This window comes from Parabacteroides sp. HGS0025 (assembly GCF_000969845.1).
Lineage (GTDB): Bacteria > Bacteroidota > Bacteroidia > Bacteroidales > Tannerellaceae > Parabacteroides > Parabacteroides gordonii.
In genome coordinates this window covers 3,029,438-3,385,736 of the sequence record NZ_KQ033902.1, presented here as the reverse complement: position 1 = coordinate 3,385,736, position 356,299 = coordinate 3,029,438, and the positions used below count along the sequence as shown (strand labels likewise).

The window sequence follows — 356,299 nt, the reverse complement described above, 5'->3', positions numbered from 1 at the left end:
CTTTAAATACCACTAAGGTACAATTAAACCGATTTATATTTAAAGTTCGCCCCGACCGGTTGCCGCCTTTAAATACCACTAAGGTACAATTAAACCGAACAACACAAGATTGTACTTATATCTAAGCTAACTTTAAATACCACTAAGGTACAATTAAACCACATAGAAATGAAAAAAAATGCGTTACCTCCTCCCTTTAAATACCACTAAGGTACAATTAAACCCTTATAGAAACCATAGATTTCCCCTGTTCTAAATACCTCCTAGCTTTGTTTGTTCCTTCTTTTCTGTCAATGATAGTTGTCGACCTTCAATTGTATGAAATACCTTGGGGATCGACAACTATCATCTACCTCTTATACTCTCCAAATCACATGTTTCTACTGTGTTGATGACAGCTATTCTACATTGTAGTCGACTAAAACAGAATAAAGCTTCCAAATATACATTATATTAATATATCCTGTAAGTTTTATTCTCCAATTTGTCCCGGTGTTTTTTATATTTGCATAGTAAATTGTTCCTTAGGGGTATTTCCCAAACCCATCCCCCCATTTTTTCTGTTATATTCCATGTCAATATCAATTTAAACAAGAAAATGAGTATGGAAGAAATGAATCGGATCAGGAAAGGGATGGCGCGTAATGGGTTTGTGATTTATGCGCTGGGAATTATTGACAAGATGGAGAAGGATGGAAGGTATGGGATATCCCAAGCCTATCGGAGCAGTGTGAAATAGTTTGCGCTGTTGGAGGAATGTTTTGTCGGATGGAGTTGACCGTGCATAAAACTACAAACGCTATCGGAGTGCACTGGTCTCATTTAACCGGCATCTGAAGAAAATAACTGTACTGAAAAAATTGAATCATAAAGTGATAAATTTGGAATAGGGTCAACCCTTTATTTGTCAAACTGTCAACCATCCTTCCCCCTGAAGCCTTTCTACAGGCGTCGGGTAGGGGGATGGTTCAAATATTCGCTTCTCCTGAAGTTAAGGGATGACAGAAAGAGGGGGAGGGAGATATAATACGAACTATTTGTAATGACTTTTCCAATAGACTCCCGGCCGGTTTCTGCGGCTGCTACTTATTCTTATCGAATAGCATCAAAATATCTTTTTAGAATTGAACCGTTTTGTTTGGCTTCCGGAAAGCTGAAGGGAGGGATTGTGCCTGATTTCTTACTTCGGGAGGGCAAAAAGCGGAATTACCTGCCAGCTGATTACCACTACCCGGCAGGTAATTCCCATCAGCTGCCGGGTGAATGCCTATTACCTGCCGGCTGGTTGAAAATAGCAGCCGGGTAATTCTCTTTATGACCGTGCTGGTTGGTATGAAACAGGTGCTATTGAGTGCAAAAGACGCCTGAACGACTCCCATAAGGGAATTAGTGAAAAAGGTGTGTTGTAAATTTGCTCGATATCTGATGATTTTGTTATAATATACCCCGCAAATGTATCATTTCGACATTCTCTAAGGACGCTATCAGACGCTCTGAAATGTATAGCTAAACACAATCTCCGTTACTATTCTTAACTTAATGACATTGAGCTGAAATAGCCGGCACTCTTGCTATCTAAGCTTGTGGCTTCGTGGTCAAAGGGAAGTAACCTTTATCTGTCGTTGAATGTTATAACTTTGTCATTTCTTAAAATATGAGAAGTTATGAAAAACAAGGATTTTTACACACAGATGAAGCTGCAGGAACAGGAGAAACGCTCTGCAGGCGATGAAAGTACAGCCGACCTTTACAGGGCGGTTCGCAATCACTTTATATGTTTTACCGGTAACCGGGAGTTTTCGCTGAAGGAGGTGACTCCGCAAATAGTACAAGCCTTTGTGGAGTGGCTGCGCGAAAAAGGCCTGCGGGTGAATAGCGTAAACAGCTACCTGAGCAACCTGCGTGCCATGTATAACCGTGCATGCCAGGGATGGAAAAAACGTCCGCTCGATTCGCCTTTTGCCGGACTGCGGTTGCGGCGGGAAGAGACACGGAAGCGGGCTATGCCTGCCCGGGTGATCAGGCAGATCGCCCTGCTGGATTTGAAAGAGGAACCCTGTAAACAAAAGGCTGCCGATTTGGCTCTTTTTTCTTTTATGGCGTGCGGAATGCCTTTTGTGGATCTGGTGCATCTGACACGGGAGAACCTCAGTGAAAACGGGAAGGTGCTGTCTTACCACCGGCAGAAAACCGGAACGCTGATCCGGATGGAGGTGAGCCCGGGAATGCAATGCCTGATAGACCGGTACAGCCGTCCGGATGCAACGTATCTTTTTCCGCTCTTGCCGGAGGGAGCCACACACGAACAATATAAGTATTGCCTGGCCCGGCAAAACCAATATCTGGAAGAGATCCGTTTACTTTTGGAATGGGACGGGACATTGACTACCTATGTGTTCCGTCATACCTGGGCGTCGGAGGCTTACCATAATCATATGGAGATCGGTCTTATCAGTCAGATGTTGGGACACACTACGGAAAAGATGACGCGCAATTATCTTTCGGACTTCGAACTCGATAAACTGGCAGAAGCAAATAAGCAAGTTATTGGAAAAATAGAGTCGCTGATAAGAGGATGAGTATTACCCTTATTTATGTAATAAGGTAAACGCGGTGCTTTCTAATTTATATTCAACCATTTACAATCTGTATAAATCGCATATAAATTGAGATAACGCTGCAAAGATAGAAATAGAAAATAAGAAAACCAAGGCCCACCTGCTTATTTATTAAAATAAATATACCGACTTCATATAAATTTACACTATAACCTGTTATTCCTGTTAAATCAATGAAAAATGGAACATGCAGAACAATAGTGTGTTAGGATTGCTATTCCTTTAAAGTCCGTTAAGAAATACAGGCAATAGATATACCTTATATTTTCTCGGAAAAGACCTCAAATAATTTCAATCCGACCATTATTTCAGGTAAAAACACATGTTTTTACCTCTTCTTGAAGCTGCTTTTTGCTCTGTTTACCTTATTACATAAATAAGGGTAGAGAAATGGAGAAAAAACTGAATATCAAAAGCTAATAGGGAGATGTATAGGATGAGACAGCAAATACGTAAAAAGACAATGGAGATAGTGAAAGCAGTGTGCCTGTTCGTGTTTTCCGCGCTTTTCTCTGCGGGAGTAAATGCTCAGACTACATCTTATGTGAAAGCGGAATCTTTTTTATTCTCCTTCCGGGAAGCGAATGATATGTTCCTTGCCGATTATGGAGATAATGCCTATTGGCTGCAACGGATGAATGAATCTCTGCAGGCTTCTCGCGTACATTTATTAGAAGGTAATTCCCATCTGCTGATCGTAGCCCATGTGAGTGCATATGATTACGAGGATGAATCAGTGATCAACGAAGCAGCCTTGCGTGCCAGCCGTATACGCGCATATATTAAATCGAAATTAAATATCCCACACGAATGTGTAGCCTTCTATATCGACCGGAGCGGCAGTTATCGCGACCAGGTCCATGTCTACCGGGTTCAGATGCCGCTGCCCTGGTTTGCCAATCAGGAGATCAGTTGCAGCGAGAGCCGTTATCCGAATGCGGTGACGAGTGCGATTGCCCGTTATGGCTCAGTTCCGTATGTCGATTTATACCATCGAAATAGTACCGATAATTACGAACGTGAGGTGTATGTAATAACCGACCCGCTGTTCGACCGCTCGGAACTGGAAGATTACCGCCTGGCCGTTTCTGACGGCAAGCCTGATATACAAACGAAACAAACTATGCCGGTAGCCCATGAGAAACAGTCGGAAGAATATATCGATCCGGAAGAACCGGCAGTCGTTCAAACCACTCGACTTCAATTTGCGGCTTCCACAACACCCCGCTTACTGGCAGTAAAGACAAACCTGCTCCCTTGGGCAACGGTCGCTCCGGCTATCGATCTGGGAAGTGGTGGTACGGAGATACAGACAGGTTCATTCATGCCTAATCTGGAACTGGAATATTATTTCGCCCGGCGGTGGTCGTTGGCATTTTCGGCTTTGTATGCCGACTTCAGTTATGGAGGGGGTAAAGAGAATAAATGGGGACTGTCGGATGTAATACTGGCGTCCCGCTTCTGGCCCCTGGGGGAAGCAGACCGGTATAACTGGCTGAGTGTAGGCTTTTATGGAATGTATGGCGATTTCGATGTGCGTGGCGACAAGATCGGGGGCGAAGGCCTGTACGGTCGTACAGGAAGGTTCTGGTCTGCCGGTCTGTCTGTCGGTTGTCTGGTGCCCTTGGGAGCCGGTTTTGCGGTGGAGACGGTGGCGGAGGGCGGTTACCGTTCGGTGTTTGGCGGTAAAAAATACCGCTACGATGGGATAGACGGGAAAAATTACCTGGAAAGCCGTTTCACGTCGACGGGTGTCAGGTTGGGAGTAAAGTTGAATCTGCTTTATCGTTTCAGAATAAGATAACAGGATAACGGGAGGAAAAAATATGAAAAAGAAGGGAAACAGATCGGTGATAGGATGTCTGGCAGCAGTCTGTATGCTGTTGCCGGTGATGTCGTGCGTGTATCATGATCCGGACGAGGACTGGAACAAGAATGGTAAGGTACGGCTGATGCTGAACTGGAAAGAGAAGAAACGGCCTGTTGCGATGGATTATTATTTCTATCAGGACGGTGCAGCCCGTCCGGTCATCCGCCGTGGTGAAATTGGCGGTTATGAGGGGACGCTTCCGGCGGGCAACTATCGGGTGGCTGTGTGTAACCCCGATGGTGCCAATGTCGAACTACAGATGGAAAGCGGCTACGAATCGGCCTGTGCCGTGGCTCGTCCGGCTTCTGTGTTGAAAGCTGTTTCTTCTGGCGTGGAGCAGCCTCACGGACTGTATGGCACAGGCGGTGAACTGCTTTCGGTGAGTGGCAAAACCGACCGGATAGCGGAACTGTATCCCGTCAGCCTTGTGCGCGAGTTGGAACTGAACATCCGGGTAGTCGGTCTGAGCGAGGTGGAACGCCTGACAGGTAGCTTATCCGGTATAGCCCCGGAGGTGCATATCCCCACTGGAGAACCGCTTTATGAACGGACAGCTTCGGTCGGTTTTACTCCCGAAAAACAGCAGGGAGAAGTTTACAGTACGACATTAGGCCTTTTCGGACTTTGTCCGGATCAGGTGGAAGAGGAAGGCCGCCGTTCGTACCTTTCGCTGACACTGACATTGGCTGGCGGGTTAGGATTTACTTCACGTACGGATATCACCCAACAGGTGAATGAAGCGTATCGCAACAGTCTGTCTACCCGTATTGTCCTTGACCTGGAGGTCAGTCCTTCGTCGGTCGATGGCATTACGATCATTGTAACCGGTTGGCACGAAGGAACCGGCGAAGCAGGGAACGGCAATTAAAAGCAAGGAAGAAATGAAGATAAAATATAACAGATATATTGCTCCGGGGCGTTTGCTGCTGACTGTCTTGCTATTGGATGCAACGGTGGGTTGTTCAGGCGATCACGACGGCCGATCCATCGGTGAGACGGAAATCGTGCTGCAGTCGGTGACGAATACGGAAACAGGTACCATCCACGGGGAGGCAACGGGTTTCTCTGTGGGCGATACGCTGTTCTTTGCCCGGGGAAACACGCCGGGAGTGTATGGCGATACCTGGAAAGCCTGTCTGGCTACCGGCGGACGTACCGAGTTACTGGAGACACATTATTATCCGGCAGACAATAGCCCGGTCTATCTGCGCGGCTATTATCCGGGGGCGCAGCGGTCCACCGACAACCGGCTGTATTATACGCTCGACGGCAGTCAGGATCTGATGCTAAGCAATGAGCAATCGGGGCGTCTGACCGATATGTTCTGGCAGGAGACGAAGAGTTTCCGTTTCGAGCATTTGCTGACACAACTGCGCTTTGAGGTAAAGGCAGACAGTACGGCATGGGAAAAAGGGCTGGTGCTCCGGGCACTTCAGATAGGAGGTAGCCGCCGGCAGGTGGTGCTCGACCTGGAGAAAGAACAGTTGGCATTTGAAGGAGAAACCGGTTTGCTGACAGCTTATTCGGAGAGCGAACCGGATAAAGAAATGCTCCGGTTGGATACCACCTTCACGGTGGTGCCGGGACGCGTAACGGTAGAGCCGGGCGTCCCGCTTCTTCTGACGCTACGTACGCAGGATGCGGAAGGGCGGGAGGTGAGCTACGAACGGATGCCGGTATTTTTCCACACGCCGGACGGAGTGTCCGGGGCGGGCGTATCTTATCTGCTGCGTGTCACGCTCGATAGCGAAGCAGGATTGAAGCTCTGGTCGGAAGTGACGCCCTGGCAGCAGGGCGGTAACGGGAATGGAATCATTTATTCACTTTTTTAATACAAGCAATTATGAAACATGTATGGATGTATGCAGCCGCTTTGGCTGCGGCAATGGTCGGCTGTTCGGATAAGGATACGGACGGTGTAGGCGGCACGCAGGAGATCCGTGTCGGAGCCAAGGTTATTGGTGCGGTAGAAACGAGAGCGCCGGTAACGACGGGTAGTTCTTTTATGGCTGCCATCGCGGCATTTGAAGGAAGCAGCGATCCGGCAGACTGGACGGCAGTACCTGCCTGGACAAACTCGGTAACCCTGACGGCACAGGAACAGGCCACGGGCAATCTGGTGCCGTTGAATGTGATGAAAGTATATCCGCAAACGGGCAATGTGTATATGGCGGCCTGGCACCCGAATATTCTTTCACTCAATGGTGTGGTTACTTTTGGCCGTACCGGTACGGAAGATGTGATGTATGGCGGTATCGTAAGCGGTAGCAGCACGGTACCTGTCGGTGCCTTTAGCTTTACCCATGCGTTGACGCAGCTCAACTTCCAGGTGCAGGCAACTGCGCAGTACCTGACGGATAACCCGGGCAAGCAGATCACGGGTATCGATGTGATCGCTGCCGCTTATCCGCAGTCTATGCAGATCGGTACGGGGGCACTCACTTATACGGCTCCGGCCGACCTGCCGGTTCCCGGGCTGTTGCCGGTTAACCTGACTTCGAGTCTGGTATCGGCCGGTGTACCGTTTATGGTAGAGGCACTCGATGGAGTAAGCATCCGTGTACACTATTCGGATAACACAAACAGCGATGTGATTCCTATCATCAATGCAGCTACGAATACGCCGCTGGATGCCGAAGCCGGCAAATCGCATCTTATCACGCTGACTTTCCAGAAAACAGGAGAAGTCGGCATCCAGGGTTCCGCTACGGTCGCTCCGTGGGAGATCGGTGCGTCAGGCAACGGCAGTATCGTCGATTGATTTTTCTTAGATAACTCATTTAAATAAACAAGTGAAATGAAAACAAACAAGTATTTAGTAGTAAGCCTCCTGGCTGTTATGGCCCTGAGCAGTTGCTCGAATGATGAGAATTATATCGACGAGCCGAAAACAGCAGAGAATCTCGACCTGAGTGCCGGGATCAGTACATCTACCCGCGCAGTGATCGATGCCAATTACGGTAGCAACCTGAATGTAGCGTTTGTGCGTGTCGATAATCCGACATCTCCCGGCAACAACTGGATGTCGTCTGTAAATGCCGTCCGTGCGGGTGGAAATGGAAATACCGCCATTACGTTCGATAATACCGAGACCTATGCGGCTATGAATGTCGCATCTTATCTGCTCGGTTTCTATCCGCGTCCGGCTACTCCGACAACGGCAGGCAACCCGGTGAATGTCGGCTATACGATCACCGGTGATGAGGATATTATGGCAACCGCTATCCAAAGCGGTTCGACAAATGCCCATTTCCAACCTTTCACCTTCAACCACCTGCTGACGCAGTTGCAGTTTCAGTGTGTCGGTTCGTCTGATGCCCTTGAATTGTGGACCGGGATAACCTCCATCACTGTTCAGGATGTGCCTAATACGCTGACACTGGCTATTGATAAAGACCGGGTGAACCTGGTTCCGGAATTAAGCCTTGTCGGTGGTGCGCCTGATACGAATCTACCAATCTTCAACTGTCCGGATACTCTGGCGGCTGCTTCTTCCGACAAGCAAACAGGTTATATCATGTTGTACCCGACAGTAGGTCTGGGAGGTGCGGATGATACACCGATCACGCTGGAAGTCACCGGAATGTATAGGGCGACAACGTCGGTTGCAGCGCAGCAGGTAACCCGCACCGTTACGATCGACAATATTGCCGGTGGTGTACGGGCCAGCCAGTCGCATCTGCTGACCCTGACCTTCACGGTAGACGGCGAGATCAATATCACAGCCGGTATCGCCGAATGGCTACCGGGCAACGGTGGCGGAACGACTGTAACCCCTCGCGACTGATCCTTTTCATACATATAGCAGGAGATGAAGAGAATACTCATACTAGCAACCGTAGCCTTCTTTGCAGGGGCCACATCGTGTACGGACGGTGGAGAGGCAGTATTGCCGCCCCCCGTTCCGGAAACGACGGTGCGACTGGAAGGAGCCATCGGCTCTTCCACCCGTGCGGTGATCGGCTCCGGCTATGAAAAGGACCTGGAAGTGAGTTTTGCACGCAGTGACGAGACAGCTGTTTCAGCGGAGACGTATGGAGCTTGGAGCTTGTGTGATGCCGTGCGCAGCGGAGGGACAGGCAACCGTCCGATCCTGTTTGCTGAATCGCAGCTTTATCCGGAGGACGGAGGTTCGATCCGCCTTTGCGGCTATTATCCCCGCAGTACGGGTGTGACGGATAGTGGAGTTACTTTTGGGGTGGATGGTGATACCGATATTATGGCTACCGGTCTTTTGTCAGGCAGCCACTCTTCCCCGATTGTCTCCTGCTTATTCCGTCATTTGCTGACACAGTTGCAGTTTATCTGCTACAGCGACCGGGCAGCCGACTGGGGGAGTATTGTCCGTATCGAAGCGGAAAGTGTGCATACCGGCCAGCGGTTGGATCCGTCGGAAGCAACTCCGCAACTGACGGATATCTCGACGGAGGAACAAATACGTGATCTTAGGGTGGGCGGCATCGCCGGTCTTTCTATGCCGGAGATAGATGAAGCCGATCCGGTATTGCCGGAGGTGCAGGGGTATATCCTGCTTCCTGTTTCCCCTGAAACCGGTACGGAGACAGCACCGCTCCGGTTACGGATCGTCACTACGCACGACGGTAAGGGGAATGAAACGGAAACCGTCCATCACGCATCGGTCTTTGTCGAAGGTGGTTTTCAGGCAGGCGAGTTGCATTGCATTGAACTGCTGTTCAGCGGCCGTGGACTGGAGGTGGTCTCTGTCTCGGTGGCTGACTGGAACGATCATACGACAGATGGAGGAAATATTGATTTATAAACAAGAAAGAATAAACAAATAAAAGAAAAACAATGAAAAAGTTATTGACACTGGCTGCCGTATCGGCTGCCGCCATGCTGACAGCTACGAGCTGTTCTGAAAAAGAAACAGATGAAATATTGACTCCCGGTAACGGCAACGCTGTTGCCCTGGGTATCGATATGGGGGTGCAGGCTACAGCTACAAAAGCAGTGGTGGAAGGAAAAAAGATCACCTACGTTGATTATGATACTGAAGCCCGAGGATTGGGTATTGTTGTACTGAATGCTGCCGGAACGGCTCTCTATGCACCGGACAATACGGCTGACTATCCGGCCGGAAATACTACGGTTTGGTTTATGGGTGACGCTCTGGGTGCGAACTGGAAAGCGATTTCGGCTCTTGGTGGATCGTTTGCCGCTGCCACGGCTAAACCCTATTTCCTGACGGAAAACGTAGGACGTGTGTATGCTTACTATCCGCGTAGTGCCTCTTTTGATGGAACTACCGAAAGCGCGCTGAAGGTTGATTGCTCTGTCGAGCTAACGGGGAATATCGATGCAAGCATCGTTAATAATGCGGATGTTATCCGTAATGCCAGCGCCTGGACTTCCAATACGAGCGCCAGTGGTACTTCCAAAAGGCTTATAGCCGCTCCGACTGAAACGGACTATTTGTATTTCAGCGGACTGGCTGAAGATGGAACGCTTGCACGTTATGTTAATAACGGCCGTAACGGGGCACCGGCAACGGAAGATAACTGGAATACGAATACCACGAATCCGGGCTATCAGATATCCATGCAGATGGAGCATGCCATGACGATGGTGTCTTTCCGTGTGTATAACGACGGAACCATGACGGGGGAAAATCTGGAATTGACAAGGATCGAACTGAAAAATACGGCAGGTGGAACGGTACTTCAAACGAGCGGTACTCCTAAAATGGCGTTGAGTAACGGTAGTATAGATGGTTTGGCCGGAGTAACAGCAGACAATATAGTCCGTACTATCACTAACTACGTGCTGCCTAAACAGGTGCAGGCCGGTACTGGGGAAGATGCGACGCATTTTATTGAGTCAGCAAGTAATCCACGTGTAAACGGTAAGACTGTATCTAAAAAAGTCGGTATGCTTACCTATCCGATCGCTACTATCGAAGAGGGTGATCTGGAAGCAGAACTGACAATCGACGATCATATATTTACGGCCCGTATACCTGCCGGTACCTGGCCTGCCGGTACAAATACGATCTATACGATTAAAGCTTCACGCCGTGCGCTGGAAATCATATCTGTAGATGTGACGGAATGGGCAACGGAAGATGGCGGTGAAATCGATATTTAAGCCATGAAACGACTGATAAGTATAACATTGTCGGCCATAATACTGGCTGGCTGCACGAACATGGAAACGGATATTCCGGAGCCGGGTCCCGGTGGTGAAGAAGATACCGGTGCCGTGTTGGGTATCAACGGGCTGAATCTGTCGGTAGATACGAAAAGTATTATCGAGGGAGTCGGTAATGACGGAGCAGGTAATCACCTGAGCGGTATCGGTGTGATGGTTACCAAGTTGAATGGAACGAAAGTGTCCTTTTATTCACAGGATATCGAGACTCAGGAATTCCATTATAACGGAACGGACTGGACAGCTGATGTTCCGCTAAATCTGGCCAATTCAGAAGGAACCGTTTATGCATGGGCACCGCTGGGATATGATGCGGCTATAAAATCATCCGTTCCGGTCGTACAGGGGTTGCCGATCCTGGCAGCACAGTCGTTTAACGTGAATGGGGCTGGTAACGAGTGGGATACCGAGCAGGAGGACCTCTTGTATGGGAGTGCCGCCGATACACCGGGCGATGAAACGCACCAGGCGGTGGATAAATGGAATCATACGGTCGACAATATGTATATGCAGCATGCACTGGCTAAGGTCAGTTTCCGTATCCGTAAGGCGAGCGGACAGGTGGTAAACAGTGACGATTATGTGAAGAAGATGGAGCTGACTTCCGTAACAGGCAACACGTTCGCTGTATCTCCGAGAACCTCGAAGGTGACAATGAACCTAACGGACGGTGCTTTCGGAGCGCTGACTACAGCCTCTTCGCTGACTTTTACCGCCGAATATCCTGCGCAACTGGCTGTGTACAGCGCCGATTATTCGAGTGTGACACATGCCCAAGCGTATGGATTGGTCGCACCGGCTACCGTGGGGGCTATGCGGCTGAAAATGACGCTCGGACCGGACGGACTACCGGATGCCACGACCGACCGTACATATGAAACCCGTGCGGACGATACGAGTCTCCAAAACGTAGTCTGGCAGAAAGGCAGGCATTATGTCTATACTTTAACTGCTACCGACCAGGGACTTGAAATAACAAATGTGGAAGTGGTCGGCTGGGATGATGCCGGCACCACCGAAGTACCGGTAGAATAACGCTATCCGGCAACCGACAGGGTGGATGGGGAGCGATACCCCGTCCATTCACAAGAAAAATAACATGAAATGATATGAAACATATCCATCTATATCTGAATAATCTGGCTTGTTGCTGCTACCTGTTGCTGCTGGCCGGATGTACGGCGGGATCGGTCGAAGAGATTGTTCCGGAAGAGGTACAGCCGGTCGAACTCAGTTTTGGAAAACCTGATTTGGGAGAGCCGGTAATCCTTACCCGTGCCGGTACCGCTCCGACACCCTTACCTGCGGGATCGACCGTACGTATTGCCGCTTATTTTACAGGTAGGATTGGAGAAACGTATAATCAGGCTCTTTTTTCGACAACAGCCCCTTTATCTGAAGCGACCTATGTGGTAGGAGCCGATGGCGCTTTGTTGCCTTGCCTTGTGAACGATAGTGGGCAACAAATTGCCGGGGAAGCCAGGGGATTGATCGTAAGGGGAGGTGTTTTTGATTTTTATGCCGTTTCTCCGGCGCGGCGGTTGGCGAAGGCTTCCGATAATAATTATAAGATAACGGATATACCCCATAAGGAAGATGTGATGACCGCTTTTGCCCGGGGTGTAACGGTTTCCAAAAACTCGCATGTGGTGACGCTCGGTACTTTCCGGCGGAAATGTGCGCTGGTGGTGTTTAATGTGGCTCCTTCGCCCGACAACGCGCTGCCTTTCGAAACATTGTACGGCACAAAGCTGGAACTGAAAAAGATTTCTTCTTCGGGAGCTTCCCTGATAGCCGGCGAAGATACGGGGATACCGCTTACCGGAGGGAGTACGGAGGCGGATGCGCAAGTGGTATTTGCCGAGGATGAATTTGAACCGGTGGCGTCGGGGCTCGGTGATATCGGCTTAAACAAGACAATGGGGATCCTTATTCCCAAAAACAACCGGCCTTTCGAGGTGGCGATCGAAGTACGGCGGGATAAAGAGGCGGCTACCCTGAAAGCGACGATCGACAAGAATATCACTTTCGATGAAGGCAAACGGTATGTTTTTACGCTGGAGGTAAAGAACAACGAAAGCAGTCTGCTAATGAGGATACTCCACTGGAACATGGTGAATTTTACCGACACTGGCGTGGGTAGCCCCGACAACCCGTATCCCGATCCGGATATCTACGAAGGAATCGGTACCACTATAACAGTAGCCGTTTGGTCGGAAATCCGCTGGTATGATGCGGATGTGGGAGAAGGAGATAACAGCGGGCCGATTATTAACGATGGCACGGATGGTACGTTACAACCGCCTGTGGAAGACCTTATCAGTTGGAGTGATGCGGATGTCGGCCGCTCATAAAGGCAGGCATGTAGTCTTAGAAATATGGATTAAAAACAAAATAGAATGAAACGAGAAAGTAAAACAAGGCGCAGGCCTTTATTGAACATCAGAAAAGTGCGCATTGGTTTATCGCTGATGTGGGTGCTTGTGTTATCACTTCTGATGTTGGCCGGTTGTACGCAGACTGATGTGGAAGAAGATGTGATCCCTCCTCGTGCCCTGAAGGATGTGGATGCAGGGTTCAGCCTGAATGTGCTGGCAAACCAGCCACCGGTAACGCGTAGTATGACGTTTACAGCGGCCGGTACGATAGATACCGATACGCTGGCAACAGGGATAAACGACACGATACGCACCCGAGCCGCCAGTCCGCTGGGAGATGAAAGCCAGATAGTCGGTCTGTGGGTAGGACAGTATGATGTTGTGACAGGCAACCTGTTGTTCAGTAAGTATATCCCTTTGATAACCGATAATAAGGTGAACGTGAAGTTGAAACAAAGCGGAGCGGAGAGTCAGGTGTGGTTTGTGGCAAATGCCGGCGATCTGGGAGAAGTGGCTACCGAAAAGGCTCTGAAAGAAGAGGTATTGCCATATAGTTCCACCGGAACGGGCTTGCCTAATAATAGTTTATGTATGATGGTAGGAACATGGAAGGGGATTGTGCAGGTTGGCGGTATAGAAGATATAACCGTGTCGTTGACGCGTCTTCTTGCCAAGATTACGTTTACCTATTCGGTGGGTACGGATTTTGCATTTACTCCGACTTCGGTTGTTTTGAAGAATGCACCTACGGCGTCACAGGTGGTTGCTTCTACGGCCCAGTTGACAACGGGAGGTATCCGTTATAAGGACTATGCAGAGGCTTCCGGTGACATAGGTACTGCCTTTTACTGGTATCTGCCGGAGAATATGGCCGGCACAGTAGTAGGTGCAAACGAGGTTGATGCGGAGAAGAAGAAGATCGGTACCGGTGTATCGAATGCTACTTGTATCGAGTTGACCGGGAATGCCGAACAGGGTGGAGTAACATATACTGGCGTTACTTTCCGTTTTTATCCCGGTAGCAATTATAACAATTACGATATCGTACGTAATTCTCATTATATGATGAATGTTACGCTGATCGGTATCGACGTTTCCGACGAACGTATCACCGTGGGCGGGATACCTCCTGTCGATGTCAGTTCTGAGGGAATACCAGCAAAAGGCGGCGAGAAAGAGATACTGGTCACTGCCCGCCCGGGCGATAAATGGGAATTCGATCTGCCTGACTGGATGTCTGCTTTGCTGGATGATATGACAAATGTGGCTACAGGTGCCACCTTAACTCACCAAGGACCGGGCAAAGTGGCATTTATAGTTGAGGAGTCCAATCCGAAAGCGGAAAAGAGATCCGGTTTTTTTGATATCAATCTCAATGGTGAAGTGCAGCAAATAGAGATTGTTCAAACCGGTTCGACTCTGACAAGAGGAAGTAACATTTCGTTGGCGGCAGAAGCTGGCTCCGAGAATTCTTCTTCTTTTACAGCTACCGAGGGTTTGCCGTGGTTGGCCACCTTAAGCGATGACTGGCTGGATTGGTCAGACTCTAACTCCGGAACTTCCGGTAGCGCAACACCGACTGTTTCACAAGCGTTACATGTGAAGTCTACTGTCGCCAACCCATTGGAGCAGTCTCGTAGCGGAAAAATAACCGTGAAGATCGGAGCATCGGTACTCGATGCAAGTTATGACGGTTTGAAAGAAGAGATCACTGTTACACAAGCTGCTTCATCGGTCAAAAGTACCATAAATCCAGCAATACTAGCTGTAGCCAAAGATGCCACAGGTACGTATACACTGAAGGGAACAGAAGGGTTGCCGTATAACTTCACTGCTGGCTTCCCTTCGTGGCTGACAGTTACGGATGGAACAGCCTTTACTGGTGGTGGGACTACTACGGGGGAGGATCAACAGTTAACTTATAAAACGACTTCGGTGAATCCGAATGATTTCGATAGAGTAGCCACTGTAACGGTAAAGGCAGGTGAAATTTTAAAAGATGTGGTAGTAAAACAAGCCGCTTCAACATTTTCTGTATCCGATACAGAGATAGAACTGCCGAAAACTGCGACATCGGATTCTGTAATCGTGACAGGTACACTCGGTTTGCTCTGGACGGTAACTCCGAATATGCAAACGAATGGAATAACTCCCGGTATAATCGAAGGTACGGCAGACGGCACAGCTCAGATATTGAAGTTTTCTTCTACCGTGAATCCTGGTGATGTTCGTGAGCAAACTTTTACAATTGCAGTTACTGGTGGCAATCAATCAAAGAAGGTGAAGGTTAAGCAGCGGTCTAAAGCCATCAAGGTGACAATCGATCAGAGTGTCCTGAAGAGTTATCTAGCGAACTCGAAAGGAGTTGCATCAGCACCATCACCGTTTGATTACAATGGAACGCCCAATTATCATAACTGTACTGTAGATTTAAACGCAGAGACAATGAGCGGCTCATATTTGATAGAGGTGCAATCAGGGCAAACGTCTAGCGCGTTGAGCAATAGTGATGCTATTATTACATGTGAAAAACTAGATCCGAATAATAAATGGACGTGGCGACTGCCAACCGCTATCGAAATGTTTGCAATATTCCAAAGCCAGAACATAACTCCCCCAATTGATGAGGATCTGTATAAGAACATATGGTATAGGACGCTATCCCAGAGAAGTGCAGAACCTGCCGGCCAGATAGTTGTACAGTCGTCTGGACTTGTAGATGTTGCTGGTAGCAATGCCGAGTGGTATATCCGTTGCGTCCGTGATAGTTGGTAATGTTCAGTTGATTCAACGAGAGATGGTGGTCTGTATAGTGAGGTTTGAAGGAAATGGCCAACAGGAGGCGAAACTCCTCCTGTTTACTCTACAAGCATAACAATCAGATGTTCTCCTTACCCCTTACATTGGGATCTATGCAATAAAGTTTTCTAAGTAGAAAATTATACAACAATATAATAACAACAACAATCATGAACAAAACAGACTTAATCAACGAAGTAGCCTTTAAGATGGGCGTACCGCGATATCAATCGCTTAAATTTATCAATACGTTTCAGGTGGTGCTGGCAGATGCAATGAAAGAGGATAATACTATTGCACTGCAAGGGTTCGGCACTTTTTCTCCGTGGAAACAAACAGAGCGGGTAGGCCGTAATCCCCGTAAGGGAACAGCCTGCATTATTCCACCACGTACCAGCGTGAAGTTTAAACCGGGAAAGCTATTGTTGCATACCCTTAATTCGGAGCCGGATAAATGATGCGATACAAAAAACTAAAAGAGACAGCCGGGGTATTGGCGCTGGCTGCCACGCTCTTTTCCTGCGGAACCTTTCGGACGGAAACAGGCAGTAATCCGTCGCCCTCGTTGGTGCGTCATGCTGAAATTCCGCAGATGCAAATCGATGCAGCGGCTGTGTATGCCCGGATGGTGAGTTATGTCACGCCCGAGATCTGCATTGCCGTTCCCCGCACCATAACTCAAAAACTGACTGCTTATATCGCCTATCCCGCTGGTGGCATTACCGTCAATTCCCGCTATGGCAATAACCGGGCGGAGTTGGAGAAGCTATATGAGCAACTGGACGGGCTGTTGCAGGGCAGAAATCCGGTAAAGAACGTCCGTTTGACAGGCTATGCCTCACCCGACGGTAACACATTATCCAATGAACGTTTGGCGGCTAACCGGGTACTGGCATTTAAAAAGTATCTGCAGGACAAACGATATCTGCCTGACGACAGCCGGATCACTATCGACTGGGTGGGCGAGGATTGGGAAGGGCTCGTTCGTTTGATGGAAACAGCTCCGGCAAAAAACTACGCTTCCCGCGTACAGGCATTGCTTGACAGTATACCTGATGCAGACATCCGGCGCAGGCAATTACGCAATCTGGATAAAGGAACTGTATACAAAGATTTGGAAAGATCCATTTTTGCCCGGTTGCGCCGTATTGAACTGGAAATAACCTATGAGGAGGAGAACACTGAAAAGGATACTGTCGATATGGATGTATTGGTTACCCGGGTGTATTCGTCGCCGGAGAAAATGCCGTTGGAGGAGTTGTTGCAGGTCGCTTCTCTTTACCGCCCGGGAACGGAACAGTATCGCGAAATATATGAACTGGCGGCTTACCGTTTTCCCGATTGCCGGGTGGCACAGTTGAATGCATCGGCCGCTTCGCTGGCACTCGGCGATAAAGAGGCTGCCCGCTATTTTCTGCAGCGATGCAGTAACGATCCGAGGTCGTATAACAATCAGGGTGTCCTGTTGCTGATGGAAGGAGAAACGGATAGTGCCTGCGGATATTTCCGTAAGGCAATGCCGGAGAATCCGCGTCTGGCAAGGGAGAACTTATCGGTGGCATTGAAAGCGATGTCATTGTCCGGCATGTAAGCGTAAAATCGTCTCGATTGCGTCGTACATGCTTGTTGGCTGGGAAGAGAATTCACTCTTTCCAGCTAATTTTTTATATTATGTACGATACATTGAAAGTATTGTTCGGCAGAAAGAAGCCGTCGGTAAGAAAGTTTGAAACTTTGTTGAGTGATTTACCCCCTGTCAGGCGTTTGTATTTCCGGCAGCTTGCCTATAAGGTGGCTCTTTGCGAATGGGATTATCTGACGGTGGATTACCAAACATTCCTTACCGATTTCCTTACCCGTGACTGGCAGCGATCGGTCGATTACCTGTTGGAACATACCGTGTTGGGTGAGCTGCGGTTCGAGCTGCAGGAACCGGATATCATCCAGCGTTTTATCGGCCTGATGGAAGGGAGGGCATTTGGCCATGAGGCCTCTTTTGTCCATCTGGCTTTCTCGCTCCGGCTTGCCTTTTCCTACCCTTATGACATCGAGTATTTCGGTGATAAACTCCGCTCGAAAATCCTCACTGCTACCGATCTCAATATGCTGAATAACAAGACCCCTGTCACCAACGAGCCGGGGTATATCGGGCCGCAGGTGAAATAAGTATAAAGAATAGGGGGGGAAGGGTTCGATGATAGAGAGGATAAATGCCTCGTTGCCGTGCTTGATGCCCTCTTACCTCCCCTTATTATCGCAGAGAGGTTCTATTTCTCTTATCCTATATTTGTTTTGTGTTTCGATAACGGGTATTAACTAATACATTATTTATTATGGCAATGAAGTTTAAGTTGGTAACAAGAAAGAACATGGGGCCGGATCAGAAAGAAGTACCGGAGAAAATCTATGCACAGATGGTGTGTGGCGATTATGTTCCTTTCGATGAATTTGTGGAAGAGGTAGCCGACAGTTCCGGCGTGGGTAGTGCGGGAGTGAAAGCGGTAATCGACCGTATGGTCGTTGTACTGGTACGCCACATGCAGCATGGCCGAAGGGTACAGGTTGGTGAGTTGGGGCATTTCCGTTATAACTTCGGATCGGATGGTGTAACGGATGGAAAAGATTTTGCTACCAATATGATCCGCGAGCCGAAGGTTCGTTTCTTTCCGGGGAAGGCGTTGCGTGTGGCTAAAGGACGTACGAGTTTTGAGAAAATCTCTCCTGACGATAAGAAAGAGGATGAAGGAGGGAATGAGGATGACAGACCGGTTATTGAGTAAACTGGCAGTAGACCGGTAACGGTTAACAGTTAAAGTGAATGACTATGAAACGGTTGACGGTTCAGTTGATTATTGCAATCCTGCTCACACTGAGCGGGATTGTTCTTCTCTTCAGCGGATTCTGGATCGATCCGCAGGGATTGATCGATAACAGCGTATTGGTGGCTTTCGGTGAGATCAGTACGTTTGCGGGTGCCCTTTTCGGGGTTGATTATACCTATAAATTTAAAATCAATGACAATGGAAAGTAAAAGTAAAAAGATCGGGTTAAGTGAACATTTCACGCTGGAAGAGCTTACGTATAGCCGTACCGCAGTTGAGAACGCAATAGCCAATGAACCGCCTACCCAGGCAAGGGCATCGTTGCAACATCTGGTAAATTGTCTACTGGAACCGTTGCGGCAATTATATAAGAAGCCGATCGCCATCCTGAGCGGTTACCGGAATAAAGAGGTGAACCGTTTGGTGGGCGGTGTGGCTACGAGCCAGCATGTAAAGGGGGAGGCAGCTGATTGCTATACTCCCGAAGGCCCGGAGAAGTTGCTGGAACTGTTGATGCGGTCGGGCTTACCTTTCGACCAGGCGATTTTATACAAACGCCGCCGTTTCCTGCATCTGTCATTGAAGCAATCCGGCAGGAACCGGATGCAGGTGCTTGTTTATATGGTTTGTGTTATCTGTTTGTTCACAGGGTGCGGGTTAAGGAATATACATCGATCGGAAAGTAATATCCGGTATGACTCCATCCGGTTCGATGGTGCCGATAGCTTGTTGTATCAAAGCCGTTCCATCCTTTGTGACTCGCAATTATGGGAATTGAAACAAACCGTTTATCTTCCACCTGACAGTTCGGGCAGGCAAGCCCTGCAAAGTATCACCGTCGCTCGTCTCCGGCAGGTTAGAAACCAAACAGACAGCTTGTCTGCTATCACCACCACACAGCAATCCTATTCCGTACTAACCACAGAAAATAACCAAAAACAAGAATCCCGCCGCTCCACAAATATCAGTCTCCCGATCTTGGTCATAGTTGGTTTTTGTTTGTTGGCCGGAGGCGTGCTCATAAAAATATATAGGGGTTACTTTACCTCGAAAAGTATCTTGCGCTGATTCCCCCAGTTGTCGATCAAGGTAAGCAGGTGTTTACCGGATTGCACTGAACAGGCGATCTGGTGGTTGTCGGTGGTTTCTCCGAGATAGGTGTCGTCGAGATGCCAGTAAATGGTCGCATCTTGGCGGGCATGGGCGGCTTTAAAGATGAACTTCTCCTGTTTGCCGGAAAATCCTTTCGGTAAGTATAGTATGGCGTTATGCTCCGGATAGATCAGTTCGATCTGCTGGCTTTGTGTCTGTTCGCATCCCGGTTTGATAGGGGGGAGCGGGATGTAGTCGATATGGTAGTTGCGATAATAATATTCCTGCGAGGGGGGCAGGACGAACCAGGGACGGGTGATCATCCGGTCTATCGACTCGCAGGAGCTGTTCACGCGGAAACGTCCGTCGGCCGACAGATGTATCAGTTTATGATAAGGGCATATCGGGGTGTTGATACCCGAGCGGGGAATATATAAGCTATCCACCTGGTCGCATATCTGTGAGGCTTTGTGTCCGCTGCTGCGGCATATGGCGGTTTGTTCCAGTTCATCGTAAGGCATATCGAACCATCCCCCTCCGGGTAGCAGGGAGAAGAGGTCGAACAAGACGGGGGCGGCATTTCCTACACCGGTTAGCCCCGGACGGCCTTCCCCCGAAGCATTTCCTACCCATACGCCGACCACATAGCGGGGAGTTGTTCCGACTGCCCAGGCATCACGCCCGCCGTAACTGGTTCCTGTTTTCCAGGCTATCTGTTTCATCGATTCAAACTGTTGCCAGTCGGCTTCTTCTTCCGGACGGTTCAGGGCGGACATGGCTTCGTAAGTGAACCAGATGGAAGCGGCAGACAAAAGCGGTTTGTCGGTAAGGAGTTTATCCGTAATCGAACGGATCGGGTTCTTTTCCTTATTCGGATAAGGAGTCAGCGGGTGGATATCCTGCGGGTTATACCGTCCGTTATATGGGCGGTAGTGGGTAAGGGTGCGGGATAAGGAAGCATACATTCCCGATATATCCCACAAGGTTCCTTCGGCACCGCCCAGAATAAGCGAAGCTCCGTAATGTTCTTCCGAAAAGCGGAGCGTAGTCATTCCCAAGGCCTTTAGTAAAGCCATGAACCGGCCTGTATTGTATTGCGACAGCATACGAACCAAAGGTACATTCAGCGAACGTTCGATAGCCCGGTGGGCAGGGACGGCTCCGTTGAATGTCTTGTTGTAGTTCTGCGGCATAAAGCCATTGATGTTTAACGGGACATCGGATACGAGGGTAGAGGGTAATATCTGTCCGTCGTGCAACATTCCGGCATAAAGGAAAGGCTTCAGGATACTGCCTGTACTGCGGGGAGAGGTGATGATATCGACTTGATTTCCCCGTTTCTCGTTTGCGCGGAAACTGGCGTTGCCGGCATAGGCCAGCACTTCTCCGGTTTCTACATCGGCAATGATGGCGGCCAGGTTATGGATATGGTTGGAGCTGAATTCGCGGGCGTAACGGTTGACCAGTTCCTGTGTCTGTTGCTGCAGGGAGTAGTGCACAGAGGAAGTGATACGTGTTCCCGGAGCACTGGCGGCAAGCCGTTCGAGCAAATGGGGAGCTTCGTCGGGCAATGGGACTGGGGCTTCGGGCAATGGTTCCATGCAGGATAGCTCGTATTCGGTGTTATCGAGGATTCCTCTGTTTTTTAATGTGAGCAGCAGATTATCCCGTTTTACCTTCAGTTGTTTGCGGTTTCGTCCCGGATGGATCAAGGCGGGGGAGTTCGGCAATACGGCAAGGGTAGCGCTTTCGGCCCACGACAGATCGGCGGCATTGCGTCCGAAGTACCGCCAGGCGGCTGTTTCGATGCCTACAACGTTTCCACCGAACGGGGCGTGGGAGGCATACAGGTTGAGTAATTCTTTCTTGCTGTGGGTCGTTTCCAGAAAGAGCGCCCAACACATTTCGATACTTTTCTCATAAACGTTACGGTCGCGGTTACCTCTTGCCAGGCGGGCGAGTTGCATGGTCAGCGTACTGCCTCCGCTTACTACCCGGTAATACCGGACATTCAGATAGACTGCACGCAGGATAGCAGCCGGATCGACTCCGGGATGGTAAAAGAAATACCGGTCTTCGTACGTTGTCAGGCAGGTAATGAATTTATCCGGCAGTGAGTCTGTTGCCGGAAACCGCCATTGACCGTCCGGAGCAATGCGGGCCCCTAGCAGATTGCCTTCGGATGAATAGAGTAAAGTAGAATAGGGAACGGGAAACAGGGTACGTGGAACCAAGATGTACATGATGCCCCACAGGAATAAGAAAAATAGGATAGGATATAGTATCCGGTTTTTATTTATCGTCATAATGCCCGGGGAGGATGCTATCCCATATATTGTTGATGTCTTTCACTTCTGTTGTTTTCCCGTTACTGATTTCTTTTTCAGCTTCTTTGATTCGCTTTATTAGTTTCGAGTCATTAGTGTGTTTTGTGAGGTGTTCCATTAAGTCATCAATATTTTTTGCCGTGTAAACTCTTCCTTCGGCAATATCATTCAGTGATTGGTCAATGCTATTTATAGTTCCCATATTCTTTTTGTTTTAGTTATCACAAAGGTAATTCTTTTTTTACCATAGACATTCCTCTTCTAAAAATAAATATGTACATTCGTGAATTATCTGATTGGCTAAGAATAAGTAGTAACCGTTAATTGAAAGAAATATGGCAAGGTATCTTTATTTGGTGTGTATATGCTATATGCTATGCCTGTTTAGCAGTTGTAATACAAAGAAAGCTGAGGGAGAGGCGGAAGAACTGCCTTTCAATCCGCATGTGGAAGCATTCACTTCCGGTAAGATATCCCGGTATACGCCGGTCTATCTGATCTTCAATCAGGATATCGCTCAGGATAAACTGAAGAGTGACCAATTGAGTAAACTCGTCCGTATCAAGCCCGAGGTGGCCGGAGAGTTCTCTTTTGAAAATAACCGGACGCTCGTATTCAAGCCGGCGAAAAGATTTGAACGGAATACTTCCTATAAGCTGACCGCCAACCTTTCCGAATGGTTCGACGTGACCGGAAAAGACAAGGAGTTTACATTCGAATACTCAACCTTCCCCCTGGCGCTTCGTGCCAACCTGGAGTCGATGGATATCAATGCAAAGAATGAGAATGGCTACGATATAGTCTGTACCTTGCTTACCCCGGATAAGGAAACACCCGAGACGATCGAACCACTGGTGCGCTTCTCCGAGAAAGCGGATGTAGTATGGCAACACAGTCCCGACGGGAAGAAACATCAGGTTACTTTACAGAACGTACAAGCCGGAAATGACGGTGCGCGTACGCTTACCCTCTCCGTTGCTCCGAACAAGCTGGGAGTGGCAGAAGACAAACTCCTCTCCGTCAGTGTGCCGGATATGAACGACTTCGATGTCTATGACGTGACTTACGTAACAGAGCCGGAGCGTTATGTTGAGGTAACATTCACCAAAGACCTCGATTCCTCACAAGATATGCAGGGGCTCGCTTTTATCGCCGGAAATACTTCCGAGACTGTTAATGTGGAAGGAAACCGCCTGCGTTTATATCCCGACAACCAGCGTAAAGGCGTTATGAATGTGCACTTGACCCGCCAGATCCGTAGCAAGAACGGGTTGACACTGAAGGAAGACGTCACCCGCCAGATCGAGATAAATACCTCTTTGCCCGCTGTTAAGTTTATCGGCCAGGGAGTGGTCATCCCGCAATCGACGGAACTACTCGTTCCTTTCCAGGCCGTTTATCTCCGTGGGGTAGTGGTTCGCGTCATAAAGATACTGGAACAGAATATCGGCCAGTTCCTGCAAGTCAATAACCTGGACGGCACTTCCGACCTGATGCGTGTAGGCCGTCTGGTTGCCCGTAAGACCATCTTCCTGGATGAAGACGGCAGCGACCTTTCTGTATGGAACACTTACGCTATCGACCTGAAGAAACTGATGGAGCCGGAACCCGGAGCCATCTACCGCGTAGAACTATCCTTCAATAAAGACCTGTCGGCTTACCCGTGTGACGACTCCGTGAAGGTATCGCGCGAACAACTTCTGGCCGAAGACGAGATCAAGTTTAAAGAGGAAAGCTCCCGTTTCGACGATGGTGGTTACTACTATTACAACGGCGACTTCAACTGGAACGATTACAACTACAACGACCGGAATGATCCCTGCTCAAACAGCTACTATTATAATAAGGTAGAAGGAAAGAACGTACTGGCTACCAATCTGGGACTGATCGCAAAAGCCGGTGAAGACAATGAAATGACTGTCCTGGTGCATAACCTGATCAGCACGAATCCCGAAAACGGTGTCGAAGTATCTGTCTACAATTACCAGAACCAGGTATTGGCTTCCGGTACGACCGACGGTAAAGGAGAGGTGAAGCTGAAGATCGCTTCCGGCAAACCTTTCTATATCATCGCTTCCCTCGGTTACCAACGTTCGTACCTGCGTGTGGACGGTGGGGCGGCACTGTCGTTGAGCTCGTTCGATGTATCCGGAGAAGTGGTGCAGAAAGGCATCAAAGGCTTCATCTATGGTGACCGTGGCGTATGGCGTCCGGGCGATACGCTTTTCCTCAGCTTTATGCTGAACGACCGGGCGAAGAAACTGCCGGCCAACCATCCGGTAGTGATGGAGTTGTATAATCCGCTGGGCCAGCTTTATCTGCGTAAGACACAGACGCGTGGCGAACTGGGTGTTTATTCCTTCGCTATGCCAACCGAACCGGATGCGCCTACCGGAGCCTGGAACGTAAATGTAAATGTTGGTGGTGTCAGCTTTACCAAACGTCTGCGCGTGGAGTCGATCAAGCCGAACCGCCTGAAGATAGACTTGTCTATGCCGAAAAAGACATTGCTGAGAGGTGAACCTCTTGACGGGCGCCTGCATGTGGAATGGTTGCAGGGAGCTACGGCAAGAAACCTTAAATACGATATCCAGGGAACCTTTATATCGACCCCGACAACTTTTAGCGGCTACAAGGATTTCTATTTTGACGATCCGTCTAAAGTCTTTAACAGTGAAGAAAGCAAACTGATCTCCGGTACAACCGACGAGAAGGGAGACGCAACGGTACAAGCGAAGTTCGAGATCGGTTCGACTGCCCCGGGTATGTTGATGGCTAACTTTGTCACCCGCGTTTACGAAGAATCCGGCGATTTCAGTATCGATGCCAACCGGATGTTGTATTCTCCTTATAAACGATATGCCGGTATCAAGTCGCCGCAACAGACACGCGACCAACTGAATACCGGAAGCAACTATACGTACGAAGTCGCTTCGACCGACTACCTCGGAAAACCGCAGGCAGGCACCGAACTCGATGTCCGGATTTATAAAGTATACTGGTACTGGTGGTGGAGTTCGGATAATAGCAGCCTGGCCAACTATGTATCCGACTCTTATAACAAGCCGGTGAAAGAACTGACTGTGCGTACCGGTGAGAATGGCAGGGGCACTTTCCAACTCTCCTTCAGCAATGAGGAATGGGGTACTTATTTTATCTCCGTAAAAGATAAGGAAAGCAAACACTCGACCGGCGTAATGAGCTATTTCGACTGGCCTTATAACGAAGGACGCCGCAATGCCGACGGTAGCGAGTCGGCCAATATGTTGAGCTTCAAGACCGATAAAGATGATTATAAACCGGGTGAGAAACTGGTTATCACCATTCCGTCCGCTAAGGGAAGCCGTGCCATTGTCAGCATCGAGAACGGTACGAAGGTGCTCTCCGTTGCCGAACATACCTGCGACGACCAGCAGACAACGATCAAGCTCGACGTAACGAAGGAGATGCAACCGAATGCCTATGTCTATGTCACCCTGTTGCAACCTCACGGCATTACGCAGAATGACCTGCCGATCCGTATGTACGGCGTAGTACCTTTCACGGTAACCTCTCCGGAAAGCCATCTGTATCCGCAGATAAAAATACCGGATGAGATTAAGCCGGAAGCCAATTATGAAGTGACCGTCTCGGAAAAGGACGGCCGCGAAATGGCTTATACGCTGGCTATCGTAGACGAAGGGTTGCTCGACCTTACCCGTTTCCGTACGCCCGAGCCCTGGAAGGCATTCAATGCCCGTGAAGCGTTGGGAGTAAGCACCTGGGATATGTATAACTATGTGGTCGGTGCCTACGGCGGACGTATCGAGCAACTGTTCAGTATCGGTGGCGACGATGCGTTGAACAAAGGCCCGAAAGCGATCGTCAATCGTTTCAAACCCGTGGTACAGTTCGATGGGCCGTTCCTGTTGAAGAAAGGGGAGAAGCAGCGTCATACCTATACGATGCCGAACTACAACGGCCGTGTCAAGGTGATGGTAGTAGCCGGAAACGGTGAGGCCTACGGACATGCCGACAAGAGCGTATTCGTCCGTAAGCCGGTCATGCTGTTGGGCACTCTGCCCCGTGTGATCGGTGTAGGCGAGGAAATGGTGGTTCCCGCCACTGTCTTTGCTACTGAGAACGGGGTGGGTGACGTTACTGTCTTGATCAGCTGTTCCGGTAATATGGAGGTGATGGGGGCCGCTACCCAGCAGCTTAACTTCACTAATATAGGTGATAAGCAGGCATCGTTCCGTATCAAGGTGAAAGACCAGCCGGGTGCCGGACGGGTAACCATTACGGCTTCGGGCAAAGGGGATAAGTCTGTTTATACGACGGATATCGAGATACGTTCGGTAAGCCGTCCGCAGGTCAAGGTATTGCCTGTAACGCTCGAAGCGGGTAAATCCTGGAAAGAAACGGTCAAACTACCCGGAACGGAAGGAACTAACTCGCTGACGTTGGAAATGTCGGATGTTCCCCCGTTGAATCTTTCTTCCCGTCTGTCGTACCTGATCGGATATCCGCACGGATGCGTGGAGCAGATCACATCCAAAGGCTTCCCGCAACTGTATGTCGGCGAGTTTGCCGCGCTGACAAAACAACAGCAGAACACGACTGAAAATGCCGTGAAAGAGGTAATCCGCCGCTTGCGTTCTTACCAGACCGTAGACGGAGCCTTTTCTTACTGGCCCGGTGGTACGAGCAGTAACGGATGGGGTACGGTTTATGCAACGCACTTCCTGTTGTCGGCCGAAACGAAAGGGTATCTCGTTCCCGACGGAATGAAGCGCAATGTATTGAACAACCTGCGCCGTGTTGCCCGCGACTGGAAACCGGTGACTACCTATTATTCCCGTTCGGAAGAAATGACACAGGCTTATCGTTTGTACGTGCTGGCTTTAGGACAGGCACCGGAGGTAGGTGCGATGAACCGCCTGAAAGAGAATAAGTCGCTTGCCCCGATGAGCCGTTGGCTGCTGGCTTCCGCTTATGCGCTGGTGGGCCGTACCGATGTGGCAAAAGACCTGATCGGTAAAACAACCGAAGTGAAAACCGATTACTCCGATTACGACCTGACGTTCGGTAGCGACCTGCGCGACCAGGCGATCCGCCTGATGACGTTGACGTTGCTGGGTGACGGTAAAGAAGCAGCTGTTCTGACCCGCGATATCTCGAAAGTCCTCTCGTCGGATGACTGGCTGAGTACGCAGTCGACTGCTTTCGCATTGGTTTCGCTCTCTGAATATATGGGTAAATATAAGGTGTCCGGTACGATGGACTTCTCGTATGCCTGTGCAGGAAAGAGTGACAAAGTAAGTACTACCAAGAATATCTGGACGGAAGTCCTGCTGGATAAGGCCGGAACTTCTGCTTCCGTGGAACTGAAAAATACCGGTAAGTCTACCTTGTTCGCCCGCGTTATTACCGAAGGTATTCCGGCACAGGGCAAGGAAGAAGCCTATGCAAACGGCATCTCACTGGCAGTTAGCTATACCGATCAGGACGGCCGTGCGGTGGATGTGGCTGACTTGCCGCAAGGAACGAACTTCATCGCAGTCGTTACCGTGAAGAACCCTACCGCCCGCGGCATCAACAATGTGGTACTGACGGAAATATTCCCTGCCGGTTGGGAGATACTTAATACCCGCTTCCTTAATGAAGGGGCAACGGATAACAAAACTATCGGGGTAGACTATCAGGATATCCGCGACGACAAAGTGTATAGTTATATCGACTATCTGCCTTCCGGCCGTCAGGTAACGGTAAAGATCAACCTCTGCGCCGTCTATCCGGGTCGTTTCTATCTGCCGCCTGTTTATTGCGAAGCAATGTATGATAACCTGACCCGTGCGAATACGGAAGGGAAGGAAGTCGTTGTTAAGTAGGTATATATTAGTAAATAAGTAGGGGCCTTTTATATCAAAGGCCCCTACTTATTAATTCTACCCTGTACACCGTAGTTGGTTATCCTGTACACCCTGGTTCTCCAGCCTGTAGAGGATAATCGGCCAGGGTGTACAGGGTAATTTTAATGCATAGGGACTTTTGTGCTAAAAGGTAGTAAGGAACGAGTTAGTTCCCTGCCTCTTCGGTATTAGTCGTATAGGTAGCCGAAAGCATTTTGCATATATTTTCCAGATACAGGGCATCCGTCTGGTCGAAACTATTCAGGGTATCGCTGTCAATATCGAGTACAGCAACAACTTTGTCGTTGTGAATAACCGGTACTACGATCTCCGATTTCGAGTCGGAACTGCAGGCTATATGTCCGGGGAACTGATCCACATCCGGTACCACCTGTGTACGTGCCTCTTCCCATGCCGTACCGCAAACGCCTTTCCCCCGGCGGATACGTGTACAGGCCAATGGCCCTTGGAAGGGAGCAAGTACCAGCACATCCTCTTTTACCCTGTAAAAACCTACCCAGAAGAAGTTGAAGGTCTGCTTCAACGCGGCTGCTATGTTTGCCATATTGGCTATCACATCCGTCTCACCGGCCAGCAACGACTCTATCTGCGGGAGCAACGTCTGGTATTGTTGCTCCTTATTTCCATCACTTACGATTAAATTCTCTGCCATCTTTTAAACTATTATAGTAAAACAAAGGTAAAAATTAATCGTAAATATCCGTACCTTTGCACATCAATTGGTTTTTATGGCAAAACAAAACTCTCCTCTGGTACTCGGTACCGAACGTATTGGAAAGCTGCTTACGCAGTACGCAATTCCGGCAATTATAGCCATGACGGCTTCTTCGCTCTATAACATGGCAGACAGTATTTTCATCGGACATGGGGTTGGCCCGCTGGCTATCTCCGGTCTGGCCCTGACCTTCCCGCTGATGAACCTGGCGGCGGCTTTCGGCTCGCTGGTAGGGGTGGGGGCTTCCACGCTTGTGTCTGTCAAGCTCGGTCAGAAGGATTATGACGGGGCGAATAAGGTGCTGGGCAATGTGCTCGTACTGAATGTGCTGCTGGGGCTGGCCTTTACCTTTGCATTTTTATTTATGCTTGATCCGATCCTTTACTTCTTCGGGGCAAGCGAGCATACGATAGCTTATGCCCGTGACTATATGGAGATTATCCTGTATGGTAACGTTATTACCCACATGTATCTGGGATTGAATGCCGTGCTACGTTCGTCCGGTTTCCCGAAACTGGCGATGTATGCAACGTTGGCTTCGGTCGTGATCAACTGTGTGCTGAACCCTATCTTTATCTTCGGCTTTGATTGGGGGATCAAAGGCTCGGCCTGGGCAACGGTCATCTCGCAGGTTATTTCGCTGACGGGACAGTTTATCCATTTCTCCCGTCCGACGCAGTTGCTTCATTTCAAGAAAGGGATTTATAAGTTGAGGAAAGAGATCGTAAAAGGTATTCTTTATATCGGGATGTCTCCTTTTCTGATGAACCTTTGTTCCTGCCTGATCGTGATCCTGATCAACCGCGGGTTGAAGGAGCATGGCGGCGATATGGCGATTGGTGCTTACGGTATCGTGAACCGTATTATCTTCCTGTTCGTCATGATCATAATGGGCTTCAACCAGGGAATGCAGCCGATTGCCGGATATAATTTCGGTGCCCGTTTATATCCCCGTGTGACGGAAGTAACGAAGCTGACTATGAAGTGGGCTATCGGGGTGGCTACGGCCGGTTTCCTGTTGTGCCAGTTGTTCCCGACCCTGATCGTTCATATGTTTACGACGGATGACGAGCTGGTGAAAGCGGCTGTGTTTGGCCTGCACATCGTGTTTGCCGTCTTCCCGATCGTTGGCTTCCAGATGGTGGCGACCAACTTTTTCCTTTCGATCGGTATGTCGAAGAAAGCGATCTTCCTGTCCCTTACCCGGCAAATGTTGTTCCTGATCCCTTGTCTGATCATCCTTCCCCGTTTCTTCGGAACCTTGGGTGTCTGGATCAGTATGCCGGTAGCCGATACGATCGCCACGGTGGTCACGGCTCTTGTACTGGTTAATCAGTTCAGGAAGTTCAAGGAGCATAATTAAGTGGATTATCTGCTTGTAAATAAAAATAAGAAATCCTATCTTTGTCTTGTTACGAAATAGTTCATTATGAAAACAAAGACAGAATATTTGGAACTGCTCCGTTTGTATAAGCAACAAATGGCAGAGCGGTATGGCATTATCCGGCTTGGGATATTCGGTTCTGTGTCTCGTAATGAGCAAAAGGAAGATAGCGATTTGGATGTTTGTGTGGAGATGAAAGAACCGGATGGTTTCATCCTTCTGAATATCAAATACGAACTGGAAGATTTGCTGAAGTGTAAAATAGATATAGTCCGTTTGCGTGATAATATGAATGCTTTACTGAAACGGAATATAGATAGAGACGGAATCTATGTGTAAAGAAGAGATTGCATTATTATTGGAGCAAATAAGAGACTCGCTGGCTGTAGTCATGGAGAGGGCTCTTGTCGTAAAGACTGTGGAAGACTTTACACATTCTGCTGATGGAATGATGCGTCTCGATAGTATTTGTATGCAATTGGTAACTGTAGGTGAAGCGATAAAGAATATAGACAAATATACGAATAAAGAACTTTTCCCCCGATATCCTTCTATTGACTGGAGAAGTGTAATGGGATTACAGGATATAATTGCTCATCAATATTTTAATGTAGATGCAGACATTATCTTCCGTATAGTAAAAGTAAATATACCGGAGTTACTGATTGTAATAGATCATATTATTGCAGATCAAAAGGAAGAATCCTTAAAAGAAAATACTGAATAAGTTTATGGATAACAAAATCATATTGACCATTGGCCGTCAGTTTGGCAGTGGTGGTCGTGAGGTAGGGCAGAAGCTGGCTAAGGCGTTGGGAATCGCTTATTATGATAAGGAACTGATGGCTGTAGCTGCTAAGGAAAGTGGTTTGAGTGAGGAATTTTTCGAAAAGGCGGACGAGCGTGCTTCCAGTGGGTTGTCTTATGCCTTTACGATGGGATATTCGTATATGGGGATGTTCACGCCTTATAATGATATTCTTTCCAACGACGGATTATTCAAGTTCCAGAGTGATGCCATCCGTAAACTGGCTGCCGAGCAATCATGCATACTGGTGGGACGTTGTGCCGATTATATCCTGCGTGATGATCCGGATTGCCTGAGCTTCTTTATCCATAATAATATGGAGAACCGTATCCAGCGTATCCTCGAGTACCAACCCGTAACCGTGGAGCAGGCAAAGGAACTTATGGCGAAAACCGACAAATCACGTGCCGCCTACTATAATTATTATACTAATAAGGAATGGGGAGTAGCCTCGTCCTACAACTTCTCTATCGACGTATCTGTATTGGGTGTAGACGAAACCGTCGAGTTCATGAAAAGTTTTGTTGAACGGAAAATGGAGAAACGGCCGCCGCATTTCGGATAATTTACTATCTTTGCCGCTGACTTATCATAGGGGTGCCTTAATATACAGGCTGAGATTATACCCATAGAACCTGCCCGGGTAATGCCGTGAAGGGAGAATCGGTAGAATTGCTAAATAAAGGAGAGCTTAACCTCTATGTGCTCTCCGATGTTTAAACACTAATTTATTATTGTAATGGAACAAATCGTTTCAACAGGAATTATTGACTCTTATTTTGCGAAACTGAAGAGCAATTTATCAATTGATGTGGCTATTGTAGGCGGTGGCCCTTCTGGTATCGTAGCTGCTTATTACCTGGCAAAAGCCGGTAAGAAAGTTGCTCTTTTCGACCGTAAACTGGCTCCTGGCGGAGGTATGTGGGGCGGAGCCATGATGTTCAATGATATTGTCGTACAGGAAGAAGCGATGCCGATCGTGAAGGAGTTGGGCGTTACTTATCACGATGCAGGTAACGGCACTTATATTATGGACTCGGTTCATACTACTTCGGCTCTGATCTATCAGGCAACAAAGGCCGGTGCAACGATCTTCAACTGCTATTCGGTAGAAGATGTGGTATTCCACAATGATGCCGTTGCAGGTGTTGTTGTAAACTGGGCCCCTGTTATCCGTGAGGGTATGCATGTAGACCCGCTGACTATTATGGCGAAAGCTGTATTGGAAGGTACAGGACACGATTGCGAAGTGGCACGCACAGTTGCCCGTAAGAACGATATCCGTTTGAATACCCCGACAGGCGGTGTGATCGGCGAACGTTCACTGAACGTAGAGCTGGGCGAACAGACCACAGTAGAGAATACAAAGGAAATCTATCCGGGATTATTCGTTTCCGGTATGGCAGCCAACGGCGTAAGCGGTAGTTTCCGTATGGGGCCGATCTTTGGCGGTATGCTGATGAGCGGAAAGAAAGCAGCCGAGCTGATCTGCGAAAAGCTGGATAAATAATACGGAATAACAAGGTATTATAATACAAAAGGACGGTCATCCTGTTTTTGGGATTTCCGTCCTTTTCTGATATAGTAACATAAAAACTTACCTATGTCCTGTTACATGTTCTCTACAATCTCCCGTTGTTTCTTGAAAAACTGTATTCTTTGCATCTCACCGCTTTCGGAGATCATAGTCGAGAACTTCCTGAGCGACTGAACCCATTCCTTCATGCTTTTACACATGTCTTTATCTCTCGATGTGATCGAGTTGATCGAAAATATCCGGATCAGGCTCAGTTGCAGACTGGATGTTTCCACATAGCTGTAAGTCGCTTCGAAGTTGATGTTGGAGATATAGATATGTACATCTTTCCCTGTATCGAACTTTCCTTTGGAGGCTATTGCTTCCAGGTCGTCCAGTAACTGAAGAAGATCTGCCTGCAGGTTGGTCACTTCTTCATCCGTAATAAGGTGGATGCTGGCAAAATATTTAATGTCGTTTACCAGATAGTGAAACATCATACAATCCCAGATATAATTCGTTGTCTGTATGTACTGCGTGGCTTTGACAAAATCTTTTTGTACCTGCTTTAGCTCGTCCGAGAGAGTTTACTCCGAAAAATACTTTACACAGTTCACCTTCTCATTCTGGTACATCCATTTGAATAAGCGGAACTTCGACAAGTTCTCATATTGCAGGTAAAAAGTCTGCGGAATCATATTCGATGCCGTGCTCAGTTCTGAAGTCGGATCGTCGTGCAACGCTTCAAAGACTTCAAGATAGTGGTCAAGAATAGTATAATACGTTTTGATAGGATCTGAATAATGTAAAAGATTCAGGTCGAACATCGCGTTGTTAGTATAACTTATACCCACGATCTGGTCCAGTGAAACTCCCATCTTCTTTGAAATGATAGAAGCTTCGTTGAGTGTGAAAGGAACTTCACCGCGTAATCTGCGATACACGGCTTCTTTTCCTATATAAAGTATATCCATCAGCGTATTCGCCAGGTTTACGCCATCAGGTATTTTATTCTTCATCACCTCAATCAGGTTTGTATTTAATACATCTGTATTCATTACCAAATTCTCCCTTTTAAAAATATATATGTTCATTTATTAAACAATATACGGGACGTAATGTTTCGGAAAACGCAACAAACATGTTTGCGACCACGTGGATGTTGCGAATATCTGACAAGCGGGTGCGGAGATTATACGAATAAGAAATAAGCGGGATGCAAAATACCTTATATCCGAAATAAAACTCCCGTTTTTGCTTAGTAAATTCGCATATCTCAATGAAAGAGAGATAATGATGGTTTGGATGGATAGTTATTATCGCTTAATATTAAACAAAGTGATTGTGAATTGAGATAGCATTAGAATGGATGAACTTTATTTTATTTTAGTCTTAGATTTTTTGTTTATAAATTATTTGACCTAACCAAACATTTGCTTGTATAATCAGAATGAGTAGACCACTAATGCTAATACCATGAACAGCTGCCCAGCTGAGAGGTGACCTCTCGGCCGGGTTTTTTTATGATATATCTTGCATTTGCCATTGAGTTGCAAAATAAACTTCCTATTTTTGCAGCATAAAGTTATGAAAGCGAAAGAAAAGATAGTCCGTTATGTCATGCTGCTGGCAAGTATTGTCATGCTGCTGTCGGTGGTGATACCTCATCATCACCATAGCAACGGGATGCCTTGCTTCAAGTCGCTGACTACCGATACCCACAGTCATAAGAGTGCTTCTTCGCACGATTGCGGGTGCAACGGGCACAATCTGGCACTCTTTACTTCATTGCTTTCCCATGCGAGTGATCTCGATGTCAGTCACTTGCTTTTCCCTTTGCAAGTTTTATTTGATTATATTAACCCTCCTGAACCGGCCTTTTGCGGACATACTTTTGACCGAGGCCGAGCCTTTTATATTGAGTCCCTGCACGATACGTGGATAACGTGTGCAAGTGGCCTGCGAGCCCCCCCTGTGTTGTAATTGCTATGGATCAGAGCGAACCTTATTCGCTTTCCGGTGTTCTATCAAAGCGCCGGACTAATATTTATTTGCATTAATAACACATTATAATACAATGAGAAAGATATATTTATTGTGGGTTTTATGCGCCTACGTACTTGCAGGCTGTAGTGGTGGAGCTACTAAGCAGGAAGAGCATAATCATGATCATGAAGCACACGAACATGAAGAAGGACACGACCACGATCACGAGGGACATGATCATGAACATGAGGGTCACGATCATGGAAAGGAAGCGGCGACTACTGCTGCACATTCCAATGAGATCATTTTCAAAGAAGAACTGGCCAAGGCTGTCGGTTTGCAGACAAAGGTCGTGGAGCCGGCTCCTTTCACGGATGTCATAAAGACAAGCGGAAGCATACTGGCTGCCCAGGGTGACGAAACAACCGTTGTAGCCACTGTGCCCGGTATCGTTACTTTCGGAAACTTATCGTTTGTAGACGGTGCTGCCGTACGTAAAGGGCAGGCCATTCTGAGCCTGGCCTCTAATACGCTTTCGGATGGTAACGTAGCCGCCCGTGCCAAATATGCCTACGAGAATGCGAAGAAGGAGTATGAACGTATGGAGCAGTTGGTAGGCGACAAGATTGTTTCGGCCAAAGACTTCGAGCAGGCTCGTCTGAACTATGAAAATGCAAAGGTGGCCTATGAAGCGGTTGCCGGAAAGCAAACGGCGAACGGTGTATCGGTCGTATCCCCGATGAACGGTTATCTGAAGAACCTGCAGGTGAAGGAAGGGGATTATGTGGCAGTGGGACAGCCATTGGCAACGATCTCGCAGAACAGCCGCCTGGTACTTCGTGCCGAGGTTTCGGAAAAGTATTATCAATATCTTCCGGCTGTTCAGTCCGCCAACTTCCGTACACCTTATGATGATAAGGTCTATAAGCTCTCCGATCTTCACGGGCGCATGCTCTCTTTCGGAAAAGCGTCGGATGCCAATTCATTCTATATCCCTGTGACTTTCGAATTTGATAACAAGGGAGCCGTGATACCCGGTTCGTTTGTGGAGATCTATCTGCTGACTTCTCCGATGGAGGAGGTGCTGAGTGTTCCCGTTTCCGCTTTAATAGAGGAGCAGGGTGTTTACTCCGTGTTTATCCGCCTGGATGAAGAAGGTTACCAAAAGCGGGAGGTGAAACTGGGTGCCAATAACGGTTCGGAAGTACAGATACTCTCCGGATTGAAACCGGGTGAAACGGTGGTTACACAAGGTGCCTATCAGATCAAACTGGCTTCTGCATCCAATGCTATTCCGGCTCATACGCATAATCATTAATGGGAGGAGCCTTATATGCTGAATAAAATTATATATTACTCGCTGCATAACAGGTTGGTAGTCCTGATCTGTGCATTGCTGCTGATGATAGCGGGGACGTATACAGCCTTTCATACGGATGTAGACGTATTCCCGGATTTGAATGCCCCTACCGTAGTTATCATGACAGAAGCTAACGGTATGGCTCCCGAAGAGGTGGAACGCCTGGTTACTTTCCCGGTGGAAACAGCGGTGAACGGTGCGATGGACGTGCGCCGTGTACGTTCTTCCTCTACTACCGGCTTCTCAGTCGTGTGGGTAGAATTCGACTGGGGAACGGATATCTATCGTGCCCGTCAGATCGTATCGGAGAAACTGGCCGTGGTAAGCGAAAGCCTTCCGGAGAATGTAGGGAAGCCGACATTGGGCCCGCAGTCTTCCATCCTCGGTGAAATGATGATTATCGGTCTGACCGCCGACTCTACTTCTTTGCTCGATCTGCGTACGATAGCCGACTGGACGATCCGTCCGCGCCTGCTCTCGACCGGCGGTGTGGCACAGGTAGCCGTGATTGGCGGTGATATTAAAGAATACCAGATCCTGCTCGACCCCGCTCGCATGAAACATTACGGAGTAGGGTTGGATGAAGTTCTGACCGTTTGCCGTAACATGAACCGTAACGCCAATGGTGGCGTACTGTATGAATATGATAACGAATACATTATCCGTGGCGTTCTTTCCACACCCAAAGCGGATGAGCTGGCTAAAGGAGTGATAAAGACAGTAGACGGTTTCCCGGTGCTGTTGGAGAATGTCGCTACGGTCAAGGTTGGAAGCAAAAGCCCGAAACTGGGTACCGCATCCGAACGGGGCAAACACGCCGTCTTGATCACGGTCACCAAGCAGCCGAATACCAGTACGATCGACCTGACGAATAAGCTGGACGGTATTGTGGCCGACCTTCAAAAGAGCTTGCCTTCGGATGTGAAAGTCTCTACCGACATCTTCCGTCAGAGCCGCTTCATCGACAGCTCCATTAATAATGTAAAGAACAGTCTGTTTGAAGGAAGTTTCTTCGTTGTGATCGTATTGTTCCTATTCCTGATGAACATCCGTACCACGGTGATCTCTCTGGTGGCGTTGCCGCTGTCGTTGCTGGTCTCTATCCTGGTGCTGCATTATATGGGGATGACTATTAATACCATGTCGCTGGGAGGTATGGCGATCGCTATCGGTTCGTTGGTGGATGATGCGATTGTGGATGTGGAGAATGTGTACAAGCGGATACGGGAGAACCGGATGTTGCCGCCCGACGACAGGCGTTCGATACTGGAAGTGGTGTATGACGCTTCCCGCGAGGTGCGTATGCCGATCCTCAACTCTACGTTGATCATCGTTGTCAGCTTCGTTCCGTTGTTCTTCCTTCACGGGATGGAAGGACGTATGCTGGTGCCGCTGGGCGTCGCATTTATTGTTGCCCTTTTCGCTTCGACCATCGTGGCGCTTACGCTGACTCCGGTATTGTGTAGCTATCTGCTGAACCGGAAAGCGACCGACCAGAAGATCGATAAAGAAGCATGGGTGGCCCGTAAGTTGAAAGAATGGTATGGCCGTGCGTTACAAGTAGCGTTGACACATAAGAAAGTGGTGCTGGGCTGTACCTTCGGTCTGTTTATCGTGGCACTCGGTATCTTCTTTACATTGGGCCGCAGCTTCCTGCCGCCTTTCAACGAAGGATCGTTTACGATCAACGTAAGTTCGCTGCCGGGTATCTCGCTGGACGAATCGGATAAGATGGGACACCGTGCAGAAGAACTCCTGATGCAGGTACCCGAAATACAGACGGTAGCCCGTAAGACCGGACGTGCCGAACTGGATGAACACGCTTTGGGCGTGAACGTGTCCGAGATCGAAGCCCCTTTCGTCTTGAAAGACCGTAGCCGGGAAACAGTCATGAATGATGTGCGTAAGAAGCTGTCCACTATCAGCGGAGCCAATATCGAGATCGGCCAGCCTATCTCTCACCGTATCGATGCGATGCTTTCGGGTACGGAAGCCAATATCGCCATCAAGCTGTTCGGTACCGACCTGAACCGTCTCTTTACGATCGGTAACGATATCAAGAACTCGATCCAGAGCATTCCCGGTCTGGTAGACCTCAAGGTGGAACAACAGATCGAACGTCCGCAGCTGACCATCACGCCCAAACGCGAACTGATGGCGAAGTACGGAATACCTCTTCCCGAGTTTGAAGAATATATTAATGTAATGCTGGGCGGCGAAGTTGTCAGCCAGGTATATGACGACGGCAAGACCTTCGACCTGACTGTTAAGACTTCGGACGAGAGCCGTGCCACGATGGAAGATATCAGCAACCTGATGATCGACGCGGGCGGAAAGAAGATCCCGTTGAGCTACGTCGCCGAAGTACGTTCCGTGACCGGCCCGAATACGATCAACCGTGAGAATGTACAGCGTAAACTGGTGATCAGTGCCAACGTCTCCGAACGCGACCTGCGCAGCGTGGTAAACGATATCCAGAATAAAGTAGGCACCTCGATCCAACTGCCCGAAGGCTATCATATCGAATACGGCGGACAATTTGAAAGCGAACAGGCTGCCAGCCGTACTTTGCTGCTCACTTCCCTGATGTCGTTGCTGGTGATCTTCCTGTTGCTTTACAACGAGTTCAAGAATGCAAAGGAGAGTGGCGTGATCCTGTTGAACCTGCCGTTGGCCTTGATCGGGGGTGTGTTCATCCTGTGGCTTACTTCGGGCGAGATCAGTATCCCGGCCATTATCGGTTTCATCTCGTTGTTCGGTATCGCTACCCGTAACGGTATGTTGCTGATCAGCCATTACGCACAGTTGCGTAGCGAAGGCTTCTCGGTGTATGATGCCGTGATACACGGTTCGCTTGACCGCCTGAACCCGATCCTGATGACGGCTTTGAGTTCGGCACTGGCACTGATCCCGCTTGCTTTGAACGGCGACCTGCCCGGCAATGAGATACAAAGTCCGATGGCAACCGTTATCCTGGGAGGTTTGCTGACATCTACCTTCCTCAACGGGTTTATCATCCCTATTGTTTATCTTTTAATGAATAAGGAAAAATGAAACAATTCATAATAATAGCCACTTTGGCATCTGCGGTACTTTCGGCGAGCGGGCAAAACTCCATCGACGAAGTGCTGCGCAGTATCGAAGCCAATAACAAAGAGCTGCAGGCAAACGGTCAGTTGACTGTCTCGAAGAAGCTGGAAGCCAAGCTCGACAATAACCTGCCCGACCCTTCCGTCTCCTATGTACATCAGTACGGCAACCGGGAGGGGATGGGAATACAGGGGGAGCTGGTTGCTTCCCAGTCGTTCGACTTCCCTTCAGTCTATGTGCAGAAGAATAAACTGGCCAAGTCGAAAGCAGCCAGTTACGACCGTCAGGGGGCGGAGTTCCGTCAGCAGATCCTTTTACAGGCGAAAGAGCTTTGCCTGGATCTGGTGTTGCTGAACCAGCAGAAGGCTTTGCTCGACCAGCGCCGGCAAAATGCGGAACAGTTGTCCGAACTGTATGCCACGCGTCTGCAATCGGGGGATGCCAATATCCTGGAGACGAATAAGATCAACTTGGAACTGTTGAATGCAAAGACCGAAGCCCGCATGAACGAAGCTACCCGTATCGCCAAGTTGCAGGAACTGGCCACGCTGAACGGCGGCATCGCCATCGAATTCACGGATACGGCCTATACTCCGGTAAAAGAGCTCTTATCCTTTGAAGAGTTGCGTTCGGAAGCGGTCACTTCCAATCCGCAGTTGCTGACATTGAAAAGCGAGCAGATCGCGGCGCAGCGACAGTTGAGCGTGAATAAATCGAAAGGGCTGCCCGGCTTCGAACTGGGCTATCGCCTGAATACGGCGACGGGGGGCGAACGCTTCAACGGTTTTCTGGTAGGTGTCACCATCCCGTTGTTCTCGAACCGCAATAATGTGCGGCAGGCCAAAGCCCAGTCGCTTTATACAGATCTGCAACTGGAAAGCACCACCTCTACGGTTGAAAGCGAATTGCGTCAACTGTATAACCAGTCGTTGGCTCTCCGTACTTCTATGGACGAATACAATGCCGTCCTGAAAAGCCAGAACAACCTCGCCCTGCTGAATAAGGCTATCCAGACCGGACAGATCAGTATGATCGAGTATTTCGTGGATGTGACGACATTGTATCAGAGCATGCAGAATTATATGCAGTTGCAGAACGAGTACCAGAAGGTGATGGCACAATTGTATAAATATAAATTATAGGTAATAGTCGGAAGGCAATCTTGGGAGGGCAGGTTTCGAACCTGCCCTTTTTTTGTTATTTCTTTTATTGTATATAGAACAATATACGTATCTTTATTCCTTGAAATCTGCAAATAACGAATGAAAGATGAGAAACACAACAATCTTATGTTATAGCCTTTGCGCCCTGCTGGCAACCACTACTTACGCCCAGGAGAAGAATACGCTGGGCATGGAACTGGTACACATACCCGAAGGTTCTTTCCACATGGGAAGCCACGGAGTAGGAGAGAACTTTGACGAAGCACCCATCCACCCGGTTACGATCAGCCGTCCCTTCCTGATGGGCGCCACCGAGGTAACGAACGCACAATACGAATGCTTCGATCCCGCCCATAAAGCACTCAGGGGCAAGTATGGCCTTTCCAACGGAGACGACGAAGCCGTTGTCTTCGTCAGCTACCCTGAAGCAAAAGCCTTCTGCGACTGGCTGTCGGAGAAGGAAGGCAAAACCTACCGTCTCCCGACCGAAGCCGAATGGGAATACGCTTGCCGCGCCGGAACGTACTGGCACTTCTGGATGGACGACGGACTGCACGGCATCTTCCATAAGAACCAGCAAAACGTATGGGGCACCGACTCGACCATCAACCTGACGGTAGGGAAGACCCGCCCCAATCCTTTCGGACTCTACGATATGCACGGCAATGTAGAAGAATGGTGCAGCGACTGGTACGGCCCTTACGAAGCGACTGCACAAACCGATCCGGTAGGCCGTGCCGACGGCTTATATAAAGTAACGCGCGGCGGAAGCCATAGCACCCCGGAACGTTTCTTGCGTTCGGCCAACCGCATGGCGATGATCCCCGAAGACAAACACTGGCTGACCGGCTTCCGTGTCGTGCAGGCCGACATGCCGACGACCGGGCCGCTTCCCGCGTTGGAACCGGCCGTGGAAGAGAATATCTCACAAAGCAAATATAATTGGAACGCACCCTCGAAAGAACCGTTCTTTGCCGAGCCGCTTGTCTATGTGAATGCGCCCGATTGTCATTCCGGCGTTCCTTTCTACCGGCATAACCATTGTCCGGCTATCAGTTGGTGCGATAATGGCGACCTGCTGGCTATCTGGTTCACCTGCGATGAAGAGTCGGGGCGGGAAATGACTATCCTGGAAAGCCGCCTGAAAGCCGGCAGTAACGAATGGAGCCAGCCCCGCGAGTTCTTCCGGGTGCCCGACCGGAATGTGACCGGCTCGTCACTCCTGAACAATAACGGCACATTGATCCACATGAATGGCGTAGAAGCTGCCGGAACCTGGGAAACCTTGGCAATGGTGATGCGAACCAGCACCGACAATGGTGCCACCTGGAGTCGTCCCCGTATCGTTGCCCCCGAACATGCCCGCCGCCATCAGGTGATAGCCGGTTCCTTCCGCACGAAAGAAGGCTGGCTGGTGCAGGCTGCCGACGCCACTCCCCGCAGTGATGGAGGAACAGCTCTGCATATGAGCCGCGACGGAGGACAAACATGGGAGGATATGGGACAAGCCTTTCCCGGACGGGTGAACCCCGGCAAGTTCGAAGCAGGACAGTCCGGCGGGACGATTGCCGGTATCCATGCCGGTGTAGTGCAGCTTTCCGACGGCCGCTTTATGGCTTTGGGACGTGGCGACGGTATCGTTAACGAAGCCGGACTGATACGGATGCCGATGAGTATCTCAGAAGATAACGGAAAGACATGGACATATAGTGCTTCCGAGTTCCCCCCGATCGACGGCGGGCAACGCCTGGTGCTGATGCGCCTGCAAGAAGGGCCTATTCTCCTGATCTCTTTCACCCATCATCCTTTCCGCCTGAAGAACGGCCTGGAAGGAATGACCTTCAAAGATAAGGACGGCCAGGAATATACGGGCTACGGAATGTATGCCGCCCTCTCGTTCGACGACGGGAAGACTTGGCCGGTAAAGAAGTTACTGACCGATGGCAAGGAACGCTTTATGGATGGCGGTGCCTGGACAGGCTTCTTCGATATGGATAGCACTCATGCCGAACCCCGTGGCTATCTGGCAGGAACACAATCGCCGGATGGTACGATCCATCTGGTCAGCAGCCGTAATCATTACCGTTTCAACCTGCCGTGGCTGGTGGAATATGCGGAGGTAAGAAAAGTTTCATCCGGGAGAAACTAAAGTTTCACTAGGGAGAAACACTTGTTTCTTCCGCATGAAACACTTGTTTCTCCTAGGTGAAACAGAAGTCATTTCTCGACCGGCTGTCAGCAGGATGCCGAACCGTCTGTCAGGCGGGTAAGCATCTGCCGGTAGCCGGTCATAATATCTTCGATCGCTTCCGCTACCGTCTCTTCTTTCCTGAACAGGGCGGCTACCTGGCCGATCTCCAGTTCGCCTTCTTCCAGGTTGCCTTCGAACATGCCTTTCTTGGCTCTGCCTTTTCCGAGTAACGCGCGCATTTCCTCTACCGATGCACCCCGCGCTTCGGCTTCTTCCACAGCAGAGGTGAAACCGCCTTTTACCAGACGGGTGGGAGCCAGCTTCTTCAGCAGCAATTTCGTATCACCTTCATTCAGATTAAGGCAAAGCTGCTTGAAGTTTTCGTGTGCGGAACTTTCCCGGGTCAGGGCGAAACGGGTACCGATCTGTACACCTTCGGCTCCGAGGGCAAAAGTAGCCAGCATCGCATCGCCCGTACCTATGCCGCCCGCAGCAAGGAGTGGGAGAGAAGTTGCCCGGCGTACGGCAGGGATCAGGCAAAGGGTCGTCGTCTCTTCCCGTCCGTTATGTCCGCCGGCTTCAAAGCCTTCGGCTACGATCGCGTCGACACCGACTTCTTCACATTTGGCTGCAAAGAGGGAACTGCTTACCACATGCACGACCGTCATGCCGTGCTCCTTCAGGAACGGTGTCCATTTCTTCGGGCTTCCGGCCGAGGTAAAGACTATCTTTACCCCTTCTTCCACCAGGATGTTCATCAGGCTTTCTATCTCCGGATACATTAAGGGGACATTGACGCCGAACGGTTTGTCGGTCGCCGCCTGGCATTTCCGGATGTGTTCGCGAAGTACTTCGGGATGCATGGAACCGGCTCCCAGTAAACCCAGTCCGCCTGCATTGCTGACAGCCGAAGCCAGCCGCCAGCCGCTACACCATACCATCCCGCCTTGTATAATGGGGTATTTAATACCGAATAACTCACATATTCTGTTCATGGCTCATCTATTTATAATGTTAAGGAGACAAAGTAAAATAAAACTTCCCTATCTTTGTAGGCCTCGTTATATAAATAATGTGGATATAAATTAATTCTTACAATATAATAGTTATGAACAAAGCGCTTATGGCTGCCGGACTGGCAGTAGTTTTGGGAGCATGCAGCTCTTCAAAGAAAAGCGATGTAGCCGAGACTACACCCAATCCTTTCTTTACGGAGTACACAACCCCGTTCGGTGTCCCTCCCTTCGATAAGATCGAGGTAGCCCATTACGAACCGGCCTTCCTGAAAGGGATGGAAGAGCATAAAAAGGAAATCGACGCCATTGTTAACAACACTGAAGAGCCGACCTTCGAAAACACGATTGTCGCTCTTGACCAATCCGGCGAGTTACTGAATAAAGTACTGTATGCTTTCGGAGGCCAGTCGAGTGTGAACACCACCGACGAGATACAGGAGCTGGAGCAGGAACTCTATCCTCTTTTCTCCGCCCATTCGGATGATATCAGCCTGAACCCGGCTCTCTTTGCCCGTGTGAAAGCTGTTTATGACAACCAGGCTTCGCTCGGTCTGGATAAGGAACAGAAGAAATTGCTGGAAGAAACCTACAAAGGATTCGTACGCGGAGGTGCCAACCTGGATGCCGACAACCAGGCCAAGCTGCGTGAGTTGAACGAGAAGATCTCCGTGCTGGAGCTTACTTTCGGCCAGAATATGCTGAAAGAAACCAATGCATTCAAGTTGGTTATTGATAAGAAGGAAGACCTGGCAGGCCTGCCCGAATCGCTGGTTGCCGCTGCTGCCGAAACAGCCGCTGCCGACTCGATGGAAGGGAAATGGGTTTTCACGCTGCATAACCCGAGTGTGATGCCGTTCTTGCAATATGCCGATAACCGTGCTTTGCGTGAAAAGATCTTCAAGGCTTATATCAACCGTGGCAATAACGGCAACGAGAATGATAACAAGGAAGTCGTGAAACAGCTGGTTGCCGCCCGCCTCGACAAAGCGAAGCTGCTGGGTTACGAAGACTTTGCCGCTTACGTGCTGGAAGAGAATATGGCGAAGAACGAAAAGAACGTATATAACCTGCTCGACCAGGTGTGGACTCCGGCTTTGAAAAAGGCGAAGGAAGAACTGGCCGACATCAACGCCGAGATCAGGAAAGAGGGCGGTAACTTCGATGCCGAAGGCTGGGACTGGCGTTATTATGCCGATAAGGCACGCCAGGCTAAATTCAATATGGATGAAAACGAAGTGCGTCCGTACCTGGAACTCAACCATGTGCGTGACGGTGCTTTCTATGTGGCAAATAAATTGTACGGTATCACCTTCACCGAAATCAAGGATATACCGAAGCCCGATCCCGATGCGTATGCATTCGAATGCAAGGACAAAGACGGCAGCCCGCTGGGTGTCCTCTACATGGACTTCTACACACGTCCCGGCAAGAGCGGCGGTGCCTGGTGCGGTGGTTACCGTTCGCAGACTTATAAGGATGGCAAGCGCGTCGATCCGATTGTGACGACTGTCTTCAACTTCAGCAAACCGGCTGCCGGACAACCTGCCTTGTTGAGTGCCGATGAAGCGGAAACGGTTTTCCACGAATTCGGACATGCCCTGCATAGCTTGTTCGGTGACGTTCACTATTATGGCGTTGCTGATGTTCCGCGCGACTTTGTTGAATTGCCTTCGCAGGTGAACGAACATTGGGTATTTGAACCGGAAGTACTGAAAGTATATGCCAAGCATTACGAAACCGGCGAGGTCATTCCTCAGGAACTGGTCGACAAGATCGTGAAGAGCGGCAAGTACGGACAAGGTTTTGCCACAGTCGAATACCTGGCTGCTTCCCTGCTCGATATGGATTATCATATCCTGAAAGAACAACAGCCCGATATGGATGTCGAAGCATTCGAAGCCAATGCCCTGAACAGCCGCGGCCTGATCCGTCAGATTCCGCCGCGTTACCGCACTACCTATTTCAGCCATACGATGACAGGTGGTTACACCGCCGGCTATTACAGCTACATCTGGGCTGAAGTATTGGATGCCGATGCTTTCGAAGCCTATAAGGAAACCGGCGATATCTTCAATCCCGAAGTGGCAACCAAGTTCCGTACCTATGTCCTGACTCCGGGCGGTATCGACGATGCAATGGTCATGTACAAAAACTTCCGTGGCAAAGAACCGAGCATCGAACCATTACTTAAAAACAGAGGTTTAAAATAAGATTATCTTACATACTGTTGATAGAGAAGCCTTCCTGTATTTTGGAAGGCTTCTCTTTTTTTATATCTTTGCGTTAATAAAATACTTAAACAGAACAACATGAAGAAAATGATTATGGCAGCCGGTATAGCCGTTGCACTTAGTGCTTGTAGTTCGCCGGGGAAAAAGTCTGAAACCACAGCTCCCGGGGATATTTTCCTGACAGAGTTCACGACCCCGTTTGGTGTTCCTCCTTTCGACAAGATCACATTAGAGGATTATATGCCTGCCTTTAAAGCAGGGATAGCCGAGCAACAGAAAGACATTGAAGCTATTGTTAACCAGAAGGCTGCACCCGATTTCGAAAATACGATCGTGGCACTCGACCAGAGCGGAAAGCTGCTGCGCCGGATAAGCCCTGTTTTCTATGGCCAGAACAGTGCCAATACCAACGATGATATGCAGGCATTGAGTCGCGAGCTCTCTCCGCTGCTGTCGAAGAACAGCGACGATATCCGTCTGAACGCGGAACTGTTCAAACGCGTAAAGGCCGTATACGACAACCAGGAGTCGATGAACCTCGACAAGGAACAGAAGAAGTTGCTGGAAGAAACCTACAAGGATTTTGTACGTGGCGGTGCCAACCTCGATGCCGAAAAACAGGCTCGCCTGCGTGAACTGAACAGCGAGATATCCATGCTCCAACTCACCTTCGGACAGAATATGCTGAAGGAAACCAACGCTTTCAAGCTGGTGATCGACAATAAGGCCGACCTGGCAGGTTTGCCCGAAAGCCTGGTGCTGAATGCCGAAGCAGCTGCCCGCGCCGCCGGAATGGAAGGCAAATGGGTCTTCACCCTGCACAATCCGAGCGTAATGCCTTTCCTGCAATATGCCGACAACCGCGCTTTGCGTGAAAAGATATTCAACGGTTATATCAACCGTGGCAATAACGGCAACGATGCCGACAATAAAGAAGTAGTACGCAAACTGATCTCCCTTCGTCTGGAAAAAGCCAAACTGATGGGTTACGACGATTACGCTTCCTTCGTCCTGGAAGACCGTATGGCAAAGACATCCGATAAGGTGTATGCCCTGCTGGATGAAATCTGGACACCCGCTATCGGCAAGGCAAAAGCCGAACTGGCCGACATCAACGCCGAGATCAGGAAAGAAGGCGGCAACTTCCAGGCTGAAGGCTGGGATTGGCGTTACTATTTCGAGAAAGCAAAGAAAACCAAATTCGACCTCGACGAGAACCAGGTGCGCCCGTATCTGAAACTAGAGAACGTGCGCGACGGTGCTTTCTATGTTGCCAACAAGCTGTACGGCATCACTTTTACCCCGATAAAGGATATCCCTCTGCCATATCCCGATGCAGAAGCATTCGAATGTAAAGACAAGGACGGCACACATCTAGGCGTGTTGTATATGGACTACTTCCCGCGTGCCAGCAAAAAAGGTGGTGCCTGGTGCGGTACTTACCGTTCGCAGACTTATCAGGATGGCAAGCGCCAGGCTCCTGTCGTAACGATCGTTTGCAACTTCTCGCAGCCGTCTCCGGGTCAACCTGCCTTGTTGAGTGCCGACGAAGCCGGTACATTGTTCCATGAGTTTGGACATGGCCTGCACAACCTGTTTAAGGATGTACATTATTATGGTGTATCGGGTGTTCCCCGCGACTTCGTTGAGTTGCCTTCACAGATCATGGAACATTGGGTATTTGAACCGGAAGTGTTGAAGGTTTACGCCAAACATTACCAGACAGGCGAAGTGATCCCGGCCGAACTGATCGAGAAACTGGATAAGAGCGGCAAGTACGGTCAGGGCTTTGCTACGACCGAATATCTGGCTGCTTCCCTGCTGGATATGGATTTCCACGTATTGAAGGAAGTTCATGACGGTGCAGACGTGATGAAGTTTGAAGAAACCGTATTGGGTGACCGTGGCCTGTTGAAACAGATCCCGCCGCGTTACCGCACTACGTATTTCAACCATACGATGGGCGGCGGTTACACAGCCGGTTATTACAGTTATATCTGGGCCGAAGTGCTCGACTCCGATGCTTACCAAGCATTCAAGGAAAGCGGCGACATCTTCAACCCCGAAGTGGCTGCCAAGTTCCGTACTTATGTCCTGACTCCGGGCGGTATCGACGATGCAATGGATATGTACAAGAATTTCCGTGGCAAAGAACCTAACACCGAACCGTTGCTGAAGAACAGAGGTTTGAAGTAAGATCATAAACAAGGATAACGCGGAACACGCGGACAATCACAGATTAGGGTGTCTACTATATACTAAGTAGACACCCTAATTCGCGTTAAATAGACATCCTAATAAGCGATAAGCAGGCAGTCTACTTTAATGTACATTAGAATGTCATTGTCTTTAATGAGGCTCTGCCTCATTAAAAACTCACTTCTTCTTATAACCGACTTATCACCTCTTTTATCTCCAAATGTATTTTGGAAAAGGCGAACCATTTCTTACCTAAGTCTTTCAATGAAGCGCCGAGATGATAAATATCTTTCTCATCTATGATCAGGAAACGATCATGTGATTGACTGAACTGGCGGATGTCAATTGGTTCGTATTGTGAGTTATGACGCTGTAAATCCAAAGATAACTGTTTGGATATTTGTGCGGTATAAATCGTAACACTCACTTCGGGAATGCGTTTGGTAAAAAGCGTCAAGACGGTATCGTCTATATAATTATCGATCAGGATAAGAGACTTTGTAGCCGTTCGCACCAGGTCAGCGGCAAATTTGTAGGCATCGAATAGTTGCCCATCATAGAAAATACCTTCTACCGGCGGCAGGGATGTTTTGATGAAGAAGTCGAACTTTTCATCGTATTCAGAGAATTTGGAATTCATTCTCTGTTCAATAACTTCTATTCGCTGATTGATTGTATAGCCTTTCAGCAGATACTCTTTCAGTATCTGGTTAGCCCAGATACGAAATTGTGTTCCACGCTGTGATTTAACCCGATAACCGACAGAGATAATGACGTCAAGATTATAATAATCTACTTGATAAATTTTATTATCCGAACCAGTTGTTGCAATTTTTGCAACAACTGACTCTCTACAGAGTTCTTTCTCCTCAAATACATTTTTAATGTGCCTTGAAATAACAGATTTGTCTCTTTCAAATAATTCGGCTATCTGATTTAAGGAAAGCCAGACAGTTTCACCTTCCATTCTCACTTCCAGTTGCAAGGTGGCATCTGATTGATAAATAATAATTTCTCCTTTGTCTTTCATAATTAATATGTTTTGATTCTTGAGTTATGTAGGCAAAGGTATTCATTTCAATGGATATAGAATACGGATTGGCTAAAATATTTTCATAGGTGAATGTTTTTATATCTTGGCAGATGTGAAACCTTTCTTTGCAAACTTTCCCGGATACCCGAAAGCGATAGCCAGCAAAGCGCCGAGTCCTAACAGGTAAGGATAGTACAGATACTGCATGATCTCGATAGGGGAGACGCCACCCAGTCCGGCAGCCATCAGCAGTTGTGCGCCATAAGGGATAATGCCCTGCACGAAACAGGAGAAGATATCGAGCAGGCTGGCACTGCGGCGCGGGTCTACATGGAAACGGTCGGCGATGTCTTTGGCGATCGGGCCTGCCATGATCAGGGCGATCGTATTGTTTGCCGTGCAGAGGTTGGCAAAGCTCACCAGGGCGGCAATACTCAGTTCGGCCCCTTTTGAGGAACGGATATGTGAAGTCAGCTTCCCGATGATCCAGTCGATACCGCCGTTGTAGCGGATCATTTCCAGCATACCGCCGGCCAGCAGGGTGACGATGATCAGTTCGCCCATGTTCGTGATACCGAGCCCCATCGAAGCTGTCCATCCCCATACGTCGAAACCGCCTGTCAGCAGTCCTACGACACCCGACAGCAGAATGCCGATAAACAATACCAGCATCACGTTCACACCGAAGATAGCCGTTACGAGCACCACGATATAAGGTATCACCTTGACCCATTCGATCGTTCCGGGAGTGTAGTCGCTGTCTATACCGCTACCAACCAATACATATATTATTCCTGTGAGAATCGCTATCGGAAGGGCAATGCGGATGTTCACCTTAAACTTATCGTTCATATTGCATCCCTGTGTACGGGTGGCAACAATGGTTGTATCCGAAATAAACGACAGGTTATCGCCGAACATCGCCCCGCTGACAACTACGCCGAGCATCAGAGCATCGGGCATCCCTGTCTTGGCCGCAATACCCACCGCCACGGGAGCCAGTGCAACGATCGTCCCCACCGAAGTCCCCACCGAAATGGAGATAAAACAAGCCGCCAGGAAGATACCGGCCGCCAGCAGGTTGCCGGGCAGGATCGACATCGCCAGGTTGACGGTTGCATCTACCGCACCCATCGACTTGGCCGTTTGGGCGAAAGCGCCTGCCAGGATGAAGATAAGCACCATCAGCATGATATTGGTGTTGGCTGCTCCACGGCAGAACTGTTCGATGCGGTTGGATAGTTTTCCTCCCTTGGATATGGCGATGGCAACCACCGACGAGATAACGAAAGCAACCGTAATAGGCATCTTGTAGAAATCACCCGCCAATATCGAAACAACCAGGTAGGTGAGGAGGAATACCAATAGCGGTATCAATGCCCACGCATTCGGAGCATGGTTCAAAGGGGAATTTGTATCTTTTATCATATTCAAATCTCAATAGCTTAGAAGGAGAAGCGTAAAGCAATACGTACGCCGCCTTTCTTTATATTCGGTTCGTTCAGGTAAGTCAGACGGCGGTAATAGTCGATGCGCAGGATCTTGAAGATATTCTCCAGGCCGACGCTGGCTTCCATATAAGGCGTGTTACCCAGGGGACGTGTCCCGTCGGGCAAGACGAACAGGCCGGGTGTCATTGTCGGATTGTTCTTGTCTGTCAGTCCGCCATAGATACCGTTGAAAGAGATCACTTCGCGGAGACGCAGCCACTTAATGCCCGGGATACGGTTCAGTATCCATCCTTTCATATAATAGGTGGCATTGAATGAAACGTACTGGTCGGTAACGAATTCCAACGCATTCATCATATGGAATGCCTCCGGCTGAATGGTGATGGACTGGTTGGTGTTCGGCAATATCAGCAGGGGGAAAGGAACCTTGTTCCATACTTTCCCGGCTTTCAGCTGTGTATCGATATGCCCGAAGGAAGATAACCAGATACGTTTCTCGGCACTGACTTCCGTATGGTTGTAGGTGTATTCGCCCCCTAACACTTTCAGGCCTAGCTGGTGCGAGAGCTTGAAGATAGGAGCGTCTTTCGACAGGTTGAATACCGACTCTTTACCGGAACGGCCGTCGTAGGAGCGTTCGCCCGGGGCAAAACGGAATTGTGTACCGATCTCGGATGTGGTGATGCTTTTCTTGTGTATCAGCATACCGTCGGCATCTTTCTCTATGTATTTAAGCGTTCCCGCCGCCTGGTTGTTCTGGTTGTACACCCATGACCGCCAGGTAAGGCCGTTCAGCCATTCTTTTTCATACTGGAACATCGACTTGCGGATATACTGCATCTTGGTAACAGGTTCGCCCACTTTCCAGGCAACGAAGATGTTGTCTTTGCTGGTAAAGAGAAAGTCCTGTCCCGGAGTATATACGTCGTATTCCTGGATGAAGGAGAGGTTGTTGACCGGGCTTTCTCCTTCGTGGTAGAGCTTCTTGTTGAAGCTATGGGTCAGTTTGACGTTGTATTTCAGTTTACGGTCGTTCGTTCCGTAGGCCAGGTAGCCGCTGGCGAACCAGTAAGGGTTCAGGTTGGCTGTCGTCATACCGCCGACACGCAGGCGGACACCTTCCAGGCTGTTACCACTGATAGTCGTATTCATCGGCCCGAAGTCGAACTTGGTCGATTTCTTGTCGCCTGCCGTTGGGATGTAGCCGGATATGAGTATCTCTGCCGTTTTGATGATTACGTTGAAGGCCGGGACTTTCCGGAGCTGTGCCAGCAAGTCGTCCAGTGCATTCTCTTTTTCCTTCAGCGGGACATGGCGGTTGTTTACCCAGAACGTATCGGTTTGCTCGATCGCAACAGGCAGGGTGTGAAGCGAGCCCAACAGGTTGAAAACGGAGTCGGCTTGCGCTTGTTCTATATTGAAATTGTATTTGTCGTAATTCCTTAGCTGGTGTGCATAGAGTTGTTGCGCTCCTTTCACCAGGTAGAAGTTGACGTAAGTGTTTTCGTTCTTGACCACCCAGGTGCTATCGGGCATCCGTTCGAATTCCTGTTCGATACGGAGCTTATCCACCCAGTTGAGGTTGATGTTGACCGGCGTGTTGAGCAGGAATTTCTTTAGGGCATAGTTCCCGTCCAGCGTAATATACAGTCTTCCGGTGAAACCGTAACTCTGACTGTTGACCGGGACGAAAGCCAGGTCGACGCATTTATCGCCGCCGATATCCAGCGTATCCATAATATAATACTTATAATAGCTGGTAGCCAGGGTGGAGGATAGCGGGCTGACGAAACGGTTCAGCAGGATATTGATATTGTTGTCGAAGATATTGATTCCCTGGAATATCTCTTCGAGGTTGGAGGTGATGCCGCCGCCGTCGTCGAGTGTCTGGTCGACGCCCTGCATACGTTTACCTTTGACGATCGTCTTTTCTGTTTTCGGTTGCTTGCGGTAATACTTATCCGCAAGGGTTTCACGAACGGAAAGGGTCAGGATCGGTTTACCGTTGAACTCGGAGGTGTCGAGATAGTTCCGGATGAATTTGAACTTCTTCATGAATTTGTTCTTCTCGAAGTCCGGGTTGAAGTCGTCCAGGGAGAGGGAAAGCTTTTCGTACACTTCCGTCTGGTATTCGTCTTTTGCTTCGATGCGGTTGTCGTTCTTATGCTCGATCACCTTCCGGATCAGTTCGACTGCCGGGTTGTCTTTGCGGGTGTATTTCTCTCTTTTGGGTTTTACAACCACCTCGGAGATCTCGAAAGCCGTAGGACGTATCTTTATGTCGAGGCCGTCGTTCTTCTGGCCTGTTTTCAGGTCGATCACTTTGGTATCGTATCCCAGCGATGCGAAGGCCAGTTTATTGTACCCCTTATCGTTCTGAAGGGTAAACTTCCCGTTATCGTCGGTCATTGCACCGATTGTGGAGCCGTCGAAGTAGACGGATACAAAGGCCAAAGGCTCTCCGGTGATTGAATCTTTCACAATACCGGATGCAGAAGTAATGCTTTGAGCATATAAAACAGAGATACCAGTCACTGCCTGCAATAAAACCAACAGTAATATAAAGCGAATTCTTTTTACCATGAAACTAACGTTATTCCTTCTCGGATAATGCAGTTGGCAAAGGTAGTCTTTTTCTTCGGAGGGAGGATGTATGCCTTATTAATAATATTTAATCATAAGGGATGAAAATGAAGGGTGAATTCTTGGGGAAGTTAATTAATTAGTTAACTTTGCGAGTGATAATACTAAAATCGTAATTATGAAAAGTAGACGAGAGATTCTTTTGTATAAAGATTACTTTAAATTGTTCTATGCCCCTCTATCTGCCGGAGTTAGAAACAAAATAAAGTATGTTTTAAAGGTGTTGCAAGAAGAAGAGAATGTACCTGTCAGGTTTTTTAAACATGTAGAAGGTGTGAAAGGTTTGTATGAAATACGAGTTGAATACGAAAGTAATATATATCGTATTTTCTGTTGTCTGGATGACGGGCGGATTGTAGTTCTTTTTAATGGTTTTCAAAAGAAATCACAGAAAACTCCATTGAAAGAAATAGAATTGGCAACCAGAATTATGAAAGAATATTTTAAAGGAAAGAAAGGTAAATGAATATGAAAGAAGAATATTTGAGCGAAGAGAAACAAGAACAAATAATGCAGTGTCATACATTCGACGAATTATTAGATGTTGAATTGGGCCCTGCCGGAACTCCCGAACGAGATCAGTTTGAAGAAGATGCACAAGCTTTCATTCTTGCCGAGCGCTTGAGAGAAGAGCGCCTTAAAGCTGGTTTGACCCAGGAGCAACTAGCAGCGAGGATCGGTACAAAGAAAAGTTATATCTCCCGTATTGAGAACGGAAAGTGTGATGTACGGTTACCGACTTTATATAAGATATTCCGTGGATTAGGAAAGAGGATAAGCGTGACCGTTTTGTGAGATATCTTCACCAGGTCGTTTATCATGCCAACAAGGGGCTGTTTGTTACGCAAGCAGCCCCTTGTTATTTACCTTACAGTTTCTTTTACAGCGACTTCAAATTCACCGCATTCACCGGGTTCTTGCCTTCCGGCGTATACAGGAGGTCTATGCGGTCGGCATAAGCCTTTTCCACTTTGCCGCGTACGATCTTCATGGTGCTGTTTACCAGGCCATTCTGTTCGGTGAAAGGCTCCGGGAGAACAGCGAATGTTGTTGGTAGCCAGCGGTCGGGGAACATAGCAGCCAGGTCGCCCCCTTTGCGGAAACGGTCGATCTGACCCTGGATAATGCGGATTGCTTCCTCTTTGCCTTTATCGGAATTGAGATCGAGCTGCTGATGCGCCAGATGTTTCTTTAAACGTTCTTTGTTGGGTACGACCAGAGCCACGGTGTAAGGATTCTGGTTATTGTAGAGCAACAGCTGGTCGATGCAGGAAGAATGTTCAACCAAAGCCTCTTCAATCCCTTCCGGACTGTACTTCTCGCCGTCGCTACCGATCAGCAAGCTTTTGAAACGCCCCAGTACATACAGTAATCCGTCTTTACCCATATAACCCATGTCGCCGGTATAAAGCCAACCGTCTTTGACTGTGTCGGCTGTCGAGGTCGGGTTTTTCCAGTAACCGGCCATAACGTTCTCTCCACGGATAACGATTTCACCTTTCTCGCCGACGGGCAATTCTTTTCTATCCAGGTCACATATTTTCAGGTCGAGCGGCTGAACCAGTACGCCGCTACTTCCGAACCGGTGATGGCGCGGGCCATTGGTCGAGATGACGGGAGTCGCTTCACTCAGTCCGTAACCCTGGAACATCGGCAGGCCGATGGCATAATAGAACTTCTGCAAATCTTTGTCCAGCAAGGCACCGCCGCCGATAAAGAACTTCAGTTCTCCCCCGAAGTTCTCGCGTACTTTCGAGAAGATGAGACTGTCGAACAGGGCAACGACCGGCTTTAGGAGGAAACGCCATCCGCGTCCTTTGTCATCGCCGCCGTCACCATTGTAAGTATAGGCCACGTTCAGCCCCATGTGGAACAAGCGGTTTACCAGGTTGCCCTGTGCACGGATTCCTTGCTCGATGTTCTTCTTGAAGTTCTTGGCCAGAGCCGGAACACTCAATATCAGGTAAGGTTTGAACTCCTTGATATTTATCGGTATATTCTTTAGAGTCTCCATACCTGTCTTTCCTACCTGCACCGTAGCGACGGACGCTCCTTTATACATAAATATATAGAAGCCGACCACATGGGCGAAGCAATGGTCGAGGGGAAGGATAACCAATGTGCGCCAGGTATCGTCAATATCCACACAGGTAAGCGATTGTTCGACATTGGCGGTATAATTACGGTGCGTCAGGATAACCCCTTTCGGGTCGGCTGTCGTACCGGATGTATAAGTGATGGTAGCATAATCGTCATTCGTCAGCGACTGTCCGATTGCCAGGAATTCATCCAGCGGATGTGCCTGAAGGTACTCTTTTCCCATTCCGATCACTTTGGAAAGAGGTATTTCTTTCTCCTTATATTCCGGCTGGTCGTCAAAAACAATCACCTGCCGGATAAGAGGCAGTTTATCCATGATCGCCCGTATCTTTTTTAGCTGGTTGCCCGATACCATGATGTATTTCACGTCGGCATGCAGCAGGCGGAACAACAGGTCGTTGGCCTCTTCCAGCTTAATGGAAAGGGGCACATTGGTGGCTCCGGCATAGAACATGGCCAGCTCGCCGATGATCCAGGCGTTGCGGCCTTCGCTTAGTAAAGCCATGTTGTCACCCTTCTTTACCCCGAGGGCAACCAGTCCGGCTCCAAGGGTATAAACCTGTTCTTTCACCTCTGTGTAAGAAGTCGGTTCGAACTTGTCTTTCGTCTTTTCCCATAAGAACGGGTTGTCGGGGAATTGCTTCACCGAGCTTTCAAAAAAGTCAATAAGCGTCTTTTTCATCTGATATCGTTTATAGGGTTTGTTTCTCTATTTCTTCAAGCAGTGCGCAAGCGGCTTCTACCGTGCTGACATTCTTTACCACGATGCTACGCTTGCCGTTCACGTCCCGGATCATGCATTCGCGGGGATGCTTCTGTATGAATGCTAATAACTTATCGAATGCTTCGCTCTGGTAATACGGGCTGTCCTGGTTGGCTACCAGGAAGATACTCATCAAGCCTTTTTTCAGTACCAGTTTCTCCATGCCCAGTTTCCTGGCTATGCGGCGGAGGCGGACGACACGGATCAGTTCTTTTCCCTCTTTCGGGATCTTACCGAAACGGTCTTTCAGACGTTCGGTAAAGGCCAGGATGTCGCGTTCCTCTTCCATCTTATCCAGTTCGCGGTACAAGGTGATACGTTCCGAGTCGTTGGGGATATAAGTAGGAGGGAACATCAGCTCCAGGTCGCTTTCGATATACGTTTCGCGGATATATTCGCTACCGGAATCCCGCTTGCCGTCATCCGCATCGGCGTAGAGGTCGGCAAACTCGTCACTCTTCAGTTCGTCGACGGCCTCTTCCAGGATCTTCTGGTAGGTTTCGTAGCCGAGGTCGGCGATGAAGCCGCTTTGTTCGGCACCCAGCATATTTCCGGCACCACGGATGTCGAGGTCTTGCATGGCGATATGAATGCCGCTTCCCAGCTCGGAGAAGTTTTCGATTGCCTGCAAACGGCGGCGTGCTTCCTGCGTGAGCGAGGAGAGAGGCGGCGAGAGCAGGTAACAGAACGCTTTGCGGTTGCTTCGTCCCACACGTCCGCGCAACTGGTGCAGGTCGGACAGCCCGAACTGCTGTGCGTTGTTGATAATGATGGTGTTGGCATTCGGCACGTCGATACCGCTTTCCACGATACTGGTGGCTATCAATACATCGTATTCGTAGTTAACGAAGTCGAGAATGATTTTCTCCAGCTTGTCCGGTTCCATCTGTCCGTGGCCGACGGCTATGCGGGCGTCGGGCACTTCGCGGCGTACCAGATGTTCTATTTCGTAGATGTTCTGAACACGGTTATTGATGAAAAACACCTGCCCGTTACGGCTCATCTCGAAGTTGATCGCCTCGCGGATAATATCGGGGTTGAAACGCTCCACTTCCGTCTGTACCGGATAGCGGTTAGGTGGCGGTGTCGTGATGCTGCTCAGGTCGCGGGCTCCCATCAGCGAGAACTGCAACGTACGCGGGATCGGTGTCGCCGTCATGGTCAACGTATCCACATTCACCTTCATTTGGCGAAGCTTCTCCTTGACCGATACGCCGAACTTCTGCTCTTCGTCGATGACCAGCAATCCCAGGTCTTTGAACTTCACATCCTTGCTGACGATACGGTGTGTGCCGATCAGGATATTTACTTTCCCGTCCGCCACATCTTTCAGGGTTGCCTTGACCTGTGCCGTTGTCCGTGCCCGGCTGATATAATCGATCCGGCAAGGGAAATTTTTCAGACGCTCGGAGAAAGTCTGGAAATGCTGGAAAGCCAGCACGGTAGTCGGCACCAATACGGCCACCTGCTTATTATCCGATACCGCTTTGAAGGCGGCGCGGATGGCTACTTCGGTCTTTCCGAACCCGACGTCGCCGCAGATCAGTCGATCCATCGGGCGCGGATTTTCCATATCCTCCTTTACATCCGCCGTCGCTTTCATCTGGTCGGGCGTATCTTCGTAGATGAAGCTGGCCTCCAGTTCGTGTTGCATAAAGCTGTCGGGCGAGTAAGAGAAACCCTTTTCCTGTTTGCGCTGCGAATAGAGGAGGATCAGGTCGCGGGCGATGTCCTTGACCTTCTTCTTCGTTTTTTCCTTCATCTTTTCCCAGGCACCGGTTCCCAGCTTGTTCAGTTTGGGAGGCTCGCCGCTGTCTTTCCCTTTGTATTTGGAGAGTTTGTGCAGCGAGTGGATGCTGACGAAGATAATATCGTTGTTCTGATAGATCAGCTTGATCGCTTCCTGTATCTTTCCGTTCACTTCGGTGCGTACCAGGCCGCCGAACTGTCCGACGCCATGATCGATATGCACGATATAATCGCCTGTCGTGAACTGGTTCAGCTCCTTCAGCGACAGCGTGATCTTTCCGCTCCGTGCCTTCTCGCTTTTCAGGTTGAATTTGTGGAAACGGTCGAATAGCTGGTGGTCGGTAAAGAGGCAGATCTGTAATGTCTCGTCCGCGAAGCCTTCATGTATCGTCTTGTTGACCGAGGTAAAAGGGATGTTCTCTCCCCGGTCTTCGAAGATTGCCCGGATGCGGATGGCCTGCTTCTCGACGTCACTCAATATATATAAAGTATAGCCCTTCTCCAGATAATCTCGGAAAGAGCTGCTCACCATTTCGAAGTTCTTATGATAGATGGGCTGTGCCTGCGTGCTGAAAGTCAGGGTCGCATCGGCCACTCCGGTTGGGCGTGTGCCGAAATGCATCCGGCAGAAATTCAGGGCTGTCCGAAGGAATTCGTCCCCTCTGACTAATTTGGCACGCATCGCTTCGGCATCTGCGAACGACTCCTCGTCACCGATCACCGGTTCTTCGTTCCACAGGCTGTCGATCCGTTCCTTCGTCCAGGCCAGGTCTTTGCAGGCCAGGGTCGTTTGCGGGGGCAATGAGTTCAGCAACATTGTGTTACTGCGGTTGCTCTTATTCATTTCCGGTACGATATAGATGCTGTCCATCTTCTCTTTGGAAAGCTGCGTCTCCACATCGAACGTACGGATCGTTTCCACTTCGCTTCCGAAAAAGTCGATGCGGTAGGGGAACTCGTACGAAAAAGAGAAAACGTCGAGGATGCTACCGCGTATGGCATATTGCCCCGGCTCATACACATAATCGACCTGCTCGAAGCCATATTCGTCCAATACGTCGGAAACGAACATATTATCCAGTTTCTCGCCGACGCTGATCTTGAGTGTGTTCTGCTTCAGATCTTCGCGTGATATGACTTTCTCCGCCAATGCGTCGGGATAAGAGACGATAACGAACGGTGTTTCCGGGTCTTGCAGGACGCTGAGCACTTCGGTACGCAGGATCTCGTTGGCCGGATCGATGTGTCCGTATTTGATTGCCCGGCGATAGGCGGAAGGGAAGAAGTAAATATCACTGCTGCCGGTCAACTGAATCAGGTCGTGATAAAAGTAGCCGGCTTCTTCCTGGTCGTTAAGTATGCACACATAGCTTCCCCTTCTTTTTAAAAAAAGAGAAGCGATTGTCATTGCAGCGCCCGATCCGTTCAACCCTTTCAGGAATATATTGTTTGACGTATTACCGTTCAAAAGGGTGTCCAGTGCAGTAATTTGCGGGTGGGCGGCAAATATCTTGAGTAATTCTTGTACCTCCAATGGATTAATATATACTATTGAAAATTATGTAGACGCAAAAATACGGAAAATGTATCATATTGGCATCATACCCTTATCAAAAAACCGTTTCAGACAAATCACCATTCCTATGGGAGAGATGAAGAGGGTCAAATATGGAAGGATTTATCTCCTGCCAGCGTAAATTTCAATAAAATTAGGGCATAATCGACAAATAGTTTGTAGTTTTGTGCTTCATAGTTGATCATAAATAATTCGTATATGTCAGACAGTATTGTAATTATTCCTACTTACAACGAGAAAGAGAATGTTGAGAATATTATCCGTGCGGTGTTTGGGTTGGAAAAAGAGTTTCATATTTTGATTATAGATGATGGTTCTCCCGACGGTACGGCGGATATCGTGAAGCGTTTGCAGAAAGAATTTCCCGAACGTCTTTTTATGGTGGAAAGACAAGGTAAGCTGGGATTGGGTACTGCTTACATCTGTGGCTTTAAATGGGCGATCGAACATAAATACGACTTTGTATTCGAGATGGACGCCGACTTTAGCCATAATCCGAACGACCTTCCTAAATTATATGCCGCCTGCACGGAGCAGGGGGGCGATGTGGCTATCGGTTCGCGTTACAGCAATGGCGTGAATGTGGTGAACTGGCCGCTGGGACGTGTACTGATGTCGTATTACGCATCCGTCTATGTCCGCCTGGTTACCGGTATGAAGATACAGGACACGACGGCCGGTTTTAAATGTTACCGCCGCGAAGTGCTCGAAACGATCGACCTCGACCATATACATTTCAAAGGATATGCTTTCCAGATCGAGATGAAGTTCACTGCTTATAAGTGTGGTTTCAAACTGGTGGAAGTGCCTATCATCTTTATCAACCGTGTGCTGGGGACTTCGAAGATGAACTCTTCTATCTTCGGCGAAGCCCTGTTCGGCGTATTGAAACTGAAGTGGTGGAGTCTCTTCCGTAAGTATCCGCAGAAGAAGTAAAAGGAGGGAAAACTTCCGCATTAAATTTAATACTTATGAAATACCTTATAAATAGACTGCTACTATCAGCCTTATTATTGGTGTCTACCGGCGCGTTTTCGCAAACACCTGTCGATGAGCTGGAACAGATCCGGCAAAACTATATCCAGTCGCTGGTGAGTTCCAACGACGACTCCGATCTGCTGAACCGCATACTGGCCGGTATTCCGCCCGAAACGGAAATGTCGGATCAGATGGTGGTGGAGCTGCATCAGCGGTATCCATTCAATATAGACGGTATCAAAGCCTATATGGAGAATATCGGTGAGGATGGCGCATGGCCGGATATCAATTATGCCGACACGAAACGTTCCGGCTGGGATGCCAAGAAGCATGCCGACCGGGTGTTGGAACTGGCGAAACTCTATCATGCCGAAGGCCCTTCCTGCACGTGGTCGCCCCGTTTCTCGACGGTTATTCATCAGGCTCTCGGCTATTGGTTTCGCACGAAGCCGGTCTGCAAGAACTGGTGGTATAACGAGATCGGCATTCCCAAAACGTTCGGCCCGGCTTTTATCCTGCTTCGTACGCAGATGACACCCGACGAGCTGAAAGAGGCGGTGAAGGTGATGGATAACGCCCGCTTCGGCATGACGGGACAGAATAAGGTATGGCTGGCCGGAAATGTACTGATGAAAGGACTGTTGCTGGACGATTACGCGCTGGTGAAGGCAGCCCGCGACACGATCGTTTCTGAAATAACGACCGGACGGCCGGAAGGGATCAAGAGCGATTGGAGTTTCCACCAGCACGGGCCGCAACAGCAGTTCGGCAACTACGGGCTGGCTTATCTCTCGGAAATGAGTTTCTATTCGGGGCTGTTTGCCGGAACCTCGTTTGCCCTGAGTGCCGAACAACAAGCTATTCTGAATAACCTGCTGACGGAAGGTTACCGCTGGATCATCTGGCGGGGATATATGGATGTGAATGCGCTCGACCGCCAACTGTTCCATAACGCACCTATACATAAGGCGCTTGCCATCGGTAACGCGGCCAACTCGCTCCGCAAAGGAAGTTCCCCAACTGATGCCGCGAAGATACAGGTTTTGCTGGATGATAATTTCCCACCGCAACAGCCGGAAGGTACTGCTTTTGCCGGACAGAAGCATTTCTGGGATTCGGATCAGACGATACATCGTGCCCCGAAATGGATGGCTTCGGTCAAGATGGCTTCCGAACGGGTGATCGGCACAGAGTTGGTCAATGAAGATAATCTGAAAGGGTTTTATATGGGCGACGGGGCTACGTATATCTATCGTAACGGGGATGAATATCTGAATGTGTTCCCGTTCTGGGATTGGCGTAAGATACCGGGTGTCACTTCTTACGAAAGCGATGCCCCGGTGCCTTCTCCGCGTAGTTATGGTGCACATACCCGTAATGAAACGGCCTTTGTCGGCGGTGTGACCGATGGCCATACAGGCATGACGGCAATGATCTTGAACCGCGACGGACTGGATGCCCGCAAGTCGTGGGTTATGACGGATGAGTTTATTTTGTGTCTGGGCGCCGGTATCCGGTCGGACAGCACGTTAAGCATAACGACATCCATCGATCAGCGGAAGAAGCGGGGAGCGTTGTCTTACTTTGACAACGGTCGCTGGAATCCGGTGGACGGCCTGTTTACTTCTACTGGAAAAGCCTTGCGTTTCTTCCACGACAGCACCGGATATATCCTGATGCAGCCGGAAAACAGTGTGGCGATCTCCGAAAAACGTTCCGGGAGCTGGTCTGACTTTATGGGTTCCTATACGCCGCAGACGGTGGAAGGGGAGGTCGTTTCTCTGTATATCCGTCATCCGAAGGATGTTCCGGGCTCTTATCAGTATCTTATTCTTCCGGCTTCGTCAGCCGGGCGCACGGCTTCTTTCCGTACGGAGGATATTCGCATACTTCGTAACGATGAAGCCATGCAGGCCGTTGCAATAAATACCTGTTATTATATTACCGCCTATCAGGAAGGAGCGATCCGCCTGGCCGCTGACCTGGCATTGGAGATAAAGACACCGGGTATTTACAGGGTGGAAGAAAGGGCAGGCAATGTCCGTATCCATGCCGCCGATCCGACCCATACACGGCCCTCTTTATCCGTGAGAATCAATGACTATGATCTGAAGATTATGCAACCGGCCGACCAGGTGGCCGGACAGACCATCTCCGTCTCTGTCAGAATTGAAAGGTAGATTGTCATTTTTATAAGCTTTTAAAAGGAATATAGTTTGTATTTTTGTACGTATAGATACTTATGTGAGTTTTTGCTAACAGCTAAACTGATGTATTATGACGAAAATAACACACTTATTCTTTTTATGCCTTCTTGCCTGCGCCAGCCAGGGGCTTTTCTCTTGTAGTAAGACGGATCGGTCGGCTTCCTTTGCCCGGATTGAGGAGGGTTTTCGCTCTATTCCCGATAGTGTGCAGATCGGTGTTTACTGGTACTGGATTTCCGATAACTTATCGAAAGAAGGGGTCGAGCGTGACCTGGAAGCGATGAAAGTGGCCGGTATCAACCGTGCCTTTATCGGGAACATCGGGATCGATGGTATTCCTTATGGCGATAATAAACTGTTGAGTCCCGAATGGTGGGAGGTGCTGCATGCGGCCTTGAAGAAAGCCACGGAACTGGATATCGAAATCGGTATATTCAATAGTCCGGGATGGAGCCAGTCCGGCGGCCCGTGGGTGAAGAGCACGCAGGCCATGCGTTATCTGACCTCTGCCGACACGGTCGTTTCGGGGCCAAAATATATGCAACTTACTTTGCCTTCCGTTGGCAAAGAGGAGCAGGAAGTCTGTGTAATCGCTTATCCGGCATCCGCCGAGCCCACCGTGGAGAAAAGCTGGCCTGTAAGGAAGAAGTCCGGGCAAGCCTCTTCGACTGTCTTGTTCTTCAATAAGAAAGAAACAATCCGCACCCTGCTTTTCCGGGTGAATACTCCTTTTAAAACGGCTGCCAAGTTATGGGCGAAAAAAGGAGGGCAGGAAGAACTGGTCAGGGAGTTTACGATCGACCGGAGTAATCCGGCTCTCAATGTCGGCTTCGATCCTTATGCACCTGTCGTTATTTCCCTTCCGGAAGTTACCGCTTCGCAGTTCCGCCTGGAAATGTCGGACGAAGGGGGAGCGAATGGCGAGGTGACGCTTTCTTCATCTCCGATGGTGGAGCGCTATCCGGAAAAGTCGTTGGCGAAGATGTTCCAGACTCCGCTGCCTATGTGGGACGATTATCTTTGGAAGGAACAGCCGGCTGTCAGTGATGCTTCTTTGCTGGTTTCTCCGGAGAAGGTCAAAGACGTGACTGTTTTCGCACAGCATGGCGTGTTGAACTGGGAAGTGCCGGCAGGCGACTGGGTGATCCGGCGGATGGTTATGCTTCCGACTGGTGTGACAAACTCGCCGGCGGCACCCGAAGCAACAGGGCCGGAGATCGATAAGATGAGCCGCAAACACGTCGCTTTCCATTTCGACGCCTTTATCGGCGAGATCCTGAAACGCATCCCGGAAGCCGACCGGAAAACATTCAAGGTCGTGGTGCAGGACAGCTATGAAACCGGCGGGCAGAACTGGACGGACGATATGATCGATGTTTTCAAAGAACGTTACGGGTACGATCCTGTTCCGTATCTTCCGGTGTTGAATGGCGTTGTGGTCGGCAGTCCCGATCTCTCGGATCGTTTCCTCTGGGACTTGCGTCGTCTGGTGGCCGACCGTGTTTCCTACGATTATGTGGGTGGCTTGCGGGATGTCTGCCATCAATACGGGCTGACGACCTGGCTGGAGAATTACGGCCATTGGGGTTTCCCGGGTGAGTTCCTGCAATATGGTGGCCAGTCCGACGAGATAGCCGGAGAGTTCTGGAGCGAAGGCTCGCTGGGTGACATCGAGAACCGGGCGGCTTCTTCCTGCGGACATATCTACGGGAAGAAACGCATCTGGGCTGAATCCTTCACCAGCGGAGGGCCTGCGTTCAGCCGCTATCCCAATCTGATGAAGCAGCGCGGGGATCGTTTCTTTACGGAAGGGATAAACAGCACGTTATTGCATGTGTATATCCATCAGCCGTTCGAAGACCGCGAGCCGGGAATGGATGCCTGGTTCGGGAATGAGTTTAACCGGAAGAATACCTGGTTCAGCCAGATGGATGTTTTTACCAACTATCTGAAACGTTGTAACTTCCTGTTGCAACAAGGGGATTATGTGGCGGATGTAGCCTATTTTATTGGTGAGGATGCGCCCAAGATGACAGGCGTCTGTACACCGGCACTTCCTGCGGGCTATTCTTTCGATTATATCAATGCGGAAGTGTTATTGGAACGTGCCACCGTGAAAGACGGCAGGATCGTCTTGCCAGGCGGCATGAAATACCGCCTGCTTGTTTTGCCGCAATTGAAGACGATGCGTCCAGAAGTCTTGCGGAAACTGAAAGACTTGTTGCACGCCGGAGCTTGTATCGTTGGCCCGGCACCGGAATATTCCCCGAGCCTGAGCAATTATCCGGCAGCCGATCAGGAAGTGAAGGCTTTGGCTACCGAGCTTTGGGGAGAAAAGAAGGAACCCATGAAGAAAATAGGGAAAGGACGTTTGTACGCATCGACGGACAATCTGCAGCCGGTGCTGGATGCCCTGAATATAAAGCCTGATATGCGTGTCGACTCCGGTGCTCCGGTGTTGTTTATTCATCGGGCGACGCATGAAGGGGATATTTATTTTATCTCCAACCAAAGTGGCGAACCGGTGGAGATCAATCCGGCATTCCGCGTATCCGGCAAATTACCGGAGTTGTGGAACCCGTTGACGGCGGAGATCCGTTATCTTCCGGAGTTCACTTGTTCCGGTGAGGTGACCACTGTCCCGGTGCGTCTGGAAGGATATGAAAGTTCATTCCTTATATTCCGTAAAAAAGGCTCCCCGAAGAAAACGGCCGCCCGGAATTATCCGCATAAAGAAGTGTTGGCAACGGTCGCTTCTCCCTGGCAGGTCGCTTTTGAGAAAGGGAAAAGAGGGCCGTCGGAAACTGTTACTTTCCCGGAACTGAAGGACTGGACGACTTCTGCGGATGCGTCGATCCGCTATTTCTCCGGAAAAGCAGTCTACACCAATCGGATCACATTGCCCGAATTACCTCAGAAGCCGCTTTATCTGGATTTGGGAAAGGTGATGGTGATGGCCAAAGTAAAGGTGAACGGACAGTATGCAGGTGGCGTATGGACAATGCCTTATCGCTTGCCGGTCGGGGAATACCTGGTGGAAGGGGAGAACCTGATCGAAGTGGAAGTGGTGAACAACTGGATGAACCGTTTGATAGGCGACAGCCTGTTGCCGGAGCCGGAGCGTGGCACATGGACAAATGTGAATCCCTGGAAATCCGATTCGCCGTTGCAATCGTCCGGTTTGATCGGCCCGGTAGAAATTCAGGCCTATTCTTATGAATAACCGCCCGCGCTTGTGTTGTTTTTGAATAGAATCATGTACATTTGTGAAAAATAAACACAAAGCATATGAATAAAATTCTGATAAAAAACGCTTGCATCATTAACGAAGGACGTATGTTTAAGGGATCAGTCCTTATTAATGGTGATAAAATAGCCGAAGTATTTGAAGGTGCTGTTCCGGCAACAACCGATAATGTAAAGGTGATCGACGCCGAAGGTAAATTCTTATTGCCGGGCGCTATCGACGACCAGGTGCATTTCCGTGAACCGGGTCTGACCCATAAAGGAGATATCGCCAGCGAAAGCCGTGCTGCCGTAGCCGGTGGTATAACGACTTTCATGGATATGCCGAACACCAAGCCGCAGACGACCACGATCGCCGACCTGCAATGGAAACTGCAACGGGGGGCGGAAACGTCGGCCGCCAACTATTCTTTCTTCTTCGGAGGAACGAACGATAATATGGATGAGATCCGCAAACTGGATCGCAGCCGTGTGCCGGGGTTGAAGCTCTTTCTCGGCTCTTCTACCGGGAATATGCTGGTTGACAAGAAAGACAGTCTCGAACGTATCTTCGGTGAAGCGGATATGCTGATCGCGATCCATGCGGAAAAGGAGGAAGTGATCAAACGCAACCTGGCTTATTATACGGGATTGTATGGCGAGGATCTCGATATTTCTTATCATAGCAAGATCAGGAGTGAGGAGGCTTGTTATGCCTCTTCTTCGGAAGCAGTGGAATTGGCTACGCGCCTGAACTCGCGCCTGCATATTCTCCATCTGTCCACAGCCAAAGAGCTTTCTTTGCTGAGTAACGCGATCCCTTTGAGCGAAAAGAAAATTACAGGGGAAGTATGCGTGCATCATCTCTGGTTCCACGATGGCGACTATGCCAAATATGGCAACCGTATCAAATGGAACCCTTCTATCAAGACGTTGGAAGACCGTATTGCCTTACGCGAGGCAGTTAAAAACAATACGATCGATATTGTGGCGACCGACCACGCTCCGCATCTCTTGTCGGAGAAGGAGGGAAGTTGCCTGAAAGCAGCTTCGGGCGGCCCGTTGGTACAGCATTCGCTGGTGGCTATGCTCGAACTGGTGGCCGAAGGTTGCTTCACGTATGAAAAGGTGGTGGAAAAGATGGCGCATATGCCGGCCGACCTGTTCCATATCGACCGTCGCGGATACATCCGTCCGGGCTATTATGCCGACCTTGTGCTGGTCGATCCCGATAAGAGCTGGACTGTGGCACCGGAAAACATCCTGTATAAATGCGGTTGGGCTCCTTTTGAAGGAACGACTTTCCATCACAGCGTCTGCCAGACGTTTGTCAACGGAGAACTGGTTTATGACAATGGCACCATCGATGATACCGTTCGGGGAATGGAAGTGCGGTATCTTTGATCTTAGCGCATGAATAATGTATATGAAGAGCGGCTGGGTACGGATCGTATGCTGCCGCTCGTTTTTAAGATGGCGCTTCCGGCAGTCGTTGCCCAGTTGGTCAATCTGCTTTATAATATTGTGGATCGTATTTATATCGGGCATATTCCCGGAATAGGTACGTTGGCGCTGGCGGGTATCGGTGTGGCCGGTTCTATTATTATCCTGATCTCCGCCTTTTCCGCTATTGTGGCCGGAGGAGGTGCGCCGCTTGCCGCCATTGCGTTGGGACAAGGCAACCGTCAGCATGCCGGGAGGATACTTGGAAACGGGTTTGTATTGCTCCTGTTGTTCACTGTCCTGACTTCTGCGTTGGCATATATCTTTATGGAGCCGATACTGTTGTTTACCGGTGCTTCCGAACAGACGCTCGGTTATGCGACGGATTATCTTTCGATCTATCTTATCGGAACGTTGTTCGTGGAGGTTTCGGTCGGTCTGAATACCTTTATCAATACGCAGGGGCGTCCGGGCATAGCGATGTGGTCGGTGGTGATCGGTGCGGTACTCAATATCCTGCTCGATCCGCTTTTCATCTTTGTTTTCGATATGGGTGTGAAAGGGGCTGCACTTGCCACGATTATTTCGCAGGCGGCTACTGCTCTCTGGGTATTGTTGTTTCTTACTTCCTCCCGTGCTTCCTTACGGCTCGAAACCCGGTATATGAAACCGGACAGGAAAGTGATCGGAGCTATACTGGCGTTGGGGGCTTCGCCTTTTATTATGGCCAGTACCGAAAGCTTGGTCGGTTTCGTCCTGAACGGGACGCTGAAGACATTCGGGGATATTTATGTAAGCGCATTGACTGTGATGCAGAGTGCGATGCTCTTTGTCAGTGTTCCGCTCACCGGATTTGCTTTGGGATTTGTTCCTATCGTGAGTTATAATTATGGACATGGCAACCGGGAACGGGTGAAGGAATGTTTCAAGATCGCTATGACTGTTATGTTCCTGTTTAATTTCGCTTTGATGTTGTTTATGATCTTGTTCCCGTCGGTTATTGCTTCGGCTTTTACGGCAGACGAAGAACTTATCGGAACGGTGAAGGAAGTGATGCCTGTCTTTTTAGCGGGAATGACTATTTTCGGTTTGCAGCGTGCCTGTCAGAATATGTTTGTGGCTCTTGGGCAGGCAAAGATCTCCATTTTTATTGCCTTGCTCCGGAAAGTACTTTTACTTATTCCGCTTGCGCTTATCTTGCCGCGTTTTATGGGAATGATCGGTGTCTATTCGGCAGAAGCTATTTCCGATGCAACCGCAGCTATTTGTTGCACGATTATTTTTGCCATCCAGTTCCCGAAGATATTGAATAAGATGACTGTATAGTAAGATACTGTTTTAAATATAGTGTTGTTGGTAGGGGCGGCTCGCGAACCGCCCTTACAGATGCAGCATACAGAACCGGTCAGGGAATATCGATCAGTTTATGTGTCTGCAAGCTGAGTTGCCATTCCGGATGTTGGAGGATGTATTCTACAATCTCGGGAGTATTCCGGCAGGAGCAAGGCTGTATATAATGATGCTTAGCCGGCAGATTGATATAAGAGGACAAATCCTGTCCGAGGTAAACCACTTTCACTTCATCCATCCGGTCGATGCAGATAGGAGCACCTTCCTTCGGCGAACAAGTCACCCAGTCGATATTTGCCGGCAACTTGCGCGTGCCGTTCGTCTCTATACATATATATTTGCCTTCTTTGTGGAGCAGGTCGATAAATTCTTCATCGATCCATAAAGCAGGTTCGCCACCGGTCAGTACGACCAGGTTGGAAGGATAGGCGGAAATCGTCCTGATGATCTCTTCATCCGACATCAATGTTCCTTCCTCATGTTCTGTATCGCAGAAACTACATTTCAGGTTACACCCTGAAAAACGGATAAAGACAGCCGCCTTTCCCGTATGATAGCCTTCCCCCTGAAGGCTATAAAAAATCTGATTAATCTTTCTCATAGATCGCTGTGTTTGATTCTGATTCATTTACTTCTACTTTATAACAGGTGGGTATTTGGTCACAAATCCACCGGGCCATGTTCTCTGCTGTCGGGTTGAAGGGGAGAACTTCGTTTAAGTTCTGATGATCGAGTTTGCTCTTGATTAAGTTCTTGATATGGCTGAAATCGATCACCATACCATCGGCGTTTAGTTCCTTCGAGCGACAATAAACTGTGATAATCCAGTTGTGACCATGCAGGTTCTCACATTTGCTGGGATAGGAGAGCTTCAGGCTATGTGCGGCTGAAACTTCCATTCGCTTAACTACGGTATACATGCAAAAAAAGATAATTTAAACGTTTATACTCTGTACCTGATGTCACCTTGATACGGGTGCAAAAATACACAAAATACACATGCGATTATCAGCTCCCGGCCTATCATATTTATTAAAAAAACATTTGTATATTTGCAAGTATTAGAAGGTTAGCTCCATTTCTCCGGAAGATGGGAAAAAGATATAAAGTAGCAATAAGTAAAATAACCAGCGTTATTTTGCTTGTTATTTCACAGAATATGTGTGCTTTTGCCTTGGTAAACCAATTTTTAAGCTACGGGAGCAAATGTTAAAAAATAGAAGAAGCTGCAAATAAGTTTCGATAATTTTAAAAATGTGTTTTATAATATCTTTTTTTATTTGCGCAGTAACATAAAATCCCGCATCTTTGCATCCAGATAACCTAAACAATCTTTTTGCCTTAAAGACTAATACCTATTAAAAACCTATAAAGAGGGCCTTTGAGAAAAGGCCCTCTTTATGATTTTTAAGCCTTTAGTAACCTGTTTCTTCAATCTTCGACGATATTTTTCCTATTGCTTCATTCAGTTTTTCTTCCGGTGGAATGACATTAAAGTCACCCCAAAACTTCTCATCATAGCTAAATTTTGTTTCAGAAAAGACGGTTCGGGTAGATAATGTTTCTTTTCGTGTAAAACGGTTAACATTAACAGTGTCCGTTTTACATATAACCATTTCGAACCATACATGAAGCGGGGAACTGCCGAATAACTGCCTTTTTTGTTTCACTTTAAAATGCAGGTCGCCCCTTACATGATTGATATAATAAGTGCCGTTCCACGGTTTGTAGGTGACGGTGTAAATTACTTTTTGCGGCGTGATTTTCAAGTTACGGCTCTTCTTCTCGACCAGCATGCCGGCGGCTTCTTTAACGTATTTGGGATGCAGCTCAAACTCCGCGCGAAGCAGGGCGCTGTTCTCGGAGTCGATATATAAGTTTCCCTTATAAAGCGGAGTCGTGATAAAGTTGCGTTGCTCGAAAGAGATCACGTTTGCCATCCGGTTGTCTATGACGGTGATGTCGGAATGGGCAAAGACATAAGGATAGTTTACCTCGCTTTCAGGTATCAGGAAATCCGGCATATTCTTTATGATATCCAATGTAATACTGGCATTGAGCCCCGATTTCATCTTAGCGACAACGGTGTCTTTTTCCTGGTTGCTGGTGATGCGGCGCATTTTTAACAATTTCACCTGGTCGACCGTGTTCTGGTTATTATAGGCCGTTTTATAAATTTTAAAAACGCCTTCCGTCAGGCTGACGAACTTATTTTTCCGTTCGATCCCTTCCCGGTAGAAAGAGGTCATGTAGACCGGTTCCTGCGAGTAATTCTGTTTCTTTTTGTCCTGCATCTCGCGCAATAAACGCAACGGGTTTGCGATGCGGACGACAACTTCCTGCAAGGAGATCACTTTGGGCTCCAGTGTAAGCATACTGTAACGCTCCGCCAGCAACTCGCCGGACATTTCAAGCGGCTGATAACCCAGGTGAGAAAAGCTGATTTGTGACTGACGCAGGGAGTCCGGCAAACGGAGCCTGAATTCTCCCCCCTGGTTTGTGATGCTTCCTATCGCTTCCGCACTGATACCGACGGTAGCAAATGGAATAGGCTCATTGCTGTATTTGTCGCGCAAAATACCTTCGAGCGTGAAGTAACGGATGCTGTCGGGAAGAACCGGTTCGACCTTTACCGGGGGCGCTTCTACGGGCGGTGAGATCAGTATGTGGTTTCCGATCACCCGGAGACCGAGTTGCTTATTCCCTGTGATCAGCTGGATCGCTTCCCTGACGGTATATTTACCGCCCGGAATTTTAACGACCTGCTCATTGTCGATAATTTTACTGTCGTAGATAAAAAGGTAGCCGGAACGTTCGGACACTTCCCCCAACAGGTGATACACCGTTTCCTTGTTTTTGGAAAGATGGATGACACGGTCGAGAATATCGTTATCATCTGCCTGCAAAGGAACTGCTACGGCCAGCAGTAGTCCGATGAGGAAGTAGAGTATGCGATATGTGACGTTCTGTTTCACCTCGGGTTGTTTTTATCCTGTTAGTTCTCATGCAACGTAAGCACATTCTTATCACGTGTATATTTCAGGTTCAGGGCTCCGCAAATCAGTTCGGCAATACTTTCCGGCGAATTGTTGAAGAAAGTAACGGTCAGCTTCCGGTCTTCCAGAGCGGGGACGGTCTGCAAACGTATATCTTCCGTGTTGAGGTTGATGATACGCAGGATGTCGGCCAACCGTTCGTCTTTAAAATGTATCTGCCGGGTATATTCCGAGAATTGTTCCGGATGCCTGGTCTGGTTTACGTGGAGTTTACGGGAAGCGAGAGTCGCTGTCTCTCCGGCTTTGACATAAACGTCCTGTCCATTCTTTTTCAGGGTCACTTTCACCACTCCCCGCTGTACGGACAGTTCGAAAGGCCGGCTTCCGTCGCTTTTCACATTAAAGGCCGTGCCCAGTACTTCGATACGTGTCTCTTCCGTTTCGATCAGGAAAGGCCGCGTGCGGTTTCCGGTGACATCGAAAAGCGCATTGCCCTGCAAGGAAACTTCCCTCTTGTCCGGCTGGAAATGTTCCGGATAATGGATGGCTGCGTTTCCGGCCAGATAGACGATGGAACCGTCTTCAAGCGTGGTGGCCAGCGTCGTTGTTTCCATATTCTGCCGGGTAAGCAGGTTCCGGTCGATTTCCTTTTCTGTTTGATTGAAATAGTTGATGGAGATATATGTACAAAGTAATATGACAGCAGCAGCTGCTGTCCATTTGAATGCAGTCAGACGAAGCGATGGACGAGCTGTCTCCGCTTGGGTGATCAAACCATCCTTCTCCAGGCGGTTGTAAAGTGTTGTCCATGCCTGGTCCGTTTTTCTGTTGTCCTTTTCTTTCCGAGTCATACTGTTTGTGTATAATTCTCAATTTCTTTTCTGAGCGTTTGAAGCGCCTTTGTCATTTCGGCTTCCACTGTTTTGACCGAGAGGGAGAGGATAGAGGCTATCTCTGCATATTTCTTTCCTTCAAAGCGATGCATCCGGAAGATGCGGAGCCGGCGTTCCGGCAGCTTTTTAAGCGTCTTGTCGATCAGTGTTTCCAGTTCCTTGTATTCCAGTTGATCCTGCGGATCGGAAGGTTTGCCATCGGGGTTGCCCGCTAAGACGGTTTCCCTGTACCGGTTGCGCACTTCCAAGTGTTCGCAGTATTGGAGAGCCTGGTTGCGTACCGCCCCGTACAGGTAACTTTTGATGGAGCGGAACACCTGTAGCTTCTCCTTTTCTTTCCAGAATACGTAAAAGAGCTCTTGCACGATCTCTTCGGCCACATCCCTGTTTCCGGTGATCCCTGCGGCATACAGGCAAAGAGGGGAGTAATAGAGCCGGAAGATGCCTTCGAACGCCTTGACGTTCCCCTCTTTAATCTTAGTTAATACGAATAAGTCGTTTATCATGCCGCGGATCTTTCTGTTTAGAGTCCTTCAAATGTACGAAAAGATATTGAGATTTATTTCTGTTGCTTTTTTAATTTGTTTACTGCGCTGTCCAGCGATTCCGTTGGTTCGATGATATTGTAAGCGCCCCAGAAATCTTCATCCATAAAGTTTTCCACCTTGTCGGACAATGATTGTGATTCCTTGAATGCCATCTTGTACGGAATACCGCCAACATTATCCTCTTTGCCATCCGTCACGACCATTTCCGAAATAATGGTGTAATTGGTTGAGAACAGTTTGCGTTTCCAGTCACATTTAAATCGTACCCCGTTGCGTATGTAGTTCAGATAAGTTACGCCGTTCCTTTCCTTGTAAGTCACCAGGTAAGCCACTTCGAGCGGGCGGAAACGTAATCCGAACGGTTTCTTTTTGAGGATGGCCTGGGTCGCTTTGTTGCGGTCGTCCATGCTCAGGTTGAATTCTGCACGGGTAAATGAGAGTCGTTCCTTGTCTATGTACAGTTTTCCGTAATACAGGGCATACGGCATGATCACCTGTGGCTGGAAACTGATCACATATTGCGGACGGTTATCGATATTGGTCGATTCTTCCATCTTGAATGTATAATAAGAAAGGCATTCCAAATCGAGCAATACATCCGGATTCTTTACTATGTCGACATAGACCGACATCGTAGGGCCACCGAGAAGTTTCACGGCAAGCGTATCGCTTTTCTTCTGGCTCAACAGTTTGCGGCCTTTGTATATCTGCACCCGGTCGTGATCTGCCGACTCGTTATACGGAGTCTTGTAAATATCGATCACCGCTTCGGATATATTGATGTATCTTTTTCCTTTTTGTGCTGTTTCGCGATAGAAACCTGTCAGCATATTTGTCTTCTTACTATAATTTGCCGGGATCTTTCTGACCGCTTCTTCTACGATAAGCCGTGGTTCGCGGGCATGGATGATGATCTCGTCGAGCATGTTCTCGTAAGGAGTCATCCAGACGGTCAGGTCTGAAATATCGCCCCCGTTGAGCGTTACTTTGTTATTATAGTATCCGATATGCGATACTTCTACCGCTTTCACATGAGAGGCATCCTTGATCTTGAAAGAGAATTCCCCTTCCTCGTTCGTGATGGTTCCTGAAGTGCTGCCCGGAATGGAGATATTTACATATTCCAGTCGCTTTTTATTTTGCTTGTCTTTAACGACTCCGCTAACGGTGATGTAGTCTGCGTTCTCATCGTCACGCTCTAGTACCTGTGCCTGAAGCGGACTCATTCCTACTACCAATAGCATGACAAGCAAAAATCGGATGGATTGTCTATACTGCGTTTTCATCTCTGTATTGTTTTAAAGGTGAATATTACTCGTTTGTACTAATAAGATCGTTCAGGAAATAAATACCCTATGGAAAAAGTGAACTATTTTGATAAATCTTTCTATATTTGTGAAGGACAGGACGATAAGCACACATATATAATTCTATATCCTATGAAAACCAAACGTATTAATCGAAGAGCTTTTTTCAGGCTTTCGGCCACTGCGGGAGCCGGTGCCCTGCTTATGCCGGGTGTCGCTGCAACCCGTACCGGTCAGCCCGGTAATGAGAATGAAATCCCTGTCCGTACGCTTGGCCGAACGGGGGTAAAACTTCCGATCCTGAGTATGGGAGTGATGCGTGCTGATAATCCGAATGTCGTAAGAGCCGCTTACAACTCCGGACTGTTCCATTTTGATACGGCTCACGGGTATCAGAACGGAAAGAACGAAGAAATGCTGGGGAAGTTCTTCGCCGGGAAAAAACGCGACAGCTTCTTCATCGCCACCAAAGGTAAATTCGATTATCCGCTGAAAGATGATTTCGAACAAACCTATACCGATCTTGTCGACCTGAGCCTGAAACGGTTGGAAATGGATCAGGTAGACCTGTTCTACGCACATGCTTTGAGCAAGGTCGAAGAGGTGAAAGACGAACGTGTGATTGCCGTCCTGAAGAAGTTGAAGGAAGAGGGCAAAACCCGTTTCATCGGATTCTCTGCACATGCCGGTAAACCGGAACTGTTGGATGCAGCCATTGAAGCCGGAATTTACGATGTGATCCTGCTGAGCTATAACTTCAAACTCTCCAATCTGAAAGAAACGGAAGAAGCCATTGCCCGTGCCGCCAAAGCCGGTATCGGTCTGGTTGCCATGAAGACCATGACCGGAGGAACAGAAGATGCGGCCGGTAAGAAGAAGATCAATGCAGAAGCCTGTCTGAAATGGGCCTGGAAGAATGAACATATAACGACCGCTATTCCCGGTTTTTCCAATTACGACGAACTGGAGGAATGTCTGGCTGCCGGCCGCAATCCGGAACTGACTTCCGGCGAACAGGAATATCTGGCTTCCCTCTGCGGACAGGAAATGTTGTATTGCCAGCAATGCGGAAAATGCCAAACGCAGTGTCCCGAACATCTTCCTATTCCTGATATCATGCGTGCCTACATGTATGCTTATGGCTATAAATATTCGAAGATGTCGAAAGAGACGTTGGCGGAGCTGAACCTTTCGCCGGATATCTGTACGAATTGCGATACCTGCCGGGTGACGTGTCCTTCCGGGTTCGACGTATCGGCAAAGATAGCCGCTATCACGCCGGTTATGCAGGTTCCGAATGAATTTCTGACTTAATAAATACCCGTTATGAGATACATCAATTATTTGTTGCTCTTATTCCTTTTGCCCGTTTGTCCGCTGAAGGCACAAACGCCGGACGAACTGAAATCGTGGTTGCCGGCGGTGCCCGGTTGGACAATCTCGGATGAAGTGGAAGTGTTCAATCCCGACAACCTGTTTGACCGGATCAACGGTGCCGCCCCGCTTTTCATCGAGAATAATTTCAGGGAAATGACTTCGATGGAGTACAAGAAAGGAGCCGATTACATCACTATACAGGCCTACCGTCATGCAACCCCTGAGGATGCTTTCGGCATGTATTCCTCGGAACGTTCTTCGGATCTGGCTTTCCTTCCCATCGGGGGAGAAGCGCAGGGGGATAAGACCAACCTTTATTTCTTTGCCGGAAATATGTATCTGAAGATATGGAGCAACGTTTCCGGTGATGTGTCGGCTGAATTGCAGTCCATAGGAAAAGGGTTGGCGGAAAAGATCGATGCCAAAGCCGCTTATCCGTTGGTAGTCCGTTTGTTTCCGGAAGAAGGAAAGATCCCTTATTCCGTCAGTTATATAACATCCAACTTTATCGGCCATGAATTCCTGCGTTCCGTTTACACGGCCAGGTATGAACGCGGCGGACAGAGTTTCCAGTTATTTATATTGGATGGAGGCACTCCCGAAGGTGTAAAAGATGTATTGACCCAGTATATGGCTTTCACCAAGCAACCGCAGGAGGTAAAAGAGGGCGAATTGCTGATTAAAGACCGTTATAACGGAGATATCCCGTCTCTCTGGAAAGGACGTTATCTGATCGGTATTTTTAATGAAAACGGGGATACGATAACCGGCGGGAATGAATTGTTGAACGAACTGGCCGGTAAACTTTAATTGATTTCAGCATGTCGAACTTTGATAAGGCAGACTTTATACAGGCTGTCTACCAAATGGTAAAAACCGTTCCGCGGGGTCGTGCCACCAGTTATGGCGCGATAGCCCGCTCGATCGGTTATCCGAATATGTCGCGGATGGTAGGAACTGTTTTAGGTAACTGCAACAGTGCGGAAACCGGCATCCCTGCCTACCGTGTCGTAAACAGCCAGGGCATCCTGTCCGGCAAAGATGCTTTCGGCACTCCTACGGAAATGCAGGAAAAACTGGCAGAAGAAGGTGTGATGGTGGAGAATAACCGTATCAAAGACTGGAAGCGTGTGTTTTGGGATCCGATGAAGGAGATTGCCACAGACTAGCGTGAAGTATAGGGGAAACAAATTCAAATCTCCCTACTATTTATCGGATAAGTAAGGACTTTCTATTGCCAGGGTGTAGGGGGTAGCACAACAGCCTGTACAGGATAATCCGCCAGGGTGTACAGGATAATCGATTACCCTCTACAGGGTAGAATTATTGGGTGCTGACTTAACATTTAGTTTGTCATATCTATCGTGTTACCAACATAGTATATATGTGTTAGTATCGGAAGTGTTGCTTCCTACGGTGGGCTTATCCTCTGATAAAGAGTTTTTTTATTTTTAGCCTTCATGCCTTCATGGTGAGTCTTATAATGCTTATAATTAGTGTTTTACAAATGAAGCCACCCGGTTGTACTGCCTTCATCGGATGAATGCACTTTACCGGGTGGCTTCATTTGTAAGTGTTTGTATATTAGCTGATAACCTGTCTTTATGAAGGCATGAAGGCAGATTTTACGAAAAACTTATTTCACGGTTACCTGCAACGGTTGTTTAACCTTCTGTGCAAATTCCTGTACATACTTGAACCATTCGGCAGAGTTGCGGAAGCCCCATTTGCTCCATCCGGCTCCGGTGTAATATGTATAATTGCTTCCCGGAGTGTAAGTCGTATAAGCCAACACATGACCATCGGCGCCACGTTGCTTTTTCTCCTGGTCGGAGAAGTTTACCGCTTTGGCTTCACTGATCTTTTCGGGGAATACGGCGGCAACATAGATCTGTCCGTTTTCCGGGTCTTCCGGATCGGCATAAGCGATGTAACCGTTTGAAGCATCAGCCTGGTAATCATTGCTCGGTTCATGCAGAACGATACCTGTTACAAGCGGGGTCGGTTCACTTAGGTTATCGAACGACAGAGTTACTTTGTTCAGTTGCGAACCTGCATCCAATGAAAGCAGGCGTGTTTCAATCACGGAAGCATCTTCTTTTACTTTAAGCGGGTTGTAGACCAGCTTCACTGTGAAACGCAGCGGGCCGTTATCCAGGATTTCATACTCCTTATAGCAGTACGGATAAACAATAGAGTCGTTAGCCAACAGGGCGGAAGTACCGGCACCCAATGTCGGGCCTACCTTGTAGTAATCCAGTCCGTTCCCATGATCGATATGGTAGGAGATGGAGTTAGCCAATTCCTGTGCAGCCTTCTTGTCTGTCTTTCGCAGTTCGGCTATTTGGGCTCTCGACTCCGGATTTAGTTCTGTCTTGTAACGCATGTCGACAACAGGCTCCGATACACACTTCACCCATATATCGTAGCCGAAAGCCTGTTCGCCGGTGGCTTGCAGAGCCGGGCCATAGGTACGGAAAGCGATACGGTCGTTTTCCCAGGCGATATCATCCACCCGTTCCGGATAGAATTTACCACAGGCAACCGTTGCTGGCTCTTCCGGTGTCCCCGGTTCGATCTTATAAGTAACGCTGCTGTTTGCGTTCACATCAACGGGGAAAATAATTTTTTTGTCGTAGGTGATCTGATAAGGGATCTGTGTTCCGTTGTTGTCGGAGATAATGAAAGACTCGCCATTCAGTTTGGCTACTGCATCCATTGAAATCTCTGTAATCTCATTCGAGCGGGCGATGGCGGACGGGTTTGTCACAGTTACATCCACGCTCTTTTCCTGCGTACAGGCAAAGGCGGTGGCGGCCAGAAATAAGGAAATAATCTTTTTCATACATATTATATTGTTAGTTCATAAATATTTCGCCGTGAGTGTTCTCCATTTGAAACCGGCAGTAAAAGTATGAATATTCACTAAGTTTACAAAGCCCATTTGCAGTAAACAAACGTTTTTTTCTATTCGATCTGTGTTCTTGTCATGCAGTATACGATTCTTTTTACCGTTTATATAGCATGATGTTGAAGCAGTGTTTACTTATTCTGATGTTGATGGGAGTCTCGCATATCCGGCTATATGCACAAAGTTGGAGTGAGAAGGACTCGGTATGGTTGTCGGGTGTTCTATCGGGAAAAGATACGATCCGTATCAACCCGGAGTTTCAGAAGGCGATCGATAGCGGTACATTTATCCACCTGGAGGACGAACCCGGACAGCAAATGCTGGAAGCCCCGACGGAGTTGCCTATCCTGAAAGACTTTTCCGAATATTTGCATGCCGATGCGGATACTGTGCGCGATCGTCTGATATATAAATCGATGCCGCCCAGTGTGTACCGTTTGTATGTAATAGAGTTGGATACCTGTTTGCCGATAAACAAAGGGGCCTATACGCCGCCGCCCACACGTTTGATCGATAAAAAAGAAATACAAGTAGGAAAACTTCCGGTGACGGCAGCTGTAGGAGGGAAGAACCTGTATTCGTCGGATGTGGTGAAAGACGGGCAGAAGCGAGGAACCGTAGGCGGATCGGTGAAACTCTATTTCTCCCTGGATGATATGCTGAAATGGGTTTTCTCCAAAAAAGAAAGAAACAAGCGGAAGAACCGTAAGCGGGATGATACGTGGCGTTATTATAATTCGATGCCCTGACAGCTGGTTTACGTTTCTAAAATAAAAAGACTTCCGCCGGTATGTGAACGAACCCGACGGAAGTCTGAACTTAAGTTATAGCTTTTCTTTATATTATATATCTATTCTTTTTTATTAAGTCTGTAACTAAGTGCCCCTGAAGGGCATTTGTTGATCTGCGCGATCAATTCATCAGTGGTTGCATTTTCTATTTTTATCCAAGGTCTTTCCTTTGGATTATATACCTGGGGTAATGTTTTTACACAAATACCTGCATGTTTACATAGTTCGGGTTGCCATATAATGGTCAACTCGCCGTTTGAATATTCAATTTTCTTTCCCATATCTATAATCGCTTTATCTAATTTCTATCCTTTATCCTACGTTGATACCTTTCATGACGATGCGTCGCCAGTCCGGATGCTTTTTAATGTATCCGGCTACAAAGGGACATAGCGGAACCAGTCGTAATTCCTGTCTTTCGATATCTTTCAGTACTTTTTCTACCAGTTGACTGCCTACACCCTTCCCTTCCAGTTGGACAGGAACTTCCGTGTGTGTGAGATAAATTTCCCCATTTTTTGATTTAATATACTCGATCTTCGGAACCAGTTTGCCAATATGAAATTCGTATTGGTGGTTCTCTGTGTTATCAATTAATTCGTAATCGTCCATTATCGTACTCTTTTATTAATGTTCTGTTATATTTCAAACATTTTACACAGAGGCTTTGTTTTGGATATTTCCTGTTTTCTTTTGTTGCTGCTCTGATAATGAAAGAAAACAGTAATTTGTATCTGATTGTAAGTGAGAATTTATTTATTCTTTCAATTTAATTCAAATACCGGCTTTTTTTGTTGAACTTTTATTGCGGAGAAGTGTTTTATAAGTATAAAACAAAGTCATTTTGTTTTCTGAGAAGGAATAATTGATGAATAATGGTATAATTGACTAATAAGGCAGTAAAATAGAACACCTCTGTTTTACTTATTATTATTAGTTTTAAGTCACATATCAAAAATGGAGTGTTATGAATAAGAATGACGTTGGCTCAAATGCCGGTAAGATCTGGCGTTTGCTTGCAGAGAGGGGCAACATGTCCATCAGGAAAATCGGGGAAATGACTCATTGTAAAGAGTCTGTTATTTTCCTTGCGTTGGGTTGGTTAGCTCGGGAAAATAAGGTGCGTTTTTGTAGCGATAGTAGCGGAATGATATCCGTAGAGGTTAATATTCCACTGACAGAGACGTATTATTAATAAGAAGAGGATTAATTTTAGAGGCGCAAACGGTAAAGGGATACAAAAATGATTGTAGCCCTTTTTGTTTGCGCTTCACTCTTCTACGGACGGTATTTACAGCAAGCCGGGAGCTTGTTGTAAACACTGTCGTCTGCTTTATACTTGTCGTTGTCGTGTCCGGCATTGGCAATGGCTTTGGCTACGGCATCGACGGATGTCTTCTTGGGGTCGAACTGCAAATGGATCATCTGGGCATCTTTGTCCCACATGGCCGAAGTGACTCCCTTTATGCCTTTGGCTGTACTTTCGATACGCTGTTTACACATATCGCAGGCTCCTTTCACACCGAACATGGCATGTTCGCTTTGTGCGTTTGTCGTGCCGTGCATCTGATGTCCTTCGTGTCTGGTCATTGGATGGGCGGCGTTTCCGTCGTTATTCATCATAGAAGGTTTTCCTTCCAGCTGGGCACTGGCGTCTATGGAAAAGACGCCGTTCGTTACGATCTCTTCTCCGTCGGATAATCCTTTCAGTATGACATAAGCATTTCCTAAAGACGGCCCCAGTTCTACTTCCCGCATCTGGAAAGTGGGAGTGGAGATATCCGGTTGTTTGACATATACGATAGCCCGTTTGCCTGTCCAAAGCACTGCCGTTTGGGGAATGACAATCTGGTCTTTATACCCTTTTAAAGGAGCGTCGACCAGGGCTGTTGCATACATTTCCGGCTTTAGTTCCATGTTCGGGTTGGCAACTTCCACACGTACACGGGCTGTGCGGCTGGTTGCATTCACGATCGGATCTATAAATGCGATCCTGCCTTTATATGTTTTGCCGGGAAGAGCCTGCAAAGTGAATTCTACCGGATCACCTTTGCCCAGGAAAGGAAGGTCTACTTCGTATGCATCGAACATCGCCCATACTTTGGAAAGATTGGCCACGTCGTATAGTACCGCACCTTGTGATACATAATCTCCCTGGCTGACCTTTTTCGACATAACGATACCGCTGGTATTGGCTTTGATCTCGACGATAGGAGAGGTGGCACCCGATTGTTCGATGGCTGTTATTTGTGCATCGGTCATTTTCCAGAGCAGTAACTTTTCCCTGGCCGCTTTGATCAATGCCGGTTGTTGCATCTTCAATGCTTCCAGCAATTCTTCCTGGGCGGTAAACAGTTCGGGAGAGTACAAGGTGGCAAGTGTCTGTCCGGCGCGGACTGTTTCACCGGTAAAGTCGACTGCCAGATTTTCTATACGTCCCCCCACATGCGCCGTTTGCGATTGCAGGCTTCGTTCGTCCGGGGCTATTTTACCATACAGGCGTACCTGTTTGACCGGATTCTCCTTATTGACGCGTGATGTCTGCACATCGGCCAGAGCCATTGCTTCTTCGGATAGCTGGATGGCTGACGGATCAACGTTTTCGTCACCGTGGTTGCTTTTGCGTACCGGTATCAGATCCATTGCGCATATCGGGCATTTACCCGGTTTGTCCTGCCGGATCTGAGGGTGCATGGAGCATGTCCAGACTCCGTTTTCGTCTTGTTGCAGGTCATGGCTGTGGGAATGTCCTGCTATGCTGTCGTGGTCATGATGTCCGCTGTCTGCCTGCGGAACTGTTGAGGAAGGGCTGAACAGCAGCCATCCGATTAATAAACCTGCCAGTGCAAATAATATATACTGAACTTGCTTTGTCTTGATCCATTCTTTTATCTTTTTCATACGATTAATCATTTAATGAGGTTGCTACTAATTTTTCCATGCCGGCTACCATTGTGTTGTATTCGGCAATAGCTTCACTTTCTTTGAGACTGTAATCCAGCAACTGGCGTTCGAGTTGGATCACATCGGTAAGGCTGCTGACTCCGGCAGAGAATTCTCTTACCATCAGCTGCCAGGTCGATAAAGCCAGATCCCGTTGTTTTTTATAAAGGTTGATTTTACGGGCTGCATCTGCCAACTGCTGTTTGACGGTCTGATATTCTGCCTGTAGTTGGTTCAGCGTATTTTCATATTTCAGTTCGCTTGCCTGGCGATAATGTTTACTTTCCCGTTGCTGTGCATTGTATTTCTTCCGGAAGATCGGAATACTGATCTTAAACATGGGCATGACCATATCCATTCCGTTCATATCAGGCATCACCATAGTATTATCCGATTTACCGACCACGGAATATTGCAGGCCGATACCGAACATCGGATAACTCATCTTTTTATCCATGATCGCCTTGGCCTTATAGGCATTCGCTTCTGCTTCCAGCATCGACAACATCGGGTTTGCCAGAATAATACTGTCGGTCATCGTCTGGTCGTCTACCAGGAAACGGAGTTGTTCCAGTGTGTCCGGTACAGCTACTCTTGCTTGCTGATCCCGATTCAGCAAAGCATTGAAGCGGGCTTCGGCGGCGATCCGGTTGGAGACGATCACTTCCAGGTTGTTTTCCAGTTCGGCTTTCTCTATCTGGATGCGCAACACGTCCGACATGCCTCCGGAAGAACTTCCTGATCCCATAGATCCTGCCGCCATTTCCGACATTGTACTGTTGTTTGAGGCTGGTGAGGATGCAGATGCCTGCGGGCTGCTTCCCATTCCTCCCATATTATTCATACTGTTTCCCGAAGATGCGGGAGCAGCAGGTGTCGTACCTGCAACCGGTGCGGCTACCGGTGATGAGCTCCTGACACCCGGAGCAGAGAAACGTTTGAGTGCCAGCTGTTCCAGCTGTTCCAGCAAAACGAGGTTGGCCTGTGTATTCTTATACTGCTCGTTCAGGTTGCATAACTGATACCACTGGCTTTTAACCTCGTAGAACAGGTTGTTTCGTGCATCGCGGAATTGTTCGTAGGCCATGCGTGACATTTCTGTCGCTTCGTTGCGTGCCGCTTTTTGGGTGCCGAACCAGGGAAACATCTGCATGAGTGTAAAGTCTGCAATCTGTTTACCTCCCAGTGTTTCCATCGGTTTGACGAAAAAGCCGATATCCAGTTCCGGATCGGAATAGGCGCCTGCTTGCGGAATTTTTTCCAGTGAAGCCTTATAAAGGGCGAAATTGGAGTTGACCAGCGGATTATTGCGTGCAGCTGTCTCCAGATAGAAAGCCAGGCTGTCTGCCTGCTGTGCATACCCGGATGATACTCCGAGTAGCAAGGCGATACCGGTCAGGATAAGTTGTATTTTGATATTATTCTTCATCGTTATTCTCCTTTTGAATGTTCTGTTTCTTTTGTTCTTTCCTGATTGCGCTTTCCCGCCACCAGCATTGCAGGACAGGAACTACAAACATGGTCATAGACTGTATCAGCATACCTCCGAACGTAGGGATCGCCATCGGCACCATGATGTCGGCTCCTTTTCCGGTGGAAGTCAGTACAGGGAGCAAGGCTATCAGCGTGGTTGCCGTAGTCATGGCGGCTGGCCGTACACGTTTCAGTCCGGCTGTTACTACCGCTTCCCGTATGGCATCTTTCGTGCGGGGATCTTGTTGCAGGAAGGTTTGGTGGATATAAGTTCCCATCAATACCCCGTCGTCGGTGGCAACACCGAACAAAGCAATAAATCCGACCCAGACGGCAACGCTCAGGTTGATCGTGTGCATCTGGAAAAGATCCCGCATGTTCTCTCCTCCGACGGAGAAGTTCATAAACCAGTCCTGACCATACAGCCAGAGCAGGATAAACCCTCCGGCAAAAGCCACAAAGACGCCGGAGAAGTGGATGAGGGAAGCCGTTACTGATTTAAACTGGAAATATAAAACCAGCAAAACGATCAGCAAAGCCAACGGAACGACAATGGCCAGTCGTTGGGTGGCCCGTTCTTGTTGTTCGTAGTTACCGGCAAATTTATAGGATACGCCTTTTGCCAATGTCAGTTCCCCGTCTTTTATCTTCTGATCCAATACGCGGGTGGCTTCTTTCACGACATCTACTTCTGCCTTCCCGGACGTTTTGTCGAAAATAACGTAGCCTACCAGGAAGGTGTTTTCGCTTTGTATCATCTGGGCGCCGCGGGTATAATCGATGTCGGCCAGTTCTTTCAACGGCACTTGCGCCCCGGTTGCCGTAGGAACAAGCAACATCGACAAGGCTTCCGGATTATCCCGTAATTCGCGGGCGTAACGGAGACGGACAGGGAAACGTTCGCGTCCTTCTACTGTCGTTGTCAATACCATTCCGCCTACAGCGGCACTTAACACTTCCTGCAGGTCTTCTACATTCACTCCGTAGCGGGCCATGTTATCTCTGTTCAGCTTGATTTCCAGATAAGGAGCACCTACAGCCCTGTCGTAGAATACGGAAGAAGGGATTACGGAAGGTACCTCTTTTAATGCCTGTTCGATGGCTTTACCGCTTTGTTCGATCGTCTCCAGGTCGGGGCCGTATATCTTCAATCCCATCGGGGCACGCATACCGGTCGATAACATGACAAGGCGTGCTTCGATCGGTTGAAGTTTAGGGGCAGAGGTAAGACCCGGCAAATGGGTCACGTTTACGATTTGCTGCCAGATATCGTCTGTATTCTTGATTTCCGGACGCCATTGACGGAAGTAATCCCCTTTTCGATCGGGTATCAGGCTGTCTTTGGGCAGTAGCTGGAAGCCGTCGGAAGGATTGTATGTGCCGCCATTCTTTAAAAGGTAGGCTCCCTGTTTGTTTACTTTGAAACGTTCCCGCTGTCCGTCCTCATTCAATATATATTCCGGTCGATAGTTGATCGTATTCTCAAACATCTGTGCCGGAGCCGGGTCGAGGGCTGAGTTTACACGTCCCCATTTCCCGATGGCTGTCTCCACTTCAGGAATGGCAGCCAGCCGTTTATCGAGTGCTTCGATATAATCGAGATTTTGTGCCACTCCGGTGTGAGGCATACTGGTTGGCATCAGCAGGAAGGAGCCTTCATTCAGGCTGGGCATGAACTCCTGGCCTATGCCTGGAAATTCGTTGGATGCCTTTTCCCAGAAAGCTGTCTGCCGGAAGTCTTTCCATCCCAGCAATTCCATGCCGGAAGCTACGAAACCGAACGTTCTGTTAAATCCCATCCAAATGATAAATCCGAACAGGATCGTGGCTATCGGAAGGGTCATGAACTGCCAGCGATGGCTTAGACACCATCGTAATATCTGTTCGTAATATATAACCAGCAACCAAAGCAGGGTTAAAATAACGACGATACAAGCGGCCACAAACAGAATGTTGGAGAATAATCCGGCTTGAGGGCCCATCGGTAACCATTCTTCTGACAGGTAATAAACAGCTACCAACAATGTAATACCTATATTGATATAGTTGCTCATCTTCGGATTTTTCCAATAGAAAGCGAACAGGTTGTTCAACCCGATAGCCGTAAGGCCCAACACCGGGATATTTCCGTAAATAATCGATAACAGGATACCTGCCACAATCAATATATAATTGGCGACCTTGCGTATTAACTTCGAGTTTATCCGGATGGAGAACAGCCAGTAAGAAAGTGTAGGCAGCAGGATCAATCCCAGTACGAAAGCCGAAGCCAGTGCATACGTCTTCGTGTAGGCGAGGGGAGAGAACATCTTTCCTTCCTGTGCTTCCATAGCAAAAACGGGCAGGAAACTGACTATTGTGGTGATCATGGCCGTGGCGATCGCTCCTGATACTTCGCTGACAGCTTTGTAAATCAGGTTGACCAATGCCTTTCCTCCTTTTATCCCTTTATTCTCCGGCATTTCCATATACCGGATGATGCTTTCTACAAAGACCACACCGACATCGACCATCACTCCGATAGCAATCGCGATACCGGATAAGGCTACGATATTGGCTTCTATCCCGGTATACTTCATGATAATGAATGTAGCCAGTACGGCGATAGGCAGCATGCTGGCAATGACAACGGATGCCCGCAGGTTAAGTACCAGTACGATAATAACGATGATACAGATCAGTATCTCATGGGAGAGGGAAGTCTCCAGCGTTCCGATCGTTTCTTTAATCAATCCGGTTCGGTCGTAAAACGGAACGACACTTACTTTCGATACTGTGCCGTCGGCCAGTGTTTTCTGGGGCAGACCGGCTTCTATCTCTTTGATCTTTGTCTTTACGTTATCGATCACCTCCAGCGGGTTTGCTCCATAGCGGGCAATGACGACTCCTCCTACAGCTTCCACTCCTTCTTTATCCAGTCCGCCACGCCGTGTACCGGGGCCGATAGTGACGAAAGCGACATCCGAGATGCGCACCGGCACCCCTTCCCTAACTGTTACGACTGCCTTTTCCAGATCGGATACATCTTTAATATAACCGAGCCCGCGGATCAGGTATTCTACCTTATTTATTTCCATAGTCTCGGCACCGATATCGAGATTACTTTTCTTCACCGCATTCATGATATCCATGACGGATACATTAAATGCACGCATGGCATCCGGATTCAGTTCTATCTGATATTCCTTCACGAAACCTCCGGCTGAAGCGACTTCCGAAACACCTTCAGCAGCGGAAAGGGAGTATTTTACATAGAAATCCTGGATGGTGCGGAGTTCTTCGGCATTCCAGCCTCCGGTCGGTTTGCCTGTTTCGGGGTTCCTGCCTTCCAGGGTGTACCAGTATATTTGTCCTAAAGCGGTGGCATCCGGGCCTAATGCCGGCTGTACACCTTCCGGTAAGGTGCCGGAAGGCAGCGAATTTAGTTTTTCAAGGATACGCGAACGGCTCCAGTAAAATTCAATATTGTCATCGAAAATAATATAGATGAATGACATACCGAACATAGAAGTACTACGGATACTTTTTACGCCCGGAATCCCCAGCAGGGAAGTAGTCAGTGGATAAGTGATCTGATCTTGTATATCTTTGGGTGACCGTCCCATCCATTCGGTAGCGACGATCTGCTGGTTATCTCCTATATCGGGTATTGCATCTACCGGGATCGGATTACGTGGAATAATACCTCCGTGCCAGTTAAATGGAGAGGTCGATATACCCCAGACAATGACCAAGATCAATAATAGCAGGGTTACAACCCTGTTGTCAAGGAAATAACGGATTATTTTATTTAGCATAGAATGATGTTTTTAATCAAAATGATTTAATTAGTGCATAGAATTTTATGGCAACAGGCAAGCTTTGTTTTACAAAGAATACCTATGCGTATATACATTCCTCTTGCTTTACACAAAAGGAACAGATAATTCTTATTTTTTGTTTATGAAATGTAAACAAAAAGAGGTATAGCCGGTTGTTGGAAACCGGTATTAATTAAATCAGGAAAGAGCAGTTACGAATGCATAGTTCTGCACCACTACATTCGGGCGGGGTATTAAAATAGGATTCGGATACAGTTGTTTTTACTGTTTCGGAAAGAACAAGGAGTTCTCTTATATCGAACAGCAAAGATAAAGCCACCGGCGTATAGTCGATGACCGGTATCTGGTCAACATTCTGGTCGACAGTCATTTTAACCAGTTGTGTCTCTGTAGAACAGCAATGATTCGACTGTTTCTTTTCTTTGCATGAAGGGCATGTATCATTTAGCCACAGATCGACTTCCACCAACTTGCCCATGCAATGGTGTATATTCAGGGCGATTCCGCTGGACACCCCGATATATAAGATCGTTAATAGGACTAAAAGATATTTTTTCATAAATGCAAAGATAGAGTTGTTTTTCCAAATAAAAGTATAAAATGTATGGAGAGCTTATTAAAGAATGTTTCTTCCTACTGGCAATCACATTTTCTTATTGTATCTTCACAGCGTAAACAAAGAATATATTTTGTGTATTCAAACTAGAAGTGGTAAAGTTTTATGGTAATAGCTTATTTAAGAGTAACTACAGGCAAGCAGCATCTTGAAAAACAGAGAGATGAAATAGAACGTTTTGCGTTAGATAAGAGAATACAAGTAGATAAATGGTTAACGGATATTGTAGATGATAAGAGGAAGGTAAAAGATCCTTCTTTAAGCCGTGTGTTGGACAGGATGCAACAGGGGGATAAGGTGATTATAACCGATATCGCCCGTTTGGGTCGTACCTTATCTGATGTAATGAGTCTTTTAGGCAAATGTATGGCAAAAGGAGTTCATGTATATAGTATAAACGACCGCTATATCCTGGATGACGATCTGAATACCCAGGTGGTATCCAATACTTGCAGTCTGATATCGGAGATCGAACACAACCTGATGTCGATCCGGACAAAAGAAGCATTGAATCATAAGAAGGATAAAGGATTACAATTGGGACGTCCGAAAGGAACCGATGCCAAGCAATCCCTGTTGGATGCCAATAAGGATGAAGTAATGAATATGCTGGAAAGAGGTGATACGGTTGTGATGATCTGTAAGCATTTCAATGTTTCAAGAAATACCTACTATCAGTTTAAAAGGAATTACGGACTCTAAAACCAGTCTTTTTTCCGCATATATATCCAGGTGAGCAGGCCTGTGAGGAACATAATTCCCCAGGCAATGCCATAACCGTATCTCCAGTCGAGTTCAGGCATCAGCTTAAAGTTCATCCCCCATACACCAACAAGGAATGTCAGTGGAATGAAAAGGGTAGACACCACCGTCAGCCGCTTCATGATCGCATTCATGCGCAGGTCGTTGTTGGAAATATAGAGATCCACTAAGGAAGAGATGATTTCCCTGCAACTTTCGGTCGTTTGTATGACAAACTGCAGCTGGTCGGATAAATCGGTATAGACCGGCAACATATCCGGACCGATTATTCCGTTTTCTGTGCGTAACAATTTGGGGAATTGCTCTTTCAAAGGCTGGCTGTTCTTGCGGATAATCATGTATTCATGGCGGCGCTGTTGTATCAGCGATCCCATATTGCCCTGGTCGCTTTTTATATCGAGCAGGGTTTCTTCTATATCCTCCAGCATTTCCTCTACTTTAGAGGCTGTTTCTACCAGATTGGCGATAATCGTATTCAGCAGGAAAGCCAGTAGCAATCCGCTGCCTTTTTTTCGCAGGTTCAGCATATCCGATTCCAGTGCTTTCATTGTACTGGCAAATACCGGATTGTTCGTCTCGGTAAAAGTGATGACCACATTTCCTGTCACCAGCAGACTGATATGCTCGGAATGAATTTCCATATTCGCATCATAGTAGCTGGAATTAAGAATGATAAGCATGTGGTTGGCATACTCTTCGATCTTCACGACATGTTGAGGGGTCAGGATATCTTTGGCATCCAGGTTATGCAGCCCGAAATCGTTAACGATACGTGTGATCGCTTCCGAATCGGTAAGTCCGCTCACCTGGAACCAGTTTACTTTATTGGGGTCTGTCAGCTTGTTGAACGAGGTAGTTCCTTTCTTGACTTCTGTCGTATGAAGTCCGTCGGAATTGTATTGTGTGAGACGAATGTCGGTTACTGTTTCATGTTCACCTGCATAATAATATTTATCCGACAAATGCCGGTTGGAAATATGTCTGCGCCTGTGTAAACGCGTTCCCTCTTTTCGTCTCATAACTCAATTGTTTAATCCAGTTCTACAACAGTGATACCTGCACCGCCAAACTGGACATGCTCATCGTGGTAATGCCCGACTCCCGGAACCGAATGCAGATAGTCGCGTATCAGTTGCCGGAGAATACCTGTACCTGTGCCGTGCAGGATACGTACCCGTTCCGCTCCGACCTGGATGGCATCGTCAATGAAATAGGTTACAGCTTGCAGTGCTTCATCGCCCCTCATACCTCTAACATCTATCTCCTGCTTAAAGTTCAGTTTCTTTTCATGCATATGGTCTGTCGTGCCCACACTGACAAAGGTACTTTTTTGGATCTCCTTTTTGATCTGGCCTTTGCTGACCTTCTCCAGTTGCTCCAGTTTGACTGTACTTTTTATCATACCGAATGCCACGACAGCCTGTTTTCCCTGTAGCTCCATGACTGTTCCGGCCGATACCTGTCCTTTCAGACGGACATTATCGCCCACTTCGATCACCTCGCGGTTGAACGTCTGTTTGGTAGCCGGCGCATTCTGTTTCTGCTTCTTTCGCTCTTTACGTTCCTGCAGTTTAGCCATTTTGCGAGCTATCTTATCGTCTTCTTCTCCGGTCGACTCGACAGATGCTTTGAATTCCTCCAATGCTTTGCGGGCAAGCTTGGTCTGTTCCTTTTCCGCCTGTGCTTCCTTGATCTCACGAACTGTATTTTCGATTTTTGCATTGGCTTCGGCCAGTATGCGCTGTGCTTCGGCCTTTGCTTCGCGCATGATCTCCTTGCGTTGCTTGTTGACTTCTTCCAGGTCTTTTTCGTAACGCGCCGTGATATCTTCCAGCTTCTTTTCCTGCTGGCGGATATTCTGCCGTTTGCTTTCCCAGTAACGTTTGTCGCGAACAATATCCTGCAGATATTTGTCCATATCGATATAATCGGAACCGACCTTGGCGGAAGCGTCGGTAATCACGTCTTCCGGTAGTCCGATCTTTCGTGCGATCTCTACTGCGAACGAACTACCCGGGTTTCCGATCGATAGTTTGAACAACGGTTGCATCAGATGGCGGTCGTATAACATGGCACCGTTTACGATCCCTTCAGTGTCTTCGGCGAAATGCTTCAGGTTCTGATAGTGGGTCGTGATTACTCCGAAGCTATGGTTGCGGTTGAACCGGTCTAACAACGCTTCAGCAATGGCTCCACCGATCTGTGGCTCCGTACCGCTACCGAATTCGTCGATCAGTATGATCGTTTTTTCGTTACAGTTCCTGACAAAATACTTCATGTTGGTCAGGTGGGAGCTGTATGTACTCAGGTCGTTCTCGATACTCTGTTCATCACCGATATCGATAAAGATACTGGCGAAAATTCCGGTACGCGAACTCTCATGCAAAGGGATTAACAACCCGCATTGCAGCATATACTGTAACAATCCGACTGTCTTCAGGCAAACAGATTTACCTCCGGCATTCGGGCCGGATATGATCAGCAGGCGTTTTTTCTCATCGAGCGTGATGTCGAGCGGTATGACCTGCTTGTTTTGTTTTTGTAAAGACAGATAAAGCAGGGGATGGACGGCACGCGCCCAGTCTACCTGTTGTATGTTTTCAACTACCGGCTTGATCCCTTTCACCTGCTCGGCAAAAAGAGCTTTGGCACGAATGAAATCGATATCGGCCATAAACTCATACGATTGCAGGATATCCGGAACCATCGGACGGACGATATTGGTAAAGTCCGTCAGGATCTTCATGATCTCGCGCCGTTCGTCGCCTTCCAGCTCTTTGACGCGGTTGTTGGCTTCGACAACGACTTCCGGCTCAATGAACACAGTCTTGCCACTGGCAGACTCGTCATGTACGATCCCTTTGATCTTTCTTTTGAAAGCCGGAGCGACGGGGATCATCAGACGTCCGTCGCGCATGGTAGGTGTTACGTCTTTGTCGACAACTCCTTCCGACTGTGCGCTTCGCAAGATCGATTGCAGGCTGCGGGAAATACCGCTCATTGTCGATGTGATCTCCTTCCTGATCTGTGCCAGTGTAGGAGAGGCATTATCTTTTACTTTTCCGAACTTATCCAGGATGGAGTCTATTTTTCCTATCAGTTGCGGGAAGACAAGTATATCTCCGGCCAAAGCCGTAAGTGCCGGATAAGCGATCTCTTCATCCTCTACAGGACGGAAAAAGCGGACGATATCGTTGATGGTTTGTAAAGAACGTTTCAGGTCGAATAGCTCCTTTTCATCCAACCAGGTTCCTTCCGGACGTATCCGCTTCAGCGAATAGCGTACATCGAAGAAGAAAGCGGCAGGAAATTCCTGTTCCCCATGTAAAATACGGACAAACTCATCGGTTTGTTCCAGACGTTCAATAACAGTTGAATAATCTGCCGAAAATTCCATTTCGGCTACCCGCTCTTGTCCCAGCGGGCTTAAACATTTATCGGAAATTAAACGGCGGACTTTATCGAACCCCGTTTTTTGTTCAAAGTTTTGTGGATATATCACGTTAATTAATATGCTTTATTTTATCTCCACCGTAACCTCTCTGCGGATGGTAGGGCGGACGATGTATTCCATTTTGTTTTTGCCCCTTTTGACTTCAAACGTACAGGCATTATTTCCTGCAGGATTGACATACGGAGCATAATAATATAAGTAGGAGAAGGCTCCTACATTGCCGGAGCTTTGCAGTGCATCGGCAACCTGAGAGTATTTGAATGTATCCCAGAACATACAGCGTTTAAATCCGTTGGCATCTGTAAACCGTGTTTTCGGATCGCGGTATTTCATCGTTTTTGATATGAAGTTCTTATAGCCGGCTGTAAATTCTTCGGCGGAATAATTCATTTTGTTGTCATTGATCTTTTCGATCACATCGCGTGGACGAAGGCCGGATGCATAAGCCGGTGAATTGCGGTCGACATCCGTAATCAGTTCCAGACGGTCGATGTCATAGCTGATCCCTGTATAATTGTAGGTTTTCTGACTGACCTTGTATTGTACGTTGCGGCCATATTTCACGTAAGGATACTGCATCAGCATTAACGGAGCATGGATACGGGCATACTCTTCCAGACGGTAGGAATCTTCCAGTAATTCATTCGCCTCACATTCCCAGATGATACGTCCAGGGACAAATGCCTGGTCGATCATGCGGAAACCGAACTGCAACAGATATTCCGCTTCTGCTTCCGCAGCGGAAGTCCCCAGGAAGGGGAAAGAGTCCATCTTGCTCTGCGTAAAGTTATAGCGATAGGTCGGCTCCTTGTCTACCAAGATCACGTTTGTTCCCTTGAAATTCGGATTTTTATCAAAGAAATAGAATGTCTGTATCAAGATATCCGGCTGGGCAATATTAAGAGTTAACCCTTTTTTGGTCAGTTCTTTTTCGATGCATTCATTGATCGCTGTTTCCAGTTTACGGTTGTTTTCGTCGATCGCAGCAAAAGCAAATGTCTTGAATTTAGCGAAACTGACAGAGTCGGGGGTAACTACCGTTTTAAACGGGCAGGTAAAAGTCCGTTCACCGGTCGTTTCCAAGCTATACATCGAGAAAGCGGATGCCAGTTGATCTTCCATGATTGAGTTAACCTTCTTACAATCTTTCTTTACCATCACCTGTTTGGTCGGGACGGCAAGATTACTGATCGTAAGGATCACCTCATTCTTTCCGGCCGGATTAAACAGTTCCGCAATCTCCTGGGGAGATACTTCGGTTGTTGTTACTCCGTCTATCGCCTCTATTATATCTCCTTGTTTTACGCCGGCCAACTCTGCCGAAGAATAAGGGATTATTCCGGTTATTACAGGTTTGTTTTTCCCCCAGTTCTTACTCTGGCTGATATCGTATGTAAATCCTAATCTGCAAATGGATGCATTCCGGTTTTGAGCATAACCGACCATAAATACAAACAACAGTAATATGGATAAAATAATTCTCTTCATAACGTCAGAAATTCTATTATTAGTATTAATAATGCCTGTTTAAATCTAAATATACAGGCAAAGGTAAAGATATTTTTGTTGTGTAGGAATAGTTGGCAGCATATTTGATATTATTCCAGTGCATGACAACAGGGATAACTTTATCTATACACCTCGTGCCATTAGATAGAGATAGTTGTATATCGCTGACAATTAGGTAATAATAAAAATATTAAGATAGTTATGAGCAAGATGAATTTTAATGGAAAGAATGAAACATCTGAAAAAGATGAACACCTGAATCAGGAAGATGCGACAAATTTGCAGCACGAACAGGAAAATGCGGCAGAAGAAACAGCCGCGACTGACAATGTGACCGAAGAACTGGACGCGCTGAAAAAGAAGTACAACGAACTGAACGACTCTCATCTGCGTTTAATGGCAGAATTCGACAATTATCGTAAACGTACCTTACGTGAAAAGACCGATCTGATCAAGAATGGTGGCGAATCTGCTCTGAAAGGATTGCTTCCCGTTGTCGATGATTTCGAACGTGCATTACAGAACATCCGTAAATCGGATGATGTTGAAGCCGTAAAAGAAGGAGTGGAATTGATCTATTCCAAGTTTATGGCTTACCTGGCCCAGCAGGGAGTGAAAGCCATAGAGGCGGTAGGACAACCGTTCGATACCGAATTGTTTGAAGCTGTGGCTACTATTCCTGCTCCGGAACCTGGCTTGAAAGGAAAGATCCTCGATTGTGTCCAGACCGGATATACTTTAAATGACAGAGTGCTGCGTCACGCTAAAGTAGTAGTAGGAGAATAAGCAACGTGCTAACGGGCAAATAACAACAATACAAAGATGGCTAAAAGAGATTATTATGAAGTGCTGGAGGTGGAAAGAACCGCTACAGTAGAAGAAATTAAGAAAGCATATCGGAAAAAAGCAATTCAGTTCCACCCTGACAAGAACCCTGGTGATAAACAGGCAGAAGAAAACTTTAAAGAAGCTGCCGAAGCGTACGACGTATTGGGAGATCCTCAGAAGCGTCAACGTTATGACCAGTTCGGGCATGCCGGAGTAGGAGGTGCTTCTCAGGGAGGAGGCTTTGGTGGAGCCGGAATGTCTATGGAAGATATTTTCTCTCAGTTCGGAGACATCTTTGGCGGACACTTCGGTGGATTTGGTGGTTTCGGTGGTTTTGGCGGAGGCTCTCGTGGCGGCCGCCGGGTGAACCGCGGTTCGGATTTGCGTGTGAAGGTAAAACTGAATCTGAAAGAGATCGCCAACGGAGTAGAAAAGAAAATCAAGGTTAAGAAATATGTCCCTTGCAGCAAATGTCATGGAAGCGGGGCAGAGGACGACCATAGCAGCAAGACTTGTGATACTTGTCACGGTAGTGGTGTGGTGACCCGTGTTGCCAATACCATCTTAGGACAGATGCAGACACAGTCCACATGTCCGACCTGCGGAGGTGAAGGTAAGATCATTACCAAAAAGTGTTCCGAATGTAACGGCGAAGGAATTATGCGTGATGACGACATCATTACCATCAATATTCCGGCCGGTGTTGCAGAAGGAATGCAATTGTCTATGAGCGGCAAAGGAAATGCAGCGCGTCATGGAGGTATCAACGGTGATTTGCTGATCCTGATTGAAGAGGAGCCGCATCCGGAGTTAATCCGTGATGAAAACGACTTGTTATATAACTTGTTGTTGAGCGTACCTCAGGCGGCATTAGGAGGAAATGTAGAAGTTCCGACTATCGATGGCAAGGCGAAAGTGAAGATCGAACCGGGTACACAGCCGGGTAAGGTTCTTCGTCTGAGAAACAAGGGATTGCCTTCTGTAAATAGTTATGGAACAGGTGACTTGCTCGTGAACGTAAGTGTGTATATTCCGGAAACACTGTCAGCGTCAGAAAAAGAAACGTTGACTGGCCTGGATAATTCACCTAACTTCCAGCCTAACCGCACCATGAAGGAAAAGATCTTCAGTAAATTCAGACATATGTTTGATTAGAGAAATTCAAATATTCTCAAGCAAAAGAAAGAGTAAAGTTGACTTTGTAAGTCGGCTTTACTCTTTTTTTGTTAGGTCTACCACCTCAAATAATCCTCGAAAGTGATCTGTTCGAAATTGGGGATTACTTCATATACCTTATCTTTAAGTGTTTCTTCCGGATTGGTGGTGCTTAGTCCGATTACCCGCATACCGGCATCGGTTCCGGCTTGTATTCCGGCGAAAGAGTCTTCAAAGACGATGCAGTCGGCGGGGGAGACATTCAGGTCGTTTGCTGCCAGTAAATAACACATCGGATCGGGTTTGCCTTTTGTGATACGGTCGGCTGTTACGATCGTGTCGAACATGTTTTCCAGATGATGTAATTTGAAAGCACGTTTCACTTTTAAATCATCAGAACTGGTGACCAGTCCTATTTGTACACCTTGTTCTTTCAGCAGATGAAGAAATTCCATAGAACCGGGCATGGCCGGCAGGGGCATTGTGCTTTCATACTCGGTTGATTCTTTTATTACCATCTGACGGAATTCATCCGTACGATCGGAAAAATACTTGTCCATGATGTAAGGGAGTGTTGTCCCTTTAATTACAGCTGCGAAGTTTTCAATACCTGTTTCATAACGTTCACCTGCTTCATTCCAGAAAATATCATAAATGGGTTCTGTGTCAACTATCACACCGTCAAAGTCAAAAAGAGCCGTTTTGAATTTCATAAAAATACCTTTATTGATTACATTTTGCACACAAAGATAAGCCTATTTCTTCGATAAGAGCGCATCTTTATTAAAATTGCTACACTTTTGCTGGTGAATTATGAATAAACTCTTATCTTTGTGTTCGTACACATTAGTGTATTGATATACCGGAAAAACATTTCTTACTTATAATACTAAAAGGAAAACAGAATGAAAGCAAGTTTGAAGTTGGCAGCATTATCTCTTGTGCTGCTTTGTTCCTGTCAACCGAATGATGGCTGGCAGAAGTTATTCAATGGTAAAGATCTTACCGGTTTCAAACAGTTGAATGGAGAGGCTCCTTACCGGGTGGAAGACGGTTGCCTGGTTGGTACTTCGGTGACAGGCCAGCCGAACAGTTTTATGGCTACCGAACAGGAGTATGGTGATTTTATCCTGGAGTTTGAGGCCTTATGTGATCCTTCTTTAAATTCGGGCGTACAGTTCCGAAGCGAGAGTCGTCCGGATTATCAGAACGGACGTGTACATGGCTATCAATGCGAAATGGATCCGTCCGACAGAGCGTGGAGCGGTGGTGTATATGATGAAGCACGTCGCGGCTGGCTTGTGACACTGGTCGATAATAAACCGGGACAGGCTGCTTATAAAAAGACGGACTGGAACAAATACCGTATTGAAGCGATCGGTAATAATATCCGTATCTGGCTGAATGGTGTAAATACGGCCAATCTTTATGATGACGAAACAGCGAAGGGCTTTATTGCTTTTCAGGTACACGGTATCGGAAAGAATACGGAACTGGAAGGAAAAGAAATCAAATGGCGTAATATCCGTATCAAGACAGAGAATCTGGAAGCAGAACGTATGCAGGGGACTTTGGCTCCGGAAGTGAACCGTGTTCCTAATTACCTGACGGAAGCAGAAAAGGCAGACGGTTGGAATCTGATGTTCGACGGTAAGACAACCAATGGATGGCGTGGAGCCCATAAAGAGGCTTTCCCGGATCATGGCTGGAAGGTTGAAGACGGACAATTGATCGTGCTGAAATCGGGTGGTGCCGAATCTACTAATGGTGGTGATATTGTTTCTGACAATGAATATGCTGCATTTGAACTGAGTCTGGAATTCAAAATCACTCCGGGAGCAAACAGCGGTATCAAGTATTTTGTAACGGAAGCGGAAAAACAGAAAGGTTCGGCTTATGGACTGGAATATCAGATATTGGACGATAAACTTCATCCGGATGCAAAACTATATACCACTTTCCCCGGTAGCCGTACACTGGCAAGCCTTTATGATATGATGCCTGCTCAGAACAAACGTTTCAACGGTGTTGGAAGCTGGAATCAGGCAGTCGTTAAAGTATTTCCGAATAACCATGTGGAACATTGGTTGAACGGTTTTAAAACACTTGAATACGAACGTGGATCGGATGCTTTCCGTGAATTAGTGAAAGGTAGTAAATATGCTGCCCCGTCATATAACGAGGCAGGTCGTTTCGGAGAAGCTCCCCAAGGGCATATCCTGTTGCAGGATCATGGCGATGAGGTAGCATTCCGCAGTATAAAAATTAAAGAACTTAAATAGTCTTATTTCTCACGAACAAAGCTGCACAGAATAATCGGTCGGCGTAGTTCCTGAATGATACGTTCAGAGGAGGTCAATATACTAAATGTGTATTGGCCTTCGTAATTTTTAAGGACTACTTCCAGGTCACTTGGAGTTGTAAAGAAAAATCCACCCTCGGGCATCTCCTGTTCGAAATTATGAAAGCGGTTTCCAAGGTAAAAATTAAGCCCGTACAAATTCCTGTATATTCTGAGATTGTTCATCACAAACATATTATTCTCATTCAACGGATATTCTTTCATCACTCTTTCTGCAAAAGGACGGGCAGAACCGTCCTGACGGATACCACGCATAATGACACCGTCAACCAATAAATTGATCGTAAAGCTTAGAGCGATTGTAGCATACAATATCTTGATATTTATCTTTTTGAACATCTGATAAAGCACTGTCAGCAGCGCCAGCAAGACTATAATAACAATGCAAATAGTCAGTCCGTTGCAATAAGAAAACATATTGGATATAGCTTCAACCTGCGATAGCGTAGCGGCACGGCTCGTATATTGTGAAGCGATAGCTACCGGGTCTATAATTCCAGTCATTGTCAATCCAATAGCGATTAATACAACAGCTGTTACAGAGGATAAAAATGCAGCAAATACGCGGGTTACCTTCGTCCTGTATTCAGTGATATAAATGGCATATTGAGCCAGGAATATGGCAATGAACGGATAAGCAGGCATTAGATATACACTTCTTTTACTGGAAGGTATACTATAAAAAAAGATGATACATACCAACGCTACCAGACTGAATAACTTCTCTTTTTCCATAGAAAGAATGCGGTTCCAGCTATCTTTCAGGATTTCTTTCAGGGACTGGTTGCTTTTCTGCCATTTCAATCCGAAAAGAGAAAAGAAGAAAAAGATTGTCCAGGGTATAAATCCGGCAGCCAGTGTCATAAAGTTATACCAGACACCATTTTCATGTCCCAGGTCATAATTGATTTCAGGCGTATCGAGGTGAAAGAAACGTCCGAAGTTTTCTGCGAGTACAACATCCAGAAACTGATCCCCTCTCTGTTTCCAGGCGGCGATATACCACAACAATGGTAAGAACATGGAAGAAACGCCGATATAAAGTAGCGATTTGAATATAGTAAGCAAACTATATCTGCGAAGCATCAATAAATAAGCTCCAAATGCAAATAAGGGAAGAATCAAGCCCACCGGTCCTTTGGTCAGTACGGCACATCCTAATAATACAGGTATAATGATTGGTAAACCTTTTAGTTCCAGCCTGTCTTCCCACCTGAATAGCTGATAAAGTCCGATAACAATAAAAGTAGTCAGCAACATATCGACCCGGGTTGTCATTGCCGCCCTATGTATTTCTATACAGGTCAGTAGCAGGAGAGTGGCTATAAAAGCCTGTTGGAATTTAATCCTTCGTCCGAAAAAGATAAGCGTGCAACCTATCAGGAATATAAATGCGATGGTAGACGGTAACCGTGCAGTAAACTCTGATACATATCCCTGCGGATAAGAGAAAACAGCCATCAGCCAATGTGCCATAGGCGGTTTGTAAGCAAACTCATTTGCATAAACCTGCGGTAATATCCAGTTTCCTGACTCAAGCATGGATATGGCAACTGAAGCCTCGCGTGGTTCTCCTTTCGTGGAGAAATCTCCCAGGCCGATCCAGGGAAGAACGGAGATTATACAGATGATGATAACCATTGTTACCGGCTTTTGCAGGTAAAGATATTGAAGTGTTGGTGTGCGCATATTCTTCTTGTAAAAAGGACTAAACCAGTTAATGTCGTTGTAATAATGTGCAAAAGAACGATTTTTTACGGACTTTTCCCGCATTTTTGATAACTTTTTATGTCCCTAAGGATTCTTTGATAGATGTGCGTATCACTGCTGCATCCTCTTTGTTTTCCTTCAGTATAGAGAGAATGAGGTTCAGATAACTTTCTTTGTTGCTGATACCGCAGATGTTACACAACCGGCTTTGCGGTAACATTCCCTTCTGATTGTACACGCGAAGGATATTTTTGTAGTCGCAGGTTTCAATATATTGAATAAACTTATCTTTTATCCCATTGTATATTTCATCCACATGTACATTGAAACGGATGCTTTCCACATGTTCAGTCAGTTGTTCGACGGTCGTTATTTTGCGGTCGACTGTCGTTTCCAGTTTCTTACGTACACGATGTTTGGCATGCAGAATCACCTGGCTTTCCAGGTCTTTCTCGAATAGTTTGACTACATTCTCTTTTACTTGGTTGAATACCTGTTCGGGATCTCTCATCAGCCGGCTGGCAACAGTTTTGATAACCGGTTCGAGCATTAGCAGATTCTCAACTTCAGCTACATCGGGAACGAAGATATGCTGATCTCGCAGATAGTCGATCTCTCCCTGCGTACGGCGGTCGCGGTCTACGATCCCCATCGATTCCAGCGTATGGAAGTCTTGCAACTGCCGGAAAGCCTTCGTCGTTTCGATCACCTTCTGGCAACCACCCATCGGCTTGACCATATAATCGGGGAAGATCAGCGGGTAGAGACGGTTGTCGATGCTGTTGGAATCGGTTCCTTCAATGAAAAGGATCGGTTTGCGGCTGCCCAGAATGTCGATATATACTTCTTCGGGCAGACTGTCGTTGCTTTCTATCAGTTGGTAATCCCAGACATGGGCGTCGGCATTATAATCCCTGATCCAGATCCGTTTCCCTTCGGGACGTGAAATAGCAAAGTCAATATCATGTGTCAGATAAACGAATGTGCAGTCGGGGCGCATGGCTTCGATCTCATCCCAAAGCAGGTTCTTGATCGAGTTGTGAAGCAGTATTTCCGGCTCTTCGATGATTAACAGTTCATTCGGTCCGGCACAAAGTACGGCTCCGGTCAGGTAGAAAACGATCTTTTCACCATCACTCATTCTACCGGCCGTGTAGGAGTTGCCGTCGCGGCTGGTAGAGGCCAGCTCGATAAAACCGGACTTCCTGACCAGGCGATTGTGAGGGAACATTTTCTCCCAGATGGCCTGTATGCGGTCTATTTTGGTAACGGGCGGTTCCAGGTCCGGAGTTTGTTTACATGCTTCCTTATAATTTACCGCAGCTTCGAACTCTTCACTTTGCAAGCGCAGGATCAGTTTTTCGTATTCTGAGAGGCGGGGCATGAAGATGCGTTCCGCGATCATCGATTGAAGGCGGGAAAGTTCGTTACCTTCGGGCTGTACATTCTCATCGTTACTGCTGATAAACAAAGAGTGCATTCCCGAAATCTTCATGGATCGATCAGGATAACGCTCCAGCAGATCTCTACCGAATGAGCTTTTACCGGCTCCGTTAGCTCCTATTACAACCAATACGTTTGTATCCAGCGTGATTGGCTCCGGGGCATTCATCTTGGGGGGAAGAATCAGTTCCATACAAGTATAGATTAGTTTTTCTTCCAAAGGTAGTAATTTAAATGAGATCCTATAGCTTTCTAATCCTCAAGTAATAATTCTCTAATGTAAAAGTCCCTATCTATTATATTTTTGACCTTGGTCAAAAACGTTTTTTACCTAGGTGCTAAACGTTTATCACCTGGGTCAAAAAGCTTTACTACCCAGGTCAAAAATATAATAGATAAGGACTTTCGGATTAGTAATAAGTAGCTTTTGCTTTATAATATGCCAGTATTTATACTACTAATAAATGGAATGCCGGGAATGAAAAAGGAGTGCGTCAAAAATGATAACTACCCGAACCGATCTCTATTTCCGTATAGGTAGCAGTGTCGCTTACTTTTCTGATTCCCGGCTGGTTGGCGTGTTTGATTCCGAACTCTTTCGGTATCCGTACAATCGCTGATGTATTGCCCGGAATCGTTATATCCCAGTTGAAAGATCCGTTCTCTTTTTTCCAGGCACTTTTGATTTCTCCGTAGACAGACTCATAAGATGCAGAAATAGAATTTAATCCTTCGGGGAATACCGGCGCCATGACCAGTTTCTTATAAGCGATAGCATCCTGGGCACATTTGATGCCTGCCAGGTCTTCGTAGTACCAGATGATCAGATCGCCCAGCAGCATGACATGGTTGGCGGAGTTCATTGCCGGATCAGCAGTGTCGCCATTCCAGAGTTCCCAGATGGTGGTGGCGCCTTTTTTAACCATATAACCCCAGCTGGGATAGGTCTCGTTCGTGGCAATCTTCCAAGCCATATCTACCCGGCCATATTCGGTAAGGCCGCGCATCAAGTGCTGGATTCCCAGTACACCAGTGCTGACATGACCACTGAAATCTTCCTCTGTTTTCTTTACGATATTGGCAAATACCTTTTCTCCGTATCCATTCGGAACGAGTCCCAGACGCAATGACAACATATTGGCTGTAACCGTATTGTTTCCGTATTGGGCTGTTTCGGGATTGAAATATTTCGCATTGTATGCTTCTTTCATCTTTGCAGCCAATTCCTGATAAGCAGCAATATCATTCTCGTGTCCGCTTAACCGGGCAAATTCGCTCATCATATTCAAAAGGCTGTAATACATGGTAGTGGCCAGGATAGCACCATCGGTTTTACGGGCCGGATCTTGCGAATGGATCAGTTCCTGCGATTCCGGAGGCATACACCAGTCGCCGTAGGTGTCTTTGACGATGATGTAATCTTTCATGGCTGTTTGCTGCATGTGTTCCATCCAGCGTTTCATAGACGGGTAGTGTCTGATGATGCCGCTTTTATCTCCAAACTGGCGATAGAGCAGGTTGGCTACATAGAAATAAGCTGCCGGCCAGGTAACATCGTCGTTATATAATGTCCAATAGCGGGGAGATACATCGGAAATACTTCCTTCGGGACTCTGAGAGTCTTCAATATCCTGCAACCATTTATTATACAGAAGGGCATTGTCGAAGATGAAAGCTTCCCCGTACGCTCCGGTTACGCGGTCGCCCAGCCAGCCAAGGCGTTCGTCACGCTGCGGACAGTCGGTCGGCATTCCCCGGTAATTGCCGCGGATACCCCAATAGGCATTCTTATAGATTTGGTTGACCAGTGGATTGGAGGTTTCAAACTTTCCGGTAGTCTTCATCTCATCATAGATCACAGCACCGGTGAAAGCGGCTAATTCCGGTTTATAATCGAGTCCGGTGATTTCAACAAAACGGAAACCATGATAGACGAATGAAGGTTTCCAACTGAAATTACCATCTTTGGCCGGAGTGTAAATATCGGTGACATTGGCTGTCCGCAGGTTATCCAGATAAAGCGAGCCGTCTTCTTTAAGTATTTCTGCGAATGTCATTGTGATAGGCTGATCTTTTTTCCCTTTCAGGTCGATGGCCAGCCAACCGACCATATTTTGCCCCATATCGATGATATATTTTCCGTCCGGTCTTTCGGTGATGTTGACAGGCTTTATTTCTTCCTGAATGCGAAGGTTGGGATTGGCCTGTACGGTTAATTCTCCCGGTGGAGTTTCCATTACATCGGCCGCCAGCCATTTGGAGTCATCGAAACCGTTTTTATTCCATCCCTCCAGTTCCAGTCGTGCATCATATTCTTCTCCGTCGAATTCGTTGTTGGCAATGATCGGGCCTTTGGATGTTACTTTCCATGAAGTATCGCTGAGGATAGTCGTTTGTGAGCCGTCGGTGTATTCGATCTCTAGCTGTGCCAGCAAAGAGGGCAAAGTTGCTTTTTGCATATCTCTCATTCCGAAGTAACGTCCGTTACCCAATGCAATACCGATCGTGTTTTTATCTTTCGACAGCAGGCCGGTTACGTCGTATACATTATAATATACGCGGTTAGGATACCAGGACGGCCCGGGTGCGAAAATATCTTCACTGACACGTTTACCGTTTATGTAAGACTCGGATGAACCGAGACCTGAAATGTAGAGAACGGCCCTTTGAACGGGTTTGTCTGCTGTAAACTCTTTGCGGAGATAGCGGGCGGCCAGGCGGCTCTTACCCTGATATGTTTCTCCCTGATTGGAAAGATTGTTTTCACCGATCCATGTCGCTTTCCATTCGGAAGGATTAAGTAATGCCATCGACCAGGTGTTTACTTCGCTCCAGTTCGTTGTTCCCTGGTTTGTATTAGATTTAACACGCCAGTAATATTGTTTCCTGGATTGTAACGGACTACCTTCATAAGGAATCTGTATGGAAGCATCGCTTTTTATCTCACCGGTATCCCATAATAAATCATCTCCGTTTTTCAGCTTGTCGGGAGAGTCGGCTACCTGTATCTGATACGAGGTTTGAACGAGATCAGGTGATCCGGAGGAGATTTTCCACATAAAACGGGGTTGTGATACACCTATGCCAACCGGGTTCTCTTTCATTTCAACCCGGAGATCTTTTATCTTGACCGTAGAACCGGAAGTACATCCGGCCAGTATAAAGACGAAAGCGGCCAATAACGAGGATAAGGTTATTTTCATCTGTATTTGTATTAAGTTTATATAGAATAAAAAAGTATTATTTCTTTTGTCACAAAATTAGAGCTTTGGGCATTGGTCTTAGTTCTAATTTTGACTTTTTTCCTATATAAAATGATACAATAAGACTTTTACGCTATACGGATATGAAAAAAGCGGTAAACTCCTTCAATAGAAGGATGCTTACCGCTTTTGTCTTTTTATATTTATTTTTAATAAGCTCGTGCAAACAATACGCGTTGTGCGGAAGGTTTACCGGTAACCATACATTTACCCGGAGTTTTGTCGCCTTCCAGAGGGATACAACGGATAGTTGCTTTGGTTTCGTTCTTGATCAGTTCTTCTGTTTCGGGAGTACCGTCCCAGTGAGCCATAATGAACAGGCCTTCTTCGATCTTTTCTTTGAACTCTTCGTAAGTCTCTACTGTTACCGTGCAAGCAGTACGGTGGTCGAGGGCTTTCTGGAAGATGTTCTGCTGGATCTCTTCCAACAGGTTCTGTACGTATTCTTCGATACCGTCGCAAGTGATGGTTTCTTTTTCCAGCGTATCGCGGCGCATTACCTCGATCGTGTTGTTTTCCAGGTCGCGTCCGCCCATAGCCAGACGTACGGGAACACCTTTCAGTTCGTATTCTGCGAACTTCCATCCCGGTTTTTTGTTGTCTGCATCGTCAAACTTAACGGAGATACCCATCTTCTTCAGCTTGGCAACGATACTGCTTACTTTTTCGCTGATCTGAGCCAACTGTTCGTCGTTACGATAGATCGGAACGATCACAACCTGGATAGGAGCCAGGTGCGGAGGCAATACCAGGCCATTGTCGTCAGAGTGAGACATGATAAGCGCACCGATCAGACGGGTTGAAACCCCCCATGAAGTAGCCCATGCATAATCGCTCTTACCTTCCTTGTCGATGAAAGTAACGTCGAATGCTTTACCGAAATTCTGTCCCAGGAAATGGGAAGTACCGGCCTGCAGAGCCTTTCCGTCCTGCATCATCGCTTCGATCGTATAAGTATCCAAAGCACCTGCAAAACGTTCGCTGGCAGACTTGACACCTTTTACAACCGGCATAGCCATATAGTTTTCTGCGAAGTTAGCATATACTTGCTGCATTTTCTTTGCTTCGATCTCTGCTTCTTCCCGTGTTGCGTGAGCTGTATGTCCTTCCTGCCACAAGAATTCTGCGGTACGGAGGAATAAACGGGTACGCATTTCCCAACGCATCACGTTAGCCCATTGGTTAACCAGAATAGGCAGGTCGCGATAAGACTGGATCCAGTTACGATAGGTATTCCATATAATTGTTTCCGATGTCGGGCGGATGATCAGTTCTTCTTCCAGTTTGGCTGCCGGGTCAACAACAACACCTGTTCCGTCATGATTTGTTTTCAGACGATAGTGTGTTACAACGGCGCATTCTTTGGCGAAACCTTCTACGTGTTCAGCTTCCTTGCTCAAGAATGATTTCGGGATCAGTAGAGGGAAATAAGCGTTTACGTGACCTGTTTCCTTGAACATATCGTCAAGAATACGTTGCATCTTTTCCCAAATTGCGTATCCGTAAGGTTTGATAACCATACAGCCACGTACGGCAGAGTTTTCCGCCAAATCCGCTTTAATCACCAAATCCTGGTACCACTGAGAGTAGTTTACACTTCTCTTAGTCAGTTCTTTCAGCTCTTTTGCCATTTTCTTTAATTCTATGTTATTTTCAATGATTTTCGAATAATGTCGGGCAAAGGTACAAAAATATTTATAAAGCGATCATAGGCTTTATTGATTTAGCTGATTGATTTTCTGTAAATATTTGGATACGATTTCTATATGTTCTTTTAATGCCTCTTTTTCATATTGTTCACGTAGTTCGGGGTAGTCATTAAGGATTTCCATCATTTTTTCCGAACCGACTTTATCCAGCTCTTTTTCAGCCGGATCCATTTCGTAATAAACGCGGGAAGAAGCTTCGTTGGCTGCTTGGACGGCGCCTCCTATAACTCCAAAAGCTGCTGCTGCGTTCGGACCAACCGAAATAGCAGAGAAATATACTTTCCCCCGACATACTATGGCAGGTGCAAACCAGCCTCCGATAACACGTTTTTTGAACTTCAGTTTCCGGCAGTTTACATACAGTGAATCGTTTACTTCTATGGCATAGATTTTTGTTTTGATCAGCTTGTCGGTTTCTTTGTCTCCGTTATAGATCTTATAATCACCACCTCCGGACATGAATATCTGGTTTTTAGTCCGTTTTTCAACTAAAACGCTTAAAGTCGTATTATACGTACCGTTTAATAAGTCTGTGATGTTGTTGTATGACTTACTGGGTTGCTGGGCAAAAAGGCCTTGTGCAAACAGGAAAATGCATAAAATCAGATAGGTAGCTTTCATCTTATATTAAAATTGAATGATTAGGGCGGAAATATAGAAATAAAAAAGGCAACCTTTTCATAAGATTGCCTTTTTTATATAGTTAAAAATACTTCTTATTTGTATGATTCGCCTTTTACAGCTGCGATACCCGGAAGAACTTTACCTTCGATAGCTTCCAGCAAAGCACCACCACCTGTAGATACATAAGAAACGGCGTTAGCAATACCGAACTTGTTTACGCAGGCAACAGAGTCGCCACCACCAACAAGAGAGAATGCACCGTTCTTTGTAGCTTCAACGATAGCGTTACCTACTGCACGAGAACCGTCTGTGAAGTTTTCGAATTCGAATACGCCTGTAGGACCGTTCCAAAGGATAGTCTTTGAGTTCTTGATAACCTCTGAATAGATTTCGATTGTCTTAGGGCCGATGTCAAGACCTTCCCATCCGTCAGGAATTTCGTTAACGTCAGCATATTTAGTGTTAGCGTCGTTGCTGAAAGCGTCAGCGATCTTAGCGTCAACAGCCAATACCAGGTTTACACCTTTTTCTTTTGCTTTCTTCATCAGGTCGAGAGCCAGATCCAGTTTATCGTCTTCAACGATAGAGTTACCGATCTTGCCACCCATAGCCTTTGTGAAAGTATAAGTCATACCGCCTGTTACGATCAGGTTGTCTACCTTGTTCAACAGGTTTTCGATAATTTCGATTTTAGAAGAAACTTTAGAACCACCCATGATAGCAGTAAACGGACGAGCGATGTCGTTCATTACTTTTTCTACGGCTTTTACTTCTTTTTCCATCAGGTAACCGAACATCTTGTGGTCAGTATCGAAGTAATCAGCGATCAGTGCAGTAGAAGCATGAGCACGGTGAGCAGTACCGAAAGCATCATTTACGTAGCAATCAGCGTAAGAAGCCAATCTCTTAGTGAATTCTTTCTGGCTTTCTTTTACTGCTTTCTTAGCTGCTTTCTTTTCGTCGTCTGTAGCATCTTCGGCCAAACCTCTTGGTTTGCCTTCTTCTTCAGCATAGAAACGAAGGTTTTCCAGTAATAAAGCTTCGCCCGGTTGTAAAGCAGCTGCTTTAGCACCAGCTTCTTCGCCAATACAGTCGTTAGCAAACTGAACTTCTACGCCCAGTAACTCAGATACGCGACCCAGGATATGCTTCAGTGAAAATTTATCAGTAGCGCCTTTCGGACGGCCCAGGTGAGAACCTATAATTACACTGCCGCCGTCTGCCAGGATCTTCTTAAGGGTAGGAAGAGCGGCACGGATACGAGTGTCGTCTGTGATGTTGAAGTTTTCGTCCAATGGAACGTTGAAGTCAACTCTTACAAATGCCTTTTTGCCGGCAAAATTGAAATTGTCAATTGATTGCATAACTCTTATATTTAAATTTCTGTATAAAATGTCTTTCTTAGCGCTCGCAAACTTACATAAAAATATTTTATTTCGGTATTACATTTACAGAATAATTCGGTCTATTTAGCAATCGACTCTCTTTGTAAAGTCTATTTATTATTAATGTGTATAACAAATGATATGTGTTTGCTTTGTTTATAGGAGAGCCTGAAACGGAGCAGTTGTTAATAACAGAATAATTTTTTTTTTAAACTTTTAATAGTCGATAATAAAGTCTGTTTATATATTTGTGCGCAGCTATTGATAATCATTTTTGAAAGAAAATTTTTATGAACTATGCAAACTAACTGTTTAAATCTACTTATTGTACTGTTATTGGGTCTTATCCCTTGTAAGATGCACGCCACAGATTCAGAAAAAGGCGTGATGTTGTACACTCCCTACACAAAGATATCTGTGCCGCCGGGAGAATCTATCGACTATAGTATTGACGTCATCAACAAGAGTGACGAAGTGAAAAACGCTAAAATTTCCATTGAAGGAATGCCTCGTGGATGGGACTATGAGATTAAGTCCGGAGGTTTTACTATCAGTGAATTATCGGTTCTTCCGGATGAGAAAAAGAATTTCTCTTTGAAAGTGGAAGTCCCGGTAAAAGTAAACAAGGGAACTTATCAATTTACTGTTTCTGCAGATGGAATGGCAAAGCTGCCCCTTACGATCACCGTCTCCAAACAAGGAACCTACCAGACGGATTTTACAACCACCCAACCTAATATGGAAGGGAATTCAAAATCTACGTTTACATTTAATACGACCATAAAGAACCGGACAGCGGAGCAACAACTATATGCCCTGACCGCCGATGTTCAACGCGGATGGAATGTCGTTTTCAAACCGAACTATAAACAGGCTACTTCCGCCCAGGTGGAACCTAATGCCACTCAAAATATTACGATCGACATCAATCCTCCGGCGAATGTGGCTGCCGGAAATTATAAGATACCTGTTCATGCATCGACCGGCTCGACCTCTGCCGACCTCGAACTGGAAGTGGTGATTACAGGTTCGTATGAAATGGAACTGACTACACCGAGAGGATTGCTTAGCTCAGATATTACAGCCGGTGATGTCAAGCGGATAGATCTGGTGGTAAAGAATAACGGCTCTGCCGAACTGAAAGATATTGCGCTCTCGGCCAGTAAACCGGTGGATTGGGAAGTCACTTTCGATCCGGCTAAGATCGTAAAGTTAGGAGCAGGGCAGAGCACGAATGTCGTAGCCACGGTAAAGGCTTCGAAGAAAGCCCTTCCGGGTGACTATGTTACTAAAATGGAAGCAAAGACACCGGAGGTCAATGCTACTGCCGATTTTCGCATCTCTGTAAAAACTCCGATGATCTGGGGATGGGTCGGTGTATTTATTATTGTAGTAGTGTTGGGTGGTGTGTATTATCTGTTCCGCAAATACGGAAGGAGGTAAGCCATGTCGCAGCATGTTATCGAACTTACCGGCCTGACTAAAAAGTACGGTGGTTTTACTGCAGTAAACGACCTGAATCTCACTGTGGAGAAAGGTGATATATTTGGTTTGCTCGGTCCAAACGGCGCCGGTAAATCAACTACTATCCTTATGATGCTGGGACTGACGGAACCTACTGCCGGGTCGGTTATGGTATGTGGCATAAATTCGACTACCCATCCGATAGAAGTGAAACGGAAGGTCGGTTATCTACCCGAAGATGTCGGCTTTTACGATGATATGACCGGCATCGAAAATCTGGTTTACACAGCGCAGCTGAATGGTATTGCGAAGGAAGAGGCTGTGCAGAAAGCGGTTCAATTACTTGACCGGGTAGGGCTGTCTAATGACGGAAAAAAGAAAGCCGGTAAATATTCTCGGGGTATGCGTCAACGTCTAGGACTGGCGGATGTGTTGATAAAGGAACCTGAAGTGATCATCTTGGATGAACCGACTTCGGGTATTGATCCTTCGGGTGTGCGTGAATTTATGGATCTGATCCGTCAGTTAAGCCATAAAGACGGGCAGACAGTGTTATTCTCTTCCCACCATCTGGATCAGGTTCAGCAGGTCTGTAATCGGGTTGGACTATTTAGCAGTGGCAAGTTACTGGCCGATATCAGGTTGGCGGAGTTGCAGAAAGAGGAGCATGCACTCGAACATATTTATAATCGTTATTTCGAAGGAGGTAAAGAGCATGAATAGAATATATCATCCTTTTTGGGTCATTGTAAATAAGGAAGTATCCGACCATGTGAGGAGCTGGCGGTTTATCATCCTGATCGTTATTATTGCCCTGACCTGTATGGGGTCGCTGTATACTGCTCTGACTAATATCGCAGCCTCCATCAAGCCGAATGATCCGGATAATGCTTTCCTTTTCCTGAAGCTGTTTACGGTTTCGGATGGAACGTTGCCTTCCTTTGTTGTCTTTATCAGCTTTTTAGGGCCTTTATTGGGGATTGCTCTCGGATTTGATGCGATAAACTCTGAACAGAACCGGGGTACGCTTAGCCGTATCTTGTCACAGCCGATCCACCGTGATTATCTGATCAATGCGAAATTTGTAGGAGCACTGATCGTGATAGCGATAATGTTGTTCTCGCTGGGATTTCTGGTGATGGGATTCGGATTGATAGCTATTGGGATTCCGCCTACGGCAGAAGAGTTTTTACGGATGGTATTTTTTATTATCGTTAGTATCTTCTATGTCGGCTTTTGGTTGAATTTGTCGATCTTCTTTTCAATCCAGTTCCGTCAGGCGGCTACTTCGGCGTTGGCTTGTGTGGCTATCTGGTTGTTCTTTAGCGTATTTTATAACATGATTATAAACCTGATCGGGAAAGCATTGAGTCCGTCAGGTTATGCCAGCGATTACCAGATAATCAGTTACCAACGCTTTATGCTTAATTTACTGCGTTTTGCCCCCAGCCAGCTGTTCAATGAAGCAACGACAACATTGCTAATGCCTTCGGTGCGTAGCCTGGGGCCCTTGACGATGGAACAGGTTCATGGCGCAATTCCCAGTCCCTTGCCATTAGGACAGAGCCTGCTGGTGGTATGGCCGCAGTTGACAGGGTTGATTGCCGCTACACTTATCTGTTTTGCTTTATCTTATGTCTCTTTTATGCGCCGGGAGGTGCGCTCGAGGTAATTTGATTTTAATATTTAAAGGCTCCTGTGTTACTTAATCAAAGGAAGTAATCAGGAGCCTTCTTAATATATTAATGTATAGAAATTCTTATTTTGCTTCCAGCTTGAAACGAAGTCTCAGTCTATTATCCGTATAGTCGTAATTCAGTAATTTGAAGCGGCCAATTTCGGATGTATTGTTAACATGGACTCCGATACATGCGCAGGCATCATAATCGCCGATACGTACGATACGCAATGTCTCGCTGGCTTCTTCCGGAAGTTTGCTCAGGTCTACTATATCGGCGGCAGCTTCTTTTGTCATAAACTCGATGACAACCGGCAGATTCTGGTCGATCACTTCGTTTACTCTGCGCTCCACTTCTGCCATAGTTTCAGCAGTAGGTTCTTCCGTTAAAATGTAGTCACACTTGCTCTTCTTCCTTTCTATATGAGCATTTTTGGAACGTGGGCATCCGAACATCCGAACCATTGTCTGGTTCAAAATGTGTTCTGCACTATGCATCGGTGGATACTCTGTCTTATTGTGCTCGTTTAATTGAATTTCTTGTTCCATATTAATTATTTTGATTGATTAAATTTACTACTACTTTTACCATGATGTCTTTTTCATTGGCAAACAGTTCACTCTCTCCAAATTTCCCTTTCAGGCTTCGGATGGCTTCCATTGCATTTTGGTAAGTGGCATGGAATCTGTCGCCTTTTGTAGTCTCTTCGATGGTGAGTTGCTGATAATCATATTTATCTAAGGTATCGAGGGCATAGACATAATCGGTTACTACGGCTAATAAACCTTTTGATTGTTCCGATGTAAGCTGTTCCTGTTTTTTAAGCGTGTTACCGAGGATATGAACCATATCCTTTAATTCTTGATACCGTTCTAATTTTATTTTGTTATTGATGGCATATCCTTTAATAAGGTAGTCTTTCAATATTTTGTTTGCCCAGATACGAAATTGGGTGCCACGTAAAGATTTGACACGATAACCCACTGATATGATAACATCGAGATTATAATAAACGATTTCGCGTGTTTGCGATTTCCCTTTAATAGCTCCATGTGGAGTGGTATGTGCAAATTTTGCACATACCACTTTAGGTTCTAATTCTCCTTCTTTAAAAATACTTTTGATGTGTTTGCCTATCACTGTTCTTTCTCTCCCAAATAACTCTGCCATTTGGGGTTGCGTAAGCCATACGGTATCACCATTCATCTTCACTTCTAATGATATTTGGCTATCTTTAGTCGTATAAACAATAATTGAGGATGTGTCAAATCCATTTATCTGTCTTGATGGATATTCCTGTTTATTGTGTTCGTTTAATTGAATTTCTTGTTCCATCTTAATTGTTTTGATTGATGAGGTTTACTGCAACTTGTTCGAACTTGTGTAATTTTTGCACAGGTTGATTAATGTATTATTTCTACTCCAACTCCTTCCTCAATAGACTATACACATGAATATCCGTGTATTCACCGGAAACCAGTAATTCCCCATCGCGTTCTGTCCCTTCCAGCGTGAAGCCTAAACGCTGAGGAATGGCGTTACTTGGTTGATTGCCTACTGCACATCGTATCTGGATGCGGTTGAAATCTTTTTCAAAGAATGCCCATTCGCAGAGATAATGAACGGCCCGCGTAATAACACCTTTTCCCCGATACTCAGGAAGCAGCCAGTAACCTATTTCCGTGCGATGGTTTGTCCGGTCTGAGAAATGGAAGCCGATCAGACCGCAAATCGCAAAACCTTTTTCGATGATATATATGACATCCCGTTCTTTGTAAGGCACTTTTAATGTGGATTCCAGGAATGACTGTTCATCGGCAACACAGTTTAAGCCATCGACAAACGGTAACCAGATCCGTAAATCCTCACGATGTTTATCGATTGCCTCGTATATGATTTCTGCATCCTCATAAATAGCTTCCCGGATCGTATAACCCGGAATTCCGAAAGAAGAGGAGTGGGGGCGAATGCTTTTTTCAAACGCTTTGCGTTTTTCTCCTCTGTAGGGAACTTCTCCTGAATAACTGAATCCTAAAGAATCTATTAAGCGGAGCATATATTGATTGTCGAAGTTGGTGTCAATGCGAAATTCATAGACGCCCTTGCTACGACTTACTTCTTCCGCCTGCAACATAAAACGTTTTGCCAATCCCTGGCGTTTCATCTCTTCGGCTACGGCCAATCGGTGAACTACCATATAAGGAAGGTCGTTTGTCCATTTACCGTCGATTTCTTTGTAGGCGGGTTCTCCGTCGAAAGAAATAACGCCATAAGTGACAGCTATATTATCTTTATTACAAAAGACATATCCGTCTCCCGATTGAATATCTTTGGCAATGTTTTCAAGTGCCGGATAATTCTCATCCCATTGATGGCTGTTCAACCGTCGCATTTGTGCTTTGGCTTGTTTGATAATTTCCCAGATACGTGTTATATCTGCTTCTTCTGCTTTCCGGAATAGTAAATCTGAATGGTCCATATTGTATTCTTATATTTCAGTGGATGCAAATATAATGATATATTCCGGGCAACAGAATATTTTTTGAAGAAGTGGTGTTCGGAAAGAAAAAGAGCCTGTTTATCCAAGTTGGATAAAGACAGGCTCTTCCTGTTTGATTGATAATTAGAATTCGTAATGGAAACCGAAGCTAAGGTCTTCAGAACCCAAACTAACACCGGATGTGCTGTTTGAATATTTATAGTCATCACGGTAACCGGCAAATCCGTATTTAGTAACGAATGTCAGGTTTTTGCAAATTTCAAGTGCGATACCCGGTTTGATACCGATCTCAAAACCATTGTTGCTATCATTACCTTCTACTTTGGAGGTTGAAATGCCGACTCCACCGTCCAGGAACAGACGTACAATGCCTCTTTCAAAGAAGGAGAAACGGGCATAAGGTGCAAAGTTGAAAGCATTGGCTTTTATACCCTTTTCTTTCAAATGAGTATAACCGATCTCAGCAGCTATAGCCCATGTTTTGTTTAAGTTGTAGCCGACTTCTGGTGCGATAGTGAAATTGGTCAGATCGGCATTCTTGTTGTGAGTAAGGTTAAATGAACCACCTACGTAAATCTGTGCATTGGCACTGATGATTGCTATGAATGCAACCATCATAGTTAAAACTAACTTTTTCATTTTTGCTTGTATTATATAAACGTTAAATCTAAACGGGTGCAAAGATAAATAAAAATAAACATATGTTGTACGGCATAAATATTTTATTGTTTGTCTTGCTAATTACAGATAATCCTTAACTTTGCCGCCGTAACAATTAACAAAAAGCATTATGTCAGTTGCAAAGAGGGATTTAGATGATACAAGAAAGGTGACTACACATCGCCTGATGGAAATGAAACAACGCGGAGAAAAAATCTCCATGTTGACAGCTTACGATTATTCAATGGCTAAACTAATCGATCAGGCAGGTATGGATGTTATTCTGGTTGGCGATTCAGCATCGAATGTGATGGCCGGAAATGTGACAACGCTTCCTATAACGCTGGATCAGATGATTTACCACGGTAAGTCGGTTATGAAAGCCGTACAACGTGCATTGGTCGTGGTCGACCTGCCTTTCGGTACTTATCAGGGAAACTCGAAAGAGGCTTTGGCTTCCGCTATCCGTGTGATGAAGGAAACACATGCCGATTGTATTAAACTGGAGGGAGGAAGTGAAATAAAAGAATCCATCGAACGTATTCTTTGTGCAGGTATTCCTATTATGGGGCATCTGGGATTAACTCCGCAGTCTATTAATAAATTCGGAACTTACACTGTACGTGCCCGTGAAGAGGCTGAAGCACAGAAGTTGATCGATGACGCCCATTTGTTGGAGGAGATCGGCTGTTTCGCTATTGTGTTGGAAAAGATTCCGGCAGAACTGGCAGCCCGTGTAGCTTCCGAACTAACTATTCCTATTATCGGTATCGGTGCCGGTGGAGGTGTAGACGGTCAGGTATTGGTTATGCATGATATGCTGGGTATCAATATGGGATTTTCTCCTCGTTTCCTTCGCAGATATGCCAATATCGGTGAAGAGATCACTCGTGCGGTGCAAGCCTACATAGAGGATGTGAAGACACTGGATTTCCCGAATGAGAAAGAGCAGTATTAAGACTACTCTCATATACAGGTTACATAATTGTGCCATGCCTTTGGCACAATTGTGCAGCCCGAATGGCACAACTGTGCCAAGGGCATGGCACAGTCTTACTTTAGCACTCACTTTACCGGAATACTTATGAAATCTCATCTGCTAATAGGCGCAGCCTCTTCAGGAAGCGGTAAAACAACATTTACATTGGGGCTACTTCGGGCATTGAAGAACCGAGGCGGTAATGTCAGACCTTTCAAATGTGGGCCTGACTATATCGATACGCGTCATCACAAGCTGGCGGCCGGTTGCCCCTCTGTCAATCTGGATCGTTTTATGATGTCGGAACAGCATGTCCGTGATCTATACGATCGCTATACGGCGGAGGCTGATTATGCTGTTACTGAAGGGGTGATGGGACTTTTTGACGGATATGACGGCATGAAGGGCAGCAGTGCCGAGATCGCTGCAACGTTGAATATTCCGGTGGTGCTGATTGTCAATGCGAAAAGTACGGCTTATTCTGTTGCTCCTTTGCTATACGGTTTCAGGAATTTCTATAAAGGGATCAAGCTTGTTGGTGCTGTTTTTAATTTTGTTGCATCCGAAAGTCATTACTCTTTCTTGAAACAGGCTTGTCGGGATGCCGGAGTGGAGGCGTTGGGATATCTTCCTAAACAGGCGGATGTTGAAATACCCAGCCGCCACCTGGGATTATCGTTGGACGAGGCCTTTTGCTTTGATGATTTTGCCGACCGTATAGCCGGATTGGTGGAAAAGTATGTCGATATCGATCGGCTTTTGGAATTGACGGCTTATCAGCCGGGTGTTATGAAGTCATCTGTTGATCTATTACCGGATAACGGATCATCTTCCTTTAGAATATCGATAGCCCGTGATGCTGCCTTTAACTTCGCTTATGAAGAGAATATCCGCATGTTGCATCGATCAGGTAAGGTTACTTTTTTCAGTCCGTTGAAGGATACGGAATTACCCGAGTCCGATTTTATCTATTTGCCGGGAGGCTATCCGGAACTATATCTGTCTGAATTATCATCCAACCAGTTCATGCTCCGGGCGATCCGTCGGTATGCGGAAGCAGGAGGGAAGTTGTTGGCCGAATGTGGCGGGATGATGTATTTATGCAACGAGATAAGATCGACAGAAGGAAACGCTTATCCGATGGTTGGCCTGCTCAACCAGTCGGCAACAATGGAACAGATGAAACTGCGTCTGGGATATCGTACCTTGCATTATAAAGATTATGTTTTGAAAGGGCACGAATTTCATTATTCCCGTATCCTGCCAGGTGAAGCACCTCTTATCTCGGTCGCTACGGCACAGACGGCGAAAGGCAGTTCTGTCGATACGCCGCTGTACAGGTATAAGAATGTCTTGGCCGGCTACACCCATCTTTATTGGGGTGACGGTGCACACAACCAGTGGTTTACCGATTACTTGAACGGACTTATCTAGCCATTATTTCGCCATCGCCTGTGCCTTTAACTCTTTAGGCATCTTCTCAATAGCATATCTTAAGGAAGTGCGGGGCATAGTCGCCTTTTTCGACATCACATAATCGAATACTTCTTGTTGATGCGCTTCGCTGGCGGCTTTCAGCATCCAGCCGTATCCTTTTTGTACCAGATCGTCCGGATCATAAAAGAGAATATCTGCTATCTCGAAAATATCCTGTAGAAACAACCCTTTTCTGGCGGGGATAATCAGGGTGACGGCAGCCGCCCGCTTAGTCCATCGGTTATCCGACCGTGCCCATTCTTTCAAGCGGGATATATATTCCGGATACATCTCCAAGAATGTTCCGACGCTGTGGTTGCACAAAGTATCGCATGAGGCCCAATTACTTACATAGTTGTTTACCCATTTCTCAAAGACGGAAAAGTCTTCCGGCTGGTATTGTGGATGGAGGTAGTAAGACCAGTTGCAGGCAATATAAGATTCTTCCGAGTATCCCGACTCCCATAATACTTCGCATAATGAAAATATTTCATTTTTAGGCAGTTCCTTGATCTCTGCATAAGACTCTTTACTGATTTTGTTGACGGTAGGTATCCTTACGCCGTGATACATGATCTTCTCTTTAAAGAAGTTCTGGGCGGTCTGCCGGGTCTTTTCATCTATGTTTTCTGTGAGTGATTGCTGTACTTTTTTTATGATCGTCTGCATAATGGGATATGAATTATTTGTTGCAAACATACATATTTTTATTATATATGCCGATTATATTGAAATAATCCTTATTTTCGTATAAACTAATAATTCATGCCATGGTCAATACTATTTTTCTTGGTATCGCAATCGTTGCTTCAGTAATATTTCTGATACAGTTTATCATGTCTATCTTTTTCGGCGACCTGGATACAGATACGGATATAGATGCCGACCTTAGCAGTGCCGTATCATTTAAGGGATTTACTCATTTTTGTATCGGCTTCGGATGGTATATGTACATTTCTAACAGCACGGCTATATCGACTTTTCTGATCGGTATCCTGATCGGTCTGGCATTCGTTTTCATTCTGTGGTTTCTCTATAAGAAAGCCTATCAGCTTCAGAAAGAAAATAAACCGGAGAAAACAGAAGCGCTGGTAGGAAGGGAATGTACAATTTATGCCCGCGACGGGATCCGGTATATCGTTCAGGTAGCCATGAATGGCGCATTGCGTGAGATGGAAGTCCGCTCGCTGGAAGGAAAAGATTATCAGACAGGCGATCGGACAATTGTTTGCAAAGTAGAATCAGGGACAATTTATATACAATAATAACAAACTCAACAATTAAATTATGACACAGGAAATGCTAATTATGGTGGCCATTCTGGTGGTGGTCATTATCCTATCTTTTATCGGGATACTGTCTCGTTATCGTAAATGTAAGAGTGATGAAGTGTTGGTTGTGTACGGTAAGACAGCCGGAGAGAAATCAGCAAAACTGTATCATGGTGGGGCGGCATTTGTGTGGCCAATCATTCAGGGATATGAATTCCTCTCCATGAAACCTCTTCAGATCGACTGTAAATTGACCGGAGCCTTGTCCGCCCAGAATATCCGTGTGGATGTACCGACCACGATCACGGTGGCGATCAGTACGGATCCTGAAGTTATGCAGAATGCCGCAGAACGTCTGCTGGGGCTTCAACCGGAAGATAAGCAGAACCTGATTACCGACGTCGTATATGGTCAGATGCGTCTGGTTATTGCAGATATGACTATTGAGGAATTGAATTCCGACCGCGATAAGTTCTTATCTAAGGTGCGCGATAATATCGATACGGAATTGCGTAAATTCGGTCTTTACCTGATGAATATCAATATCAGTGACATACGCGATGCGGCCAACTATATTGTCAATCTCGGTAAAGAAGCTGAAAGTAAGGCCTTGAATGAAGCACAGGCCAATATCGAAGAACAGGAAAAGCTCGGTGCTATCAAGATCGCCAACCAGATCCGCGAACGTGAAACGACCGTAGCGGAAACGCGTAAGGATCAGGATATCGCTATTGCTGAAACCAAGAAGCAGCAGGAAATATCCGTGGCCAATGCCGATAAGGAACGTATCGCCCAAGTAGCTGTTGCCAATGCTGAAAAGGAATCGCAGGTAGCTCGTGCGGAAGCCGATAAAAATATCAATATCGAAAAAGCTAATACAGATAAGGAAAGCCGTGTTGCCGAACTGAACTCCGACATGGAAATCAAGAAAGCCGATGCAGGGAAGAAAGCCGCTGTCGGACGAAACGAAGCAAACAAAGAGGTTGCCAAGTCTGATGCCGAGCTAGCCGTAACCCAGGCCGAAGCAAGCAAACAAGCCGGTGAAGCTGCTGCCCGTTCGGAAGCCTCTGTACAGGCAGCTCGCGAAATAGCCCAGCGTGAAGTGGAAGAAGCAAAGGCCAAAAAGGTAGAATCAGCTTTGAAAGCACAGAAGATCGTTCCGGCAGAGATCGCCCGCCAGGAAGCTATTCTACAGGCTGAAGCAGTGGCCGAAAAGATGATCCGTGAAGCCGAAGCGAAGGCAAAAGCTACCTTGGCCCAGGCTGAAGCTGAAGCCCGTGCCATCCAAATGAAACTGGAAGCCGAAGCCGAAGGTAAAAAGAAATCATTGCTGGCTGAAGCCGATGGTTTCAAGGCAATGGTTGAAGCTGCCGAATCGAATCCGGCTATCGCTATCCAGTACAAGATGGTGGATCAGTGGAAAGAAATTGCCGGCGAACAGGTGAAGGCATTTGAACACATACAGTTGGGTGATATTACCGTATTTGACGGTGGGCAGGGTACAACTGGTAACTTCTTGAACCAATTGGTTAAAACGGTTGCCCCAAGCCTTGGCGTTCTGGATAAGTTACCTATCGGAGAAACAGTAAAAGGAATTATCCATCCGGAAGATAAAGAAGATAAGAAAGATACAACGAAAAAGTAATATGAGAATTTACACAAGGGGAGGAGATAAAGGTCGTACCGGTATTCATGGCGGCGAACGGGTGGATAAAGACGATATCCGTATCGAAGCAAACGGCACACTGGATGAAGTGAATGCACAAATCGGTATCGTACGAGCTTTATTGCCTCCCGAACATGAATGGCAAGATGTGCTGGGTAAGATACAACGGGAGTTGATGGTGGTCATGTCGCATGTGGCGACTCCATCGGCTATCCGCGATAAGAATCCTAATGCCTTATCGGACGATCTGGTCGTTTTCTGTGAACAACAGATTGACACGCTGACGGCACAGATGGAGGATAACGGATTTTTTATCCTTCCGGGGGGAACATTGATTTCCGCCCACCTTCAATTGGCTCGTACGGTTGTACGTCGTGCTGAACGCCGTTTGTGGACATTGAACCGGCAAGATCCTGTTGAAGAGAATATCCTTCAATTCACGAACCGTTTATCTGATTTGCTTTTCACAATGGCTCGTTACGAAATGTTCCGTCAGGATCATACCGAGGAACGGTGGCAATCCTTCTTGTATAAGAGAAAAAAATAAAGCGACTTTAAGTCGCTTTATTTTTATATGGCAACGTCCTGCCAGTATCCTTTTATTAATTCGCGGGTTGTTCTGAAACCGATCTCTTTTAGTATTTCGAATGCTTCACTACGCCCGTCATTCACCAGATCAGGATAATGACAGTCGGAATTGACCATTACCGGGATATTCATATCCTTCAGTAAACCGAGATATTCCTTGCGCGGGAATATTTGTTGTTTTTTGATCAGGTTCTTCGTGTTTACTTCCACCATTAATCCTTTTTGAGCGATCAGGTCGAGTACCGCCTTAAATGGCTTCTGGTACCAGTCTGCATCAAAGGAAAAACCTTCGCATTTATGCCCGTTCATATAGATCTTGTCCATGTGTCCGACGATATCGATGCCACCGGCTTCGATCATTTTCAGTGTCGAATCGAAATAACGTGTCACCAGCTTGCTTATCTTTCCTTCAAAATAACGGTCTACCGAGTCTTTGTAGTCGGCAAAAGCCCCATCGATACAAACCATATTGTCTTCACTCAGATGTTCCGACAAGGGTAGGAAATGAATGGAGCCGATCCGGTAATCCAATGGCAGTTCCTGAAAATAAGCAATGGAAGGGTTATAAGTCTCGTCCAGATAATCAATTTCCAGGGAAGTGTATATTTCCAGTTGGCCGGCATATTTTTCTTTCAATCGGTTTATCTCCTCCAGATATTCGGGCATATCATCTTTCGACATATTCCAGAATGTTTCGAAAGGCAGGGGCGAGTGTGAAGAAAATCCGTACGCTCTGAATCCATGCGATATAGCGAACTTTACAAAATCTTCAGGCGTACTACGCCCATCACAGAATGTGCAATGACTGTGATAATTACTGAGTTGCATAAAATTATTGTATTGTCTATTATTTTCGGTAGGCAAAGATATGAAATCTTTCCGTCTTATTGAAGTGGCTTCACGGTAATAAATGAAGAAGTTGCAGAACGCTTAAGATATACGCTGTGCGGATTGTTTTTCGTGAACATATTGACAGGGATAGTTGTTTAATTATCGAGTGATTGTTAAACAAGTGATAAATAAAAATAGATATGAACAGGCGTGAAAGATTGGAACTGGAGATATCCAATATCCAGGCGAAGCTAGATAATCCACCGAAAGAAACACCGTCCCATATCCTGAAGTCATGGAGAAAGGACTTGGTAAGTCTGGAGTTTGAATTGAACAACCTCGTTGATGGCGAGGAAGATAATAATTATTAAAGGTTAATGGTTAGTTTTTCTAAGAAAAGAGCAGCGGAAACAAGAATGTACCGCTGCTCTTTCTATATAATAATGTAATCTACTTCTTATTTGATAACATTCAATTCTTTACCTACCTTGATAAATGCAGCAATCGCTTTATCCAGGTGTTCAGTTTCGTGTCCGGCAGATAACTGAACGCGGATACGAGCCTGATCTTTCGGTACTACCGGATAGTAGAAGCCTGTTACATAGATACCTTCTTCCTGCATACGGGCTGCGAAGTCCTGAGACAGTTTTGCATCGTACAACATAACTGCACAGATTGCAGACTGGGTCGGTTTGATATCGAAACCGGCAGCCAGCATCTTATCACGGAAATAAGATACATTGTTCATCAGTTTAGTATGCAATGCGTCGCTCTCTTTCAAAATCTTGAACATTTCCAGACTGGCTCCTACAATAGCGGGTGCTACCGAGTTAGAGAACAGGTAAGGACGTGAACGCTGACGAAGCATATCGATAATTTCTTTCTTACCGGTTGTGAAACCACCCATAGCACCACCGAATGCTTTGCCTAATGTACCTGTAAAGATATCAATTTTACCATATACATTATATTGCTCTGCCACACCATGACCTGTAGGTCCGGCTACACCGGCTGAGTGAGATTCGTCGACCATAACCAGTGCATCGTATTTTTCTGCCAGTTCGCAGATCTTATCCATCGGTGCTACATTTCCGTCCATAGAGAATACACCGTCTGTTGCAATGATGCGATGACGCTGTGCCTGGGCTTCCTGCAGACAACGTTCCAGGTCGGCCATATCAGCATTGGCATAACGATAACGTTTTGCTTTACACAAACGAACACCGTCAATAATTGAAGCGTGGTTCAATGCGTCGGAGATGATAGCATCTTCTTCAGAGAACAATGGTTCGAACAAACCGCCGTTTGCATCGAAACAAGCAGCATACAAAATAGTATCTTCTGTTTTGAAGTAGTCGGAGATAGCAGCTTCCAACTGTTTGTGCAGATCCTGAGTTCCACAGATGAAACGAACGGATGACATACCGTATCCGTGGGTATCCATAGCATCTTTTGCAGCTTTGATCAGACGCTGGTTGTCTGACAGACCAAGGTAATTGTTGGCACAGAAGTTTAAAACATTACTTCCGGCATTTACTTTAATGTCGGCTCTTTGAGGCGTAGTGATAATACGCTCGTTCTTGTACAATCCGGCAGCTTTAATATTTGCCAGTTCCTGTGTAAGGAAATCTTTTAATTTACCGTACATAACATTGTTTTTTGTTAGTATTTTTGAATCAAGTAGACGAAATTGTTTGTAGTTGAGGCTGACAAGTTACAGTTTGAAACTTTTCGTTTATGTAAGCTGCTAACTGTTAAAAGTCAACTGTCAACTGAACAAGCAAAGGTCATATTTTTTTTTGAATTTTGGTATTAAAAAACACAAGAAAATAATGCAGGAACAATTTAATTCTCTATACCTTTGCCGCGGAAAAAACTTAAAAAGACAATAAAACGCAATGAAGAATGTATTAATTATTGGTTCTACCGGTCAGATCGGCTCAGAGTTAACCATGGAGTTGAGAAAACGTTATGATGGCGACATCGTGGCAGGTTATATTTCCGGTGCAGAGCCTAAAGGTGAACTGTTGGAATCAGGCCCTTCTGCTATTGTTGATATAACAAACGAACAGCAGATTGCTGAAACAGTTTCTAAATACAAGATCGACACGATTTACAATCTGGCGGCTTTACTTTCGGCTGTGGCTGAAGCAAAACCTCAGTTGGCTTGGAAGATCGGTATGGGTGGTTTGTTTAATGTACTGGAGGTGGCACGTGAAATGCATTGCGCTGTATTTACTCCCAGTTCAATCGGTGTTTTCGGTAACAACACTCCGAAAGACAAAACTCCGCAGGATACGATTCGTAACCCACGCACAATGTATGGTGTAACAAAAGTTTCCGGTGAGTTGCTGAGCGATTATTATAATATCCGCTTCGGTGTGGATACCCGCTCGGTTCGTTTCCCCGGTTTGATCTCTTATGTAACTCCTCCGGGAGGTGGTACAACTGACTATGCTGTCGATATTTATTATTCAGCAGTAAAGGGAGAGAAGTTTGTATGTCCGATTGCAGCTGGAACATTTATGGATATGATGTATATGCCGGATGCTTTGCATGCTGCTATCCAGATCATGGAAGCTGATCCTACTCGTTTGCAACATCGCAACTCATTCAACATCGCTTCTATGAGTTTCGATCCGGAAATTATTGCAAGTAACATCCGTAAATATATTCCTGACTTCCAGATGGAATATAACGTGGATCCGTTGCGTCAAGCAATTGCTGAATCATGGCCTAACTCACTGGACGATACTTGTGCTCGTGCAGAATGGGATTGGAAGCCGACTTATGACCTGGATACAATGACCCGTGATATGATCACAAAATTGAAAGAGCGTTTTACTAAATAACAATTATAAGAGGTTTGGTGATGAGAGGGGATGTCCGGTTTCGGATATCCCCTTCTTTTTTGCTGTAAATAAGAAAGTTTCTAATAAAGAATAGTCGCTTTTATATGTTTTTGAGCATGTCTTGCATAAATAATGTTAACGGTATGCATTTTTCTTGCAAATGTTATGCTGTATAACATAAAAGCGCTATATTTGCACTGTGTTTTTCATGGTATTAGATTTAAGGTTAACAATGAAGATTGGCTGTCCGTGATGGATAGCCTTTTTTTGTCCAATAGTTTCGTCTTCTCCGTTTTATTTATGAATCTCTACCAGATAACTTGCATTGAATGTTTCCCCCGGTTGAAGATACTGCATCCAGTCTCTATCTTTATATTCGCCGGAGTAATTTACCCGGTCGCAACGGCCATACCACGGCTCTATACATACGAAAGGTGCGTTTTTAGCGGGTGGCGACCAAAGGCCGACAACGGGGGCGGTGAAATAAACGGTGAGATAGGAGCTGCCGTCCGGATTGAGTAAGTCTACACGTCTTACTTGGCTGTCTTCGATCACTAAAGCATCTTTATCGAAGGTATGTGTATCCAGTGGCAACAATCCTTCTTCGTCGAGAGGGAGAGGATATTCCGTATCGCCTATACAACCTTTTTCCTGGATGAGTTTATATGTCAGTCCTGCTGTGCGGTCGAAAGCAAAGAAACCTCGTTTTTGACTGTTTTCATCATAATCAGGATAATAGAAGGCCGGGTGTGCGCCGATTTGGAAATGCAATTCCTCGTTACCCGTATTTTTTACTACCCATATGATTTCTATCTGATTGCCGGCCAGGCGGTAACCGATTTCGAGATAGAACGGGAAAGGGTATAATTTCAACGTATCTTCACTTTCTTGTAGTTTGAAACGCAGTTCTGTGTCGGTTTCCTTTATCAGTTCAAACTCTTTATCGCGTGCAAAACCGTGTTGTGAGAGGTGATAAGTGATACCGTTGTGGCGGTATTCGTTGTTCCATAAACTGCCGACAATGGGGAATAGAACAGGAGAATGGCGTTTCCAGAAGGCCGGATCGGCTTGCCAAAGATATTCTTTTTGAGTAGCGTTGGCAACGATGCTGCTTAGTTCGGCACCTTGCGGGGAGACCTGAATCGTCAGCGAGTCATTTGATAATGTTTTCATATTCGGATTATTTAATGTCGTTTCTTAGTATAAGCAAAGTTAGTAAACTTCTTTTTTGATTTCCCGGCTGTTTTATAATAAAACAAAACAGAAAGCGTTAAAAGATCATTGAATAGTTGAAAAATATGATACTACACAAAAGAAGATTGTCAGCGAAAAGCTGTTTCGTATTTCTGTTTTGTTTTTGCCTGTCGCTCTCGTTAGGGGCTCAGGAGAGGTATGCTAAAAACTCCGTACTAAGTAACGGTCATTGGGTGAAAATAGCGATCGAAAAGAATGGAATCTACAAACTAACAAATTTCGAATTGAAGAAGATGGGGTTTGATGATCCTTCAAAAGTGGCTGTGTATGGCTATGGTGGCTGGCCGCTCGAAGAAGATTTCTCGAAGCCTTATGTGGATGACCTGCCTGCGGTTCCGGTGTTGAGGAAAGACGATTACCTGCTTTTTTATGGGCGGGGGACTACGAAGTGGGAGTATAAAACGATGAGATATTCCGATGGACGTGAAAGACAAACTTTTGTCCATACAAATAATCCTTATTCTGACTTGGGGTATTATTTCCTAACCTCTTCTCAGAATGTGAAAGAAATGGAGACTGTAAAATCAGAGCCGAAAGATGGAGTGATAGAGTTGAATACTTTTGATGATTATCTTTTGCATGAAAAAGATTTGGTATCTCTTAATAAATCAGGCCGTGAACTTTTTGGAGAGTCGCTTATGTCGACGATATCTGTTCCTTTTGATAATATTGAAGGTATAGTGCAGGAAGATGCTGTGGTGGAATGTCGGTTGATTGCTAAGACGAATATATCTAAAGATTTTGTACTCTCGATAAATGGCGAAGATGTTGTGAAGGGTCGTGTATCCGGCGTATCAACAGGTGCTAATTATTATGAATACATAAAAGCGAGGTCTGCTGAGGCTTTTGGTTATTGGAAAGGAGAGAAAGGTAAGTCTTTCAATATTAAGGTAGACTATTTTGAAAAAAATAATACAACTGCTTATTTAGATTACATTCGTGTGCATTTGAAGAGAACACTTCAAACGTACAATGAGCCAACCTTTTTTCGCAATGTGTCGTCGATCAATCATAAGTCTTGCTTTATAATAAAGAATGCGACTTCAAATACAATTGTTTTGGACGTTACTGATGCACAGAGTCCGAAAGTTGTAGAAGCTGTGTTGAGTGGAACAGAACTCTCGTTTGTAACTCCACAATCTTATCAATTGAGAGAGTTTGCCGTAGTTCAGTTAGACAAGTCTGTTCCGTCTATTGCTGCAAAAGACGCACAGCAGGTTGGTAACCAGAATTTACATAGTACTAAACAGGTTGATATGGTTATAATTTCTCCTTCTGCATTTAAAAGCGAAGCAGAGCGTTTGAAGAAAGCCCATGAGGAGAAGGATGATCTAGTTACTGAGGTGTTTACTCCGGAAGAGATTTATAATGAGTTTTCAAGTGGAACGCCGGATGCTACAGCTTACCGACGATTGATGAAAATGTTTTATGATAGAGGGAAAGAGGATGCTAAAGCTCCTAAATATCTTCTGCTTTTTGGAGACGGTGCATTTGATAACCGGTTTGTAACAAACGATTGGAAAAAAGTAGGAGATAATGAAAAGAACAATATGCTGTTAACTTATCAGACTACTGAATCATTAGATATGTATTCCTATACGGTAGATGATTATTTTGGTTTTCTGAAAGATTCTGGAAAGGATATATCAATGGCTACGTTGGATATTGCCGTTGGACGTTTTCCTGTCCGTACTCGGAAGCAGGCAACGGAGGTTGTTGATAAGGTAATCTCTTATATGAATAACTCGGATTTAGGTATTTGGAAGAATAATCTGTGCTTTATTGCTGATGATGGCAACAATGCGGATAGTTTTAAGGTGGAGCACCAGATAGATGCTGAAAATTTAGCACTTACGAGGGAGATTGAGTCTCCTGAATATATCGCTAATAAAATCTATTTTGATGCTTTCAAAAAGGACTTAGGCGGCGCCGGTAAATATCCGGAAGTGGAGGAGAGAATTGTAGAGAAATTGAAAAACGGTATGTTCCTTCTAAATTATGTAGGACATGGAAACACAGAGAATTTGAGTGATGAGCAGGTGATAAAACACAATGATATTTTGAAATATACTTACAAACACTTACCCTTGTGGATAACTGCAACTTGCGATTTTTGCCGCTTTGATGCTGTTGCTACATCAGCTGGTGAGGATGTGTTTTTAAGGGATAAAAGTGGGGGGATAGCATTGTTTACGACTTCCCGTGTGGCTTTTGTGGATATTAATGAGCGGATGAACCGCCAGTTTATGAATCTATTATTCAAAAAGGAAAATGATTTGTATCTTACATTAGGTGAAGTTATGAAGCAAACTAAATTAGGTGAAAAAACAGATAAACGTAAACTAGGCTTCTGTCTGATCGGTGACCCTGCATTACGATTGTCCTATCCGAAACACCGCGTTCAGGTTACAACTATTAACGGTTCACCGGTAGGAAAAGATACGGTTGTTTTTAATGCAAACGCTTGGATAACGGTGGAAGGAGATATCCTGGATACAAAAGGAAGCCTTGTCTCTGACTTTAATGGAGAATTGCGTACTAAGATATTGGATGGTTACCGAAGAGATTCCACATTGGGTAATAATCCCTATAAAAATAAGATCTATTATCATGATTACTTCAATACCGTTTTTGAAGGCGGTGGTTCTGTGAAAGACGGTAAGTTTAAGTTTACCTTTAAAGTACCGAAGGATATTTCCTATTCTGATAGTACTTGTGGTAAAATGAGCTTGTATGCTTTTGATAAAACAGCAGGCGAGGACGCGCAAGGATATTTCAATAAGTTTTTAGCAAACGGGACAAAGGATGATCCGGATAACGATTCGGAAGGCCCGGAAATACGGTCGTTATTCCTGAATGATTCTACTTTTGTGAGTGGAGATAAAGTGAACAATACGCCTTATTTCTATGCCAGACTTTGGGATAAAAGCGGAATCAATGTGACAGGCAGCAGTATCGGACATGACATCACGTTGAATATCGATAACAATCCGGTAACGAACTATACATTAAATTCTTATTACGAATTTATTCCCGACTCGGAAGGCGAAGGCATTGTGAAGTTCGCTATCCCGGCACTGGAACCGGGTTTGCACGATGCCGAGTTCAAAGTCTGGGATATCATGAATAATCCTACGACCTGCACCTTCCAATTTGAAGTCGTCGAAGGCCTCAAACCCTTCATCTCCCGTCTTATTGCTACGCCGACTCCGGCTAAAGGTAACGTGAAGTTCCGTCTCTGGCATAATCGTCCGGAGACCCAGATGAAAGTCGGTATCCTGGTCTACGACATTACGGGGCGTCTGCATTGGAAGCATGAGGAAACAGGATCGTCCGAACTGTTCAAAGACTATGTGATCGACTGGGACTTGCGGAATAACGCAGGCTCACATGTGCGCCCCGGTGTTTATCTCTACCGTGCCGCTATCAGTACCAATAATTCGAAAGAGGCAACTGAGACGCAGAAAATGATTATTTTATGGTGATTTTATCTACATTTGCAAGAAATACAATAAATCATGGAAAGTATATACAAGGCAAATGAAGAGAGATACGCCAGCATGATGTATCGTCGTTGCGGCCGAAGCGGGATACTGCTGCCGGCTGTTTCGCTGGGGTTATGGCATAATTTCGGAAGTGTGGATGTGTTCAGCAACTTCAGTAAGATTGCTTATACCGCATTCGATAACGGGATCACCCATTTCGATCTCGCCAACAATTATGGCCCGGTCTACGGATCGGCGGAAGAGAACTTCGGAAGGATATTGAAGAAAGGTCTCGGCGTGTATCGCGACGAGCTGCTTATCTCCACCAAGGCCGGTTACGACATGTGGCCCGGCCCTTATGGAAACTGGGGAAGCCGCAAATACCTGATGGCAAGTCTCGACCAGAGCCTGAAACGTATGGGACTCGACTATGTGGATATTTTCTATTCGCACCGTCCCGACCCCGAAACTCCCATAGAAGAAACGATGGGTGCACTGGCTGATATTGTCCGTCAGGGAAAAGCCCTGTATGTCGGCATTTCAAACTATAACGCGGAGCAGACAGCGAAAGCGCTGGCCGTACTGAAAGAGCACCGCGTACCTTGTCTGATCCACCAGGCACGCTATTCCATGTTCGACCGTTGGACGGAACCCGACCTGCTTCCCTTGTTGAAAGAAGAAGGTATCGGAATGATCGCTTTCTCTCCTCTGGCACAGGGAATGCTCACCAATAAATATCTGCACGGTATACCTGAAAATTCAAGAGCCGCCCGGTCGACTGGCCATCTGCAACGGGAACAGGTGACGGAAGATAAGATAAACAAGATCCGTCTGTTGAATGAATTGGCCGCCCAGCGCAACCAGACCCTTGCAGAAATGGCATTGGCCTGGCTATTGAAAGACGACCGCGTAACCAGCGTGTTGATTGGTGCCAGCTCGGTTGAGCAACTGCTTGACAATCTGAAAGCGTTGCGCAATACAAATTTCACGGCAGACGAGCAGGAGAGGATCGAGAGGATATTAAAAATGTGATTACGAATTATCTTAGTTTCTTCCGGACGAAACTAAAGTTTCTCCCTGATGAAACAAAAGTTTCCTAGGCAGGAAACTAAATGGGGTTGCCGACTCCGTTTCACCGTTCCCTGCATCCTCTAATAATAAATCAATAACAGAAACAAAGCAATGAAACCATTCTTATATCAGATAGCCTCTATATTCTATCAGCAATACGGCGCGGAAGTCAGCAAGCTGGCTTTTGTGTTCCCCAACCGTCGAACAGGTCTTTTCTTTCAGAAGTATCTTTCGGAGGTAGCCGAGAAGCCGCTTTTCTCGCCAACTATCCTGACCATCAACGACCTGTTCGTGCAGTTGAGTGGCAAGCAGACGGCCGACCGTATCAACATGCTGTTCACGCTATACGATATATACGTGCAGCACAGCGGATCGACGGAGACATTCGACGAGTTCCTGTACTGGGGCGAAATGCTCCTCAACGATTTCGACGACGTAGATAAGTATATGGCCGATGCCCGCATGCTCTTTACGAATGTGACCGATCTGCGGGAGATAGAGAATGATTTCAGCTTCCTGGATGAAGATCAGATTGCCGCCATCCGCACGTTCTGGTCTTCCTTCTATCCTAAAGGGGATACGCCCAACCAGGAAGAGTTTCTTGCCGTATGGAAAATCCTGTACAACTTGTATAACGACCTGAAAAGTGCACTCGCCGCCGAAGGTAAAGGCTATGAAGGCATGATCTTCCGCGAAGTGGTCGAACGGATGGAACATAACGACTGTTGCGACCTGCCTTATACACAGGTGGTCTTTGTCGGACTGAACGCCCTTTCCGTTGCGGAAGAACGTTTCCTGCTGCAACTGCAAAAGCGTGAGATCGCCGACTTCTACTGGGATTATGCATCCGCGAAGGTGACCGATCCCAATAACAAAGCCTCTTATTTCGTAGAGCGCAACCTGAAGAACTTCCCTTCGAAATACCTGCTTCCCAAAGAAGAGGAGGTGAATACGAATATCGAAGTGATCGGCATCCCTTCCGGCATCGGACAGGCCAAACAAGTCTATACCTTATTAAACGAACTCTGCAAGGAAGATGAAATGAGCCCGGAAGAGGCCTTGCGCACGGCGGTGATCCTGCCCGATGAACATCTGCTTATCCCTGTGCTCAACGCTATTCCCGAACAGATCCGCCGTATCAATGTGACGATGGGTTATCCGCTGGCCGGTACGCCTGTGGCTTCCCTGATGGAATATATTCTGGCGCTGCAAAAGAACGTACGTTATGTAGACCGCCAACCGGTATTCTATTTCCGTGATGTGTTGCCTATACTTAATCACCGGTATATCAGCACGACCAATCCGGAGATCGTTACTTCCCTTATAAGGGATATTGCCGAAAATAACAAGATATATATCACTACCGCCGATCTGGGAAAGACACCGCTTCTGTCCGTCCTCTTTACCCCGGTGACGGATGTGGATACTTTCTCCGATTACCTGATTAACGTATTGCAGGAACTCAACAAGGTCATGTATTCTTTATCCTCGGAAGAGGAAGAAGACGCCACCCAGCGCACCAACGATCTCGAACAGGAATTCATCTTCCATTATTTCACCACCGTAAACCGTATGAAAGAGATCATGCAGGACAGCGGGATTGACATGAAGATCGATACTTATTTCCGCCTGCTGAAGCGTGTGACGGATACCATCACGATCCCTTTCCGTGGAGAGCCTCTTTCCGGCCTGCAGATCATGGGAGTATTGGAAACCCGTGCGCTCGACTTCGACCGCCTGATCATTCTTTCCATGAATGAAGGAATCTTCCCATTGCGGAAAGCGGCTAATTCCTTTATCCCTTATAATCTGCGCCGTGGTTTCGGGTTGCCCACTTACGAGCATCAGGATAGCGTATGGGCTTACCACTTCTACCGCCTGGTCTACCGGGCAAGCCATGTGAGCCTGCTGTATGATACCCGTAGCAACGGATTGCAGACAGGCGAAGTAAGCCGTTTCGTCCATCAGCTGCATTATCATTATGAACAGCCGATGCATAACAAACTGGTCGTTTACAACGTATCGTCCGCTAAGACTCCCGCCTTGCAGGTTCAGAAAACAGATGAGGTGATGGAACGTCTGGCGGCTTTCCGGAAAGGCGGTGTGCGAGCTATCTCGGCCAGTGCCGTTAATACGTATCTGGACTGTCCGCTTAAATTCTACTTCTCGGTAGTGGAAGGCATCCGCGAAGAAGAGGAGGTAAGCGAAACGATCGAGAGCAACGTTTTCGGTAGCATCCTTCACAAAGTAATGGAGGAACTCTACAAGCCTCTTTGCGGAAAAATGGTGACAGCCGATTTACTGAAAGCGATCAAAAAAGATACTCCGGTGCTGACCGGTGCCATTGCACGTGCCTTTGCCGAAGTCTTTTTCAAGACAGACGTGGTACGTCCGCTGACCGGACAGAACTTCCTGATCGGCGAGATGATCCGTAAATACGTAGAAAAGATACTGGAGCGCGACAGCAAGCTGACCCCGTTCAAATATATCGAGTCAGAGAGAAAGATAAACCGTCTCTTTACGTTGACCGACCGGTCGGAGATCCAGCTGAAAGGTTTTATCGACCGGATCGATGAAGTGCGTGATACCATTCGCATCATCGACTATAAGAGCGGTAGTGGAACGTCCACCTTTACAACTGTGGAAAGCCTGTTCGATATGGAGGAAAAAGACCGTGCCAAAGCCGTGATGCAGGTATTTATGTATTCATGGATGGTCGGTGAAGTGCCGGCAGGCAAGGTGCTCCAACCGGGTATTTATTATATGCGTACGCTTTTCTCCGACTCGTTCGAAGCCGCCGTAAGTCGTCGCATAGAAAGGAATCGGTCGGAACGGGTGACAGACTTTGCCGAATATTCGGCCGCCTTTGAAGAAGGGTTGCGGGGTTGCCTGGATGAAATATTCGGACGTGAAAAGCCGTTTATCCAGACTCCGACGGAAAAGGCCTGTGCCTGGTGTCCTTTTAAGGATATATGCGGGAAATAAAAGATCAGAAGAGAAATCCCAGCGAGAAACTCATCATATTGGTACGCTTGTCGAGCGAAATATTTCGTTCGACAGGCAACTGTGATGATTTGTCTTTGAAGTCAGACTCGATCTGGTTGAGCCCGAACTCGTAAGTAAACTCAAAGAACAGACGCCAGATGCTAACGCCCAGCCCGGTTGCAATCCCTATCCCGAACGGGGTATTATCGTTAATATATTCGTTGGTGACTTCCGAGAAATGAGTGGTATAACGCAGCTTGTAATTATACCTGAACTTAGGCCCCACCATCATGCTGAGGGCGTACGGCCCTTCCTTCACCAGATAATAACCGATCATAACAGGAAGTTCCAGGGAAGAAGACCTGAGCTTGAGTTGGTCTCTCGCTGAACTTTGGCTTGTCAAGGCACCTGCATTTTCTGTCTCCGGTAATGAGAAAAGGATATCGCCTTCAGTGCGATACCAGGACAGGTCGGGTTGAATAAAGAAACGGTCGATATTGATCCGGCAGAACACGGAAGCCTGATAACCTACCTTATATTGCAGACGGATGTTTTCAGCTTCAACATCATCGATCCGAAGTGAGTTCACGATCGGGAATGTGGAGTTGAAGCCGACTTTGGCTCCGAAATTAAATGCCTTATCCTCGATAGATATGAATTTCTGTGCCTGGACAGAGATTCCGAGGGAAAACATAAACAATAGAAGGAGGCTCTTTTTCATACTCTTTATTTTTTCTTTTTTACCGACCAGCCGAACTTGCCGACGAAGTCTCCCAGTCCGTAATATTTCCCATGCGAATAAGCCAGCAGATCCGCACGTTGCATATCGAAAGCACCTGTATCCGGATCCAGATATTTGTCGTCGGCCTGCACATTCAGTACGTCGGCGATAAACATATCGTGACTGCCCAGTGCAACCACTTCCTTCACCCGGCATTCGATACAAAGAGGAGCTTCCTCTATCGTGGGGCAATTGACCAAGGTCGCTTTGCCCGGAGTCAATCCCATTTCTTCAAATTTGTGATGATCTTTTCCCGAATTCACACCACACCAGTCGGTGGCATAAGCCAGTTCGCGTGTAGTCAGGTTAATGACGAACTCCATGTTCTTTTTCAGAACAGGATACGAATGGCGTTCGGGACGTACGGATATATAACACATGGGTGGATTGGTACAAATCGTACCGACCCACGCCACTGTTATAATATTATATTCTGAAGGTTCGCTGCCACAACTAACCATTACAGCCGGTAATGGATAGATCATGGTACCGGGCTTCCAGTCATGCTTCATATAATTTATTTAATGATAATGTCTTCCTTGTTGATCTTACGTTCGCAATAACGGCACCGGATCGTTCCCTTTTCCTTGTCGATCACTTCAAAACGTGTCGGCATCGGCTCGTTGTTGGTGATACATTTCGGATTATTGCATTTTACCAGGGCAACGAGTTCATCTGGCAAAGTAACCGTTTTTTTCTCTACAACCTCGTAATCGCGGATAATGTTCAGGATCACTTTGGGCGCGATCAGGGCTATACGGTTGATCTCGTCTTCCTCGAAGAATTTGTTGGAGATCTTGATAACACCCTTGCAACCCATCTTGTTGCTGTGGAAATTATTTCCGATGGTAATTGTATTATCCATGTGTTCCAGTCCCAACAACTTGGCTACTTTAAACAATTGGCTGGGGGGGATATGGTCGATAGCAGTTCCGTTCTCTAAAGCGGCTACCTGCAATTCTCTTTTCTTTTCTGCTGACATAACGATTATCAGAATTAAATATTGATACCTAAAACTTCACAAATAATAGCCTGGCGGGCAAACAGTCCGTTGCGTGCCTGCTGGATATAGTAGGCCTTCGGATTATCGTCTACATCATAAGCGATCTCGTTTACGCGGGGCAGGGGATGAAGTATGCGAAGGTTCTCACGACTGTTTTCCAGCATCTTGTTGCGCAGGATATACACGTTCTTAACCCGTTCGTATTCTTCCAGGTCGGTAAAGCGTTCGCGCTGTACGCGTGTCATGTAAAGGATATCGGACTGGTTGATCACGTCTTCATCGAAAGTCGTGTGCTCGTAGTATTTGATGCCGTGCTCGTCGCAGAAGTTTTTATATTCGTCCGGCATGCGAAGTTCGTCCGGAGCTACGAAATGAAAAGTAGGGTTGAAGTGCGACATGCCGACGATCAGCGAGTGTACGGTGCGGCCGTATTTAAGGTCACCGACCATTGTGATGTTGAGGTCGGTCAGCTTTCCCTGTGTCTTTTGGATCGAATAAAGATCCAGCATAGTCTGCGAGGGATGCTGGTTTGCCCCGTCACCTGCATTGATGATAGGCACATCCGTTACTTCCGAAGCATAACGGGCGGCTCCTTCCAGGTGATGTCTCATGATGATAAGATCCACATAGTTGCTTACCATCAGGATCGTATCTTTCAGCGTTTCCCCTTTGGAAGAGCTGGTTGTCGAAGCATCCTGAAATCCGACAACTCGTCCGCCCAGTCGGTTAACAGCCGTTTCAAAGCTTAATCGCGTGCGGGTAGAAGGTTCAAAAAACAAGGTGGCGGCCACTTTGCCTTCCAGCAGCTTTCGGTTCGGATTCTCCTCAAACTTCCTGGCGTTATCCAGAATACGAAGAATGTCCTCTTTGGAACATTGATCGATAGAAACTAAACTTTTACTTTTCATTTTTTGTATAATCTGTCTTTTATGCAAAAGTATAAAAAAAGCGGAGACTGAATGGTCTCCGCTTCGTTTTTATTTAAGATATTCTGCCAGCTTTTCCGGGAGGTAGAATGTATTGTTCTTATCTACGTAAACAACGACTGAATTCAGCCGGATTTCTTCCTGGCCTTTCTTGCCGATTGTTACGATATTACTGAACGGTGTAATGTTGATTTGTTTCTTTTTATTCTTCACCACCAGCGAGGGAGAACCTTTTTCGTCTTTGGCCGGAATGATTTCACATTTGTAGTCTTCGAATACTTCTGTGTGGGGAGCGAAGTTTTCAGCTGTCAGTTCGTCCAGCTTGTCGCGATCCATGCCGAACAGGGCGCATAGATAAGCATTCAGTTCGATGTTGGTATGCATACCGATCGGCAGGCTTGCCTTATCCGGATGGTAAGCGGCCAGGAATACATCTTCGCCGGTATGTCCGCCTGTTGTAAAGCCGAAGCAGGTTTTAGAAGTCAGCAGTTTTGACATGAAAGAAGTCAGTGAGCCGCTGTACAATGAGTCTTTACCTTCAGTTGTACGTTCGCTTTCCGGGATCGGGCTGTTCTTATAGTCTTTACAATGGTTCAGTGCATCCAGTTCTTCCGGGCTCAGTTCAAAACCGGCATATTCACGGAAGATATTCTGTACCTCTGAATTAGGTTCGCTGTTCACTTTTTTAGCGAAACCTTCTGCTGTCAGTTTGTACTGGGAGAACTGGTGGAATAACTGGTCTTTTGTCAACTTATCATAACCTTTGCAGTCTGCGCGACCGATGCTGATACCACTGTTTCCGTGGTCGGGAACCATGATAACGGCTGTCTCACCGTTCTGGCGTGCAAATTTCAATGCGGCACCACAGGCACGGTCGTAAGCCAGCATATCCGTAGCCATACCGACAGGGTCGTTTGCATGTGCAGCCCAGTCTACTTTGCTACCTTCTACCATCAGGAAGAAACCTTCGGGATTCTTTGACAGTTTCTCAATTGCGATGCGTGTCATTTCTTCGAGCGACGGCTGTTCTGCCGGGTCGCGGTCGATGTCGTAAGCCATTTCACGATCAGCGAACAAGGCCCACATATTGTTGCCGCTGTAATTGCGCATACCGTTGATATCGTTTTTGAAGACACCGTAGCCGTTTCCTTTCAGATAGGCTTCGCTTTCTTCCGGAAGCAGAGAGACGCCACCACCGATCACTACGTTCAGGTCGTTGTGAGCCATCTGGGGAGCGATCCATTCATATTTACCACGGTTGTAGCTGTGAGCCGAGCAGTCTGCCGGTGTCGCATGCGGAAATTCGCAGGTGAAGACAAGTCCGGTCGATTTGCCCTGTGTCATTTTGGCCGCTTCCAGAACAGTTGTCAACGGTTGGAAGGCACGTGCCGGATCAGTCGGGTAAATATCGTTGTCACCGTCGTTTTCAGGATAAGTGGAAACATAACCTGTACGGCTCGGATAACCTGTCATATAGCAGGAAGTGGTCGGGGCAGAGTCGCCGATCGGGGCATTGGACGAGTGCGTGCGGACAGTTCCACACAGATACGGATCCAGATTCAGGTTCGGTTTGTCGGGGTTTGTGTACCATTGCAACCAGCGTGCCATAGAAACGGTAGCCAGTGAAGTTCCGTCCGGTATCAGAAGAATAACATTCTTGACCGGTTTTACATTTTCTACATCCGCAGCTTTTGCCGGCACAAAGAGAATGGCCAGTAGAAGCAGAAAAGTAATCGTCTTTTTCATGTGCTTTTATTGTTTATTTATTAATGTAATTGAATGATTTCTTCTTTACAAAGCGTCAGCTTTTCCAGTCCTGTTTCCGTCACCAGGAAACTGTTTTCAATACCGACGGCTCCCACACCCGGAATGACGAACTTAGGTTCGAGGGCAAATACCATATTCGGTTGCAACTCCTCTTTCGAGTGCGGGGTCAGGACGGGCAGTTCGTTGATCTGAATGCCGATACCGTGTCCTACGAATTTGGCTTGCTGCTTGGTTCCCATAAAGTTGGCTGCCAGACCTTCTTTTTCGGCAATGCCGGCAGCGATAGTATATAGTTCCGAACAAACGACACCCGGACGGGCTGCGTTCTCGACCTCGTTCTGTATTGTCAGGGCGACCTGATGGGCGCGGTAGGCTTCTTCGGTCAGTTTACCGACGGAGAATACGCGGGTCATATCCGTCATATAAGAGGTATAGTTCCCCGCCATGTCGACCATGATAGCCGTACCTTCTTTCAATACAGTACCGTTGGCTCCGAGCGGGCAGGAGGCATCCATGCCACCGCCACCCAGGGCGAAGTCGAAAGGAGAGGGAGCTTCGGCGTTTTCACCGGCCAGGATACTTCCCATAAAGATATCCATATTAGCACCGAACGCACGGAACAATCCGATGGAACCATTCTGGCGCATACGCTTTTCTATTTCGTACTGAAATTCGAGGTCGGTCATTCCCGGACGGAAACATTCCGGAACCTCAGAATATGTCTTGGCATGTTTTTCAGCCGAGATACGGAACTGTGCAATTTCCCAGGGTGTCTTGATCTCTCGCAAAGTCCGCATCAATGTAGTTGCATTGCCGGTTTCTTTGGGATTGAAGATCGATTGCAGGCGGATATAATCGTTGTAAGTCAGTTCGTCGGCTTCCAGAAGCAGCTTTTCCGGCATCTTTATTCCGCGGGCAGCGAATATTTCAGCTATTTGTTCCGGTTTGCGTATATATTCGATCTGGTCGTTACTTAATCCGTTGGGACGTTTTACGAAGAACCAGGGCGTGCCTTCTGCGGGCAGATAAAAATATCCGCTATACACACGTCCGGTTGTATAATACAGGTTTACATCTACACTTAGCAGGCATGCATCCGCATTTATCTTTTGCATTGCCTGTTGCATACGACCCCATTTCAATTGCAGATCGCCGGTCAATTCTTTTTGTATCATCTCCAACTTTTATTTTTATGTGGCATCAAAGATATTAAATTATTGCCGGGAAAAAGCAGGATTCCGGATTAAATCTTGATTAAGATTTACTACTTATCCGGCAATTCCGCCTTCAGATAGTTGGCTGTGACGGATGTCGGATGGGTGAGCATCTTTCGGGGCGTGCCGCTGAAAATCAGTTTACCTCCCATTTGTCCGCCTCCGGGGCCGAGCTCGATCACGTAATCGGCAGCCTTCAGTACATCCAGGTTGTGCTCTACCAGGAAGACTGTGTTGCCTTGATCTACCATCGAGTCGAACAGTTCGATGATATGGCGGATGTCTTTTACGTGCAGGCCGTCTGTCGGTTCGTCCAGTATGTATATTTTACCCCGGTCGTCGAGGTGGGAAGCCAGCTTTACCCGTTGTAGTTCGCCGCCCGATAAAGTAGAAAGCGACTGGTTGAGGTGGAGGTAACCTAATCCCACCTGCATGAGCGGCAACAGTTTCTGTTCGATGATTGTCCCGGCAAAGCGGAGGGAAGCCTTGCGTACCGTCAGATCCATTGCTTCGGCAATATTGATGCCGTCTACCTCATATTGCAGCGCTTCTGGCGAGTAGCGTAATCCGCCGCACGCTTCGCAAACCGTTTCTATGGCATCCATAAAAGCCATATCCGATACGATCACCCCTTTGCCGCCACAGACAGGGCAGCCGCCTTTTCCATTGAATGAGAACATGCCCGATCCGGCACCGCTCTTTTGTGCAAACACCTTCCGGATATCGTCTGCCACACCCAGATAAGTGGCCGGGGTAGATCGCAGGCTGATACCGATATTCTTCTGGCTGATATAGATCACTTCTTCCGGACAGGCTTTGCGAAAACATTCCATCAGGGAGCTTTTACCTGATCCGGCAACTCCGGCAATAACGGTAAGCACCCCCATCGGCAGTTCGACGGTCAAGTCTTGCAGGTTATGTTCGGAAGCATGTTCGAGCGTGAACCAGCCGGATGGCGTACGGAGATGTTGTTTTAACGGTACTTTTTCCGCAATCATCTTTCCGGTCTGTGTGCCGCTTTTCAGCAAGCCCTCATAACTGCCTTCGTACAATATATTGCCACCGTCCATTCCGGAACCCGGGCCCATATCGACGATATGGTCGGCAATCTGTATCATTTCTTTATGGTGTTCGACCAGCAGGACGGTATTGCCGTGGTCGCGCAACTTGCGGACAGAAGCTTTCAGCAGGTGAATATCGTGGCTATGCAGTCCGACGCTGGGCTCGTCGAGGATATAAAGCATGTCACAGAGCGACGAGTTGATGTATTTGGCGATCTTGCATCGTTGTGCTTCGCCGCCCGAAAGCGTACCCATACTGCGGTCGAGTGTCAAGTAACCCAGTCCGATTTCCAGTAGTGCCGACAGCCGTCCGCCGATAGACTGCTTAATGTCATAGGCAATAGGCTCCCTTATGCTGTTCAGCCAGCTGATGATATCAGGAATGGCCAGCCCGGTAACTTCCGCAATATTCTTTCCGTTGATACGGCAGGACAGTACGGTCTGGTTGAGACGCGTGCCACCGCAATCCGGGCATACGCCTGTTGTCAGCATCGGCTCCAGCAGTTTCTGATGAACTTTCCCTTCTTCCGAATTGATGATACTCCGGTACATGCGGACAACGAGCCCTTCATACTTTGCCGTCTTGGGCCAGTTTGCCGGCGGGTTCTTTAGTTTGATGCTCGGGGAATAGAGGAACAGCTCCAGCTCTTCCGGCGAATAATCCTTTATTTTCTTATCGAGATCGAACAGTCCCGTGTTGGCATAGCGTATCCAACGCCACTCACCGGGTTTGAATGCCACGTAATTGATCACTCCGTCTTCGTTCAGCGATTTATTGAAATCGACAAGCTTATGTATATCCAGTTCCCTGATTTCGCCCAGCCCGTCACACCGGGTACATCTTCCCTGCGGATGATTGAAGGAGAAAGTATCCGAATACCCGATAAAAGGTTTTCCGACACGTGAGAACAACAATCTTAATAAAGAATAGATATCCGTATAAGTTCCGACGGTGGAGCGTGCGTTCGGTGCCGGTTTCCGTTGGTCGATCACGATAGCGACCGGTAGGTTTTCTATCCTGTCTACATGCGGACGCCCGTATTTGGGCAGATATTGCTGGACGAAACTCGGGAAAGTCTCATTCAGTTCCCGCCGTGATTTCGCAGCAATCGTGTCGAGTACAAGCGACGATTTACCGGAGCCGGAGACACCGGTGAAAATACTGATCTGTTTCTTGGGGATATTCAGTGAAACAAATTTCAGGTTATTCTCATGGGCACCTTCTATATTAATGTATTCCTGTCCGGGATTGTCTATATCATTTGTCATCATCTGTATTCATTATGTATCGGGCTACAAATATCGTGCGAATAATCCTCACAACAAAATACTTTTCATATCTTTGACCGGATTCTAACGATATAAATTTAAGTGAATGGATATCTTCCTGATCATTGTCGGGGCTATTTGCCTGTTGGTTGGTTTTGCCGGATGTTTCCTGCCGGTTTTACCGGGGCCTCCTTTATCTTATCTGGGGCTTCTTTTGCTTCATTTTACCGATAAGGTACAGTTTTCGGCTACACAACTGGTTGTGTGGGGGCTTTTGGTTGTCGTCGTGCAGATATTGGATTATGTTACTCCGGTATTAGGCACTAAATACGGTGGCGGTAGTAAATGGGGTAACTGGGGATGCGTGCTCGGTACGGTTGTCGGGATCTTTCTCTTTCCGCCCTGGGGAATCCTGTTCGGCCCGTTTGCCGGAGCGGTGATCGGCGAACTGCTGGGAGGAAAAAAGTCATTCGATGCTTTCAAAGCCGGGATAGGCGCATTTATAGGATTTCTGCTTAGTGTGGTAGCGAAGATGTCGCTTTGCGGATATTTTGTTTATTGCTTTATAAAGGCGCTGGTTGTATAAAAATAAAAGAGACCCTTTGCAGAGTCTCTTTTTATTTTTTAGTCATTATTCTGCAGGAGTTCCGCCGGCAGAAATGATCTTGCTGCGTTCGATAGATTGCAGGGCCAGATAATTCGCTCCGAAGTTTTCCATGTTTTCAATTTCTGTTTCGAACTGATCCAGATGGCCTTCTTCTTCAATAACCAGACCTTCGAAAACTTTTTTGGTGGCAGAGTCGGCATGTTGGGCACATTCATTTGCCCATGCGTTATAATCGTCTACACTGCCGGTTTCCATCTGAGCTGCTTTTTCAAGCATCGCTTTTACGTCGTGAATCTTTTCTACGGGGGCTGAACATTTCATTTCTACTTCACCCTTCAGGAACAGGATACGTTCTGCAAGGCGTTCCACATGCATCATTTCAGTGATGGCTGTACGTTTGAAAAGGCTTGACAACAGGTCGTATCCCATATCATCCAGGCGGAAATGGAAATACATGTACTGGTTAACAGCTGTCATTTCATCGGCTACTGCTTTGTTTAGCAGTTCAATACTTTTTTCTCTCTTAAGCATAATCGTTGAGTTTTTAAATTATGTTATGTAAAACATATTTGTTCCAATGCCGTAAAGTTAACAGTTTCCTTTATACAATGGCGCGGGGCTGTAATAATATTTTTTATCTTTGTCATAGATTCTATCAATAAAAAAAGATCAAATGACAAAGATACAGGAGTTTCTGGCCGCGCTGCCGGAAGATAAAAAAGCATTATTCGTACCGGTGTTCGGTGATATGGACAAGTTTTATACCGTTGTATATCTTATTATCCGCAACGAACATATAACAGACCAGGAAAAGCCGGAGCGGTATGAAGACCGCCTGCAGGTGATCCGCCAGGTAAAAAGCAGACTGGAAGCGTTAATCACTTCCTACGGGCTGGACGGGAAAGAAATCGTAGCCGACATTGCCAGCGACTATTTCGAAAATTATGTCAATTATAAGGAGCCGGAGTTCGATATCACGAACGAGGAGTTTATAGGTATCATTCAGAAACTATAAGCTCTTTCGGATTACACATATAATATACTTCACTTAACTTCTAAACAAATTCAATTATGAGAATCTTAAATCTATGTACTTTATCCCTTTTACTGGTTGCCCCTTGCCTCGATGCGCAGGTGACAGTGGTAAAAGACAGCAAGCCGGTCTCCCGTATTCTGGTGGAAAAAGGTGTGGAGGTGGATAACCAGGCGGCCCTTCTTCTCCAGGACTTTTTAAAACGGATAAGCAGTGCCACGTTGCCGGTGCTGACCGATAAGACTCCCCGTAAAGGAGACATCGTGATCGGTAAGAAAGACGTGTCTGGCCTGACGGAGGACGGATTCCGCCTGCAAACAGACAATGGCATCGTGTATATCAGCAGCGGAGGGGATAAAGGCAATATTTATGGCGTAGTCACTCTGTTGGAAGACTATCTGGGTGTTTCTTATTACGGGGCGAATGCCTACACGCTGACAGAGCGCCCGACGGTAGTGATCCCGGAGCTGAACCGGGCGGAGAACCCGGCTTTCCGTTACCGCCAGAGCCAGTGTTATGCCATGCGTGAAGATCCGGTTTATAAACAATGGTTCCGTTTTGAAGAACCGTCTGAAGTTTTTGCCGGCGGCATGTGGGTACATACTTTCGACCGTATTCTGCCTTCCGACGTATATGGTGCCGCTCATCCGGAATATTATTCCTTTATCAATGGCGAACGCCGTCCCGGAAAAGCCAGCCAGTGGTGTCTGACTAATCCGGAGCTTTTCGAACTGGTGGCACAGAAGATCGACTCTATCTTCAAGGCTAACCCCGGTAAGAACATGATCTCCGTCAGCCAGAACGACGGTAACCATACGAACTGTAGCTGCCCGGAATGTAAGGCACTCGACGAGCAGGAGGGAGGCCCTACCGGCAGTCTGATCCATTTCCTGAACAAGCTGGCCGAACGTTTCCCGGATAAGGAGTTCTCTACGTTGGCCTATCTGTATACGATGCATCCGCCCAAGCATGTGAAGCCGTTGCCGAATGTCAATATTATGCTTTGCGATATCGATTGCGACCGCGAAGTCCCTTTGACGGACAATGCTTCCGGACAGGATTTCATGAAAGCGATGGAAGGCTGGTCGGCTATCAGCAATAATATATTTGTGTGGGACTACGGCATCAACTTCGACAACTATATTTCCCCGTTCCCCAACTTCCCGATCCTTCAAAAGAATATCCAGCTCTTTAAGGAACATCATGCCACGATGCATTTCTCGCAGATCGGAGGTTCCAAAGGCGGCGATTTCCCGGAAATGCGAGCCTATATGGTCAGCAAGCTGATGTGGAATCCTTACCAGAATGCCGACTCACTGATGCATGCGTTTATGGATGGTTATTATGGGGCGGCTTCTCCCTATATTTATCAATATGAGAAACTGCTGGAAGGAGGATTGCTGGCCAGTAAGCAGCGTCTCTGGATATACGACTCGCCTGTGTCACACAAAGATGGAATGCTCAACACCAACTGCCGTAAGCGTTATAATATGCTTTTCGACCAGGCTGAAGAGGCTGTTGTGGCTGATCCTACTCTGCTGAAACGTGTACGCCTGGCTCGTCTTCCGCTTCAATATGCCGATCTGGAGATTGCCCGCGCAGAAGGCAATCACGATCTGAACGAGGTAAAAAAACAACTGGCCCTGTTCGACGAACGTACCCGTGAGTATGGAATCCCTACTCTCAATGAGCGCAACAACCCTCCCGGCGAATATTGTAAACTGTATGCCGAACGGTATTTGCCCGGCAAAGCCGCTAACCTGGCAAAAGGAGCCAAGGTGATCTGGTTGCAGGAGCCGACCGGAAAGTATAAGGCATTGGGGGAAACTGCCCTGACTGACGAACTGTTCGGCGGAACCACTTTTGTGGAAAGCTGGGTCGGCTGGGAAGGCATCGACGGAGCATTTGTTCTGGATCTGGGTAAAGAAATCCCGTTCACTTCGATCGAGAGTGATTTCCTCCATCAGCTAGGCCAATGGATATTGTTACCTAAGAAAGTGACTTATTCAGTCTCTTCCGACAACGATACCTGGCAACCGTTCGGTGAAAAGAGTTTACCGGAAGACCGTTCCGTGCAGGTGAAATTTGTCGGCGTGAAATGCGAGAAACCTTCACCTGTATCTGCCCGTTATATAAAGGTAGAGATAGAAGGAGTAAAAATCTGTCCGTCCTGGCATTACGGCGTCGGTTATCTGGCCTGGTTCTTCCTGGATGAAGTGACTGTACGGTGATAAATTAGCACATCTTTTGCTAATCTTGACGTGTAACTTTATTAAAATACTATTTTAATATCAATGAAATAACTTTTTTTGTATCAGGTTTGTATGACTATGTGCTGAATAACACCTACTTTTGCCGTTCGCCCGGTGATTAATCCGGGCGGCGAATAAAAGAATAGTTGTTTTTTCAGGTATATACACTACATCGATGAGTTATTTTATTAAGTTGAGGGATTGGTTTACTTCTCAGAAGCATTTACTGTTTCTGTTTGCGCTGTTGTTTATCATTCCTAATTGTGTGTTTCTTTTCACGGAGCCTTTGCCTATTACGGTAGGAATTGCCTCTTTAATATTACCCTATGCTTTCTGGGTTGCTTTGCTTTTGCTGGCGCGTAAACCCGGGATTGTCGTATGGTGCCTGTTGCCTAAAGTGATTCTGGACGGCGGACAGCTTGTCCTCCTTCACCTTTTCGGCGAATCGGTTATTGCAGTAGATATGTTCCTGAACCTGACCAGCTCGACAGCCTCCGAAGCCAGCGAGCTGCTGGGAAATATCTTCCTGGTCATTATCGGTGTCTTTTTCCTGTATACCCTGCCTACGTTGCTGCTGGCCGCCTGGTCTATCCGGATGAAGGAGAAGCTGGACAACCCGTTCCGCAGGAAATGGGCTATCAGAAGCCTGGGTGTTTTTGTGGTCGGGATCATTCTTTGCCTGCTGGCTCCGATACAGGGACATAATGTATCATTGAAGGATGATTTCTATCCTGCAAATGCTCTTTACAACCTTTACTTTGCGATCAATAAAGCGGAGAAGAACAGCAATTACCATATCACTTCATCCGATTTTACCTTCAATGCCACGAAACCTGTACAGGCCGAAGGCAAGCGTGAGATCTATGTGCTGGTAGTGGGCGAGACTTCGCGCGCTATGGAATGGAGCCTGTATGGTTACGAGCGGGAAACGACTCCCCGTATGGAGAAGCTCGACGGCTTGGTGCATTTCACGGATGTAGTCACCCAGTCGAACAATACCCATAAGAGCGTCCCTATCATCCTGTCTGCCGCCAGTGCGGAAGACTACGGGGTTATCTACGATGAGAAAAGTATCGTGACGGCTTTTAAGGAAGCCGGTTTCCATACGGTTGTGATCGCTAATCAGAACCTCAATACCTCGATGATCGGTGCTTTTTACCGGGAGGCCGATACCTTTATCGACATGAGCCAGTTCAAAACAGGTTCCGCTTATCTGACCTCTTTGCATGACGGGGCATTGCTCCCTTACCTGCAAAAGGAACTGGATAAGACGGACGGAAACCTTTTCTTTGTGATCCATACGTACGGATCGCATTTCAACTATCACGAACGTTACCCGAAAGAGTTTGCCTTCCACACGCCCGACAAGGCGGAAGGTATCCGTGCTTCTTATAAGACGCAGTTGCGCAACGCATACGATAATTCGATCCATTATACCGATTACGTGCTGGGAGAGATCGCCGATATGCTGGCCAGGACGAACGCCTGCGTGTCGATGCTTTACCTGAGCGATCACGGCGAAGATATTTTCGACGACAGCCGTGCCCGTTATCTGCATGCGTCTCCGATCCCGACCTATTATCAGCTGCATATACCGTATATCATCTGGTTCTCGGAAGCCTATCGTGAAGCCTATCCGGAGAAATACCAGACAGCGATTGCTCACAGTACCTTGCCGGTCAGCACGAACAGCGTGTTCCATACCGTGCTCGATATTGCCGGAGTACATACTCCGGTAGCCGATTCGACACTGGCCGTGTCGAACTCCGCTTTTACCGTTCGCGACCGTATGTACCTTGGAGATCATGACGACCCTGTTCCTTTCTGGAAGATCGGACTGAAGAAAGCCGACTTCGTCATGCTCGATAAATGGGGTATTGTGTACGATAAAGATTGATATTCCGCAACAAACTTTTATCTTTGTTTTATGGCTGAACAAAGTGGACATATCACCCTCAAGGTAATTATGGGATATTTGCTGTTGGTTGCAATAGCAGTATGCTCGGTTGTCTACATCTACCAGATCATAGAGCAGGTGGCAGGCGAAGAGGAACCGGACAACAAAGCCCGCCAGAAAGTCTATCTTGTAACGAATACCTTATCGCTCCTTTACGAAAGCGAGGCGATGGGACAGCTTGTCGGTATGCCCCAGAACGACGTGAACCATTTTAACAGGACGCTGAACAAGGCACATCGCAACATGGATTCCCTGCGGGTGCTTATCACCGACTCCGTCCAGCTGCTGAAGATCGATACGATCGATATGCTGCTCAGGCGGAAACGCTTGAATACGAAACGCCTGCTCGAAACCTGGAAAGAGACCAATGTGGAGCACCTGTATACGGTCAATATAGAAAAGGTCATAGCCGAACAAGATACGATCATCGAACAGAAAGAGATCAAAGAGCATGTCGTTGTCAAGCAAGACACTGTTTTTTCTCCTAAAAGGCCCAAGGGATTCTTCCGCCGCCTGGCCGATGCTTTTTCGCCGGGCAAGGCAGATACCAGTATCATTGTCAATACCACCCGCCAGGTCGTGACCGATACGTTGGTGACGGCCTACAACCCTTCCGATACTATCGTCAGTGTGCTGAAAAGCCTGCAGGACAGTGTGGCCGGACAGCGTAAGTTGCTGGTGGAACAGCTGCTCGACCGGGCGGCCAACCTGCGCTATAATAACAGTGTGGTGACCAGTAAGATCAACCAGATTCTGCGTGATATAGAAGAGGAGGAGGTGAACGCCTCGATCGAACGTATGCAGAGCAAACAGGAGCTGTTGCGGGAGACATCCCGATCGATTGCCGGCATTGCCATTGTCGCGGTCGTTGTGCTGATCGTCTTTATTTTTATGATCACCCGCGATATTTCCAAAAGTAAATATTACCGTATCCAGCTGGAGAAAGCCAAGCAATATGCCGAAGACCTGCTTCATAGCCGGGAGAAGATGATGCTGACGATCAGCCACGATATCCGTGCCCCGCTCTCGTCCATCATCGGGTATATAGACCTGCTGATGCGGAGACATCCCGACGAAAGGCAGCAATATTATCTGGAAAACATGTCCGGTTCGGCCGGCCATATCCTTTCGCTGGTCAACGACCTGTTGGATTTCCATCGCCTTGAATCCGGGCAGATAGAGATACAGCGGGTGCCGTTCAGCGTGTCTACGTTGTTTAATGAGATTTATACCAGCTTCCGTCCGATTGCCGAATCGAAATCGTTGGAGTTTGTCCTCAATCTGAAGGGGGATAGCGTTGATAAATTGTATGTCGGCGACCCGATCCGTATCCGCCAGGTGGTAGGTAACCTGTTGTCGAATGCCATCAAGTTTACCCCCGAAGGAAGGGTGGTGATGGTCGTTTCCGTTCGTCCCGGGGCAGACAATAGTGCGCAGCTGAATGTCATTGTAAGCGACTCGGGCCCCGGTATTCCGGAGGCAGAACAGGAACGTATTTTCGGAGAGTTTACCCGCCTTTCGGTCAGTGAAAAGGCGGAGGGCTTCGGACTCGGATTATCCATCACCCGCAAGATGACAGTGCTGATGGGTGGTTCCCTTTCTCTGAAGAGCGTCGTCGGAAAAGGATGTGATTTCACGATCGAGCTTCCTGTAACGGTGGCGGACGTGCAGGTTCTCCCTGTGGCGGAAAAAGAAGAAGTGGTGGCGGAGTCTCTTCCCCCTGTGTTTTCGGGACGCGACGTGTATTGCCTGCTGGTGGACGACGATCCGTTGCAACTGGCCCTTACCGAAGAATACTTGCGGCAGAACCATGTCGAGGTGCTTTGCTGTACCGACCCGTTCTCCGTTCTCGGTCTGTTGGAGAAAAATACCTTCGATGCTGTTATCACGGATATACAGATGCCCGGCATGGACGGCTTCGAGCTGCTTTCCCGCATACGTTCTTCTTATATGCCGGGAACGGATACGATTCCGGTGATCGCCCTCTCCGCCAGTGTGGAGAATGAGCATACCCATTACCTGGAGTCCGGCTTTACCGGTTTCCTGAACAAGCCGTTTACGGCCCGCCAGCTGATCACTTTGCTGAATAAGCTGCTTTCGACGGAGATCGAAGTAACGGCGGAATTCAATTTCGACTCGCTGACCGCATTTGCCGGTGAAGATAAGGAAGCCTCCGCATCGATCCTGAACACCTTTGTCGAGGAAACGGGCAAGAGCAATGCGCTGCTGGAAGCAGCTTTGCAGGAGGGCAACCGTGAACAATCGGCTAAAATATCCCATAAGATGATCCCTTTGTTCACCATGCTTGGCGCCACTTCATTGGTCGAGACGTTGCGGACGATCGAGAAAAACGCCGTTACCCTGCCGGCCGATGAATGGGAGGCGCGGCTCGGGGAAGTGATCGCTTCCGTTCGTTCCATCCTCAATAATGTACCATCTTATATAGATAGCCGGCAATAGCTACGAGGATCAGTGCCTGTCCCATCAGCCTGCCGGATCGGTCGGCGGCTATTGGTTGGTCGGGTTCGGGGGCGTCTTCCGTTTCGGCGGTTTCGCTATCGACAGGATGGCTCCCACTGCTGCCAGGGCTACTTCCGTCTCCCTCAGGAGCAGGGCGATCAGGGCAATGACACTCAGGAACGGGGTGATCCGGATGGCTGTGCCTCCCGTTGTTCTTTCCGGGAAAGAATACCTTCACGACGGAAAGGATGAAATCGAAAATAACTTTTAGTGTTGACATAAGGCTTCCGATAGATTAATACGTTTATAATTATTTACTTCGATAAGACGTTGCAGGCTGATGGTGATGCTGAACAACAGCCGGCGGTAGGCCACCCGGTTATCGCCGTTCACCTCGCTGATATAGCGGCTGTAGGCAATTTCGGAGGCATAGGAGGCAGGTTTCCGGCTGACGTTGGCAGCCGTAGGGTAGGCGGTGCGGATCAGGCGGGCGAAGTCGAAAATGCTTTCGCGGGCCGTGCGGTATTTGCGGAAACAGAGTCCGCCTTCGCTCAGCTCCACTTTGCAGCCGTGCCAGTATTCGTTACTCCGACCATAGCCGGTGATGCCGAACAGATTATGATGCTCTTTGGCCAGCCTGCTCTCTCCCCAGCCGGACTCGATGGCTGCCTGTGCCAGGATAACAACGGGGTAGATGTGGTAGATGCGGCCTGCCTCTTCTGCATCGGAGAGGTAAAGGCCAATGAATTCTTGTTTTGTCATATCTTTATGGTGTAAACCTTGATTATTAACTGAAGATAGCTGTTATTCCGCTTGTTTATATGGTAGGTTATTCGTATATTTATGACTAATAAACAAGCAAAAAACGATGAGTTATGACTGACGAAAAACGAAAGATCGAACGTGCGTGGGGTTATCAGGAGCTGGCCCTGAAGTATTTCCCCGACAGTAAGCCCGAATGTGCTTCCGTGCAGTTGCGGCGCTGGATCAAACTGAGTGGCGAACTGACCGCCCGGCTGACGGCTTGTGGCTGGCGACCGGGAAGGAAAGTGTTGACTCCCCGTCAGGTGGCCTGCATTGTCGACCACCTGGGGGAGCCTTGACTATTCGATCACGGGCCTGTCGTCTTCGCCACCGCCGCCTGTGGGTGGGGTGGCAGGCGTACCGGCGGAGTAGCGCTCCGTCTTGAGGTTCTGCGCCAGCTGCACCAGCAGTTTGCCGGGGCGGAAGAGGATGTGGCGACGCTTGATCAGCGTAGCGGAAAAATCCTTTTCGGTATCCGCCCCCTTGCTTCCCAGTATCGCCTGGAAATAACCCAGGTCGCCTACCTGTACGGTCTGCCCGTCGGGCAGTTTCTGTTTCAAAACGTAGAGTATCCCGTCGAGCACCAGCTTCACATCACCCGGGGTAGCCGCCGAACGGTCGGCAATGATTTCACACAATTGGGTAGTGTCGCACATACCGGTGGAACTGCTTACCGCAAAAAATAACTTGGCATCCGGTGCCGCATCCTTACTCATGTCCTTTCGTTGGACCAAACGATATTTTACTGCCATAATCCAATAAGTTTTAATAGTGAATACCTGTGTTGTCTGTTGTAATATTACATTACAAAACTACGACAGGCGGCAGCGTGCCGGTTCGGGTTTGTCGGCCGATGTACGGGAAGGTTCGGGGTTGTTTGGGTTCTTATCTTTCAGAACCATCTTTCCTCCACAGCCGGCGTTCGTTCCGCTTCGCGGGTGAGGGCGGAGAGGAGGTGGAAGTGGTGGTGGAGGGAGTGGAGAAGGGGCGGACGGAGAGCGGGCGGCGTCCGGGAAAGACGGCTGCGCAGGGTACGGGCTTCGCTGATGACTCTTTCTTCGTAGTATTCGGTGAGGAGGATCCGGAGTATCGTTTCGGGCGCAAGAGGGATCCCCCCGTCGTACATTCCTTCCGGTACTCCCGCGAGGTCGGGTGGCGGAGGGAAGAGGACGGCAGCCAGCGAGCGGAGGAAACCGGCCAGCACCTGCAACTCCTCCGGGCAGCCCGACAACTCCTCTGCAGGGCGGAGCGCCAGGAAATGCAGCATATCCCTGTAATCGCTGTCGGCAAACGGCATATCGTCTGTCTCCATCATCCGTTCCAGTAGCGGGGCGGTGGCCCGATGGTCGAGGCACCAGGCCAGCAGACGGCGTGCACAGAGCTGCCCTGGCGTGGTGAGGTAGCGGAGATAGGTGCGGAAATCCGCTTTACCCAGCCGGCGGAATAGCTCGTCGGGATCTTCGCCGGAAGGGATGAAAGAGAGGCGCATGGCGAACCGGTTCCTGCGCTCGCCGGCAATCTTCGTGGCAGCATTGCGTCCCGGGCCGTCGCCGTCGAGCAGGAGGTGCAGGCAGGCGGTATGGCGTGCGAGGATCTCCGCCTGCCCGTCGGTCAGCGCCGTACCGCAGAGGCCTACCGTGTGGCGGTAGCCGGCGGCATGCATGGCCAGCACATCCTTGTAGCCCTCCACCACGAAGACGAAGCCGGCCTCACGGATAGCCCCGGCTGCCCGGTCGATGCCGTAGAGCGTGCGGCTTTTGTCGAACAGCCCGTTGTTAGCCGTATTGATATATTTCGGGGAGGAGCCGGAGGGGGCGCCGTCTTTCCCGTCGATGCGCCGTGCACCGAAACCGGTCAGCCGCCCCGTCTCGTCCCGTATCGGGAAGATGATGCGGCTGCGCATGGCACGGAAGGCATCGGGAACGAAGGCCGGGGCAACGCCGACACCGAAGTCGATCCAGGTAGGCGACAATTCGCTGTGGCCGGATGCGGCGGGAAGGAGAGAGCGGAGGAAAGCTTGCTGTTCGGTGGATAGCTTTTCGGGATGGCTATGACACACCCCCTGCCTCCTCTCGAGAGGGGAAGGGTTACTCTTTGTCGCACAGTTGTTTGTCGTGTCGTGCTGGCAGCTGTCTCCCCCCAACTTCTTCACCGCCTCCGCAAACGAACATTTCTCGAGCCCCATCACCAGCCCGATCACATCGCCTCCGGCCCCGCAGGCATGGCATTTGAAATACTGTCCCGCCACATGCAGCGAGAGAGAAGGATGATGGTCGTCGTGAAACGGACAAAGCATCTTATAATTCGCCCCTGCGCGGTGCAAGGTGGCATAACGTGCAGCCACCGTCTCTATCGGGTTGGCTGCCTTAATCTGTCTGGTATCCATTATTAATTATTCATTGAAAAACATCACTTGTATGCATAAATCTGTGTCAGGCTCTTGTTGTACCGGAAGCGGATCTCGCCTGTCGACCCGTTGCGGTTTTTGGCGACGAAGAGCTGGCCTACGCCCCGCATATCCTCTTTCGTCTGCTTGTCGTAATACTCGCGGTACTGCTCCGGGCGGTACACGAAAGCGATGCTGTCGGCTATCTGTTCGATCTCGCCCGAGTTGCGCAGGTCGCTCATCACCGGGACATGGTCGGTACGCGCCTCGCAGTTGCGGTTGAGCTGTGCCAGCACGATGCCTGCCACGTCGGCCTCCATGATCAGGTTCTTCAGCCGTCGGCATATGTCGCCCAGCGCCAGATCCATCGTGTCCTTCACGTCGCCCCGGCCGGCCGTCGGCACCTGCACTAGGTTGAGATAGTCTACCTCTACCAGGTCGAGCGGCAAGCGGCGGTGCAACGCCATCGTCTTGGCGCGTATCTCCTCGAACGAACAGCCGCTGCAATAGTTCAGGAAGAGCGGCAGACGTTCCAGTTCGCGGCTGGCGGCATCCAGCTTCGTGCGGTCGGCCGCCGTCAGTTGCTTGAACCTGAGCTTGTCGGGCTCCACGCCGCTGATCATACAGAGCAGGCGGCTGATCAGCTGCCGTTCGGTCATCTCGAGGCTGAAGAAGCAGACCCGCTTTCCCTGTCGTGCCGCCCCGAGAGCCATATGCAGGGCCAGAGCCGTTTTACCCATCGAGGGACGTCCGGCCAGCACCAGCTGTTCGCCCCGGTAGAGCCCGCCCAGGCAGCGGTCGAACTCGTCGATCCCGGTGGTCAGCTGCTGCATCTCGCCTGCGGCCTGCAGTTCCTGTTCGCGGTAGATCGTGTCGAGCACCTGCCGGCTCACTTCGCCTGCCGCCCGGGTGGTGCTCGACACGGCAAAATGCTCCTCGAGTTTCTGCATCCCCTTGTGGATGCTCCCCAGCAGTGACACCACATCGACCGCCGGCTCGTGTGCCTTCACGGCATATTCCTTCAGGTCGGCACACATCCGGCGGAGCACCCAGCAGCGCACCACCGCAGCGGCATAGGTACGGATATGTGCCGCGTTGCGCACCGTCAGCAGATGGTCGGCGATGAAGGAGAGGCCGCCCAGCCTTTCCGCCTGTTCGGGTTCGAGCGTCCGCATTTCGTTTTCGATACTCAGCATATCGATGTCCGCCTCGCGGTCGAAGAGGGCAGTCATGGCGCGGTAGACCAGCCGGTAGTTGCCATCGGTAAACATATCCGGCAGGAGCCGTTGTGCCACATCGGCAATGGCCCCGCTTTGCATGATCACCGCCATAATCACCGCCAGCTCCATCTCCACCGCCGCCGGTTGGGCGGAAGAGGGGGCAGGAGAAACAGATGGGACGGATGGGGCCAATGGGGTTGATGGGATAGATGGTTCTTGTTGTTGTTTCATGATGATTTATTTTTAATGTTTTCTAATTCTCCATTAACCGCGTATACACCGGTATGAACACTTCCCCCTGGCGGAGGGGGGACGGAGGGCCGGCAGGAGCGGGGGTGGAAGAGGCGGGGATCTTGAACCAACCATCGTAGCCTATGATCGTGATTACCGTGAAACGTGCAAACCGCCGGATGCTGATCAACCCGTCTTCCACCAGCGTTTCCAGCAGCTCCCTCAGGCACGAACGCGAGATATTTGTTTTCTGTTCGATGATGCGGTAACTGGTCACCCACTCGCCCCGGCGGCAAGGCACCGTCTGCGCATTGATTATCGCATCGCGGTCGCGGAAACTGGCATGATACAGCAGGCAGAGATACAGGAAACCATACATACGGGCGCATGGCTGCTCGGAATAGATCTTGCCTAAAATCTCATTAGGAACTTTTGTAAACCCTTTTGAGAAAAAACTAAGTGTTTTGTTTTCAGTTGTTTTCATAATAACTCGTTTTATGTAAGAATTTAACAAATGTTTGCGGACGATCTCACTGACAGTCTCCCTGACACCATTTTGTCCTTGTAACCGGTTCTGTCTTAACCTCTTGCCCGGCCTGTTTTCGCTACCCTTGCGAGCCTTGCCGGACGATCTCACTGACGCTTTTCCTTATATATAATATTATATATATAATACAGGGGGAGAACGTTCCCGTTTTTCTGATTACAAAATTACATCCCGGAGACCTACCGGCGTATAACTATTTTTTGAGCCGTTAAGGTCTTGATAGACAGTGCAACCCTGTCGATCGCGCCTTCATTTTCATACAAATCCGGGAAATCCGGCCGGTAAAAAAATACACAAACCGCCTCTCCCGGGTGTATATTATTTGTCTTCTTTCATTGTTTTGTTCAGGGAGTTGACGGCGTCGCGTACGAAGTCAAACTCCGGCAAAGGATTTCTCAGGCGGTTGACCATGCCGCTCTGCGTATAGCCCGTATCGATGGAGCAAACCAGTATCCGTGCAAGTCGTGTGACGGGCATGTCGCCCAGCAGGTTTTTGGAATGTAGTGCAAGCATCAGTTCGATCAGGAATTGCGTTTTCGAAGGGTTATTGATCCGCAGATGGTCGGGTACCACCTCACTGCATCCGCACGGCCCGGCCAGTTCGCGGGCAAAAGTGGCGAAAAAGCTGTTTTTGAAGGACAACTGTCTGTCTGTCAGTGTGTCTTTGCTTAAAAGATAGGTTGCCATATTGTATAGGGCTTTTGATCTGTCGGTTTGATGTTCCAGGTATTTCCGGAATTGTATAAACGACTCCGCTTCTTTGGCGGAGATGATTCTTTTTTGTTTTCGTTGCATATTCTTTGTTGGTTAACGGGAGGGCGGTCTGGTATGTGCATATTGTAAAATATTAATTATTTAAGGTGTCTGTTTTCACTTCGTCGCAACGGCTTTCCGGCACTACTGTGCTACCGTCGTGGCCTGCCTGTGCCGGATCGGCAGCACTACTAACTTACGACGCCGGCTTGCCTAAGTCAGTTTATCGTGTATATTTCGTGTAAGCTTTAAAAAATGATTTCTGACGAACAAAGATAGGTTATTTATTTCTGAACGGACAAGATGTGAAGAGCGGCTACCATCGCAATGCATTGCCGGAGGATTGCGGTTTTTATGGAGGGGAATTAATGACAGAGTCTTTATAGAACTATGGTATCTCAGATACTGTATATTTCCTTTCAGCCAAACAGACAAATTGTCACCACTTTATGCGGAAATAAAAAACATAATAAAATACAATAATTCGGCAGATAGAATACAGGTATCTTTCAGTAGTCTTTTTAGATCGAAAATTCTACCAATAATAGGATAAAATTACGTCAAATATCATAAGAACCTACTGCAATATGAGCCTTTCAGTCGTAAACGATTTGTTTATTAATGCAAATATAAGCAATTATTTACGGGAAATGAAATTAATGGCGGTAAATTGATGAATAGATTTAATGCCCTGAAAAATAATGCTTAGCTGTTGTAATTAATATATTATAATTTTTAATCAATGTTAATAGGGGTGAATAAGAAAGAGTGAATAACCCTTAATCTGTCGGATTGCGAAAATCGTTGAATATCCTTAACTATCATAGTTCTATAAAGACTCTGTTAAAGTAGAGATAAAAGATCGTAATTGATAATTAATAAATACATTACAATGATACACAAAAACTTGATTTTTACAACATTACTTTTATTTCTTCTCCCTGTGTTAGCTTGGGGGGATGGTGAAACTATTGATTTATCGTTACCAGAAAACTCAGAAGGAGTTACAATTGATAATGATGGAACATATACATTAGCAGGTACATATCCGTCAAGTGCAACCCCTGGCCAAGATATAAATGGAACAAAAAAGGCTGTAATAAATGTTGCAGTTGGAAAGGAAGTTACTATCATATTAGATAATGTAAATATATCTCTTATCGGAAAAAACCAATGTCCTCTATCGGCCAAAGATGCCAAGATGGTGACAGTGAAGTTAAAAGGAAAGAATGTTTTATCAACAAAACATGCATCAGGACAATGTCCCGGCCTTTGGGCGCCGGAAGCAAATGAGAATGAGCTAGTAATACAGAATGGAGAGACAGATGGTTCGCTTGGAATGTTGAAGGTACAAGGGGCACAGTCTTGGCCTGGAATAGGTATATCTCAAGGTCAAAAAGGGAAAATAACGATTGAAAGTGGATATATAATAGCTAAAGCAGGTTCTGCTGGTGCAGGAATAGGTGGTTCTAGTGGTGGTAATTATAAAGGAGTTATTACTATTAATGGTGGTATTATATCCGCTAATGGTGGCGAGCAAGGTGCTGGAATAGGAGGAGGTTTTAATGGAGATGGAGGTTCAATAATAATTAATAATGGAACTATAAATGCAACAGGAGGAGGTGGAGCTGCCGGTATAGGAGGAGGACTATTGGATTATAATGAACAATATGGATCATCTATTATTCTTATTAATGGTGGAATTATAAAAGCAAAAGGAGGAGAGGATGGAGCTGGTATTGGTGGAGGATATTCTGCTTCAGCTGGAGAAATTACTATTAATGGTGGAATAGTGGAAGCAAAAGGAGATAATGAAGCAGTTGGTATTGGGGCTGGTTCTGGTGGAAATGGTGGCAGAATTATTATTAATGGTGGAACAGTAAATGCAATTGGAGGAACTTATAGCAGTGCTGGTATTGGTACTGATGGATGGGGAGATAAAGGATCTTTTTCTACTGGTACAAATGGTAATGCTTTTATTATAGCAAGTAGTATTAATGCTAATATTGATAATTCACAATGGCAAGGTATCATCTTCGAAGGTAACGACGGTTCAATATACGGTAGCCCAACACTTTTCACAGATGCTGTAATACCCGAAGGAAAGACTCTTTCTATTAATACTTTACAGACGCTTACGGTTAATTCGGGAGTTACGTTGGTTAATATCGGAACAATCAATAATGACTCTGGTGGATCAATTGTAAATAGTGGAACAATCTTAAATGTAGCTCCGGGAAATATCACTGGAACTCCCCCTGATAATGCCGCTAAAACAGGCTTTGCCGTTACCTGTCATCTGAATTATGATGATGCTCCTAGTGAAGAAATACAATATATAGAAAGCGGAAAAAAACTTTCTGATCCAATTTTTTCTCCTAAAGGCTATGCTTTTGATGGATGGTATACCAAGGCAACTGATGGTACTCCGATTACGACCATTTCAGCTCCTGTTGATGCATACGCCAATTGGAAAAGCAATATGAGTGCGACAGAAATTAACGCATTCCCTACAATAAGCAACTTTACCTATTCGGGTAAAGCAATCAGTATAACTGCGCCGGATGTAATGGACAAAGCCAACAACAGCAAAATAACAGATGCAGCATTAAGCTATCTGATTAAAGATATCTTAGGTTCTTATTCTGAAACAACAGCTGAAAACAGTGGTGCAGATGCAACAGGTGGTGCCCCGATATATGCAGGCGACTATAAGGTCATAGCAAGCTATGTCGGTGACGACTCCCATTACAAAGCAGACGATCAGGAAGCTACATTCATTATTAACAAGAAAGCCTTACAAGTAATACCAGATCAAGATCAGAAGCTCTATGCCGACGAAACACCAACTTATAAAGTTGAAGGTGCCGTTAATGGGGATGTGCCGGAATTTGAAGGGGTATTAACCATTGAAGGAACAACAATTGTTGCTGGTAATGATTTCAAGCTCAAAGCTCCTTTCGATAGAAACTATTCATTTACTATCACCGGGGACGTTTCAGTCACTATCTTAGGAGACAAGGTTGCCGAGGCAACAGCCACTAAAAGTAGTATGGCCGAGTATGGCGGCTGGCATACAGGTGCGGTTACCATTACAGCACCCGAAGGTTTCAAAATAGCCTTTATCAGTTCCCGCTTGAAAAGTGCACTAACATTTGAAGATAACTTTATCTGGGATAATGCTGTAGATGGCTGTCATATCATCACCTATGCTTTGCAGCGTCAATTGGGAGAGATGCAAGAGTTTGCAGGTAAAACGATTGAAGTGAAACTTGACAAACAGGATCCTTATCTCGCTAATGAAAAGCCACAGACTTCTGATCTGTCTGCTACCTTCACCCTAAAAGACGATGGTAGCGGGATAGCTTCCTATTCTTATACCTTGAATGGTTCCAACCAGAGTGTTACGGTCGATAACGCTCCACAGGAACTTTCATTTAATGTCGCAGGTAAGAATGGTGACAATGCAATGACGCTAACAATTACAGATATAGCAGGGCATACAAAAATCTACAATGACATTTCTTTTGCATTAACGGCAGAGCCGGAGCCTGAAGACCCTGACGATCCGGTCATTCCCGATGATCCCGATCCTACGCCTGTTATCTATACCGTTATTCTTCCTGTAACGGAAGGTGTCACTTTTTCACCTGCTGCAGGCCGTTATTACGTGAATGCCGATAATGATTTTGTCTTTTCGCTAACTATCGATGAAGGGTATCGCGAGCAGTCGCACCCCGTAGTAACTCTTTCCGACGGCACGATCCTCGAGCCGGATGCTTCGGGCCGATACACCATCGCCGGCCTTTCCTCCGATCAGGTCATTTTGGTGAGTGGTATCGAAAAGGATACTCCTGTGGCCAACGAAGCCTTGTCGGCCGGTGCACAACTAACGGTCTTCCGCAATGCTTTCCGCTTGCAAACGGATCGTGCGGCTACCTTATATATCTTCACGATAAACGGCCGTCTCGACCGCAGTATCCCTGTCGCTCCGGGCGAAACCCGTGTCGGTGACCTGCCGTCGGGTGCCTATATTCTCTGCCTGAGCAGTGGGGAGAGGTGGAAGGTGATAATGCGGTGAGAATAGGGGATAGATGAGGATTATTGTGGAAAAGTGTGTGGAAAAAATCCCCACCTGTGTACGTTCTTTCCACAATAATCTCCGCCTATATTTTTTTATTGCAGAACATTTTATCTCTCTTCTCTGTTAAGTTATAAGAGTTTATGAAATGAACGAAGCTTTTTTGCGGACTTTGGCATGAATTTCGTACTCCTAGTATCAGAATCGTAAGTGGACGTTTCTACATTTAAACCGTTTAAAACAAGAAAAGATTATTTCTGAGTATTCTATTAAGTCTGCAAAAACAAAAAAAGCATCTGTTGGGGATGCTTTTTTTGTTTGGTGTAAGTTTGTTTGTTAACTTTGCGTCCATTATTAAAAAAGACCAATAGTTATACCATGAAGCACGAAATGCCACTCAAGTCGGCACGCATTGAAGTTGTCGACGCCCTAAGAGGTTTTGCCGTTATGGCGATTATGTTTTTGCATAATATCGAACATTTTAATTTCTATGAGTTTCCCGAAGCGACTACCGAGTTTATGAAGTCGTTGAACGAAGGTGTTTGGGATACGTTGTTTTTTCTCTTTGGCGGGAAAGCGTATGCTATCTTCTCCCTGCTGTTCGGATTTAGTTTCTTCATACAATATAATAACCAGGCTAAGAAAGGGAAAGACTTCCGTCTGCGTTTCCTGTGGCGGTTATTTCTGCTGTTCCTGATCGGATGTTTTAATGGTGCATTCTTCCCCGGTGATATCCTGGTGTTGTATGCGATAGTAGGTGTCATCCTGCCCCTGGTTTGCAAATGGAGCGATAAAGCTGTGTTGATAACGGCTATTCTCCTGATGCTTCAGCCTGTAGAATGGGCAAAGTTCCTTTATGCGCTGAACAACCCCGACTATGTGGCTGCTCCGGGACAATGGCTGGTGCATCATAGAAATATGTATCCCTTCCTGGAACAGACGGACTTCTGGGCGATGGTGAAGTCGAACCTGTGGGACGGACAGCTTTTCAGCCTGTTATGGGGTTGGGGACATGGCCGTTTCTTCCAGACCGCTTCCCTGTTCCTGATCGGTATGTTGATAGGACGCCGGCAATTCTTTGTCGATCTGTCCGGTCATCGTAAGTTCTGGCTTCGTACGCTCCTGATCAGTGCTGTCTGTTTCATCCCTCTGTATTATTTTACGGAGGCTTTACCCGGTCTGTTTACAAATAAGAGTATGTTGTCTCCGCTCAATACGATTTTCTCATCCTTCCGTAATTTTGCATTCATGTGTGTACTGGTGGCTGTCTTTGTCTTTCTTTGGCAACAGGTTTCGGGATACAAAGTGTTGCATGGACTGGTACCCTATGGGAAAATGAGTCTGACTAACTATCTGAGCCAGTCTATTATAGGCTCATTTATCTATTTCGGTTATGGTTTGTCGCTGTATAGCGAATTGGGCGTTGCCGCCAGTTTCGGAGTAGGGATCGTACTGTTTATCCTTCAGCTGGGCTTCTGCCATTGGTGGTTAAAGAATCATAAACAGGGACCGTTCGAAGGAGCCTGGCGTAAAGCAACCTGGATTTGTTCCTGATTTATTCCTAAAATATATATCTTTGCGTAAGGATTTAATATAATTAAGTATGCTATCAGTTCTTATTGTTGAAGATGATATAACTTTTTCTTTAATGCTCACAACCTGGTTAGGAAAGAAAGGTTTTGAGGTAAAAGCACTTAGCTCGGTTTCGGATGCAAAACGCCAGATTGAGAGTGTCAGCTACGACCTGATCTTGTCGGATTTACGTTTACCGGACGGTGACGGGATCGACTTGTTGAAGTGGGTGAAGGAAAAATATGCCTCTTTGCCTTTGATCATGATGACTAGTTATGCGGAGATACAGACCGCCGTGCAGGCCATTAAGCTGGGAGCATCCGATTATATAGCCAAACCTCTGAATCCGGAAGAGTTGCTGAGTAAGATCCGTGAGGTGGTGAAAACGCCTGCGGTAGAACATACGTCGGCAAAGAAATCGCCGGAAGGGAATACTTATATTGAAGGGCAAAGTCCTGCCGCCCGTCAGTTGTTCGACCACGTCCGCTTGGTTGCCCCGACGGATATGTCGGTACTGATCACCGGGGCGAGCGGTACGGGGAAGGAATATATAGCCCGCCGTATCCATGAGCAGAGTAATCGCAGTAAGGCTCCGTTTATTGCAGTCGACTGTGGGGCGATCCCTAAAGATCTGGCGGCATCTGAGTTTTTCGGTCATGTGAAAGGTTCGTTTACCGGGGCGATAGATAATAAGACCGGTGCTTTTGTGGCTGCTCACGGAGGAACGATCTTTCTGGATGAGATCGGTAACCTGACCTACGAAGTGCAGGTACAACTTCTTCGTGCCTTGCAGGAACGTAAAGTGAAGCCGATCGGTACAAATGAAGAGATCGCTATCAATGTCCGGTTGATCTCTGCCACAAACGAGAATCTGCGGACTGCCATCGATAAAGGTGATTTCCGTGAGGATCTTTATCACCGTATCAATGAGTTTACGGTTCGTATCCCGGATTTGAAAGAGCGGAAGGAAGACTTGTTGCTTTTCGCGAATAATTTCCTCGACCAGGCGAATGCCGAGCTCCAGAAAGATATCATCGGTTTTGATAACGAGACGATCCGTCTTTTCCAGTCTTATTCATGGCCGGGTAACCTGCGTCAGATGAAGAATGTCATCAAATATGCCACCCTTCTGGCCACCGGCCGGTACATCACCCGTCGTGAACTCCCTGAAGAGCTGACGGAAGCCCCGGAAAAAGACACTCGCATCCTCCTGAAAGACGAAACCCATGAATGCGAACTCATCAAACGCGCTCTCCATGAATCCGGCAACAACAAAACCCGTGCCGCCCAACTATTGGGAATCGACCGGAAAACGCTTTATAATAAACTGAAGCTTTATAATTTGGATTAGTTATACATCAATATATACCCATTCAAATAGGTTGCAAACAACAGCCATATTGCGTATGGTATGAAAAGTATTGAGCTGGCTTTGTTTACCTGATAACTCTTCAATGTGTAATTGATAACGAAGATGTCGAGCAACAGGATATTGATAAATCCGATCAGCGGGTTCTGGATATAAAAGAAACTGATGCTCCAGGTGAAATTGAAAAATAGCTGAAAGATAAATGCTTTGATGAAGAACCTTCTTCGCTCTATGGTCGAGTTGATTAGTAGTCCGATGGATAACCCCATGCATACATAGATAATACTCCATGCAATCGGGAAAACAATATTTGGAGGAGTTACCGCCGGTTTGATAAGGGTTGGATACCAGTTCTTTATTGCGTCAGCTTGAAAGTAGCTGGCGGAAAGCCCTACAAGGAAACAAACCAAGATAGGGATAATAATATTCAATGCTTTTCTCATGATTTTTCGCTTTTCTTATTGAATAACAATAGGAACTTCGCTCTTGTTGTCTGAAAGTAGAAAGTTTTTGTGATGTGTGATATGGGCGGGATATCGTATTGTGTTTTCTGCTGCTCCTGAAAATTAAAGGGTGAACTCTTTATTTTAAGTTAAAATATTAGCTGTTAATACCCTTTGGTATAGTATTTTGTTTATTTTTGTGTTTCGAAGGATTTGTATAATCTTAGTCTCTTTGGAATATGAATATAGAAGTGTTATCCGGAATCGCCCCGAGGCTATATGAATTAGTTGCTCCACTAGTTATGAGTTGTAGCGTTTTGCGACAGAATAATAATTATCCTTTCAAAACATCTAAACATTATTTATGGTTTGTCGCTATGGAAAGAGACACGGTGATAGGGTTTATACCCGTTGAAATCAAAAGCACTTGTGTCGTTATTAATAACTATTATGTGAAAGGAGAGGACAACGCGGTATTGGCATCCCTGATCGATGCTGTTTTGGAACATTTCAAGAATATTTCGGTTGTCCGGGCCGTTGCCCATACCCGGCATAAAGAGCTCTTTGCTTCAGCTCATTTTTTCGTAACTCAAGAATGGAAACTATATAATAAAATGGAGTATAGATGTGATGATGAGAGAGAAGCTCAATGTGTACGAAGCAGTACAAGTTCGGTTGGATAAGATATTTTCTGACTTCGATAACGTATACGTCTCCTTTTCCGGAGGTAAGGACAGTGGTGTTTTGCTGAATTTATGTATTGACTACATACGCGAACACCGTCTGAAACGGAAACTGGGAGTCTTTCACATGGACTATGAGGTGCAGTATCGGGAAACCACTTCTTATGTAGACCGCGTATTGTCTTCCAATTCCGATATTCTGGAGGTCTACCGGGTGTGCGTCCCTTTTAAGGTTCCTACATGTACTTCGATGTTCCAAAACTACTGGCGTCCGTGGGACAGGGAGTTGCAGGATTTATGGGTGAATAAGATGCCTGAAAACTCGCTTTGTGTGGAGGACTTCCCGTTTTATGATGAGAATATGTGGGATTACCAGTTTCAGTTAAAGTTTGCGGAATGGTTGCATGAAAAAAAGGATGCCGGACGCACCTGTTGCCTGATAGGGATACGGACACAGGAAAGTTTCAACAGATGGCGCGCTATCCATATAAAGAACAAAGTACAGACTTACCGCCGGCTGAAATGGGTTCACCAGCTGGCACCACGTATATATAATGCTTATCCTATATTCGATTGGAAAACAAAAGATATATGGATTGCCAACGGCAGGTTCGGTTGGGATTACAATCACTTGTACGATTTGTTTTACCAAGCAGGAGTCCCGTTGGAAATGCAGAGAGTGGCAAGCCCTTTTATCTCCCAGGCCATAGCCAGCTTGAAATTATACCGGGCAATAGACCCGGATATGTGGGGGAAGATGATCGGGCGTGTCAACGGAGTCGGTTTTGCCGGGTTGTATGGCGGTACTTCTGCACTGGGATGGCAGTCTGTCAAATTGCCGCAGGGAATGACCTGGAAGTCCTATATGGAATTTCTATTGGGAACCTTGCCGGAGAAGACACGGGAAGGGTATTTGCAGAAACTTTCCGTCAGCATAAAATTCTGGCGTGAGAAAGGCGGTTGTCTGGCAGAAAACACCATCGAGAAGCTGATACAGGCAGGAATTCCGATACGGGTTGAAGGCCGTACAAATTACAAGACGGTAAAGAAACCGGTTCGGATGGAATATCTGGATGATATCGATATTCCGGAATTCCGCGAACTCCCAACCTATAAGCGTGTCTGTATCTGCATATTGAAGAATGACTACTATTGTAAATATATGGGCTTCTCACTGAATATTCACGAGAGGAAACAAAAGGAAGACATATTAAAACTTTATAACTCTGAATTATATGGAGGAATATACTAGTCCTGTGTACAAGGTAAGGGCTGTCCCTGTGGAAAAGGTGGTAGCCAACAGCTATAACCCCAATGTCGTAGCACCCCCGGAAATGAAATTGCTGGAAGTTTCTATCTGGGAAGACGGATTTACTTCCCCGTGTGTATGCTACTATGTTCCGGAGGAAGACATCTATGAACTGGTCGACGGCTACCACCGCTATATGGTGATGAAGACGTCAAAACGTATCTATGAGCGTGAACGCGGCTTGCTCCCCGTCACTGTCATCGAAAAAGACCTCTCCAACAGAATGGCTTCGACCATCCGCCATAACAGGGCACGTGGCACCCACAATATTGAATTAATGAGCCATATCGTTTCCGAGCTCTCCAAATGCGGCATGTCGGATGCCTGGATACAACGTAATATCGGTATGGACAGAGATGAAATATTGCGTTTGAAACAAATATCAGGTTTGGCGGAATTATTCTCTAATAAGGAGTTTAGCTTGTCGGAAGAATAATATGTTTTTTAAGAAATGATATTGATAGGCATGTGATGAAAAGAAAATATTATCTTTGTATTCATAGGAGTTAATTAAATGAATCTTGAATACAGGACTTTTATTATGGATAAAAAAGAATTAGATATAGCCTATTTCCTTTCGTTCTGTATCGAACAATATAAAGTGAAACAAGGTTTATCCGGTGAAGATACGATGAACTTATTTGAAAAATATAATGTATTATCATATCTGTCAGATAACTTTGAGGTACTGCATACTCAGGGTAGACAATGGCTAATGGAAGAAATAGAGGATTACATTACGAAACGAAAGGAGGAAGAATGAAGCTTTATCACGGAAGTTTGGATATAGTAGAAAGGCCACAAATACGGCTTGCTAATCGTACATTGGATTATGGTATTGGGTTCTATACCACTACTTCCGAAGAACAGGCTGAACTGTGGGTGAAGCGTAAAATCGGAGGAAAAGATAATAAAGGTTTTGTCAATGTCTATGAGTTTGATTTATCTTCTATGGAAAAGTTGAAAACATTACGTTTTACGGAGCCTACAGAAGAATGGTTGGATTTTGTAATGGCGAATCGCACGAATAGAAATTTTCATCATAACTATGATGTGGTATATGGTCCTGTTGCAAATGACCGTGTTTATGCAGCCTTTGCTTTATATGAGGGAGGCTTACTTAATAAGCAGGAATTAATTCAGGAGTTAAAGACTTATCTTTTGGTGGATCAGTTGCTGTTTCATACGGAAGATGCGTTATCTTATTTAATCTTTTTAGAAGCGAAGGAGGTTTAAAATGAACAGAGAAATTACAGATAAAAACCTTTATCTATTGTTACCTTCTAAAGTAAGCCTTCTAGCACAGATGTATGTGAAAGAACATGGAGGTTCAATAATAGAAGCCATACAAAAGTTTTATCATTCCAATACTTATAAAGTTTTGGAAAAAGAAAATTCTAAACTGTGGCATTATGGTGCTGTGGCTTTATATGAGGAATTTATGGATAAAAAATAAGCAAAACATGCTTTCCTGTAAAATATTATGTATCTTTGCCGCATGTTAAACAAACTATTTAAATCGGATTTGGTGTAGTAAACAATCTGTATTCCTTGTACAGGTTGTCCTTTTGTTTATTCTCGGGTAATTCTATCCGGGCATAATTTCTATTGTATTAATTCAATTTTAATCAGTGTACAATGATGACGGCATTGTTATGCTTTCACGGGTATACTATATACATAAAGAAATGAGTAACGAAAATAAAACAATTCACGAATTCGATTTTAATTTAATCTGCGAATACTTTTTAAATACAGAACGTCAGGGACCCGGAAGTCCAGAAGTGACTCTTAAAGCATTGGGCTTTATAGACAACCTTACCGATCAATCCCTTATCGCTGATTTGGGTTGTGGCACAGGCGGCCAGACAATGGTATTGGCACAGCATACACCGGGACATATTACCGGTCTTGACTTTTTTCCGGGATTCATCGACAGGTTCAACAGCAATGCCCGTGGGTTGAATCTTCAGGATAGAGTGAAGGGAATCGTCGGTTCGATGGACAACCTTCCTTTCGGAGAGGAAGAGTTAGACCTGATCTGGTCGGAAGGAGCCATTTATAATATAGGCTTTGAACGCGGACTGAACGAATGGCGCAAATATCTGAAAACAGGAGGATATATCGCCGTTTCTGAAAGCGCCTGGTTTACTGAAGAACGTCCGGCAGAGATTCATGATTTCTGGATGGAAGCTTATCCGCAAATAGATACGATACCCAATCAGGTTGCCCTGATACAAAAGGCGGGGTATCTTCCTGTCGCTTCTTTTATTTTACCCGAAACTTGCTGGACAGACCATTATTTTGCACCGTTGGTTAAAGCCCGGGAAAAGTTTCTGGCCAAATATCCGGGAAATAAAACTGCCGAAGAACTTATCGCGATGTCACATCACGAAGAGGAGTTATACCGCAAGTATAAAGGGTTTTACGGCTATGTATTTTATATCGCTAAAAAGATAACGCTATGATTCGTTTAAATATGTATGGTTGGAACGACCGGTTGAACCAACTAAAACAAGAATCGGCATATAATACATTGTCTCACGGGCGGATAGCCATCGTGCATCGTACCTGTTACGAGGTTGTATCCGATAGCGGACTGTACCAATGCGAGTTGACGGGAAATCTGATGTATGGGAAATCTGACTTTGAACTGCCCTGTACAGGTGACTGGGTACTGTTTCAACCATTCGACGATAGCAAAGGCATTATCGTTGGTATGTTGCCTCGTGAACGGACTTTATACCGCAAGAGAAATGGAACGGTAGCCGGAAAACAGGCAATTGCTTCGTATGTTGACAAGGCGTTTATCGTGCAGAGTCTCGATGATAATTTCAATATGCGCAGGGTGGAACGTTTCATGGTTCAGATATTGGAAGAAAACATCCATCCCGTATTGATACTCAATAAGGCTGATTTACCTTTTGATAAACAGGAGACAGAGGAAGCAATCAGGCACCTTACCCGTAGGATGCCGGTGTTCTTCACAAGTATCCATCAGCCTGAAACGGTCTCCCGGTTACGGGATTCCATATCGGAAGGCGAAACGGTTGTCTTTGTCGGTTCTTCGGGGGTAGGGAAGAGTTCTCTTGTTAATGCACTTTGTGAAAGGTCGGTGCTGCTGACGTCGGATATAAGCCAGTCCACCGGAAAAGGGCGGCATACTTCCACCCGGCGGGAAATGGTCTTGATGGACGGTTCAGGTGTTTTAATCGACACTCCGGGTATCCGTGAGTTTGGATTGACTGTAGATAATCCCGATTCATTAGCCGAAATGCTGGAAATCTCCAACTATGCAGAATCGTGCCGTTTCAAGGATTGTACACATACCAATGAACCCGGCTGTGCTATTCTGGAAGCAGTTGCTGAAGGTTCGCTAGATATCAAAGTGTATGAAAGCTATCTGAAACTAAAACGTGAAGCCTGGCATTTCTCCGCTTCCGAGCATGAAAAACGTAAAAAGGAAAAATCCTTTACAAAGCTCGTGGAAGAAGTGAAGAGGCGCAAGGCTGATTCCTGATTTTATATTTATGGTGCAGGTGTCTTCGGATTCCTGCACCGTATTATATTTGTATCCATATTTTATATTTTTTGGCAAGTAGGACAGTAGTAAACGGCTCCGCCGCCGTTAGATGTATCTTTAATAATAGAATTACCACATCTTGGACATGGATTATTCAATGTGTTTCTGGACAAAATGGTTTTATAGTTCCCATGTTTGCCGAACAGGTCTGTTTCAGTATCTCTTCCGCCTTGAAGAATCATACTCTTTAAGGTCGTTTTGATCGATTGCAATAAGGCCGATTTATCGGTATCTGTCAATGAACTTATTTCCCTTTTAGGATTAATTTTTGCATTGAACAGTATGTCTTGCAATACTCCGTTTCCCAAACCGGGAATGCGTTGTTCTGCAGCCAACAGCATTTTAACTGATAATTTAGGCTTTAAACCAATAAATAGCTTCTCAAAATAAGAATCATTGAATTCGCTATTTAGCGGAGAGATGCTTTCTGCGCTTTTTTTGTAATATACTTCGTCATATATTCCGGTATATGCAGCTATCACTCCAAACATACCTACGGTAAAAGCAAGATAGGTATTATCATCAAGTGTAAGCAATAGTTGATAATTATCCGGCATCTTGTCCGATATTATACCGTATTTCAGGTTTGTTCCATCTCCGAAACTGATTTTTGTGCCTTTATCCAATATTATATCTACATACATACCAAAACTTTCGGAAGATTTGATTTCTCTTCCGGTAAGTAGTTTGCCATAAGTGAGGGGATCGCCATAATAGAATGTATTCTTATGATATTTTGTGGCATTGAATACTTCTGTGATAACTCTACCTTTTAAGGCAACATCGATCTGCTTCGCTAATGTTTGATTTTCCGGTAATTCTTTCATGGTATTATTTCTTTGTTGTTTTTTCAATAGGAATATATATTTCTGTCAATAAGTTATTATACTCTTCTTCTATTGGAGTCTTAATATATAACTCGAAACTTAATGTGTTTTTCTGTCGATATTCACTCTGTGGAAGCCATGTTAAGTAAATGTATCTATATAAATCGGGTAAAGAGGAATAATCGCCTTCATATTTGAATACCGCATAATGTCCGGCAGGTATTTCCATCATTCCGAATTTGCCTTTTGCCTTCACTTTTTGATTAACAGTAAGTCCGATAATAAAGCGGCAATTGCTATAAACTGTAATAAGCGGGTCATCCATACTCACGCTTATAAATCTGTTTTCAGGACTTTTTGTAATATTGCTTTCTGCAAAAGATAGTAGTTCTTTCCATATATCCTTATAGGCTTTCATCGTAGAACACGTATTATCAATGGTTCTATAAATCATACTTAAACTACTAATCTTCTTAATTAGAGGTAATCTTTTTTCTGGAAGTATGGGCGCTTCATTATAGGACTGTTGTTTGTATTGCTGTTTATAATCTGATGGAGACAACCCAAAGTGTTTCTTAAACGCTTTGGATAGGCTATGTTTGGTTTGATAGTTAGTTTGCAGCACGATGTTGTTCAGAGAAAGGTTTGCTGTCAAAAGTAGATGTGCGATATATTCTAAACGTATACGCTGGATATAAACTCCTATGCTTTCGCCGGTGTACTCTTTAAATATACGCAGGAAATGGAACTTTGATAGTCCGGCAATTTTGGATAATTGTTCGGTATTGAGCATATCAAACAAATGGCTGTTGATATAAACCTTTATCCGATTTATTATTTCATGATAAATATTTTCAGTGTCAATCTTTTGCTTCCATCGTTTAAGGGTAGGTAATCTTTTGTTAAGAACAGTTCGAAGTTCATTCGGTGTATATTGGGTATGAACATGATTATTGAAAAGATCAGTATTCTCAACCCATACATCAATTACTTTTTTCATTGAATAATCCACTGTGTATTGCCCATTTTGATAACAGTAGACACAATATTCATCACATTTCGTTTGATCGCCATTAGTTCCAAGAAGTTCTTCCTGATTTATATCTAATGGCATTCCGCAACTTTGGCAGTATCTCTTTTCTATTTCCAACTCCATAATTAACTATTCGAATTATATCATGCAAATATAGAGAAGATATATCCGGAAAGGTTGTCCGGTGTTGCTATCTTATTGTGAATTAGTATCTTTTTTGACATGACTACTTTAGAATAGGATAAGTTTTATTCTGCCAATAAAATGATAAGTGTGCATTTTTGTTTTGTGTATAAAACAAAAATAGACTTTTCCGCTCGCCAGAAAGTCTTACTTGTTATATCAACAGATGCAACAACTATTTACATAAGACGTACAGTGTATAACCAATTAACCTATTCTTTTTTTGTAAATGCCGATCTTTATTGCGTACTTTGCGTAAAAGGTATTACTTCAATCAGATGAATTATGGCAAAGCTTTATCCTATCGGTATACAGAATTTTGAGAGTCTTCGTCAGGACGGATATATCTATGTTGACAAAACAGAGCTGATTTATCAATTAGTGAAAACTGGACGCTATTATTTTCTGAGTCGTCCACGCCGTTTTGGGAAAAGCTTGCTTATTTCTACTTTGGAAGCTTATTTTCTGGGGAAAAAGGAGTTATTTGAAGGGTTGGCTATCGAAAAGCTGGAAAAAGATTGGTTGGAATATCCTGTACTTCACTTAGATTTGAATGCTGAAAAATTCGATAGTCCTGAACGTCTCGATGCTTTGTTAAGCAATCAGTTGACACAGTGGGAAGATCTTTATGGCCGTGGAAAAGATGAAACAACACTTTCGCTTCGCCTTAAAGGAGTAATCCGAAGGGCAGCCAAACAGACCGGGCAACGTGTTGTAATTTTGATTGACGAATACGATAAGCCGATGTTACAGGCATTGGATAATGATGAACTGCAAGAGATATATCGTGATACTTTGAAAGCTTTTTATGGTGTGATGAAGAGTATGGACGGGGATATCAAGTTTGCTTTCTTAACAGGGGTAACCAAGTTTGGGAAAGTGAGTGTGTTCAGCGATCTGAATAATTTGGACGATATTTCGATGAAAGGACCTTTTGCTTCTATTTGCGGCATTACAGAAGAGGAATTGCACGAATATTTTGATGAAGATATTAAAGCGCTTGCTTCATCTCTTTCCTTAACAAATGAAGAAGCTTGTGCAGAATTAAAAGGATGTTATGACGGTTATCATTTTGTGCCGAATGGTCCCGGTATGTATAATCCTTTCAGTTTACTTAATACCTTCAAGTATTTGCAGTTTGGTAGTTACTGGTTTGAAACAGGTACACCAACCTATCTGGTAAAATTGTTAAAACACTCTCATTATAACTTGTATAACATGGTGCATACGGAAACGGATGCCGATGTTTTGAATAGCATTGACTCCACATCTGTTAACCCAATACCCGTGATTTATCAGAGTGGATATCTGACAATCAAAGGATATGATCGTGAATTTGGTATTTATCGTCTGGGATTTCCTAATCGTGAAGTGGAGGAGGGCTTTATGAAATATTTGCTTCCTTTCTATGCCAATACGGATAAAGTCGATTCTTCTTTCCATATTCAGAAGTTTGTTCGTGAGATACGTTCCGGCGATTATGATTCCTTCTTCCGCCGTCTGCAAAGTTTTTTTGCCGATACTCCTTATGAGTTGGTTCGTGATTTGGAGTTACATTATCAGAATGTCCTGTTTATTGTGTTCAAATTGATTGGTTTCTATGTAAAAGTAGAATACCATACTTCGGAAGGCCGTATCGACCTGGTATTGCAAACGGATCGTTTCATTTACTTGATGGAATTCAAACTGAATGGAACAGCAGACGAGGCTCTACGCCAGATCAATGAAAAAGGCTATGCGCTTCCTTTTGCATCCGATCCCCGCCAAATATTTAAGATAGGAGTGAATTTTAGTGCAAAGACTCGCAATATAGAGGAGTGGAAAGTAGAGTAATGATTAATAAGGCATTATCTGTGTGAGTAGATTTAGTTATAAAGTTCACTATATTACTGTAAAATCCTATGAATACATCTTTTTTGATAAAGAAGGACAAAATCCCAACCCTTTTATAAAAAAACTATTCTTTTTGTTAAATTAGTATTATTATTTTTATAACTGTTGTACATATTTTTTCTATCTTGCATCAAAATTGGAATATTATAAAATGAGCAATTTAATAGAAGATAATCTCTTGCAGTTAAGTGTACAAGATATATACTCAACTCTAGTGGCTTTAAATCAAAATAGTGATGATATATATTGTTATGAATATCATGATAGTATAAAATCTTTATGTCATCATGATAATGTGAAAGCTAAAGAACTTTTTTATTCCATCATTGAGGGGAAAATATTTACAGGTCTTTTGGTTGATATTTCGGTATTGATACTATTAGAAATAGCAGAGAGTGATTTTGAATGGGCATATAAGGAAGCAAGGTTTACAATAGAAATTAATAGAGAGATTTCGATTCGAGTATTATCTTACTTAAAATATAGTTCTGGAATACAACTAGAGGAGGCCTTTTCCTATGTAGAAAGTAAAGGAGATATCTTTATTTTGAAAGATTATATATTATTTTATTCTCAAATTTTGAATAACCTTTATTGTAGTGAAAAGCAACAAAATAAGTGCTTTCAATACTTTGTGTCAATACTTAATTCGCATTCAGATGAAAAAGTGGAACGAGAAATATTTTTTAGTTTAGCATCTTTATCAGGATATGAGCAAGAGAGATTTGATTTATATATCAATCATTTTATAAGTAAAGATTTTGCAATAGAGCAGATGGATAAATACTTTTGTAGATTTAAAAGTATTCATTACATTTTTGATCTAATTATTTCACTATCTTGTTTTATTAGGGATAAAGGAGAAAAACCTGATATACATATATTTGCTCAATCTTTATGTTCTTTTCAAAGAAAAAACGAAGAAGAAACAAATAATGGGATATTATGGATGCTTACACAGAATGACCCCGAAATACGAATGGATGCAGTACATCTAATAATTGACAGTCAATACAATATAAATAACTTAAATTTAACTGTCCTGAATGAATTAGAGCAACTTAGAGCTCTTGAAGTATTGTTGTGGAATTGGCTTGCTGATTATAAGAAAAGACTAAAGTTAGTATTACAGCTATGGAACTCTTCGTATAAAAATGTTGTTACATATTTGCAGCAATGTTTATCTTATTATGTTAGTTATTGTTATTATGGTTCATTATATGAAGATATAAAAAACTATGGCGTGTCAGATTTTTTTTTAGAACCTATAAATAATAGCTTAAAAGAGCAAAAGACTATTATTGCAGAAAAAGAAAAGATAAATGAACTTAATTCTTGTGTGAATGATAGCAAAATGAGAAAACTATATTTTAAATTAGAAGGGGAGGAGCACTCAAAATTATTACAACATAGCAATGAAGATCTTTTTTTTAAGCTCATACATACAGTACAGATAGTTAGAGGTACAGGATGGCAAATAGGCCAGAAAGATATCTCCCTTTTGGGGAAAGTATCAACATCAATGACAGTTAATATGCAAGTCTATCGTTTCCCATATCTTATAGAAAGATATTATAATAAATTTATAAGTCGATTTTGATAATGAATATTAAATCAATTATTATATCAGATTATTTAAGTTCCTTAAAGGAAGATAGTGAACTTGATGTTATATTTCCATTACTTCTTGAGGCAATGGGGTTTTCTGTTTTGTCCAAACCTAAAGAAACAAAAGGTTATCAGCAATATGGAAAAGATATTATTGCTGTAGGTATAGATGAAGATGGAATAAAAAAGCGATTTTATTTTGAATTAAAAGGAGGTGAAGATAGAAATATTAATTCACATGTGTTTAATAAACAAGATGGTATTGTTGAATCACTTCGTGAAGCTAAGTATGTTGATTATTCTTTTTCTAATAAACGCTATGAAAATCTGCCTCTTAAGGTTGTTGTCGTTCACAATGGAGAACTAAAATCAGATGTGCAACAATTATTTAATGAATTTTTGGATAAAGAAATTAGACAGTCAGGTAAGGTTGAAGCAGAACGATGGGGGTTATCTGAACTTACACAATTGTTTGATAAGTTTTTGTTTGGACCATATTTGTTGACTGATGAAAAACAGGTTCAACTTTTCAATAAAGTAATTATTAACTTGAATGCATATGAAAATGAAGTTAATAGTGATTTTGAAAATTTGTTAGATTCTATATTGCAAAAATCAATAAAATGTTTTACAAAATATAACAGAAAGAATATACTAGTATTCCAGACTATAAAATTAATTAGTTTTATTATATATTCTGAATCTGAATTTACTTATAACAATTTACTTATTGCAAAAAAATATTTGACATGTTTAGTTATGAAATTTTGGTATTGGATACTAAAAAATAAATTGGATATTCCTAATAAATACTCAAAACATATAAATGAAATAATAGGTTTCTATATTTTTGTTATTAGTAAATATTTAGAGAAATTATCTAAATTTTCGCTTGTTTATGGTGGATTTTATTATGAAAAAGGTGGTCGCTATGAATCGATTGGATACAATATTCGAACATTTGATTATATAGACTATTTAATAGCTCTTTTAGGAGACTCTACTGATAGCATAAAGGAATATACTAAATATATTACTAATGTGATTACAGCAAATCCTGTTTTGTATTCTCCCATACTAGATATACAAGTTAATACAATAGTTCTAATACTAAATCTTTATATAAAAGCTAACGATTTTGTAAATGCTAAATTCTATTTGAAAGAAGTCTTGGTTTATCTCCAATGGATAAAGTGTCATTTTGATTATTTACCAGATGCTAATAACGATATTGAAAATGTAATTAAATTAAAAGTAACAGGTAAAAAACCTATATATTATAGTGATTCTACTTCTCCAATGTTAGCAATTCTACTTGAATATACAGCTATTTTAGATATGGAAGAGGAATATATAATTATTAGAGATCTTGTTATTGAGAAAAATATAGATTTAGGTCTATTTATTCCATATTATAGCATAAAAGAAGATTTTCTTGCAGATAAGGAGAATGATTTAGAAGAACAACTTTTTTCTAAAAGGTTCTTTAATGATGGTTTTCAAAAAACAATAATGCTTAAAAATTTGGATGAAAAAAAACTTACATTTGAAGAATATAAACAATTTATATTAGTTCAAAAAGAGGAATTTGTCTATGAATATCGAACAAAGAAAGCTGGGTATGGTTTTTTAATAGATATTGCTCATATCTATTTTAGAACTCCTTTTTTTCCTGATAAGTGGAGGTGTAATATTGATTAAATGATTATAAACACTATGATGACTGTCAAAAAAATATGGATTTACTTTTTTGACTTAAAAATATTTTATAATTTTGTTTCAAAATAGGAGAGTATTTCTGAACAGAGCTTTTACTATCGTGGACAATTTCTTGACTTATGCTACATGGTGCATAAGGATGACCGTTCTGATTAGACAAGAGTTTGGGAGGAATTCCTCTAGTAATAGAGAGCCTGATACCAATATGTCTAAGAAGGTAACGAGTAATTCTTTCTTTGGTTTCATACTTGTTAAGAAATTAATGATGTGAACTATTTGCAAAGATACGGATATTATTCTATCTATAAGGGGTGAGGTTTTTATATGACCTTGGACAGTTCACCTTGTAAAGCTATTAAAGACCCCGAGTAAGAATACTCTCCTTTTCTTTAAATTTATGGACAAAAAAGGAAATTGGTTCAAAATAAAAAAATATAGTCATATTGGACAACCTTTATCTTATAGCCAAAAGCATGATGTTGAATCATACATAAGAAATAAAGATAAGGTTGCTCAACATGCTTTCTTCCCTCTGATTCGAAGAGTAATGAAGAAGTATCGATATGTCTCTAAAGGTGATACTCAACATAAAGTAAAAAGAGCAAAATGTCGTTTTATATCTTATGCAACACATTTGGATTCTGCAATATATTCTTTTTACGCCCAACAAATTTCAAATTACTATGAACAGTTTCTTGTTCAAAATAATTTAGCAGATAATATTATCGCCTATCGAACTTTATCATGTAAAGATAGAAAAGGGAATAAGTGTAATATAGATTATGCTAAAGAGGTATTTTGTTTTATAAATGAGAAACTTGTTTTTGAAGATGTTGCTGTTATTGTTTTTGATATTAAAGGTTTCTTTGATAACTTGGATCATAAATTGCTTAAGTATTCATGGAAAAAGATATGTCAATTGGATTCTATGGATGCAGCAAGCTATGCGATCTATAAGAATATTATAAAATACTCATATGTAGAAGAAAATAAATTATTTGATTTATTCAAAGATAAGATTATTTGTCAAACTCCAACCGGTATAAGATCAAAGAAGATAAAGAAAAAAAAATATTTGCGTGATAAAAAAGCTATTGCTTTTTGTGAAAGAGTCGATATTGGTATTATTAGGGAAGCCAATTTAATACGGAAAGGTAATTTTGATTATGAAAATCAGAGATATACTCATAGAGGGATTCCGCAAGGATTACCCATAAGTGCTGTTTTAGCAAATATTTATATGAACTATTTTGACAAAAATATATCTGAAGATATAGCGACATTTGGTGGTTTATATAGACGATATTCTGATGATATAATAATTGTATGCCCTATAAAGTATGGTGTCTTTTGGAAAAATTATATAATTGATCAAATACAATCTGTCAAACTAACAATAGAAGAAAGAAAAACAAATTTGTTTAATTTTAGGAAGTTGGAGAATAGATTAAATATTTGTGAACATGAGAATTTGGGAACTAATAAACAACTTGAATATTTAGGCTTTTCTTATGATGGAAATAGAATATTAATCAAAAATAGTGGATTAGGAGCATACTATTATAAGATGCAGAGAAATACAGAAAGATGTATATATTTTTCTATTCATAATCATAATAAAAAAAATAGAGGTAAACTTTTTGAAAATAAGTTAGTATACCGATTTACAAAATTAGGTTCTCGAAAACATCGTATATTTGTCCGATCAAAATCAAAGCCTTATTATTTTTATGATTCGAAGAGGAGATCTTTAGGTAATTATTGGAGTTATGTTAATAAATCTGCTAAAATAATGAATAGCCCAAATATTCTATCGCAATTGAGGAGAAATAAAGCCAAATTGAAATTAAAGATAATAGCTGCTAGGTCTATTTTACCTGATGTTATCTGTAGGCGCGAACGTGATACATTAATTAAGTATGGACGTTTGTTCTAATTTTAAACAACAATGACTTTTTTCGTGTTCTTCTTTCTATATTTACTATATGTTGTAATATTAAATGTGTTAGTGAATAAAAGAAATGAACCCTATGAAGTCATGAAATAACAAATTGTATTCGTAAAGCTTTAGGTGTGAAGTTCTAAGACTTAAATTCTATTTTATAGAAGGAATGTGAATGATAATGTTATTCTCTATTAAACCGGAATTTATGATAAATTTCATAGCTAAGAAAAAATATGAATATCGAAAATCTATTTTTATGAATGATGAGATCATTTTGGGCATTGTGTATGATAGTTGAAGAATTGACTATTAAAGATGTTTTAATGAATTAATCTTAGACTAAAAGTTATTTGATGAATAATTCATTGTACGAGATTGGATTTATATAATTCAAATTGGAACATATATCATTATGTGATAATCCGATAGATCCTTATGAAAAATGAATTTCATTTGTTTCTCCTCAATCTTTTTTGAAATATCGATAATTTGTTTGAAGAGTTGGAACCAGAATTTATATCCTTTTGACATTCTGTTAATTCATATACTCTTTCTTTGCTATATATAAAGGTAAAGGACAGTTCAAAAGTATTTATCCCCTCAATCCGGAGTTTAATAATGACGGATTGAGGGGATTTCCTTTTTAGCGGTGACATTCAGATAGTTAAAAATGCAATCATTATGATGATTTCAGGCTAAATGGCAGAGATGAGACAAAACCAACTACAATCTGTCACATAAAAATGGCCTATCCAGAAAGAGCTTCCAGCTTTGTAAAAGGTATATTAGCCTACTTTTAGAGCATACCCCCGAAGTAAATTCCCTAATATTCTGCATATGTTAAAAATTTCATTGTAATGATTAGTCCAGTTCATTGTGATAAGTGCATGAAGTCATTGTGATGACTTCCCCAAGGCATTATGATGATCGGGAAGAATCATTGCAATGAATTTGTGTAAAGGTGGAAATGAGGGTAGGAAATGATGGTGAAAGATGTGGTTTTCTTTCTAAAACATGCTTTTTTAGAGATGCTGCCGTTAGTGAAAACCGTGAAAACCGAACAATCTGCAAGCTGGGAATGTTTATCTTTATCTTTTTGATTAATAACGATAAAGAAGGAAAAAGTTATGAGAAATAAAGATTTTTGCAGGCTGATGCTTGAGCAGGAAAAGCAGAAGCGCAGTAATGGGGATGAAAGCACGGCCGATTTGTATCGGGCTACCCGAAATCATTTTGCTGCATTCATTCGTGAGGGAGGAAAGAGCGGGTTGCTGGGGGATGTGACGCAGGATGTAGTGCTGGAGTTTGTCTTGTATTTGAAGGGAAAGAAACTGCGTGTAAATTCGGTGAATAGTTATATTAGTAATCTACGTGCGATGTACAACCGTGCTTGCCGGGGGTGGAAAGGGCGGCCTGAGGAACGGCCGTTCGAGGGGATGCAGTTGCAGCGGGAGGAGACCGTTAAACGGGCGGTTCCGGTGGAAGTGATTAAGCAGATGGCTGCACTCGATCTGGAAGAAGAACCGGAGAAAAAGCTGGCGGTGGATATGGCCCTGTTTTCTTTTTTGGCTTGCGGTATGCCTTTTGCGGATATTGTTCGTCTAGGAGGGGAGAACCTGGTTGAAGAAGGAAAAGTGTTGTCGTATCGCCGGCAAAAAACAGGTGCACTGATCGAGATGGAAGTTTCGGAGCCTATGCAGTTACTGATCGATCGTTACAGGCGGGCGGATTCCAAATATCTTTTTCCTGTGTTACAGGAGGGAGCTACGCATGAACAGTATAAACAATGTCTGGCACAGGAAAATCAATATCTGGCAGATGTACAGGTCTTATTGGGTTTATCTGCAAAGCTGACGACCTATGTTTTCCGTCATAGCTGGGCATCTGCGGCTTATCATCTTGGGATACCGATCGCTATTATCAGCCAAGCCCTGGGGCATTCTTCCGAAAAAATGACACGCATTTACTTGTCTGCTTTTGATGCAGGTAAGGTAGGAGAAGCAAATAAAAGGGTTTCTGAAGGTGTGAAGGAACTGATGGCTGCATAAATTATCCTTATTTATATAATAAGGTAATTCCCTCTCTTTTTGTTTCATATCCAAGCCTTTACAACTTGTGGATTTCGCAAAAGAGTTTGAATGCTCTGCAAACATAGGAAGAATCTTGTGGAAAAACAAAGCTTTTGGGTAAAATCCTAAAAAAAACATATAGAATTTGTATTAATTAACCTAGTTTCCTGCTTGTGACCTTTAAATCATAATTTTCAAAGAATAAGACATAAGGCGGGTGAAGACTGCTGTCTTATTAATATCCGTTTGAAAAAAACTGTTATCATTTTTACATGTTTTTACTCCACAAAATATTGAAATAAGACATCAATCCAAAATATCCCAGGGGCAAAACTCATTAAATCCCCCTTAAAACCGAGGTGCTTTTTATCCTTTCCCTTATTATATAAATAAGGAAGCTATTTAGAGGTCGAACGGATAATCGAAGGCTAGTATTGATATAATATATGTATAGGATAAAAATACCATATTGTCAAATCCCGTTGAAACGGATTTTTCTGTTGCTGGTTTACTGTTTGCTAGAAACTGGTATGACTGCGCAGACAACGACTTATCATAAGGCGGAGTCCTTTTTATTTTCTTTTAAAGAGAACAGCGATATGTTCCTGGCAGACTATGGCGACAATGCTTACCAACTGGAACGGATGGGGCGATTACTCGATGCTTCCCGCAACCGTTTGCTGAAAGACAACTCCCACCTTTTAATCGTTTCGCATGTGGATGCCTACGGTGGTGAAGAAGAGTCGGTGATCAACGAAGCTTCCCTGCGCGCGAACCGTATCCGTGCTTATCTGAAGGTCCGTTTCGATATTCCTCACGAATGTGTTGCTTTTTATATCGACCGTAGCGGTAGTTATCGTGACCGGGTGCATGTGTATGAGGTGTATAAACCACTTCCGTGGTTTGCCAATACCTCGATCCATTACAGTGAGAGCCATTACCCGGTTGCGATAAAAGCGGCGATCGACCGATATGGTGTCGTTCCTTATGTCGACCTGTACCGCCGTGGAGAGAAGGGAGGTTATGACCGTGAAGTGTATCGTATAGACGATCCTCTTTTTGACCGGACGGAACTGGAAGATTACCGGCTGGCATCGGTTGCGGATACCCTGCGGGTAAAAACAGAGCGTAAGATAACTGTACCGGAAGAAACAAGAGTGACACCGGTGGAACAGCCAGTCGTTGCAGTGAAAGCGGAACGTAAAGCTGCATATCTTGCCGTCAAAACCAACCTGCTTCCGTGGTGCACTGTTGTCCCTTCGGTGCGTCTGGGAACCGGCGAAACAAAGATAGAAGCTGGATCTTTTATGCCGAATCTGGCACTGGAATACTTTTTTGCCGACCGTTGGTCGATCGCCGTATCAGGCATGTATTCCGATTTCTCTTATAAGAATAAGGTACGCGATCACTGGTCTGTCTCTTCTTTTTCCATCGAATCCCGTGTGTGGCCATTGCGTCCGGGTGAGTTTGTATGGCTTAATACCGGATTGTTCGGCGAGTACGGCGATTTTGACATACGAGGCAGTGCGATCGATCCGGATAAGGATATTCTCTATGGTCGGACCGGTCGTTTCCGGACGGCAGGTGCCAGTGTTGGTTGTCTGATTCCTTTCGGGAAAGGTTTCTGTATGGAGGCTGGGGTACGGGCAGGTTATCGTTCGGTGTCGGAGGGAAAGAAATACCGTTACGATAAAATGGACGATAAGAATTATCTGGAAACCCGTTTTTCGTCGACAGGTTTTATGATTGGGTTGAATGTCAGCTTGGTATATCGTTTTCAAATCAGATAAGGAAAGGAGGGAATATGGGTAAACATAAAAACAATAGAATAAAGAAATGGGTAATATGCCTGGTCGGCGCCCTGGCCTTGACGGCATGTACCTATCATACGCCGGATGAAGACTGGGAGAAAAATGGGAGGGTGCGCTTGCTTCTCGATTGGCAAACCCGAGCACAGCCTTCGGTCATGACTTACCATTTCTATAAAGATGGAACAGGCAGTCCCGTTGTGCGACGTGGGGATGCTTGGGGATATGAAGGAACACTTCCGGCGGGATATTATAAAGTGGTTGTTTGTAATACCGACTGTGAGAATGTTTTGCTGGAGACGGAAAACGGATATGACGGGGCTTGTGGGAGGGCCCGGCAGGTATCTTCCCTGAAATCGTCACCGGTCTTGATCGCACAACCGGGTAATTTGTACAGTACCGGTTGTGAACAAATCGATATCGGGGGCGAAGAAATTGCAGTACGGGAATTAAGTCCCGCCAGTGTGGTTCGCAGGCTGGAGCTGAATATAAAGATCACAAGCGGAGAGACGGGTGAGGTGGTTCAATGTGAAAAACTGACCGGGCGGCTCACCGGTCTATCTCTGGGCGTATATCTTTCAAGTGGCAAACCTTTTTCCGGTACGTCTGCCTTTATGGTATTCGAGTCTGAGTTAACCTCTTCCGGAGTATATACCACGATACAGAATCTGTTCAGCCTGCCGGAAAAGGATGCCGGTAGCAGTCCGATCTGTCTTCTGTTGGACATGGAACTGGCGGACGGAATAGAAGTTTCCACGTCGATCGATATTACAGAAGAGATCGGTAACGCATTCATAGAGAATACGTTTTCGGTGATACTCGACCTGACGGTCAGGTACGATGAAATAGGCGGCTTGACTATTCTGCTGGCGGAATGGAAAAAAGGAAATGAAGGTTCGGGTATCGTCGATCCCTGAAATGGAATAACAATTAAACACTGGTATAATATGAGAACAAGTGAATTTTTAGCAGCAAGTATGTTGGTCGCCGTTTTTCTGGTAGGTTGTACCAACACAGAAGAGCCGGTGACGGCAAATAGTGAAGAAGCGATCCGCATAACGGCGGGTATCGGAGAAACTACCCGTGCGGTGATCGATGCCGGTTATGGCACGGATCTGAATGTGTCGTTTGCCCGGATCGATAACCTGCCCGCAGGGACAAACTGGAATATGCCGTCGATCGATGCTATCCGTACTGGTGGTGCAGGTAATACGGCGATCACTTTCGAGCAGGAACAAAACTATCTGGCGGCAAACGGAGTGTCGGCCCTGATCGGCTACTATCCCCGCAAGACTCCGGAAGCAGGGACGGCCAATCCGTTACGTGTCGTTTACACGATTACCGGAGATGAAGATATTATGGCAACGGAGATACAGACAGGATGGTTGGCAGCCCCGTTCGAAGTATTCACCTTTAATCACCTGCTTACCCAGTTGCAATTTATTTGCGTGGGTTCTGCTGAAGCTGTTGCCAAATGGACGGCAGTCACTTCCATAACGATAAAAAATATAACCACAGAATTGACACTTTCGCTCGATAAAACGACGGGCGCCAGCTTAACGGCTACCGGTGTTGCCAATAAGAGTTTATTGGTAAAGAACTGTCCGGCGGCTGTCTCGGTTGTCGGTCAGGCTACTCCCCGGACCGGCTACCTGATGCTTTATCCGGTAGCGGAGATGGGAACGGCTGCGGCTGCGATCGACCTGGAAGTGAAAGCAACTTACGACGGAGTGGGAAAAACACTGCCTGTTTCTATCACGAATATTGATGGTGGAGTACAGACGGGACAATCCCACCTGATCACGCTCACCTTTGCGGAGGACGGCACGATCATAGCAGAGGCCGGTATTGCCGTCTGGCAGCCGGGTAATGGTGGAGGTGCCGTGATAACTCCCGGAGAATAAAGTAATTGTTTCAGATACGGATTACATTTTATCGATGAATAAATTAATAATAATAGCATTTGTCTTCCTGCTTCCGGCAGTAACAGCCTGTTCGGATGGTAGTGGCCGTGAGCCACAGCCTGTTGCCGAAACAATGGTCAACCTGGAAGGGGCGATCGGCCTGTCTACCCGCGCTGTAATCGATTCCGGTTATGAAGTGGATCTGAATATCTACTTTGCGCGTCAGGACGAAACAGGCAATACCTACGGTGCGTGGAACCTGTACAAAGCCGTCCGTAGCGGAGGAGCCGGGAACCGGCCGATCCTCTTCGAGATACCCCAGTTATACCCGGCTGATGGAAGCCATATCCGCCTGCACGGTTATTATCCGGTAGAGGACGATGTTAATCCGGTGACGGGTAGGGTGACTTTTACTGTGGATGGTATGACAGATATCATGGCAACGGGATGCCTGTCGGCAACCGCTTATGCTCCTGTACGAACCTGCCTGTTCCATCATTTGCTGACGCAGGTCGGATTGGTTTGTTATAGCGACCGGGCTGCCTTGTGGGGAGAGATCATTAAGATTGAAGCGGTGGGAGTCCATACACGTCAGGAGCTCGATTGCGCGGATGAATCTCCTTTGCTGACAGATGCTTCTTCCGTAGAAGCGATAAAAAATGTGGCTGTGCAGGGGATAGACGGATTACCCGTCCCACAGGTAGACGAAGGAGACGGATTGCCTGATGCGCAAGGGTATGTCCTGCTTCCTGTATCTCTGCTCGTAGGAACGGTCGGGAATCCGCTCCGGTTGGAGATAACCACGACGAAAGACGGAAAAGGAAATGGGATAGAAACGGTATCACATGTATCTGTCACCGTAGAAGGCGGCCTCCGGGCAGGTAAACGCCACGTCTTTTCGCTTTTTTTTACAGCAGGTACCGGTATTCAAACAGCTTTTGTCGGTGTGGAGCCCTGGACGGATCACGATGCCGGAGAACTACCCATTTGAGAGGATGGCCAGCGTAATTAAGAATGATTTTTATAGTATAATTAAAAACAAACGAAAATGAAAACAACAACAATGTGGGTTATGGCTATAGCCCTGGTGGCAGCAACGAGTTGCTCGGAAACAGAAACGGATGTGATCGATTCCGGTGATGACGATCAGATTGCTTTAGGTATCACACCGAATCTGAGAGTGGAAGCCGGAACCAAGTCGGCAACCAAATCAGTGGTGTCCGGTGACGCTATTACTTATACCAATTATACCGATGATGCGCCGGGATTGGGCGTTTTAATAACGAATGAGGCTGTAAATGGATGGTATGTACCCGATGGTACGGACTATACCGGCCACCATGTCTGGTATATGGGTGACGAAAAGGGAGCCAACTGGATTTCTATACAAGAAAAAGGTGTTACTTTTGATGATACGGATGAATCTCCTTATTATCTGACGAAAGAGATAGGTAAAGTATACGCTTATTATCCCTATGATGCAGCTATAACCAAAACTCTTACAAATGTAAGTGCGGAAGCCGATCTTAAAATACCCGTAACTGTTTTGAGCAGCGGTGAGATAAACGCGCAAAGAAACAATGCGAAGAAGTATTGGAACGCGGGTGCATGGGCATCTACAGCGAGGGCTGACCTGGCCAATCTCTGTTTGCCGGCAGAAAAAGACTACCTGTATTTTGCTGCGGAGGGTGGACGCTATGTAAATAACGGACGTGCCGACGGATTTTCGCCTGTGACACCGGAGGATGAACCTGATAATCTGGGTACGGATAATCCCGGTTACAAGATCAACCTGGATATGAAACATGCGATGGCGATGGTCTCCTTTCGGGTGTACGATGGCGGACGTCTGAGCGATAACGATGTGAATTTTACGAAATTTACCATTAAGAATCATGCCGGTGGTACAAATCTGTTCAAGACCGGTAGCGGAAAAATGTCTTTGACGGACGGTACTATTACAGAAACTATTACAACCACGGAATTGAGCCGTACGATCACCAATTATGTCCTGATGCGGCAAGTGGAAGCAGGAGAGGGAGAACATGCTTTTATAAAGACCGGGACTACGACTTCCGGGATAAATGGCAAAACTGTATCCAAGTCGGTCAGTGCGATTGTGTATCCTGTCACTTTCGGTGAAAATGAAATCGACCTGGAGATTACGCTTAAAGAAGGTAATAATCCCCCTGTTGTGTACCCCGTAACGCTGGTCGGTAATCAATGGGAACCCAACAACAATTACATCTATACACTATCCGCAGGGCGTAACAAACTCACGGTGATGGATGTCAGTGTTGAACCCTGGGTGGACAACGAACAGGACGAAATACCTCTGTAATCACTTTTATAAAAACAAAGCCCATGAAACAATTCATGTATATACTTTCGACGGTCGTTTTCTTCCTGTTTGCCAACGCTTGTACGGAGGCTACGATCTCTATGGATGAGGGAGGAAACGAAGGTAAAGGCGATGTGAAGGACGGTGTTCCCCTGAGCGTTAAGAATCTGGACTTGTCGGTTGAGGTAGAATCGAGAAGCATCGTGACGGGAGGAGCGGTTACCAGTGCCGCTAACCCTAATCCGCTTATGCAGGTAGGGCTTTGTGTTACGAAAGCAAACGGTTCTGCCTATGCCGGTGGTACTAATACGCAGGTGTTTGTTTACAACGGAAATGCAGCTCAGCCTGGCTGGGAGTTGGTGGAGGGTGAGGAGAGGCTTTTGTTGTTTTCGGAGAAAGGAACCGTATACGGATATGCTCCGGCAGAGAAAAGCGTGTCTTTGTCAGGAACACCGAAAGTACCTGTCATGAGTGGTGTAAAGGTACTGGATAAACAGAAGTTTTACTTTAGCGACACCAGTGATCCGGTAGATGCATCGACCGATATACAGTGGGAAACCGATCAGGATGATTATCTGTATTGTAAAGTGCCTGTAGAGGTAGACCGCTGGCATCCGGAGGTTTCTTTGACGATGAATCATGCATTGGCAAAAGTGAGTTTCCGTGTGCTGGAAACGGATGGCGGTTCGGAGTTTGCCGGTAGCCGGGTGAAGAAGGTCGTGTTGAAAAGTAACAGCGGTTTTAAAAAGTCGACTTCCGCGAAACTGAACCTGGCAACGGGCGAGCTAGGAGGAACGATGACGGCAGTGGATGAGTTGTGGTTTACAGCAGATGGCGACTTGCGAAGAGTAGGAACAGGGATTGGCGCTGGTGAGGATGATATCCGTAAGGTTACCATACAGGCTTTCGGGATGGTTATACCGGTGGCGGATGTCCCTGTGACGTTGGAACTGACGCTTGACAATGGCTCTGTTTATACGATGGCTCCGGCAGGAGGAGGCGGTGTAAGCACATTTATTGCCAATTGGTTGAAAGGGAACAATTATATTTATAATATCCAGTTATCTCCGCAGGGCATCAGTATAGCTAATGTTGAAGTAGCCGGCTGGGCGGAGGGTGGTACAACTGATGTTCCTGTGGAATAGTGAAATAAAATAAGACGAAATAAGATGGAACGGAATCGAGTACAGTTATATCTGTTGTGGCTACTGGCCGGTATATTGCTGGTTGGGTGTACGGCGGAACCGGTAGAGGAGATCGTGCCGGAAGAGAGCCGGCCGGTAGCCCTCAGTTTCGGCAGGCCTAATTTGGGCGTACCTGAACTCCTGACCCGTACCGGGGAAGCTGTCACTCCGCCTCCGACCCCTTTACCTGCCGGGGCGACCGTGCGTATCGGGGCTTACACCGGTAGTGTAGGAGATATGCTGACCGATGCTTCCTTTTCTACGGCAGCCCCCTCGTTTGAAGCAACCTACGTGGTAGGGGATGATGGCAGTTTATCCCCTTGCTGCGTGAATGGGAATGGGGAGCAAATAGCGGGCACGGCCAAAGGTTTGACTGTCAGGAGCGGTATGTATGATTTCTATGCAGTCTCCCCGGCACGGCCTCTATTGAAAGGAAATGACGGTTTCTATGGAATAACCGGCATTCCTCACAAGGAGGATGTAATGACCTCTTTTGTTCGTGGTGTGGCTGTGACGAAGACAGCCAGGCGGGTTACACTCGGAACTTTTAGCCGGAAATGTGCGATGTTGGTATTCAACGTGGCTCCTTCACCCGATAATGCCATTCCTTTCGATCGGTTATACGGCACATCTCTTGTAATAAAGAAGGTATCCTCTTCGGGGGCTGTCCTGCTGGCAGGTACGGATACGGGTATTCTTCCTACGGGAGGCGGTACCGGGGTGGATGCGGAAGTTACGTTTGCTACAGAAGAATTTGAACCGGTCGATCCTGGTTCTGATCCGGATAATTGCGGTCTGAACAAAACAAAAGGTGTCGTCCTTCCCAAAGACAACCAGCCTTTCGAGGTAGAGATAACCGTGGTAAGAGACAATGAGACAGCGACCCTCAGGGCCACTATCGACCAGAATATCTCTTTCGACGAAGGCAAGCGGTATATTTTTACCCTTGAAGTGAAGAATAATGAAAGTAGCCTGACTATGAAGGTGTTCGATTGGAATGCAATAGCTTTCAGAGATGACAATGTGGGAGGCCCCGACACGTCTTATCCCGATCCCGATATCAACGAAGGAATAGGCACTACCGTAACCGTTGCCCGATGGACGGAAATAACCTGGAGCGGTAACGGAGATGTCGGCGGAGATAGTTGAACGAATATAGATTAAAAAAGAAATACAATGAAACGAGTAAATAAAACAAGGCTGTTTGCACTGTTGTTTCTGCTTGTAGCCGGCGGTTGTTCTGAAGCGGTTGTGGAAGAAGATGACATTCCGCTTCATGCACTAAAAGAAGTGGATGCCAGGTTTATCCTAAATGTACTGGCCAGCCGGACTCCCGTTACCCGTAGTATTATTTTTACTCCTGAGGGTATAATCGAGTCGGATACACTGGCAGTAGGTACAAATGACCCGGTACGAACGAAAGCTGCTGCCCCATTGTCTGAAATGCAGGAAAGCCTGATCGCCAGCCTGTGGGTCGGGCAGTATGATGCGACGACGGGTGAGCGTTTGTTTAACCAGTATATTCCTTCTATGGCAGGAACCACGGTCAACCTCAAACTGAAACAGAGTCATAATGGAAACAGGAGCCGTGTCTATTTCATTTCGAATGCCGGTGATCTGGGTGTGATAGACAATGAAACGGCCTTGAAGGAACATACATTGGCTTATATCTCTACGCCTGAAGGGTTGCCTGATAATAACTTATGTAAAATGATGGGATACTGGGAGGGTGAAGTGACGGCTGATGGCATAAGAGAAATAAAGGTGGAACTAACCCGTCTTATCGCAACGATTAAGTTTACTTATTCGACAGGTGGTGATTTTGTATTCAAGCCTGCTTCCGTTGTATTGAAGAATGCCCCGACCGTGTCGCAGGTGGAAGCGCCGACGGAGCAGTTGACAACAGGGGGGATCGGTTATAATACATATACGGGTACGGCTAATCAGGCAGGTACAACCATTTATTGGTATTTGCCGGAGAATATGGCGGGTACTGTCAGTGGAGAAAATGCCGTCGATTCGGAGAAAAAGAAGACTGGTCGGGGTGTGACGAATGCTACCTGCATCGAGTTGACCGGAACAGCCATACAAGGCGGTGTAACGTATGGGGATGTTACTTTCCGTTTTTATCCGGGTAGTGATAAGAACAATTACGATATTGTGCGTAACTTCCGTTACACGATGGACGTTACTTTGATTGGTATAGATGTTTCCGATGAACGTATTACCGTCGGTGAGATACCTCCTATCGAAGTAGATCCAACTGAAATGCCTGCTAAAAAAGGGGGAGAGAAAGAGGTACAGATCACGGCTCGTCCGGGGCAACCGTGGGAGTTCGACATGCCAGTCTGGTTATCTGCCTTGCTGAATGGTGAGAATATTCCTTCAGGTGCAACTATTACGCATCAGGGACCTGCAAATGTAGTGTTTAAAGCTGTGGAAGCGAACCCAAGAGCAGAAAGCAGGTCTGTTTCTTTTAACATCGACGTCAATGGAGCCGATCAGGAGATAACGATCGTTCAGGCAGGTTCTACCCTGACAAAAGGCAGTGATATTTCACTGGATGCAGAAGTCGGTTCTGAAGGAGCTTCTTCTTTTACGGCTACCGAGGGATTGCGGTGGTTAGCTTCTTTAAGTGGCGACGGTTGGCTGGACTGGTCTGCATTTAATCCGGGTTTTTCGGGAGCTGAAGCATCGGACGGAGCGCAATCCTTAATAGTAAAGGCTACTACCAGTAATCCATTTGCCCGGGTACGTACTGGTAAAATAACGGTGAAAGCCGGGGAGTCGGTGGGGGCTGCCGATTATACGGACTTGACTCAGGAGATTAATGTTACACAAACAGCTTCAACAGTCAGTAGTTCAACCAAAATGGTTGCAGCTGAAGGTGCTGGAAACCTAAGCTCTTCGTTTACTGTTACTCCCGGTTTGAATTGGTCAGCTAGTGTAGTGGATGGTAGTTGGATCACTTTATTAACGACATCGGGTGGCCTGACTACAAATTCGGCCGAAAATATAATTTATAGCGCAGCAGTGAATCCTTACTCTTCACCACGAAAGGAAATTATAACGGTACGCGCCGGAGATCCTTCTGATGGACCGACAGGGGAAATATCTGTTACTCAGGAGGCTTCTTGCCTAATGGCCTCAATAACTCCTTCCACTGCCTTAGACGCAATAGTAGGTGCTGAGGGTACTTATACAATGAATGGTACTAAAGGGTTGTCATATTCTTTCATAACAGGTTTACCTTCTTGGTTACAAGTTATAAATGGTACTGCTTCTATTCTAGGTGGTATAACTACCGGTTCTGATCAGCAGTTAACTTATAAAACTGTATCTATTAATCCAAATGTTTCGGAGCGAGAAGCCATCGTTACTGTTAAGGCTGGAAATATGCAAGAAGATGTAGTAATCAGACAGGCCGGTTCAGAATTTAGAACCACTGATGGAGAAGCCAAAATAGCAGGTACAGGTGGTAGTACTACGGGGGCGGTTACTGCAACAGATGGTTTGGCATGGACAATATCTCCAGAAACTCATAATGGTATAACCGTGAGTCCAATATTTGGTTCTGGCAGTGAAACTTTAACTTTTACAAGTTTAGATAACCCTGGTTTAGAACGTACGGGAATATTCACTGTATTGGTAACGGATGCAAATCCAGTACGTTCAGCCACAGTTACAGTCATACAGGCGGAAGGGGAGAGAGCTTATGTTGGCGATCTTCAAGTATGTAAAACAGACGAAACATACGATAATTGGAGTACTGCAACAAATAGTTGTAAAAATTCTACAAAAGAAGGTATGAATGATTGGCGTTTACCTACACTGAATGAACTGGAAACTATCTATAAAAACAAGAATTCGTTAAAGTTTGTAAGTGGTTTTTCTGAGTTCGTGAGTTTTTGGTACTGGAGTTGTACGAGCACCGGTAAAGGTAGTTACTGGATCTTGAATTTTGATAATGGTAGTAGTAGCACAGGCAGTGTCAATACTGATAAGCGGCATGTTCGCTGCGTCCGGTCCAAATAAGTGTGCCCAGCTAACTCAGAATGTGATGGTGGCTAGCCCGCCGAGATCGATACGGTATTAGAATACCCATCAGGTAAAGCGAGTTAGATTGATCCACCGATAAAAAGTGTTCAAGCACATTTACCAAACCGCGCTCCGCAGCTTCCCTACAACGGGGAAGGTATTAAATGTCAGAGCGAAAAGGCGGCGGTGAAAGAACCGTGTCAGGTATATATAATAAAAGTATATAACATTAATAAATCAAATTATGAACAAAGCAGATTTAGTAAATGAACTGGCTGGGAAAATGCACATTACCCAGAGCCAGTCGCGTGAATTTCTAAACACCTTTCAGGAAGTGCTGACGGAAGCAATCAAACAGGATACTCCTATAATGCTTCAGGGGTTCGGGACTTTTACCCCGTGGATGCAAAAGGAGCGGGAAGGACGAAACCCCCGTACAGGTATTACCTGTATGATACCGGCACGTATGAGTGTCAAGTTCAAACCTGGAAAGTTTTTGCTTAGAGATTTGAATTCTTAACAAGAATGGATTCTGTTTGGAGATACGGTATTAATTTTCAGTAGGTTAAGTCTGTGTCTCCAGATATCTGTCTTGATTTTCTCTCAATTTATTATTAACGCCTGTCTGATAGAATTATGAAGAAAAGAAATGAGTTAGAGGCATTGTTTCCCAACGGGAAAGTGCCAGATGTAAATGAGTTTAATCGTAGCCTTGACAAAATGTCGAAAGAAGGTCGTAACCATTTGCTTGAAAAGATTTACAAAATTGCATTTACCGTATGGTCAACCTTGCCTAAAAAACACCAGAAGTTCATCGAAGAAGTAATTATCCACGACCGCCAGTCATATGTCGACTTCATCATTGATAAAACAGTGATGACTTGCCTTCGTTGCCCCCTCCGTTTTCCCGTCTTGTTTATCCGGATGCTCCATTTAACGGAAGTAGTAGAACGTACTGCGCAAACTTCAATAAATCATTTATCAATGTCTGTTCTTATCTGTTTCCTAATTTGCGGCAAGATCGGCACGCTTGCTGGGAATATTAGTAAAGGAGGGTTTACTTGCGAAGAGGTGCTGGTGTTGGCGGGGAAGGTGAGGGTGGGGGATTATTGAGGGGACTTGAATTAATAGTATTTTTCAATTCTACCAAATCTTGTTATTATTTTATTTTCTGATTCAATAGCAAAGTTAAGCCCCGAAACCTAATTTGAGTTTCGAGGCTGATTGTGTCAGCAAGGGTGGAAATCTAATGGCTCTTAGTTCTCTTCAAACGTAGATTCTTCCTCTATGGCTTTTATTTCATTCAAAAGTAGCGTTTGAAGCTCTTCTTTGGGTAGCAGAAGTTGATATTCAGCGACCCCGATTGGTTTGTTCACATCTTGTAAAGCTATCTCTACATCTAAATGGTCTCTATCAGCACAAAGGATAATACCTATTGATTGGTTTTCATTCTCACCACGTTCTAAGCGATCGAGAAGTGAAAGATACATATTCATTTTGCCGATGTATTCAGGTTTGAAGCCTCCAATTTTTAGTTCAATAGCTACGAGTGAACGTAATCCCCGATGAAAGAAGAGCATATCTACAAAATACTCCTTGTTGTTATACTCCAAGCGATATTGATTGCCCATAAAGGTAAACCCTCGACCTAATTCCAAAATGAATGACTTGATTTTGGCGACCAACCGTTTCTCCAACTCTAATTCTTTGATGGGCTCTGCTATTCCAAGAAACCCTAAATTATAAGAACTCCTGAATACCTCATTGGCATAATCAGCTTGCGCTTCGGGCAGTGCAATATTAAAGTTATTACTTTTGATTTGCGTTTGCCTGTTGGCATAGGTATTCATCTTTATGGCATTGAGCAACAAGTCTTTTTTCCATCCTTTTTGAACTGCTTCTTGAGAATAAAAAAATATTTGCTCCAACGTGAGTTCTTTATCTATAAGTAATATATTATGCCCCCAAGGTAAAACTGCAACGCTGCGTTGCAGTTTTATATCAGCTTGATAATAAAGCTCATAATACCGTTTCATGTACCACAAATTACGAGGCGACAACCCCATATCTGGAAACTGTTCTTTTAGGTCAATAGACAATCTATTAACTACACCACTACCATATCCACCTTCTAAATTTTTCTCAAAGAGCAACTTACCTATATTCCAATATGCAGAGTTTACGGTCGTGTTTACCTGTCGGGCAATAGTGGCGCGAGCAGTCTGAATTTCTGCAACAGCTCGTTGCAGTATTTGAGCGTACTCACTATCGTTTATTATCTTTATTTCTTTTGCCATATTTTTATTGTTCTTCTTTGTAATAAACTTTGTAGAACTTACCTTTATCATCCTCTCCTTGTTCGATTAGCTGTCTGTCACCGTGAATATAAATGTGGAAATTCTTATCAAGCTTAATTACGCTCTTGAATGCTCTTGCCTGTTTTTTGACTGCCGTATCTGATATGCTAAAACTGTCCGAGAACTCAATATCACGCTCTTTAGCATAACTATCTTTGTATTGATTAAAACTGTCAATGACTTCGGGCTGTGCTATAACCTCATTGGTGAACTCCTCCATATCAAAGGTGTCTTTCTCTTTGAAGAATTGCGTCGTTTTGTTGAGCAACTCTGCTTGGTCAGCTTTCGATACTCCCTCAAAAGCTTTAGGTAATTCTTTGACAACAAAATTCTTTGCAAGTGCCATCACGTTTTGAGTGTTATAATACTCGTCTTTGCGTTGGCGAACATGTAAGAAGTCGTCTATCCAATAATGAGCCTCTGTCCCCTTGTTGGTATTATCAACAACGGCAACAATATATCCGCTTTCTTTGTCGGTGTTGAATATCAATGCGCCTTTGTCGAGTTTGTTAATATTTACACCTTGTTGACTTTTAATCTCAAATCCATCTCCCGATGGATATACTTTCAAAAATGTATCTTTATTTTCAGATTTAAACAGACCGACAGCGTCAACAGTCTTTCCGTCAATTATGCAGTTTTTGAAATAAACCACATAAAACTCGCCACCTTTAATCTTAGGGTGCGTGCTTTGTTCGTAGAGATGCTTGGCAAGACTAACAGATTGCTCATGAACATTGTCTGGTCTATTAAAAATATCTGAAATAAAACCAAACACTTCGTTATACTTTAAGTCTGTATCGTGAAAAAGTTGATAAAACTCTTGTTGTTTAAATCCCGACACAAAGTAATGTGTCATTAAGTTACTTAATTCATTCTGTATAGTAATATTTCCTTTGGAGATTATAAGCCCCTCATCTCCGACTTTGTTCCCAATCCAATGTATGCTAATTGCATCAATTTGTGCATCAATAAAATTTGTATTCATTATTTTCTTTTATATTCAAGATAGTTATTATAAACTACTGACTTCAACCTATCCATCTCTGATAGTAAATTGTCTTTGAGTGACTTCCTACTCTTTACGTCTAATGCCTTCTCTGATGACAGAGATGAAATATTTATTTCAAATTCAGATTTGCCAGACTTTGATGGGTAATCAGGAAACCCCATGCTTACTGTCATTTTGCCTTTTTCTCCTTTAAAATTGAAAGTGTAAATTGCATCAATGCTCCACAAAATTAAATCTTTGTGATATTTACTATCATTCATAAAATACTTTTTATCCAAGGCTTCTCCAGTAAGAATAATTTTCTGCATCTTTTCCATCCATCGAATTTCTTCAGGTAAAACAACATCTTCTGGTTTTATAGATATATCTTTAATATTATCACAGGAAAAATAATCGCTTTCAAGATGATTTGTTAAACGATAAAAAAACACAAAACGATCGGAGTTTAAAAAATCTTTAAATAAAATTTCTTTAAGCTTTTCTTTTTCTGGAATGATACTTTTTTCTTTAAATTTCTTTACTTGAATTGTAGTTATGAATGCTCCCAATTTTTTTGTTTCTTCTGCAGTGTGTTTTATTATCACTCGTCCTTTTCCATTATCATTGATAAATTCGACACTTCCAGTAAAAATATTCGTTTGTTCATACCACGATTTGTTTATGTCGGTTCTTTTGATTTCAAATTCCGCTTTCACATGGTTATTATTACCGCTGACAGGTTTAAATGCGATAGGCTGAGTCAAACTACATGTTGGTAATTCTTTTTTAATAAATTCTATTACATTAACTGCCATAATATCTGGACTGAATAAACTCTGATTGGGTGCAAAGTTAATGTCTTTAGAAATAGTTTTCGGATTGTCTTCCTTAGTATTAAAAGCATATCTAATCTTATCAAACTCTATTGGTGAAAGCAATAGAGTTTGATAAATCGGTACATTATAATCCTTATTTACATTAAAAGTAAATATCCCTCGTTCTCGCAAAATGCGATTTAAGTCCGCTGGTGATATGAATTTTTGATTTAAGAATCCTTTTATCTGATCCCCGAAAGGGATTATTCTATTTATGTCTTTATGTTCAGTATTCATAATTAAAAGGCATTTAAAGGGTCATTGAAATTTAATACAGATACAGTCTTTGCGTATGCAGATTCTTGGAATCTCAATTTAGCATTTGAAACCATTTCTTTATGATTCAACTCATCGTAATCGTGAAATGCAATTATTGTTTGACTTGCAAAAGTTGATGATATTTCTTTTGCTAATCCCATTATACGAAGAAAACAATCTTCCTCAAAGTTATCTAAAACAGCCATAAATAAGCAATTCTCTCTTGGATTTGCTATATTTTGTAATTTTATTGGAATAATACTTGAATTAAGATATTCTACAGGTAAAATTTTACCAGAACTATCCCTAATAATCGGATTGATGTTTTGACCAGTTGATGGGTAATAAAAGGCATAATCATATTCTATCGTCTTGGTTTTAATAAACTTCATCACATCAAGTACAAATGCGACCCTTTTATTATCCATTACATAAATAGTTTTGTCTCCACTGTAATCAACTCTAGCAGACGAAATAACGCTTATGAGATCGTCATTGCTGTCTTTTTTGTTATTTAGCCAAAATAAAACTCCAATATCATTTATGACATTACAATGCACACCTGCCACTAAAGAATCTTTTTTATCAGAGTATTCAAAGCACTCCATCTGATTGATTAAATCCTCCATAAATCCTTTAAATAGTTTAGTTGGACTATTAGGATATTTAACAGTTTTATATTTAACGGAAATAAGTACATTGTTAATATGCCCATCTACCAATGGACTATTGTAAGAAAATAAGCCATCAATACCGTGTGTTTCGGATGGATTACCTTTATCGTTAAGATGCTCTCCATTTGTTTTCATACATGGAATAGAAACACCCTTGTGCATATTATTCCAGCCTATAACGGAGAAAAATTTCTCGGCTACATTTTCACCATATTCGCCAATTTTTTTAGACCATTCGCCCATAATACAATTATCTTTAAGTTATTACTTTATTAATTCCTTTACCTCCACCTGCAAAATCTCCGCTATCTTATGAAGCGTTTGCAGAGATGGTTGGCTACGGTTGCAAGCATAGTTATTTACTATCTTAAAGCTCTTACCGAGTTTTCCTGCTAACTACGTTTGTTTGATACCCTTTTCGTTTAGCACTTCTTTTATCCGATTCATCTGATTATTTTTCATCTCAACGTCTATCATGTTCCAAATTTAGGAAATATTTCTGGATAATAGTAGACAAAAATAATTTATTCAAAAGGTAACTAACTAAAACTCCGCTTCAAACAAACTGAAAGTTGCTGAAGCGGAGTTTATATTTTAAATTCCTTGTTTTCTGAATGTGTCAGCAAGGTTGGATAGTCCTTACTGACGGATTAAAATTATATTGATTCGAAAGAATAGTCATAATTTTTTGTTTGTTTTCTGCTACCAAACAGGTAGCGGATTCGCAACAGAAAGTCTTCGTAATACCACAATATTCTGCTTTTTTGCTACTTAGCAAGGAAATGTGATATAGTGCATATTGCACTACGTAATCAATAAGTTACACCGTTTTGTCGGTTTCTGCTTTCAGGGAATACAATTTAGAAACTAACTTGGCACAATTAGAATGTGCTTGTTTTCAACTCTCGGATTCTCGTATGTCAATTTGCTACACACTGTGTAGCAAATTGACATGGAGTTACAATGAATTGATAATGATGGTGAATGATGCTAATGCATGTTGCTTCTACCTAAAAGAAGCTACCCAGCAGTCATGGAGCGTTCACCAAAGGGATTTACGTTCTTTGCTCGCCAATATCGCATCAGTACCGAGACAGAACATTTCTACATCGACTTTGTGTTTTACAACTATATTTTAAAATGTTATTTGTTGATCGATCTGAAAGCTGGGCAACTCAAACATCAGGACATCGGCCAAATGGATATGTACCGCCGTATGTTCGACGATCAATTATGAAAATTGCTATATTTACCGCAAAATATACGGAGAATATATCAGGTGTGATGGGAAAAGAGAAAGTTCATTATCAAGCTTCTGATTCGGATAATATACCTTTCCAAATGAAATTGTTTTTGGATTGGGCAAATGATGATCAGAAGATAGACCCGGTTTTGAAAGCTGCTATTGCTCATTTATGGTTTGTGGCTATTCATCCGTCTGATGATGGGAACGGGCGTATAGCTCGCACTATAATTGATTTATTTTTAGCTCGTGCTGATGAAATGCCACATCGTTTTTATAGTATATCAGCAGAGATACGTAAACAGTTGATATGGCTTTACGCGATATACAGGATTTGATGACAAAAGGTGTGTTACGTAAAACGGATGAAGGGGGAAGAAGTACTAATTATGAACTTGTAGTATGATTGTTTGCGGAGATTAATATCAGTATTTGCCGTATAATATGCGGAGAATATGGGTGCTAATCTCCGCATACAATATATCACTTGTTTAATATAGAAGATCTATTTTCTATTAAAGCCTTATAATCTATTTTCATTTGATTTGGTAAAAATGAAATATCAATAAAATCATACCATAGTGGTAATACTTTTCTAAATTTGTTGTATGTATTTTCAATAACCTTATCTTCAACTTTCATTGTTTTTAGTAGATTGTCAAAGTCAGATCTCTTTAATTTTCGTTTTTTTCCGTTCAGAGTCAGAGCAAGTTCTTCTGTGTCTTCAGGTATGACCAGCTTAGTCGATAAGAGATCATAAGCAGGCGTTAGTGTGGTTTCTTTTATCTTTTTATAGAGGGAAAAGTTTTTTAGGTGCATGTCTGCATTACCTGTAAGATAACAGAACAATAAAACCTCAACGTAATTGATCAAGTCCAGGACTGGGTACGCTGAAAACTCTACAATCTTCTTGGCTATCTGTTCATGGGAACCTTTGTATTTCTGTTCTGTTAGTTTCTCTGTTAACTGGCACATATCTTCCATTGGTATTTTATTGCCCTTTTTGTCTCGATCTATTCGTTTGGTAATGTATGCTAGCGAACCATCTTTAAAGCGTATGAGTGAGTGAGGAACGGTATTTATCTTTGCTAATCTAGCTAAATGCATCGTTAAGTCTTCATTCTCAGGGATGTTGGCGTATTGTTCAGTCTGTGGTTTAAGGATATAGCCGCCCCATAAACCTACAATTGTAAAACGTTTTTCTCCTCCTTTTTCTTTCTTTAGATCAACAGATAGTTTGGGTTGTACACCTGTGATAGTAACTTGCGAACGTACAACTTCTAAAGCTAACGATTCAATATCTGCTTTACTATAAGGAAGAACAGGAGGTATAACTGTTCCAAATATTTTTTTTGAACATCGCGAATGAAAGTCTATTTCGTGTTGTTCTAATGGCTGATAGCAATATAAACATCTTTCCATAATTGTGTATTAAAAGGATTGAACACTAACTGCACCAATGCAATCTTTACAACAGGCCAGTAATAAAGACATACGATCTCTATTGTCGATTTTCCAATTCTTTTCAACAATATCTAATAACCAACCTTCAGGAATCAATCCATCAAAAAACGGATGCAATATATTGCTAATATATGGCTTATCTGTTAAAGGCATTGTTAAACTGATCGGTTCAGCATCCTTACTTAAGAGATATTCAGGATTATAGATAAATCTGTAACCGTTTTCATCTTCCGTAAGAATACCTGCAAAATTACTATACATATAAATTTTAGCTTGTTTCATGGTTCTATTAAATTATTCCTGTCCATAGGTACGGCACCAAGTTGCATTCCGAACAGTTTTAATACCTGATTTACTTTATCCATTTTCAAGGTTTCTTTTCCTTGTTCTAGTTCGCGAAGAAAACGGAGTCCGACACCTGCTTTCAGCGCGAACTCTTCACGTGATAATCCAAGCGACTTGCGCTTTGATTTTACATATTCATTTAATGATAAGTTATTCATTTTTGATACCTCTTCGGGTACAAATATAATGAATATTTCTTGTTTGATACCCTTTCGGGTATTTATTTTTGTGGCTTTGGTTAGGAAATACCCGAAAGGGTATCAAATTTGTTGCGAGAAGTCATTAAATAACCTAAATCTATCCCTAAGAATCTCACGTAATAATCATTATTTCTCTGATAAACGTTAAATAAGAGCCTGAATCGATCGGTGTGATGGTTCGCGAAAAATGGTATTTTAAGATTTTGAATGTTCTTAAAGTCTTATTATATACTGTTTTACACGATGATCTCGCGCCGATCTTTGCATATATTCCTACCTGTACCTTTGTATCGTTCCCCTGGAAACAGTAGTATTAATCATTAAAATAGAAAAGCTATGACACTGAAATTTAGAAAGGTGCAGCGCAAGGTTCTTAGCGGTGACGATAAGGACAAGGTGAAGACTTATGCGATGGCGCGGTCGTCGAACTATTGCGATATGGATAAGTTGTGTGAATTGATCTCCAGCCGCTCGGCGATGTCGAGTGCTGATGTGAAGGCAATACTCGATTCGTTGAACTGGGCGATGAGCCTGGAGCTTCGTTCGGGTAGTATTGTTCAGGTGGGTGAGTTCGGTAGTTTTCGTCTTTCGATTCGTTCGAAAGGTGCGGAGACGGCAGATGCTTTTAATGCTTCCCTGATAAAAAAGGCACGGGTGATATTCTCGCCGGGTACCAGTCTACGCTGGATGAGTGAGATCGTGAAGTTTGAAGAGGATGAAGATACGAAACCTAAAAAAGAAGAAGGTTCCGGTGGAGATGACAGACCGGAAATTGAATAATTGAAAATGGGAAATTGAGGATTACTTGATTGAAAGAGGAAAGGGGAACGTATGAAAAAAAGACTGACTATTCAATTGGTAATGGCAATCCTGCTCGTAATGAGCGGGATTGTTCTTCTTTTCTCCGGTTTCTGGATTGCCCCGAAAGGGGAGATTCATAATAGTGTGCTGGTGGCTTTCGGGGAAACCTGCACATTTGCCGGAGCTTTGTTTGGGGTGGATTATTCGTATAAAATTAAATCGGTACAAAATGAAAGAGAGGATAAGTAGGAATTTTAATTGGGAAGAAATGACGTATAGCCGGGTGGCGGTGGAGAACGGGTTGCTGAATGAGCCGTCGTTTGAGGTGAAGCAGGCTATGATGGAGTTGGTGAAACGGTTGTTACAGCCGTTGCGGCTGGCTTATGGGAAGCCGATTGCGATCACAAGCGGTTACCGGAGTCCGGAGGTGAACAGGTTGGTGGGTGGCGTGTCTTCGAGTCAGCATATGAAAGGGGAGGCTGCGGATTGTTATGTGCCTGATCCGAAGGAGTTACTGGATGTGTTGCTTTGCTGTAAATTGCCTTTCGATCAGGCAATTCTTTATAAACGAAAGAAGTTTCTGCATTTGTCGTTTCGGGTAAATGGAGAGAATCGTTATCAGGTGATCATTAATAAATGAAGGGGGATAGGTATGGATATGTGGGGTAGAAGTTTGCTTGTTTCGGTTGGTTTGTTGGTTGTTTTGCTGCCCGGTTGTAGTGCCGGGCGGCGTAGTGTGCAACACCGGGAGATAAGGGAGGGGGTGCATAGCATTCATAGTGATAGTATGTTGTTGAAAAATCTGTATCAGGCTTCCCGCAATAAGGTGATCGATATAGAGCATATCGTGTTCGATAGCTGCCGGTTGAATGGGGTACAGTCCGTTACTCATGTCGCTATTAAGGAACAGGGGGAGAAGGTTGTTGAGTCGGTTGTTAGTTCTGGTTCTGTAGATGAGAACTGTTTTGCCGGTTCTGATTCTTTTCAGAAAGGTAGTACTGTGGAGTTTTCTTATCTAAAGCGGATGTTGGTGATTGGGGCGGTGTTGTTGGTTTGTTCGTTATATATAGGTATAGCATTTAGAAAGCAGAAGTAAAATTCGTGCCAGCATTTTATGAGAGATTAATAGTATTTTCCGATTCCCCCAAATCCAGTTATAATTTTATTCTCTTTCGTTTTATTGATAAAGTTGTTTAGCCGTTTTTCAAATTCTTCAGGCCGTTTCCTGGCTGCTTCAATGTATGCAATTCGGATACGTTTATATGGGGCGGAGAAGTGCTGATAATTTTTCCATGCTATTTTATCTGCTTTCAATCTGTTAATTATATCATCTGGAAAAATAAAAGGGTCAGACAAAATAGTTCGTATTTTATCCTCAAATTTAGGGTGTATCATTTTATTTTCCAATAACCATTTAAGTCTTTCTTTGTTGGCTTGCGAGTATGTACTTTTAGGGTTTCTAGGCGTGAAGCGCTGAATTTTATGTTCTTTGTCAAGCGATTTTATCGTACTGTCAATCCACTCGAAACAAAGGGCTTCTTCAACGGCATCATTGTATATAATGCTTTTTTTGCCTGAGGGTTTCTGGGGAAATACGAACCAAATTTCATCTTTGGTTTCAAAATTGTCTGTCAGCCACTTTCTCCAGTCTTCCCGATTTTCAAAGTACTTTATTTTATTCTCTGTTGTCATAATGGTCATCTTTTAGTAAACTCAATCGGTTCGATGTCATAATTTAGGGTTTTGATGTCGCAGTCTTCGTAATCTATCCCGTAACGCATCCTGATTTCAGCAAAATGCGGGCAGATATACGAAGGCATAGTCGGGTCGACAGAACACCAACCGGCTCCTTCTATGTAGCATTCGGGCCAGGCATGGGTGCTTTCGGAATTCCATTCGGGAACATTCCAATATCCTACAGCAAAACGAGTCGGTATATTCATGTAGCGCATCAATGCGGTAAATACATTCGTGTATTCGCTACAAGTACCTTTCCTTGTCTGGATAACGGTATTGACATCTACGGTTCTGCAAATTCCTGCATCAATCTGTTTGGCAATGGAATCGGATGGTGATAAATAGGTATAAACAAATTTGAGAGCTTTCTCTATTATAATGAAGGTCTGCGTTTCATCTTTAAACAGTGTATCGGCAATTTGTCTAATGTGTTCGTTTTGTGCATCTATTAACGGGGTAGATTGTAAAAATCGGGCGATCTCTCTGTCGTATTCCCGTGATTTGTCATACTTGGCTTCTTTCATTTTAGCCAGTTTGCTTCCATCCAGATAGGGATTGATAGTTGTGAGTGATATTTCGTAATTATCTCCGTTTTTCGAAATTTGTGTAATCCGCTGGGGATAACAGTCTATTGCTTTAATATCGGGCTTCTTCACTGTAAAGGTGAAATTGACGGTATCCTGATTAGCCAGGCGGAAGTATTTGGAATATGATTGTGCAAAAACTGACTGTGCAATAAACATACACATAGTCAGCATAAATGGGTATTTACTCATGACGTTTCGTTTTATGATTTACAAACGATGACAAAGTTAGTAAATATTTAGATGTATGAATAAACCTTTGGATGGGAAAATATTCAGGTAGACTTGAAAAAAGTATCTTTTTTGAGAAGATTATCAAGTCTACCTGAATATTTTGTTTGTAGAGTAGTGAAAACTGAAGCGAAAAACAAATTACTTTTTCAGTAAAATTGATTCTATCTTTTCCTTTAACTGGTCTTTAGGCATTGCTCCCTGAAGCATCTGGGGCTTTCCTTCCATAGGGATGTATAGAAGGGCCGGTATTCCTTGAATGCCGAATGCCTGGGCCAACTCTGTTTCTTTATCTACATCGACTTTGTAAATGTTGATCTGTCCAGCATATTCTTTGGCAAGCTGTTCCAGTGAAGGAGCGATCATTTTACAGGGACCACACCAGTCTGCGTAAAAGTCGATGATGGCAGGTTTGTCTCCGAGATATTTCCACTCATTCGGATTCGCTTCGTAGTTGTATATCTTTTTCAGGAAGTCCGCTTTTGTAATATGTACAGGTGCAGCTGCTTGCTTTCCAGTTACTTCCGTGGTTGAAGTCGTTTCATCGCTGTTGTTTTTGGCTTGTCCTTTACAGGATACTAAAGTCATGAAACCCACAACTAAAACCAGTAATGTGAAGATTCTTTTTGTATTCATATTATTCTATTTTGATGTTGATAATTATTTTCTACTATGAAATGTTCTTACATGAAATTATAATACAAACGTATATTCTATCTTCTAATACAACAAGTTTCTAGTGGAAAATATTATTGCGGATAACATAGTTTCACAGAAATGGCATGATTCTACAGATTAAAAAGATTTATTGCCTGTGTCTTTTTGTTGTGTTAACACTTTTGTCGGCCGATCGGATTTGATATGATTGAAATTATCTATCTTTGTGGCAAAGAAAGGTAATCAATGACTCAAAAATATCCATCCGCTTTATTGGAAAATGCAGTAAATGAGTTGGCTTCGCTTCCCGGAGTGGGAAGGAAGACGGCTTTGCGACTGGCTTTGTATATGTTACGCCGGGATGAAGGTTATACGGAAAATTTTGCATCCGCTTTGCTGGCCTTGCGGAAAGAAGTGAAGTATTGCAAAGTTTGTCATAATATCTGTGACGATGAGATGTGTTCTATCTGTGCTGATCCTAAACGGGATCAGTCGACCGTTTGTGTGGTTGAAAATATCAAGGAAGTAATGGCGATCGAAAATACCGGGCAGTTTCGTGGTGTTTACCATGTTCTTGGAGGGATTATTTCGCCGATGGACGGTATTGGCCCGGGCGATTTGCAGATAGACAGTCTGGTGCAGCGGGTCGCTAACGAAGAAGTAAAGGAAATTGTCCTTGCACTTAGTACTACGATGGAAGGGGATACGACCAATTTCTTTATCTATCGCAAGCTATCCCCTTATAATGTGAAGATAACCGTCATTGCCCGTGGTGTTTCTATTGGTGATGAGATTGAGTATGCGGACGAAATAACATTGGGACGTTCTATTGTGAACCGTACCAGTTTTAATGACTCGATAAAAATATAATCTGATTCTTATGTACGAAACCAAGATTTCCGTTATCATCGTAAACTATAATGTAAAGTATTTCCTGGAACAATGCCTTTATTCGGTTCAGGCTGCTGTTGCCGGACTCGATGCTGAGGTTTTTGTTGTGGACAATAATTCGACGGACGGTTCTGTCGATTATCTTCGTCCTCGGTTTCCTGAAGTGACATTTATAGAAAATAAGGATAATCCGGGATTTGCCAAGGCCAATAATCAGGCGATCCGTCAATGTAACGGAGAGTATGTTTTGTTGCTTAATCCGGATACAGTGATAGGCGAGGAGAGTCTTCGAACTCTGTGTTTCTTTATGGATGAACATCCGAATGCGGGTGGGATAGGTGTAAAGATGCTGGATGGGCATGGGGTATTCCTGCCTGAAAGTAAACGGAGTTTTCCTTCTCCTTGGGTTTCGTTCTGTAAGATATTCGGTTTGTCGAAGTTGTTTCCGAAATCCCGTGTGTTTTCAAGATATAGCCTGGCGTATTTGGATAAGGAGAAACAACATAAAGTGGATGTGTTGGCCGGTGCATTTATGTTGCTGCGCCATGAAGCGCTGGATAAGACCGGACTTTTGGATGAAGATTTCTTTATGTATGGCGAGGATATCGACCTGTCGTATCGGATGGTGCTGGGTGGCTATAAAAACTATTATATCCCCGAGCGTATTCTTCATTATAAAGGAGAAAGTACCAAGCATGGTGATATGAAATATGTAAAGGCATTTTACGGTGCCATGTTGATCTTTTTCAAGAAATATTATCCTCATTCCGGTTGGCTGATGGGATTTTTTATCAAGCTGGCTATTGGGTTGCGTGCTTCAATGGCTGCTTTATCGCGTTTGTTGGGAGTAAAGCCAAAGTCGAAAAGCAAGCATAAACGCTTACTGGTTCTTTGCCGTGAGGAAAATTTTGAAGCGATTAAGGCTGCCTGTGTAAAACAGATGCCGGAACTGGAACATGTAAATCTTTGGGATCTGGATGAGGAACGTGTAATGGATGCTATCTGCCGCCGTAATCAGATGAAGGAGTTTACGGATTATGCTTTTTGTTATCCGGATGCCCGTTTTGAACAGATGCTTCTGTTTATGGATACGCTGGTCGACAAGAAAGTTACTTATCATATTTATTGTAAAAAAAGCGGACAACTAATATCACCGGGGAAATAATATGGCACAACTGGAAAATGAAACGATCCGTCTCCGTGCCCTGGAGCCGGAAGATCTGGAACTTTTGTATCGCTGGGAGAATAATCCGGAGCTTTGGAGTCTTGGAAATACAATGTCTCCCTATTCGCGTTATATACTGAAAGAGTATATTCGTGAGTCGCATCGTGATATTTTCGATCTGAAGCAGTTGCGTCTGATGATCGAGCTTCGTTCAACGGGGGCGGCTGTCGGTACTGTCGACCTGTACGATTTCGAACCGCATCATCGGCGTGCCGGTATCGGTATTTTACTGGAACCTGTTTATCAGGGAAACGGGTTGGCTATCGAAGCAATGAATGTACTGATAGATTATGCGTTCTCTTTTCTGAAACTGCATCAGTTATATGTGCATATACCCATTGATAACGAGGCCAGCAAAGCCCTTTTTACCCGCTGCGGATTTACCGTTACAGGTATCATGACAGATTGGATCATCACAGAAAACGGATATTCTGATGTACTGATGATGCAAAAAGTCAATAAACAGATTGTGTGATAATTTAATTCAGATAAGGATCTTTCGGATATTTAGTCCATGCCTCGTAGTTACTGCCTAACTGTTCGAGTGAGTTCTTCCAGAAACTTTCTCCATCGGCAAGTAATACATTTTCTTTAGCTGCGTGACTGACTACCCACGAGTTTTTATTGATCTCGTTTCCCAACTGTCCTTCCGTCCATCCCGAATAACCGAGGAAAAACTTTACTTTTCCTTCAATCGAATGGCCATTCTGTATATAACGTTTCAATGCTTCGAAATCACCGTCGAAATACAGGCGGTCTTTGATCTTTACAGAGTCGGGTACGATCAGATCTCCCAATGAATGGATAAAGAACAACCGGTTGGCACTTACCGGGCCACCCAGATAGATTGGTATTTCCGGATACTCTTCCAGTTCCGGAAAAAAAGTATTTACAATCAGATCCGTTTTCTTATTTAATACAAACCCCATCGATCCCTGCGTATTGTGTTCTACCAGTAGAACAACAGAACGCTGGAAATAAGCATCTTGCAGGAAAGGTTCTGATATGAGTATGCTTCCTTGTGCAGGAAGGAGATTATTATGCGTAATTTTGAATATGTTATTATATGTAGCCATAGTGAAGATTGCTTACTGTTGTTAGACAGGGACAATATATGGCTTTTGATGTTAAGAAGCAAACGAAAAACCCGGCATTTGGGTTAATAAGTGTAAAATAAATGCCGGGTTTGTGTTAATTATAAGGTATGATTTTCTTTGAATAGCTTTAAACGCTCTTCAAGCAGATCATATTGATGCGGTTTGATAAACGAAGTACAGGCGCGAAGTCCTTCCTGATTACTTCCTGTCGTGCTTAATGAGATAGCACTTACACCGTAATAGATCAGTTCTTCCATCAGCTGTCCGCCGGTCATTCCGGGATAGGCGATCGTGAAATAAAAGCCGTCGGCAATAGGCTCGTCCAGGTCATGGTCGTAAACGATCGTAAAGCCATAGTCTGTAAAGATTTTCTTTAATCTTTCTGCACGGCGTCCATATTCTTTTACTTCCGAGATAAAATCAAACTGTCCGTCGGATGCCGCTTTGAACATGGCAGCCAATGCAATCTGTGCCGAGTGGCTGGTTCCTGATGACAGGGCGTATAAAACACGGTGAATATATACTGTACCGAAAGTACCGCCGCCATAACGCTTGGTCAGTCCCGGATAGGCACGATGGTAAAGTTTATTGGAGATAGCCGTCACGCCGATACGCTGTCCGGCATAGCTGAATGCTTTGGAACCGGATATCTGTAAGATGTAATTATCTGTGTAATGAGCAACGCTTGCCTGGTAAGGTGCTTCAAACGGTTTGCCAAGTTCTTTGCGGAAGTCCATTGCGAAATAGGCGAGGTCTTCGATCACGATCGTATCGTATTTGTTTGCCATTTCGCCGATAATCTTCAATTCATCGTCTGTCAGGCAGAACCAGGCCGGGTTGTTGGGGTTGGAGTAGATCATAGCAGCTATATTGCCTTTGGAAAGATGTTCTTCCAGAATGGCGCGCAGTTTTTCTCCACGGTATTCGTATACATCGAATGATTCGTATTTATAGCCCATTACAACGATTTGTTGTTTCTGGACAGGAAATCCCGGGTCGATGAACAGGATGGTGTCTTTTCCTTCCGTGCATTGTCCGCTGGTGAGGAAAGAGGCGAATGTTCCCTGCATGGAGCCGGTTACCGGAACACAACATTCCGGAGCAATATCTATATTAATGAATGCCTTGATGAATCTGGAGGCTTCTGCTTTTACTTCCGGCGTACCGTTGATGTTCGGGTAAATGGAAGCGATGCCGTTCTGTAATGCTTTGATTTCTGCGTCTACACCCACTTGTGCCGCTTTTAATCCGGGAACACCCATTTCCATGTGTATGAACTCGGTATTTGTTTCCTGTTCCAATTGTGTGGATATGGCAACAACTTCACGAATCGTTGCTTTCCCGAAATCCGGTAATCCGTAGCCATCTATTATTCGTCTGGCAGTCTGATAATCTACTGGAGTATTCTTCATGTCTGTTATATTTATATGGAGGACAAAAGTAAAAAAATAATCAATCCAATGTGAAATATTTGTGTGAAACTGTTGTATAATTAAAAATATTATCTACCTTTGCACCGCAATCGAGAGAGATGCGATACAAAAACATTGGTTCGGTAGTTCAGTTGGTTAGAATACATGCCTGTCACGCATGGGGTCGCGGGTTCGAGTCCCGTCCGGACCGCCTCTTTTAATTATGATTTCCTTATTTGTTTTGGTTCGGTAGTTCAGTTGGTTAGAATACATGCCTGTCACGCATGGGGTCGCGGGTTCGAGTCCCGTCCGGACCGCCAAAGTTTTTATTATAGAAAGACAAAAAGGAAATCCTGTAAAACGTTGGTTTTGCGGGATTTTTTTTATGGCTATCAGCCAAGTAGCCCAACTTGGTTTTCTAAGTCAGGCTACTTCGGATCAGGGTTGAAGCCATCCGGTTCGAAGGCTACCCTTCGGCTTTCAACTCTTCCACATAACTATTTATCCGTTGCATCTGCTTCGGAATGTCAATTCGTTGCGGGCAGTGCATACTGCATTGGTTGCAACCGATACAATGGTCGGCCTGGCGGAGTTTAGGCACACTGCGGTCGTAACCTATCAGATAGGCACGACGGGCTTCGCGGTACTTCTCGTTCTGCGTATTATCTATGACATTTCCTTCGTTCAGGCATTTGTTGTAATGCAAAAGAATAGCGGGAATATCGATGCCATAAGGACAGGGCATACAATATTTGCAATCGTTGCAGGGAATGGTATTGAACTGCATCATCATGGTAGCTGTCTGCTGCAGGAAGCTGAAATCATCTTCGGTCAGTGCGTCCAAGGGAGCGTAGGTCCGGAGATTATCCTGTAAATGCTCCATGCGTGTCATGCCGCTCAACACAGTCAATACATTCGGGAAACTTCCGGCGAAGCGGAATGCCCAGGAGGCTACACTCAATTCGGGTTTGCGCTGTTTCAGACGGGCTACGATATTACCCGGTGCATTGGAGAGCCTTCCACCTAATAGCGGCTCCATGATGATAGCAGGGATGTTGCGCTTTGCCAGTTCATTATACAAATACTCGGCATCCGTATTTCGCGGATTGATCTCTTTGGCATATTTCCAATCCAGATAATTCAGCTGGATCTGCACAAAGTCCCATTTGTATTCATCATGACGCGAAAGGAGGTAATCGAACACTTTTATATCTCCGTGATAAGAGAAACCGAGGTTACGGATGCGTCCCGATTTGCGTTCCTCCACGAGATAATCGAGCAGTCCGTTCTTCATGTAACGTTCTTCAAATTCTTCCATGCCGTTACCCATGCCGATGCCATGCAGCAAAAGATAATCGAGATAATCCGTCTGAAGTTCCTTCATCGAATTATGATACATGGCTTTGGAGGCTTCCAACGGCCAGGAAGCAGGGGAGAAGTTAGATAGTTTGGTTGCAATAAAATAGGTATCGCGCGGATGTCGGCTCAAGGCTATTCCCGTTGCGTGTTCCGACATTCCACGACAATAAGCTGGCGACGTGTCGAAATAATTCACGCCGTGGGCAATGGCATAGTCCACCAGTTGGTTCACCATTTCCTGGTCTATCTCTTCGTTGCCTTCACGGGCACTTCGTCCACCGACTGACGGGAGGCGCATCATGCCGAAACCCAGCAGGGAAACTTTATCTCCTGTTTTAGGATTTGTGCGATAAGTCATCTTGTCTGTTGGGATCTCTTCGCCTGTCGTATTGCTATTCCTTCCGCCGCAGGCAGTCAGTCCGGCAGTTACGGCTCCGGCTGTACCGATTATTCTGAAGAAGTTGCGGCGGGTTATATCTTTCTTATTTTTATTATCCATATTGCTCTATTATTAATGTATAAGAATATTCAGAATTATATTATCCGGTGCATCTCGTGGCCTTCTACATAAATGGCACTGAACGGACGCGATGGACAAAGATTCTCGCAAGCTCCACAGCCGATACAACGTTCCGTATTGATTACCGGGATTTTAGGTGAATCCGACATGTCCGGATCGGAAGGGACCATCAATATCGCTCCTGCCGGGCAGTGGCGGGCGCAGTTTCCGCAATCTACACCGTCAGTCAGAGGCACACAGTTTTCTTTTACCCAGACTGCATGACCGATCTGGATGGCCGACTTATCCGCTTTTGTAATAGGGAGGATAGCGCCTGCCGGGCAGACATCCGCACAACGGGTACATTCCAAACGACAATATCCACGTTCATACGACATCTCAGGCTGCATCAATGTCATCAGGCCGGATGAAGGACGCAGTACCTGGTTGGGACAGACTGAAACACAGAGTTGGCAAGCCGTGCAATGTTGTGTAAAGTTTCGTATGCTATGGGAACCCGGAGGTGTAATAGGAGTGGAGCGGTTCGGGATTTTCTTGTCTTCTATAACAGCCAGTCCGCCGTCCACTTTCTTTTCCTGTGCTTTCAGGGCAGAGGCTGTTGCAAACGTGGCGCCGATAGTCAGGAAGCGGCGGCGACTATCAGTAGGAAGGGCTTGTTTTTTCGAGTGATGTGTATAATGGATAGCATCTTTAGGACATTTTTCAATGCAGTTCATACAGGATACGCAGCGGCTGTAATCGATCTGATGTTCTTTGATGTTAATGCAAGCTGCTTTGCAGTTGCGCTCACAGAGGTTACAGTTTACGCATTTGTCAGTATCGATAACCGGCTTCAACCAGGAATAGCGGGCGAAAAATCCCAATATGGTTCCAACAGGGCAGATTGTATTGCAGTAGGTACGTCCATTCTTCCAGGACAAAATGATCAGTGCGATGAAAGTAATGGCAGCAATAGCGAATGTCGAGAAGCTTTTCATCCATACATCTACGGAATAGAAAGCATAGCTGTCGGCACGTTCAGCGAAATAGGCCAGCAGGTTGTTTCCCCATTGATATAACGGTGCAAACAAATTGGAAACAATGCGTCCGTAAGAACTATATGGTGCCAGCAAAGCAACCAGCGAACCTGCACCGGCCACTAATGCCACAACAAACAGCACCAATACTCCGTAACGCAACCACGACATCGCCGGCGAATAGCGGAAACGATTCTTCTTCCTTTTACTTCCCAGCCACGATATCCCATCCTGCATGATTCCTAACGGGCAAATGACGGAACAATAAACCCTGCCGAATATCAGTGTCAGTAGCACTAATGTAATCACTACCCCGATATTCAGCGCCAGCAATGCCGGCAGAAACTGTATTTTAGCCAACCATCCGAGCCACACATGGATCGTTCCTGTAAAGTCGAGGAACAACAGGCTGACTCCGATGATTGAAAGGATGGCAAGTGTAATTCTGATTTTTCTAAGCATATTTCTTTCAGTTATATTATTGTTTATTTGCAAGGACTATTTCATTCAGGGAAATACGGGGATGGCGGTATCTGGCCTCCTTATTTCTTTCCCCTCTCTTCAGTACGATTGCTTTCTGCGGACAATTCTGTATGCAAGCCAGACAGAATTCGCAATCGCCGGTATGTTCTACTCCTTTGTCGGTCAGGCTGAAATTCTTCCGGGGGCATACTTTGGTGCAGAAGCCACAACCGTTGCAGCTACTTTTATTCACTTCAAGGAGTAATTCACTGCTGATAGGAAATAATTCCGGTACACGTTGCAGGACCTGTAAACATTGTTGGCGTTCTTCTTCGGTTAAGGAAGGGATATGATTCTTTTCTTCTAGTACATCGGCTACGGCCTGTTCTAACTGGCTCTCTTCTTGTTTATCCATTTTCAACTGTTCGTCCATGTCGAACACGGGAAGATAATTATCCACCATCTTGATTGTGGTGATATAATTAAAATGTACACCGTGCTCAATGGCAAACTGGTTCCAGCTTTCTATCACATTACAATCGTAATACCCGAAGGTAATGATTGAAAAGAGATAAGGAGCTTTCAGAGTAACTTCCTGAATGAAACGTTGCACCATCAGAGGAGCAAATGCACGATAATCAGGAAAGACAATTCCTATCTCATCCGCTTCGAATATCCTTTTATCGCTTTTCAATACCTGTGGAATGCTCAACGGTGTTTCCGAAAATTTCTTTGCCGCATAGAGACTGTTACCCGTAGCAGTGAAATAGAATACGATGCGTTTTTTTCCTTTTTCCGTACAGGAAGTAAACATCGAAAGTGCACCGGTGGAGGCAAGTGTCATACCTGCCACCGTTGTACCTAGATATTTAAGTGCTTCCCTTCGGGTTAGTTTTTTATAATCCATAATCGCCGCAATTTTAGTTTTACTGTATTATTCTGTTGCAAAGTTATTTGTAATCTTACCGCCTATTAGTATACATATTACTGATAATAGTATCATTTTTACGGATATTATTACTGAATGTGGATATACACATTCAGTAATTAAGGTTATAATATCTGTAATTTGTCTACAAGACAATGCGATATAAGCCTTTACCTTTGCCTTATGAACATAAATAATAAACCAGATGAAGGAAATATTGAAAAACAAGTGTATGGCAATGGCTGTATGTCTTTGCATCACGGCAAATCTATTTGCGGCAGACAATCATTTAAATAACGATAGTATGGAAAAGAATTTGAATTTAACAGAAGAGTGGGACAAGGTGTTCCTGCAGAGTGATAAGGTGAATCACACGAAAGTGACTTTCCACAACCGGTACGGCATTACTCTTGCTGCCGATCTGTATATTCCGAAAAATGCCGGAGGTAAGTTACCGGCTATCGCTGTGAGCGGCCCGTTCGGGGCGGTGAAAGAACAGTCATCGGGTTTATATGCGCAGACTTTGGCGGAACGTGGTTTCCTTACCATCGCTTTCGATCCGTCTTATACCGGCGAGAGTAGTGGTGAACCCCGTTACGTCGCTTCCCCGGATATCAATACGGAGGATTTTAGTGCGGCGGTTGACTATCTTTCCACCCGCGACGATGTGGATGCGGAACGTATCGGTATTCTTGGTATTTGTGGATGGGGCGGTATGGCGCTCAATGCGGCTGCTATCGATACACGTATCAAAGCGACCGTCACTTCAACGATGTACGACATGAGCCGTGTAAATGCCAATGGCTATTTCGATGCAATGGATGCCGATGCACGTTATGAACTTCGCAAACAGCTTAATGCACAACGCACGGAAGATTACAGAAACGGGATGTATGCCCTTGCCGGAGGAGTCGTGGATCCGTTACCCTCCGACGCTCCCCAATTTCTGAAGGATTATCACAGCTATTATAAAACTCAGCGTGGTTACCATAAGCGTTCGCTTAACTCGAATGGTGGCTGGAATAAGACTTCATCACTCTCATTTATCAATATGCCGATACTATCATATAGCGATGAAATCCGTAGTGCGGTATTGATGATTCACGGAGAGAAGGCACATTCACGTTATTTCAGCGAGGATGCGTTCAAGAAGTTGAAAGGTGATAACAAGGAACTATTGATTATCCCCGATGCAAATCATACGGATTTGTACGACCGAATGAATATCATTCCGTTCGACAAACTTGAACAGTTCTTTCGTGAATATCTCAAATAATAAAATAACTCTTACAAAATAGAAGCAAATGACACTCGATAATTTTTTGGAACATGTAAAAGAGGGCAGGCCACTCGATACACCTGAAATCAGTCGTTTCATGGATGAAATGAGCGATGAAGCGCGGCGTATCACTTTTGAACTAAACGGTTCTTATCATACTCAGGACGAGCTTCGGGTATTGTTTGCCAAACTGTTCGGCAAGCCGGTAGAGCCCTCTTTCCGTGTTTTTCCTCCGTTTTACACGGACTTCGGCAAGAACATGACCATAGGTAAGAATGTTTTTATCAACGCCTGTTGCCATTTTCAGGATCATGGAGGCATAACATTAGGAGATGGATGCCTGATCGGACATAATGTAGTATTCGCCACGCTCAATCACGATTTCAATCCGGAAAAACGAGCTTCGATGCATCCTGCCCCTATTGTATTGGGGCGGAATGTATGGGTAGGCGCCAATTCGACTATTCTTCAAGGAGTGACGGTCGGTGATAACGCCATCATAGCTGCCGGTGCGGTGGTTACGAAAGATGTGGCGGCAAATACGGTTGTGGGTGGCGTTCCTGCCAAATATATCCGTAATATAGAGTAAGGACAGAACGATTTCCACGGTAGTTTACTGTGGAAATCATCTTTATCGCATTTTGCAGATTTTCCTGTAGTCTCCGTCGCTTTTTTTCTTAAAACCATTACTTAGGAGTGCCTTTATTGAAATAATATTTTCTTCCGCCGGGTCTGCGGCTATTTCTTTTCCGCCGATTTCAATAATTCTATCTTCCAGTATCTGAATGATTCTTTTTCCGATACCCCGATTTAAGAACTCTTCTTCACCAATCAGATATCCGATTTCATAAGTGTGATTTTGTTCTGCCACATCTCCATACATCTCCTGAAAATCGTGTCCTTCTTCTTCCAGACTTTTTAGAAAAAAGCAATCAGCATAAAGACAATATCCTATTTTCCGGTCGTTATAGTAAACAATAAAGTGTTTTAAAAAACTGTATTGTCCATTCCTCTCATTTATTTCGTTTAGCCAATCCTCTTTTTCTCCAAACCATTTTTTTATATATTCTTTATCTAGCCATTTATCAAATAATGGAATATCTTCTTCCTGGATAGGTTTTATTACAATTTCGTTGTTATTTATTATCATTGACTTATTGCTTTTGAAGCGATTTTACTATGTAAGCTCCTGTTTTTGTATTTGTTATCTCTTCAAAGTTAGTAAATATCAGAAAGGTACAAAACTCATACCCATACAAAAGAGAATCCATAGGCAGATTACCATATTATCTACCATTTTTACTGATCCCCATAAAAATAATGCCTACCTTTATACGGTTATTGAATGTTTCCGATAGCACTAGTATCTATTAAACACCTTATTTATATCATGGAAAAAGAACACAATTTTCAGACAATGCCTTTTAACTATGCTTTATGTCTTAAACGGGAATGCCCTAAAGCAGCCACCTGTTTACGGCAGTTGGTGGAGCGACAGATCCCGGACAATGTGGAATATTGGACAATTATCAGCCCTAAATATCAAACTACATTAGAAGGCGATTGTCCTCATTATCGTTCCGATGCAAAAAACAGCTATGCTCGGGGTTTGAAGAATATGTTGGATAATATGCCTTATAGTCAGATGAAAGACGTTGTCTCTCATTTGATGAATTTGTTTGGTAGAAGATCTTATTACCGGGTTCGCAATGGAGAACGCCAACTTTCTCCTGAAGAACAGAAATCGATACAGAACATCCTCAAAAGATGTGGCGTGACTGAACCCCAAAAGTTTGATGCCTATATAGAAGATTACGCTTGGTAGTTCACCTCTTTTTATACTAAGATAGACAACTGTGCCATACGCTTGGCACAGTTGTGCAGTGCCTGTGGCACAAAAGTGCACTCGTAGTGGCACAATTGTGCGCTACGTAGTGCACTTTTACTTTAGTATGTTCAGAATTTGCTCCGGTGTTGCTTGCGGCAATGATTGTGTGAGGTAATCTATCAAGCGTTGTTTTGACTCTTCCGGTGACCGGTTGCCGGCAGCCTGTACTTTTTCTTTGCCGAACAGTACTTCCGGCGTTGTATATCTGGCGATACCCCATCCGTAAGGTTCTCCCTTTTTGTCATATCGGTATTCGAAATCAGCCACAACGAGCCATGTTCCCATTTGCAGCCGGGTTATGACTGTTTCAAATCCATCTCCTTTGGTTTTTGTCTTTTTAAGTAAAGCCTGTGTTTCGCTTGTCTCCCATGAATCGAACGGATTGACACTTCTTTTGACCGGCTGCTTCTTGTAACCGCACAACGCTTTTATCTCTTTAGATAGGAGGGACTCATGCTCTGTGACTGTCTTATAAATAACGTTACCCATACTTTGTAAAGGTTCCGCTTTCAGATTGTACGTAGCACGCCTGTAGTTTACAAGTTCCGGAAACCATTCCATGCTGACAAACCCTGCTTTCTTCTGAAAGAGTTTTCCGTAAGCACAATTAAAATTTCGGATAACAGGCCCTTTCCATTCCCACGGCCCCTCTTCTTCATCGGAAAACCATAATTCCTGCGGAGTAAATTCTTCAATGGAAAAATCCTCAATGCCATTCGCAAAGAAGGGTAAAAATCCCATCTTTGCAACGAGCTTCTCTAAATCTTCACAGCGATTAATCTTTGTCATGCAGCAAATATATGAAATAATGCTTAAACCATATGTTATTATATGGCAAAGATAGTTTGATGTGTAGAGTAGACTTATTACGGAGTTACCTTTAATGGCTGGTAACTCCGCTTTCGGACTATTTGTTTAATAACAAATGCCATTTCTTTTGCCTATGTTTATAAAAATGAACTGTCCACCAGGCAATCAATCCGGTTAATCCATTATTAGCGTAAATATCTATTTCGTCTGTATATCGAACTGTGTTTTTATTGATTGTTTCCATTCTAACCAGATGATTCCAGACCGGAACAAAAGTATTATATTCCCTGGATTGTATTTCATGTTTATTCTCGTCCATACTTTCAATGCAGATTGTATGTATCCCCATTGGTATAATGCCATGTAAATAAAATTTGAAAGTATATTTTTTACCAATATCCCAGACTTTTGGCATTATACCGTTACATGGAGAGAACTTAGCCATTGGTTTACAGATTTCAGTCAAAGTAGATACATTTTGTACTCGTTGCCAAATATCAGTAATGTCGGTGTTGAAAGTAGTTGATACAACAACTTTGCGTCCGTTTCTAGTAACGCCTTCTTTGTCAATTAATTTTACTGTTTTCATTTTTCAGATGTTTATCTAATTTAATCATTAGTTTATGAATTGTGAGTAGGTTTATTATTGCAATAGGTAAACCTGTCAGGAAACATGTAATGATTTCGAATAAAGAGAATGAGGTAAAAATCATGTTCATTCCTAAAATAATATAAGGCACAGACAGGAGTGAGGTGACTATTACAGGGATATATCTTCCGGCAATTAACCATTGGATAATATGTATTATAATATGGAATCCGAATACTGTAAATGTAGCAATCCATGCATAATACCATTGAAAAAGTAACGCCAATATAGTTGCAAGAACTATGATTATAAACTCTTCCAATACGGCGAAAGCGAAGGATTCAGTCGATAGCCGTTTGAAATGTATGACCTGTTTTTCTAATTTAGGGAATCGGGAGGAAAGCCATTCTCCGTTTATGACAAACCATGTTTTGAACCCTATAATCTCTTCGAAATCATGTATTATAAAGACGAATGGCAGCAGATAGATTATAATTTCTGAATTATTCATTGATTTTGAATTTTGGTTGCAAAGTTATGTCTCCGGTCTTTTGGAGATTTGAATATTAAGCCATATTTTTGTCCGATCACGCCAATGTGAAATATATGTATATAACAGCAGGAACATTCAATATAATGTTACGTCAGGTTGTTTCGTTCGGATTGAGTGAAGCGGAAGTACTTAATGCTTTACCATTAGACAGTAAATTACTCGACAATACAACGAATCAAATAGATGCGGCAATTATTGCCCGTTTCATTGAATATGTGATCGGGCAAAAGCCTGATATCAGAATAGGCCTTGAAATGGGGTTTCGGTTTCCTGTGTCGATAATGGGGGTGATACTTAATATTTACCAGAATTGCCGGACGTTGGGAGATGTATTTAATAAATCATTGCTTTATGCTTCGGCGGTAAATACGATATGCCGTTTTTCTCATTATGTTGACGAACGGTATCTTTATCATGTTATGACGGTTTCGGAAGAGTTTGAAGAACTTTATCCGTCAGTAACGCGACATATCTATGAATCGCAATATGGTATAATTTTGCAATTGATGTATGCTTTGACAGGCAAGCATATTACTCCTGTTTATGTGACTACTCCTTTTCCAGCTATGTCTACTCCGGATTTGTTGGAAGAATTGCTAAAATGTCCTGTTGAGTTTGGAAAGACATTTGTTATGGCATTTGAAAGGAATATAACTGATTATTCCGTGATTAATGCCAATTTTGAAATGCTTTTGATTGCTGAACGCCTGATTGCTGAACTTCAGAAGAAGGAACAGAAACACAGTGTCTCCTCAAAAGTCCGTAACTATTTATTACAAGCTATTCCCGGCATTAATCTGAGCCTGAAAGAAACTGCCCGGAGTTTGAATATGAGCGGACGGACATTGCAGCGGAAGTTACTTTCGGAAAATACTTCGTATCAGAATATACTGGATAAAGTCAGGTCTGAATTAGCCTGTAAGTATCTTGCTGAAGATATTTCCCTCTCGGAAGTCGCTTTTCTATTGGGTTTTGAATCGCAGAGTGCATTTAATAAATTCTTTCAAAAACATTTTAAAGGGCAACCATCAGACTATAGATCATAAATATTTCTTCTAAATATAGTTGTGGGATAACGAATTTCCATAACTTTGTTTTAGCATACCTGATAGTTTATAAAATAATATAGCATTTATATGAATATTCATCTTAGATTAGAGCAGCTTTCGGATTATAGAGAAACAGAAAATGTAGTACGTGAAGCATTCTGGAACCATTTCTCTCCCGGATGTGATGAACACTATCTGCTCCATATTATGCGCGATAGTCCTGCATTTGTGCCGGAACTGAATGTTGTAGCTGTAGTTGATGACAAAATAGTTGGAAATATAGTCTATGCAAAATCAATCATTCGGGCAGACAATGGAAACGATTATGAAGTGTTGAGTCTGGGGCCGATAGCCGTTCTTCCGGAATACCAGAGTAAAGGGATTGGCGGACGAATGATCGAATATACCAGACAGCTGGCCCGTGAAATGGGTTTCCGTGCTATTCTGTTATGTGGTGATCCGGATTACTACTTGCGACAGGGTTTTGTGCCGGCTGAAACGTTAGGGATTCGGACTGGTGATAATATGTATGCCACCGCGCTTCATGTTTGTGAGTTATACGAAGGAGCTTTAGCCGATGCAAAAGGCCGTTATTTTGAGGACCCGATATATGAAATAGATGAAGCTGCCGCCATAGAATTTGACAAAAATTTTCCTCTGAAAGAAAAGATCACCGGCACTCCATCGCAAAAACGTTTCAATGAGATTGTGGTTATGCGAAGAGAGGCTTGACTATTTAAAATACTAATAAAAACTTATTCCTGTAACTTATGAAAGCTAATAATTCCGACCTGTCACGAGAGAAAATATTAATAAGAACCTCGTGGATCAGTACAATTGGTAATGCCATACTTTCCGTATCGAAAATAATTGTCGGTTTGTTGGCCGGAAGTTTAGCCGTATTGGGTGACGGTATCGATTCGGCTACCGATGTGATCATATCCATTGTTATGATCTTCACGGCACGTATCATGAGCCGTCCGCCTTCCAAGAAATACGTGTTCGGATATGAGAAAGCGGAAAGCATTGCGACCAAGATACTCTCGCTCGTGATCTTTTATGCCGGCGTGCAGATGCTGTTATCCTCCATTGAAAGTATCTTTTCGGACGAGGTAAAAGAAATTCCCGCTCCCGTAGCTATCTATGTAACGGTATTTTCTATTATCGGCAAGCTTTTGCTGGCATTGTATCAGTATCGGCAAGGAAAGAAAATCAATAGCTCGATGCTGACGGCAAACGCGGTCAATATGCGTAACGACGTGGTTATCTCATCCGGTGTTCTGCTTGGATTGATATTCACGTTTATCTTTAAACTGCCGATACTCGACTCGGTTACCGGATTGATAATAAGCCTGTTCATTATAAAATCATCTATCGGTATTTTCATGGACTCCAATGTCGAACTGATGGATGGCGTGAAAGACGTCAACATCTATAATAAGATATTCGAAGCCGTGGAGAAAGTGCCCGGTGCAGGCAATCCCCACCGGGTCAGATCGAGGATGATAGGGAACCTGTATAATATCACCCTCGACATAGAAGTCGACCCCCAGATGACACTCATGCAAGCCCACGAGATTGCCGATGCTGTAGAGAAAAGCATCGAGAATTCGATAGACAATGTATATGATATACTAGTCCATGTGGAACCTGCCGGAAAATGTCAGACAGACGAGAAATTCGGAATAGATAAAGATATGGTGGAATAACGAATTTTTTGAATTCATATCTATAAGGACTCAGAAATATAATTTATAACTTATATTAGGGATCAAACCCGTACCGTCTTCCTTCTTTATCTTATTTGTTTTCTCATTATATTGATAGAAATGCATTCCTGTTCGTATGCCGACATTGAGCAACTTCAATGAGAACTCATGGGAAAGTTTACGTTTATTTATTCTGTAATTAACTGAAATGTCTCCATTCAGAACAGGACTGAATTTCTTACTGAAGGCTTTGGACTCATCGAATATGATATCATGTTCTTCATTTGTTTTCTCTTCATCGACCGGAGTATAACGATCGCCGCCATGAAAGAACAAACGGGCGTTCACACTGAACATATTTTGTTTCCGTTTGCCAACCATCCATTCTTTTCCGGCCAAGGCATTTAGTAGGAAGCTTCTATCCATTCTTGTATTCCGCCAGGTATTGTCTCCTCCTTTGTATTTTGATTTGAAGAGGGAACCTGTCAGCATATAGTAAAATCCGTTTGTCATATATTGTTCCAATGTAATATCGATACCATAGTTTTTACCTGCCCCTTTATTCGTCAATATTCTATCCAGATAGAAGTCCTCATGGTTGATCAGCGAGAAAGAGGAATTTGCTTCGACGGGGATGTTATATAAATATTGATAGTAAGGTTCGATTTTTACATGTAGATTGGATTTAATGTTCCAGTCATAACTGAAGCCAAAATGATGTGCTTTTGAAAAATCCAGGTATTTATTAGTTATCTTTTTACCGTTGAGATCCTGTTCAATAAAATAGTAATCTAATTTTTCTCTACGGCTATGTAAACCGTAAGCAACAGAAAAAGAGTGATTGTCTACAGGTTCCCATTTCAAAGCAAGTCTCGGTTCAACCGACCAGTTTTCATTAAGTGCAAAATATTGGGTAGTGATGCCTATGCTAGCTGTCACATGATGGCTGATATCGATTACCGAGGAACTGAAAGCGGACAGAACCATACTTTTTCCATTTCCTTTGGATATCTGTTCCATCGGCCTATCCAGTCCGAAGTTAGGACTGACTTTATAATCGAGATCATAGTTCAATCCGGTAATTGCAATGCCTGACCTGTTGGTGTGTTTCGAATTGAACTTCTTATTTATATATGAATTGAACAGGATATCCCATTTCCTGTTTTGTATATCTCCGACATGTATTGATTGACCATCCAAAGTTTCCTGATCGGCCGATATTCTGTCTTTTGAATAAGTGGCAGACAAAGAAGAACGTAGATAAGTATTCTCATCGATAAAATATTTGTGGGTTATTCCACCGACTAATTTTTCTATCTTATTTTCGGCAGATTGCCGATCTGCCTGTGTTTCCCACTTCGCGCGCTCCTCCGCATCTGCTTTGTTCCTGTCAATCAATCCTAATCCCCAGATAGAGAAAGTTCCGGCCTTTTTAGTCGGAAAGTTAAGCTTGAATGATAGATCCTGATATTTCAGATTACTTTGGCCACCACTGGCCAGACTGGTTGTAGATAGTCGGTAATTGAAGAGATAAGAACTCCCTTGCTTCTTACTGATCGGGCCTTCTGATGCTAAATCGATCCCCATCAATCCAACCTGGAAAGCATGTTCATATTTCTGATTGTTTCCGTTGCGCATGTGCATATCAAAGACTCCTGATAAGGCATTGCTGTATTCGGCCGGGAATGCGCCGTTATAAAAATCGGAGTTACCGATGACTTGTGTGCTTAATGCCGACAGGATACCACCACCCAATCCTGCGATATCTGCAAAATGGGTAGGATTAGGTATCTCAACACCTTCGAGCCGCCACTGTGTGTATTGTGGTGCATTACCCCGGATAGCAATTGCATTTGTCCCGACATCTCCTGCCACACCGGCAAAGGCGGAACTCAGGCGTGCCGGATCATCGAACCCATTGGCAAACCGACTGGCTTCTTCCATGCTTATCATACGTCCTCCGGTGATCGCCATCGGATTGACGGGTTCCGCCTTTTTGACTTCGGGATGGACTACGATCTCATTCAACTGGTGAACGTTTTCTTTTAACGAGATATCCAACTGTATTTCTTTAGATGAGGTAACGAGCACTTCATTGACGATATTGGTATTATATCCCATATAAGAGGTCTGTATATTATACCGTCCGACAGGTACATTTTTTATCTGGAATTCTCCCAGGCTATCCGTGATAGCTCCTAAAGAGGGATGTGCTACAATACTTACTGTCGCAAATTCGACTGGTGTATTACTTTTGGAGTCGGTAACAGTTCCCCGTATCGTTTGCACAGGTCTTTCGTTTTGGGGGATGTTCGGGGCTTCTTTGTGAGTGGAAGGGTAGATGATGATATGATAGCCGTTTTTCTTATAAGTGTATTGTTCATTTTTCAATATATGTGTCAATACTTTATCGATATCAACTTCTTTCAGGGAAAGAGATATCTTTTTACTCAGATCCAATGCCGGTTGTTCGTAAGCTATGCTGTAATCCGTTTGTTGTTCAATTTCAGAGAAAGCATCTTTTATGGATATGCTTTTGTTTTGTATTGAAATTTTCTTCTCTTTGTTCTGGGCGGTAATCCCGAAAGGGAGAAAAACGAAAAATAATAAAATGACAAACCTGTAGAGTAGTTTTATTGATTTAATTCGATCCATTATGTTATATTTGTATTGTTGATACTTCATTTTACTTCACATTGTAATGAGGTTCGATATTTCAGAATCGGGGAGAGGGTCTCAAGCTGCTTCCCGGTTCTTTTTATTCATAGGCATTTGTTGTTTCTTATTTACTTAATACTATCTTTTCTCCTTGTTGCCGATAGGTGAAGCCGACGACATCTTTCAATACATCGAGTATCTCGGTAAGAGTTTCCCCTTTCAAAAATTTGACAGTGTAGGATCTGGATGCCGGAATAGCTGTCTTATCATCGATTGTGACATTGAAATGTCTTTCCAATGTTTGTTTTATTTCATTGAATGATGAATTGATGAATAGGATTTGTCCCACTAACCAAGCGTCGGTTTCTACTGGCAATACCTGTTCGATATTCATGGCTGAGGTATTGATGTTATATGTCAGTTGCTCATTCGGCCTGAGTATTTGACTTTCCTGTAATGAGGTAAAGACTTCTACCTTTCCGCTGGTAAGGGTGGTCGTTACGTTTTCATCGCCGGGATAGGCTTTAACGTTGAATTTGGTTCCGAGAACTTTAACGGAAAGTGGTTCGGTTTTTACGATAAAAGGTTTTGCCGGATTCTTTTTAACAGAGAAATAGGCTTCTCCTTTGAGATATATCTGTCTTTGGTCATCGGTAAATACCTTTGGATATTTTATACTCGATCCGGAGTTTATCCATATTTCGGAGCTGTCTGGTAAGAATAAGTGCCTGGTTTCTCCGTAGGCTACGGAAATTTCTATCAGTTTATCCCGGGTATAATATAGATATCCACCGGCCATTATGAACAAGGGGATAAGTACGGCTGCGATCCGTAAAAGTTTTTGGTGGTACGGAATATATGCTGTTTGACTCTTTGTATATCCGATCCTCTGATTTACCCGCTTTAAAGCTGAATAGGTATCCGAATTGATTTCAGTATTCAGTTCGTTCCAATATTCTAACGAGGCTGCTTCTTTTTCTTTTGTGTTTTCATCTGCAATAATCCACCTCTGTACTCTTTCTTCTGTTTTCTCAGGGAAGCGGCCTGATAGAAATCGTTTGATAATTATTGCGATGTTATTTTTCTCCATTGTACTATACTTTTATATATATACAGTCGACAGAGGAAAAGCTCAGTGAGAAAAAGAAAGATTTTTGAGAAAAATCAAAATAAGGAGAATATGAAAGTAGAAATAGCCTTTCGTATCTCTTTCAGGGCAAGGCTTAGCTGGCTTTCGACATTTCTTTTTGTGGTGTTCAGTCGTTCTGCTATTTCCGTATTGCTTAGTCCTTCATTCCGGCTAAGGATATAAATCTGTTTGCGCTGTTTGGGCATTTTTCCGACAATATCGTCGATCAGTAGGCCGAGTTCCTTTGCAATCAGGTCTTCTTCTGAAGAATAATTACTTTCTTCGCTTTGAAAGTCGTTTGTGTAAGCCAAGTGGATATATTTGTGGTTGAGAAAGTTGATAGCTGCATTGCGGGCGATCGTATGCAGCCACGCATCGAAGGATTTTAAAGTATTAATTGATTTATGGTTGATCCAAAGGTTTACGAATATATCTTCAGCCAATTCTTCAGCATCGGATTCGGATTTGATATATCCGTATATAAGTGCTTTCGTTTTATTGTAATAGTTTATAAAAACGGTCTCAAAGGCTTTATGGTTTCCCTCCCGTAAAGCCTCAAGTGTTTTTATGTCAATTCTGTTACCGCTCATTAATCAACCTCTCTATACAGGAAACAAAAGAAGTAATTATTCGCCGGATAGAAAACAACTTTTTGAAATCTTAATGTAAATAGCTATTTATATACAATCCTAAAACCTGTCGACAGCTATCGAGCGCGTACCATATACTTCCCGCTGATTGAGCTAATAAAGGCTCAATCCGTAATATAGGTATAAATATCTGTAATTTATCTACAATCTCATTGCTGTTATTCCTCTATATTTGTACTATCTAATAAATAAAGAATATATGAGAAAGAATTCGGTAATTATCCTGATCTGTATGGCATTCTTTGCCGTGAATATCTGTAATAGTGAAAACAAAAGTAATAATAATAAAACAGTAGAAACAATGGAAGATAAAACAAAAGAACCCGTCTTGGGACTGGGTAATCCCATTACAGCAAACTTTATCGGTGATGCCTGGCTGAAAATGCTTTCCACGCAACCGGAATATGATTGTAACATTTATAATGTGACATTTGCCCCCGGAACCCGTAATAACTGGCACTCCCACGCAATAGGACAGATCCTGCTTTGCACCGAAGGTATCGGTTATTACCAGGAAAAAGGCAAGCCTGCCCAACGTTTGCAACCCGGTGATGTGGTAAATATCCCAGCCAATACCGTCCACTGGCATGGCGCAGCACCCGACAGCCGTTTTACGCATATCGGTATCACTCCGAAAGTAAGCGAAAACAGTGCGGAATGGCTGGGAGAAGTGACTGATACTGAATATGCGGAAGCTGTAAAATAATCGAAGTCTGATAGATATAACAAAAAACGATTAACTTTGTACTGAAACATCTAAAAAGGAAGACGATGGCTAAAATAGAAAAAATGGATCATATCTACCAGTATAATGACCGGATGGGGCAGGAGACGCTGCATCCGTTGGTCAGCGTGATTGACTTTTCGAAAGTACCCGGTATAAGACGTGCCCGGATGATTTACGGCTTTTATGCAGTCTTTCTGAAAGAGGTGAAGTGTGGCGATTTGCAATACGGCCGCAATTATTATGACTACCAGGAGGGAACAATGGTTTTTACCGGCCCCGGCCAGGTAGTGGGTGTGGAAGATAACGGAGAGGTTCTGGTACCGAAAGGATGGGCGTTGTTGTTTCATCCCGACCTGATACGGGGAACTACGCTCGGACGCAATATAAAGAATTACAATTTCTTCTCTTATGAAGTCTATGAAGCACTTCATTTATCGGAACAGGAACGGCAGATCGTGATCGATTGCCTGAAGAATATAGAATTGGAACTTCATCGGGGAATTGATAAACACAGTAAGATGCTGATCGTTTCCAATATTGAGCTGTTGCTTAATTATTGCCTGCGTTTCTATGACCGCCAGTTCATAACTCGTGAGAATGTGAACAAAGATACCTTATCGAAGTTCGAAAAGATATTAAATGATTATTTCCTGTCGGACAAGCCGCAGGAGATCGGGTTACCGTCCGTCCAGTATTGTGCGGAGCAGTTGCATCTTTCGGCAAACTATCTGGGTGACCTGATCAAGAAAGAAACAGGTAAATCAGCACAGGAGCACATACAACTGATGCTGATCGATATGGCCAAAGAGAAAGTTATGGATACCAGCAAATCGATCAGTGAGATCGCTTACGAACTGGGCTTCAAATACCCGCAACATTTTACCCGCTTATTTAAGAAGTGTGTGGGTACTTCTCCGAATGAATATAGATTTCAAAATTGAAAGTATGTCCTCTTCCAGAGATACTCTTGGTGAATTATGGGCCCGGCAGCAACTGTCGGGTCAGGATGTTGATTATGATCTATGGGCGAAGCGGAGGGAAGCCCTGCGGGAAATGGCTGAAATAAGTCATAGTTGCCTGTTTACGGTAGATGTCTATAAGGAAAGGTACGATTTTGCTTCAGATGGCTTTGCCGATATTTTTGGTTATAACCGGTCGCATATAAGAACGATAGAGAAGCAGGGCGATCTTTTGGAAGACAGGATACATCCGGACGACCGCGACAGGATGCTTGATTTGCAGATTAGGCATAGCCGGTTCATTTACTCTCTGCCTGAAGAGAGAAGGAATGATTTCCGGAATATCTACCAGTTTCGTATGCTCAATGCGAGAGGGCAATATATAAATGTCGTCAGCCGTAATCAGGTTACCCAGCAAGACCGGAACGGTAAAGCCTGGATCGTTATGGGGGTAATGGATATTGCTCCCGACCAGACGCCGCAGGATACGGTTAAATATTCCGTCCTTGATATGAAAAGCGGAGAACTGGTTTCTATCTTCAATAATGACAACCAATCACTTACAAAAAGAGAAATAGAGATACTGCAACTGATCCGCCAGGGCTTATTAAGCAAGGAAATAGCAGATCGATTAAATATAAGTATATATACGGTAAACAACCACCGGAAGAATATCCTGACGAAGCTCAATGCAAACAATGCTATTGAAGCTATCAATCATGTATCCGTCGGTGTATCCCGATAACGTGCAGGCGACATGCCTGTATGGGTCTTTACGAACTTACCGAAGAAAGATTGGTTGGGGAAGTTGAATTCTTCGGCGATCTCTTTGATGGACTTATCCGAACGTTTCAGACGGTGTTTGATATGTTCGATAGCATTTTCGTTGATAAGCTCCAGCGGTGTTCTGCCACATGTCTTCTTGATTACTTTCGACAGATATTTGGGACTGTAGAAAAGAGCATCGGCGAAATAAGCAACCGAGCGATGCATGCCATTGTCTGCCGACACCTTTTCGATGAACTTCCTGAAAATATAATCCGCCTGCTTAATTCCTTCTTTCGACTGTTCGACCTCTCCAAGGCTGATAGCTTCCTTGTTAAGAGCCCCCAGCATTTCACAGAAGAGTGCGGAAAACAGATGCTGCATCACCTCTCTATGGTAATGATGCGGATCATCGTTTATCTTTGCAACGATCAGATCTCTATAATAATTGAAGATCTCGCTGTTATTGTCACCAACATGTTTTATCGGGTGATTATAGATGTAGACAGCTGTATTCCACGTTACTTTGTCCATTTTAAGAACGTTATACAGGAAGCGGGTAGAGAAACCGGCAAGCCTGATCTTATTCCTGGGGCTTAACATGATATGGCTGATAATAGCATTGGGAAGACCCAGCAGTAGATCGCCGTCTTCCAACTGATAAGTCTTACGGTTTATATCCAGTTGAATGCATCCCTCTACGCAGATAGCAAGAAGGAAACACTCCAATCGTACCGTGTCATTACCGGTTGGAGCCTCTTCCAGACTATTTATTACTGCAAAGTCATCATCCATATAATCGATGATGTGCTTATTGGCTTTAAAATCTTCTATCCTGACGGTTTTGATGTGTTCTTCTTCCATATATTCTTTTTTGTTTCTGCAAATTTGGCGAATAACAGGACAAGTAAGATGTTCTATTTCACTACTTTGCTGTTCTGTATTTCACCTGTGGTAATAAAAGTGATGATAAAAAGTGATAAAGGGGGAAAATGAAACATCCTTGGAGAGAAATAGGGCACTATGCCTATGTTCCTTTCGTCTACATTTGTCCCAGTTTTTAATAGCAATAGTATGAATAAAGCAAGTAAAAAATGGATACGGCTGATAGGGATTGTCGGTTGTACGATGTGGATGGCATCCTGTAAACAAGCTCCGGATGCACAGTTAAAACCCTCTTATGCAATTATGAAGGTGGCTCCTGCGGACAAAGAGCTATCTTCCTCTTATTCGGCGACGATACGCGGACGGCAGGATATCGACATTTATCCTCAGGTATCAGGTACTATCGAGAAACTTTACGTAACTGAAGGGCAAAAAGTACGTCAGGGACAACCTCTCTTTATTATAGACCAGGTGCCTTACAAGGCAGCCCTCAAAACGGCTACCGCCAACGTGGAAGCTGCACGCGCTGCACTGGCAACTGCTGAACTGACTTACAAAAGTAACAAGGAACTGAATGCTCAGAAAGTAGTTTCGGACTTCAGCCTGCAAACGGCGGAAAACACTTTCCTCTCTGCCAAAGCACAACTGGCACAAGCCGAAGCGCAGGAACTGAATGCACGTAATAACCTCTCTTATACGGAAGTGAAAAGCCCCTGCAACGGTGTTGTCGGTGCATTACCTTACCGTGCAGGTGCATTGGTCGGCCCCAGCTTGCCCCAACCGTTGACGACTGTCAGCGACAATTCAGACATGTATGTTTATTTCTCCATGACCGAGAACCAGCTACTGGCTCTTACCCGTGAGCACGGCAGCATGGACGATGCATTAAAGAACATGCCGGAAGTGGAGTTGAAGCTGAACGATAATTCGGTGTATGACAAAAAAGGTATTATAGAATCCATCAGCGGAGTGATCGACCGTCAGACAGGTACGGTGGTGGCACGTGTGGTATTCCCCAACGAATCGCGACTGCTTCACAGCGGAGCATCAGGCACGGTAGTGATACCGAGCACATATAAAAATTGTATTGTCGTTCCCCAGGGAGCCACTGTCCGGATGCAGGACAAGACCGTTGTATATAAGGTAGTAGACGGTAAGGCAGTCTCCACCCTGATAACGGTAGCCGGTATCAACGACGGACGCGAATACGTGGTGCTGGACGGACTGAAAGCCGGTGATGAAATTGTATCGGAAGGTGCCGGGCTGGTGCGCGAAGGTACTGTCGTAAAATAAAACAAAGAGAAAAAGGATATGAAAGGAAACATATTTATAAAACGGCCGGTGATGGCTATTTGCATCTCCGTGCTGATTTTGGTCATAGGGCTTATTTCGCTCTTTACGCTGCCGGTGGAGCAGTATCCTGACATTGCCCCCCCAACAGTAGATGTAACAGCTAATTATACAGGTGCTGATGCCGACGCGGTGATGAACAGTGTTGTCATGCCACTCGAAGAAAGTATTAACGGGGTGGAGAATATGATGTATATCAGTTCCACTGCCACGAATGCAGGTTCGGCAGTCATACAAGTATATTTTAAGCAGGGGACAGACCCGGATATGGCTGCCGTAAACGTGCAGAACCGTGTATCCAAGGCACAGGGACTTTTGCCGGCCGAAGTAACAAGGATTGGTGTGACTACGCAGAAACGCCAGACCAGCTTCCTGCAGATCGGGGCAATGGTATGTACCGACGGACGCTACGATCAGACGTTCCTTGCCAATTACCTGGATATAAATGTTATTCCCCAGATTAAACGTATCGAGGGGGTAGGAGATGTAATGGAATTAGGTGATACGTATAGTATGCGTATCTGGCTGCGCCCGGAACGGATGGCACAATACGGCCTTGTCCCTTCGGACGTGACGGCTGTGCTGGGTGAGCAGAATATCGAAGCGCCTACCGGTTCATTGGGTGAGAACTCGGAGAATGTATTCCAGTTCACCATGAAATACCGCGGACGCTTGAAGAGTGTGGAAGAATTCCAGAATACGGTTGTCCGTTCGCAGAGCGACGGTTCCGTGCTTCGTCTGAAGGATGTGGCCGATGTGGAGCTGGGAACGTTGACGTACAGCTTCCGTAGTGAGATGGACGGCAAACCGGCCGTACTTTTTATGATGTTCCAGACGGCAGGTTCCAACGCAACCGCTGTTAATAAAGAAATAACTGCCCGCATGGAGCAGATGAAACAGAATTTGCCGGAAGGAACAGAGTTTGTAACGATGATGAGCTCGAACGACTTCCTGTTCGCTTCTATCCATAATGTGGTGGAGACGCTTGTGATCGCTATCATCCTGGTTATCATGGTGGTGTACTTCTTCCTGCAGGATTTGAAGAGTACGCTTATTCCGTCTATTTCCATTATCGTGTCGCTGGTCGGAACCTTTGCCTGCCTGGTGGCTGCCGGGTTCAGTCTCAATATCCTGACGCTGTTTGCCTTGGTACTTGCCATCGGAACGGTGGTGGATGACGCCATTGTGGTGGTCGAAGCGGTGCAATCGAAGTTCGATGCCGGATATAAGTCACCTTATCTCGCTACGAAAGATGCGATGGGTGACGTAACGATGGCTATCGTTTCCTGTACCTGCGTATTTATGGCGGTGTTTATCCCTGTAACGTTTATGGGCGGAACATCAGGTGTGTTCTACACGCAGTTCGGTATTACGATGGCTACGGCCGTAGGTATCTCGATGATCTCGGCGTTGACCCTTTGTCCGGCCTTGTGCGCCATTATGATGCGCCCGTCGGATGGAACAAAGAGTGAGAAAAGTATCAATGGACGGGTACGTGCAGCTTATAATGCATCGTTCAATGCCGTGTTGGGTAAATATAAGAAAGGTGTGATGTTCTTTATCCACCATCGCTGGATGGTATGGACATCCTTGGCTGCAACGATCGTTCTGTTGGTTTATCTGATGAGTACCACCAAGACGGGACTCGTACCGCAGGAAGACCAGGGCGTTATCATGGTGAACGTAAGTACTTCGCCGGGAAGCACGTTGGAAGAAACGAACAAGGTAATGGACAAGCTGGAAGATATCTTGAATAATACTGAAGAGATAGAACATTATTCCCGCGTTGCCGGCTACGGGCTGATGTCCGGACAGGGTACTTCCTACGGTACGATCATCATCCGCCTGAAGGACTGGAGCGAACGAAAAGGGAAGGAGCATAACTCCGATGCCGTGGCTGCCCGCCTCAATGCACAGTTCTACGGTATAAACGAAGCACAGATATTCAGTTTCCAACCGGCTATGATTCCGGGTTACGGTATGGGTAACTCCCTCGAACTGAACCTGCAGGATATGACAGGCGGCGATATGGCGACATTCTATAACTCGTCGATGCAGTTCCTCGGAGCACTTAACCAGCGTCCGGAAATAGCAATGGCCTATACGTCTTATGCGATGAACTTCCCGCAGATATCGGTGGATGTCGATGCCGCAAAATGTAAACGGGCAGGTATTTCACCAAGCACCGTGCTCGATGCATTGGGTAGTTATTGCGGGGGTGCTTATATCTCCAACTTCAACCAGTTCGGTAAAGTATATCGCGTAATGATGCAGGCTTCGCCCGAATACCGTTTGGATCAACAGTCTTTGGATAATATGTTCGTGCGCAACGGTACGGAAATGGCTCCGATCAGCCAGTTCGTGACACTGACAGAGGTGCTCGGCCCGGAAACAACCAACCGCTTCAACCTGTACAGCACCATCACGGCTAATGTGAACCCGGCTGAAGGATATTCTTCCGGTGAAGTGCAGAAGGTGATCGAAGAAGTGGCTTCACAGACATTGCCGTCCGGATACGGATATGAATACGGCGGTATGGCACGTGAAGAAGCCAGCAGCAGCGGTGCACAGACTGTCTTTATTTATGCTATTTGTATATTCCTTATCTATCTGATCCTGGCCTGTCTCTACGAGAGCTTCCTGGTTCCGTTTGCCGTGATCTTCTCCGTACCGTTCGGGCTGATGGGTAGCTTCCTGTTCGCCAAGATATTCGGATTGGAGAACAACATCTACTTGCAGACAGGGGTGATCATGTTGATTGGTTTGCTGGCAAAGACAGCTATCCTGATTACGGAGTACGCCATCGAACGCCGCCGCAAGGGAATGGGTATCGTCGAGTCGGCTTACTCGGCCGCACAGGTTCGTCTGCGTCCTATCCTGATGACGGTGCTGACGATGATCTTCGGTATGCTCCCGTTGATGTTCTCCAGCGGTGCAGGTGCCAACGGTAACAGTTCGTTGGGTACAGGCGTTGTCGGAGGTATGGCCGTCGGAACACTGGCATTGCTCTTCGTGGTTCCTGTGTTCTATATCATCTTTGAATATCTACAGGAAAAGATACGCAAACCGATGGAAGAAGAAGCCGACGTGCAGGTTATGCTGGAACAGGAGAGAAGTGCAGCCGAACGCGGTGACGTTGAATAATCAATAAATACGAAGGAATATGAAAAAGATAATTCTGTTAACGACTGTATCTGTCTTACTAAGCAGTTGTGGCATATACAGCAAATATAAACCCGCAACCACCGTCCCCGACCATCTCTATGGCGAGGAGGTGGTACCGGAAGATACCACCAGCTTCGGTAATATGGACTGGCGCGTACTCTTTACCGACCCTTATCTGCAACAACTTATCGAACAAGGGTTGCAGAGCAACACAGACTACCAGTCGGCCCAGCTCCGGGTGGAGCAGGCCGAAGCGACTTTGATGTCGGCCCGACTGGCATTTCTCCCTTCTTTCGCCTTTACTCCGCAGGGATCAGTGAGCAGCTTCGACGGTCATAAGGCAACGCAGACGTACTCGTTGCCTATCACCGCCAGCTGGGAACTCGATATCTTCGGACGCATGCGAAATGCGAAAGAACAAGCTAAAGCACTATTTGCCCAAAGCCGCGACTATCAGCAGGCCGTCCGCACCCAGCTGATAGCCGGTATAGCCAACACCTACTATACTTTGCTGATGTTGGACGAGCAGCTTTACATCACGCGGCAAACGGAAGAAGCATGGCGGGAAACCGTCGCTTCTACCCGTGCCCTGATGAAAGCCGGCTTGTCCAACGAATCAGCCGTATCGCAGATGGAGGCAACCTATTACCAGGTGCAAACTTCTGTGCTCGACCTGAAAGAGCAGATCAATCAGGTAGAGAACAGCCTGGCCCTCTTACTGGCAGAAACTCCGCATAGTTACGAACGGGGTGAGCTGCAAGGGCAACAGTTCCCCGAAAGCATCTCTACAGGCGTACCCATGCAGATGCTGGCAAACCGTCCTGATGTCCGTTCGGCTGAACGGTCGCTGGAAGCTGCTTTCTACGGAACCAACCAGGCACGTGCTGCTTTCTACCCTTCAATCACATTGAGTGGTAGCGCAGGATGGACAAATAATGCAGGATCGATGATCGTCAACCCCGGCAAGTTCCTGGCTTCGGCCGTAGGTTCGCTCACGCAGCCTTTGTTTGCCCGTGGAGAGATCATGGCTCAATACCGTATTACCAAGCTGCAACAGGAAGAAGCGGCCCTTGCTTTCCAGCAATCGTTGTTGAACGCCGGAAGTGAGGTAAACGATGCCCTGACAGCTTGCCAGACCAGCCGCGAAAAGAGTCTCCTGCTGGATAAGCAGATCGTTTCGTTGGAAACAGCCTTGAAAAGTACTTCTCTGTTGATGGAGCACGGCACTACTACTTACCTGGAAGTGCTGACAGCCCGGCAGGGTTTACTAAGCGCACAACTAACCCACACCGCCAACCGTTTCACGGAGATACAAAGCCTTATCAATCTCTACAGAGCCTTAGGCGGTGGACGAGAATAACCAACTGTTTTTATTTTTCTTGCAATAAAGGAAGGGCTGTCCGGAAAGTGATTTTAGGACAGCCCGTTTTGCGTTTATAATAAGAAAAATAAAGATAGCAATAGGTTTAATTATTTCTAAATTCGCATTATCTGCGTAAGAAATAAGATTTGCAGGTGTGGGGTTTGTCTTTTCCTATCAATTCCATCATGTCAAAGAACGCTCAAACTGAAGTCTAGTTACATTATTTATTTCGCTTTAATACATCGAAGTACAGTTGGACGAATGTAGTTATTCCAATATCCATTCCCTTTACCAGTAAGATACTCACCAGACGGAGTAACTAACATAACATTGCGTCCAGAACCTTCTACTGTTGAAGAAACATAGAGTGTTTTTCCTGCGTATGTGCGATCAGACTGATATGGGAATGCTACTTTAACTTGTTCTAAATTGTTATTAGCAAATGAAATATACTCATCATTGCTTGGTGCTCTCCAACCGGAAGGGCAACTACTTAATACTTGATTCATATCACCGGTTTTGTAGCTGACAGGTCCAACCCAAAAGTTACCAACTTCAAAACAGGGTTCAGTAGAACCGGGATAAGCGGCAGTTGATGATATAGTGACATTATAGGTTGTTTTTTTGCTATCTCCATTGTTTGTGAAAGTAACTGTCCCGCTTTTCTGGGAAGTATTGTAAACTACTTCTATGATGTAATCCATATACAAAGCAGTAGATGATGTTGCCGTGTTTACTTTTAAACCGTTGGAAACAGATATACTTGTTCCTGTAGGAATAGTAGCTCTCAGTGTGATGGTTGAATGGGTATTGGCGTCTGTAGGTACTGTATGCATAGAGATAGTATTACTGTTTAACTTGTTGGCTGTAGCAGACTTTTCCTCAACTTTTAGTGCAGGGAATACAGGTTTAATAGATATATCTTTATATGTTCCTCCTGCAGCTGTTGTTGCAATTCTAACAGTTACATTACCAATTTTACTCAGATTCGTTAAATTAGCATTAGGTAGAGTTTGAACGCTAATTGTCTTATTATTACCTGCGGCAACGGTGGTGGATACAAGTTTGAACCAGGTTCCACTGCCATTCCAATTAACTATGCTGACGGTTGCATCTAAAGGTGTATTAATATTGATGTTTGCTGTGTTATTTTCGATTACATTCAGGCTTACATCAGATGAAGTAATTGTTGTTGCCAACGCCTTCACTGTAATGCGTGTCGCTGTTTTGTTGGCGTCATGTTTGTTGGCGATATCGAACCATCCGTCACCGCCGCTGACCCAAGTTACCGTGTAGGTATTGTCGGTGTTGTTATTGTTTCCACCGCTGACGGTGATATTTGAACTCTTACTTTTCACATACGATCCGCCCAGCACGGAGGCTTTGACCTGTACCCTCGAACTTGTCACCTGGTAGAGGTTGATAGTGTTGCCGCTCATGGAGTTTTGCGTAGGCACGTTGCCGTTGGCATAACTGAGGGCCGGTGCCTGGAATACAGGGGTGATGGTATATGTTTTGTCTTCTCCACCTTGGATTTTATTCTTGAGTGTAACAGTAGCTGCTTTGATACTCATACCGCTTTGATTTTTCATTGTGGCACGTATGCTTTGGTTTCCACCGGTAAAGTCGGTTTTATTCAGGGTAAACCAGTTTGCCGTGGCTCCGTTCCAGTTGACGGATACAGTGAACCCTTCGGGGAAGTTTGCGCTGTTGTCTACATACCGGCTTGCTATCACATCCAGGTTTTTGCTTGCCGCCGGTGCTGTGTTAAACGTCACCGGAGCTTGTACCGTTACCGTCTGTATCTTGGTCGGATCGGACTTGTTTATTATTTTGAAAGACCCCGCCGTCGCTCCGTTGTTGAGTACGACAGTATATACGTTTTCGGTATTGTAAGTATTGCCTCCTGTTACTGTAACGCCCGCTGCGTCGGTAATCGTGCTTCCTCCGATGGCTGTTGCCTTGATCTTTATCTGGGAGTTGGCTACCCTGTAAAGTTTCAGGGTAGAGGCTGTTGCGTTGGCGGCGGTAATCGCATTTTGTGTCGGTGCGGGTGTTCCTTCCAGTTTGATTGTGGGAGCGGCATAAACCGGTGCTATGACCACTTTGAGGTCGCCTCCGTCGACGATCTTGTTTTTGAGCGTGACGGTAGCGGGCCGTACCAACATGCTGTTGTTGACGGCTGTTGCAATAGCCGTCACGATTTTGTTTGTGCCTGCTTCTACGGCAGTTTCCTTGATGTTAAACCACCGGCTACCGCCGCTTTCTCCGTCGGGTTGCCATTGGATAGCTGCATTGTCGATGGTGAATCCTTCGTGAGAGGACGCTTTAAAGGTTACGGACTGGTCTTTTACTGCTGTCAGTGATGCTTTCGTATCACCGGTCAGGTCTGAACGGAGTACGCTAACGGCGTAGTCGGTCATCTTTGTCCGGTCTGTATAGTTTTTGGCATGCAGTGTGAGGGTCGCCTTATCGGTACCCTCGGGTAGTGTAGGCTTTAAGATATAGTTAGCTTCGTTGGCCGTATTCTCAGCCGGTGTAATGGTAGCGGCATTTCCTTCTATGGCAAGTGCGCTTCCGCCCAATGAGGTCACGGCAATTTGCATTTGTGATTTTGTTGCGTTTTCTCCGGGCAGTTGGTAGATTGTGATTGTTTTCGTATCCGTTTTCAAGAAATCTTGAACGGGGACGGAGGCTGTAGCCCCTTTAAGAGCAGTGGGAGCTTGCATCTCGGGTGTCATGGTGAATACATAATCTTTTCCTCCGATATTATTGTTGAGTGTAACGGTTGCTTTTTTAGCACCTGTCAGCTTACTCTCGACAGGTTTGAAAGTAATATCCTGTGTTTTGTTCATGATATTACCGGGCGTTGTAGCTTTAGTACTTACTGCTCCTTCGTATGTCAACCATTCGGGGCTTCCTTCGGGATAGTCTATTTTCACGGCAACACCATCCAGGGAGTTTGTCTTTACAGTAACCGCGTTGTCTTTCTTAATCACCATTTCCACATCGTCGGGTGTTATTCCTGCATCTGGTGAAGGAGTATGTGTGTTGTCTGTTCCGATGGCATCGTAGGAGGGTGTGACGGATGCCTCGAGTAGGAAGACAGTGACATTGACTTTTAATTCCGGCTTCTTTTTGTTATTGAAAACGATAGTACCCTGATTGCCGGTAACATCTATGTCCCTGTTGTTAAGTACGAGGTCGAAGACGGTTTCCGCTCCGGTTTGCGATGCCTGGGTGACATCCAGCCAGTTCGGTTTGCTTTCAATATCTACTCCGTCGGGACAGGTGATTTTTACCTGTGCACGGCTTCCGGTGATACGGTATACGTTTGCTTCCATCAATTCAGGATCGAAACTGTTGGGATTGTCTGAAGTGCCGTTGGGTGCCTTGGGCGGCTGAACGGTTTCGATGGGTTTGGGTGCAGCCAGCGCTTCAATATATAGAATTTTCTCCGAACCATCGGCCAGACTGTGGAAACGCAAGGTGGTACGTGGGTAACGTCCTGTTGTATAACCGGGTTTCAGGGTAACGGTATATGTATAATGTATACGTCCGTTCAGATCGATGCTGGTGACCGGGTCTGCTATGTTCATCCAGTCGTATAATTTGCTGTTGATTCCTCCTGCATATATTTTCGTAAGGTCGATGGCAGCATTTGAAATGGTGGAAAGCGTGATGCTGCTACCGTCTACCAGCGACATGTTAACGGTCTTCGTCTCTTCGTCATATTCGCTGTCTCCCTTGAAAGCTTCGGGTATGGTTACGACAATTTCTCCGGGTTTGTTTTCGGGAGTATATTCGATCGTGCCGTCGTCTGCCCAGTCCGCCACGAGTATATTCGCGTCGAGATGGTAGGCATTAGCCTGGGTGATATTGATGGTATAGCGATGGTTATTCGCTATATCGAACCAGGTAGCGTTACCGTCGGCCGTTTGCTGTGTGAACGGTATTTGATAAGATACTTTTTTCATCTCCGTTTCGTTTACTTTGTATTTACCGTTAAGAATGATGAAAGCCTTGTCTTCTTTAGGACTGGGGTATGCGTAGAAAGCGCCTGTGCACAGTCCGTTGTTTGCGTTATCTCCGTAAAAAGCATGTGCGGGATAGGTGATAAGTTGGTCGGGTTGCGCTTTGGGTAGGTCGCCGTAGACACGGATCGGGAAGAAACCCGATGCGCGTCGTGCGTTGCCCATCGAGACAGTCTCGATGGTAAAGCGGGAATCTCCCGCTTTATTGTTGATATCGAAACGTGCCGCAAGGCGTGTCAAGCGGAATCCGACCTGCAGGCGTGCTGCGTTGTCGAGACTTGTCAGGTCGATGGGTGTTGTGTAGGCGCCGGCCATCGCGAGCGGCGTAGCCAGGGTATCGGTTTTTGCGTCGGCCGTCAGCAGGCGGGTGTGCCAGGTAGTGAAGGAACTTTCCTGCGGGACGCCTTCGGTGGCCGGCTTCGGGTTACCGTCTTCGCCTTCCGTAAAGGTGATGGGTGTGAAGTCGGCGGGTTTCACGGCCTTGCCGTCAGCCGGGTCGACCAGCGTCGTATCGTTTGCGATACAGTATAGTTTGACGAAGAGTCCTTTTTTCAATTTCATCAGTGCGGTCGTTTCGCTGCCGTCGGCATCGTTGGTGTTGAGTTGCAGCTCGGTGGCTCCCTGCGGTAGTTTGTCGTTGGCATCGGCGCGGTAGGCGAAGCGTTCGAGGAAGGTGTAGTCGCCGTTCTCCTGCGTAGCCCCGAAGACGTATACGTCGAGTGTCGAAATAGTGTTTTCGGCGGCGGTGGCGATGGGTGTTTCCGCTTTCGAGGACACAGGTTTAACCGACAACTTATTTTTCAAAGTCATCATAACTTCCCGGCGTGCATCGTCCGCATCCGGAGTGACGGGGTCTGTACCCTTTTGCTCTGTCTCTTTCGTACAACCGTCCAGTAATAAGGCTGCTGCCAGACTTCCAATAAGAAATTTTACGTACAACATATTCAGTCTTTTTAATTTATTTATTCAGTAGCCATCTCCGCCCACGAAGCGGAACTGAGCCGGGAAACCGTCCCGGGGTGGCTGGGAGAGGAGCGCTGTGCTGCTCTCTTTAAATCTTGTTCAGTTTTTGCAGGAGGTACTTGCCCGGTTTGAATTTGACGCTGGTGCGTGGTGCGATCATGCAGCCTTTGCCGGTGCGTGGATTGCGTCCCAGGCGTTCGGTTTGCTGCCAGGGGGTGAAAGATCCGAAACCTTGCAGGGTGATCGGGTCACCTTCTTGCAGGGATTGGGAGATGATGTCCAGACAGGCATCGATAATATTGTTTGACACGTACTGGGGTAATTCCAGGCGCGAAGCGAGTTTGTTTCTGAATTCTGCTTTATTCATTTTTGTCGAGTTTGATAGGTTGTAAGAAAAGATGTGATAAATGGGAGAGGGCAGCCCAAAGCGCCCTCTCCGTATTAAGTAGGTTTAAGGAGCCGGTGCCGGTGTCGGTATGGTTGTTTCCATATCGATCGTCATATTGCCCCCATTAGGGATTTTGTTAACCAGTACGATTTTACCGCCGGTAAGAGCTGATGTCAGGTCTGCACCTGTGGCTATGGCAACTGTTACAACAGTTGTGTAGCTACCGGCACTTCCGGTAGCTTCTGCTGCCGTAACCTTCAGCCAGGAAGAAGTTTCACTGCCGATAGTGATACCTTCCTTCGAGGCGACGGACATCGTAAAGCTGCTGCTCGATGTCGCTTCGGTCATAACCACTTTGGCATTGTTGCCGTCGGCTGCTGCTGTAAAGTTGTTCGTGCCGGTTGTAGAGCTAATGCTTGTCAGCGCCGTGATAGCCGGATCCGTCAATGTCACCGTGATCTCCGTCGTTGCGCCGTCGGCGGTAGTGAAGGTCAGTGTCGGAGTGGCACTTAACGGCAATGACTGGGCTGCCTGTAAGGTAATCGTATGCTCCGTGCTGTTACCACCCACCAGTGTCAGGAAGTCGGCATCCGACTTGGCAGTCAGTGTTGTCGCAACGTCGGTGGTCAGTGTGATGGACTGACCTCCGGCGTTGTACAAGGTAGCTACGGTACCGGCAAATGTGCTCAGGCCGGTGTCGTCTGCACTTTTGCTGACGGTGGCGGCTGTCGGAACGGTTGTTACGACTTCCACTGCGATCGCTTTCGATGCATCCAGCTTGTTGGTGATCGTGAACTTACCGTCCGTTTTACCGGCAGCCTGCATACCCGTGGCATCGGTTATCTTTCCGGTGATGGTAGTCACTTTCTTACCGTTGTTGCCTACGGTGTTGTCTGTGATGGTCAACCAATCTCCACCGGTCTTGGCTACTGTTACTCCTTCGGGGGAAGTAACCGACAGCGTAAACTCGTTGTTTGCGACACCTACCAGCGATACCTGCGGGATAGAGCCTGTTCCGGCTGTCAGGTCGAACGTGTTATCGTTACGATTGCTCCGGAAGTCGCCGGCTGTCAGCGCTTTCATGGCCGGATCTTTCAGGATAACCTTCACCGTTGTCTTGGCGGTGGAAGCGACAGAAGTGAAATCGACTGTGCCTTCGTTGCCTGCCGAGCCTGTACCGTCGACCGCCAGGGTGTAGTTGCCGCTGGCCTCTGCAACGTTAGCGCTGGCTGTTACTCCGGTAGAACCTACGTTTGCAGTACTTACCGTGCTACCGGTTGTTGTTGCACTTTCCGGGTCTGCCGGATCGGTCAGGCGGGTTTCCGCATCGACCTGCAGCTTGATGGTCTGGCTGGCCACATTATAGATGTAGGCCGTCAGCTTGGCAGGATCGAACGTGTTGTAGTTATCCGGCTGGCTTACCAAAGCGACTGTCGGGCCTTGTGTTGCGATCACTTTGATCTCTTTGCGACTACCGCTGGCCGGGTTGGTCAGGCGGATGGTTACGTCTTCCAGCTTTTGTCCGGCAGTAACGGCTGCATTCATTGCCGTTTCATCCACTTTGAACTTGTAAGTCGTTTCCTGCGAGCCGGCTTTGGTAACAACCGGTTCACCGTCCATTACCAGCCATTTGGCGGCTGTAGCCGATTTGTAGATCACTTCGTGAGACAGATCCGTGTTCGATGCCATTTTGAAGGTGAACTTGCTGGCGGCATCGGGCAATACTGATATCCGGCCGTTGTCGAGTACGTATGTACCGGTGCTGTTGGCTGCATCCAGTACGACATTTTCCGTCCGGTCGAAATCGTTTTCCGGTTCGTAAGGGTCGATCACCTCTTTGTCATCCCAGTCGGCCACCTTCAGGTCGACATCCAGATGATAGGTGTCGGCTTTGGTGATCGTGATGGTGTAACGGTGGTTGTAGGCCACTTCGATATAGGTACCGATACCGTTTATCATCTGCTGGAAAGGAATCTGGTAGGATACGTCTTTGCTTTCCGTCTGGTTCACGGCATATTTTCCTTTCAGCATCAGGTAGCCGTGGTCGTCTTTGGGACTCGGGAAAGCGTAGAAAGCACCTTTGGTCAGATTGGTCGTTCCTGCCAATTCATCAGAAGCCTTCTGTGTATCGGGCAGAACTTCGTGTTCGGGATACGTGATCAGGTCGGCTTGTGTTTTACCGACAGTCTCGATCGGGAAAAATTTCGCCCCTTTCTGTCCGTTACCCATCGACATTTTCTCGAGGGTGAATTTAGACTTTGCGGCATCGTTCACGATATCGAAACGGGCCACCATACGGGAGAGCTTGAAGCTGATTTGCGTACGTGCCGAGCTACCGAAATCGGTCAGGTCGAGCGGTGTCGTGTAGGCTCCCGACATGGGCAGCGGCGAGGCCAGCACATCGTTTTCGGTCGGATCGGCAGTTGCTGCCGGATCGATCAGCTTGATATGGAGCTTCTTGAAGTCGGCTTCTTTCGGGATACCGGCTGTGACCAGGTTATCGTCCTGACCGGGTGCGGTCTGGATGAGCGACTTGAAGTCGGTGTACTGCGTCGTAGTCCCGTCATCGGATGTAGTGTACATTTCGGAACGGTTGGCCACACAGTATAACCGGACGAAGAGCCCTTTGTTGAGTTTCAGCAGACCGGTCGTGACACCACTGTTGTCGGCACTGTTGGTCAGGTTGAAACTATACGTATTTACGCCCGGAAGTGTCAGGGTAGAGGCATCATCCCTGTAATAATGGATCTCTTGTAAGGTGTAATCCCCGTTTTCTTCTTTAGATCCGAATACGTAAACGTCGAGCGAGTGGATATAATTCTCCTCCTCGGTAGCGATCGGGTCGCCTTCCGCCTTTGTCTCCGGCTTCTGTAGAACGAGATGGTTCTTCAGCGAAACAAGCACTTCCTGACGATCGGTATCGTCTTCTGTCCCTGTTCCTCCGGTCGTAGTGCCGCCGGCTACCTCATTCTCTTCCGTGCAGGAAGCAAAAAGAAATGCTCCTGCAGCAAAAAGAGATACTAGATGTTTTATGTTCATAATCTTCTTTTTTAATTGTTATATTAAGGTGCTTTCGTAACGGTAATCGTTTCGTCGGCATTTGTTACGCTGTTGTGGACAGTGATCGTTACATCATCGGTCGATGTCTGGTCTCCTCCCATCAGGGTGATTGTCTGCTTCTTGCTTGCATCGATAGTGGCACTACCGCCGGCAGGGGCAGTACAAGTGAACCATGCACTGGTTGCACATGTGATCGTTGAACCTTTAGGGGCTACGATATCAAATGAGGAAACACTGTATTGGACGTATGTACTCGGAAGTGTAACCGTTGTTCCTGACAAAGTCGGTGCCACGCCTCCTGCCGGATTTTCCAGTTTGACGGCCGGATCGATCAGAGTCAATGTAACGGTTGCCTTGCGGGTTGCGTCATTGTCATTCGATGCTGTGATCGTTACTTGATTGGCAGCAGCTGCCGCATTGGTTACTTCTATCTTGTAATAGTTGGTATCACCTTGTTTAGTAACGCTGACATTTGCATCGCTCGATGCCACGGTCATATTTTCCGTACAAGCCATTTGCAGGTAAATAGTACTGTTATTTACTTTATACATATCGGCTATTACAGCATACGGATATCCGGAAGGAATTCCATCGTTGAATGTACTGTTCACATACGTACTCGGGTCTGCATTCGGTGTGATGGTCGGTTTGCTGTAAGCCTTGTTCAGTGTCAGCTTGAAGCCCGGAGCCGTGATGCCCTGTTCTGTCAGCTTGCTGGTGAATACAAGGTTGAAGTCGCTGGTGTTGGCCGGAGAGTCTTTCTTTTTCAGCTGATATTCCGTGTAGCGGTTACCGTCGCTGTCGGCCCACGGGTGAACTTCGGTGATGGTCAGCCACGGGCAATCCAGGCTGGCAACAGTCAGTCCCTGCGGTGAGTTAACTTTGAAGTTGCATGAGCCTGCGGCCAGCAGGTCGAGGTCAACCTGTAATGTACCGGTTGTTACGAACGGAGTTTCGCTTCCTGCCGTGTAATCGCTGGCACCATTGGCATCGGTCGATTTCGCAATGCTCAGACTCGGGTCTGCTTTTGTGATCGTCAGTGTCGTAGTCTTTGTCGGATCGCCTGCATTCTTGAATACCATGTTTCCACCAACAGCCGTAGCTTCTGCATCAACGGATACTTTGAAAGTATGGACAAATCCGTTTGTAGCGACCTTTTCGGCCTTGTATCCGGTCAGGGCATCCGCTGTGACGCCTTCGATACTGGTGATATCGAATGTGACGTAGCTGCCGTTTACAGAGTAGATCGTAGCAGTCGGTTTCTTTGCGTCGTCGTCGGTCAGTGCGGTGATGTTGCCTTTCGAATTGCCGTTGGTTACGAGGGCGAACGACGGGACAGCCTTTGGGCCATAGAAATTGACGGTTGTCCACAGGGCCGGATCGTAGGAAGCCGTTTCGTTGATGAAATGTACGGCTACCGGTTGTTGACCGATCGAGTTAGTGTATTCGAATTTGAATGTCGTGTACCATACACCGTCGCGTTCTTCGGTCTTGTCGGCCGTGATAGTCAGCCACTCTGTTTCACCGGCTTTAGTGGCCGACATGGTTTCCTTTTCGCAACGTACGGTTCCGGTAGCTGCCATGGTGAGGCTGAATGATCCGGCACCATCGGCATTTCCGGTCACTTCGTAATCGTAGGTCGTTGCATCGGGGTTGGCTGCATTCAGGTCGGTCGGCATGTTGGCACTTGCGGCATCGAAAGCAAGGGCGGCATCGAATACCGGTGCGTCGTTGTCGGGACGGATCGTGATACCACCCGCCGAGGTCCAGTCTACTACATCGAAGGTACCATATACGTTACTCAGGGTCACGTCGGTGATACGCAGGCAATAGCGGTTGTTGGCGTTGATGGCGATGTATTCGCCCTTGTCGCCTCCTTCAGGGGTACGTACGATCGGCACATGGTAGGTAACCGGTACCTGGCTGGAGTTGACCGGGCTCTTGTAGGTCCCTTCCAGGATCAGGTAGCTTTCGTCGGTCGCCAGGGTCGGGTAGACGTAGAGCGAGCTTTCGGTAATGCCCTGGTTGGCACCTGTCAGTTTCTCGAAGTCCACCGCTTCGTACTTCTGTGCGATCAGCGGGGATGTTCCGAGGTCTGCTTTTTCCACTTTGGTGAGTGGTGCAGTCCATAGCGGAGCCGTTTTACGTCCTTGCGCCAGGGTCACGCTCTTGATGGTCAGGTTCGATTTCGAGGTGGTGTTGTCGATATCGAAACGAGCCGCCACGCGGGTCAGGTCGATGTTTACGACCGACACGTTGCCGCTGATCTTCGTCTTTCCCTGACCGGTCATCAGTAGCGGGGTGGAGATCACGCCGTCGGCTGCTGCACCCAGTGCTTTGGTAAAGGCGGCGATAAAGTCCGTTTCGGTGGTACCCGGGGTGACGGTGTAACTTCCGTCGCCGGCCTCCGCCGTTGTTACGGGAGTCAGGGTAGCCAGGATTTCCGTACCGCCGTCTTCCTGATAGAATTTCTCATCCGTCGTTTTCGACACGGTGGCACCGTCGGATGCAAGCACGCCCGGCACATTCTTGTTGGCAATACAGAACAGCTTGATGTAAGGGACACCCGGCAACTCGTTCGGATAGAGGGAAGCCTTCCAGCCGGTACCGGCTTCCGTCTTTTTGAAGTTGGTCGTTTCCGGATGTTCCGGATCGTAAGCCGTTCCGTCCTGCCATGTTTCCAGGTAGTAATACGGGCCACCTTCGGAGGCTGCCGCGAACAGATAGATCTGCAAGTCGTCTATCTGGTTTTCTTTGGCGGTAGCAATCGCTTTGGTCGGTTTGTCGTACGACTGGCTTTCACCGCTTCCGCTGAAGACGATCTGCAACTCGGAGCGTCCGGGGATACCGCTGGTACCGCCTCCTGTCGTTTCATCGTCTGAACAGCTTGCTCCCAGTCCCGCAAGGGCGAGGAGCAGCATTAAACTTTTTACATTCATGTTCGTTTGTTTTAAATTAAACATATTGTTAGTTGAAAAATTGATATTTGTCTGTTTTCGGGAAGTCGCTCCATCCTGTACTGGTAAGAGGCACTTACTAATGTTGGTAAGGGTGACTTACTAACGCTGGTAAGGGGTAATTACCAATACAGGTAAGAGTTACTTACCGGATTATTCGATGACCGGACGGTCATCTTCGCCACTGCTGCCTCCGCCGTCACCTACATGTACGTCGACGGATACTTCGCGGGGTTCTTTCAGTAGATGCTTACCGGCACCGAACTGCGTGCGTACGGTGAGCAGGTAGTTGCCGTCGGCCAGGTCGGCGGGGATCAGTAGCGTGAGTTCCGAAGGGTTGTTCTTCGTAATCATGTCGTCGTCGAGCTTCACTACGGCTTTCGTCGCGGTGTTGGTCAGGGTAACGCCCACCGACTCGTCTTCGCCCGCCACTTTGAGGTTGGCTCCGCGTACGAAGAAGTTGCGTCCCGGGGTCATGGTACCGTCCTTCAGGCCGGTCTTGCGGTCTTCCGTTCCGGTGATGTACATCACGTCGGCTTTCGAGCCCAGGATGCTGATCGTCGTTTTGGCAATCTCTTCGCGCATCACTTTGTCTTGCGTGAAAGCCACGTAGATGCTGTTGCTATCGGGGTTCCACCTGCCGTCTTCGGCCAGCCCCAGCAGGCGGGGTACGGCGTAGAACAGCCCCGTGTTGAGCTGCCACCCGTTCATCAGCATACGGGCGCAGACGCGTTGGAAGAGGGTGACCGAGTGCACGATCGTTTCGAGGCGCAGGCCGGTGTCTTCGGCACGCATTTCTTCATAAATCTTGTCGATGTCGGCTTTGCCGGTGGTCTCAAGCACAAAGATCTTGTCTTTCGGATCGGGTGTCACCGAGTTGGGTGCCATCCATACTTTCAGCGTATTTGCCATTTCGTTAAAAAATTGTGGTCTGGTGCCTGTCAGGACGCCTCGCCGGTTAATACTAGTGTTTCATTCGTTTCAATTTCGCACAAACGCACACGACAAGCTGCGCACCCCCCGCCGTGGGGGCTGCGTAACGATCGGTGCATCTGTTGTTGGTTTAACAGATGCGATTGACAGGGAAAAGACTAAAGATTTTTGCTTTCGAAATACTCTTTCATTAATGACAATGCTTTTTGTATTTCACGAGCGGGGGTTTTGCGGCTCTTTTTCTGAAAGCCGTTAAATAAGACAATGAGTTGTCCTTCATCGAAACAACAAAAGATACGGATTATATTACTTTCAGCCTCTACACGTATTTCGTAGAGGCCTTGTGTACCTTCAATGTGTTTGAAGAAGTTTTTGGGAATATATTGTTCGTAGCAAAGTAGATCCAGAACATAACCTATCTTATTTCGCATAGGAACACTTTGTTGTTTGATAAAATCCCGGGTACGGTTATCATAGAAAAAAAGATTACGTATAGTTTTCATATGTCAGGTTGGATTTGAGTAAGATGTCTGGAACTACATGATAGTAAAACTTATTTGTTTGCCTACTGCTCTGAAAAGTTCAAATAGTTTATCAATGCTGATGTTCATGTTTCCTTTTTCAATAAGTGACAAGTCACTTTTGTTCAATCCCACTTTTTCAGCTAATTCCTGTTGAGTTAATCCGGCATCTTTACGTGCTAACTTCAATCGTTCGCTTAATCGAAAAAGTTCACTTTCTTTATCGAATTGATCACGTGAAGCAGTACCTTGAATGCCGAATAATTCATCTTTAACATCATCCCAACTGCGACAATTCTTAGGAGGTAAATTTGTAGTCATAATTAATTTGTTTTAATAGTTCGGGCAAATGTATTGACAATTTATCAGATAGTCAATAGCATTTACCTAATTAACAGTTCTTTTCCCTGTCAATCCCATCATGTCAAAGATCGCTCAGGCCGGAGCCTGCTTGCCGCCCGCTGGCGGCTATTCTTATTTATGGCGTACAGTTATTCGGGGAAGCCGGGGGCTTCGGGTACGCAGGTATTTGTGTTATTTGTTTTTGATGCAACGGACGTTTAATAAATCCGTTGGAGTTGCATCCGACCATCGATTATTTCCCTGACCATACCAATACCATTGACTATTACTCACAGTTATTGCTGCGTATCCTTGACCTTTTGATGCACGCTCAGAAGAAGTCCAGTAAGCAATTAAATTTTTACAGTCACCACCTGTTGCTTTTCCTTTAGGATCGGCACCTGGAAGATAAATGTTTGCTAAATTTTCTTTATCATTTGCTATTGCATCTCTTATATCATATTGATCAGGAAGATGCCACCCATCTGGACATTTTGTTTGTGCATCATTGAAATTAGCTAATCCTTCTGTTACCGGTGCTACCCAATATTTTGCCATTTCCAAAGCCGGATACGTTTTCCCAGTACTCTTTGACGTATAGGTAATCGTCTGATCTTTCACACTTATGTTGTAAACCTTTTTACTTGCGGCATTCTGATAATTAGTAATCGTGAGTGTCCCGGTAGCCGCTGCATTATAAGCAGCATCGAGTGTATAGCTTGTTGTGTAGGCAGTGCTGAAAGCTGCCCCGGTTAATTTCAGTCCGGTTCCGGATACTGTGACTTTGCTACCACCCAGAGATACTACTTTCAATGTTATTTGAGCATGGTAGCCGGAGTTGCTTGACATTTTTACCATATTGATAGCCGTACCGATCAGATTATTACCGGTAGATGAAGTTTGTTCTGCGCTGATAAATTGATAAACAGGCGTTACAGTGAATGTTTTCACAGTCCCTCCCGTGATTTTGTTTGTCAACGTAATCGTTGCCTTCTGTATATTTGTCAGCGTTGTGATATCGCTTTTTGTTGTCATTTTGAGTGCTTGGCTGTTCGCATTGAAGTTTGTGGCGCTCAGGTCGAACCAGGCTTGCCCGCCGGTTCCCCAGTTTACGGAAGCCGTACATCCTTCGGGCGAATTGATTGTATTGGTTACGTTCTGGCTGGCCAATGTATTCATATTGAGATTGTCGGTAGCCGTAATCGTTGTAGCCGGCGCACTCACCGTGTAAGCGGCAGTCTCCTTTGTCTCGTCCGATTTGTTTGCAATAACGAAAGAAGCCGATGTACCGCTTTTCCAAGTGACCACATACGTTTTTTCTGCATTGTAATTGTCGTCGGCAGTCACGGTGATATCACCCGTCAGGGTTTTGACACAGGTGCCGCCCAAGGCATTCGCTTTGAAACTGACCTTCGAACCGGTTACCTGATACAGTTTAATGGCCGTGCCCGACATCGTGTTTTGTGTGGGCGAGTTGCTTCCGCTGACAAAAGCGATGGTGGGGACAGGGAACACCGGCGAGACGGTGAAGACCGTGTTTTTGCCGCCAACTTTGTTTTTGAGTGTGACGGTTGCTTTTTTCGCACCTCCCAGCTTGGCATTGTCGAGTGAGAAGGTGAGTTCTGCATTCTCATTGTAAGCCCTGGTTACGTTTGCGCCTGCGGCTTTGAGCCATTCGGGCCCTCCGTCGAAGTCTAAGCCGATCTCGATGCCCTGCATGGATCTGCAAGTGACGGCGAAATTATTCGCGTCTGAAATCTGCATATTGACGTTTGCCGGCTTGTCATCGGTAGCAGCCTCATAGCTGTTCTTGGTGCCGTCGATCGTAGGGGTATTGAAATCAGGTTTCAGGGTGGCTTCGAGCAGTTGCACGGTGATATCCGTTTTTAGATCACCGGCTTTGCTGTTGCGGAAAGTGACGATGCCTTTATCTTCGGGAACATCGGTGATATCGCGGTTGTTGAGTGTAAACGAATAGATCGTTTCCGCCCCGTTCTGCCGTTCGATGGCCACATCGAGCCAGTCGGGCTTGCTTTCCACCCCGGTACCGTCGGGACAGGTGATACGCACATGCGCATTACTTCCGGTAATGCGGTAGAGGCTTACCAGCAGGTTTTCGGCATCGAAGGTGTTGGGGTTGTTTGTACCCGGCTGCGGTGTGTTGTCCGCCTGTGGGACGGATACCGCCTCGACGAAGAAGGTCGTTTCGTCGCCGTTCATGGTGTTTGTGAACCGCAGTACGGCACGGGGGTACCGTCCTCCTGTATATCCGTCTTTCAGCGAGAAGGTATATGCGAAGTTTAACGCTGTTTTTGTGGATACGACAGGTTCCGATACTTCCAGCCAGTCGTATTGCTGTGCGGCGAGTCCACCGACATATTTTTTCTCGACCATCAGATTGGAGGAGGCAGTCGTTTTCAGTTCGAATTGGCTACCGGGTTTGAGCGACATGCTGACGGATCGCGTATCGGGATCGTATTTGGTGTCGTCCTTGAATCCGTCGGGAATGGTTACGGCCAGTTCCCCGGTATCTTCGTTGGGGTTGAACTCGATGATGCTTCCGTCGTCCGCCCAGTCGTCTACGGAAATGTTGCAGTCGAGGTGGTAGAGGTCTGCCGCCGTGATAGCGAGTGTATAGCGGTGGTTGTTGGCAATCTCTAAGATTGTAGCCGTTCCGTTCTCATTCTGCCTGGTGAAAGGGACCCGGTAAGAGACTTCTTTATATTCTGTTTCGTTCACTTTATACATACCTTTAAGAATTAAGAAAGCATTGTCTTTTTCAGGTGAAGGGTAAGAGTAGAAAGCTCCTGTCTGCAATCCTTTGTTGGCTTTCTCTCCGTAGAACCGTCGTACGGGACTAGTGATAAGTTCGTCCGGTTTCGCTTCGGGCATATCACCGTAAGGTCGTATGGGAAAATAGCCTGAACCGCGTCGTGCCTTGCCGATCGAGACAGTCTCGATGATGAAGCGGGAACTTCCCGCTTCATTCATAATATCATATCGAGCCACGAGACGTGTCAGTCGGAAACCGATCTGTAAGCGCGCAGCACTCCCCGAATCTGTCAGGTCTAATGGTGTGGTCAATGCTCCTGCCATAGCCAGCGGTGTAGCCAGTGTGTCTGCCGGTACGGTTGCACTGAGCAGGTGCGTATGCCAGGTGGTGAAGGTGTTTTCGTGGGGGATGCCTTCGGTTGCCAAACGGGTAGTACCGTCTTCACTTTCCGTAAAGGTGATGGGGGTGAAGTCGGCGGGTTTCACGGTCTTGTTGTCAGCCGGGTCGACCAGCGTCGTATCGTTTGCGATACAGTACAGTTTGACGAAGAGTCCTTTTTTCAATTTCATCAGTGCGGTCGTTTCGCTGCCGTCGGCATCGTTGGTGTTGAGTTGCAACTCGGTGGCTCCCTGCGGTAGTTTGTCGTTGGCATCGGCGCGGTAGGCGAAGCGTTCGAGGAAGGTGTAGTCGCCGTTCTCCTGTGTAGCCCCGAAGACGTATACGTCGAGTGTCGAAATAGTGTTTTCGGCGGCGGTGGCGATGGGTGTTTCCGCTTTCGAGGACACGAGTTTAACCGACAACTTATTTTTCAAAGTCATCATAACTTCCCGGCGGGAGTCGGCCGTATCCGGGATGACGGGGTCTGTACCCTTTTGCTCTGTCTCTTCCGTGCAGCCGCCCAATAAGAAACTACATAAAAGTATGGTGCTTAGTTTGTGAAAATAGTTCATATCGCTGTATTTTATATGATTATCCGATAGAACCGCCTTCCGCCCAATCGGAGGCAGTCGATTGTGTTACTATAATTTCATTTTCATATACGGTGATCGTCAGGTCGAACTCCTGTTCCATATTCCGGTCCATATCCATCGGGAGTTTGGAAAAGAAGAGGTGGAGGTCGAGGTCGCCTATGACTTGCTCTCCGTCGCGCCAAAGGCTCCACAGCTCGTGGGTGCCGGCCGTATAACGATAGGTGACGAATTCGCCGGTCACTTCGTAGTCGTAGTTCATGGCGGCGCGTGTTTCGTGATAGGTTATTGTTTTTCCGCTCCGGGGAATCGTATAACTGCCATTGCCCGACGGGACGGTCTGTTCTGTCCCTCCGGTAAAGTCGTAGAGGGCGGGGATGCCCTTCAGGTGCATCCGCCAGGTACCGTCGAGCGGAGGTTTTTCTGCGGTACGCCACTGTACGGTGATGTTGAGGGCTGCGTGTGCATGCGACAGATAGACACGCCGGCGTTCCGTCATCCCGTCTTTCAGGGTGAAGGTAGACGTGCCGTAATAGAGCCTGGCTGTGTTGCCGCGGTATCCGGGAGGCACTCCGGAAGTGATGGCGCTCAGTGTCATTTCATTCATATTATAATCGCTTTTTGTTGTTACCGTGGTTGCTTCTTTCCCTTCTTCGCCCAGGTTACCCCAGACAACGAGTGTGTAGGTGCCGTCTTTCAGGTCGGCGTTCCATCCGGTGATGCTGTCGCCGCGCAAGGTGGTACTAGCCAGCAGGTTACCTTCTTCATCGAACAGGTATTGACGGATATTGTCTACGTAGGTAGGCAAGGCATTCTCGGCGCTGCTCCCGGCGTACCAGTATTCCATCCGGACGTTGTACGGACAGAGTGACGGTTCGTCGCCAAAAGAGCAGGCAGTCAGCAAGGCTGCCAACACTCCGTAGATTATATGTAATATCCTTTGTTTGTCCATTATCTTATCATCCTTTCAACCAGTTGCAGGTTTGCCCGTGCTTTACGGGGTTCTACGCCGACGGCTTTGCGGAACCAGACGGCGGCGCCTTCGGGGTTACCTTCCATAAGGTTGAGCACACCTATATTGTTCCAGGCACGCGGGTCGGCTTCCACCTTGCTCAGATAGTTCCATGCCGATATCAGGTCGCCCGTCAGCATGACGGCGGAGGCGGCGTTGACGTTGGCCACCACATCGTTCGGGAAATGGTAGGCGGCCACTTCGTACACTTCGCGGTACTGGTCGCTTCCGGGGCGGTAGTAGCGCGCCACGGCATACATTTCATCGAGGCTGAGCAGGTCGGGATGCGTGTAGATCAGCTCGGATGCTTCGGCTCCGTCCACTTCCCTGATATCGTATTGCACCACCACTTCGATACGGCGCAGTTTCGGGAAGAAGCGTCGCAGCATATCCTTGTAGGGGGCGCCTCCCCGCAAATCCATCAACTGTTTTTCTCGTCCGTTGAAGATGCCGTAGCGACGGATAATGTCGAGCACGGCTTCGGTATACGGCGGACGGTAGCTCTGCAAGAGGTCGATAAGGCCTTCCCAGTCTTCGGCTTCGGACGATACTTCGATGCTGCTGCGGGGGATGTTGTATGCATCGCGCAGGTAGCGTGCAAAGAGTGCGGAGCGTGCTTTGGCCAGCCGCTCGTTGTCGCCGTAAGGCCCGTCGGGAGAGGAATATCCCCGGATGCGCAGGCGGGCAAGGGTAGAGAAACGGTTGTCGTTGAGCGGCCCCAGTATTTTCTCCACTTTACCTATCTCTTCCCGGTTGTTTTTGTAATCGGGGTATATATCGTCTTTTCCCAGGGGGTAATCGAAATAGAGTACGGCGCCTTCGGTGCGGTGCTTGTTGCCCATATTGCCTTCGGAGGCCAGGAACGACACCATCGAGGCGTACAGGTCTACATCGTCTGCATTCAGTACCACCGGGGCAGCCGGTCGGCTGACGGCGGGTACATTATTATATGTATAGGCCGAAGTGCTTCCGTCGGCTATTTGTTTGGCGGCGGATTTCGAACCGGCCGGCTTTATAACCGTTGTCGCTACAACCGTTTTCTGAGTAAGTTCCTCCCTGGCTGCCCGGGATCGAGGCTTAGTTGGGATTTCGTTTTCCCGGACAGCCGGAGGAACAGAAGATATTAGTAGACTTTGTTTCAGCGTATCGAGTGCCAGCAGCTCCTTTCCGCAACATTCCTTGTATTCCTGCCGTAGCAGGAGCATGGCTTGTTGCATCCAGGAGGCATAGGGCACAGCGACTTGGTAATTGATTGGAGCGTTCTGGTAATTTCTTCCTGCTATGATCTGCCGGTAGGGCTGCATTTCCTCTTTGTCGGGCGAGAGGAAAGCCTCCCGGCGGTCGTGTCGGGCACGGCGTTTGCCGCTAATGATAACGGCCGGCAGGGAAAGGCGCTGTTTCTTTTTGCCCGACATGACAGGGGTAAAGAAAAAGGCCGTTCCGCTGCCGACGGATATCCCGTCCAGATGCATTGTCAGGTTCACATGCAGGCTGTCGTTTTTCACGTACAGTTTGCCGGGAACGATGCGTATGCCCTGTGCCGTAACCTTCCCACCTAAATGGAAACAAAACAGAACCATTAGCAACCGTATTAATATTAAATTATGTGATAGCAGGATGTACTTCATATCGCATTTGTTTCAAAAAGATCATTTCAGGAAATAGATAACAGAAAGTCCGATCCGTGTCGGCCCGATATAGCTCCTTGTGAAGGAGCCGACTTTCTCGCCGCAATCGGCACAGCGGTACTTATCGTATTTCATATAGGCATATCCGCCTCCTATCATCGCCTCCAGTCCCCATCGGTTGCCGATGGCCCAGTGATAGCCGTAGGTAAGGCCGCCTCCGTAGAGGTCGCCCCGCAATACATAGTCTTTCAGACCGGATATAAAAGGGATTTGGCCGATGTTGAAATGTCCGTAGTGTCCGTGCACCCCAACGAAATGCCCTTCAAACTTGCGGCAGAACCAGTAGCGTGCTTCGGGCTGGAGAAGGTATAGATTCAGTTTCATGTCGTTAGGGAACTTCCAGGCATTGTAGGCCCCCCATACCTCCACCGTGAATTGTCTGGCGATCCCCACTTCCACACCGGCGTTCGGTGTGGTGGTTCCCCAGAACAATACGTTCGTCTTTAATGCCGTTTGTTGCCCGTGAAGGTTAACAGATAGGCAAATAAATAGAAGAAGTAGGAGGTGGCGCTCTCTGATCTTACCCTTATACATATTAATACATTTAGTGTGTTGTATCTATTCCGTCTCTTACTAAGAGACAGAATGGGGAATAGGCAAAGTCGATTTAGGTTGATTTTTAAAGAAAGTCGCTAAAATGATCTCTCCGGAGATGAGAATTGTCAAACAAAATGTCAAACAAATTTCCCGGAGCGGATCGGAATAAGCCGATAGATGCCCGGAAATGAGATTAGTATCGGAATACTTAGGAAATATTCTTTTTCAAGAGATTGACAATGAATATGTATTGAAAAAAGAAACGTTTGGGGAAACAGTCCGGGAGTGGGCTGTATTGTCAAACAATTGTTAAACAACTGATAAACAGGATATAGCGAGTAGAAATATTAATGGATAATTGACATAATTGGCCTGCGGGAAGGGATATATATGAGGTGGCTCTTTCCTTAAAAAATGTATCAATATTCAGAGAGTGGCTGAATATTAAAGTCTTTATATTTTATTTTTATCTCAAAACATTTGTTTTATCAAATAAATGTTATTACGTTTGCAACGTTTTAACAGACAATAAAATGTCTTATCTGTCTCTTAGTAAGAGACGGTTTTTAACATCCGGGAGTAAATCCTCTTCCCATTATCCGAAATCACATACTTATTGATAAGGTCGAGCCTTGTATTATCTGTCGTTATGTAAATCCGTGTAGTCTTTACGGAATTATGCCCCATGCTTTCCGATATCATTTCTTCGGGTACCCCTTTCTTTTTAGCCGTACTGGCCCAGGTGTGGCGGGGTACATAGGTCGATAATTTGGCATTCACCAATTCCCCTATTTTCTCCAGTCGCCGGTTTTGCAGGCGGAGTGCATTCTCATACTTATCGTAGGAAGGGTCGGAGGCCGGCAGGATGGGAAAGAGATAAGGGGAGCCGGAGGAATAACGGTCGATCAGTTCCTTTATCTCCGGTAATATTTTGATTTGAATGACTTTACCTGTTTTCCGGCGCTGGTAGACCAGATGGTCTCCTTTTATATTATCGCGTGTGAGGTAGGCTATATCGATAAAAGCCATGCCACGGGTGTAATAGGAGAACAGCAGGAGGTCGCGGGCGAGGATCAGTCCCGCTTTTTTCAATGTATCCTCTTTCAGGTTCTTTACTTTCCGGATCACCTTTTCTTCCACGGCCCGTTTTTGTGTCTTTTCGATGCGGGTGTTCACACGTTTGAAGAGGTAGGCGCATTCTTTTACCAGCCCGTCGACGAATGCCTTGTTCATGATTGCCCGGAAATTACGCATGTAGAACGAGATGGTATTATCCATCAATCCTTTGCTTTTGAGGTATCGCTCGTAATCCCGGATCAATGGTTCATCGATTTCATCCAGCCGTACATCCCTTCCTGCAAATGCTTGGAAGCTCTTTTCCAGGCTTCGGTAGTGACGGCTTGTGGCTGTTTTATCCTCCAGCCGTGAGCGACCCGACAGCTTGCGTATATAGGCGGAAAGGTAGAGGCTTGTCGTCCTTTCTTTATATAAGGTGGCAATGTCATCGACGGAAAGGATATTGTTTGCCGTTTGTTCCTCCGTTATCCGTCGGATTATATGGCAAGCGGCATCGATCGCATCCGATACTTGCAGCAGGTATTCGCTGCGCAGCCTGTCTGTGCCGGGGGGGATCTGCACCCTTTCCCCGGAGGGGTCCCATTCTTCTTCGTATACCTTACTCTCCAGCGGTATACGTTTCATTTTTCGCCGGTAGATCAGCTGAATGCAAAGCGGTGTTTGCTTGCCTGCTATCTTGGATTTCCGGCGTTTCACTTTTACTGATACGTTGTTCATAACTCAATCTTTCTTGTATTTATGTCGGTAAACAACAAATATAAGAAAGATTGGGTTTAAATACTTTTCATATCATTTGACCGATATTTCCCACCCGGGGAATTTGTCCGGGTGTTTGCCGGAGCAGTTTCCCCATCCGTAATAATGGTAATTCTATCTGTAATCTATCTACTTTTTATTCTTTGACATTAGACTATATTTGTATCATCAAAAAACAAAGAACTCGGTTATGAGGTTAATTAAAAAGACTAAGTGGCGTATGATAACAGGTATAGTTATAGGTATAATAGTTGTGTTGGGCGTGGTTGGGATTGCATTTATCAACCAGCCGAGCTTCGGGCGTTTGCCCCAAGGTGAACGGTTGGAAAGGATCAAACGTTCACCCCAGTACAGAGACGGTTCATTTCAAAACCAGCGTCTTACGGAGACGGTAACAGCAGAGGGCGGACTATTGAAAGCCATGTGGAAGTTCCTGTTCTCAAAGCCGGAAAGGCTTTATCCCGACAAACCTGTGCGGGCAATCAAAACGGATTTGAAAGCTTTGCCAAAAGATTCGGACTGGATGGTCTGGTTCGGGCATTCTTCTTATCTGCTTCAGTTGTCGGAAAAGCGTGTGCTGGTCGATCCGGTGTTTTGTATGGCTTCTCCCGTATCTTTTGTCAATAAGCCGTTTAAGGGAACGGATATTTATAAGCCGGAAGATATGCCGGAGATCGATTATCTGGTGATCAGCCATGACCATTGGGATCATCTGGATTATCAAACGGTAGTACAATTGAAAGACCGGGTGCGGAAAGTAGTCTGCCCGTTAGGGGTAGGCGAGCATTTCGAGCGTTGGGGATATGACAAGGACAATATAGTGGAACTGGATTGGCAGGAAGATGCCTTGTTGGATGAAGGTTTTACCGTCCATTGCCTGCCTGTCCGTCATTTCTCAGGACGTGGACTGACACCTAACCAAACGCTTTGGGCTTCTTTCCTGATCGATACCCCTTCGCGTAAAGTCTATATGGGAGGAGATAGCGGTTACGACACACATTACGAAGAAATAGGCCGCCAACATCCGGACATCGATCTGGCTATCCTGGAAAACGGACAGTATAATGAAGACTGGCAACATATCCATCTGATGCCGACCTCTCTGGGAGAAGCAGCCCGCGATCTGAAAACAAAAAGGCTGGTCACCGTACACCATTCCAAATACGCACTTGCCCGTCATCCCTGGGACGAACCGCTGAAGAACGAAGCCGAAGCCGCAGTGCGGAACTCCTTAGACCTGATCGTCCCGGAGATTGGGCAGGTCGTGGAGCTATAAGTCTTATAATTAGATAATCTCGTAAAACAATAGATAAATTATGGAAACAGTAAAATTGAACAACGGCGTAGAAATGCCGATTTTAGGTTATGGCGTATATCAGGTGACGCCCGAAGAGTGTGAGCGTTGCGTACTCGATGCCTTAAGCGTCGGCTACCGTTCTATCGACACCGCCCAAGCCTATTATAATGAAGAAGGAGTCGGAAATGCCATCCATAAAAGCGGTATCTCCCGTGATGAATTATTTATCACCACCAAGGTATGGATCTCTAACGGAGGTTATGAGAAGGCGAAAGCATCCATTGACGAATCTCTGCGCAAACTGCAAAGCGATTATGTCGACCTGCTCCTGATACACCAGCCTTTCAACGATTATTACGGTACTTACCGCGCTATGGAAGAAGCCTGTAAAGCAGGCAAGGCATGTGCTATCGGAGTAAGCAATTTCTATCCCGACCGTTTTATCGACCTGGCGGAGTTCTGCGAGATAAAGCCGGCTGTCAATCAAGTGGAAACACACGTATTCAACCAGCAGGTGGAACCGCAGAAGATCATGGAACGTTACGGTACCCGTGTTATGTCGTGGGGCCCGTTTGCCGAAGGTAAGAACGATTTCTTCACTAACGAAGTGCTGAAAGCGATAGGGGAGAAGTACGGAAAGTCAGTGGCACAAACCGCTTTGCGTTTCCTTATCCAGCGAGGTATTATCGTCATCCCCAAATCAACCCACAAGGAACGGATGATCCAGAACATGGAAGTGTTCGATTTTGCCCTGACGGAAGAAGATATGCAGGCTATATATGGACTCGATCAGGCAAAGAGCCTGTTCTTCTCTCACTATGATCCGGAGATAGTAAAATGGCTGATTGATCTGGTAAAATAACGGGAAGGCGAAAATCTTCTTATTAAGTGGTTGCCAGTTGATTACAGTTTCCTCGTAGTTTCGTGCTTAGGAAACTCCAGTTCCCCATGCAGGAAACTCCGGTTTCCTCGGGAGGGAACTCGCGTTTCCTAAGGAAGAAACTCCAGTTTCCTTAGTAAGAAACTGGAGCCCTTTCGCAAGTATCAGATTTACCAGTTATAGGATTCGATGTATTCGTCAAAGTATTCGTCCAGAACCACTCCCGAGTGTTTGGCGATAGCTACTATGCGTTGTTGCTCGGTGGGAGATAAGGGCGCTCCGCCTTTTCGCTTCAGGTAGTAATTTTTCCGGCCTAACAAGGCGATCATCCGGCTGCGGAAAGAGTCGGCTTCGCAAAGGGTCAATGCATTTACTGTACGCATAAATCCTTTGGCAAGACGTATTTTTGTATCGGGACGGTAATATTTACACTTCCCTTTTGTTTTCGCTATAATCCTGGGGTTCAGTATCGAAGGGAAAATAACTTCTTCCGGGACGTATTTAAAAGCCATCTGGCGCAGGCAAGTAGCGGCATTCGGACAGCTTTCGGCTGCACACAGACCAAAATTGAAAGGAACTTCCGAGTAATCGAACGGTTTATCCATGATTGTATAATTCAAGGTTATTAATTCTGCGAAAGATACATTATAAATCAACCAATGGCAAGAAGTTTGCGGATAAATAATCGCTTAATACGGATTGTAGAATGGCTCGATAGCCGACCGGAGAGACTCTTCGGGGATATGCCTGTACTGAAACTCTTTGGGGATCAGGTATTTCCTAATGCTTGTACGGTATTAATGGAATCTATAACTTTGTAACAGAAAAAGATAAGAATATGGAAAAAGAAAAAACAGTTCGATTGATTTATCCGCAATGGCAGGGCGCAAGCGTAGTCGACCTGCTACCGGAACTTAAAAATGATCCGGCAGAGGCTTCAAGAGGATACTATTTAGGGGCACAATTATTAAACTTTCTCGCTCCGGATAGCGGACAGGAGACATTGACTGTCCCCGTATCTACCGATATGACTGATCGGGAAGTAACAGACGGAGTGATCGATCGTGACGCTATTTTAAGCCAGTCGAAAGCTGCATTGGAAATGTTACGTGCTGCCAACCCCGACAGGATCATAACACTTGGCGGTGAATGCTCTGTGAGTGTCGTTCCGTTTACTTATCTTGCAGACAAATATAAAGGTGACGTAGCGATGATATGGATCGATGCTCATCCTGACCTGACATTACCCGGCGATGTTTATCCGGGCTATCATGCTATGGCGGCTACTGCTTGTATGGGTTATGGAGAAAAACAGCTTATTTCGGTGTTGCCTGCTAAAATAGATCCGTCTAAAGTTTTGTTAGTCGGGATACGGAATTGGGAACGTGACGAGATCAAAGTTCGCCAGCAACAATACGGTATCCCGAATATTACGGGAGAAGAAGTGGCAGACAACAGCGATGCAATCCGGGAATGGCTGAGATCCTGCGGGGCATCGAAAGTCGTTATTCATTTTGATATGGACGTACTGGATCCTGCTGAGATCATTGCTGCTGTCGGCACAGATCCCGACGGTATGAAAATGGAACAGGTTATTCGTGTCATAAATGATATTGCAGCCGAAAAAGAAGTGGTTGGTTTGACGGTTGCAGAAGCGATGCCCCGTACTGCTATCCGTATCAAGAATATGCTAAACAGGTTGCCTTTATTAAAATAAGCAAGAATCAGGTTATTTCATACTTATAACTTTATATCTTTGTGATATTAAAGTTATAAGTATGGAAAATATTATTTATATACAAAACTACCAGTCTCCCTGCGGAGAATTAATACTGGGTTCATTAGACGGTAAACTATGTTTGTGCGACTGGATAAATGAGGAGCGCAGAACATTGATCGACCGAAGGTTGCAAAAGTTATTGCATGCCCGTTATGAAGCAGGCGAATCAGAAGTGCTTGCCCAAACAGTTTCCCAGCTGGATGAATATTTTGCCGGGAAAAGAACTGAGTTCGATATCCCATTGCTTTTTGCCGGTACTGATTTCCAGAAAGCAGTCTGGAATGCATTATTGAACATCCCTTACGGAAAGACTGTCTCTTATGCTGCTCTGTCGCAGGACTTAGGTAACCGGAAAGCAATTCGTGCCGTAGCTGCGGCTAATGGTGCAAATTCTATTTCGATACTTGTTCCCTGCCATCGTGTTATCGGAAGTAACCAAAAGCTGGTTGGATATGCCGGCGGTCTTTCTGCCAAACAGCAATTGCTTGATTTGGAATCCTCCGACAAGCAGTTCTGATCTTTTTCAATCTTTCTTTCTGTAATTTAGGTATATTTATCCGTAATCCATCTACAAGCCAAACAGTTCATTTTCTTTACTTTTGCAATATCAGCAAAACATAAGGATATGAAACGTAAATTGTTAACATTGGCATTCATCGTATCAGGCTTAATACCTGCTACTGCTCAGAATGCCCCGTCTCTTAAAACAGAAAAAGATATGGATAGGATCGAATTATGTAAAAAGAATTACACTACCTTATTCGGTGGCGAAGCTTTGACCGGACAAGGAACTGACCCCGAAATGATGGATATTCTTCAAAAGTTTATTTTCGGAGAAGTATTTCGCACGGGAGAACTGGATATAAAGACCCGTGAAATGATTACCTGTGTAACATTAGCAACTATGCAGACCTTGCCGCAATTAAAGGCGCATGCAGGTGCGGCATTGAATGTGGGAGTTACTCCTGTTGAACTTCGTGAAGCTATTTATTCATGCGCTCCGTTTATCGGTTTTCCAAAAACCTTGAACGCGTTGACTGTCATTAACGAAGTCTTTAAGGAACGAGGCATTTCCTTGCCTTTGGAAAAACAAGGCACAGTTACGGAAGAAAGCCGTCATGAAAAAGGTGCGGCTATACAAGATCGGCTTTATCCCGGCGGTATCAGCCAGGTAATGGAAGATATCCCGGGTGAAATGGGTGACGATGTAGAACGTTTCCTGACGGAATATTGCTTTGGTGACATTTATACTCGTGACGGGCTTGACCTTAAGACACGTGAGTTACTGGGATATTGTGTACTGACCACATTGGAAGCCGACAGTCAGCTTCGTTCTCATTTTCAGGGAAATCTGAATGCCGGCAACAGTAAAGAAACGGTTGTGGCAGCAGTTATACAATGTCTTCCGTATATCGGTTTTCCCCCGGCAATAAAGGCTCTGAAGATAATAAAGGAGGCTTCTGCAACTACCGATCCGGCTAATAACCTGGTTCGCCTATCTAAAATAACAGTGGATCCGGCACAATTGGATGCCTATAATGCTTATCTGAAAGAGGAGATCGAAGCTTCTATGCGTCTGGAACCGGGAGTACTTACTTTATATGCTACTGCTGATAAAGAAAATCCCAATAAAATAACGATCCTGGAGATTTATGCAGACCGGGAGGCTTATAAAAAGCATATCCAAACACCCCATTTCCAGAAATACAAGCAGGGAACTTTGTCTATGGTAAAGGATTTAGAACTGGTGGATACCACTCCCTTAATTCCCGGATTAAAGACAAAATAAGCTTTTAGCGATAGATAAAACTGACGTTACATTAACATCTTACTATATTTTATATGACAATAAAATGGGGATTTAAGTAATTTATTCGTAAACTTGTAACCTTAAATAAAAACGTTAAATTTAAAATTAAATCTTCTGTTTTATGTCAGTAAAATCGTATATCGAATCCAATAAAGAACGATTCCTGGAAGAGTTGTTCAGTTTAATCCGTATTCCTTCCATCAGTGCCAAACAAGAGCATAAACCTGATATGCAGGCTTGTGCTCAGCGCTGGACGGAGCTATTGCTATCGTCTGGCGCGGATAAAGCCGTAGTGATGCCGACAGAAGGCAATCCGGTTGTATATGGCGAAAAGATGATTGCGCCCGATGCCAAGACCGTGCTTGTTTACGCCCATTATGATGTAATGCCGGCCGAACCGCTGGACTTGTGGAAAAGCCAGCCGTTTGAACCCGAAATACGCGATGGCCGTATCTGGGCGCGTGGAGCGGACGACGACAAAGGCCAATCCATGATGCAGGTAAAAGGCTTCGAAGCAGCGTTAAAGCTCGATCTGCTGAAGTGTAATGTGAAGTTTATCTTCGAAGGAGAAGAGGAAATCGGTTCTCCCAGCCTTGAAACCTTCTGCCGTGAACATAAAGATTTATTGAAGGCCGATGTAATTCTGGTTTCCGATACCAGTATGGTAAGTGCCGAAACTCCCTCGTTGACAACCGGCCTGCGTGGTCTGGCTTACTGGGAAATCGAAGTGACCGGGCCGAACCGTGATCTGCATTCCGGCCATTTCGGTGGGGCAGTAGCTAATCCTATTAATGTATTATGTAAACTGATGGCCGATATTATCGATGCCGACGGACGTATCACGATCCCCGGTTTCTATGATGATGTAGAAGAAGTTTCTCCGGCTGAACGTGAAATGATTGCACAAATCCCGTTTGATGAAGCAAAATATAAGGCGGCTATCGGTGTGGATGCCTTGTTTGGGGAAAAAGGCTATTCGACGCTGGAAAGGAACAGTTGCCGTCCGTCATTCGATATCTGTGGTATCTGGGGCGGTTATACGGAAGAGGGCAGTAAGACGGTACTTCCGTCCAAAGCCTATGCGAAAGTGTCCTGCCGTCTGGTTCCGCATCAGGATCATTCCAAAATCTCAAAGATGTTTGAAGATTACATGAACCAGGTGGCTCCTGCATCTGTTAAGGTAAAAGTCACGCCGAAACACGGTGGACAGGGTTATGTTTGTCCGATTGACCTTCCGGCTTATCAGGCGGCTGAAAAGGCCTGCGCGGTTGCTTTTGGCAAGAAACCACTGGCAGTACGTCGTGGAGGAAGTATTCCTATTATCTCCACCTTCGAGCAGGTGTTAGGTATAAAAACCGTCTTGATGGGTTTCGGACTGGAACAGAACGCTATTCATTCTCCTAATGAGAGTTGCACGCTCGATTTCTTCTATAAAGGGATTGAATCGGTTGCCGAATTTTATAAAGAATATAAATGACACGAAATGAAATCATAGCCCGTGCCCTGTCGAATACAGGCATCGAGGCACTGAATGAAATGCAGCAGGCCGTGCTTGATGCCGGTACAACGAAAGATATGGTTTTACTCAGTCCTACAGGATCGGGTAAAACCCTGGCTTTCCTGCTGCCCTTACTTACTACGTTGACGGATGAGGACAAGAAGATACAAGCACTTATCATCGCTCCGTCGCGTGAATTAGCTTTACAGATAGAGACGGTATTCCGTTCGCTCGGAGCCGGATATAAGGTGAACTGTTGCTACGGCGGTCATCCTATCCGGACGGAAAAGAAAAGCTTGGAGCATCCGCCAACGGTATTGATCGGTACGCCCGGACGAATCCTCGACCATCTGGAACGGGGGAATATAAATCTGGATACCGTTCGTACGCTGATCCTTGACGAATTCGACAAGTCGTTGGAACTGGGCTTCCAGGATGAGATGAAAGAGATCCTTTCGCATCTTCCCGGAGTGCGCCGCAGAGTATTGACTTCTGCCACCGAAGCGGTGGAAATACCGCCTTTTACCGGCATTACATCGCCAGTCCGCCTGTCATTCCTGACCGGAGTGAAAGAGGCGAAAGGATTGACTCTGCGTATCGTGAAATCACCGATCAAGGATAAACTGGAGACATTATACAAACTGCTCGGAGAGTTAAAAGGCGAGTCTGCCCTGGTGTTCTGTAACCAGCGCGAATCAGTGGAGCGCGTCAGCAATTACCTGACTGAAATGGATGTGGATAATGAATATTTCCACGGAGGCATGGAACAGCCGGAACGTGAACGGGCTTTGTCGCTTTTCCGTAATGGCAGTGCATCCGTTTTTATCTCTACCGACCTGGCTTCCCGTGGGCTGGATATTCCGGAAGTAAAGAATGTGATTCACTACCATCTTCCCATCAACGAAGAAGCCTTTATCCACAGGAACGGACGTACGGCCCGTATGAATGCAGAAGGGAACGCCTTTATGATCCTGAATGAGATAGAAACAGTTCCCGAATACATCACCCGCGAGCCGGATGAATTCTTCTTGCCCGAAAAAGCTAAAAAGCCACTCCGTTCGGAATGGGTTACATTGACCATTAACCGCGGCAAACGGGATAAGTTGAGTAAGAAGGACGTAGTCGGTTTCCTGTTCCAGAAAGGCGAACTGGGTAAAGACGATCTGGGCGTTATTGAGGTCAAGGAAAGTTGTGCGTATGCCGCAGTAAAACGTGATAAGAAAGATGGTTTGCTGGCACGTATCCGCGATGAGAAAATAAAGAATATGAAAGCTAAGTTTGTATGAAGCTATTGATTAAAGAGGTAGAGCTGAATGGCGTTGCTACCGACATTTATATAGAAAACAAATACATCAAACAGATAGGCTCCGGCTTGTCTGTTGCCGCCGATCAAGTAATCGACGGCCGTCGTAAGGCGGTCATTCCGGGATTTGTGAATACGCATACTCATGCGGCAATGACTTTGTTCCGGGGATTCGGCGACGATATGCCTTTAATGCCTTGGCTGGAGGAAAAGATATGGCCTAACGAGGCGAAGCTGACGAAAGAGGATGTCTATTGGGGAGCTAAGCTGGCTTGCCTGGAAATGATAAAAAGCGGAACGACTACATTCTTCGATATGTACCATAAGTTTCATGCCACGGCAGAAGCTGTTGCAGAAATGGGAATCCGTGCAGTCATATCCAGCGCCTGTTTTGACCATTTCCAACCGGAGTTGGCGGAGAAAAGCAAACAAACCATTCAGAAATTATATAATGAAATGGACAGATACGACAAACGGATCCATTTTTCCGTAGGTCCGCACGCTATCTATACGGTTTCTGGTGAGTTGCTGCAATGGGCGGATGCTTTTGCAAGAGAGCATAACGTACCAATCCAACTACATCTGGCTGAAACAGAAGGGGAAGTGGAGAATTCCGTAAAGCAGTTCGGGGCAACTCCTGTCCGGTATTTATATAAGTTGGGTGTACTGTCTCCTCGATTAGTTATTTCCCACGGTATCTATGTGGATGCGGATGAAATCCGTATGTTGGCAGATCACGAGGTGAAGGTTGCACATAATCCGGCTTCCAATATGAAACTGGCTTCCGGTATGCATTTTAAATTCAAGGAAATGCGGGAAGCCGGCATTACGGTCGGTCTGGGTACTGACGGTTGTTCATCATCCAATAATCTGGATATGGTGGAAGCGATGAAGCTGGCATCTTTATTAGGGAAAGTCTGGCGGAAAGATCCTGAAGCCGTTACTGCCGATGAAATATTTCATTCAGCCACGGAAGCCGGAGCCTCTTTCATCGGTTTAAAGGCCGGACGGATAGCAGAAGGTTATCTGGCAGACCTTTCCCTGGTCGATCTGAATATACCGGCGTTTACACCAAACTTCAATTTTACCTCTAACCTTGTTTACGCAGCAAACGGCAATTGCATCGACACGGTTATTTGTGATGGAAAAATCCTGATGCAAAACAAGAAAGTACCGGGTGAAGATGAAATTATGGAACGTGCGGCGCAAGTAGCCTATAATTTAATGAAAAGATAAATACAGAATGATATGATGAGTTATACGAATGAGCAATATCAGGAGGCGGCCGCATTTATAGCAGCACGTATCACCGGAAATCCGGAAACAGCCATTATTCTTGGCAGCGGATTAGGTTCGTTGGCGGATCAGATAGAAGATGCTATTGTTATTCCTTATGCTGAGATCCCTCATTTTATGCATTCCACGGCAGCCGGACATAAAGGAAACTTTATTTGCGGTAAGCTGGGAGGTAAGCAAGTTCTGGCCATGCAGGGGCGTTTTCATTATTATGAAGGTTATTCCATGCAGCAGGTTACTTTCCCTGTCCGCGTTATGAAGTTACTGGGGATAAAGAATCTATTGGTATCGAATGCTGCCGGTGGAATAAACAACACTTTCAAAGTTGGCGACCTGATGATTATCCGCGATCATATAAATATGATGCCGAATCCGCTGATCGGGCCGAATAATGAGCTGTTCGGTACCCGTTTCCCGGATATGACGCGTGCTTATGATCGGGAATTTGTCCGTTTGGTAGAAGAGATTGCTGCTTCACATGCTATTCCTTTAAAGAAAGGTGTGTATGTTGGATTAACAGGCCCTTCTTTTGAAACTCCTTCCGAATATGCTTTTTATGGCCGGGTAGGAGGCGATGCAATCGGAATGAGTACGGTTCCCGAAGTTATTGTGGCACGCCATGCGGGATTGAGGGTCTTCGGTATGTCTGTTATCACGAACGAAGGTTATCATTTTGCCGACGATTTTGTAAATGACGGAGCCGATGTAATTGTTGCAGCCAATAAAGCAGCTGTAGTTATGACAACCTTGTTTAGTGAACTTGTTTCACGCATATAAATTCTTTTGGAACGAAAGTTGCTGTGTTAAAACAAGATAGGAATTTGAACGGGTGAGTGGGGAGAAATTTGTATAAAAAAAGTATCTTCTAGTTTTGGAAAATAAAAAAATACCTATATCTTTGCACCCGTTATCGCGAAAGTAGCTCAGTTGGTAGAGCATAACCTTGCCAAGGTTAGGGTCGCGGGTTCGAGTCCCGTCTTTCGCTCTCAGATAATAAGAGCGGTAAGAGGCCGCCTTTTTTATATAATGGAAATGCCCAGGTGGCGGAATTGGTAGACGCGCACGTTTCAGGTGCGTGTGTCGCAAGGCGTGCAGGTTCGAGTCCTGTTCTGGGCACCATTCGCGCAGGTGGTGGAATTGGTAGACACGCTACTTTGAGGGGGTAGTGCCGGTTACGGTGTGTGAGTTCAAATCTCATCCTGCGTACATAGTTTATCAGACAGTTATTGTCCATATAATTAGTGAAAAGTACTTAGTGTGGTACTTGATAAGAAACTAATTATATGGACAATTTTGTTTTTAGCTTTACTTCTCGATTGTTCCTATTTTACCCGGATTTTATGTTTAGAATAAATAATATCACCATTATTCGTTATGCCTTCAACGATAATGCTATATGAGGTTGTGTTATCGGAAGTGTAGAAGGATATATCACTTTCTTTGTCCGTACTGAGTTTTACAGAAGGGTTCCAGTATATAGTAGTCCGAAGATCTTTACGGATAATTGAATCTATAGCTTCATATCGGGGGGAATAGAACTCGGCGGCTTTCTGGAAACCGAAAAATGTCTTGTTTACAAAACTGCTGTTTTTCTTTATAGTAGAGGAGGGGGTATATGTTTCTTTTGTCGTTATGACTAAAGCTTTCTTGGGAGTGATTTTGGCCTCTTCCCTGTTTATGACCGGAGCCCCATCCCTTCCAAACAGAACCATTTTAGGGCCGGAAATGACTCCGATCAATTTGATGGAAGAAACAGGTATCATGTTAATATCAAAATCCGAAGGCATTACGTGGTCATTCAATACAACCAAGCAGGGCGCATTCTCTCCTGAATCGACATGTGTTCCTCCTTTGTTGAGCGACTGAAAATATTTTCTAAAGCCAAACATTCCGGGCAGATATAATAGCAATTCATCCGTTAGGACTGGCGTTTTATCTAATATTTCATCTTCGTTCAGTTGGTGTGTATTAAATTGTTCATAGAGTGATCTTGTACTTGCAGGCTTACTTATTGGGGTAGCCTGTATATCGATATTAGGTAAATCTATCGTCCTGATATCATTCTGATCCATGTATTTTTGCATTGCTTTCATCTGGTAGCCGATCGACTCTTCGTTTTTAATGAATTCATCAGTACCTGATTTGTAAAATGTGTTTACCGGGGGAAAAGGCCTTTCTCGTACATCCAGTATTACGTTTTCAGATGATCCTCTGCCGGTACTCCCTTGTAGAAGATAAAGGGTACTGTCGGGAAATTCAAAATTACTTATGGAGTATGCACCATTATCATCAGAAATGGCAGCATCCGAATAATCATAATCCGGTACGTAAAGAGTGACCTGGCCATTCGCGGTTGCTCCTTTTTTGTAATAACCATCCTTTATACTCCCTTGTATTTGCATGGATGTTTCGTAAGCTATAACCGGTGCCAGATGTTTGTTTTTCATTATTCCGGCGACATCATACCGTCTCCATCCCTGTGTGAGCATCAACAGGTCGGCGGCATTGGCGGCCTGGCGGTTATTGGTTTGCATATAATAACCGGGATTTTCTATGTATCCTTTCAATTCGGATGTCAATAATAAGTTTGATGTAATTGTAAATGTTGTATCGGTGTTAAGATCGTTATCATCGGTAACAGATACGGAACAGTCGCCATCAGTCGCCTGAATGTCTTTCAATATGAATTTTAAGTTTACAGGTTTTCTTTTTCCATAAACTTCTTTATCCGGATTTACGGATACATCCGCCTGGTTTTCATTCAAGACAAAAATTAATCGTTCACTCAGTAAGTTCTTATTACTATCAAATAAAGCTATTTGAGAAATACCCGAAGGAAAACTTTCCGTATTAAGATATAAAAATTCCTGATCTGCTTTCCATTTGTCCCAATACTGCAATATGCCTCTGGTATGAATCAGGACAAATAATGAATCTTCTGAAAAAACAGGCGAAGCAGGTCTGGATATGGATATAGCAATTCTGTTTCTTGAATGCTGAACCTTTAGAGAGACTCCGTTTTCCGGCTCGGGCAGTTTGATGCGTTTCTTTTTGCCTTGTTCGTTTATACAGTCGGCATAATATTGTTTTCCGGGTGAATATTGTAACATAAAATATCCCATGCCTAGATGAGTAGAAGCAAAAGGGGTGATTGTATCCTGTTTTTCATCTATGATAACTCCTTTTATATTACGATGCAGTCCGTCAGTACCGATCGCTTTGAATGCGATTTTATGGTTTGTTCCTACAGGCGACTGTCCTCCCTCCGGAAAGAACTGTATATCGATATCGGAAACTATATCAGGGTTTTCATTGACTTTTACCCCTTTTTGTGGAGAAAGGATATGTATCTTCTTTTGAAAAAAGTATTCTTTATAATTCTCCATGTAGGCAGTATAGGCACGGATATTATAATCACCGGAGATCATATTCGTGGCAACGGGTAAATAACCATGAAGGATATTTAATGAATCGGGCCGTATCATTACCCGGCTAATGATGGAGTCTTCCTGATTGATTAATTCGGTGTAGACATATCGGCTGTTTGATGTTGGCAGATGATAGGCTGCATCGACCAGATATGCCTTAAACCAAATTGTATCACCGGGTATGTATATTGATTTATCGAGATGAAGATGTAATTTTTCCTGTGGGAAGATATTACGTTGGGTATCCAGTTTGACCTCGATGTCCTTAAATGTATTCTGGGCTATAGCATTAGAACAGGAAAGCAGAATAATAATCCGGTATAATAATTTTATGCCATACATAGGCGTAGTGTGTGTTATTTTAATCCCTTGATTTTCTGAATCAACTCTTTGGCAGAAAGATCCAGCGACTCTACAGACATCCAGACTACTTTTGTATCCGGGCCAATGATGTATATTCTTGGAATCGTATTGTTTGCAAAGAGTTCGAATGCGGAGTGCTTAGGATCCAGATAGAATGGCATTGTAAACCGATTATCCTTCCAGTATTGGGTGACTGTTTCAGCTGATTCTTCGCGTGAAATCGTTACCAACAGAAATTTGGGGTCGTCCTTTAGTTCTTTCCACACTTCCTCGACCACTGGTAGCACCTTTTGGCAGTCAGAGCAATAAGTGCCGAAGAAGACCAGCAATGATTGCTTGTCGAGAAAATGTTTGGAATTGAATGTATTTCCGGCCGTATCTTCTACGGCGAATGAGGGAACTTGGTCATTAACATTGACATAATTAATGACCGCCTCACTTTCGTCGTCTTTGATACAGGAAAAGAGGAGGAGAGATAATGAGAATATGTATAGAAATATTTTATTGATATGCATATATTGTATTATTTAGTTTACGAAGATAAGCAATGTATTTTAATCTGTGAAAGAAAAAGGACCGCCGTTTTGTAGATTTCACAACCTGTAGTCGAAACGGACAGTCCTTTAAAGCAGCATCCCCTTTTTACCGCTTTATAATTACTAGTTCGCGATAATCTTTGCAATTTTACCACCGAGAATGGTTTTGATTAAATAAAATTGATTCGGATTCACATGTACTTGAGGTGAGGATGCCCTCCTTGCTACTGGTATATAACAGCTGTCTCCAGGGATTATATATCTGCAAGTGTTCGATAATCCTGTCTGAGTTTATATGTAGGGTTCCATGAATTGTATTGCTCAAAAGTAAAAGTATGAGCTTTCGGCCGATAAAGGACATCTAATAGTAAGTATTTGAATATGCCTGAATTACAAACTTGAAAAGCAAAAATTCTTTTTACTGTTTATTTTGATGGAAATGCGGAATTTTATGAAAACGTTACGATTTCTGTCATTGCCGTTGACGAATTTTGTCATTTTGGTGGTTTCGGTAAGGAGGAAATGATGCCGGATGTAAATAAGAACCTCTTTGAGCTCTTATTTATTAATAAGCAGGATCATTTACCATATAATTCCTTAAAACGTAAAAGTACGTTGTCGCTTTATTTTTTTATAGTCTGGCTTTCTGTGGCTCTGATGGTTATATTTGTGATAATAAGAATGACAACCATTCCGGGAAGATCCGGAACAACGGAGTAATCTATGAAAAAGGATTTATTATATGATACTATCCTAAGTGCAATAAAGGAGAAGATTCCCAATAGGATCATACTCGCAAATACACTTGTAGAGCTGTTGAATATTGAGAAAGAAGCTGTTTACCGCCGTTTGCGCGGTGAGGTCGCTTTTTCATTTGTCGAGATTGCAGCCATAGCAAGTACGCTCGGTATTTCACTCGATAATATAGTCGGTGCCCGTTACATCAATAGCCGTCCTTTCCAGTTAAAGCTCGTTGAATATATTGATCCGGTCGATATCGATTACCGGATGCTTGAGCATTATATCTATATTCTGAATCTGGGAAAGGACGATCCGGATTCGAAAGTGATGGATTGTACCAGTATCCTGCCACAATCGCTTTACCTGAATTATAAGACGATCGCACGTTTTTTCCTTTTCAAATGGATGTACCAATGTAAAGATTTTGATGTAATCCTGCGTTTTAAAGATGTACGTCCGACAGAGCGGTTATTGAAAATACAGGAAAGGAACATTGCAGCTTCCCGGCTTATCAGGCAGACGTTTTATGTTTGGGATCCCCTGATCTTTCACTATCTGGTGAATGATATTAATTATTTTATTAGTATCAATTTAGTAGAACAGGAAGATCTGCGGTTACTGAAAGAAGAGTTGCTTTTATTTCTGGATGACATGGAAATCCTTGCAGCCAGGGGGAAGTATGATGAAACCGGCAATAGTCTTTTCTTTTATATATCGAATATTAATTTTGATACCAGCTATCGTTGTATAGAGGTGAAACAATTTCGTATCAGTCTGATCCGGGCATTCACGCTGAATGCTGCCGCATCTCTCGATAAGAAAACATATGGACGTATAAATAACTGGATCCAGGCAGTATTGCGGTCTTCTACAATGATCTCCGTAAGTGGAGCAAAGCAACGGATACAGTTTTTCGAAAAACAACGTGTAATTATAAATACTTTGTAAGCTTTTATGAAAAGGAAGTTATATATTATTAACGAAGAAGCTGCATTTTATTGGCTAGCCCAAATTCAAAGGCTGCTTATTTTATTAGTCTTTTTTTAGAGCCTAAACCCTATATCCTCAGATTGTAAGAGGCTTTTTAATAAGTTCCTTATTTATCTTTGTATGAGAAAACAGTGGGTCCACTACTATCAAAACTTATAATTCTGTGGCATGAAAAAAGACCTTTTATATGATAATCTTCTCAATGCGGTCAGAGAGAAAATCCCCCAAAGGACAGTCCTTGTGAATACTCTTGTCGATTTGTTATGTATCGAAAAAGAGGCAGTTTACAGGCGCTTAAGAGGAGAGGTCGCTTTTACTTTTGCTGAGATTGTTACGATAGCGAATGAATTCGGAATTTCTTTAGATAATCTGATCGGTACGGTAACGGCTAAAAGCAGGCCGTTCCAGTTGAAACTGGTCGATTTCGTAAATCCTGTCGATATCGATTATGATATGCTCGATCAATATGTAGATATACTTGGTTTAGCCCGTGAGGATGAACAATCGGAGTTGATAGACTGTACGAATATTTTGCCACAGCAACTCTACATGAAATATAAGTATATCTCCCGTTTTTACCTATTCAAGTGGATGTATCAGTGTGGGGGCCCTGGCAAATCCAAACGTTTTCAGGATATCAGTGTGACGGATCGTTTTGAAGGAATACAACTGGCCGGTGTTGAAGAGTCGAGATATATCCGAAACACCTACTATATACTCGACCCGTTGATCTTCCATTATCTGGTAAATGACATTAATTATTTTCAGAGTATTCATCTGATAATGTTTGATGAAGTGAAATTGCTGAAAGAAGAACTGTTAAGGCTTCTCAATGAAATGGAGATACTCGCTACCCGTGGTTATTTTGAAGAAACCGGGAATAAAGTCTTTCTTTATATATCGAGTGTGAACTTCGATACCAGTTATTGGTGCGTACAAGTGAAAAATTATCATATCAGTATGATAAAAACCTTTATACTCAGCTCGGTAGCTTCGCTCGATGAGGGAACCTACGATAAGCTTCGTAAATGGCTACGCGCCTTGATCCGCTCGTCTATCATGATTTCGGTAAGTGGAGAAAGGCAAAGGATCCTGTTTTTTGAAAAGCAACGTGAATTGATTCAGAGTTTATAATATAAAGAATATAAGAAACTTAAATAGAATAAGGGGAACTTGCAGCAATAAGAAGAGAAAAAATATTAGAAAATAATTCCGAAATATTTGGAGCGTATTATTCTTTTCTCTACTTTTGCACCCGTAAACAAGAGAGGCCAAATGCTTTGAAAAGCAAGACTGGAAAAAGGTTTGACCGTTATTGATTTATTGGAGAGATGGCAGAGTGGTCGATTGCGGCGGTCTTGAAAACCGTTGAACCGAGAGGTTCCTGGGGTTCGAATCCCTATCTCTCCGCGAAGCAGCATAAAAAGCTGCTTTTTTTATTTTATGGAGGGCTGTATGTTCTCCCAACCTTCCCAAAAGGAGAGATGCTCGAGTGGTTGAAGAGGCACGCCTGGAAAGCGTGTAAACCCCTAAAGGGTTTCGCGGGTTCGAATCCCGCTCTCTCCGCAAAAAATCTTTTTACATAATAATTGTTTAGACGCGATGAAAATGCTATCTTCGCACCACTGTTAACAAATGACTGGTGTGAAGAAATGAAGAAGTGTTTTTATCTCATTGTGACCTTATTGTGTGTTTCTCTGTCTGCTGCAGCCACTCCGATATCCCGTATTAAAGGGAAAATTGTGGATGCCGGTACCAATAAGCCATTAGATTTTGCAGACGTTCTCCTTTTTAAGAAAGGAGATAGTAATCCTGTATTCCATGCCCTGCCTGATATGGACGGGAGTTTCGGAATCGCAGATGTGAAGAACGGAGAGTATAGCCTGATGATCCGGCTGGTAGGGTACGACCTGTTTACCCGCCCGGATATCGTGCTGGCATCTTCATCGGCTGTGGTCGATCTGGGTACGATCCCTATGAAACCTCTTGAAGTAGGGCTGGCTGAAGTGGAAGTAGTCGCCCAAAAGAAACAGGTGATCTATAAACTGGATAAGAAGGTGATCGAAGCCTCCTCCAATATGCTGGCTAGTGGCGGAACAGCTGTCGATATTCTGGAAAATACCCCGTCGATCCGGGTGGATGCCGAAGGCGAAGTCTCTTTCCGTGGAAGTACCGGATTTACCGTTTATGTGGATGGCAAACCAAGCGTATTCAGTGGTACACAGGCATTGGAGCAAATCCCTTCCGGCCATATCGAAAATATAGAGATCATAACGACGCCATCTGCCCGCCATGATACAGGCGGCGATGTCGGTATCATCAATATCATCACCAAGAAACATGCGCAACATGGTTTCAGCGGGATGGTCAACCTGACCGGAAGCACATTTCTCTCCAGAGGCGTAGACTTTTTACTTACCCAGCAAAATAAAGCTTCCCGCCTGTATTTTGCTGGAGGCTGGACGGATCGTTTGCGTAAAAGCCATTTCGACCAGGAAAAGACAACGATCGTTGCCGATACGGCGACTACCTCGCATTCCAATGGCCCACGCGAAAGTAATAACTTCAACTATTCGCTGAAAGCGGGTTGGATGTACACATTGCCCCACACCACCTTCAATGCGGATCTGGAAGGCGGTTACGGAGGTCGTACCCGGAAAGGGGATCTGGATTATACCGAGGTGCGTATGGTTGAAAATAAGCCTTTTGCCAACGGCGATTATTACAGCCGCGACGACTATGACCTGCACGAAACCTATTTCCAGGGAAGCTTGGGCTTCGACCATAAGTTTGATGACAAAGGCCACCAGCTTACCGGTAGTTTTTATCTGAAATACGGAGGAGATGCTATGGAGTATTTCCAGAGCGACCTGTTCAACAAAAACAATGAGCGTGAACAGGGACACCGTGCCTGGGAAGACGAACATCGCTGGACTGTCCGCGGAAACCTCGATTACAATTATCCGTACAGCAAAACCGGCCATATTGAAGCCGGCTATCAGTATTTCTCTTATCTGGAGGACGGCGATTACAGTATGCAGTTCTGGAGCCCCGAAAAGCAGGAGTTTTACTGGCGGGATGATATCTACAATACTTTTTATTTCCAGCACGGAATAAACTCCATCTATGCCATTGTCGGCGACAGCTATAAATCATTCGATTTCCAGGCAGGCGTGAGGGGCGAACATACCCATCGCGTACTTCGCAGCTCTATCCCCGGAAAGGATCGCGAATATAATAAATTTGAGTTTTTCCCATCCGTACATCTGGGATATACTTTCCCGAAAGATCATAAACTGATGGCTTCCTATTCCCGCCGTATCACCCGCCCGGAACTCTTTTTTATGGAGCCGTATATAACTTACCGCGACTACTATTCTGCAGAGATCGGTAACCCTGATATCCGTTCGGAGTACATCAACTCCTTTGAACTCAACTACAAAAAGAATATCGGTGAACACACCGTTTCCGCCACTGTTTTCCACCGCAGCCGTAAAGACAAGATCGAACGCCTGCGTGTCCCTTACGAAGCAGGAGTAACGCTCGATTCTATGGCTAATGTTGGCCACGATTATTCTACGGGATTGGAACTGAGCGGTCAGGTTCAGCTGACCCATTGGTGGAATATGAACCTGAACGGCAGCCTTTACCATTATAAGGTAAAGAACCAGTATAAGCTGAATGGAACGAACGAGAAAAGTACCAATTACGATATTATCTGGAATAATGCCTTCGATCTGGGTAAATCGACCCGTATCCAGTTGGACGGTAACTTTGTCGGCCCCTCCGTGACAACGCAGGGACGTACCGACGCTTTCTGGTACATGAACCTGGCAGTCCGCCAGCAGCTGATGAAGCGTAAATTGTCGGCCACACTCGCTTTCCGCGATGTGTTCAACTCGGCCCGTTATGTAAGCAAGATCACTACGGCCGACCTGCAATCGATTACCCGTATCCGTCCGAACTATCCGCTTATCACGTTAACATTGAGCTATACGTTTAATAACTTCAAGGCAAAGTCTACCCAGAAGAAAGAGGATCACGACCTGTTTGAAGGTACCAATCATTAAGCAAACCTCCTTTCATTTTGTTATATTGGATGATAAAATGAAAGGAGCCTATGTATAATGTATCAGTAAAGATTAAAAGACGGGAGTCTGCGGAAGCGGGAAAAAGAATGCCGCTGTATGTACAGATCATTTACCGTCGTAAAGTCCGGAAGATTCAGTTGCCTTATACTGTTTCCGGGGAAGAATGGAAGAAGGAGAAGGAAAATGTCGAAATACCCGGCGATACTGTTCGTGATCGGATGGAAGAACTCTGTTCGATTCGGAAACAGTTGAACCGCGATTGTGGTACGATCCGTTCCGTGATCCGCTCGATGGAGAAGCAAGAAATTCTCTCCGTGGATGAAATTGTAGCAACCTGCCGCGAACGTTTTGCCGTTTCCGACTTTCGAAAGTATGCGGAATATCTGATTACCGAATTAACTGCCGAAGGAAAGCTCGAAACTTCCCGGCATTACCGGAGCACTTTAAACTCGTTTATGCATTTCCGCCGGGAGCAGAGTCTTAGGCTGGACGAGCTCGATCCGACTCTGCTGAGGGCTTATGAGTCCTGGCTCTATACAGCCGGCCTTTGCAATAACACAGTCTCATTTTACTTCCGCATCCTCCGTGCCATTTGGAACCGTGCGGTAAAGGATGGACTGGTGGAGCCCGACACGACCTTGTTCAGTAATGTACATACCCGGGTCGAGAAAACTCGTAAACGTGCTGTCGAAGAAAAAGTTATTCAGCAACTTATCGTGTTGGAACTAACCTTGTCGCCCGATCTCTCATTGGCACGCGACCTCTTCCTGTTTTGTTATTATGCCCGTGGCATGGCCTTTGTCGATCTCGCCCATTTGAAGCGGGAGAATCTGAAAGGGGATAAGCTTGTTTATTGTCGGCAAAAGACCGGACAGCAGTTGCAGGTTCGCTTACTTCCTGTAATGAAGAAGCTGATCGCCCGTTATCGTAATGTTTCCGGGCCCTATCTGTTTCCTGTATTGAAAAGTCCTAATTCTTCCTATCTGGAATATACAAGTGCACTTCGTTTACAGAACAAACGTTTGAAAAAGTTGGGCAAATTAGTCGATGCCGATCTCTCTACCTATGTAGCCCGCCATACATGGGCTAGTATAGCTTTACAAAAAGGAATTTCAGAGGACATAATTTCAAAGGGCATGGGGCATACCTCCGTTAAAACAACCCGTATTTATATAGCTGACTGGGATAATACCCAACTGGATCGTGCCAACGAAATCGTGATTTTAGGCAAAGGCCATTATTCAAAGGATAAATACAAGGATGCTTTTTGAATGGATTCTGTCTCTTGGTAAGAGACGGAACGGGGAGGAACGTTTGTGTTAAAACTTCGCAAATGTACTAACTCTTTTTTATAAAAGCATTATATCAAAGCCTTTTTCTCGACATAGCTAAGCTTAATATTCATGCTATTTGTGAATATTGTTACAAATATTAAGAAAGAAGCATTGCTATCCTTACTTCTATCTTATATCTTCATGCCTGTATTATAACGTTGCTTTTCTTTTGTTTCTTGCTGAATATCTGATGTTTATGTGTTGTTTACCAGTGCTGTTCCATATTTCCAATTTAATAAAATATGGGATAGGTTGATAAACATACGTTATTTATACTTTTGATTCTAATCACAGTCTCTTTTGTTTTCTGATTGTTTCCTTAAAAACGGATTACTGCATTTTAGATTCTATCTGAAAACTGGATAATTCAGAGGTTTCCTCTTTTGCTTACGAACGTGTTCCGTCTCTTACCAAGAGACAGAACGATGTCGAAAGTTGCAAAATCTAGTATTAGTATAATGTATAGGGTTCTCTATTTATTGCTGTTTTATATTGGTCTTTTGTTCTTCCCTCTTCAGGCAACAGGACAACAGGTTGCTTTGAAAACAAATGTACTGTTTTGGGCTACTACAACTCCTAATGCCGGAGTTGAGTTCGGTGTGGGACGTCGGTTTACGATAGATCTCTGGGGAGCCTACAATGCCTGGAAATTTCCTAATGACATGAAATTGAATTTGTATCTCGTACAACCCGAAGTTCGCTTCTGGCCTTGCCGTAAGTTCGAGGGACACTTTTTGGGGGTACACGGACATTACGGCCATTTCAATATCGGTCAAATCCCTTTTATCTCCGGCCTGAAGGATCATGTGCTGCGGGGCGATCTGTATGGCGGTGGTCTCACCTACGGGTATCATTGGGCTTTCGGCGATCGATGGGGGATGGAAGCAATGATTGGCGGAGGTTATGTGTCGATGAAATATACCAAATACAAATGTGCGGAATGTGCTGAACCTGTCGGTGCTTATACCCGCAACTATTTCGGGCCGACACGTATCGGCTTTTCTATCATCTATTTCTTACGCTAACATATTCTGATAAATGAAACATACAATCTTACATTATATATATGTATTACTTGCCGGAGTCACATTTTTCCCGGCAACGCTACAAGGTATCCGCATTTCACCACAGGAACTCTCTGTCAGGAACGATAGCCTGCAAATTTTTCTTGAGATGGATCTGAATGATGTACATGTCAATAACCTGACATCCGTCTCCTTTACTCTCGTATTGCAAGCGGTGAATAAGCAGGCTACTGCGATGGAGTTGCCGCCTGTTATCATTTCCGGTAGCAAACGGTTCCGTTTTGAACGCCGGGAAAGGGCTTTAGCTTCCGGAGAGGTTGCGATAACTCCTTATCTGGTTCTGATAGACAACCATAAAACCGTTTCCAAAAATATAAATTACCGCATATCCGTACCCTATGCCTCCTGGATGCAGCAGGCTAGGCTGCTTCTCCGCCAAGAGGTGAAAGATTGTTGCGACCTTCAACTGCTGGGTGTCGATACTTTGGTGCATCATATAGCACTGAAAAATCAGCCCGTTCCCGTGCTTGACACGGGATCGCAGAAGAACAGGCCCTTTCCTGTTCCCAAAAAGGTTATTACCGATAGTACCCATGCGTTCCTGTGTCAAGCACGGGAACCTCGTGACACCGAAAGCCTGGTTCTCTATTTCGATTACCCGATCGGCAAAGACGATATCCATCCTGATTTCAAAAATAACCGTTACGAGATCGATAAGATCGACCGGCTGTTCGCTCCGCTCAGGCAGAAGCATTTTGTGTCGGTCAGGAGTATCCGTGTCTGCGGGTATAGTTCGCCCGATGGTAATTATGGCAATAATGAGCGGTTGGCCGAAGCTCGGTCGCGTTTCTTCTCGATTTATTTGCGCAGTGTGTACGGTATTCCCCGCGGACTGGTCGAAGTATCGTCGGTAGCGGAAGACTGGGAAGGTCTGGTCGATCTGCTGGAACGGGATAATCCGCCTTACCGGGAGGCTGTATTGCGGGTGATCAGTCGTTACGGTATTTTCAACGGACGTGAAAAATATTTGATGGAGTTGCAGGGTGGTTATCCCTATAAAGATATGTTGAGACATTTCTTTTCCCGGCTGCGTCGTATCGAAGTGATCGTACGCTATGAGGATGATAAAACGGAAGAAGAATGAAAAAGATACCGGAGATAGTTTACACACTGCTGGCGGTCGTTCTGTCCGGCTGTACGTTTGGCGATGAGCCAGGCGTCTGTCCGTATACGACCCGGCTCGACTATTGGTATGCGGGGAGTAGTGCGGAAAACTTGTTGCCGGTCTATATGGACAATCTCCATCAATATCTTTTCGATAGCGAGGGCCGGCTGCTTGGCTCCGTCGCCTTGCGCGGCGACAGTATAAGTAGCTGGCAAAGCAATCTGGAAGCAGGCGATTATACTGTTGTCCTTTGGGGTAACCTGGCGGAAGATGGGAGCGACCACCTGGAAATACAACCGCCGGCCGACCGTCGTCTGAGCGATATGACGCTAAGCGCCGTTACCGCCGAAGCGCCGCCGGGGTATCGCGGCAATACGAGCCGCCTCTATTACGGATATCTTTCTTTCCATGTAGATGAAGGGAAGATGTTTCGCCAACGGGTCTATCTCTCGCACGCCCATGCTTCACTGCATGTGACGGTACAGTGGATGGCTGGAGCTCCTCCGGAGGGAGGAACCTACCGGATGCGGATGAAGGGAATTGCTTCGGAATACGGTTTCGTTAAAGGGTGGGAGAGTGAGGAGTTGAGTTCGGGGGGTAACTATACAGTGCCTTATATCGGTACTTCGCAGATCAACCACGAAACACGTGCATCGATGAATTACGATGGCGAGGTGACAGGCGAGTTCGTCACCTTCCGCTACACCTCCGGCACCCATCAGCTATGGAGCCTGTGGCGTAACGACGAACGGATCGTCGGCGATCTCGATCTCTACCGCTTCTTTTCGAAGAAGCCGATGAATATGGATCAGAATGTCGAACAGGAATTCGAGATATTGGTCACCGTTTATGAAGACAAGATCGTAGTCTCGGAAGTAACCGGATCAGACTGGGACGAAGGGGGAGCGATCGGATAAAGAAGAAATAGATTTTAAAATTATAGTATTCACTTAAAAAAAGTAGTTATGAAAAAGACGTATTTAATGTTGCTTTTGGCCCTGGCAGGGTTAGGAAGCAGTTGTACGAATGAAGACGGCACCGAAGGGCCAACCCCTTCCGGCAGTGCCGGCGAGATCCAACTCGTGTTCAGCGGAAGCGGCGAGAGCACTGAGTACACCAAGGCAATAGCCTCCGATAGTGAGAACAAGATCGCAAACCTGAAGGTCTACCTGTTTGGCGCAGCTACTGCCACTGCTACGGATGCTCAGTATGAATACATGGAAACCTGGACAATGACGGAAGCTGCACCGGCCGGTAAACAGTTTATATTGCAGCCTTCCGGCTCTTCATGGACAGCCTCTATCAAGCCAGGTGAACTGAAAGGTCTCCCATATCTTACACTGGTTTGTGTGGCTAATCAGGACAACCTGTTCAATGCAGCTGGTACTGCTTTTGCAGCTTTAACAGCTGTTGTGACAGATGGGAACGGTGCTATCACGACACCCGGAACAACACTGGATGCCTTCAAAGCAGCCTATACAGCCAAGATGACCGGTGCCGATATTCTCAAAACTCCGCTTGCCATGACCGGTACGGGTACGGTAAAAATCAGTGGCAGCGTATCGAAAGTTGCTATCACACTGAAACGTATCGTCGCCCGCTTCGATATCGACAACACGACGGCTACTTCCCAGCTGACCATCGAGAACGTCTCTATGGGACAAGGCCGTCCGAACGGTTCGCTTTTCGGGGCGACACTGACAAACATCCCAAATCCGGCAGAAAGTCTCGACCTGTTGAAGTATGCCGATGTCGCCTTTGCGGGCGAGAATGCCAACCAGGGAACCCTTGAAAGTGCCCTCTATGTCTATCCGAACCTGGCGACCGACCAAAGTTACCTGATCGTTAAAGGTAAATACAAAAGTCCCTCTACAGGCGAGCAAATCCCTGTCACCTACAACATCCCCGTAGTCAAGACACCTGAAGGAGCAACTGCAGAAACTCCCGCCAACTACATCGCCATCAATGCCAACAGCCGTTACAAGCTGCGCATTACCGATGTCACCGAATCGAACATCTATTCTACGTTCGAAGTGGAAGACTGGACTTCGGGTGGTGGTGTGATCATCAAACCGGATAATGCGAAACCGGAAATGAAGGAACTAACGGGTACTGATATCCCTGTTGAATTAACAGGTATGCCCACATTCTATCGTACAGCTGATGCCGGAACATTCAACATCGTTATGACCTCCACCGGCCCGCTGGAATACAGTCGGGGATTAGTAACGAAAACCGGCGAAGCAGACTGGCTGACAGTCGGTGCTCCCGTTTCGGAACAAAAAGATGGCTTGACGGTAACCACTTATCCCATGACCATCGCCGATGCTACCGGTAAACACCCCGTATCGTTAATCTTCACCAATCAGGCCGCTTCTTACGATCCGGACCTGCAGACAACGCTCACCTTTACAGGCCCGGCAGCTGCTCCGATAGTAAGTGAAGTAGTAAAAGGAAACAGTAAAGGCAATACGCTCGACCTGACGACAGATCCGGTAGCTCCTAAAGCCATCATGGAAAAAGCGGTTGGCAGTTATGTCTCACTGAGTCTGTTCTGTGTAGATGGCCTGGTAGATGTTACTGCTCCAACGGGTTATACTGTGAAGGCCCTCTCCACCGAAGGTTTCACTACGACTTACCGGGTTACAATAACTGATGCATCAACGGCTACCGATGGGGCAACTGTCGAGTTCAAGAACAAAGCCGCTGATACTAATAAAGTCATATTGACTATCGAGCATAAAAAAGCTTCCAAACCTGCAATCGTAGAAAACGATAAGAAAGACGCTTATGTGGCGAGTACCTACAACAGTGAAGTATTAGGAGGTACGTCTAATGCTGCCACTGCCAATATGTTCCTGATCAATGGTAGCACCATTTATGTAAAGGCCACTTGTACAGAAAGTGCGGAAAAAGGAGCAGTTACATTTACAGCCCCATCAGGTGTTACCGTAACAGAACAGTCAGATGCCGGTATATTCAAGATCGAAATATCGACAGCTGCTTCATTGACTGCAGAAACCCCGGTTGATGTCATTTTCAAAAACAAAACAGACGAAAGCGTTACTTCTAAACTGACGATTACTCCGAAAAGTGCGCTTCCGACGGTGGTACTGGGAGATACTCATGCTGCAGTTACAGATAATAATAATGGAAGCTATACAGTTGATCCGACTGCTCTGACAACAAATACATTTACATTGACTGTCACAGCACCGTTGGGTGCAAGTATCGCTAGTTTGACTGATCCGTTTACAGGTAATGGTTGGTTAAAACTGGATGATACAAATGCCGGTACAACAACTATTACTGCCGCAGGAAACCAAGTATACACCTTTACTTCCGGCGATACCCCTGCTGAAACAGGAGACGTCACCTTAACCTTCACCAATACTGAAGCCGGTGGTGGCGATCTGACGGTAACCTTAAAGAAGAAGCTGACACCTTGATCTTTTCTTTGCTTCGTATTTAATTGATTCATGTAATTAACAAAAAAGAAAATGAAACTATTCAAACATATCCCATTGCTCGCTGCCGGCTTTTTGATGGTAGCTTGCACCAGCGAGAACACGTTGGATAAACCGACTCCTCCCGATCAGGGAGGTGTTGGCAACGAGAACACCCGTGAAGTGTTGCTTTCTCTTAAAAACAAACTGAAAGTAACCCCGGTGGAAACAAAAGCCGGTGATGCGATCGCGACAACTGACGAAAACCGTATCTACAGTCTCGATGTCTACGTTTTCGGTTCAAAGACAGAAGACGGTCCCTACACTTTCCAGCAGCAATTCTATTATCGCGAAGATGCCCGTCAGACTGTGGAGGGCGATTACGCCACCAGTTTCACCCTGAATACGGGTGCCGACAATTCGACAGCCCTGCTCCGTATGAAGAAAGGGCTCTTTGTCAAAGTCTACTGTATTGCCAACAGCACGAAACTGATACAGCCCGACGGAACCGAGTTTACCGGCTTTAAAGGGTTGATGCAAAGTGCTCCCGGACAACCCGGCAATACGATAACCGACGGTGTACCGACTGAGGTTGATTTCAAAAACTTCCATACCCCGGCCTTGCGAGCCGGTGTAGCAGAAGATATCCTGCTTACCCCGCTACCTATGACCGGTTCCTATACCACACCGCTCGACCTGACCGATTTCTCTGTATCGGCCCGTACGCAATTGGGTTTCAAGTTAACCCGTATGGTGGCCCGTTTCGACGTCGTGAACGATGCGGCCCTGTCGAAGTTTACCGTCCAGTCTGTCAGTCTAGGAAATGGACGTACCGGAGCCAGCTATTTTCCAGTGAAGGTATTGGGTACTGCTCCTGCCGACCTGATTACCTATCCCGCCCGCGAGTACACTGCCGAGCAGACGACCGTCTCGTCTAAAGGTACCGGTGTCCTTTATAGTTATCCCAGCCCGGTTGACGATGGGGGCTACCTGATCCTGTCCGGTACCTATGCCGTCAACCTGACCGAAAATATCCCGGTTACCTATAAAGTGCCTTTCAAACCATCCGGTGACGAGACCGGCAATTATATCGAAGTGGCCTACAATCATCGTTATACAGTCTCGATTACAAGTGCTGACCCTTATCATCTCGACTTCACATTGAATGTGGCCGACTGGACCGACGAGGGTAAAGTAGACGACTACAAGCCGGAGAACGACTTCACAAAAGATGCTTTGGCTCTGGCTGGAGCCGGTAATACTGCCGATGTTAAACTCCTGGCCGACGGCAATATCGTGATGGATGCTGCCGCAGCGAAAACGCTTGCCTTTACCATTGCCGCCAATAATACAGACCCTTCCGCATTCGGCGAAAAACTCGATTACGGCGGAGGTGATGAATGGTTGGTAGTGGATGGAGACAGGACAACGACAACAAAGGCTTCTATGCTAACCACGTTTAAATATAAGATGGCTGACGGTATCGGCGCTATGAGTGATTGTCGTCCTGTAACCATCCGTATCACCAATAAGGTAAGCGGTAAGAATCTGGACATCAAAGTAATCCCGACCGCCTTGTCCGGGCCGGAGATCAGCCTGGTGGCAGATGGAAGCGAGGGATGTACCTACGATGCAGCAACCAAGATGGTCACTATTCCGAATAAGGACAGTCAGACGTTTAAGTTGAAAGCGGTAGCCCCAACTCTGGCTAGCGAAGCGGCAACTACGGGAAGTGGCGCAGTGGTAACTAGTAATTGGATAACAGTTGATCAGGCAAGCGTAGATGCAGCTGAAGGTACATACACCTTTACGATGGGAACACACCAAGATGATGTGAATTCAACCAACACGCTGACTTTCAACTCTACGTCAACCACTGGGACAACCGTCGTAACTGTCAAACTTAAAGCTGCGGACATATAATGAACAAACACGATTTAGTGATGGCCCTGTCCGAACGTCTCTCCCTGACACAAACCCAGTCGTTGGCGATTGTGAACGCCTGGGAGGGCGTTCTTCTGGACGCTTTGCTGGCCGACAAACGGCTCATGTTACAAGGATTCGGCACCTTTTTCGCCTGGAACCAGACTGAGCGGATGGGGCGTAATCCCCGTACAGGTAAATCCTGCCCCATTGAAGCGCGTATAAGCGTGAAGTTCAAGCCCGGCAAGTTTTTGTTAAAGGCTTTGAATGAGAAGAAGAATGATAGTGAATCAATAAAAGGAAATAACGATGAACATAGTGAATAAATTATATGGAATCAGCTTGCTTTCTCTGCTTTTGTCCGCTGCCGCCTGCACGAACGAGACAGAGGAGCCGCACAAGGGTTCCGGTACAGGAACTTCACCGGATGCACCCCGGAGGGAAGTTATGCTGACACTGAAAAATAAGCTGTCGGTCGTACAGACCCGGGCCGGCGATGAAATAGCAACAGCAGCTGAGAACAAGATCTCGGCACTCGACATCTATGTCTTCGGATGCAAGACCGAGGATGGAAACTATACGTATCAGGAACGTTTCTGTTATCGCGAGAATATAAGTGATATTCCTGTGGGAGGCGATATAACGGCTATCGACCTGACGGCTGTCGGAAGTGATGGCAAGCAAACGACGGCTCTTCTATCCCTGAAGAAAGGATTGTTTGTCAAGTTCTACTGTATTGCTAATCAGAGTAAACTGATTAACCCTGCAACCAATGCCGTTTTCAGTAATTTTGTTCCGCTTATGCAGTCGAATCCGGGACAGGTTGATAATACGGTTACTGAGGGTAGTCCGACCGAGCATGCTTTCAAACTCCTCCGAAGTGTTCAGCTCGACCCGGCTACGGCAACCGATATATTGGTAACTCCGTTGCCCATGACCGGCGCTTACACAACGCCGCTCGACCTGACTGATTTCTCTGTCTCGGCACGTTTGCAGTTGGGTTTTCGTTTGACCCGTTCTGTGGCTCGTTTTGATATAGTGAACGATGCTGCAACCTCCAAATTCACCATCCAGTCCGTCAGCATGGGCAATGGCCGTAAAGGAGTAAGCTTTTTCCCGTTGAAGGTGACCGGCACTTTGCCAACAGCCGCCGGTGGTGATTTGATCACTTATCCGGCCCGTCTGTTTGATGGTGAGAATGCAAATGCCGGTACTACCGTAAGCGCTTTTTACACCTATCCGAGTCCGAAAGAAGATGGTGGCTACCTGATCCTTAGCGGCACTTATGCTACTAACCAGACAGAAAATATTCCGGTCACTTACAAAGTCCCTTTTAAACCGGCTGATGGTGGAAATTATATTGAAGTATCTCAAAACCACCGTTACACGGTCAATATTACCGCTGCCGACGAATATCATCTGGATTTCACACTCGATGTAGCAGACTGGACAGATGAAGGTAATATAGACGATTATGAACCGGGAGGGGAAACGGATGGGGAAGGTATGACTGTTGTACCTGCAACGGGGATAGAATATGATAAAACTTTGCGTACCATAACGGTTGCTTTGGATGAACTAACTAATTTTAAGATTACCGGAAATTCAGCCGGCGGATATTTTGTATCCAAATATTATGTAGACAATGATAAAACCCATGACTGGCTAAAGATTACCGGACCCGATGGTGTGATAAATACAAAAGTCGGTAACGATGCAAGTGAATATATAGTTTCTCTGAATTCTGATTATCATGGAACTGATTTTCCTTTGGCATTTCTCCGTTTTACCGATAAAATATCGGCGAAAGAAAGTATCATGATGGTTCAGGCTATATCCGCTCCTCGATTTGAAAGTGTTGTAAATAGTTCTACAGGTGCTTCCTATGTTAGTGACATTATCACTTTTGATGCAAGAAATACTGTACAGGCTTTTGATATTGAATTGAAAGTATTTTCCGCAATTGGTTCAAGGATAGAAGGATTGCCTGATTGGTTAACGGTTTCGCCCAAAACATTTGCTGAAACAAGTGGAAACTATAAATTTACATTAGCCACGTTGCCGGATCCATTCCCTCAAGTTGCATTTAATGATACAAAATTCGACATCATTAATCTTTCTGACGAAAGAAAGAAAACGGAAATAGCCGTACAAATGACAGTAAATAATCCGGAGATTGTGACGGCTCAACCTACAGTAGTAGGTACATCTTCCGGAAACTTTTCATATTATGATACAGCCAATAAAAAGATGTATTTGTTTGGTGATAATTCAGAAGTAAAACTGACCGTTTTCTCATTAGGTGGATGCGAAGTGATGAATGTACCAAGTTGGATGACTGTTACACCCGGAGAAACTAAAAATACAATGGAGCTGACATTTAAACAAAAAACAGTTCCTACTTCAGAAGATATATCTGCTACGATACAAATACAGAACAAGTTGGATAATACTAAGAAAATAGCCATAACAGTTTACAATAAGATGTTGGGAGTTCGTTTCAGGGATTTTTACGGAAGTAATAGTTATAGTTATGTAGAAGGTGGTTCCTCGATTACGGCTTCAACTCCCAGTGTGGTTTATTTTCCTACTCAGAAGAATTATTTTACGTTTAAAGTACGCACACCTTTTGGTATATCGGTTTCGGATAATACTCGATGGATAAATACCCCTGCTGTTACAGAAACGCAAACCTTATCAAATGGTGATATCTTATCGACGGTTAAAGTGACAATGTGGTCTAATATATCTGCTGAAATGTGTAATACCAGACGAAAAACAGGAGTAATAACTGTTACTGGTCATAAAACATCACAGACTAAGGAGATGAATATAAAAACAGAACATATGACATGTAATGAACCGAATGCTACAACTCCTCCAACATATGCTGCTACAAATTATGGAAAGTATTGGACTTTCGTTAAAGGAGGTTATAGTACAAATTCATATGATACATATAGTCAGTGTCCAAGCGGTTGGACATTGATGGATCCGGGTGATTGTACTTATTTTATTTCTGGTAAGCGGATTGCTTTAGGAACATCAAGTCTTACTGAATATTCATTCTCATCTATAACAGATAAAAATAATGCTAGAGCAATATTTGGTGATGAATGGAGTGCTCTAAAGGCCAGGAACGCTCTTGTTCATATTAATACTGGTAATTCTTTTTATTATGGCTGTCAGGGTTCTAATCTTACCGTGCGTTGTTGGAGACAGTATAATGATAATACTGATCGGTAAGCGATCAGCAAAACAATTTTAATAATAAGTATCATGGCAAATTACACTAAATTCTGGAAGGTCTGGCTACGCCTGAACCTTCTGACAAAAGATGTGGATAACGACTATACAGCCGAAGTATCCACCATGAAAAACTCCTTGCATAATGAAGATATTGCGCAGCGGATAGTAGATGAAGGTTCGGAATACAAGTACGACACCTTGTTGTCAATCATTAACCAACATGACCGTATCATTCGTGAAGCGGTTATGGATGGTTATAGTGTTCTAACGAAAACCTGTCAATACACCCCGCGTGTAACAGGCAGTTGGATTGGTACTAGTGCCAAATTCGATCCGGAGAAACATAAAGTTACTCTCGACATCACGCTCTCATCCGAAATGCGCGAGTCGTTGAGCCATGTAGGGGTGGAAGTATTAACCGTTAAGGATAGTGGCGCAGCGATCGGCCTGGTAACCGATACTGCAACCGGCTTGTCCAATGATACCATTACCCCCGGCGATGATATCCGTATCGACGGTGAGAAGATCCGTGTAGCTGGTGAGGCTGCCGGTATCGGCGTTTTTTTCATCGATGCCGACGACAAGGAACACCCCGTTACCCGCCGCCTGACAACCAACGATCCGAAAACATTGCTGGCCCGTGTTCCTGCCGACTTGACTGACGGCAAGTATACGTTGCGTATCGTCACTCAGTTCTCCAACACGACCACCCTGTTGAAAGAACCCCGTACCATCGAGTACGAGCGTCCTCTCATCGTGGGTAACGGTGGTGGAGATAGCGGTGATGACGACGACCGTCCCGTAATCGAATAGCATTCTTTCTCCGTCGCATCGAGACGCCGCCTTACGTCTCGCCGCGACGCTTCCCACCGTCTCCCCCCAACGCAACGTTACGTCTCCCCAAGACGCAGCACAGTGTTGAGGAGAGACGTAAAATATGGTTTCCTTGATTTTATAACTCCTTTTTATACATCAGTAGGAGATGAGGGCACTTAATGCGCCCTCTCCCTGAATTCGGAGGGCGTCACGCCCTCTTTCTTTTTGAAGAAGGTGGAGAACTGGCCTGCGTTTTCGAACTTCAGGTTATAAGCGATTTCCGATATATTCAGATTACTTCCTGTCAGTAGCTCTTTGGCTCTCAGTAATTTTTGCTGTAACTGGTACTGGGCGGGTGAAACACCGGTATATTCCTTGAACATACGGCGGAACCAGGAATAACCTAATCCTAATTGTGAAGCGATCTCTTCCGGTGACATCGGGTTCTCTATCTGCTCTTTCATCAGGATACGGGCTTCGTTGATCTTGTCTACTACATATGTATTGGTAAAAGAACTGTTTTTCTTCTTATAATAAACCGTCCCTAATATATGAAGTACGATACTGGAAATCATTTGCTGGTAGCCTGACTTCTCCTGTGACGCAAACTTTAATACATCTTCGTATAATCCTACTATTGTGGCACTTAATCCGATTTTGTGAAGCGGTTCTTCTTTCGTGAAGAAACGTTTCTCTACCCGTTTATCGATATGTATTCCCCGGAAACCGACCCAGTATTCATCCCACCCGGTCTCTTTATCCGGATAATAACTATGCCATTCGCCGGGAAAGAGCAGGATCATGGTTCCTGCATTTATTTTCTGCATCTTGCAGGATTGGGAGGAGAAGTAGCCGCTTCCCTTCGTTATATAAACAAGCTGATATTCGTTCAGGATACGTCCTGTTTGCGGTTTGAAATTATAATTTTCCGGATGGCAGGATAACGGGTATTGACTTTTGGGAGGGATAAATTGATAACCAATGGTGGTAACAACAATTCCCCAGTCTTCGTCTGATGCTCCGATGGTTAGATAACGCAGTTGGTCGCTGATGTGTTTATTCATGTCAGAAATGAAAGGTTTAAAATCATTTTCGTAAGCAAATATAGTAATTAACCCTTTACTTTTGCTATCAATAAACAAATAACTTTGTTATATCATGAAGAAACATACCTTTTTAGCGTTTGACATAGGTGCTACCAGCGGACGGGCTGTTCTGGTCATACTGATTAATGGCAAATTTGAAATGCGGGAGATACATCGCTTCCCAAATAACCTGCTCGAATTGCATGGTAAATACTATTGGAATATATACAATTTATATGAAGAACTGAAGAAAAGCCTTTCCCTTTGCACACAACAACATATTGTACCCGACTCGATCGGTATAGATACCTGGGGCGTCGATTTCGGTTATCTGGCTTCGGACGGTTCTTTGCTGGGGTTACCGCGGGCTTACCGTGACCCGTACACGGAAGGGGCGCCGGAGGAATATTTCCGTCTTATTTCACGTGAGGAGGTCTATCGCCTTACCGGCATTCAAATAATGAATTTTAATAGTCTTTTCCAACTCTTTCGTGCCGGACAAGAGGGGTTTGCACCGTTGGAAAATGCTGAAGAGATACTTTTTATTCCTGACCTATTGTCTTATCTGTTAACGGGTAACAGGGTCTGTGAATATACAGACGCTTCCACATCCCAGTTACTTAATCCGGTTACACGGCAGTTTGAAGCATCCCTGCTGGAAGCGGCAGGGGTACCGCCTTCTATCGTACGGCAGGTGGTAATGCCCGGAACGCTTGTCGGGGAGCTGACCGATGCGCTGGCAGAAGAAACCGGTGCAGGCAAAGTTCCGGTTATCGCTGTGGCAGGGCATGATACGGCCTCGGCTGTGGCGGCTGTTCCCGCTCTGGATCAGCATTTCGCTTATTTAAGCAGCGGAACCTGGAGTTTGATGGGGATTGAAACGGAAGAGCCACTAATAACACAGGAATCATACGAAAACAACTTTACGAACGAAGGAGGTATTGAAGGTACTACCCGTTTCCTGAAGAATATTACTGGTATGTGGCTATTGGAACAATGTCGGAAAGAATGGGAAAAGGCGGGGAGGAGTTATACTTATCCGGAGATTGTACAAATGGCGGAGCAGGCCCTTCCTTTTATACGCTTTGTGAATCCGGACGATCCTCGTTTTGCCAATCCTGCTTGTATGACAAAGGCCATTGCGAGTTATTGTGAAGAGACGGGGCAGCCTGTCCCGGTGACGGATGCCGAGTTTATCCGTTGTATTTTTGAAAGTCTCGCCCTGCGTTATAATGAGGTGATCCGGATGTTGAAGGAGATGGCTCCTTTCCGTATCGACCGGTTGCATGTGATAGGGGGAGGTTCAAAGAATACATTATTGAATCAGTTTACAGCCAATGCAATCGGTATGCCTGTGATAGCCGGCCCGTCGGAAGCGACTGCCATCGGAAATGCGATGATACAGGCACGCTCGGCAGGTATTGTCTCCACCCGTTGGGAAATGCGCCGGTTGATAGCCGGATCCGTTCATACGGAAACATTCCTGCCACAGGAAGAAATGATCTGGAAAGAAGTCTATGAAAGATATATTGAAATAGTAAAACGATAAAAAGAAGAATATCATGAACACAGAAAAGAATGTAAAGCAAGCTTTTGATTTGGCAGCAGAACGTTATGCAGCCTTGAATGTCGATGTAAACAGTGCGTTGGAAAAATTGCAACAAATCAGTCTTTCCCTTCATTGCTGGCAGGCGGATGATGTGACAGGTTTCGAGAATCCGGATGGTTCGTTGTCCGGTGGCATACAGGTGACCGGAAATTATCCCGGAAAAGCCCGCAATATAGATGAGTTACGTGCCGATGTGCTGAAAGCCAATTCTTTTATTCCCGGTACCCATCGATTGAACCTGCATGAGATATATGGTGACTTTGGCGGAAAGAAAGTAGACCGAGATGAAGTGGAGCCGGCTCATTTCCAGAGTTGGATGGAATGGGGGAAAGAAAATAATATGAAGCTCGATTTCAACTCGACATCTTTCTCGCATCCCAAGAGCGGTAACCTGACATTGGCTAACCCGGATAAGTCGATCCGTGATTTCTGGATCGAACATACCAAGCGTTGCCGTGCTGTCAGTGAAGCGATGGGTGTTTATCAGGATGATCCTTGTATGATGAATCTGTGGATACATGACGGTTCGAAAGAAGTTCCGGCCAGCCGCATACAATATCGTCAGCTGTTGAAAGACTCGCTGGATGAGATTTTTGCTACTGATTATAAACATATGAAAGACTGTATTGAAGCCAAACTGTTCGGTATCGGGCTGGAAAGTTATACGGTAGGTTCGTATGATTTCTATCTGGGGTATGGCGCGAAGAACAACAAGATCGTAACGTTGGATACCGGCCATTTCCATCTGACGGAAAGTATTGCCGATAAGATCTCGTCGATGCTGTTGTTCACTCCGGAGATCATGCTTCATGTAAGTCGCCCGATCCGTTGGGATAGTGACCATGTGGTTATTCTGAGTGACGACCTGCTGGATCTTTCCCGTGAAATAATCCGTTGTAAAGCATTGGATCGTGTACATATCGGTCTCGATTATTTTGATGCGACCATTAACCGCATCGGTGCTTATGTGATCGGATGCCGTGCAACACAAAAAGCATTCTTGCAGGCCTTGCTTGAACCGTCTGCCACTTTGCAGCAATATGAAGCTGAAGATAAGTTATTTGAACGTCTGGCTTTACAGGAAGAGTTGAAGAGTCTCCCGTGGAATGCTGTCTGGGATATGTTCTGTCTGAAAAACGATGTTCCGGTAGGTGAAGATTATATCGGTGAGATAGAAAAATATGAAGCGCAGGTAACAAGTAAACGATAAATTTATGGATATACTTATCGGTTTACTGATTATCGCCGTCGGCAGTTTCGGACAAAGCAGTTCGTATGTGCCGATCAATAAGGTGAAGAACTGGAGCTGGGAAAGTTTCTGGCTGATACAGGGGATTTTTGCCTGGCTTGTCTTTCCATATCTGGGAGCGCTGTTGGCTATCCCCGAGGGACAGAGCCTGACGGATCTCTGGAGTGCCGGAGGTAGTACCGGTGCGCTGGTCTACGGAATGTTGTGGGGAGTAGGAGGCTTGACCTTCGGCCTTAGCATGCGTTATCTGGGAATTGCCTTGGGACAAAGCATTGCCCTGGGAACCTGTGCCGGTTTCGGTACGCTTTTCCCGGCAGTATTCGGAGGTGCGGATTTGTTTCATGGCGACGGATTGATCCTTTTAGTGGGTGTTTGCGTAACGTTGGCTGGTATCGCAGTGATCGGTTATGCCGGTAGCCTGCGTGCCCGCAACATGACGGACGAGGAGAAGAAGGCGGCCGTGAAAGACTTTGCCCTGACAAAAGGATTGCTGGTTGCGCTATTGGCGGGTGTGATGAGCGCCTGTTTTAATCTGGGGCTTGAATCCGGAACTCCGATACTGGAAAAGGTAAAAGCATCCGGAGCCAGCGAACTGTTTGCCCTGAATCCTGTGATCCTGTTGGTTACAATGGGTGGCTTCCTGACAAATGCTGTTTACTGTATATATCAGAATATTAAAAATAAATCGGGAAAGGATTATTTCTCCGTTACAGGTAAGATATTACTGAATAATGTCTTATTTTGTGCATTGGCCGGTGTCCTGTGGTATTCCCAGTTCTTCGGATTGGGCATGGGAAAGAGCTATTTTTCGGATTCACCCGTTATGCTGGCCTTTTCGTGGAGTATACTTATGTCGCTGAATGTTATTTTCAGCAATGTGTGGGGCATAGTATTGAATGAGTGGAAAGGCGTTAGCCGAAAAACGATTATAGTGTTGGTATCCGGTATGTGTATCCTGATATTCTCACTGTTATTGCCGAATTTATTAGGTTAAGGATTTTATAAATACAAAAGCAAATAAGTAAAATATTACATTGAGTAAAATGACAACAATTAAGAACAACAGCCCCCTGATGGCTGAAATAGGACGTATCGCCGAAGTAGCCGGCTATCTTTGGACAAAAGGATGGGCTGAACGGAATGGCGGAAATATCTCTGTGAACCTGACGGGTTTGCTGACGGACGAAGAAATGGCATTGCCGGCATTGGCACCGGCGATCGAATTGCAGGAAGCTATGACATCCCTCGGCGGAAATGTGTTTTATGTTACGGGAACGGGGAAACGTATGCGCTATGTGGCACAGGATCCGTTTGCTAACGGCGCACTGATCCGTATCGCTCCCGATGGTAAGAGCTACGATATCATTGCCGAACAGCCGGTCAGGCCGACATCCGAATTGCCTTCGCATCTGTTGATGCATAACTACCTTCGTTCGCTGGGACGCGATAACAGGGTCGTGCTGCATACGCATCCGACCGAACTGATCGGGATGACACATTGCAAGCCTTTCCTCGACTCGAAGGAGCTAACCCGTACTTTGTGGAGTATGATCCCCGAATGCCGTATCATCGTACCGAAAGGAGTAGGGATTGTCCCTTATGAAATTCCGGGAACGATCGAACTGGCGCATGCCACGATCCGGCAACTTGAAAAGCATGATGTCGTATTCTGGGAAAAGCATGGTATCCTGGCAGTAGGTGAAGACCTGATCGAATGCTTCGACGCTATCGATACATTGAGCAAATCAGCCCAGATCTATATCAGTGCCCGTATGGCCGGATATGAACCGGTGGGGATGACCGATCAGCAATTGGACGATCTTGTTCCGGCTTTTGGACTATAATAGATGAATTTAATAGCCGTCGGCTTCATTGCCGACGGTATTTCTAAGACCAGTTTGTGAAGAATACCATGAAAAAGATACTTATACTCTTTACTTTATTTTGTACCCTGCCGGCTATCGCCCAACAGCGGGACAGCCGTATACGCGAATATCTTTCTCCCACACGTATTGTATGGCAACAACATAACGAACTTATCCAGGATGCCGCTAATCTGCTTTTGCCGGGTAACGGGCAAGCCGGACTGGTGGATCGTACTATATGCAGAATGACCAGTACGAAGCAGAAACATCCTGCTATCCTGTTTGATTTTGGAAAGGAGCTTCAAGGTGGCATTCAGCTTGTGACAGGTGGTTTCCCTGTTCACCGGCCTATCTCCGTACGTATCCGCCTGGGAGAATCCGTAAGCGAGGCTATGTGTGAGATCGATGGAAAGAACGGGGCAAGCAACGATCATGCCATGCGTGACTGTATCGTTTCACTTCCCTGGATGGGAGTAATGGAAATAGGTAACTCCGGCTTCCGTTTTGCCCGGATTGATCTTCTCGACGACTCTACCGAACTGTATTTGAAAGAGGTGCGTGCTATTTCCACTTATCGCGATATCCCATACAAAGGATCATTCCGGAGTAGTGACGAGCGACTGAACAAGATTTGGCAGACCGGAGCTTACACCGTCCATCTGAATATGCAGGAATATCTGTGGGATGGTATCAAACGCGATCGCCTGGTCTGGCTGGGAGATATGCATCCGGAAGTCATGACGATCAATTCTGTTTTCGGTTATAATGAAGTCGTTCCCAAAAGCCTTGACCTGATCCGTGAAGCTACTCCGCTTCCCGACTGGATGAACGGTATTAGTGCTTATTCGATCTGGTGGTTACTGATTCAGCGCGACTGGTATTATTATCAGGGTGACAAGGTATATCTGAAAGAGCAACAGGCTTATCTGACTGGTCTGTTACACCAGTTACTCTCGAAAGTAGATGCCAACGGGCATGAGAAACTGGATGGATGGCGTTTTCTGGACTGGCCTTCGAGCGAGAATCCCGAAGCGATCAACGCCGGTTTGCAGGCATTGGTTTTGCAGGCCATGAAAGCCGGTGACGAATTATGTACTGTGCTGGAAGATGAAACACTGGCTGCCGAATGTCGGGAAACAGCTAAAAGGATGATTAAAGTGGCTCCGCAGGTAACCAAAACATTACTTAAGTCTAAAATAGCACCGGACGCGCCGGGTTCCAAGCAGGCGGCTGCTTTATTGACACTGGCAGGATTAATGAAACCGGAAGAAGCCGATAAAAAATATCTTTCGGTAAACGGAGCACAAGGCTTTTCTACCTTCTATGGATATTATATGTTGCGTGCTATGGCTACTGCCGGAAACTATCAGGGAGCAATGGATGTGATCCGCCGATATTGGGGAGCGATGATCGATCTGGGAGCTACTACTTTCTGGGAGGACTTCAACATGGCATGGCTTCCGGATGCAGCCGGTATCGATGAACTTGTACCGGAAGGGAAGAAAGACATTCACGGAGACTTCGGCGATTACTGCTATAAAGGTTTCCGGCATAGTTTATGTCATGGTTGGGCTTCGGGGCCAACCGCTTGGTTGAGTGAGTATGTGTTGGGCGTACAGGTGGTGGAGCCTGGTTGCCGCGTTGTTCGTATCACGCCACATCTGGGGGATTTGGATTGGGTGGAAGGAACCTTCCCGACACCTGAAGGGATTATAACTATCCGTCATGAAAAAGGTGCGGATGGCAAAATCAAGAGTGATGTTAAAGCTCCGGAAGGTATACAGGTGATTCTGGAGAAATAGTTAATAACTAAAATAGTAATGAGATGAAAAAGTATCTTCTGTTACTCGCATGTATCGGGACTTTCGCTTCGGCAGAAGTAAAGACCGACTGGAAAGCACAATGGATCAACACGGAACGATGCCAAAGTGCAAGCAACACCTGGTTAGCTTATCGTAAGACAGTCTCAATAGACGAAGTCCCGGCAACCCTGACCGCCCATATTGCAGCCGACAGCAAATACTGGTTGTGGATAAACGGGCGGCTGGCCGTCTTTGAAGGAGGGTTGAAGCGTGGCCCTTCTCCTTATGATACCTATTATGATTCGGTGGAGATTGCTCCTTATCTTGTTTCAGGGGAGAATACCATTGCTGTTTTGGTCTGGCATTTTGGGAGGAATGGCTTCAGCCATGTGAATAGCGGACTGGCTGCCTTACTGTTTGAAGCGATAGCTCCCGGGATAGAGATCGTTTCGGATAAGAGTTGGAGATGCGGCGTATATGATGCATATCAGAATACCGAAGCACCTTATCCGAATTACCGTTTGTCGGAAAGCAATATCCGTTTTGATGCCCGGCTGGCAGAGGAGGGATGGAACCTGCCGGGATTTAAGAATACTTTTCCCGGTGCGGAGATCGCTTCGGTGGTGGGGAAGGCACCGTTGGGACAGTTGGTGAAACGTCCGATTCCGATGTTCAAGGATTTTGGTTTGCGGGATTATCCGGATATCCGGCAGTCGGCGAAGGGCGATACCTTGTTTTGCCGTTTACCTTACAACTGTCAGTTCACTCCTTATCTGAAAGTGGAAGCCCCTGAAGGCAATACGATCTATATGCAGACGGATAACTACCGGGGTGGTGGGCCAGAAAATGTCCGCGCCGAATACATTACCCGCGATGGTACACAGGAATATGAAAGTTACGGATGGATGAGCGGTCACGAAATGTGGTATATTGTCCCCGAAGGAGTAAATATACTGGAAGTAAAATATCGTGAGACAGGATACGACACCGAGTTTGCCGGTTCTTTCCACTGCAACGATCCTTTCCTGAATGAGTTGTGGAAACGTTCGGCACGTACATTATATATAACGATGCGTGATAACTATATGGACTGTCCCGAACGGGAGCGAGCCCAGTGGTGGGGCGATGAAGTGAATGAACTGGGGGAAGCTTTCTATGCGCTTTCCACCTCTTCCCATCAGTTGGCTGTAAAAGGCATCCATGAATTGATGAACTGGCAGCGTGCCGACGGCTCTTTGTTTGCGCCTGTCCCGGCTGGTAACTGGTCGAAGGAATTGCCTTTGCAAATCCTGGCGTCAGTAGGATGGTACGGTTTTTATACTCAATATTATTATAGTGGCGACAGTACGTTCGTCCCTGCTATCTACGATCGGCTGCACCGTTATCTGCATGAAACCTGGCAGGTGGATAAAAGCGGTTTCCCGATAGAACGGAGCGGGGAATGGAGTTGGGGCGACTGGGGAGAGCAGATCGACATGGGTGTCCTGACCAATTGCTGGTACTATCTCGCATTGAAAGCCGAGAAAGAATTTGCCTTGCAACTCGGAAAGAAAGCGGATGCCGAGGAGATCAGCCGTATGATGTATAGCATTGAAAAATGTTTCAATACGAAATACTGGACAGGAACGGCTTACCGCTCTCCCGGTTATCGGGGTGAAAATGACGACCGGGCGCAGGCTATGGCTGTTCTTTCCGGTCTTGCACCGAAAGATAAATATCCGGCTATCCTGAAACTCCTGAAGAAAGAATATCATGCCAGCCCATATATGGAAAAATACGTATTGGAAGCTCTTTTCCATATGGATGCTCCCGATGCAGCCCTGCAACGGATGAAAGATCGCTATGCCGGTATGTTGAGCTATAAAGAATATACCACTTTATTTGAAGGTTGGGGAGTAGGAGCCGAAGGTTTTGGCGGTGGCACGATCAACCATGCATGGAGTGGCGGCCCGCTGACATTACTGAGCCAGAAAGTGTGTGGTATAGAACCTACCTCGCCTGGTTTTAAGACATTCCGGGTGAAACCTCAGATGGGATCCCTGACGGAAGCATCGGCCACTGTTGAGACTCATTACGGTAAAATTAAAGTGTATCTGAAGAAGTCCGGCCGTAAGATCCTGATGGAAATTCAGGTACCCGAACAAACCGGTGCTGTTGTGATTTCTCCCAAAGGCAAAGTACAGGAAGTGGGCTCCGGAACCCATAAAATAACGTGTCCCTTTTAATAAATGCACTTTTTATAGTAATATTGACGAATAGATTTAAGGTTTATATATTGTTTGGTAACCTCACATTATCTACTTTTGCCCGGGATAATGTGAGGTTATTTATCAATGGCAAATAGAAAAAGTAAAACGAAGTCGAAATCGAAGTCGCGAAAGAAGAAAAAACAGGTATCATCGTTTGTTCTGGCAATCAAGCGAATATTTGTGATTGTATCTGTAGTGCTCGCTTGCCTGATTGGCGTCTTATTCATCTACGATTATCTGTACCCTGTTACCGGAAAGCAACCGGTAGCAAAGGAACAACAGAAGAAGCCTGTAACAAAAGAGCAGAAGAAACCGGCCACTCAGCCGGAACAAAAGAAAAAAGAAGAAACTTCCCCTATAAAGCCTTCCCGTTCTAAGACAAAAACCTTCAAGGTACCTGCGAATGCAGAGATACCGAAGCTGCAAGCCAAACGGCCTGAGCAGGTAATTCGTCACGAAGGATATACCGTATCATACAATTCTGATTACAAAATAGCAAACTGGGTTGCCTATGAACTGACTCCCGAAGAAGCAAAAAGTAAAAAGACGGAACGTTCCAACAAGTTCGTTCCTGACCCGATGGTAAAAGGAGCTACTGCTACCAACGAAGATTATACCCGTACCGGTTATGACCGTGGACATCTGGCTCCTGCGGGTGATATGAAATGGTCGGCTAAAGCGATGCGCGAATCGTTTTACCTGAGTAATATTTGTCCGCAGAAACCGGCATTGAACCGGGGTATCTGGAAGGATCTGGAAGAACAGAGTCGGATGTGGGCGAATGATTACGGAGCTTTACTGATTGCTACCGGCCCTGTTATGACAGACGATATGAAACGGATGGGAAAGAACAGGATAGGAGTGCCCGAAGCATTCTACAAAGTGATTTGTTATGTCTCGGGAGATAAGTATAAGGCGATCGGATTTATTTTTGAGAACAGGGATTATAAGAATACTAGTTTGAAATCAATGGCAATCCCTGTGGATAGTGTGGAAAAAGTAACGGGAATAGACTTTTTCCCGGCAGTTCCTGGTGAGCAGGAAAAAGTAATGGAAGCAAGAATAGACTGGGACAGTTGGTCTTTTTAAGAATGTACAAGCAAATGATATCCCTCAGATAAAAAGGTAGGCGGTATCCAAACAATTATAAAAAAGTGAATGTTATAATGCTGTGACTTAACGCATAGTATTATATGACTTTGTATTAGCATATAATTAACAAATAACTAAATAAGTAAATGCAAGTTATCATGAATGGTAAATTAATTCCCGTTTTTGTATTGGCAGCATTGATGTCTTGTAGTCAACCGCCGGTAAAAGAGCAAGGGCCTCGTCCGGTAAAGTTGACTGAGGTTACATCTTTAAATGTGGTGGAAAAGTCGTTCAGTGGTGTAGTATCTCCTGACCAGTTCAGCGATCTGGCGTTTAAGATGTCAGGGCCATTGATTTCCCTGAACGTGGAAGAAGGACAGAAGGTTCGTACCGGGCAAGTGGTGGCAGAAATGGATCCGCAGGACTTTAAATGGGATTTTGAAGCGAAGAAAGCTTCTTTTCAAACAGCACAGGCTCAGTTGCAGCGTGCTGAAAGACTATTGGCGAAGCAAGCCATCTCCCAACAGGAATATGAAACGACAAAAGCCTCTTATTCCAATGCTCAGGCAGCATTTGAGAATTCTCAGAATACATTGGAACAAACCAAGCTTCGCGCTCCTTTCGATGGCTTTATCCAGAAGAAGTATGTAGAGAACTATCAGAAAGTACAGATGGGGCAAGGTATCGTTTGTCTGATCAACCCGAATAAACTGCAGGTTCAGTTTACAATGCCGGAAACCAATATCACCTATTTCTCGACTCCTTATTCGATCTATGTGGAGTTCGATAATTATAAGGGTGTCCGTTTCAAGGCAAAAGTAAAAGAATATGTCGAAGCCTCTCCCGATGGTTCCGGTGTACCTGTATTCCTTTATATCGATGATCCTGCATTTGATCTTAATAAGTATAAAGTGGCAGTAGGTTTCTCCTGCCGTGTTGTTCTCAACATCGAAAGCCAGAGCTTCAACGAAGGAGCCGTGTTAATACCCCTGTCTGCTATTGTTGCCGACGAAGCGAACAGCAGCAACAAGTTCGTATTTGTCTATAACCCGCAAACCCAGCAGGTTGAACGCCGTAAGATCAGTGAAAAGGAACTGGTTGGCAAGGATGAAGTAGTCATAATGGAAGGACTGAAAGCCGGTGAACGTGTCGTTACTGCCGGAGCAACCCGCCTTGTAGACGGACAACAAGTAAAAGTATTAACAGATTAAGAAGACAAACAATGAATATTCCAAAATATTCCTTAGAGAATAGTAAGATTATATACTTCTTCCTGGCTGTGATGCTGATAGGCGGTATATACTCTTTCTTTAAACTGCCGAAGAAGGAGGATGCCCCCTTTGTAATCAAGCAGGCTGTGCTGGTTACACAATATCCGGGTGCGACTCCTTTTGAAGTGGAGAAACTGATTACCGAACCGATCGAAAGAGAGATACAGTCTATGTCGGATGTGTTCCAGATCAAGTCGGAGTCTTATTTCGGGATGTCGAAGATATCGATTGAATTGCAGCCGACACTTGATCCCGATTATATGCCTGTCAAATGGGACGAACTTCGTCGTAAAGTAGCCAATATAGAACCCCGCCTTCCGAGTGGAGCCTCATCTATATCAGTCAGTGATGACTTCGGTGATGTATTCGGTATCTATTATGCCTTGACAGCCGATGATGGATTTACCTACGACGAACTGCGCGACTGGTCGCAGAAGATTAAAACGGAACTGTCACCCGTGCCTGGTGTTCAGAAGGTTTACCTGTTCGGTGAACAGACACAGGTAATCAATGTCAGGATATCCGTTCCTAAACTGGCAAACCTGGGAATCGATCCTAACTCGATCCAACAGGTACTGCAAACCCAAAACCTTCTGGTGAATACAGGGGATGTCAATACCGGCAGCTATCAGTTGCGGATAAGGGCCGAAGGAACATATAAAAACATTCAGGACATTCGCGATCAGTTGATTGTCACCAAGAGTGGAGGAGAAGTCCGTCTAGGTGATATCGCTATTGTCGAACGTGGTTACATGGATCCCCCTTCCAATCTGATGCGTGTAGATGGCAAACGTGCTATCGGTATCGGTGTGGCTACCGGGGCGAATGACGACGTGGTTGCCGTAGGTAATGATGTAGCCAGTCATCTGACAGAAATGGAGCAGCTTTTCCCTATCGGTATGGAACTGAAAACAATTTACCCGGAAAATAAGATTGCCGATGAAGCGAACAACGGTTTTATCCTGAACCTGCTCGAGTCTTTACTGATCGTTATTGTGGTTATCTTCCTTGTGATGGGATCGCGTGCCGGTATGCTGGTTGGCAGTTCATTGCTTTTCTCGGTAGGAGGAACGTTATTGCTAATGCTTATCTGGGGAGTCGGACTGAACCGAACTTCACTGGCTGCCTTTATCATCGCGATGGGTATGTTGGTGGATAATGCCATTGTGGTGACGGATAATGCACAGGTCGGTATTAAGCGGGGACTCTCCCGTTATCAGGCATTGATAGACGGAGCTACCAAACCGCAATGGGCGTTACTGGGAGCCACCTTTATCGCTGTCTGCTCTTTCCTTCCGATGTATCTGGCTCCTGCTTCGGTGGCAGAGATCGTTAAACCGTTGTTTATCGTATTGGCCGTATCGTTGGGATTGAGCTGGGTACTGGCATTGACCCAGACAACTACTTTCGGTAACTTTATCCTGAAAGAAGCCAAGCCGGGTGAAGCGAAAGATCCGTACGATACGAAGCTGTATCATAAGTTTGAAAAGGTGCTGGCCCGTCTGATCAAACGTAGATGGGTAACCGTTACTTCTGTTATAGCGACATTGTTCCTTTCCCTGTTTATTATGGGTATCATGCCGCAGAGTTTCTTCCCGATCATGAATAAACCGTATTTCCGTGCCGACCTGATCTTCCCGGAAGGTTACAGTATCTACGACGTGGAAAAGAATGTGAAAGAGATTGAGGAATATCTGAGTAACAATAAGAATATCAAATCATACTCATTTACACTGGGAGGTTCTCCGGTTCGTTACTATCTGGCTAGTTCGTCCGTAGGCCCGAAACCTAACTTCGCCAATGTGCTGATCGAAACCCAAAAGGCGGAAGATGCACAGGTGGAAGAAGGAAAGTTCTACGATTATATGGTGGCCAACTATCCGAACATCCTGACCCGTTCCGCTTTGTTCGCCTTGTCTCCCGTGCCCGATGCCGCTATCGAGATCGGTTTTATCGGTGATAACGTGGATACATTGGTTGCATTGACAGAGAAGGTAAAAGAGATTGCCCGCAATTACGACCAGGTAATGGAAGTGCGTGACAGCTGGGGAAATAAAGTTCCTGTATGGAAACCTTTATACTCGCAGGAAAAAGGCTTGCGCTTGGGTATTACCCGTCAACAGGTGGCTTACTCGTTGCGTTCGGCTACGAACGGTGTTCCGTTGGGCGAATACCGCGAAGGCGATGTCTTTATGCCGATCCTGATGAAAGACGCTGATCGTGACTCTATGAATCTGAACGATATCAAGACCTTGCCGGTTTATAGTGCCAAAGGACGTTCCGTCAAAGTAGAGCAGGTGATCGACGACTTCTCGCTCGATTATGAATATAATGTGGTGAAGCGCTTTAACCGTCAGCCTTATATGATGATGCAATGCGAGCCGAAGCGTGGTGCTAATACAATGGCCGCTTTCAGTCATCTTTGGACGGAAGCTCAAAAACAAATACAGGTTCCCGAAGGTTATAAGATGACTTATTTCGGGGAGCAAAACGAACAGGACAAGGGTAACAAAGCGATCGCAGCCAATATCCCGCTGATGTTCGGTTTGATCTATATAACCTTGTTGTTCCTTTTCCCGAAATATTACCGGAAACCGGTTCTGATCATGGCAATGCTTCCATTGATCTTTATCGGTGTAGTATTGGGATTGCTGGTATTCGGAAAGTCGCTCGACTTCTTTGCCATGCTGGGTCTGTTGGGACTGATCGGTATGAATATCAAGAATGCCATTGTGCTTGTCGATGAGATCGGCCTGCAAATGGATAGCGGTCTGGCTCCTGTCAATGCCGTAATAGAGGCAACCAAGACACGTATCGTGCCTGTAACGATGGCTTCGGGTACAACGATCCTGGGTATGCTTCCTCTGCTGGGAGACGCCATGTTTGCCGGTATGGCAGCTACGATCATGGGAGGTTTGTTTGTTTCGACCATCCTGACCATCTTCGTGCTTCCGGTTACCTATTGTATATTCTTTAAGATTAAATCGGAATAAGTAATATGAAAAGTAAACTGATAATAGGTTGTATGCTGTTGGGTGCTATATCTGCGAATGCGCAGGTACAGCCCATCACGGCAGCCGAATATAAAGAAAAAGTGCTTGAATACAGCCGTCAGATCAAGCAAAGTTCCGAAGAACGTATCGCCATGCAACATGCTATCAAGGCGGCTAAGACTGCATTCTTCCCGGCTGTGGATTTCTCCGGTAGCTACCAGTACCGTCTTAATAAGTACGAATTGGGCATGGGGGAAGGCATACCCGGTATCGAAATGGATCATAATACCTATAGTCTCGGTGCCACAGTAAGCCAGCCTATCTATGCCGGCGGACAAATTTATAACAACTATAAGGCGGCTGAGATACAAGGCCAGATTGCTACCGAGGCTGAAGAGCTGACGACCGATAACATCGTCTATGCGGCCGATATGAACTATTGGTCTGTTGCCGCCCGCAAAGGCATGTATGATGTAATGACACAATATGTCGATATCGTACAGGAACTGGCAAATGTGCTGACCCTTCGTTTTCAGGACGGACAGATCAGTAAAACAGATCTGTTGCAGGTACAGGCTCGCTTGAAAGAAGCCGAGCTGAATAAAAGTTCTGCCTATAAGGATTATCAAATCGCTTTGCAGAACTTGAATGTCCTGATGGGTGTTCCGCCGATGGAACCGATCACGATCACGGATTCTATTACAATGGTCTTGCCGTTGCCTATGAAAGTCGGTGAATCGGCAGCCCTGGAAAACCGTCCGGATTACCTGATCTCCAAGCTGAATATCGAGTATCAGAAAAGACAGATCAACCTTTCGAAAGCCAAATATAATCCGACGTTGTCGGTTGGTTTTCAGGGAGCATGGGGAACTTCTATGCTGAATGTAAAAGGTTCTGATAACTTATGGACGCCGGCAGTATTCGCTTCCCTGAAAATTCCATTGTTCCGTTGGGGAGCACGTTTCAAGGAAGTGAATTCGCAAAAAGCGATCCTGCGCAGCAAAGAGTATGCAATGGACAACACCCGCGACCAGATCAGCCAGGAAGTAGCCAATGCATGGACTAGCCTGACCGAGAATACAAAGCAGATCGATGTCGCTGAAGAAGCTTGTAAAATAGCGGAAGAGAACCTCGACCTGAATACATTCAGTTACAACGAAGGTAAACTTCCTATCGTCGATGTGCTCTCTGCCCAGTTGTCGTGGATACAGTCTTACAGCAGCCTGATCCAGACCTGGTATCAGCAGAAGGCTTCCCTGGCTCAATATAACAAGGCTATCGGCATTCGCCGGATGCAGTAGTCTGTAGTATTGAAATATAGTCATGTCGAAAACGGTTACCGGATAACAAGATCCGGTAGCCGTTTTTTTATTGCCGGCTTCCTGCTTGTTTGTAGTATGAAAATAGTTGTTTTATAATCCAAAGACTACTTGTCCCTAATCCAAAAGTACCTATCTATTCTATTTTTGACCTAGGTAGTAAACCTTTTCGACCTAGGTAATAAAGGTTTTCTACCTTGGTGCTAAACGTTTTTGACCTAGGTCAAAAATATAGGGAGAAGGTATCTTTATAGTAGAATACTATTACCTGAGTATTAGAAAGCTATAGTATTTCATTTAAAAGTCATAGGGAAAGAATCGCATAAAAGAGCAGGGGTAACGAATTAGTTTCTTATTAGTTTTATCTTTGTATCCGTTTAAATAAAGAATAACATGGAGATTATAAGATTGACGGCGACGGATCATCCGTTGTATAATGCTTTCAGAGAAATATACGATATAAGTTTTCCGATCTACGAACAACGGACTGTGGCACTGCAGCAGGATGCATTTTCAGACAGCCGCTATCATCTGGATTGTTATACAGATACGGTGAATGATCTTGTTCAGGGCTTTATCGCTTACTGGAGATTTGAGAGTTATACGTACGTGGAGCATTTTGCCATCCATCCCAATGAACGGGGGAAAGGCCAGGGAGGCTTGATTCTTAGTAAGCTGATAGAGCAGGAGAGTGGACGTGTGTTGTTGGAGATAGATCCGGTTAAGGATGATATATCCGCTGCCCGTCTACGTTTCTACCGGTCTTATGGATTTATAGAAAATCCATTTCCCCATATTCATCCTGCTTACCGGAGTGAATATCCCGATCATTCATTGGTTGTCCTGTCAACGGGCGGTGAGATGACCGGCATTGAATACGATATGTTTGCTTCTGACCTGAATACGATAGTAATGAAAAAGGGAATGCAATAAATGCATTCCCTCTTACTTTATAGTTGCTGCTTAGCGTCGTTTTTTATTCTTTATTCAATGCTTTCAGTGAGAACAGGAAGGTCGAACCTTTGCCTTCTTCCGATTCAAACCATAATTTACCGTCATGCAACTCCACAAAATCTTTACAGAGCATCAAGCCCAATCCCGACCCTTTTTCATTACTTGTTCCGTAAGAGGTGAAATGCGTATTGGCTTTCAACAGTTTTTCCTGGTCTTCTTTCTTGATCCCTTTACCGGAGTCTTTCACGCTGACAATAACGTTGTTACCTTCTATACTGGTAGAAACGTCAATTGTTCCTCCTTCAAAACTGAACTTGATTGCATTTGAAATAAGATTCCTGATAACTGTCTTTATCATATCTATATCGACAGAACCGACTAGTTCTTTCTCTACATCTAACAACCGGATACTAATACCTTTCTGGGCAGCCATCGGGATATACATTTCGGCTGTACTGGAAACCAGACTGTTGATGTCGGCATCTTGTTTATATATATTTTGTTTCTTCAGACGGTTCTTTGCCCATTTCAATAAGTTATCGAGTAGAAGGAAAATCTCTTCAGATGTCTTATTCATCATCTGTAACATCTCGAATACTTCGGGGCTGACCTGACTTTTATCTACCATCATAAGGATAGCATTATTCATCATCTTCAGAGAGCCGAGTGGAGAACGAAGATCGTGTGCAATAACAGAGTAAAGCGTATCACGTGATTCGATTGTATTTTCCAGTTCCTGTTTTATGCGTTTAATACTAAATAGTTCATAACGATGGGCAACACGTTTGACCAGTTCTTCTCTTTGGAAGGGTTTTGTAACGTATTCGGTAGCTCCTAGCTGGTATCCTTTTACTATACTCTGCATATCACTAAGTGCAGACATGATGATTACAGGAATATCATTGGTGTCAGGGGCGCTTTTGAGGTGTTGTAATACCTCGTATCCGTCCATTTCCGGCATCATGATATCTAGCAGTATGAGATTGGGATGCTTGTCATGAGCGATGCGAAGAGCTTTGGCTCCGCTGTCACAGGTTAATAGTGTGTATCCTTCCTTTTTTAATATAGCCTGTACTAACATGACGTTGGTTGGAACATCGTCAACGATCAATACTGTATATTCTGATGCTAAATTATCCATATTAATTTTACACTTTTCTTGATATTCAATCACTATCAGTACACAAATGTATTAATAATGTTTGAATTTACAGATGTTTTCCTTGTAGCAATTTAGAAATATTTTTCTTATTACGTTCTCTTAGCTTTTTCCCAGGCTCCATTCCCCTTATTTCCAGCTAAATAGAAAAATCCTCTTATGACATTTATATTCATAAAAGAAAAATAATAAGGTATGAAAAGTAGCTTGTTTCGTATATTTTTCTGTTCCATCGAATAACCTGTATAGGCCATTACATAAAATATGACTTGTAAAAGTAACAAAAATATATATGTAAACTCACCCGTACATGTTAATATTATATTTAATGGGATCAGCAGGAATAAAACGATGGGTGTAATAGTCCATCGTAAGACCCGGTGGCTTACGAACTGAAAACTTAAGGTACCATACCGGAAGATATTGAACAGGCTACGCAGACGCCATACGGATTGCAAACCACCTGCTGCGATACGTACTTTTCGCTTTTCCTCTTCTTTCATATTCAGGGAGGCAGTCTCTGTGGCATAAGCCTCTTTACAATAAGCAATTTTATATCCTTTCTGTGCAATACGGAGTGAGAGGATGAAATCATCGAGAAGCGTATCCGACGGCATTTGTTCAAATAATTCAGTCCGTACGGCAAACAGTTCTCCGGCAGCACCTACGGTTGAATACAGCCGGTAGTCTAATGCTTTCAGTGTCGATTCATATTTCCAGTAGATCCCTTCCCCGGCGGTTGCTCCTTGTGCGGTTATTGTTTCCACTCTTTTTTCTCCGGCAACACATCCGACTTTAGGATCGGAGAACTGGCGGACGATCTCTGTGATAGCATCCGTATTCAGCATCGTATTGGCATCGGTGAAAACTACATAAGGAGTGGTTACATACTGTATACCCCGATTTAATGCAGCTGTCTTTCCTCTGCGTTCCGGTTGAAACAGGACGGTTACATCTTCATATTTTTTCAGATATTCATTGGTGCGGTCGTTCGAACCATCGGTAACCCATACTATTTTTAGTTTATCGGCAGGATAGGAAAGAGCATGGCAATTCACCATCTTACTTGCAACGATATCTTCTTCATTATATGCCGCAATAAAGAGGGTGACCTCCGGGAGGGGATCGGGTAAAGTAGGGGGAGATGGTTTAAAGAATAATTCTTTTATACGTACCATTATATATAATAGTATTCCATATCCGAGATATGTATAGAAAATAATGAAAAGTCCTGTCCAGAACAAATATTCAATAATAATATATAAATGGTCCATCTTTGTATGTAATAAAAAATGTTTAACGGGCACAAATATAATAAAGTATTTATAACAAAAATAGAAAAGCTTTGATTCTTTTAGGGTTTTGGTGAAAAATAAGCTGCTTTTTGAAATATGAACCAATGTTTTTACTACTTTTGTGCATGTATAAGTTTGTGTAAATTTGTAAAATATGACATTTTTATATTGGATAGAACTAGTATTATTTATTTGCTTCCTTATTAATATCGCTTATTTGCTGTTTTTCTCTATAGCTTCATTAAGTAAGGGTAAGCAATTACGTGATTTTTCTTCTAAAGATCATAAACGGATAGCGATCTTAATACCTGCTTATAAAGAAGATCAGGTAATAATGGAATGTGTACATTCTTGTATGCAACAGTTATATCCGAAAGATAAATATGATATAGTTGTTATTTCCGATCGGATGGAGGATAAAACAAATATCTCTTTATCTGCTTTGTCTATAAAACTTGTAAAAGTTTTTTTTAAGAATAGCACAAAGGCTAAGGCGTTGAATTATGCAATGGAGCAAATTGGTGATTCTTATGATATAGCTGTTGTATTGGATGCGGACAATGTGATATATCCTGATTTCCTAAATGAAATGAATAATATTTTTTCTGAATCGCATGTTCAGATCGTTCAGGCACATCGCAAAGCAAAAAATCTAAATACAAATTTATCTATACTGGATGCTGTAAGCGAAGAGATCAACAATAGCATATTTAGGTTAGGGCATGCTAGGGTTGGTTTATCAGCAGCATTGATAGGTTCGGGTATGGCTTTCGATTATCCTTTATTTAAAGATATAATGTTAACAATAGATGCCGTTGGAGGTTTTGACCGCGCTTTAGAATTGTCTTTGCTAAAAGAAGGAAAACGAATCTATTATTTATCGGAAGTGGATGTACTGGATGAAAAGGTTCAAAGTCATGCAAACTTTTCAAACCAGCGGCGGAGGTGGCTTTCTGCGCAAATCCATTATTTAGGAAGATTTATTGGAGATGTACCGACAGCTTTATTAAAAGGTAACTGGGATTTCTGTGATAAAGTTTTCCAACAGATGAGTATACCTCGGATACTTCTTTTAGGCATGACTTTTGTTATCTCTGTCTTCTTATCGTTTATTGCTGGAGGGCTGTCTGTTAAATGGTGGATATTGTTTTCCCTTCTGATTTTGGCTTTGTTGTTGGCAATCCCATCTTCGTTGTTTAATAAGCGATTGATGATTGCTTTGTTTGAATTGCCGTATTCTTTTTTATTGATGTTCTGTAATCTCTTTCGTTTGAAAGGTGCCAATAAAAAATTTATTCATACTTCTCATGGTGTAGAAGGTAAAAAATAAGAGAATGATGTTTATAGGAAAGTTTAAGAATAATAAGCCTTTTCCTGATAAGCTCCTATGGAATAGAGGCGATCAGATTACTTATGATCAGGTATCATCTGTATGTGTAAATGATAGGATTAAAGTCTATTTTTGGGGAGTCCTGTATAATAGAAAATCGGCGGTGCATGTGGAAGGTCTCTCTGATGCTGCTATAGTTGCACAGATGTATGAACGCTCGGGGAGTAGTGCTTTTTCTTGTTTGGACGGATCTTTTACTTTTGTTGTGTCTGATTCTGAACAGATAATAATTGTCCGCGATCATCACGGTACAAATAAGCCGGTTTACTATACGAATTTCTTTTTTGCATCTTCTTTGGCCTTATTACAAGAAACAGATGGTTTTATCACTGAACCTGACTGTCGGGCATTATCCGATTTTCTTTACATCGGATATATATCGACTCCTTCTTCTTCTTTGAAAGGAGTTAATAAGCTGGGCGCGGGAGAAATGTTGGTATATCGGGACGGACAATCTGTTGTCAGGCAGCTATATCTGACAGATGATATACTTCCTGCTCAAAATGATAAAAGTTTGGACGAATTATCTGAGCAATATGGAGCGTTACATATTGAAGCGATAAAAAAACGAATTGGAGATAATTCAAATATAGGTATTTTACTAAGCGGGGGATATGATTCCGGCTGTAACTTGGTGGCTTTGCGTAAGATATATTCCGGAGATATTCGTTCTTATTCCATCGGTTTCAAAGGGGACATCTGGACAGAATTGCCATTGGCGGGATGTATGTCAGAAACCTTCGGTACGATTCATACGGAATATGAAATTGACGGAAGTGAAATTGCTGCATTGCCTAAGATTGTGGATTTTCTGGGAGATCCTTTTGTAGAAGGCGGATTAATGGTTAATTATGCCGTAATGAAGCTGATAGGAAATAGCAAGCCGGATGTTATTTTGGGTGGAGACGGCAGCGATCAGTATTTTGGAACATCCGGGCGTGAAATAGCATTGCATTATTTACTATCGAAATATAAGCTCGCTCCTGTTTTCGGTTTGATATACCACCTGCTGAGTCAACCGGTATTTGATAAAAACAATCGTTTATACAGGATCCGTTTTCATCTGGATAAAATCCTGAATATTCTGAAAGGTGATTTGTTCGGCTTTCCGGACTTTCGTTTGAAAACAATGTTACAGGATCGTTCGTTGATCCTTTCTGAAAGAGAGATAAGATCCGATCTGCAAAGTTTTGAACATTTATATCTTCAACATGCCTATAAAACGGATTTAGAGAAAATCATTAACCAGGTGATTCTGTTCAAAGCATCCAGGATGGCCGATATGTTTGGTAATACGATGGCTTTTCCCTATATGGATTTGGATATTTATAATTTCCTGCAACAATTGCCGGTGCACTATAAATGTAAAGGAACCGATGCATTTGATATAGCGAAAGGACATGTTACGGCAAAATATCTATTGAAATATCATTATAAACCTATGTTGCCGGAAGTTATCACATCAAAAAAGAAACAAGGAGGTTTCGCACCGATGCCACTCTTCTTTAAAAATGATAAGCAAAGAGCACGGATTGCGGATTTTATAATGACTTCGTCGGTAACTCGTGATTTTCTGAAGCGGGATGCAGTAAACTGTTTTATAAAACAATACGATCAGGATGTCAATGAAAATGGAAATTGGTTTTGGTATAAACAAAGTAAAGCTATTCAGTATTTTAATTTGTATACACTGGCTTTATGGTGGGAGAGGTTTATTGAGCAAAATCATAATTAATTTGATAATACGCACAAATGTCTATTAAGCAACAAGCAACCAAAAGTGTGTTTTGGAGTGCGATAGAGCGCTTTTCTGTTCAAAGCATACAGTTTTTACTAAGTCTTATAATTGCCAGATTGTTATTGCCTTCCGATTATGGTTTAATAGCGATGCTGAGCATATTCATGGCGATAGCCCAAACTTTTATTGATAGTGGTTTTGCCAATGCCTTGATCCAGAAGAAAAATAAAACTGATGCTGATTATAGTACCGTATTTTTCTTTAATATTGTTATATCTGTTTTTTTATATGTATTGTTATACCTTTCTTCTTCTGCGATTGCCGGCTTTTATCATGAGAAAGAATTGGAGAGCATAACAAAAGTGTTTGGCATTATCCTTATTATTAACTCATTTGGAATTGTTCAGCAGGCCAAATTAACTATTTTACTTGATTTTAAAAGATTGGCAATGGCATCATTGACATCCGTTGTGATCAGTGGAGTTGTTGGGGTTATCATGGCTTGTAAAGGTTTTGGAGCCTGGGCACTTGTCTGGCAATCTCTTTTGAATAACTTGCTTCGTGTTCTTTTAATCTGGCTTTTTTCCGGCTGGATGCCTTCTTTTTGTTTTTCGTCAAAGTCTTTTAAGCAGTTATTTTCGTTTGGCTCCAAACTTCTGCTGTCTTCATTATTACATACGATTTATACTAATTTGTATACAATGATCATCGGTTTAAAGTTTTCTGCCGGAGAGTTGGGATTTTATAATCGTGCTTTTACACTTGCCCAGTTTCCGTCGACGAATCTCACCAATGTGATAGTACGTGCGATTTATCCGATCCAATGCCGGTTGCAGGATGATAATGAACAGTTATATGGAATGTTTCTGAAGTATATGCGAATGGCTTGTTTTTTAATTTTTCCTGTGATGATAGGCCTTTGTGCATTGGCGGAACCTTTGGTACGTTTGTTGCTGACGGATAAATGGTTGCCGGCTGTACCCTTGTTGCAGATTTTATGTATTGCCTATATGTGGGACCCGGTGATGAAGATCAATCATAATATGTTGAACGTCAAAGGGCGTTCGGATTACTTTTTATATGCGGAGATTCTGAAAAAGGCAGTTGCTTTTCTTATCTTATTCCTGACTATACCATTCGGAATAAAAGTGATGTGTGCGGGATTAATCATTTACTCCTTGGCTGACATTGTGGTAATAACCTATTATACTCGCAAATTAATAGGTATAAGTCTGTATATCCAGTTTAAGGAATTGTTTCCGGTTATCTTACTCTCTTTTTCAATGGGAGCAGTGATGTACGGAAGCGTTCTTCTTCTCCAGAATGTTTGGTTACAGCTTGGTATCGGAATGTTATCCGGTGGCCTTTATTTTCTGGTGTTGTCCCGTTATTTTCGTTTTCAGGAGTTTATTATCCTGAAAGAGATACTATCCCGAAAATAAAAAGATAAATAACTTATTGAGACGTATGTCTGTAGCCTGCATTTCCGATGGGAGAGCCGGGTAGGGGCTGATAATGGTTATGAGGATCTATTTGGGCACTCTTTATCGAGTCAAACTCTTTATCATCCGATTCTTCTACTTTCCCATTGTTCATTATGCGTATATATTTTAATGATGACGGATCTTTTTGATAACATTCGACAAAAGCATTATTATTTAGTTTAGCCAGGGTTTCATAATATTTACCGTTTACCTGGATTGCAAAAAGTTGGCATCCTGCAATGGTATTGTTGGTAATATGAATGGTCGCAGCATCAATTAAGCCATATATCCCCATTCCATTGGATTGAGAATTTACGAAGAGGTTGTTGTGTATGATGTGAGTTGGGTTATTTTCTCCGGATCCATGAAATTGAAGAATTTCCCCTGTGCCGTCATGTACATAATTATCGTGGACATTCGTATTAGTAGTACGTCCGCCGACAATTATACCTGCATTCTGTCCCCACGTAGCCTGGCTACCGAAACCGGCTACTTCATTACCGTATATTTCCAATTCATCTATTGCAGATGCCTGTATTCCATCATATCCCGGACCGGATATATGGTTCTGATATATTTTTACATTTTTCCATTTAACGGGCATTACATAAGTATGGCCCGGATTATCTGGTTTCGCTCCGGCATTGTATCCTTTTCCGGTTTCGTTCCATCCCCACCATACGGCCGTATGTCCTATGTACATTGCTTCGGTCGAAACATTGGTTATAATTACATGATGGATAGATAAGTTTTCGAGTACTGTATTGGGATACCATGTTTTCGGATTATCTTTCTCCGGATCGGTTTTGGCAAGAATGCCGGTTCCTCCGTTTCTGATCGTTATATTCTTAACCTCTATATTATCAGTGAAAGGTCTGAGGTTAATCCCAAAATAAGAAGAGCGTGCTTGGGTTGTGGAGCCATCGATCAAGAAATCTGCCGCATTATTTTTACTGCCTAATATTATATGTTGGCATTCTGATAATTGAATGGCACTGGAATAAGCTCCTCCTGCCCAATCCGGATTTCCGATTGCAAGCTTTTTCCCGGGATAGTTGCTGATCCGGATAGGATGTTCGGCAGTCCCTTTTAAACCTGTAAATCGAACGCTTAAGAAATTGCCGACTAAATAAATAGTACTGCCGGGAAGAATATCTTTTGTCAGGTCGGAATACATGTTTATCCGACCGCTTGAATCGGGAATTATTATGTGTGCATCCGTTTCAGGGTGTATTATTGTATCTTTTGAGCATGATGATACAATGAATGTAATAATAAAAACAGTGATTAATTTTATCATATATGCAAATAAATTATGCTTTTAGAGTCTCTTTTCGCTTCATTATTTTTTTCCGAGAAAAAGTATTCTTGCCGGTTGCCATTTGTCAACTACCTTTTCGACCAGAATAGGTAAAAATAAAGCAATGGCGGTAGCTATCATAAATATGAATAGAGATGAACTTATACCTATTTTAGTTGCTATGATTCTTCCACCGGATGTGCCGAAACCATGAAACAGATAAATAGTATAGGCAAAACCTCCCAGCCAGGTAAATAATTGGCAACTACGATTTATGTGAAGTAAAAGCATAAGCGTCGATGCGACCCATAGAGGTAATAAGGCCTTGTACCAAAAAGGAATGTCTTCTCCGATGTTTAGTGTGTAATACCATTTATATTGAAGTAAAGCAAGTCCTATACAAGTGAGAACCATATAAGTACAAATTGCTTTCTTTTTGTATAATTGCCCGGAAAATCTTTGTATACCGACTCCGATAATAAAATAAGGCAACTGCCCCAAAGCTCCCTTATAACTGAAGAGATTCGGTATGTCCGACGGTACTGTTTTTATTATCAGGCTTATTCCCCATGTGGCTGCAAATAGAAATAACCATGCTTTAGCCGATTGACACAATTTGTATTTATCGATGATATACATACTCATAAAGATGAGAAAAAGGGAAGGAAGATACCAATAAATGGTATAAGGGAAAATATAGATCCTCCAAATATCAGCCAAATTCCCTTTCATATTTGTTCCGGGTATAAAATATTGGATGATGTAATATAGTGTTCCGACTGCAGCCATGGGAATAAGTAGCCTGATAGCTTTTTTATAAGCGAATGTTTTGAATCCGCTATTGGTCGCTGGCTTAAGAGCATATACCCAACCGGCAATTCCGGTAAACAAAGGCATTTGTATATAGTCGATCCATATATATAAATATCTCCAGAACGAAGGATAATCTATTTTCATTCCTCCTGCAGGAGTTGAACCGATAACATGTCCTATAACAACCAGTAAGATTGCTATGCCACGTAATGTTTCTATATTTGTTGCTTTTGGTTTATTCATTTATTGATCTTATTTGTGAACCCATGATAACTTCCCTTTATAAAAGATATTAGCATATCTTTTTGTCCATGAGCCGAGTATAGTATTATATTTTTAGGAATAACAATCAATAGTTGATACAATAAGGCTGTTATTTTTGTAAAGGAAGCCAAATTCCGGCGTGTGAACAGGAGCCGGCTACGGGTAAGAAAATATAAACGTAGAGGAGTCCCTCGTTTGGCTGTCATACTTTCTTTGTGCAGGACACATGCTCCCGGTTCATACCATATTTCATATCCTGCACGTTTAAGCTGAATACTCCAGTCTATCTCTTCATAAAAGAGAAAGTATATTTCAGTCATCATTCCGGCTTTTTCTATGACTTCTCTTGATGTAAGCATACAGGCCCCATGTGCATAGGCGGTAGGAGAGGGTTGGTCATATTGCCCTTTGTCTTTTTGATTAACCCCGATCAGATTATTACTGATCCGGACAGGATGCATAGGTGTATATCCTGCATATTGAATCGTATCCGGATGATGTTCGTATTTGATTTTGGGCGAGACTAATCCTATCCGTTCTTCCGACTGAAATCTTTTTACCAGTGTTTTTAAGAAAGGACCGCTGATCGTCATATCATTGTTCATATATAGGATATATTCTCCCCAGGCATATTTATATCCTAAATTGTTCCCTCCTGAAAATCCCAGATTCTTATCACTGCAAATAATCGTTAGTTCAGGAAACGTTTCTTTCAATCGCCGACCATCCCCGTTCGGTGAATTATTATCTACCACAATGATTTCATATGGATAGTCTTCGTATAAACGTAAACTATCAATAAGCTCACAAGTCTCCTTAAAACCATTGTAATTTATTGTAATAATCGACACCATATCTATTTCTTCTGAACTTTAACCCATTCCTTTTTATCAAAGTCATATTGTTTTAGTATGCGGGCCGGATTCCCTCCGACTACAGAGTAGGGCGGAACTGATTTCGTCACCACACTGCCGGATGCGATAATACAATGCGTTCCAATCGTTATACCTTGGTTAATACATGAATTTCCTCCAATCCACACATCATTTTCAATAACAGTCTGGCTAGGGGTAACGCCTTGTTTGGCAATAGGACGGTCGACATCCATATAGTTATGTGTCAGTCCTGTAATTTGTGCTCCGCTACCTATAGTTACATAATTTCCTAAAGTGACAGGGCCTACTAATTTTACACGTGAAGTAACATGCGTATAATCGCCGATGATAATGTCTCCCATACCATTATTAATGATCGTGTAATCTTCTATTACACTTTTGACTCCTACCGTTATTTTTTTAGAAGGAATAATATCTAATCTGGCTTTTCTTCTGATAATAGCCCCTTTCCCTCTTTTAATTACGAATGGAATGAGAAAAACTCTGGCCCACCATCGTGGACGTGAGGTGTATGGATGTACCAAACAGTAATGTAGAAACTTTTTTAATCGCGGATGATTGTTTAACATATCTTTTCTATTATAAATTTATATGTGAGTATAATTTATTTACCGAATTTTCCCATGTATGTGTATGAGCAAATTCAATTCTACGTAATGCTTGTTCAGGTGAATTTAGCAAAGCTTTCTCTATTGCTTGTATGTATTCGTCAGCATTGGTACAATTCCAAACATAATCTTCGAATATGCTCATTGTTTTTGTTTTTGTTGCAATTACCGGTTTCCCTAATGCCAAATATTCATCTATTTTGCGGGGATAATTACCTATAGTAATTTTATTTATTTTTTGAGGGTTCATACAAATATCGAACCCCGCAACGTATGAAGGTATGCAATTCTGAGGTTTTTCTCCGGTAAAGAAAACATTACATAATGTGTGTAATTTATGTGTTTTGAAGTATTCGTCTTCTCCTCCTACCATAACAAATGATAAGTTGGGGCATTTCCGTGCCACTTCGTAAATCAGATCGGCATCGAGTCTACGGTTTGTAATCCATCCGACATATCCTATAATAGGCCGTTTTATATTACTTATATCTTGTGGCAAAGGATAACTTGCTTTGTTATCATATTGACTAAGGTCTAATCCTTGCCCTATATCGAATGTGTTAGGATTATATGGTAAGACGGCCTCAGCCAGCTGAATAGAGTTTGCTACTACTAAATCACTTTTATTACACAACAAAGGCTCTAATCTGGGTGCATGTTTTTGCCAATAAGCAGATATCAGATTGTCCCGCCTGTAATAAATGGAGCAGATTGGTTGAAGTAGTTCCCGGGCATAAAAACTACGATAGATATCATTGTCGATAAACAGAATGTATTCATTGAAATGGAGTTGCTTCAATATCTTTTTTACAAAAGAATACATGCGTTTATTGTTTAGCTTGTTTATCCAATCAAACAGATATCCATCGGGTAAAAAACTGACTGGCCATACGGTGAAAGGATAATCTAATATCCACAGATTAGGATTGATTTGTCTTAACTCCGGTGATTTTCCCGAAATAACATTCTTCCGCTGAATAAATTCCGGCGATTGACTTTGTTTGTTGTATGCCTTTTTATCTAATGGTGTATTAATATAAAGCACCTTATTGTGCTTTGATACTTCCAGCGCAATATCTTTGGCATTTGAACCAATGGGAATATCCCAGGGTTGCAAACCTGTAAATATGAAATTTTTCCCTTCTATCATATCTTTAGATATTTAAATATATTGGTAGATTGAAAGTAAATTCCGGGCTGTGTTCTCCCATGAAAACAATTTAGCCCGTTCCAGACCGTAATCGACTTGTTGCCGGTATATCATCGGATCGTTTTCCAGTAAAAGTAGTTTACCGGTTATATCATCTTCATTTGTAGGATCGGAGAGTAATGCATCTGCTCCGCCTATTTCCGGCATGGAAGAGGTATTGGAGGTAACGACAGGAGTACCACAAGCCATTGCTTCCAATAGAGGGATACCGAAACTTTCTCTTAATGAGGTATATAGAAAAGCAAAAGCTCCGCTATATAAATAAGGTAGATCTGTATTGGGAATGTAGCCCGGGCTATAAACAAAAGGTCGTATATCCTCAATACCGAGTTCCTTCAGAAGGGGGTTAAGGATGTCATCTCTGATATCTGCTATTAATAGAGGAAGAGGATCCTTAGAACGTTTCCGGTATGAAGCATAGGCTTTTAATGTGCGGGGAACATTCTTTTTGGGATCTGTATTACCCAGAAAAAACAAGAATTTATCAGCTTGTATATACTTCTGTGTAATTGTCATTGTTTCTTTCCGGGGGAAGAAATAATGACTATAACCGTTATAAACCGTTATGATCTGATCTTCGGGAAGCTTCAATGCTTCTTTGATCCGATTCCGTTCGAAATGGGAAACAGTTATAATTTTTTGACATTTGGGAAGTATCCGTGGAACCACCAACCTGCGATAATACCAGCCCATATTTTGATAAAGTGACTTATTACCGCTTTGCCGAGGCTCCAAAAAGATGATATCGTGCAAAGTCAGAATTAATGACACCGGACTGTTGACCGGTGCCGTATTACTCGTACAATGCAATAGATCCGGCTTTATTTTAGATACGGCACGTGGTAAGGCTATTTGTTCCCATAACGGGTAAGTCGGGCAATTTAACTCGATGATGCGGACATTCTCCGATTCATTTAGACAACGATCTTCTCCCGGACTGACAAAAATGAAGTATTCATTTTCCTTATCGATCCGTTGTAGTTCCCGTATGCTTTCTAAGGCTACAAAATCCATTCCGTGTTTATTGGGACGGAAGATTCGTTGGGCTTCTATGGCTATTTTCATCACTTAGTATTTGAAGAGTTTGGCGTGTCTGAATGTTGAGTATGAATAAATTCTTTATTAGCCCCTTTCAGGCGAAAGAAATTTAAACACATAAGCATAAAGATTAAAGGCAGAGAGGCTAATGCTTTTTTAAAGCGGCTATCTACCAAATAATCCGGTACTGCCAGGCTGAATGTTATACATAGCAAAAGGAGTAATCCCCACCATTTGATGGACAAAGGCCAATCGACAGCGGTCATAATTACTGCAATAATGACTATAAGACCAAATAAAATGATTCGCGGAGGCATCATCCATTGGAATAACTTATTACAATAATCCCAGTTTCCTTTTAATATAGCTAATGGGATATTTTTTAGTCCGTAAAATAGGTTATGAAACTGGTTGGATAGCCATCTTCTACGTTGATCATAGAAACTGTTTTTATTGGCAACCTTTTCGTCATAAGTATATACGACTTCCAAATATTCAATGTATATATTTTGCAGCAACAGTATTTGTTCCAGCTGTTTATCTACTCCTATATGCTTGGAAGACATGATACACTCTTTAAACAGCTCATATTCGAATGCCATACCGGAACCGATCAAGGCTGAAGAGAATCCGATCTGAGTATGTCCTTTTCTGAAAATCGAATTGTTTATTTCTTCACTTACAGCATCGAGTACAGCAATATTGGTATCCCTGTTTTTAGCAACCCGGTGAGTCTGGACGGCGGAACAACCTGAATAAAATGCATCGTTAATTTTTTCCAGGAAATCATTGTCCGTCAGATTGTCAGCATCAAGGATAACGATTATATCGTATTTTACCACTCCATTGTCTATGTATTCGACAGCTTTTCTCAGCGCATTGGTTTTCGTACTGGGGGAGTTGGTTATTTCTACTACTTTAGCGGAAAGATTCAATAATTTCTTATTGGTCTCTTCCGACATTTGATCGGATATGACAACGACATCATATAAATCCCGGGGATATTCGTTTTTTAAGAAATCCTCTACGGAATGTAATATAACAGCATCCTCTTTGTATGCAGGAAATAAGACCGCAAAACGATATTTTTTCCTGGCAGCAGGGTAGGTATGCGTTTTCTTTTTTATAGAGAATAATGCAAAAACGAATAGGTACAATACCGATACAAGGAATACTAGAAATAGAATAGCATCTCCCATGTGGAAGATCTTTTCATTATTGCCAGTCCAGTTTATTATTATATTTACTATTTCTTCTATCATATATTTTGTATTATTTTATTGTTGTTGTTTGCTATTTCTTTGTCAAAACATTTCCCTTTTAATACCAGGGCAAGTCCGGTAAATGCTATAATACAAGTCGGGTATTGCCCCCAAAAAGCGTTTCCATAGGCACTGAGTAGCATACCGGTGACTCCACATAGAAGACCGGTCAGCAAGCCTTTGAGTTCTTTATCCTTGATGCGGAACATAATGATCCAGGCACCATGTGCTATGGAGATAAACAGGAAACCGAGATAAAGAATAAGACCTACTATTCCAGTCTCAACCCATATTTTCACATACCAGGAGTCGTGTGGGATAGAGGTAGTGAAACGATTAGACATTTTTTGATTCTCTACTCCGGAAAGTCCTATGCCTTCTCCAAACGGTTTGTCTTTTAAATATTGAGCCAGGCGTTCTTTATTCGCCTTTCTGACATTAAAAGAACCGTCTTCTGTGGGGGTGAATGCTGTGCGCATTCGACGTATTTGCTGATTATTTTGCCCAATCATCGTAAAAGCAAAGAAAATATAGATAAATAACAGGCTGAAACCTCCAATCGTCATTACCTTAATATTCTTACTTAGTATTGTAAACAAGGCTAATCCTCCTAAAGGAACGAGCATTGCCCCGCGGGTTCCCGACAGGAACATGGCATATAAACTGGCAACAGCCACAATAGCATAATATATCTTTACAGGTTTGGATTTAATATAGCAGGCAGCAATAGTAAAAATAACGCCTGTGCATCCCATATTAGAGCCAAAGTTCCCGGCATCCGTGAAGAAAGAAAAATAACGTGTACCACTACCTATCAAATGGGTTAAAGCACCTCCTTGGTTTAACCATAACTGTTCCCCTCTGTCGAATCCGATAAACTTTTGCATGGCGGCTTTTAGAAATGCAGTCAATGCAAAAACAGATAACATGAACAATATTAATTTGACGGTCTTATATTTCACGCATAATAATGAGATAATTAATGAAATTATAAATCCGTTTATTATCAATCCTCTTGATAAAATCCATGCCTGGATCATACCGGATGGATTTGTAATTTGGGCTAAGCAATAAAGCATCCATACAAAAGATCCGATAGTCAGAGTGTTCAGTCCATATTTCCATTCTATATTTTTTAGAAGCGCACTATGAATAATAACAAGTAATAGAGTGGATACCATTAAACTATCCATAAGAAAACTGATACCATTTAAATTGACATATCGTGTTAACCCCATCAAATAATAGTTGATAGTGAATGTGATTAAAAATAGAATTAAGGGTTTGCACAAGACTTGATAGCTGGTTATCAATAGTAAAGGAAAACAAATAAGCCCTCCTAATAAAACTATGTTATTGGTAAGCAACGACATAACAATACCTGTTAATCCCAATAGTAAAAGTATAGGGAAAAACTTTATTTGTATTGTTCTTGAGTTGTTTTCCATATCTATTCTATTTTACTGCGGTATTATGAGTCGTTAATCCCAAATACAACAACCGGCTACTGAGAGTCCGCATGGAAGAATAAGGGGGGAGTTGGCCGGTAAAATCCTCTACAGCTTCCCTGGTCGCGTTGTTTAAATAAATGTAAAGTGGGACAGAACCAGATCTTTCTTTTAAATGGTTTAGAGAGACTTCATCACTATTTTTCCAGACTCTGCAGGCATTAGCTATAACGATATTGAATGAAGCCTGGCTGAGTAAAGACGACGGAAGATTACTTTTTAGAATAGCCGGATATTCTATCATCAGGATATTAGGTATATCTTTTTCTGCCAAAAAGCGATCGAAACTCTCTGTTAACAAATAAGACGTATCTAATGGGAAATCTTTACCGGCTGTTAAATATTTTACAATTAATCCTTGTTCTTCCCATTCTTCTTTCAGGTAGTTCGCTATAAATGTTTTACCTTCCTTACTTTCTAAACTAAGCAAATTTACGATCATCGGTTTTCCGGATACTAACTTACTATTTAATTTATTACATGCATAACTAGCCGATATTCGGTTACATGCTTTTCTGTAACCACGGTATCTTAATTGCATATTTCCTGTAAATGCTCCTAAAACGGGAGTATTGGTTAATCGTTGTGTACGTTCTGCATCACGTAATGTTCGATCCAGTAACTCTATGATCAGATTACATCCGATGATAAAAATAATACTACCCATAAATGCCGCCATAATTAAAATACTCCGTTTACTACCATTGCTTATTAAAGGGAATGTGGCTGGCGTAATCACGTTCAATGTTGCTGAAGTCAGTTGGATATTTTTTTGTTTCAACTTAGCCAGGTTCAATCCATGTAACACTTCCAAATAAGATTCTTCTGTAATGCGTATTTCTCGCTCTTTTCTATTTATCTGTGTTCCGATAGGAGAGTATGTTTTATATTGTTCTGTAAACTCTTTTTTTCTTTTATTGAGAATTTCCAGTTCTGCTTTAGCTTTGGTATTTCGTATTACTTCAGTTAACCATTGGTTGACCATCGTTTCTATGGCGATACCTTCTTTTGTATATTTATATTCATTTATATTATTGGAAAGTGTCTCAATTTCTTTTTCGGTTTCATCCATTCTTTCTTTGTATTGCTGCAGTTTCGGATTGTTATCTTGTGCGTTATTACTACTAAATGTTTCGATTTCTGTTATTTTACCATTAATAGTTGAGATACGGTCTAAAGCCTCAATAAATTCAGTATTTGTTTTAAATAATTTAGAACGGGTGTCCATTTGTTTTTCTAACTGGGTGATCAGTCTGGATGAACTTTCATATTCACGTAAAGACGCTTCATACCGGTCTTCATAGTTGGTGTATGCGATAGCAATCGCTTTAGTTTGTTCGGTATAGTTAATTACCTTGTTTTCGATATTATATTCGGTTAAAGAGTTTTCCATTTGATCGAGTTTGCTACGTAGTACTTTTAGTTCTTTTTCATAATATAATACTACATCGTTAGCTGATTTATAACGTATTCCATCATACGATTGTATTAGTTCTTCTGTAATAAGTTTTACGGTATTCATTGCTATACCAGGGTCTGTCGACTGAAAGGATATTTCTATCAGGTCACTGTTGTTTATGCGTTTTACAGATACGGATTTGAGTGCATTATAGCTGTAATTCGGATGGTTCCAATTGAAGAGTCCGAATAAAAAGTTATCGGGTTCCTCCTTCTTATATTTGTTTAGATTTTCAATTGTTTTATCCAATGATTCTTTATCAATCAGCTTTACGATTTCGTTTGGAACAATTTTCTCTAGCGCTTTGAAGTTTTTAGCTGTAATATAAAGGTTGTCTTTTTCCGGATCTCCCTTTATCATGTTTATGGCAAATAAACGGATTGAAACTTTCTCCAGGGTTCCTTTGGCTTTTGTGAGATTAATAAGGTTATCAAAAGTACTGTTTAATTCAAAAAAGCTTAATTTATTGTCGTCCTCTAATCCCGAAGTCGAAGCGATACCGGTATAGATACTGGTATTTACAGTATATTTCTTTTGAATAAATTGTGAGAAGTAAGCCACTAAAGCAGTTACTATCAAACTTCCGAAAATAATTTGATAGCGTATTCTATGTAGAAAACGTACTATATAAAGGGGTACATTCATCTTATTTATTCATTACTTTTACGTTTGTCAGCATTTCTAATAGTGTAATGGCATTGTGCAAAGCTGCTCGTCCTTCCTGATAAGAAACGACGGCTGACGAACGTCTGCTTCTTTCCAATGATAGTTCGATAATACTTATTTTTCCATTGATGAAATCCTGTTCGGATATCTTCATTTGTGCATTATATAATGCAGCTGCATCCGATTTTGCTTTCAATACAGCTAATTGTTGGATAACCAGATTATATGCTTCAAGAATTTTTAATTTTCTTTCTTCAATAGATATTTCATATTCATATTCTATCTGATGAAGCCGGGCTCTTTGGGCGCGGTTCTTTTGTTTCTGTCCCAACAAATCGCCTATAGGAATAGATAATACCATTCCTATATTGAATTGATTTTGTGCCTTGGTATCGAATGCATACATCGAACTTTCTATTTCCGTATTTTTAGTGAGGGCGGCCAACTGACCATATTGATATAAACCTGAGATACGGAAATAATTTAACCATTTACTTTGAGTGTCTTTTAATGTAGCCTTTTCTTCATCACGCTTGGCCTCATATATCCGGACGGAAGGATGGTCGTAGGCTGATGAGAGAAATACGGAAAGTGGAGGTAACTCGACATGCTCGTAATTTTCTAATACCGTCTGGATGGAGTCGGCATTAGTTATCGATATATCGTTTTTAACTGTCGTTATTTTTTCTTGTCCGAAGTTATATGATATATGAGTGAATAATAATATGAATATCAGCAATTTTTTCATGGTACTTGTTGCTACACATTTTCCTTTTGAATAAATGCGGTGAACGTTTTAAAAATAATCCTCATATCCATTCGGAAAGAAAATTCTCTCGCGTATTTAATATCCAGTTGTTTTCGTTCTTCAGCAGACATTTTTCCTGCATCACCGCGTTTCTCAACCTGCCAAAGGCCTGTCAGACCTGCAGGTGCCATGAAACGTTGTACATACTCATCGCTGGTAAGCAACTCGGCCTCATAAAGAGGGAGGGGACGGTTACCTACGACAGACATATCACCTTTCAAAATATTAAATAACTGGGGAAGCTCATCTATACTGTATTTCCTGATGAAACGTCCCATATGGGTGATACGCGGGTCGTTTTCTATTTTAAAAAAAGCATTGGATCGCTCACTTCGTTTTGTTTTCAGATAATTTTTTTCAGAAGTACTTAAGTCATCTGAGAATAAGAGAATATCCTGATCATTATCTGTAGAATGAGTTTCTAGGGATATCCCTAGAGCTGAAGAAGATGTCGCAGACTCTTCTTCAGCTGTTTCTTTTGTATATTGGTTTAGTTTTTTGTATTCTGCAAGCCGTTTATCTGCATCCGAATACATCGACCGGAATTTGTAAAAATCGAAGATCTTATAATTGCTACCTACCCGCTTAGACTTATAAACAACCTTCCCATTACTTTCAAATCTGATCAGGAGCGCTGTAGATATCAATATAGGAGACAGCATAAGTATGGCTGCTGAAGATGCCAGTATATCAAAAGTACGTTTCCACAGGGGTAATTTAAATTCTGCTAAGGAAGATACTTGATTACTTTTCTTGATTTTTGTTTTCTCCTTGAAATCAATAACGACAGAGAGTAATTTTTGTAAGTCCTCTTTTGAATATTCTTTGGAGATCATACAATCAATGCCAGCCTTTAAATAAGGTAGTTTTTCTTCTTTACTCAGAGTCTCGCTTATCAGTATGATATACAACTCAGGGTATAACTTATGAAGTTGGGTAATTGTCGGTATATCTGTCGTCATTTCCTGCTTTTCAAGAAATACACAGAAATCAATGTCTCCTAAAGAGGATAAGCTTGATTTTATTTGCTGAAAAGTAATGCATTCGGAAATTCTGCACTGCAGATTCTCCCGCAAATGAGCGGCCAAGGGAATATTATTTCCCCAAAAGATGTACTCCATACAAGTTTAAAATTAACCCTAGTGTTTATTCTTTATCTCAATAATCTTTTAACCCTTACCCTTAATTCTTCCGGGTTAAAAGGTTTCAGAATAAAGTCTTCTGCCCCTTCTTCAAATAGACGTATTCTGTTGGAACTACTTTCTACACTCGATAGAATTAGTACAGGAATATGACTAAAGAGAGCATTTGCTTTTAAATAACACAGAAACTCCTCTCCATTCATCTCCGGCATATTCAAGTCGGAAATAATCCCGTCCGGCATGTTGCCTTCATTAAGCCATGCAATAGCTTTAATCGGATTTTCCTCGTATCTGACATCATATAAAGAAGACAGATAGAGCATTATAATCTTCGCTATTTCTGGCTTATCATCAACCAAAAGAATCGACTTCTTCATGCTTTTTTGTATATATTGCAATTTTTTGTTTTCTCCACCGCACAAAATTAAAATAATAATTTGATAAAAGCACATAAAAATCAAAGGTTTTTCTGTGTAAATACTCTTTATTGCAAAGAACAATATATATGAAAATTATTCTTTAAGTTTGCAGAATGAATTTTATCGTGCTATTGAATTGAAAAATGTAGAGATGAATATACCCTTTAAGATATTAAGTATAAATATAATACTTGTTTTTTTACTTTCCGGATGTCAACCGGAAATGCCTGTAACATCTTTGATAACTGTTGATGTAGAAAGTTTTTCCGTACCTGTTAATAAGAATTTATATGGATTGACTATTGAGGAGATTAATCATGCAGTCGATGGAGGCATCTATGCCGAAATGATACAAAACCGTAGCTTTGAAGATGGTGTACCTCCTCTGAACTGTCCGTATGATGCCAGCCGGAATGTTTTGACCACGCCTAATGGTTGGTCTATTCCTTTTATGCGCTCAGATTCAGTACCGGGATGGAAGCGTATTTCTACCGGAACTTATATATATCCGGATACAAAGGAGCTTATCAATGACAAAAACCGTCGTTCCTTGCTGGTATCTGCGTCCGTTACTCCGGAGTCTGGTAGAGGAGGAGTTATTGCTACGGGGTATAATGGCCTTTCTATCCGTAAAGGAGAAAAATATGATTTGTCATTATATATGAAAGGGGCGACAATGACTCCAAAGACAATTAATGTTGCTTTGTCTGATTCAACAGCAGAAACAGCCTTGAGTGAGGTGTTTAAAATCTCTACCGTGTTTGGATGGAGAAAATACCAACATACTTTTACTGCCACGGAAAATACGGATAATGCGGTCTTGACTATCACTTCGGATAGTTCTGCCGTATTCTGGTTGGATGTTGTTTCTTTATTTCCCCAGAAAACATGGAATGACCGGCCTAATGGATTGCGCCCGGATCTAATGGAAAAGGTTGCCTCTCTGAATCCACAATTTATTCGTTTTCCGGGGGGGAGCTTCGTGGAAGGATATACTGCCGGGACATATCCTATCTGGCGTGAAACAGTCGGAGCGGTTTCTGAACGTAAGCATTTCTGGAATATATGGGCATATGGTTCGACCAATGGGATGGGATATCATGAATATCTGCAAATGTGTGAAGATCTGAAAGCTGAACCTTTGTATGTAATCAACAGCGGTGTGACGAGCCAGAGTCGTCGTCCGCGCTATGAAGATATTACTGCCATGAACAAGCTGGTACAGGATGCTTTGGATGCTATCGCTTACGCTAATGCACCGGTCGATTCTGCTTTCGGAGCTATGCGTGCCAAACAGGGACATCCGGAACCTTTCAACCTGAAATATGTGGAGATCGGCAGTGAGAATTACGGACAGGAATACTCCAAACGTTTCGAGCTATTCAAAAAAGCGATTAATGAAACTTATCCGGAGATCACAGTGATAAAAAGCTCGTTGATCGCCGGGCAGAACAGGACGGAATGGACGGACTATCATTTTTATTCTGGAGAAGATTTTCTTATTGCCAACCATAACCGTTATGAAACCGGGCAATACTTAAGACGTTTCCCTGCTGTTTTTATTGGTGAGTTTAGTATGGGAGATGCTTCCTTGCAGGGTACTTTGCGTGCTGCAATAGGAGAGGCCTGCTTCCTGGTGGGGATAGAGAATAGCCCGGAAGTGGTGAAACGTCTGGCATATGCGCCGGTATTAGGAAATGTGGATTACGAATTTCAACGGTATCCGGCTCTTTCTTTTAATAACCATCAAGTGGTGGGGTCACCTTCGTTTTATATGATGCAGATGTTTGCGAATAACCGTGGAGACGAATTACTTAAGACCGATGTCGATACGTATAGCCGTCCGCAGGTGACGTTTGGGCGTGCTTCGATAGAACTGTTCGATAATAGCTATGACTTTGAGAATGTACGGATCGATGATAAACCTGTAACTGAAGGTACGGTGAAGAGTGGAGGTTGGCAAGTGGATAACGGGAAACTTATCCCGGTTCCGAACCGTTGGAACTATCTGTTAATGGGAGATTCTACGGCTCACGACTATACATTATCCATGCGGGTCAGACGAACAAAAGGCAGTGGACAGATCCAGCTTCGCGTCCGCGATAATGGTAAGGTCGGAGAGGCGAACGATCATATAGCTTTATCGATAGCCCCGGGTTCTTGCGAGCTGTATCGCCAAGCTGGTGCTGTGAGGGATACTTTGAGCGCTCCCCACATTCATTCTTTTGAAAGTAATCGCTGGTATGACATCAAGATCGTTTGCAAAGATGAAAACATCAGCTGTTATGTAGACGATACACAGATATATGAGGTCGAATTGCCTCCGTTGCCTTCACTGGTTTCAGTTGCAACTATGGATAAAGAAGCGAATGTTATATTGCTGAAAGTGGTAAATACGACTCAGCATGAAGAGAAAACGGAGTTGAATATAAAAGGGGTGAGTATAAAGAATGATGCAGAGGTTATCCAGTTGACCGGGGAACCTTTGGGACGGAATACATTTACGGAGCCGGAAAAGATTGTTCCCATTCAGAAAAATATATCTTTCTCTTTGGGCGGCCCGATGGTTTACTCGTTCCCTCCGAATTCAATCACTATAATGAAACTACATATCGATTAAAAATATCTTCCGAGACTTCAGAAAGTTAGAAAAACGTTTAAAGTTGGCTCTCGAAGTCTCGGAAGCTGACTTTAAATGGTGAAAGTTCGTTTCCGAATTTCCGGAAAGCCGTTTAAACGTTTAAAGTTTATTTCCGCAAACCCGGAAGTCGGTTTACACCATTAAAAAATGCCTTCCGGAAATCCGGAAAGCATTTTTAAACGTTTGATTGGAGTTTCCGGATTTCCGGAAAGATTTTTTTAATGAACTAACATTTCCGGAGTAATGCGAGTGAATTTCTCAGCACCCTCTTTGCGTAGTTTTACACTACCGTCGTTCCAGTTGGAAGGCCATCCGCCGATGATATGTCCGAGGAATACCACTTTGATCTCGTGCAGGCCGGCAGCCAGAGCAACAGATGTGTCGTGACGTGAGAAACGTTTCACTTCACCGCCATTGTTGATAAGCAGTTTACCGTCGATCCAAACTTCTTCGTTGTCAGAAGAGATATAGTAAACGCCATCTTCCGGGATATTTACGTAACCAGTCGCAATGGCAGCATACTGTTTAACACCTCTCATGGATTCGGGAGCAGGTACCTGGTTGGTCAGCTGGCGCAGATCTTTTATTGCCAACTTCTTCCATTCTTTCACGTCAGCCAATTTGGATGATTCAAGGAACATGCCGTCGGTAACCTGCATTTCCAGACCCGGAGTTGTCTTGGCAACTTCTTTAGCCGGAGCCAATGCCTGTTTTTCAACAGTGATCGTACGAGTCTTGCTCATTTTACCGGAAGGCAGTACGGAACGGATCTTCAATACGCCAGATTCAGTGAACTCGATAGGAGCGGAATAAACAGTCGATTCGGCAGTCGGTTCTGTTCCGTCAATTGTATATACAACCTTAACCGGGCGAGTTGTCTTGAAGGCAAGAGAAGCCTTGTCGGTAAATGCAACGAGGTTGGTTGAGCCGTTCGGCTGTTCAGGTTGCGGGATGTAGTAGTTGATATTGTGTGCATCCAGACGAACCAGTGCATTATCCAGTCTGCGTTCGAAATCCTTGTAATCTTTGCGTGTCAGCGGGCTCCAGCCTATTTCAGCTACGGCCAGGGCACGAGGATACATACGGTATTCCATCAAGTCGGTGTTGTACATGTACTCAGACCAGTTGTTGCACTGAACACCCAGAATATGCTGGGCTTTGCCTGTTGCAACCAATGTGTCGGGGATCGGATTATAGCTGTACACTTTTTCGATCGTAGCATATCCGCCGATAGTTACCGGTTCAATCTTAGAGTCTCCCTGGTATTGGTCAAGATACATTCCACCGCTTCCCGGAGTCATAATCACATCGTGATCCATGTTAGCTGCGGCGATACCACCGGCTTCACCACGCCATGACATAACAGTTGCAGACGGTGCCAGACCTCCTTCAAGTATCTCGTCCCAACCGATGATCTTCTTTCCATATTTACCGGAAAGATATTTTTCCATGCGCTGTACGAAGTAGCTTTGCAGGCGTTCTTCCGCACTGTGCTGTTTGTCACCCTTCAAGCCTTCTTCTTTGATGCGTTTCTGGCAAAGCGGGCATTGTTTCCAACTGATCTTCGGACATTCGTCACCTCCGATGTGGAAGTATTCGCTGGGGAACAACGGAGCGATTTCGTCGATCACATCTTCCAGGAACTTGAATGTTTCCTCTTTACCGGCACACATGACGATGTCTTCAACGCCCCAGATGATACGCGGAGTACTTTGTTCGCCTTTACAAGACAATTCAGGATAACCGGCGATAGCGGCCATTTCGTGTCCCGGGAGTTCCAGTTCGGGAATAACCGTTACGAAGCGGTCGGCTGCATATTTTACAACTTCCTTGATTTCTTCCTGAGTATAGAAGCCACCGTATTCGGTACCTTCGCCTTCGATGCGTTTAGCACCTACTTCAGTCAGCTTCGGATATTTCTTGATTTCGATACGCCAGCCCTGGTCGTCTGTTAAGTGCCAGTGCATACGGTTGATCTTGAACAGCGACAGTACGTCGATTTGTTTCTTTACGTTTTCTACCGGGATGAAATGACGGCACGGATCAAGCATGAATCCGCGGTAGCCGAAACGCGGTTCGTCTTTTACAGAAACACACGGAGCAGTCCATGCGATTCCACTGACAACCACCGGGCTTTCGACTTCAGCAGGCAATAACTGCATGAATGTTTGCATACCATAGAATAAACCTTGTGGAGTTTTAGCCTTTACAGTTGCTCCGTTGGCCGTTACGTCGAGTGTATACCCTTCGTTGTTTACGTCCAGCGATTCGTCGATAATCAATGAAATACCGTTAGATACTTCTTTATCGCCGACCGTTACCTGATAACCTGTTGCCAGGTTCAGTTTGGAAGCGAAAAATTCAGCTACTGTCTTAGCCTCCGGAGTGGAAGCCTGGAAAGCCATGTTTTTGCCAACTTTAAAGACTCCTTCGTTCTGAGTCAGACTAACAGGTACAGGAATTACATTGATACCTTGGTTGTAAGGCATCTGTTTTGTAGGCCCTTCGCTGCATGACGCAAGGATACATAGTGCTGCGCCTGCACACATTGAAACGAGCTTCTTCATGTTTTAAAGAATAAGTTTATAGATAATTGTGAATTTTGTTTTTCGTAGGGGCGGCCCTAGCGGTCGTCCCGGTATTTATGCCGGTTAAACAGATATTTTTGCCGCTTATACGGTTATTTATATACTATATATAATAATGTATAGGGCGGCGGTCGATAGCCGCCCTTATACCATGTGTTTTTACCATGCGAAGATAGGATATTCTTTCATGATGCTGTTTACCTTTTCGCGAACAGCAGTGATCGTTTTATCGCATTCAGGTGCAGAAAGAACTGTGTCGATCAATTCCACGATCTCAGCCATCAGCGGCTCTTTGGCACCACGGGTAGTGATAGCCGGAGTACCTACGCGGATACCTGAAGTCTGGAAAGCTGAACGGCTGTCGAACGGAACCATGTTCTTGTTGACGGTGATATCAGCGGCAACCAAAGCTTTTTCAGCCACTTTACCGGTCAGTTCGGGGAATTTCTTACGCAGGTCGATCAACATACTGTGGTTGTCGGTACCGTCGGAAATGATCTTGTAACCCTTATCGATAAATGCTTTTGCCATAGCAGCGGCATTTGCCTGTACCTGTGCCTGGTATGTTTTGTATTCTGGTTCCAAAGCTTCGCCGAAAGCAACGGCTTTAGCAGCGATTACATGTTCCAGCGGGCCTCCCTGGATACCCGGGAATACGGCTGAATCGAGCAACTGTGACATCTTTTTGATCTCGCCTTTCGGAGTCTTCTTTCCCCACGGGTTTTCGAAATCTTTGCCTAACAGGATGATACCACCGCGCGGGCCACGCAACGTCTTGTGTGTAGTAGAAGTTACGATATGGGCATATTCCAACGGGTTGTTCAACAAACCGGCAGCGATCAGACCGGCCGGGTGAGCCATATCGATCATCAGCAAAGCACCTACTTTGTCGGCGATTTCGCGCATACGTTTGTAATCCCATTCACGAGAATAAGCAGATCCACCACCGACGATCAATTTCGGTTTTTCACGCAAGGCAACTTCTTCCATCTGGTCGTAGTCTACGCGTCCGGTTTCTTCTTTTACGTTATACTCTGTTGCTCTATATAGGATACCTGAACTATTTACTGGAGAACCATGAGAAAGGTGGCCGCCATGTGCCAGATTCAAACCGAGGAATGTGTCCCCAGGGTTAAGGACTGCCAGGAATACGGCTGCATTAGCCTGTGCTCCCGAGTGAGGCTGGACATTTGCCCATTCTGCATTGAAGATTTGTTTCAACCGTTCGATAGCGATAGTTTCGCTCTGGTCGACAACCTCGCAACCACCATAATACCGCTTGCCGGGATAACCTTCGGCGTATTTGTTGGTCAGGCAGCTTCCCATGGCTTGCATCACCTGGTCGCTCACAAAGTTTTCAGAAGCAATCAGCTCGATGCCTTTCAACTGGCGCTGATGTTCTTTCTCAATGATGTCGAAAATGATCTTGTCTTGTTTCATTACATGTAAAATTGGTTATTGCAATGAGTTCCCTGCTTATTAATGTGAGGGAATCGTCGCAAATTTACGATAAAATTCTGTATATATAGCCTAATTGTTATCAAAATATAAATAGAGAACCGGGAGAAAAGGAACGTTTTTGTATGTATCTTTGCCGTTCTCCGGATTTAGGGGTAATTTCCGGTTAAATCAATGAAATTAAGTTATGAAAGAGAATAAATACGATGATGAGAAATTCTTCAGCCAATATAGCCGGATGTCGCGTTCGGTGGACGGGCTGAAAGGAGCAGGTGAATGGCATGTGTTGAAGACCATGCTGCCTGATTTTAAAGGAAAGAGAGTGCTCGACCTCGGCTGCGGATTCGGCTGGCATTGCGTGTATGCGGTAGAGCAGGGGGCTGCATCGGCATTGGGGATCGATCTTTCGGAAAAGATGTTGGAAGAGGCACGCAAAAAAAATTCTTCTCCAAAGATAGCATACAGATGTATAGCCATAGAAGATTTTGAGTACGAGCCGGATACTTTCGATGTCGTGATCAGCTCGCTGACATTCCACTACCTGGAATCTTTCGAGACCGTTTGCCGGAACGTTCACCGCTGCCTGAGCAAAGGCGGCTCTTTTGTCTTTTCCGTTGAGCACCCGGTCTTTACGGCCTACGGCACGCAGGATTGGTATTACGAGGCTGACGGACAGGCTATCCACTGGCCGGTAGACCGTTATTTCACCGAAGGCAAGCGCAACGCCATTTTCCTGGGTGAAGAAGTAGTGAAGTATCACAAGACACTGACTACCTATGTGAACGGCTTAATCCGGGCAGGCTTCGAGATCACCGGGCTGATAGAGCCGGAACCCGACCCTGCTTTGCTCGACACCATCCCCGGTATGCGGGATGAATTGCGCAGGCCGATGATGCTGCTTGTTTCTGCTGTGAAGAAATAATATAAATGGTGATACCGATCAAGCTTCGGATAGTAGTTTTAATATTGTGCCATGCCTGTTGCACAAATGTGCACTAGTAGCCGCACTTTTGTGCAACAGGCATGGCACAAAAATGGGACTACCGGTACACACTTGAAAATGACTATCGGTTTACGTATTCGGATGGATGTTGTCCCAGTCTTCACCGCCGTTCGCCCCGACGATCCAGTTGAAAGCATAATGGCGTTCGCCCACGACCCCGCTTTCGAGTCCGCCCGGTACTTCTTTTTTATGGATACGCGCATCCACGCAAGCCCAGTCGTAACGGAACGTCAGGTCTGCCACATCCAGTATTTCTTTTGCCGGACGCGAATAGCCTTTGCCTAAGAGGTCTTTCAGCCCTTTATGCTGCCAGAAGATGGCGGCGAGGATGGGGACGTCGATAATCTCGGAAGGATAGGATAGGTCGTCGACTACTCCGGCGGCCCATAGTAATACGCCGCAACATTCGTAACGCCATACGAACTGGATGCAGGTTTGTTTTTCCGGTTCCGGATCGTTGATGTAGGCAGCCTCTTTTTCCGTGAGGTGTGCTTTTACGCCGTACAGGTCGTCCATCTTATTAAAGTAGAAGAGGGCTTTCTCGCGGTCGGAATCTTCCGAGAGTATCACTTCCGAATAGACGGCGACGGCGAACAGGGCGGCGGCACGCTCGACCATCTCCTCACGGCTTTTCAGGTGGACTTCGCTTTCCAGGGCTTCGCAACGCAAGTGTTCCAGGTAAGGGATATTTTTTGCTTCGAGCTGCACGATGGAGCGCAGGCGGCGTTCCACGTCGGCGGATGCTTCTGTATGGCGGTTCCTGTCCAGATAATCATTATTGGCAATGGGGATGAATTCCGTCAGCTCACTCTCGCCCGTGATGGAGAACAGGAGCTTGCCTTCCCTGGTGTATATCTGCATGCTGGGGTAGAGCAGGAAGCCGTTTACATCGTTTGCGATGGCGAAAAGGCGGTTGATGATGTAGTTGGTACGGTCTTCGTTTTCGTCTATTTCGAAGGTGATGCCGGTCACGCAATTGAAAAGGCGGATTTGTTTCAGGACGCTCTCTTTCAGTTCCGCCAGCGGTGTTTCTGCGGAAGAGAAGTAGTTGGCCATACCGGCTGTGTGAGAGGCGATAAAGTCAGGCTTGTTCTGCTGGTGGCTGATGTTGAAGGTGATGGACGAGTCGTCTGCGAGCCAGAGGGCGATGTTCCCGTTTTCGGATGTGATCTCTTGGGTCATTTCCTTGAAACGATCCCGGACAGCTGCTTCGATGCGGCTCGGATTACCGATGACCGTATATAGCGTGATGTTTGCTTTTTCCATATTATTGTTTTTTATATCCTGTTTTCACGGGATGATTATTGAATCGGACAAAAATAAGAAAATAAAGGTAGTTTGTCGGTTCGTACGGATGAAAAGTTTATCTTTGGCTCCCGGTTGATGATAAACAGTCTCTCTATATGAAAACTTTCCCCGGGGGAATAGCATTTAAGTACACCTGGCGCAATTATCAGCAGCGCGTGTTATCCGAACTCGACAGTTATCTGGATGACGGGGCTCTCCATGTAGTGGCTCCTCCCGGTTCGGGAAAGACCGTACTCGGCTTACAGGTGATGCTGAAACTGAATAAACCCGCCCTGATCATTGCCCCGACGATAGCCGTGCGGAACCAGTGGGTGGATCGCTTCTGTGAACTGTTCCTGCAAACGGATCAGGTGCCCGAATGGATCTCGTACGATATACACCGTCCGGCTTTTGTCACGGTGAGCACTTATCAGGGTCTGCATGCCGCCTGCAATGACCTGAAGGGGAAGCATTCGGGAGATGCGAACCTGGCGGAGATAGTCCGGCTGCTCAAGGAGCAGAACGTACAGACCTTCATTGCAGACGAAGCGCATCACCTCAAAAATGAGTGGTGGAACACGCTTACGAAGTTGAAGGCGGCCTTGTCACCGACCCTTGTCGGCCTGACAGCTACACCGCCCTACGATGTGACGGGGGCCGAGTGGGAGCGTTATATCGACCTGAACGGCCCGATCGATGCGGAGATTACCGTTCCGGAGTTGGTGCGCGAAGGGGATTTGTGCCCGCATCAGGATTATATTTATTACTCGCAGCTTTCGCCGGAAGAATATCGGGTGATTTGCGAGTACCGCGAGAACATAGACCGTCTTTTTACGGATATACAGAAGGATGAAGAGTTGATCGCCGCCCTGGAGTCGTTGCCGGCCTGGACTGATCCTGAAGGGAATATCGAATGGATTTACAGTAATATGGCATCGTATTCGTCCTTATTGATCTTTTTCCATTCATTGGGGCGCAACATCCCTGCGTGTCATTATAAAGTGCTGAATGAAAAGAAGCCGGATTTCCCTCCGTTCGATTATGAATGGGCGGAAACCTTACTCGATTTTTATCTGAACAAAGGGCATGATCTATTCCCCGGCTTTGCCGGACATCGGGAGCAGTTAAAGAATAAGCTAGTCTATCACGGTGCGACGGATAAGAGCCAGATTTCTTTCCGTTATAACGCTAAGATAACAAAGACATTATCGACCAGCCTGGAAAAGCTGAACAGTATACGTGATATTGTCCGTTTCGAATATGAGCAGTTGGGTAGCGACCTTCGCCTGGTAGTCCTGACCGATTATATCCGCAAGGAATTTCTTGCCAATACTCCCGTGAACGATATGAAGTTGAGCAAATTCGGTGTGATGCCTGTTTTCGAAAAGCTCCGCCGCGAGAATAAGCTGGATATGCGTATCGGGGTGCTGACCGGGGCGATCGTGATAATCCCGGCTGTTGCGTTGCCTGAATTGGAGCAATTGGCCGGCAAACGCGGAATAGAGAATATCTCCTGCTCCCCGTTGCCTTACGATAACGCTTATCTCCAGATTTCGCTGACGGAAGGGATTAAGAACGAGGTCGTGAAGATTGTCACCGACCTGTTCCAGCAAGGCGGCATCGAAGTATTGGTCGGCACAAAATCGCTCCTGGGCGAGGGTTGGGATGCTCCGGCATTGAATTCGCTTATATTGGCCAGCTTTGTCGGCTCCTTTGTCCTGTCCAACCAGATGCGCGGCCGGGCTATCCGTGTCCAGAAAGGGAATGAGCAGAAGACGGGTAACATCTGGCACCTCGTATCCATCGACACGACAACGTTGGACGGGGGCAATGACGTCGATATGTTGAAAAGGCGCTTCCGCAGCTTCTCCGGTATTTCTTGTCGGGAAGGCGGTGGGATAGAGAACGGACTGGATCGTATTCATATCCCCTGCGACATCACGAACCGGGAAACAATCGACCGGCTCAATGCGGAAACGCTTCAACGGGCTGCCTGCCGCAACGAACTGAAACACCGCTGGCAATCCGCTTTGGAGCAGGGAACGAGATTGGTGGAAGAGATACGTCTGCCGCCGGAGACTGTTTATCAGCGTACTGTCAGGCAGAAGGAGGTTTGCCTGCATCGTACGATCGGTTGCCTGTTTGCCGATTTGTTTTTCGGCGTATTGTCATTTGCGGGTGATACGGTTGTCGACTTTTTCCGCTCGGCGCGTGGGCTGAGCTCTTCCAGGGATATCAAGCTCTGGCTATTATTGGTCGGGATCAGCGGCCTGTTATATTTCGGCCGGCAGACCTTGCATGCCTTCAGCATGTATATCCATTACCGGGACATCTCCAAAGACATCCGGCGGATAGGGGAGGCGTTGCTTCGATCCCTGCATAAAGCCGGCATGATCCGGACGCCGATGCAGGAGCTTTCGGTTAAGGCATCCACCGGGACAACGGGCGTTCATTGCTACCTGGAAGGTGGTTCGCGCTATGAGCAGTCGTTGTTTACGGATTCGTTGCACGAGATTGTCTCACCTGTCGATAATCCCCGCTACCTGATACTGCGGAAAAGCCGGTTTTTGTTTTTCTATCCGCAAATAGATTATCATGCCGTCCCTGAAATCTTAGGCCGGAAGAAGGAACTGGCCGTTTCCTTCTACCAGTTATGGCGGAAGTACGTCGGCAATTGCGAACTGGTCTATACCCGGATAGCCGGAGGACGGCGGACTCTTTTACAAGCCCGTGTCGGTTCGCTCGCCGCACGTTTGTCAGAAGAGGTGGAGCACCTGAATAAATGGAGGTGAAAGCTGCAAATAGAATTAATTACCTTCCAGTAGGTACAGGTAATCGGCATAGCCTTCCTCTTTCATCTTTTCCTGGGGGATGAATTTCAGGGATGCACTGTTGATACAATAGCGTAATCCGCCTTTAGCTATCGGGCCGTCTTCGAAGACATGTCCCAGATGGGCGTCTCCTGTTTTACTGCGTACCTCTGTCCGTTTCATTCCGTGAGAGTGGTCTGTTTTCTCCATGATCAGCTTTTTGTCGATCGGTTTGGAGAAACTGGGCCAGCCGCAGCCGGAGTCGAATTTGTCTGCGGATATGAATAACGGTTCTCCGGTTGTGATATCTACGTAAATACCTTTCCGGTTTTCGTTCCAGTATTCATTTTTGAAGGCTCTTTCTGTTGCATTCTGTTGTGTGACTGCATATTGTTCGGCCGTGAGTGTAGAGCGTAGTACCGCATCGCCCGGCTTTTGGAACTTCTTTTCCTCTGAATTTGTATCGACGGTCTTTCCTCTCATATTGGCCTTTCGGGCAAAGTCGAACAGATCCGGGCTTATGTGGCAATAGCCATCGGGGTGCTTGTCCAAATAATCCTGATGGTAGTCTTCTGCCTGATAGAAGTTTATCAATGGTTTGACTTCGACTACTACCGGTTTGGAATAATTGGGGGTTAAGGCATTTACCGTTTCTTCAATAACAGGAAGGTCGGCTTTATCCGTATAGTAGATGCCTGTACGGTATTGTGATCCCCGGTCGTTTCCTTGCCGGTTCAGGCTTGTCGGATCTATGGTTTTGAAGAAAAGTTCTATCAGTAGTTTCAAGTCGGCTTCTTGCGGGTTGTAACTGACTTTTACTGTTTCTGCAAATCCGGTATTATCATTGCATACTTGTTCGTAGGAGGGATTTTTAATGCTTTCTTTCCCATTTGCATAACCTGCCTGAGTACTGGTTACACCGTTGATTTGCTTCATGAAATGTTCTGTACCCCAGAAACATCCCCCGGCAAAATAGATATCGCTTTGAGACTTCATTTCCTTTTCTTTTGATAGTTGATAATCCTTTGTCGCTTGTGCCATTGCTATTGCACTCGCTAATAGCAAAACGGCCGCAAATATAAAACTCTTCATATATGATTATTGTTCCTTTAGCAGTTTAGTTTATTTGTTTCTTAAGAATCTGATTAATACTAATCCTATTAAAAACAATATCGCAACGAAGATAGTTTGTTTATATACAAAGAATATTCAGATCTTATAGGATCTTAACTTTACAGCCTTTTTCCGGGGAACCAAAAAGCGCCACCGCTTTAATACCGAGAATAAAACAGTAATTCGGGTATAAATATCTGTAATGTATATACAAAACAACAGGTTGAATAGGGATATATTTGTAGCATAAATAAAAATGTATAAATCATGGGCGAAAAAAGAGAAAGGACGCCACTCACACGGCGTGGATTTATTAAAACTTCGGTAGCTGCCGGAGGAGTTTTATTAGCATCAAACCTGATACCGTTAGCCGCTTGTTCAGCAAATAGCAGGCGTGAAGAAGAACCGGAAGAAAACGGTGGCTTGACCAATACTCCGTCAGGCGAAGCTGCTACTGTCTACATGTTAACGGAAATATCTCCGGATAGTCTGCTGCGAATTTATGATGCACTTGGACGTTCAGCATCCGGAAAAGTAGCTGTAAAGTTAAGTACAGGAGAGCCGGGAGGCAATAATTACCTGAAGCCTGCACTGATCGGCGATCTGGTACGGAAAGTAAACGGCACTATTATAGAATGTAATACTGCTTATGCCGGTGGACGTTCCGACACGGAAGCTCATAGAAAGGCCGCGGCAGATCATGGTTTTACGGCTATTGCCGATGTCGACATAATGGATTCGGCTGGGGAGATCAGTTTACCGGTGAAAGGAGGAAAACATCTTACCGAAGATATCGTAGGCGCTAACTATGCCAATTACGATTTTACGGTCGTTCTTTCCCATTTCAAGGGACATGCGATGGGTGGCTTCGGCGGAGCGATAAAGAATATTTCTATCGGTATTGCTTCTGCTTCAGGAAAAGCATGGATTCACTCTGCCGGTAAAACCAGAAATGCGGGAGAGATGTGGGGAAACCTTCCGGAGCAGGATATTTTTCTTGAATCAATGGCTGAAGCAGCTAAAGCCGTAGTTGATCATTGCGGTGATAATATTCTTTATATCAGTGTGATGAATAACCTGTCGGTTGACTGTGATTGCGATTCGCATCCGGCTAACCCTCAGATGGCTGATATCGGTATTCTGGCTTCTCTCGACCCGGTTGCTTTGGATAAAGCTTGTGTGGATATGGTCTATAACTCACCCGATGAGGGGCGTAGCCATTTGATTGAACGCATGGAATCGCGTCACGGCATTCATACGCTCGAACATGCTGAAGCGATCGGTATAGGCAGCCAGAAATATAATCTGGTCAGGCTGGATGCCTAAATTATGGATTCCGCCTTAGGTCAAAAAGGCGCAATTTATGTTTTAATAGGCAATACCGCTTGAAATAATTCGGTTCAGGAGTATTTTGTTTGAAAAAAACGTTATATTTGTATTATTACAAACTTAATAGATATGAGTGATGATGACCTATTCGAACTATCTTTACATTGCTATCCGGGCAGCAATTGATGCCGGAAAAGCTATCATGGATATTTATACAGATCCTGAATCTGATTTTGAAATTGAACGCAAAGCTGATAATTCTCCGCTGACGAAGGCCGATAAAGCTGCTCACATGCTGATTGTGAATGTTCTTTCTGTAACCCCTTTTCCGATATTGAGCGAGGAAGGAAAGGATATTCCATATGCAGAACGTTCAGCCTGGGAAACATTCTGGTTGGTTGATCCGCTGGATGGAACCAAGGAGTTTATTAAAAGGAACGGCGAGTTTACTGTAAATATCGCTTTGGTTCAAAAAGGAGTGCCTATCCTGGGCGTAATCTATGTCCCGGTACGGAAAGAGTTGTATTTTTCAGCCGATTCGTTAGGTGCTTACAAGTTGGCAAATATCGACTGCTCACATCAACCGTCAATGGATGAAATTATGCAGAAGGCAACGCGCCTGCCGGTATCTATGGGACATCAGGGAATAGTGGTTGTCGCTTCCCGTTCTCATCAAAGTCCGGAAACAACCGATTTTATAGAGAACCTGCGTAAGCAAGGACAGCCGGTTACGTTGATCAGTAGTGGAAGCAGCCTGAAAATATGTCTGGTGGCAGAGGGCAGTGCGGATATTTATCCACGTTTTGCTCCGACAATGGAATGGGATACGGCAGCCGGACATGCAATAGCAAGAGGGGCGGGATGTGATGTTTTTCATATCGATGGTCGAACGCCGTTGAAATACAATAAGGAAGATTTGCATAATCCCTGGTTTATTGTAAAACCCCTTTCTTCCATATCCTGATTATTTTGGTCAATAAGATTAAAATAGCACTTTGGCGTACGAATAACGTTAATTTTCTTATTACATTTGCACCTTATCTGAAAAACTAGACAGATTAGGAACGCATGAATTTTGAAATATTATTTGTATTACTAGCCCTGGCCGGAATGGTTGCGGCGTTAATATGGGATAGGATGCGACCGGGAATGATACTACTTTCTGTAGTAGTATTATTCCTTGTGGCAGGTATATTGAGTCCCAAAGAAATGTTGGAAGGGTTTAGTAATAAAGGGATGATAACCGTTGCCATGCTCTTTCTTGTGAGCGAAGGTATCCGTCAGAGCGGTGCTTTGGGGCAAGTGATCAAGAAACTTCTTCCGGAAGGTAAAACGACTGTACTGAAAGCACAGGTGCGTATGTTGCCTCCAATTGCTTTCATCTCTGCTTTTCTGAATAATACACCAGTAGTTGTAATCTTTGCCCCAATTATTAAGCGTTGGGCAGAATCGGTGAAACTTCCCGCTACCAAATTTCTCATCCCGCTATCTTATGTAACTATTTTAGGAGGTATCTGTACACTGATCGGAACATCTACTAATCTGGTTGTGCATGGAATGGTGTTAGATGCCGGCTATGAAGGATTTACAATGTTTGAACTCGGAAAGGTCGGTATTTTTATTGCTATTGCAGGTATTCTTTACCTGTTTGCTTTCTCTAATAAGTTATTGCCAGATTCTCGCCAGGATAATTATGTTGATGAAGGAGAGGAGGAGGGACCGGGTAATCTGCATCGTGTGGAAGCCGTTTTGGGTTCACGTTTTCCCGGTATCAATAAGACATTGGGTGAGTTTAACTTTACCCGTCATTATGGTGCTATAGTAAAAGAAGTAAAGAGCGGCGGCGAACGATTCACCCATGATCTGGATAAAGTAACCTTGCATGAAGGGGATACGTTGGTACTTTGGGCGGACGATTCATTCATTCCGACTTGGGGAGAATCAAGCGTCTTCCTTATGTTGGCAAATGGTAGCGAAAATACCGAACCCGTATCGAAAGGTAAACGTTGGTTGGCGCTGGGCCTTTTGATCTTTATGATCGTTGGTGCGACGATCGGAGAGTTACCGGCAGTAAAAGAAGCTATACCCAATATGCGGTTGGATATGTTTTTCTTTGTCTGCATCACAACTATTATTATGGCCTGGACAAAGATATTTCCACCCAAAAAATATACCAAATACATTTCATGGGATATTCTGATTACGATTGCCTGTGCTTTTGCTATCAGCAAAGCGATGGAAAACTCCGGTTTTGCAGCATTGGTAGCCAGCTATATCATTAATATGGCCGATAACTTCGGGCCTTATGCTTTGCTCGCGATCATATTTATTATTACAAATATATTTACAGAGTTGATAACGAATAATGCGGCGGCGGCATTAAGCTTCCCGATCGCATTATCGGTAGCCACACAGCTAGGGGTCAATCCGACGCCATTTTTTGTGGTGATTTGTATGGCTGCTTCGGCCAGTTTCAGTTCGCCGATCGGTTATCAGACGAACCTGATCGTACAAGGTATCGGCAGTTATAAGTTTACCGACTTCGTAAGGATCGGTTTGCCACTGAACCTGATCACTTTTTTGATTTCTATATTTGTAATACCAATGATCTGGAAGTTTTAATTTAAGGGTAACTAATAATGAGTAATACACAAACGAATAACATATATCCGATCTTCGATAGAATGATGGGAAGAGAGGATAAGGAAACTCTTCTGAAACAACGTAGTGTAATGGTCTGGTTTACGGGACTGAGCGGCTCTGGTAAAAGTACCATTGCAATAGCACTCGAAAGGGAGTTGCATCAGCGGGGATTATTATGCCGTATCCTGGATGGCGATAATATCCGTAGCGGCATCAATAACAACCTGGGATTTTCGGCAGAAGACCGTGTGGAGAATATCCGTCGTATAGCCGAGGTTAGCAAACTATTTATCGATACCGGTGTTATAACTATAGCGGCTTTTATCAGTCCGAATAACGAACTAAGGGAGATGGCCTCGTCTATCATCGGAAAAGAGAATTTCCTTGAGATTTATGTAAACACACCGATTGAAGAATGCGAACGACGCGATGTGAAAGGATTGTATGCAAAGGCCCGCAAAGGAGAGATAAAAGATTTCACAGGTGTTTCTGCTCCGTTCGAAGCTCCGGAGCATCCGGCGTTATCGTTGGATACATCCGTTCTCAGTCTGGAAGAATCGGTCAATAAATTATTAGAATTGATATTACCCAAAGTGGGGGCGTAACATTTTACGCCCTTCTTAATGAATAGGAACAAACAAATATATTGAAATATGTCAGATTACAAATTAAGCCATCTACAGGAACTGGAAGCAGAATCCATCCATATCATACGGGAGGTTGCTGCTGAATTTGAAAATCCTGTAATGCTTTATTCTATCGGTAAAGACTCGTCGGTGATGGTTCGGTTGGCAGAGAAGGCCTTTGCTCCGGGCAAAGTTCCGTTTCCTTTGATGCACATCGATTCAAAATGGAAGTTTAAGGAAATGGTGCAGTTCCGTGATGAGTATGCAAAGAAGTTCGGATGGAACCTGATCGTCGAATCAAATATGGAGGCCTTTCACGCTGGTGTCGGGCCTTTTACACATGGTAGCAAGGTGCATACCGACCTGATGAAAACGCAGGCTTTGCTGCATGCCCTCGATAAGTATAAGTTTGATGCCGCTTTCGGCGGTGCCCGTCGTGACGAGGAAAAGAGCCGTGCCAAAGAACGTATCTACTCGTTCCGCGATAAGTTCCACCAGTGGGATCCGAAGAACCAGCGTCCGGAATTATGGGACATCTATAATGCCCGTGTACATAAAGGCGAAAGTATCCGTGTGTTCCCGTTGTCAAACTGGACAGAGCTGGATATCTGGCAGTATATCCGTCTCGAAAATATTCCTATCGTTCCGCTGTATTATGCCAAGGAACGCCCTATCGTAGAACTCGATGGCAACCTGATCATGGCTGACGACGACCGTTTGCCGGAGCAGTATCGCGATCAGATCAAGATGCGGATGGTACGTTTCCGTACCCTCGGTTGCTGGCCTTTGACCGGAGCCGTAGATAGCGAAGCCGATACAATCGAGAAGATCGTGGAAGAGATGATGACAACCACCAAGAGCGAACGCACCACCCGTGTAATCGACTTCGACCAGGATGCCAGCATGGAACAGAAAAAGAGAGAAGGTTATTTCTAATTAAAAGAATATGTCAACATTAAATATAAAAGAATTCCTGGATAAGGACGAACAGAAAGACCTGCTCCGTTTCCTTACGGCAGGTTCGGTGGATGACGGTAAATCGACATTGATCGGACGTCTTTTGTTTGATAGTAAAAAGTTATATGAAGATCAGCTGGATGCTCTGGAGCGCGACAGTAAGCGTATGGGAAATGCCGGCGATCATATTGACTATGCATTGTTATTGGATGGCCTGAAAGCAGAACGCGAACAGGGTATCACGATCGATGTGGCTTACCGCTACTTCAGTACGAACAACCGTAAATTCATCATTGCCGATACTCCGGGACACGAGCAGTATACGCGAAATATGATTACCGGCGGGTCGACAGCCAACCTCGCTATTATCCTGGTGGATGCCCGCACAGGTGTGATCACACAGACCCGCCGCCATACTTATCTGGTATCTTTGCTGGGGATCAAGCATGTAGTACTTGCAGTAAACAAGATGGATCTTGTTGATTTCGACAAAAAAGTATTCGACCGGATCGTTGCCGATTACAAAGAGTTCGTTGCTCCGCTGAATATCTCTGATATCACTTACATCCCGCTTTCGGCGTTGGATGGAGACAATGTGGTGGAAAAGAGCGACCGTACTCCCTGGTATGACGGCCCTTCTTTGCTGGACTTCCTGGAAACAGTGCCTATCGACCAGGATCGTAACTTCGAAGACTTCCGCTATCCGGTTCAATACGTATTGCGCCCGAACCTGGACTTCCGTGGTTTCTGCGGTAAAGTATCGAGCGGTATTATCCGCAAGGGGGATACGGTGATGGCATTGCCTTCACGTAAAACGTCGAAGGTGAAAAGTATCGTAACATACGATGGCGAACTGGATTACGCATACCCTCCTCAGTGTGTTACTATTACATTGGAAGACGAGATCGACGTTTCCCGTGGCGAAATGCTGGTACATCCGGATAACCTGCCGATAGAAGACCGTAACTTCGAATCGATGCTGGTATGGATGGATGAAGAACCGATGGATCTGTCGAAGCAGTTCTATATCAAACACACAACGAATCTGACGCGTGCCCGTGTCGACAGTATCCGTTACAAGGTGAATGTTAATACAATGGAGCAGCTCTCTGTTGAGAATGGACAGTTAACCACAGACACTTTGCCGATGAAGCTGAACGAGATCGCCCGTGTAGTCTTTACAACAGGTAAGGAGCTGATGTTTGATCCGTATCAGAAAAACAAGCAGACAGGTGCCTTTATTCTGATCGACCCGATTACCAATAACACATCGGCAGTCGGAATGATCATCGACCGTGTGGATGCGAAAGATATGGTAACGGAAGATGCCCTCGCGGTACTGAACCTACCCGAACTTGGAATAGGCGAAGAGCATTACGAAGCAATTCGCACGATATGTAAGGATTTGGAACGCCAGGGTGTTCCGGTAAAATGTATAACTGATAAAAAGTAAATTATGGGGTTGCTGGAATTCGATAAATTACCAATCAACACGCTGGTAGGAGCGGACTGGAAAACATTTAAGGCTGTGACAGCCAACAAGACGATCGACAAAGGTTTCCGTAACAAATATTATCTGACTAAGTCGGTGTGCCGTCTGCTTAGTTTATTGCAACCTTTTGAAGATGCCCGTTACCGTAAAATAGCGGATAAGCCGTTGGAAATGGATCCGGTATTCATACTGGGCCATTGGCGTAGCGGGACAACATTCGTACACAATGTATTTTCGTGCGACAAGCATTTCGGATACAACACCACATATCAGACGGTGTTTCCGAACCTGATGCTTTGGGGACAACCTTTCTTTAAGAAGAATATGTCGCTTCTGATGCCCGACAAACGTCCGACCGACAATCTGGAACTGAAAGTCGATCTTCCGCAGGAAGAGGAGTTTGCATTGGCAAACATGATGCCCTATTCCTACTATAACTTCTGGTTCTTCCCGAAACATATGCTGGAATATTGCGACCGGTATCTGTTGTTCGATAACACGACCGAGCATGAACTGAAAGTATTCAAGGAAACTTTCCTGAAGCTTATTAAGATATCGCTTTGGAATACACACGGCACACAGTTCCTGAGTAAGAACCCGCCGCATACCGGACGTGTGAAAACATTGCTGGAAATGTTTCCGAATGCCAAGTTTATTTATTTGAAGCGTAATCCTTATACCGTATTTGAAAGTACCCGCAGTTTCTTTACAAATACGATACAGCCGCTTCGTTTGCAAGACATCACTAATGAACAGATTGAAAGTAATCTTATTGAAGTATATCGCCGCTTGTTCTACAAGTTTGAAGAACAGAAAGGGCTGATCCCCGAAGGAAACCTGGTGGAAGTGAAGTTTGAAGATTTCGAACAGGATGCTTATGCAATGACTGAAGATATCTATCGCAAATTAAACCTGCCGGGATTCGAATCGTCTAAAGCCGAGATTGAGAAATATCTGGGAAAGAAAAAGGGATATAAGAAGAACCAGTACAAATACGACGACCGTACCATACAGATCGTTGAAGAGAACTGGGGCATGGCTCTTAAGGAGTGGGGTTATTCTTTATAATATTCTTTCAACTTTTAAGCAAAGCTTATGAATTATATAAAGAATATATTATTATTTTTGTTTGCGGGCAGCCAGCTGTCTACTGTGATCGGACAGGAAAAGGTCGTACCTTTAGCTTTCGGTGATATGGATCAGTGGGTTGTACGCGAGATTCAGGAATCGGGAATCATAGGTGGAAATAAGAAACACCTGTATGAGTTGGGACCAACCGATACGATTGTCGGCAATGTGGCTTACCACAACCGGGGCGGCTCTCCGTGGGCCAACTCGAATGTGATGGCTAAAGTGGCCGGAGTGGTAAAGACCAACACCTCTGTTTTCCCGGAAAAGAGGGGAGACGGTTGGTGTGCACGTCTGGAGACACGTATGGAAAGTGTGAAAGTGTTCGGGCTGGTAGATATCGAGGTAGTAGCTGCCGGTTCGGTCTTTTTAGGAAAGGTACATGAGCCGATCAAGGGAACGAAGAACCCGCAAAGTATGCTGGGGAGCGGTGTTCCTTTTACCAAGAAGCCGGAAGCGATCCGTTTCGATTATAAGATCAAGGCAGCTCCGGAGAAAGACCGTGTACGCAGCACAGGTTTCAGCCGTAAGTCGAAAGTCGCCGGGCAGGATTCGATCGCAGCCATTCTGTTTTTACAGAAACGCTGGGAAGATAAAGAAGGAAACGTATATGCCAAACGGGTAGGAACAATGGTGCAACGTTATATCTCGTCGACAGACGGTTGGGTAAACGATGCTACATATCCGATCCTTTACGGAAATATTACTTCCCATCCCGATTACAAACCTTATATGTGCATACAGGTTGAAGAACGTTATACACTGAACAGTCAGGGAAAAAGTGTTCCTATTCAGGAGATCGGCTGGGCAGAAGAAGGAGAGGAACCGACACACCTCGTGTTGCAATTCACTTCCAGTCATGGAGGGGCCTATATCGGTTCGCCGGGTAATACGTTCTGGATTGATAATGTAAAATTGGTATATTAAAATATGGGAGTAGAGGCAAATATTAAAGCACTTCGTGATGAACTGGAACAGCATAATTATAATTATTATGTGCTTTCCACACCGACTATATCAGACCGGGAGTTTGATGAGAAGATGAAAGAATTGCAGGCATTGGAAGAAGCCAATCCTGAATTTGCCGATCCGCATTCGCCGACGCAACGGGTAGGAAGCGACCTTTCGAAGGAATTTGAACAGGTAGTGCATCAATACCCGATGCTCTCTTTGGGGAATACTTATTCCGAAGATGAGATACGCGATTTCTACGAGCGGACCGAGCGTGCTTTGAACGAGCCTTTCGAAATAGTTGCCGAACTGAAATACGACGGGACTTCTATCTCGTTGATCTATGAAAACGGACGTCTGGTACGTGCCGTTACCCGCGGCGACGGAACCCGTGGCGATGATGTGACGGCCAACGTGAAAACGATCCGTTCCGTTCCCTTGAAGTTGCGTGGCGATAATTATCCGGCAAACTTTGAGATACGAGGAGAGATTCTGCTTCCCTGGGCGGAGTTCGACCGGCTGAACAAGGAGCGCGAAGAACAGGAAGAACCTCTTTTCGCTAATCCCCGCAATGCCGCATCGGGAACGTTGAAACAACAGAATCCCGCCATTGTAGCTTCCCGTAAGCTGGATGCTTACTTCTATTATCTATTAGGAGAGGTGCTTCCGGCAGACGAACATTACGAAAACTTACAGATAGCCCGTACCTGGGGCTTTAAGATACCGGATGTTATCCGTAAATGCAGCAGTTTGCAGGATATATTCGATTATATCGCTTACTGGGATGCCGAACGGAAAAACCTTCCCGTTGCTACGGATGGCATTGTGCTGAAAGTAAACTCACTTCGTCAGCAGAAGAATCTCGGATTTACAGCGAAGAGTCCGCGCTGGGCAATCGCTTATAAATTTCAGGCCGAACGGGCGGTTACTCGTCTCAACTCCGTCTCTTTCCAGGTAGGACGTACAGGGGCGGTTACTCCGGTAGCCAATCTGGAGCCGGTATTACTGGCCGGAACGACCGTTAAACGTGCCTCTTTGCATAATGCCGATATTATCGAAGGGCTGGATTTGCATCTGGGCGATAATGTCTATGTGGAAAAAGGAGGGGAGATCATTCCTAAGATTGTCGGGGTGGATATCGACTCACGTTCTATGTTGCTGGGAGCAAAAGTGACCTTTATTAAAAGTTGTCCCGAATGTGGTACGCCGTTATATCGCCCGGAAGGAGAAGCGGCACATTACTGTCCGAACGAATCCGGTTGCCCACCGCAGATAAAAGGCCGTATCGAACACTTTGTTACCCGTCGTGCCATGAATATAAACATCGGCCCGGAAACGGTAGAGGATCTGTTCAATGCCGGTCTTGTAAAGAATGTGGCCGACCTGTATACATTGGAAATACCTGATTTGTTGCGTTTGGAACGTTGGGCGGAGAAAAGTGCCCGTAACCTGATGACGAGTCTGGAAGAATCGAAACAGGTTCCTTTCGAACGGGTATTGTTCGGGTTGGGGATCCGTTATGTTGGCGAAACTGTAGCCAAACGTCTGGCATCCGCTTTCCATTCTATGAAACAACTGGAAGAAGCTTCACTCGAGACGCTTACGGAAGTGGACGAAATAGGCGAACGCATTGCCCGTAGCGTTGTCGATTATTTTGCCGACGAAGAAAACCGTACACTGGTTGCCCGTCTGGAAGAGTATGGCCTGCAAATGACGGTAGCCGAAGAGGTTTTGGCCAACCGTTCCGACAAACTGAAAGGATTATCTATCGTGATCAGTGGTACATTTACCCTGCATTCGCGCGACGAATATAAAGCCATGATCGAACAACATGGCGGCAAGAACAGCGGTTCCGTTTCCGGAAAGACAGATTATATTCTGGCTGGAGAGAACATGGGCCCGGCCAAGCTGGAAAAAGCAGCCAAGCTGGGAGTAAAGATTATCAACGAGAATGAATTCTTAAACATGTTGGCTGAATGAGACTGACAAACCATTTTATCCGAAAGAAAGTAAAGGATCTGGCCGGTGCCAAAAAGCGTCAGAGTAATTTCTGCACCCTGAAAGACGCCCGCCATATCCTGGTCTTGTTTAATGCCGAAGACCGTGACATTGTTGAGCCCTGTCTGGAAACGTTGCGTATGATGCATAAACATATTAATGTCTGTGCTTATGTGGCAAGTGATGTGGTTCCCGAAATGAACCCGGCATACATGGTTATACACGGAAAGACCGACCTGGATCTGTGGTGTATTCCCAAAGATGAAATACAAAAGAAGTTCTATGGTTGCGATGCGGACATACTGATCGACCTAACCCGCAGAAATGATTATGTGATGCAATATTTGCTGTTACGGCATCCCGCCACATTTAAAGTCGGAGCACGAAGCAGTGAACTGGATTTATACGATCTTACTATTTCTGTGACAGAAGAGGCTGATATTAAGCACATATTCGGACATATCTTATTTTATTTGCAGACAATCCGTTCTAAATGATATAATTTCGTTATTTTTGCAGTGCTAAATAACAAAAAAGGAATATTTTCCCCATGGCAGACATAAATTTAAAAGGAATGGGTGTGGCCCTGATCACTCCCTTCAAGGAAGACGAAAGTGTGGATTATGATGCGTTAAGCAAACTGGTAGACTATCAGGTGCAGAACGGAACAGATTATTTGGTCGTGTTAGGAACTACCGCAGAAACGCCAACCCTCACTGAAGAAGAAAAAAAGAAAATCATCAGCCTTGTTGTAACAAAGGTGAATGGTCGTATTCCCATCGTTTTGGGAGTTGGTGGCAACTGTACCCGTACGATCGTTGAAAAGTTGAAGAACGATAATTTTGATGGTATCGACGCTATCCTGTCTGTCGTGCCCTATTATAATAAACCTTCACAGGAGGGAATCTATCAGCATTATAAGGCAATTGCCGAAGCAACCAAACTTCCTATCGTATTGTATAATGTACCGGGAAGAACCGGTGTGAATATGACGGCTGCTACAACGCTCCGCATTGCACGCGAATTTAAGAATGTAGTTGCCGTAAAAGAAGCTTCCGGTAATATTACCCAGATGGATGATATTATTAAGAACAAGCCGGCTAACTTCAATGTAATTTCGGGTGATGATGGTATTACATTCCCGCTGATCACTTTAGGGGCAATCGGTGTTATCTCGGTTATAGGTAACGCTTTCCCGCGTGAATTCAGCCGCATGGTTCGTCTGGCACTAGCCGGAGATTATGATCATGCCCGCACGATTCACCATCGTTTTACAGAATTGTTCGAACTGCTGTTTGTCGACGGTAACCCTGCCGGAGCAAAGAGTATGTTGAATGCAATGGGATTTATCGAGAACAAATTGCGTTTGCCACTGGTTCCGACACGTATCACGACTTTCGAAAAGATCCGTGATGTGTTGCGCGAGCTGAGTATTAAATGCTAATATAATGATATTGTAAAAAAGGCAGGGATTTTCATCCCTGCCTTTTTTATTTATTCCTACCGCTAACTCTCTTCAGCCGGTTGATACAAATACCGTTTGATGCTGCGTTTAGGAGTCTTTTCAAATTCTTCCTGATATAATTTGAAGCAGGAGACCTTGCTGTATGAAGGCATTTCGTTGTTCAGCTGGTTGATGTTCTGTTGCATTAACCCTTCTATCTCGGAATGCTGGATACCGGCTTTGTCGACCTGTTCCCAGTCCGGGTAAATGAGGGCGACCAGTTTACCGCCTTGCGAGATTACCAACGATTCAGCAACGTAAAGCATATTATTCAGCCGGTCTTCTATCTCCTCCGGGTAGATGTTCTGTCCGCTCGGCCCCAGGATCATAGACTTGCTGCGTCCGCGGATATACAGGAAACCGTCGGAGTCGATCGTTCCCAGGTCGCCCGTACGCATCCAGCCGTCGGGCATCATGACCGCTTTCGTAGCATCCGGGTTCTTATAATATCCCAACATAACATTCATGCCGCGAACCAGTATTTCACCAACTTCGTTTTCGGGGTCGGCCGAATCGATGCGTGCTTCCATACGGTCGACGATACGGCCAACGGAACCCTGTTTGAAAGTATCCCATTGCTCGTAAGCCACCAACGGGCCGCATTCCGTCATACCATAACCTACCGTGTAGCGGAAATTGATCGAACGCAGGAATGATTCTACCTCCTTATTGAGGGCTGCACCGCCGATCACCACCTCTCCGAACTTGCCACCGAAAGAGTCGTTCAGCTTTTTGGCGATCGTATCGAGCACCTTCTGGTCGAGATACGGAACTTTCAGCAGCAATTTGATAAGCGGCTTCTCCAATTCCGGGAATATTTTGTTCTTGACGATCTTCTCTATGATAAGAGGGACGGCCAGTATCAATGCCGGTTTCACGCGGGCAAAAGCCTCTGCGATGATCTTCGGACTGGGCGTGCGGGTAAGGAAATGCACATGGCATCCTTTATTCACACAGTTCAGTATCTCGAAAGCCAGGCCATACATATGCGCCATCGGCAACATACAAACCACACTGTCTCCCGGATGGATAAACGGCAGGTTATCGTAAGCAAACTGGGTGTTGCTCCACAAGCTGCGGAAAGGGATCATCACACCTTTGGAGAAACTTGTCGTTCCCGAGGTATAATTAAGCACTGCCAGCTCTTCCGGTTTCTCTACATGATATTTCACGTCGGCGGAGGTGAAGGAGCGGGGATATTTCTTACCGAAATATTCGTTGATCCTGTCGCGTACCACACGTACTTCCTTATTCTTACTCTTGATGATCGAGAAGTTATCGAGCAGCATGAACAGTTTAACATCCGGCATCATTTGTTCATTCATATTCTCCCAGTTGTTTGCCCCGGCCAAAACGGCTTTGGCTCCCGAATGGTTTACGATATGATGGATGTTATCCGGCTTGAAATCATGCAGGATAGGTACGGCAACGGCTCCATAGGCCAGGATGCCGAAGAAACAAATCGCCCAGTTGGAAGAGTTACGGCCAACAAGTGCCACTTTATCCCCTTTCTTTATTCCGGCATGTTCCAGTATGATGTGAAATTTTTCTATACGGCGGGCCACATCTTTATAATGGTATGTATGTCCATTATAGTCTGAGAAAGCAGGCAAGTCCCAATGTTCCTTGATGCTGTTCTCTATAAGTCCTAAAAAACGATTTTCCATGAAGATGTATTTAGATGAATAACCATGAAAACTAAACGAATGTTGCAAATATAGCAAAAAATACAGACGCAGTTATTTTGTTTATTCATGAAAAGTATTTATGTTTGCGGTGTTCATATAACACCTTGTAAATAGCATGGTAATAAAAGGTTACAGGAAACTTTTCAATTGCTTGATGTTCTATCTTTAAACATCGCATTCTCTCCCGGGTTCAGCCGCCTGCGGTGCGGCCGGTTCTTTTGTTATTCTTAATTATTCATTCAAAAATACTGTGTATGCCAATGCATTGAATATGTTGGGCGTGCATGACAAATAAACCATTCAAATGAGTACAACAACAGCTCAACGTGCACCTATGAGTGCGTCAAACTTTGCTCCCGCAGTGGAAGCAAATGCTTATGGTATGAACGACCGTATTAAACGTTTGCGTCAGCTTTCTTTCGAAGCCGAACCGTCTTTGTCTATTGAACGGGCCTTGATCGAGACCCGCTTTTATAAAGAAAACTACGGTAAATATCCTATCCCTATCCTGAGAGCGTTGAACTTTCTGGAAATATGCAAACATAAGACGATATATATAGGAAAAGACGAACTGATCGTCGGCGAACGCGGGCCGGCACCGAAAGCCGTACCGACCTTCCCCGAACTGACCTGCCATAGTGTGGAAGACCTGCATGTGCTGAATACCCGCGAATTGCAGCGGTATACGATCAGCCAGGAAGATATCGATACCTACGAACGCGAAGTAATCCCTTACTGGAAAGGCCGTACGCAGCGCGAACGCATCTTCAGCCATGTTCCGCAAGAATGGAAGGAAGCTTATGAAGTCGGCATGTTTACCGAGTTTATGGAACAACGTGCGCCGGGACATACGGCCCTCGACGGCAAAGTGTACCAGTTCGGCCTGCTCGATCTGAAGGAACGGATTGAGGGTGAACTGGAAGGCCTTGATTTTATGAATGATCCCGAAGCGACGGACAAACAGGAAGAACTGACGGCCATGTCTATCTCCTGTGATGCCGCTATCCTTTTCGCCGAACGCCATGCCGACCTGGCAGACGAGATGTCGATGACGGAGAAAGACCCGAAACGTGCGGCCGAACTTCGTAAAATAGCGGAAGTTTGCCGTTGGGTTCCGGCACATGCTCCCCGTACTTATTGGGAAGCCATTCAAATGTATTGGTTCGTTCACTTGGGAACTATTACGGAACTGAACGGATGGGATGCTATGAATCCGGGGCATTTCGACCAACATCTGGCTCCTTTCTACGAAAAAGAGATTGCCGCAGGAACACTTACCCGTGAGGAGGCTAAAGAGCTGATGTCGTGCTTCTTCATTAAGGTAAACAACCATACGGCACCCCCCAAAGTCGGCATTACCGCCAAGGAAAGCGGAACATACAATGACTTTACGAACCTGAATATCGGTGGCGTAAAGGCCGACGGCAGCGACGGAGTAAGCGAGGTTTCCTATATTATGTTGGAGACAATCGAAGAACTGCATATCCTGCAACCCGGTAGTGCGATCCACGTCAGTGCCCGTACGCCGGAACGTTTCCTGCGTGCCGGATGTAAGGTGATCCGCCAGGGACACGGTTATCCTTCCGTTTTCAATCCGGATGTATATATCCAGGAACTGATGCGCCAGGGAAAATCCTTGCAGGATGCCCGTGAAGGCGGTTGTAGCGGTTGTATCGAGGTGGGTGCTTTCGGTAAGGAGGCATACGTATTGACCGGCTATCTGAATGTGCCGAAAATACTGGAAGTAACGCTTCATAACGGCGTCGACCCTGTATCCGGCCGCAAGGTGGGACTGGAAACCGGCGATCCGCGTAACTTTGCAGATTACAACGAGCTATACGCTGCCTTTATGAAACAAATCCATTATTTCGTGGATATGAAGATGCGTGTAAGCAATTATATCGACCGGATGTTTGCCAAATATGCCCCGGCAACATTCCTGTCGCTGTTTATTGACGATTGCATTGCCAAAGGGCGCGACTACTATAACTGTGGCCCCCGGTATAACACCACTTATATACAATGTACCGGGTTGGGGACTATTACCGACAGCCTGTCTTCCTTGAAGAAGCATGTCTATGAAGATAAACGCTTCTCGATGGATGAAATGCTGAAAGCGATGGCAAACAATTTTGTCGGTGCGGAAGTGATGCGCCAGACCATTCTTAACCGCACTCCGTTCTTTGGGAATGATGATGAATATGCGGATACGATCGCTGTAAAAGTATTCGACGATCTCTACGATGCTATCGAGGGCAAGCCGAACACGAAAGGCGAATGTTTCCATCTGAATATGCTGTCGACTACCTGCCACGTTTATTTCGGTAAGGTGATGGGAGCCACCCCGAACGGCCGCTTGGCTGAAAAGGCCATTTCCGACGGTACTTCCCCTTCGCATGGCGCCGACACGCACGGGCCGTCTGCCGTGATCAAATCGTTGGGTAAGCTGGATCAGGTAAAGAGTGGAGGTACCTTGCTGAATCAACGTTTCCTGCCGAGCCTGTTGAAACGGGAGGAAGATATATCCAAACTGTCTTCCCTGATACGCAGCTACTTCGCTCTGGGTGGACATCATATCCAATTTAATATCGTAGATACGGAAACCTTGTATGCAGCACAGAAATGTCCGGAAGA

Annotated in this window: 281 protein-coding genes, 7 tRNA genes, 2 pseudogenes and 1 riboswitch (1 of these 291 only partly in view); of the genes and pseudogenes, 170 read left to right on the top strand and 120 right to left on the bottom strand. The window is 45.2% G+C overall.

The window, feature by feature from the left end; translation table 11 throughout:
* The first annotated feature begins 604 nt into the window (after positions 1 to 604).
* Positions 605 to 739: a hypothetical protein gene (locus tag HMPREF1212_RS27480; RefSeq protein WP_255353065.1), complete on the top strand. Its 135-nt coding sequence runs from the start codon at positions 605 to 607 to the stop codon at positions 737 to 739.
* A gap of 379 nt (positions 740 to 1,118) precedes the next feature.
* Here HMPREF1212_RS27480 and HMPREF1212_RS26990 read toward each other — a convergent pair whose 3' ends face one another.
* Positions 1,119 to 1,379: a hypothetical protein gene (locus HMPREF1212_RS26990; protein WP_157317009.1), complete on the bottom strand. Its 261-nt coding sequence runs from the start codon at positions 1,377 to 1,379 to the stop codon at positions 1,119 to 1,121.
* Between the two features lie 285 nt (positions 1,380 to 1,664).
* Between HMPREF1212_RS26990 and HMPREF1212_RS13385 the strand changes: the two genes are divergently transcribed.
* From HMPREF1212_RS13385 to HMPREF1212_RS26695, 17 genes are all read left to right on the top strand, one after another.
* Positions 1,665 to 2,579, top strand: a complete 915-nt coding sequence (locus HMPREF1212_RS13385; RefSeq protein ID WP_052724993.1) for a tyrosine-type recombinase/integrase — start codon at positions 1,665 to 1,667, stop codon at positions 2,577 to 2,579.
* A 475-nt stretch (positions 2,580 to 3,054) separates the two neighbouring features.
* A complete protein-coding gene (locus tag HMPREF1212_RS13380) occupies positions 3,055 to 4,422 on the top strand; it encodes a DUF3575 domain-containing protein (protein WP_087880894.1) in 1,368 nt (455 codons plus the stop codon).
* Between the two features lie 22 nt (positions 4,423 to 4,444).
* Positions 4,445 to 5,356, top strand: coding sequence for a DUF5119 domain-containing protein (locus HMPREF1212_RS13375; protein ID WP_052724992.1), 912 nt, complete (start codon positions 4,445 to 4,447; stop codon positions 5,354 to 5,356).
* Positions 5,357 to 5,369: 13 nt separating this feature from the next.
* Entirely contained in the window at positions 5,370 to 6,320 is a 951-nt protein-coding gene (locus HMPREF1212_RS26345; protein ID WP_052724991.1) for a fimbrillin family protein, read from the top strand.
* Positions 6,321 to 6,331: 11 nt separating this feature from the next.
* On the top strand, positions 6,332 to 7,249 hold the full coding sequence (locus HMPREF1212_RS13365) for a fimbrillin family protein (protein WP_046149689.1): 918 nt from the start codon (positions 6,332 to 6,334) through the stop codon (positions 7,247 to 7,249).
* Positions 7,250 to 7,285: 36 nt separating this feature from the next.
* Positions 7,286 to 8,275, top strand: a complete 990-nt coding sequence (locus HMPREF1212_RS13360) for a fimbrillin family protein (RefSeq protein WP_046149688.1) — start codon at positions 7,286 to 7,288, stop codon at positions 8,273 to 8,275.
* A 24-nt stretch (positions 8,276 to 8,299) separates the two neighbouring features.
* Positions 8,300 to 9,268 (top strand): fimbrillin family protein, encoded by a 969-nt coding sequence (locus HMPREF1212_RS13355; protein ID WP_046149687.1) that lies wholly within the window; start codon positions 8,300 to 8,302, stop codon positions 9,266 to 9,268.
* A 32-nt stretch (positions 9,269 to 9,300) separates the two neighbouring features.
* Entirely contained in the window at positions 9,301 to 10,593 is a 1,293-nt protein-coding gene (locus tag HMPREF1212_RS13350) for a fimbrillin family protein (RefSeq protein ID WP_046149686.1), read from the top strand.
* A gap of 3 nt (positions 10,594 to 10,596) precedes the next feature.
* Positions 10,597 to 11,691, top strand: a complete 1,095-nt coding sequence (locus HMPREF1212_RS13345) for a fimbrillin family protein (protein WP_046149685.1) — start codon at positions 10,597 to 10,599, stop codon at positions 11,689 to 11,691.
* 74 nt (positions 11,692 to 11,765) lie between these two features.
* The gene (locus HMPREF1212_RS13340) at positions 11,766 to 13,010 is read left to right on the top strand and encodes a BF2992 family fimbrillin-A clan protein (RefSeq protein ID WP_046149684.1); all 1,245 of its coding nucleotides are present in this window, start codon (positions 11,766 to 11,768) and stop codon (positions 13,008 to 13,010) included.
* A 45-nt stretch (positions 13,011 to 13,055) separates the two neighbouring features.
* On the top strand, positions 13,056 to 15,809 hold the full coding sequence (locus tag HMPREF1212_RS13335; protein WP_046149683.1) for a DUF4906 domain-containing protein: 2,754 nt from the start codon (positions 13,056 to 13,058) through the stop codon (positions 15,807 to 15,809).
* A gap of 194 nt (positions 15,810 to 16,003) precedes the next feature.
* Positions 16,004 to 16,291: an HU family DNA-binding protein gene (locus tag HMPREF1212_RS13330; RefSeq protein WP_046149682.1), complete on the top strand. Its 288-nt coding sequence runs from the start codon at positions 16,004 to 16,006 to the stop codon at positions 16,289 to 16,291.
* Entirely contained in the window at positions 16,288 to 17,424 is a 1,137-nt protein-coding gene (locus tag HMPREF1212_RS13325; RefSeq protein ID WP_232430096.1) for a hypothetical protein, read from the top strand. The genes HMPREF1212_RS13330 and HMPREF1212_RS13325 overlap by 4 nt, the downstream gene beginning before the upstream one ends.
* 80 nt (positions 17,425 to 17,504) lie before the next feature.
* Complete coding sequence (locus tag HMPREF1212_RS13320) at positions 17,505 to 17,999, top strand: hypothetical protein (RefSeq protein WP_046149680.1); 495 nt, start codon at positions 17,505 to 17,507, stop codon at positions 17,997 to 17,999.
* Between the two features lie 167 nt (positions 18,000 to 18,166).
* Positions 18,167 to 18,613 carry an HU family DNA-binding protein gene (locus HMPREF1212_RS13315; RefSeq protein ID WP_028726709.1) on the top strand — a complete coding sequence of 149 codons (447 nt, stop codon included), beginning with the start codon at positions 18,167 to 18,169 and terminating at the stop codon, positions 18,611 to 18,613.
* A 44-nt stretch (positions 18,614 to 18,657) separates the two neighbouring features.
* Positions 18,658 to 18,864: a hypothetical protein gene (locus HMPREF1212_RS13310; RefSeq protein ID WP_028726708.1), complete on the top strand. Its 207-nt coding sequence runs from the start codon at positions 18,658 to 18,660 to the stop codon at positions 18,862 to 18,864.
* The gene (locus HMPREF1212_RS26695) at positions 18,854 to 19,723 is read left to right on the top strand and encodes a D-Ala-D-Ala carboxypeptidase family metallohydrolase (protein ID WP_046149679.1); all 870 of its coding nucleotides are present in this window, start codon (positions 18,854 to 18,856) and stop codon (positions 19,721 to 19,723) included. The genes HMPREF1212_RS13310 and HMPREF1212_RS26695 overlap by 11 nt, the downstream gene beginning before the upstream one ends.
* Here the strand turns inward: HMPREF1212_RS26695 and pbpC are convergent.
* Both pbpC and HMPREF1212_RS13295 read right to left on the bottom strand, forming a co-directional pair.
* Positions 19,693 to 21,990, bottom strand: a complete 2,298-nt coding sequence (pbpC, locus tag HMPREF1212_RS13300) for a penicillin-binding protein 1C (protein ID WP_198293282.1) — start codon at positions 21,988 to 21,990, stop codon at positions 19,693 to 19,695. The genes HMPREF1212_RS26695 and pbpC overlap by 31 nt on opposite strands.
* Positions 21,991 to 22,039: 49 nt before the next feature.
* Positions 22,040 to 22,276, bottom strand: coding sequence for a hypothetical protein (locus tag HMPREF1212_RS13295; RefSeq protein ID WP_046149677.1), 237 nt, complete (start codon positions 22,274 to 22,276; stop codon positions 22,040 to 22,042).
* Positions 22,277 to 22,409: 133 nt separating this feature from the next.
* On the opposite strand from HMPREF1212_RS13295, the gene HMPREF1212_RS13290 reads away from it, so the two are divergent.
* Positions 22,410 to 27,944: an alpha-2-macroglobulin family protein gene (locus HMPREF1212_RS13290; RefSeq protein ID WP_046149676.1), complete on the top strand. Its 5,535-nt coding sequence runs from the start codon at positions 22,410 to 22,412 to the stop codon at positions 27,942 to 27,944.
* Between the two features lie 187 nt (positions 27,945 to 28,131).
* Here HMPREF1212_RS13290 and HMPREF1212_RS13285 read toward each other — a convergent pair whose 3' ends face one another.
* Positions 28,132 to 28,638: a GAF domain-containing protein gene (locus HMPREF1212_RS13285; RefSeq protein WP_046149675.1), complete on the bottom strand. Its 507-nt coding sequence runs from the start codon at positions 28,636 to 28,638 to the stop codon at positions 28,132 to 28,134.
* 76 nt (positions 28,639 to 28,714) lie between these two features.
* Between HMPREF1212_RS13285 and HMPREF1212_RS13280 the strand changes: the two genes are divergently transcribed.
* The 5 genes from HMPREF1212_RS13280 to HMPREF1212_RS13260 all read left to right on the top strand — a co-directional run bounded on the left by HMPREF1212_RS13280 (position 28,715) and on the right by HMPREF1212_RS13260 (position 32,403).
* Entirely contained in the window at positions 28,715 to 30,064 is a 1,350-nt protein-coding gene (locus HMPREF1212_RS13280; protein ID WP_028726704.1) for an MATE family efflux transporter, read from the top strand.
* 66 nt (positions 30,065 to 30,130) lie between these two features.
* Positions 30,131 to 30,424 (top strand): nucleotidyltransferase family protein, encoded by a 294-nt coding sequence (locus HMPREF1212_RS13275; protein ID WP_028726703.1) that lies wholly within the window; start codon positions 30,131 to 30,133, stop codon positions 30,422 to 30,424.
* Positions 30,417 to 30,812, top strand: a complete 396-nt coding sequence (locus HMPREF1212_RS13270; protein ID WP_046149674.1) for a HepT-like ribonuclease domain-containing protein — start codon at positions 30,417 to 30,419, stop codon at positions 30,810 to 30,812. Before HMPREF1212_RS13275 ends, HMPREF1212_RS13270 begins: the two co-directional genes overlap by 8 nt.
* 4 nt (positions 30,813 to 30,816) lie before the next feature.
* The gene (locus tag HMPREF1212_RS13265) at positions 30,817 to 31,458 is read left to right on the top strand and encodes a cytidylate kinase-like family protein (RefSeq protein WP_028726701.1); all 642 of its coding nucleotides are present in this window, start codon (positions 30,817 to 30,819) and stop codon (positions 31,456 to 31,458) included.
* 18 nt (positions 31,459 to 31,476) lie between these two features.
* A riboswitch (TPP riboswitch) is annotated at positions 31,477 to 31,572 on the top strand.
* 60 nt (positions 31,573 to 31,632) lie between these two features.
* Positions 31,633 to 32,403 carry a sulfide-dependent adenosine diphosphate thiazole synthase gene (locus HMPREF1212_RS13260; protein ID WP_028726700.1) on the top strand — a complete coding sequence of 257 codons (771 nt, stop codon included), beginning with the start codon at positions 31,633 to 31,635 and terminating at the stop codon, positions 32,401 to 32,403.
* Between the two features lie 101 nt (positions 32,404 to 32,504).
* Here HMPREF1212_RS13260 and HMPREF1212_RS13255 read toward each other — a convergent pair.
* Positions 32,505 to 33,467: pseudogene (locus HMPREF1212_RS13255) on the bottom strand (hypothetical protein).
* A 529-nt stretch (positions 33,468 to 33,996) separates the two neighbouring features.
* On the opposite strand from HMPREF1212_RS13255, the gene HMPREF1212_RS26690 reads away from it, so the two are divergent.
* From HMPREF1212_RS26690 to HMPREF1212_RS13235, 5 genes are all read left to right on the top strand, one after another.
* Positions 33,997 to 34,392: a DUF6769 family protein gene (locus tag HMPREF1212_RS26690; protein ID WP_232430095.1), complete on the top strand. Its 396-nt coding sequence runs from the start codon at positions 33,997 to 33,999 to the stop codon at positions 34,390 to 34,392.
* Positions 34,393 to 34,486: 94 nt separating this feature from the next.
* Positions 34,487 to 35,713, top strand: a complete 1,227-nt coding sequence (locus tag HMPREF1212_RS13250) for an efflux RND transporter periplasmic adaptor subunit (protein ID WP_046149673.1) — start codon at positions 34,487 to 34,489, stop codon at positions 35,711 to 35,713.
* 15 nt (positions 35,714 to 35,728) lie between these two features.
* Positions 35,729 to 38,809: an efflux RND transporter permease subunit gene (locus HMPREF1212_RS13245; protein ID WP_046149672.1), complete on the top strand. Its 3,081-nt coding sequence runs from the start codon at positions 35,729 to 35,731 to the stop codon at positions 38,807 to 38,809.
* Entirely contained in the window at positions 38,806 to 39,987 is a 1,182-nt protein-coding gene (locus tag HMPREF1212_RS13240; protein ID WP_028726697.1) for a TolC family protein, read from the top strand. Before HMPREF1212_RS13245 ends, HMPREF1212_RS13240 begins: the two co-directional genes overlap by 4 nt.
* A gap of 127 nt (positions 39,988 to 40,114) precedes the next feature.
* Complete coding sequence (locus HMPREF1212_RS13235; RefSeq protein WP_046149671.1) at positions 40,115 to 42,157, top strand: SUMF1/EgtB/PvdO family nonheme iron enzyme; 2,043 nt, start codon at positions 40,115 to 40,117, stop codon at positions 42,155 to 42,157.
* Between the two features lie 86 nt (positions 42,158 to 42,243).
* On the opposite strand, the gene HMPREF1212_RS13230 is transcribed toward HMPREF1212_RS13235, so the two are convergent.
* Complete coding sequence (locus HMPREF1212_RS13230) at positions 42,244 to 43,194, bottom strand: NAD(P)H-dependent flavin oxidoreductase (RefSeq protein ID WP_046149670.1); 951 nt, start codon at positions 43,192 to 43,194, stop codon at positions 42,244 to 42,246.
* 113 nt (positions 43,195 to 43,307) lie between these two features.
* Between HMPREF1212_RS13230 and HMPREF1212_RS13225 the strand changes: the two genes are divergently transcribed.
* Positions 43,308 to 45,425: a M3 family metallopeptidase gene (locus tag HMPREF1212_RS13225; RefSeq protein ID WP_046149669.1), complete on the top strand. Its 2,118-nt coding sequence runs from the start codon at positions 43,308 to 43,310 to the stop codon at positions 45,423 to 45,425.
* A gap of 99 nt (positions 45,426 to 45,524) precedes the next feature.
* On the top strand, positions 45,525 to 47,642 hold the full coding sequence (locus HMPREF1212_RS13220) for a M3 family metallopeptidase (RefSeq protein ID WP_028726693.1): 2,118 nt from the start codon (positions 45,525 to 45,527) through the stop codon (positions 47,640 to 47,642).
* 190 nt (positions 47,643 to 47,832) lie between these two features.
* Here the strand turns inward: HMPREF1212_RS13220 and HMPREF1212_RS13215 are convergent, their stop codons facing one another.
* The 3 genes from HMPREF1212_RS13215 to HMPREF1212_RS13205 all read right to left on the bottom strand — a co-directional run bounded on the left by HMPREF1212_RS13215 (position 47,833) and on the right by HMPREF1212_RS13205 (position 52,712).
* Positions 47,833 to 48,675, bottom strand: a complete 843-nt coding sequence (locus HMPREF1212_RS13215; RefSeq protein WP_046149668.1) for a virulence RhuM family protein — start codon at positions 48,673 to 48,675, stop codon at positions 47,833 to 47,835.
* 99 nt (positions 48,676 to 48,774) lie between these two features.
* Complete coding sequence (locus tag HMPREF1212_RS13210) at positions 48,775 to 50,106, bottom strand: Na+/H+ antiporter NhaC family protein (protein WP_046149667.1); 1,332 nt, start codon at positions 50,104 to 50,106, stop codon at positions 48,775 to 48,777.
* Between the two features lie 17 nt (positions 50,107 to 50,123).
* Positions 50,124 to 52,712, bottom strand: coding sequence for a DUF5686 and carboxypeptidase-like regulatory domain-containing protein (locus HMPREF1212_RS13205; RefSeq protein WP_046149666.1), 2,589 nt, complete (start codon positions 52,710 to 52,712; stop codon positions 50,124 to 50,126).
* A gap of 178 nt (positions 52,713 to 52,890) precedes the next feature.
* On the opposite strand from HMPREF1212_RS13205, the gene HMPREF1212_RS13200 reads away from it, so the two are divergent.
* Together HMPREF1212_RS13200 and HMPREF1212_RS13195 are read left to right on the top strand one after the other, a co-directional pair.
* Positions 52,891 to 53,238, top strand: a complete 348-nt coding sequence (locus HMPREF1212_RS13200; protein ID WP_044191589.1) for a type II toxin-antitoxin system RelE/ParE family toxin — start codon at positions 52,891 to 52,893, stop codon at positions 53,236 to 53,238.
* 2 nt (positions 53,239 to 53,240) lie between these two features.
* A complete protein-coding gene (locus HMPREF1212_RS13195; protein ID WP_181988973.1) occupies positions 53,241 to 53,567 on the top strand; it encodes a helix-turn-helix domain-containing protein in 327 nt (108 codons plus the stop codon).
* An 85-nt stretch (positions 53,568 to 53,652) separates the two neighbouring features.
* Here HMPREF1212_RS13195 and HMPREF1212_RS13190 read toward each other — a convergent pair whose 3' ends face one another.
* The gene (locus tag HMPREF1212_RS13190; protein WP_046149665.1) at positions 53,653 to 55,554 is read right to left on the bottom strand and encodes an AMP-dependent synthetase/ligase; all 1,902 of its coding nucleotides are present in this window, start codon (positions 55,552 to 55,554) and stop codon (positions 53,653 to 53,655) included.
* Positions 55,555 to 55,564: 10 nt separating this feature from the next.
* Entirely contained in the window at positions 55,565 to 58,918 is a 3,354-nt protein-coding gene (gene mfd, locus HMPREF1212_RS13185) for a transcription-repair coupling factor (RefSeq protein ID WP_046149664.1), read from the bottom strand.
* Between the two features lie 240 nt (positions 58,919 to 59,158).
* Between mfd and HMPREF1212_RS13180 the strand changes: the two genes are divergently transcribed.
* The 5 genes from HMPREF1212_RS13180 (at position 59,159) to HMPREF1212_RS13160 (ending at position 68,139) form a co-directional block, all read left to right on the top strand.
* Entirely contained in the window at positions 59,159 to 59,896 is a 738-nt protein-coding gene (locus HMPREF1212_RS13180; protein ID WP_028726675.1) for a polyprenol monophosphomannose synthase, read from the top strand.
* 35 nt (positions 59,897 to 59,931) lie between these two features.
* Positions 59,932 to 62,118 carry a polysaccharide lyase 8 family protein gene (locus HMPREF1212_RS13175; protein ID WP_046149663.1) on the top strand — a complete coding sequence of 729 codons (2,187 nt, stop codon included), beginning with the start codon at positions 59,932 to 59,934 and terminating at the stop codon, positions 62,116 to 62,118.
* Between the two features lie 97 nt (positions 62,119 to 62,215).
* Positions 62,216 to 65,368 carry a glycosyl hydrolase gene (locus tag HMPREF1212_RS13170; protein ID WP_046149662.1) on the top strand — a complete coding sequence of 1,051 codons (3,153 nt, stop codon included), beginning with the start codon at positions 62,216 to 62,218 and terminating at the stop codon, positions 65,366 to 65,368.
* 65 nt (positions 65,369 to 65,433) lie between these two features.
* A complete protein-coding gene (locus HMPREF1212_RS13165) occupies positions 65,434 to 66,774 on the top strand; it encodes a dihydroorotase (protein ID WP_046149661.1) in 1,341 nt (446 codons plus the stop codon).
* Between the two features lie 9 nt (positions 66,775 to 66,783).
* Positions 66,784 to 68,139, top strand: coding sequence for an MATE family efflux transporter (locus HMPREF1212_RS13160; RefSeq protein WP_046149660.1), 1,356 nt, complete (start codon positions 66,784 to 66,786; stop codon positions 68,137 to 68,139).
* 79 nt (positions 68,140 to 68,218) lie between these two features.
* Here the strand turns inward: HMPREF1212_RS13160 and HMPREF1212_RS13155 are convergent, their stop codons facing one another.
* From HMPREF1212_RS13155 to HMPREF1212_RS13130, 6 genes are all read right to left on the bottom strand, one after another.
* Complete coding sequence (locus HMPREF1212_RS13155) at positions 68,219 to 68,764, bottom strand: 7-carboxy-7-deazaguanine synthase QueE (RefSeq protein ID WP_028726670.1); 546 nt, start codon at positions 68,762 to 68,764, stop codon at positions 68,219 to 68,221.
* Complete coding sequence (queD, locus tag HMPREF1212_RS13150; RefSeq protein WP_028726669.1) at positions 68,751 to 69,083, bottom strand: 6-carboxytetrahydropterin synthase QueD; 333 nt, start codon at positions 69,081 to 69,083, stop codon at positions 68,751 to 68,753. Before queD ends, HMPREF1212_RS13155 begins: the two co-directional genes overlap by 14 nt.
* 495 nt (positions 69,084 to 69,578) lie before the next feature.
* A complete protein-coding gene (locus HMPREF1212_RS13145) occupies positions 69,579 to 71,138 on the bottom strand; it encodes an STN and carboxypeptidase regulatory-like domain-containing protein (RefSeq protein WP_044191584.1) in 1,560 nt (519 codons plus the stop codon).
* A 20-nt stretch (positions 71,139 to 71,158) separates the two neighbouring features.
* Positions 71,159 to 72,010 carry a FecR family protein gene (locus HMPREF1212_RS13140; RefSeq protein ID WP_028726667.1) on the bottom strand — a complete coding sequence of 284 codons (852 nt, stop codon included), beginning with the start codon at positions 72,008 to 72,010 and terminating at the stop codon, positions 71,159 to 71,161.
* Positions 72,007 to 72,558 carry an RNA polymerase sigma-70 factor gene (locus HMPREF1212_RS13135; RefSeq protein WP_028726666.1) on the bottom strand — a complete coding sequence of 184 codons (552 nt, stop codon included), beginning with the start codon at positions 72,556 to 72,558 and terminating at the stop codon, positions 72,007 to 72,009. Before HMPREF1212_RS13135 ends, HMPREF1212_RS13140 begins: the two co-directional genes overlap by 4 nt.
* Before the next feature lie 53 nt (positions 72,559 to 72,611).
* A complete protein-coding gene (locus tag HMPREF1212_RS13130; protein WP_028726665.1) occupies positions 72,612 to 73,886 on the bottom strand; it encodes a carboxypeptidase-like regulatory domain-containing protein in 1,275 nt (424 codons plus the stop codon).
* A gap of 153 nt (positions 73,887 to 74,039) precedes the next feature.
* Here HMPREF1212_RS13130 and HMPREF1212_RS13125 point away from each other — a divergent pair, with 153 nt between their 5' ends.
* The 3 genes from HMPREF1212_RS13125 to HMPREF1212_RS13115 are packed head-to-tail and all read left to right on the top strand — an operon-like array spanning position 74,040 to position 76,453.
* On the top strand, positions 74,040 to 75,221 hold the full coding sequence (locus HMPREF1212_RS13125; protein WP_046150382.1) for an aldo/keto reductase: 1,182 nt from the start codon (positions 74,040 to 74,042) through the stop codon (positions 75,219 to 75,221).
* 12 nt (positions 75,222 to 75,233) lie between these two features.
* Complete coding sequence (locus HMPREF1212_RS13120) at positions 75,234 to 76,094, top strand: DUF6599 family protein (protein WP_046149659.1); 861 nt, start codon at positions 75,234 to 75,236, stop codon at positions 76,092 to 76,094.
* A gap of 11 nt (positions 76,095 to 76,105) precedes the next feature.
* Positions 76,106 to 76,453, top strand: a complete 348-nt coding sequence (locus tag HMPREF1212_RS13115; RefSeq protein WP_028726662.1) for an MGMT family protein — start codon at positions 76,106 to 76,108, stop codon at positions 76,451 to 76,453.
* 467 nt (positions 76,454 to 76,920) lie between these two features.
* On the opposite strand, the gene HMPREF1212_RS13110 is transcribed toward HMPREF1212_RS13115, so the two are convergent.
* Positions 76,921 to 78,129 (bottom strand): DUF4861 domain-containing protein, encoded by a 1,209-nt coding sequence (locus HMPREF1212_RS13110; protein ID WP_028726661.1) that lies wholly within the window; start codon positions 78,127 to 78,129, stop codon positions 76,921 to 76,923.
* A 179-nt stretch (positions 78,130 to 78,308) separates the two neighbouring features.
* On the opposite strand from HMPREF1212_RS13110, the gene HMPREF1212_RS13105 reads away from it, so the two are divergent.
* Positions 78,309 to 78,944: a hypothetical protein gene (locus tag HMPREF1212_RS13105; protein WP_046149658.1), complete on the top strand. Its 636-nt coding sequence runs from the start codon at positions 78,309 to 78,311 to the stop codon at positions 78,942 to 78,944.
* A gap of 101 nt (positions 78,945 to 79,045) precedes the next feature.
* Here HMPREF1212_RS13105 and HMPREF1212_RS13100 read toward each other — a convergent pair whose 3' ends face one another.
* Both HMPREF1212_RS13100 and HMPREF1212_RS13095 read right to left on the bottom strand, forming a co-directional pair.
* The gene (locus HMPREF1212_RS13100; RefSeq protein WP_028726659.1) at positions 79,046 to 79,267 is read right to left on the bottom strand and encodes a (4Fe-4S)-binding protein; all 222 of its coding nucleotides are present in this window, start codon (positions 79,265 to 79,267) and stop codon (positions 79,046 to 79,048) included.
* 31 nt (positions 79,268 to 79,298) lie between these two features.
* Positions 79,299 to 79,601 (bottom strand): GNAT family N-acetyltransferase, encoded by a 303-nt coding sequence (locus tag HMPREF1212_RS13095; protein ID WP_028726658.1) that lies wholly within the window; start codon positions 79,599 to 79,601, stop codon positions 79,299 to 79,301.
* A 352-nt stretch (positions 79,602 to 79,953) separates the two neighbouring features.
* On the opposite strand from HMPREF1212_RS13095, the gene HMPREF1212_RS13090 reads away from it, so the two are divergent.
* Complete coding sequence (locus HMPREF1212_RS13090) at positions 79,954 to 80,181, top strand: winged helix-turn-helix domain-containing protein (RefSeq protein ID WP_028726657.1); 228 nt, start codon at positions 79,954 to 79,956, stop codon at positions 80,179 to 80,181.
* Positions 80,182 to 80,264: 83 nt separating this feature from the next.
* On the opposite strand, the gene HMPREF1212_RS13085 is transcribed toward HMPREF1212_RS13090, so the two are convergent.
* From HMPREF1212_RS13085 to HMPREF1212_RS13070, 4 genes are all read right to left on the bottom strand, one after another.
* Positions 80,265 to 81,887 (bottom strand): efflux RND transporter periplasmic adaptor subunit, encoded by a 1,623-nt coding sequence (locus HMPREF1212_RS13085; RefSeq protein ID WP_046150381.1) that lies wholly within the window; start codon positions 81,885 to 81,887, stop codon positions 80,265 to 80,267.
* A 4-nt stretch (positions 81,888 to 81,891) separates the two neighbouring features.
* On the bottom strand, positions 81,892 to 83,358 hold the full coding sequence (locus HMPREF1212_RS13080; RefSeq protein ID WP_046149657.1) for a TolC family protein: 1,467 nt from the start codon (positions 83,356 to 83,358) through the stop codon (positions 81,892 to 81,894).
* Positions 83,348 to 87,199 carry an efflux RND transporter permease subunit gene (locus HMPREF1212_RS13075; RefSeq protein ID WP_046149656.1) on the bottom strand — a complete coding sequence of 1,284 codons (3,852 nt, stop codon included), beginning with the start codon at positions 87,197 to 87,199 and terminating at the stop codon, positions 83,348 to 83,350. Before HMPREF1212_RS13075 ends, HMPREF1212_RS13080 begins: the two co-directional genes overlap by 11 nt.
* Positions 87,200 to 87,395: 196 nt before the next feature.
* Positions 87,396 to 87,782, bottom strand: a complete 387-nt coding sequence (locus HMPREF1212_RS13070; RefSeq protein ID WP_028726653.1) for an HYC_CC_PP family protein — start codon at positions 87,780 to 87,782, stop codon at positions 87,396 to 87,398.
* Positions 87,783 to 87,944: 162 nt separating this feature from the next.
* Between HMPREF1212_RS13070 and HMPREF1212_RS13065 the strand changes: the two genes are divergently transcribed.
* Positions 87,945 to 88,541, top strand: a complete 597-nt coding sequence (locus tag HMPREF1212_RS13065; RefSeq protein WP_028726652.1) for a recombinase family protein — start codon at positions 87,945 to 87,947, stop codon at positions 88,539 to 88,541.
* Here HMPREF1212_RS13065 and corA read toward each other — a convergent pair.
* Genes corA through HMPREF1212_RS13050 form a run of 3 tightly spaced genes read right to left on the bottom strand, consistent with a single transcriptional unit; the run spans position 88,538 to position 93,543 of the window.
* The gene (gene corA, locus HMPREF1212_RS13060) at positions 88,538 to 89,620 is read right to left on the bottom strand and encodes a magnesium/cobalt transporter CorA (RefSeq protein WP_046149655.1); all 1,083 of its coding nucleotides are present in this window, start codon (positions 89,618 to 89,620) and stop codon (positions 88,538 to 88,540) included. The two genes, HMPREF1212_RS13065 and corA, sit on opposite strands and share 4 nt — an antisense overlap.
* 11 nt (positions 89,621 to 89,631) lie before the next feature.
* Entirely contained in the window at positions 89,632 to 92,103 is a 2,472-nt protein-coding gene (locus tag HMPREF1212_RS13055; RefSeq protein ID WP_046149654.1) for an endonuclease MutS2, read from the bottom strand.
* 15 nt (positions 92,104 to 92,118) lie between these two features.
* A complete protein-coding gene (locus HMPREF1212_RS13050; protein ID WP_046149653.1) occupies positions 92,119 to 93,543 on the bottom strand; it encodes a PDZ domain-containing protein in 1,425 nt (474 codons plus the stop codon).
* A 222-nt stretch (positions 93,544 to 93,765) separates the two neighbouring features.
* Between HMPREF1212_RS13050 and HMPREF1212_RS13045 the strand changes: the two genes are divergently transcribed.
* Positions 93,766 to 94,350, top strand: a complete 585-nt coding sequence (locus tag HMPREF1212_RS13045; protein WP_046149652.1) for a nucleotide exchange factor GrpE — start codon at positions 93,766 to 93,768, stop codon at positions 94,348 to 94,350.
* A gap of 36 nt (positions 94,351 to 94,386) precedes the next feature.
* A complete protein-coding gene (dnaJ, locus tag HMPREF1212_RS13040) occupies positions 94,387 to 95,547 on the top strand; it encodes a molecular chaperone DnaJ (protein WP_028726647.1) in 1,161 nt (386 codons plus the stop codon).
* Between the two features lie 77 nt (positions 95,548 to 95,624).
* Here dnaJ and HMPREF1212_RS13035 read toward each other — a convergent pair whose 3' ends face one another.
* On the bottom strand, positions 95,625 to 96,260 hold the full coding sequence (locus HMPREF1212_RS13035) for an HAD family hydrolase (RefSeq protein ID WP_046150380.1): 636 nt from the start codon (positions 96,258 to 96,260) through the stop codon (positions 95,625 to 95,627).
* A 192-nt stretch (positions 96,261 to 96,452) separates the two neighbouring features.
* Between HMPREF1212_RS13035 and HMPREF1212_RS13030 the strand changes: the two genes are divergently transcribed.
* Positions 96,453 to 97,829, top strand: a complete 1,377-nt coding sequence (locus tag HMPREF1212_RS13030; protein ID WP_046149651.1) for a 3-keto-disaccharide hydrolase — start codon at positions 96,453 to 96,455, stop codon at positions 97,827 to 97,829.
* A gap of 2 nt (positions 97,830 to 97,831) precedes the next feature.
* Here the strand turns inward: HMPREF1212_RS13030 and HMPREF1212_RS13025 are convergent, their stop codons facing one another.
* The 6 genes from HMPREF1212_RS13025 to pgk all read right to left on the bottom strand — a co-directional run bounded on the left by HMPREF1212_RS13025 (position 97,832) and on the right by pgk (position 108,022).
* A complete protein-coding gene (locus HMPREF1212_RS13025; protein WP_046150379.1) occupies positions 97,832 to 99,598 on the bottom strand; it encodes an ArnT family glycosyltransferase in 1,767 nt (588 codons plus the stop codon).
* Between the two features lie 97 nt (positions 99,599 to 99,695).
* Entirely contained in the window at positions 99,696 to 101,255 is a 1,560-nt protein-coding gene (locus HMPREF1212_RS13020; RefSeq protein ID WP_046149650.1) for a DUF4435 domain-containing protein, read from the bottom strand.
* Positions 101,256 to 101,556: 301 nt separating this feature from the next.
* Entirely contained in the window at positions 101,557 to 104,265 is a 2,709-nt protein-coding gene (locus HMPREF1212_RS13015) for an alpha-L-rhamnosidase (RefSeq protein ID WP_046149649.1), read from the bottom strand.
* A gap of 209 nt (positions 104,266 to 104,474) precedes the next feature.
* Complete coding sequence (proS, locus tag HMPREF1212_RS13010) at positions 104,475 to 105,956, bottom strand: proline--tRNA ligase (RefSeq protein ID WP_046149648.1); 1,482 nt, start codon at positions 105,954 to 105,956, stop codon at positions 104,475 to 104,477.
* 84 nt (positions 105,957 to 106,040) lie between these two features.
* On the bottom strand, positions 106,041 to 106,655 hold the full coding sequence (locus tag HMPREF1212_RS13005) for a DUF6563 family protein (RefSeq protein WP_052724990.1): 615 nt from the start codon (positions 106,653 to 106,655) through the stop codon (positions 106,041 to 106,043).
* Between the two features lie 95 nt (positions 106,656 to 106,750).
* A complete protein-coding gene (pgk, locus tag HMPREF1212_RS13000; protein ID WP_046149647.1) occupies positions 106,751 to 108,022 on the bottom strand; it encodes a phosphoglycerate kinase in 1,272 nt (423 codons plus the stop codon).
* A gap of 318 nt (positions 108,023 to 108,340) precedes the next feature.
* On the opposite strand from pgk, the gene HMPREF1212_RS12995 reads away from it, so the two are divergent.
* The 3 genes from HMPREF1212_RS12995 to HMPREF1212_RS12985 are packed head-to-tail and all read left to right on the top strand — an operon-like array spanning position 108,341 to position 111,179.
* A complete protein-coding gene (locus HMPREF1212_RS12995) occupies positions 108,341 to 109,486 on the top strand; it encodes a COG1470 family protein (RefSeq protein WP_046149646.1) in 1,146 nt (381 codons plus the stop codon).
* Positions 109,487 to 109,489: 3 nt separating this feature from the next.
* Positions 109,490 to 110,230 (top strand): ABC transporter ATP-binding protein, encoded by a 741-nt coding sequence (locus tag HMPREF1212_RS12990; RefSeq protein ID WP_046149645.1) that lies wholly within the window; start codon positions 109,490 to 109,492, stop codon positions 110,228 to 110,230.
* Positions 110,223 to 111,179 (top strand): ABC transporter permease, encoded by a 957-nt coding sequence (locus HMPREF1212_RS12985; RefSeq protein ID WP_028726637.1) that lies wholly within the window; start codon positions 110,223 to 110,225, stop codon positions 111,177 to 111,179. The genes HMPREF1212_RS12990 and HMPREF1212_RS12985 overlap by 8 nt, the downstream gene beginning before the upstream one ends.
* Before the next feature lie 87 nt (positions 111,180 to 111,266).
* Here HMPREF1212_RS12985 and HMPREF1212_RS12980 read toward each other — a convergent pair whose 3' ends face one another.
* The 4 genes from HMPREF1212_RS12980 to HMPREF1212_RS12965 form a co-directional block, all read right to left on the bottom strand.
* Positions 111,267 to 111,734 carry an alanyl-tRNA editing protein gene (locus HMPREF1212_RS12980; RefSeq protein ID WP_046149644.1) on the bottom strand — a complete coding sequence of 156 codons (468 nt, stop codon included), beginning with the start codon at positions 111,732 to 111,734 and terminating at the stop codon, positions 111,267 to 111,269.
* A gap of 1 nt (position 111,735) precedes the next feature.
* Positions 111,736 to 112,521 carry a virulence RhuM family protein gene (locus HMPREF1212_RS12975; protein WP_046149643.1) on the bottom strand — a complete coding sequence of 262 codons (786 nt, stop codon included), beginning with the start codon at positions 112,519 to 112,521 and terminating at the stop codon, positions 111,736 to 111,738.
* An 82-nt stretch (positions 112,522 to 112,603) separates the two neighbouring features.
* Positions 112,604 to 113,665, bottom strand: coding sequence for a GNAT family N-acetyltransferase (locus HMPREF1212_RS12970; RefSeq protein ID WP_046149642.1), 1,062 nt, complete (start codon positions 113,663 to 113,665; stop codon positions 112,604 to 112,606).
* A 144-nt stretch (positions 113,666 to 113,809) separates the two neighbouring features.
* The gene (locus HMPREF1212_RS12965) at positions 113,810 to 114,325 is read right to left on the bottom strand and encodes an outer membrane beta-barrel protein (RefSeq protein ID WP_046149641.1); all 516 of its coding nucleotides are present in this window, start codon (positions 114,323 to 114,325) and stop codon (positions 113,810 to 113,812) included.
* 151 nt (positions 114,326 to 114,476) lie between these two features.
* Between HMPREF1212_RS12965 and panB the strand changes: the two genes are divergently transcribed.
* Positions 114,477 to 115,304: a 3-methyl-2-oxobutanoate hydroxymethyltransferase gene (panB, locus tag HMPREF1212_RS12960; RefSeq protein ID WP_046149640.1), complete on the top strand. Its 828-nt coding sequence runs from the start codon at positions 114,477 to 114,479 to the stop codon at positions 115,302 to 115,304.
* A 126-nt stretch (positions 115,305 to 115,430) separates the two neighbouring features.
* Complete coding sequence (locus tag HMPREF1212_RS12955; protein WP_046149639.1) at positions 115,431 to 116,759, top strand: cobyrinate a,c-diamide synthase; 1,329 nt, start codon at positions 115,431 to 115,433, stop codon at positions 116,757 to 116,759.
* 3 nt (positions 116,760 to 116,762) lie between these two features.
* Here HMPREF1212_RS12955 and HMPREF1212_RS12950 read toward each other — a convergent pair whose 3' ends face one another.
* The gene (locus tag HMPREF1212_RS12950; RefSeq protein ID WP_232430094.1) at positions 116,763 to 117,470 is read right to left on the bottom strand and encodes a DNA alkylation repair protein; all 708 of its coding nucleotides are present in this window, start codon (positions 117,468 to 117,470) and stop codon (positions 116,763 to 116,765) included.
* Positions 117,471 to 117,571: 101 nt separating this feature from the next.
* Between HMPREF1212_RS12950 and HMPREF1212_RS12945 the strand changes: the two genes are divergently transcribed.
* The 3 genes from HMPREF1212_RS12945 to HMPREF1212_RS12935 are packed head-to-tail and all read left to right on the top strand — an operon-like array spanning position 117,572 to position 120,285.
* Entirely contained in the window at positions 117,572 to 118,066 is a 495-nt protein-coding gene (locus HMPREF1212_RS12945) for a membrane protein (protein WP_046149637.1), read from the top strand.
* Between the two features lie 22 nt (positions 118,067 to 118,088).
* Positions 118,089 to 119,717: a flotillin family protein gene (locus HMPREF1212_RS12940; RefSeq protein WP_046149636.1), complete on the top strand. Its 1,629-nt coding sequence runs from the start codon at positions 118,089 to 118,091 to the stop codon at positions 119,715 to 119,717.
* Between the two features lies 1 nt (position 119,718).
* Positions 119,719 to 120,285 carry a cob(I)yrinic acid a,c-diamide adenosyltransferase gene (locus HMPREF1212_RS12935; protein ID WP_046149635.1) on the top strand — a complete coding sequence of 189 codons (567 nt, stop codon included), beginning with the start codon at positions 119,719 to 119,721 and terminating at the stop codon, positions 120,283 to 120,285.
* 23 nt (positions 120,286 to 120,308) lie between these two features.
* Here HMPREF1212_RS12935 and HMPREF1212_RS12930 read toward each other — a convergent pair whose 3' ends face one another.
* Positions 120,309 to 121,154, bottom strand: coding sequence for a histidinol-phosphatase (locus tag HMPREF1212_RS12930; protein ID WP_046149634.1), 846 nt, complete (start codon positions 121,152 to 121,154; stop codon positions 120,309 to 120,311).
* A 203-nt stretch (positions 121,155 to 121,357) separates the two neighbouring features.
* Between HMPREF1212_RS12930 and HMPREF1212_RS27170 the strand changes: the two genes are divergently transcribed.
* Complete coding sequence (locus HMPREF1212_RS27170; RefSeq protein WP_167331512.1) at positions 121,358 to 121,528, top strand: hypothetical protein; 171 nt, start codon at positions 121,358 to 121,360, stop codon at positions 121,526 to 121,528.
* A gap of 86 nt (positions 121,529 to 121,614) precedes the next feature.
* On the opposite strand, the gene kbl is transcribed toward HMPREF1212_RS27170, so the two are convergent.
* The gene (gene kbl, locus HMPREF1212_RS12925; protein WP_028728756.1) at positions 121,615 to 122,805 is read right to left on the bottom strand and encodes a glycine C-acetyltransferase; all 1,191 of its coding nucleotides are present in this window, start codon (positions 122,803 to 122,805) and stop codon (positions 121,615 to 121,617) included.
* A gap of 250 nt (positions 122,806 to 123,055) precedes the next feature.
* Here kbl and HMPREF1212_RS12920 point away from each other — a divergent pair, with 250 nt between their 5' ends.
* Positions 123,056 to 124,009 carry an NAD-dependent epimerase/dehydratase family protein gene (locus HMPREF1212_RS12920; protein WP_028728757.1) on the top strand — a complete coding sequence of 318 codons (954 nt, stop codon included), beginning with the start codon at positions 123,056 to 123,058 and terminating at the stop codon, positions 124,007 to 124,009.
* A 294-nt stretch (positions 124,010 to 124,303) separates the two neighbouring features.
* On the opposite strand, the gene HMPREF1212_RS12915 is transcribed toward HMPREF1212_RS12920, so the two are convergent.
* A complete protein-coding gene (locus tag HMPREF1212_RS12915) occupies positions 124,304 to 125,182 on the bottom strand; it encodes an aldose 1-epimerase family protein (protein WP_046149633.1) in 879 nt (292 codons plus the stop codon).
* 125 nt (positions 125,183 to 125,307) lie between these two features.
* Here HMPREF1212_RS12915 and porU point away from each other — a divergent pair, with 125 nt between their 5' ends.
* The 3 genes from porU to HMPREF1212_RS12900 all read left to right on the top strand — a co-directional run bounded on the left by porU (position 125,308) and on the right by HMPREF1212_RS12900 (position 132,804).
* Entirely contained in the window at positions 125,308 to 128,748 is a 3,441-nt protein-coding gene (porU, locus tag HMPREF1212_RS12910) for a type IX secretion system sortase PorU (RefSeq protein ID WP_052724989.1), read from the top strand.
* A 33-nt stretch (positions 128,749 to 128,781) separates the two neighbouring features.
* The gene (mgrA, locus tag HMPREF1212_RS12905; RefSeq protein ID WP_028728760.1) at positions 128,782 to 129,780 is read left to right on the top strand and encodes an L-glyceraldehyde 3-phosphate reductase; all 999 of its coding nucleotides are present in this window, start codon (positions 128,782 to 128,784) and stop codon (positions 129,778 to 129,780) included.
* A gap of 150 nt (positions 129,781 to 129,930) precedes the next feature.
* The gene (locus tag HMPREF1212_RS12900) at positions 129,931 to 132,804 is read left to right on the top strand and encodes a PD-(D/E)XK nuclease family protein (protein WP_046149632.1); all 2,874 of its coding nucleotides are present in this window, start codon (positions 129,931 to 129,933) and stop codon (positions 132,802 to 132,804) included.
* 4 nt (positions 132,805 to 132,808) lie between these two features.
* On the opposite strand, the gene HMPREF1212_RS12895 is transcribed toward HMPREF1212_RS12900, so the two are convergent.
* The 7 genes from HMPREF1212_RS12895 to HMPREF1212_RS12865 form a co-directional block, all read right to left on the bottom strand.
* The gene (locus tag HMPREF1212_RS12895) at positions 132,809 to 133,525 is read right to left on the bottom strand and encodes a porin family protein (RefSeq protein ID WP_046149631.1); all 717 of its coding nucleotides are present in this window, start codon (positions 133,523 to 133,525) and stop codon (positions 132,809 to 132,811) included.
* A 5-nt stretch (positions 133,526 to 133,530) separates the two neighbouring features.
* Positions 133,531 to 134,097 (bottom strand): flavin reductase family protein, encoded by a 567-nt coding sequence (locus tag HMPREF1212_RS12890; protein ID WP_028728763.1) that lies wholly within the window; start codon positions 134,095 to 134,097, stop codon positions 133,531 to 133,533.
* 5 nt (positions 134,098 to 134,102) lie between these two features.
* Positions 134,103 to 134,567: an aspartate carbamoyltransferase regulatory subunit gene (gene pyrI, locus HMPREF1212_RS12885; protein ID WP_028728764.1), complete on the bottom strand. Its 465-nt coding sequence runs from the start codon at positions 134,565 to 134,567 to the stop codon at positions 134,103 to 134,105.
* Positions 134,568 to 134,581: 14 nt separating this feature from the next.
* A complete protein-coding gene (pyrB, locus tag HMPREF1212_RS12880) occupies positions 134,582 to 135,496 on the bottom strand; it encodes an aspartate carbamoyltransferase (protein WP_028728765.1) in 915 nt (304 codons plus the stop codon).
* 69 nt (positions 135,497 to 135,565) lie between these two features.
* Positions 135,566 to 137,260, bottom strand: coding sequence for an alkaline phosphatase (locus HMPREF1212_RS12875; RefSeq protein WP_046149630.1), 1,695 nt, complete (start codon positions 137,258 to 137,260; stop codon positions 135,566 to 135,568).
* A 20-nt stretch (positions 137,261 to 137,280) separates the two neighbouring features.
* Complete coding sequence (locus HMPREF1212_RS12870; protein ID WP_046149629.1) at positions 137,281 to 138,456, bottom strand: M24 family metallopeptidase; 1,176 nt, start codon at positions 138,454 to 138,456, stop codon at positions 137,281 to 137,283.
* 89 nt (positions 138,457 to 138,545) lie between these two features.
* A complete protein-coding gene (locus HMPREF1212_RS12865) occupies positions 138,546 to 140,828 on the bottom strand; it encodes an ATP-binding cassette domain-containing protein (protein WP_046149628.1) in 2,283 nt (760 codons plus the stop codon).
* 103 nt (positions 140,829 to 140,931) lie between these two features.
* Here HMPREF1212_RS12865 and HMPREF1212_RS12860 point away from each other — a divergent pair, with 103 nt between their 5' ends.
* Positions 140,932 to 141,411, top strand: coding sequence for a DUF456 domain-containing protein (locus tag HMPREF1212_RS12860; protein ID WP_046149627.1), 480 nt, complete (start codon positions 140,932 to 140,934; stop codon positions 141,409 to 141,411).
* Positions 141,412 to 141,456: 45 nt separating this feature from the next.
* Here HMPREF1212_RS12860 and HMPREF1212_RS12855 read toward each other — a convergent pair whose 3' ends face one another.
* On the bottom strand, positions 141,457 to 141,963 hold the full coding sequence (locus HMPREF1212_RS12855; protein WP_046149626.1) for a bacterioferritin: 507 nt from the start codon (positions 141,961 to 141,963) through the stop codon (positions 141,457 to 141,459).
* Between the two features lie 142 nt (positions 141,964 to 142,105).
* On the opposite strand from HMPREF1212_RS12855, the gene HMPREF1212_RS12850 reads away from it, so the two are divergent.
* The 4 genes from HMPREF1212_RS12850 (at position 142,106) to HMPREF1212_RS12835 (ending at position 149,134) form a co-directional block, all read left to right on the top strand.
* Positions 142,106 to 142,447: a hypothetical protein gene (locus HMPREF1212_RS12850; RefSeq protein ID WP_046149625.1), complete on the top strand. Its 342-nt coding sequence runs from the start codon at positions 142,106 to 142,108 to the stop codon at positions 142,445 to 142,447.
* Between the two features lie 56 nt (positions 142,448 to 142,503).
* On the top strand, positions 142,504 to 144,696 hold the full coding sequence (locus tag HMPREF1212_RS12845) for a DUF4838 domain-containing protein (RefSeq protein ID WP_046149624.1): 2,193 nt from the start codon (positions 142,504 to 142,506) through the stop codon (positions 144,694 to 144,696).
* Between the two features lie 196 nt (positions 144,697 to 144,892).
* Positions 144,893 to 146,614 carry a phosphoethanolamine transferase gene (locus tag HMPREF1212_RS12840; protein ID WP_046149623.1) on the top strand — a complete coding sequence of 574 codons (1,722 nt, stop codon included), beginning with the start codon at positions 144,893 to 144,895 and terminating at the stop codon, positions 146,612 to 146,614.
* Between the two features lie 30 nt (positions 146,615 to 146,644).
* The gene (locus HMPREF1212_RS12835; RefSeq protein ID WP_046149622.1) at positions 146,645 to 149,134 is read left to right on the top strand and encodes a hybrid sensor histidine kinase/response regulator; all 2,490 of its coding nucleotides are present in this window, start codon (positions 146,645 to 146,647) and stop codon (positions 149,132 to 149,134) included.
* Here the strand turns inward: HMPREF1212_RS12835 and HMPREF1212_RS12830 are convergent.
* Together HMPREF1212_RS12830 and HMPREF1212_RS12825 are read right to left on the bottom strand one after the other, a co-directional pair.
* Entirely contained in the window at positions 149,097 to 149,414 is a 318-nt protein-coding gene (locus tag HMPREF1212_RS12830; RefSeq protein WP_046149621.1) for a hypothetical protein, read from the bottom strand. The two genes, HMPREF1212_RS12835 and HMPREF1212_RS12830, sit on opposite strands and share 38 nt — an antisense overlap.
* Complete coding sequence (locus HMPREF1212_RS12825) at positions 149,402 to 149,896, bottom strand: glucosaminidase domain-containing protein (protein WP_046149620.1); 495 nt, start codon at positions 149,894 to 149,896, stop codon at positions 149,402 to 149,404. Before HMPREF1212_RS12825 ends, HMPREF1212_RS12830 begins: the two co-directional genes overlap by 13 nt.
* A 113-nt stretch (positions 149,897 to 150,009) precedes the next feature.
* Between HMPREF1212_RS12825 and HMPREF1212_RS12820 the strand changes: the two genes are divergently transcribed.
* Complete coding sequence (locus tag HMPREF1212_RS12820; protein WP_028728776.1) at positions 150,010 to 150,237, top strand: DUF4248 domain-containing protein; 228 nt, start codon at positions 150,010 to 150,012, stop codon at positions 150,235 to 150,237.
* On the opposite strand, the gene HMPREF1212_RS12815 is transcribed toward HMPREF1212_RS12820, so the two are convergent.
* From HMPREF1212_RS12815 to HMPREF1212_RS26985, 6 genes are all read right to left on the bottom strand, one after another.
* Positions 150,238 to 150,690, bottom strand: a complete 453-nt coding sequence (locus HMPREF1212_RS12815) for an HU family DNA-binding protein (RefSeq protein ID WP_046149619.1) — start codon at positions 150,688 to 150,690, stop codon at positions 150,238 to 150,240. It lies immediately after the preceding gene.
* 140 nt (positions 150,691 to 150,830) lie between these two features.
* Positions 150,831 to 152,324, bottom strand: coding sequence for a CHC2 zinc finger domain-containing protein (locus HMPREF1212_RS12810; RefSeq protein WP_046149618.1), 1,494 nt, complete (start codon positions 152,322 to 152,324; stop codon positions 150,831 to 150,833).
* Between the two features lie 23 nt (positions 152,325 to 152,347).
* Positions 152,348 to 153,775: a replicative DNA helicase gene (locus HMPREF1212_RS12805; RefSeq protein ID WP_046149617.1), complete on the bottom strand. Its 1,428-nt coding sequence runs from the start codon at positions 153,773 to 153,775 to the stop codon at positions 152,348 to 152,350.
* A gap of 22 nt (positions 153,776 to 153,797) precedes the next feature.
* A complete protein-coding gene (locus HMPREF1212_RS12800; protein WP_052724988.1) occupies positions 153,798 to 154,259 on the bottom strand; it encodes a hypothetical protein in 462 nt (153 codons plus the stop codon).
* 381 nt (positions 154,260 to 154,640) lie between these two features.
* Positions 154,641 to 155,117, bottom strand: coding sequence for a hypothetical protein (locus HMPREF1212_RS12795; RefSeq protein ID WP_046149616.1), 477 nt, complete (start codon positions 155,115 to 155,117; stop codon positions 154,641 to 154,643).
* Positions 155,118 to 155,918: 801 nt separating this feature from the next.
* Positions 155,919 to 156,209: a hypothetical protein gene (locus HMPREF1212_RS26985; protein WP_157317007.1), complete on the bottom strand. Its 291-nt coding sequence runs from the start codon at positions 156,207 to 156,209 to the stop codon at positions 155,919 to 155,921.
* Positions 156,210 to 156,276: 67 nt separating this feature from the next.
* Here HMPREF1212_RS26985 and HMPREF1212_RS12790 point away from each other — a divergent pair, with 67 nt between their 5' ends.
* The 3 genes from HMPREF1212_RS12790 (at position 156,277) to HMPREF1212_RS12780 (ending at position 162,079) form a co-directional block, all read left to right on the top strand.
* Complete coding sequence (locus tag HMPREF1212_RS12790) at positions 156,277 to 159,156, top strand: autotransporter outer membrane beta-barrel domain-containing protein (protein WP_157317005.1); 2,880 nt, start codon at positions 156,277 to 156,279, stop codon at positions 159,154 to 159,156.
* A gap of 378 nt (positions 159,157 to 159,534) precedes the next feature.
* Entirely contained in the window at positions 159,535 to 160,710 is a 1,176-nt protein-coding gene (locus HMPREF1212_RS12785) for a DUF418 domain-containing protein (protein ID WP_046149614.1), read from the top strand.
* Positions 160,711 to 160,759: 49 nt separating this feature from the next.
* A complete protein-coding gene (locus tag HMPREF1212_RS12780) occupies positions 160,760 to 162,079 on the top strand; it encodes a sigma-54-dependent transcriptional regulator (protein ID WP_046149613.1) in 1,320 nt (439 codons plus the stop codon).
* Here HMPREF1212_RS12780 and HMPREF1212_RS12775 read toward each other — a convergent pair.
* Positions 162,076 to 162,540: a TspO/MBR family protein gene (locus HMPREF1212_RS12775; protein WP_046149612.1), complete on the bottom strand. Its 465-nt coding sequence runs from the start codon at positions 162,538 to 162,540 to the stop codon at positions 162,076 to 162,078. The genes HMPREF1212_RS12780 and HMPREF1212_RS12775 overlap by 4 nt on opposite strands.
* Before the next feature lie 377 nt (positions 162,541 to 162,917).
* Here HMPREF1212_RS12775 and HMPREF1212_RS12770 point away from each other — a divergent pair, with 377 nt between their 5' ends.
* The 8 genes from HMPREF1212_RS12770 to rsgA all read left to right on the top strand — a co-directional run bounded on the left by HMPREF1212_RS12770 (position 162,918) and on the right by rsgA (position 168,052).
* Positions 162,918 to 163,223, top strand: coding sequence for a hypothetical protein (locus tag HMPREF1212_RS12770; RefSeq protein ID WP_232430092.1), 306 nt, complete (start codon positions 162,918 to 162,920; stop codon positions 163,221 to 163,223).
* Positions 163,171 to 164,475, top strand: a complete 1,305-nt coding sequence (locus tag HMPREF1212_RS12765; protein WP_046149610.1) for a DUF3440 domain-containing protein — start codon at positions 163,171 to 163,173, stop codon at positions 164,473 to 164,475. Before HMPREF1212_RS12770 ends, HMPREF1212_RS12765 begins: the two co-directional genes overlap by 53 nt.
* Positions 164,459 to 164,968: an IbrB-like domain-containing protein gene (locus HMPREF1212_RS12760; RefSeq protein WP_046146935.1), complete on the top strand. Its 510-nt coding sequence runs from the start codon at positions 164,459 to 164,461 to the stop codon at positions 164,966 to 164,968. The genes HMPREF1212_RS12765 and HMPREF1212_RS12760 overlap by 17 nt, the downstream gene beginning before the upstream one ends.
* Before the next feature lie 105 nt (positions 164,969 to 165,073).
* The gene (locus HMPREF1212_RS12755; RefSeq protein WP_046150375.1) at positions 165,074 to 165,295 is read left to right on the top strand and encodes a DUF3791 domain-containing protein; all 222 of its coding nucleotides are present in this window, start codon (positions 165,074 to 165,076) and stop codon (positions 165,293 to 165,295) included.
* The gene (locus HMPREF1212_RS12750; RefSeq protein ID WP_232430091.1) at positions 165,241 to 165,768 is read left to right on the top strand and encodes a DUF3990 domain-containing protein; all 528 of its coding nucleotides are present in this window, start codon (positions 165,241 to 165,243) and stop codon (positions 165,766 to 165,768) included. The genes HMPREF1212_RS12755 and HMPREF1212_RS12750 overlap by 55 nt, the downstream gene beginning before the upstream one ends.
* Position 165,769: 1 nt before the next feature.
* The gene (locus tag HMPREF1212_RS12745; RefSeq protein ID WP_046149608.1) at positions 165,770 to 165,988 is read left to right on the top strand and encodes a hypothetical protein; all 219 of its coding nucleotides are present in this window, start codon (positions 165,770 to 165,772) and stop codon (positions 165,986 to 165,988) included.
* A 232-nt stretch (positions 165,989 to 166,220) separates the two neighbouring features.
* Positions 166,221 to 167,000, top strand: a complete 780-nt coding sequence (locus tag HMPREF1212_RS12740) for a class I SAM-dependent methyltransferase (protein ID WP_046149607.1) — start codon at positions 166,221 to 166,223, stop codon at positions 166,998 to 167,000.
* The gene (gene rsgA, locus HMPREF1212_RS12735) at positions 166,997 to 168,052 is read left to right on the top strand and encodes a ribosome small subunit-dependent GTPase A (RefSeq protein WP_046149606.1); all 1,056 of its coding nucleotides are present in this window, start codon (positions 166,997 to 166,999) and stop codon (positions 168,050 to 168,052) included. The genes HMPREF1212_RS12740 and rsgA overlap by 4 nt, the downstream gene beginning before the upstream one ends.
* 62 nt (positions 168,053 to 168,114) lie before the next feature.
* Here the strand turns inward: rsgA and HMPREF1212_RS12730 are convergent, their stop codons facing one another.
* Both HMPREF1212_RS12730 and HMPREF1212_RS12725 read right to left on the bottom strand, forming a co-directional pair.
* Positions 168,115 to 168,942: a zinc finger domain-containing protein gene (locus HMPREF1212_RS12730; RefSeq protein WP_046149605.1), complete on the bottom strand. Its 828-nt coding sequence runs from the start codon at positions 168,940 to 168,942 to the stop codon at positions 168,115 to 168,117.
* 4 nt (positions 168,943 to 168,946) lie between these two features.
* Positions 168,947 to 170,098 carry a GyrI-like domain-containing protein gene (locus HMPREF1212_RS12725; RefSeq protein WP_052724987.1) on the bottom strand — a complete coding sequence of 384 codons (1,152 nt, stop codon included), beginning with the start codon at positions 170,096 to 170,098 and terminating at the stop codon, positions 168,947 to 168,949.
* Positions 170,099 to 170,443: 345 nt separating this feature from the next.
* On the opposite strand from HMPREF1212_RS12725, the gene HMPREF1212_RS12720 reads away from it, so the two are divergent.
* The 15 genes from HMPREF1212_RS12720 (at position 170,444) to HMPREF1212_RS12650 (ending at position 191,780) form a co-directional block, all read left to right on the top strand.
* On the top strand, positions 170,444 to 171,991 hold the full coding sequence (locus tag HMPREF1212_RS12720) for an ATP-binding protein (protein WP_046149604.1): 1,548 nt from the start codon (positions 170,444 to 170,446) through the stop codon (positions 171,989 to 171,991).
* Positions 171,992 to 172,202: 211 nt separating this feature from the next.
* Positions 172,203 to 173,651, top strand: coding sequence for a hypothetical protein (locus HMPREF1212_RS12715; protein WP_046149603.1), 1,449 nt, complete (start codon positions 172,203 to 172,205; stop codon positions 173,649 to 173,651).
* 2 nt (positions 173,652 to 173,653) lie between these two features.
* On the top strand, positions 173,654 to 175,360 hold the full coding sequence (locus tag HMPREF1212_RS12710; protein WP_046149602.1) for a hypothetical protein: 1,707 nt from the start codon (positions 173,654 to 173,656) through the stop codon (positions 175,358 to 175,360).
* Between the two features lie 415 nt (positions 175,361 to 175,775).
* A complete protein-coding gene (locus HMPREF1212_RS12705; RefSeq protein WP_046149601.1) occupies positions 175,776 to 177,314 on the top strand; it encodes a reverse transcriptase domain-containing protein in 1,539 nt (512 codons plus the stop codon).
* Between the two features lie 1,136 nt (positions 177,315 to 178,450).
* Positions 178,451 to 179,371 carry a tyrosine-type recombinase/integrase gene (locus HMPREF1212_RS12700; RefSeq protein ID WP_052724986.1) on the top strand — a complete coding sequence of 307 codons (921 nt, stop codon included), beginning with the start codon at positions 178,451 to 178,453 and terminating at the stop codon, positions 179,369 to 179,371.
* Between the two features lie 551 nt (positions 179,372 to 179,922).
* The gene (locus HMPREF1212_RS12695; RefSeq protein ID WP_232430090.1) at positions 179,923 to 181,182 is read left to right on the top strand and encodes a DUF3575 domain-containing protein; all 1,260 of its coding nucleotides are present in this window, start codon (positions 179,923 to 179,925) and stop codon (positions 181,180 to 181,182) included.
* Positions 181,183 to 181,196: 14 nt separating this feature from the next.
* Positions 181,197 to 182,117: a DUF5119 domain-containing protein gene (locus tag HMPREF1212_RS12690; protein WP_046149599.1), complete on the top strand. Its 921-nt coding sequence runs from the start codon at positions 181,197 to 181,199 to the stop codon at positions 182,115 to 182,117.
* A 30-nt stretch (positions 182,118 to 182,147) separates the two neighbouring features.
* Positions 182,148 to 183,104, top strand: coding sequence for a fimbrillin family protein (locus HMPREF1212_RS12685; protein ID WP_046149598.1), 957 nt, complete (start codon positions 182,148 to 182,150; stop codon positions 183,102 to 183,104).
* 34 nt (positions 183,105 to 183,138) lie between these two features.
* Positions 183,139 to 184,095, top strand: a complete 957-nt coding sequence (locus HMPREF1212_RS12680; RefSeq protein WP_046149597.1) for a fimbrillin family protein — start codon at positions 183,139 to 183,141, stop codon at positions 184,093 to 184,095.
* A gap of 57 nt (positions 184,096 to 184,152) precedes the next feature.
* Positions 184,153 to 185,445: a fimbrillin family protein gene (locus HMPREF1212_RS12675; protein ID WP_046149596.1), complete on the top strand. Its 1,293-nt coding sequence runs from the start codon at positions 184,153 to 184,155 to the stop codon at positions 185,443 to 185,445.
* A 23-nt stretch (positions 185,446 to 185,468) separates the two neighbouring features.
* Entirely contained in the window at positions 185,469 to 186,590 is a 1,122-nt protein-coding gene (locus tag HMPREF1212_RS12670; protein WP_046149595.1) for a fimbrillin family protein, read from the top strand.
* A 24-nt stretch (positions 186,591 to 186,614) separates the two neighbouring features.
* Positions 186,615 to 187,778, top strand: a complete 1,164-nt coding sequence (locus HMPREF1212_RS12665; RefSeq protein WP_046149594.1) for a BF2992 family fimbrillin-A clan protein — start codon at positions 186,615 to 186,617, stop codon at positions 187,776 to 187,778.
* Positions 187,779 to 187,805: 27 nt separating this feature from the next.
* Positions 187,806 to 190,664: a BACON domain-containing protein gene (locus HMPREF1212_RS12660; protein ID WP_046149593.1), complete on the top strand. Its 2,859-nt coding sequence runs from the start codon at positions 187,806 to 187,808 to the stop codon at positions 190,662 to 190,664.
* Between the two features lie 247 nt (positions 190,665 to 190,911).
* Positions 190,912 to 191,187, top strand: coding sequence for an HU family DNA-binding protein (locus tag HMPREF1212_RS12655; protein WP_046149592.1), 276 nt, complete (start codon positions 190,912 to 190,914; stop codon positions 191,185 to 191,187).
* 116 nt (positions 191,188 to 191,303) lie between these two features.
* Positions 191,304 to 191,780, top strand: a complete 477-nt coding sequence (locus HMPREF1212_RS12650; protein ID WP_046149591.1) for a hypothetical protein — start codon at positions 191,304 to 191,306, stop codon at positions 191,778 to 191,780.
* Between the two features lie 143 nt (positions 191,781 to 191,923).
* On the opposite strand, the gene HMPREF1212_RS12645 is transcribed toward HMPREF1212_RS12650, so the two are convergent.
* The 5 genes and pseudogenes from HMPREF1212_RS12645 to HMPREF1212_RS27325 all read right to left on the bottom strand — a co-directional run bounded on the left by HMPREF1212_RS12645 (position 191,924) and on the right by HMPREF1212_RS27325 (position 196,269).
* The gene (locus HMPREF1212_RS12645) at positions 191,924 to 192,964 is read right to left on the bottom strand and encodes a PDDEXK nuclease domain-containing protein (protein WP_046150372.1); all 1,041 of its coding nucleotides are present in this window, start codon (positions 192,962 to 192,964) and stop codon (positions 191,924 to 191,926) included.
* A 4-nt stretch (positions 192,965 to 192,968) separates the two neighbouring features.
* The gene (locus tag HMPREF1212_RS12640) at positions 192,969 to 194,012 is read right to left on the bottom strand and encodes a nucleoid-associated protein (protein ID WP_046149590.1); all 1,044 of its coding nucleotides are present in this window, start codon (positions 194,010 to 194,012) and stop codon (positions 192,969 to 192,971) included.
* The gene (locus tag HMPREF1212_RS12635) at positions 194,012 to 195,127 is read right to left on the bottom strand and encodes a GapS4b family protein (protein ID WP_046149589.1); all 1,116 of its coding nucleotides are present in this window, start codon (positions 195,125 to 195,127) and stop codon (positions 194,012 to 194,014) included. Before HMPREF1212_RS12635 ends, HMPREF1212_RS12640 begins: the two co-directional genes overlap by 1 nt.
* Before the next feature lie 2 nt (positions 195,128 to 195,129).
* Entirely contained in the window at positions 195,130 to 196,065 is a 936-nt protein-coding gene (locus HMPREF1212_RS12630; protein ID WP_046149588.1) for a GapS4a family protein, read from the bottom strand.
* 21 nt (positions 196,066 to 196,086) lie between these two features.
* A pseudogene (locus HMPREF1212_RS27325) lies at positions 196,087 to 196,269 on the bottom strand (helix-turn-helix domain-containing protein).
* 586 nt (positions 196,270 to 196,855) lie between these two features.
* Between HMPREF1212_RS27325 and HMPREF1212_RS12625 the strand changes: the two are divergent.
* A complete protein-coding gene (locus tag HMPREF1212_RS12625; RefSeq protein ID WP_046149587.1) occupies positions 196,856 to 197,059 on the top strand; it encodes a PDDEXK nuclease domain-containing protein in 204 nt (67 codons plus the stop codon).
* On the top strand, positions 197,056 to 197,403 hold the full coding sequence (locus HMPREF1212_RS12620) for a Fic family protein (protein ID WP_052724985.1): 348 nt from the start codon (positions 197,056 to 197,058) through the stop codon (positions 197,401 to 197,403). The genes HMPREF1212_RS12625 and HMPREF1212_RS12620 overlap by 4 nt, the downstream gene beginning before the upstream one ends.
* 145 nt (positions 197,404 to 197,548) lie before the next feature.
* Here HMPREF1212_RS12620 and HMPREF1212_RS12615 read toward each other — a convergent pair whose 3' ends face one another.
* From HMPREF1212_RS12615 to HMPREF1212_RS12605, 3 genes are read right to left on the bottom strand one after another with little or no spacing between them, the layout of a single operon-like run.
* On the bottom strand, positions 197,549 to 198,487 hold the full coding sequence (locus tag HMPREF1212_RS12615; RefSeq protein WP_046149586.1) for a HipA domain-containing protein: 939 nt from the start codon (positions 198,485 to 198,487) through the stop codon (positions 197,549 to 197,551).
* A gap of 9 nt (positions 198,488 to 198,496) precedes the next feature.
* Positions 198,497 to 198,811, bottom strand: a complete 315-nt coding sequence (locus HMPREF1212_RS12610) for a HipA N-terminal domain-containing protein (protein ID WP_046149585.1) — start codon at positions 198,809 to 198,811, stop codon at positions 198,497 to 198,499.
* Positions 198,808 to 199,032, bottom strand: a complete 225-nt coding sequence (locus HMPREF1212_RS12605) for a helix-turn-helix domain-containing protein (protein WP_044214648.1) — start codon at positions 199,030 to 199,032, stop codon at positions 198,808 to 198,810. The genes HMPREF1212_RS12610 and HMPREF1212_RS12605 overlap by 4 nt, the downstream gene beginning before the upstream one ends.
* Before the next feature lie 378 nt (positions 199,033 to 199,410).
* Between HMPREF1212_RS12605 and HMPREF1212_RS12600 the strand changes: the two genes are divergently transcribed.
* Genes HMPREF1212_RS12600 through HMPREF1212_RS12585 form a run of 4 tightly spaced genes read left to right on the top strand, consistent with a single transcriptional unit; the run spans position 199,411 to position 200,971 of the window.
* On the top strand, positions 199,411 to 199,854 hold the full coding sequence (locus HMPREF1212_RS12600; RefSeq protein WP_007659352.1) for an HU family DNA-binding protein: 444 nt from the start codon (positions 199,411 to 199,413) through the stop codon (positions 199,852 to 199,854).
* Between the two features lie 51 nt (positions 199,855 to 199,905).
* Complete coding sequence (locus tag HMPREF1212_RS12595) at positions 199,906 to 200,124, top strand: hypothetical protein (protein ID WP_007659354.1); 219 nt, start codon at positions 199,906 to 199,908, stop codon at positions 200,122 to 200,124.
* Positions 200,105 to 200,515 carry a D-Ala-D-Ala carboxypeptidase family metallohydrolase gene (locus HMPREF1212_RS12590; RefSeq protein ID WP_046149584.1) on the top strand — a complete coding sequence of 137 codons (411 nt, stop codon included), beginning with the start codon at positions 200,105 to 200,107 and terminating at the stop codon, positions 200,513 to 200,515. The genes HMPREF1212_RS12595 and HMPREF1212_RS12590 overlap by 20 nt, the downstream gene beginning before the upstream one ends.
* A gap of 12 nt (positions 200,516 to 200,527) precedes the next feature.
* Positions 200,528 to 200,971: a hypothetical protein gene (locus HMPREF1212_RS12585; RefSeq protein WP_046149583.1), complete on the top strand. Its 444-nt coding sequence runs from the start codon at positions 200,528 to 200,530 to the stop codon at positions 200,969 to 200,971.
* Positions 200,972 to 200,997: 26 nt separating this feature from the next.
* Here HMPREF1212_RS12585 and HMPREF1212_RS12580 read toward each other — a convergent pair whose 3' ends face one another.
* The 3 genes from HMPREF1212_RS12580 to trxA form a co-directional block, all read right to left on the bottom strand.
* Entirely contained in the window at positions 200,998 to 201,567 is a 570-nt protein-coding gene (locus HMPREF1212_RS12580) for a YdeI/OmpD-associated family protein (protein ID WP_046150371.1), read from the bottom strand.
* 5 nt (positions 201,568 to 201,572) lie between these two features.
* Positions 201,573 to 202,388, bottom strand: coding sequence for a transglutaminase-like domain-containing protein (locus HMPREF1212_RS12575; RefSeq protein ID WP_082099878.1), 816 nt, complete (start codon positions 202,386 to 202,388; stop codon positions 201,573 to 201,575).
* Positions 202,389 to 202,568: 180 nt separating this feature from the next.
* On the bottom strand, positions 202,569 to 203,063 hold the full coding sequence (trxA, locus tag HMPREF1212_RS12570) for a thioredoxin (protein ID WP_046149582.1): 495 nt from the start codon (positions 203,061 to 203,063) through the stop codon (positions 202,569 to 202,571).
* A gap of 267 nt (positions 203,064 to 203,330) precedes the next feature.
* On the opposite strand from trxA, the gene recR reads away from it, so the two are divergent.
* Genes recR through HMPREF1212_RS12555 form a run of 3 tightly spaced genes read left to right on the top strand, consistent with a single transcriptional unit; the run spans position 203,331 to position 205,675 of the window.
* Complete coding sequence (gene recR / locus HMPREF1212_RS12565) at positions 203,331 to 203,954, top strand: recombination mediator RecR (RefSeq protein ID WP_007659371.1); 624 nt, start codon at positions 203,331 to 203,333, stop codon at positions 203,952 to 203,954.
* 10 nt (positions 203,955 to 203,964) lie between these two features.
* A complete protein-coding gene (locus HMPREF1212_RS12560) occupies positions 203,965 to 205,140 on the top strand; it encodes a glycosyltransferase family 2 protein (protein WP_046149581.1) in 1,176 nt (391 codons plus the stop codon).
* Position 205,141: 1 nt separating this feature from the next.
* Entirely contained in the window at positions 205,142 to 205,675 is a 534-nt protein-coding gene (locus HMPREF1212_RS12555) for a GNAT family N-acetyltransferase (RefSeq protein ID WP_028728345.1), read from the top strand.
* 4 nt (positions 205,676 to 205,679) lie between these two features.
* Here the strand turns inward: HMPREF1212_RS12555 and HMPREF1212_RS12550 are convergent, their stop codons facing one another.
* Together HMPREF1212_RS12550 and HMPREF1212_RS12545 are read right to left on the bottom strand one after the other, a co-directional pair.
* A complete protein-coding gene (locus HMPREF1212_RS12550) occupies positions 205,680 to 206,276 on the bottom strand; it encodes a YqgE/AlgH family protein (RefSeq protein WP_010803326.1) in 597 nt (198 codons plus the stop codon).
* Positions 206,277 to 206,395: 119 nt separating this feature from the next.
* On the bottom strand, positions 206,396 to 207,709 hold the full coding sequence (locus HMPREF1212_RS12545; RefSeq protein ID WP_046149580.1) for an aminotransferase class I/II-fold pyridoxal phosphate-dependent enzyme: 1,314 nt from the start codon (positions 207,707 to 207,709) through the stop codon (positions 206,396 to 206,398).
* A gap of 137 nt (positions 207,710 to 207,846) precedes the next feature.
* On the opposite strand from HMPREF1212_RS12545, the gene HMPREF1212_RS12540 reads away from it, so the two are divergent.
* A tRNA-Asp gene (locus HMPREF1212_RS12540) sits at positions 207,847 to 207,920 on the top strand.
* A gap of 32 nt (positions 207,921 to 207,952) precedes the next feature.
* A tRNA-Asp gene (locus tag HMPREF1212_RS12535) sits at positions 207,953 to 208,029 on the top strand.
* Between the two features lie 146 nt (positions 208,030 to 208,175).
* Here HMPREF1212_RS12535 and HMPREF1212_RS12530 read toward each other — a convergent pair.
* Genes HMPREF1212_RS12530 through HMPREF1212_RS12520 form a run of 3 tightly spaced genes read right to left on the bottom strand, consistent with a single transcriptional unit; the run spans position 208,176 to position 211,973 of the window.
* The gene (locus tag HMPREF1212_RS12530) at positions 208,176 to 209,567 is read right to left on the bottom strand and encodes an aldo/keto reductase (RefSeq protein WP_046149579.1); all 1,392 of its coding nucleotides are present in this window, start codon (positions 209,565 to 209,567) and stop codon (positions 208,176 to 208,178) included.
* A 35-nt stretch (positions 209,568 to 209,602) separates the two neighbouring features.
* Entirely contained in the window at positions 209,603 to 211,066 is a 1,464-nt protein-coding gene (locus HMPREF1212_RS12525) for a 4Fe-4S binding protein (protein WP_046149578.1), read from the bottom strand.
* A gap of 16 nt (positions 211,067 to 211,082) precedes the next feature.
* Entirely contained in the window at positions 211,083 to 211,973 is an 891-nt protein-coding gene (locus HMPREF1212_RS12520) for an EFR1 family ferrodoxin (protein WP_052724983.1), read from the bottom strand.
* Positions 211,974 to 212,199: 226 nt separating this feature from the next.
* Here HMPREF1212_RS12520 and HMPREF1212_RS12515 point away from each other — a divergent pair, with 226 nt between their 5' ends.
* Together HMPREF1212_RS12515 and HMPREF1212_RS12510 are read left to right on the top strand one after the other, a co-directional pair.
* Entirely contained in the window at positions 212,200 to 213,270 is a 1,071-nt protein-coding gene (locus HMPREF1212_RS12515; RefSeq protein ID WP_046149577.1) for an alpha/beta hydrolase, read from the top strand.
* 28 nt (positions 213,271 to 213,298) lie between these two features.
* Positions 213,299 to 213,862, top strand: a complete 564-nt coding sequence (locus HMPREF1212_RS12510; RefSeq protein WP_028728333.1) for a DapH/DapD/GlmU-related protein — start codon at positions 213,299 to 213,301, stop codon at positions 213,860 to 213,862.
* A 42-nt stretch (positions 213,863 to 213,904) separates the two neighbouring features.
* On the opposite strand, the gene HMPREF1212_RS12505 is transcribed toward HMPREF1212_RS12510, so the two are convergent.
* Entirely contained in the window at positions 213,905 to 214,423 is a 519-nt protein-coding gene (locus tag HMPREF1212_RS12505; protein WP_046149576.1) for a GNAT family N-acetyltransferase, read from the bottom strand.
* 240 nt (positions 214,424 to 214,663) lie between these two features.
* Here HMPREF1212_RS12505 and HMPREF1212_RS12500 point away from each other — a divergent pair, with 240 nt between their 5' ends.
* Positions 214,664 to 215,098: a DUF6078 family protein gene (locus HMPREF1212_RS12500; RefSeq protein WP_046150368.1), complete on the top strand. Its 435-nt coding sequence runs from the start codon at positions 214,664 to 214,666 to the stop codon at positions 215,096 to 215,098.
* A gap of 117 nt (positions 215,099 to 215,215) precedes the next feature.
* Here HMPREF1212_RS12500 and HMPREF1212_RS12495 read toward each other — a convergent pair whose 3' ends face one another.
* The 3 genes from HMPREF1212_RS12495 to HMPREF1212_RS12485 all read right to left on the bottom strand — a co-directional run bounded on the left by HMPREF1212_RS12495 (position 215,216) and on the right by HMPREF1212_RS12485 (position 217,071).
* The gene (locus tag HMPREF1212_RS12495; RefSeq protein WP_046149575.1) at positions 215,216 to 215,950 is read right to left on the bottom strand and encodes an AlkZ-related protein; all 735 of its coding nucleotides are present in this window, start codon (positions 215,948 to 215,950) and stop codon (positions 215,216 to 215,218) included.
* A 118-nt stretch (positions 215,951 to 216,068) separates the two neighbouring features.
* The gene (locus tag HMPREF1212_RS12490; RefSeq protein ID WP_046149574.1) at positions 216,069 to 216,560 is read right to left on the bottom strand and encodes a hypothetical protein; all 492 of its coding nucleotides are present in this window, start codon (positions 216,558 to 216,560) and stop codon (positions 216,069 to 216,071) included.
* Positions 216,538 to 217,071, bottom strand: a complete 534-nt coding sequence (locus HMPREF1212_RS12485; RefSeq protein ID WP_046149573.1) for an HXXEE domain-containing protein — start codon at positions 217,069 to 217,071, stop codon at positions 216,538 to 216,540. Before HMPREF1212_RS12485 ends, HMPREF1212_RS12490 begins: the two co-directional genes overlap by 23 nt.
* Before the next feature lie 95 nt (positions 217,072 to 217,166).
* Here HMPREF1212_RS12485 and HMPREF1212_RS12480 point away from each other — a divergent pair, with 95 nt between their 5' ends.
* From HMPREF1212_RS12480 to HMPREF1212_RS12470, 3 genes are all read left to right on the top strand, one after another.
* Positions 217,167 to 218,159: a helix-turn-helix transcriptional regulator gene (locus tag HMPREF1212_RS12480; RefSeq protein WP_046149572.1), complete on the top strand. Its 993-nt coding sequence runs from the start codon at positions 217,167 to 217,169 to the stop codon at positions 218,157 to 218,159.
* 90 nt (positions 218,160 to 218,249) lie between these two features.
* Positions 218,250 to 218,894, top strand: coding sequence for a GNAT family N-acetyltransferase (locus HMPREF1212_RS12475; protein ID WP_046149571.1), 645 nt, complete (start codon positions 218,250 to 218,252; stop codon positions 218,892 to 218,894).
* 59 nt (positions 218,895 to 218,953) lie between these two features.
* Positions 218,954 to 219,871 (top strand): cation diffusion facilitator family transporter, encoded by a 918-nt coding sequence (locus HMPREF1212_RS12470; protein ID WP_046150367.1) that lies wholly within the window; start codon positions 218,954 to 218,956, stop codon positions 219,869 to 219,871.
* Between the two features lie 30 nt (positions 219,872 to 219,901).
* Here the strand turns inward: HMPREF1212_RS12470 and HMPREF1212_RS12465 are convergent, their stop codons facing one another.
* The 3 genes from HMPREF1212_RS12465 to HMPREF1212_RS12455 form a co-directional block, all read right to left on the bottom strand.
* Positions 219,902 to 222,526 carry a carboxypeptidase-like regulatory domain-containing protein gene (locus HMPREF1212_RS12465; RefSeq protein WP_046149570.1) on the bottom strand — a complete coding sequence of 875 codons (2,625 nt, stop codon included), beginning with the start codon at positions 222,524 to 222,526 and terminating at the stop codon, positions 219,902 to 219,904.
* Between the two features lie 127 nt (positions 222,527 to 222,653).
* Positions 222,654 to 223,619, bottom strand: coding sequence for a FecR family protein (locus tag HMPREF1212_RS12460; RefSeq protein WP_046149569.1), 966 nt, complete (start codon positions 223,617 to 223,619; stop codon positions 222,654 to 222,656).
* A 74-nt stretch (positions 223,620 to 223,693) separates the two neighbouring features.
* On the bottom strand, positions 223,694 to 224,248 hold the full coding sequence (locus HMPREF1212_RS12455) for an RNA polymerase sigma-70 factor (protein WP_046149568.1): 555 nt from the start codon (positions 224,246 to 224,248) through the stop codon (positions 223,694 to 223,696).
* Positions 224,249 to 224,507: 259 nt separating this feature from the next.
* Between HMPREF1212_RS12455 and HMPREF1212_RS12450 the strand changes: the two genes are divergently transcribed.
* From HMPREF1212_RS12450 to HMPREF1212_RS12440, 3 genes are all read left to right on the top strand, one after another.
* Complete coding sequence (locus HMPREF1212_RS12450; RefSeq protein ID WP_082099877.1) at positions 224,508 to 225,014, top strand: cupin domain-containing protein; 507 nt, start codon at positions 224,508 to 224,510, stop codon at positions 225,012 to 225,014.
* A 65-nt stretch (positions 225,015 to 225,079) separates the two neighbouring features.
* Positions 225,080 to 225,976 (top strand): helix-turn-helix domain-containing protein, encoded by an 897-nt coding sequence (locus HMPREF1212_RS12445; protein ID WP_028728325.1) that lies wholly within the window; start codon positions 225,080 to 225,082, stop codon positions 225,974 to 225,976.
* 4 nt (positions 225,977 to 225,980) lie between these two features.
* Positions 225,981 to 226,739, top strand: coding sequence for a helix-turn-helix transcriptional regulator (locus HMPREF1212_RS12440; protein WP_046150366.1), 759 nt, complete (start codon positions 225,981 to 225,983; stop codon positions 226,737 to 226,739).
* Here the strand turns inward: HMPREF1212_RS12440 and HMPREF1212_RS12435 are convergent.
* Entirely contained in the window at positions 226,712 to 227,623 is a 912-nt protein-coding gene (locus HMPREF1212_RS12435; protein WP_046149567.1) for a helix-turn-helix domain-containing protein, read from the bottom strand. The genes HMPREF1212_RS12440 and HMPREF1212_RS12435 overlap by 28 nt on opposite strands.
* A 210-nt stretch (positions 227,624 to 227,833) precedes the next feature.
* Here HMPREF1212_RS12435 and HMPREF1212_RS12430 point away from each other — a divergent pair, with 210 nt between their 5' ends.
* The 3 genes from HMPREF1212_RS12430 to HMPREF1212_RS12420 are packed head-to-tail and all read left to right on the top strand — an operon-like array spanning position 227,834 to position 233,519.
* On the top strand, positions 227,834 to 228,937 hold the full coding sequence (locus HMPREF1212_RS12430; protein WP_028728322.1) for an efflux RND transporter periplasmic adaptor subunit: 1,104 nt from the start codon (positions 227,834 to 227,836) through the stop codon (positions 228,935 to 228,937).
* An 18-nt stretch (positions 228,938 to 228,955) separates the two neighbouring features.
* A complete protein-coding gene (locus HMPREF1212_RS12425) occupies positions 228,956 to 232,138 on the top strand; it encodes an efflux RND transporter permease subunit (protein WP_046149566.1) in 3,183 nt (1,060 codons plus the stop codon).
* Positions 232,139 to 232,157: 19 nt separating this feature from the next.
* Complete coding sequence (locus HMPREF1212_RS12420) at positions 232,158 to 233,519, top strand: TolC family protein (protein ID WP_046149565.1); 1,362 nt, start codon at positions 232,158 to 232,160, stop codon at positions 233,517 to 233,519.
* A 227-nt stretch (positions 233,520 to 233,746) separates the two neighbouring features.
* Here the strand turns inward: HMPREF1212_RS12420 and HMPREF1212_RS26335 are convergent, their stop codons facing one another.
* The 12 genes from HMPREF1212_RS26335 to HMPREF1212_RS12360 form a co-directional block, all read right to left on the bottom strand.
* Complete coding sequence (locus HMPREF1212_RS26335) at positions 233,747 to 238,498, bottom strand: autotransporter outer membrane beta-barrel domain-containing protein (RefSeq protein WP_052724982.1); 4,752 nt, start codon at positions 238,496 to 238,498, stop codon at positions 233,747 to 233,749.
* A 109-nt stretch (positions 238,499 to 238,607) separates the two neighbouring features.
* Positions 238,608 to 238,886 (bottom strand): HU family DNA-binding protein, encoded by a 279-nt coding sequence (locus tag HMPREF1212_RS12410; protein WP_046149564.1) that lies wholly within the window; start codon positions 238,884 to 238,886, stop codon positions 238,608 to 238,610.
* An 84-nt stretch (positions 238,887 to 238,970) separates the two neighbouring features.
* Entirely contained in the window at positions 238,971 to 241,946 is a 2,976-nt protein-coding gene (locus HMPREF1212_RS26330) for an autotransporter outer membrane beta-barrel domain-containing protein (protein WP_198293265.1), read from the bottom strand.
* Positions 241,947 to 241,969: 23 nt separating this feature from the next.
* Positions 241,970 to 244,906, bottom strand: coding sequence for a hypothetical protein (locus HMPREF1212_RS12400; RefSeq protein WP_046149563.1), 2,937 nt, complete (start codon positions 244,904 to 244,906; stop codon positions 241,970 to 241,972).
* A 171-nt stretch (positions 244,907 to 245,077) separates the two neighbouring features.
* Positions 245,078 to 245,836 (bottom strand): DUF4469 domain-containing protein, encoded by a 759-nt coding sequence (locus HMPREF1212_RS12395; RefSeq protein ID WP_046149562.1) that lies wholly within the window; start codon positions 245,834 to 245,836, stop codon positions 245,078 to 245,080.
* Positions 245,837 to 246,015: 179 nt separating this feature from the next.
* Positions 246,016 to 246,360: a type II toxin-antitoxin system RelE/ParE family toxin gene (locus tag HMPREF1212_RS12390; RefSeq protein WP_046149561.1), complete on the bottom strand. Its 345-nt coding sequence runs from the start codon at positions 246,358 to 246,360 to the stop codon at positions 246,016 to 246,018.
* 33 nt (positions 246,361 to 246,393) lie between these two features.
* Positions 246,394 to 246,699, bottom strand: coding sequence for a helix-turn-helix transcriptional regulator (locus HMPREF1212_RS12385; RefSeq protein ID WP_046149560.1), 306 nt, complete (start codon positions 246,697 to 246,699; stop codon positions 246,394 to 246,396).
* Between the two features lie 213 nt (positions 246,700 to 246,912).
* Positions 246,913 to 250,443 (bottom strand): hypothetical protein, encoded by a 3,531-nt coding sequence (locus HMPREF1212_RS12380; protein ID WP_157317001.1) that lies wholly within the window; start codon positions 250,441 to 250,443, stop codon positions 246,913 to 246,915.
* A gap of 19 nt (positions 250,444 to 250,462) precedes the next feature.
* Complete coding sequence (locus tag HMPREF1212_RS12375) at positions 250,463 to 251,413, bottom strand: FimB/Mfa2 family fimbrial subunit (RefSeq protein ID WP_046149559.1); 951 nt, start codon at positions 251,411 to 251,413, stop codon at positions 250,463 to 250,465.
* A complete protein-coding gene (locus HMPREF1212_RS12370; RefSeq protein ID WP_046149558.1) occupies positions 251,413 to 253,101 on the bottom strand; it encodes a DUF3868 domain-containing protein in 1,689 nt (562 codons plus the stop codon). Before HMPREF1212_RS12370 ends, HMPREF1212_RS12375 begins: the two co-directional genes overlap by 1 nt.
* Before the next feature lie 21 nt (positions 253,102 to 253,122).
* Positions 253,123 to 253,695 (bottom strand): DUF3575 domain-containing protein, encoded by a 573-nt coding sequence (locus HMPREF1212_RS12365; RefSeq protein WP_046149557.1) that lies wholly within the window; start codon positions 253,693 to 253,695, stop codon positions 253,123 to 253,125.
* A 552-nt stretch (positions 253,696 to 254,247) separates the two neighbouring features.
* The gene (locus tag HMPREF1212_RS12360) at positions 254,248 to 255,492 is read right to left on the bottom strand and encodes a tyrosine-type recombinase/integrase (RefSeq protein ID WP_046149556.1); all 1,245 of its coding nucleotides are present in this window, start codon (positions 255,490 to 255,492) and stop codon (positions 254,248 to 254,250) included.
* Positions 255,493 to 255,721: 229 nt separating this feature from the next.
* On the opposite strand from HMPREF1212_RS12360, the gene HMPREF1212_RS12355 reads away from it, so the two are divergent.
* Positions 255,722 to 256,807, top strand: a complete 1,086-nt coding sequence (locus HMPREF1212_RS12355) for an MBL fold metallo-hydrolase (protein WP_082099876.1) — start codon at positions 255,722 to 255,724, stop codon at positions 256,805 to 256,807.
* A 40-nt stretch (positions 256,808 to 256,847) separates the two neighbouring features.
* The gene (locus tag HMPREF1212_RS12350) at positions 256,848 to 257,690 is read left to right on the top strand and encodes an aldo/keto reductase (protein ID WP_046149554.1); all 843 of its coding nucleotides are present in this window, start codon (positions 256,848 to 256,850) and stop codon (positions 257,688 to 257,690) included.
* A gap of 188 nt (positions 257,691 to 257,878) precedes the next feature.
* Here the strand turns inward: HMPREF1212_RS12350 and HMPREF1212_RS12345 are convergent, their stop codons facing one another.
* On the bottom strand, positions 257,879 to 258,313 hold the full coding sequence (locus tag HMPREF1212_RS12345; protein ID WP_046149553.1) for a DUF6078 family protein: 435 nt from the start codon (positions 258,311 to 258,313) through the stop codon (positions 257,879 to 257,881).
* 233 nt (positions 258,314 to 258,546) lie between these two features.
* Between HMPREF1212_RS12345 and HMPREF1212_RS12340 the strand changes: the two genes are divergently transcribed.
* The 10 genes from HMPREF1212_RS12340 to HMPREF1212_RS12295 all read left to right on the top strand — a co-directional run bounded on the left by HMPREF1212_RS12340 (position 258,547) and on the right by HMPREF1212_RS12295 (position 266,601).
* A complete protein-coding gene (locus tag HMPREF1212_RS12340; protein WP_082099923.1) occupies positions 258,547 to 259,425 on the top strand; it encodes an arginase family protein in 879 nt (292 codons plus the stop codon).
* 61 nt (positions 259,426 to 259,486) lie between these two features.
* The gene (locus tag HMPREF1212_RS12335) at positions 259,487 to 260,005 is read left to right on the top strand and encodes a methylated-DNA--[protein]-cysteine S-methyltransferase (RefSeq protein WP_046149551.1); all 519 of its coding nucleotides are present in this window, start codon (positions 259,487 to 259,489) and stop codon (positions 260,003 to 260,005) included.
* Positions 260,006 to 260,113: 108 nt separating this feature from the next.
* Entirely contained in the window at positions 260,114 to 261,277 is a 1,164-nt protein-coding gene (locus HMPREF1212_RS12330) for a carboxymuconolactone decarboxylase family protein (RefSeq protein WP_046149550.1), read from the top strand.
* Between the two features lie 142 nt (positions 261,278 to 261,419).
* Positions 261,420 to 262,775 carry a dipeptidase gene (locus tag HMPREF1212_RS12325; protein ID WP_046149549.1) on the top strand — a complete coding sequence of 452 codons (1,356 nt, stop codon included), beginning with the start codon at positions 261,420 to 261,422 and terminating at the stop codon, positions 262,773 to 262,775.
* Positions 262,772 to 264,082: a DEAD/DEAH box helicase gene (locus HMPREF1212_RS12320; protein ID WP_046149548.1), complete on the top strand. Its 1,311-nt coding sequence runs from the start codon at positions 262,772 to 262,774 to the stop codon at positions 264,080 to 264,082. The genes HMPREF1212_RS12325 and HMPREF1212_RS12320 overlap by 4 nt, the downstream gene beginning before the upstream one ends.
* Positions 264,079 to 265,335: an amidohydrolase gene (locus HMPREF1212_RS12315; RefSeq protein ID WP_028728311.1), complete on the top strand. Its 1,257-nt coding sequence runs from the start codon at positions 264,079 to 264,081 to the stop codon at positions 265,333 to 265,335. Before HMPREF1212_RS12320 ends, HMPREF1212_RS12315 begins: the two co-directional genes overlap by 4 nt.
* Before the next feature lie 15 nt (positions 265,336 to 265,350).
* Positions 265,351 to 266,172, top strand: coding sequence for a purine nucleoside phosphorylase I, inosine and guanosine-specific (locus HMPREF1212_RS12310; protein ID WP_304247065.1), 822 nt, complete (start codon positions 265,351 to 265,353; stop codon positions 266,170 to 266,172).
* A 135-nt stretch (positions 266,173 to 266,307) separates the two neighbouring features.
* Positions 266,308 to 266,380, top strand: a tRNA-Gly gene (locus tag HMPREF1212_RS12305).
* A 49-nt stretch (positions 266,381 to 266,429) separates the two neighbouring features.
* Positions 266,430 to 266,514: transfer RNA gene (locus HMPREF1212_RS12300), tRNA-Leu, on the top strand.
* Positions 266,515 to 266,517: 3 nt separating this feature from the next.
* Positions 266,518 to 266,601 (top strand) — tRNA-Leu (locus tag HMPREF1212_RS12295).
* A 116-nt stretch (positions 266,602 to 266,717) separates the two neighbouring features.
* Here HMPREF1212_RS12295 and HMPREF1212_RS12290 read toward each other — a convergent pair.
* Positions 266,718 to 269,165 carry a hypothetical protein gene (locus HMPREF1212_RS12290; protein ID WP_046149547.1) on the bottom strand — a complete coding sequence of 816 codons (2,448 nt, stop codon included), beginning with the start codon at positions 269,163 to 269,165 and terminating at the stop codon, positions 266,718 to 266,720.
* Positions 269,166 to 269,179: 14 nt separating this feature from the next.
* Positions 269,180 to 269,701: a TlpA family protein disulfide reductase gene (locus HMPREF1212_RS12285; RefSeq protein ID WP_046149546.1), complete on the bottom strand. Its 522-nt coding sequence runs from the start codon at positions 269,699 to 269,701 to the stop codon at positions 269,180 to 269,182.
* Positions 269,702 to 270,445: 744 nt separating this feature from the next.
* Between HMPREF1212_RS12285 and HMPREF1212_RS12280 the strand changes: the two genes are divergently transcribed.
* The 14 genes from HMPREF1212_RS12280 (at position 270,446) to HMPREF1212_RS12215 (ending at position 288,499) form a co-directional block, all read left to right on the top strand.
* Positions 270,446 to 271,411, top strand: a complete 966-nt coding sequence (locus HMPREF1212_RS12280) for a hypothetical protein (protein ID WP_046149545.1) — start codon at positions 270,446 to 270,448, stop codon at positions 271,409 to 271,411.
* Positions 271,412 to 271,621: 210 nt separating this feature from the next.
* On the top strand, positions 271,622 to 272,587 hold the full coding sequence (locus tag HMPREF1212_RS12275; protein ID WP_046149544.1) for a helix-turn-helix domain-containing protein: 966 nt from the start codon (positions 271,622 to 271,624) through the stop codon (positions 272,585 to 272,587).
* A gap of 191 nt (positions 272,588 to 272,778) precedes the next feature.
* A tRNA-Ser gene (locus HMPREF1212_RS12270) sits at positions 272,779 to 272,863 on the top strand.
* Positions 272,864 to 272,931: 68 nt separating this feature from the next.
* Positions 272,932 to 273,019, top strand: a tRNA-Ser gene (locus HMPREF1212_RS12265).
* Between the two features lie 86 nt (positions 273,020 to 273,105).
* Positions 273,106 to 275,523, top strand: coding sequence for a TonB-dependent receptor (locus tag HMPREF1212_RS12260; protein ID WP_046149543.1), 2,418 nt, complete (start codon positions 273,106 to 273,108; stop codon positions 275,521 to 275,523).
* Between the two features lie 50 nt (positions 275,524 to 275,573).
* Positions 275,574 to 276,815, top strand: coding sequence for a site-specific integrase (locus HMPREF1212_RS12255; RefSeq protein ID WP_046149542.1), 1,242 nt, complete (start codon positions 275,574 to 275,576; stop codon positions 276,813 to 276,815).
* 521 nt (positions 276,816 to 277,336) lie between these two features.
* Positions 277,337 to 277,903 (top strand): DUF3575 domain-containing protein, encoded by a 567-nt coding sequence (locus tag HMPREF1212_RS12250; RefSeq protein ID WP_046149541.1) that lies wholly within the window; start codon positions 277,337 to 277,339, stop codon positions 277,901 to 277,903.
* 13 nt (positions 277,904 to 277,916) lie between these two features.
* Positions 277,917 to 279,047, top strand: coding sequence for a DUF3868 domain-containing protein (locus HMPREF1212_RS12245; RefSeq protein WP_052724980.1), 1,131 nt, complete (start codon positions 277,917 to 277,919; stop codon positions 279,045 to 279,047).
* Positions 279,044 to 279,985 carry a FimB/Mfa2 family fimbrial subunit gene (locus HMPREF1212_RS12240; protein ID WP_046149540.1) on the top strand — a complete coding sequence of 314 codons (942 nt, stop codon included), beginning with the start codon at positions 279,044 to 279,046 and terminating at the stop codon, positions 279,983 to 279,985. The genes HMPREF1212_RS12245 and HMPREF1212_RS12240 overlap by 4 nt, the downstream gene beginning before the upstream one ends.
* A 48-nt stretch (positions 279,986 to 280,033) precedes the next feature.
* On the top strand, positions 280,034 to 282,517 hold the full coding sequence (locus tag HMPREF1212_RS12235; protein WP_046149539.1) for a hypothetical protein: 2,484 nt from the start codon (positions 280,034 to 280,036) through the stop codon (positions 282,515 to 282,517).
* Positions 282,518 to 282,568: 51 nt separating this feature from the next.
* Positions 282,569 to 284,437: a fimbrial protein gene (locus HMPREF1212_RS12230; protein ID WP_046149538.1), complete on the top strand. Its 1,869-nt coding sequence runs from the start codon at positions 282,569 to 282,571 to the stop codon at positions 284,435 to 284,437.
* Positions 284,437 to 284,763, top strand: a complete 327-nt coding sequence (locus HMPREF1212_RS12225; RefSeq protein ID WP_046149537.1) for an HU family DNA-binding protein — start codon at positions 284,437 to 284,439, stop codon at positions 284,761 to 284,763. The genes HMPREF1212_RS12230 and HMPREF1212_RS12225 overlap by 1 nt, the downstream gene beginning before the upstream one ends.
* Complete coding sequence (locus HMPREF1212_RS12220; RefSeq protein WP_046149536.1) at positions 284,747 to 287,683, top strand: hypothetical protein; 2,937 nt, start codon at positions 284,747 to 284,749, stop codon at positions 287,681 to 287,683. Before HMPREF1212_RS12225 ends, HMPREF1212_RS12220 begins: the two co-directional genes overlap by 17 nt.
* 33 nt (positions 287,684 to 287,716) lie before the next feature.
* The gene (locus tag HMPREF1212_RS12215; RefSeq protein ID WP_046149535.1) at positions 287,717 to 288,499 is read left to right on the top strand and encodes a DNA-binding domain-containing protein; all 783 of its coding nucleotides are present in this window, start codon (positions 287,717 to 287,719) and stop codon (positions 288,497 to 288,499) included.
* A gap of 179 nt (positions 288,500 to 288,678) precedes the next feature.
* On the opposite strand, the gene HMPREF1212_RS12210 is transcribed toward HMPREF1212_RS12215, so the two are convergent.
* Entirely contained in the window at positions 288,679 to 289,566 is an 888-nt protein-coding gene (locus tag HMPREF1212_RS12210; protein WP_028729522.1) for an AraC family transcriptional regulator, read from the bottom strand.
* A 94-nt stretch (positions 289,567 to 289,660) separates the two neighbouring features.
* Here HMPREF1212_RS12210 and HMPREF1212_RS12205 point away from each other — a divergent pair, with 94 nt between their 5' ends.
* The 11 genes from HMPREF1212_RS12205 (at position 289,661) to HMPREF1212_RS12155 (ending at position 305,969) form a co-directional block, all read left to right on the top strand.
* The gene (locus HMPREF1212_RS12205; RefSeq protein ID WP_046149534.1) at positions 289,661 to 291,136 is read left to right on the top strand and encodes a rhamnulokinase; all 1,476 of its coding nucleotides are present in this window, start codon (positions 289,661 to 289,663) and stop codon (positions 291,134 to 291,136) included.
* Positions 291,137 to 291,149: 13 nt separating this feature from the next.
* On the top strand, positions 291,150 to 292,406 hold the full coding sequence (locus HMPREF1212_RS12200; protein ID WP_028729520.1) for an L-rhamnose isomerase: 1,257 nt from the start codon (positions 291,150 to 291,152) through the stop codon (positions 292,404 to 292,406).
* 4 nt (positions 292,407 to 292,410) lie between these two features.
* Entirely contained in the window at positions 292,411 to 293,439 is a 1,029-nt protein-coding gene (gene rhaT / locus HMPREF1212_RS12195) for an L-rhamnose/proton symporter RhaT (RefSeq protein WP_046149533.1), read from the top strand.
* 49 nt (positions 293,440 to 293,488) lie between these two features.
* Positions 293,489 to 294,289, top strand: a complete 801-nt coding sequence (gene rhaD, locus HMPREF1212_RS12190) for a rhamnulose-1-phosphate aldolase (protein ID WP_046149532.1) — start codon at positions 293,489 to 293,491, stop codon at positions 294,287 to 294,289.
* Between the two features lie 68 nt (positions 294,290 to 294,357).
* Positions 294,358 to 296,112 (top strand): alpha-L-rhamnosidase-related protein, encoded by a 1,755-nt coding sequence (locus HMPREF1212_RS12185; protein WP_046149531.1) that lies wholly within the window; start codon positions 294,358 to 294,360, stop codon positions 296,110 to 296,112.
* Between the two features lie 23 nt (positions 296,113 to 296,135).
* The gene (locus tag HMPREF1212_RS12180) at positions 296,136 to 298,337 is read left to right on the top strand and encodes an alpha-L-rhamnosidase-related protein (protein WP_046149530.1); all 2,202 of its coding nucleotides are present in this window, start codon (positions 296,136 to 296,138) and stop codon (positions 298,335 to 298,337) included.
* Between the two features lie 108 nt (positions 298,338 to 298,445).
* The gene (locus tag HMPREF1212_RS12175; RefSeq protein ID WP_046149529.1) at positions 298,446 to 299,450 is read left to right on the top strand and encodes a DNA/RNA non-specific endonuclease; all 1,005 of its coding nucleotides are present in this window, start codon (positions 298,446 to 298,448) and stop codon (positions 299,448 to 299,450) included.
* Between the two features lie 161 nt (positions 299,451 to 299,611).
* Entirely contained in the window at positions 299,612 to 300,664 is a 1,053-nt protein-coding gene (locus HMPREF1212_RS12170; protein WP_046150361.1) for an efflux RND transporter periplasmic adaptor subunit, read from the top strand.
* A gap of 11 nt (positions 300,665 to 300,675) precedes the next feature.
* Positions 300,676 to 303,717, top strand: coding sequence for an efflux RND transporter permease subunit (locus tag HMPREF1212_RS12165; RefSeq protein ID WP_046149528.1), 3,042 nt, complete (start codon positions 300,676 to 300,678; stop codon positions 303,715 to 303,717).
* 5 nt (positions 303,718 to 303,722) lie between these two features.
* Positions 303,723 to 305,018 carry a TolC family protein gene (locus tag HMPREF1212_RS12160; protein ID WP_046149527.1) on the top strand — a complete coding sequence of 432 codons (1,296 nt, stop codon included), beginning with the start codon at positions 303,723 to 303,725 and terminating at the stop codon, positions 305,016 to 305,018.
* A gap of 411 nt (positions 305,019 to 305,429) precedes the next feature.
* On the top strand, positions 305,430 to 305,969 hold the full coding sequence (locus HMPREF1212_RS12155) for a GNAT family N-acetyltransferase (protein WP_046149526.1): 540 nt from the start codon (positions 305,430 to 305,432) through the stop codon (positions 305,967 to 305,969).
* A 43-nt stretch (positions 305,970 to 306,012) separates the two neighbouring features.
* Here the strand turns inward: HMPREF1212_RS12155 and HMPREF1212_RS12150 are convergent, their stop codons facing one another.
* Positions 306,013 to 307,131 carry a hybrid sensor histidine kinase/response regulator gene (locus tag HMPREF1212_RS12150; protein WP_046149525.1) on the bottom strand — a complete coding sequence of 373 codons (1,119 nt, stop codon included), beginning with the start codon at positions 307,129 to 307,131 and terminating at the stop codon, positions 306,013 to 306,015.
* A 110-nt stretch (positions 307,132 to 307,241) separates the two neighbouring features.
* Positions 307,242 to 308,423: a glycosyltransferase family 2 protein gene (locus HMPREF1212_RS12145; RefSeq protein WP_046149524.1), complete on the bottom strand. Its 1,182-nt coding sequence runs from the start codon at positions 308,421 to 308,423 to the stop codon at positions 307,242 to 307,244.
* A 175-nt stretch (positions 308,424 to 308,598) separates the two neighbouring features.
* Here HMPREF1212_RS12145 and HMPREF1212_RS12140 point away from each other — a divergent pair, with 175 nt between their 5' ends.
* From HMPREF1212_RS12140 to HMPREF1212_RS12130, 3 genes are read left to right on the top strand one after another with little or no spacing between them, the layout of a single operon-like run.
* Complete coding sequence (locus HMPREF1212_RS12140; protein WP_046149523.1) at positions 308,599 to 309,774, top strand: glycosyltransferase family 2 protein; 1,176 nt, start codon at positions 308,599 to 308,601, stop codon at positions 309,772 to 309,774.
* A gap of 4 nt (positions 309,775 to 309,778) precedes the next feature.
* Positions 309,779 to 311,569, top strand: coding sequence for an asparagine synthetase B family protein (locus tag HMPREF1212_RS12135; protein ID WP_052724979.1), 1,791 nt, complete (start codon positions 309,779 to 309,781; stop codon positions 311,567 to 311,569).
* 17 nt (positions 311,570 to 311,586) lie between these two features.
* Entirely contained in the window at positions 311,587 to 313,014 is a 1,428-nt protein-coding gene (locus HMPREF1212_RS12130; protein WP_046149522.1) for a lipopolysaccharide biosynthesis protein, read from the top strand.
* Between the two features lie 13 nt (positions 313,015 to 313,027).
* On the opposite strand, the gene HMPREF1212_RS12125 is transcribed toward HMPREF1212_RS12130, so the two are convergent.
* From HMPREF1212_RS12125 to HMPREF1212_RS12070, 12 genes are all read right to left on the bottom strand, one after another.
* Positions 313,028 to 314,356 (bottom strand): right-handed parallel beta-helix repeat-containing protein, encoded by a 1,329-nt coding sequence (locus HMPREF1212_RS12125; protein ID WP_082099875.1) that lies wholly within the window; start codon positions 314,354 to 314,356, stop codon positions 313,028 to 313,030.
* 42 nt (positions 314,357 to 314,398) lie between these two features.
* The gene (locus HMPREF1212_RS12120; RefSeq protein ID WP_046149520.1) at positions 314,399 to 315,412 is read right to left on the bottom strand and encodes an acyltransferase family protein; all 1,014 of its coding nucleotides are present in this window, start codon (positions 315,410 to 315,412) and stop codon (positions 314,399 to 314,401) included.
* Complete coding sequence (locus HMPREF1212_RS12115) at positions 315,409 to 316,287, bottom strand: glycosyltransferase family 2 protein (protein WP_046149519.1); 879 nt, start codon at positions 316,285 to 316,287, stop codon at positions 315,409 to 315,411. The genes HMPREF1212_RS12120 and HMPREF1212_RS12115 overlap by 4 nt, the downstream gene beginning before the upstream one ends.
* A gap of 2 nt (positions 316,288 to 316,289) precedes the next feature.
* Entirely contained in the window at positions 316,290 to 316,670 is a 381-nt protein-coding gene (locus tag HMPREF1212_RS27320; RefSeq protein WP_232430088.1) for an acyltransferase, read from the bottom strand.
* Positions 316,671 to 316,908: 238 nt separating this feature from the next.
* Positions 316,909 to 318,087: a glycosyltransferase gene (locus tag HMPREF1212_RS12105; RefSeq protein WP_046149517.1), complete on the bottom strand. Its 1,179-nt coding sequence runs from the start codon at positions 318,085 to 318,087 to the stop codon at positions 316,909 to 316,911.
* 12 nt (positions 318,088 to 318,099) lie between these two features.
* On the bottom strand, positions 318,100 to 319,212 hold the full coding sequence (locus HMPREF1212_RS12100) for a glycosyltransferase family 4 protein (protein ID WP_046149516.1): 1,113 nt from the start codon (positions 319,210 to 319,212) through the stop codon (positions 318,100 to 318,102).
* Positions 319,212 to 320,447: a glycosyltransferase family 2 protein gene (locus HMPREF1212_RS12095; RefSeq protein WP_046149515.1), complete on the bottom strand. Its 1,236-nt coding sequence runs from the start codon at positions 320,445 to 320,447 to the stop codon at positions 319,212 to 319,214. The genes HMPREF1212_RS12100 and HMPREF1212_RS12095 overlap by 1 nt, the downstream gene beginning before the upstream one ends.
* On the bottom strand, positions 320,444 to 321,895 hold the full coding sequence (locus tag HMPREF1212_RS12090; RefSeq protein ID WP_046149514.1) for an O-antigen ligase family protein: 1,452 nt from the start codon (positions 321,893 to 321,895) through the stop codon (positions 320,444 to 320,446). Before HMPREF1212_RS12090 ends, HMPREF1212_RS12095 begins: the two co-directional genes overlap by 4 nt.
* A 7-nt stretch (positions 321,896 to 321,902) precedes the next feature.
* Complete coding sequence (locus HMPREF1212_RS12085; protein ID WP_046149513.1) at positions 321,903 to 324,059, bottom strand: GumC family protein; 2,157 nt, start codon at positions 324,057 to 324,059, stop codon at positions 321,903 to 321,905.
* Position 324,060: 1 nt separating this feature from the next.
* Positions 324,061 to 324,828 (bottom strand): TolC family protein, encoded by a 768-nt coding sequence (locus HMPREF1212_RS12080; RefSeq protein WP_046149512.1) that lies wholly within the window; start codon positions 324,826 to 324,828, stop codon positions 324,061 to 324,063.
* 11 nt (positions 324,829 to 324,839) lie between these two features.
* Positions 324,840 to 326,009 (bottom strand): sugar transferase, encoded by a 1,170-nt coding sequence (locus HMPREF1212_RS12075; protein ID WP_046149511.1) that lies wholly within the window; start codon positions 326,007 to 326,009, stop codon positions 324,840 to 324,842.
* A 32-nt stretch (positions 326,010 to 326,041) separates the two neighbouring features.
* Complete coding sequence (locus HMPREF1212_RS12070; protein ID WP_028729496.1) at positions 326,042 to 326,407, bottom strand: response regulator; 366 nt, start codon at positions 326,405 to 326,407, stop codon at positions 326,042 to 326,044.
* 193 nt (positions 326,408 to 326,600) lie between these two features.
* On the opposite strand from HMPREF1212_RS12070, the gene HMPREF1212_RS12065 reads away from it, so the two are divergent.
* Positions 326,601 to 329,069, top strand: a complete 2,469-nt coding sequence (locus tag HMPREF1212_RS12065) for an alpha-L-arabinofuranosidase C-terminal domain-containing protein (protein WP_046150359.1) — start codon at positions 326,601 to 326,603, stop codon at positions 329,067 to 329,069.
* 239 nt (positions 329,070 to 329,308) lie between these two features.
* Here the strand turns inward: HMPREF1212_RS12065 and HMPREF1212_RS12060 are convergent, their stop codons facing one another.
* Together HMPREF1212_RS12060 and glyA are read right to left on the bottom strand one after the other, a co-directional pair.
* The gene (locus HMPREF1212_RS12060) at positions 329,309 to 331,657 is read right to left on the bottom strand and encodes a family 20 glycosylhydrolase (RefSeq protein ID WP_046149510.1); all 2,349 of its coding nucleotides are present in this window, start codon (positions 331,655 to 331,657) and stop codon (positions 329,309 to 329,311) included.
* 180 nt (positions 331,658 to 331,837) lie between these two features.
* Positions 331,838 to 333,118: a serine hydroxymethyltransferase gene (gene glyA / locus HMPREF1212_RS12055; protein ID WP_028729493.1), complete on the bottom strand. Its 1,281-nt coding sequence runs from the start codon at positions 333,116 to 333,118 to the stop codon at positions 331,838 to 331,840.
* A 205-nt stretch (positions 333,119 to 333,323) separates the two neighbouring features.
* Here glyA and HMPREF1212_RS12050 point away from each other — a divergent pair, with 205 nt between their 5' ends.
* Positions 333,324 to 334,058 (top strand): class I SAM-dependent methyltransferase, encoded by a 735-nt coding sequence (locus HMPREF1212_RS12050; protein WP_028729492.1) that lies wholly within the window; start codon positions 333,324 to 333,326, stop codon positions 334,056 to 334,058.
* Positions 334,059 to 334,208: 150 nt separating this feature from the next.
* Here the strand turns inward: HMPREF1212_RS12050 and HMPREF1212_RS12045 are convergent, their stop codons facing one another.
* On the bottom strand, positions 334,209 to 335,405 hold the full coding sequence (locus HMPREF1212_RS12045; protein ID WP_046149509.1) for a DUF4272 domain-containing protein: 1,197 nt from the start codon (positions 335,403 to 335,405) through the stop codon (positions 334,209 to 334,211).
* A gap of 137 nt (positions 335,406 to 335,542) precedes the next feature.
* Here HMPREF1212_RS12045 and HMPREF1212_RS12040 point away from each other — a divergent pair, with 137 nt between their 5' ends.
* Positions 335,543 to 338,218 (top strand): DEAD/DEAH box helicase family protein, encoded by a 2,676-nt coding sequence (locus HMPREF1212_RS12040; protein ID WP_046149508.1) that lies wholly within the window; start codon positions 335,543 to 335,545, stop codon positions 338,216 to 338,218.
* A gap of 15 nt (positions 338,219 to 338,233) precedes the next feature.
* On the opposite strand, the gene msrB is transcribed toward HMPREF1212_RS12040, so the two are convergent.
* Positions 338,234 to 339,328 (bottom strand): peptide-methionine (R)-S-oxide reductase MsrB, encoded by a 1,095-nt coding sequence (msrB, locus tag HMPREF1212_RS12035; RefSeq protein WP_046149507.1) that lies wholly within the window; start codon positions 339,326 to 339,328, stop codon positions 338,234 to 338,236.
* A gap of 288 nt (positions 339,329 to 339,616) precedes the next feature.
* Here msrB and HMPREF1212_RS12030 point away from each other — a divergent pair, with 288 nt between their 5' ends.
* The 11 genes from HMPREF1212_RS12030 to dapA all read left to right on the top strand — a co-directional run bounded on the left by HMPREF1212_RS12030 (position 339,617) and on the right by dapA (position 351,917).
* A complete protein-coding gene (locus HMPREF1212_RS12030; protein ID WP_046149506.1) occupies positions 339,617 to 340,675 on the top strand; it encodes a DUF362 domain-containing protein in 1,059 nt (352 codons plus the stop codon).
* A 139-nt stretch (positions 340,676 to 340,814) separates the two neighbouring features.
* Positions 340,815 to 341,642, top strand: a complete 828-nt coding sequence (gene cysQ / locus HMPREF1212_RS12025; protein WP_028729487.1) for a 3'(2'),5'-bisphosphate nucleotidase CysQ — start codon at positions 340,815 to 340,817, stop codon at positions 341,640 to 341,642.
* Positions 341,643 to 341,746: 104 nt separating this feature from the next.
* Positions 341,747 to 343,300, top strand: coding sequence for an SLC13 family permease (locus HMPREF1212_RS12020; RefSeq protein WP_046149505.1), 1,554 nt, complete (start codon positions 341,747 to 341,749; stop codon positions 343,298 to 343,300).
* 17 nt (positions 343,301 to 343,317) lie between these two features.
* A complete protein-coding gene (cysC, locus tag HMPREF1212_RS12015; protein WP_028729485.1) occupies positions 343,318 to 343,926 on the top strand; it encodes an adenylyl-sulfate kinase in 609 nt (202 codons plus the stop codon).
* A gap of 48 nt (positions 343,927 to 343,974) precedes the next feature.
* Positions 343,975 to 344,883: a sulfate adenylyltransferase subunit CysD gene (cysD, locus tag HMPREF1212_RS12010; RefSeq protein ID WP_028729484.1), complete on the top strand. Its 909-nt coding sequence runs from the start codon at positions 343,975 to 343,977 to the stop codon at positions 344,881 to 344,883.
* Positions 344,884 to 344,893: 10 nt separating this feature from the next.
* Positions 344,894 to 346,357 carry a sulfate adenylyltransferase subunit CysN gene (cysN, locus tag HMPREF1212_RS12005; protein ID WP_046149504.1) on the top strand — a complete coding sequence of 488 codons (1,464 nt, stop codon included), beginning with the start codon at positions 344,894 to 344,896 and terminating at the stop codon, positions 346,355 to 346,357.
* Positions 346,358 to 346,360: 3 nt separating this feature from the next.
* Positions 346,361 to 347,464, top strand: coding sequence for a sulfotransferase family protein (locus tag HMPREF1212_RS12000; RefSeq protein ID WP_046149503.1), 1,104 nt, complete (start codon positions 346,361 to 346,363; stop codon positions 347,462 to 347,464).
* Positions 347,465 to 347,491: 27 nt separating this feature from the next.
* Positions 347,492 to 348,451: a PCMD domain-containing protein gene (locus tag HMPREF1212_RS11995; RefSeq protein ID WP_046149502.1), complete on the top strand. Its 960-nt coding sequence runs from the start codon at positions 347,492 to 347,494 to the stop codon at positions 348,449 to 348,451.
* Between the two features lie 3 nt (positions 348,452 to 348,454).
* Positions 348,455 to 350,455, top strand: a complete 2,001-nt coding sequence (gene ligA / locus HMPREF1212_RS11990; RefSeq protein ID WP_046149501.1) for an NAD-dependent DNA ligase LigA — start codon at positions 348,455 to 348,457, stop codon at positions 350,453 to 350,455.
* A complete protein-coding gene (locus HMPREF1212_RS11985) occupies positions 350,452 to 350,970 on the top strand; it encodes a DUF6913 domain-containing protein (protein ID WP_046149500.1) in 519 nt (172 codons plus the stop codon). The genes ligA and HMPREF1212_RS11985 overlap by 4 nt, the downstream gene beginning before the upstream one ends.
* Before the next feature lie 53 nt (positions 350,971 to 351,023).
* Positions 351,024 to 351,917: a 4-hydroxy-tetrahydrodipicolinate synthase gene (gene dapA / locus HMPREF1212_RS11980; RefSeq protein ID WP_028729478.1), complete on the top strand. Its 894-nt coding sequence runs from the start codon at positions 351,024 to 351,026 to the stop codon at positions 351,915 to 351,917.
* A gap of 62 nt (positions 351,918 to 351,979) precedes the next feature.
* Here the strand turns inward: dapA and HMPREF1212_RS11975 are convergent, their stop codons facing one another.
* A complete protein-coding gene (locus HMPREF1212_RS11975; protein ID WP_028729477.1) occupies positions 351,980 to 353,644 on the bottom strand; it encodes an AMP-binding protein in 1,665 nt (554 codons plus the stop codon).
* A 355-nt stretch (positions 353,645 to 353,999) separates the two neighbouring features.
* On the opposite strand from HMPREF1212_RS11975, the gene hypD reads away from it, so the two are divergent.
* Positions 354,000 to 356,299, top strand: the 5' portion of a protein-coding gene (gene hypD, locus HMPREF1212_RS11970) for a trans-4-hydroxy-L-proline dehydratase (RefSeq protein ID WP_232430145.1). Its footprint extends 109 nt past the window's final position; only the first 2,300 of its 2,409 coding nucleotides appear in the window; the start codon lies at positions 354,000 to 354,002; its stop codon lies beyond the right edge, outside the window.

What these genes read in the sequence shown, in the direction of transcription:
- HMPREF1212_RS27480 (WP_255353065.1), top strand. Translation starts at nt 605, where the DNA reads ATGGAAGAAATGAATCGGATCAGGAAAGGGATGGCGCGTAATGGGTTT.
- HMPREF1212_RS26990 (WP_157317009.1), bottom strand. Translation starts at nt 1,379, where the DNA reads ATGGGAGTCGTTCAGGCGTCTTTTGCACTCAATAGCACCTGTTTCATA.
- HMPREF1212_RS13385 (WP_052724993.1), top strand. Translation starts at nt 1,665, where the DNA reads ATGAAAAACAAGGATTTTTACACACAGATGAAGCTGCAGGAACAGGAG.
- HMPREF1212_RS13380 (WP_087880894.1), top strand. Translation starts at nt 3,055, where the DNA reads ATGAGACAGCAAATACGTAAAAAGACAATGGAGATAGTGAAAGCAGTG.
- HMPREF1212_RS13375 (WP_052724992.1), top strand. Translation starts at nt 4,445, where the DNA reads ATGAAAAAGAAGGGAAACAGATCGGTGATAGGATGTCTGGCAGCAGTC.
- HMPREF1212_RS26345 (WP_052724991.1), top strand. Translation starts at nt 5,370, where the DNA reads ATGAAGATAAAATATAACAGATATATTGCTCCGGGGCGTTTGCTGCTG.
- HMPREF1212_RS13365 (WP_046149689.1), top strand. Translation starts at nt 6,332, where the DNA reads ATGAAACATGTATGGATGTATGCAGCCGCTTTGGCTGCGGCAATGGTC.
- HMPREF1212_RS13360 (WP_046149688.1), top strand. Translation starts at nt 7,286, where the DNA reads ATGAAAACAAACAAGTATTTAGTAGTAAGCCTCCTGGCTGTTATGGCC.
- HMPREF1212_RS13355 (WP_046149687.1), top strand. Translation starts at nt 8,300, where the DNA reads ATGAAGAGAATACTCATACTAGCAACCGTAGCCTTCTTTGCAGGGGCC.
- HMPREF1212_RS13350 (WP_046149686.1), top strand. Translation starts at nt 9,301, where the DNA reads ATGAAAAAGTTATTGACACTGGCTGCCGTATCGGCTGCCGCCATGCTG.
- HMPREF1212_RS13345 (WP_046149685.1), top strand. Translation starts at nt 10,597, where the DNA reads ATGAAACGACTGATAAGTATAACATTGTCGGCCATAATACTGGCTGGC.
- HMPREF1212_RS13340 (WP_046149684.1), top strand. Translation starts at nt 11,766, where the DNA reads ATGAAACATATCCATCTATATCTGAATAATCTGGCTTGTTGCTGCTAC.
- HMPREF1212_RS13335 (WP_046149683.1), top strand. Translation starts at nt 13,056, where the DNA reads ATGAAACGAGAAAGTAAAACAAGGCGCAGGCCTTTATTGAACATCAGA.
- HMPREF1212_RS13330 (WP_046149682.1), top strand. Translation starts at nt 16,004, where the DNA reads ATGAACAAAACAGACTTAATCAACGAAGTAGCCTTTAAGATGGGCGTA.
- HMPREF1212_RS13325 (WP_232430096.1), top strand. Translation starts at nt 16,288, where the DNA reads ATGATGCGATACAAAAAACTAAAAGAGACAGCCGGGGTATTGGCGCTG.
- HMPREF1212_RS13320 (WP_046149680.1), top strand. Translation starts at nt 17,505, where the DNA reads ATGTACGATACATTGAAAGTATTGTTCGGCAGAAAGAAGCCGTCGGTA.
- HMPREF1212_RS13315 (WP_028726709.1), top strand. Translation starts at nt 18,167, where the DNA reads ATGGCAATGAAGTTTAAGTTGGTAACAAGAAAGAACATGGGGCCGGAT.
- HMPREF1212_RS13310 (WP_028726708.1), top strand. Translation starts at nt 18,658, where the DNA reads ATGAAACGGTTGACGGTTCAGTTGATTATTGCAATCCTGCTCACACTG.
- HMPREF1212_RS26695 (WP_046149679.1), top strand. Translation starts at nt 18,854, where the DNA reads ATGGAAAGTAAAAGTAAAAAGATCGGGTTAAGTGAACATTTCACGCTG.
- pbpC (WP_198293282.1), bottom strand. Translation starts at nt 21,990, where the DNA reads ATGTACATCTTGGTTCCACGTACCCTGTTTCCCGTTCCCTATTCTACT.
- HMPREF1212_RS13295 (WP_046149677.1), bottom strand. Translation starts at nt 22,276, where the DNA reads ATGGGAACTATAAATAGCATTGACCAATCACTGAATGATATTGCCGAA.
- HMPREF1212_RS13290 (WP_046149676.1), top strand. Translation starts at nt 22,410, where the DNA reads ATGGCAAGGTATCTTTATTTGGTGTGTATATGCTATATGCTATGCCTG.
- HMPREF1212_RS13285 (WP_046149675.1), bottom strand. Translation starts at nt 28,638, where the DNA reads ATGGCAGAGAATTTAATCGTAAGTGATGGAAATAAGGAGCAACAATAC.
- HMPREF1212_RS13280 (WP_028726704.1), top strand. Translation starts at nt 28,715, where the DNA reads ATGGCAAAACAAAACTCTCCTCTGGTACTCGGTACCGAACGTATTGGA.
- HMPREF1212_RS13275 (WP_028726703.1), top strand. Translation starts at nt 30,131, where the DNA reads ATGAAAACAAAGACAGAATATTTGGAACTGCTCCGTTTGTATAAGCAA.
- HMPREF1212_RS13270 (WP_046149674.1), top strand. Translation starts at nt 30,417, where the DNA reads ATGTGTAAAGAAGAGATTGCATTATTATTGGAGCAAATAAGAGACTCG.
- HMPREF1212_RS13265 (WP_028726701.1), top strand. Translation starts at nt 30,817, where the DNA reads ATGGATAACAAAATCATATTGACCATTGGCCGTCAGTTTGGCAGTGGT.
- HMPREF1212_RS13260 (WP_028726700.1), top strand. Translation starts at nt 31,633, where the DNA reads ATGGAACAAATCGTTTCAACAGGAATTATTGACTCTTATTTTGCGAAA.
- HMPREF1212_RS26690 (WP_232430095.1), top strand. Translation starts at nt 33,997, where the DNA reads ATGAAAGCGAAAGAAAAGATAGTCCGTTATGTCATGCTGCTGGCAAGT.
- HMPREF1212_RS13250 (WP_046149673.1), top strand. Translation starts at nt 34,487, where the DNA reads ATGAGAAAGATATATTTATTGTGGGTTTTATGCGCCTACGTACTTGCA.
- HMPREF1212_RS13245 (WP_046149672.1), top strand. Translation starts at nt 35,729, where the DNA reads ATGCTGAATAAAATTATATATTACTCGCTGCATAACAGGTTGGTAGTC.
- HMPREF1212_RS13240 (WP_028726697.1), top strand. Translation starts at nt 38,806, where the DNA reads ATGAAACAATTCATAATAATAGCCACTTTGGCATCTGCGGTACTTTCG.
- HMPREF1212_RS13235 (WP_046149671.1), top strand. Translation starts at nt 40,115, where the DNA reads ATGAGAAACACAACAATCTTATGTTATAGCCTTTGCGCCCTGCTGGCA.
- HMPREF1212_RS13230 (WP_046149670.1), bottom strand. Translation starts at nt 43,194, where the DNA reads ATGAACAGAATATGTGAGTTATTCGGTATTAAATACCCCATTATACAA.
- HMPREF1212_RS13225 (WP_046149669.1), top strand. Translation starts at nt 43,308, where the DNA reads ATGAACAAAGCGCTTATGGCTGCCGGACTGGCAGTAGTTTTGGGAGCA.
- HMPREF1212_RS13220 (WP_028726693.1), top strand. Translation starts at nt 45,525, where the DNA reads ATGAAGAAAATGATTATGGCAGCCGGTATAGCCGTTGCACTTAGTGCT.
- HMPREF1212_RS13215 (WP_046149668.1), bottom strand. Translation starts at nt 48,675, where the DNA reads ATGAAAGACAAAGGAGAAATTATTATTTATCAATCAGATGCCACCTTG.
- HMPREF1212_RS13210 (WP_046149667.1), bottom strand. Translation starts at nt 50,106, where the DNA reads ATGATAAAAGATACAAATTCCCCTTTGAACCATGCTCCGAATGCGTGG.
- HMPREF1212_RS13205 (WP_046149666.1), bottom strand. Translation starts at nt 52,712, where the DNA reads ATGGTAAAAAGAATTCGCTTTATATTACTGTTGGTTTTATTGCAGGCA.
- HMPREF1212_RS13200 (WP_044191589.1), top strand. Translation starts at nt 52,891, where the DNA reads ATGAAAAGTAGACGAGAGATTCTTTTGTATAAAGATTACTTTAAATTG.
- HMPREF1212_RS13195 (WP_181988973.1), top strand. Translation starts at nt 53,241, where the DNA reads ATGAAAGAAGAATATTTGAGCGAAGAGAAACAAGAACAAATAATGCAG.
- HMPREF1212_RS13190 (WP_046149665.1), bottom strand. Translation starts at nt 55,554, where the DNA reads ATGAAAAAGACGCTTATTGACTTTTTTGAAAGCTCGGTGAAGCAATTC.
- HMPREF1212_RS13180 (WP_028726675.1), top strand. Translation starts at nt 59,159, where the DNA reads ATGTCAGACAGTATTGTAATTATTCCTACTTACAACGAGAAAGAGAAT.
- HMPREF1212_RS13175 (WP_046149663.1), top strand. Translation starts at nt 59,932, where the DNA reads ATGAAATACCTTATAAATAGACTGCTACTATCAGCCTTATTATTGGTG.
- HMPREF1212_RS13170 (WP_046149662.1), top strand. Translation starts at nt 62,216, where the DNA reads ATGACGAAAATAACACACTTATTCTTTTTATGCCTTCTTGCCTGCGCC.
- HMPREF1212_RS13165 (WP_046149661.1), top strand. Translation starts at nt 65,434, where the DNA reads ATGAATAAAATTCTGATAAAAAACGCTTGCATCATTAACGAAGGACGT.
- HMPREF1212_RS13160 (WP_046149660.1), top strand. Translation starts at nt 66,784, where the DNA reads ATGAATAATGTATATGAAGAGCGGCTGGGTACGGATCGTATGCTGCCG.
- HMPREF1212_RS13155 (WP_028726670.1), bottom strand. Translation starts at nt 68,764, where the DNA reads ATGAGAAAGATTAATCAGATTTTTTATAGCCTTCAGGGGGAAGGCTAT.
- queD (WP_028726669.1), bottom strand. Translation starts at nt 69,083, where the DNA reads ATGTATACCGTAGTTAAGCGAATGGAAGTTTCAGCCGCACATAGCCTG.
- HMPREF1212_RS13140 (WP_028726667.1), bottom strand. Translation starts at nt 72,010, where the DNA reads ATGACTCGGAAAGAAAAGGACAACAGAAAAACGGACCAGGCATGGACA.
- HMPREF1212_RS13135 (WP_028726666.1), bottom strand. Translation starts at nt 72,558, where the DNA reads ATGATAAACGACTTATTCGTATTAACTAAGATTAAAGAGGGGAACGTC.
- HMPREF1212_RS13130 (WP_028726665.1), bottom strand. Translation starts at nt 73,886, where the DNA reads ATGAAAACGCAGTATAGACAATCCATCCGATTTTTGCTTGTCATGCTA.
- HMPREF1212_RS13125 (WP_046150382.1), top strand. Translation starts at nt 74,040, where the DNA reads ATGAAAACCAAACGTATTAATCGAAGAGCTTTTTTCAGGCTTTCGGCC.
- HMPREF1212_RS13120 (WP_046149659.1), top strand. Translation starts at nt 75,234, where the DNA reads ATGAGATACATCAATTATTTGTTGCTCTTATTCCTTTTGCCCGTTTGT.
- HMPREF1212_RS13115 (WP_028726662.1), top strand. Translation starts at nt 76,106, where the DNA reads ATGTCGAACTTTGATAAGGCAGACTTTATACAGGCTGTCTACCAAATG.
- HMPREF1212_RS13110 (WP_028726661.1), bottom strand. Translation starts at nt 78,129, where the DNA reads ATGAAAAAGATTATTTCCTTATTTCTGGCCGCCACCGCCTTTGCCTGT.
- HMPREF1212_RS13105 (WP_046149658.1), top strand. Translation starts at nt 78,309, where the DNA reads ATGATGTTGAAGCAGTGTTTACTTATTCTGATGTTGATGGGAGTCTCG.
- HMPREF1212_RS13100 (WP_028726659.1), bottom strand. Translation starts at nt 79,267, where the DNA reads ATGGGAAAGAAAATTGAATATTCAAACGGCGAGTTGACCATTATATGG.
- HMPREF1212_RS13090 (WP_028726657.1), top strand. Translation starts at nt 79,954, where the DNA reads ATGAATAAGAATGACGTTGGCTCAAATGCCGGTAAGATCTGGCGTTTG.
- HMPREF1212_RS13085 (WP_046150381.1), bottom strand. Translation starts at nt 81,887, where the DNA reads ATGAAAAAGATAAAAGAATGGATCAAGACAAAGCAAGTTCAGTATATA.
- HMPREF1212_RS13080 (WP_046149657.1), bottom strand. Translation starts at nt 83,358, where the DNA reads ATGAAGAATAATATCAAAATACAACTTATCCTGACCGGTATCGCCTTG.
- HMPREF1212_RS13075 (WP_046149656.1), bottom strand. Translation starts at nt 87,199, where the DNA reads ATGCTAAATAAAATAATCCGTTATTTCCTTGACAACAGGGTTGTAACC.
- HMPREF1212_RS13070 (WP_028726653.1), bottom strand. Translation starts at nt 87,782, where the DNA reads ATGAAAAAATATCTTTTAGTCCTATTAACGATCTTATATATCGGGGTG.
- HMPREF1212_RS13065 (WP_028726652.1), top strand. Translation starts at nt 87,945, where the DNA reads ATGGTAATAGCTTATTTAAGAGTAACTACAGGCAAGCAGCATCTTGAA.
- corA (WP_046149655.1), bottom strand. Translation starts at nt 89,620, where the DNA reads ATGAGACGAAAAGAGGGAACGCGTTTACACAGGCGCAGACATATTTCC.
- HMPREF1212_RS13050 (WP_046149653.1), bottom strand. Translation starts at nt 93,543, where the DNA reads ATGAAGAGAATTATTTTATCCATATTACTGTTGTTTGTATTTATGGTC.
- HMPREF1212_RS13045 (WP_046149652.1), top strand. Translation starts at nt 93,766, where the DNA reads ATGAGCAAGATGAATTTTAATGGAAAGAATGAAACATCTGAAAAAGAT.
- dnaJ (WP_028726647.1), top strand. Translation starts at nt 94,387, where the DNA reads ATGGCTAAAAGAGATTATTATGAAGTGCTGGAGGTGGAAAGAACCGCT.
- HMPREF1212_RS13035 (WP_046150380.1), bottom strand. Translation starts at nt 96,260, where the DNA reads ATGAAATTCAAAACGGCTCTTTTTGACTTTGACGGTGTGATAGTTGAC.
- HMPREF1212_RS13030 (WP_046149651.1), top strand. Translation starts at nt 96,453, where the DNA reads ATGAAAGCAAGTTTGAAGTTGGCAGCATTATCTCTTGTGCTGCTTTGT.
- HMPREF1212_RS13025 (WP_046150379.1), bottom strand. Translation starts at nt 99,598, where the DNA reads ATGCGCACACCAACACTTCAATATCTTTACCTGCAAAAGCCGGTAACA.
- HMPREF1212_RS13020 (WP_046149650.1), bottom strand. Translation starts at nt 101,255, where the DNA reads ATGGAACTGATTCTTCCCCCCAAGATGAATGCCCCGGAGCCAATCACG.
- HMPREF1212_RS13015 (WP_046149649.1), bottom strand. Translation starts at nt 104,265, where the DNA reads ATGAAAATAACCTTATCCTCGTTATTGGCCGCTTTCGTCTTTATACTG.
- proS (WP_046149648.1), bottom strand. Translation starts at nt 105,956, where the DNA reads ATGGCAAAAGAGCTGAAAGAACTGACTAAGAGAAGTGTAAACTACTCT.
- HMPREF1212_RS13005 (WP_052724990.1), bottom strand. Translation starts at nt 106,655, where the DNA reads ATGAAAGCTACCTATCTGATTTTATGCATTTTCCTGTTTGCACAAGGC.
- pgk (WP_046149647.1), bottom strand. Translation starts at nt 108,022, where the DNA reads ATGCAATCAATTGACAATTTCAATTTTGCCGGCAAAAAGGCATTTGTA.
- HMPREF1212_RS12995 (WP_046149646.1), top strand. Translation starts at nt 108,341, where the DNA reads ATGCAAACTAACTGTTTAAATCTACTTATTGTACTGTTATTGGGTCTT.
- HMPREF1212_RS12990 (WP_046149645.1), top strand. Translation starts at nt 109,490, where the DNA reads ATGTCGCAGCATGTTATCGAACTTACCGGCCTGACTAAAAAGTACGGT.
- HMPREF1212_RS12985 (WP_028726637.1), top strand. Translation starts at nt 110,223, where the DNA reads ATGAATAGAATATATCATCCTTTTTGGGTCATTGTAAATAAGGAAGTA.
- HMPREF1212_RS12980 (WP_046149644.1), bottom strand. Translation starts at nt 111,734, where the DNA reads ATGGAACAAGAAATTCAATTAAACGAGCACAATAAGACAGAGTATCCA.
- HMPREF1212_RS12975 (WP_046149643.1), bottom strand. Translation starts at nt 112,521, where the DNA reads ATGGAACAAGAAATTCAATTAAACGAACACAATAAACAGGAATATCCA.
- HMPREF1212_RS12970 (WP_046149642.1), bottom strand. Translation starts at nt 113,665, where the DNA reads ATGGACCATTCAGATTTACTATTCCGGAAAGCAGAAGAAGCAGATATA.
- HMPREF1212_RS12965 (WP_046149641.1), bottom strand. Translation starts at nt 114,325, where the DNA reads ATGAAAAAGTTAGTTTTAACTATGATGGTTGCATTCATAGCAATCATC.
- panB (WP_046149640.1), top strand. Translation starts at nt 114,477, where the DNA reads ATGTCAGTTGCAAAGAGGGATTTAGATGATACAAGAAAGGTGACTACA.
- HMPREF1212_RS12955 (WP_046149639.1), top strand. Translation starts at nt 115,431, where the DNA reads ATGAAATCTCATCTGCTAATAGGCGCAGCCTCTTCAGGAAGCGGTAAA.
- HMPREF1212_RS12950 (WP_232430094.1), bottom strand. Translation starts at nt 117,470, where the DNA reads ATGCAGACGATCATAAAAAAAGTACAGCAATCACTCACAGAAAACATA.
- HMPREF1212_RS12945 (WP_046149637.1), top strand. Translation starts at nt 117,572, where the DNA reads ATGGTCAATACTATTTTTCTTGGTATCGCAATCGTTGCTTCAGTAATA.
- HMPREF1212_RS12940 (WP_046149636.1), top strand. Translation starts at nt 118,089, where the DNA reads ATGACACAGGAAATGCTAATTATGGTGGCCATTCTGGTGGTGGTCATT.
- HMPREF1212_RS12935 (WP_046149635.1), top strand. Translation starts at nt 119,719, where the DNA reads ATGAGAATTTACACAAGGGGAGGAGATAAAGGTCGTACCGGTATTCAT.
- HMPREF1212_RS12930 (WP_046149634.1), bottom strand. Translation starts at nt 121,154, where the DNA reads ATGCAACTCAGTAATTATCACAGTCATTGCACATTCTGTGATGGGCGT.
- HMPREF1212_RS27170 (WP_167331512.1), top strand. Translation starts at nt 121,358, where the DNA reads ATGAACAGGCGTGAAAGATTGGAACTGGAGATATCCAATATCCAGGCG.
- kbl (WP_028728756.1), bottom strand. Translation starts at nt 122,805, where the DNA reads ATGTACGGTAAATTAAAAGATTTCCTTACACAGGAACTGGCAAATATT.
- HMPREF1212_RS12920 (WP_028728757.1), top strand. Translation starts at nt 123,056, where the DNA reads ATGAAGAATGTATTAATTATTGGTTCTACCGGTCAGATCGGCTCAGAG.
- HMPREF1212_RS12915 (WP_046149633.1), bottom strand. Translation starts at nt 125,182, where the DNA reads ATGAAAACATTATCAAATGACTCGCTGACGATTCAGGTCTCCCCGCAA.
- porU (WP_052724989.1), top strand. Translation starts at nt 125,308, where the DNA reads ATGATACTACACAAAAGAAGATTGTCAGCGAAAAGCTGTTTCGTATTT.
- mgrA (WP_028728760.1), top strand. Translation starts at nt 128,782, where the DNA reads ATGGAAAGTATATACAAGGCAAATGAAGAGAGATACGCCAGCATGATG.
- HMPREF1212_RS12900 (WP_046149632.1), top strand. Translation starts at nt 129,931, where the DNA reads ATGAAACCATTCTTATATCAGATAGCCTCTATATTCTATCAGCAATAC.
- HMPREF1212_RS12895 (WP_046149631.1), bottom strand. Translation starts at nt 133,525, where the DNA reads ATGAAAAAGAGCCTCCTTCTATTGTTTATGTTTTCCCTCGGAATCTCT.
- HMPREF1212_RS12890 (WP_028728763.1), bottom strand. Translation starts at nt 134,097, where the DNA reads ATGAAGCATGACTGGAAGCCCGGTACCATGATCTATCCATTACCGGCT.
- pyrI (WP_028728764.1), bottom strand. Translation starts at nt 134,567, where the DNA reads ATGTCAGCAGAAAAGAAAAGAGAATTGCAGGTAGCCGCTTTAGAGAAC.
- pyrB (WP_028728765.1), bottom strand. Translation starts at nt 135,496, where the DNA reads ATGAAAAGTAAAAGTTTAGTTTCTATCGATCAATGTTCCAAAGAGGAC.
- HMPREF1212_RS12875 (WP_046149630.1), bottom strand. Translation starts at nt 137,260, where the DNA reads ATGAAAAAGACGATTACTTTTCTGCTTCTACTGGCCATTCTCTTTGTG.
- HMPREF1212_RS12870 (WP_046149629.1), bottom strand. Translation starts at nt 138,456, where the DNA reads ATGATACAAAAAGAATTGACCGGCGATCTGCAATTGAAATGGGGTCGT.
- HMPREF1212_RS12865 (WP_046149628.1), bottom strand. Translation starts at nt 140,828, where the DNA reads ATGATGACAAATGATATAGACAATCCCGGACAGGAATACATTAATATA.
- HMPREF1212_RS12860 (WP_046149627.1), top strand. Translation starts at nt 140,932, where the DNA reads ATGGATATCTTCCTGATCATTGTCGGGGCTATTTGCCTGTTGGTTGGT.
- HMPREF1212_RS12855 (WP_046149626.1), bottom strand. Translation starts at nt 141,963, where the DNA reads ATGCTTAAGAGAGAAAAAAGTATTGAACTGCTAAACAAAGCAGTAGCC.
- HMPREF1212_RS12850 (WP_046149625.1), top strand. Translation starts at nt 142,106, where the DNA reads ATGACAAAGATACAGGAGTTTCTGGCCGCGCTGCCGGAAGATAAAAAA.
- HMPREF1212_RS12845 (WP_046149624.1), top strand. Translation starts at nt 142,504, where the DNA reads ATGAGAATCTTAAATCTATGTACTTTATCCCTTTTACTGGTTGCCCCT.
- HMPREF1212_RS12840 (WP_046149623.1), top strand. Translation starts at nt 144,893, where the DNA reads ATGAGTTATTTTATTAAGTTGAGGGATTGGTTTACTTCTCAGAAGCAT.
- HMPREF1212_RS12835 (WP_046149622.1), top strand. Translation starts at nt 146,645, where the DNA reads ATGGCTGAACAAAGTGGACATATCACCCTCAAGGTAATTATGGGATAT.
- HMPREF1212_RS12830 (WP_046149621.1), bottom strand. Translation starts at nt 149,414, where the DNA reads ATGTCAACACTAAAAGTTATTTTCGATTTCATCCTTTCCGTCGTGAAG.
- HMPREF1212_RS12825 (WP_046149620.1), bottom strand. Translation starts at nt 149,896, where the DNA reads ATGACAAAACAAGAATTCATTGGCCTTTACCTCTCCGATGCAGAAGAG.
- HMPREF1212_RS12820 (WP_028728776.1), top strand. Translation starts at nt 150,010, where the DNA reads ATGACTGACGAAAAACGAAAGATCGAACGTGCGTGGGGTTATCAGGAG.
- HMPREF1212_RS12815 (WP_046149619.1), bottom strand. Translation starts at nt 150,690, where the DNA reads ATGGCAGTAAAATATCGTTTGGTCCAACGAAAGGACATGAGTAAGGAT.
- HMPREF1212_RS12810 (WP_046149618.1), bottom strand. Translation starts at nt 152,324, where the DNA reads ATGGATACCAGACAGATTAAGGCAGCCAACCCGATAGAGACGGTGGCT.
- HMPREF1212_RS12805 (WP_046149617.1), bottom strand. Translation starts at nt 153,775, where the DNA reads ATGAAACAACAACAAGAACCATCTATCCCATCAACCCCATTGGCCCCA.
- HMPREF1212_RS12800 (WP_052724988.1), bottom strand. Translation starts at nt 154,259, where the DNA reads ATGAAAACAACTGAAAACAAAACACTTAGTTTTTTCTCAAAAGGGTTT.
- HMPREF1212_RS12795 (WP_046149616.1), bottom strand. Translation starts at nt 155,117, where the DNA reads ATGCAACGAAAACAAAAAAGAATCATCTCCGCCAAAGAAGCGGAGTCG.
- HMPREF1212_RS26985 (WP_157317007.1), bottom strand. Translation starts at nt 156,209, where the DNA reads ATGATAGTAACTTCCTTTCCAACTGCAACATTTATTACAGCCTTTTTT.
- HMPREF1212_RS12790 (WP_157317005.1), top strand. Translation starts at nt 156,277, where the DNA reads ATGGTGACAGTGAAGTTAAAAGGAAAGAATGTTTTATCAACAAAACAT.
- HMPREF1212_RS12785 (WP_046149614.1), top strand. Translation starts at nt 159,535, where the DNA reads ATGAAGCACGAAATGCCACTCAAGTCGGCACGCATTGAAGTTGTCGAC.
- HMPREF1212_RS12780 (WP_046149613.1), top strand. Translation starts at nt 160,760, where the DNA reads ATGCTATCAGTTCTTATTGTTGAAGATGATATAACTTTTTCTTTAATG.
- HMPREF1212_RS12775 (WP_046149612.1), bottom strand. Translation starts at nt 162,540, where the DNA reads ATGAGAAAAGCATTGAATATTATTATCCCTATCTTGGTTTGTTTCCTT.
- HMPREF1212_RS12770 (WP_232430092.1), top strand. Translation starts at nt 162,918, where the DNA reads ATGGAAAGAGACACGGTGATAGGGTTTATACCCGTTGAAATCAAAAGC.
- HMPREF1212_RS12765 (WP_046149610.1), top strand. Translation starts at nt 163,171, where the DNA reads ATGATGAGAGAGAAGCTCAATGTGTACGAAGCAGTACAAGTTCGGTTG.
- HMPREF1212_RS12760 (WP_046146935.1), top strand. Translation starts at nt 164,459, where the DNA reads ATGGAGGAATATACTAGTCCTGTGTACAAGGTAAGGGCTGTCCCTGTG.
- HMPREF1212_RS12755 (WP_046150375.1), top strand. Translation starts at nt 165,074, where the DNA reads ATGGATAAAAAAGAATTAGATATAGCCTATTTCCTTTCGTTCTGTATC.
- HMPREF1212_RS12750 (WP_232430091.1), top strand. Translation starts at nt 165,241, where the DNA reads ATGGCTAATGGAAGAAATAGAGGATTACATTACGAAACGAAAGGAGGA.
- HMPREF1212_RS12745 (WP_046149608.1), top strand. Translation starts at nt 165,770, where the DNA reads ATGAACAGAGAAATTACAGATAAAAACCTTTATCTATTGTTACCTTCT.
- HMPREF1212_RS12740 (WP_046149607.1), top strand. Translation starts at nt 166,221, where the DNA reads ATGAGTAACGAAAATAAAACAATTCACGAATTCGATTTTAATTTAATC.
- rsgA (WP_046149606.1), top strand. Translation starts at nt 166,997, where the DNA reads ATGATTCGTTTAAATATGTATGGTTGGAACGACCGGTTGAACCAACTA.
- HMPREF1212_RS12730 (WP_046149605.1), bottom strand. Translation starts at nt 168,942, where the DNA reads ATGAAAGAATTACCGGAAAATCAAACATTAGCGAAGCAGATCGATGTT.
- HMPREF1212_RS12725 (WP_052724987.1), bottom strand. Translation starts at nt 170,098, where the DNA reads ATGGAGTTGGAAATAGAAAAGAGATACTGCCAAAGTTGCGGAATGCCA.
- HMPREF1212_RS12720 (WP_046149604.1), top strand. Translation starts at nt 170,444, where the DNA reads ATGGCAAAGCTTTATCCTATCGGTATACAGAATTTTGAGAGTCTTCGT.
- HMPREF1212_RS12715 (WP_046149603.1), top strand. Translation starts at nt 172,203, where the DNA reads ATGAGCAATTTAATAGAAGATAATCTCTTGCAGTTAAGTGTACAAGAT.
- HMPREF1212_RS12710 (WP_046149602.1), top strand. Translation starts at nt 173,654, where the DNA reads ATGAATATTAAATCAATTATTATATCAGATTATTTAAGTTCCTTAAAG.
- HMPREF1212_RS12705 (WP_046149601.1), top strand. Translation starts at nt 175,776, where the DNA reads ATGGACAAAAAAGGAAATTGGTTCAAAATAAAAAAATATAGTCATATT.
- HMPREF1212_RS12700 (WP_052724986.1), top strand. Translation starts at nt 178,451, where the DNA reads ATGAGAAATAAAGATTTTTGCAGGCTGATGCTTGAGCAGGAAAAGCAG.
- HMPREF1212_RS12695 (WP_232430090.1), top strand. Translation starts at nt 179,923, where the DNA reads ATGACTGCGCAGACAACGACTTATCATAAGGCGGAGTCCTTTTTATTT.
- HMPREF1212_RS12690 (WP_046149599.1), top strand. Translation starts at nt 181,197, where the DNA reads ATGGGTAAACATAAAAACAATAGAATAAAGAAATGGGTAATATGCCTG.
- HMPREF1212_RS12685 (WP_046149598.1), top strand. Translation starts at nt 182,148, where the DNA reads ATGAGAACAAGTGAATTTTTAGCAGCAAGTATGTTGGTCGCCGTTTTT.
- HMPREF1212_RS12680 (WP_046149597.1), top strand. Translation starts at nt 183,139, where the DNA reads ATGAATAAATTAATAATAATAGCATTTGTCTTCCTGCTTCCGGCAGTA.
- HMPREF1212_RS12675 (WP_046149596.1), top strand. Translation starts at nt 184,153, where the DNA reads ATGAAAACAACAACAATGTGGGTTATGGCTATAGCCCTGGTGGCAGCA.
- HMPREF1212_RS12670 (WP_046149595.1), top strand. Translation starts at nt 185,469, where the DNA reads ATGAAACAATTCATGTATATACTTTCGACGGTCGTTTTCTTCCTGTTT.
- HMPREF1212_RS12665 (WP_046149594.1), top strand. Translation starts at nt 186,615, where the DNA reads ATGGAACGGAATCGAGTACAGTTATATCTGTTGTGGCTACTGGCCGGT.
- HMPREF1212_RS12660 (WP_046149593.1), top strand. Translation starts at nt 187,806, where the DNA reads ATGAAACGAGTAAATAAAACAAGGCTGTTTGCACTGTTGTTTCTGCTT.
- HMPREF1212_RS12655 (WP_046149592.1), top strand. Translation starts at nt 190,912, where the DNA reads ATGAACAAAGCAGATTTAGTAAATGAACTGGCTGGGAAAATGCACATT.
- HMPREF1212_RS12650 (WP_046149591.1), top strand. Translation starts at nt 191,304, where the DNA reads ATGAAGAAAAGAAATGAGTTAGAGGCATTGTTTCCCAACGGGAAAGTG.
- HMPREF1212_RS12645 (WP_046150372.1), bottom strand. Translation starts at nt 192,964, where the DNA reads ATGGCAAAAGAAATAAAGATAATAAACGATAGTGAGTACGCTCAAATA.
- HMPREF1212_RS12640 (WP_046149590.1), bottom strand. Translation starts at nt 194,012, where the DNA reads ATGAATACAAATTTTATTGATGCACAAATTGATGCAATTAGCATACAT.
- HMPREF1212_RS12635 (WP_046149589.1), bottom strand. Translation starts at nt 195,127, where the DNA reads ATGAATACTGAACATAAAGACATAAATAGAATAATCCCTTTCGGGGAT.
- HMPREF1212_RS12630 (WP_046149588.1), bottom strand. Translation starts at nt 196,065, where the DNA reads ATGGGCGAATGGTCTAAAAAAATTGGCGAATATGGTGAAAATGTAGCC.
- HMPREF1212_RS12625 (WP_046149587.1), top strand. Translation starts at nt 196,856, where the DNA reads ATGGAGCGTTCACCAAAGGGATTTACGTTCTTTGCTCGCCAATATCGC.
- HMPREF1212_RS12620 (WP_052724985.1), top strand. Translation starts at nt 197,056, where the DNA reads ATGAAAATTGCTATATTTACCGCAAAATATACGGAGAATATATCAGGT.
- HMPREF1212_RS12615 (WP_046149586.1), bottom strand. Translation starts at nt 198,487, where the DNA reads ATGGAAAGATGTTTATATTGCTATCAGCCATTAGAACAACACGAAATA.
- HMPREF1212_RS12610 (WP_046149585.1), bottom strand. Translation starts at nt 198,811, where the DNA reads ATGAAACAAGCTAAAATTTATATGTATAGTAATTTTGCAGGTATTCTT.
- HMPREF1212_RS12605 (WP_044214648.1), bottom strand. Translation starts at nt 199,032, where the DNA reads ATGAATAACTTATCATTAAATGAATATGTAAAATCAAAGCGCAAGTCG.
- HMPREF1212_RS12600 (WP_007659352.1), top strand. Translation starts at nt 199,411, where the DNA reads ATGACACTGAAATTTAGAAAGGTGCAGCGCAAGGTTCTTAGCGGTGAC.
- HMPREF1212_RS12595 (WP_007659354.1), top strand. Translation starts at nt 199,906, where the DNA reads ATGAAAAAAAGACTGACTATTCAATTGGTAATGGCAATCCTGCTCGTA.
- HMPREF1212_RS12590 (WP_046149584.1), top strand. Translation starts at nt 200,105, where the DNA reads ATGAAAGAGAGGATAAGTAGGAATTTTAATTGGGAAGAAATGACGTAT.
- HMPREF1212_RS12585 (WP_046149583.1), top strand. Translation starts at nt 200,528, where the DNA reads ATGGATATGTGGGGTAGAAGTTTGCTTGTTTCGGTTGGTTTGTTGGTT.
- HMPREF1212_RS12580 (WP_046150371.1), bottom strand. Translation starts at nt 201,567, where the DNA reads ATGACAACAGAGAATAAAATAAAGTACTTTGAAAATCGGGAAGACTGG.
- HMPREF1212_RS12575 (WP_082099878.1), bottom strand. Translation starts at nt 202,388, where the DNA reads ATGAGTAAATACCCATTTATGCTGACTATGTGTATGTTTATTGCACAG.
- trxA (WP_046149582.1), bottom strand. Translation starts at nt 203,063, where the DNA reads ATGAATACAAAAAGAATCTTCACATTACTGGTTTTAGTTGTGGGTTTC.
- recR (WP_007659371.1), top strand. Translation starts at nt 203,331, where the DNA reads ATGACTCAAAAATATCCATCCGCTTTATTGGAAAATGCAGTAAATGAG.
- HMPREF1212_RS12560 (WP_046149581.1), top strand. Translation starts at nt 203,965, where the DNA reads ATGTACGAAACCAAGATTTCCGTTATCATCGTAAACTATAATGTAAAG.
- HMPREF1212_RS12555 (WP_028728345.1), top strand. Translation starts at nt 205,142, where the DNA reads ATGGCACAACTGGAAAATGAAACGATCCGTCTCCGTGCCCTGGAGCCG.
- HMPREF1212_RS12550 (WP_010803326.1), bottom strand. Translation starts at nt 206,276, where the DNA reads ATGGCTACATATAATAACATATTCAAAATTACGCATAATAATCTCCTT.
- HMPREF1212_RS12545 (WP_046149580.1), bottom strand. Translation starts at nt 207,709, where the DNA reads ATGAAGAATACTCCAGTAGATTATCAGACTGCCAGACGAATAATAGAT.
- HMPREF1212_RS12530 (WP_046149579.1), bottom strand. Translation starts at nt 209,567, where the DNA reads ATGGATAATAAAAATAAGAAAGATATAACCCGCCGCAACTTCTTCAGA.
- HMPREF1212_RS12525 (WP_046149578.1), bottom strand. Translation starts at nt 211,066, where the DNA reads ATGCTTAGAAAAATCAGAATTACACTTGCCATCCTTTCAATCATCGGA.
- HMPREF1212_RS12520 (WP_052724983.1), bottom strand. Translation starts at nt 211,973, where the DNA reads ATGGATTATAAAAAACTAACCCGAAGGGAAGCACTTAAATATCTAGGT.
- HMPREF1212_RS12515 (WP_046149577.1), top strand. Translation starts at nt 212,200, where the DNA reads ATGAAGGAAATATTGAAAAACAAGTGTATGGCAATGGCTGTATGTCTT.
- HMPREF1212_RS12510 (WP_028728333.1), top strand. Translation starts at nt 213,299, where the DNA reads ATGACACTCGATAATTTTTTGGAACATGTAAAAGAGGGCAGGCCACTC.
- HMPREF1212_RS12505 (WP_046149576.1), bottom strand. Translation starts at nt 214,423, where the DNA reads ATGATAATAAATAACAACGAAATTGTAATAAAACCTATCCAGGAAGAA.
- HMPREF1212_RS12500 (WP_046150368.1), top strand. Translation starts at nt 214,664, where the DNA reads ATGGAAAAAGAACACAATTTTCAGACAATGCCTTTTAACTATGCTTTA.
- HMPREF1212_RS12495 (WP_046149575.1), bottom strand. Translation starts at nt 215,950, where the DNA reads ATGACAAAGATTAATCGCTGTGAAGATTTAGAGAAGCTCGTTGCAAAG.
- HMPREF1212_RS12490 (WP_046149574.1), bottom strand. Translation starts at nt 216,560, where the DNA reads ATGAAAACAGTAAAATTAATTGACAAAGAAGGCGTTACTAGAAACGGA.
- HMPREF1212_RS12485 (WP_046149573.1), bottom strand. Translation starts at nt 217,071, where the DNA reads ATGAATAATTCAGAAATTATAATCTATCTGCTGCCATTCGTCTTTATA.
- HMPREF1212_RS12480 (WP_046149572.1), top strand. Translation starts at nt 217,167, where the DNA reads ATGTATATAACAGCAGGAACATTCAATATAATGTTACGTCAGGTTGTT.
- HMPREF1212_RS12475 (WP_046149571.1), top strand. Translation starts at nt 218,250, where the DNA reads ATGAATATTCATCTTAGATTAGAGCAGCTTTCGGATTATAGAGAAACA.
- HMPREF1212_RS12465 (WP_046149570.1), bottom strand. Translation starts at nt 222,526, where the DNA reads ATGGATCGAATTAAATCAATAAAACTACTCTACAGGTTTGTCATTTTA.
- HMPREF1212_RS12460 (WP_046149569.1), bottom strand. Translation starts at nt 223,619, where the DNA reads ATGGAGAAAAATAACATCGCAATAATTATCAAACGATTTCTATCAGGC.
- HMPREF1212_RS12455 (WP_046149568.1), bottom strand. Translation starts at nt 224,248, where the DNA reads ATGAGCGGTAACAGAATTGACATAAAAACACTTGAGGCTTTACGGGAG.
- HMPREF1212_RS12450 (WP_082099877.1), top strand. Translation starts at nt 224,508, where the DNA reads ATGAGAAAGAATTCGGTAATTATCCTGATCTGTATGGCATTCTTTGCC.
- HMPREF1212_RS12445 (WP_028728325.1), top strand. Translation starts at nt 225,080, where the DNA reads ATGGCTAAAATAGAAAAAATGGATCATATCTACCAGTATAATGACCGG.
- HMPREF1212_RS12440 (WP_046150366.1), top strand. Translation starts at nt 225,981, where the DNA reads ATGTCCTCTTCCAGAGATACTCTTGGTGAATTATGGGCCCGGCAGCAA.
- HMPREF1212_RS12435 (WP_046149567.1), bottom strand. Translation starts at nt 227,623, where the DNA reads ATGGAAGAAGAACACATCAAAACCGTCAGGATAGAAGATTTTAAAGCC.
- HMPREF1212_RS12430 (WP_028728322.1), top strand. Translation starts at nt 227,834, where the DNA reads ATGAATAAAGCAAGTAAAAAATGGATACGGCTGATAGGGATTGTCGGT.
- HMPREF1212_RS12425 (WP_046149566.1), top strand. Translation starts at nt 228,956, where the DNA reads ATGAAAGGAAACATATTTATAAAACGGCCGGTGATGGCTATTTGCATC.
- HMPREF1212_RS12420 (WP_046149565.1), top strand. Translation starts at nt 232,158, where the DNA reads ATGAAAAAGATAATTCTGTTAACGACTGTATCTGTCTTACTAAGCAGT.
- HMPREF1212_RS26335 (WP_052724982.1), bottom strand. Translation starts at nt 238,498, where the DNA reads ATGTTGTACGTAAAATTTCTTATTGGAAGTCTGGCAGCAGCCTTATTA.
- HMPREF1212_RS12410 (WP_046149564.1), bottom strand. Translation starts at nt 238,886, where the DNA reads ATGAATAAAGCAGAATTCAGAAACAAACTCGCTTCGCGCCTGGAATTA.
- HMPREF1212_RS26330 (WP_198293265.1), bottom strand. Translation starts at nt 241,946, where the DNA reads ATGAACATAAAACATCTAGTATCTCTTTTTGCTGCAGGAGCATTTCTT.
- HMPREF1212_RS12400 (WP_046149563.1), bottom strand. Translation starts at nt 244,906, where the DNA reads ATGAATGTAAAAAGTTTAATGCTGCTCCTCGCCCTTGCGGGACTGGGA.
- HMPREF1212_RS12395 (WP_046149562.1), bottom strand. Translation starts at nt 245,836, where the DNA reads ATGGCAAATACGCTGAAAGTATGGATGGCACCCAACTCGGTGACACCC.
- HMPREF1212_RS12390 (WP_046149561.1), bottom strand. Translation starts at nt 246,360, where the DNA reads ATGAAAACTATACGTAATCTTTTTTTCTATGATAACCGTACCCGGGAT.
- HMPREF1212_RS12385 (WP_046149560.1), bottom strand. Translation starts at nt 246,699, where the DNA reads ATGACTACAAATTTACCTCCTAAGAATTGTCGCAGTTGGGATGATGTT.
- HMPREF1212_RS12380 (WP_157317001.1), bottom strand. Translation starts at nt 250,443, where the DNA reads ATGAACTATTTTCACAAACTAAGCACCATACTTTTATGTAGTTTCTTA.
- HMPREF1212_RS12375 (WP_046149559.1), bottom strand. Translation starts at nt 251,413, where the DNA reads ATGGACAAACAAAGGATATTACATATAATCTACGGAGTGTTGGCAGCC.
- HMPREF1212_RS12370 (WP_046149558.1), bottom strand. Translation starts at nt 253,101, where the DNA reads ATGAAGTACATCCTGCTATCACATAATTTAATATTAATACGGTTGCTA.
- HMPREF1212_RS12365 (WP_046149557.1), bottom strand. Translation starts at nt 253,695, where the DNA reads ATGTATAAGGGTAAGATCAGAGAGCGCCACCTCCTACTTCTTCTATTT.
- HMPREF1212_RS12360 (WP_046149556.1), bottom strand. Translation starts at nt 255,492, where the DNA reads ATGAACAACGTATCAGTAAAAGTGAAACGCCGGAAATCCAAGATAGCA.
- HMPREF1212_RS12355 (WP_082099876.1), top strand. Translation starts at nt 255,722, where the DNA reads ATGAGGTTAATTAAAAAGACTAAGTGGCGTATGATAACAGGTATAGTT.
- HMPREF1212_RS12350 (WP_046149554.1), top strand. Translation starts at nt 256,848, where the DNA reads ATGGAAACAGTAAAATTGAACAACGGCGTAGAAATGCCGATTTTAGGT.
- HMPREF1212_RS12345 (WP_046149553.1), bottom strand. Translation starts at nt 258,313, where the DNA reads ATGGATAAACCGTTCGATTACTCGGAAGTTCCTTTCAATTTTGGTCTG.
- HMPREF1212_RS12340 (WP_082099923.1), top strand. Translation starts at nt 258,547, where the DNA reads ATGGAAAAAGAAAAAACAGTTCGATTGATTTATCCGCAATGGCAGGGC.
- HMPREF1212_RS12335 (WP_046149551.1), top strand. Translation starts at nt 259,487, where the DNA reads ATGGAAAATATTATTTATATACAAAACTACCAGTCTCCCTGCGGAGAA.
- HMPREF1212_RS12330 (WP_046149550.1), top strand. Translation starts at nt 260,114, where the DNA reads ATGAAACGTAAATTGTTAACATTGGCATTCATCGTATCAGGCTTAATA.
- HMPREF1212_RS12325 (WP_046149549.1), top strand. Translation starts at nt 261,420, where the DNA reads ATGTCAGTAAAATCGTATATCGAATCCAATAAAGAACGATTCCTGGAA.
- HMPREF1212_RS12320 (WP_046149548.1), top strand. Translation starts at nt 262,772, where the DNA reads ATGACACGAAATGAAATCATAGCCCGTGCCCTGTCGAATACAGGCATC.
- HMPREF1212_RS12315 (WP_028728311.1), top strand. Translation starts at nt 264,079, where the DNA reads ATGAAGCTATTGATTAAAGAGGTAGAGCTGAATGGCGTTGCTACCGAC.
- HMPREF1212_RS12310 (WP_304247065.1), top strand. Translation starts at nt 265,351, where the DNA reads ATGAGTTATACGAATGAGCAATATCAGGAGGCGGCCGCATTTATAGCA.
- HMPREF1212_RS12290 (WP_046149547.1), bottom strand. Translation starts at nt 269,165, where the DNA reads ATGTATGGCATAAAATTATTATACCGGATTATTATTCTGCTTTCCTGT.
- HMPREF1212_RS12285 (WP_046149546.1), bottom strand. Translation starts at nt 269,701, where the DNA reads ATGCATATCAATAAAATATTTCTATACATATTCTCATTATCTCTCCTC.
- HMPREF1212_RS12280 (WP_046149545.1), top strand. Translation starts at nt 270,446, where the DNA reads ATGAAAAAGGATTTATTATATGATACTATCCTAAGTGCAATAAAGGAG.
- HMPREF1212_RS12275 (WP_046149544.1), top strand. Translation starts at nt 271,622, where the DNA reads ATGAAAAAAGACCTTTTATATGATAATCTTCTCAATGCGGTCAGAGAG.
- HMPREF1212_RS12260 (WP_046149543.1), top strand. Translation starts at nt 273,106, where the DNA reads ATGAAGAAGTGTTTTTATCTCATTGTGACCTTATTGTGTGTTTCTCTG.
- HMPREF1212_RS12255 (WP_046149542.1), top strand. Translation starts at nt 275,574, where the DNA reads ATGTATAATGTATCAGTAAAGATTAAAAGACGGGAGTCTGCGGAAGCG.
- HMPREF1212_RS12250 (WP_046149541.1), top strand. Translation starts at nt 277,337, where the DNA reads ATGTATAGGGTTCTCTATTTATTGCTGTTTTATATTGGTCTTTTGTTC.
- HMPREF1212_RS12245 (WP_052724980.1), top strand. Translation starts at nt 277,917, where the DNA reads ATGAAACATACAATCTTACATTATATATATGTATTACTTGCCGGAGTC.
- HMPREF1212_RS12240 (WP_046149540.1), top strand. Translation starts at nt 279,044, where the DNA reads ATGAAAAAGATACCGGAGATAGTTTACACACTGCTGGCGGTCGTTCTG.
- HMPREF1212_RS12235 (WP_046149539.1), top strand. Translation starts at nt 280,034, where the DNA reads ATGAAAAAGACGTATTTAATGTTGCTTTTGGCCCTGGCAGGGTTAGGA.
- HMPREF1212_RS12230 (WP_046149538.1), top strand. Translation starts at nt 282,569, where the DNA reads ATGAAACTATTCAAACATATCCCATTGCTCGCTGCCGGCTTTTTGATG.
- HMPREF1212_RS12225 (WP_046149537.1), top strand. Translation starts at nt 284,437, where the DNA reads ATGAACAAACACGATTTAGTGATGGCCCTGTCCGAACGTCTCTCCCTG.
- HMPREF1212_RS12220 (WP_046149536.1), top strand. Translation starts at nt 284,747, where the DNA reads ATGAACATAGTGAATAAATTATATGGAATCAGCTTGCTTTCTCTGCTT.
- HMPREF1212_RS12215 (WP_046149535.1), top strand. Translation starts at nt 287,717, where the DNA reads ATGGCAAATTACACTAAATTCTGGAAGGTCTGGCTACGCCTGAACCTT.
- HMPREF1212_RS12210 (WP_028729522.1), bottom strand. Translation starts at nt 289,566, where the DNA reads ATGAATAAACACATCAGCGACCAACTGCGTTATCTAACCATCGGAGCA.
- HMPREF1212_RS12205 (WP_046149534.1), top strand. Translation starts at nt 289,661, where the DNA reads ATGAAGAAACATACCTTTTTAGCGTTTGACATAGGTGCTACCAGCGGA.
- HMPREF1212_RS12200 (WP_028729520.1), top strand. Translation starts at nt 291,150, where the DNA reads ATGAACACAGAAAAGAATGTAAAGCAAGCTTTTGATTTGGCAGCAGAA.
- rhaT (WP_046149533.1), top strand. Translation starts at nt 292,411, where the DNA reads ATGGATATACTTATCGGTTTACTGATTATCGCCGTCGGCAGTTTCGGA.
- rhaD (WP_046149532.1), top strand. Translation starts at nt 293,489, where the DNA reads ATGACAACAATTAAGAACAACAGCCCCCTGATGGCTGAAATAGGACGT.
- HMPREF1212_RS12185 (WP_046149531.1), top strand. Translation starts at nt 294,358, where the DNA reads ATGAAAAAGATACTTATACTCTTTACTTTATTTTGTACCCTGCCGGCT.
- HMPREF1212_RS12180 (WP_046149530.1), top strand. Translation starts at nt 296,136, where the DNA reads ATGAAAAAGTATCTTCTGTTACTCGCATGTATCGGGACTTTCGCTTCG.
- HMPREF1212_RS12175 (WP_046149529.1), top strand. Translation starts at nt 298,446, where the DNA reads ATGGCAAATAGAAAAAGTAAAACGAAGTCGAAATCGAAGTCGCGAAAG.
- HMPREF1212_RS12170 (WP_046150361.1), top strand. Translation starts at nt 299,612, where the DNA reads ATGAATGGTAAATTAATTCCCGTTTTTGTATTGGCAGCATTGATGTCT.
- HMPREF1212_RS12165 (WP_046149528.1), top strand. Translation starts at nt 300,676, where the DNA reads ATGAATATTCCAAAATATTCCTTAGAGAATAGTAAGATTATATACTTC.
- HMPREF1212_RS12160 (WP_046149527.1), top strand. Translation starts at nt 303,723, where the DNA reads ATGAAAAGTAAACTGATAATAGGTTGTATGCTGTTGGGTGCTATATCT.
- HMPREF1212_RS12155 (WP_046149526.1), top strand. Translation starts at nt 305,430, where the DNA reads ATGGAGATTATAAGATTGACGGCGACGGATCATCCGTTGTATAATGCT.
- HMPREF1212_RS12150 (WP_046149525.1), bottom strand. Translation starts at nt 307,131, where the DNA reads ATGGATAATTTAGCATCAGAATATACAGTATTGATCGTTGACGATGTT.
- HMPREF1212_RS12145 (WP_046149524.1), bottom strand. Translation starts at nt 308,423, where the DNA reads ATGGACCATTTATATATTATTATTGAATATTTGTTCTGGACAGGACTT.
- HMPREF1212_RS12140 (WP_046149523.1), top strand. Translation starts at nt 308,599, where the DNA reads ATGACATTTTTATATTGGATAGAACTAGTATTATTTATTTGCTTCCTT.
- HMPREF1212_RS12135 (WP_052724979.1), top strand. Translation starts at nt 309,779, where the DNA reads ATGATGTTTATAGGAAAGTTTAAGAATAATAAGCCTTTTCCTGATAAG.
- HMPREF1212_RS12130 (WP_046149522.1), top strand. Translation starts at nt 311,587, where the DNA reads ATGTCTATTAAGCAACAAGCAACCAAAAGTGTGTTTTGGAGTGCGATA.
- HMPREF1212_RS12125 (WP_082099875.1), bottom strand. Translation starts at nt 314,356, where the DNA reads ATGATAAAATTAATCACTGTTTTTATTATTACATTCATTGTATCATCA.
- HMPREF1212_RS12120 (WP_046149520.1), bottom strand. Translation starts at nt 315,412, where the DNA reads ATGAATAAACCAAAAGCAACAAATATAGAAACATTACGTGGCATAGCA.
- HMPREF1212_RS12115 (WP_046149519.1), bottom strand. Translation starts at nt 316,287, where the DNA reads ATGGTGTCGATTATTACAATAAATTACAATGGTTTTAAGGAGACTTGT.
- HMPREF1212_RS27320 (WP_232430088.1), bottom strand. Translation starts at nt 316,670, where the DNA reads ATGGGAGACATTATCATCGGCGATTATACGCATGTTACTTCACGTGTA.
- HMPREF1212_RS12105 (WP_046149517.1), bottom strand. Translation starts at nt 318,087, where the DNA reads ATGATAGAAGGGAAAAATTTCATATTTACAGGTTTGCAACCCTGGGAT.
- HMPREF1212_RS12100 (WP_046149516.1), bottom strand. Translation starts at nt 319,212, where the DNA reads ATGAAAATAGCCATAGAAGCCCAACGAATCTTCCGTCCCAATAAACAC.
- HMPREF1212_RS12095 (WP_046149515.1), bottom strand. Translation starts at nt 320,447, where the DNA reads ATGATAGAAGAAATAGTAAATATAATAATAAACTGGACTGGCAATAAT.
- HMPREF1212_RS12090 (WP_046149514.1), bottom strand. Translation starts at nt 321,895, where the DNA reads ATGGAAAACAACTCAAGAACAATACAAATAAAGTTTTTCCCTATACTT.
- HMPREF1212_RS12085 (WP_046149513.1), bottom strand. Translation starts at nt 324,059, where the DNA reads ATGAATGTACCCCTTTATATAGTACGTTTTCTACATAGAATACGCTAT.
- HMPREF1212_RS12080 (WP_046149512.1), bottom strand. Translation starts at nt 324,828, where the DNA reads ATGAAAAAATTGCTGATATTCATATTATTATTCACTCATATATCATAT.
- HMPREF1212_RS12075 (WP_046149511.1), bottom strand. Translation starts at nt 326,009, where the DNA reads ATGGAGTACATCTTTTGGGGAAATAATATTCCCTTGGCCGCTCATTTG.
- HMPREF1212_RS12070 (WP_028729496.1), bottom strand. Translation starts at nt 326,407, where the DNA reads ATGAAGAAGTCGATTCTTTTGGTTGATGATAAGCCAGAAATAGCGAAG.
- HMPREF1212_RS12065 (WP_046150359.1), top strand. Translation starts at nt 326,601, where the DNA reads ATGAATATACCCTTTAAGATATTAAGTATAAATATAATACTTGTTTTT.
- HMPREF1212_RS12060 (WP_046149510.1), bottom strand. Translation starts at nt 331,657, where the DNA reads ATGAAGAAGCTCGTTTCAATGTGTGCAGGCGCAGCACTATGTATCCTT.
- glyA (WP_028729493.1), bottom strand. Translation starts at nt 333,118, where the DNA reads ATGAAACAAGACAAGATCATTTTCGACATCATTGAGAAAGAACATCAG.
- HMPREF1212_RS12050 (WP_028729492.1), top strand. Translation starts at nt 333,324, where the DNA reads ATGAAAGAGAATAAATACGATGATGAGAAATTCTTCAGCCAATATAGC.
- HMPREF1212_RS12045 (WP_046149509.1), bottom strand. Translation starts at nt 335,405, where the DNA reads ATGGAAAAAGCAAACATCACGCTATATACGGTCATCGGTAATCCGAGC.
- HMPREF1212_RS12040 (WP_046149508.1), top strand. Translation starts at nt 335,543, where the DNA reads ATGAAAACTTTCCCCGGGGGAATAGCATTTAAGTACACCTGGCGCAAT.
- msrB (WP_046149507.1), bottom strand. Translation starts at nt 339,328, where the DNA reads ATGAAGAGTTTTATATTTGCGGCCGTTTTGCTATTAGCGAGTGCAATA.
- HMPREF1212_RS12030 (WP_046149506.1), top strand. Translation starts at nt 339,617, where the DNA reads ATGGGCGAAAAAAGAGAAAGGACGCCACTCACACGGCGTGGATTTATT.
- cysQ (WP_028729487.1), top strand. Translation starts at nt 340,815, where the DNA reads ATGATGACCTATTCGAACTATCTTTACATTGCTATCCGGGCAGCAATT.
- HMPREF1212_RS12020 (WP_046149505.1), top strand. Translation starts at nt 341,747, where the DNA reads ATGAATTTTGAAATATTATTTGTATTACTAGCCCTGGCCGGAATGGTT.
- cysC (WP_028729485.1), top strand. Translation starts at nt 343,318, where the DNA reads ATGAGTAATACACAAACGAATAACATATATCCGATCTTCGATAGAATG.
- cysD (WP_028729484.1), top strand. Translation starts at nt 343,975, where the DNA reads ATGTCAGATTACAAATTAAGCCATCTACAGGAACTGGAAGCAGAATCC.
- cysN (WP_046149504.1), top strand. Translation starts at nt 344,894, where the DNA reads ATGTCAACATTAAATATAAAAGAATTCCTGGATAAGGACGAACAGAAA.
- HMPREF1212_RS12000 (WP_046149503.1), top strand. Translation starts at nt 346,361, where the DNA reads ATGGGGTTGCTGGAATTCGATAAATTACCAATCAACACGCTGGTAGGA.
- HMPREF1212_RS11995 (WP_046149502.1), top strand. Translation starts at nt 347,492, where the DNA reads ATGAATTATATAAAGAATATATTATTATTTTTGTTTGCGGGCAGCCAG.
- ligA (WP_046149501.1), top strand. Translation starts at nt 348,455, where the DNA reads ATGGGAGTAGAGGCAAATATTAAAGCACTTCGTGATGAACTGGAACAG.
- HMPREF1212_RS11985 (WP_046149500.1), top strand. Translation starts at nt 350,452, where the DNA reads ATGAGACTGACAAACCATTTTATCCGAAAGAAAGTAAAGGATCTGGCC.
- dapA (WP_028729478.1), top strand. Translation starts at nt 351,024, where the DNA reads ATGGCAGACATAAATTTAAAAGGAATGGGTGTGGCCCTGATCACTCCC.
- HMPREF1212_RS11975 (WP_028729477.1), bottom strand. Translation starts at nt 353,644, where the DNA reads ATGGAAAATCGTTTTTTAGGACTTATAGAGAACAGCATCAAGGAACAT.